At 67.9% G+C, this 446,303-nt stretch carries 414 protein-coding genes, 2 tRNA genes, 2 pseudogenes and 1 riboswitch (2 of these 419 only partly in view); of the genes and pseudogenes, 220 read left to right on the top strand and 198 right to left on the bottom strand.

The genetic code is table 11. From position 1 onward, the window contains the following. A protein-coding gene (locus tag APZ15_RS03065; RefSeq protein WP_027788912.1) for a glutathione S-transferase family protein crosses the window boundary here: on the top strand, positions 1-230 show its 3' end. It extends 418 nt beyond the left edge of the window; only the last 230 of its 648 coding nucleotides appear in the window; its start codon lies beyond the left edge, outside the window; the stop codon is at positions 228-230. Next, positions 227-1,468: a multifunctional CCA addition/repair protein gene (locus APZ15_RS03060; protein ID WP_027788913.1), complete on the top strand. Its 1,242-nt coding sequence runs from the start codon at positions 227-229 to the stop codon at positions 1,466-1,468. The genes APZ15_RS03065 and APZ15_RS03060 overlap by 4 nt, the downstream gene beginning before the upstream one ends. A gap of 40 nt (positions 1,469-1,508) precedes the next feature. Here the strand turns inward: APZ15_RS03060 and APZ15_RS03055 are convergent, their stop codons facing one another. Further along, positions 1,509-2,294, bottom strand: coding sequence for a helix-turn-helix domain-containing protein (locus APZ15_RS03055; RefSeq protein WP_027788914.1), 786 nt, complete (start codon positions 2,292-2,294; stop codon positions 1,509-1,511). Positions 2,295-2,737: 443 nt separating this feature from the next. Between APZ15_RS03055 and APZ15_RS03050 the strand changes: the two genes are divergently transcribed. Continuing rightward, entirely contained in the window at positions 2,738-4,588 is a 1,851-nt protein-coding gene (locus APZ15_RS03050; RefSeq protein ID WP_027788915.1) for a M24 family metallopeptidase, read from the top strand. A 19-nt stretch (positions 4,589-4,607) separates the two neighbouring features. Here APZ15_RS03050 and APZ15_RS03045 read toward each other — a convergent pair whose 3' ends face one another. From APZ15_RS03045 to flgA, 4 genes are all read right to left on the bottom strand, one after another. Beyond that, complete coding sequence (locus APZ15_RS03045) at positions 4,608-5,963, bottom strand: SGNH/GDSL hydrolase family protein (protein ID WP_034195845.1); 1,356 nt, start codon at positions 5,961-5,963, stop codon at positions 4,608-4,610. Between the two features lie 217 nt (positions 5,964-6,180). Continuing rightward, on the bottom strand, positions 6,181-6,621 hold the full coding sequence (locus APZ15_RS03040; protein WP_021163144.1) for a flagella synthesis protein FlgN: 441 nt from the start codon (positions 6,619-6,621) through the stop codon (positions 6,181-6,183). A gap of 79 nt (positions 6,622-6,700) precedes the next feature. Beyond that, positions 6,701-7,030, bottom strand: a complete 330-nt coding sequence (flgM, locus tag APZ15_RS03035) for a flagellar biosynthesis anti-sigma factor FlgM (protein WP_027788917.1) — start codon at positions 7,028-7,030, stop codon at positions 6,701-6,703. Between the two features lie 118 nt (positions 7,031-7,148). After that, complete coding sequence (gene flgA, locus APZ15_RS03030; protein WP_027788918.1) at positions 7,149-8,393, bottom strand: flagellar basal body P-ring formation chaperone FlgA; 1,245 nt, start codon at positions 8,391-8,393, stop codon at positions 7,149-7,151. A 204-nt stretch (positions 8,394-8,597) separates the two neighbouring features. Here flgA and flgB point away from each other — a divergent pair, with 204 nt between their 5' ends. From flgB to APZ15_RS02965, 13 genes are all read left to right on the top strand, one after another. Next, a complete protein-coding gene (gene flgB, locus APZ15_RS03025) occupies positions 8,598-9,086 on the top strand; it encodes a flagellar basal body rod protein FlgB (RefSeq protein ID WP_021164155.1) in 489 nt (162 codons plus the stop codon). 40 nt (positions 9,087-9,126) lie between these two features. Then, entirely contained in the window at positions 9,127-9,552 is a 426-nt protein-coding gene (gene flgC / locus APZ15_RS03020; RefSeq protein ID WP_021164156.1) for a flagellar basal body rod protein FlgC, read from the top strand. Positions 9,553-9,616: 64 nt separating this feature from the next. Beyond that, positions 9,617-10,369 carry a flagellar hook assembly protein FlgD gene (locus APZ15_RS03015; protein WP_027788919.1) on the top strand — a complete coding sequence of 251 codons (753 nt, stop codon included), beginning with the start codon at positions 9,617-9,619 and terminating at the stop codon, positions 10,367-10,369. A gap of 33 nt (positions 10,370-10,402) precedes the next feature. Further along, the gene (gene flgE, locus APZ15_RS03010) at positions 10,403-11,644 is read left to right on the top strand and encodes a flagellar hook protein FlgE (RefSeq protein ID WP_027788920.1); all 1,242 of its coding nucleotides are present in this window, start codon (positions 10,403-10,405) and stop codon (positions 11,642-11,644) included. Between the two features lie 19 nt (positions 11,645-11,663). Continuing rightward, on the top strand, positions 11,664-12,422 hold the full coding sequence (flgF, locus tag APZ15_RS03005; protein ID WP_027788921.1) for a flagellar basal-body rod protein FlgF: 759 nt from the start codon (positions 11,664-11,666) through the stop codon (positions 12,420-12,422). A 34-nt stretch (positions 12,423-12,456) separates the two neighbouring features. Then, positions 12,457-13,245 (top strand): flagellar basal-body rod protein FlgG, encoded by a 789-nt coding sequence (gene flgG / locus APZ15_RS03000; protein ID WP_021164160.1) that lies wholly within the window; start codon positions 12,457-12,459, stop codon positions 13,243-13,245. A gap of 21 nt (positions 13,246-13,266) precedes the next feature. Continuing rightward, a complete protein-coding gene (flgH, locus tag APZ15_RS02995; RefSeq protein WP_027788922.1) occupies positions 13,267-13,959 on the top strand; it encodes a flagellar basal body L-ring protein FlgH in 693 nt (230 codons plus the stop codon). A gap of 5 nt (positions 13,960-13,964) precedes the next feature. After that, complete coding sequence (locus tag APZ15_RS02990; protein ID WP_027788923.1) at positions 13,965-15,149, top strand: flagellar basal body P-ring protein FlgI; 1,185 nt, start codon at positions 13,965-13,967, stop codon at positions 15,147-15,149. After that, positions 15,150-16,133: a flagellar assembly peptidoglycan hydrolase FlgJ gene (flgJ, locus tag APZ15_RS02985; protein WP_027788924.1), complete on the top strand. Its 984-nt coding sequence runs from the start codon at positions 15,150-15,152 to the stop codon at positions 16,131-16,133. 217 nt (positions 16,134-16,350) lie between these two features. Then, positions 16,351-17,106, top strand: a complete 756-nt coding sequence (locus APZ15_RS02980) for a flagellar brake protein (RefSeq protein WP_021164374.1) — start codon at positions 16,351-16,353, stop codon at positions 17,104-17,106. 216 nt (positions 17,107-17,322) lie between these two features. Further along, positions 17,323-19,254, top strand: coding sequence for a flagellar hook-associated protein FlgK (gene flgK / locus APZ15_RS02975; RefSeq protein WP_027788925.1), 1,932 nt, complete (start codon positions 17,323-17,325; stop codon positions 19,252-19,254). 301 nt (positions 19,255-19,555) lie between these two features. After that, entirely contained in the window at positions 19,556-20,791 is a 1,236-nt protein-coding gene (flgL, locus tag APZ15_RS02970) for a flagellar hook-associated protein FlgL (RefSeq protein ID WP_027788926.1), read from the top strand. Between the two features lie 286 nt (positions 20,792-21,077). Continuing rightward, a complete protein-coding gene (locus APZ15_RS02965) occupies positions 21,078-22,385 on the top strand; it encodes a solute carrier family 23 protein (protein ID WP_027788927.1) in 1,308 nt (435 codons plus the stop codon). A gap of 39 nt (positions 22,386-22,424) precedes the next feature. Here APZ15_RS02965 and APZ15_RS02960 read toward each other — a convergent pair whose 3' ends face one another. Then, positions 22,425-23,309, bottom strand: a complete 885-nt coding sequence (locus APZ15_RS02960; protein WP_021163478.1) for a transcriptional regulator GcvA — start codon at positions 23,307-23,309, stop codon at positions 22,425-22,427. Between the two features lie 96 nt (positions 23,310-23,405). Between APZ15_RS02960 and APZ15_RS02955 the strand changes: the two genes are divergently transcribed. From APZ15_RS02955 to APZ15_RS02915, 10 genes are all read left to right on the top strand, one after another. Then, complete coding sequence (locus APZ15_RS02955) at positions 23,406-24,044, top strand: chromate transporter (RefSeq protein WP_027788928.1); 639 nt, start codon at positions 23,406-23,408, stop codon at positions 24,042-24,044. Beyond that, positions 24,041-24,568: a chromate transporter gene (locus APZ15_RS02950; protein WP_027788929.1), complete on the top strand. Its 528-nt coding sequence runs from the start codon at positions 24,041-24,043 to the stop codon at positions 24,566-24,568. Before APZ15_RS02955 ends, APZ15_RS02950 begins: the two co-directional genes overlap by 4 nt. A gap of 57 nt (positions 24,569-24,625) precedes the next feature. Continuing rightward, positions 24,626-25,327: a YoaK family protein gene (locus tag APZ15_RS02945; RefSeq protein ID WP_027788930.1), complete on the top strand. Its 702-nt coding sequence runs from the start codon at positions 24,626-24,628 to the stop codon at positions 25,325-25,327. Between the two features lie 316 nt (positions 25,328-25,643). Beyond that, positions 25,644-26,765: a porin gene (locus APZ15_RS02940; protein ID WP_027788931.1), complete on the top strand. Its 1,122-nt coding sequence runs from the start codon at positions 25,644-25,646 to the stop codon at positions 26,763-26,765. 375 nt (positions 26,766-27,140) lie between these two features. Further along, positions 27,141-27,365, top strand: a complete 225-nt coding sequence (locus APZ15_RS02935) for a hypothetical protein (protein WP_027788932.1) — start codon at positions 27,141-27,143, stop codon at positions 27,363-27,365. Between the two features lie 244 nt (positions 27,366-27,609). Next, a complete protein-coding gene (gene gor / locus APZ15_RS02930) occupies positions 27,610-28,968 on the top strand; it encodes a glutathione-disulfide reductase (RefSeq protein WP_027788933.1) in 1,359 nt (452 codons plus the stop codon). Positions 28,969-29,164: 196 nt separating this feature from the next. Beyond that, the gene (locus APZ15_RS42500) at positions 29,165-29,290 is read left to right on the top strand and encodes a hypothetical protein (RefSeq protein ID WP_255221839.1); all 126 of its coding nucleotides are present in this window, start codon (positions 29,165-29,167) and stop codon (positions 29,288-29,290) included. 326 nt (positions 29,291-29,616) lie between these two features. Beyond that, on the top strand, positions 29,617-30,288 hold the full coding sequence (locus APZ15_RS02925) for a CsgG/HfaB family protein (protein WP_182670311.1): 672 nt from the start codon (positions 29,617-29,619) through the stop codon (positions 30,286-30,288). A 56-nt stretch (positions 30,289-30,344) separates the two neighbouring features. After that, positions 30,345-30,776: a DUF4810 domain-containing protein gene (locus APZ15_RS02920; protein ID WP_027788934.1), complete on the top strand. Its 432-nt coding sequence runs from the start codon at positions 30,345-30,347 to the stop codon at positions 30,774-30,776. A gap of 10 nt (positions 30,777-30,786) precedes the next feature. After that, complete coding sequence (locus APZ15_RS02915; protein WP_027788935.1) at positions 30,787-31,461, top strand: DUF799 domain-containing protein; 675 nt, start codon at positions 30,787-30,789, stop codon at positions 31,459-31,461. Between the two features lie 146 nt (positions 31,462-31,607). Here APZ15_RS02915 and APZ15_RS02910 read toward each other — a convergent pair whose 3' ends face one another. The 11 genes from APZ15_RS02910 to APZ15_RS42075 form a co-directional block, all read right to left on the bottom strand. Next, positions 31,608-32,909, bottom strand: coding sequence for an NAD(P)/FAD-dependent oxidoreductase (locus APZ15_RS02910; RefSeq protein WP_027788936.1), 1,302 nt, complete (start codon positions 32,907-32,909; stop codon positions 31,608-31,610). A gap of 24 nt (positions 32,910-32,933) precedes the next feature. Continuing rightward, positions 32,934-34,238: an NAD(P)/FAD-dependent oxidoreductase gene (locus APZ15_RS02905; RefSeq protein WP_027788937.1), complete on the bottom strand. Its 1,305-nt coding sequence runs from the start codon at positions 34,236-34,238 to the stop codon at positions 32,934-32,936. A 112-nt stretch (positions 34,239-34,350) separates the two neighbouring features. Next, positions 34,351-35,916: a DUF3138 family protein gene (locus APZ15_RS02900; RefSeq protein ID WP_027788938.1), complete on the bottom strand. Its 1,566-nt coding sequence runs from the start codon at positions 35,914-35,916 to the stop codon at positions 34,351-34,353. 116 nt (positions 35,917-36,032) lie between these two features. Then, complete coding sequence (locus APZ15_RS02895; RefSeq protein WP_027788939.1) at positions 36,033-36,872, bottom strand: ABC transporter permease subunit; 840 nt, start codon at positions 36,870-36,872, stop codon at positions 36,033-36,035. Continuing rightward, complete coding sequence (locus APZ15_RS02890; protein WP_027788940.1) at positions 36,869-37,855, bottom strand: ABC transporter permease subunit; 987 nt, start codon at positions 37,853-37,855, stop codon at positions 36,869-36,871. The genes APZ15_RS02895 and APZ15_RS02890 overlap by 4 nt, the downstream gene beginning before the upstream one ends. 10 nt (positions 37,856-37,865) lie before the next feature. Continuing rightward, positions 37,866-39,020 (bottom strand): ABC transporter ATP-binding protein, encoded by a 1,155-nt coding sequence (locus APZ15_RS02885; protein ID WP_027788941.1) that lies wholly within the window; start codon positions 39,018-39,020, stop codon positions 37,866-37,868. Between the two features lie 188 nt (positions 39,021-39,208). Further along, positions 39,209-40,324 carry a polyamine ABC transporter substrate-binding protein gene (locus APZ15_RS02880; protein WP_027788942.1) on the bottom strand — a complete coding sequence of 372 codons (1,116 nt, stop codon included), beginning with the start codon at positions 40,322-40,324 and terminating at the stop codon, positions 39,209-39,211. Positions 40,325-40,385: 61 nt separating this feature from the next. After that, on the bottom strand, positions 40,386-41,819 hold the full coding sequence (locus APZ15_RS02875; RefSeq protein ID WP_057056441.1) for an aspartate aminotransferase family protein: 1,434 nt from the start codon (positions 41,817-41,819) through the stop codon (positions 40,386-40,388). A 37-nt stretch (positions 41,820-41,856) separates the two neighbouring features. Further along, the gene (locus tag APZ15_RS02870) at positions 41,857-43,194 is read right to left on the bottom strand and encodes a glutamine synthetase family protein (RefSeq protein WP_027788944.1); all 1,338 of its coding nucleotides are present in this window, start codon (positions 43,192-43,194) and stop codon (positions 41,857-41,859) included. A 29-nt stretch (positions 43,195-43,223) separates the two neighbouring features. Next, positions 43,224-44,012 carry a gamma-glutamyl-gamma-aminobutyrate hydrolase family protein gene (locus APZ15_RS02865; protein ID WP_027788946.1) on the bottom strand — a complete coding sequence of 263 codons (789 nt, stop codon included), beginning with the start codon at positions 44,010-44,012 and terminating at the stop codon, positions 43,224-43,226. Between the two features lie 283 nt (positions 44,013-44,295). Continuing rightward, positions 44,296-44,520: a hypothetical protein gene (locus tag APZ15_RS42075; RefSeq protein WP_072437498.1), complete on the bottom strand. Its 225-nt coding sequence runs from the start codon at positions 44,518-44,520 to the stop codon at positions 44,296-44,298. A 413-nt stretch (positions 44,521-44,933) separates the two neighbouring features. Here APZ15_RS42075 and APZ15_RS02860 point away from each other — a divergent pair, with 413 nt between their 5' ends. Next, complete coding sequence (locus tag APZ15_RS02860; RefSeq protein ID WP_027788947.1) at positions 44,934-45,485, top strand: cupin domain-containing protein; 552 nt, start codon at positions 44,934-44,936, stop codon at positions 45,483-45,485. A 97-nt stretch (positions 45,486-45,582) separates the two neighbouring features. Further along, positions 45,583-47,073 carry an aldehyde dehydrogenase gene (locus APZ15_RS02855; RefSeq protein ID WP_021162114.1) on the top strand — a complete coding sequence of 497 codons (1,491 nt, stop codon included), beginning with the start codon at positions 45,583-45,585 and terminating at the stop codon, positions 47,071-47,073. Between the two features lie 62 nt (positions 47,074-47,135). Here APZ15_RS02855 and APZ15_RS02850 read toward each other — a convergent pair whose 3' ends face one another. Further along, entirely contained in the window at positions 47,136-47,336 is a 201-nt protein-coding gene (locus tag APZ15_RS02850; protein WP_021162112.1) for a heavy-metal-associated domain-containing protein, read from the bottom strand. 363 nt (positions 47,337-47,699) lie between these two features. Between APZ15_RS02850 and APZ15_RS02845 the strand changes: the two genes are divergently transcribed. Then, positions 47,700-48,032 carry a cupredoxin domain-containing protein gene (locus APZ15_RS02845; protein WP_027788948.1) on the top strand — a complete coding sequence of 111 codons (333 nt, stop codon included), beginning with the start codon at positions 47,700-47,702 and terminating at the stop codon, positions 48,030-48,032. A 12-nt stretch (positions 48,033-48,044) separates the two neighbouring features. Continuing rightward, positions 48,045-48,881, top strand: a complete 837-nt coding sequence (locus APZ15_RS02840; RefSeq protein ID WP_027788949.1) for an FTR1 family iron permease — start codon at positions 48,045-48,047, stop codon at positions 48,879-48,881. A 109-nt stretch (positions 48,882-48,990) separates the two neighbouring features. Here APZ15_RS02840 and APZ15_RS02835 read toward each other — a convergent pair whose 3' ends face one another. The 9 genes and pseudogenes from APZ15_RS02835 to APZ15_RS02800 all read right to left on the bottom strand — a co-directional run bounded on the left by APZ15_RS02835 (position 48,991) and on the right by APZ15_RS02800 (position 56,004). After that, entirely contained in the window at positions 48,991-49,209 is a 219-nt protein-coding gene (locus APZ15_RS02835) for a hypothetical protein (protein WP_021162109.1), read from the bottom strand. Further along, positions 49,209-49,664 carry a hypothetical protein gene (locus tag APZ15_RS02830; RefSeq protein WP_034195846.1) on the bottom strand — a complete coding sequence of 152 codons (456 nt, stop codon included), beginning with the start codon at positions 49,662-49,664 and terminating at the stop codon, positions 49,209-49,211. Before APZ15_RS02830 ends, APZ15_RS02835 begins: the two co-directional genes overlap by 1 nt. Before the next feature lie 82 nt (positions 49,665-49,746). Continuing rightward, positions 49,747-50,067, bottom strand: a complete 321-nt coding sequence (locus tag APZ15_RS02825) for a helix-turn-helix domain-containing protein (RefSeq protein WP_027788951.1) — start codon at positions 50,065-50,067, stop codon at positions 49,747-49,749. Beyond that, positions 50,063-50,275 (bottom strand): annotated as a pseudogene (locus tag APZ15_RS38620) (type II toxin-antitoxin system RelE/ParE family toxin); the annotation flags it as partial. The pseudogene APZ15_RS38620 and the gene APZ15_RS02825, both read right to left, overlap by 5 nt. A gap of 125 nt (positions 50,276-50,400) precedes the next feature. Further along, positions 50,401-52,218, bottom strand: a complete 1,818-nt coding sequence (gene glmS, locus APZ15_RS02820; RefSeq protein WP_027788952.1) for a glutamine--fructose-6-phosphate transaminase (isomerizing) — start codon at positions 52,216-52,218, stop codon at positions 50,401-50,403. Positions 52,219-52,273: 55 nt separating this feature from the next. Continuing rightward, on the bottom strand, positions 52,274-53,635 hold the full coding sequence (gene glmU, locus APZ15_RS02815; protein ID WP_027788953.1) for a bifunctional UDP-N-acetylglucosamine diphosphorylase/glucosamine-1-phosphate N-acetyltransferase GlmU: 1,362 nt from the start codon (positions 53,633-53,635) through the stop codon (positions 52,274-52,276). A gap of 135 nt (positions 53,636-53,770) precedes the next feature. After that, positions 53,771-54,781: a tRNA 2-thiocytidine(32) synthetase TtcA gene (ttcA, locus tag APZ15_RS02810; RefSeq protein ID WP_027788954.1), complete on the bottom strand. Its 1,011-nt coding sequence runs from the start codon at positions 54,779-54,781 to the stop codon at positions 53,771-53,773. Next, complete coding sequence (locus APZ15_RS02805) at positions 54,778-55,182, bottom strand: dihydroneopterin aldolase (RefSeq protein WP_027788955.1); 405 nt, start codon at positions 55,180-55,182, stop codon at positions 54,778-54,780. Before APZ15_RS02805 ends, ttcA begins: the two co-directional genes overlap by 4 nt. Before the next feature lie 78 nt (positions 55,183-55,260). Further along, entirely contained in the window at positions 55,261-56,004 is a 744-nt protein-coding gene (locus APZ15_RS02800; protein ID WP_049097788.1) for an SDR family oxidoreductase, read from the bottom strand. Positions 56,005-56,017: 13 nt separating this feature from the next. Between APZ15_RS02800 and APZ15_RS02795 the strand changes: the two genes are divergently transcribed. Together APZ15_RS02795 and APZ15_RS02790 are read left to right on the top strand one after the other, a co-directional pair. Beyond that, entirely contained in the window at positions 56,018-57,211 is a 1,194-nt protein-coding gene (locus APZ15_RS02795; RefSeq protein WP_027788956.1) for a class I SAM-dependent methyltransferase, read from the top strand. Between the two features lie 12 nt (positions 57,212-57,223). Beyond that, entirely contained in the window at positions 57,224-57,418 is a 195-nt protein-coding gene (locus APZ15_RS02790) for a DUF2905 domain-containing protein (protein ID WP_021163761.1), read from the top strand. Between the two features lie 24 nt (positions 57,419-57,442). Here APZ15_RS02790 and APZ15_RS02785 read toward each other — a convergent pair whose 3' ends face one another. The 7 genes from APZ15_RS02785 to APZ15_RS02755 form a co-directional block, all read right to left on the bottom strand. After that, positions 57,443-57,664 (bottom strand): hypothetical protein, encoded by a 222-nt coding sequence (locus APZ15_RS02785; RefSeq protein ID WP_021163760.1) that lies wholly within the window; start codon positions 57,662-57,664, stop codon positions 57,443-57,445. Between the two features lie 112 nt (positions 57,665-57,776). After that, entirely contained in the window at positions 57,777-58,685 is a 909-nt protein-coding gene (locus APZ15_RS02780) for a carbohydrate kinase family protein (protein ID WP_027788957.1), read from the bottom strand. Further along, entirely contained in the window at positions 58,682-59,962 is a 1,281-nt protein-coding gene (locus tag APZ15_RS02775) for an AGE family epimerase/isomerase (RefSeq protein ID WP_027788958.1), read from the bottom strand. Before APZ15_RS02775 ends, APZ15_RS02780 begins: the two co-directional genes overlap by 4 nt. Further along, positions 59,959-60,978, bottom strand: coding sequence for a LacI family DNA-binding transcriptional regulator (locus APZ15_RS02770; RefSeq protein WP_021163757.1), 1,020 nt, complete (start codon positions 60,976-60,978; stop codon positions 59,959-59,961). Before APZ15_RS02770 ends, APZ15_RS02775 begins: the two co-directional genes overlap by 4 nt. 373 nt (positions 60,979-61,351) lie before the next feature. Further along, on the bottom strand, positions 61,352-62,557 hold the full coding sequence (locus APZ15_RS02765) for an IS110-like element ISBma3 family transposase (protein WP_027788961.1): 1,206 nt from the start codon (positions 62,555-62,557) through the stop codon (positions 61,352-61,354). Between the two features lie 245 nt (positions 62,558-62,802). Continuing rightward, complete coding sequence (locus APZ15_RS02760) at positions 62,803-64,641, bottom strand: EAL domain-containing protein (protein ID WP_027788962.1); 1,839 nt, start codon at positions 64,639-64,641, stop codon at positions 62,803-62,805. Positions 64,642-64,925: 284 nt separating this feature from the next. Next, entirely contained in the window at positions 64,926-65,957 is a 1,032-nt protein-coding gene (locus APZ15_RS02755) for a bile acid:sodium symporter family protein (protein ID WP_027788963.1), read from the bottom strand. A 346-nt stretch (positions 65,958-66,303) separates the two neighbouring features. Between APZ15_RS02755 and APZ15_RS02750 the strand changes: the two genes are divergently transcribed. Continuing rightward, positions 66,304-66,786 carry a hypothetical protein gene (locus APZ15_RS02750; protein WP_027788964.1) on the top strand — a complete coding sequence of 161 codons (483 nt, stop codon included), beginning with the start codon at positions 66,304-66,306 and terminating at the stop codon, positions 66,784-66,786. Between the two features lie 345 nt (positions 66,787-67,131). Then, complete coding sequence (locus APZ15_RS02745; RefSeq protein WP_027788965.1) at positions 67,132-68,208, top strand: porin; 1,077 nt, start codon at positions 67,132-67,134, stop codon at positions 68,206-68,208. A gap of 110 nt (positions 68,209-68,318) precedes the next feature. Here APZ15_RS02745 and APZ15_RS02740 read toward each other — a convergent pair whose 3' ends face one another. Then, positions 68,319-69,443, bottom strand: a complete 1,125-nt coding sequence (locus tag APZ15_RS02740) for an ISAs1 family transposase (protein WP_049098614.1) — start codon at positions 69,441-69,443, stop codon at positions 68,319-68,321. Positions 69,444-69,648: 205 nt separating this feature from the next. Here APZ15_RS02740 and APZ15_RS02735 point away from each other — a divergent pair, with 205 nt between their 5' ends. Next, positions 69,649-70,611 carry a LysR family transcriptional regulator gene (locus APZ15_RS02735; RefSeq protein WP_021157442.1) on the top strand — a complete coding sequence of 321 codons (963 nt, stop codon included), beginning with the start codon at positions 69,649-69,651 and terminating at the stop codon, positions 70,609-70,611. Between the two features lie 121 nt (positions 70,612-70,732). On the opposite strand, the gene APZ15_RS02730 is transcribed toward APZ15_RS02735, so the two are convergent. Beyond that, on the bottom strand, positions 70,733-71,692 hold the full coding sequence (locus APZ15_RS02730) for an NAD(P)H-dependent flavin oxidoreductase (protein ID WP_027788966.1): 960 nt from the start codon (positions 71,690-71,692) through the stop codon (positions 70,733-70,735). A gap of 290 nt (positions 71,693-71,982) precedes the next feature. Between APZ15_RS02730 and APZ15_RS02725 the strand changes: the two genes are divergently transcribed. After that, positions 71,983-72,879 carry an alpha/beta fold hydrolase gene (locus APZ15_RS02725; protein ID WP_021157441.1) on the top strand — a complete coding sequence of 299 codons (897 nt, stop codon included), beginning with the start codon at positions 71,983-71,985 and terminating at the stop codon, positions 72,877-72,879. 28 nt (positions 72,880-72,907) lie between these two features. On the opposite strand, the gene APZ15_RS02720 is transcribed toward APZ15_RS02725, so the two are convergent. Beyond that, positions 72,908-73,399, bottom strand: coding sequence for an Lrp/AsnC family transcriptional regulator (locus tag APZ15_RS02720; protein WP_011353413.1), 492 nt, complete (start codon positions 73,397-73,399; stop codon positions 72,908-72,910). Positions 73,400-73,512: 113 nt separating this feature from the next. On the opposite strand from APZ15_RS02720, the gene APZ15_RS02715 reads away from it, so the two are divergent. Beyond that, complete coding sequence (locus tag APZ15_RS02715) at positions 73,513-74,415, top strand: DMT family transporter (protein ID WP_027788967.1); 903 nt, start codon at positions 73,513-73,515, stop codon at positions 74,413-74,415. A 264-nt stretch (positions 74,416-74,679) separates the two neighbouring features. Here the strand turns inward: APZ15_RS02715 and APZ15_RS02710 are convergent, their stop codons facing one another. From APZ15_RS02710 to APZ15_RS02695, 4 genes are read right to left on the bottom strand one after another with little or no spacing between them, the layout of a single operon-like run. After that, positions 74,680-74,886, bottom strand: a complete 207-nt coding sequence (locus tag APZ15_RS02710; protein WP_027788968.1) for a DUF1289 domain-containing protein — start codon at positions 74,884-74,886, stop codon at positions 74,680-74,682. Continuing rightward, on the bottom strand, positions 74,883-75,389 hold the full coding sequence (locus APZ15_RS02705) for a YbaK/EbsC family protein (RefSeq protein WP_027788969.1): 507 nt from the start codon (positions 75,387-75,389) through the stop codon (positions 74,883-74,885). The genes APZ15_RS02710 and APZ15_RS02705 overlap by 4 nt, the downstream gene beginning before the upstream one ends. A gap of 26 nt (positions 75,390-75,415) precedes the next feature. Continuing rightward, a complete protein-coding gene (locus tag APZ15_RS02700) occupies positions 75,416-76,348 on the bottom strand; it encodes a hydroxymethylglutaryl-CoA lyase (RefSeq protein ID WP_027788970.1) in 933 nt (310 codons plus the stop codon). 26 nt (positions 76,349-76,374) lie between these two features. Continuing rightward, positions 76,375-77,316, bottom strand: coding sequence for a 2-hydroxyacid dehydrogenase (locus tag APZ15_RS02695; protein ID WP_027788971.1), 942 nt, complete (start codon positions 77,314-77,316; stop codon positions 76,375-76,377). 361 nt (positions 77,317-77,677) lie between these two features. Between APZ15_RS02695 and APZ15_RS02690 the strand changes: the two genes are divergently transcribed. Beyond that, positions 77,678-78,301, top strand: coding sequence for an RBBP9/YdeN family alpha/beta hydrolase (locus tag APZ15_RS02690; protein ID WP_027788972.1), 624 nt, complete (start codon positions 77,678-77,680; stop codon positions 78,299-78,301). Positions 78,302-78,367: 66 nt separating this feature from the next. Here the strand turns inward: APZ15_RS02690 and APZ15_RS02685 are convergent, their stop codons facing one another. The 3 genes from APZ15_RS02685 to APZ15_RS02675 form a co-directional block, all read right to left on the bottom strand. Beyond that, positions 78,368-80,485, bottom strand: a complete 2,118-nt coding sequence (locus APZ15_RS02685) for a phosphocholine-specific phospholipase C (protein WP_027788973.1) — start codon at positions 80,483-80,485, stop codon at positions 78,368-78,370. A 45-nt stretch (positions 80,486-80,530) separates the two neighbouring features. Next, positions 80,531-80,815: a hypothetical protein gene (locus APZ15_RS02680; protein WP_027788974.1), complete on the bottom strand. Its 285-nt coding sequence runs from the start codon at positions 80,813-80,815 to the stop codon at positions 80,531-80,533. Between the two features lie 266 nt (positions 80,816-81,081). Beyond that, positions 81,082-82,002 (bottom strand): LysR substrate-binding domain-containing protein, encoded by a 921-nt coding sequence (locus APZ15_RS02675; protein ID WP_027788975.1) that lies wholly within the window; start codon positions 82,000-82,002, stop codon positions 81,082-81,084. A gap of 112 nt (positions 82,003-82,114) precedes the next feature. Between APZ15_RS02675 and APZ15_RS02670 the strand changes: the two genes are divergently transcribed. Beyond that, complete coding sequence (locus tag APZ15_RS02670) at positions 82,115-82,753, top strand: glutathione S-transferase family protein (protein ID WP_027788976.1); 639 nt, start codon at positions 82,115-82,117, stop codon at positions 82,751-82,753. Between the two features lie 52 nt (positions 82,754-82,805). On the opposite strand, the gene APZ15_RS02665 is transcribed toward APZ15_RS02670, so the two are convergent. Next, positions 82,806-84,086 (bottom strand): MFS transporter, encoded by a 1,281-nt coding sequence (locus tag APZ15_RS02665; protein WP_027788977.1) that lies wholly within the window; start codon positions 84,084-84,086, stop codon positions 82,806-82,808. Between the two features lie 106 nt (positions 84,087-84,192). Here APZ15_RS02665 and APZ15_RS02660 point away from each other — a divergent pair, with 106 nt between their 5' ends. The 3 genes and pseudogenes from APZ15_RS02660 to APZ15_RS02650 all read left to right on the top strand — a co-directional run bounded on the left by APZ15_RS02660 (position 84,193) and on the right by APZ15_RS02650 (position 85,944). Then, positions 84,193-85,239, top strand: coding sequence for a LysR substrate-binding domain-containing protein (locus APZ15_RS02660; RefSeq protein ID WP_027788978.1), 1,047 nt, complete (start codon positions 84,193-84,195; stop codon positions 85,237-85,239). Positions 85,240-85,354: 115 nt separating this feature from the next. Further along, a complete protein-coding gene (locus APZ15_RS02655) occupies positions 85,355-85,564 on the top strand; it encodes a hypothetical protein (RefSeq protein WP_027788979.1) in 210 nt (69 codons plus the stop codon). Further along, positions 85,564-85,944, top strand: a pseudogene (locus APZ15_RS02650) (type II toxin-antitoxin system VapC family toxin). The gene APZ15_RS02655 and the pseudogene APZ15_RS02650 overlap by 1 nt, the downstream one beginning before the upstream one ends. Positions 85,945-86,000: 56 nt before the next feature. Here the strand turns inward: APZ15_RS02650 and dapA are convergent. After that, entirely contained in the window at positions 86,001-86,894 is an 894-nt protein-coding gene (gene dapA, locus APZ15_RS02645; protein ID WP_027788980.1) for a 4-hydroxy-tetrahydrodipicolinate synthase, read from the bottom strand. A 139-nt stretch (positions 86,895-87,033) separates the two neighbouring features. Further along, positions 87,034-87,183, bottom strand: coding sequence for a hypothetical protein (locus APZ15_RS41980; RefSeq protein WP_193107521.1), 150 nt, complete (start codon positions 87,181-87,183; stop codon positions 87,034-87,036). Between the two features lie 162 nt (positions 87,184-87,345). On the opposite strand from APZ15_RS41980, the gene APZ15_RS02635 reads away from it, so the two are divergent. Together APZ15_RS02635 and APZ15_RS02630 are read left to right on the top strand one after the other, a co-directional pair. Next, a complete protein-coding gene (locus APZ15_RS02635) occupies positions 87,346-88,365 on the top strand; it encodes a sulfate ABC transporter substrate-binding protein (protein ID WP_027788981.1) in 1,020 nt (339 codons plus the stop codon). Positions 88,366-88,543: 178 nt separating this feature from the next. Then, complete coding sequence (locus tag APZ15_RS02630) at positions 88,544-89,506, top strand: ion channel (protein ID WP_027788982.1); 963 nt, start codon at positions 88,544-88,546, stop codon at positions 89,504-89,506. 43 nt (positions 89,507-89,549) lie between these two features. Here the strand turns inward: APZ15_RS02630 and APZ15_RS02625 are convergent, their stop codons facing one another. Beyond that, entirely contained in the window at positions 89,550-90,164 is a 615-nt protein-coding gene (locus APZ15_RS02625) for a glutathione S-transferase family protein (RefSeq protein ID WP_027788983.1), read from the bottom strand. A 363-nt stretch (positions 90,165-90,527) separates the two neighbouring features. Between APZ15_RS02625 and APZ15_RS02620 the strand changes: the two genes are divergently transcribed. After that, positions 90,528-91,085, top strand: coding sequence for a sugar O-acetyltransferase (locus APZ15_RS02620; RefSeq protein ID WP_027788984.1), 558 nt, complete (start codon positions 90,528-90,530; stop codon positions 91,083-91,085). Between the two features lie 433 nt (positions 91,086-91,518). On the opposite strand, the gene APZ15_RS40665 is transcribed toward APZ15_RS02620, so the two are convergent. Beyond that, positions 91,519-91,743 (bottom strand): hypothetical protein, encoded by a 225-nt coding sequence (locus tag APZ15_RS40665; RefSeq protein WP_124673874.1) that lies wholly within the window; start codon positions 91,741-91,743, stop codon positions 91,519-91,521. 1,251 nt (positions 91,744-92,994) lie between these two features. Between APZ15_RS40665 and APZ15_RS02615 the strand changes: the two genes are divergently transcribed. Continuing rightward, positions 92,995-96,567, top strand: a complete 3,573-nt coding sequence (locus APZ15_RS02615; RefSeq protein WP_027788985.1) for an indolepyruvate ferredoxin oxidoreductase family protein — start codon at positions 92,995-92,997, stop codon at positions 96,565-96,567. A gap of 93 nt (positions 96,568-96,660) precedes the next feature. On the opposite strand, the gene APZ15_RS02610 is transcribed toward APZ15_RS02615, so the two are convergent. After that, the gene (locus APZ15_RS02610) at positions 96,661-98,328 is read right to left on the bottom strand and encodes a Na+/H+ antiporter (RefSeq protein WP_027788986.1); all 1,668 of its coding nucleotides are present in this window, start codon (positions 98,326-98,328) and stop codon (positions 96,661-96,663) included. 296 nt (positions 98,329-98,624) lie between these two features. On the opposite strand from APZ15_RS02610, the gene APZ15_RS02605 reads away from it, so the two are divergent. The 4 genes from APZ15_RS02605 (at position 98,625) to APZ15_RS02590 (ending at position 101,708) form a co-directional block, all read left to right on the top strand. After that, on the top strand, positions 98,625-99,911 hold the full coding sequence (locus APZ15_RS02605) for a sensor domain-containing phosphodiesterase (RefSeq protein WP_027788987.1): 1,287 nt from the start codon (positions 98,625-98,627) through the stop codon (positions 99,909-99,911). 162 nt (positions 99,912-100,073) lie between these two features. After that, positions 100,074-100,460, top strand: a complete 387-nt coding sequence (locus tag APZ15_RS02600; RefSeq protein ID WP_027788988.1) for a hypothetical protein — start codon at positions 100,074-100,076, stop codon at positions 100,458-100,460. Beyond that, positions 100,457-100,861 (top strand): hypothetical protein, encoded by a 405-nt coding sequence (locus APZ15_RS02595; protein WP_027788989.1) that lies wholly within the window; start codon positions 100,457-100,459, stop codon positions 100,859-100,861. The genes APZ15_RS02600 and APZ15_RS02595 overlap by 4 nt, the downstream gene beginning before the upstream one ends. A 121-nt stretch (positions 100,862-100,982) precedes the next feature. Continuing rightward, positions 100,983-101,708, top strand: a complete 726-nt coding sequence (locus APZ15_RS02590; protein ID WP_021157415.1) for a copper homeostasis protein CutC — start codon at positions 100,983-100,985, stop codon at positions 101,706-101,708. An 81-nt stretch (positions 101,709-101,789) separates the two neighbouring features. On the opposite strand, the gene APZ15_RS02585 is transcribed toward APZ15_RS02590, so the two are convergent. From APZ15_RS02585 to APZ15_RS40660, 7 genes are all read right to left on the bottom strand, one after another. Continuing rightward, positions 101,790-103,145, bottom strand: coding sequence for a purine-cytosine permease family protein (locus tag APZ15_RS02585; protein ID WP_027788990.1), 1,356 nt, complete (start codon positions 103,143-103,145; stop codon positions 101,790-101,792). Positions 103,146-103,361: 216 nt separating this feature from the next. Then, a complete protein-coding gene (locus APZ15_RS02580) occupies positions 103,362-104,357 on the bottom strand; it encodes a 5-oxoprolinase subunit C family protein (RefSeq protein WP_021157413.1) in 996 nt (331 codons plus the stop codon). After that, positions 104,347-105,222, bottom strand: coding sequence for a 5-oxoprolinase subunit B family protein (locus APZ15_RS02575; protein ID WP_027788991.1), 876 nt, complete (start codon positions 105,220-105,222; stop codon positions 104,347-104,349). Before APZ15_RS02575 ends, APZ15_RS02580 begins: the two co-directional genes overlap by 11 nt. Then, positions 105,219-106,682, bottom strand: coding sequence for an acetyl-CoA carboxylase biotin carboxylase subunit (locus APZ15_RS02570; RefSeq protein WP_027788992.1), 1,464 nt, complete (start codon positions 106,680-106,682; stop codon positions 105,219-105,221). Before APZ15_RS02570 ends, APZ15_RS02575 begins: the two co-directional genes overlap by 4 nt. A 4-nt stretch (positions 106,683-106,686) precedes the next feature. After that, a complete protein-coding gene (locus tag APZ15_RS02565; protein WP_021157410.1) occupies positions 106,687-106,929 on the bottom strand; it encodes an acetyl-CoA carboxylase in 243 nt (80 codons plus the stop codon). Positions 106,930-106,945: 16 nt separating this feature from the next. Beyond that, a complete protein-coding gene (locus tag APZ15_RS02560) occupies positions 106,946-107,728 on the bottom strand; it encodes a 5-oxoprolinase subunit PxpA (RefSeq protein WP_027788993.1) in 783 nt (260 codons plus the stop codon). Continuing rightward, the gene (locus APZ15_RS40660; RefSeq protein WP_138143291.1) at positions 107,725-107,916 is read right to left on the bottom strand and encodes a hypothetical protein; all 192 of its coding nucleotides are present in this window, start codon (positions 107,914-107,916) and stop codon (positions 107,725-107,727) included. Before APZ15_RS40660 ends, APZ15_RS02560 begins: the two co-directional genes overlap by 4 nt. Positions 107,917-107,987: 71 nt before the next feature. Between APZ15_RS40660 and APZ15_RS02555 the strand changes: the two genes are divergently transcribed. Then, complete coding sequence (locus tag APZ15_RS02555; RefSeq protein WP_027788994.1) at positions 107,988-108,905, top strand: LysR family transcriptional regulator; 918 nt, start codon at positions 107,988-107,990, stop codon at positions 108,903-108,905. A 77-nt stretch (positions 108,906-108,982) separates the two neighbouring features. Here the strand turns inward: APZ15_RS02555 and bioB are convergent, their stop codons facing one another. The 9 genes from bioB to aceK form a co-directional block, all read right to left on the bottom strand. After that, positions 108,983-110,005 (bottom strand): biotin synthase BioB, encoded by a 1,023-nt coding sequence (gene bioB, locus APZ15_RS02550; RefSeq protein WP_021157406.1) that lies wholly within the window; start codon positions 110,003-110,005, stop codon positions 108,983-108,985. A 55-nt stretch (positions 110,006-110,060) separates the two neighbouring features. Further along, the gene (gene bioD / locus APZ15_RS02545) at positions 110,061-110,780 is read right to left on the bottom strand and encodes a dethiobiotin synthase (RefSeq protein ID WP_027788995.1); all 720 of its coding nucleotides are present in this window, start codon (positions 110,778-110,780) and stop codon (positions 110,061-110,063) included. Next, complete coding sequence (bioF, locus tag APZ15_RS02540; protein WP_049098135.1) at positions 110,777-112,081, bottom strand: 8-amino-7-oxononanoate synthase; 1,305 nt, start codon at positions 112,079-112,081, stop codon at positions 110,777-110,779. The genes bioD and bioF overlap by 4 nt, the downstream gene beginning before the upstream one ends. Then, entirely contained in the window at positions 112,078-113,424 is a 1,347-nt protein-coding gene (bioA, locus tag APZ15_RS02535; RefSeq protein WP_027788996.1) for an adenosylmethionine--8-amino-7-oxononanoate transaminase, read from the bottom strand. The genes bioF and bioA overlap by 4 nt, the downstream gene beginning before the upstream one ends. A gap of 485 nt (positions 113,425-113,909) precedes the next feature. Then, on the bottom strand, positions 113,910-115,187 hold the full coding sequence (locus APZ15_RS02530) for a dienelactone hydrolase family protein (protein WP_027788997.1): 1,278 nt from the start codon (positions 115,185-115,187) through the stop codon (positions 113,910-113,912). Positions 115,188-115,294: 107 nt separating this feature from the next. Then, on the bottom strand, positions 115,295-115,732 hold the full coding sequence (locus APZ15_RS02525; RefSeq protein WP_027788998.1) for a YchJ family protein: 438 nt from the start codon (positions 115,730-115,732) through the stop codon (positions 115,295-115,297). Positions 115,733-115,769: 37 nt separating this feature from the next. Next, positions 115,770-116,447, bottom strand: coding sequence for an SDR family oxidoreductase (locus APZ15_RS02520; RefSeq protein ID WP_027788999.1), 678 nt, complete (start codon positions 116,445-116,447; stop codon positions 115,770-115,772). 102 nt (positions 116,448-116,549) lie between these two features. Then, complete coding sequence (can, locus tag APZ15_RS02515) at positions 116,550-117,320, bottom strand: carbonate dehydratase (protein WP_027789000.1); 771 nt, start codon at positions 117,318-117,320, stop codon at positions 116,550-116,552. A gap of 62 nt (positions 117,321-117,382) precedes the next feature. After that, positions 117,383-119,200 carry a bifunctional isocitrate dehydrogenase kinase/phosphatase gene (gene aceK / locus APZ15_RS02510; RefSeq protein WP_027789001.1) on the bottom strand — a complete coding sequence of 606 codons (1,818 nt, stop codon included), beginning with the start codon at positions 119,198-119,200 and terminating at the stop codon, positions 117,383-117,385. A 305-nt stretch (positions 119,201-119,505) separates the two neighbouring features. On the opposite strand from aceK, the gene APZ15_RS02505 reads away from it, so the two are divergent. After that, positions 119,506-120,585: an MBL fold metallo-hydrolase gene (locus tag APZ15_RS02505; RefSeq protein ID WP_027789002.1), complete on the top strand. Its 1,080-nt coding sequence runs from the start codon at positions 119,506-119,508 to the stop codon at positions 120,583-120,585. 16 nt (positions 120,586-120,601) lie between these two features. Here the strand turns inward: APZ15_RS02505 and APZ15_RS02500 are convergent, their stop codons facing one another. The 6 genes from APZ15_RS02500 to argS form a co-directional block, all read right to left on the bottom strand. Beyond that, positions 120,602-122,242, bottom strand: coding sequence for an ABC-F family ATP-binding cassette domain-containing protein (locus APZ15_RS02500; RefSeq protein ID WP_027789003.1), 1,641 nt, complete (start codon positions 122,240-122,242; stop codon positions 120,602-120,604). Between the two features lie 199 nt (positions 122,243-122,441). Beyond that, on the bottom strand, positions 122,442-124,037 hold the full coding sequence (locus tag APZ15_RS02495; RefSeq protein WP_027789004.1) for an ABC transporter substrate-binding protein: 1,596 nt from the start codon (positions 124,035-124,037) through the stop codon (positions 122,442-122,444). Positions 124,038-124,407: 370 nt separating this feature from the next. After that, entirely contained in the window at positions 124,408-125,181 is a 774-nt protein-coding gene (locus APZ15_RS02490; protein WP_027789005.1) for an SDR family oxidoreductase, read from the bottom strand. A 19-nt stretch (positions 125,182-125,200) separates the two neighbouring features. Further along, positions 125,201-125,839, bottom strand: coding sequence for a thiol:disulfide interchange protein DsbA/DsbL (locus APZ15_RS02485; protein ID WP_021162606.1), 639 nt, complete (start codon positions 125,837-125,839; stop codon positions 125,201-125,203). Between the two features lie 69 nt (positions 125,840-125,908). Then, positions 125,909-126,826 carry an SPOR domain-containing protein gene (locus tag APZ15_RS02480; RefSeq protein WP_027789006.1) on the bottom strand — a complete coding sequence of 306 codons (918 nt, stop codon included), beginning with the start codon at positions 126,824-126,826 and terminating at the stop codon, positions 125,909-125,911. 117 nt (positions 126,827-126,943) lie between these two features. Next, the gene (gene argS, locus APZ15_RS02475) at positions 126,944-128,725 is read right to left on the bottom strand and encodes an arginine--tRNA ligase (protein ID WP_027789007.1); all 1,782 of its coding nucleotides are present in this window, start codon (positions 128,723-128,725) and stop codon (positions 126,944-126,946) included. Between the two features lie 200 nt (positions 128,726-128,925). Between argS and APZ15_RS02470 the strand changes: the two genes are divergently transcribed. Then, complete coding sequence (locus tag APZ15_RS02470; RefSeq protein ID WP_011353361.1) at positions 128,926-129,249, top strand: DUF1840 domain-containing protein; 324 nt, start codon at positions 128,926-128,928, stop codon at positions 129,247-129,249. Between the two features lie 114 nt (positions 129,250-129,363). On the opposite strand, the gene metH is transcribed toward APZ15_RS02470, so the two are convergent. From metH to APZ15_RS02445, 5 genes are all read right to left on the bottom strand, one after another. Further along, positions 129,364-132,081, bottom strand: a complete 2,718-nt coding sequence (gene metH / locus APZ15_RS02465) for a methionine synthase (protein ID WP_027789008.1) — start codon at positions 132,079-132,081, stop codon at positions 129,364-129,366. A 42-nt stretch (positions 132,082-132,123) separates the two neighbouring features. Beyond that, positions 132,124-133,191: a homocysteine S-methyltransferase family protein gene (locus tag APZ15_RS02460; protein ID WP_027789009.1), complete on the bottom strand. Its 1,068-nt coding sequence runs from the start codon at positions 133,189-133,191 to the stop codon at positions 132,124-132,126. A 202-nt stretch (positions 133,192-133,393) separates the two neighbouring features. Beyond that, the gene (locus tag APZ15_RS02455) at positions 133,394-133,651 is read right to left on the bottom strand and encodes a BTH_I0359 family protein (protein WP_006477667.1); all 258 of its coding nucleotides are present in this window, start codon (positions 133,649-133,651) and stop codon (positions 133,394-133,396) included. A 254-nt stretch (positions 133,652-133,905) separates the two neighbouring features. Continuing rightward, positions 133,906-135,207 (bottom strand): DUF3108 domain-containing protein, encoded by a 1,302-nt coding sequence (locus APZ15_RS02450; RefSeq protein ID WP_027789010.1) that lies wholly within the window; start codon positions 135,205-135,207, stop codon positions 133,906-133,908. 113 nt (positions 135,208-135,320) lie between these two features. After that, positions 135,321-136,196, bottom strand: coding sequence for an IclR family transcriptional regulator (locus APZ15_RS02445; RefSeq protein WP_027789011.1), 876 nt, complete (start codon positions 136,194-136,196; stop codon positions 135,321-135,323). 157 nt (positions 136,197-136,353) lie between these two features. On the opposite strand from APZ15_RS02445, the gene APZ15_RS02440 reads away from it, so the two are divergent. The 6 genes from APZ15_RS02440 (at position 136,354) to rfaE2 (ending at position 142,398) form a co-directional block, all read left to right on the top strand. Beyond that, positions 136,354-137,346: a fumarylacetoacetate hydrolase family protein gene (locus APZ15_RS02440; RefSeq protein WP_027789012.1), complete on the top strand. Its 993-nt coding sequence runs from the start codon at positions 136,354-136,356 to the stop codon at positions 137,344-137,346. A gap of 117 nt (positions 137,347-137,463) precedes the next feature. After that, positions 137,464-138,291, top strand: a complete 828-nt coding sequence (locus APZ15_RS02435; RefSeq protein ID WP_027789013.1) for an enoyl-CoA hydratase/isomerase family protein — start codon at positions 137,464-137,466, stop codon at positions 138,289-138,291. An 88-nt stretch (positions 138,292-138,379) separates the two neighbouring features. Continuing rightward, on the top strand, positions 138,380-139,165 hold the full coding sequence (locus APZ15_RS02430) for a PhaM family polyhydroxyalkanoate granule multifunctional regulatory protein (protein WP_027789014.1): 786 nt from the start codon (positions 138,380-138,382) through the stop codon (positions 139,163-139,165). A gap of 24 nt (positions 139,166-139,189) precedes the next feature. After that, positions 139,190-140,416 (top strand): patatin-like phospholipase family protein, encoded by a 1,227-nt coding sequence (locus APZ15_RS02425; RefSeq protein ID WP_027789015.1) that lies wholly within the window; start codon positions 139,190-139,192, stop codon positions 140,414-140,416. A gap of 465 nt (positions 140,417-140,881) precedes the next feature. Next, the gene (locus APZ15_RS02420; protein WP_034195849.1) at positions 140,882-141,760 is read left to right on the top strand and encodes a ferritin family protein; all 879 of its coding nucleotides are present in this window, start codon (positions 140,882-140,884) and stop codon (positions 141,758-141,760) included. Positions 141,761-141,912: 152 nt separating this feature from the next. Then, positions 141,913-142,398 carry a D-glycero-beta-D-manno-heptose 1-phosphate adenylyltransferase gene (rfaE2, locus tag APZ15_RS02415; protein ID WP_012329309.1) on the top strand — a complete coding sequence of 162 codons (486 nt, stop codon included), beginning with the start codon at positions 141,913-141,915 and terminating at the stop codon, positions 142,396-142,398. A 16-nt stretch (positions 142,399-142,414) separates the two neighbouring features. Here rfaE2 and APZ15_RS02410 read toward each other — a convergent pair whose 3' ends face one another. The 6 genes from APZ15_RS02410 to APZ15_RS02385 form a co-directional block, all read right to left on the bottom strand. After that, the gene (locus APZ15_RS02410) at positions 142,415-142,657 is read right to left on the bottom strand and encodes a hypothetical protein (RefSeq protein ID WP_027789017.1); all 243 of its coding nucleotides are present in this window, start codon (positions 142,655-142,657) and stop codon (positions 142,415-142,417) included. 197 nt (positions 142,658-142,854) lie between these two features. After that, the gene (locus APZ15_RS02405; RefSeq protein ID WP_027789018.1) at positions 142,855-143,640 is read right to left on the bottom strand and encodes a type III pantothenate kinase; all 786 of its coding nucleotides are present in this window, start codon (positions 143,638-143,640) and stop codon (positions 142,855-142,857) included. Continuing rightward, a complete protein-coding gene (locus APZ15_RS02400) occupies positions 143,637-144,557 on the bottom strand; it encodes a biotin--[acetyl-CoA-carboxylase] ligase (protein ID WP_027789019.1) in 921 nt (306 codons plus the stop codon). Before APZ15_RS02400 ends, APZ15_RS02405 begins: the two co-directional genes overlap by 4 nt. 514 nt (positions 144,558-145,071) lie before the next feature. Then, positions 145,072-145,623, bottom strand: coding sequence for a hypothetical protein (locus tag APZ15_RS02395; RefSeq protein ID WP_027789020.1), 552 nt, complete (start codon positions 145,621-145,623; stop codon positions 145,072-145,074). A gap of 199 nt (positions 145,624-145,822) precedes the next feature. Next, positions 145,823-146,668 (bottom strand): tetratricopeptide repeat protein, encoded by an 846-nt coding sequence (locus tag APZ15_RS02390; RefSeq protein WP_027789021.1) that lies wholly within the window; start codon positions 146,666-146,668, stop codon positions 145,823-145,825. A gap of 8 nt (positions 146,669-146,676) precedes the next feature. Beyond that, positions 146,677-148,746, bottom strand: coding sequence for a bifunctional 2',3'-cyclic-nucleotide 2'-phosphodiesterase/3'-nucleotidase (locus APZ15_RS02385; RefSeq protein WP_027789022.1), 2,070 nt, complete (start codon positions 148,744-148,746; stop codon positions 146,677-146,679). Between the two features lie 302 nt (positions 148,747-149,048). Between APZ15_RS02385 and APZ15_RS02380 the strand changes: the two genes are divergently transcribed. From APZ15_RS02380 to APZ15_RS02335, 10 genes are all read left to right on the top strand, one after another. After that, on the top strand, positions 149,049-150,173 hold the full coding sequence (locus APZ15_RS02380; protein WP_027789023.1) for an MlaE family ABC transporter permease: 1,125 nt from the start codon (positions 149,049-149,051) through the stop codon (positions 150,171-150,173). Beyond that, positions 150,170-151,084: an ABC transporter ATP-binding protein gene (locus APZ15_RS02375; protein ID WP_021164214.1), complete on the top strand. Its 915-nt coding sequence runs from the start codon at positions 150,170-150,172 to the stop codon at positions 151,082-151,084. Before APZ15_RS02380 ends, APZ15_RS02375 begins: the two co-directional genes overlap by 4 nt. Before the next feature lie 18 nt (positions 151,085-151,102). Continuing rightward, positions 151,103-152,032, top strand: coding sequence for an MlaD family protein (locus tag APZ15_RS02370; RefSeq protein WP_027789024.1), 930 nt, complete (start codon positions 151,103-151,105; stop codon positions 152,030-152,032). A gap of 38 nt (positions 152,033-152,070) precedes the next feature. Then, a complete protein-coding gene (locus APZ15_RS02365) occupies positions 152,071-152,694 on the top strand; it encodes an ABC-type transport auxiliary lipoprotein family protein (RefSeq protein ID WP_027789025.1) in 624 nt (207 codons plus the stop codon). A 19-nt stretch (positions 152,695-152,713) separates the two neighbouring features. Beyond that, positions 152,714-153,865, top strand: a complete 1,152-nt coding sequence (locus APZ15_RS02360) for a VanZ family protein (protein ID WP_027789026.1) — start codon at positions 152,714-152,716, stop codon at positions 153,863-153,865. A 317-nt stretch (positions 153,866-154,182) separates the two neighbouring features. Continuing rightward, the gene (locus tag APZ15_RS02355) at positions 154,183-154,500 is read left to right on the top strand and encodes a (2Fe-2S) ferredoxin domain-containing protein (protein WP_011694422.1); all 318 of its coding nucleotides are present in this window, start codon (positions 154,183-154,185) and stop codon (positions 154,498-154,500) included. A gap of 13 nt (positions 154,501-154,513) precedes the next feature. Continuing rightward, on the top strand, positions 154,514-155,158 hold the full coding sequence (locus tag APZ15_RS02350; RefSeq protein WP_027789027.1) for an alpha/beta hydrolase: 645 nt from the start codon (positions 154,514-154,516) through the stop codon (positions 155,156-155,158). A 488-nt stretch (positions 155,159-155,646) separates the two neighbouring features. After that, the gene (locus APZ15_RS02345) at positions 155,647-156,957 is read left to right on the top strand and encodes a D-alanyl-D-alanine carboxypeptidase family protein (RefSeq protein WP_027789028.1); all 1,311 of its coding nucleotides are present in this window, start codon (positions 155,647-155,649) and stop codon (positions 156,955-156,957) included. A 48-nt stretch (positions 156,958-157,005) separates the two neighbouring features. Next, on the top strand, positions 157,006-157,932 hold the full coding sequence (locus APZ15_RS02340) for a D-amino acid aminotransferase (protein ID WP_027789029.1): 927 nt from the start codon (positions 157,006-157,008) through the stop codon (positions 157,930-157,932). Continuing rightward, complete coding sequence (locus APZ15_RS02335; protein WP_011353335.1) at positions 157,932-158,240, top strand: HP0495 family protein; 309 nt, start codon at positions 157,932-157,934, stop codon at positions 158,238-158,240. The genes APZ15_RS02340 and APZ15_RS02335 overlap by 1 nt, the downstream gene beginning before the upstream one ends. Here the strand turns inward: APZ15_RS02335 and APZ15_RS02330 are convergent. Beyond that, positions 158,224-159,210, bottom strand: a complete 987-nt coding sequence (locus APZ15_RS02330) for a transcriptional regulator GcvA (protein WP_027789030.1) — start codon at positions 159,208-159,210, stop codon at positions 158,224-158,226. The genes APZ15_RS02335 and APZ15_RS02330 overlap by 17 nt on opposite strands. A gap of 102 nt (positions 159,211-159,312) precedes the next feature. On the opposite strand from APZ15_RS02330, the gene APZ15_RS02325 reads away from it, so the two are divergent. The 3 genes from APZ15_RS02325 (at position 159,313) to lipA (ending at position 161,467) form a co-directional block, all read left to right on the top strand. Continuing rightward, positions 159,313-159,639 carry a DUF2917 domain-containing protein gene (locus APZ15_RS02325; RefSeq protein ID WP_021157035.1) on the top strand — a complete coding sequence of 109 codons (327 nt, stop codon included), beginning with the start codon at positions 159,313-159,315 and terminating at the stop codon, positions 159,637-159,639. Between the two features lie 84 nt (positions 159,640-159,723). Continuing rightward, a complete protein-coding gene (gene lipB / locus APZ15_RS02320; protein WP_027789031.1) occupies positions 159,724-160,482 on the top strand; it encodes a lipoyl(octanoyl) transferase LipB in 759 nt (252 codons plus the stop codon). Further along, positions 160,475-161,467 carry a lipoyl synthase gene (gene lipA, locus APZ15_RS02315; protein ID WP_011886137.1) on the top strand — a complete coding sequence of 331 codons (993 nt, stop codon included), beginning with the start codon at positions 160,475-160,477 and terminating at the stop codon, positions 161,465-161,467. Before lipB ends, lipA begins: the two co-directional genes overlap by 8 nt. 134 nt (positions 161,468-161,601) lie before the next feature. Here the strand turns inward: lipA and APZ15_RS38595 are convergent, their stop codons facing one another. Further along, positions 161,602-162,015: a hypothetical protein gene (locus tag APZ15_RS38595; RefSeq protein ID WP_080982185.1), complete on the bottom strand. Its 414-nt coding sequence runs from the start codon at positions 162,013-162,015 to the stop codon at positions 161,602-161,604. Between the two features lie 328 nt (positions 162,016-162,343). Here APZ15_RS38595 and tauA point away from each other — a divergent pair, with 328 nt between their 5' ends. From tauA to APZ15_RS02300, 3 genes are read left to right on the top strand one after another with little or no spacing between them, the layout of a single operon-like run. Next, the gene (tauA, locus tag APZ15_RS02310; protein ID WP_027789032.1) at positions 162,344-163,360 is read left to right on the top strand and encodes a taurine ABC transporter substrate-binding protein; all 1,017 of its coding nucleotides are present in this window, start codon (positions 162,344-162,346) and stop codon (positions 163,358-163,360) included. A gap of 38 nt (positions 163,361-163,398) precedes the next feature. Continuing rightward, complete coding sequence (locus APZ15_RS02305) at positions 163,399-164,196, top strand: taurine ABC transporter ATP-binding protein (RefSeq protein ID WP_027789033.1); 798 nt, start codon at positions 163,399-163,401, stop codon at positions 164,194-164,196. Next, positions 164,196-165,161, top strand: a complete 966-nt coding sequence (locus tag APZ15_RS02300; protein ID WP_027789034.1) for an ABC transporter permease subunit — start codon at positions 164,196-164,198, stop codon at positions 165,159-165,161. The genes APZ15_RS02305 and APZ15_RS02300 overlap by 1 nt, the downstream gene beginning before the upstream one ends. 51 nt (positions 165,162-165,212) lie before the next feature. Here the strand turns inward: APZ15_RS02300 and ggt are convergent, their stop codons facing one another. Together ggt and APZ15_RS02290 are read right to left on the bottom strand one after the other, a co-directional pair. Beyond that, a complete protein-coding gene (ggt, locus tag APZ15_RS02295; RefSeq protein ID WP_027789035.1) occupies positions 165,213-167,090 on the bottom strand; it encodes a gamma-glutamyltransferase in 1,878 nt (625 codons plus the stop codon). 71 nt (positions 167,091-167,161) lie between these two features. Then, positions 167,162-168,124 carry a LysR family transcriptional regulator gene (locus APZ15_RS02290; RefSeq protein WP_021157042.1) on the bottom strand — a complete coding sequence of 321 codons (963 nt, stop codon included), beginning with the start codon at positions 168,122-168,124 and terminating at the stop codon, positions 167,162-167,164. A gap of 250 nt (positions 168,125-168,374) precedes the next feature. Between APZ15_RS02290 and APZ15_RS02285 the strand changes: the two genes are divergently transcribed. From APZ15_RS02285 to APZ15_RS02235, 12 genes are all read left to right on the top strand, one after another. After that, entirely contained in the window at positions 168,375-170,507 is a 2,133-nt protein-coding gene (locus APZ15_RS02285) for a 3-hydroxyacyl-CoA dehydrogenase NAD-binding domain-containing protein (RefSeq protein WP_027789036.1), read from the top strand. Between the two features lie 29 nt (positions 170,508-170,536). Further along, on the top strand, positions 170,537-171,745 hold the full coding sequence (locus tag APZ15_RS02280) for an acyl-CoA dehydrogenase family protein (protein ID WP_027789037.1): 1,209 nt from the start codon (positions 170,537-170,539) through the stop codon (positions 171,743-171,745). 14 nt (positions 171,746-171,759) lie between these two features. Then, positions 171,760-172,896: an acyl-CoA dehydrogenase family protein gene (locus APZ15_RS02275; RefSeq protein WP_027789038.1), complete on the top strand. Its 1,137-nt coding sequence runs from the start codon at positions 171,760-171,762 to the stop codon at positions 172,894-172,896. A 30-nt stretch (positions 172,897-172,926) separates the two neighbouring features. After that, entirely contained in the window at positions 172,927-174,132 is a 1,206-nt protein-coding gene (locus APZ15_RS02270) for a CaiB/BaiF CoA transferase family protein (RefSeq protein ID WP_027789039.1), read from the top strand. Between the two features lie 190 nt (positions 174,133-174,322). Then, positions 174,323-174,628 (top strand): DUF485 domain-containing protein, encoded by a 306-nt coding sequence (locus APZ15_RS02265; RefSeq protein WP_021157047.1) that lies wholly within the window; start codon positions 174,323-174,325, stop codon positions 174,626-174,628. Between the two features lie 11 nt (positions 174,629-174,639). Further along, positions 174,640-176,334, top strand: coding sequence for a cation acetate symporter (locus APZ15_RS02260; protein ID WP_027789040.1), 1,695 nt, complete (start codon positions 174,640-174,642; stop codon positions 176,332-176,334). A 269-nt stretch (positions 176,335-176,603) separates the two neighbouring features. After that, the gene (locus tag APZ15_RS02255) at positions 176,604-178,682 is read left to right on the top strand and encodes a type VI secretion system Vgr family protein (protein WP_027789041.1); all 2,079 of its coding nucleotides are present in this window, start codon (positions 176,604-176,606) and stop codon (positions 178,680-178,682) included. 17 nt (positions 178,683-178,699) lie between these two features. Beyond that, positions 178,700-181,264 (top strand): peptidoglycan DD-metalloendopeptidase family protein, encoded by a 2,565-nt coding sequence (locus APZ15_RS42070; RefSeq protein ID WP_027789042.1) that lies wholly within the window; start codon positions 178,700-178,702, stop codon positions 181,262-181,264. A gap of 33 nt (positions 181,265-181,297) precedes the next feature. Further along, positions 181,298-181,996 (top strand): hypothetical protein, encoded by a 699-nt coding sequence (locus APZ15_RS40655; RefSeq protein ID WP_136473099.1) that lies wholly within the window; start codon positions 181,298-181,300, stop codon positions 181,994-181,996. 2,046 nt (positions 181,997-184,042) lie between these two features. Then, complete coding sequence (locus APZ15_RS02245) at positions 184,043-185,332, top strand: dicarboxylate/amino acid:cation symporter (RefSeq protein ID WP_027789043.1); 1,290 nt, start codon at positions 184,043-184,045, stop codon at positions 185,330-185,332. Between the two features lie 4 nt (positions 185,333-185,336). Then, entirely contained in the window at positions 185,337-187,346 is a 2,010-nt protein-coding gene (locus tag APZ15_RS02240) for a sensor histidine kinase (protein WP_027789044.1), read from the top strand. A gap of 93 nt (positions 187,347-187,439) precedes the next feature. Further along, complete coding sequence (locus APZ15_RS02235; RefSeq protein ID WP_027789045.1) at positions 187,440-188,795, top strand: sigma-54-dependent transcriptional regulator; 1,356 nt, start codon at positions 187,440-187,442, stop codon at positions 188,793-188,795. Positions 188,796-188,892: 97 nt separating this feature from the next. On the opposite strand, the gene APZ15_RS02230 is transcribed toward APZ15_RS02235, so the two are convergent. Further along, a complete protein-coding gene (locus APZ15_RS02230) occupies positions 188,893-189,429 on the bottom strand; it encodes a TlpA disulfide reductase family protein (protein WP_027789046.1) in 537 nt (178 codons plus the stop codon). Positions 189,430-189,589: 160 nt separating this feature from the next. Here APZ15_RS02230 and APZ15_RS02225 point away from each other — a divergent pair, with 160 nt between their 5' ends. Further along, the gene (locus APZ15_RS02225; RefSeq protein ID WP_027789047.1) at positions 189,590-190,162 is read left to right on the top strand and encodes a hypothetical protein; all 573 of its coding nucleotides are present in this window, start codon (positions 189,590-189,592) and stop codon (positions 190,160-190,162) included. 332 nt (positions 190,163-190,494) lie between these two features. Here the strand turns inward: APZ15_RS02225 and APZ15_RS02220 are convergent, their stop codons facing one another. Further along, the gene (locus APZ15_RS02220) at positions 190,495-192,099 is read right to left on the bottom strand and encodes a YifB family Mg chelatase-like AAA ATPase (protein WP_027789048.1); all 1,605 of its coding nucleotides are present in this window, start codon (positions 192,097-192,099) and stop codon (positions 190,495-190,497) included. A 406-nt stretch (positions 192,100-192,505) separates the two neighbouring features. Beyond that, positions 192,506-192,757: an accessory factor UbiK family protein gene (locus tag APZ15_RS02215; RefSeq protein WP_006489451.1), complete on the bottom strand. Its 252-nt coding sequence runs from the start codon at positions 192,755-192,757 to the stop codon at positions 192,506-192,508. 355 nt (positions 192,758-193,112) lie between these two features. On the opposite strand from APZ15_RS02215, the gene APZ15_RS02210 reads away from it, so the two are divergent. The 7 genes from APZ15_RS02210 to ptsP (APZ15_RS02180) all read left to right on the top strand — a co-directional run bounded on the left by APZ15_RS02210 (position 193,113) and on the right by ptsP (APZ15_RS02180) (position 200,546). After that, on the top strand, positions 193,113-193,451 hold the full coding sequence (locus APZ15_RS02210) for a P-II family nitrogen regulator (protein ID WP_027789049.1): 339 nt from the start codon (positions 193,113-193,115) through the stop codon (positions 193,449-193,451). A 37-nt stretch (positions 193,452-193,488) separates the two neighbouring features. Beyond that, positions 193,489-195,003 (top strand): ammonium transporter, encoded by a 1,515-nt coding sequence (locus APZ15_RS02205; RefSeq protein ID WP_027789050.1) that lies wholly within the window; start codon positions 193,489-193,491, stop codon positions 195,001-195,003. A 243-nt stretch (positions 195,004-195,246) separates the two neighbouring features. After that, positions 195,247-196,536 (top strand): glutamate--cysteine ligase, encoded by a 1,290-nt coding sequence (gshA, locus tag APZ15_RS02200; protein ID WP_011353295.1) that lies wholly within the window; start codon positions 195,247-195,249, stop codon positions 196,534-196,536. Positions 196,537-196,562: 26 nt separating this feature from the next. Beyond that, entirely contained in the window at positions 196,563-197,519 is a 957-nt protein-coding gene (gene gshB / locus APZ15_RS02195) for a glutathione synthase (protein ID WP_027789051.1), read from the top strand. A 230-nt stretch (positions 197,520-197,749) separates the two neighbouring features. Continuing rightward, positions 197,750-198,220 (top strand): PTS sugar transporter subunit IIA, encoded by a 471-nt coding sequence (locus APZ15_RS02190; RefSeq protein ID WP_027789052.1) that lies wholly within the window; start codon positions 197,750-197,752, stop codon positions 198,218-198,220. A 73-nt stretch (positions 198,221-198,293) separates the two neighbouring features. After that, positions 198,294-198,563: an HPr family phosphocarrier protein gene (locus APZ15_RS02185; protein ID WP_006477716.1), complete on the top strand. Its 270-nt coding sequence runs from the start codon at positions 198,294-198,296 to the stop codon at positions 198,561-198,563. 210 nt (positions 198,564-198,773) lie between these two features. Continuing rightward, a complete protein-coding gene (gene ptsP / locus APZ15_RS02180; RefSeq protein ID WP_027789053.1) occupies positions 198,774-200,546 on the top strand; it encodes a phosphoenolpyruvate--protein phosphotransferase in 1,773 nt (590 codons plus the stop codon). Between the two features lie 72 nt (positions 200,547-200,618). Here the strand turns inward: ptsP (APZ15_RS02180) and APZ15_RS02175 are convergent, their stop codons facing one another. The 3 genes from APZ15_RS02175 to gpmA form a co-directional block, all read right to left on the bottom strand. Continuing rightward, positions 200,619-201,371, bottom strand: a complete 753-nt coding sequence (locus tag APZ15_RS02175; RefSeq protein ID WP_027789054.1) for a HesA/MoeB/ThiF family protein — start codon at positions 201,369-201,371, stop codon at positions 200,619-200,621. A 107-nt stretch (positions 201,372-201,478) separates the two neighbouring features. Then, the gene (locus APZ15_RS02170; protein WP_027789055.1) at positions 201,479-203,026 is read right to left on the bottom strand and encodes a S41 family peptidase; all 1,548 of its coding nucleotides are present in this window, start codon (positions 203,024-203,026) and stop codon (positions 201,479-201,481) included. Between the two features lie 291 nt (positions 203,027-203,317). Next, entirely contained in the window at positions 203,318-204,064 is a 747-nt protein-coding gene (gpmA, locus tag APZ15_RS02165; RefSeq protein WP_027789056.1) for a 2,3-diphosphoglycerate-dependent phosphoglycerate mutase, read from the bottom strand. A 136-nt stretch (positions 204,065-204,200) separates the two neighbouring features. Here gpmA and APZ15_RS02160 point away from each other — a divergent pair, with 136 nt between their 5' ends. The 5 genes from APZ15_RS02160 to APZ15_RS02140 all read left to right on the top strand — a co-directional run bounded on the left by APZ15_RS02160 (position 204,201) and on the right by APZ15_RS02140 (position 207,117). Next, positions 204,201-204,623 carry a rhodanese-like domain-containing protein gene (locus tag APZ15_RS02160; RefSeq protein WP_021164238.1) on the top strand — a complete coding sequence of 141 codons (423 nt, stop codon included), beginning with the start codon at positions 204,201-204,203 and terminating at the stop codon, positions 204,621-204,623. Further along, positions 204,620-204,880: a glutaredoxin 3 gene (gene grxC, locus APZ15_RS02155; RefSeq protein WP_021164237.1), complete on the top strand. Its 261-nt coding sequence runs from the start codon at positions 204,620-204,622 to the stop codon at positions 204,878-204,880. Before APZ15_RS02160 ends, grxC begins: the two co-directional genes overlap by 4 nt. A gap of 107 nt (positions 204,881-204,987) precedes the next feature. Further along, positions 204,988-205,470, top strand: a complete 483-nt coding sequence (gene secB, locus APZ15_RS02150; RefSeq protein WP_011353285.1) for a protein-export chaperone SecB — start codon at positions 204,988-204,990, stop codon at positions 205,468-205,470. 28 nt (positions 205,471-205,498) lie between these two features. Next, a complete protein-coding gene (locus tag APZ15_RS02145; RefSeq protein WP_027789057.1) occupies positions 205,499-206,497 on the top strand; it encodes an NAD(P)H-dependent glycerol-3-phosphate dehydrogenase in 999 nt (332 codons plus the stop codon). Between the two features lie 95 nt (positions 206,498-206,592). Beyond that, positions 206,593-207,117 (top strand): O-acetyl-ADP-ribose deacetylase, encoded by a 525-nt coding sequence (locus tag APZ15_RS02140; RefSeq protein WP_027789058.1) that lies wholly within the window; start codon positions 206,593-206,595, stop codon positions 207,115-207,117. A 34-nt stretch (positions 207,118-207,151) separates the two neighbouring features. On the opposite strand, the gene trmL is transcribed toward APZ15_RS02140, so the two are convergent. Both trmL and APZ15_RS02130 read right to left on the bottom strand, forming a co-directional pair. Continuing rightward, positions 207,152-207,622 carry a tRNA (uridine(34)/cytosine(34)/5-carboxymethylaminomethyluridine(34)-2'-O)-methyltransferase TrmL gene (gene trmL / locus APZ15_RS02135; RefSeq protein ID WP_021164234.1) on the bottom strand — a complete coding sequence of 157 codons (471 nt, stop codon included), beginning with the start codon at positions 207,620-207,622 and terminating at the stop codon, positions 207,152-207,154. Positions 207,623-207,727: 105 nt separating this feature from the next. Further along, positions 207,728-208,525 (bottom strand): ComF family protein, encoded by a 798-nt coding sequence (locus APZ15_RS02130; protein WP_027789059.1) that lies wholly within the window; start codon positions 208,523-208,525, stop codon positions 207,728-207,730. 81 nt (positions 208,526-208,606) lie between these two features. Between APZ15_RS02130 and APZ15_RS02125 the strand changes: the two genes are divergently transcribed. From APZ15_RS02125 to APZ15_RS02095, 8 genes are all read left to right on the top strand, one after another. Beyond that, positions 208,607-209,572: a methyltransferase domain-containing protein gene (locus APZ15_RS02125; RefSeq protein WP_027789060.1), complete on the top strand. Its 966-nt coding sequence runs from the start codon at positions 208,607-208,609 to the stop codon at positions 209,570-209,572. Between the two features lie 195 nt (positions 209,573-209,767). Further along, positions 209,768-210,292 carry a DUF2244 domain-containing protein gene (locus APZ15_RS02120; protein ID WP_021163744.1) on the top strand — a complete coding sequence of 175 codons (525 nt, stop codon included), beginning with the start codon at positions 209,768-209,770 and terminating at the stop codon, positions 210,290-210,292. 57 nt (positions 210,293-210,349) lie between these two features. Beyond that, positions 210,350-211,945: a cytochrome c oxidase subunit II gene (gene coxB, locus APZ15_RS02115; protein WP_027789062.1), complete on the top strand. Its 1,596-nt coding sequence runs from the start codon at positions 210,350-210,352 to the stop codon at positions 211,943-211,945. A gap of 43 nt (positions 211,946-211,988) precedes the next feature. After that, on the top strand, positions 211,989-213,596 hold the full coding sequence (ctaD, locus tag APZ15_RS02110) for a cytochrome c oxidase subunit I (protein ID WP_014895962.1): 1,608 nt from the start codon (positions 211,989-211,991) through the stop codon (positions 213,594-213,596). 80 nt (positions 213,597-213,676) lie between these two features. Next, a complete protein-coding gene (locus tag APZ15_RS40650; RefSeq protein WP_027789063.1) occupies positions 213,677-213,817 on the top strand; it encodes a cytochrome oxidase small assembly protein in 141 nt (46 codons plus the stop codon). Between the two features lie 35 nt (positions 213,818-213,852). Continuing rightward, positions 213,853-214,461 carry a cytochrome c oxidase assembly protein gene (locus APZ15_RS02105; RefSeq protein WP_011353276.1) on the top strand — a complete coding sequence of 203 codons (609 nt, stop codon included), beginning with the start codon at positions 213,853-213,855 and terminating at the stop codon, positions 214,459-214,461. Between the two features lie 16 nt (positions 214,462-214,477). Next, complete coding sequence (locus tag APZ15_RS02100; protein ID WP_021163748.1) at positions 214,478-214,678, top strand: DUF2970 domain-containing protein; 201 nt, start codon at positions 214,478-214,480, stop codon at positions 214,676-214,678. Between the two features lie 138 nt (positions 214,679-214,816). Further along, positions 214,817-215,674 carry a cytochrome c oxidase subunit 3 gene (locus tag APZ15_RS02095; RefSeq protein ID WP_027789064.1) on the top strand — a complete coding sequence of 286 codons (858 nt, stop codon included), beginning with the start codon at positions 214,817-214,819 and terminating at the stop codon, positions 215,672-215,674. A gap of 174 nt (positions 215,675-215,848) precedes the next feature. Here APZ15_RS02095 and APZ15_RS02090 read toward each other — a convergent pair whose 3' ends face one another. Continuing rightward, entirely contained in the window at positions 215,849-216,058 is a 210-nt protein-coding gene (locus APZ15_RS02090) for a twin transmembrane helix small protein (RefSeq protein WP_011353273.1), read from the bottom strand. An 84-nt stretch (positions 216,059-216,142) separates the two neighbouring features. On the opposite strand from APZ15_RS02090, the gene APZ15_RS02085 reads away from it, so the two are divergent. From APZ15_RS02085 to APZ15_RS02065, 5 genes are read left to right on the top strand one after another with little or no spacing between them, the layout of a single operon-like run. After that, complete coding sequence (locus APZ15_RS02085; RefSeq protein WP_027789065.1) at positions 216,143-216,853, top strand: SURF1 family protein; 711 nt, start codon at positions 216,143-216,145, stop codon at positions 216,851-216,853. Between the two features lie 60 nt (positions 216,854-216,913). Next, positions 216,914-217,540 carry an SCO family protein gene (locus tag APZ15_RS02080; protein ID WP_027789066.1) on the top strand — a complete coding sequence of 209 codons (627 nt, stop codon included), beginning with the start codon at positions 216,914-216,916 and terminating at the stop codon, positions 217,538-217,540. Between the two features lie 24 nt (positions 217,541-217,564). Beyond that, the gene (locus APZ15_RS02075) at positions 217,565-218,677 is read left to right on the top strand and encodes a COX15/CtaA family protein (RefSeq protein ID WP_021163752.1); all 1,113 of its coding nucleotides are present in this window, start codon (positions 217,565-217,567) and stop codon (positions 218,675-218,677) included. Positions 218,678-218,685: 8 nt separating this feature from the next. Further along, positions 218,686-219,588, top strand: coding sequence for a heme o synthase (gene cyoE / locus APZ15_RS02070; RefSeq protein WP_006477738.1), 903 nt, complete (start codon positions 218,686-218,688; stop codon positions 219,586-219,588). Positions 219,589-219,606: 18 nt separating this feature from the next. Further along, entirely contained in the window at positions 219,607-220,224 is a 618-nt protein-coding gene (locus tag APZ15_RS02065; RefSeq protein ID WP_027789067.1) for an SCO family protein, read from the top strand. Positions 220,225-220,368: 144 nt separating this feature from the next. Here the strand turns inward: APZ15_RS02065 and APZ15_RS02060 are convergent, their stop codons facing one another. After that, positions 220,369-220,659: a YciI family protein gene (locus APZ15_RS02060; protein ID WP_021163754.1), complete on the bottom strand. Its 291-nt coding sequence runs from the start codon at positions 220,657-220,659 to the stop codon at positions 220,369-220,371. 225 nt (positions 220,660-220,884) lie between these two features. On the opposite strand from APZ15_RS02060, the gene APZ15_RS02055 reads away from it, so the two are divergent. Together APZ15_RS02055 and APZ15_RS02050 are read left to right on the top strand one after the other, a co-directional pair. Then, complete coding sequence (locus APZ15_RS02055; RefSeq protein WP_027789068.1) at positions 220,885-222,522, top strand: methyl-accepting chemotaxis protein; 1,638 nt, start codon at positions 220,885-220,887, stop codon at positions 222,520-222,522. Between the two features lie 204 nt (positions 222,523-222,726). Further along, positions 222,727-223,542: a MetQ/NlpA family ABC transporter substrate-binding protein gene (locus APZ15_RS02050; protein WP_027789069.1), complete on the top strand. Its 816-nt coding sequence runs from the start codon at positions 222,727-222,729 to the stop codon at positions 223,540-223,542. Positions 223,543-223,649: 107 nt separating this feature from the next. Here APZ15_RS02050 and APZ15_RS02045 read toward each other — a convergent pair whose 3' ends face one another. Continuing rightward, entirely contained in the window at positions 223,650-223,958 is a 309-nt protein-coding gene (locus APZ15_RS02045) for a VF_A0006 family four-cysteine protein (RefSeq protein ID WP_021164244.1), read from the bottom strand. 333 nt (positions 223,959-224,291) lie between these two features. On the opposite strand from APZ15_RS02045, the gene APZ15_RS02040 reads away from it, so the two are divergent. From APZ15_RS02040 to APZ15_RS02015, 6 genes are all read left to right on the top strand, one after another. Next, entirely contained in the window at positions 224,292-225,257 is a 966-nt protein-coding gene (locus tag APZ15_RS02040; RefSeq protein WP_027789070.1) for an ABC transporter substrate-binding protein, read from the top strand. A 139-nt stretch (positions 225,258-225,396) separates the two neighbouring features. Then, positions 225,397-226,293 (top strand): ABC transporter permease, encoded by an 897-nt coding sequence (locus APZ15_RS02035; protein WP_027789071.1) that lies wholly within the window; start codon positions 225,397-225,399, stop codon positions 226,291-226,293. Position 226,294: 1 nt separating this feature from the next. Continuing rightward, positions 226,295-227,089: an ABC transporter ATP-binding protein gene (locus APZ15_RS02030; protein ID WP_021163153.1), complete on the top strand. Its 795-nt coding sequence runs from the start codon at positions 226,295-226,297 to the stop codon at positions 227,087-227,089. Positions 227,090-227,416: 327 nt separating this feature from the next. Then, entirely contained in the window at positions 227,417-228,124 is a 708-nt protein-coding gene (gene imuA / locus APZ15_RS02025) for a translesion DNA synthesis-associated protein ImuA (protein ID WP_027789072.1), read from the top strand. Continuing rightward, positions 228,057-229,562, top strand: coding sequence for a Y-family DNA polymerase (locus tag APZ15_RS02020; protein WP_027789073.1), 1,506 nt, complete (start codon positions 228,057-228,059; stop codon positions 229,560-229,562). Before imuA ends, APZ15_RS02020 begins: the two co-directional genes overlap by 68 nt. 6 nt (positions 229,563-229,568) lie before the next feature. Beyond that, the gene (locus APZ15_RS02015) at positions 229,569-232,787 is read left to right on the top strand and encodes an error-prone DNA polymerase (RefSeq protein WP_027789074.1); all 3,219 of its coding nucleotides are present in this window, start codon (positions 229,569-229,571) and stop codon (positions 232,785-232,787) included. 74 nt (positions 232,788-232,861) lie between these two features. Here the strand turns inward: APZ15_RS02015 and APZ15_RS02010 are convergent, their stop codons facing one another. The 3 genes from APZ15_RS02010 to APZ15_RS02000 are packed head-to-tail and all read right to left on the bottom strand — an operon-like array spanning position 232,862 to position 238,745. Next, positions 232,862-234,313, bottom strand: coding sequence for a short-chain fatty acid transporter (locus APZ15_RS02010; RefSeq protein ID WP_027789075.1), 1,452 nt, complete (start codon positions 234,311-234,313; stop codon positions 232,862-232,864). A 25-nt stretch (positions 234,314-234,338) separates the two neighbouring features. Further along, complete coding sequence (gene lhpI, locus APZ15_RS02005; RefSeq protein ID WP_027789076.1) at positions 234,339-235,274, bottom strand: bifunctional Delta(1)-pyrroline-2-carboxylate/Delta(1)-piperideine-2-carboxylate reductase; 936 nt, start codon at positions 235,272-235,274, stop codon at positions 234,339-234,341. Between the two features lie 24 nt (positions 235,275-235,298). Further along, a complete protein-coding gene (locus APZ15_RS02000; RefSeq protein ID WP_027789077.1) occupies positions 235,299-238,745 on the bottom strand; it encodes a molybdopterin-dependent oxidoreductase in 3,447 nt (1,148 codons plus the stop codon). Between the two features lie 183 nt (positions 238,746-238,928). Between APZ15_RS02000 and APZ15_RS01995 the strand changes: the two genes are divergently transcribed. The 6 genes from APZ15_RS01995 to nagE all read left to right on the top strand — a co-directional run bounded on the left by APZ15_RS01995 (position 238,929) and on the right by nagE (position 247,693). Then, positions 238,929-239,840: a LysR family transcriptional regulator gene (locus tag APZ15_RS01995; RefSeq protein ID WP_027789078.1), complete on the top strand. Its 912-nt coding sequence runs from the start codon at positions 238,929-238,931 to the stop codon at positions 239,838-239,840. Positions 239,841-240,296: 456 nt separating this feature from the next. Next, entirely contained in the window at positions 240,297-241,031 is a 735-nt protein-coding gene (locus APZ15_RS01990; protein WP_027789079.1) for a GntR family transcriptional regulator, read from the top strand. A gap of 99 nt (positions 241,032-241,130) precedes the next feature. Further along, positions 241,131-242,234, top strand: a complete 1,104-nt coding sequence (gene nagA / locus APZ15_RS01985; RefSeq protein ID WP_027789080.1) for an N-acetylglucosamine-6-phosphate deacetylase — start codon at positions 241,131-241,133, stop codon at positions 242,232-242,234. Further along, on the top strand, positions 242,227-243,234 hold the full coding sequence (locus APZ15_RS01980) for an SIS domain-containing protein (RefSeq protein WP_027789081.1): 1,008 nt from the start codon (positions 242,227-242,229) through the stop codon (positions 243,232-243,234). The genes nagA and APZ15_RS01980 overlap by 8 nt, the downstream gene beginning before the upstream one ends. Positions 243,235-243,249: 15 nt before the next feature. Then, positions 243,250-245,832 (top strand): phosphoenolpyruvate--protein phosphotransferase, encoded by a 2,583-nt coding sequence (gene ptsP, locus APZ15_RS01975; RefSeq protein ID WP_027789082.1) that lies wholly within the window; start codon positions 243,250-243,252, stop codon positions 245,830-245,832. A gap of 97 nt (positions 245,833-245,929) precedes the next feature. Beyond that, on the top strand, positions 245,930-247,693 hold the full coding sequence (gene nagE / locus APZ15_RS01970; RefSeq protein ID WP_027789083.1) for an N-acetylglucosamine-specific PTS transporter subunit IIBC: 1,764 nt from the start codon (positions 245,930-245,932) through the stop codon (positions 247,691-247,693). Positions 247,694-247,846: 153 nt separating this feature from the next. Here nagE and APZ15_RS01965 read toward each other — a convergent pair whose 3' ends face one another. The 6 genes from APZ15_RS01965 to rpoH form a co-directional block, all read right to left on the bottom strand. After that, positions 247,847-250,330 carry a family 20 glycosylhydrolase gene (locus tag APZ15_RS01965; RefSeq protein ID WP_027789084.1) on the bottom strand — a complete coding sequence of 828 codons (2,484 nt, stop codon included), beginning with the start codon at positions 250,328-250,330 and terminating at the stop codon, positions 247,847-247,849. Positions 250,331-250,923: 593 nt separating this feature from the next. After that, entirely contained in the window at positions 250,924-251,040 is a 117-nt protein-coding gene (gene cydX, locus APZ15_RS38420; protein WP_021163033.1) for a cytochrome bd-I oxidase subunit CydX, read from the bottom strand. A gap of 55 nt (positions 251,041-251,095) precedes the next feature. Beyond that, a complete protein-coding gene (gene cydB / locus APZ15_RS01960; RefSeq protein WP_027789085.1) occupies positions 251,096-252,232 on the bottom strand; it encodes a cytochrome d ubiquinol oxidase subunit II in 1,137 nt (378 codons plus the stop codon). Positions 252,233-252,263: 31 nt separating this feature from the next. Continuing rightward, on the bottom strand, positions 252,264-253,844 hold the full coding sequence (locus APZ15_RS01955) for a cytochrome ubiquinol oxidase subunit I (protein ID WP_027789086.1): 1,581 nt from the start codon (positions 253,842-253,844) through the stop codon (positions 252,264-252,266). Continuing rightward, a complete protein-coding gene (cydP, locus tag APZ15_RS01950) occupies positions 253,834-254,118 on the bottom strand; it encodes a cytochrome oxidase putative small subunit CydP (RefSeq protein ID WP_027789087.1) in 285 nt (94 codons plus the stop codon). Before cydP ends, APZ15_RS01955 begins: the two co-directional genes overlap by 11 nt. 373 nt (positions 254,119-254,491) lie before the next feature. Next, positions 254,492-255,427, bottom strand: a complete 936-nt coding sequence (rpoH, locus tag APZ15_RS01945) for an RNA polymerase sigma factor RpoH (RefSeq protein ID WP_027789088.1) — start codon at positions 255,425-255,427, stop codon at positions 254,492-254,494. 358 nt (positions 255,428-255,785) lie between these two features. On the opposite strand from rpoH, the gene APZ15_RS01940 reads away from it, so the two are divergent. Together APZ15_RS01940 and APZ15_RS01935 are read left to right on the top strand one after the other, a co-directional pair. Then, on the top strand, positions 255,786-256,355 hold the full coding sequence (locus APZ15_RS01940; RefSeq protein WP_021163039.1) for an acyloxyacyl hydrolase: 570 nt from the start codon (positions 255,786-255,788) through the stop codon (positions 256,353-256,355). A 45-nt stretch (positions 256,356-256,400) separates the two neighbouring features. Next, positions 256,401-256,784 carry a nuclear transport factor 2 family protein gene (locus tag APZ15_RS01935; protein ID WP_027789089.1) on the top strand — a complete coding sequence of 128 codons (384 nt, stop codon included), beginning with the start codon at positions 256,401-256,403 and terminating at the stop codon, positions 256,782-256,784. Positions 256,785-256,926: 142 nt separating this feature from the next. On the opposite strand, the gene leuA is transcribed toward APZ15_RS01935, so the two are convergent. Beyond that, complete coding sequence (gene leuA, locus APZ15_RS01930; protein ID WP_027789090.1) at positions 256,927-258,573, bottom strand: 2-isopropylmalate synthase; 1,647 nt, start codon at positions 258,571-258,573, stop codon at positions 256,927-256,929. Between the two features lie 380 nt (positions 258,574-258,953). Continuing rightward, positions 258,954-259,928 (bottom strand): DNA-binding protein YbiB, encoded by a 975-nt coding sequence (ybiB, locus tag APZ15_RS01925; RefSeq protein ID WP_027789091.1) that lies wholly within the window; start codon positions 259,926-259,928, stop codon positions 258,954-258,956. 194 nt (positions 259,929-260,122) lie between these two features. Between ybiB and maiA the strand changes: the two genes are divergently transcribed. Further along, complete coding sequence (gene maiA / locus APZ15_RS01920) at positions 260,123-260,767, top strand: maleylacetoacetate isomerase (RefSeq protein ID WP_027789092.1); 645 nt, start codon at positions 260,123-260,125, stop codon at positions 260,765-260,767. Between the two features lie 83 nt (positions 260,768-260,850). Here maiA and ftsY read toward each other — a convergent pair whose 3' ends face one another. Then, a complete protein-coding gene (ftsY, locus tag APZ15_RS01915; RefSeq protein ID WP_021163045.1) occupies positions 260,851-262,005 on the bottom strand; it encodes a signal recognition particle-docking protein FtsY in 1,155 nt (384 codons plus the stop codon). A gap of 216 nt (positions 262,006-262,221) precedes the next feature. Between ftsY and rsmD the strand changes: the two genes are divergently transcribed. The 3 genes from rsmD to APZ15_RS01900 all read left to right on the top strand — a co-directional run bounded on the left by rsmD (position 262,222) and on the right by APZ15_RS01900 (position 263,771). Then, on the top strand, positions 262,222-262,836 hold the full coding sequence (gene rsmD, locus APZ15_RS01910; RefSeq protein ID WP_027789093.1) for a 16S rRNA (guanine(966)-N(2))-methyltransferase RsmD: 615 nt from the start codon (positions 262,222-262,224) through the stop codon (positions 262,834-262,836). 111 nt (positions 262,837-262,947) lie between these two features. Then, complete coding sequence (gene coaD / locus APZ15_RS01905) at positions 262,948-263,445, top strand: pantetheine-phosphate adenylyltransferase (RefSeq protein ID WP_021163047.1); 498 nt, start codon at positions 262,948-262,950, stop codon at positions 263,443-263,445. A gap of 59 nt (positions 263,446-263,504) precedes the next feature. Beyond that, positions 263,505-263,771, top strand: coding sequence for a YfhL family 4Fe-4S dicluster ferredoxin (locus APZ15_RS01900; protein WP_006477774.1), 267 nt, complete (start codon positions 263,505-263,507; stop codon positions 263,769-263,771). Positions 263,772-263,855: 84 nt separating this feature from the next. Here the strand turns inward: APZ15_RS01900 and hisC are convergent, their stop codons facing one another. The 8 genes from hisC to APZ15_RS01860 all read right to left on the bottom strand — a co-directional run bounded on the left by hisC (position 263,856) and on the right by APZ15_RS01860 (position 271,018). Then, entirely contained in the window at positions 263,856-264,923 is a 1,068-nt protein-coding gene (hisC, locus tag APZ15_RS01895) for a histidinol-phosphate transaminase (RefSeq protein ID WP_027789094.1), read from the bottom strand. A 115-nt stretch (positions 264,924-265,038) separates the two neighbouring features. Further along, positions 265,039-265,638, bottom strand: coding sequence for an aminoacyl-tRNA hydrolase (gene pth / locus APZ15_RS01890; protein WP_021163050.1), 600 nt, complete (start codon positions 265,636-265,638; stop codon positions 265,039-265,041). Positions 265,639-265,760: 122 nt separating this feature from the next. Further along, positions 265,761-266,366, bottom strand: coding sequence for a 50S ribosomal protein L25/general stress protein Ctc (locus APZ15_RS01885; protein ID WP_027789095.1), 606 nt, complete (start codon positions 266,364-266,366; stop codon positions 265,761-265,763). A 161-nt stretch (positions 266,367-266,527) separates the two neighbouring features. After that, on the bottom strand, positions 266,528-267,490 hold the full coding sequence (locus APZ15_RS01880) for a ribose-phosphate pyrophosphokinase (RefSeq protein ID WP_027789096.1): 963 nt from the start codon (positions 267,488-267,490) through the stop codon (positions 266,528-266,530). A 45-nt stretch (positions 267,491-267,535) separates the two neighbouring features. After that, a tRNA-Gln gene (locus APZ15_RS01875) sits at positions 267,536-267,612 on the bottom strand. 55 nt (positions 267,613-267,667) lie between these two features. Next, positions 267,668-268,549: a 4-(cytidine 5'-diphospho)-2-C-methyl-D-erythritol kinase gene (gene ispE, locus APZ15_RS01870; protein WP_027789097.1), complete on the bottom strand. Its 882-nt coding sequence runs from the start codon at positions 268,547-268,549 to the stop codon at positions 267,668-267,670. Between the two features lie 25 nt (positions 268,550-268,574). Continuing rightward, positions 268,575-269,195 carry a lipoprotein insertase outer membrane protein LolB gene (gene lolB, locus APZ15_RS01865; RefSeq protein WP_027789098.1) on the bottom strand — a complete coding sequence of 207 codons (621 nt, stop codon included), beginning with the start codon at positions 269,193-269,195 and terminating at the stop codon, positions 268,575-268,577. After that, on the bottom strand, positions 269,195-271,018 hold the full coding sequence (locus APZ15_RS01860; protein ID WP_027789099.1) for a tetratricopeptide repeat protein: 1,824 nt from the start codon (positions 271,016-271,018) through the stop codon (positions 269,195-269,197). Before APZ15_RS01860 ends, lolB begins: the two co-directional genes overlap by 1 nt. An 86-nt stretch (positions 271,019-271,104) precedes the next feature. On the opposite strand from APZ15_RS01860, the gene mutM reads away from it, so the two are divergent. Both mutM and mutY read left to right on the top strand, forming a co-directional pair. After that, positions 271,105-271,932 carry a bifunctional DNA-formamidopyrimidine glycosylase/DNA-(apurinic or apyrimidinic site) lyase gene (mutM, locus tag APZ15_RS01855; RefSeq protein WP_027789100.1) on the top strand — a complete coding sequence of 276 codons (828 nt, stop codon included), beginning with the start codon at positions 271,105-271,107 and terminating at the stop codon, positions 271,930-271,932. A 38-nt stretch (positions 271,933-271,970) separates the two neighbouring features. Beyond that, entirely contained in the window at positions 271,971-273,077 is a 1,107-nt protein-coding gene (gene mutY / locus APZ15_RS01850; RefSeq protein ID WP_027789101.1) for an A/G-specific adenine glycosylase, read from the top strand. Positions 273,078-273,182: 105 nt separating this feature from the next. On the opposite strand, the gene APZ15_RS01845 is transcribed toward mutY, so the two are convergent. The 11 genes from APZ15_RS01845 to kdsD all read right to left on the bottom strand — a co-directional run bounded on the left by APZ15_RS01845 (position 273,183) and on the right by kdsD (position 282,429). After that, on the bottom strand, positions 273,183-273,818 hold the full coding sequence (locus APZ15_RS01845; protein ID WP_027789102.1) for an LON peptidase substrate-binding domain-containing protein: 636 nt from the start codon (positions 273,816-273,818) through the stop codon (positions 273,183-273,185). A gap of 27 nt (positions 273,819-273,845) precedes the next feature. Then, complete coding sequence (gene rapZ, locus APZ15_RS01840) at positions 273,846-274,754, bottom strand: RNase adapter RapZ (protein ID WP_021162602.1); 909 nt, start codon at positions 274,752-274,754, stop codon at positions 273,846-273,848. A gap of 75 nt (positions 274,755-274,829) precedes the next feature. Continuing rightward, positions 274,830-275,798 (bottom strand): HPr(Ser) kinase/phosphatase, encoded by a 969-nt coding sequence (gene hprK / locus APZ15_RS01835; RefSeq protein ID WP_011353227.1) that lies wholly within the window; start codon positions 275,796-275,798, stop codon positions 274,830-274,832. Between the two features lie 131 nt (positions 275,799-275,929). After that, positions 275,930-276,469, bottom strand: coding sequence for a PTS sugar transporter subunit IIA (locus APZ15_RS01830; protein WP_034195946.1), 540 nt, complete (start codon positions 276,467-276,469; stop codon positions 275,930-275,932). Between the two features lie 168 nt (positions 276,470-276,637). Continuing rightward, positions 276,638-276,997 (bottom strand): ribosome hibernation-promoting factor, HPF/YfiA family, encoded by a 360-nt coding sequence (gene hpf / locus APZ15_RS01825; RefSeq protein WP_006477786.1) that lies wholly within the window; start codon positions 276,995-276,997, stop codon positions 276,638-276,640. Between the two features lie 158 nt (positions 276,998-277,155). Next, positions 277,156-278,661 (bottom strand): RNA polymerase factor sigma-54, encoded by a 1,506-nt coding sequence (locus tag APZ15_RS01820; RefSeq protein WP_027789104.1) that lies wholly within the window; start codon positions 278,659-278,661, stop codon positions 277,156-277,158. A gap of 171 nt (positions 278,662-278,832) precedes the next feature. Continuing rightward, positions 278,833-279,609, bottom strand: coding sequence for an LPS export ABC transporter ATP-binding protein (gene lptB / locus APZ15_RS01815; protein ID WP_021162599.1), 777 nt, complete (start codon positions 279,607-279,609; stop codon positions 278,833-278,835). Continuing rightward, positions 279,606-280,271 (bottom strand): lipopolysaccharide transport periplasmic protein LptA, encoded by a 666-nt coding sequence (gene lptA, locus APZ15_RS01810; protein ID WP_021162598.1) that lies wholly within the window; start codon positions 280,269-280,271, stop codon positions 279,606-279,608. Before lptA ends, lptB begins: the two co-directional genes overlap by 4 nt. Before the next feature lie 20 nt (positions 280,272-280,291). Further along, positions 280,292-280,906 carry an LPS export ABC transporter periplasmic protein LptC gene (gene lptC / locus APZ15_RS01805; protein WP_027789105.1) on the bottom strand — a complete coding sequence of 205 codons (615 nt, stop codon included), beginning with the start codon at positions 280,904-280,906 and terminating at the stop codon, positions 280,292-280,294. Positions 280,907-280,909: 3 nt separating this feature from the next. After that, on the bottom strand, positions 280,910-281,446 hold the full coding sequence (locus APZ15_RS01800) for a KdsC family phosphatase (RefSeq protein WP_021162596.1): 537 nt from the start codon (positions 281,444-281,446) through the stop codon (positions 280,910-280,912). Next, on the bottom strand, positions 281,446-282,429 hold the full coding sequence (gene kdsD / locus APZ15_RS01795) for an arabinose 5-phosphate isomerase KdsD (RefSeq protein WP_027789106.1): 984 nt from the start codon (positions 282,427-282,429) through the stop codon (positions 281,446-281,448). Before kdsD ends, APZ15_RS01800 begins: the two co-directional genes overlap by 1 nt. A gap of 126 nt (positions 282,430-282,555) precedes the next feature. Here kdsD and APZ15_RS01790 point away from each other — a divergent pair, with 126 nt between their 5' ends. The 5 genes from APZ15_RS01790 to purU all read left to right on the top strand — a co-directional run bounded on the left by APZ15_RS01790 (position 282,556) and on the right by purU (position 287,697). Next, positions 282,556-284,562 (top strand): monovalent cation:proton antiporter family protein, encoded by a 2,007-nt coding sequence (locus APZ15_RS01790; RefSeq protein ID WP_027789107.1) that lies wholly within the window; start codon positions 282,556-282,558, stop codon positions 284,560-284,562. An 82-nt stretch (positions 284,563-284,644) separates the two neighbouring features. Next, a complete protein-coding gene (locus APZ15_RS01785; RefSeq protein WP_011353218.1) occupies positions 284,645-285,211 on the top strand; it encodes an adenine phosphoribosyltransferase in 567 nt (188 codons plus the stop codon). Positions 285,212-285,252: 41 nt separating this feature from the next. Then, on the top strand, positions 285,253-285,867 hold the full coding sequence (locus tag APZ15_RS01780; protein WP_021162592.1) for a LysE family translocator: 615 nt from the start codon (positions 285,253-285,255) through the stop codon (positions 285,865-285,867). Positions 285,868-285,872: 5 nt separating this feature from the next. Then, a complete protein-coding gene (locus APZ15_RS01775) occupies positions 285,873-286,739 on the top strand; it encodes an NUDIX hydrolase (protein ID WP_027789108.1) in 867 nt (288 codons plus the stop codon). Between the two features lie 73 nt (positions 286,740-286,812). Then, on the top strand, positions 286,813-287,697 hold the full coding sequence (purU, locus tag APZ15_RS01770) for a formyltetrahydrofolate deformylase (protein ID WP_027789109.1): 885 nt from the start codon (positions 286,813-286,815) through the stop codon (positions 287,695-287,697). A gap of 85 nt (positions 287,698-287,782) precedes the next feature. On the opposite strand, the gene APZ15_RS01765 is transcribed toward purU, so the two are convergent. Together APZ15_RS01765 and uvrA are read right to left on the bottom strand one after the other, a co-directional pair. After that, positions 287,783-288,868 (bottom strand): AI-2E family transporter, encoded by a 1,086-nt coding sequence (locus tag APZ15_RS01765; protein WP_027789110.1) that lies wholly within the window; start codon positions 288,866-288,868, stop codon positions 287,783-287,785. 253 nt (positions 288,869-289,121) lie between these two features. Then, positions 289,122-292,007: an excinuclease ABC subunit UvrA gene (uvrA, locus tag APZ15_RS01760; RefSeq protein WP_027789111.1), complete on the bottom strand. Its 2,886-nt coding sequence runs from the start codon at positions 292,005-292,007 to the stop codon at positions 289,122-289,124. 264 nt (positions 292,008-292,271) lie between these two features. Between uvrA and APZ15_RS01755 the strand changes: the two genes are divergently transcribed. From APZ15_RS01755 to APZ15_RS01735, 5 genes are all read left to right on the top strand, one after another. Then, positions 292,272-293,459: an MFS transporter gene (locus APZ15_RS01755; protein ID WP_027789112.1), complete on the top strand. Its 1,188-nt coding sequence runs from the start codon at positions 292,272-292,274 to the stop codon at positions 293,457-293,459. 101 nt (positions 293,460-293,560) lie between these two features. Further along, positions 293,561-294,118 (top strand): single-stranded DNA-binding protein, encoded by a 558-nt coding sequence (locus APZ15_RS01750; RefSeq protein ID WP_021162583.1) that lies wholly within the window; start codon positions 293,561-293,563, stop codon positions 294,116-294,118. Between the two features lie 120 nt (positions 294,119-294,238). After that, positions 294,239-294,787 (top strand): G/U mismatch-specific DNA glycosylase, encoded by a 549-nt coding sequence (gene mug, locus APZ15_RS01745; protein WP_034195851.1) that lies wholly within the window; start codon positions 294,239-294,241, stop codon positions 294,785-294,787. Next, positions 294,774-295,397, top strand: coding sequence for a DNA-3-methyladenine glycosylase (locus APZ15_RS01740; RefSeq protein ID WP_027789113.1), 624 nt, complete (start codon positions 294,774-294,776; stop codon positions 295,395-295,397). Before mug ends, APZ15_RS01740 begins: the two co-directional genes overlap by 14 nt. A gap of 101 nt (positions 295,398-295,498) precedes the next feature. After that, the gene (locus APZ15_RS01735) at positions 295,499-296,263 is read left to right on the top strand and encodes a ParA family protein (protein ID WP_027789114.1); all 765 of its coding nucleotides are present in this window, start codon (positions 295,499-295,501) and stop codon (positions 296,261-296,263) included. A gap of 34 nt (positions 296,264-296,297) precedes the next feature. Here APZ15_RS01735 and APZ15_RS40645 read toward each other — a convergent pair whose 3' ends face one another. Beyond that, positions 296,298-296,483, bottom strand: coding sequence for a hypothetical protein (locus APZ15_RS40645; protein WP_138143289.1), 186 nt, complete (start codon positions 296,481-296,483; stop codon positions 296,298-296,300). Between the two features lie 285 nt (positions 296,484-296,768). On the opposite strand from APZ15_RS40645, the gene phaP reads away from it, so the two are divergent. The 4 genes from phaP to APZ15_RS01715 all read left to right on the top strand — a co-directional run bounded on the left by phaP (position 296,769) and on the right by APZ15_RS01715 (position 300,101). Then, on the top strand, positions 296,769-297,353 hold the full coding sequence (gene phaP, locus APZ15_RS01730) for a TIGR01841 family phasin (RefSeq protein WP_027789115.1): 585 nt from the start codon (positions 296,769-296,771) through the stop codon (positions 297,351-297,353). A gap of 291 nt (positions 297,354-297,644) precedes the next feature. Continuing rightward, complete coding sequence (locus APZ15_RS01725; RefSeq protein WP_027789116.1) at positions 297,645-298,826, top strand: acetyl-CoA C-acetyltransferase; 1,182 nt, start codon at positions 297,645-297,647, stop codon at positions 298,824-298,826. Positions 298,827-299,042: 216 nt separating this feature from the next. Then, positions 299,043-299,786, top strand: coding sequence for an acetoacetyl-CoA reductase (gene phbB / locus APZ15_RS01720; RefSeq protein ID WP_027789117.1), 744 nt, complete (start codon positions 299,043-299,045; stop codon positions 299,784-299,786). A 108-nt stretch (positions 299,787-299,894) separates the two neighbouring features. Continuing rightward, complete coding sequence (locus APZ15_RS01715; RefSeq protein WP_027789118.1) at positions 299,895-300,101, top strand: hypothetical protein; 207 nt, start codon at positions 299,895-299,897, stop codon at positions 300,099-300,101. A 99-nt stretch (positions 300,102-300,200) separates the two neighbouring features. Here APZ15_RS01715 and APZ15_RS01710 read toward each other — a convergent pair whose 3' ends face one another. From APZ15_RS01710 to APZ15_RS01665, 10 genes are all read right to left on the bottom strand, one after another. Then, a complete protein-coding gene (locus APZ15_RS01710; protein ID WP_049096912.1) occupies positions 300,201-300,548 on the bottom strand; it encodes a hypothetical protein in 348 nt (115 codons plus the stop codon). After that, positions 300,532-301,035, bottom strand: a complete 504-nt coding sequence (locus APZ15_RS01705; protein ID WP_027789120.1) for a hotdog family protein — start codon at positions 301,033-301,035, stop codon at positions 300,532-300,534. The genes APZ15_RS01710 and APZ15_RS01705 overlap by 17 nt, the downstream gene beginning before the upstream one ends. Further along, positions 301,035-301,850: a beta-ketoacyl synthase chain length factor gene (locus APZ15_RS01700; protein ID WP_027789121.1), complete on the bottom strand. Its 816-nt coding sequence runs from the start codon at positions 301,848-301,850 to the stop codon at positions 301,035-301,037. Before APZ15_RS01700 ends, APZ15_RS01705 begins: the two co-directional genes overlap by 1 nt. An 8-nt stretch (positions 301,851-301,858) precedes the next feature. Further along, positions 301,859-303,070 (bottom strand): beta-ketoacyl-[acyl-carrier-protein] synthase family protein, encoded by a 1,212-nt coding sequence (locus tag APZ15_RS01695; RefSeq protein ID WP_027789122.1) that lies wholly within the window; start codon positions 303,068-303,070, stop codon positions 301,859-301,861. A 63-nt stretch (positions 303,071-303,133) separates the two neighbouring features. Beyond that, positions 303,134-304,027 (bottom strand): polysaccharide deacetylase family protein, encoded by an 894-nt coding sequence (locus tag APZ15_RS01690; RefSeq protein ID WP_027789123.1) that lies wholly within the window; start codon positions 304,025-304,027, stop codon positions 303,134-303,136. Next, the gene (locus APZ15_RS01685; RefSeq protein ID WP_027789124.1) at positions 304,024-306,525 is read right to left on the bottom strand and encodes an MMPL family transporter; all 2,502 of its coding nucleotides are present in this window, start codon (positions 306,523-306,525) and stop codon (positions 304,024-304,026) included. Before APZ15_RS01685 ends, APZ15_RS01690 begins: the two co-directional genes overlap by 4 nt. Further along, complete coding sequence (locus APZ15_RS01680; protein ID WP_027789125.1) at positions 306,525-307,184, bottom strand: outer membrane lipoprotein carrier protein LolA; 660 nt, start codon at positions 307,182-307,184, stop codon at positions 306,525-306,527. The genes APZ15_RS01685 and APZ15_RS01680 overlap by 1 nt, the downstream gene beginning before the upstream one ends. Then, a complete protein-coding gene (locus APZ15_RS01675) occupies positions 307,181-308,164 on the bottom strand; it encodes an LpxL/LpxP family acyltransferase (protein ID WP_027789126.1) in 984 nt (327 codons plus the stop codon). Before APZ15_RS01675 ends, APZ15_RS01680 begins: the two co-directional genes overlap by 4 nt. After that, a complete protein-coding gene (locus APZ15_RS01670) occupies positions 308,161-309,888 on the bottom strand; it encodes an acyl-CoA synthetase family protein (protein WP_027789127.1) in 1,728 nt (575 codons plus the stop codon). The genes APZ15_RS01675 and APZ15_RS01670 overlap by 4 nt, the downstream gene beginning before the upstream one ends. 64 nt (positions 309,889-309,952) lie before the next feature. Next, positions 309,953-310,606 (bottom strand): COG4648 family protein, encoded by a 654-nt coding sequence (locus APZ15_RS01665; protein WP_027789128.1) that lies wholly within the window; start codon positions 310,604-310,606, stop codon positions 309,953-309,955. Between the two features lie 570 nt (positions 310,607-311,176). On the opposite strand from APZ15_RS01665, the gene APZ15_RS01660 reads away from it, so the two are divergent. The 5 genes from APZ15_RS01660 (at position 311,177) to loiP (ending at position 315,533) form a co-directional block, all read left to right on the top strand. Beyond that, the gene (locus tag APZ15_RS01660) at positions 311,177-311,437 is read left to right on the top strand and encodes a phosphopantetheine-binding protein (RefSeq protein ID WP_027789129.1); all 261 of its coding nucleotides are present in this window, start codon (positions 311,177-311,179) and stop codon (positions 311,435-311,437) included. Between the two features lie 110 nt (positions 311,438-311,547). Then, on the top strand, positions 311,548-312,264 hold the full coding sequence (gene fabG, locus APZ15_RS01655; RefSeq protein WP_021160651.1) for a 3-oxoacyl-ACP reductase FabG: 717 nt from the start codon (positions 311,548-311,550) through the stop codon (positions 312,262-312,264). Between the two features lie 102 nt (positions 312,265-312,366). Continuing rightward, the gene (locus APZ15_RS01650) at positions 312,367-313,668 is read left to right on the top strand and encodes a chorismate transformation FkbO/Hyg5 family protein (RefSeq protein WP_226153293.1); all 1,302 of its coding nucleotides are present in this window, start codon (positions 312,367-312,369) and stop codon (positions 313,666-313,668) included. A 125-nt stretch (positions 313,669-313,793) separates the two neighbouring features. Further along, positions 313,794-314,576 (top strand): glycosyltransferase family 2 protein, encoded by a 783-nt coding sequence (locus APZ15_RS01645; protein WP_027789131.1) that lies wholly within the window; start codon positions 313,794-313,796, stop codon positions 314,574-314,576. A gap of 195 nt (positions 314,577-314,771) precedes the next feature. Beyond that, a complete protein-coding gene (gene loiP, locus APZ15_RS01640; RefSeq protein ID WP_027789132.1) occupies positions 314,772-315,533 on the top strand; it encodes a metalloprotease LoiP in 762 nt (253 codons plus the stop codon). A 110-nt stretch (positions 315,534-315,643) separates the two neighbouring features. Here loiP and APZ15_RS01635 read toward each other — a convergent pair whose 3' ends face one another. The 4 genes from APZ15_RS01635 to APZ15_RS01620 are packed head-to-tail and all read right to left on the bottom strand — an operon-like array spanning position 315,644 to position 320,380. Continuing rightward, positions 315,644-317,356, bottom strand: coding sequence for a lactate permease LctP family transporter (locus APZ15_RS01635; RefSeq protein WP_027789133.1), 1,713 nt, complete (start codon positions 317,354-317,356; stop codon positions 315,644-315,646). A gap of 53 nt (positions 317,357-317,409) precedes the next feature. Further along, positions 317,410-318,855, bottom strand: coding sequence for a LutB/LldF family L-lactate oxidation iron-sulfur protein (locus APZ15_RS01630; RefSeq protein WP_027789134.1), 1,446 nt, complete (start codon positions 318,853-318,855; stop codon positions 317,410-317,412). Beyond that, entirely contained in the window at positions 318,852-319,583 is a 732-nt protein-coding gene (locus APZ15_RS01625) for a LutC/YkgG family protein (protein WP_027789135.1), read from the bottom strand. The genes APZ15_RS01630 and APZ15_RS01625 overlap by 4 nt, the downstream gene beginning before the upstream one ends. Next, complete coding sequence (locus tag APZ15_RS01620) at positions 319,580-320,380, bottom strand: (Fe-S)-binding protein (protein WP_027789136.1); 801 nt, start codon at positions 320,378-320,380, stop codon at positions 319,580-319,582. The genes APZ15_RS01625 and APZ15_RS01620 overlap by 4 nt, the downstream gene beginning before the upstream one ends. Before the next feature lie 134 nt (positions 320,381-320,514). Between APZ15_RS01620 and APZ15_RS01615 the strand changes: the two genes are divergently transcribed. The 5 genes from APZ15_RS01615 (at position 320,515) to APZ15_RS01595 (ending at position 325,824) form a co-directional block, all read left to right on the top strand. Continuing rightward, positions 320,515-321,231, top strand: a complete 717-nt coding sequence (locus tag APZ15_RS01615; protein ID WP_027789137.1) for a FadR/GntR family transcriptional regulator — start codon at positions 320,515-320,517, stop codon at positions 321,229-321,231. A gap of 223 nt (positions 321,232-321,454) precedes the next feature. Further along, positions 321,455-323,077: a phospholipase D family protein gene (locus APZ15_RS01610; RefSeq protein ID WP_027789138.1), complete on the top strand. Its 1,623-nt coding sequence runs from the start codon at positions 321,455-321,457 to the stop codon at positions 323,075-323,077. A 148-nt stretch (positions 323,078-323,225) separates the two neighbouring features. Further along, complete coding sequence (locus APZ15_RS01605) at positions 323,226-323,999, top strand: class II aldolase/adducin family protein (RefSeq protein WP_006497398.1); 774 nt, start codon at positions 323,226-323,228, stop codon at positions 323,997-323,999. A 338-nt stretch (positions 324,000-324,337) separates the two neighbouring features. Then, the gene (locus APZ15_RS01600) at positions 324,338-324,772 is read left to right on the top strand and encodes a CHRD domain-containing protein (protein ID WP_021161337.1); all 435 of its coding nucleotides are present in this window, start codon (positions 324,338-324,340) and stop codon (positions 324,770-324,772) included. An 89-nt stretch (positions 324,773-324,861) separates the two neighbouring features. Beyond that, positions 324,862-325,824: an alpha/beta hydrolase gene (locus APZ15_RS01595; RefSeq protein WP_027789139.1), complete on the top strand. Its 963-nt coding sequence runs from the start codon at positions 324,862-324,864 to the stop codon at positions 325,822-325,824. On the opposite strand, the gene APZ15_RS01590 is transcribed toward APZ15_RS01595, so the two are convergent. Beyond that, positions 325,794-326,636, bottom strand: a complete 843-nt coding sequence (locus APZ15_RS01590; RefSeq protein WP_027789140.1) for an EcsC family protein — start codon at positions 326,634-326,636, stop codon at positions 325,794-325,796. The genes APZ15_RS01595 and APZ15_RS01590 overlap by 31 nt on opposite strands. A gap of 107 nt (positions 326,637-326,743) precedes the next feature. Between APZ15_RS01590 and APZ15_RS01585 the strand changes: the two genes are divergently transcribed. Continuing rightward, complete coding sequence (locus APZ15_RS01585) at positions 326,744-328,339, top strand: MDR family MFS transporter (protein WP_027789141.1); 1,596 nt, start codon at positions 326,744-326,746, stop codon at positions 328,337-328,339. Positions 328,340-328,365: 26 nt separating this feature from the next. Further along, complete coding sequence (locus APZ15_RS01580) at positions 328,366-328,812, top strand: MarR family winged helix-turn-helix transcriptional regulator (RefSeq protein ID WP_021161333.1); 447 nt, start codon at positions 328,366-328,368, stop codon at positions 328,810-328,812. 81 nt (positions 328,813-328,893) lie between these two features. Here the strand turns inward: APZ15_RS01580 and APZ15_RS01575 are convergent, their stop codons facing one another. Continuing rightward, positions 328,894-329,475, bottom strand: a complete 582-nt coding sequence (locus APZ15_RS01575) for a DJ-1/PfpI family protein (protein ID WP_021161332.1) — start codon at positions 329,473-329,475, stop codon at positions 328,894-328,896. A gap of 157 nt (positions 329,476-329,632) precedes the next feature. Beyond that, on the bottom strand, positions 329,633-330,913 hold the full coding sequence (locus tag APZ15_RS01570; protein ID WP_027789142.1) for an amino acid deaminase: 1,281 nt from the start codon (positions 330,911-330,913) through the stop codon (positions 329,633-329,635). Positions 330,914-331,031: 118 nt separating this feature from the next. On the opposite strand from APZ15_RS01570, the gene APZ15_RS01565 reads away from it, so the two are divergent. The 4 genes from APZ15_RS01565 to APZ15_RS01550 all read left to right on the top strand — a co-directional run bounded on the left by APZ15_RS01565 (position 331,032) and on the right by APZ15_RS01550 (position 334,559). Then, on the top strand, positions 331,032-331,970 hold the full coding sequence (locus APZ15_RS01565; RefSeq protein ID WP_027789143.1) for a MurR/RpiR family transcriptional regulator: 939 nt from the start codon (positions 331,032-331,034) through the stop codon (positions 331,968-331,970). Positions 331,971-331,972: 2 nt separating this feature from the next. Continuing rightward, the gene (locus APZ15_RS01560; protein WP_027789144.1) at positions 331,973-333,454 is read left to right on the top strand and encodes an N-acyl-D-amino-acid deacylase family protein; all 1,482 of its coding nucleotides are present in this window, start codon (positions 331,973-331,975) and stop codon (positions 333,452-333,454) included. Positions 333,455-333,578: 124 nt separating this feature from the next. Next, positions 333,579-333,965 carry a RidA family protein gene (locus tag APZ15_RS01555; protein ID WP_006751946.1) on the top strand — a complete coding sequence of 129 codons (387 nt, stop codon included), beginning with the start codon at positions 333,579-333,581 and terminating at the stop codon, positions 333,963-333,965. Between the two features lie 174 nt (positions 333,966-334,139). Next, entirely contained in the window at positions 334,140-334,559 is a 420-nt protein-coding gene (locus tag APZ15_RS01550; RefSeq protein WP_027789145.1) for a bleomycin resistance protein, read from the top strand. A 135-nt stretch (positions 334,560-334,694) separates the two neighbouring features. Here the strand turns inward: APZ15_RS01550 and queF are convergent, their stop codons facing one another. Both queF and ilvA read right to left on the bottom strand, forming a co-directional pair. Next, on the bottom strand, positions 334,695-335,519 hold the full coding sequence (gene queF, locus APZ15_RS01545; RefSeq protein ID WP_027789146.1) for an NADPH-dependent 7-cyano-7-deazaguanine reductase QueF: 825 nt from the start codon (positions 335,517-335,519) through the stop codon (positions 334,695-334,697). 11 nt (positions 335,520-335,530) lie between these two features. Then, positions 335,531-337,054: a threonine ammonia-lyase, biosynthetic gene (gene ilvA / locus APZ15_RS01540; protein ID WP_027789147.1), complete on the bottom strand. Its 1,524-nt coding sequence runs from the start codon at positions 337,052-337,054 to the stop codon at positions 335,531-335,533. A 576-nt stretch (positions 337,055-337,630) separates the two neighbouring features. Here ilvA and APZ15_RS01535 point away from each other — a divergent pair. The 18 genes from APZ15_RS01535 (at position 337,631) to APZ15_RS01450 (ending at position 359,706) form a co-directional block, all read left to right on the top strand. After that, positions 337,631-341,656 carry a DUF3683 domain-containing protein gene (locus tag APZ15_RS01535; protein ID WP_027789148.1) on the top strand — a complete coding sequence of 1,342 codons (4,026 nt, stop codon included), beginning with the start codon at positions 337,631-337,633 and terminating at the stop codon, positions 341,654-341,656. Positions 341,657-341,741: 85 nt separating this feature from the next. Then, positions 341,742-342,185, top strand: coding sequence for an HIT family protein (locus APZ15_RS01530; protein WP_021161324.1), 444 nt, complete (start codon positions 341,742-341,744; stop codon positions 342,183-342,185). Beyond that, positions 342,182-342,595, top strand: coding sequence for a gamma-butyrobetaine hydroxylase family protein (locus tag APZ15_RS01525; RefSeq protein WP_027789149.1), 414 nt, complete (start codon positions 342,182-342,184; stop codon positions 342,593-342,595). The genes APZ15_RS01530 and APZ15_RS01525 overlap by 4 nt, the downstream gene beginning before the upstream one ends. Positions 342,596-342,648: 53 nt before the next feature. Beyond that, on the top strand, positions 342,649-343,380 hold the full coding sequence (gene ubiE / locus APZ15_RS01520) for a bifunctional demethylmenaquinone methyltransferase/2-methoxy-6-polyprenyl-1,4-benzoquinol methylase UbiE (protein WP_027789150.1): 732 nt from the start codon (positions 342,649-342,651) through the stop codon (positions 343,378-343,380). A 41-nt stretch (positions 343,381-343,421) separates the two neighbouring features. Then, complete coding sequence (locus APZ15_RS01515) at positions 343,422-344,453, top strand: Tim44 domain-containing protein (protein WP_027789151.1); 1,032 nt, start codon at positions 343,422-343,424, stop codon at positions 344,451-344,453. A 163-nt stretch (positions 344,454-344,616) separates the two neighbouring features. Then, a complete protein-coding gene (locus tag APZ15_RS01510) occupies positions 344,617-345,243 on the top strand; it encodes a ubiquinone biosynthesis accessory factor UbiJ (RefSeq protein WP_057056440.1) in 627 nt (208 codons plus the stop codon). 12 nt (positions 345,244-345,255) lie between these two features. Then, on the top strand, positions 345,256-346,833 hold the full coding sequence (ubiB, locus tag APZ15_RS01505) for a ubiquinone biosynthesis regulatory protein kinase UbiB (RefSeq protein ID WP_027789152.1): 1,578 nt from the start codon (positions 345,256-345,258) through the stop codon (positions 346,831-346,833). A 17-nt stretch (positions 346,834-346,850) separates the two neighbouring features. Next, entirely contained in the window at positions 346,851-347,477 is a 627-nt protein-coding gene (locus tag APZ15_RS01500; protein WP_027789153.1) for a methyltransferase domain-containing protein, read from the top strand. 95 nt (positions 347,478-347,572) lie between these two features. After that, the gene (locus APZ15_RS01495; protein WP_027789154.1) at positions 347,573-347,920 is read left to right on the top strand and encodes an FmdB family zinc ribbon protein; all 348 of its coding nucleotides are present in this window, start codon (positions 347,573-347,575) and stop codon (positions 347,918-347,920) included. A gap of 61 nt (positions 347,921-347,981) precedes the next feature. Continuing rightward, positions 347,982-348,632 carry a DUF502 domain-containing protein gene (locus APZ15_RS01490; protein WP_027789155.1) on the top strand — a complete coding sequence of 217 codons (651 nt, stop codon included), beginning with the start codon at positions 347,982-347,984 and terminating at the stop codon, positions 348,630-348,632. Positions 348,633-348,699: 67 nt separating this feature from the next. Next, complete coding sequence (aspS, locus tag APZ15_RS01485) at positions 348,700-350,502, top strand: aspartate--tRNA ligase (RefSeq protein WP_021158416.1); 1,803 nt, start codon at positions 348,700-348,702, stop codon at positions 350,500-350,502. Between the two features lie 159 nt (positions 350,503-350,661). Further along, the gene (gene nudB / locus APZ15_RS01480; protein WP_027789156.1) at positions 350,662-351,156 is read left to right on the top strand and encodes a dihydroneopterin triphosphate diphosphatase; all 495 of its coding nucleotides are present in this window, start codon (positions 350,662-350,664) and stop codon (positions 351,154-351,156) included. After that, a complete protein-coding gene (gene clsB, locus APZ15_RS01475; RefSeq protein WP_027789157.1) occupies positions 351,153-352,427 on the top strand; it encodes a cardiolipin synthase ClsB in 1,275 nt (424 codons plus the stop codon). The genes nudB and clsB overlap by 4 nt, the downstream gene beginning before the upstream one ends. Positions 352,428-352,626: 199 nt before the next feature. Then, positions 352,627-353,226, top strand: a complete 600-nt coding sequence (locus tag APZ15_RS01470) for a TetR/AcrR family transcriptional regulator (RefSeq protein ID WP_006751498.1) — start codon at positions 352,627-352,629, stop codon at positions 353,224-353,226. Positions 353,227-353,284: 58 nt separating this feature from the next. Further along, positions 353,285-355,072, top strand: coding sequence for an acyl-CoA dehydrogenase C-terminal domain-containing protein (locus APZ15_RS01465; protein ID WP_021158420.1), 1,788 nt, complete (start codon positions 353,285-353,287; stop codon positions 355,070-355,072). Between the two features lie 112 nt (positions 355,073-355,184). Continuing rightward, positions 355,185-357,620: a 3-hydroxyacyl-CoA dehydrogenase/enoyl-CoA hydratase family protein gene (locus tag APZ15_RS01460; RefSeq protein ID WP_021158421.1), complete on the top strand. Its 2,436-nt coding sequence runs from the start codon at positions 355,185-355,187 to the stop codon at positions 357,618-357,620. 26 nt (positions 357,621-357,646) lie between these two features. Beyond that, positions 357,647-358,846: an acetyl-CoA C-acyltransferase gene (locus tag APZ15_RS01455; RefSeq protein ID WP_027789158.1), complete on the top strand. Its 1,200-nt coding sequence runs from the start codon at positions 357,647-357,649 to the stop codon at positions 358,844-358,846. Between the two features lie 92 nt (positions 358,847-358,938). Continuing rightward, entirely contained in the window at positions 358,939-359,706 is a 768-nt protein-coding gene (locus tag APZ15_RS01450; RefSeq protein WP_027789159.1) for an enoyl-CoA hydratase, read from the top strand. A gap of 51 nt (positions 359,707-359,757) precedes the next feature. Here the strand turns inward: APZ15_RS01450 and fdhD are convergent, their stop codons facing one another. Continuing rightward, positions 359,758-360,600 carry a formate dehydrogenase accessory sulfurtransferase FdhD gene (fdhD, locus tag APZ15_RS01445; protein WP_370448782.1) on the bottom strand — a complete coding sequence of 281 codons (843 nt, stop codon included), beginning with the start codon at positions 360,598-360,600 and terminating at the stop codon, positions 359,758-359,760. A 115-nt stretch (positions 360,601-360,715) separates the two neighbouring features. Here fdhD and APZ15_RS01440 point away from each other — a divergent pair, with 115 nt between their 5' ends. Then, positions 360,716-361,198 carry a nitrate reductase associated protein gene (locus tag APZ15_RS01440; protein ID WP_027789161.1) on the top strand — a complete coding sequence of 161 codons (483 nt, stop codon included), beginning with the start codon at positions 360,716-360,718 and terminating at the stop codon, positions 361,196-361,198. Between the two features lie 47 nt (positions 361,199-361,245). Here the strand turns inward: APZ15_RS01440 and APZ15_RS01435 are convergent, their stop codons facing one another. Further along, positions 361,246-361,641, bottom strand: a complete 396-nt coding sequence (locus tag APZ15_RS01435; protein ID WP_027789162.1) for an acyl-CoA thioesterase — start codon at positions 361,639-361,641, stop codon at positions 361,246-361,248. A gap of 174 nt (positions 361,642-361,815) precedes the next feature. Between APZ15_RS01435 and APZ15_RS01430 the strand changes: the two genes are divergently transcribed. Beyond that, the gene (locus tag APZ15_RS01430; protein ID WP_027789163.1) at positions 361,816-363,687 is read left to right on the top strand and encodes an ABCB family ABC transporter ATP-binding protein/permease; all 1,872 of its coding nucleotides are present in this window, start codon (positions 361,816-361,818) and stop codon (positions 363,685-363,687) included. Between the two features lie 336 nt (positions 363,688-364,023). On the opposite strand, the gene murU is transcribed toward APZ15_RS01430, so the two are convergent. After that, positions 364,024-364,743, bottom strand: a complete 720-nt coding sequence (murU, locus tag APZ15_RS01425) for an N-acetylmuramate alpha-1-phosphate uridylyltransferase MurU (protein ID WP_027789164.1) — start codon at positions 364,741-364,743, stop codon at positions 364,024-364,026. 31 nt (positions 364,744-364,774) lie between these two features. Next, complete coding sequence (locus tag APZ15_RS01420) at positions 364,775-365,824, bottom strand: aminoglycoside phosphotransferase family protein (RefSeq protein ID WP_027789165.1); 1,050 nt, start codon at positions 365,822-365,824, stop codon at positions 364,775-364,777. Positions 365,825-366,047: 223 nt separating this feature from the next. On the opposite strand from APZ15_RS01420, the gene APZ15_RS01415 reads away from it, so the two are divergent. From APZ15_RS01415 to rsmA, 4 genes are read left to right on the top strand one after another with little or no spacing between them, the layout of a single operon-like run. Next, a complete protein-coding gene (locus tag APZ15_RS01415) occupies positions 366,048-368,408 on the top strand; it encodes an LPS-assembly protein LptD (RefSeq protein WP_027789166.1) in 2,361 nt (786 codons plus the stop codon). Between the two features lie 51 nt (positions 368,409-368,459). Further along, the gene (locus APZ15_RS01410) at positions 368,460-369,818 is read left to right on the top strand and encodes a peptidylprolyl isomerase (RefSeq protein ID WP_027789167.1); all 1,359 of its coding nucleotides are present in this window, start codon (positions 368,460-368,462) and stop codon (positions 369,816-369,818) included. 11 nt (positions 369,819-369,829) lie between these two features. Further along, on the top strand, positions 369,830-370,819 hold the full coding sequence (gene pdxA / locus APZ15_RS01405) for a 4-hydroxythreonine-4-phosphate dehydrogenase PdxA (RefSeq protein ID WP_027789168.1): 990 nt from the start codon (positions 369,830-369,832) through the stop codon (positions 370,817-370,819). A 49-nt stretch (positions 370,820-370,868) separates the two neighbouring features. Continuing rightward, complete coding sequence (rsmA, locus tag APZ15_RS01400) at positions 370,869-371,699, top strand: 16S rRNA (adenine(1518)-N(6)/adenine(1519)-N(6))-dimethyltransferase RsmA (RefSeq protein ID WP_027789169.1); 831 nt, start codon at positions 370,869-370,871, stop codon at positions 371,697-371,699. Positions 371,700-371,824: 125 nt separating this feature from the next. On the opposite strand, the gene APZ15_RS01395 is transcribed toward rsmA, so the two are convergent. Beyond that, the gene (locus tag APZ15_RS01395) at positions 371,825-372,757 is read right to left on the bottom strand and encodes a DMT family transporter (protein ID WP_027789170.1); all 933 of its coding nucleotides are present in this window, start codon (positions 372,755-372,757) and stop codon (positions 371,825-371,827) included. 362 nt (positions 372,758-373,119) lie between these two features. Between APZ15_RS01395 and gloA the strand changes: the two genes are divergently transcribed. Beyond that, positions 373,120-373,509 carry a lactoylglutathione lyase gene (gene gloA, locus APZ15_RS01390; protein WP_027789171.1) on the top strand — a complete coding sequence of 130 codons (390 nt, stop codon included), beginning with the start codon at positions 373,120-373,122 and terminating at the stop codon, positions 373,507-373,509. A gap of 105 nt (positions 373,510-373,614) precedes the next feature. Here gloA and APZ15_RS01385 read toward each other — a convergent pair whose 3' ends face one another. Genes APZ15_RS01385 through glyQ form a run of 5 tightly spaced genes read right to left on the bottom strand, consistent with a single transcriptional unit; the run spans position 373,615 to position 379,056 of the window. Next, entirely contained in the window at positions 373,615-374,502 is an 888-nt protein-coding gene (locus APZ15_RS01385) for a M48 family metallopeptidase (protein ID WP_027789172.1), read from the bottom strand. A 46-nt stretch (positions 374,503-374,548) separates the two neighbouring features. Next, a complete protein-coding gene (locus APZ15_RS01380) occupies positions 374,549-375,313 on the bottom strand; it encodes a lysophospholipid acyltransferase family protein (RefSeq protein ID WP_021161198.1) in 765 nt (254 codons plus the stop codon). Positions 375,314-375,355: 42 nt separating this feature from the next. Next, positions 375,356-375,919: a D-glycero-beta-D-manno-heptose 1,7-bisphosphate 7-phosphatase gene (gene gmhB, locus APZ15_RS01375; RefSeq protein WP_027789173.1), complete on the bottom strand. Its 564-nt coding sequence runs from the start codon at positions 375,917-375,919 to the stop codon at positions 375,356-375,358. Between the two features lie 10 nt (positions 375,920-375,929). Then, a complete protein-coding gene (glyS, locus tag APZ15_RS01370; protein WP_027789174.1) occupies positions 375,930-378,029 on the bottom strand; it encodes a glycine--tRNA ligase subunit beta in 2,100 nt (699 codons plus the stop codon). 22 nt (positions 378,030-378,051) lie between these two features. Beyond that, positions 378,052-379,056 (bottom strand): glycine--tRNA ligase subunit alpha, encoded by a 1,005-nt coding sequence (glyQ, locus tag APZ15_RS01365; RefSeq protein ID WP_011885965.1) that lies wholly within the window; start codon positions 379,054-379,056, stop codon positions 378,052-378,054. A 321-nt stretch (positions 379,057-379,377) separates the two neighbouring features. Between glyQ and APZ15_RS01360 the strand changes: the two genes are divergently transcribed. Next, positions 379,378-381,042: a tetratricopeptide repeat protein gene (locus APZ15_RS01360; RefSeq protein WP_027789175.1), complete on the top strand. Its 1,665-nt coding sequence runs from the start codon at positions 379,378-379,380 to the stop codon at positions 381,040-381,042. A 78-nt stretch (positions 381,043-381,120) separates the two neighbouring features. Here APZ15_RS01360 and lnt read toward each other — a convergent pair whose 3' ends face one another. The 8 genes from lnt to APZ15_RS01325 all read right to left on the bottom strand — a co-directional run bounded on the left by lnt (position 381,121) and on the right by APZ15_RS01325 (position 389,439). Next, the gene (lnt, locus tag APZ15_RS01355; protein ID WP_027789176.1) at positions 381,121-382,809 is read right to left on the bottom strand and encodes an apolipoprotein N-acyltransferase; all 1,689 of its coding nucleotides are present in this window, start codon (positions 382,807-382,809) and stop codon (positions 381,121-381,123) included. A 52-nt stretch (positions 382,810-382,861) separates the two neighbouring features. Continuing rightward, positions 382,862-383,749 carry an HlyC/CorC family transporter gene (locus APZ15_RS01350; RefSeq protein ID WP_021160150.1) on the bottom strand — a complete coding sequence of 296 codons (888 nt, stop codon included), beginning with the start codon at positions 383,747-383,749 and terminating at the stop codon, positions 382,862-382,864. Between the two features lie 304 nt (positions 383,750-384,053). Beyond that, positions 384,054-384,203, bottom strand: a complete 150-nt coding sequence (locus APZ15_RS41655) for a hypothetical protein (RefSeq protein WP_167562603.1) — start codon at positions 384,201-384,203, stop codon at positions 384,054-384,056. A 70-nt stretch (positions 384,204-384,273) separates the two neighbouring features. Further along, positions 384,274-384,906, bottom strand: a complete 633-nt coding sequence (locus APZ15_RS01345; RefSeq protein ID WP_027789177.1) for a gamma-glutamylcyclotransferase — start codon at positions 384,904-384,906, stop codon at positions 384,274-384,276. A gap of 12 nt (positions 384,907-384,918) precedes the next feature. After that, entirely contained in the window at positions 384,919-385,695 is a 777-nt protein-coding gene (ybeY, locus tag APZ15_RS01340) for an rRNA maturation RNase YbeY (RefSeq protein ID WP_027789178.1), read from the bottom strand. Between the two features lie 147 nt (positions 385,696-385,842). Next, positions 385,843-386,889 carry a PhoH family protein gene (locus tag APZ15_RS01335; RefSeq protein ID WP_027789179.1) on the bottom strand — a complete coding sequence of 349 codons (1,047 nt, stop codon included), beginning with the start codon at positions 386,887-386,889 and terminating at the stop codon, positions 385,843-385,845. Between the two features lie 25 nt (positions 386,890-386,914). Then, entirely contained in the window at positions 386,915-388,288 is a 1,374-nt protein-coding gene (gene miaB, locus APZ15_RS01330; protein ID WP_027789180.1) for a tRNA (N6-isopentenyl adenosine(37)-C2)-methylthiotransferase MiaB, read from the bottom strand. A gap of 218 nt (positions 388,289-388,506) precedes the next feature. After that, positions 388,507-389,439 (bottom strand): LysR family transcriptional regulator, encoded by a 933-nt coding sequence (locus APZ15_RS01325; RefSeq protein WP_027789181.1) that lies wholly within the window; start codon positions 389,437-389,439, stop codon positions 388,507-388,509. A gap of 145 nt (positions 389,440-389,584) precedes the next feature. Here APZ15_RS01325 and APZ15_RS01320 point away from each other — a divergent pair, with 145 nt between their 5' ends. The 3 genes from APZ15_RS01320 (at position 389,585) to ribB (ending at position 392,829) form a co-directional block, all read left to right on the top strand. Beyond that, entirely contained in the window at positions 389,585-390,760 is a 1,176-nt protein-coding gene (locus tag APZ15_RS01320; RefSeq protein ID WP_027789182.1) for an MFS transporter, read from the top strand. A gap of 210 nt (positions 390,761-390,970) precedes the next feature. Continuing rightward, positions 390,971-391,663, top strand: coding sequence for a helix-turn-helix domain-containing protein (locus APZ15_RS01315; RefSeq protein WP_021160158.1), 693 nt, complete (start codon positions 390,971-390,973; stop codon positions 391,661-391,663). Between the two features lie 188 nt (positions 391,664-391,851). Continuing rightward, positions 391,852-392,000, top strand: a riboswitch (FMN riboswitch). A 118-nt stretch (positions 392,001-392,118) separates the two neighbouring features. Further along, the gene (gene ribB / locus APZ15_RS01310; RefSeq protein ID WP_027789183.1) at positions 392,119-392,829 is read left to right on the top strand and encodes a 3,4-dihydroxy-2-butanone-4-phosphate synthase; all 711 of its coding nucleotides are present in this window, start codon (positions 392,119-392,121) and stop codon (positions 392,827-392,829) included. 106 nt (positions 392,830-392,935) lie between these two features. On the opposite strand, the gene APZ15_RS01305 is transcribed toward ribB, so the two are convergent. Then, positions 392,936-393,622 (bottom strand): HAD family hydrolase, encoded by a 687-nt coding sequence (locus APZ15_RS01305; RefSeq protein WP_027789184.1) that lies wholly within the window; start codon positions 393,620-393,622, stop codon positions 392,936-392,938. Here APZ15_RS01305 and APZ15_RS01300 point away from each other — a divergent pair. Then, complete coding sequence (locus tag APZ15_RS01300; RefSeq protein ID WP_027789185.1) at positions 393,621-393,911, top strand: hypothetical protein; 291 nt, start codon at positions 393,621-393,623, stop codon at positions 393,909-393,911. The genes APZ15_RS01305 and APZ15_RS01300 overlap by 2 nt on opposite strands. A 42-nt stretch (positions 393,912-393,953) precedes the next feature. On the opposite strand, the gene APZ15_RS01295 is transcribed toward APZ15_RS01300, so the two are convergent. From APZ15_RS01295 to glpD, 3 genes are all read right to left on the bottom strand, one after another. After that, complete coding sequence (locus APZ15_RS01295; RefSeq protein ID WP_021160162.1) at positions 393,954-394,670, bottom strand: MIP/aquaporin family protein; 717 nt, start codon at positions 394,668-394,670, stop codon at positions 393,954-393,956. An 82-nt stretch (positions 394,671-394,752) separates the two neighbouring features. Continuing rightward, complete coding sequence (gene glpK / locus APZ15_RS01290) at positions 394,753-396,255, bottom strand: glycerol kinase GlpK (RefSeq protein ID WP_027789186.1); 1,503 nt, start codon at positions 396,253-396,255, stop codon at positions 394,753-394,755. Between the two features lie 106 nt (positions 396,256-396,361). Continuing rightward, positions 396,362-397,885, bottom strand: coding sequence for a glycerol-3-phosphate dehydrogenase (gene glpD / locus APZ15_RS01285; RefSeq protein ID WP_027789187.1), 1,524 nt, complete (start codon positions 397,883-397,885; stop codon positions 396,362-396,364). A gap of 162 nt (positions 397,886-398,047) precedes the next feature. On the opposite strand from glpD, the gene APZ15_RS01280 reads away from it, so the two are divergent. Further along, a complete protein-coding gene (locus APZ15_RS01280) occupies positions 398,048-398,416 on the top strand; it encodes a hypothetical protein (protein WP_027789188.1) in 369 nt (122 codons plus the stop codon). An 88-nt stretch (positions 398,417-398,504) separates the two neighbouring features. Here the strand turns inward: APZ15_RS01280 and APZ15_RS01275 are convergent, their stop codons facing one another. Together APZ15_RS01275 and APZ15_RS01270 are read right to left on the bottom strand one after the other, a co-directional pair. Then, positions 398,505-398,702 carry a hypothetical protein gene (locus tag APZ15_RS01275; protein ID WP_021160166.1) on the bottom strand — a complete coding sequence of 66 codons (198 nt, stop codon included), beginning with the start codon at positions 398,700-398,702 and terminating at the stop codon, positions 398,505-398,507. A gap of 303 nt (positions 398,703-399,005) precedes the next feature. Continuing rightward, on the bottom strand, positions 399,006-399,785 hold the full coding sequence (locus APZ15_RS01270; RefSeq protein WP_027789189.1) for a DeoR/GlpR family DNA-binding transcription regulator: 780 nt from the start codon (positions 399,783-399,785) through the stop codon (positions 399,006-399,008). Between the two features lie 219 nt (positions 399,786-400,004). Here APZ15_RS01270 and APZ15_RS01265 point away from each other — a divergent pair, with 219 nt between their 5' ends. The 3 genes from APZ15_RS01265 to APZ15_RS01255 all read left to right on the top strand — a co-directional run bounded on the left by APZ15_RS01265 (position 400,005) and on the right by APZ15_RS01255 (position 403,377). Further along, entirely contained in the window at positions 400,005-401,645 is a 1,641-nt protein-coding gene (locus tag APZ15_RS01265) for a gamma-glutamyltransferase family protein (protein ID WP_027789190.1), read from the top strand. Positions 401,646-401,972: 327 nt separating this feature from the next. Then, positions 401,973-402,800, top strand: a complete 828-nt coding sequence (locus APZ15_RS01260) for a ferritin-like domain-containing protein (RefSeq protein WP_027789191.1) — start codon at positions 401,973-401,975, stop codon at positions 402,798-402,800. Between the two features lie 70 nt (positions 402,801-402,870). Further along, positions 402,871-403,377, top strand: a complete 507-nt coding sequence (locus tag APZ15_RS01255; protein WP_027789192.1) for a hypothetical protein — start codon at positions 402,871-402,873, stop codon at positions 403,375-403,377. Here the strand turns inward: APZ15_RS01255 and APZ15_RS01250 are convergent. From APZ15_RS01250 to APZ15_RS01240, 3 genes are all read right to left on the bottom strand, one after another. Then, a complete protein-coding gene (locus APZ15_RS01250; RefSeq protein ID WP_027789193.1) occupies positions 403,371-404,813 on the bottom strand; it encodes a DEAD/DEAH box helicase in 1,443 nt (480 codons plus the stop codon). The two genes, APZ15_RS01255 and APZ15_RS01250, sit on opposite strands and share 7 nt — an antisense overlap. 134 nt (positions 404,814-404,947) lie before the next feature. Beyond that, positions 404,948-406,246, bottom strand: coding sequence for a c-type cytochrome (locus APZ15_RS01245; RefSeq protein ID WP_021160171.1), 1,299 nt, complete (start codon positions 406,244-406,246; stop codon positions 404,948-404,950). 19 nt (positions 406,247-406,265) lie between these two features. Further along, complete coding sequence (locus APZ15_RS01240; RefSeq protein ID WP_027789194.1) at positions 406,266-407,030, bottom strand: c-type cytochrome; 765 nt, start codon at positions 407,028-407,030, stop codon at positions 406,266-406,268. A 373-nt stretch (positions 407,031-407,403) separates the two neighbouring features. Here APZ15_RS01240 and APZ15_RS01235 point away from each other — a divergent pair, with 373 nt between their 5' ends. Next, positions 407,404-408,336, top strand: coding sequence for a CopD family protein (locus tag APZ15_RS01235; RefSeq protein ID WP_027789195.1), 933 nt, complete (start codon positions 407,404-407,406; stop codon positions 408,334-408,336). A 214-nt stretch (positions 408,337-408,550) separates the two neighbouring features. Here the strand turns inward: APZ15_RS01235 and dgoD are convergent, their stop codons facing one another. Further along, positions 408,551-409,699: a galactonate dehydratase gene (gene dgoD, locus APZ15_RS01230; protein ID WP_027789196.1), complete on the bottom strand. Its 1,149-nt coding sequence runs from the start codon at positions 409,697-409,699 to the stop codon at positions 408,551-408,553. A gap of 163 nt (positions 409,700-409,862) precedes the next feature. On the opposite strand from dgoD, the gene APZ15_RS01225 reads away from it, so the two are divergent. Next, a complete protein-coding gene (locus tag APZ15_RS01225; RefSeq protein WP_060357056.1) occupies positions 409,863-410,546 on the top strand; it encodes a FadR/GntR family transcriptional regulator in 684 nt (227 codons plus the stop codon). Between the two features lie 23 nt (positions 410,547-410,569). Here the strand turns inward: APZ15_RS01225 and APZ15_RS01220 are convergent, their stop codons facing one another. After that, positions 410,570-410,815: a DUF1272 domain-containing protein gene (locus tag APZ15_RS01220; protein WP_027789198.1), complete on the bottom strand. Its 246-nt coding sequence runs from the start codon at positions 410,813-410,815 to the stop codon at positions 410,570-410,572. 155 nt (positions 410,816-410,970) lie between these two features. Here APZ15_RS01220 and APZ15_RS01215 point away from each other — a divergent pair, with 155 nt between their 5' ends. Continuing rightward, complete coding sequence (locus tag APZ15_RS01215) at positions 410,971-411,318, top strand: GFA family protein (protein WP_027789199.1); 348 nt, start codon at positions 410,971-410,973, stop codon at positions 411,316-411,318. A 34-nt stretch (positions 411,319-411,352) separates the two neighbouring features. Here APZ15_RS01215 and APZ15_RS01210 read toward each other — a convergent pair whose 3' ends face one another. Next, positions 411,353-414,460 (bottom strand): transglycosylase domain-containing protein, encoded by a 3,108-nt coding sequence (locus APZ15_RS01210; protein WP_027789200.1) that lies wholly within the window; start codon positions 414,458-414,460, stop codon positions 411,353-411,355. A 421-nt stretch (positions 414,461-414,881) separates the two neighbouring features. Here APZ15_RS01210 and APZ15_RS01205 point away from each other — a divergent pair, with 421 nt between their 5' ends. After that, positions 414,882-415,274 (top strand): MAPEG family protein, encoded by a 393-nt coding sequence (locus APZ15_RS01205; RefSeq protein ID WP_034195853.1) that lies wholly within the window; start codon positions 414,882-414,884, stop codon positions 415,272-415,274. A gap of 9 nt (positions 415,275-415,283) precedes the next feature. Here the strand turns inward: APZ15_RS01205 and APZ15_RS01200 are convergent, their stop codons facing one another. Beyond that, on the bottom strand, positions 415,284-415,466 hold the full coding sequence (locus tag APZ15_RS01200) for a hypothetical protein (RefSeq protein ID WP_027789202.1): 183 nt from the start codon (positions 415,464-415,466) through the stop codon (positions 415,284-415,286). Here APZ15_RS01200 and APZ15_RS40640 point away from each other — a divergent pair. After that, positions 415,465-415,671 (top strand): hypothetical protein, encoded by a 207-nt coding sequence (locus tag APZ15_RS40640; RefSeq protein ID WP_027789203.1) that lies wholly within the window; start codon positions 415,465-415,467, stop codon positions 415,669-415,671. The genes APZ15_RS01200 and APZ15_RS40640 overlap by 2 nt on opposite strands. A gap of 138 nt (positions 415,672-415,809) precedes the next feature. After that, on the top strand, positions 415,810-416,094 hold the full coding sequence (locus APZ15_RS01190; protein ID WP_027789204.1) for a PAAR domain-containing protein: 285 nt from the start codon (positions 415,810-415,812) through the stop codon (positions 416,092-416,094). Between the two features lie 58 nt (positions 416,095-416,152). Here APZ15_RS01190 and APZ15_RS01185 read toward each other — a convergent pair whose 3' ends face one another. Then, positions 416,153-416,464, bottom strand: coding sequence for a cupin domain-containing protein (locus APZ15_RS01185; RefSeq protein ID WP_027789205.1), 312 nt, complete (start codon positions 416,462-416,464; stop codon positions 416,153-416,155). Between the two features lie 67 nt (positions 416,465-416,531). Further along, the gene (locus APZ15_RS01180) at positions 416,532-417,215 is read right to left on the bottom strand and encodes a DJ-1/PfpI family protein (RefSeq protein ID WP_027789206.1); all 684 of its coding nucleotides are present in this window, start codon (positions 417,213-417,215) and stop codon (positions 416,532-416,534) included. Positions 417,216-417,332: 117 nt separating this feature from the next. On the opposite strand from APZ15_RS01180, the gene APZ15_RS01175 reads away from it, so the two are divergent. Together APZ15_RS01175 and APZ15_RS01170 are read left to right on the top strand one after the other, a co-directional pair. Continuing rightward, positions 417,333-418,304 carry a GlxA family transcriptional regulator gene (locus tag APZ15_RS01175; protein WP_027789207.1) on the top strand — a complete coding sequence of 324 codons (972 nt, stop codon included), beginning with the start codon at positions 417,333-417,335 and terminating at the stop codon, positions 418,302-418,304. 181 nt (positions 418,305-418,485) lie between these two features. After that, entirely contained in the window at positions 418,486-419,460 is a 975-nt protein-coding gene (locus APZ15_RS01170) for a LysR family transcriptional regulator (protein WP_027789208.1), read from the top strand. An 85-nt stretch (positions 419,461-419,545) separates the two neighbouring features. Here APZ15_RS01170 and APZ15_RS01165 read toward each other — a convergent pair whose 3' ends face one another. The 6 genes from APZ15_RS01165 to APZ15_RS01145 all read right to left on the bottom strand — a co-directional run bounded on the left by APZ15_RS01165 (position 419,546) and on the right by APZ15_RS01145 (position 426,428). Next, positions 419,546-421,738, bottom strand: a complete 2,193-nt coding sequence (locus APZ15_RS01165) for a WD40 repeat domain-containing protein (protein ID WP_027789209.1) — start codon at positions 421,736-421,738, stop codon at positions 419,546-419,548. A 121-nt stretch (positions 421,739-421,859) separates the two neighbouring features. Further along, on the bottom strand, positions 421,860-422,006 hold the full coding sequence (locus tag APZ15_RS40635) for a hypothetical protein (RefSeq protein ID WP_155253133.1): 147 nt from the start codon (positions 422,004-422,006) through the stop codon (positions 421,860-421,862). A gap of 71 nt (positions 422,007-422,077) precedes the next feature. Next, positions 422,078-422,154 (bottom strand) — tRNA-Met (locus APZ15_RS01160). Between the two features lie 96 nt (positions 422,155-422,250). After that, positions 422,251-423,909: an MFS transporter gene (locus APZ15_RS01155; protein WP_027789210.1), complete on the bottom strand. Its 1,659-nt coding sequence runs from the start codon at positions 423,907-423,909 to the stop codon at positions 422,251-422,253. 225 nt (positions 423,910-424,134) lie between these two features. Continuing rightward, positions 424,135-425,682 (bottom strand): sensor histidine kinase, encoded by a 1,548-nt coding sequence (locus APZ15_RS01150; protein ID WP_027789211.1) that lies wholly within the window; start codon positions 425,680-425,682, stop codon positions 424,135-424,137. Positions 425,683-425,699: 17 nt separating this feature from the next. After that, entirely contained in the window at positions 425,700-426,428 is a 729-nt protein-coding gene (locus APZ15_RS01145) for a response regulator transcription factor (protein ID WP_027789212.1), read from the bottom strand. Between the two features lie 189 nt (positions 426,429-426,617). On the opposite strand from APZ15_RS01145, the gene recA reads away from it, so the two are divergent. The 9 genes from recA to APZ15_RS01100 all read left to right on the top strand — a co-directional run bounded on the left by recA (position 426,618) and on the right by APZ15_RS01100 (position 435,794). Beyond that, positions 426,618-427,688: a recombinase RecA gene (gene recA / locus APZ15_RS01140; protein WP_021160193.1), complete on the top strand. Its 1,071-nt coding sequence runs from the start codon at positions 426,618-426,620 to the stop codon at positions 427,686-427,688. Then, positions 427,688-428,557, top strand: coding sequence for a recombination regulator RecX (recX, locus tag APZ15_RS01135; RefSeq protein WP_027789213.1), 870 nt, complete (start codon positions 427,688-427,690; stop codon positions 428,555-428,557). Before recA ends, recX begins: the two co-directional genes overlap by 1 nt. A gap of 146 nt (positions 428,558-428,703) precedes the next feature. Further along, on the top strand, positions 428,704-429,312 hold the full coding sequence (locus APZ15_RS01130; RefSeq protein ID WP_027789214.1) for a DUF2889 domain-containing protein: 609 nt from the start codon (positions 428,704-428,706) through the stop codon (positions 429,310-429,312). 68 nt (positions 429,313-429,380) lie between these two features. After that, positions 429,381-430,547 carry an ADP-forming succinate--CoA ligase subunit beta gene (gene sucC / locus APZ15_RS01125; protein ID WP_006755512.1) on the top strand — a complete coding sequence of 389 codons (1,167 nt, stop codon included), beginning with the start codon at positions 429,381-429,383 and terminating at the stop codon, positions 430,545-430,547. Positions 430,548-430,615: 68 nt separating this feature from the next. Then, on the top strand, positions 430,616-431,497 hold the full coding sequence (sucD, locus tag APZ15_RS01120; RefSeq protein WP_006477916.1) for a succinate--CoA ligase subunit alpha: 882 nt from the start codon (positions 430,616-430,618) through the stop codon (positions 431,495-431,497). A 161-nt stretch (positions 431,498-431,658) separates the two neighbouring features. Then, positions 431,659-432,363, top strand: coding sequence for a TerC family protein (locus tag APZ15_RS01115; protein WP_027789215.1), 705 nt, complete (start codon positions 431,659-431,661; stop codon positions 432,361-432,363). 97 nt (positions 432,364-432,460) lie between these two features. Next, on the top strand, positions 432,461-433,057 hold the full coding sequence (locus APZ15_RS01110) for a pilin (RefSeq protein WP_027789216.1): 597 nt from the start codon (positions 432,461-432,463) through the stop codon (positions 433,055-433,057). A gap of 153 nt (positions 433,058-433,210) precedes the next feature. Continuing rightward, the gene (locus APZ15_RS01105) at positions 433,211-434,989 is read left to right on the top strand and encodes a PglL family O-oligosaccharyltransferase (protein WP_027789217.1); all 1,779 of its coding nucleotides are present in this window, start codon (positions 433,211-433,213) and stop codon (positions 434,987-434,989) included. A 454-nt stretch (positions 434,990-435,443) separates the two neighbouring features. After that, a complete protein-coding gene (locus APZ15_RS01100; RefSeq protein ID WP_027789218.1) occupies positions 435,444-435,794 on the top strand; it encodes a TonB family protein in 351 nt (116 codons plus the stop codon). Between the two features lie 97 nt (positions 435,795-435,891). On the opposite strand, the gene APZ15_RS01095 is transcribed toward APZ15_RS01100, so the two are convergent. Together APZ15_RS01095 and moaC are read right to left on the bottom strand one after the other, a co-directional pair. Beyond that, positions 435,892-437,097 carry a hypothetical protein gene (locus APZ15_RS01095; protein WP_027789219.1) on the bottom strand — a complete coding sequence of 402 codons (1,206 nt, stop codon included), beginning with the start codon at positions 437,095-437,097 and terminating at the stop codon, positions 435,892-435,894. A 90-nt stretch (positions 437,098-437,187) separates the two neighbouring features. Next, positions 437,188-437,676: a cyclic pyranopterin monophosphate synthase MoaC gene (gene moaC / locus APZ15_RS01090; protein WP_027789220.1), complete on the bottom strand. Its 489-nt coding sequence runs from the start codon at positions 437,674-437,676 to the stop codon at positions 437,188-437,190. Between the two features lie 273 nt (positions 437,677-437,949). Between moaC and APZ15_RS01085 the strand changes: the two genes are divergently transcribed. Then, entirely contained in the window at positions 437,950-439,644 is a 1,695-nt protein-coding gene (locus tag APZ15_RS01085) for a M48 family metalloprotease (protein ID WP_027789221.1), read from the top strand. 37 nt (positions 439,645-439,681) lie between these two features. Here the strand turns inward: APZ15_RS01085 and APZ15_RS01080 are convergent, their stop codons facing one another. From APZ15_RS01080 to APZ15_RS01055, 6 genes are all read right to left on the bottom strand, one after another. Beyond that, positions 439,682-440,269 (bottom strand): DUF2946 family protein, encoded by a 588-nt coding sequence (locus APZ15_RS01080; protein WP_027789222.1) that lies wholly within the window; start codon positions 440,267-440,269, stop codon positions 439,682-439,684. Then, positions 440,262-441,299, bottom strand: a complete 1,038-nt coding sequence (locus APZ15_RS01075; protein ID WP_027789223.1) for a hydrolase — start codon at positions 441,297-441,299, stop codon at positions 440,262-440,264. Before APZ15_RS01075 ends, APZ15_RS01080 begins: the two co-directional genes overlap by 8 nt. Before the next feature lie 33 nt (positions 441,300-441,332). Further along, on the bottom strand, positions 441,333-441,779 hold the full coding sequence (locus tag APZ15_RS01070) for a nuclear transport factor 2 family protein (RefSeq protein WP_006749968.1): 447 nt from the start codon (positions 441,777-441,779) through the stop codon (positions 441,333-441,335). Positions 441,780-441,894: 115 nt separating this feature from the next. Continuing rightward, positions 441,895-442,932, bottom strand: coding sequence for a lipopolysaccharide heptosyltransferase II (waaF, locus tag APZ15_RS01065; RefSeq protein WP_027785312.1), 1,038 nt, complete (start codon positions 442,930-442,932; stop codon positions 441,895-441,897). A gap of 146 nt (positions 442,933-443,078) precedes the next feature. Beyond that, positions 443,079-443,273 carry a zinc-finger domain-containing protein gene (locus tag APZ15_RS01060; protein WP_006749970.1) on the bottom strand — a complete coding sequence of 65 codons (195 nt, stop codon included), beginning with the start codon at positions 443,271-443,273 and terminating at the stop codon, positions 443,079-443,081. 50 nt (positions 443,274-443,323) lie between these two features. Then, the gene (locus APZ15_RS01055) at positions 443,324-444,247 is read right to left on the bottom strand and encodes a branched-chain amino acid transaminase (RefSeq protein ID WP_011353071.1); all 924 of its coding nucleotides are present in this window, start codon (positions 444,245-444,247) and stop codon (positions 443,324-443,326) included. A 205-nt stretch (positions 444,248-444,452) separates the two neighbouring features. Between APZ15_RS01055 and APZ15_RS01050 the strand changes: the two genes are divergently transcribed. The 3 genes from APZ15_RS01050 to APZ15_RS01040 form a co-directional block, all read left to right on the top strand. Continuing rightward, entirely contained in the window at positions 444,453-445,208 is a 756-nt protein-coding gene (locus APZ15_RS01050) for an AzlC family ABC transporter permease (RefSeq protein ID WP_027789224.1), read from the top strand. Beyond that, positions 445,205-445,528 (top strand): AzlD domain-containing protein, encoded by a 324-nt coding sequence (locus tag APZ15_RS01045; protein ID WP_027789225.1) that lies wholly within the window; start codon positions 445,205-445,207, stop codon positions 445,526-445,528. Before APZ15_RS01050 ends, APZ15_RS01045 begins: the two co-directional genes overlap by 4 nt. A gap of 280 nt (positions 445,529-445,808) precedes the next feature. Next, a protein-coding gene (locus APZ15_RS01040) for a phosphoglycerate kinase (RefSeq protein WP_027789226.1) crosses the window boundary here: on the top strand, positions 445,809-446,303 show its start. The gene runs 702 nt beyond the window's last position; only the first 495 of its 1,197 coding nucleotides appear in the window; the start codon lies at positions 445,809-445,811; the stop codon falls past the right edge of the window.

Raw genomic sequence — 446,303 nt, 5'->3', positions numbered from 1 at the left:
GGAGCGCGTGCCTCGAGGCGTCGGGCGGGCCGTTCCTGTTCGGCGAATTCGGGATTGCCGATGCGATGTACGCGCCCGTCGTGATGCGCTTCAACACGTACGCGCCGGGCCTGTCGCCGGACGCGGCCGGTTATGCGGCCCGCGTGACGGCGCTGCCGGCCGTCCAGCGCTGGATCGACGCCGCGCGCCGTGAAACGAACGTGATCGCCGAATTCGAACCGCAGCCATGAACATCTACGCTGTAGGCGGTGCGATCCGCGACGAATTGCTCGGCGTGCCCGTGCAGGACCGCGACTACGTGGTGGTAGGCGCGACCCCCGAGCAGATGGCCGCGCAGGGTTTCCGGCCGGTGGGCAAGGATTTCCCGGTCTTCCTGCATCCGCGGACGCAGGAGGAGTACGCGCTCGCGCGCACCGAGCGCAAGACGGCGGCCGGTTATCACGGCTTCCAGTTTCATTACGCGCCGGATGTGACGCTCGACGAGGATCTCGCGCGGCGCGACCTGACGATCAACGCGATGGCGCGCGAGGTGAGCCCGGAGGGCGAGCTGGTCGGGCCCGTGATCGACCCGTTCGACGGGCAGGCCGACCTGCGCGCGCGCGTGTTCCGCCATGTGAGCGATGCGTTCGTCGAGGATCCGGTGCGGATCCTGCGCATCGCGCGCTTTGCCGCGCGGTTCGCGGACTTCACGGTCGCGGACGAAACGCTCGCGCTGATGCGGCGGATGGTCGACGCGGGCGAGGTCGATGCGCTCGTGCCCGAACGCGTCTGGCAGGAAATCGCGCGCGGGCTCATGGAGGTGAAACCGTCGCGGATGTTCGCGGTGCTGCGCGAGTGCGGCGCGCTCGCGCGCATCCTGCCCGAAGTCGATGCGCTGTGGGGCGTGCCGCAGCGCGCCGACTACCACCCGGAGGTCGACACCGGCGTGCACGTGATGATGGTCGTCGACCATGCGGCGAAGCAGGGTTATTCGCTGCCGGTGCGCTTCGCGGCGCTCACGCACGATCTCGGCAAGGCGACGACGCCTGCCGACGTGCTGCCGCGCCATATCGGCCACGAGGGGCGCAGCGTCGACCTGCTCAAGCCGTTGTGCGAACGGCTGCGCGTGCCGAACGAATGCCGCGATCTCGCGCTCGTGGTCGCGCGCGAGCACGGCAACCTGCATCGCGTGATGGAGATGGGCGCGGCCGCGCTGGTGCGGCTGTTCGAGCGCAGCGACGCGCTGCGCAAGCCGGCGCGTTTCGCCGAGATGCTGCAGGCGTGTGAATCGGATGCGCGCGGGCGGCTCGGGCTCGATACGCAGCCGTATCCGCAGGCCGAGCGGCTGCGCGTCGCGCTCGCGGCCGCGCGCAGCGTCGACGCCGGCGCGATCGCGCGCGGCATCGGCAACGACACGGAGAAGATCCGGGAAGCCGTGCATCGCGCGCGGATCGAGGCCGTCGCGCAGGCGCTCGAGATCGGCGAATAACGGCGGCGGGAAGGGCGCGCGTCGCGCGCCTGCAAAGCCGTTACGGCTTCTTCTTGCGTGCCGGCTTGGCTGCCGCCACGCGTTTGCCGGCGGCCGCGCGCGGCTTGGCTGCCGCCTTCTTGTCCTTTTTCACGGTGCCGGCGGCACGATCGCGATCCGCCCGTTCGGGCGCCGGCCCGCGGCGGCCCGTGCGCGGTTCGCCCGCCGCGGCGCGCGCGACGGGGGCCGGTTTCGCGGTGTCCATCGTCGCGGACACGAACCCGGCGCGACGGTCGTCGAACAGCGGCAGCGTGCCGACCGCGATCACCTCGGCCGGCCCGTCGCCCACGTTGGCGACCCGATGCCGCTTGCGCGCATCGAAGTGCAGCGAGTCGCCGGGCGACAGCGGGTAGTTCTTCCTGCCGATCGTGAAGCAGATCCGGCCGGCCAGCACGTACACGAATTCGTCGCCGCCGTGCGCCACCCATTCCGAGCGGTAGCCTTCCATCATCCGCACCTTGAGCGCGTTGATCTGGCTGCCGTCGAACGTGGTGGACAGGCGTTCGTACCATTGCGACGTGGCGTCGAGCGCGTACGCCTTGCGGCTGCCCTCGTGCGAATCGGGCTGCGCCTGGCGCGGCTGGTCGATCAGCGCGCCGAGCGGCACGTCGAGCGCCTTCGCGACGTTGACGAGCGACGACAGCGAGATGCCCGTGAGATGGCGCTCGACCTGGGACAGGAACCCGACCGACAGTTTCGCTTCGGTCGCGACTTCCAGCAGCGTCTTCTTCGCTTCCCGGCGCAGGCGGCGAATGCGCTGGCCGATACGCATGATGTCTGAATCCATGAATCTCTTTCGCGGCAACGAATCGGGAGGCGGGCGGACGGGCGGTGCAGTCGCCGGACAGGGAATTCCGCGCACCGCACGAAGCACGGCCGCCGGGGCGGCGATGCCGGCGCATTGTACCGCGCGGTGCCGCCGGACGAACGCCCGCTGTGCAGGGATCCGCAAGCGTCATGCCGATTTTAGCCCTACGAAAATTTCAGCTTGACCTCGATTTCAGCGTGCTCTAGATTCTGTCGCGCGCATCAAAAAAAGTTAAGTGAGACGAAAATTTTTTTAAGGGCCTGCCGCTGGGACGGTACGGCGGCCCGGCGTCGTGCCGCGCCGGGTCGTGCGTCGACCGTGCAGCGGCGCAGGGCCGCGTCAGGCCTGCTTCAAGCCTGCTTTGGGCCTGTACCCCGCCGCGTCACCGCCGGCCGCCGACAACAATGCATAACGGGCTTCCGATGATCGATCGACTGAAATACAGCTTCTCCGGCCTTCCCCCGTACGACGCGTCCGTCGTCGACACGCAGGCGGGCCTGTCGCGCCTGCTCGACGCCGCGCGGCTCGACGCGGTACTGGTCACGTCGCAGGACGAATACGTGACCGAGTACCTGCCGCGCAGCAACAACCCGCGTTATGCGCTGTCGGGCTTCGACGGTTCGGCCGGCTGCGGGATCTTCCTGAGCGCGGCGACCGCGCAGGCGCTCGGCATGCCGCCATTCGTGCTGTTCGTCGACGGTCGTTATCACCTGCAGGCCGAGCAGCAGTGCGATCCGGCGCGCGTGCGCATCGAGAAGCTCGGGATGAACGTGACGATCTGGCAGGCGATGGCCGACTGGCTGGTCGCGCACGGGAGCCGGCTCGCACGGGTCGGCTACGACGCGCGGCGGATCAGCGTCGCGCAGCGCGATCGCCTGTTCGAGCAGACGCAGGCCGCGTCGCTCGACTGGACGAGTCTCACCGATCGCGAGATCGACCTCGCGATCGCGTTGCCGGGCTGGGTCGTCGAGCGGCCGATCTTCGAGGTGCCGGAAGCGATGACCGGCCTGAGCGTTGCGCAGAACCTCGACGCGCTGAGCCGCAAGCTCGCCGCGCATACCGGCGCGCCGGACGGCAGGACCGCCTTCTTCACCTGCGCATCGGACGACCTCGCGTATCTGCTGAACAGCCGCGGTTATCACATCCCGAATGCGTCGTCGCACCTCGGCTTCCTGTTCGCGGTGGGCGGGCAGGTGGCGTTGTTCCTGCCGGAAGGCTGCGATCGCTGCGAGGTCACGCTCGAGTCGTATCCGGCGCTGCACGTGATCCGGCGCGATGTCGCGGCGCTCGAGCGCTTTCTCGCGCCGTTCGCGGTCGATCACGTGTGCTACGGCTTCGAATCGGTGAACTGCGCGCTCGTCGACGCGGTGAAGCGGGTATGGCCGCAGGCGCGGCATGCCGATTTCAACCCGGTCGAGGCGATGCGGGCCGGCAAGACGCCGGCGGTGCTCGACCGGTTCCGCGACGCGTTTGCGCGCAGTTCCGCGGCGATCGCCGAGACGATGCGCTGGGCGAAGACGGGCGAGCCGGGCGTGCGCCATACCGAATACGACCTGGCGCGCGCGATCAACGATGCATACGCCGCGCGTTCGGCGGTTGCGCTGACGTTTCCGTCGATCGCCGCGAACGGCGCGAACAGCGCGTTCGCGCATTACACGGCGGCGAGCGCCGACGTCGAGCTGACGGAAGGCGAACTCGTGCTGCTCGACAGCGGCGCGTATTACGAAGCCGGCTTCGCGACGGACTGCACGCGCGTGGTGCTGCGCCGGACGCACCCGGATACGGTCGCGCAGCCGTGGCAGCGCGAGATCTACACGGTCGCGCTGAAGGCCTGCATCAAGGGGCTCGTCACGCGCTTCCCGAGCACGGCAAAGGGCGGCGACGTCGATGCGCTCGTGCGGCAGGTGTGCCGCGATCACGGCCACGATTTCGGCCACGGCACCGGGCACGGCGTCGGGATTCACGTGCACGAGGGCGGCGTGCGGTTCGCGCCGGGCGCGCAGTACGGGCTCGTGCCGAATGCGGTGATTTCGGTCGAGCCGGGCATCTACCTGCCGGGCAAGGGCGGCGTGCGGATCGAGAACATCGTGATCATCCGTCAGGACGACGCGCAGCCGGACACCGTGACGTTCGAGAACATCGTGACGGTCGGCTACGACTGGGACCTGATCGATCTCGACCTGCTGGACGACGACGAGCGCGCATACCTGCGCGACTACGAGCGGCTGTGCGTCGAGCGCGGCACGCAGGTCACCGCGTGTCCGCTGCTGTAGGCACCGCCGCCCGCGCCGGTCAGTTCAGCAGGCGCGCCCGCGCGAACGGCGCGATCCGCTCGGCGAGCCACGCGTGTGTGCGTGTCGTCGGGTGCAGCGTGTCCCAGAACACGAAGCGCGCCGGGTCGCGGCAGTCCGCACGCGGCGTCTGCGTGCTCAGGTAGGTGAGCGACGACGGTTTCGGGATGTCGAGGCACGCGCGCTTCGCGTCGTCGAAGCCGTATTGGGCAGGATGGCTCAGCAGGTCGTCGAACAGCGCGTACGCGTCGAACACCTCGAGCCGCAGCGTCGCGCCGTAACGGGCGCGCAGCGCGGCGGCCGCGTCGGCGAGGCGCCGGTTGTAGTCCTTCACCTGCGCGGCGACGCTCGCCGTGTCGGTGCGCGTCGCGAACACCGGTGCGCGCGACACGTCCGGCAGCGTGACGAGCATGATCCGCGTCGCGCCGGCCGCGGCGAGCCGCTCGAGGCTGTCGCGCACCGCATTCGCCGCCTGCTCGGGCGAGCGCCCGTAGTTCACCAGGTCGTTGCCGCCCGCGAACACCGCGAACAGCGTGTTGGCGGGCCGGTAGTCCGGTGCGCGATCCATGTATTCGCGCCACGAGTCGATCTGCTGCACGAGGCCCGGCACGACGAGGTACTGGTCGGTCGCCGCGCCGCCGATCGCCCAGTTGTAGAACGGCAGCCGCAGCGCGTTCGCGAGATATTCGGCCCACACCGGGCCGTTGCTGAAGCGCCCCGCCTGCCAGCTCGTGCCGTTCGGCAGCTTCCACTGGCTCGCGTTGAACATGTTCTGCGTGTCGGACAGGCTGTCGCCGAACACGATCAGCTTGTTGACGCGTGTGTCCTGTTGCGCGGTGTCGACGGTCCACACCGTGTAGTTGAACGACAGCGCGTTGTTCGCCGCGACCGCCTGCACGAGGTCGGACCCGATGCCTTTCGCGGCCAGCGTCTTGCGGCACACGTCGGCGAGCGTGTCCTGCGTCGTCGTGCTGTAGAACATGTTCTTCCACTGCGTGATGCCGTCCGCCCACCAGTAGCCGGACACGCGATACCAGTCGCCGCCGGCGGGGTCGCGCGCCCATTCGTAGGTCGCGGCCGGCTTCAGCGGATCCGCGTCGATCCGGTACCAGCAGCGCAGGTACGTGTAGGTGTCGGACCCGCGGCGCGACGCGCGCGGCGTCGCGCCGGGCGTGCCCGGCGCGGCCGTCGGCACGATGTCGGGGCCGGCCGGCGACAGCGACATGTCGCCAGTCGGCACGGGCAGCGGCGCGGCGCCGGCGGCCTGCGCGGCGGAAAGCGTCAATGCGGCGCCCAGCGCCGCGACGGCGGAAACGGCGGCGGTGCGGTACGAAAACGGAATGCGGAAATATGGCATGCGGCCCTCTTCTGATTGTTGTGACGGGACGGCGGCGCGGTTGCGCAGCCGTGTATCGGAAGGGACCGTGAGTGCCGGGTTCGAGCCCGGTCTGTCGAAATGCGGGAGGCCGCGAATGGCGGCGAGGTGCTTGCTGCGAGGTACTACGAGCTGCTACGAGGTGCGGCAGGGAAGGCAGCGGCGCCACTGCCGGTCAGTCAGTTGGTCGGTCAGTGCTTCAGCGCATGAGCGCCGATACGCGCCCGTCGGGGCCATAGACGCCGGCCGGCGCGGGCGCCGAGCGCAGTACCGCGAGCGCGCGCTCGTTGTAGTCCATCCGGATCCGGATCAGCATCCCGTTGTTCGCATTGGCCTGGCGCGCGCGTTCGGCGGCCTGTTGCAGCAGCTGCCAGCGGCCGGCGAGGCGCGCATCGCGCTCGGCGGCCTGGTCCATCCCCTTCTTGCCGGCCGGAAAGCCGAGCGCGGAAAGCTGGGTGTCGCGCGTGCGTTCGAGCTGCGCGAGCCGGTCGATCAGCTCGCTCTTCTTCTCGACGATCCCGGGCAGCATCTCGAGCGGCTGGGCCATCGTCAGCGCCTTTTCCTCGTAGGCGAGCAGGGACGCGAACGCCTCGACCGTCGCGTGTTCGTCGTTGACCGTGGCCAGCAGCTCTTCTCTCATCGCGTCATGCTCGTCGCGCCGGCGCGGGTTGGGCGCGCCGGCAAACCGGGAGACCGGGGGACCGGCCGCGAGGCCGGCTTCAGTTGCCCGGGCGCTGCTGCTGCAGCAGCTCGCGGGCGGTATTCAATACGCCGTCGGCGATCTTGTTCGCATCGATCGTCAACGTGCCGTTGTTCAGCGCGTCCTTGATCGACTGGACGAGGCCCGTGTCGATATCGGCGTTGCCGGACGCGGATACCGAACGCAACTGGCCGGACAGACCCGACAGGTTCACGGTCGTGTCGCCGCCGGTCGACCCTGCGTCGGCCGCCTGCGCGGACGAAGACGAGGCCGTGCCGGATGGCGCACGGGTCGCGCCGTTGCCGGTCGGCGCCAGGGGGCTCGGGTTCGGAGTGGAATCGATCTTCACGATGGGTTTCCTGTTCGGTTTGACCCAGATAACGGCCGGGTCGGCCCGAACTTTAGCATCGCGAGCCCGAAATGCTCCGAATAAACAATTCTTTACATTCTTGCCGCTGGATCCGTCCCTACAGCGGAATCTCCACGGTGCCGGCGTCCTTGACGATCGCCGTGACGATCTGGCCCGCCGCCATCCGCACCCTGACCGACTGGCCGGGCGCGGCATTCGCCAGTGCGCTGCCCTCGGCCGAAATCGTGAAACCGGGCCCGGCCGCGACGACCCGCACCGTCTGGCCGGCCGACACCGACGCCGCGCTCTTCAGCAGGTCCTGCCGCAGCGGCAGCCCGGCCGAGATGCGCGCGAGCGCGGTCGAGCCGATCGCCTGCGCCGGATCGGTGATCACCGCGAGCGGCAGCACTGTCAGGTCGCCGTCGCGGGCGACCAGGTCGGCCGCGGAGAGCGGCTCGCCGGGCGCGATCTGGCGTGCGGCGACGTAATAGGTGGCCTGCACGGTCACTTTCGCCTGCAGGTAGACGGTCCACGGCCGCTCGCCCGCGCAGCGCACGCCGACCGTCGTGCGGCCCCACAGGCGCGCGCCGGTCGGCATGAACGGCTCGAGCGTCGTGCACGCGGCGAGCCCGCGCGGAAACGCGGTCGTGACCGTCGCGGTGGTCTTGCCGGGCAGGCCCGCGATCTGCTGCTGCAGGAACGCGAGAGCCGCGCGGCGGATCGACTCGGGATCCTGCTGGCCGGGCGGCGTCGCGGGCTGGGCGGCATTGGCTGCATTGGCCGCCGGAGCCGCGTTGGCGGAACCCGGCGTCGCGCGCGGCGCCGGCAATGCCGACGCGGCGCGGGCGGCCGCCATGCGCGAGGCGAAAGCCGGCTGCGGGGCCGGCCGTACGGGATTCGATGCGGGTTCGGCCGTGCCGGCGACGACCGTCGCGATCGCAGTCGGATCGGCAGCGCGCGGCGTGCCGTATCCGGCGTTCGCGCGGGAGGCTGCGTAGGTGGGGCGGGGCGTGGGCGCCGGTACCGCAGCAGCCGCCGGCGGCGGGACGGTCGTCACGACCATCGTGCCGGCCGGTTGCGGCGCGTAGCCGGTGCCGCTCGCCGCGCGACCCGCGTCCGGCGCGAGGCCCGCACCCGGCGCCATCGCCGCATTCCCGCCGAACTGCCCGCCGCTTGCCGCATTGGCGTGCGCGAGCGCGGTTTCGGCCGTCTCGCCGCGCCCGGGAATCACGATCATCCCGTCGTCCGCGTGCGCGGCCGGGGCGGCGATCCACAGCGCCGCGGCGAGCGCAAACGCACGCGCAAACGCACGCCGGACGTGCATGAGCCGCCCGTTCCTTCCGCGAAGTGCGCTGCCAGTCATCGCCCGATCCCCGATCCGTTGCTCCGCTTCGCATTCTAGGGAGCGGGGCCGTCGCGCAAACGATGAATAGAGGGGGCCTTTGCCGCGTTATTCGCCCGATTGCCAGTTGCGTCCGGCGCCTACCATCGCTGTCATGGAAAAAAGCCTCTCGGGTCGCCATCCGGCGCGAGGGGCGTGCAGCGCTTCATACGGAGAGACGCACACATGCTGGACAAACTCGATGCGGAATTCGCGTTCGGCCGACAGGCGCTCGACGTGCGCGCCTACCGGCAGGAACTGCTGTCGTCGAACATCGCGAACTCCGACACGCCCGGCTACCAGGCCCGCGACGTCGATTTCGCGTCGACGCTCGCGCGCTCGCTGAAGCAGGCCAATGGCGGCCTCGCGCCGAGCAACGCCGCGCAACTGCCGATGACGCAGCCGGCCGGCGTGACGAGCGGCATGTCGATGGTGTCGACGGCGGCGGGCCACATGGCCGGCACCGCGAAGCTGATCCCGACGGGCGGCCCGGCGGACGACTACGGCCGCGCGCAGTACCGGATGCCGCTGCAGCCGTCGCTCGACGGCAACACGGTCGATCTCGACGTCGAGCGCGTGCAGTTCGCGAACAACGCGCTGCACTACCAGACCGGGATGACCGTGATGACCCAGCAGATCAAGGCGATGATCGCCGCGATCACGACGAACCAGTGACGGCGCGCACCGCCTCCGAATCCGAGCAAAAGGAGCTTCCATGCCTTCGTTGATGAACATCTTCGGCGTCGCCGGCTCGGCGCTGTCCGCGCAGTCGCAGCGCCTGAACGTCACCGCGTCGAACCTCGCGAACGCCGACAGCGCGACCGGCCCCGACGGCAAGCCGTACAAGGCCAAGCAGGTCGTGTTCGCGACCGACCCGATCGGCGGCGCGCGCACCGCGTCCGGCCAGGGCGTGGGCGGTGTGCGCGTGACGAAGGTGATGGACGACCCGTCGCCGATGAAGTCGACCTACGACCCGTCGAACCCGGCCGCCGACGCGAACGGCTACGTGCAGATGCCGAACGTCGACCCGGTGCAGGAGATGGTGAACATGATCTCGGCGTCGCGCTCGTACCAGGCCAACGTCGAGACGCTGAACACCGCGAAGACGCTGATGCTCAAGACGCTGACGATCGGCTCGTAAGCCGCGCGCCGACCGACCTTACAGACCCGACAGTTCCGAAAGTCCAGACAGAAGGCCACCCAGGATGACTTCCTCCAGCACGACGATCGGCAGCAACGGCACGAACGTGTCGACCCTGCCGACCGACACGATGAACACCAACAACGTGTCGTCGACCAACGGCACGTCGGCGAGCGACCTGCAGGCGACGTTCCTGAAGCTGCTCGTCACGCAGCTGCAGAACCAGGACCCGACCAGCCCGGTCGACAGTTCGCAGATGACGTCGCAGCTCGCGCAGATCAACACGGTGAGCGGCATCGCGCAGCTGAATACGTCGCTCACGTCGCTGTCGTCGCAGCTCACGGCCGGCCAGCAGACGCAGGCCGCGCTGCTGATCGGCACGAACGTGCTCGCGCCGGGCAACGCGGTCGCGGTGAAGGGCGGCGCGGCGTCGCCGTTCGGCGTGTCGCTGTCGAGCTCGGTGTCGAACCTGACGATCACCGTGAAGAACGCGGCGGGCACCGTGGTGAACACGATCAAGGCGGGCGCGCAGTCGGCCGGCACCGTGCCGTTCAACTGGACGCCGACCGACTCGGCGGGCAATGCACTGCCGGACGGCAAGTACACGGTCAGCGCGTCGTACACCGACAGCAACGGCACGCCGCAGCCGGCCACGACGCTTGCGGCCTCGACGGTGCAGAGCGTGATCAAGCAGGCGGACGGCACGGCGGGGCTCGTGCTGTCGAACGGCACGACGGTGGGGCTGACCCAGGTCGCGTCGATCTTCCCGAATACGGCATCGTCGTCGCCCTCGTCCGGCGGCACCACCTCCAACTGATACTGATCGAGCATTCTCGAAACGGAGACCGAAATGGGTTATCAACAGGGTCTGAGCGGCCTCTCGGGTGCATCGAACGCGCTCGACGTGATCGGCAACAACATCGCCAACGCGAACACGGTCGGCTTCAAGTCGAGCACCGCGCAGTTCGCCGACATGTACGCGAACTCGGTCGCGACGTCGACCAACACGCAGATCGGCATCGGAACGCGGCTGAACTCGGTCGAGCAGAACTTCGGCCAGGGCGGGATCACCACGACGAACTCGTCGCTCGACGTCGCGATCAACGGCAACGGCTTCTTCCAGATGTCGAACAACGGCGTGACGACGTACTCGCGCGACGGCACGTTCCAGCGCGACAAGAACGGCTTCATCATCGACTCGCAGGGCCGCAACCTGATGGGCTACGCAGCCAACACGGGCGGCGTGATCAACACCGCGCAGACCGTGCCGCTGCAGGCGCCGACGACCAACCTCGCGCCGACCGCGACGACCAAGATCTCCGCGCAGTTCAACCTGAACTCGCAGGACACGGTGCCGACCAAGAAGCCGTTCAGCGCGACCGACAACACGACGTACAACTACTCGACGTCGATCCAGGTTTACGACTCGCTCGGCGGCTCGCAAGCGGTCAACATGTATTTCGTGAAGTCGGCGGCCGGCACGTGGGAAGCGTACGCGGGCGTGCAGGGCGGCGCGACGAACGACCTCGGCACGGTCACGTTCGACTCGTCGGGCGCGATCCAGAGCACGACGACGGGCACGCCGGCCACGCCGACCACGTCGCTCGGCCAGTTCCAGTTCACGGTGCCGAACACCGACGGCTCGGCGACGCCGCAGAACCTCACGCTCGACCTGACCGGCACGACGCAGTACGGCGGCAAGGACGGCGTGAACAACCTCGCGCAGGACGGCTTCGCGAGCGGCACGCTGACGACCTACACGATCGGCACCGACGGCAAGCTGACCGGCAACTACTCGAACGGCCAGACCGCCGTGCTCGGCCAGATCGCGCTCGCGAACTTCAACAACCCGAACGGGCTGGTGAACCTCGGCGGCAACCAGTACGCGGAAAGCTCCGCGTCGGGCGTGCCGCAGATCTCGGCGCCGGGCAGCACGAACCACGGCACGCTGCAGGGCAGCGCGCTCGAGAGCTCGAACGTCGACCTCACGTCGCAGCTCGTCAACCTGATCACCGCGCAGCGCAACTACCAGGCGAACGCGCAGACGATCAAGACGCAGCAGACCGTCGACCAGACGCTCATCAACCTGTAAGCGCGGATAACGGGCAGCCATGGACCGACTGATCTACACGGCGATGACGGGCGCGTCGCAGTCGCTCGACCAGCAGGCGATCGTCGCGAACAACCTCGCGAACGCGTCGACGACGGGCTTTCGCGCGCAGCTCGCGACGTATCGCGCGGTGCCGATGAATTTCGGCGACGGCAGCAACATCGACCCGACGACGACGCGCACCTACGTGCTCGCGTCGACGCCCGGCGCCGATTACGCGCCGGGTCCGATCACGCGCACCGGCAACCCGCTCGACGTCGCCGTGCAGGGCGCCGGCTGGCTGGCGGTGCAGGCGGCCGACGGCAGCGAGGCGTACACGCGCGCCGGCAACCTGCACGTCGACGAGAACGGCCAGCTCGTCACCGCGAGCAACCTGCCGGTGGTCGGCAACGGCGGCCCGATCTCGGTGCCGCCGAACGCGGAAGTGACGATCGGCAAGGACGGCACGGTGTCCGCGCTGATGCCGGGCGACCCGCCGACGGCGGTCGCGATCGTCGACCAGATGAAGCTCGTCAATCCCGATCCGGCCACGCTCACGCGCGGCAACGACGGGTTGTTCCGCACCGCCGACGGCAATCCGGCCGACGCCGACCCGAACGTGGTCGTCACGCCGAATTCGCTCGAGGGCAGCAACGTCAACCCGGTGACCGCGATGGTCGCGATGATCGACAACGCGCGCGCGTTCCAGCTTCAGTCGAAGCTGATCCAGACGGCCGACCAGAACGAGCAGTCGGCGAACCAGCTGCTCAACTTCAGCTGAGCGCCCGCGCCAGCTTACGCAGGAGAATCGACAAGTGAACCGTTCGCTCTACATCGCCGCCACCGGCATGAATGCGCAGCAGGCGCAGATGGACGTGATTTCGAACAACCTCGCGAACACCAGCACGAACGGCTTCAAGGCGTCGCGCGCGGTGTTCGAGGATCTGCTGTACCAGACCATCCGCCAGCCGGGCGCGAACTCGACGCAGCAGACCGAGCTGCCGTCGGGCCTGCAGCTCGGCACCGGCGTGCAGCAGGTCGCGACCGAGCGCCTGTACACGCAGGGCGGCCTCACGCAGACCGGCAACTCGAAGGACGTCGCGATCAACGGCGCGGGCTTCTTCCAGGTGCTGATGCCGGACGGCACGAACGCGTACACGCGCGACGGCTCGTTCCAGACCAACGCGCAGGGCCAGCTCGTCACGTCGAGCGGCTACCAGATCCTGCCGGCGATCACGATCCCGCAGAACGCGACGTCGCTGACGATCGGCAAGGACGGCGTCGTGTCGGTCACGCAGGCGGGCTCGACCAATTCGGTGCAGATCGGCTCGCTGCAGATCGCGACCTTCATCAACCCGGCCGGCCTCGAGGCGCGCGGCGAGAACCTGTTCTCCGAAACCACGTCGTCGGGCGCGCCGAACGTGTCGCAGCCGGGCCTGAACGGCGCGGGCGTGCTCAACCAGAACTACGTCGAAGCGTCGAACGTGAACGTCGTGCAGGAGCTCGTCAACATGATCCAGACGCAGCGTGCCTACGAGATCAACAGCAAGGCCGTGACGACGTCCGACCAGATGCTGCAGACCGTCACGCAGATGAAGAGCTAACCGGAAAGTCCCGTCGTCGCCATGAAGCAGGTTCGCCTCCTCCCGTCAGCCACCGTCCGCGCCGCATGCGCGGTCGCGGTGGCGGCGCTCGCCGCCGGTTGCGCGCAGATTCCGCGCGATCCGATCATCCAGCAGCCGATGACGGCGCAGCCGCCGATGCCGATGTCGATGCAGGCGCCCGGCTCGATCTACAACCCCGGCTACGCGGGGCGGCCGCTCTTCGAGGATCAGCGGCCGCGCAACGTCGGCGACATCCTGACGATCATGATCGCGGAGAACATCAACGCGACCAAGTCGTCGGGCGCGAACACGAACCGGCAGGGCAACACCGACTTCAATGTGCCGACGGCCGGCTTCCTCGGCGGGCTGTTCGCGAAGGCAAACCTGTCGGCCGCCGGCAACAACAAGTTCGCGGCGACCGGCGGCGCGAGCGCGGCGAACACGTTCAACGGCACGATCACGGTGACCGTCACCAACGTGCTGCCGAACGGCAACCTGGTGGTCAGCGGCGAGAAGCAGATGCTGATCAACCAGGGCAACGAATTCGTGCGCTTCTCGGGCGTCGTGAACCCGAACACGATCTCGGGCGCGAACTCGGTCTACTCGACGCAGGTCGCCGACGCGAAGATCGAATACTCGTCGAAGGGCTACATCAACGAAGCCGAGACGATGGGCTGGCTGCAGCGCTTCTTCCTCAACATCGCGCCGTGGTGATGACGATGCAGAAGACCCTGTTCGACCGGCTGTCGGCCCGCGCGCATGGCGCCGCGCGGCTCGCCCTCGTGTTCGCGGCGGTGGCCGCGGCGTGCGTGCTCGGCGCGGCGCCCGCGCACGCGGAACGCCTGAAGGATCTCGCGCAGATCCAGGGCGTGCGCGACAACCCGCTGATCGGCTATGGCCTCGTCGTCGGTCTCGACGGCACGGGCGACCAGACGATGCAGACGCCGTTCACGACGCAGACGCTCGCGAACATGCTCGCGAACCTCGGCATCTCGATCAACAACGGTTCGGCCAACGGCGGCCCGTCGTCGCTGAGCAACATGCAGCTGAAGAACGTCGCGGCCGTGATGGTGACCGCCACGCTGCCGCCGTTCGCGCGGCCGGGCGAGGCGCTCGACGTCACCGTGTCGTCGCTCGGCAACGCGAAAAGCCTGCGCGGCGGCACGCTGCTGCTCACGCCGCTGAAGGGCGCGGACGGCCAGGTCTATGCGCTCGCGCAGGGCAACATGGCGGTCGGCGGCGCGGGCGCGAGCGCGAACGGCAGCCGCGTGCAGGTGAACCAGCTCGCGGCCGGCCGGATCGTCGGCGGCGCGATCGTCGAGCGTGCGGTGCCGAACGCGATCGCGCAGATGAACGGCGTGCTGCAGCTGCAGCTGAACGACATGGACTACGGCACCGCGCAGCGGATCGTGTCCGCGGTCAATTCGAGCTTCGGCCCGGGCACCGCGACGGCGCTCGACGGCCGCACGATCCAGCTCGCCGCGCCGGCCGATTCGGCGCAGCAGGTCGCGTTCATGGCGCGCCTGCAGAACCTCGACGTGAGCCCGGACAAGGCCGCGGCGAAGGTGATCCTGAACGCGCGCACCGGCTCGATCGTGATGAACCAGATGGTCACGCTGCAGAGCTGCGCGGTCGCGCACGGCAACCTGTCGGTCGTGGTCAACACGCAGCCGGTGGTGTCGCAGCCGGGGCCGTTCTCGAACGGGCAGACGGTGGTGGCGCAGCAGTCGCAGATCCAGCTCAAGCAGGACAACGGCGCGCTGAAGATGGTGACGGCCGGCGCGAATCTCGCCGACGTCGTGAAGGCGCTGAACACGCTCGGCGCGACGCCCGCGGACCTGATGTCGATCCTGCAGGCGATGAAGGCCGCCGGCGCGCTGCGCGCCGACCTGGAGATCATCTAAATGGCAGCCTCTCTTCCGAACGCGAACGACCTCACGCAGCGCTTCGCGCTCGACGTGCAGGGTTTCGACGCGCTGCGCGCGCAGGCCAAACAGTCGCCGCAGGCCGGCGCGAAGGCGGTCGCCGGCCAGTTCGACGCGATGTTCACGCAGATGATGCTCAAGAGCATGCGCGACGCGTCGCCGGACGGCGGGCTGTTCGATTCGCATACGTCCAAGCTGTACACGTCGATGCTCGACCAGCAGCTCGCGCAGCAGATGTCGACGCGCGGGATCGGCGTCGCCGACGCGCTGATGAAGCAGCTGCTGCGCAATGCGGGGCAGGGCGCGGGCAGCGACACGGCGGCCGACGTCGGCGCGGCCGGCCTGGGCGCGGGCGGCCTCGGCACGTCGGGTAACGAAGGCGGCCTCGCCGCGATGAACGCGATGGCGAAGGCCTACGCGAACGCGGCGAACAACGGCGGGCTCGCCGGCACGCGCGGCTACTCGGCCGGCAGCGCGCTGACGCCGCCGCTGAAGGGCGCGAGCGGCGTGCAGGACGCCGACGCGTTCGTCGACCGGCTCGCGGGCCCCGCGCAGGCGGCCAGCGCGTCGACCGGCATCCCGGCGCGCTTCATCGTCGGCCAGGCCGCGCTCGAGTCGGGCTGGGGCAAGCGCGAGATCCGCGCGAGCGACGGCTCGACCAGCTACAACGTGTTCGGCATCAAGGCGACCAAGGGCTGGACCGGCCGCACGGTGTCGGCGCTGACGACGGAATACGTGAACGGCACGCCGCGCCGCGTGGTCGCGAAGTTCCGCGCGTACGACTCGTACGAGCACGCGATGACCGATTACGCGACCCTGCTGAAGAACAATCCGCGCTACTCGGGCGTGCTGAGCGCGAGCCGCAGCGTCGAAGGCTTCGCGCACGGGATGCAGAAGGCCGGCTACGCGACCGACCCGAACTACGCGAAGAAGCTGATCTCGATCATGCAGCAGATCGGCTGACGGCCCGTCGGCCCGCGCCGTTGCCCCTTTCGGACCGCGCCCGGCAGCCCGCCGCGCGCGGTTTCAACGTTTGCGCGAAAAAAATCCCCGTTTCGATCTAAACTTTCGGTCAGCACTGCCGCTAAGTGTGAGAGACCTGCGACCGGGCCCCCGTTCTGGCCCGGTTTTATCGCGCACCGGTTGCCCGGGCGCCCATGACAAGAAAGACCGGCTAGCCATGAATATCGAAACGTCGACGGACCCCAGCCTGGATGCAGGCCACTCCGGGCCCGACTATGCCCGCCGCAATCCGCTGGAAATCGGCGTGCAGCTGCGCAACCTCGTCAATCGCGGCGATTTCCTGACCGTCCAGTATCCGGGCGGCCAGCTCGTCACGCGCCTGCTCGAGGTGGATGTCGGCGCGCGGACGTTCACGTTCGACTGGGGCGCGCTGTCCGAGCAGAACGCCGGCATCCTGGGCGCGTCGCACTGCACGTTCGCGGCCGCGCCGGAGGGCGTGCGCGTCGAATTCTCCACGGGCACGCCGCGCGAGACGCGCTACGAGGGGCTGCCCGCGTTCGTCGCCGATTTCCCCGACGTCCTGATGTGCATCCAGCGCCGCGAGTATTTCCGCGTCGATGCGCCGGTCGTCGATCCGTACGTGTGCCGCGGCAAGCTGCCGGACGGTGAGAGCTTCCTGTTCGAGGTGCACAACCTGTCGCTCGGCGGCGTGGGGCTGCGCACGGCGGACGAACGCGTCGAGGCGCTCGAGGTCGGCACGCTGCTGCCCGACGTCGAGCTCGAGCTGACCGGCCACGGCAAGCTGTCGCTCGACCTGCAGCTCGTGTCGCAGCGTTCGACGCAGATGCCGAACGGGTCGCGGCGCTACCAGCTCGGCTTCCGCTACATGTCACTGCCGGGCAGCGCGGAGAACACGCTGCAGCGGCTGATCACGCAGCTCGAGATGAAGCGCCGCTCGCTCGCGCGGGCCTGACGCGCCCGCGGCGGCCGGCCCCGCCCGGGGCCGCTCGAGGCCGCCCGCGCGCCGTCCACGCACCGCCGCCGGCCCGGGCCGCCGGGCGTTTCGACCCGCCACGCGCGAGCGCGCGTCGAGCGTGCATTTTTTCCTCAATTTTTTCGATCCGCGGCCGTTATACCGGGAGTCACGCAACCCGGCGGCCGCAGCGCGGCCGGCTCATCAGGATCGCGCATGTCCAACACACTCATGAACCTCGGCGTCAGCGGCCTGAATGCCGCGCTCTGGGGCCTCACGACGACCGGCCAGAACATCAGCAACGCGGCGACGCCGGGTTATTCGGTCGAACGCCCCGTCTATGCCGAGGCAAGCGGCCAGTACACGAGCAGCGGCTACATGCCGCAGGGCGTGAACACCGTCACCGTGCAGCGGCAGTACAGCCAGTACCTGAGCGACCAGCTGAACGGCGCGCAGACGCAGAGCGGCGCGCTGTCGACTTGGTATTCGCTCGTCACGCAGCTGAACAACTACATCGGCAGCCCGACGTCCGGCATCTCGACCGCGATCACGAACTACTTCACCGGGATGCAGAACGTCGCGAACAGCGCGTCCGACGCGTCGGTGCGGCAGACCACGATGAGCAATGCGCAGACGCTCGCGAACCAGATCACGGCGGCCGGCCAGCAGTACGACGCGCTGCGCCAGAGCGTGAACACGCAGCTCACGAGCACCGTGACGCAGATCAACGCGTACACCGCGCAGATCGCGCAGCTGAACCAGCAGATCGCGTCCGCGAGCAGCCAGGGCCAGCCGCCGAACCAGCTGATGGACCAGCGCGACCTCGCGGTGTCGAACCTGTCGAACCTCGCGGGCGTGCAGGTCGTGCGCAACAGCGACGGCTACAGCGTGTTTCTCGCGGGCGGCACGCCGCTCGTCGTCGCGAACAAGAGCTACCAGCTCGCGGCCGTCACGTCGCCGTCCGATCCGAGCGAGCTGACCGTCGTGTCGCAGGGCATCGCCGGCGCGAACCCGCAGGGGCCGAACCAGGCGCTGTCCGACGCGTCGCTGTCGGGCGGCACGCTCGGCGGCCTGCTCGCGTTCCGCAGCCAGACGCTCGACCCGGCCGAAGCGCAGCTCGGCGCGATCGCGACCAGCTTCGCCGCGCAGGTCAACGCGCAGAACGCGCTCGGCATCGACCTGTCGGGCAACGTCGGCGGCAACCTGTTCACCACCGGCACGCCGATCACGTACGCGAACCAGGGCAATACCGGCAACGCGGCGCTGTCCGTGTCGTTCGCGAACGCGTCGCAGCCGACCACGAGCGACTACACGCTGTCGTACGACGGCACGAACTACACGCTGACCGACCGCGCGAGCGGCGCGGTGGTCGGCCAGTCGGCCAGCATGCCGGCCTCGATCGGCGGGCTGAACTTCTCGTTCTCGTCCGGCGCGATGAACGCCGGCGACAAGTTCACCGTGCAGCCGACGCGCGGCGCGCTGAACGGCTTCGGCCTCGCGACGTCGAACGGCTCCGCGATCGCGGCGGCGTCGCCGTACGTGCCGTCGGCCGCCAAGACGAACACGGGCACCGGCACGATCGGCGGGCTGACGGTCACCAGCGCGACGGCCGCGGCCAATCCGCACAACTACACGATCACGATGGGCGGCACGACCGCCAGCCCGACCTACACGGTCACCGACAACACGGCCGTGCCGCCGACGACCAGCGCGGCGCAGCCGTACCAGTCCGGCACGCCGATCACGCTGACGGCCGGCGTCACGGTCACGGTGTCGGGCGCGCCCACGGCCGGCGACACGTTCACGGTCGCGCCGAACACGGGCGGCACGAACGACGGCAGCAACGCACTTGCGCTGTCGAAGCTCGTCAGCGCGAAATCGTTCGGCAACGGCTCGACCACGCTGACGGGCGCGTACGCGAGCTACGTGAACGGCATCGGCAACACGACGAGCCAGCTGAAGTCGTCGAGCGCCGCGCAGACTTCGCTGATCGGCCAGATCACGCAGGCGCAGCAGTCGGTGTCGGGCGTGAACCAGAACGAAGAGGCGGCCAACCTGATGCAGTACCAGCAGCTCTACCAGGCGAACGCGAAGGTGATCCAGACCGCGTCGACGCTGTTCCAGACCGTGCTCGGCCTGTTCAACTGATTAGGGTCTGTTCGCGTATGAAACGCACATGCGAATGCCCGAAATCGCTCGCAGGGCAAGAAGTGAGGAGCGCCGTTTGGCCGAGCCAAACAAGCGACGAGCGACGCCGCCATGCGGGCGATTTCGGGCATTCCCGTGGAATGAATCTTTTAATTTGGGGTTGCCACGAGAAGGGCCGCTCGCCGCGTTGCGCTCCTTGCGAATACGTCCAGTATTCGCAGCGTCGCGCGCCTCGCGAGCGGCCCTTCTCGTGGCAACGCATGCGCGTTTCATACGCGAACAGACCCTAGGGATCAAAGCGATGCGGATTTCCACCACGCAGTTCTACCAGATGAACGTCGCGCAGATGAACGATCAGCAGGCGCAGCTCTCGCAGCTGTACCAGCAGATCTCGAGCGGCGTGAGCCTCTCGACGCCTGCCGACAACCCGCTCGGCGCCGCGCAGGCGGTGCAGCTGTCGATGACGTCGGCGACGCTGTCGCAGTATGCGTCGAACCAGAACGCCGCGCTGTCGTCGCTGCAGAAGGAAGACCAGACGCTCATCAGCGTCAACAACCTGCTGAACAACATCCATACGGTCGTGATCCAGGCCGGCGACGGCTCGCTGTCCGACAGCGACCGCGCGGCGCAAGCGACGCAGCTGCAGGGCTATCGCGACCAGTTGCTGACGCTCGCGAACTCGACCGACGGCTCGGGCAACTACCTGTTTTCGGGCTTCCAGTCGACCACGGCGCCGTTCTCGAACGCGCCGGGCGGCGGCGTGACCTACAGCGGCGACACGGGCACGCGGCAGGTGCAGATCGCCGATACGCGCGCGATCTCGCAGGGCGACAACGGCGCGAACGTGTTCCTGTCGGTGCCGATGCTCGGCAGCCAGCCGGTGCCGCTCGCCGGCGCGGGCAACACGGGCACGGGCACGATCGGCGCGGTGTCGATCACGAGCCCGTCGGCCGCGACCAACACGCACCAGTTCACGATCACGTTCGGCGGCACGGCCGCCGCGCCGACCTATACGGTCACCGACAACACCGTGGTGCCGCCGACCACGACCGCCGCGCAGCCGTATTCGGCCGGCGCCGGGATCGCGCTCGGCAACGGCCTGTCGGTGCCGGTGTCGGGAACGCCGGCGTCCGGCGACACGTTCACCGTCACGCCCGCGCCGAAGGCCGGCACCGACGTGTTCGCGGCGCTCGACTCGATGATCGCCGCGCTGAAGGTGCCGATCAGCAGCAACACGTCCGCCGCGGCCTCGCTCGCGAACGCGATGACCACCGGCACGACGAAGCTGAACAACATGATGACGAATGTCCTCACCGTGCAGGCGTCGGTCGGCGGCCGCGAGCAGGAAATCAAGGCGATGCAGACCGTGAACCAGACCAACACGCTGCAGGTCACCAGCAACCTGTCCGACCTGACGAGCACCAACATGGTGTCGACGATCAGCCAGTTCCTGCAGATGCAGAACGCGCTGACGGGCTCGCAGAAGGCTTACGCGCAGCTGCAGAACCTGTCGCTGTTCCAGTACATCAACCCCTGATGCACGCCGCGCCGGCCGCGATGTGAGCGCACGCTTGCGTCGCGGCCGGTGTCGACCGCCGGCGGCCCGCTCGTTCGCCCCCGATGCGCGGCCGCCCGGCAGCCGGGCCGCGCGATCGCGCCCCGTTTCGCCTGCACCCGGCCGCGCCCCGCGCCTGCCGGCGCCGCCCGCCGGCCCGCGTGTCGGTCTGCTTGCCAGCCCCATTTCCGCTCCGTAAACTCGCGCCAGATTCCAGACCGGCGCATCCTCCGCAGCCGGCGACCGACCGACAGGAGCCCTTTTCCCCATGTCCGATTCCTACTTCCCGCGCTGGCGGGTGCAATCGACCGGCGCGGCATCGCGCGTGGTCGGCCCCGACGAGCGCCTGCCGTGGCCGCAGATGGTCGCGATGGGCGTGCAGCACGTCGTCGCGATGTTCGGCTCGACCGTGCTCGCGCCGCTGCTGATGGGCTTCGACCCGAACCTGTGCATCTTCATGTCGGGCATCGGCACGCTGCTGTTCTTCGTGCTGGTCGGCGGCCGCGTGCCGAGCTACCTCGGCTCGAGCTTCGCGTTCATCGGCCTCGTGATTGCGGTGACCGGTTACGGCGGCAGCGGCCCGAACCCGAACATCCCGGTCGCGCTCGGCGGGATCGTCGCGTGCGGTGTCGTGTACGTCGCGCTCGGCGTGCTGGTGCAGGCGATCGGCACGCGCTGGATCGAGACGCTGATGCCGCCGGTCGTGACCGGCGCGGTGGTCGCGGTGATCGGGCTCAACCTCGCGCCGATCGCGGTCAAGGGCGTGTCCGCATCGACCTTCGAATCGGTGATGGCGCTCGTCACGGTGCTGTGCGTCGGCGGCGTCGCGGTGTTCTCGCGCGGCATGGTGCAGCGCCTGCTGATCCTCGTCGGGCTCGTGATCGCCTACGCGATCTATGCGGTCGCGACCAACGGGATGGGGCTCGGCAAGCCGATCGATTTCTCGATCGTCGGGCACGCGGCCTGGTTCGGGGTGCCGAGCTTCCGCGCGCCGGTGTTCGATCCGCACGCGATGCTGATGCTCGCGCCGATCGCGGTGATCCTGGTCGCGGAGAACCTCGGCCACATCAAGGCCGTCAGCGCGATGACGGGCACCAGCCTCGATCGCTACGTGGGCCGCGCGTTCATCGGCGACGGGCTCGCGACGATCGTGTCGGGCAGCGTCGGCGGCACGGGCGTGACGACCTACGCGGAGAACATCGGCGTGATGGCCGTCACGCGGATCTACTCGACGCTCGTGTTCGCGGTCGCCGCGCTGATCGCGATCGTGCTCGGCTTCTCGCCGAAGTTCGGCGCGGTGATCCAGACGATTCCGGGCCCCGTGCTCGGCGGCGTGTCGATCGTCGTGTTCGGGCTGATCGCGGTGACGGGCGCGCGGATCTGGGTCGTCAACAAGGTCGACTTCTCCGACAACCGCAACCTGATCGTCGCGGCCGTCACGCTCGTGCTCGGCGCGGGCGACTTCTCGCTGAAGATCGGCGGCTTCGGGCTCGGCGGGATCGGCACCGCGACGTTCGGCGCGATCATCCTGTACGCGATCCTGCGCAAGGAAAAGGAACCGGGCCCGGTGGTCTGACCGGGAGCGGGCGGCGCGATGCCGCCCGCCGGCGCGGCCTCACGCGCCGGTATTCGACTGCGCCTGCAGCCACGCGCAGAACTGCGCGACGAGCGGATCGTCGGCCGGCGCGCGCGGCGCGATCCACCAGTAGCTGCGCGTCGCGATGCGCGGCCCCGCCAGCGGCATCACGAGCCGGCCGCTCGCGAGCTCGTCGTCGATCAGCGGCAACGGGCCGAGCGCGACGCCGAGCCCGTCGACGGCAGCCTGCAGCGCCAGGTAGAAGTGGTCGAACGACTGCCGCTTGCGCCCCTTCATCGTCACGCCGGCCGCCGCGAACCAGTCGCGCCAGCCTTCCGGCCGCGTATCCGAATGCAGCAGCACGTGGCGCGCGAGATCGTCCGCGCGCGCGATCGGCGCGCGTTTGAGCAGCGCGGGGCTGCAGACCGGAATCACGCTTTCGTCGAGGAAGTGGCCGCTCGTGCAGTTCGACCAGTGGCCGGGGCCGCGGCGGATCGCGACGTCGAAACCGTCGAGCGCGTCGAGCGGCGCGTTCGACGTCGACAGCTTCAGCTCGACGTTCGGCACGTCGCGCTGGAACCGCGACAGGCGCGGCAATAGCCATTTCATCGCGAAGGTCGGCAGCGCGTTGATGCGCAGCACGCGTGCCGCGCCGGTGTTGCGCAGCTGCTCGGTCGCGTGCGCGATGCTGTCGAACGCCGCGCGCACGGTGTCCAGGTAGCGACGGCCTTCGTCGGTGAGCTTCACGCGCTTGCCGTAGCGGTGGAACACCGGCTTGCCGAGCCATGCCTCGAACCCGGCGATCTGGCGACTGATGGCACCGTGAGTCACATGCAGCTCGTCGCCGGCGGCGCTGAAGCTTTCATGTCGTGCCGCGGCTTCAAAGGCCCGAAGCGCGGAAAAGGGCGGGAGATCGCGTGCCATGCTTGTGATTCTAGATCACAAGGGCGCGCCGATAAAATCGTTTTGCAGGCCTGCCGAACGGCGGTAACCTCGGTTCACCGTTTGATGAGGAGCCCCATGCAATCCGCCTTTCCGCCCGCCGCCCCGCCGCCGGCCGCGTCCCCCCGCCGCATCGGCCTCGCCGAGTTGTTCACCGGCTTCCTGTCGCTTGGCCTCATGTCGTTCGGCGGTGCGCTGCCGTTCGCGCGGCGCACCATCGTCGACGAGCGCAAGTGGCTTTCCGCCGACGAATTCACCGACCTGCTCGGGCTGTGCCAGTTCCTGCCGGGCGGCAACGTGATCAACCTGTCGGTGGCCGTCGGCATGCGCTTTCGCGGCGTGGCCGGCGCGTTCGCCGCCATTCTCGGGCTGATCGCGGGCCCGACGCTCGTCGTCGTCGCGCTCGGCGTGCTGTATGCGAAGACGCAGAACGATCCGCGCGTGCAGCACCTGTTCGCGGGGCTCGCCGCCGCGGCGGCCGGGCTGCTCGTCGCGATGGCCGTGAAGGTCGCGAAGCCGCTGCGGCACGCGCGCGCGGCGGCCGGCATCGCGGCGCTCGCGTTCGTCGCGATCGCGGTGCTGCGCATCCCGCTGCTGACCGCGATGCTCGTGCTGACGCCCGTCAGCATCTGGCTCGCGTCGCGGCGCCGCGACGCGGGCACGCCGCAGCCGGCGCCGGCCGCGGCGCGCGACACGCAGCCGGGAGGCCGGCCATGAACGACACGCTGATCGCCATCGCGACGATCTTCAGCCAGTTGTCGCTGCTCGCATTCGGCGGCGGCAACACGATCCTGCCGGAGATGCAGCGGCAGGTCGTCAACGTCCATCACTGGATGAGCGCGCACGAGTTCACCGCGCTGTTCGCGCTGGCCCAGGCGGCGCCCGGGCCGAACATGATGATCGTGTCGCTGGTCGGCTGGCACGTGGCCGGCTGGAGCGGGCTGCTGGTCGCGTCGCTCGCGAAGTTCGGGCCGTCGTCGATCGTCACCGTGCTCGCGCTGCATGCGTGGGAGCGCTTTCGCGACCGGCCGTGGCGCCGCTACGTGCAGCAGGGGATGATGCCCGTCACGGCCGGGCTCGTCGCGGCGAGCGCGGTGCTGATCTCCGAGGCGTCGAACCGCACGGCGATCCAGTGGGGCATCACCGCCGCGTGCGCGGTGCTCGCGTGGCGCACGCGCATCCATCCGCTGTGGCTGCTCGCGGGCGGCGCGCTGATCGGGCTCACGGGCATCGGGCAATGACCGGCGCACGGTAACGTCCCGTGCGCCATACTGGCGCGAATCTTCACGGGAGGCTCGATGGATCTCGACGGCGCCAGCCGCAATCTCACTGTCGCCGCGTTGCTGACGCTGTCAGGCGGCTACCTCGACGCATACACGTACGTGGGCCACGGCCACGTGTTCGCGAACACGATGACGGGCAACGTCGCGCTGCTCGGCATCAACGTGTCGGCCGGCGAATGGGCGGCCGCGCTGCACCACGTGCCGCCGCTCGGCGGCTTCGTGGTCGCGGTGTTCGTCGCGCACCTGCTCGGCCTCGCCGCGCAGCGCGGCTGGATGCGGCATACCGCATTCGCGAGCCTGCTCGTCGAGATCGCGTTTCTCGGCGTCGCCGCGAGCGGGCTCGTCGGCGCGTCGAGCGCATGGCTGATTCCGGGCATTTCGTTCGTCGCGACGCTGCAGACGCTGTCGTTCACCCATCTCGAGGAACTGTCGTACACGTCGGTGATGACGACCGGCAACCTGCGCCGCGCCGCGCAGAAGCTGTTCGTCGGGCTGATCCCGCGCTACGACGCGGGCGCGCTGCACGACTCGGCGCTGCTCGCGACGATCAGCTTCTGCTTCCTGGCCGGTGCGGTGATCGGCGGCCTCGTCACGCGGCTCGTGCCGGAGCTCGCGCTGTGGGGCGCCGTGCTGCTGCTCGCCGGTGCGTTCGCGGAGATCCTCCGGCGCGCCTGGCGCCGGCGCGAGACGCCCGGCGAGCCGTCGTCGGCGGCGTGACGGCGCCGCCCGCCGGCACTTCCGGCCGCCTGCCCGTTCCCCCGCGCCTGCGGGGCGATGCTTACAGACCCGACATCCCGTCAGCCGCGTGGCCGGAGGATGCCGTGCGGCATCCGACGCCCGCCCGGCGCGCCTCGCGCGCGCGGCGTTGTGCGCGGGCGACAGTTCCGCCGTTACCGCGCATTTCAATTTCTTTCAGCGATTGCAGTCGTCATATGATTCAGCCCACATCGCGCGCGCCAAGAACGCGAGCGATCGCCACCCGGCTGCGCACGCGGCCGGCCATGAACGGAGACACCTACAAACAGGAAAGCTCATGAAGCAGACCACACGACTCGCAGCCATCGCAGGGGGCGCCGCGCTCGCATTTGCCAGCCAGTACGCGGCCGCACAAAGCTCGGTCACGCTCTGGGGCGTCGCCGACGCCAGCATTCGCTACCTCACCAACGCCAACGCCAAGAACGACGGCCTGCTGTCGATGACCAACGGCGCGATCACGAACAGCCGCTTCGGCATCTACGGCACGGAAGATCTCGGCGGCGGCCTGAAGGCCGTGTTCAACCTCGAAAGCGGCGTGAACCTGCAGAACGGCGCATTCGCCGACAGCGGCCGCCTGTTCAACCGCGCGGCGTACGTCGGCCTGCAGAGCCCGTACGGCACGGTGACCCTCGGCCGCCAGAAGACGCCGCTGTTCGACCTGCTGTCGGACACCTACGATCCGCTGACGGTCGGTAACTACCTCGAAAACGCGTGGCTGCCGGTCGCACTCGGCGGCGGCCTGTATGCGGACAACCAGATCAAGTACACGGGCAAGTTCGAAGGCCTGACCGCGAAGGCGATGTACTCGACCGGCACCAACTACGAATCGACCGGCGCCGGCGGCTTCTCGGGCCAGATCCCGGGTTCGCTCGGCAAGGGCAATGCGTGGGGCGTGTCGCTGTCGTACGTGATGGGCCCGCTCAGCATCGCGGCCGGTGCGCAGCAGAACAGCGACAACTCGGCGCGCAAGCAGACGATCTACCACGCGAACGTCGTGTATGCGTTCAGCAAGGCGAAGATCTACGCGGGCTACCTGCGCTCGAAGGACGACACGGGCTTCGTCGACAGTCTGCTCGCCCAGCAGTCGATTCCGGTCGCGAAGGGCACCGGCCGGATCGACGACGGTCCGTTCGCGGGCGTGAGCTGGCAGGTCAGCGCACCGCTGACGCTGACGGGCGCGTTCTACTACGACCACATGCGCAATGCGATGACCACGAACGGCACGCTCGCGAGCGGCAACCGCTACGCGATCGTCGGCATCGCCGAGTACGCGCTCAGCAAGCGCACGGAAATCTACGGCACCGTCGACTTCAACAAGACGAACGGCGCGGCGAACGTCGAGCTGCCCGGCCGCAGCAACCAGACCGGCATCGCGATCGGCCTGCGCAATATCTTCTGACGAACGTCGGAACGCATGCGTCGGCAATCGTCCGGCATGCATCGAAGGGGCGCCGCGAGGCGCCTCTTTTTTTTCGTCATGCGACCTTCATACGCGCGCACGACTATTCGGCGAATGCTCCATCACGAGACCCCCGCGCCGTAAGGGAACCGTCGGCAATCCAGAACATACTTTTACAGTGCGCGCGAAGCCTTTCCGCTACGCTGCGTGCATCGCCCGTTGCGTGCCGCCAGGTTCGCGCGTGCGTCGTTCCGGTCACGCTCGGCGAGCGCGGCCGGCCTGGTGCGTAACTTGTGTATCCGGTGATGACAATCGCGGTTCGCCGGTTTTTTTCGTGGGACGATGCGCTCACGATTTTCTTGAAAGGGGATGACGATGGGTATCCTGAACACCGTGGGTGAAATCGCCGGCGCAATCGCCGCCGTCGAAGGCGCGGAAAAGCTGGATCCGGATGCGGGCCTGCTGACCAAGGCGGCAGCCGCCGTCGCCGGCTTCAAGGGCGCGGAAGCGATCGAAGGCATGCTCGAGAAGAAGGAAGAGCAGCCGCAGCAGGCAGACGACACGCAGGCGACGGACGGCAGCGACACGTCGCAGGCATGAGCATGGCGGCTGGTCCGGCCGTGGGCGCGCCCTTCGCGCGCCCGGCCGGGCCGGTGCCGCGCAGCCGGCAGGTCGGGCATGCGGTCGATCGGTGACGCATGGCACACCCGGCAGTCGGTTTGACCGGCGAGAGGCAACGTCTCTCGCCGTTTTTTATTGGGCGTGCGCGTGGCGGCACCATGTGCCGCAAGAAATCCGGAATCTTGCTATCGTGCCTGCATCCGAACTGCGATGAGGCAATGCGATGGATTTCGACTACGACCTGTTCGTCATCGGGGCCGGCTCGGGCGGCGTGCGGCTTGCGCGCATGTCCGCGTCGTACGGTGCCCGCGTCGGCATAGCGGAAGAAGAGCAGATCGGCGGCACCTGCGTGCTGCGCGGCTGCATCCCGAAGAAGCTGCTCGTCTACGCATCGCACTATCCGCACGAAGTCGAGGACGCGAAGGGCTTCGGCTGGACCTTCGGCGCCGGCACGCTCGACTGGCCCGCGCTGATCGCCGCGAAGGATCGCGAGATCAACCGGCTCAGCGACATCTACATCAACCTGCTGCGGCAATCGGGCGTCGAGATGCACGCCGGACGCGCGACGCTCGTCGATGCGCACACGGTCGCGATCGGCGAACGCACGATCCGCGCGCGCCACATCGCGATCGCGACCGGCTCGCGCCCGTCGATGCCGGCGCGGCCCGGCATCGAACATGCGATCACGTCGCGCGAGGCGTTGTCGCTCGCCGCGCGGCCCGCACGCATCGCGGTGGTCGGCGGCGGTTATATCGCGGTCGAGTTCGCGGGCATCTTCAACGGCTTCGGCAGCCACGTCGACCTGTTCTATCGCGGCGAGAAGATCCTGCGCGGCTTCGACGACGACGTGCGCCAGTTCCTCACCGACGAGATGACGAAGCAGGGCGTCACGATCCATGCGCGTGCGGTGGTCGAGTCGATCGAACGCGCGGACGACGGCACGCTGAGCGTGCGCGTCGGCGATGCGCGGCACGGGCCGTACGATCAAGTGCTGTATGCGACCGGCCGCGTGCCGAACGTCGACGGGCTCGGGCTCGAACAGGCGGGCGTGATGCTCGACGCACGTGGCGCGATTGCCGTCGATGCGTATTCGGCGACGTCGGTGCCGTCGATCCATGCGATCGGCGACGTCACGTCGCGGCCGCAGCTCACGCCGGTGGCGACGCGCGACGGCGCGTTGCTTGCCCGCACGCTGTTCGGCGGGTCGCGTGTCGCGACGGATCACGAATGGGTGCCGTCGGCGGTGTTCAGCCAGCCCGAGGTCGCGACGGTCGGGCTCACCGAGGCGACCGCGCGCGATCTTTACGACGGCGACGTCGACATCTATCGCACGTCGTTCAAGGCACTGCGCCACACGCTGTCGGGCCGCGACGAGCGCACGCTGATGAAGCTCGTCGTCGCGCGCGACAGCCAGCGCGTGGTCGGCGCGCACATGGTCGGCCGCGATGCGGGCGAGATCATCCAGGGGATTGCGATCGCGATTCGCGCGGGCGCGACGAAGGCGCAGTTCGATGACACGATCGGCATTCACCCGACCGCGGCCGAGGAGTTCGTGACGATGCGGCAGAAGGTGGCCGACTAGCGGGCGCGGATGCGCGCGCGTTCGTACGCGCGCGCGGCAGGATTGCCGGAATGCATCGTGACCGGCGAACCCGTCGGGTGCGGTAAAGGCAGCCGGATTTCGGTGATTATTCTCGGGATATGGGTAATGCGGATGGGCGGTACGGACAATATATCTTGATATTGCCGGATTCGGGATCGATCGCCGGAGACAACAAATGAAAATCGGCACGCTGCGTCCACATGCCTGCAAAGCCCCTGTCGGCGAGGAATTGCGCCGATTCGACCGCGCGCGTCGGATAAGTAAGAAAATCGTCAACTATTATCAAGATTCCTCATCTTGATAAGCAGGCTTGATATGATCGCGAAAAATCATATACGGGGCCGATCATGCGCGATCAACAGCGCAGTAACCAGAATAACGGTGTAGCCGGCGCGCGCGAGCCTGTCGCGTACCGCGCCGCGCATCCGCATGTCGTCGCAACGCACGGGTTGCGCGCCCCTTTCACTCATCTACTGCCACCGCCGGTGCGGCGATGAACGCGCGTGCGTCCATCGCGCCGATGCACGCATCCCCGTTCGCACCGCAACCGTTTCGACCGCCGGGTCGTTTGCGAGCCGGCGTGCCCGTTCCGGGCCATCTTTCCACACAAGGAGACCAACAGTGAACATTCAGACACGACGCACCGTCCTCGTGGCGGCGGCGCTCGTTGCGGCGCTGTCCGGCTGCGCGACCGAATCGTCGCGCACGCTCGATGTGCCGGCCGTGAGCAGCGCGCAGAAACCGTACGCGGGCAAGCCCGTCGCGATCGCGGTCGGCAAGTTCGACAACCGCTCGAGCTACATGCGCGGCATCTTCTCGGACGGCATCGACCGCCTCGGCGGGCAGGCGAAGACGATCCTCGTCACGCGCCTGCAGCAGAGCCGCCGCTTCAACGTGCTCGATCGCGAGAATCTCGACGAGATCAAGCAGGAAGCCGGCTTCATGAAGAAGGCGCAGGCGGTGAAGGGCGCGAACTACGTGGTGACCGGCGACGTGACCGAATTCGGCCGCAAGGACGTCGGCGATCACCAGCTGTTCGGCATCCTCGGCCGCGGCAAGACGCAGGTCGCATACGCGAAGGTCAACCTGAACATCGTCGACACGACGACGTCGGAAGTCGTCGCATCGAGCCAGGGCGCGGGCGAGTTCAGCCTGTCGAACCGCGAGGTGATCGGCTTCGGCGGCACCGCCGGCTATGACTCGACGCTCAACGGCAAGGTGCTGGATCTCGCGATCCAGGAGGCCGTGAACCATCTCGTCGACCAGGTCGACGCCGGCACGCTGAAGGTGCCGCAATAAGCGCCGTGCGCGACACGCGCTCGACGAATCACTCACTCATCGAAAGAGACAAGACCATGAAACGGGGAATCTGGCTGCCGGCGACGGCGGCCGCCATGCTGCTCGCGGGCTGCGCGGCGCCGACCACGCCGCCGCTCTATCAGTGGAACGGCTATCAGCCGCAGGTGTACGAATACTTCAAGGGGCAAAGCTCGCCGCAACAGCAGATCGACGCGCTCGAGAAGGCGCTGCAGGAGATCCGCGCGAAGGGTAACAAGCCGCCGCCCGGCTTCCATGCGCATCTCGGGATGCTCTACGCGAGCGTCGGCAACGGGCAACAGGCCACGCAGTCGTTCGAGGCCGAGAAGGCGCTCTTTCCGGAATCCGCGCCGTACATGGATTTCCTGATGAAGAAGAAGGCCGTGAATCCGCAGGCCGCGAACCCGAAGGCCGCCGACCAGACGATCGCCGGCCGGAAGCAAGCCGATCCGACTCCCGCCCAACAGTAACGTGCGTGCCATGATCAAGACACTTTCATTCAAGCTGCTGTCCGTGCTGTCGCTCGTCGCGCTGCTGAGCGCATGCGCGCAACCCGTCAAGCGTCCCGACTACACGGCCTTCAAGAAGAGCCAGCCGCGCTCGATCCTCGTGCTGCCGCCGGTCAACGAGACCACCGATGTCGGCGCGACCTACGGGGTGCTGTCGCAGATGACGCAGCCGCTCGCCGAGTCGGGCTACTACGTGGTGCCGGTCGCGGTGATGGACGAGACCTTCAAGCAGAACGGCCTCGCGAACGCGGCCGAGATCCAGAACACGTCGCCGGCGAAGCTGCGCGAGATCTTCGGTGCGGATGCCGCGCTCTATTCGAAGATCACCCAATACGGCTCCGTCTACCAGGTGGTGGACAGCACGACGGTGGTCGCGGCGTCGGCGAAGCTCGTCGACCTGAAGAGCGGCGACGTGCTGTGGCAGGGCGAGGGCCGTGCGACCGGCAAGGAAGTCGGCAACTCCATGAGCGTCAATGCGTTCGGTGTCGTCGGGATGCTGGTGCAGGCGGCCGTCAAGCAGGTCGCGCATTCGCTGACCGACGAAGCGCACGATGTGGCCGGGCTGACCAGCAGCCGGTTGTTGTCGGCGGGGCCGCCGAACGGGTTGCTGTACGGGCCGCACTCGCCGAAGTACGGGACTGACTGACCCGCGCGGATGCAGCGGCTTCGGCCGGTCGGGCAGGCCAGGTCGCCTGCCTGCCGCGCCGGCGCCGCGACATCCGGCACCAGGCGGCCGCGTTCGCGCGGCCGTTTTGCATGGCGGGCGGCGGCGCTCGCCGCCCGCGCCGCCGCTCAATGCACGCCGAACGCGTCGAGCAGCCGGTACCAGCTCATCGCGAGCACGAGCGCCGGCGTGCGCAATGCCTCGCCGCCCGGGAAGTCGCGATGGCGGATCTTGTCGAACAGGTCGAAGCGGCTCGCCTGCCCGTCGATCGCCTCGGCGATCAGCTTGCCCGCGAGCGCGGTCGTGTTCACGCCGTGCCCCGAGAAGCCCTGCGCGAAATACATCGTCGGCGCGATGCGGCCGAAGTGCGGCGCGCGGTTCATCGTGATGTCGACGAAGCCGCCCCACGCGTAGTCGACCTTCACGTCCGCGAGCTGCGGGAACGTCTTCAGCATGTCCGCGCGCATCGCCGCGGCGAGATCGCGCGGCTCCCGCGTCGAATAGCTGACCTTGCCGCCCCACACGAGCCGCGTGTCGGGCGCCGGCCGGAAATAGTCGAGCACGAAGCGGCTGTCGCAGATCGCCGCGCGCGCCGGCATCAGCGCGGCGGCGCGCGCTTCGCCGAGCGGCTCGGTCGCGATCACGTAGGTGCCGACCGGCATGATCTTCTTCGACAGCGCGGGCGCGAGCGTGCCGACGAAGGTGTTGCACGCGAGCACGACGAAGCGTGCGCGCACGTTGCCGCCGCTCGTCTCGACGACATGGCCGCCCGCGACGTCGCGCACGCGCGTCACGCAGCTGTCCTCGTGGATGCGCACGCCCGCACCGGTGGCCGCGCGCGCGAGGCCGAGCGTGTAGTTCAGCGGATGGAGGTGGCCGCTGTCCGGGTCGTACAGGCCGCCGCAATAGCGGTCGGATTGCACGTAGTCGCCGAGTTCGTCGGCTTCGACGAAGTGGAAGCGGTCGTAGCCGAAGCGCTTCGCGGCCTCGTCGCGCCAGCGCTTGAGCGAATCGGCATCGCGTTCGGTGTTCGCGGCGGTCAGGTAGCCGGGCACCAGCGCGCAGTCGATGTCGTGTTGCGCGATGCGCGACTTCACGAGCGACAGCGTTTCGAGCCCCATGTCCCAGATGCGCTTCACGTCGCCTTCCGGCATGAACTGCGCAAACGTATCGATATCGCACGCGAACCCGCCGATCAGCTGGCCGCCGTTGCGGCCGCTCGCCGCCCATCCGACCCGCGACGCTTCGAGCACGGTCACCGAATGGCCGCGCTCGGCGAGGTTGAGCGCGGCGGACAGGCCCGTGAGGCCCGCGCCGATCACGCACACGTCGGCATCGATCGTGCCGGCGAGCGGCGCGTGGCGGGTCGTATCGTTGGCGGTCGCCGCGTAGTAGGACGCGACGTGCGGCTGGTTGGCGAATGTCTGCATGGTCAGGAGGACGGATAAATGGGCTTAGAACAGCTCGCGCACGCGGTGGTACAGCATCCCGAGCTCGAGCGCGGGTTGCCGCCACGCGTCGCCGCCGGGGAAGCGCCGGTGGCGCATGCGTGCGAACAGGTCGAACGCGCGCGTGTCGCCCGCGATCGCACCGGCAACCGCGCGTCCGGCGATGCCGGTGAGCGCGACGCCGTGCCCGCTGAAGCCCTGGACGTAGAAGAAGTTCGGATCGAGCGCGCCGAAATCCGGCGCGCGGTTGCGCGTGACGTCGACGAAGCCGCCCCACGCGTGGTCGACGCGCACATCGCCGAGCTGCGGGAACACGCCGACCATGCGCCGCCGGATCGTTTCGGCGAGCGTGGCGGGTGACGCGCCGGCCGAATTCGCGCGGCCGCCGAACAGCATGCGGTGGTCGGCCGACAGCCGGAAATAGTCGAGGAAGAAGTTGTTGTCGCACACGGCCTCGCGCTGCGCGATCAGTGCATCGGCGCGTGCCTGGCCGAGCGGCTCGGTCGCGATGATGTACGACGCGATCGGCGCGATGCGTGCAGCCGTCGCGGCCGGCAGCACGCCGCCCGGGCCCGCGTTGCAGCACGACACGACGAAGCGGCAGCGCACGTCGCCCGACGGCGTGCGCACGACGGGCCGCGCGCCGCGCACGACGTCGAGCGCGGGCGTGTGCGCGTACAGCGCGACGCCTTCGCGCCGCGCGGCATCGGCGAGGCCGAGGCAGTACTTGAGCGGATGCAGGTGGCCCGACAGCGGATCGTAGACACCCGCGAGATAGCGCGTCGACGCGATGCGCGCGCGGATCGCGCCGGTGTCGAGCCATGACAGCGACGGATGGCCCCAGCGCCCGGTCGCGGCGTCCATCCACGCGCGCAGGTCGTCGATGCGGCGCGGCTTCGTCGCGACCGTCAGGTAGCCGCGCGTGAAGTCGCAGTCGATCCCGTAACGCGCGATCCGCTCGGCGATCAGCGCGACGCCGTCGAGCGACAGCGACCACGCGGCGCGTGCGCCGTCGGCGCCGAGCTGCCGCTCGATTTCCTCGTCCTTCGCGAAGCCGGTGATCGCCTGCCCGCCGTTGCGGCCCGACGCGCCCCAGCCGGGACGGTGCGCATCGATGACCGCGACCGACAGCCCGCGCGCGCGGCAGTCGAGCGCCGTCGACAGGCCGGCGAAGCCGGCGCCGATCACGCAGACGTCGACGTCGATCGTGTCTTCGAGCACTGGGTCGTCGGCGGCCGGCCGCACGGCCGTCGCCTCGTAGTACGAGTCGCGCGCGAGCGCATCGGCGCGGCGGGTGAAAGACTGCGTCATCAGACCGACTCCCTCGTTGCGGCCGGCACGCGATGCGCGATGCATCGTGCGGCGGCCGGTAAAAACGGCGCGGGACGCCGTGCGCGCGGCACGGCGTCCCGCGTGTGCTGCGTCAGAACGAATAGATGAACTGCGTCGCGAGCAGGTCGTTGGACTTGCCGTACGACCCGTCGTTGCGCAGGAACACCTTGTTGTTCGCCCAGTCGTGCCGGTATTCGACCTTCACGGTGATCTGCTGGGTCGGGTAGAACAGCAGGTCGAGCGCGACGTCCTGGCGTACCGCCCCCTTGCACTCGAAGCCCAGGCCGCCGCCGGCCTTCGACTGCGCGAGGCAGTCCGCGTCGACGCCGAAGCCGTTGCTCGGATCCATCCCGTTGCCGTTCAGCGCGATGCCGCCGCCGCCGCCGCCGTTCTTCGAGTTGGCGAGCAGGTCGTAGCGCAGCGTCACGCCCATGCGGCCGACCACCGGCGCGTTGAACTTGCGGTGCGCGAGCAGCGACAGGCCGTACCACTGAGCGAGCCCGCCGTTGAACGCCGCATGCTGCTGACGGCCGTAGTCGACTTCCGCGTTGTACTGAATGTCGGCGAGCGTGTAGGTCGCGTCGAGTTCACCGAAGAAGAACGAACCGTACGCGCTCGGTGCCGCCCCGCCCGGGCCATAGTTGGCGTTGCCGTTCGCATCGAGCGCGCTTGCGAGCGTCTGCCGCCCGATGTTGAACGACCCGCCGATGTCGAGCGCGCTCGACCACGTGTAGTCCGCGCGCGCGGTGAAGGTCGGCACCTTGTTGCTGGTCGTGATCGGGTCGCCGAGTGCGTTGGTGCCCTTCTGCGTGACCGAACCGTACGTGCGGTACTGCTCGTTGCCGAGGAAGAACTTCCACGCCCAGTTGCCCTTCGTGTAGTTCGCGCCGATACCGACGTAGCTGCCCGGATCCGAGAAATCGTACAGCAGGTTGTGCGTGAGCGTGAGCATCTGGTTCGACTGCTGCACCTCGTAGCCGCCGAAGCTCGGGATCAAACCGGCGACGAGTGTCGTCTCGGCGGTGATCGGCACGTTGATGACCGCCGTGTTCAGCAGGTTGTCGGTGATCGAGCCGCGCGAGTTCTGCAGCAGCGTGATGCCGTTGCCGCGGTTCGGCATCAGCGTGATTTCCGCCGACGGTGCCATCGGGCCGACGCCGAAGGTCTTCTTGATGTCGAGGTAGAGATCGCCGAACGTGCTGTTGAAGTAGTTGTACGCGTTCTCGTGGTTCGCGAACAGGAACGACGACGTACCGGCCGCGCGGTTGTAGATGTAGGTCGGGTCGATGTAGCCCGTGACCGACAGGCCGGCCAGCGGGCCCGTGTTGGCCGCGTCCGTCAGCGAATCGACCTTCAGCTGCTGGTTCGCGATCTGCTGCTTCATTTCGCCGACTTCGTCGTTGGTCAGCGTCGCCTGCGCCTTGCCGTAGTCCGGCGAGCCCGGATCGACGGCCACGGCGACCGGCGCGGCCTTCGTGCCGGCCTGGGCGGTCGCGGTGCCGCCCTTCGCCGAAAGCTGCGCCTGCATCGCCTTCATCTGCTTCTGCAGCGCCGCGACCTGCGCCTGCAGTGCCTTGATCTCGGCGGATGTCGAGTCGGCCAGCGCGATGCCCGGCAACGCGCCGGCCACCAGCAGGCAGATCAGTTTCTTCTTCATTGCGGATTCTCCTTGTCGTGCGCCTGTCAAATCGGGATCGAATCGCGCGCCCCCCCTGGGGCAGCGCGCCTTGCTTGTCTGCACTGCTTGTTATCTTCGAAGCCGGAGGTGCGTCGTCACGCCACCGCGAACGCCGCCTTCATGTCGGCCACGCGGCGCCGCTCGCGCGCGATCATCATCCGGTTCACGACGATCACGCCGATCGTCACCGCCGTGATGAACAGCGTCGCCAGCGCGTTCATCTCCGGGTTCAGCCCCAGCCGCACGCGCGAGAACACCACCAGCGGCAACGTCGTCGACCCCGGCCCCGACAGGAACGCCGACAGCACCAGGTCGTCGATCGACAGCGTGAACGACAGCAGCCACCCCGACAGCAGCGCCTGCGAGATCAGCGGCAGCGTCACCACGAAGAACACCTTCAGCGGCGTTGCGCCCAGATCGAGCGCCGCCTCCTCCAGCGACTTGTTCATCTCCTTCACGCGCGACTGCACGATGATCGCCACGTACGACACGCACAGCATCACGTGGCCGATCCAGATCGTCACCATCCCGCGCCCCTTCGGCCAGCCGAACATCTGCTCCAGCGCAACGAACAGCAACAACAGCGAGATGCCCTGGATCACTTCCGGAATCACCAGCGGCGCGTTGATCATCCCCGTGTACAGCGTGAAGCCCTTGAAGCGGCCGAAGCGCGCGAGCACGAAACCCGCCCACGTGCCGATCACGACCGACGCGGTGGCCGTCAAGAGGCCGATCTTCAGCGACAGCCACGCGGCGGTCAGCAGCTCGTCGTCGTCCAGCAGCGCGCTGTACCACTTCAGCGAGAAGCCCGACCACACGGTCACCAGCTTCGACTCGTTGAACGAGTACACCACCAGGCTGATGATCGGGATGTACAGGAACAGGAAGCCGAAGGCGAGGACGCCCGTCGACAGCGGTTTGCTCGGCTTGATCATTTCGCGTCCTCCAGTTCCTTGACCTGGTAGTACTGGAACAGCGCCATCGGCACCAGCAGCAGCATCACCATCGCGACCGTCACCGCGGACGCCATCGGCCAGTCCATGTTGTTGAAGAATTCATCCCACATCACGCGCCCGATCATCAGCGTGTCGGCGCCGCCCAGCAGTTCCGGAATCACGTACTCGCCCACCGCCGGGATGAACACCAGCAGGCTGCCGGCGATGATCCCGTTCTTCGACAGCGGCAGCGTGATGCGCGTGAACGCGACCCACGGCTTCGCACCGAGGTCGTATGCGGCCTCGAGCAGCGTGAGGTCCATCTTCACGAGGTGCGCGTACAGCGGCATCACCATGAACGGCAGGTACGAATAGACCATCCCGATGTAGACGCCCGCGTCGCTGTGATAGAGGCGCAGCGGCGTGTGGATGATGCCCAGCGCGATCAGCGTGTGGTTCAGGAGGCCGTCGTCCTTCAGGATCCCGATCCACGCGTACACGCGGATCAGGAACGACGTCCAGAACGGCAGCATCACGGCCATCATCAGCACGTTGCGGCGGTTCGGTTCCGAGCGCGCGATGTAGTACGCCATCGGATAGCCGATCAGCAGGCACAGCACGGTCGACACGGCGGCCATCTTCAGCGAGCTGAGGTAGGTCGCGATGTACAGGTCGTCCTGCAGCAGGAACGCGTAGTGCGACAGCTGCAGCGCGAAGTGCACGACGCCATCCTTGATCTCGACGAGCGACGTGTACGGCGGGATGCCCATCACCTGGTCGGCGAAGCTGATCTTCAGCACCAGCACGAACGGCAGCGCGAAGAAGATCGCGAGCCACACGAACGGCACGCCGATCGCGACGCTGCGGCCCGACGGCAGGAAGCGCGACAGCATCGAGAAACGGCCCGGGCGCGATCTGCCGGCGCCGGTGCTCGCGGCGCCGGCAGACACCGGCGCGGACGGAGTGGAAGCGGAGGTTCTCATCGTGGCGTCCTCACTGCGTCAGCACGACGCCGCTGGCCGGCGACCACGACACGAACACGTCGTCGTTCCACGCCGGCGCGTTGTCGTTCATCAGGTGCGAGCTCGACAGGTTCGACACCACCGTCTTGCCGCTCGGCAGGCGCACGTGGTACAGCGAGTAGCTGCCCATGTACGCGATGTCGGTCACGACGCCGCGCGCCCAGTTGTGTTTCGAGCCCGGTTTCTCGCGCGACACGTGCACGCGCTCCGGACGCACCGAGATGCCGACCGGCATGCCGAGCGGGCCCGTCACGCCGTGGCTCACGTACATGCGCGCTTCGAGGTCGTCGCTTTCGACGAAGATGTGGTCGGGTTCGTCCTCGACCACGCGTCCTTCGAAGAGGTTGGTCGAGCCGATGAATTCGGCCGAGAAACGGCTGTTCGGGTATTCGTAGACTTCGCCGGGCGAGCCGATCTGCACGATCTTGCCTTCGCTCATCACCGCGAGGCGGCTCGCCATCGTCATCGCTTCTTCCTGGTCGTGCGTGACCATCACGCAGGTCACGTCGACCTTCTCGATGATGTTCACCAGTTCGAGCTGGGTCTTCTGACGGATCTTCTTGTCGAGCGCGGACATCGGCTCGTCGAGCAGCAGCAGCTTCGGGCGCTTGACCAGCGAACGGGCGAGCGCGACGCGCTGCTGCTGGCCGCCGGAGAGCTGATGCGGCTTGCGCTTCGCGTACTTGCTCATCTGCACGAGCGCGAGCGCGTCGGCCACGCGTTCCCGGATCTCGTTCTTCGGTGTGCCTTCCTGCTTCAGGCCGAACGCGACGTTCGATTCGACCGTCATGTGCGGGAACAGCGCGTACGACTGGAACATCATGTTGACCGGGCGGCGGTACGGCGGCAGCGACGCGAGGTCCTCGCCGTCGACGAAGATCTTGCCGGAGGTGGCCGTTTCCAGCCCGGCGAGCATGCGCAGCAGCGTCGACTTGCCGCAGCCCGAGCTGCCGAGCAGCGCGAACAGCTCGTTCTTCGCGATCGTCAGGTTCACGTTGTCGACGGCCGTGCTGTCGCCGAATTTCTTCACGACGTTTTCGATGCGCACGAAGGCGTCGTTTTGCGTACGGGCCGCGGGGGCCGGTTGGGTCTGTCGTGCAGCAGCGGAAGAGGGTATCGATTGCATGGGATTCACCATTCGTTCTTCACGGATTGCAGGCGTGAGCGTCCCCGCGCGAGGCGCACAATGCGACTCACGGACAACGGCTCGTGCCGGATGGAACAGTGCGCGCGGCGCGCGCGGGCGGATGGAGGTCCGCGGATCTCAGGCGGGCAGGCGTGAAGCGATGCCTGCGCCGCCGGAATGCTTCGCGATCAGTGGCCCGTCTTCAGCTGGGCCCACAGACGGTTCTCGAGGCGCAGGATGTCGGCCGGCATCGGCTTCATCAGCACCATCTTCTTCAGCACGTCTTCGGGCGGGTAGACGGTCGGGTCCTGCGCGACGGCCGGCGTGACGAACTGGTGCGCGGCCTTGTTCGCGGTCGGGTAGAACACCGTGTTGGTGATCGCCGCGTTGACCTTCGGATCGGACACGTAGTTGATCCACTTCAGGGCGGCCTCTGGGTGCGGTGCATCCTTCGGGATCACCATCACGTCGAACCACAGCAGGCCGCCTTCCTTCGGGTTCGAGAACTTGATGTCGTACGAGCGCTTCGCTTCGGCCGAGCGGCGATGCGCGATGCCGACGTCGCCCGACCAGCCGAGCACGACGCACACGTCGTTGTTCGCGAGGTCGTTGATGTAGCCGGACGAGTTGAACTGGGTGATGTACGGGCGGACTTTCTTCAGGACTTCGAACGCGGCCTGGTAATCGCCGGGGTTGGTGCTGTTCGGGTTCTTGCCCATGTATTGCAGCGTCGCGGCGAACACGTCGACGGCCTGGTCGAGGAACGACACGCCGCAGCTCTTCAGCTTTTCCATGTTGGCCGGGTCGAACACCAGCGCCCAGCTGTCGACCGGCGCCTTGTCGCCGAGTGCCTTCTTCACCGCCTGCGCGTTGTAGCCGATGCCGTCGGTGCCGTAGGCCCAGGGCACACCGTACTGGTTGCCCGGATCGGCGTCCGAGATCATCTTCATCAGCAGCGGGTCGAGGTTCGCGAGGTTCGGCAGCTTCGACTTGTCGAGCTTCTGGTACACGCCGGCCTGGATCTGCTTGGCCATGTAGTTCGACGTCGGCACGACGATGTCGTAACCCGAACTGCCGGCAAGCAGCTTCGCCTGAAGCGTGTCGTCGCTGTCGTAGTTGTCGTACTTGACGTGGATACCCGTCTGCTTCTGGAAGTTCGGGATCGTGTCCGGTGCGATGTAGTCGGACCAGTTGTAGACGTTCAGGTCCTCGGCATGCGCCGACGGGCTGGCGACCGACGTAAACGCGGCCGCGGCGGCAAGGGCGGCAACGGAACAGGCTTGGCGAAGAAAGCAGGCACGCATGGTGGAATTCCCCTGGTTATGGCGGCGTGCGGCGCCCGCCGCACGCCTGTAGGCAAAACCGTTACGAAATACCCAGTTGCTGGGCGGTTGCATCGACTGCTTTTTTCGCCTTCGATACGAGTTCATCGATTTCCTGACGCGAGATCACGAGCGGCGGCGACAGCAGCATACGGTCGCCGGTCGCGCGCATGATCAGGTTGCCGTTGAAGCAGAAGTCGCGGCAGATCGTGCCGACGTCGCCGCCGTTCGCGAAGCGACGGCGTTCGGCCGGTGCCTCGGCGAGCTGAAGGCTCGCGACGAGGCCGTGGCCGTGCACTTCGCCGACGATCGGGTGACGCGCGAAGGTCTCGCGCATCAGCGCCTGGAAGTACGGGCCCGTGTCGTTCTTCACGCGCTCGACGATCCCTTCGTCGCGCAGCAGCTTCAGGTTCGCGACCGCGACGGCTGCCGCCACCGGGTGGCCCGAGTACGTGAGGCCGTGGTTGAATTCGCCGTTGTCGATGATCGGCCGCGCCACGCGCTCGTGAATGCCGACAGCGCCCATCGGCACGTAGCCCGACGTGAGGCCCTTGGCCATCGTGATCAGGTCCGGCTCGAAGCCGAAGTGCTGGTGCGCGAACCATTCGCCGGTGCGCCCGAAGCCGCCGATCACTTCGTCCGCAACGAGCAGGATGTCGTACTTGCGGCAGATCCGCTGAATTTCCGGCCAGTACGTCGACGGCGGGAAGATCACGCCGCCCGCGCCCTGGAACGGCTCGCCGATGAACGCCGCGACGTTTTCCGCGCCGAGTTCGAGAATCTTCGCCTCGAGCTGCTGCGCGCGGGCCAGGCCGAACGCTTCCGGCGTTTCGCCGGCCGCCGCCTCGCCGAAGAAATACGGCTGGTCGATGTGCACGATGTTCTCGACCTTCGACGGCATCTGCTCGTGCATGTAGCCCATCCCGCCGAGCGTGCCGCCCGCGATCGTCGAGCCGTGGTAGCCGTTCTTGCGCGAGATCACGTACTTCTTCTGCGGCTGGCCCTGCACGCGCCAGTACTGGTGCACGAGACGCAACACGGTGTCGTTGCCTTCCGAGCCGCTGTTGCAATAGAAGAAGTGGTTGAAGCCCTTCGGCGTGACTTCCGCGAGCATCGCGGAGAGTTCGATCACCGGCGGGTGCGTGGTCTTGAAGAAGGTGTTGTAGAACGGCAGTTCCTGGATCTGGCGATACGCGGCGTCGGCGAGTTCCTTGCGGCCGTAGCCGACGTTCACGCACCAGAGGCCGGCCATCCCGTCGATGACCTTGTTGCCGTCCGAGTCCCACAGGTAGACGCCGTCGGCCTTCACGATCACGCGGCTGCCCGCGCGGTTCAGCGCGCCCATGTCCGAGAACGGGTGGATGTGGTGCGCGGCGTCGAGCGCGCGGTATTCGGCGGTCGAGCGCGCCTGCGTCGCGCGCGGTGCGGCGGCCGGCGCGGCGGGCTGGATCCAGGCAGATTCGTTGCGGTACGTCATGTTTCCTCCGTGTTTCCGTATTCGGTTGTGTGCACGCTCAGACGTGCAGCAGCAGATGGCGGCGTTCCCACGAGCTGATCACGCGGAAGAACGCTTCGTATTCGGTTTCCTTCAGCGCGAAATACGCCTTCAGGAACTTGTGGCCGAGGATCTCGCCGAGCGGCTCGCACGCGGCCATCAGCGTCAGCCCTTCCTCGAGGTTGCGCGGCAGCTGGTACGGCAGGTCGTAGCCGTCGCTGACGAGCGGCTCGGTCGGCTCCAGGCGCTGCGTCATGCCGAGGTAGCCGGCCGCGAGCGTCGCGGCGAGCGCGAGGTACGGGTTGCAGTCGACGCCCGGGATCCGGTTCTCGATGCGGCGCGCCGACGGGCCCGAGTGCGGGATGCGGAAGCCGACCGTGCGGTTGTCGTAGCCCCACTGCACGTTGATCGGCGCGGCCATGAAGCGCGACAGGCGGCGATACGAGTTGATGTACGGCGCGAAGATCGGCATCAGTGCGGGCGTGTATTTCTGCAGCCCCGCGAGGTAGTTGTAGAACATCGACGTCGCGCCGCCGGTTTCGGGCGACGTGAACAGGTTCTGGCCCGTTTCCTCGTCGACGATGCTCTGGTGCACGTGCATCGCCGAACCCGGTTCGTCTTCCATCGGCTTGGCCATGAACGTCGCGTACATGTTGTGACGCAGCGCGGCCTCGCGCACCGTGCGCTTGAACAGGAACACCTGGTCGGCCAGCGACAGCGCGTCGCCGTGCATGAAGTTGATCTCCATCTGCGCGGCGCCGACTTCGTGGATCAGCGTGTCGATGTCGAGGTTCTGCGATTCGCAGTACTCGTAGATGTCCTCGAACAGCGGGTCGAACTCGTTGACGGCCTCGATCGAATACGACTGGCGGCCCGTTTCCGGGCGGCCCGTGCGGCCGACCGGCGGACGCAGCGGCAGGTCGGGGTCCTTGTTCATGTCGACCAGGTAGAACTCGAGCTCGGGCGCGACGACGGGCTTCCAGCCCTTCGCCTTGTACAGGTCGAGCACGCGGCGCAGCACGTAGCGCGGCGAGATCTCGACCGGCGAGCCGTCGAAGTGCACGCAGTCGTGAATCACCTGCGCGGTCGGGTCGACGGCCCACGGAATCAGGCGGATCGTCGACGTGTCGGGCACGCACACCATGTCGGGGTCGGTCACGCCGGTCAGCGAACCGTCTTCCGGATATTCGCCGGTGACGGTCTGCACCATCACGGCTTGCGGCAGGCGCATCGATTCGCCGGACGTGAACTTGTTGCGAGGCGTGATCTTGCCGCGCGCGATGCCGGCCATGTCGGGAATGATCGCTTCGATCTCGGTGATCCGGTACTGCTTCAGGAAATCTTCGATGTCTTGCATGTCTGTTCTCGTTGGTTGGGTCGGCGCGCTCAGGCGAGCGCGGCGGCGGCCGTGGCGCACGTGCGGGCGGCGCGGCGCGCGCGGCAGGCATCGCCGAAGGCGCGGAAGATCGCGCTCGACAGCGGGTCCTGCGCATGCCGCCATTCCGGGTGCCACTGCACGGCGAGGGCGAAAGCCGGTGCATCGACGACGCTTACGGCTTCGATCAGGCCGTCCGGCGCGACGGCTTCGACGGCGAGGCCGGAGCCGAGCTGCGCGATGCCCTGCTTGTGCAGCGAGTTCACGCGCACTTCGTCGCGGCCGCCTGCGAGCGCGTGCAGCTTGCCGCCGGGCGTCAGTCGCACGACGTGCGCGGGGCCGTATTGCGTGTCCATCGGCGCGTCGTCGTCCTCGCGGTGATCGGCGAAGCCCGGCACTTCATGCACGCGCTGATGCAGCGTGCCGCCGCAGACGACGTTCAGCTCCTGGAAGCCGCGGCAGACTGCGAGCACCGGCACGCCCGCGGCGATCGCCGCGCGCAGCAGCGGCAGCGTCGTCGCATCGCGGGCCGGGTCGTGCTTCGTGCCGGGTGCGCTCGGTTCGCCGCCGTACAGGTGCGGCTCGACGTTCGAGTAGCTGCCGGTGAACAGCAGGCCGTCGACCGTGTCGAGGATGTCGTCGGTCGACTGGCGCTCGCCGAGCGCGGGCAGCACCATCGCGAGCGCTTGCGCGCCGTCGACGATCGCGGCGACGTATTTGTCGCCGACCGTATGCGACGCGTGTGCGCCGATCTGCGTGAGGTCGGCGGTGATGCCGACGAGTGGTTTCCTTCTTTCCATGACGTCAATCAGTTATCCGGAGGGTTGTCGCGTATGTCTTGCCGGATGTGGCGAAACGCCGGCGTGCAACAGCCCCGCAGCCTGGCGCAAAGCGCAAGGCCGCTGGTGAATGGGCGCAACGGGATGGCGTGGCGATCCGCGCTGCGCGCGACGATCAGGCCGTCGTTCGTTTCATTGCGATACGCGACGCGGCAACGAATGCGCGAACGCGTTCCGTCACCGCATGGACCATGCGGTTGGCGAATCAGCAGACGAAACGAACGACGTAAAGAAAGGAGAGGCGCTACGGCAGCAGCGACGCCACTTCGTCGGTATCGACGGCGACGAATGCGCGTGCGGAAACGGCGTTGTGGCGCCGAACGGAACGACGGGAAAGGATGGTGTAGATCGACAGATGCTGCAGGCGAGGACTATGCCAGCCGCAACTGCCATCGGAAGGGGATGCCGCGCTGCGCGAACTTCGCGCCACGCTTCGATCCCACCTCACCAGAGGGCCACGGACTCTCACGATTACACTCGACTGGGTTGTTGAAAGTATTGAACACCCGACCGTTTCGACGCACTGGGCGTTTAAAATAATCAAGGCGCCGGTTACGCGTCATTTACATCGACGGGCATCAATTTTTGCGTTGCAATAACGCTTTTTGCTGCCGATGAACGCTTGATGACGCGAACCTGAGAGCCAGCATATACGAGCCAAAAACGGCGTCAAATGTTTTTTAACGGTGTTGCATCAGGGCTTTCCCGAGCAGTGCAAACAAAAGATTCGCAAACGGAATAATCGACGGGGTGTTCATTATTTCGAACGCCTTTCAGGGTTTTCCCCGCTGATGTGCGGCATAAAGTGATTAGAATATTCAACGGCTGTCCACTGCGTCGTTTCACTTTGTCATCGCACCTATCGTGTCCGAAACCGAATCGATGTCCACCGAAGTCGCCGAGCGCCTGCGTTTCGTGCGCAACAAGCATGGCCTGTCGCAGCGCGAACTCGCGAAGCGGGCCGGCGTGACCAACGGCACGATCTCGCTGATCGAACAGGGCCGCGTGAGCCCGTCGGTCGGCTCGCTGAAGAAGCTGCTGGAATGTATCCCGATGAGTCTCGCGGAGTTCTTCACGTTCGAGCTCATCGAATCGCGTTCGGTCGTGTCGCGTCGCGACGAGATGCCGAACCTCGGCAACGACACGCTCGCGTTTCATCTGGTCGGCGCGAGCGTGAAGGACCGCAACATGTGCATCCTGCGCGAGATCTACCAGCCGCACGCCGATACGGGGCCCGAGATGCTCGTGCACGCGGGGCACGAGGGCGGTGTCGTCGTGTCGGGCCGGCTCGAGCTGACCGTCGACGGCGCGACGTGGCTGCTCGACCCCGGAGACGGCTATTACTTCGAAAGCCGTTTGCCGCACCGTTTTCGCAATCCCAGCGCGGACCTGATCTGTGAGGTCGTCTCAGCCAATTCGCCGGCGACCTTCTGACCTCCCGACCGCGCATCACCGCATTCGCTGCCGGCCGGCTGCGCGTCACGCGCAGCGGCGCGTCGCATCGCGAATGCCAAAAAACTGAGGCATCCTGATGAACAAGTTGACTTTGGCTGACTGGCAGGACAAGGCGGCGTCGCTCGAGATCGAAGGGCGCGCATTCATCGACGGCGCGTCGCGCGACGCGCACGGCGGCAAGACGTTCGACTGCGTGAGCCCGATCGACGGCCGCGTGCTCGCGAAGGTCGCCGATTGCGGCGAAGCCGACGTGAACGCGGCCGTCGCGGCGGCGCGTCGCGCGTTCGACGCGGGCGTGTGGGCCGGGCTGAACCCGCGTGCGCGCAAGGCCGTGCTGCTGCGCTGGGCTGCGCTGATGCGCGAGCACCTCGACGAGCTGTCGCTGCTCGAAACGCTCGACGCTGGCAAGCCGATCGGCGACACGACGACGGTCGACGTGCCGGGCGCCGCGTATTGCGTCGAATGGTTCGCGGAAGCGATCGACAAGGTGGGCGGCGAGGTCGCGCCGGCCGATCATCATCTCGTCGGTCTCGTCACGCGCGAGCCGGTCGGCGTGGTGGCCGCCGTCGTGCCGTGGAACTTCCCGATCCTGATGGCCGCATGGAAATTCGGCCCCGCGCTCGCGGCCGGCAACAGCGTCGTGCTGAAGCCGTCGGAGAAATCGCCGCTGACCGCGATCCGCGTCGCACAGCTCGCGTACGAGGCCGGCATTCCGGCGGGCGTGTTCAACGTCGTACCGGGGGCCGGCGAGCCCGGCAAGCTGCTCGCGCTGCATCGCGACGTCGACTGCATCGCATTCACCGGCTCGACGGCAGTGGGCAAGCTGATCATGCAGTACGCCGCGCAGTCGAACCTGAAGCGCGCGTGGCTCGAACTCGGCGGCAAGTCGCCGAACATCGTGCTGCCCGATTGTCCCGATCTGGACCGCGCGGCGCAGGCGGCCGCCGGCGCGATCTTCTACAACATGGGCGAGATGTGCACGGCCGGCTCGCGGCTGCTCGTGCATCGCGACATCAAGGATGCGTTCATCGAGAAGCTCGTCGCGGCCGCGCGTGCGTACGTGCCCGGCAATCCGCTCGATCCGTCGGTGTCGATGGGCGCGATCGTCGACGGCATCCAGCTCGAGCGTGTGCTCGGCTATATCGAGGCCGGGCGCAGCGAGGGCCGGCTCGTCACCGGCGGTGCGCGCGTGAAGGCGGAAACGGGCGGCTTCTACGTGGAGCCGACGGTGTTCGAGGTGAAGCCGGATGCGAGGATCGCACGCGAGGAAATCTTCGGGCCCGTGCTGTCGGTGATCGTGTTCGACGACGTCGACGAGGCCGTGCGGATCGCGAACGATACCGAGTACGGGCTGGCCGCGGCCGTGTGGACGTCGAACCTGACGACCGCGCACGACGTGTCGCGCCGGCTGCGCGCGGGCACCGTCTGGGTGAACTGCTACGACGAGGGCGGCGACATGAACTTCCCGTTCGGCGGCTACAAGCAATCGGGCAACGGCCGCGACAAGTCGCTGCACGCGCTCGAGAAGTACACCGAACTGAAGTCGACGCTGATCCGGCTGCGCTGATGCACTGCGGGGCGCGGGCGCAGCGCCGTACGGCGTGTGCCCGCGCTCGCGTTGTGCGTAAGTTATGCGGTGCGCAGCGCGGGGTGGAAGCCGGCGGCTTCGATGATCGACTGCACGCGCTCGGCGCCTTGCGCCGACTCGACCTTGACGATCTTCGCCGCGACGTCGATGTCGAGCTTCGCGGCGGGATCGGCGGCCGTCACCGCGCGCGTGATTGCATTGGCGCAGCCGCCGCAGGTCATGTCCTGGACTTCGAATTCCATCGTGTTCTCCTGAGTTGACGATTGACAAGCATCGACAGCATGAAGCTTGCCACGGTGGGAAGGTCAAGCGTACGCGTGTCGACGAAGATCCGTGTCGCGGCTCCTGTGTGACGACGGTAGTGCGGCGACAGTATGTTGTAAAGGTGATGTCTGATGAATGGAGGGCGGGCCTTTGACGTCATTTGGCACTTGTCCCGATTGACGGCGAAGCGTTCAGGGCGAAGCGGGGCGGATGCCTTGCCGGGCAAGGCATGGCGGCACGCCATGAAGCACGATCACCATGTCGCCAGTAAGGGTACGCGAGTTGGAAATGCGAATCGATCTTAGTATCAGCTCCCTTCGATATTTCAATTCGTTACCCCCATGAACCGTTTTGCTTTCGGCTTTTCGCTGGCGCTGCTGGGCGCATCGGCAACGTCCGCATTCGCGGCCGACGATGTCGTCAACCTGACCCTGAAGGATCACAAGTTTTCGCCGGACGGCGTGACGATCCCGGCCGGCAAGAAGGTGAAGTTCGTCGTGAAGAATCTCGACGCGACGCCCGCCGAATTCGAGAGCGACGATTTCAAGGCGGAGAAGGTCGTGCCTGCCGGCAAGTCGGTGGAGATCCTGGTCGGGCCGCTGAAGGCCGGAACCTACGAGTTCCACGACGAGTATCACGAAGCGCAATCGAAGACGCAGCTGACCGTCAAGTAAGCGGATACGGACATGCTGTCGACTGCCCTGATCGTCTTTCGTGAAGTGCTCGAGGCCGCGCTGGTGGTGTCGATCGTGATGGCCGCGACGAAAGGCGTGCTGCGGCGCGGCTGGTGGGTCGGCGGCGGGCTGGCGGGCGGCGTGATCGGCGCCGGCCTGATCGCGGCGTTCGCCGACGTGATCTCGCAATGGGCGTCCGGCATGGGGCAGGAGGTCTTCAACGCGGGCGTGATGTTCGTCGCGACGCTGATGCTCGCATGGCACAGCATCTGGATGAGCCGGCACGGTCGCGAGATGGCGATGCAGATGACCGCGGTCGGGCGTGCCGTCGCGGCCGGTAGCAAGCCGCTGACGGGGCTCGCGATCGTGGTCGGCGTCGCGGTGCTGCGCGAAGGCTCCGAGGCCGTGCTGTTCCTGTACGGCATCGCGGCGGGCGATCCGGGACAGACACCGCAGATGATCGTCGGCGGGCTGCTCGGCGTGCTCGGCGGCGCCGGGCTCGGCTACGGGATGTATGCGGGCCTGCTGCAGATTCCGCTGAAGCGCCTGTTCTCCGTCACCAACTGGCTGATCGTGCTGCTCGCGGCGGGGATGGCCAGCCAGTGCGTCGGCTTCCTGCTCGCGGCAGGCCTCGTGCCGTCGTGGGGCGATGCGGTCTGGGATACGTCGTGGCTGCTCAAGGAATCGAGCATCGTCGGCAAGGCGCTGCATACGCTGATCGGCTACACCGCGCGCCCGGCGGGCATCCAGATCGTCGCGTATCTCGCGACGCTGGCCGCGATTGTCGGGCTGGCACGGTTCGTCGGCCGGCCGCAGGCGGCGGTGCGGCCGCCACGGGCCGCGGCTTGAGTTGTCCTGGTTCGAATGACAAAGGGGCGTCGATGACGCCCCTTTTTTCATTGCCGGCTCGCGGCCGACTCGTGTCCGGCGTCGATCACGGCGCGCAGGTTGCGCACGCTCAGCGGTGGCTGTCGATCCAGGCGCGGGCCCATTCGAGCCCCGCTTCGCGCGCGTCGTCCTCGGTATCGAACACGCCGAGCACGCCGGACGCCTCCACCAGCTTGTTGTTCTGCGTGATCGTGCCGCTCGCCGCGAAGCGCTCGGGCTGCAGGATCTCGTCCTGCTGCAGGATCGCGTGGCCCCAGATCTGGTAGCCGTGGTAGGTTTGCGCTTCCATTATCGAGTCACCTCCGCGGAGCGGTTGTGCGTGCCGACGCGCAGCACGTTGCCGTCCGGTGTGTATTGCCGCGGGATGTCGGAGTAATTCAGTGCGTGCTGCGCATCGGGCGCAGCCGGCTGCATGACCGTCAGGCGTCCCGGTGCGGGCTGCGCGACGGGGCGCGGAGCGGCCGGCGTCTCGGCCGCGGTGGCGGGAGGACGATGCGAGCCGGCTTTCACCGCCTGCGCGACGCGGCGCTTGTGCGGTTTCACCGCGGCTTTCGGCGTGGCATTCGCGTGCTTCTCCACGCTCTTGCCGGCGCGAGCATCGGCGCCGGTACGCGCGGCCGGCGTGCGGGCGGCCGGCTGCCGCGCCTCGGGCGGGTTCCAGACTTCGACGTAGTGCTCGGCGGCCCAGCCCGTCGACGCGAACGTCAGCGCCAGCAATCCGCATCCAAAGAGTCTTACTACCATTGTGTCTCCGTCATATTCGTTGCGGGGCGCGTCGCGGTATCCGGTGCGGGGGCGGCCGTGCAGGGGGATTCGGGGGGCCGGTTCAGGAGAACACCTCGAGCCCGTGTTTCTCGACGATCTGGAGCATCCGTGCGGCGATGCCGCTCGGCCGCTTGTCGCCCTGTTCCCATTGGCGGATCGTCGACGTCGTCGTGTTCAGGTAGAGCGCGAACACGCTCTGGCTGACATTGACGGATTTGCGGATGCGGGCGATGGCTTCCGGATCGAACCGCGGGGCGGCTTCGATGCAGAGATCGTCGTATTCGCGCATCGTCTTCTTGTCGATCAACGCGGCACGATAGAGGCCCGACGCGGCGCTGTGGGTCGCCTCCGTTGCGTCGCTCTTGAATCGACTCCTGGCCATTGCAAATCTCCACCCGCTCTTTCAGTGTGACCAGCGTCGCGATATCGGCGCCGGCGCGGCGCCCGACATTCGCGGCGAGCTTTCTGAAGGCACGCCGTTCGCGTTCGTCGATGTCGTCCCGGTCGGGCTTGGCGAACAGGAATACGAAAACCCGCGCCTGCCCGACCTTGCTCGGCACGATCCCGCGCTGCCGATTACCGGCACGTCGGGCCGATCAGGTCAGCACAGGATTATATGCCACTACGTGGTACATATTTCGACCTGCCCGAATGGCCTGCTTCGTGCCGATACGGGGTCGGGACGGCTTCGCGGGGCCGTCCCGGTCGTCCCGCCTTACTCCACCGTCACCGATTTCGCGAGGTTCCGCGGCTTGTCGACGTCGGTGCCGCGCGCGCACGCGGTGTGATATGCGAGCAGCTGCAGCGGCACGACGTGCAGGATCGGCGACAGTTGCCCGTAATGCTCCGGCATCCGGATCACGTGCAGGCCGTCGTCGTTGACGATCTGCGTGTCGGCATCGGCGAACACGTACAGCTCGCCGCCGCGCGCACGCACTTCCTGCATGTTCGACTTCAGCTTCTCGAGCAGCGTGTCGTTCGGTGCGACCGTGACGACCGGCATCGCTTCCGTGACGAGCGCGAGCGGCCCGTGCTTCAGTTCGCCGGCCGGATAGGCCTCGGCGTGGATGTACGAGATTTCCTTCAGCTTCAGCGCGCCTTCGAGCGCGATCGGGTAGTGCAGCCCGCGGCCGAGGAACAGCGCGTTTTCCTTGCGCGCGAATTCCTCCGACCACGCGATGATCTGCGGCTCCAGTGCGAGCACGCTGTTCAGCGCGGCCGGCAGGTGGCGCAACTGCTTCAGGAACCCGGCTTCCTGCGCGGCATCGACGTGACCGCGCAGCTTGCCGAGCGTCGCGGCCAGCACGAACAGCGCGACGAGCTGCGTCGTGAACGCCTTCGTCGACGCAACGCCGATCTCGGTGCCCGCGTGCGTCAGGAACTGCATTTCGGTGAGGCGCACCATCGCGCTTGTCGCGACGTTGCACACCGCGAGCGTGTGCGTGTGGCCGAGCGACTGCGCGTGCTTGAGCGCCGCGAGCGTGTCGGCGGTCTCGCCCGACTGCGAGATCACCAGCACGAGCTGGCGCGGATTCGGCACCGATTCGCGGTAGCGGTACTCGCTCGCGATCTCGACCTGGGTCGGGATCTTCGCGATCGATTCGAGCCAGTATTTGGCGGTGAGTCCCGAGTAGTAGCTCGTGCCGCATGCGAGGATCAGCAGGCTGTCGATCTCCGCGAACGCGGCGGGCGCGGCGTCGCCGAACAGCGTCGCGTCGAAGGCTTCGGTTTGCGGCACGGTATCGCTGATCGCCCGCGGCTGCTCGAAGATTTCCTTCTGCATGAAGTGGCGGTACGGGCCCAGCTCGACCGCGCCGCCGTATGCGCTGACCACACGGATCTCGCGCTGCGCGAGCGCGCCGTCCCGGTCGACGATCTTCACGCCGTCGAGCGACAGCTCGCACACGTCGCCTTCCTCGAGGAACGTGAAGCGGTCGGTGCTGCCCGCGAGCGCGAGCGCGTCGGACGCGAGGAAGTTCTCGCCGTCGCCGTGGCCGACCACGAGCGGCGAGCCCTGTCGCGCGCCGACGACGGTGTGCGGCTGGTCCTTGTGGATCACGGCGATCGCATACGCGCCGTGCAGCTGCTGCACGGCTTCGCGCACCGCGTCGAACAGGTTGCCGCGATACAGGCTGTGCACGAGGTGGGCGATCACTTCGGTGTCGGTTTGCGACACGAATTCGTAGCCCTTCGCGCGCAGCGCTTCGCGCAGCGGCTCGAAGTTCTCGATGATGCCGTTGTGGACGAGCGCGAGCGCGTTCGACGAGAAGATCGGGTGCGCGTTGTGCGTGACGGGCGCGCCGTGCGTGGCCCAGCGCGTGTGCGCGACGCCCGTCGTGCCTTCGAGATGCGATTCGCGCACCTGCGCGTCGAGATCGGCGACGCGTTCGACGCTGCGCGCGCGCTTCGGCGCGCCCGGCTCGAGCACGGCGACGCCGCACGAGTCGTAGCCACGGTATTCGAGGCGCCGCAAACCTTCGATCAGCACCGGAACGATATTACGTTGCGCAACTGCGCCGACAATGCCGCACATGAATGAGTCAGTCCTGTAAGTCGACGCGGGCGCCGTCGGGGCGCCCGCAAAAGGTTCAGCTTTTCTTCTTGACCGGGCGGACGTAGCCGCTCTTCGCGGTCTGGGTCTTCTCGTTCAACGCGAGCAGGCCTTCGGCCACGTCCTTCCAGATCGTCGTGCCGGCGGCGATCGTCACGCCGCGGCCGACGCGCACGGGCGCGACCAGCTGCGTGTCGGAGCCGACGAACACGTCGTCCTCGATCACGGTGCGGAACTTGTTCGCGCCATCGTAGTTGCAGGTGATCGTGCCCGCGCCGATGTTCACGCGCGCGCCGATGTCGGCGTCGCCGATGTACGTGAGGTGGTTCGCCTTCGAGCCGTGGCCGATCACCGCGTTCTTCACCTCGACGAAGTTGCCGACGTGCGCTTCGTCCGCGAGCTGCGCGCCGGGGCGCAGCCGTGCGTACGGGCCGATCACGGTGTGCGCGCCGAGCTCGGCGCCGTCGATATGCGTGAACGCGTCGATGCGCGTGCCCGCGCCGACCGACGCGTTGCGGATCACGCAGTTCGCGCCGATCGTCACGTTGTCCGCGAGCGTCACGTTGCCCTCGAACACGCAGTTCACGTCGATCGACACGTCGCGGCCGCAGCGCAGCGTGCCGCGCACGTCGACGCGCGCCGGATCGGCGAGCGTGACGCCGTCGACGAGCAGCGTTTCCGCGATATTGCGCTGATGAATGCGTTCGAGCTCGGCAAGCTGCGCCTTGCTGTTCACGCCGAGCGTTTCCCATTCCTCGTCGGGCTGCGCGGTGACGACCTCGAAACCGGCCTCGATCGCGAGTTCGACGACGTCGGTCAGGTAGTACTCGCCCTGCGCGTTCTCGTTCTTCAGTGCGCCGAGCCACATCGACAGCTGGGCCGTGGGCGTGACGATGATGCCCGTGTTGATCTCGGCGATCTTCAGCTGGTCGGGCGACGCGTCCTTCTGCTCGACGATGCGTGTGACGAAGCCGGCCGCGTCGCGCACGATGCGGCCGTAGCCGGTCGGATCGTCGAGCGTGACGGTCAGAATCCCGTAGCGGCCTTCGCGCGCGGCATCGACGAGGCGCTGCAGCGTGGACGCGCGCGTGAGCGGCACGTCGCCGTACAGCACGAGCGTCGGTTGCGCGGGATCGAGGAGCGGCAGCGCCTGACGCACCGCGTGGCCGGTGCCGAGCTGCTCTGCCTGCACCGCGAACTGGACGTCGGGCGCGGCGACGGCGGCCTGGACCTGCTCGGCGCCGTGACCGACGACGACGACGAGCCGGGACGGCTGCAGCGTGCGCGCGGTGTCGATGACGTGGGAGAGGAGCGGCCTGCCGGCCAGGGGGTGAAGCACTTTCGGCAGCGCGGAACGCATGCGCTTGCCGGTGCCTGCCGCCAAAATCACAATATTCATGGCGCCAGCTTGTCAGAGGAGTTCGAAGCCGACCATTTTAGCATGCGGCCCCTGCCGTTCCGGGCCTGTCGCGGCGGGGCGACGGCGCCGGAAAAGGGCCGCGCGGCCCCGTTCCGGCGGGTGTTCGGGCCCTGCTTACAGGTCGTCGAACTGGACGATCGAGATCGGCCGGGCCGCGATCGGCCGGGCGCCACCCGGCGCCGCCGCGTCGTCGCCCGATGCACACGGTTCCTCGTCGAACGCGATGTCGCCTTGCGGATCGGCCTCGCCGGTCGCGCGCAGCGACTGGAACGGGTACAGCGTCGTGTCCATCAGGTGCGACGGCACGACCTTCGCGAGCGCGTTGAACATGTTGTCGACGCGGCCCGGGAAGCGCTTGTCCCATTCGCGGATCAGCGCCTTCATTTCCGCGCGCTTCAGGTTCGGCTGGCTGCCGCACAGGTTGCACGGGATGATCGGGAATTCGCGAAGCTCCGCGTATTTCTCGAGATCGGTTTCCTTCACGTACGCGAGCGGGCGGATCACGATGTTCTTGCCGTCGTCCGACTGCAGCTTCGGCGGCATCCCCTTCAGCTTGCCGCCGTAGAACATGTTGAGCAGCAGCGTCTGCACGATGTCGTCGCGGTGATGGCCGAGCGCGATCTTGGTCGCGCCGAGCTCGCCGGCCACGCGGTACAGGATCCCGCGGCGCAGGCGCGAGCACAGCGAGCAGGTCGTCTTGCCTTCGGGCACGAGCCGCTTGACGATGCTGTAGGTGTCCTGGTTCTCGATGTGGAACGGCACGCCGACCTGCTTCAGGTACTCGGGCAGCACGTGCTCGGGGAAACCCGGCTGCTTCTGGTCGAGGTTCACCGCGACGATGTCGAAATCGATCGGCGCGCGCTCGCGCAGGCGCAGCAGCACGTCGAGCATCGCGTAGCTGTCCTTGCCGCCCGACAGGCACACCATCACCTTGTCGCCTTGCTCGATCATGTTGAAGTCGCCGATTGCCTGGCCGACCTGGCGCACGATCCGCTTGAACAGCTTGTTGTTCTCGTACGCTTCCTTCTGCTCGCGGCGCGTCAGCGCCTGGCGGCCGGCCGGGGCGGCGGCTGCGTCGTGGGTGGCGGCATCGGCCGCCGCGTCATTCATGTGGGGGGCGTTCATGCGCGCTCCTCGTCCTTGATGCGAAAGACTTCGACGCCGACGGCGTCGCAGTCCGGATAAGCGTCCGGTTTCTCGGTACAGACGCGTACCGCGCGCACGGCGTCGTGCGCCAGCAGGTGCGCGGCGATCGCGTCGCACAGCGTTTCCTGCAGGTGGATGTGGCCGCGCGCCACGCATTGCGCGACGCTCTGCTTCATCAGGTCGTAGTCGACGACTTCATGCAGCCGGTCGTCCACGGGAGTGGACATCGCGAGCGGCACGAACAGGTCGACGTTGATGACGACGCGCTGCTCGCCGCGCTTCTCGTGTTCGAAGGCACCGATGTTGATGTGCACTTCGTAGTCGCGCAGGTAGAGCCTGCGGCAGTCCGCGAGGCGGGGGTGCAGGAGAGCGGAAAACATGGTCGTCCCAGTCAAATTGGCGTGCGCACACGCAAAGCGGCGCGGGCGGCGGCAGTCAGGCCGCGCGATCCGCGCAGTTCATTCATTCGGGCCGGCGGCGGGCGGCACGAGGTGCTCGCCGCCGTCGACGGTCAGCGTCGCGCCCGTGACGCCGGGCGCGCTCGCGAGATAGCAGGCGGCCGCGGCGATGTCGTCCGCGTGCGCCGCGTGGCCGCGCACGAGCGCCGCGACCCGCACCTTCGGCGCCAGCGCCAGCGCCAGCGCCGACGTCGCGCGGTTCAGCGCGGCCTGCATCAGCGCGTGCGACAACTGCGCAGGCGCAGGGTGAAACAGCGCCTGGTCCAGCACGTGGATCGCGCATGCGCGCAGCGCTTCGTGCTCGCGTGCGGCGTCGGGCGTCGCATCGGCGAGCGCGCGGGCCAGCGCGAGCGGCGCCGTCACGTTGCGCGCGAGTGCGCCGGCGAGCGATGTGCCGTCTACCGTGTGCGCGTCGTCGGCGCCCGCGCGGGCGCTCACGAACACCGCGCACGCGGGCCGGCCGAGCGCCGCGCCGCACGCGGCGACGAGTGCGGCGGCATCGGCTTCCAGGGCCAGATCGGCGTCGAGCACGACCGCGCGGCGGCCGAGCGCCGCGACTTCGGCGACGAGCGCGTCGGCGGCCGCATGCGGCGTGCCGGGGCTGCGCTGCAGCGCGACGTCCCAGCCGTGCCGGGCGAATCCCGTCGCGAGCGCACGACCGATCGACGCGGCGTCGGCCGCGCTGCCCAGGGCACCGGTGACGAGCGCCACGCGCAGGGTCGACGTATCGGCTGAAACGGTCATTTACAATGCCGGGATGAACCCGAAAGCTCACGAACCCGCTAGTTTACCTGCTCCCGGCCCTGACGCGCTCGCGCAGTCCGAAACCCTTGCCGCGCAACTGCGCGACGAGATCGCGGCGGCCGGCGGCTGGCTGCCGTTCGACCGCTTCATGGAGCGTGCGCTGTACGCGCCCGGCCTCGGCTATTACAGCGGCGGCGCGCGCAAGTTCGGGCGCCGCGCCGACGACGGCAGCGACTTCGTCACCGCGCCCGAGCTTTCGCCGCTGTTCGCACAGACGCTCGCGCAACCGGTCGCGGAAGCGCTCGCGGCGAGCGGCACGCGTCGCGTGATGGAATTCGGCGCCGGCACGGGCAAGCTCGCGGCCGGTCTGCTCGCGGCGCTCGACGCGCTGGGCGCCGGACTCGACGAATACCTGATCGTCGACCTGTCCGGCGAGCTGCGCGAACGGCAGCGCGACACGATCACGGCCGCCGCGCCGGCGCTCGCCGCGAAGGTGCGCTGGCTCGACGCGCTGCCCGAGCGGTTCGACGGCGTCGTGGTCGGCAACGAGGTGCTCGATGCGATGCCCGTGCGCCTGTTCGCGAAGGCGGGCGGCGCATGGCAGGAGCGCGGTGTCGCGCTCGACGCGCGGCAGGCGTTCGTGTTCGAGGACCGTCCTGCTGCGCCGGCCGGCCTGCCGGCGGTGCTCGCGGGACTCGGCGAGGCGGGCGACGGTTACGTGACCGAGACGCACGAGGCCGCGCTGGCGTTCACGCGCACCGTCTGCACGATGCTCGGGCGCGGCGCGGTGCTGCTGGTCGACTACGGCTTTCCCGCGCACGAGTACTACCACCCGCAGCGCGACCGCGGCACGCTGATGTGTCACTACCGGCACCATGCGCACGACGATCCGTTCCTGTACCCGGGGCTGCAGGACATCACCGCGCACGTCGAATTCACCGGCATCTACGACGCGGCCATCGCGACCGGCGCCGACCTGCTCGGTTACACGTCGCAGGCGCGCTTCCTGCTGAACGCGGGCATCACCGACGCGCTGGCCGCGATCGATCCGTCGGATATTCGTGAATTCCTGCCGGCCGCGAACGCGGTGCAGAAGCTGATTTCCGAGGCCGAGATGGGCGAGCTGTTCAAGGTGATCGCGTTCTCGCGCGGCATCGACGGCACGCTCGACGCGTTCGCGCGCGGCGATCGCTCGCACGCACTCTGACGGGAGCCCGGCATGCTGCGCTGGCTGTTGACGACGTTCGTCGCGGTGATGATCCTGACGCGCTGCTGGCCGTGGCTCGGCAAGCTCGGCATCGGGCGGATGCCGGGCGACGTCACGCTGACGCTCGGCGGGCGGCGCTACCCGTTCCCGTTCATGTCGACGCTGGTGCTGACGATGCTGGTATCGATGGTGGCGCGGCTGCTCTGAGCCGCGCCTGAAGGTCGGTGCGCGTTACAGCTCGATCTCGCCGAGAATCCGGTGCGCGAGCGCTTTCGCCTCGTCGAACGCCTCTTCCTCGCTGGGGCTCGTCGAGTGGACGTCGTAACGCGTGTTCTCGGTGTCGTCGCCGTCGTCGCGCGAGAGGATCACGTAACCCTGGAACTGCCCGTTGCCCGCGTGCTGGGTATGCGCCTTGGCCGTGTAGATGCCTTTCGTGAACGTGTTCGTGTCCATGGTGCTCTCCCGCAAAAGGACACTTCATCGTAGCACTGCGGCGCAGCATGTACAGCGCCGCTTATCGGTGACCGAACAGCGTCCGGTCACCGTTCGTGCCATCGGCGTGCCGTCAGCGTTCGATCAATGCGACGACCTCGTCGAGCGTCGGCGCGTGCGCACCCGTATGCCGGCACGCCGCGGCACCCGCGGCCAGCGCGAACACGAGATGCTCGCGCCACGTGCGCTGCGGCGCGGCCATCAGGCTGAACAGCATGCCGCCGATCGACGCGTCGCCCGCACCGACGGTGTCGGCCACCTCGACGCGCGGCGGGCTGGCTTCATGCACGTCGCCGTCCGCGTAGAGCGTCGCCGCCTGTGCGCCGCGCGTGACGAGCACGGCCGCGCGCGGGTTCAGCGTGCGCACCGCGGCAATCGCGTCGGGGCCGTCGCCGCCGAACAGGTGCCGCAGGTCCTCGTCGGACACCTTGATCAGGTCGGCGAGCGCGGCCATCTTTTCCAGCGTCGGCCGGTACGCGGCCGTCATCAGGTTCCGGACGTTCGGGTCGAAGCTGATCTTCACGCCGCGCGCGTGCAGGTCGGCCGCGAGCGCGGCCAGCGTGCCGGCGAGCGGCTCGCGCACGAGGCTGATGCAGCCGAAATGCGCCCATTTCACGTGGTCGGTCCAGCCGGCCGGCAGCCGCGCCGGATCGAACGCGAGATCGGCGCTTGCTTCGCCGATGAAGAAATACGCGGGCGGGCGTGTCTCGTGAACGATCGCGAGCAGCGGCGGCCGTGCGACGCGCTGCAGGAAGCGCAGGTCGAGCCCGGCCGCGTCGCTCGTGCGCCACAGCACGTCGGAGAAGCAGTCTTCGCCGATCGATCCCGCGAGCGCGCTCGGCACGCCGAGCCGCGCAACCGCGCGCGCGACGTTCCAGCCGGCGCCGCCCGGTACCGACGTCCATTGCGCATCGCCCGCGCGCACCATGTCGGTCAGGATGTCGCCTGCCGACACGAAAGCCGGAAACGTGCCGCCGCTCATTGCGTCGGCTCGCTGCGCTGCGCGCGCGCGAGGGTTGCCAGCACGTCGTAGCACGCGCCCATCGTGTGATAGTCGGTCTTGCCGGCCGGGCTCTTCTCGTCGCTGTACTTGCGGTTGTCGCAGGTGAGGATGCGGTACCACGCGCCGTAGCGGTGATCGACGAAGTGCGCCCAGCTGTAGCGCCAGATCTCGTCGTACCAGTCCCAGAAGCGCTCGCTGCCGGTGCGCGCGCCGAGCATCGCGGCCGCCGCGAAGGTCTCCGCCTGCACCCAGAAATACTTGTTGTGGTCGCAGATCGTGAAGTCGGGGCCGAAGCCGTAGTACAGGCCGCCGTGGTCGGCGTCCCATGCGTGCGTGAGCGCGGCGTCGAACAGCTCGGCCGCGCGCGGCACGAGCCAGTCGAGCGGGCGGTGCCGCTCGAGGATCAGCAGCAGCTTCGCCCATTCGGTCTGGTGCCCGGGCTGGAAGCCCCACGGGCGGAAGATGTTCGAGCTGTCTTCCTTGTTGTAGTCCCAGTCGACCGACCAGTCCGCGTGGTAGTGCTCCCACACGAGCCCGCCCGACAGCGCGGCCTGGCGCTGTGTGATGTGCGACGCGAGCTTTTCCGCGCGATCGAGGTACGTGAGGTGCCCGGTCGCCTCGTGGGCCGCGAGCAGCGCCTCGGTCATGTGCATGTTCGCGTTCTGGCCGCGGTACGACGACACGATCCAGTTCGGCGTCGCGTCGTCCGCGTAGAGGCCCGCGGCTGCGTCCCAGAAGCGGTGCTCGGCGAGCTCGTAGGTGGCCGCGATCAGCGGGCGTGCCTCGTCGATGCCGGCCATCGTCGCGTGCGCGGCCGCGAGCAGCACGAACGCGAGCCCGTAGCAGTGGCGCGTGCCGTCGAGCGTCGCGCGCTTCGCACCGTCGCGCCAGTCGAGTTCCCAGTCGTAGCCCTGCAGTTCGTCGTCCCAGTGCGCGTCGCGCAGGAAGCGCAGCCCGTGGCGCGCGTATTCCAGGTGGCGCGGATCGCCGAAGTGCCGGTACGCCATCGCGTAGTTGAAGACGAACCGGCAACTGCTGACGAGGTGGCGCGACGTGCGGTTGTAGATGCTGCCGTCGTCGCGGAAGTAGTGGTAGAAGCCGCCCGTCGGGTCGAACGCGTTCGTTGCGTAGAAGCGCAGCGTGTCCTCGATGTGCGACAGCAGGAACGACGGATCGCGGAAACTCGCGACGAACGGCGCGGCTTGCGTGTGGGCGGCCGGCGCGGCCGTGCAGGGTTGGACCGGGGGCATGTTCATGATTCGGTGACCGTGGCGGTATCGAGTGCCGGGGAGCCGGCGGGCTGACTGCTGGCCCGCACGATCAGCTCGACGGGCAGGGAAATCTCGGTGCGTTCGGGCGAGTCGGCGAGCAGCAGCTCGACGCCGCGGCGGCCGAGCGCTTCCTTGTCGACCGCGAGCGTCGTGAGCGGCGGGCTCGCGTGCGCGGCGGCCGGGATGTTGTCGAAGCCGACGATCGCGATGTCGTCCGGAATCCGCAGGCCGCGCGCGGTGCACACGCGCTGCGCGGCGAGCGCGGCCGCGTCGTTGTACGCGAACACGGCTTCGGGGCGCGGGCCCGGCGCGTCGAGCAGCTGCTCCATCGCGCGCGCGGCGCCCGTGTCGGGATCGAGCCCCGCGTCGATCGTCACTTCGTAGGCGGGATCGAACAGCCGCCCGGCTTCGAAGAACGCGCGCCGGTAGCCGATCGCGCGCTGCGCGATGCTGTAGTGCGCGGGCGAGCCGCCGATGAATGCAATCCGCGTGCGGCCGGTGGCGAGCAGGTGACGCATCGCGAGCGCCGCACCCGTTGCGTTGTCGATGTTCACCGAGCGCAGGCCGGGTGCCCACAGGTCGATCAGCACGAGCGGCCGGCCGGTCGCGGCAAGCGCCTCGATCGTCTCCGGTTCGATGAAGCCGGCCACCGCGATCGCGTCGGGCGCGTGCGGGCGCATCTGGCGCAGCACGTCGTCGTTCGGCCCGACCGTGAGCAGCGTCGGCACGATGCCGCGCTCGCGGCAGGCGTCCTCGACGCCGTGCAGCACGTGCGAGAAGAACGGGCTGGCCGGAAAGCGGTTGTGCTGGCGATGCAGCAGGAAGGTGAGCCGGCGGATGCGCGGCCGCAGCTGCGCGGGATCGTAGCCGAGCCGCTGCGCGATCTCGACGATGCGCGCACGCGTGGCTTCGGACAGGCCCGGCTGGTTTTTCAGCGCGCGGGAGACGGTGCCGATCGAGACCTCTGCCGCCCGCGCCACATCGCGAATGGTGGTACCCATCGTTCGGGGTCCGGTTTGTTTAGGGTGGAAGCGATTGTATAGTAAAACGTATCGCGGAATTCGGGCCGGATAACCGGGGAATACCCGAAAATTACCGGTTTTTAAGCGCTAATCTGCGAAAACGACGTTACTAAAAATACTAAACAAAACGCGAAAAAGGCAAGGTGGACGTGCGGGTGTCCGGCGAGCGGGAAGTGGCGGTCAGCGTGCCGGGCACGCGTGCCCGGCGGCTTGCTCAGGCCGGCGGGAAGGCCGGGCGCAACGACCGGCCCGGCAGCGCGGCGGGCGTCCGGGCGTGACGGACGACGGCGCATCGCCGCCGCATCGGACACCTCGCGTGCGCGAACGAGGGGGGGTGCCCCTATGTTGTTCGTCAAGCGTTAGGGGCTGACTTGGGTTGGTAAATGGTTCCGTCACGCAGCATGGCGAACAGGACGTCGCAGCGTCGCCGCGCCAGCGCGATGAGCGCTTGGTTGTGGCGCTTGCCCTGCTGGATCTTGCGGGAGTAATAGGCCCGTGAGACTGGGTCTCGTAAGGCCGCGAAGGCGGATAGGAACAAGGCGCGCTTGAGCACCTTGTTGCCCCGTCTAGATGGGTGCTCGCCACGGATCGACGATCCTGAGCGCCGGGTGACCGGCGCGAGGCCTGCGTAGGCCGCCAGATGCGCGGCGGAGGCGAAGGCTTTATGGGCGACTTCGGTCAGGAGTCTGGCAGCGGTCCTGACGCCGACTCCCGGCATGCTGGTCAGGACCGGCCAAAGAGGGTGAGCAAGCACCAGCTGTTCCACTTCGGCAGCGACCTCGTCGCGCTGCTTACGCAAGGCCGCAAGCTGCTGGGCCAAACGAGGCATGACGATGGTGGCAGCTTGCGTGCCGGGCACGGTCACGGCTTGTTCGCTCAGAGCCTGAACGATCTCGGCCGCCAAGCTCTTGCCCATGCGCGGCGCGAGCTTAGTCAGGCGGTTGGCGAGCGTCTTCTCGCTGGTTGAGGCAAGCGCGGCGGGCGACGGGTAGCGCTCAAGCAGATCGAGCACCGCCGGATGGTCGAGGCGCGGTCCGAGAACGCGCTCGAGCGCTGGATGGATCTGGGTAAGCAGGCCGCGAATGCGGTTGCTGGTTTGAGTGACCTGAGCGGCGAGATCATCGTCGAAGCCGCACAGCATGGTGAGCTCGGCGAGTTGCTCGTCAGCCAATCGAAGCGAGCGCAGCGTATGCGGCATCGAGCGGGCGGCTTCGGCAATGATCGCGGCATCGCGGGCATCGGTCTTGGCTTCACCTGCGTGCAGATCGGCGATGCGGCGCATGGCCAGTCCCGGCAGATAGGCGACGAGCACGCCTTCAGCGCGAGCGACGGCCACTGGCAGCGCTCCGATGGTGGAAGGCTGATCGACGACGAACAGGAGTCGACCATGAGTCTTGAGTTCGGCGATGAGGGCGCGCAGCTTGGCCTCATCGTTGGGCAGCGCTTTGTTGTACAGACGCTTGCCATTTCGATCGAGTGCAACAGCGTGATGCTGGCCCTTACCGACGTCAACGCCGACGAAAACATCGACGGCGTCATGCTGTTGAGTGTCTTGCATCGCAGTTTGTGCAAAGTGAACGGATTGGCCTGCAACAACGGTGGCAAGTCTCGGCATCCACGTTACGGACGGCGTCGGAATATTCCGGCCAAACCCCTATCAGCGATCACCAGCCACCCACCAGACCCGGCGACAACACCCCCCGGATCATGACTGCGACTGGGGGCGGGAATCATACCGGGCCTGGCTGGCCAAAGCCCCATTATTGGGACGGGAAGATAGTAACGGGGGCGGCTGCCCACTGGTCAGCGTATTGCCATGGCCGGCGGTTCGCCGCGATCGCGCAGCGCGGCGCGGCCCGCATCGAGGTCGACGACCGCGAGCCCGTCCGGCTGCTGTTTCGCGCGCCGCTTCGCGAGCGCGGCGACCGATGCGATCTCGTCGCTGCCGTAGCGCTTCGCGCCGTGCGCGCCGGCCGGCACGCCGACCGCGCCGATCGCCATCGTCACGAAACCGAAGAACGCCGGGTTGCCGTGGCGGTCCTCGCCGCGCAGCCCGCCCGCCTGCCGGTCGGCCTGCGTGTAGAAGCGCTGCGCGCCGTCGTTGAAGCGCGCGATCGCGTCGGCGGCGCGTTGGCGCCAGTCGTCGCGCTGGAACAGCACGAGGAAATCGTCGCCGCCGACGTGCCCGAGAAAGTCGCGCTGCGGATCGCACACGCCGGCCAGCACCGTCGCGGCGAACTTCAGCACCTCGTCGCCCTGCCAGTAGCCGTACTGGTCGTTGAACGGCTTGAACTGGTTCAGGTCGACGTAGCACGCATGAAAGCCGGCGTCGCGCTGGAGCAGGCGGTCGATGTGCGCGCTGATCGGGATGTTGCCGGGCAGGAACGTCAGCGGGTTCGCATAGCGGGCGGCCTCGATGCGCATCTCGGTCACCGCGCGCACGAGGCTCTCGCCGGTGCCGAGCCCGACGTAGCGGCCGTGTTCGGTGATGACGAAGCCGTCCGCGAGGTAGCGCTGGTCGTGGCTCGCGAGCAGCATCGCGAGCTGCTCGAACGTTGTCGCGTTGTCGATCATCAGCGGCGCGTCGTTCGCGAACGGCAGGCACGGCTTCTTCCCGAACACCTCGCGGTGGTACGGCAGCGCGAAACGGTCGATGAAGCCGCGGCGATCCACGAGCGCGACGGGCCGGCCGCGTTCGACGAGTGCGACCGCATGCAGGTCGGGCATCCGGTTGAACAGGTCGAGCACGTCGTTGCTGGTCGCGTCGCGCGGCAGCGCCGGCGCCGGAACCAGCATCTTTCCGGCGATCGTGCCGGCCGGCCGCACCGGGCGCGTCGCGCCGGGAAACACCGCGATGTGCGGCGCGCGGATCGCGTCGCGCGCGGCCGGTGCGACGACCCGCGACGGCCGCGCGTTCGGCCGGCCGAGCAGGAAGCCCTGCACGCAGCAGATGCCCATGTCGCGCACGACGATCAGGTCGCTTTCGTTCTCGATGCCTTCCGCGATCAGTTGCGCGCCGCTCGCCTGCGCGAAGTGCTGCATCGCCTTCACGGCCTCGAACTTCAGCGGGTCGCGCGCGATGTCGTGGATGAAGAAGCGGTCGATCTTCACGACGTCCGGATGCAGGCGCAGCCACAGGTTCATGCTCGCGTTCGCGGTGCCGTAGTCGTCGAGCGCGAACTGGATGCCGGCGTCGCGCAGCGACGCGACGGCCGGCTCGATGTGGGCGATGTCCGTCGTCGCGTTCTGCTCGGTCAGTTCGATCACGATGCGCTCGGCGCCGACCCGCGCACGGTCGAGCAGTTGGCGGGCGCGCTCGCGTTCGCGCGCGAGCTGCAGGATCGTGCCCGCGCTGAAATTGAGGAACAGCTTGCCGTCGCAGCCGAGCGCTGCGAACGCGTCGAGGCAGGTGAGCGCGGCGGCCTGTTCGAGCGCGATGGTCTCGCCGTCGCGCGCGGCCTGCGCGAACAGCGCGGCGGGCGTTTCGAGGTCGGTGCCGCGCGGGCCGCGTATCAGGCCCTCGTAGCCGACGACCGTCCCCGACCCGAGATCGACGATCGGCTGGAAGACGGCGGCCAGCGCACGATCCGCGATCAGGCGCGTGGTGCGGGTGGCGGCGGAGTCGGGGTGGGGCGCGGGCATGGGCGAGGGCAGCCGAATCGACGGGACGCCCGACTTAACGGCACCGCTCGCGGAGAGTTGAATGAAGATTTCGTGACGCGACGGGCGTTGCTGGTGCATCGCGTCGGGGGCGTGTCGGTGCGTGGGTGGAAGGGCGTTGCGGGGGAAGGCGGAAGGCGGAAGGCGGAAGGCGGAAGGCGGAAGGCGGAAGGCGGAAGGCGGGAGACGGGAGGTGGAAGGCAGGAAGGCAGAAAGGCAGAGCCCCGGGACGGCACCACCCGGCGGCCGTCCCGCCGCCCCGATCGTCAGCGCTTGCCCGCGCTCAGCGCGCCGGGCGCCGATGCCGCGTCGCCCTCGTCGTGCTCGCCGCTCATGTCGCGCGCGCCCCAGCGCTGCGCGAGCGCCGCGCACGCCATCAGCTGGATCTGGTGGAACAGCATCAGCGGCAGCACGATCGCCCCGACCGCGTTCGCCGAGAAGATCACCTTCGCCATCGGCACGCCGGCCGCGAGGCTCTTCTTCGATCCGCAGAAGATGATCGTGATCTGGTCGGCGCGGTTGAAGCCGAGCCGCTTGCTGACGAACGCGGTCAGCAGGAGCGCGATCGCGAGCAGCACGAGGTTGACGACGAGCAGGCCGCCGAGCGCGCGCGGCAGGATCTGGTGCCAGAGGCCTTCGTTGACGGCCTCGCTGAACGCGACGTAGACGACGAGCAGGATCGAGCCCTGGTCGACGAAGCGCAGCACGCCGCGGTTGCGGTCGATCCAGCCGCCGATCACGGGCCGCAGCAACTGGCCGGCGATGAACGGCACGAGCAGCTGCATCACGATGCTGCCGACGGTGCTCCACGGCGACGCGGCGGCGGCCGATTGCGACGTGATCATCAGCCCGACGAGCGCCGGCGTGACGAAGATCCCGAGCAGGCTCGACGCGGATGCCGCGCACACGGCGGCCGGCACGTTGCCCTTCGCGATCGACGTGAACGCGATCGACGACTGGACCGTCGACGGCAGCGTGCACAGGAACAGCACGCCCGCATACAGCGTCGGCGTGACGAGCGGCTGCAGCACCGGCTTCAGCGCGAGGCCGAGCAGCGGGAACAGCGCGAACGTGCTGAGCAGCACGACCGCGTGCAGCCGCCAGTGGGTCGCGCCCGCGACGACGGCTTCGCGCGACAGCTTCGCGCCGTGCAGGAAGAACAGCAGGCCGACGGCGATGTTGGTCGCCCAGTTGAACGCGTGGGCGGCCGGGCCGCGGCAGGGCAGCAGGCTCGCGAGCACGACGGTGCCGACGAGCGCGAGCGTGAAGTTGTCGGGAAGAAAACGGGGACGGGCCATCGGGAACTCGATTCGGAAACGACGGGGGCGCGCGTCGCGCGCGCGGATGGCGCCATTGTCCCGGTTGATGATTCACTACACAAATTCATTGTGGGAATCGATTGATGAATCAGTCTCATGCGACCGCGTTCGCGGCACCGGCCCGGCCATGCGCAAAACGGCAGAAGAATGTTCTGTCCCGGTCGCGTGCCGAAGTGAAAAAACCTAGCAGTAACATGGTGTTACACCGATGCCGGCGACATAACACTTTTTGGCTCGACACGCTTTCGGCGCGCTCATAAATTACTGCTGAAAGCCTTGGGTCGGCCGAAAGGAGCCGGCGGCGGGCATGGACAGGCATTGCACGATGACGGAACGGGTGAAACGGAAGATCGGACGATGGGTCGCAGGCGCACTCGGCGCGTTGCTGATGCCGTTCGCGCTCGCGCAGCCGCCGCACGGCGGTCATGCATTCGGCGGCCACGGTTTCGGTGGCGGCGACATGCGCGCATACGGTCAGCCGGCCGGCGGGGTTCCCGTCTGGCGCCACGTTACGCCCCCCGTCGGTGCACGCGCCGGCGGCGTGAGTGGCTACGGTTCCCGCTGGGGGTTGCGGCCGACGCCGTCGTACGGTCATTACGCCGCGCAAAGCCCGTATCGCCCGATCAGCGCCGACGTGCGCCAGATGCCGCGCCCGCCGGGCGGCGGCAACGTGCCGCTGCGCGCCGGTTCGATCCGCGCCGACGTCGCGCGCTACAACGAGGAGCGCGGCGGCCGTCCGATGCCGCCGCCCCGCTCGCAGGAAGAGCCTGCGCACTCGCCGTATTTCTCCCCGTTCTACCGAAACTGAGCGCCCGCGCGCTCGTCCCTCCGGCGGCTGATGCGAATTCGCCACAGTCGCGCACAGATTTCCGCTGATTTTCCCGTCGCATTGCGCTATCTTTCGCGCCCGGCTCGCATGTGCCACGCGGCCGTCCGGCCGTGCGACCGCGTCCACGCCGGGCCGCCGGCGGGTACCCGGCCATGTATCAATTCCGCGAAGTTAATGCTGCCGCTATACCCGCAATAAGTGTGCGCAATTTTGACCGGACGAATGATCCGTAAAGATGGCTGCGCCCCATACGACGCAAGCACTCGGCTCCAAAAAACAACGCTCGCGCCACTTATCGACAATTCGACAAAATCTGGAGATCCAATGAAAGCATTCGCTCGCCGTGCGTCGCGCACGTCCGTCAAGCTGATCGCCGCGGCTGCCTGCGTGGCGGCTACCGCTCCCGTCCATGCACAGTCGAGCGTGTCGCTCTACGGTCAGGTCGACGAATGGGTCGGCGCCACCAAGTTCCCGGGCGGCGACCGCGCGTGGAACGTGAGCGGCGGCGGGATGTCGACGTCGTACTGGGGCATGCACGGCGCCGAGGATCTCGGCAACGGCTACAAGGCGATCTTCACGCTGGAAAGCTTCTTCCGCGCGCAGAACGGCCAGTTCGGCCGCTTCCAGGGCGACACGTTCTTCGCGCGCAACGCGTACGTCGGCATCGATTCGCCGTACGGCACGGTGACGGCCGGCCGCCTGACGACGCACCTGTTCCTGTCGACGATCCTGTTCAACCCGTTCTACGACTCGTACACCTTCTCGCCGATGGTGTACCACGTGTTCCTCGGCCTCGGCACGTTCCCGACCTACCCGAGCGACCAGGGTGCCGTCGGCGATTCGGGCTGGAACAACGCGCTGTCGTACACGTCGCCTTCGTTCGGTGGCCTGAATTTCGGCGCGATGTACGCGTTCGGCAACCAGGCCGGCGACAACGGCTCGAAGAAGTGGAGCGCGCAGTTCAACTACGCGAACGGCCCGTTCGCGGCGACCGCGGTCTACCAGTACGTGAACTTCAACAACGGCCCGCGCGACCTGAGCGCGCTGGTGGCCGGCATGAAGAGCCAGGGCATCGCGCAAGTCGGCGCGACCTACGACCTGAAGTACGTGAAGCTGTTCGGCCAGTACATGTATACGAAGAACGACCAGGTCGCGGGCAGCTGGCACGTGAATACCGCGCAGGGCGGCGTGTCGGTGCCGCTCGGCGTGGGCAACGCGATGGCGTCGTACGCGTACTCGCGCGACGCGGGCGGCCTCGACCAGACGCGCCAGACCTGGGCCGTCGGCTACGACTATCCGCTGTCCAAGCGCACGGACGTCTACGCTGCTTACATGAACGACCACATCAGCGGCCTGTCGAACGGCAACACGTTCGGCGCCGGCATCCGCGCGAAGTTCTGACGCGCACGCGCGACCGCCGCGCCGGATGCGCGCGAAAAGCGCGTCCGGGCTGCATGTTTTCCCGCCAGAACGGCGCCGCCACCCGCGGCAGGGCAATCGCATGAAGGGGCTTACCAGCCAAGGAGTTGAGCGCGATAGTTGTCGCTGGTGGCGGCCTTGAGCCGGCGGATCTTGAGGCCCGCCTTGGTTTGCGTGTCCTTGCGCAGCAGGTTCATCGTAATGCGGCGCAGAATTGCAAAGTTCTGCGCCGCATGTTCGACCCGCACCCTGCATTGATCTTCGCCGAACGCCACGTCGAGCACCCAGTGCATCGAGTTCTCGATCCGCCAGTGTGAGCGTACGGCGTGTGCAATGCGCGTTGCATCGGCGGGCAGGCTGCTCACGTAATATCGGCGCTCGACCGACACCGTCTCGCCGATCTCACGCGTGGCCTCGACCATAGCGATCGAGCGCATGCCCGGCCAGAGCGCGGCCGCGCGCCATGTGTTCATCACATCACTGACCAGGCAACGACGTGTTTCGATCCGGCCGTGGTCCTTCTCGACCTCCCGATATTCACTCGAACAGTCCCATCGGTCATCGGATGCAAGACGGTCGATGGCTTCGAGCGTGGTGCGAACTTCCACCAGCAGCGTCGGCTGGTTTTCCTTGACCGCCAGCACGTAGTCGGCTCCGCTCGTGACGAGTTGGCGAGCAATCGCCTGCTGGCAGCCCATGGCGTCGATCGTTACGATTGCACCCTTGAGCAGTAGTGCATCGAGCAGTTCCGGAATCGCCGTGATCTCGTTACTCTTGTCGGCCGTGCGCACCTGCCCCAGTACAACGCCCAGGCCGCTTCCAAAGGCCGAAACAAGGTGGATGGCACGCTCCCCATTGCGATGCGAGCCACGCACCGTCTTGCCGTCGATCGCGATGACCTCGCCGGACAAGGTTGGAAACGCACCGCTCATCCAGCGCGTGAAGCACGCCTCGAACTGACGTGGGTTCAGGGCCGCGAACACCCGTCCAAACGTGTCGTGGGACGGGATGCCGTTGCGCAGCGGCACGTAGCCGCGTAGCCACTCCAGTTTCTCTTCACCCCAGATCTGAATGGCTACCCAGCTATCCGCTCCCGAGAGAATCGCGCACAGCGCCACCACCAGCATCTCTGACAGGTCGTGCGCAGGCGTTCGGCTGCGCGGATCGCGTAACTCGCCGAACGCGTCTTCGATGCTCAAGGCTTGCGTTTCCTCCATCCGATGCCTCCGCAAAAGATAGTAGTAAACGCTTGATTCGCCTCGGTTTACAACCCCGCGCGTAACTCCTTGATTGTTAACGCCCCTTCATGCGATTGCCCTGCCACCCGCGGCGCCGTTTTGCCTTTCTTGACCTTTCTGTTTCCCCGCCTTTGTTACCCTATCTCGTAATTGGACCATTCCCCCGTCATTACGAGCGAGTTCGATGGATACCCTCGTCAGCATGAATGTGTTTCGCTACGTCGTCGAAGTGGGCAGCTTCGTCGGCGCGGCCGAGCGCATGCAGATGTCGGCTGCGATGGCGAGCAAGCACGTGATGCATCTCGAGCAGCAGCTCGGTGCGCGGCTGCTGCATCGCACGACACGACGCGTCGCGCCTACCGAGGCCGGACGCGAATACTACGAGCGCCTCGTGCAGGCGCTGTCGGAACTCGACGAAGCCGGGCAGGCCGTCGGCGCCGCGAGCGTGGTGCCGCAAGGCAGGCTGCGCGTCACGTCGCTGTCCGCGTTCGGGCTGCGGCACGTGATGCAGGCCGTCACCGATTATGCGGGCCGGTTCCCGGACGTGACCGTCGACATGACGCTGTCCGATCGCGTGGTCGACCTGATCGAGGAAGGCTACGACGTCGCGGTGCGCGCGGCGCCGAACGGATTGAAATCGTCGTCGCTGGTCGCGCGGCAGATCGCGACCGCGCACATCCTGCTGGTCGCGTCGCCCGAGTATCTCGAGAAGCACGGCACGCCCCAGACGATCGCCGATCTCGCGCACCACAACTACCTGCGGCGCGACTCGAATTCGACGATGCTCGACGCGCTGGTGATCGACGCGGCCGCCGCGTCGCGCGTGAACCTGAACGGCAACCTGATCGTGAACCATCTCGAAGGGCTGCGTGCGGCCGTGCTCGCGGGCGCGGGCATCGCGCTGCTCGGCACCGAGGTGGTCGGCGACGACATCGAGTCCGGCCGGCTCGTGCCGGTGCTGATCGATGCGGTGCCGCCGCACGAGGCGCCGATCTATGCGGTCTACGCGAGCCGCCGTCACGTGTCCGCGAAGGTGCGTTCGTTCGTCGATTTCCTGGCGGCGCGTTTCGAAGGGCAGTCGCTGTGCCCGTCGATCGAATCGCGCCTGCGCGTGCTGCCGATCACGCGGATGAAGCGCGCGGTGTGAACCGCGCATCCCGCCGCGGCGGGGCGATGAAAACAAAAAGCGCGAGCCGTTGCAGCTCGCGCTTTTTTGTTTGGTCCGACGGGATGCGCGCCGGCGGCGGCCGTCATGGCCGCCGCATCCGTCAGCGCGGGATGCCGAGCCGCGCCTTCGCGTCGTCGTACTCGCGCTTCAGGCGCTCGACGAGCGCGCCCACGCTCGGCAGGTCGTCCATCAGGCCGACGCCCTGGCCGGCGCCCCAGATGTCCTTCCACGCCTTCGTCTTGTCGCCGCCGAAATTCATCTTGGTCTTGTCGGATTCCGGCAGCGCGTCCGGATCGAGGCCCGCCTTCTCGATGCTCTCGCGGATGTAGTTGCCGTGCACGCCCGTGAAGAGGTTCGTGTAGATGATGTCCGACGATTTCGCGTTCAGGATCGCGTGCTTGTAGTCGTCGATCGCGTGCGCTTCCTGCGTCGCGATGAAGCGCGTGCCCATGTACGCGAAATCGGCGCCCATTGCCTGCGCGGCGAGGATCGAGCCGCCGTTCGCGATCGAGCCGGACAGCACGATCGGGCCGTCGAAGATCTTGCGGACTTCGCCGACGAGCGCGAACGGCGACGTCGTGCCCGCGTGGCCGCCTGCGCCGGCCGCGACGAGGATCAACCCGTCGACACCGGCTTCGAGCGCCTTCTGCGCGTGACGCAGGTTGATCACGTCGTGCAGCACGATGCCGCCGTAGCTGTGCACCGCGTCGACGATCTCGCGCGCCGGCGCGCGCAGGCTCGTGATGAAGATCGGCACCTTGTGCTCGACGCACACGCGCACGTCGTGCTCGAGCCGCGTGTTCGACTGATGGACGATCTGGTTGACCGCGATCGGGCCGATCACGGCGTCGGGGTGCTTCGCCTTGTGGTCGGCCAGCTCGGACTGGATCTGCGTGAGCCACTCGTCGAGCAGTTCGGCCGGACGGGCGTTGAGCGCGGGGAACGAACCGACGATGCCCGCCTTGCATTGCGCGAGCACGAGTTCGGGGTAGCTGACGATGAACATCGGCGACGCGATGACGGGCAGCGTCAGGTTCTGCAGGACGGTGGGCAATGCCATGTAATGTCTCCAGTCTCCAGGGGCGGCCGCGGTCGCGCCGCCGCCATGCTTTGCGGTCGAACGGTCATTCGAGTGTAGCTGCGGAACGAAGCGGTAAAGCGAAGCTGCAAAACGAGGTCGTCCTTATTAATACGAACGATCGTGCGATTCTACGCGAGCTTAGCAAATCGCGCGGTGTGGCGGCAATCGAGTGAGTGTTCTCTTTCTAGGGATTCTGGTGTTTACCGCGCTGTGAAGACGCGCCGGCGCTCCTAAAATAACCGCCATAACAAACCAACGAGAAACAAACCATGTCGTTTGAGGCGTTTGCACCGTTTCGCGTGACGGTGCAGGACACCGACATTTTCGGTGTCAAAGGAGGCGCGGGTCCGCCGCTCCTGTTGCTGCACGGACATCCGCAAACCCACATGATCTGGCATCGCGTTGCCGCGACGCTCGCGAATCATTTCACGGTGATCGCCACCGACCTGCGCGGTTACGGCGCGTCGGGCAAGCCGCCGAGCGACGCGCAGCACGCGCCGTATTCGAAACGTGCGATGGCGGCCGACCAGGTCGCCGTGATGCGGCATTTCGGCTTCGAGCAATTCCATGTATGCGCGCACGATCGCGGCGCGCGGGTCGCGCACCGGCTCGCGCTCGATCATGCGGACGCCGTCGAGCGGATGATGCTGCTCGACATCGCGCCGACGCTCGCGATGTACGAGAAAACCGATCGCGCGTTCGCGACCGCGTATTTCCACTGGTTCTTCCTGATTCAGCCGGAGCCGCTGCCCGAGACGCTGGTCGGCGCGCATACCGATGCCTACATCGAGCGCGTGATGGGCAACCGGTCGGCCGGGCTCGCGCCGTTCGCGCCCGAGGCGCTCGCCGCGTACCGGGCCGCGCTCGCGCAGCCGGGCGCCGTGCATGCGATGTGCGAGGACTACCGCGCATCCGCGACGATCGATCTCGAGCACGACCGTGCGGATCTCGAGCGCGGCAACAAGGTCGCGTGCCCGCTGCGCGTGCTGTGGGGCGAGCACGGGATCGTCGGCCGCTGCTTCGATCCGCTCGACGAATGGCGCCGCGTCGCGCGCGACGTCAGCGGCCGCGCGCTCGACTGCGGGCACTACATTCCCGAAGAGGCGCCCGTCGCGCTGATCGACGAACTGCTCGCGTTCTTCGAGGCGCGCGACGCGGCCGCCTGACGGCACGCGGGCGGCGCGTGCCGGCTGCTCAGCGGTGCGCGCCGTCGTCCTCGACGAGCGGCGGCAGCCGGCGCGGCACCGGCGTCGATTTCACGATCGCGGTGCTCGTCTCGGCGCGCTCCGTCACTTTCGACAGGATGTCGTCGAGGTGCGCGATCGTGCGCAGGTAGAGCCGGCAGATGAAGCAGTCGTCGCCGGTGACCTTGTCGCACTCCACGAATTCGGGAATCCGGCGCAGCATCTCTTCGACGAGATGCAACTGGCCGGGCAGCGGCTTCACGCGGACGATCGCCTGCAGCGTGTAGCCGAGCGCGCGCGGGTCGAGCTCGACGGTGAACGCGGCGATCACGCCTTGGGCCTCGAGCCGCCGCACACGATCGGCGGTCGCGGGGGCCGACAGCCCGATCTGCCGGGCGAGTTCACTGGTTGCGATACGCGCGTCGTCGGCCAGCGCCGCGAGGATCGCGCGGTCGGTCGCGTCGAGCGACGCGACGGCGGGCGGGGAAAGGCGTTTCGGCATGATCGCTTTGCTTTCGAAGGTCAATCGGCTGATTCGCTTCAGTTTAGCCGTGGTTGCGGCGAAAGCAAGTTTCTAGAATCGAGGTCATCCACTCTCTTTCAATGGAGTTCATGATGGCCTCGAATGAAATTCGCCGCGGTGCCGCCGAGATGGTCGTCGCGATGCTGATGTCCGGCACGATCGGCTGGCTCGTGATGTCGTCGCAGCAGCCGCTGACGAACGTCGTGTTCTTCCGCTGCCTGTTCGGCGCCGCGACGCTCGCGATCGTCTGCGCGGCATTCGGCTTCCTGCGCCGCGCGCTGTTCTCGCCGCGGATGCTCGCGCTCGCGACGCTCGGCAGCATCGCGATCGTCGCGAACTGGCTGCTGCTGTTCGCCGCCTATTCGCGTGCATCGATCTCGATGGCGACCGCCGTCTACAACACGCAGCCGTTCATGCTCGTCGCGCTCGGCGCGATCGTGTTCCGCGAGCGGATCACCGCGTCGACGCTCGCGTGGCTCGCGCTCGCGTTCGTCGGGCTCGTCGCCGTGGTGCGCGTCGAGCCGGCCGTGCTCGCGGTGCCGGGCGAATATCTGGAGGGCGTCGCGCTGTCGCTCGGCGCGGCGTTCCTGTATGCGATCTCGTCGATCGTCACGAAGCACCTGAAGGGGACGCCGCCGCACCTGCTCGCACTGCTGCAGGCCGGTATCGGCATCGTGCTGCTCGCGCCGTTCGCCCACTTCGGCACGCTGCCCGCGACGGCCGGGCAGTGGCTCGACCTGATCGTGCTCGGCGTCGTCAACACGGGCCTGATGTACGTGCTGCTGTACGGCGCGATCCAGAAGCTGCCGACCGCGATGACCGGCGCGCTGTCGTTCGTCTATCCGGTCGTCGCGATCGTCGTCGATCACTTCGCGTTCGGGCAGACGCTCGCGTGGACGCAGGTGCTCGGCGCGCTGCTGATCCTGCTCGCGGCGGCCGGCGTGAATCTCGGCTGGCGCATCGTGCCCGCGCGTCGCGCGGCGGTCGGCAACTGAAACGGTCGTACGATTCGGCGTCGCGGCGGGTGTCACGGCGGCGCGTCGAATGCGAGTTTCGGGAGCGGATATTGCGCGCGGATGGCGTGCGCATGGCGAGCAAAAGCGGGGCCCGCGCACGCGTGGAAGACGCTGTAAGAAGTTGTAGGGAAACACCCGATGCGAGCGGTGCGCGTCGCTCGTATGATGCGGGCTGTGACGTTGATCACGTTCACAGGATTCCGATCTCGATGCCGTTCGCCCGTCAGGCTGAACGGCTTTTTTTTATGCGCCGCTCCTCGCAATCAGGCGCCGCCGCGCATCGAGCCGCGCGAGCAGTGCGCGCCTCGCGTCGTCATCCGACGCGCGCCATCCCTTGATCTCGTCGCGCGTACGGAGGCAACCCGCGCACCAGTCGGTGCGCGGATCGATCCGGCATACGTCGGTGCACGGCGAGGCCACCGTGCCGACCGGTGCCACGGCGTCGCTCATGCGGATTCCCGCAATGCGACGTCCGCGACCGGCGCGCCCGTCAGCGATACCAGTTCGTTCGGCGACAGGTTGAACACCGCGTGCGGATGGCCGGCGGCCGCCCACAGGCTGTCGAGCTCGAGCAGGTCGGCGTCGATCAGCGTGACGGGTTCGACGAGATGGCCGATCGGGCAGACGCCGCCGATCGCGTAGCCGGTGTTGTCGCGCACGAACTTCGCGTCCGCGCGGCCGACCGCGCCGACCTGCGCGGCGACCTTCTTCTCGTCGACGCGATTGACGCCGCTCGCGACCACGAGCACCGGCGCGCCGTCCGACTGGCGGCGAAACAGGATCGACTTCGCGATCTGCGCGACCGAGCAGCCGAGCCCGGCCGCGGCCTCGGCCGACGTCTTGCCGGTTTCGGCGAGCATCACGATGCCTTTCGCATGGCCGCGCTCGCGCAGCAGCAGCGCGACGCGTCGCGCGGAATCGGGGAGGGAATCGAATGAAGCGGGTGTCGTCATGTTGAGGAATCCATCGAATACCGGGGTTATACGCAGTTCGCGGCGTCGGCCGCGCTCTGCGCCTTGGCGAGCAGTGCGCGACCGGCGCGCGACACGTTCGCGCGGCCGATCGCGTTCGAGATGAAGTCGCCGGCAGCGACGACCTGCGCGAGATCGATGCCGGTGTCGATGCCGAGGCCCTGCATCAGGTACAGCACGTCCTCGGTCGCGACGTTGCCGGTCGCGCCCTTCGCGTACGGGCAGCCGCCGAGGCCCGCGACCGACGCGTGGAAGATCTCGATCCCTTCGAACAGCGCCGCGTAGATGTTCGCGAGTGCCTGGCCGTAGGTGTCGTGGAAGTGGCCCGACAGGCGTTCGCGCGGGAACACGCGCGTGACGGCCGAGAGCACTTCGCGCGTGCGCTTCGGCGTGCCGACGCCGATCGTATCGGCGATGTCGATCTCGTCGCAGCCGAGCGCCGCGAAGCGCTCGACGACGTCGACGACCGATGCGACCGGCACTTCGCCCTGGTACGGGCAGCCGAGCGTGCACGACACGCTGCCGCGCAGCCGTACGCCCGCATCCTTCGCCGCCTTCGCGACGGGCTCGAAGCGCGCGATGCTCTCGGCGATGCTGCAGTTGATGTTCCGCTGCGAGAACGCCTCGCTGGCCGCGCCGAAGATCACGACTTCGTCGGCGCGCGCGGCGAGCGCATTCTCGAAGCCCTTCAGGTTCGGGGTGAGCACCGAGTACACGGTGCCCGCGCGGCGCTCGATGCCGGCCATCACGTCGGCGCCGTCGGCCATCTGCGGCACCCATTTCGGCGACACGAACGACGCGGCCTCGACGTTGCGGAAGCCGGCGCGCGACAGCCGGTCGACGAGCGCGATCTTCACGTCGGTCGGCACGAAGGTCTTCTCGTTCTGCAGCCCGTCGCGCGGGCCGACTTCGACGATCTTGACGGCGGTGGGGAACGTCATGGTTGTCTCCAGGTTTGCTTGCAGGTTCAGTAGCCGCGCGTGTAGTCGACGATGCCGCCGATGCGCTCACCGCGCTCGAGCGCGCGGATCTTGCCGGCGATCTGCTCGACGGCCTCCGCGCGCAGCGTCTCGGCCGAGCTGTGCGGCGTGATCGTGATGCGCGGCGCGCGCCAGAACGGGTGATCGTCGGGCAGCGGCTCCTGGTGGAACACGTCGAGCGTCGCGGCGGCGATCCGGCCGCTCGCGAGCGCATCGAGCAGGTCGGCCTCGACGAGATGCGCGCCGCGCGCGACGTTGACGACATACGCACCGGGCGCGAGCCGCGCGAATGTGCGGGACGACAGGATGCCGTCGGTGTCGGGCGTGCTCGGCAGCAGGTTGACGAGCACCTTCGCGCCGTCGATGCACGCATCGAACGCACCGTCGCCGGCGAAGGTCGTGACGCCGTCGAGCTGCTTCGCGCTGCGGCTGTAGCCGCGCACGGGCAGGCCGAGCGCGGCGAGCGCGAGCGCGACCTGCGCGCCGAGCACGCCGAGGCCGAGCACGGCGACGGTGAAGCTGGCGCGCGCATGCGGCTCGAGCGGCTGCCAGCGGCGCTCGCGCTGCTGCGCGTCGTATTCGTCGAAGCGGCGCAGGTAGCGCAGCACCGCGTGCGTCACGTATTCGACCATCTGCTGCGCCATGCCCGAATCTTCCAGGCGCACGAGCGGCACGTGCGGCGGCAGCGTGCCCGGTTGCGCGCGGTCGAGCGCGAGTAGCGCGTCGACGCCGGCGCCGAGGTTGAAGATCGCGCGCAGGCCGTCGCGCGGGGTGAAGAATTCGCGCGGCGCGCGCCAGACGAGCGCGTAATCGGCGGCGGCCGTGTCGCCCGGCTGCCACGCGCGCAGTTCGGCTTCCGGCAGCGCATGCGCGATCTCGTCGCGCCACGCGCCTGCTTCCTGGTGCGGGGAATGGAACAGGATCTTCATTGGACGACTGCGCGCGCGCCGGCGAGGCGCGTCACTGGAACGGCGAGCGGAGCCGGGCGCGGCGCGCCGGCGAGCGTAGCGGACATCGGGCGTCTCCTGACGACCGGGCGCCCGGCGCGCATCGGCGCCCGGCCCCGGTTCCGTGTGAAGCTGACGGGAAGCCCACATTCTACGGTTTCGCGGCGCATCGCGCGCCGGTGCGCGGGGCGGGCGATCGGCGTGGGCGACCGGCGTGGCCGCCCCGCGGAGGGCCGCCCCGCGGAAGGCCGCCCCGCGCAAAAGCAAAGCACAAAATATTGGTTCGGCCGCCGGGCGCGCCGCGCCACAATCGAATCCCGTCTTCAAGCAAGCGAGGGCAATCATGCGCGCATGCAGCAAATCGGCGTGGCCGCCGCGCCTCGTTACCGTTCCGGGCCTGCACGGCAGCGAAGGCGCTCACTGGCAGACCTGGCTCGAACGGCAGTTCCCGCGCTCGCTGCGCGTCGAGCAGGACGACTGGGATGCGCCCGATCTCGCGCGCTGGGCGCAATCGGTGCGCACCTTGCTCGACCGCGAACGCGGTCCGTTCGTGCTGGCCGCGCACAGCTTCGGCTGCCTCGCGACCGCGCATGCGCTCGCGCAGTGGCCGCGTACGGGCGATGTCGCGGGCGTGCTGCTCGTCGCGCCCGCCAGTCCGAAGAAATTCACGTTTGCCGGGCCGTTCGACGCGCGCCGGCTCGCCGTGCCGTCGATCGTGATCGGCAGCGAGACCGATCCGTGGATGCCGCTTGCCGACGCGCGCACGCTCGCGCAGCACCTGGGCAGCGCGTTCGTGAACCTCGGCGACGCCGGGCACATCAACACCGCGGCCGGCTTCGGGCCGTGGCCGCGCGCGAAGTACTTCATCGACACGCTCGTCCACTGCGCGGCACCGCTGCGCTTTCGCGACGCGGACGACGGCTTCGAGGCCGCGCTCGTCGATCGCGCGCTCGCGCACGCGATCTGATTCCGCCGGGCCGGGCGGGCGACCCGTGCGGCGCGGCGGGTGCTGCGCCATGCCGTGCCGTCGCGCCTATGCCGCGGACACGGGCCGCACCGCCGCCGGATCCGAATAGCTCGGCCGGCCGTTCTCGACGTGGCCCGCGAAACGGCGCGAGAACGTGCCGGCCGCGCCGTCGCTCACCGTCACGTCATACCATTGGTGGCTCGCCGCGAGCGACCACTGCTCGACGCGTTCGTCACCGCCATGCAGCGTCACCTGCCGCGACGGCGCGCCGTATGCGTTGTCGGTCAGCGTCAGCGTGACGTGAGCCCCGCCGGGGTTGCGCAGCTTCAGGTACAGGTTCCCGTTCGCGACGTCGTAGCCGGCCTTCACTTCCGGCTGCGCAGGATTGCGATGGGTGGCCGTGGTCGACACGTTGCCCGAGAACATGCGCACGAAGCCGTTCGGCCCGTACACCGAGAACGTGTACGCGCCGTTCGTCGTCGTCAGGTCGAAGTCCGCATGCAGCACGCGGCGTGCGCCGACGGTGTAGCGCCACGGGCCGTCGGTGCGGTTCGTCGTGTACACGTGGAAGTGCGCGCCCTGGTTGCCGCGGTTCGCGAATTCGATGCGCAGCCGCGTCCTGCCGTCAAGGCTCGCGTTCACGTGCAGCTCGTACGGCAGCGCACGCGCCGGCCGCACGCCGGGCTCCTGCGGGTCGACCGGCGACGGCGTCGCGGGCACGGTCGGCGCGGGCTGCGACGTGCACTGCCGGTCGGCGATCGAGCGGTACTGGCTCGTGTCGGGCAGCGGCGGGAACGACGCGTCGGACGAGCGGAAGTCGAATGCGGCAGTGAGGTCGCCGCAGACCGTGCGGCGCCACGGCGTGATGTTCGGTTCGTCGACGCCGAAACGCTCGCCGATGAAGCGGATCACCGACGTGTGGTCGAACACCTGCGAGCACACGAAGCCGCCCTTCGTCCACGGCGATACGACCGTCATCGGCACGCGCGGCCCGAGGCCGTACGGCAGGCCGTCGGCCGTGTAGCTGCCGCCGCGGCCGGGGTTCACGACCGTGTGCAGCTCGCCGTCGGTCGTCACGGTCGACGCGCCTTGCGCGGCCGACGTCGGCGGCTGAGGCGGCACGATGTGGTCGAAGAAGCCGTCGTTCTCGTCGTACATGATGAACAGCACCGTCTTGCGCCATACGTCCGGGTTCGACGTGAGCGCGTCGAGAATCTGCGACGTGTAGTTCGCGCCGTACGCGGGCGTGTATTTCGGATGCTCGGAGAATGCCGCCGGCGGGCACAGCCACGACACCTGCGGCAGCCGGTCGTTGATCACGTCGTTCTTCAGGTCGTCGAGCGTGCGCACCGTCTGCGCGCGCTGGTACAGCGACGAACCGGGCTTCGCGTTGATGAAGTTCGCGAAGTTCTGCAGCACGTTCGTGCCGTAGTTGCCGTTGTACGGATCGTTGCCCGTCGTGCCCTGCTGGTAGATCTGCCACGACACGCCGCGCGCTTCGAGACGTTCGGGAAAGGTCGTCCACGACAGCAGCTGGTAGGCGGGCGGCCCGTCGCCGTCGACATAGTCGCTGTTGTCGAGCAGCGGGCCGCCGAACTTGCCGGTCGGGTCGACGGTACCCGTCATCAGGTACGACCGGTTCGGGTGCGTCGGCCCCGGCAGCGAGCAGAAATAGTTGTCGCACACGGTGAACGCATCGGCGAGCGCGTAATGGAACGGGATGTCCTCGCGCACGTGATAGCCCATCGTCATGTCGGTCTTGTTCGCGGGCCACTGGTCGTAGCGGCCGCCGTCGATCGCCGCGTGCGTCTTGTACCACGAGTGGTCGAGATCGCCGACGCACTGCGCGCTCGTCGTCAGCGTGTTCAGCCGGAACGGCAGCACCGGCTTGCCCGGGTCGGCCTTCGACGGCTGGTACCACACCGGCTTGCCGTTGGGCAGCGGGATCGGGAAGCGGTCGTTGTAGCCGCGCACACCGCGCAGGTGTCCGAAGTAATGATCGAACGAGCGGTTTTCCTGCATGAACACGACGATGTGCTCGACATCGCGGATCGTGCCGGTGCCGCGCGCGGCGGGAATCGCGAGCGCGCGGCGGATCGATTCGGGGAAGGCGTTGAGCGCGACGGCGGCGCCCGCGGATTGTGCGACGGTATGCAGGAAACGGCGGCGGCTCGATGACGTCATGTTATTTCACCTCGGTTCTGCGGTCGGGGGACGGAAGCGGCGGGGTCAGCCCGGCGACGACGCGGCGGCACTCGACGCGGCCGCATTCGCCGCGGGTTTCGCGTCGTCGTCGTCATCGGGCGGGTAGTGCACGACGGGCGGCGCGAGCGGCGCTGCGTCGGACGCGGCGGCGTTCGCGGATGCATCGCGGTTGAATGCGCTGGCGGAGCCGGCCGATGCGCCGGCCTGCTGGGACGCGTCGGTCGTGTGTGCGTCGTGCGGCGCGTCGTCGCTGCAGGCGGCGACGAAAGCGGCGGCACAAAAAACGACGACGGCGGAAACGCGACGCATGACTTCTCTCCTGGCAGGCTGATCGGGAAACGTTTTCGAGTATGCCGGTGCGATGCGACGTTTCGGTGAATCGTTTGCGACTGTCGCGTGATCGCGGATTGCTTTCGATATCCTGACCATCCACCTGCCCGGCGTGGCGGGCGCGCAATATTTCCCGGCGGACGTTGCGAGGCGGGCACTTTTACCCGGGCGCGCGATGCGATGCGTGAGCGCGTCCAAGGCAGCCTGACCGTTGACGATGAACGCGAGCAACCGATCGTGTTGCGTCAGTGCCGCGGCGTGCGCCGCCGCACTTCGCTGCGCAGCCAGTCGAGCCAGGTTCGGATCGCCGATTCGTGCGGATGGCCGGGGCGCCACACGACGTAGTGCGCATACACGTCGGTCACGCGCACCGACGATACGCGCACGAGCGTGCCGTCCGCGAGTTCGGGCTCGATCAGCGAGCGGCGCGCGAGGGCGACGCCGCGCCCTTTCAAGGTTGCGTCGATCAGCGCGTTCGCATCGGTGAAACGCGGCGCACGCGCGGATTCGGTGAGGTCGAGCCGCGCGGCCTGGAGCCACGGTTCCCACGGCTGCGCGGGATGGCGCAGCAGCGTAGCGCGCACGAGATCGGCCGGCGTGCGCGGTGCGACGCCGTCGCGATTGCGGTACGCGGGGCTCGCGACCGGGAAGATCGTCTCGTTCATCAGCTTCTCGGCGACCACGCCCGGCCACGTGCCGGGCCCGTAGCGCAGCGCGACGTCGATGCGGTCGCGCTTGCGCAGCGGCGCGAGCGCCACGTCCGGGTGCAGCGCGATCGCGATGTGCGGATGCGCGGCCGAGAAGCGCGGCAGGCGCGGCGCGAGCCAGCGTTCGGCGACGCTTGGCAGCACGCTGACGTTCAGCGTGACGTCGCAGGTGCGCGGGCGGCTGCGCGTGGCGAGGGCCGGCTCGAACGCGCGCTCGAGCACGCTGAGGCCCTGGCGCACCTGCAGCGCGAGCGCGTGCGCGGCGTGCGTCGGTGTCGCGCCGTTGCGCTCGCGCGTGAAGAGCGGGTAGCCGAGCTGCGCCTCGAGCGCGCGGATGTGCTGGCTGACGGCGCCTTGCGTGAGCGCGAGCGCGTCGGCCGCGCGCGTGAAGCTCTGCAGCCGCACGGCGGTCTCGAACGCGCGCAGCGTCTGCAGCGGAGGAAGGTGGATGCGTTTCATGCGGGTATTAGTAGCACTAATGCCCGAGCACGACAATTCATCGTTTGCGGCGGGCATGCACGCGTTCCTACACTCGGTTCCGTCTTCCACAGTCCCGTCGGGCCACGCCACCATGAACGCATATCGTCTCTATCTTTCGCCGGGCGCCTGCTCGCTCGCCGCTCACATCGCGCTGGAGGAAACCGGCGCGCCGTTCGACGTCGAGATCGTCTCCGTGCAGAAGCAGCAGAACCTCGAAGCGCGTTATCTCGCGATCAACGCGAAGGCACGCGTGCCCGTGCTCGAGATTCCGGGCGAGCCGCGCGTGCTGACCGAAACGCCCGCGATCCTCACGTATCTCGCGCGCCGTTACCCGGACGCGCAACTGCTGCCGCTCGGCGATCCGCTGCGCGAGGCGCGATGCCACGAATGGCTCGCCTGGCTGGTCGGCTGGGTACATGGCGTCGGCTACGGTGCGCTGTGGCGGCCGGGCCGCTTCATCGGCGATCCCGCGCTGCACGGGGCAGTCAGCACGCACGGACGCGGCGTGATCGAAGCCGCGAACGAGACGATCGAAGCCGCGCTCGCCGACGGCCGCACGTGGGCCGAGCCGGGCGCGCATTCGATCGTCGATCCGTTCCTGTTCGTGCTGTATCGCTGGGGTGTCGCGATCGGGCTCGACATGGCGCGGCACCCCGCATGGACCGCGCACGCGCAGCGCGAGGCCGACCGGCCGGCCGCGCGCCGCGCGCTGGCGCGCGAAGCGGCCTGACCGAGGTGCGGGCGCCGTGGCGGGGGCCGCGGTGCCCGCGTGCCGCGGGCCGCTAGCGCGTGGCGAACAGCGGATAGGTCGCGCCGGCGACCAGCGCGGCCGCGAGCCAGACCACGCTCCACGAACTGACGGCGAGCAGCGGCGGGATCGCGAGCGGCGTCGCGAACAGCCCGAGGTAGACGACCGTGTTCGCCATCCCGAGCGCGGTGCCCGCGTGGTTCGCACCCGCGAGCGTCGCGAGCTCCGTGTACGCGACGCCATGCCACGCCGATACGCACACGCCCGCGAACACCAGAATCGCGACGATCGCGGCGAGCGGCACGTGCGGGCTGCCGGCCGTCGCGGCGGCAAGCAGCGTGAACGATCCGGCCGCGACGAGCACCGAGCCGCGCAGGTACGCGCGCCGGTTGCCGTGCCGGTCGGTATGGCGGCCGCTCCAGACGCGCATCACCATCGCGCCGAGCTGCAACACGACCATCGCCGCGCTGATGCCGGCGAGGCCGAGCCGGCCGAAGTCGTGCAGGAACACCGTCGCGAACGTGAGCACCGCGAACTGCGGCGCGCACAGCAGGCCGATGCCGAGCACGATGCGCCACACGCGGGCGCTCGCGAGCGGGCCGTGCGCGAGCCGCGCGGGTTGCGTGGGTTGCGGCCGAGCGGCCGGTCGATGCGCGGCACCGTGTGCGACAGCCGGTTCGGCGGGCGGTTCGTGCAGCCAGCGCCAGGTCAGCACGGCCGACCCGGCGCACAGCAGCATCAGCGCACCGAATACCGCCGCGAAGCCCAGGTGCGATGCGAGCGACGGCAGCAGCGCCGCGCCGACGCCGCCGCCGAGCGGCACGGCCGTCTGGCGGATGCTCATCGCGAGCCCGCGTTCGCGCTCGCCGAACCAGCGCATCACCGCGCGTCCGCTCGATCCGTTCACGCTGCCGCCGAGCAGGCCGACGCAGCACATCGCCACGACGACGCGCGCCAGCGGCGGCACCGCGTGCGCGCTCGGGACGATCGTGCACACCATCAGCGCGAGCATCGCGGCCGTCGCGACGAGCCCGGTCAGCAGCACGCGGCGATCGCCGAAGCGGTCGGCGGCGATCCCCCACGGCAGCTCGGACAGCGCGACGCCGAAGCCGAGCGCGCCGAGCACGAGGCCGAGTGCGCCGTTGTCGAGGTGGTAGGCCGAGCGCATCCACACGGCGGTGGTCGGGATGCCGGCCGCCGCGGCCGAAAAGCTCATGTTCGCGGCCACGCCGGCGGCCAGCACGCGCCAGCGATGGGCCGGGCCGCGTACATCGCGGGCGGGCGAGGAGGGGGAGGCGATGCAGGTGGTATCCATGGCGGCAGGCCCGGTTGGAAATTGACATCCACAGTCTGGCGACCTACATTCATCCTGAAAATCGGAAAGTTCTTGATGAATCGTTCGATAAAACAGGATGGTTGAAATGCCCGGACAAGACATTCCACGCGGCGGCGGCGAGTCGCTCGCGCTGGCCGATGCCGCGCTGGCCCGGCCCAACTTCGACGTGGCGGCGCTGCGCAGCCTCGTCGCGGGCGTGGATCTCGGCAGTTTCGCGAAGGCGGCCGACCGCGTCGCGCGCTCGTCGTCGGCGGTGAGCGCGCAGATCCGCAAGCTCGAGGAGCAGGCCGGCACGCCGTTGTTCGTGAAATCCGGGCGCGGGCTTGCGCTGACCGATGCCGGCGACGCGATGCTGCGCTATGCGCGGCGGATGATCGAGCTGAACGACGAGGCGGCCGCGGCCGTGCGCGGCGTCAATCTCGACGGCTGGGTGCGCGTCGGGTTGCAGGAGGATTTCGGCGAGGCGATTTTGCCCGACGTGCTCGGGCGGTTCGCGCGCGCGCATCCGAAGGTGAGGATCGAGGCGCGCGTGGCGCGCAATGCCGACCTGCTCGACCGGCTCGATGCGAATCAGCTCGATCTCGCGCTGGTGTGGGGCGATCCGGTATCGGCTGCGCTGTTGTCGCGGCCGGGTATCGACAGCGAGGTGATCGCGCAGGTGCCGATGCAGTGGGTCGGGGCGGCGGGCGGGTTCGGCGTGCCGGGTGGGGCCGGCGAGGGCGCGGAAGTCGGGGCGGCTGCCGCGCACGCCTCGGCGGGCGGCCGTGCCGCGGGCGAGGCGCTGCCGCTCGTCGTGTTCGACCGGCCGTGCCGGTTCTTCGGCGCCGCGACCGATGCGCTCGACCGCGCGGGCGTGCCGTGGCGCGTTGCATTCACGACGCCGAGTCTCGCCGGGTTATGGGCCGCGGCGGCGGCCGGCCTCGGGCTGACGGTGCGTTCGCATTACGGACTGCCCGCGTCGGTGCGCGTGCTCGATGCGGCTTCGCTCGGATTGCCTGCGTTGCCGAGCCTGCCGTTGATCCTGCTGCGGCGCACGTCGTCGGCGATGCCGACCGTCGACCGGCTCGCGTGGATCGTGACGCAGGCGGTGCGGGATGCGACGGAGGGGGCGGTGGCGGCGCTGGCGGCGTGACGAAACGTTCGATTGCCGCCGCGGGTTGCGGTTCGGCAATCCCTCTGCCGATTGGCCGAATGGATCGATCGGGTGAACCTGACTACAGTGATGATCACTTGAAACGGAGGTCGTCATGCAAAACGCGAATACGCCCGGCGCCGGTGCGGTCGATCCGGCCCAACGGGCAGATACCACGATCCGCGGCGACGGGGCGTCAGCCGGTCGACTCGTGTCTGCCAATCCGCCCGTTCGGTTCGGTGTCCTGCAAGGGCAGGCCCGGATCGCGGACGATTTCGATGCGCCGCTGCCCGATTACCTGCTGGATGCGTTCGAAGGGCGCTGATGCGGTTGTTGCTCGACACGCACGTCTTGTTGTGGATCGTGACCGATGACCCCAAGCTCAGCGCACGGGCGCGCTGACTGATTTCGGCCGCCGACGAGCGTTTCGTCAGCAGCGCGAGTAGCTGGGAGGCCGCCATCAAGGCCGGCTTGGGGAAGCTCGATACCGACGTCGGCAAGCTGATCCGCGCGATCGGCTCGAGCGGGATTCGCGAGTTACCGGTTCGTGCCGTGCATGGCGCGGCAGTGCGCGATTTGCCGCACCACCATCGCGGTCCGTTCGATCGCTTGCTGGTCGCGCAGGCATGGCTCGAGCCGCTTCAGCTCGTGACGGCCGATACCCATCTTGCACGGTACGGCCTGTCTCTCGTTCTGACAGTTTGAAGCGATTTGTCGGCACGAAAGCCGTCGGTCGCCGGCGCCTCACGGGGCGTCGCGGGTCATGCCGCTGCGGCGTCCGGTGCGGTTTCGTCCAGTTCCGCGCAGAGCGCGGCCAGCCGCTCCCGCAACCCTTCGCTCGCCGGCACGAACGGCAGCCGCAACCCGTCCTCGCACCACCCTTGCGCGGCCAGCACGGCCTTCACCGGTGCCGGATTCGGCTCCGCGAACAGCGCCGCGACGAGCGGCTGCAACGCGACCGACAGGCGCCGCGCATCGGCGAGCCGGCCGTCGCGCAGCAGCGCATGGATGCGCACATGCCATTCGGGCAGCACGTGTGCGCTGCTCGCGATCGCGCCGTGCGCACCGGCGCACATCGCCGCGAAGTTCTGGTTGTCGTCGCCGGACAGGATCGCGAGCGGCGTGTCGTGCACGAGCCGGCTCATCCGGTCGAGCGTGCCGCCGCATTCCTTGAGGCCCGCGACGCGCGGGTCGCGCGCAAGCGCCTGCAGCGTGTCCAGTTCGACGTTCACGCCGGTGCGGTACGGGATGTTGTAGACGAGCACCGGCAGGTCGGCCGCGTCGACGATCGCCTCGACGTGGCGGCGGATGCCATCCTGCGTCGGCCGCACGTACACGGGCGGCGTGACGAGCAGCCCGTCCGGCCGCAACTCCGCGAGTTCGCGCGCACGCGCGGCCGCGAAATGCGTCGCGCTCGCGGTCAGCCCGACGACGATCGGCAGTCCGGGCGCCGCGTCGCGCAGCGTCGCGAACACGGCGTCCTGTTCGCGTGCGTCGAGCAGCACGCCTTCACCCGTCGTCGCGCCCGCGACGAAGCCCGCGATGCCTGCGTCCGCATAGTGGCGCGCGAGTCGCGCGAGCGCGGCATGGTCGACTTCGCCGTGGTGGAACGGCGTGATGATCGGCAGCCAGATACCTTCGAAACGTGTGTTCATGCAAAGCCTCATGGTGGAAACGGAGTGGGAAGGAACCGTTCCGCCGGCGGAGGGCCGGAGCGAGGCATGCGTGCAAGGAGAATGAAACGACCTGCGGGCATCCCGTCCGGCATTCGCCTGACGGGACGCGACGTCCCCGTCAGTCGAGGAGTCGTTTTTTCAGTTTCAGCCCGGCCGCGCGCGCACCTGCCGCGACGGCGGCGAGGATCGGAAGCGAGCGCAGGGCAGCGGACATGGAGGAACCGTGAATGGGCTGAGCGGCGATCTTAACACCGGATTCGATGCGCACGCGAGTGTCCGCCGCCGTTTAGCAGGAATCGAGATTTGCTTTCCACGACTGATTGGAAAGCGCGCCGCGCCCGGCCGCTAGAATGCCCGCTTACGTTTCGATGACAGCGCGTACGCGTGCCGTCACGCACATTCACCACCACTGGAAGCGGGGCATATCACGATGGCAAGCATGAAGGGGATCGGCCGCTGGCTGCACACGGGCGCGGCGGCGGCGCTGGTCGTGGCGGCGTCGGCCGCGCACGCGGACACGTCGATCCTGAACGTGTCGTACGACGTGACGCGCGAGCTGTACAAGGACATCAACACGGGCTTTGCCGCCGCGTACAAGCAGAAGACCGGCGAGACGGTCGCGATCAAGCAGTCGCACGGCGCGTCGAGCGCGCAGGCGCTGTCGGTGCTGCAGGGGCTGCAGGCCGACGTCGTGACGATGAACCAGCCGAACGACATCGACCTGCTCGCCGAGCGCGGCCAGTTGCTGCCGAAGGACTGGCGTGCGCGTTTCCCGGACAACAGCTCGCCGTACTCGACCACGATGGTGTTCCTGGTGCGCAAGGGCAACCCGAAGGCGATCAAGGACTGGAGCGATCTCGCGAAGCCGGGTGTCCAGGTGATCATCGCGAACCCGAAGACGTCGGGCAACGGTCGTTATGCGTATCTCGCCGCATGGGGCTTCCAGAAGCAGAAGGGCGCGACCGACCAGCAGGCGATCGACTTCGAGAAGGCGATCTTCCGCAACGTGCCGGTGCTCGACTCCGGCGGCCGGGGCGCGACGACGACGTTCACGCAGCGCGGCATCGGCGACGTGCTGGTCACGTTCGAGAACGAAGTCGCGCTGATGGACACCGGTGTGTCGGGCGCGCAGTTCGACGCCGTGTATCCGTCGGCGAGCATCCTCGCGGAGCCGCCCGTCGCCGTCGTCGACAAGGTCGTCGACAAGAAGGGCACGCGCAAGGTCGCGCAGGCGTATCTCGACTACCTGTACACACCGGAAGCGCAGGAGATCATCGCGCAGCACCATCTGCGTCCGCGCGACGCGAACGTGCTGAAGAAGCATGCTGCCGAGTTCAAGCCGCTGAAGACGTTCAGCGTCGAGCAGGTCTTCGGCAGCTGGGCGAACGCGCAGAAGACGCATTTCGCGGACGGCGGCACGTTCGACCAGGTGATCGTCGACCGGAAGTGAGCGCCGCGCACACCGCGCGCCTGTCCGCACGCTGACGACGCAGCCGACCGCTTCCGCGGCCGGCTTTTTTGTGCCTGGCGGCCGGCGGCGCGGCGGACGTCCGTTCCGAACCGGCACGCATACCCGGCCGCGGCCGCGCGTGCTACGCTCATCGCCTTCCTGCTTCCGGCGCCGCGCGATGAATGTCGATTCGTCCTCCCCAGCCTCCCGCGGCCGTGGCCGCAAGATCTGGTCGGGCACACGCCCGGTCATTGCGTACGGGATGCCGCCGCTCGGCTGGCGCGACCTCTATCACCGCGCGCTGACGGTGAGCTGGCCCGTTTTCTTCCTGTCGCTCGCCGTGCTGTTCCTGCTGCTCAACGGCGGCTTTGCAATGCTCTACCTGCTCGGCCACGCGTCGATCGCGAACCAGTCGCCGGCCGGGTTCGGCGGCGCGTTTTTCTTCAGCGTCGAGACGCTCGCGACCGTCGGCTACGGCGACATGCATCCGCAAACCGTCTATGCGCACCTGGTCGCGACGTTCGAGATCTTCATCGGGATGTCGGGCATCGCGCTGGCCACGGGGCTCGTGTTCGCGCGGTTTTCGCGGCCGCAGGCGAAGATCCTGTTCGCGCGCTACGCGATCGTCCGGCCGCTGAACGGCAGGATGACGCTGATGGTGCGCGCCGCGAACGCGCGCCAGAACGTGATTGCCGAGGCGCAGGCGAAATTGCGGCTGATGCGGATCGAGGGCACGCACGAGGGCTACACGCTGCGCAAGATCCACGACCTGCCGCTCGTGCGCAGCGAGCACCCGATATTCCTGCTCGGCTGGAACCTGATGCACGTGATCGACGAATCGAGCGCGCTGTTCGGCGAGACGCCCGAATCGCTCGCCGCGCGCGACGCGTCGTTGCTGATCACGATCGAAGGCTCGGACGAGACAACCGCGCAGGTGATGCAGGCGCGTCACACGTGGGTGCATGGCGAAATCCGCTGGCGTCACCGCTATGTCGACCTGATGCACGACGAAGACGGCATCACGCACATCGACTACACGCATTTTCATGAAGTCGTGCCGGTCGACACCGATACCGACGAGCGCGGCTCGCCGGGCGCGGTGGTCGATGCCGATGCAGCGGCGCCGGGCCCGGCCGCGTAGGTACGCCCGCGGGCGATTGGCGGCACCGCCCGCGCGCTACGCGTCACGCATGCAGCAGGCGCGCCGCTTCGCGCTGTTCGATCGCGACCGCGCGGCGGAATGCGTCGCGGTCCTCGGCGCGCGCGACATAGTCGCCGAGCACGCCTTCGTGCGGCAGCAGATGCGCGTCGAACGCGATCTTCAGCGTGCTGGCGAGCAGCAGGTCGGCCGCGGTGAAGCGGTCGCCGACGAGCCATGGATGATGGGCGAGCGCTTGCGCGAGTGCGCGTTGCACGCGCGTGATGTTGCCCCAGCCGAATGCGACCGGATTGCCCGACGCGCCGGTGAATTTTTCGGCCATCGCCGGTTCGAGGCAGGTCGGCGTGAAGAACATCCATTGGAGAAAGCGGCCGCGCAGCGGATCGTCGGGCGCGATGCCGAGCCCGGCACCCGGGCAGCGGTCGGCGAGATAGAGCAGCACGGCGCCCGATTCGGCGAACGGCACGCTGCCGTCGTCGAGCGCGGGCAGCTTGGCCATCGGGTTGACCTGCACGAACGCATCGCTGCCCTGTTCGTGCGAGCGCAGGTCGATCGGCACGAGTTCGTACACCACACCGAGCTCTTCGAGCATCCACAACGCCCGGAATGCCCGGGTCTTCGGCCAGTAGTAGAGCTTCATCGTGCCTCCGTGATTGGGTGCAGCTGTCGGTCCGGTGGATGCTCAAGCGTACCCGAGCGCCGGAGGTTCGGACAGGGGCGCCCGGCGAGGGGCGCCCGGCGAGCGGCGACTATCTGCGAATGATGACCGGACGCGTGGCGTTTCGAGTGGAAAACCGGGCAAAGCTCGATGTGACAAAAGAGGTAAACGAATAACTAGTCATATTCATACTAGTTATGAATGGGATGAAAAATTCCGGCGCAAGCCGGCGTCACTTGCCCGGCATCGTGACGCCCGCAGTGCCCGTGCGCACGGCAAGACTCGCATCCGGCCGCATTCGCCGATACGACACGAAACAGGGAAATCATGGGAGACAGCTCACGCATGGCAAACGACGATCGCACCACGATCATTCCGGGAAGAACGCCGGAGTCGGCGGCGATGGTGGCCGAGATCAAGCGGGCGATGGCGATCGCCGCGCGGATCAACCGCCTGACATTCGACGATGCCGCGGAAGTCCGCGCATTGTTCGGCGAACTGATCGGCACGCCGGTGGATGACGGCTTCGTGCTGATCCCGCCGTTCCATGCGACGGGCGGCACCGGCATGAAGCTCGGTCGCAACGTGTTCGTCAACCAGAACTGCACGTTCTACGATCTCGGCGGGCTCGCGATCGGCGACGACGTGATGATCGGGCCGAACGTCAGTCTCATCACGTCGGGCCATCCCGTCGAATCTTCGCGGCGGCGCGATTTCGTCGTCGCGAAACCGATCGTGATCGAACGCAACGTATGGATCGGCGCCGGCGCGACGATCGTCGGCGGTGTGACGGTGGGCGAGAACTCGGTGGTCGCGGCCGGGGCCGTCGTCACGCGGGATGTTGCGCCGAATGTGCTGGTTGGCGGTAATCCGGCAGCGGTCATCCGGTCGATTGCCGAATGACGCAGCACGAGGGCGCGTGCCCGTTCGAAGCAGTCTGGCCGGACGGATGTGGATAACCGACCCTCGAGGCGACTCGAAACGCTGTGCATTTGAATGGTGAGGGTGCCGTCGAGGCCGTCTGGACGGGGCTTTCCGGTGTCTGCCCGATAGCCGCCGGTGGAGGCTCGGGCCGCGCCTGCCGATGTTTCGACGAAGGTCGTGCAGTGCGATCGGATGTGGATATCCTCACGCCGAAACGACTCGGCGCCCTGTGCATTTCACAGGTGAGGGGCGCCGGATGATGCGAAGTGCATGAAGCGGGTTGTGGACAACTCGCCCGCGGAACGAGGCGAAATGCTGTGGAATTCGACGGTGAGGGTCGGCGCCGATCCCGCGGTGCGCCTTTCCCGGCGGGGTTTCCTGGCTTTTGCCGAGGTTCGGCGCGCCGCGCATTCTAGCCGAACGCGCGCATCGTGGCCGAATCGCGGATGCGCCGCGACGTGGATATCCCGGCATCGGCTGCCACCCGAAGGGCCGTGCATTCTAACGGTGAGCGCGGTGAAATGGTCTGCAATGCGCCGATTTTGCCGCGCATCGCCGCGTTCGCGAGCGACTCGACGTGCCCGCAAAGGCGCGCATCGACACGCGATAGGCGGTCAGCGCACCAGAATGCGATCATTCGGCCGCCCAAGCCCAAGCCCAAGCCCAAGCCCAAGCCCAAGCCCAAGCCAACACCACCTTAAGCGTCGTGCACGTCCGGCTCGCACGCGAGCATGTGAGCGAAGATAGCGCGGGCTCCCGTGTGGATATCCGGCAGCCGAAACGACTCGCGGCACTGTGTATTTCGACGGTGAGCATCAGCGCTCGACCGGCCGATGAGCCGCTTCTGGCACGGAATGCCGCCGGCGCGGTGGCGCTTCCAGGCCCTCCGCCATGGCTCGGCGGATTCTCGTCCATGTGGATATCCTGCGTTCCCGATTACTCGAAGCGCTGCGACGGTGAGCATCAGCGCTCGCCCGACCGATGAGCCCCTTCCGGCACGGAATGCCGGCCGGCGGCGCCTTCCGGGGCGCGCACCCGCTGTCGCCCGGCGGATTCTTGCCCATGTGGATATCCTGCGCGCCGGATCACTCGAAGCGCTGTGGTTTTCAACGGTGAGGGTGCCCGCGTGGCTGGGCGGTTCTGCCGGACCGGAAGTGGATAACCGCGATGGCAGCCACTCGAAGCCCTGTGTATTGCAACGGTGAGCGCGAGCCCGCGATTGTGCAGCATGCGGGTTCCGGCCTGCCTGACCGGGCGAGATACCGGCCGACAAACCCAGTCGCGCCCCTGTGTATTCGATCGGTGAGGGTGAACGCCGGATCGGCGTCATGCGCCATTTCCGGTGTGGATATCCATCGCCGAAACCCACTCGCCGCGCTGTGAATTTCAACGGTGAGCGTCGGCACTCGAGCGTGTCGCATGCCGAGAACGGTGTGGATATCCCGGCCCCTGCGCCACTCGAAACCCTGTGCAATCGAATGGTGAGCGCGAGAGCGGGATTGTGGACATCCCGCGCCGCCGCCCAATCGGAACGCTGTGCATTTCAACGGTGAGGGTGACCACCTCCACCCGCCGAAACCCTTGTCACACGGGGCGTAAGCGTCCGCCGCCACATACCCGGGCCGTCGTCGGGCAATTCCGCGCGTTCCCGGCAAACAGCCCGTCTGCCCCGACACGTCGCCCATCCCGCCCGGCCGCCGCGCGCGAGAACTATCTCAAATTCGGTCAAAAACCTGCGCAGTTTTTCTCGCTACAGCCCCGTCCGAGCAAGATGAGAAAAAACATTCTCGGCTGCGCGCGAAAAAATAGAGCCATTCGCTGCCGCCCCCCACGCGTCGTCCGACGCGCGCCGCGCAGCCCAGAACAGCACAATCAGGAGACTTCCCCCATGACCGCCCGCTTGCCCGTCGATGGCACGCCCGCCTTGTCCGACTACCGCCTGACCGACAACCTGACCGCGACGCGCGGCCGGATCTTCCTGACCGGCACGCAGGCGCTGGTCCGCCTGCTGCTGATGCAGCGCACGGTCGACGCCGAACAGGGGCTCAACACGGCCGGCTTCGTCAGCGGCTATCGCGGTTCGCCGCTCGGCATGGTCGACCAGCAGCTGTGGAAGGCGAAGAAGCTGCTCGACGCCGGCGGCGTGCGCTTCCTGCCCGCGATCAACGAGGAACTCGGCGGCACGGCCGTGCTCGGCACGCAGCGCGTCGAGGCCGATCCCGAGCGCACGGTCGAGGGCGTGTATGCGATGTGGTACGGCAAGGGCCCGGGCGTCGATCGCGCGGGCGACGCGCTGAAGCACGGCAACGCGTACGGTTCGTCGCCGCACGGCGGCGTGCTGGTCGTCGCGGGCGACGACCACGGCTGCGTGTCGTCGTCGATGCCGCACCAGAGCGACTTCGCGATGATCGCGTGGCACATGCCGGTCGTGAACCCGGCGAACATCGCCGACATGCTCGAATTCGGCCTGTACGGCTGGGCGCTCTCGCGCTACTCGGGCGCGTGGGTCGGTTTCAAGGCGATCTCCGAAACGGTCGAGTCGGGCTCGACCGTCGACCTCGACGCGCTGCAGACGCACTGGCCGGCGCCTGAAGGCTTCACGCCGCCGGCGGGCGGCCTGCACAACCGCTGGCCGGACCTGCCGAGCCTGACGATCGAAGCGCGCCTCGCCGCGAAGCTCGACGCGGTGCGCCATTTCGCGCGCACCCACAGCATCGACAAGTGGATCGCGCCGAGCGCGCAGGCGAACGTCGGCATCGTGACCTGCGGCAAGGCGCACCTCGACCTGATGGAAGCACTGCGCCGCCTCGACCTGACGGTGGCCGACCTCGACGCGGCCGGCGTGCGGATCTACAAGGTCGGCCTCTCGTATCCGCTCGAGATGACGCGCATCGAGACCTTCGTCGACGGGCTCGCCGAAGTGCTCGTGATCGAGGAGAAGGGCCCGGTCATCGAGCAGCAGATCAAGGACTATCTGTACAACCGCACGGAGGGCGCGCGCCCGCGCGTGCTCGGCAAGCACGATGCCGAAGGCGCCTGCCTGCTGTCCGAGCTCGGCGAGCTGCGCCCGTCGCGCATCCTGCCCGTGTTCGCCGAATGGCTCGCGCGCCACAAGCCGGCGCTCGACCGCCGCGAGCGCGTCGTCGATCTCGTCGCGCCGCAGATCCTGTCGAACGAGGCGGATGCCGTGAAGCGCACGCCGTACTTCTGCTCGGGCTGCCCGCACAACACGTCGACGAAGGTGCCGGAAGGCTCGATCGCGCAGGCCGGCATCGGCTGCCACTTCATGGCGTCGTGGATGGAGCGCGACACGACGGGGCTGATCCAGATGGGCGGCGAGGGCGTCGACTGGGCCGCGCACGCGATGTTCACCAACACGAAGCACGTGTTCCAGAACCTCGGCGACGGCACCTACTTCCACTCGGGCATCCTCGCGATCCGCCAGGCCGTGGCCGCGAAGGCGAACATCACGTACAAGATCCTCTACAACGACGCGGTCGCGATGACGGGCGGTCAGCCGGTCGACGGCAGCATCTCGGTGCCGCAGATCGCGCGGCAGGTCGAGGCGGAAGGCGTGTCGCGCTTCGTCGTCGTGTCCGACGAACCGGAGAAGTACGACGGTCACCACGGGCTGTTCCCGAAAGGCACGACGTTCCATCACCGCAGCGAACTCGACACGGTGCAGCGCGAGTTGCGCGAGACGCCGGGCGTCACCGTGCTGATCTACGACCAGACCTGCGCGGCCGAGAAGCGCCGCCGCCGCAAGAAGGGCGAATTCCCCGACCCGGACAAGCGCCTGTTCATCAACGACGCGGTGTGCGAAGGCTGCGGCGACTGCGGCGTGCAGTCGAACTGCCTGTCGGTCGAACCGCTCGAAACGCCGCTCGGCCGCAAGCGCCGCATCGACCAGTCGTCGTGCAACAAGGACTATTCGTGCGTGAACGGCTTCTGCCCGAGCTTCGTGACGGTCGAGGGCGCGGCGCTGAAGAAGGCCGCCGGTGCCGCATTCGACGAAGCCGCGCTCGCCGCGCGCGTCGATGCGCTGCCGGTGCCCGCGACGCATCTCGACGCGGCGCCGTTCGACATGCTCGTGACGGGCGTCGGCGGCACGGGCGTCGTGACGGTCGGCGCGCTGATCAGCATGGCCGCGCACCTCGAAGGCAAGAGCGCGTCGGTGCTCGACTTCATGGGCTTCGCGCAGAAGGGCGGCTCGGTGCTGTCGTTCGTGCGGATCGCGTCGAGCGACCGGTGGCTGAACCAGGTGCGCATCGACACGCAGCAGGCCGACGTGCTGCTCGCCTGCGACATGGTCGTCGGCGCGAGCGCCGAGGCGTTGCAGACGGTGCGTCACGAACGTTCGCGGATCGTCGTCAACACGCACCGGATCCCGAATGCATCGTTCGTGCAGAACCCCGACGCGAACCTGCATGCGGACGCGCTGCTCGAGAAGATGCGTCACGCGGCCGGCGACGGTTACCTGTCGAGCTGCGACGCGCAGGCGCTCGCCGCGAAGTTCCTTGGCGACTCGATCGGCGCGAACATCCTGATGCTCGGTTATGCATGGCAGCTCGGCCTCGTGCCGGTGTCGCTCGCGGCGATGATGCGCGCGATCGAACTGAACAACGTCGCGGTGCCGATGAACAAGCTCGCGTTCTCGATCGGCCGGATGGCGGCCGGCGACGCGGCGGGCCTCGAGGCGTTGTGGAACGCGCGCCACACGGTGGCCGCGCATGCCGCGCCGGAGACGCTCGCCGAGCTGATCGCCGATCGCGAGGCGCGTCTCGAAGCGTACGGCGGCGCCCGCTATGTCGAGCGCTACCGTGCGCTCGTGAGCGCGGCGCGTGCGAAGGGCGACGACGCGCTCACGCGCGCGGTCGCGACGACGTTCTACCGGCTGCTCGCGGTGAAGGACGAATACGAGGTCGCGCGGCTGTACACGGACGACGCGTTCCGCACGGCGCTCGAAGCGCAGTTCGAAGGCGTGCCGGGGCAGGCCTATCGCGTGAAGTTCAACCTCGCGCCGCCGACGGTCGCGAAGGCCGGCAGCGACGGCAGCGTGCCGAAGAAGCGCGTGTTCGGCCAGTGGATGTGGCCGGTGTTCGGCGTGCTGGCGCGCGTGCGCAGCCTGCGCGGCACGTGGCTCGATCCGTTCGGCGGCACCGTCGAGCGCAGGATGGAACGCGCGCTTGCCGACGACTACGAGACGACGCTCGCACGGGCGCTCGCCGCGATGACGGCCGGCAATGCGGCGCTGGTCGCGCAACTGGCCGACCTGCATGCCCGCGTGCGCGGCTTCGGTCACGTGAAGGTGCGCAACCTGGCCGGCGTGAAGCGCGCGGAGCGCGAGCTCGCGCTGCAGCTCGGCATCGACGCGGCGACGAGCGCGGCCGTGCAGCACGCGCTCGACGAGATGAAGGGCGCGGGGATGCTGAAGGGGATTCCGGTCGTGGTCGCGAAGTAACGCAAAAGGCCGCCCGATGTGAAAACGGCGACGCTGGAGCGTCGCCGTTTTTTTATGTACGTCGGCGGCTGCGTGCCGGCAGCCGCCGTTCCGTCAGAGAATGCCTTTCTTGCGCGTCGACAGCGCCGTTTCCGACAGGTCGATCTCGCGCAGCAGTTTCGTCAGCGTCTCGTCGGAAATCTTGCTGTCGCTGCGCAGCCGGTACAGCGCGGTGCGTTCCGCGCGCACGGCCGCGATCCGCATCTGCAGTTCCATCGTTTCGGCCTGCTTCGCTTCGGCGCGCGGCGTGGGGCCGTCCTCGGCGAGCGTCGCGAGGCGGCGGCGGTACTGGTCCATCACGCGTGCGGAGATATCCGCGCAGCGCGCGGCGCCCGATTCGTCGAGATCGGCCGAGATCGCGTCGTGCGACGAGTCGATCGCGCGGATCGCGGCCTGCGCGGCGGCCGCGCGCGCGGCGCGTTCCTCGTCGCCGAGCGGGCTGCGCGACGAACGCACGCCGCGCAGCAGCAGCGGCAAGCCGATCACCGCGACGACGAGCGAGCCGAGGATCACCGCCGACGCGATGAAGACCGCGGTGTCGCGGCCCGGCAGCGGCACGCCGTCGGACAGCGCGACCGGAATCGACAGCACGCCGGCGAGCGTGACCGCGCCGCGCACGCCGCCGACCGTCATCACCGCGATCGTGCGGGTGCCGGCCATCGTGCCGGCGAGGCCCTGGCGCGCGGCGCGACGGCTCGCGAACCAGCGCAGCAGCCAGACCCACAGGAAGCGGATCGCGTACAGCGCGAGCATCATCGCGCAGACGTTGAAGATCATCCGGCCGACGAGCGCGTCGCTCGTGTGGTGCGCGTCGACGAGCGTGCGGCCGATGATGTGCGGCAGCTGCAGCCCGAGCATGATGAACACCATGCCGTTGAACACGAACTCGATCATCGCCCACGTGCTTTCGGCGCGCACGCGCGATGCGACGGTGCTTTTGCGCGAGAAGCTCGTGTAATTCATCATCATCCCGGCCGACACGGCCGCCAGCACGCCCGACAGCTCGAGGTGCTCGGCGAACAGGTAGGCCGCGAACGGCACGAGCAGCGTCATCACGATGCCGGGGGCCGGATCGCCTTCCTGCTCGGCGTTCAGGAAGCGCGTCGACAGCGCGCTGAACGCCCACGACACGATCGCGCCCGTCGCAAGGCCGCCGGCCGCGACGATCACGAACGTGACCGACGCGTCGCGCAGCGAGAACATGCCCGTCAGCGCGGCCGCGATCGCGAATTTCAGCGCGACGAGGCCCGACGCGTCGTTCATCAGCGCTTCGCCTTCGAGGATGTGCATCAGCTGCGGCGGAATCCGGCCCTTTCCTGCGATGCCCGACAGCGCGACCGCGTCGGTGGGCGACAGCACGGCCGCGAGCGCGAACGCGATCGGCAGCGGCAACTCGGGTATCAGCCAGTGCGCGAAGTAGCCCACTGCGAGTACCGTCATGAACACGAGCCCGAATGCGAGCATCAGGATCGCGCGGCGCTGCAGGTACAGCTCGCGCTTCGGAATCCGCCAGCCGTCCGCGAACAGCAGCGGCGGAATGAACAGCAGCATGAAGATTTCGGGATCGAACGTGACGTGCAGGTTCAGCTTCGGCCACGCGAGCATCGCGCCGAAGGCGATCTGCATCAGCGGCAACGGCAGCTGGAACGGCAGGATGCGCGTGACGGCGCCGGAAAGCGCGACGGTCAGCAGCAGGATCAGGACGGTGAAGACGATTTCCATCGATACGGCGAATACGGGGAATGAAACGATCGTACGGAGTGTAGCGTGACAGCGTGACGGGTGCGTTCGAGCGGCCGGTGCGTGCGCACGAAACTGGTGCGTCGCGCGTGTGCCACGGTGGTGCGGCGGCCCGGTGAGCCCGCGCGGCGCATGGGTTCTACGCGCCTTGCACGGAGCTTGCTTGATGCTGGTCAACCGTCCGGCTTCGACCGGGCAACCGAGGGTCCAACCATGACATTGCACGCGCCGTTCGCCTTGCCGGGCGCCGCGTTCGAAGGCATTACCAGGAGGAAGGCATGACGATCGTGCAACAGGAGCGTCCGGCCGCTGCATCGCCGTACCGGTTCGAGCGGGAGGTGAGTTCCGGCCTCGAACGTCTGGCGACGCAGCACCGCGACCTGACGCTCACGACCGTGTTCCAGCCGATTTTCAGCCTGTCGCACCAGCGTGCGGTGGGCTACGAGGCGCTGCTGCGCGCGCACGATGCGCTCGACCGCGCGGTGTCGCCGCTCGACGTGTTCGGCGAAGCCGCGCGCCAGGGCGAGCTGCTGCAGCTCGACCGGCTCGCGCAGGCGCTGCATCTCGAGAACTTCGCGCTGCTCGGCGCCGAGCGCGAGTGGCTGTTCCTCAACGTGCATCCGGGGGTGCTCACCGATCCGTTCCAGGCGGCCGCGCTGCTCGCGAACCTGAAGCGGCTCGGCATGCCGCCGCGCCGCATCGTGCTCGAAGTGCTCGAGCAGCGCGCGGAGGACGTCGAGCGGCTGGCCGAGGCCGTGCGCGAATTCCGCACGCACGGTTTCCTGATCGCGCTCGACGATTTCGGCGCGGGCCACTCGAATCTCGAGCGGATCTGGCAACTGAACCCGGACATCGTGAAGCTCGACCGGATCATGCTGTCGCACGCGGCGCACCGCACCGGGCTCACCGCGATCCTGCACGGGCTCGTGACGCTGCTGCACGAGGCCGGCAAGCTGGTGCTCGTCGAGGGGATCGAGACCGAGCACGAGGCGCAGATCGCGCTGTCGTGCGAGGCCGATTTCGTGCAGGGCTACTACTTCGGCCGGCCGGCGCCGGGGCTGCCCGACAGCGCGGCCGCGACGGGCTGCATCGGCGAGCTGACCGAGCGTTTTCGCCAGCAGACCGAGGCGCGCGAGCGGCGCGATGCGCAGCGGCTCGCGCCGTACCTGCGCGCGTTCGAACGCGCGGCCGAGCGCCTCGCGGCCGGCGAGCCGCTCGACGAGGTGTGCTGGAACTTCCTCGCGCTCGACGCGGCCGCGCGCTGCTTCCTGCTCGACGCGCACGGCCGCCAGTCGGGCCGCAACGTCGTGCTGCGCGCCGACCGCGCGCTCGCCGAGGCACGCTTTTCGCCGCTGGCGGACGCACAGGGCGCGAACTGGCTGCGCCGGCCGTATTTCCGCTCGGCGATCGCCGAGCCGGGGCGGGTGCAGGTCACGCGGCCGTACCTGTCGATCAACGAGGCGCAGCCGTGCGTGACGCTGTCGGTGGCCGTGCGCGTCGGCGATACGCAGCGCGTGCTGTGCGGCGATATCGACTGGGCCGACGACGAAGCGGACGCCGGCTAGCGACGCGCGCACCGCAGGCGGCGAGCAGGGCGATCCGGGCCGGCGCGGGCGGCCCGTTGCGCTCGCCCCGCGCTTCCCCGACAATGGCGCGACCGCGGCCATCGTGACCGCGGGCGCGCCGTCCCGGGGGCCACCATGGCGGCGAATAACAAGGAAAACACAATGAAAAGACCGATTTCGCTGACCATTCTCGCGTGGATCATCATCGTGACCAACGCGATCACGTGCATCTATACGCCATTCACGATCGGCATGCCGACCACCCAGGCGCTGCTGTCGCACTACCTGCTGCCCGTCTGGGCGACGCTCGGCATCAGCGTGCTCATCGAAGCCGTGAACGTCGTGATCGGCATCGCGATCCTCAAGGGCCGCGAATGGTCGCGCAAGGCCTATATCGTGACGGCCGTGTTCGGTTTCGCGTTCTCGTTCGTCAACATGCCGGCGTCGATGTTCGCGGTGCTGATCCCCGGCTTCCTGCTGTTCGCCCTGTTCGTCTACCTGCTGTTCCGGCGCCCCGCGACCGCGTATTTCCGTCAGGCGAGCGCATGAGCGTCGTGCGCAACGCGCTCGCGATCGTGATGTTCGCGATCGCGGGCATGTGCGTGATCACCGCGCAGATGATGGCGTTCATGAAGCTCGGCCATACGCGGGCGATGCTCGTGTTCGTCGCCGTGTTGTTCGTGCTGTCGGCCGTGTTCCTGGCCGCGGGCGCCTTCGCCGGCGCGTTCCGGCCGCGCGCGCGCGGCGCGGGCATCGCACTGCTCATCGCGTCCGCGACCACCGCGTTCGGGGTGATCGGCTGGGTGACGCTCCTGCTGGCGCCGGGGATCGTCGACGTGATGCAGCAGCAGGGCGTCGACGTGAACGCGCGGATGTTCCGGTTCGCGCCCGGCGCCGGGGTGACCGGCCTGTCCGCGCTCGTCGGCGTGTGGCTCGCGCGGCGCGGCTGACGGTGGGACTCGCGATGGGACTGACCGGGCGCCGCTGACGGCGGGGCGCCCCGTCACGCTGGCGCCCGTCGCGCGGCTCGGCTAGGATGCGCGAATTGTCCTGACGATTCGCGGGCCGCCCATGAGCCGAAACGCCGCTTCTTCCATCCTCCTCGAAGTGATCGCCACGACCGTCGGCGACGCGAAGGCCGCCGCTCGCGCGGGCGCCGACCGCCTCGAACTCGTGACCGCGATCACCGAAGGCGGGCTGACGCCGAGCGTCGGCCTGATCGAAGCCGTCGTGGCCGCCGTGCCGATTCCCGTCAACGTGATCGTGCGGCCGCACAGCCGGTCGTTCGTCTATGACGCCGACGACCTGCGCGTGATCGAGCGTGACGTGCGCGCGGCCGTCGCGGCCGGTGCGAACGGCGTCGTGTTCGGCGCGCTCGACGCGCGCGGCGACGTCGATCTGGGCGCGCTGGCCCGCATCGCGGCCGCGGCGGACGGCCGCGCGCTGACGTTCCACCGCGCGTTCGACGTGTCGCGCGATCTCAACGCCGCGTTCGACGCGCTGCTGCGCGTGCCGGCCGTCACGTCGGTGCTGACGTCGGGCGGCCATCCGTCGGTGCTCGACGCGGTCGCGACGATCACGCGGCTGGTGCGGCAGACGGCAGGCTCGACCTGCACGGTGCTGGCCGGCTCGGGGCTCACGGTCGATGCGGTCGGCGATTTCGTGCGCGCGACCGGCGTGCGCGCGGTGCATTTCGGCTCGGGCGTGCGGCCGCGCGGCGAGGTGCTGGCACCGGTCGACGAACTGCTCGTCGCGAAGGTGCGCGCGACCATCGACGGGGCCGCGTCGCACGTGTGAGGTGCGCGGCTGCCACGGCGCGACGAATCACGCCAGCGCGCGGCAGACGATCGCGCGGCCCGCGGCGGCACGCGTACCCCGTCACGTATTGCGCACGAACCAGGTACGTTTCGCGGTGCCCAGCAGCGCGCGATAGACGGCCCACGACACGACGAACGTCGCGGGCGCCGACAGCGACGCGGCGAACCCCGTCGCCTGGTTTAGCGCGAGTCCCGTGAACGCGCCGGCGAACCATGCGGTCAGCCCGCCCGGATTGAAGGTCGGCACATGGGCGTCGCGGCATTCGACGTCGTCGCCGACGAGTTGCCCGTACCGGCCGGACAGGATGTGCGCGAGCGCGACGCCGACCCACGCGACGACGAAGATGCCCTGGTACGCGAGCGCCTGCAGGATTCGCGAGAAGATGTCCGCCATCATCAGCGCATAGACGACCGCGCCGACCACGAGTGCCCACACGAACTTCGGCGCGCGCACGCCGGCCACCTTCAGGAAGAACGCCTGCATGTTGACGGTCGCGAGGTAGTAGTTCGCGGTGTTGATGCGGGATTGCGTGACCCACACGAACAGCAATCCCCACACCCCCATCAGCTTCAGCAGCGCGAGCACGACCGATACTTCGGAAAGCGTACCGAGCCCCGGAATCGTGCTGACGAGATAGATGCCGGCCGCGCCGTTGACGAGAAACGTGACGAGGTAAAACGGCATCCCGAAGTTGAAGCGGCCGTGATAACCCGCGTCTTCCTTGCGGCCGAAGCGCGCGTAGTCGAACGTGAACATCATCAGCACCCACACGCCCATGTAGTAAACGAAGCAGTGCCACCAGCCGCCGGCAGGCGCGTTGCCGGCCGGCCCGAAATCGAGCCACGCCGCGTTGTAGCCGTATTCGGCCGTCGCGAGCCCGACCGCCGCGAGGAGCCCGAGCAGGTAGAACGGCAGCAGCACGCCGTTGAACTTGTCGAGCCAGTGCTGCACGCTGCCGAACACGAGCGGCACGCTGTAGCAGACGACGAGCAGCGCGGCCCATTTGTAGTCGAGCGCCGGAAACTGGTGGTGCGCGGCAACCGCAATCACCGAGCCCTCGAACACCGCGTAGTAGATCGCGGTCGCGAAGAAGATCAGTGTCGCGAGCGCCGCGCCGGCGCTGCCGAACAGCACGCGCGAGAACAGCGCGACCGAGAGTCCCGTGCGGATCGCATAGCGGCTGATGATCGTGTTGACGAGGCCGTACGACACGACCGACAGCGCCATCCCGATCAGCGCGTTGCGCGCGCCATAGGTGAGCGCGAGCGTGGCGCCCACGACGATGTAGAACACCGCGCTGCACACGGCCCACCACGCCATCGTCAGCGAGAAGGGCGGCATGCGCGCGTGGTCGGGGACGGCGAGCGTCGACAGGTCGAGATCCTCGTCGGTACGGGCCTGAGCCAGGTTGGCCATGATCGTGCTCCTTGATGCGCAGAAGTTGCGAACGACGTCTCGGCCGCGGCACAGGCGATCCGCAGGGTTGCCCCGACGTCGGGCGGGCAACCGGTTCGGCAGGAACAGCGCGCAGGCGTCCCCGCCGCGCGGCGCTCGGCCGGGCGGGCGGAAGACGGACAGCGAAAAGGGGGCGGCGACGAACGGCGCCCGGCACGCGAACCGGGCGCCCGGTGCTCAGTCCCGCAGCACGGCGCGCAGCAGCGCGAGGCGCCGCTGGTACTCGCGGCGCGCGGCGAGCGCGTCGGCCATCGTCACGCGCACGAAGCGCGCGCGGTGGTTGGGCTGCATCTGGCCGATCAGGTCCATGTCGGCGCTGATGACCGTGCCGATCGTCGCGTAGCCGCCGCCCGACACCGCGTCGCGGTGCAGGATGATCGGCTCGAGCCCGGCCGGCACCTGGATCGAGCCGATCGGGTAGCACGCGTCGACGATGTTCGACGGATCGGCGCCCGCGCCGAATGGCTGCTCGCGCGGCCGGAACTGCAGCGCGCGGCCGTTCTTGTAGCGATAGCCGATGCGATCGGCTTCGGGCGCGACCGTCCATTCGTCGTCGAAGAAGGTGCGCGCCGAATCGTCGGTGAGCCGGTAGTGGTACAGGCCCGTCAGGACCCGCAGCTCGACCTGGTTGTCGAGCGGCCGGCTCACGGCCGCCGGCAGCTCGCGCCCTTCGCGAGGTGTGCCGACGGGGGCGCCCAGCGGCAACCGGTCGCCTTTCTGCAGGCGCCGGCCCGCGTGGCCGCCGATCGCGCCGAGCGCGTAAGTCGAGCGGCTGCCGAGCACGACCGGCACGTCGATGCCGCCCGCGACGGCGAGATACGCGCGTGCGCCCGCCTTCACGTAATTGAACGACAGCACGCTGCCTGCGCCGATCCGCAGCGCGACGTTGCAGCGCTGGCCGATGCCGTCGATCTTCGGCGTCATCTCGGCGCCGGTGACGGCGATCAGCGCATCCGTATGGAACAGCAGCTCGGGGCCGAGCAGCGTGCATTCGAGTACGGCGGCTTCTTCGGGATTGCCGACCAGCAGATTCGCCGCGCGCGATGCGTACTGGTCGAGCGAGCCCGACGGCGGGATGCCGACGTGGTAGTAGCCTTGCCGGCCCATGTCCTGGACCGATGTCGCGAGGCCGGGTTTCACGACCTCGATCAGGTTGTGCGCGTCAGCTTGCATGCAGCACCTCGACGAGAGAGCGGTTGTACGCATCGGGATCGCGCAGGAATGCGTCGAGCGAGAATTTCACCGGGCGCACGCGCAGGGAAAAGGTGCCGGCCTCGACGTCGGCCACCGCGGCGTCGTAGGTCACGCGATCGATCGGCTGGAATTTCACGATGTCGCCGGGCCGGAAGAACACCATGAACTCGCGCAGGTAGTCGAGCCGCTGCGCGGGGTCGAAGATCGGCGCCGGCGTCACGCCGAACATCTGGTAGCCGCCCGCGCCGCGTACCGAGTAGATGCAGCCGAAACAGCCGCCGTGGCCCACGGTGAGCTTCGGCGTGTCGGTGCGCGGCCGCAGGTATTTCGGCACTTCGAGCTGGCGTTCGCGCTCGACCATCTGGTACATGAACGGCAGGCCCGCGACGAAGCCGACCATCGACACGAACCATGGCGACCCCGAGTGCGCGGCGATGAAGGCATCGACGTCGCGCTTGCCGTTGATGCGCGCCGCGTATTCGAGATCGGTCGACGACGGATCCTGGTGGCGTTCGCGAAACCGCATCAGCGTCTCGTGCGTCCATGGGTCGTTGTACAGCACCGGCACCTCGACGATGCGCGTATCGAGTTCGAGTGGCGCGTCGCCGACTTCGGCCTCGATCGTCTTCAACAGCGCGACAAGCGCATCGGGCTCGATCACGTCCGGGTCGTAGCGCACCTGGTAGGACGCATTCGCCGGACAGATCTCGGTGATGCCCGGCACCGCGCGGCGCTGCAGTTCGCGCGTGATCGCCGTGCCCTTGAAGAATGCGTCGAGCGACATCGATTCGCTGATTTCGACGAACACGAATTCGTCGCCGCCGAAGGTATAACGGGTCGTCACATCGCCTCCCCGACGCGCACGGCGTCTGCATGTTCGGCTGCGTGTTGCTGCGTGGCGGCTGTTGCGGCCTCACGCCATTGCGGCATCCACGCTTCGAGGAAATTCGTGTGATAGTGCCCGGCGCGTACGTCGTCGTTGGCGAGCAGCGCGACGTGCAGCGGCGCGGTCGTCTTCAGGCCGCCGACGTGCAGCTCGCCCAGCGCGCGGGCCAGGCGCTGCAGCGCGGCCGCACGGCTCTCGTCGTGCACGATCAGCTTCGCGAGCAGCGAATCGTAGAACGGCGGCACGACGTAGCCCGGATAGAGCAGCGAATCGACGCGCACGCCGGGGCCGGTCGGCCACACCAGTGTGTCGATCCGGCCGGGGCTCGGGCGGAAATCCTGCAACGGATCTTCCGCGTTGATCCGGCATTCGAGCGCCGCGCCGCGCATCGCGATGTCCTGCTGCGCGAAGCGCAGCGGCTCGCCGTCGGCGATGCGCAGCGTCTCGCGCACGAGATCGATGCCGGTGATCGCCTCGGTCACCGGATGCTCGACCTGGATGCGCGTGTTCATCTCGATGAAGTAGAACTCGCCGCGCGCGTCATCGAACAGGTATTCGAGCGTGCCCGCGCTGCGATAGTCGACCGCCTGCGCGAGCCGCGTGGCCGACGCGCACAGTGCGTCGCGCTGCGCGGGCGTGAGCGAAGGCGACGGCGCTTCCTCGAGGATTTTCTGGCGCCGCCGCTGCAGCGAGCATTCGCGCTCGAACAGGTGGACGACGTGACGGCCGTCACCGAGCACCTGCACCTCGATGTGGCGCGCCCGCGCGATGAAGCGTTCGAGGTACACGCCGCCGTCGCCGAACGCCGCCTGCGCCTCGCGCTGCGCGAGCGGCAGCTCGGCGTCGAGCTGCGCGGCGTCATGCGCGACGCGGATGCCGCGCCCGCCGCCGCCGGCGGCCGCCTTGATCATGATCGGGTAGCCGATGCGCGCGGCGACGTCCCGCGCCTCGTCGAGCGACTGCACGACGCCGTCGCTGCCGGGCACGGTCGGCACGTTGGCGCGCCGCGCGGTTTCGCGTGCGCGGGCCTTGTCGCCCATCGTGGCGATCACCTGCGAGTCCGGGCCGACGAAGATCAGGCCGGCCGCCTCGACCTGCGCGGCGAAGGCGGCATTTTCGGACAGGAAGCCGTAGCCGGGATGGATCGCGTCCGCGCCGCACTGCCGCGCGGCGTCGAGGATCGCGGCGGGATTCAGATAGCTCTTCGCCGCGTGTGACGAGCCGATGTGGACGGCTTCGTCGGCCATGCGCGCGGCGAGGCTGTCGCGGTCCGCGTCGCTGACCACGGCGACCGCACGCATGCCTAGCTCGCGCGCGGCACGGATCACGCGCACCGCGATCTCGCCGCGGTTCGCGACCAGCACTGTACGGATGCGCGACGGCCGGTAGAACGCGCTGGAGGAGGTTGCCGGATTCATCGCATCACCCCTCGATCCGCATCAGCACCTGGCCCGCGTCGACTGGCTCGCCGTCCTCGACGAGCAGTTCGACAACGCGCCCTGCCGCATCGGTTTCGATCTCAGTGAACTGCTTCATCACCTCGACGAGGCCGACCACCGCGCCGGCGGCGACCGTCGCATCGACCGCGACGTAGTAGTCCGCATCGGGCGACGGACGCCGGTAGAAGGTGCCCGGCAGCGGGCTGACGATATCGTGCAATGCCATCGTGTGTCTCCTTGAATCAGTGATGGGCGGCGAGCGGTTGCGGCCCGGCGGTCCGGATGCCTTCGCGGATCAGCGCGTGGCGCGTTTCGCGCACGAGGTCGAGCGCGCCCGGCGTGTCGCTGTGGATGCAGACCGAATCGAAATCGATGTCGATGTCGTCGCCATCGATCGTCCGCACCTTGCCGTCGATGCACGCGCGCAGCACCTTGTCGGCGACCTGGCGCGGATCGAGGCGGCCGACGCGGCGCGTGAACACGATCGAGCCGCTGCGGTCGTAGTCGCGATCTGCGTAGAACTCACGGACGACCGGCTGCCCGTACTCGACGGCGACGCGGTACGTGACCGACGCCTCCATGCAGTACAGCCACAGGCCCGGATCGACGCGTTGCAGCGTTTCGATCAGCATCCGCGAGAACGCTTCGTTGCCTGCCGCATGCATGTAGAGCGCGCCGTGCGGCTTCACGTGCTGCAGGCTGACGCCGTTTAGGCGCGCGAACTCGCGCAGTGCGCCGAGCTGGTACAGGATGTCGTTGACGAGCGCCTGCGGCGTTTCGGCGATCGTGCGGCGGCCGAAGCCGACGAGATCGCGAAAGCCCGGGTGCGCGCCGATGCCGACGCCTGCGTCGCGCGCGAGCTGTACCGTGCGCGCCATGATGTTCGGATCGCCGGCGTGAAAACCGGTGGCGATGTTTGCCGAGCTGATCAGCGGCATGATCTGCTCGTCGACGCCGTCGCCGATCGTCCACGGGCCAAAGCCTTCTCCCATGTCGGAGTTCAGGTCGACGCTGTGCTTCCTCATACGATGTGCTCCTTCTGGTTCTCCGGTTCGCGTGCGTCGTGGCGCATGCCGAAACCGTGTTGAACGCAGGTTAGCCGCGTGGGGGGCGTCAAAAAAGTTCTATTTTTATATGCGACCGTATCGATTTTTTCGATACCGTGGAAAACGGCTGCCAGGTGCCGCCGCAGCAGGAACGGCAGGGTTTCCACGAGGTCTGGTTCATGGGCACGGCACGGTTGTTATGATGTTTGTCGCGTGCCCATCTGTTTTCTCATCGACCATGGCCCTGACCCTCAGACAGCTCAAGTATTTCGTCGCGACCGCCGAGCTCGGCCAGATCTCGCAGGCCGCGATCCAGCTCACGATTTCGCAGTCGGCCGTGACGAGCGCGATCAGGGAACTGGAGGACAGCCTCGGCACGCAACTGTTCCTGCGCACGCCGTCGGGTGTGACGCTCACCGACACGGGGCGGCGCTTCCTGAATCACGCGTACACGATCCTGTCGTCGGTTGACGAGGCGATGCGGATTCCGAACCTCGAAAGCACACTGGCCGGCACGCTCGCGATCGCCGCGAGCTACACGGTGCTCGGCTATTTCCTGCCGCACCACGTGCTGCGCCTGAACACGCTGTATCCGCGGCTGACGATCCACCTGCACGAGCTGAACCGCGAGTCGATCGAGGAAGGGCTGATCGCGGGCCGCTACGACATGGCCGTGCTGCTCACGTCGAACGTGTCGAATCCGGCGCTCGTGCTGGAGCCGGTGATTCACTCGGTGCGGCGGCTGTGGGTCGGCGCGCATCATCCGCTGCTCAGGCACGAGAGCGTCACGTTCGCGGAAGTCGCGCGCGAGCCGTTCGTGATGCTGACGGTCGACGAGGCGGGGCAGACGGCGCTGCGTTACTGGAACGAGACGCCGTACCGGCCGAACGTGATCCTGCGCACGTCGTCGGTCGAGGCGGTCCGCAGCATGGTCGCGAACGGCAGCGGCGTCGCGATCCTGTCCGACATGGTGTATCGGCCGTGGTCGCTCGAAGGGCGGCGCATCGAGACGATCGTGCTGCGCGATGCGGTGCCGCCGATGAGCGTCGGTCTTGCCTGGCGCAAGGACATCGAGTTGAGCCCCGCGATGCACGCGGTGCGCGATTATTTCCGGCACACGTTCATGGAGCCGCGCGCGCTCGGCGGCGCGGCCTGAACGACGGGGCCGGATACGGAAAAGCCGGGGCATGCCCCGGCTTTTCCGTTTGCAGATCCGGCCGACGGCCGCTCCGCTTACGCGTTCGCCGACATCGCGTCCGCGTCGCTCGCGCGGATGCCGAGGCGCTCGAACAGCGCGCGATCCTTCTGCGACTGCGGGTTGCTCGTCGTCAGCAGCTGGTCGCCGTAGAACATCGAGTTCGCGCCTGCGAGGAAGCACATCGCCTGCAGCCCGTCGTCGAGCTGTTCGCGGCCGGCCGACAGGCGCACGACGGCCTTCGGCATCGTGATCCGCGCGACCGCGATCGTGCGCACGAATTCGAACGGGTCGAGCGGCGCGGTGCCTTCGAGCGGCGTGCCTTCGATCGCGACGAGGTTGTTGATCGGCACCGAATCCGGATACGGGTTCAGGTTCGCGAGCTGCGAGATCAGGCCCGCGCGTTCGCGGCGCGATTCGCCCATCCCGATGATGCCGCCGCAGCACACGTTGATGCCGGCGTCGCGCACGCGGTCGAGCGTGTCGAGGCGATCCTGGTAGGTACGCGTCGAGATCACCTGGCCGTAGAACTCCGGCGACGTGTCGAGGTTGTGGTTGTAGTAGTCGAGGCCCGCATTCGCGAGTTCCTGCGCTTGTTCATCTTCCAGCATGCCGAGTGTCATGCAGGTCTCGAGGCCGAGTTCCTTCACGCCGCGCACCATCTCGGTCAGCGCCGGCATGTGGCGCTCCTTCGGGTTGCGCCACGCGGCGCCCATGCAGAAGCGGCTCGCGCCGTTCGCCTTCGCCGCGCGGGCGGCATCCAGCACCGCGTCGACGTCCATCAGCTTCTCGGCCTTCAGGCCCGTGTCGTGGTGCGACGACTGCGAGCAGTAGCCGCAATCTTCCTCGCAGCCGCCCGTCTTGATCGACAGCAGCGTCGACAGCTGCACCGCGTTCGCGTCGAAGTGCTCGCGGTGCACCTGCTGCGCGCGGAAGATCAGGTCGTTGAACGGCAGCTCGAACAGCGCGACGACGTCGGCGACGCGCCAGCGTTGCGAGGCCGGAGCGGCCACGGGAATCGCGTCGGGTTGCACGGTGGCGGCGGTCTGGGCTTGGGTCATATCGTTTTCCTGTCCTGGTCGGGGATGAGGGATCGGGGGATCTGTTTCTGTCGGGTCAATGCCGCGCGGCGCGCAGCGTATCGACGAGCGCGGCGATGTCGAGCATCGCCGCGGCGGATTCGGGGGCGGCCGGACTCATGTGCGGAATGCGGCCGAGCAGCGGCGCGCCGTGCTCGCGGGCGAGCCAGTCGCGCATCGTCGCGACGTTCTCGTCGGGGAACGACATCGCCGGGTCGACGTGGTTCGCGACCCAGCCGGCGAGCTTGAGGCCGCGTTGGCGAATCGCGTCGGCGGTGAGCAGCGCATGGCTGATGCAGCCGAGCCGCACGCCGACGACGAGCACGACCGGCACGCCGAGCGCGACCGCGAGATCGGCCATGTCCTGCGTGTCGTTCATCGGCACGCGGAAGCCGCCGGCGCCTTCGACGACGACGATATCCGCGCGCGTCAGCGCTTCGCGATGGCACGCGACGATCGTGTCGATGTCGAGCGTTACGCCTTCCCGCGCGGCGACGATATGCGGCGCGGCCGGTGCCTTCAGCAGGAACGGCGTGCGCAGCTCGGGCGGCAGCACGACGTTCGCGGCCGCGTCGAGCTGGTCGGCGTCCTCGTTGCGCCACACGCCGTCGCGTTCATATGCGCCGGCCGCGACGGGTTTCAGCGCGGCGGCACGCAGGCCGTGCCGCGCGAAGCCGTGCAGCATCGCGGCCGACACGAAGGTCTTGCCGATTTCGGTGTCGGTGCCCGTGACGAAAAGCGAGAGCGGGGCGGTCATGCCGCAGTCTCCCGCCGGGCCGCCCCAAGGGAGGCTGCAGCCCCCTCGGGGGGCAGCTCACGAAGTGAGCGTGGGGGCGGTTCCGTCTCCCGCGGGGCCGCGTCAGCGGAGGCTGCGGCTCCCTCGCTGGCTTCGACCAGCGCGGCTTCGAGCCGCGCGAGATCGTCGAACGAATGCGCGGCCGACAGCGACACGCGCAGCCGCGACGTGCCGACGGGCACCGTCGGCGGCCGGATCGCGGGCACCCACAGGCCGTGCGCGTCGAGCGCGCGCATCGCCGCGAGCGTCGCGTCGTTGCTGCCGATCACGAGCGGCTGCACGGCCGTGTGCGAATCGACCGGCTGCCAGCGCGTATTGCGCAGCAGCGCGCGCGTGCGTTCGATCAGCGCGGCGAGATGCGCGCGCCGCGCATCGCCTTCGTCGCCCGCGATCACCTTCAGGCTCGCCGATACCGCGTGCGCGACGGCCGGCGGCGCGGCCGTCGTGAAGATGTAGCTGCGCGCGCGCTGGATCATCCATTCGATTACCGTCTCGTGCGCGATCACGAATGCGCCCGCGACGCCGGCGGCCTTGCCGAGCGTGCCGACGTACACGAGATGCGGCGAACGCAGCGCGGCGGCCGCGAGCGCGCCGCGGCCCTGCGGGCCGAGCACGCCGAAGCCGTGTGCGTCGTCGACGACGAGCCACGCACCATGGCGCTCGGCCAGCGCGACGAGTTCGGCGAGCGGCGCGATGTCGCCGTCCATGCTGAACACGGTGTCGCTGACGATCAGCTTCGTTTCGGCATCCGATGCGTCGAGCAGCGCGGCGAGCGCGGCCGTGTCCGCGTGCGGATAGACCTGTACGTTCGCGCGCGACAGCCGCATGCCGTCGATCAGCGACGCGTGGTTCAGCGCGTCGGAGAAGACGGTGGCGCGCTTGCCGGTGAGCGCCGTCATCGCGGCGAGGTTCGCCATGTAGCCGGTGCTGAAGTACAGTGCGCGCGGCGCGTCGGAGAAGCCGCCAGAGAAGGTCGCGAGTTCCTCTTCGAGCGTCGCGTGCGCGCGCGAATGGCCGCCGAGCAGGTGCGAGCCGCCGCTGCCGGCGCCGTAGCGCTGCGCGCCTTCGGCGAACGCGGCGACGAGCGCCGGATGGGCGGCGAGGCCGAGATAGTCGTTGCTGGCGAAGCCGACGATCTCGCGGCCGTCGACGGTCATGCGCGCATCGCACGCGGTGTCGGCGGTGCGGCGCACGCGGCGCAGCCCCTGGGCGTCGAGATCGGCGAGGCCGCGTTGCAGCGCGTCGAGCAGCGGGTGCGTCATCGTGCGATCTCCGCGAGCGTGGCGTCGAGCGTGTCGCGCGTGCGTTGCGCGAGCCACGCGATGTCGTCGTCGCTCATCACGTACGGCGGCATCAGGTACACGGTCGTGCCGATCGGGCGCAGCAGCAGCTCGCGTTCCAGCGCGCGTTCGAAGAAGCGTCGCGAGAAGCCGCGTGCCGCATCGCCGTCGAGCGCGACGTCGAACGCGAACAGCGTGCCGCGCTCGCGCAGGTGGCGTACCTGCGGATGTGCGTCGAGCGGCGCGAGCGCGGCACGCAGCGTGGCCGACTTGCGCGCGTTCGCCGCGAGCACGTCGTCGCGTGCGAAGAGGTCGAGCGTCGCGACCGCCGCGCGGCACGCGAGCGGGTTGCCGGTGTACGAGTGCGAGTGCAGGAAGCCGCGCGTCGTGTCGTCGTCGTAGAACGCGGCGAACACGTCGTCGCGCGTGAGCACGAGCGATAGCGGCAGGTAGCCGCCGCTGATGCCTTTCGACAGGCACAGGAAATCGGGCCAGACGCCGGCCTGCTCGCACGCGAAGAAGGTGCCGGTGCGGCCGCAGCCGACCGCGATCTCGTCGGCGATCAGGTGCACGCCGAATTCGTCGCACAGCGCGCGCAGCCCGCGCACGTACGACGGGTCGTGCATCGCCATGCCGGCCGCGCACTGCACGAGCGGCTCGATGATCAGCGCGGCGATCCGGTCGCCGCGCTCGACGAACAGGCGCCGCACGTCCGCGAGCGCGCGGCCCGCGACGTCGGCGGCCGTTTCGCCCGGCAGCGCGCCGCGCGCGTCGGGCGACGCGACGACGTGCGCATGGCGGATCAGCGGATCGTACGCGTCCTTGAACAGCGCGACGTCGGTCACGCCGAGCGCGCCGATCGTTTCGCCGTGGTAGCTGTTCGCCACGCAGACGAATTCCTGCTTGTTCGCGCGGCCGCGGTTGCGCCACGCGTGGAAGCTCATCTTCAGCGCGATCTCGACGGCCGACGCGCCGTCCGAAGCGAAGAACGCATGGCCGAGCGTGCGCGCGGTGAGCGCGTGCAGCCGCTCCGCGAGCTCGATCGCGGGCTCGTGCGTGCAGCCGGCGAGCATCGCGTGCTCGAGCGTGTCGAGCTGGTCCTTCAGCGCCGCGTTGATGTCCGGGTTCGCATGGCCGAACAGGTTCACCCACCACGAGCTGATCGCGTCGAAATAGCGGCGGCCGTCACGGTCGTACAGCCACACGCCCGCGCCACGCGCGACGGGGATGAGCGGCAGGCGCTCGTGGTGCTTCATCTGGGTGCAGGGATGCCAGACCGCGCGCAGGCTGCGCGCGACCCAGTCGTCGGTGGCTGGCGTACTCAAGGCGGCTCCGGGGGATAAAACGGCCGCGCGGCATCGACGGGATGCCGCGCGGCGGGACAGCGAAACGCGCTGAGATTAGCGTGTTCCGCGACGGGTTGCACTACCGGTTACAAAGGCCGCGGAGCCTTGCTGGGCGGGAGTTCGGCGCAGATCGGAGCGGCTCGGGACGGTACGGTTCAGAAGTCCGGAAATGACCGCAGATGACGACGTTCGAGTGAGACCCCCCAACTGAAAAAAATCGGGGGGCGGGCGGTGCGGCAGGAGGAGAAATCGGGGAGCGAAGGGGCGAATCGGGTGGGTGTTGTGGCCCCAACGTGGCAGGAAGGCGAATGACTGAAAGCGGTGACGAGGGGCGCGCTCGGGCCGGCAAACGATGCGAACGGCGTACGCGGCATCCGACGCAAACGCGGCATGCAGCGCGTGCGCGAAGCGATGAAAAACGGGGGAAAGGAAAAGCGAAACGGGGCAGCGAAGGCCGCCGCCCGTCAGCGCGAAGCCAGCGCGCGCGTATCGATATCGCGTGTCGTGCCGGCGTCGCCGTTGTCGGCCGTCTGTGTGTTCGTGTTCCACACGACCCGGTCGTTGACCGCATACAGCCGGCACGCGCCCGCACCCTGCTTCGCGCAGTTGTCGAGCGCGAGCGCCATCGGGTCGTCGCCGCCTTCGGCCCACGACCACGCGCCTTCCGACGATACCGCGAACGCGCGGCTCGGATGCTGGTTCAGGAAGCGGCGATAGCCTTCACGGCCGGCTTCGTCGACATACGGCACCGCGTTGACCGCATCGATCGACGCGTAGCCGGTGGCTTTCGGCTCGTGCGGGTTCGCGACCGCGTAGCGTACCGAGGTCGGCAGGTTCAGCTGCGCGAGGAACGCGTTGACGGCCGGCCACCACACGGGCACGCCGTCGCGATCGACGATCAGCCGGTGCGCGTCGTCCTTGTAGCGGCCGAAATCGATGAACTGGGCCTGCGTGCCGTGCGATACGTACGCGTCGTGCATCTGCGCGACGAGCCCGGGCGTCCACACCGAATCGTTGTCGCCGTACAGCCACAGCGACCGCACGGCCGTGTGCGCGCCGTACTGGTCGAACGCGTCGACGAGGTTGCGCTGCCAGCCGTCGCAGAGGTCCTGGCGCAGCCCGCCGGAGAAGTTGATGATGCCGCGCACGCCCGGTGCGGCTTCGGTGCCGTACGCGACCGATACGAGGCCGCCGTGCGACGTGCCGGCGACGACGATGCGCGACGCATCGACATACGGCTGGCGCGACATGTAGCGCACCGTCGCGTCGACGTCGGCCGCCTGCGCGAGGCCGTTCTTGCCGACGTTGCAGCCTTCCTGCTGGTACGTGCCGTCCGAGCCCGCGAAGCCCTGGCGGTTCGGCGCGATCACTGCATAGCCGCGGCGCACGAATTCGCGCGCGAACGCGAGCGGCCGGCTGCGCGGCTGCAGATGGAGATCGCCGGTGTTCTTGCCGTGGTTGAAGACGACGAGCGGGAACGGGCCGGGGCCGTTCGGCTTGAAGAGCGTCGCCTCGAGCGTGACGGCGCCCGATGCGTCGGCCGGAATGCGGAGGATCTGTTCGTTCAGGTCGGCGGCGACCTGCGGCAGGTTCGAATCGCCGTAGTCGAAGCGTTCGGCATGGGCGAGCGACCCGCTGGCGCCGGCGCCCGTCCCCGTATTGGCGTTCGACAGCGTACCGGCCTGAGCGGCCGACAGCGCGCAGGCCGCCATCCATCCCACCAATACCTTGCTGAACGCCATTCGTAAGCCCTGCCATGCAACATGACTGATCTGAGGGTCATCCTAGCCCGACAAATTCAGGTTGTGCAATGCGGGAATTACCCGGCGTCTGACACAGCAACTATTTGTCAACGTTCACTTACTTCGCCGTCGACGTAACGCCAGAAACCGTGTTCGTCGCGCTCGAAGCGGCTCGTCTCGTGGAGCCGGTAAGCGCGTCCGCCGATCTTGTAGCGGGCCACGAATTCGACCTCCGCGTGCCGTTCGTCGAGCGGCGCGTGGCGTTTGACCGCGAGGCCGAGCCAGCGCGGCGCGTCGGGCGCTTCGGGGTCGGTGTCGAGATCGGGCGGGCAGGTGCGCGCGGCCCACGTCGCGCGCAGGTAGTCGGTCGCGCCGAGCACGTACGCGCTGTACCGCGAACGCATCAACTCGAGTGCGCTCGGCGCGGCTTCGCCGCCGTCGATGAAGCGGCCGCAGCAGGCCGCATAGCGGGGCGCCGGCGCTTTGCCGGCGGGAGCGGGGGACGCGCCGCCGCACGGGCACGCGTCAGGTCGGTTCAAAATCATGCGAAACGGGAATTAACGACGTCTGGTTGTCGGCTGACTACCAGCTCAGCTCGATGCCGTCGTACTGGAAGAAACGGCCGTTTGCCTGCGACACGTCCGCGCCGGATTCGGCGATCACGCGGCGCATGCCGGTCACGCTGGTTTCCGGATCGATCGCGGCCTGCGCGCCGCCCATGTCGGTGCGCACCCAGCCGGGATGGAGCGAGATGCACGCGGCGTGGCGCGTCTGCAGCGACGCGATGCGCAGCACGTCGTTCAGCGCGGCCTTGCTCGCGCGGTACAGCCAGCCGGTCGTGCCGGTCGCCTCGGCGATGCTGCCCATCCGGCTCGACACGACGGCGAGCACGCCGCGTGCGTCCTCGACGAGCGGCAGCAGGATCGGCAGCAGCTGCATCGGCCCGCGCACGTTCGTATGCATCACCGCGTCGAAATCCTCGGCGGTGATCGTCTCGACGCCCTCGGTGCGCGGCCCGTAGACGCCCGACACCAGCACGGCCGCATCGAGCCGCTCGCCGTCGAGCTTCCAGCCGAGCGCCGCGATCTGCTCGGGCTGCGTGATGTCGAGCGCATGTGCTTGCGCGCCGAGCGCGCGCAGCGCGTCGAGCGAGGCATCGTCGCGCGCGGTGGCGATCACGTTCCAGCCGTCGCGCCGGTATTGCCGGACGAATTCGCGGCCGAGGCCGCGCGATGCACCGACGATCAATGCGGTTTTCATGCCCGTCGCTCCTTTGCTTGGCGCCGCCCTGGCGGTACCGGTGTCAGATCCGTTCGATGCGGGGCGCGGCCGCGTGGCAACGGCCGCCCGGTGGCTCGCGCGTTACTTCGCGTCGTCGCACGGCTTCAGCGTGTCGGCGACCGCCTGCGCGACGCCTTCGAGCCGCCGCGCGGCGTCCGCCGCGATCATGTCGTTGTCCGGCGCATGGTTGCCGCCGGCGGTGAGCGCGGCCACGCAGCGCTTGTAGGTCTCGTCGAGCGCGTCGAAGTTCGACACGGCCATCCCGAGGTTGCGCATCCGGCCATCGTGCACGCCGTACACGAGCCCGTGCACGGTGAGCGACTGGCCGCGGGCCCACGCGTCGTTGACGATCGTCGTGCGGCATACGTTGACGACCTGCTCGATCGCGTTCAGCTCGATCAGGCGGCGATAGCGCGCTTCGCCGACCGGCCAGTCCTCGAGCAGCGCCGCGTGACGCTCGCGCACGTCCTGCACGTGATGCAGCCAGTTGTCGGCGAGGCCGACGCGGCGGTTGAGCAGCGCGGCATTCACGCCCGAGCAGCCGTAGTGGCCGACGACCATGATGTGCTTCACGCGCAGGATGTCGACCGCGAACTGGATCACCGACAGGCAGTTCAGGTCGCTGTGCACGACCACGTTCGCGATGTTGCGATGGACGAACACTTCGCCCGGCGGCAGGCCGATGATCTGGTTCGCGGGCACGCGCGAATCCGAGCAGCCGATCCACAGGTATTCCGGCGCCTGCTGGTCGGCGAGACGCGCGAAGAACTCCGGATCGTCTTCGAGCTTGCGTTTGACCCACGCTTCGTTGTTGTCGAACAGGTGAGAAAGCGGATTGTCTTGGGTGTTCATCGGTGTGGCTTCCGTTGACGGAAATCGGGTCGGTATCGGTATCGGGTTCGGTGTAACCGGCGTCAGGCGGCGCGCTGCGCGTCGCCTTCGCCGTCGTTCTGGTCCGTCGCGCCGAAGCGCTCGGGGTAGCGCACGCTGAAGCGCAGCGATGCGTCGTAGGGATAAAAATCGGGCAATTCGCCCTGCAGCAGCTTGTCCTTGCTGGCCTGCCACAGCGCGGGATCGAAAAAGTCCGCGTGATGCTTCATGAAGACGTCGCGCACGCGCGGGTCGCCGAGCAGGAACGGCCCGTAGGTCTCCGGAAAGATGTCGTGCGGGCCGACGGTATACCACGGTTCGCCGGACAGCTCGTCTTCCTCGTTGCGCGGCGGCGGCACGCGGCGCACGTTGCAGTCGGTCAGGTACTCGATCTCGTCGTAGTCGTAGAACACGACGCGGCCGTGGCGCGTGACGCCGAAGTTCTTGTACAGCATGTCGCCGGGGAAGATGTTCGCCTTCATCAGCTCCTTCACCGCGTTGCCGTACTCCTTCACGCCGTGCTCGATGTCGGTATCGCTGCCGTTCTGCAGGTACAGGTTCAGCGGCGTCATCCGGCGCTCGATGTACAGGTGCTTGATCACGAGGTTGTCGTCCTCGTATTCGAGCAGCGACGGCACTTCCTTTTCCAGCTCGCGCACGAGCGCGTGGTCGAGCCGCGCGAGCGGCAGCGCGACGCTCGAATACTCGAGCGTATCGGCCATCCGCCCGAGGCGGTCGTGGCGCTTCACGAGCTGGTATTTCTCCATGATCTGCGCACGCGTCGTTTCCTTCGGCGGCGGGAAGTGATCCTTGATGATCTTGAACACGTACGGGAACGACGGCAGCGTGAACACGAGCATCACGAGGCCCTTGATCCCGGGCGCGATGATGAAGCGGTCGCTCGAATGCGACAGGTGGTGCAGCAGGTCGCGGTAGAACAGGTTCTTGCCCTGCTTCTGCAGGCCGACCGACGTGTAGATCTCCGCCTTCGGCTTGCCGGGCATGATCGTGCACAGGAAGTCGACGTACGCGGACGGCACGCCCATGTCGACCAGGAAATACGAGTGCGAGAAGCCGAAGATGATCATCAGCTGGTCGCGGCGCAGCAGCACGGTGTCGAGCGAGAGCACGCCCGGACGCACGTGGCGGATCGGCACCGCGAACGGCAGCACGCGGTCGGCGTTGATGATGCGGCCGACGATGTACGCGCTCTTGTTTCGGAAGAACAGCGACGACAGCACGTGGATCTGGAAATTCGGCGCTTCGTCGAAGTGGCCGAATTCGTCGTGGATCGCCTGCATCACGCAGCCGATGTCGCGCGGGAGATCGTCGAATGCCGGTTCGAGCTGGAAATTCGTGACGATGCGCTCGAGGGTGGCCGCGAGCCCGTCGGTGCCCGGATAGTACGCGCGGTAGGTCGGCTTCGCGGCCGGCTCGTCGTTCTCGAGATACTCGGTCGAGATCGCCGGGCGCACGAAGATGAAATCGTTGCTGAAGTACGAGCGGTGCAGGATCTTGCAGCACACCGAATTGAAAAACGTCTCCGCGCACTCGGGCTGGCGGTGCGACGTGAGCAGGCCGATGTAGTGCAGCTTGATTTGCTGCCACACTTCGTCGTCGATGTTTTCCGCGTCGTATTCATCTTCCAGCACCTCGACGCATTCCTTCACGCGATCGTCGTACGACGTGATCCGCTCCCGCGCGAGCCGCTGCAGCCCGTGCCAGTCGCCGTGCTCGAACAGCGTCTTCGCTTCGACGGCCGCGTCGCGGAAGATCCGGTAGTGGCGGTCGAAGTTTTCGAGCATCGTCTGCGCGACGTCGAAACCGATCTGCGAAGACAGCAGTTTGGGGAAGTGATTCATTGCGTGCAGGCTCGTTCGGGAGGGGCTGTAAGCACTCGCCATTTTAGCGCCCAAGTCGGCGTTTCAATGACTTTCGGGGTGACGCGCCCACGGCCTTCAATCGGCGCGTTGTTCGCCGTTGCGTGCCGTTCGGTGCATCTTCGCGTAAAGATACGGGTACGGAACCGATTCTGGCACGAACTTTTTTTGACGGGGCGGCGGCCGTCGGGCACGCGTCGAGCGCGACGGCGATAGAATCGACGCGACGCCCGCCGCGGCCTGCCGCCGGCGCGCATTCGCACCGATAACGACGAGACGCCCCACCGATGAACGCACTGGAACACCAACTCGACTACCCCTTCGCCGACACGCTGCCCGCCGCGGGCGACACGTTCGAGGTCGCGCCCGGCGTGCGCTGGCTGCGCATGCCGCTGCCGTTCTCGCTCGATCACATCAACCTCTGGCTGCTGCGCGACGAGATCGACGGGCAGGAAGGCTGGACGATCGTCGATTGCGGGATCTCGTCGGACGCGATCCGCACGCACTGGGAGCAGATCTTCGACACGCATCTCGACGGCCTGCCCGTGCTGCGGGTGCTCGTCACGCACTGCCACCCCGATCACTTCGGCCTCGCGAACTGGCTGTGCGAAGGCGGCGACAAGGGCCGCTGGAACGTGCGGCTGTGGATGACGCTCGGCGAGTACCTGTTCGGCTGCCTGATGGCGGCCGGCAACGGCTCGAACGCGGGCGGCGCGGCGGCCGCCGATCATTTCGCGCGCCACGGGCTGACCGATCCGGCCGCGCTCGACAAGCTGCGCAACCGTCGCAACTACTACTCGGATCTCGTGCCGGCCGTGCCGCCGCGCTACCGGCGCCTGCGTGAAGGCGATGCGGTGACGATCGGCGCGCGCACCTGGCGCGTCGTGATCGGCTTCGGCCATTCGCCTGAACATTGCGCGCTGCATAGCGAAGCGGACGGCGTGCTGATCTCCGGCGACATGGTGCTGCCGCGCATCTCGACGAACGTGTCCGTGTTCGACCTCGAACCGGAGGCGAATCCGCTCGCGCTGTACCTGCAGTCGCTCGGCCGTTACGAGACGATGGCGCCCGATACGCTGGTGCTGCCGTCGCACGGCAAGCCGTTCCGCGGCGTGCGCACGCGCATCGCGCAACTGCGCGAACACCATGACGCGCGCCTGGCCGAAGTGCGCGTCGCATGCGCGGAAAAGCCGATGAGCGCGGCCGACATCGTGCCGATCATGTTCCGCCGCCGTGAACTCGACATCCACCAGATGACGTTCGCGCTCGGCGAGGCGCTCGCGCACCTGAACCTGCTGTGGCTCGCGGGCGAACTCGTGCGCGAGCAGGGCGACGACGGCGTGCTGCGGTTCCGCAGCGCCGGCTGACACCGCTTCGTTCTCCTCATGCGACGGGTTCGTAGCGCCACCCGTCGCGATGCCACTGCATCGTGTGCGTCGGGTCGAGCGCCGCGAGAAACGCGGTGTCGTGCGAGGCGACCACGATCGCACCGGGGAAGCCGGCCAGTGCGGCCTCGATCGCGCGCACCGATTCGAGATCGAGGTGGTTGGTCGGCTCGTCGAGCAGCAGCAGTTGCGCGGGCGTGCCGCGCCACAACGCGCATGCGAGCGCGGCCTTCAGCCGTTCGCCGCCGCTCAGCTGACGCGCCGGTTGCGTCGCGCGCGCCGCATCGAGCTGCAGCAGCGCGAGCCGGCTGCGCAGTTCGCCCTCGGCGAGCGGCGTATCGAGCAGCCCAAGTTGTTCGACGATCGAGCGCTCCGGATCGAGCAGCGCGAGCCGCTGGTCGAGATACGCGGCGCTCACGTGCGTCGTGCAGGTGCCCGAGCGCGGCGCGAGTTCGCCCGCGAGCATCCGCAGCAGCGTCGATTTCCCACAGCCGTTGGGGCCCGTCAGCGCGATGCGCACGGGGCCGCACGCCGACCACGTGATCCCATCGGCGGCGCCGGCGATGCCCCACGGCAGTCGCGCGCGTTCGAGCGTGAACAGCTGGCGGCGTGCGCTGACCTCGGTGCCCGGCAGCGACACCAGCACGGGCGCATCGGCTTCGACGCGCGCGGCCGCCTGCTGCACGCGTTCGTCGAGCGCCGCCTTGAAGTCGTTCTGGTGACGCCGGACCTGCCCCATGATGTTGCGCGCCGCGCCCTTGCGGCTTTGTTTCGCGCCCGACGACAGGTTGGCCGTCTTCGCATCGCGCAGCGACGCGGCCGCGTGGCGCTGGATCGTGTCGTGTTCCTGTTCGAGCCTGCGCCTCGCGCGTCCGCGCTCGGCACGTGCGTTGTCGAGCGCCGCTTGCGCGGCATCCTGATCCGCGTCGCGTTGCGCGCGGTAGAACGCGTAGTTGCCGCCGTACGAGCGCACGCCTTGTGGCGTCAGCTCGACGATGCGCTGCACGTCGGCGAGCAGCGCACGGTCGTGGCTCACGATGACGAGGCCGCCGCGCCAGCCGTCGAGTGCCGCGCGCAGCCACGCGCGGCCCGGCGCGTCGAGGTGGTTGGTCGGTTCGTCGAGCACGAGCAGGCCGGCACCGGACAGCAACGCGCCGATCAGCGCGACGCGCGCGCGCTGCCCGCCGCTGAGCGCCTGCGCGGGCGTGTCGGCGCGCACGTCGTGCAGGCCGGCCGCGTCGAGCGCGGTGCGCAGCCGCTCCGCGAGATCCCAGCGATCGCCGACCCGGTCGAAGTCGTGCGGCTCCGCGCGGCCATCGGCGAGGCGCGCGAGTGCACCGAGCGGCGCATCGAGCACGGCGAGCTGCGCGACGGTTCGCGGGCCGGCGGCGGCATCGTCGTGCTGCTGCGCGACGTAGGCGACCTGCGTCGACCGGTCGATCGTCCCCGTGCTCGGCGCGCAGCGGCCCGCGATCAGTTGCGCGAGCTGGCTCTTGCCGACGCCGTTGCGGCCGACGATGCCGGTCGGCGTGCGGTCGATGGAAAGGTCGAGCGAATCGAACAGCGTGACGCCGTCGTCGAAGCGGAAGGAAACGTGATGAAGCGCGACGAGCGCGCCGGTGGGCGTGGCAACAGCCATAAGCACCTCCGAAAATGCGTGAAGACCTTCGCGCGCGGCGTGCGTGGCACGGCGGCGAAAACATTTTGGGAAGGCTTAGTTGTTCACTTTGGCTGGCGTCCGGTATGAGGAATGAGCGCGCAGTGTAGCAAGCGCGGCGCGCGGGCCGCAAGCGACGGCCCGACGCACCGTCGCTTGCGTGCCACGCGCGAGGGGCGCGTTACTGCACGGCGACCGTCGTGAAGTTCTGCCGCCCGAACGGGCTCACGTGGTAGCCGCTCACGCTCGTACGCGTGAGCGCGGCCGCGGTCGGGTAGCCGAGCGGAATCCACAGCGCCTGGTCGTGGATGATCTTCTGCGCGGCTTCGTACAGCTTGGCGCGCCTGGCCTGGTCGGCGGTCGACTTGCCGTCGGCGATCAGCTTGTCGAGCTGCGCGTCGCAGAAACGCGCGAAGTTGATGCCCGACTTCACCGCGTTGCAGCTGAACAGCGGCGACAGATAGTTGTCCGGATCGCCGTTGTCGCCGGCCCAGCCCATGAACAGCATGTCATGCTGGCCGAGCTTCGCCTGCTTGATCAGTTCGCCCCATTCGATCACCTTGACCTCGGCCTTCACGCCGATCTTCGCGAGGTCGGCCTGCAGCAGCTCCGCGCCGACCTTCGGGTTCGGGTTCAGCACGCTGCCGGTCGGGCGCGTCCAGATCGTCGTCGAGAAGCCGTTCGGGAAGCCGGCCTGCGCGAGCAGCTGCTTCGCCTTCGCGGGATCGTACGCATACGGCGCGACGTCCTTCGCGTAGCTCCACGTATTCGGCGGATACGGGTTGTTCGCGGCCGTCGCGGTGTTGTCGAACACGACCTTCAGGTAGGTCGCGCGGTCGAACGCGAGGTTCAGCGCTTCACGCACCTTGTCGTTGTCGAGCGGCTTCTTCTGCGTGTTCAGCGCGACGAACGCGGTCATGAACGCGGGCGTCTGCACGACCTTCAGCGCGTTGTCGCCCTTCGCGGCGAGCACGTCCTGCGGCTTCGGCGACAGCGCGATCTGGCATTCGCCGGCCTTCACTTTCTGCAGGCGCACCGACGGGTCGGGCGTGATCGCGTAGATCAGCCGGTCGACCTTCGGCTTCGTGCCCCAGTACGTCGGGTTTGCGTCGTAACGGATCAGCGCGTCCTTCGTATAGCTCTTCAGCACGAACGGGCCGGTGCCGACCGGCTTCGCGTTCAGGTCGGCCTGCTTGCCGGCCTTCAGCAGCTGGTCCGCGTATTCGGCCGAGTAGATCGATGCGAAGCCCATCGTCAGGATCGGCACGAACGTCGCGTTCGGTTCGTTCAGCACGAACTTCACGGTGCTGTCGTCGACCTTCGTGACCGATTTCACGAGCTTCACGAGGCCCATCGACTGCGCGTGCGGGAAGCCGCTCGCGCCGGCCACCTTGTGCCACGGGTTCGAATCGTCGAGCATCCGCGAGAACGTGAACACGACGTCGTCCGCGTTCAGCGCGCGGCCCGGTTTGAAATAGTCGGTGGTCTGGAACGCGACGTTCGGGCGCAGGTGGAACGTGTACGTGAGGCCGTCGGCGCTCGCTTCCCATTTGTCGGCGAGCGCGGGCATGACCTTCTTCGCGGCTTCGTCGTACGACACGAGCGTGTTGAAGATCACGTCGGCCGACGCGTTGGTCGTGACGAGCGAGTTGTACTGCACGACGTCGAAGCCGTCCGGGCTCGATTCCGTGCAGACGGTGAGCGGCTTGGCGGCGGCGAGGCCGGGGGCGGCGAGGGCGGCGGCGAGCGCGGCCGAGGCGAACAGCTTGACCTGCATAGGATCTCCCACGTGGCTTGTGTTTTTTGCTGGGTGACGGGATGCGGGCGCGGCCCGGAAGCGGGCAGGGCCGGCGCGGCTGGCGAATAGCATACCGTCAAAGCGCGCGACGCGTGGAAAAAGGCGCCTGAACGCGGTGAATTGACCGAAAAACGGCTGCGTTCGCGACGGAACGGGTGTTGGGGCGGCGAGCGGCGGAGCGCAGGCGCCGGGGAGGGCGGGGAGCGGCACGGCGAGGACGGTGCGGAAGCGTTGTGGGCTGGCCCTCGCGAATCGAAGTGTCGAAGCCGTTAGGCGTCGGTGCGGAGAGGCGGAGAGGCGGAGAGGCGCAGAAGCGGCCCGCGATGCGTCACGCGGGCCGTTTGGCCGATCAGTGCGCGCCGGCCTTCGGCTTGCGCGGCGCCTTCTCGAACAGGCGGTCGTAGAGCCAGCGCGGCAGCACGTGCAGCACCTTCGCGACGACACCCATCTGCCACGGAATCACGCGGAACGCGTGCTGCCGCGCGATCGCCCGGGCCGCACGCGCGGCGAAGCGGTCGGCGTCCATCAGGAACGGCATCCGGTACGGATTGTGCGCGGTCATCGGCGTGCGGATGTAGCCGGGCGCGATCGTCACGACGCCGACGCCGGCCGGCCGCAGCTCGACGCGCAGCGCTTCGAGGTACTTCATCGCGGCCGATTTCGACGCGCTGTACGCGCCGGAGCCCGGCAGCCCGCGCACGCCGGCGACGCTCGCGACACCGACCAGCGTGCCGTGGCGCGCGGCCGTCATCGGGCCGACGAACGGCTCGAACGTCGCGACCATCCCGTAGTAGTTGATGTCCATCACGTCGCGGAACGTCGCGAGATCGCCCTGGCCCGTGACGGCGCCCTGGCTGATGCCTGCATTCGCGATCACGACGTCGGGGCAGCCGTGCGTCGCGATGAACGACGCGGCGGCCGTCGCGAGCGCGTCGGCGTCGCGCACGTCGGCGGAGTAGACGGAGATGGACAGCTTCGGGAAGCGTCGCGCGAACGCGTCGAGGGCATCGGTGCGTCGCGCGACGAGTGCGAGCGTGGCGCCCTGGCGGGCGTATTCCTCGGCCATCGCGAGGCCGAGGCCGCTCGATGCGCCGGTGATGAAGACCTTCAGCGGAGTAGTCATGCCGGCGCGCGGGCGGGGATCAGAGCTTCTTGTCCTGAACCTGCTTCACGAGGAAGTCGAGCACCTGGGCGGTACCCGGGATGCTGTTCGCGTAAGCGGGGCCCGTCTTGTACTTGCCCTGGACGACGACCGTCGGCACGCCGTCGATCGCGTAGTCCTTCAGCAGCTTGGCCGACTGGTTCACTTCGCCCTGCACGCTGAACGAGTTGTACGCGTCCATGAACTGCTTCTTGTCGACGCCCTGCGTGGCCAGGAAGTCGGCCTGCGCCTGCGGCGTCAGCAGGTAGTTCTTCTGCTTGTGGATCGCGTTGAAGATCGCCGGCGTGACCTTCTCGGAGATGCCGAGCGCGGACACCGCGTAGAACAGCTTCGAGTGCGGGACGAAATCGTCACGGAATGCGACCGGGACGCGCTTGAAGTCGATGTTGCTGCCCTGCTTCTTCACCCAGGCCTCGATCGTCGGCTCGAATTCGTAGCAGTGCGGGCAGCCGTACCAGAAGAACTCGATCACCTCGACCTTGCCGGCCGGCGCGGACACCGGCTGCGGCGACTTCATCACCTCGAAGTCCTTGCCGGCGACCGGCGCGGCGGGCGAAGCCTGCGCGAGACCGGCGGCCAGGCCCAGGGAAAGAAGGAGCGTGCTAAGCAGTTTTTTCATGTTGTGAACGTCGAATCAGTTGCTCGGGTTACGGAACGTAACGGGTTCTGAGTGGGCTCGGCCGGTTGCTTACTGCTTCGTGAAACGGATCACCGCCGTGTCGACACCTGCATCGGACAGGCGCTGGCGGGCCGAGTTCATATCCTCGAACTTCGAGAACGGGCCGACGCGCACGCGGAAGTACGTCACACCGCTGACATCGCGCTTCGACACCTTCGACTCGAAGCCCTGGAAGCCGAGGCGCGCGCGCTGCTGCTCGGCGTCGCTTTCCGTCTTGTACGCGCCCACCTGCAGGAAGTAGCCGGTATTCGCGTCGTTCGCGGTCGGCGGCTTCGCTGCCGCGGCGGCCGTGGCCGACGAGGTCGGCTTCGGCGTGTTCGCGGCCAGTTGCTGCTGTTGCTGCTTTTGTGCGGCGGCTTGCTGCGCCTGCTTCTGCGCGGCGAAACGTGCGAGGTCGTCCTCGCCGCCTTGCTGCTGCTGTTGCGCCTGCTGCGTCTTCTTCGGCGGCGGCGTGGTGTCGGCCGGCTTCGGCGCGACGGCGACGCCGTTGCCAGACGACGCATTGTTCGACGACGTGTTGTTCGACGCGGTCGTGCCGTTCGGGCTGCCGGTATTGTTCGAGCCGCTCGACCCGTTGGCCGACGGCGGCACTTCGACGATCTGCGGTTCGGGCAGCAGGCCGCCCTGGGTCTGGTTCGCGGCCTGGCCCGGCGCGGTGTTCGGCGGTGCCGGCTGCGCGGCCTGCGGCACCGGCTGGCCGGGCGTCTTGCCCTGCAGCGCGCGGTTCGGATCGAACTGCTGCGGCTGGCTCGCGCCGTTGTCGGCCGGCGGCGGCGCGACCTTCGACACGAACGGCGACGGGGAACGCGTGATGTAGAGCGCCACCACCACCGCGATCGCGAGGCCGACGATCAGGCCCAGCACGATTCCAAGAAATGTCCCTCCGGCTTGTTTCGATTGTTTCGAAGTGCGGCGTGGTTGTGCCATTGCTTGAGTCACCTGCAAAAAGAATCGTGAAAAGGCTGCGGCGGGCGTCCGACGGCGGGCATCCGACGGCGGGCGCTGCCACGGCCATTCGCTGCCCGGTTCGGGCCGCTTGCGTCGTTACATCTTGGCGGGCGCGGACACGCCGAGCACCGCCAGGCCGTTCTCGAGCACCTGCCGGGTCGCGGCGAGCAGCGCGGCGCGCGCATTGCGCGGCGCTTCGTCGTCCACCAGCACGCGCTCCGCATTGTAGAACGAGTGGAATTCACCAGCGAGGTCGCGCAGGTAGAACGCGACCGCGTGCGGCGCCAGCTCGTTCGCCGCGTGCGTGAGCATGTCCGGGTACTCGGCCAGCTTCTGCATCAGCGACGCCGCCTGCGCGCTCGTCAGCTGCGACAGGTCGGCATCCGGCAGCTGCGCGGCGTCGACGTTGTAGCGCGCCTTCAGTTCGTTGAGCACCGAGCAGATCCGCGCATGCGCGTACTGGACGTAATAGACCGGGTTCTCGTCGTTCTGTTTCAGCGCGAGGTCGATGTCGAACACGAACTCGGTATCGGCCTTGCGCGAGATCAGGAAGAACCGCACCGCGTCGCGGCCGCGCGTGATGGTCGCTTCGTCGATCAGGTCGGGCGCCGCTTCCTGGCCCGCCGCCGCGCCGCCCGACCATTCGATCAGGTCGCGCACCGTCACGTAGCTGCCCGCGCGCTTCGAGATCTTCACTTCCTGGCCGTCGCGCATCACGGTGACCATCTTGTGCAGCACGTAGTCGGGGTAACCCTTCGGGATCCCGATGTGCAGGCCCTGCAGGCCGGCGCGCACGCGCGCGATCGTGCCATGGTGGTCCGAACCCTGGATGTTGATCACCTTCGTGAAGCCGCGCTCCCACTTCGTCACGTGGTACGCGACGTCCGGCACGAAGTACGTGTACGTGCCGTCCGACTTGCGCATCACGCGATCCTTGTCGTCGCCTTCGTCGGTCGTGCGCAGCCACAGCGCGCCGTCCTGTTCGTAGGTCATGCCGGCCTTGATCAGCGCGTCGACCGTCTTCTCGACGCGGCCTTCGCTGTACAGCGACGACTCGAGGTAATACTGGTCGAACTTCACGCCGAACGCCTGCAGGTCCATGTCCTGCTCGCGGCGCAGGTACGTGACCGCGAACTTGCGGATCGCGTCGAGATCCTCGACGTCGCCCGTGCCCTTGACCGGCTCGCCGTCCGACGCGGCGACCGTTTCGCCTGCCAGGAAGTCGCGTGCGATGTCGGCGATGTATTCGCCGTTGTACGCGGCTTCCGGCCAGCCCGCGTCGCCCGGCTTCAGCCCGCGTGCGCGCGCCTGCGTCGAGATCGCGAGGTTGCCGATCTGCACGCCTGCGTCGTTGTAGTAGAACTCGCGGTGCACCGCGTAGCCCTGGCTCGCGATCACGTTCGCGAGCACGTCGCCGAGCGCGGCCTGGCGGCCGTGGCCGACGTGCAGCGGGCCGGTCGGGTTCGCCGACACGAATTCGAGCAGCACCTGCTTGCCTTTCTCGCGATCCGACGTGCCGAACGCGCGGCCCTGGTCGAACACGGCGGCGATCACCGCCTGCTTCGCGGCGGCCGACAGGCGCAGGTTGATGAAGCCGGGGCCGGCGATCTCGGCGGCGTCGACGAGGCCTTGCGCGCCCGGCTGGGCGGTCAGGGCGGCGACGATCTGCTCGGCGAGCTGGCGCGGGTTCGTGCCGAGCGGCTTGGCGAGCTGCATCGCGACGTTGCACGCGACGTCGCCGTGCGCGGCGACCTTCGGGCGCTCCAGCGTGATGGTCGGGGCGACGAATGCAGCGTCGGCGCCTTTCAGCGCGTGTGCGACCTGCTTGACGCTATCCGCGAGCAGGGCTTCGAGGGTCTGTTTGTGTGCTGGCAGCATGCTGGTAGAAGGCTTCGTTGGTGGCGGCCGGAAACGCCGGCCCGCCGGCGCGCTTTTTAAGCGCGCGTTTCAGGGATCGCAGAATTTTAACAGGTGCTAATATGCCGCTCAGGCGGCCCGCGTCCGCGAGGCCGGACGCCGGTCTGCCGGCGTTCCCCAACCTCGCCGCGCAGGCACAACAAGATGAAAAGGGAATTGTCATGATTACGTTCAAGAGCAAGGCGGCACAGGATCTCGACGTGCTGAAGGATTTCGCCGTGTATGTGCTGGGTCTCGTCGGCAAGCAGCTGGGCGAGCGCGGCGTGATTACGCACGACGAACTGGACCACGCGATCGCCAAGCTGGAAGGCGCCGTTGCGCAGGCGAAGCAGGAGCGCGCCGAGCATGCCGGCCATTTCCACGAGGACGAAGCCGACCACGCGCACCACGAAGTGCCGCCGAGCCTGGCCCAGCGCGTCGCGCCGTTCCTCACGATGCTGCGCGAAGCGAAAGCCGGCGAAGCCGACGTGCACTGGGGCTTCTGAGCGTCCTTGCCCGGCGGTCCGAAAGGATCGAAAGGCAGAAAAAAGCCCGCTTCCGAGCGGGCTTTTTCTTTTGTCTGACGATAGCGGGCGGCGCTGCGTCCGCCGAAGGGCCGGTCAGAGCTGCGGCGCAAGCGCGCGGCGCGCGTCGTCGAGCGACAGCGCCATGCGCTGCGCGTAGTCCTCGAGCTGATCCTGTCCGATTTTCCCGACCGAGAAATACGTGCTGTCCGGATGCGCGAGATAGAAGCCCGACACGCTCGCGGCCGGCAGCATCGCCAGCGAGTCGGTCACGCTCATGCCGATCTCGTCCGCGTGCAGCACGTCGAACATGTCGCGCTTCACGAGGTGGTCGGGGCAGGCCGGGTAGCCGGGTGCCGGGCGGATGCCCGCGTACTTTTCCGCGATCAGCGCATCGTTGTCGAGCGTCTCGCCGCTCGCATAACCCCACAGCTCGCGCCGCACGCGCGCGTGCATCGCTTCCGCGAACGCTTCCGCGAAGCGGTCGGCGAGCGCCTTCAGCATGATCGCGCTGTAGTCGTCGTGGTCGGCTTCGAACTGCTTTTCCTTCACGTCGACACCCAGGCCGGCCGTCACCGCGAACATCCCGATGTAGTCGGCGACGCCCGATTCCTTCGGCGCGATGAAGTCGGCGAGCGAGCGGTTCGGCCGCATCACGCCGTCGACCACCGGACGCACGCTCTGCTGGCGCAGGTTGCGCCACGTGAGCAGCACCTCGCTGCGCGACTCGTCGCTGTAGATCTCGATGTCGTCGTCGTTGACGGTATTTGCCGGCAGCAGCGAGATCACGCCGCTCGCGGTCAGCCAGCGTCCCTGGATCAGGCGCGCGAGCATCGATTTCGCGTCGGAGAACACGCGGCGCGCCGATTCGCCGACGATCTCGTCGTTCAGGATCGCCGGGTACGGGCCCGCGAGGTCCCAGGTCTGGAAGAACGGGCCCCAGTCGATATAGTTCGCGAGCTCGTTCAGGTCGTAGTTCTTGAACACGCGGCGGCCGATGAACTTCGGCTTCACCGGCCGGTAGCTCGCCCAGTCGACCCGGGTCTTGTTCGCGCGCGCCTCGGCGAGCGTGACCATCGGCTGCGCCTTGCGGTTCGCGTGCTGGTCGCGGATGCGTTCGTAGTCGGACTTCAGTTCGTCGAGGTACTTCGCCGCGCCTTCGTCGGACAGCAGGCTCGATGCGACCGACACCGAGCGCGACGCGTCGGGCACGTAGACCACCGGGCCTTCGTAGTGCGGCGCGATCTTGACGGCCGTGTGCACGCGCGAGGTCGTCGCGCCGCCGATCAGCAGCGGGATCTTCTTCACGCGGAAGTAGTCGTCGCGCTGCATTTCCGACGCGACGTACGCCATTTCCTCGAGGCTCGGCGTGATGAGGCCCGACAGCCCGATGATGTCCGCACCCTCGACCTTCGCCTTCGCGAGAATCTCGTTGCACGGGACCATCACGCCCATGTTGACGACTTCGAAGTTGTTGCACTGGAGCACGACCGACACGATGTTCTTGCCGATGTCGTGCACGTCGCCCTTCACGGTCGCGATGACGATCTTGCCCTTCGCGCGCACGTCGCCGCCCGCTTCCGCGAGCAGGCGCTTTTCTTCCTCGATGAACGGGATCAGGTGCGCGACCGCCTGCTTCATCACGCGCGCCGATTTCACGACCTGCGGCAGGAACATCTTGCCCTGGCCGAACAAGTCGCCGACGATGTTCATCCCGTCCATCAGCGGGCCTTCGATCACGTTGATCGGGCGGCCGCCGGCCGCGGCGATCTTCGCGCGGACTTCTTCCGTATCCTCGACGATGAAGTTCGTGATGCCGTGCACGAGCGCATGCGAGAGCCGCTTCTCGACCGGCTGGTTGCGCCACTCGAGGTTCTCTTCCTTCTTCGCGCCGCCCGCCTTGAACTTGTCGGCGATTTCGAGCAGGCGGTCGGTCGAGTCGTCGCGGCGGTTCAGGATCACGTCCTCGACGCGCTCGCGCAGCTCCGCGTCGAGCTCGGCGTACACGCCGAGCTGGCCCGCGTTCACGATGCCCATGTCCATCCCCGCCTGGATCGAGTGGTACAGGAACACGGTGTGGATCGCCTCGCGCACCGGGTCGTTGCCGCGGAACGAGAACGACACGTTCGACACGCCGCCGCTCACCTTTGCGTACGGCAGGTTCTGCTTGATCCAGCGGGTCGCCTCGATGAAGTCGACCGCGTAGTTGTTGTGCTCCTCGATGCCGGTGGCGACCGCGAAGATGTTCGGGTCGAAGATGATGTCTTCCGGCGGGAAGCCGCACTGGTTCACGAGCACATCGTACGAGCGCTTGCAGATCTCGGTCTTGCGCGCGAACGTGTCGGCCTGGCCCTGCTCGTCGAACGCCATCACGACGGCCGCGGCGCCGTAGCGGCGGATCAGCTTCGCATGATGGACGAACGCCTCCTCGCCTTCCTTCAGCGAGATCGAGTTCACGATCGCCTTGCCCTGCACGCACTTCAGGCCCGCCTCGATGACTTCCCACTTCGACGAGTCGATCATGATCGGCACGCGCGCGATGTCCGGTTCCGACGCGATCAGGTTCAGGAAGCGCACCATCGCCGCCTTCGAATCGAGCATCGCCTCGTCCATGTTGATGTCGATCACCTGCGCGCCGTTCTCGACCTGCTGGCGCGCGACGGCGAGCGCCTCGTCGAACTGGCCGTTGAGGATCATGCGTGCGAACGCCTTCGAGCCGGTGACGTTGGTGCGCTCACCGACGTTGATGAAGAGCGTTCCGGACGTGACGTTGAACGGCTCGAGGCCGGCGAGGCGCATCATGTGATCGGTCATGGCGGTGCGAATTCTGGTGATGAAGGGCGTGGGGCGGTCGGGTCAGGCGTTGTCGCTGTACTGGTTCGGCCAGCGGCGCGGCTTCACGTCGGCGAGCGCCTTCGCGATCTCGGCGATGTGTTCGGGCGTCGTGCCGCAGCAGCCGCCCGCGAGGTTCACGAGCCCGGCTTGCGCGAATTCCTTCAGGAGCCCCGACGTGACGTCCGGCGTCTCGTCGAAGCCGGTCTCGGCCATCGGGTTCGGCAGGCCCGCGTTCGGGTAGCACGACACGTAGGTGTCGCACAGCTTCGCGAGCTCGGCGATGTACGGGCGCATCAGCGCCGCGCCGAGCGCGCAGTTCAGGCCGAACGTCAGCGGCTTCGCGTGACGCAGCGAGTTCCAGAACGCCTCGACGGTCTGGCCCGACAGGATCCGGCCCGACGCATCGGTGACGGTGCCCGAGATCATGATCGGCAGGCGCTCGCCGGTGTCCTCGAACAGTTCGTCGAGCGCGAACAGTGCGGCCTTCGCGTTCAGCGTGTCGAAGATCGTCTCGACGAGGAACAGGTCGACGCCGCCGTCGAGCAGTGCTTTCGCCTGCTGGTAGTACGACGCGCGCAGCTCGTCGAACGTGACGTTGCGGGCGCCCGGGTCGTTGACGTCCGGCGAGATGCTGGCCGTTTTCGGCGTCGGCCCGATCGCGCCCGCGACGAAGCGCGGCTTGTCCGGCGTCGCATATTTCGCGGCCGCCTCGCGCGCGAGCTTCGCCGATTCGATGTTCATCTCGACGACGAGATCTTCCATCTCGTAGTCGGCCTGCGCGACGGTCGTCGCGCCGAACGTGTTGGTCTCGACGATGTCGGCGCCGGCCGCGAAGTACTGGTCGTGGATCTCGCGGATGATCTGCGGCTGCGTGATCGACAGCAGCTCGTTGTTGCCCTTGATGTCGCGCGGGAAATCCTTGAAGCGCTCGCCGCGATACGCGGCTTCGTCGAGTTTGTAGCGCTGGATCATCGTGCCCATCGCGCCGTCGAGGATCAGGATGCGCGATTTCAGCAGCGCAGGCAGAGCGGCGCCGCGCGTGTAGTGCGCGTCGAGCGGGACGGAAGCGGCGAGAGGAGTCGCAGACATGGGCGAAAGACCGGCGAAGATGGGAAAACCGTCATTGTAGCCGGTGCGCATGGGCACCGCCCGGCCTTGCGCGGCGCCGGCCGGGCCGCCAAATGAAAACCCCCGCCCGGCGAACCGGGCAGGGGCATGATCGGAGTGCTCGCGGCGCCGCGTCGATGCGCGGCGAATGGCCCGGCCGCGCGAGGCGCCGGGCCGCGGGTCGTCAGTGCAGTACGACGGGCATCATCATCAGGCTGTCGAATTGTCCGAGGAATTCGTCGACTTCATCGAGCGACGGTTCATCTTCGATCAGCTGCTTCACGTGTGCGCGGAATCGTTCGGCAAGTTCGCCGTCGATGAAGATCTCGCGCTGTGCGTTCTTGTCGACGATTTCGTATCCGCCGGCATTCATCAGGTGGTGGCCGGCCTGCGGCGCGAATTCGACGACGCAGTAGTTGGGGCTGTTGTAGATCATTTGCATGGCGGCACTCCTCTTCGCAGTGGCATCTGGCCTTGTTGTCCCCTAGGTGGGGCGAGCCTTGCCGGTTTCAAGGGGCTTGCGCTGCACACCCCGTTCCCGTTTGCGTGGGGTGTATCGGTTAGAAGCCGATGTCTATGAAACGTTTCCCATTGTCGACCGGTGGACTGAAATAGTTGTTAAAGAGTGTCATCGGCGATTTCACGGAAATCTGTAATCGGTCGAAATTGCCGAATCACGCGCATTCGCGCGCGAGTTCACTGTGTGACAGGCGATGTGACAGGCGAAGATGCGGGCGGTGCAGCCGGTTGTGCAGCCGGTGGTGCCGGCGGTTGCACGGCGGCGGGCGGCGCGGGTTGTGCCGGTTCGGCGGCCGGTGCGGCCGACGGTTCGGGCGCCGGTGCAGCGGCGGGCGCATGCATGGCGCCGCCTGCCGGTGTCTCGTCGGACGGCGCGCCCGGCGCCGCGAGCGGGCCGTGCCACAACAGTTCGATCTGCGCGCCGTTCGGTTCGGTCTGCACGAGCCGCGCGGGCAGCCAGCCGAGCGACGGTGCGAGCCACATGTCGATGCGGCGCGTGTCGCCGTCGCGCCGCGGCAGGCGCATGAAGTGCCGCGCGCCGATGATGCCGGCCTGCGTCTGCACCTGCTCGTCGCCGATCACGGTGATCGGCCAGGTCTCGCCGCTGTTGTTGTCGATCACGAAGAACTGCTGCGTGACGCCCGGCTTGTACGCAGACGGATTGCCGCGCACGAGCCCCGACAGCTGCATCAGCATGCTGAAGCGGTCCTGTATGCCGTCGGGCAACGGTGCGTTGTTCGGCGTGCGTGTGAACACGACCTGCCGGATCTCGCGATTGAAGATCGCGATGTCTTCCGGACGCTTGCCGCGCTTCTCGACGTAACGGTCGGGCGCGACGCCGAACGCGTCGATGCGGCCTTCGCTGCGATAGGCGAACGGGCCGACGAACGGCACGGGCATCGACACCGACAGGTCGTAGGTGCGCCCGTCGGTACGCCAGTGGATCGTGCCGATCATGTTCTGCATGCCGTTGTAGAACGTGTCGTACTGCAGGTCGCCGGAGGGCGGCGCGATGAACTTCACGCCGCTCGTCGCGGGGCCCGGTGTCGTGGCGCCGGCGGCGCTGGCGGCACCCGCGGCCGACGCGGCGAGCGCGCCCGAGGCGCCCGGTACGCCACTCGCCGCGGACGCGGCGGCCGGCGGCTCGCCGTGTTCGGCCGTTTGCGTCGACGTGAGGACCGGCGCCGGCGCGGGTTTCGGCGCGGCGGCCCTGGGGGCCGCCGGGGCGGGCGCGGCCGGATGCTCGACCGGCTTCGGCGCAGGTGGCGCGGGCTGGCGCTCGATCGGCTGCGGTTTCAGCAGCTCGATCTGCACGGGGACTTCGGCGGGCGCGGGCGGCGTGAACGCGTCGCGGTTGCGCATCAGCCAGAACGCGGCGAGCGCGTGCAGCACCAGCACGACGACGAGCGCAATGCCCACGCGCAGCCAGCGGCGGGGCAAGGCGTGACTCGGGCGGATGTCGGCAGGCTGCATGGGCATCGGAACAGGATCGGGGCGCTCGCGTGATGTCGGGCGCGCGGCGCGCGCCACAGGAATCGGACTGTCGAATGCGCCGCGCGTTCGCGCGCGTGCCGTGACGGGGGCGGAATGCGTCAGGCGTCGCGCGCGTCGGGACTATAGCCGAGTTCGTAAGACAGTTTCTGCGCGCATGCGCGCAACGCCGTGTCGATCTCGCCGCCCCATGCAATGTCGAACGAGCCTTCCTGGCCGAGCGCGACGATGGCGAGCGCGAGTTCGCCGACCGCATCGAACACGGGCATGCAGAACGCGTGGATCGTCGGCAGCAGCATCCCCTCGACGCGCGCGGCCTCGTGCTTGCGCACGTCGGCGAGCACCGCCTCGACCTCGTCGAGCGTGCGCGGGCCGCCGTGGTGCGGCGAGCGGCGCGTATCGGCGAGTTCGCGCTCGAGCATCGCGGCGGTCTTGCTGCGCGGCAGGTACGCGGCGAACAGCAGGCCCGTTGCGGAGCCGAGCAGCGGCATCACGTCGCCGAGCTTCAGCGACGCCTTCGCCGGGTGGCTCGATTCCATCCAGTGCACGATCGTCGGCCCCTGGTTGCCCCACACCGCGATGCCGACCGTCTGGTCGAGGCGGTCGCGGAATTCGGTCAGCGCGATCCGCGCGAGCTTCACGCCGTCGACGCGCGCGAGCCGCGCGAGCCCCATCTGCAGCGCGAAGCCGCCGAGCTCGTAGCGGCCCGAGACGGGATCCTGCGACACCACGCCGAGACGCGAGAAGCTGACCAGGTAGCGGTGCGCCTTCGCAGGACTCATGCCCGCGCGCTGCGCGAGATCGCGCAGCATCATCGCGCGCGGCTCGCTCGTCAGCACGTCGAGCAGGCGGAAGCCGACCTCGATCGACTGGATGCCGGAACGGACTTTCTCGCTGTTTTCGCCGTGCTCGCCGGAAGCGGCGTCGTCGGTGTCGGAGTCGGCGAGATCGTCATCGGGAAGCGGGCTGGCGGGCATGGGCGGCGGGTGCGCGAAAATGCGGCAGGTATGGGGGTGAAAAATCGGGGGCGAAAAATCGGGGCGAAAACGGCGTGCACGATCGTGGCGCGCCGCCGGGATTCACCATCGTAAAATAGATTCCCTCCATCGTCACTACAACGGCAGAGTCCCCCTTATGAAACTTGCTTCGCTGAAGGACGGCACGCGCGACGGCCAGCTGATCGTCGTGTCGCGCGACCTGCACACCGCGGCGATCGCCGACGCGATCGCGCCGACGTTGCAGCGTGTCCTCGACGACTGGGCGTTCTACGCGCCGCAGCTGCGCGACCTGTACGACGCGCTGAACCACGGCCGCGCGCGCAATGCGTTCGCATTCGATCCGGCCAACTGCATGGCGCCGCTGCCGCGCGCGTTCCAGTGGGCCGACGGCTCCGCGTACGTGAACCACGTCGAGCTCGTGCGCCGCGCGCGCGGCGCCGAGATGCCGCCCGAATTCTGGACCGACCCGCTGATGTACCAGGGCGGCAGCGACGATTTCCTCGGCGCGCGCGACGACGTCGTGTGCCCGTCGGAGGAGTGGGGCATCGATTTCGAGGCGGAAGTCGCGGTGATCACCGGCGACGTGCGGATGAGCGCGTCGCCCGACGAAGCGCTGAAGGCCGTCCGGCTCGTCACGCTGGTGAACGACGTGTCGCTGCGCAACCTGATTCCGGCCGAGCTCGCGAAGGGCTTCGGCTTCTTCCAGAGCAAGCCGGCCACCGCATTTGCGCCGGTCGCCGTGACGCCCGACGAGCTCGGTGACGAATGGCGCGAAGGCCGCGTGCACCGGCCGATGATCGTCCACTGGAACGGCAGGAAGGTCGGCCAGCCCGATGCGGGCACCGACATGGTGTTTCACTTCGGCCAGCTGGTCGCGCACGCGGCGAAGACGCGCAACCTGCGTGCCGGGTCGATCGTCGGCTCGGGCACGGTGTCGAACAAGGACGCGAAGCGCGGCTACTGCTGCATCGCCGAGAAGCGCTGCCTCGAGACGATCGAGCACGGCGCGCCGCAGACCGAATTCATGCGCTACGGCGATACCGTGCGCATCGAGATGTTCGACGCGGCCGGCAAGTCGATCTTCGGTGCGATCGAGCAGTCGGTCGCCCCGCCCGACGGCGCGGCGTAAGCGGCGCGGCGCTTGCGCGAAACCCGGCTTCGGCCTGCGCGCCGGGTTTCGCCTGATGTTTGCCCGCGCGGGCTTGGCTACACTCGATTCAAGAGCCTCGACTCGAAGGAGCGGCACATGGCCGATCTCGCCGCATACGGCGGTTACGAAGCACTGAAGGTGACGCGCCGCGACCATGGCGTGCTCGACATCGTGATGAGCGGCGAGGGGGCGAACCGCAGCGGCCTCGCGACCGCGAACGCGCGCATGCATCGCGAGCTCGCCGACATCTGGCGCGACGTCGACCGCGATCCCGACACGCGCGTCGCGGTGATCCGCGGCGAAGGCAAGGGCTTCTCGGCGGGCGGCGATCTCGCGCTCGTCGAGGACATGGCGAACGACTTCGACGTGCGCTCCCGCGTGTGGCGCGAGGCGCGCGACCTCGTCTACAACGTGATCAACTGCAGCAAGCCGATCGTGTCGGCGATGCATGGCCCGGCCGTCGGCGCGGGGCTCGTCGCCGGGCTGCTCGCCGACATCTCGATCGCCGCGAAGGACGCACGCATCATCGACGGCCACACGCGCCTCGGCGTCGCGGCCGGCGACCACGCGGCGATCGTGTGGCCGCTGCTGTGCGGGATGGCGAAGGCGAAGTACTACCTGCTGCTGTGCGAACCGGTGAGCGGCGAGGAGGCCGAGCGGATCGGGCTGGTGTCGCTCGCGGTCGAGCCGGCCGACCTGCTGCCGAAGGCGTACGAAGTGGCCGAGCGGCTCGCGCACGGTTCGCAGTCGGCGATCCGCTGGACCAAGTACGCATTGAACAACTGGCTGCGCTCGGCCGGGCCGACCTTCGATACGTCGCTTGCGCTCGAATTCATGGGGTTTGCCGGGCCCGACGTGCAGGAAGGCCTCCGGTCGTTGCGCGAGCGGCGTCCACCCGAGTTCCCCGGCGACGCCCCGTTCTGACACGCGCCGGCGCTATGATCGATCCAGGCGCGGCTCGCGCGACCCATGGCGGCCGCCTCGTCCTCACCCAGTCAACCAGGATGCCCGTATGACGACCGATGCCCCCGGCTCCAATCCTTTCGCCGGCTTTGCCGGCTTCAAGCCCGCCGACATGATGGACCGGATGTGGGACATGATGCGGATGTCGCCGTTCGGCGCGATGACGCCGTTTCCGGGCGGCGCGCATGGGCTGCCGCCGTCGCTGTCGAGCATGTCCGACATGATGGCGCCGCTCACGAGCGTCGAGGAACTCGACAAGCGCATCACCGACCTGCGTGCGGTCGAGCAGTGGCTGAAGCTCAATCTCGGGATGCTGCAGTCGGCGATCCAGGCGCTCGAGGTGCAGCGCGCGACGCTCGCGACGCTGCGTGCGTTCGGCGCGTTCGCGCAGAGCTCGATGTCGGCGGCCGAGGAAGCGGCCGTCGCGGCGGCGCATGCGGCGAAATCCGCGTCGGCCGCGCCGGGCGATGCGCCGCCGGCGGAGGATGCCGATGCTTCCGCCGCGGATGCAGCCGCGGGCGACGCCGCGCAGGCCTTCGATCCCGCCGGCTGGTGGAACCTGCTGCAGTCGCAGTTCAACCAGCTCGCGAGCCTCGCGATGGCGCAGCCGGGCATGCAGCCCGCCGCGCCGGGCGATGCGCCGCCGGACGCGGCCGCTGCGCCGGAGCAGGCCGCGAAGCCGGCACCGGCCGCCGCCGCCGCGCCGCGCAAGCCTGCCGCGAAGCGTGCCAAATCGACCGGCGCGACCGGCGCGGCCGACGCGACCGGTTCGGCCGCGGCGCGCGCGGCGGCCGCATCGTCGCCCGAAACCCGTCCGCCGAAGCGTTCGACGTGACGCGGCGCAGGTAGCAGGTCGATCATGCGGCTCGCGCTCGTTCTGATGGGAGGCGGTGCACGTGCCGCCTATCAGGTCGGCGTGCTCAAGGCGCTGGCCGAGATCGCGCGCGAGGCCGATCCGCAGCGGCATACGCTGCCGTTCGCGGTCGTGTGCGGCTCGTCGGCCGGCGCGATCAACGCGACGTCGATCGCGAGCCACGCGGACGACTTTTCCCATGGCGTGCGGCGCCTGCTCGAATTCTGGGAGCCGTTGCGTGCCGACTACGTGTATCGCACCGACTGGCTCGGCATCGCTGCCGCCGGTGCGCGCTGGCTCGCGACGATGACGTTCGGCTGGGCGGCCCGCCGCTCGCCGCGCGGGCTGCTCGACAACGCGCCGCTCGCGCACCTGCTGCAGCGCGAGCTGAGCTTCCACCGGATCGAGCAGATGCTCGAGGCGCGCCTGCTGCACGCGCTGTCGATCACGGCGCTCAGCTATTCGAGCGGCCGGCACCTCACGTTCTACCAGGCGGCCGAGCCGATCCAGGCGTGGCGGCGCGCGCAGCGCACCGCGCGGCTCGTCGACCTGTCGGCGTCGCACCTGCTCGCGTCGTCGGCGATTCCGTTCGTGTTCCCGGCCGTGCCGCTCGTGCTCGACGGGCAGATCGAGTACTTCGGCGACGGGTCGATCCGGCAGATCGCGCCGCTGTCGCCGGCGATCCACTTCGGCGCGCACCGGATCGTCGTGGTCGGTGCGGCCGACCCGCGGCCCGAGATTCCGGCCGCGAACGGCACGGGGCTGGTACGCGGCTACCCGACGCTCGCGCAGATCGGCCAGCAGGTGCTCGCGAGCGTGTTCCTCGACTCGATCGGCTCGGACATCGAGCGCATCGAGCACATCAACCGGATGATCGAGCACCTGCCGCATCAGGTCGAGGTGGACAGCGGCTGGCGGCACGTCGACGTGCTCGCGATCGCGCCGTCCGAGCGTATCGAGCTGATCGCCGCGAAACACCTGAAGCAGATGCCGGCGACGATGCGCGGGCTGCTCGGCGCGATCGGCGGCAGCCAGCCGGCCGGCGCGTCGTTTGCAAGCTACCTGCTGTTCGAGGAGGCGTTCACGCGCGAACTGATCGAGCTCGGCTACCGCGACGGGCGCGCGCAGCGCGACACGCTGGCCGGCTGGATCGCGCTGGCGGACGGCGGCAGCGCGCCGGCTGCCGGCATGCCGCGGGACGACGGTCTCGCGACCGGCGAAATACGGGTCTGATGCGCCGGGAGGGTGGCAGGGTTGCATTTTCGCGACGGCCGGCCGCGACCGATCGCCGCACCGCGATTGGCGGCGCGCGACCGGGCAGGCGTCTCGGAACCGTCATGCACGCGTGCTATCATGGCCGCCGCCGTATACACCATATCGAACAGCCCGCCGATCCGGCATCCGCACGGGGCCCTACGGGGAACCCGCCTGGGGCAGGGGACGGGCTCGTCAGCGAGCCGGCCAGCGCCGGCCCCCACTCAGGCAAGCGCGTAGCCGGTTCCGTTCGCACGGAGCGTGGCTGCGGCATGCCGCAACGGCGGCGCGGCCGCCCGGCTGCCGGACGAGCAATCGGCGTCCGGCCGGTCGGTTTCACGCGTAAAATTACAGTCTTGGCCGCAAAAAGCGCGCTTGGCGCGCCTTTGCGGCAACAGTCACGTTTAGAGAAGTCGCATTGCGCAGAACAGGGGTGGGACCATCATGAACACCATGCTTTATCCGGAACTTTACAGGTCGCTCGAAGCTGTCCGCTGGGACATGGAGAAGGACATTCCGTGGGACAAGTTCGACGCTTCGCTGCTCACCGACGAGCAGGCGAAGACGATCAAGATGAACGCGATCACCGAATGGTCGGCGCTGCCCGCGACGGAGATGTTCCTGCGCGACAACCAGCACGACAGCGACTTTTCCGCGTTCATGAGCGTGTGGTTCTTCGAGGAGCAGAAGCATTCGCTCGTGCTGATGGAATACCTGCGCCGCTTCCGGCCGGAGATGGTGCCGACCGAAGAGGAACTGCACGCGGTGCGCTTCGAATTCGACCCGGCGCCGCCGCTCGAGACGCTGATGCTGCACTTCTGCGGCGAGATCCGCCTGAACCACTGGTACCGCTGCGCGGCCGACTGGCACACCGAGCCGGTCATCAAGCAGATCTACGAAACGATTTCGCGCGATGAAGCGCGCCATGGCGGCGCCTACCTGCGCTACATGAAGAAGGCGCTGAACAACTGCGGCGACGTCGCGCGCGCGGCGTTCGCGAAGATCGGCGTGCTGATGGCGTCGGCGCGCCGCACCGAGAAGCCGCTGCACCCAACCAACCTGCACGTGAACCAGGCGCTGTTCCCGCGCGATACCGTGCAGTCGCGCCTGCCCGATCCGGAATGGCTCGAGCGCTGGCTCGACGAGCAGATCCGGTTCGACGGCGAGTGGGAAAAGAAGGTCGTCGAGCGGATCCTGCACAACCTGTCGATCCTGTTCGAGCGCACGTTCGCGACCGCGCAGGAGCTGAACCGCTACCGCAAGGAAGTCACCGGCCGCCTGCAGGCCGAAAGCGGCCCGTCGTCGGCCGCGCAGCCGGCCTGAGGCCGGCAGGCGCCGCCGCCGGCGTGAATCGCGCCGGCCGGTAGCGCTGTCGTGCCGTATCCGTTGCATGAAGCCCGCCTGGCCAGCCCGGCGGGCTTTTTATCTGGCGCCGCCGTCGCGCGTGCCGTTGCTCATTTCGTCCGATCTCCACCATGTCCGCCACCTTCGAACGCAAGCTGATCACCCGTGATGCCCTCGTCGCGCTGCGTGCGTCGCTGCCGTCGCCCGTCGTGTTCACCAACGGCGTATTCGACATCCTGCACCGCGGCCACGTCACGTATCTCGCCGACGCGAAAGCGCTCGGCGCGTGCCTGATCGTCGGCGTGAACAGCGATGCGTCGGTGCGCATGCTCGGCAAGGGCGACGACCGGCCGATCAATCGCGAGGAAGACCGCGCGGCACTGCTCGCGGCGCTGGAAAGCGTCGACTGGGTCGTGACGTTCGGGGAAAAGACGCCGGTGTCGCTGATCGAGGCCGTCCGTCCGGACATCCTCGTGAAGGGTGGCGACTACGACATGGACGCGCTGCCGGAATCGGCGCTCGTGCGCGGCTGGGGCGGCCGTGCGCTGGCGATTCCGTTCGAGCACGACCGCTCGACCACCGCGCTGCTGAAGAAGGTGCGCGCGCAGCAGTCCTGAGTACGGCCCGGCGCCGTCAGGGCGCGGACGCCGCGAGCGGGGCCGTCGTGACGGCCGGCGGCGCGATCGGGCCACCGACGACGGGTTGGTCGGTCGCCTGCGCGAGCGGCGTCACGCGCAGCGCATCGGGCCGAACCTGCCGCGACAGCACGCCGGGTTCGCGCGGGCCGGCCGACGGCAGCGGCCCGAACACGCCGCGCGCCACCACGAACGCGAGCATGTTGGCGAGAAAGAGAACAGCGATCAGCCAGCGCAGCATCGTCGAACCTCCTTGTCGTCATCGACGTCGTTCACGTCATTCAGTCGAGCCGGCCGCATGGCCGGCTTTTTCATGGCTTCCGCCGGTCGAATGCACGGGCCGTTGCAGCCGCCCCGCGCGTACTGCTTCGTCAGCGTGCCGCAGGTCCGTGCGGACCCGCGTCGCCGCACGCCGGCGCGATGCCGGCGCCGGTTCCGTCAATCCTGCGCGGCTTCGGCCGCAATCAGCGCGAGCCCGGACAGGATCAGTGCGTCGTGCCGCGTATGCGGCACCGTCAGCGCGCGCGCGACGTCGTCCGCCGCGCCGCCGGCCAGCACGAGCCGCACGGGTGCGTGCCACGCGTCGGCAAGGTCGCGCCACGCGCGCTCGATCAGCCCGGCCTGCGCGTACAGGCAGCCGGCCGACAGCGAGCGCGGCGTATCGACCTGGAACGGATCTGTCTGCGCACCCGCGAGCAGGCCGCTCGCGATATCGGTGGTCAGCGTCGGCAGCTGCGCGGTGTGCGTGCCGAGCGCGCGCATCATCAGCGCCCAGCCCGGTGCGATCAGCCCGCCGGTGAAGCGGCCGTCCGCGCGCAGCGCCTCGAGTGTCGTCGCGGTGCCGAACGTCGCGATCAGCAGGTGCTCGCCCGGAAACGCCGCGTGCGCGCCGATCAGGCCGGCCCAGCGGTCGCTGCCGAGCTGTTCGGGTGTCGTATAGCCGTTCGTCACGCCGCATTGCGTGTGACGCGAGCGTATCGTCGTGCGCGGCAGGCCCGGCCAGCGCGCGTCGAGCAGCGCGTCGAGCCGGGCGGCCACGTCGGCGCCCGCGACGTTCGAGATCCACGCGCCGCGCGGATGCGGCAGGTTCGACCAGTCGGGATCGGCGCCGCCGTCGCGCGTGTGGCCGAATGCGCCCGTCTCGACGAGCGTGCGCTGCGCATCGGCGAGCGCCCACTTGATCCGGCTGTTGCCGGCGTCGATCAGCAGGTGCGGCTCGTTCATTGCGCTTCGCGCAGCGACACGTCGCCGGCCGCGATCGCCTGGATGCCGTCCGGCGTGTCGAGGAGCAACTGGCCGGTCGCGTCGATGCCCGTCGCGATGCCGCGCGCGCGTTCGATGCCCTGTTCGAGCAGGACGACTTCGCGCCCCGCATACGCGTGCAACGCATGCCAGCGCGGCACGAACGGCGCGAGCCCTTCGGCGCCGAACTGCGCGAGCGCGGGCGTGAGCGCGTTCAGCGACGCGGCGAGCGTATCGGTGAGGTTGGCCGACGCGCACGCGATCGACAGCGCAGCGGGCGGCAGCCCGCTCGCGAGCGTCGCTTCGCGCGCGCGCAGCGCGTCGACCTGCGCGGCGACGGCTTCCGCGCCGCGGACGTTGATGCCGAAGCCGATCACGACGGCGGTCGCGTCGGCGCTGGCCCAGGCGGTTTCGATCAGGATCCCGGCGAGCTTGCCGACGATGCGGGGTGTGCCGTCGTCGGTGGCGGTCAGCAGCAGGTCGTTCGGCCATTTGAGCGCGACGCGCGAGCGGGCGTCGAGCGGCAGTGTGGCCAGCCCTTCCGCAAGCGCGACGCCGATCGCGATGCTGAGGCCGCCGAGCGCGTCGACGGGGCGCGGCACGATGCAGCCGACCGAGCACAGCAGCGCGTTGCCGGGCTGTGCGAACCACGGGCGGCCTTGCCGGCCGCGGCCGGCCGTCTGCTCGAACGCCACGCGCACGAGCGGCGCGGGCAGCGCGTTCGCGTGGCGCGGCAGCGCCTTGAGCCGGGTGGTGACGTCGGCGTTGGTCGAGCCGGTGGCGGCGACGATGTCGAGCGGCCACGCACGCGGCGCGGCGTCCAGGTGCGCCTCGAGCCGGTTGCGCGCGATGTGCGCGTCGCCGGAATCGGGCGTGTCGGAGGAGGTGGGGGCGTTCATGGCGCCTATTGTAGCGACAGGGGGCGGTGGCGCGCGTCGAGCGGCGCGCGCCACCGGCAGTGATCGACCGGCAGTGATCGACCGGCAGTGATCGACCGGCAGTGATCGATTGGCAGTGATCGATCGGCAGTGATCGACCGGCAGTGATCGACCGGCAGCGATCGACCGGCAGTGATCGACCGGCAGCGACCGATCGGCAGCGGTCGACCGGCAGCGACCGATCGGCAGCGGTCGACCGGCAGTGATCGACCGGCAGCGACCGATCGGCAGTGATCGACCGGCAGCGATCGATCGGCAGTGATCAACCGGCAGTAATCGACCGGCAGTGATCGACCGGCGGCGACTGACCGGCGGCGACCGATCGGCAATGACCAACCGGCAATGACCAATCGGCAGCGACCGACCGGCAGCGACGAACCGGCAGTGACCAATCGGCGGTGACCGACCAGCATCCACCACCAAGGCGGCGCACGGCCGCCCGCATACGCGCGGCGCCGGCGTGCCGCCGCACGACTCAATGCTTTTCCATCTGCTCCAGCGCCTTGATGTCTTCTTCGGACGTCATTTCGCACGCGAGCAGCGTCTTGCCCTTCAGCGCCGGGCCCTGGCGGGCCGACACGAGGATCAGCGCGCCGCCCGGGCCGCGCACCGTCAGGCGGCGCGAATAGCCTGCCGACGACGCGCCCAGCAGGTGCCCCTTTTCAGGCGCGAGCGTGTAGCGTTGCGCGAGCTGGCCGGCGACTTCGCCGTCCACGAGCACGCCGATCCCGGTGCTGGTGAACACGACGTGCTGCGTCGTGAAGCCGTCCCGGTGGATCGGCTCCGGCAGTCGGAAGACCGCGGCGCCCAGCATCGATTCGTCCGGCTTCGGATCGGTGGCCTTGACGGTGTTGTAGATCGAGTCCATCAGGTCCGACGTGAACGGCGGATTGCAGATCGCGGCGTTGAAGATGTCGGGTTGGGCGGGCGGCGCGGCGAATGCAGCGAGCGGCGCGGCGGAGAGGGCAATGGCAATGGCGGCGGCGCCGACGGCAGCGGCGCGACGCCCGGACAGGCGAAGGGACATGAATGCAGTTCTCTCAGGTTTTATTGTGAGGCTGCATGTTAATGCATCGCCGCACGCCGGCCGATCGACGGGGAGCGGCCGGGTGGCGGCAATGCAACAGGCCCGCGCCCGCGCGCCGCGATCGATTCCGTTGCCGGATGATCGATGCGCGGAGCGTCGGGGCTTGCCCGTCAGGCAGCCGGTGCGATGCGGGTTCGCGTTACGGCGCGACGACCGGATGCTTCAGCGCATGCGCGGTCTCGATCCACTGCGCGTGGAATTCGTCCGCGTCGGGCTTGAGCCCGAGCTCGCCGTTGCGATAGGCCATCGCGAGCGTCTGCACGGCTTCCGGCAACTCGTGCTCGGCGGCCCGGCGATACAGCGCGAGCGCGCGTGCGTCGTCGCGCGGCACGCCGCTGCCGTCGCGGTACGCGTTCGCGAGCATGAAGTCCGCGGCCGGGATGTCCGCGCGCGACGCGACCTCGAACCAGTGCGCGGCCTGCACGGGATCGGCGGCGATCCCGTAGCCGCTGCGATAGATCAGCCCGAGGTAATACGCGGCGGCCGGGTCGCCTTGCGCGGCCGCTTCGCCGAGCAGCGTGCGGGCGCGTGCATAGTCCTTCGGCATGTCGTTGCTGCCGAGCAGCAACGCCTTGCCGAGCGCGAGCTGCGCCCGCCGGGCGGCCGGCGCGTCGGCCTTGCCGTTCGCCGTCGCGGCCGTTTCCAGCCAGCCGCGCCCCTCGTCGCGCAGCCCCGGTTCGCGCGCGTCGACGAGCGCGATGCCGAGCGCCGCCTGCGCGTCGGCAGAGCCGCGGCGCGCGAGCGTGCGCAACTGCGCGAGCGCGTGCGGCTCGGTGGCCTGCGTGACCATTGCCTGCCACTCGTCGAGCTGCGCGGCGCTCGGCGTGGAGCCGGCGCCGCGCAGGCCGGTCGCGGCGACGACGGCCGCGACGGTCACGGCCGCCGCCGCGAGCAGCGCGGCCGGCGGAAGTTTCGCGCGCAGCACGCGCCGCGCGGCAGCGGCGAGGCCGGATTCGGCCGGCCGCATCGTCCGGATCGGTTGCATCGCGTGTCTCATTGCGTGAGGTCGATCTCGTAGGTGGCGAGGTTCTTGCCCGAGCCGTCGTCGGCCGCGACCTGCGTGATGCCGGTCAGGCCGGCCGCCGCCGCGTCGCCGAGGCGGTTCGGCGCGGACGCGAACTGCACGTGCGCGACCGAGCTCGCGAGCTTCGTGAAGCGCCAGCTGCGCTGCGCGCCGTCCGCCGTGCGCGTGATCGCGCCGCGCTTCTTGATGAACGCGATCAGCACGTCGCGGTTCGCATCGGGCGACGCGAAGATCGTCTTGCTGCCGTCGAGGCCCGGGAAGTTGCCGCCGCCGCTTGCGCGGTAGTTGTTGGTCGCGACGATGAACTGCGCGTTCGGGTCGATCGGCGCGCCCTTGTACGTCAGGTTCCTGATCCGGCTGCCGACCGGCTGCGTGACGTCGATTTCATAGGCGAGATCGGCCGACGTGAACATGTCGAAGTTGTAGCCGGGGAAGGTGCCGACGAGCGGCTGCACGGTCGCCTTGGTCGGGTCGATCCGGTTGAAGCGCTTCGCGGCGGTTTCGAGCCAGTTCTTCACGTCGGCGCCGCTGACCTTCACCGCATAGACGGTGTTCGGATACAGGTACAGGTCGGCCGCGTTGTTGATCGCGAGCGCGCCCGGTGCGACGTCGGTGTAGTCGGTGCCGCCGCCGAAGCCGCTCTTGAACGGCGCGCTGACCGACAGCACCGGCAGCGACGCGTATTGCGGCAGGTTCGCCTGCACGTAGGTCTTCACGTAGTCGGCCTGCGCCTCGTTGACGATCTGGATCGCGCCCGGATCGCCGACATCGGCGAAGTACGAGTTCATCCGGTAGTCGGTCGAGCCGATCGGCGTCTTCACGTAGTCGATCGTCGCCTGGTGCTCGGCGGCGATCGCGGCGGAAACCGACGGATCGGCCGCCACGTAGCTCTTGTCGGCGTTCTGGATCGGCCGTGCCTCGACGGTCGTCTGCGACTTGTCGACGCTCCACGTCTTGCCGTCGAACTTCAGGCCTAGCTTGATCACGCCGAGGTGCTTGCCCCAGTAGTTGGCCATCACGGTCGGCACGCCGTTGACGGTGCCCTTGACCTTGTCGACGCCCGGCAGGTTGAACTGCGACACGGTGCTGTTCGCGTCCGGGAACACCTGGTGCGAGTGGCCGATCAGCATCGCGTCGATGCCGGTCACCTTCGACAGCCACCAGCTGCCGTTCTCCATCGTCGGCGAATACGCGGAATTGTCGAGGCCGCCGTGCGAGATCGCGACGACGAGATCGGCGCCCTTCGCGCGCATCTCCGGAATGTACTTCTCGGCCGCTTCCTTCAGGCCGGTCGTGTAGACCTTGCCGTCGAGCCAGCGCTTGTCCCAGTTCATGATCGCGGGCGGCGTGAAGCCGATGATGCCGATCTTCACGGGCGCGCTGACCGTCTTGCCGTCCGGCGTGGTCGCGGTCACGGTGCGGGTCAGGATCGTGTACGGCGTGAACAGCGGCGCGTTGGTCTTCGCGCTGATCACGTTCGCGAGCACCTGCGGGAAGTTCGGGCCCGCGCATTTCTTCTGCTGGGCCGGCGCCGGCAGGCCGTCGACCTCGAACGTGTTGCCGGTCACCTGCGACAGGTACGGCAGCCCGTAGTTGAATTCGTGGTTGCCGATCCCGCCGCCGTCGAATTTCGCGGCGTTCATCACCTTGTAGATCGCGAGCGTTTGGTCGCAGCCGACCGGTTTCACGAGCGCCTGGTAGTCAGACAGCGCGGTGCCCTGGATCGTGTCGCCGTTGTCGAGCAGCAGCGTGTTCGGGTACTGCTTGCGCGCCTGCGCGATCAGCGTCGACACGCGTTCGAAGCCGAGCGAATTGTCGGCGGCGAGCTTGAAATAGTCGTACGACAGCACGTTGGTGTGCAGGTCGGTCGTCTCGAGCAGGGCGAGCGTGGCCGTCGTGCCGACGGGCGTCTGGGCTGCCGGCGGCGTCGCCGGCGGCGAGGTGACGTCGTCGCCGCCGCAGGCGGCGAGGATGAAGGCGAGGCTGGCGAGCGCGGCGATGGCCGGCACGCGACGGCGGGAAAGCAGGGGGAGACGCATCGGTTGTCCTGTTCGGTGTTCTGTTTTATGAAACGCGAGGTGCGCAACGATTGGCGGCGCGGGGCGCCGACGGCCTGATGTGCGGCGCGAGAGAGTATCGAAAGGAAACGTGACGGAAGAATGAAAGGTGGTGACGTCGGCATCGGGCGGCGAGCGGCGGCTTCCCCGCGCACGCGGGGGCGGGCGCCCGGCCGCCCCCGGCTGCGCGCCCCGAGCTCGCCGCCCGCACGGAAATCCTCACGTCGCGGCGCCGGGCGGTTCGCTACAATGGCCGCTGTCACCTTTTTGCAAACAACCCGCCCTTGGACTTCGAGACTCCTCCCGGCCTGTCGGTCGACGCCGGCGGCCAGGGCCAGACGGTGCGCCTGACCGGCCAGTGGACCGCGCTCTCGCTTGCACGCAATCGCGGCGCGGTGGCGCGCCGGGTCGCGAGCATCGCGTCCGGGCGCGTGAGCGAATGGGATCTGTCCGGCATCGAGCGGCTCGACCACGTCGGCGGCCAGGCGCTGTGGCGCGTGTGGGGCCGCAAGCTGCCGGACGGCGTCGCATTGAGCGCCACGCAGCGCACGATCTTCGAGCGCATCGAGCGGCTAGACAGCGAGCGCGAGGCGCCCGAGCGCGTCGTGCGCGTCGATCCCGTCACGCGGCTCGGCCAGGCGATCTTCCGGTTCGGCGAGCATCTGCAGGGCGGCATCGCGCTGTTCGGCCTCGTGATCCTCGATGCGCTGTCGGTGTTGCGCCGTCCGCAGACGATGCCGTGGAAGGAGACCTCCGCGAACATCTACAGCGCGGGCGCCCAGGCGCTGCCGATCACCGCGCTCGTCGCGTTCCTGATCGGCATCGTGCTCAGCTACCTGTCCGCGCAGCAGCTGCAGATGTTCGGCGCGAACCGCTACATCGTGAACATCCTCGGGCTGTCGGTGATCCGCGAGCTCGGCCCGGTGCTGTCGGCGATTCTCGTCGCGGGCCGCTCCGGCTCGGCGATCACCGCGCAGATCGGCGTGATGCGCGTGACCGAGGAGCTCGACGCGATGCGCGTGATGGGCATCCCGCACGGGCTGCGGCTGATCCTGCCGCGCGTGCTCGCGCTCGGCGTCGCGATGCCGCTGCTCGTGATGTGGACCAACATCATCGCGCTGACGGGCGGCGCGCTCGCCGCGAAGCTCGTGCTCGGGATCGACGTCAACTATTTCGTGCGCTCGCTGCCGGGCGTCGTGCCGATCGCGAACCTGTACATCGGGGTCGGCAAGGGCGTCGTGTTCGGCATGCTGATCGCGCTGGTCGCCTGCCATTTCGGCTTCCGGATCAAGGCGAACTCGCAGAGTCTCGGCGAAGGCACGACCACGTCGGTCGTGACGTCGATCACGGTCGTGATCCTCGCCGACGCGGTGTTCGCGATCCTGTTCCAGAACGTGGGGCTCGGATGAACGCATCGAACGAAACGACCGCGCACGCCGCGGCCATCGGTGCCGGGTCGGTCGGCGAGCGGCCGGCCGCGGCGGCCGCTCCCGGCGATCTCGTGATCGAGGTGCGCAACCTGACCAAGCGCTACGGGCGCAACATCATTCACCAGAAGCTCGACTTCGACGTGCGGCGCGGCGAGATCGTGTCGATCGTCGGCGGCTCGGGCTCCGGCAAGACCACGCTCGTGCGGCAGATCCTCGGCCTCGAGCGGCCGACGTCGGGCACGATCAAGGTGTTCGGCGAGGATACGGCGACGATCGACGACGCGAGCGCGCGGATGATGCGCACGCGCTCCGGGATGCTGTTCCAGCAGGGTGCGCTGTTCTCGTCGATGACGGTGTTCGACAACGTCGCGCAGCCGCTGCGCGAGCTCGGCCGCGTGCCGCCGGACCTGCTGCACGACATCGTGATGCTCAAGCTCGAGATGGTCGGGCTGCCGTGCAAGCACGCGTCGAAGATGCCGGCCGCGCTGTCGGGCGGGATGGTCAAGCGGGTCGGCATCGCGCGTGCGATCGCGCTCGAGCCCGAGCTGCTGTTCCTCGACGAGCCGACGGCCGGCCTCGATCCGCAGGCGTCGGACGAATTCGTCGAGCTGATCGCGACGCTCCACCGCACGCTCGGGCTGACCGTCGTGATGGTGACGCACGATCTCGACACGATGGTCGCGCTGTCGACGCGCGTCGCGGTGCTGGCCGACCGCAAGGTGCTGGTCGCCGCGCCGGTGGAGGAGGCCGCGAACGTCGACCATCCGTTCATCCACGAATATTTCCTGGGGCTGCGCGGGCGCCGCGCATTGCAGGCGCTGCCGCCCGAGCGGCGCGCGAAGCTGCCGAAGGCGGCCCTCGAACCGGCGCTGTCGAGCGTCGAGCTGTAGGAACGAAGGAATCCGCGAATGGAAAACAAATCACATGCGTTCTGGGCCGGCCTGTTCACGATCGCGCTGACGCTCGCGATCGCGGGCACCGTGTTCTGGTTCAACGTCGACCGCACCGTGCGCGTGCCGTACGACCTGCTCGCGCGCACCAACGTGACGGGGCTGTTCCCGGACGCGGCCGTGCGCTTTCGCGGCCTCGACGTCGGCAAGGTGCAGTCGATCGGCTTCGACCGCGCGCACCCGGGGCAGATCCGGATCCGGATCCTCGTCGACCACGACGCGCCGATCACGCAGTCGACCTACGGCAGCCTCGGCTTCCAGGGCGTGACGGGGATCGCGTTCGTGCAGCTCGAGGACACGGGCCGCGACCTGGCGCCGCTGCCGTCGTCGCCGAAGGCGATCGCGCAGATCCCGATGCGGCCGAGCCTGTTCGACCAGATCCAGGAGCGCGGCGACGTGCTGCTGCGGCAGCTCGAGCTGGCCGCGAAGAGCGCGAATGCGCTGATGTCGCCCGAGATGCGCGAGCAGTTGCGCGCGACCGCCGAAAGCCTGCAGCACGCGGCCGACGGTGCCGCCACGCTGACGAAGCAGCTCGGCCCGGCGGTCACCGCGCTGCCGGAAACGATGCACGAGGTGAATCGCGCGATGGCGTCGGCAAACACGCTGCTGCAGCCGAACGGGCCGCTCGTGTCGAACCTGAACAAGGCCGGCACGGCCGCCGAGCAGGTCGGCGTCGCGCTGAACGATCTCAACGCGCGCGTGCAGTACGACACGCTGCCGCGCTTCAACGCGCTGGCCGGCAGCGTCGGCGATGCGTCGCGGCAATTGAAGGACGTGGCCGGTGAACTTGGCCGCAATCCGCGCAGTCTGTTGTTCGGTTCGCCCGGCGCGGCGCCGGGGCCCGGCGAGCCGGGCTTCGTCTGGCCGGGCGCGACGGCCGCGCAGTGACACCCTTCGAAACCGGAAACATCATGCAGGAACACGCCATGCCACGAATCCTTGACCGCGCGCTGCGTCCGGCCGCGGCCGCGCTTGCCGTGCTGACGCTGTCGCTCGCGGCCGGCTGCGCCGGCAACAGCGCGGCGCTGTCGAATGTCCGCTACGACCTCGGGCCGGCCACGCAGGTCGTGACCGCGGGCTCGGCCCCCGCGCTGAAGGTGCTCGACGTCGTCGTGCCCGACGCGCTCGACTCCGACAAATTCGCGTACCGCCTCGCGTACGTGGACGCGCAGCACGTGGCCGTCTATCGCGACAGCCGCTGGACGGCACCGCCCGCACAACTGCTCACGCAGCGGCTGCGCGGCGCGCTGTCGTCGCGCGGCACGGTGCTCGAAGGGGCCGACGGCGTGCGCGCGCCGACCCTCAAGGTCGACCTGAACGAATTCGAGCAGGTGTTCGACGGCCAGTCGCAGAGCTACGGCGCCGTCACCGCGCGCGCGACGCTGACGCTGGACGGCAAGGTGCTCGGCCAGCGCACGTTCGTCGCGCGCGCGCCGTCGAGCACGCCCGACGCGGCGGGCGGCGCCCGCGCGCTCGCGGCGGCGAGCAACGAGCTCGTGTCGCAGATCGCCGCATGGGTCGGCGTCCAGGCGTACGCGGGCACGCCGTGACGCGTGCCGCGCAGCCGCGATGAGCGCGACCGGCACGCCTCGCGCATCGCCGCTCGCGCGGCAGGCCTTTGCCGCTTACGCGGCGCTCATCGTCTACGCGTCGCTGTATCCGTTCGCAGGCTGGGTGTCGCTCGGCATCGGGCCGTTCGACTACCTGTTCGCGCCGATGCAGCGCTACGTGACCGCATTCGACGTCGTCACGAACGTGCTCGGCTACCTGCCGTTCGGCGCGCTCGGCGTGCTCGCGCTGCACCCGCGCTGGCGCGGCGTGGCCGCGACGCTGATCGTGGCCGGGCTCGGCGTGCTGCTGTCGGGCGCGATGGAAGCGCTGCAAACCTACCTGCCGGCGCGCGTCGCGTCGAATCTCGATCTCGCGGCCAACGCGCTCGGCGCGCTGCTGGGGGCGGCGCTCGTCGCGCCGGCCGCCGGTGCGCTGCTCGATCGCGGCGCGCTGCGCCGGCTGCGCTTCGCGTGGTTCGAGGACGACGGTGCGACGCCGCTGCTGCTCGCCGGGCTGTGGCCGTTCGCGATCCTGTTCCCGTCGCCGTTCCTGTTCGGCATCGGCGACTGGCCGGCCGCGCTGTGGGAGCGTGCCGACGCGTCGATGCAGGACACGCTGCTCGCGTGGCTGCCGGCGGCGTGGCGCGTGGGCGAATGGCCCGAGCGCGTCGACGGCTGGCTGTCCGACTCCGGGTGGGAGGCCGCGCTCGGCGGGCTGATGCTGTTCGCCGCGCTGGCGATCGCGTCGCTCGCGATGCGGCCGCGCGCACCGCGCATCCGGCTGCTGATCGCGCTCGTCGCCGCGACGCTCGTGCTGAAGGCGGCCGCGACCTTCATGCAGTCGGCCACCGGCCTCGTCGTCGTGTGGGCGACGCCCGGCGCGCGGCTCGGAATCGAGCTCGGCTTCGCGGCCGCGCTCGTCGCGCTGCACGTGCCGGCGACGTGGCGCGCGACGCTGGCGGCGCTCGCGCTGCTGGCCGGCGTGGCGCTCGTGAACCTGCTGCCCGTCAACCCGTTCTTCGACTTCACGCTGTCGGGCTGGCGGCAGGGCCGCTACGTGCACTTCAACAGCCTCGCACGCTGGCTCGCGTGGATCTGGCCCTACGCGGCGCTGATCTGGCTCGGCCAGCGCGTCGAGCACGCGTGGCTGCCGGCCGTGCTGCGCCGCTGACGCGAAGGCTGCGGCGGTTACGCCGCGATGGCCGCGGCGGTACCGCGGGCAGCGGCGTGCGCCCCTCGTTATAATCGTCCGCACGAGTGCAGTGTTCGGCACCAATCGGCACTTGTGTGCGGCGCCTTCGCCCCCGTGGCCGCGTTGCAAATCCTCGCGATGCCGCCAGGTATCGCTGCGGTTTGCGCGTTGCCGCGAGCACGAATCCGCCGGCACGCAAGCGCCGCCTGGCACCGAACACTACACGCCCGTTGCCCCGCGCAGCGGCAACCGCTCCTCTTTCCGCACGGCCTCGCGCCGGGCAGCTCGCCACCACCATGGATTCCTACTACCAGCACCACGTCTTCTTCTGCCTGAACCAGCGCGAACCGGGCGCCGAACGCCCGAGCTGCGCGCAATGCGACGCGCAGACCATGCAGGAATACGCGAAAAAGCGCGTGAAGGAGCTCGGCCTCGCGGGGCCCGGCAAGGTTCGCATCAACAAGGCCGGCTGCCTCGACCGCTGCGAGGAAGGGCCGGTGATGGTCGTGTATCCGGAAGGCACGTGGTACACGTACGTCGACCAGGCCGACATCGACGAGATCGTCGAATCGCACCTGCGCGACGGCAAGGTCGTCGACCGCCTGAAGATCTGAGCGGGCCGGCCGAATGAACGTTCATACGCAGAAATCGCTGATCGCGGGCCCGGTCGGGCAGATCGAAATCGCGGTCGACCTCCCCGATGCCGTGCGCGAAGGCGGCGCCGCGCCGCGCGGCATCGCGCTCGTCGCGCATCCGCATCCGCTGTTCGGCGGCACGATGGACAACAAGGTCGCACAAACGCTCGCGCGCACGCTCGTGCAGTTGAACTACGTGGTGTTCCGGTCGAACTTCCGCGGCGTCGGCGCGACCGAGGGCGTGCACGACAACGGCACCGGCGAGGCCGACGACCTGCTCGCGGTGCTCGCGCACATGCGCGCGCAGCCCGCGTACGCGGACCTGCCGCTCGTGCTCGCGGGCTTCTCGTTCGGTACCTTCGTGCTGTCGCACGTCGCGAAGCGGCTGCGCGACGCGGGCGGGACGATCGAACGGATGGTGTTCGTCGGCACGGCAGCGAGCCGCTGGCAGGTGGCCGACGTGCCCGAGAACACGCTCGTGATCCACGGCGAAACCGACGACACGGTGCCGATCGCGTCGGTGTACGACTGGGCGCGGCCGCAGGAACTGCCGGTCGTCGTGATCCCCGGCGCCGAGCATTTCCTGCATCGCAAGCTGCACGTGCTGAAACGCATCATCGTCGACGCCTGGCGCTAGCCGGCGCGCGGGCGGCCGGCGTGACGCCGGCGGCCCGCACGGTGTTGCATGCACGCGCTCCGGCCGGCGCCGGATGCGCATTTTCCCTTTCGCGACATCGCGCCGCGGCGTGCGGCGCGACCCGACTTCTCCTTCGCTTGCGCACACCTTTCGCACACCTTCGCGTGCGATGACGCGCAGCTTGCCGGCACCCCGCGCCCGATGAAGATGGACGGCGATCCTGCGCCAGGTTCGCGAAAACGCGCTGCGCGGCCACGTATAATGGCCGGATTCCGCGTCGCCCGCGGCCCGGCTGGGCCCATGCGGCGCTCGTTTCGCCGCCTGTCCGCCCGCTCGCGACGGCCGCGAACCGAACGCGTCCGCACGAGTCCAACCGGCGCGTTTCGCGTCGCCCGACGATTTCGGGCGAGTGCCCGAAACGCCCGCCGCCTTGCCGTTCAACCCTGCGCGTTTCGCACCGCACTTTCTGCCATCAGCCTGAATCGATCATGCGTCTGTCTTCCCAAGGCCTCAAGTCCCTCGCTTCCTCCATCGCCTTCGGCACCGCCGCGCGCAACGTCGCGCTCGGCGTGATGCTGCCTGTCGCGCTCGCGTCGACGATCGTCGTTGCCGAGGCCAAGCCGGCCGCCAAGGCCAAGGCCGCGCATGCGGCGCCGGCCGCCGAGCAGTTCACCGGCGCGCCCGCGACCTACATGCCGGGCGCAGTGCCGCCGCCGGGCGTGAATGCGCGCTCGTGGGTGCTCGTCGATGCGACCAGCAACACGGTGCTCGCATCGGGCAATGCCGATGAACGCGTCGAGCCCGCATCGCTGACGAAGCTGATGACGGCGTACCTCGTGTTCGAGGCGCTCGACAAGAAGAAGATCTCGATGGAGCAGATCGTCACGCCGAGCGAAGCCGTGCGCCGCGTCGGCCGCGACGAGTCGCGCATGTTCATCGAGGCGAACAAGCCGGTGTCGGTGCACGATCTCGTGTACGGGATGATCATCCAGTCGGGCAACGACGCCGCGATCGCGCTGGCCGAACTGGTCGGCGGCAGCGAAGGGCAGTTCGTCACGATGATGAACGACGAGGCGGCGCGCCTCGGCATGAAGGGCACGCACTTCGCCGACGTGAACGGCATGCCCGACCCGAACCACTACACGACGGCCGGCGACCTCGCGAAGCTGTCCGCCCACCTGATCCGCGATTTTCCGCAGTACTACAGCATCTTCTCGGAGAAGGAATTCAAGTACAACAACATCCGCCAGGGCAACCGCAACCGCCTGCTGTGGCTGGATCCGACGGTCGACGGCCTGAAGACGGGCCATACGCAGGCGGCCGGCTACTGCCTGATCGCGTCGGCGAAGCGCGCGATCCCGGGTGTGGACGGCCAGCGCCGCCTGGTGTCGGTGATGATGGGCGAGCAGAAGGAAAGCGAGCGCACGCAGGACAGCATGAAGATGCTGAACTACGGCTACAGCGCGTTCGATTCGGTGCGCCTGTTCAAGGGCGGCCAGGCGATGTCGACGCCGCGCGTCTACAAGGGCAAGGAAAACACCGTGCAGGTGGGCGTGAAGGGCGACCAGTGGGCGACCGTGCCGCGCGGCCTCGGCGACAAGGTCAAGACGGAAGTCGACGTCAACGCGCCGCTGATCGCGCCGCTCGCGGCAGGCCAGCAGGTCGGCACCGTGAAGATCGTCGCCGACGGCAAGACGCTGTCCGAATTCCCGGTCGTCGCACTGCAGGCCGTGCCGGAAGCGGGTATCTTCGGGCGTATCTGGGACTCGATCCTGCTGATGTTCAGCAAGAAGAAGTAAGCACGACGGGCCTTTGTTTTCACGACTTCATCCCCATCTGTCATAGCCATGAGCCAAGCCGAATTCGAACCGATCGTCTACCTCAGCGTGTCATCGCAGGAGGAAATGGTGCCGCTGTCGGAAGCCCGTGTACCGGTGCTCGACCGCGGGTTCATCTTCGGCGATGGCGTGTATGAGGTTGTCCCCGTTTATGCGCACGACGGCGCGCACGTGCCGTTCCGGATCGAGCAGCATCTGGCGCGGCTCGAGCGCAGCCTGAAGAAGATCGGCATCGCCAGCCCGCACGACGACGCGGGCTGGCGCGCGCTGATCGAGCGCGTCGTCGCGGCGAATGCCGAAGGGCTCGGCGACGGCAACGCGCTCGTTTACCTGCAGGTGACGCGCGGCGTCGCGAAGCGCGGCCACGCGTTCCCGGCGAACGCGGTGCCGACGGTGTTCGTGATGACGAGCCCGCTGCGCCTGCCGTCCGCCGACGAACGCGCGCAGGGCGTGCGCTGCGTGACGGCCGAGGATCGCCGCTGGCTGCATTGCGACATCAAGTCGATCTCGCTGCTCGGCAACGTGCTGATGGCGCAGCATGCGGCCGAACGCGATGCGTTCGAGACGCTGCAGCTGCGCGACGGCAACCTGACGGAAGGTTCGTCGTCGAACGTGTGGATCGTGAAGAACGGCGAGCTGCTCGCGCCGCCGCGCAGCAACAAGATCCTCGAAGGGATCCGCTACGCGCTGATCGAGGAGCTGGCCGACGAATGCAAGATCCCGTTCGTCGCGCGCGAAATCAGCGAAGTGGAATTGCGCGCGGCCGACGAGATCATGATCACGTCGGCCACGAAGGAAGTGCTGCCCGTCACGTCGCTCGACGATCTGCCCGTCCATGGCGGCAAGCCGGGCCCCGTATTCGCGGCGTTGTATGACGCGTACCAGCGTGCGAAGGCACGCGAGTTTGAACAGTTTGACCTAACCCGGAGAAAATGATGAGCGAACCGACCAAAACCATCGAGGTGACCGGCGCGATCGATACCCGGAAGGAGTCGCTGCTGGAGTTTCCGTGCGATTTCCCGATCAAGATCATGGGCAAGGCGCACCCCGAGTTCAAGGACACGATCTTCAAGGTCGTGGCCGTTCACGACAACGAGATCGACGTCGAGAAGATCGAGGAGCGTGCGTCGAGCGGCGGCAATTACACGGGCCTCACGATCACCGTGCGGGCGACCAGCCAGGAACAGCTCGACAACATCTACCGCGCACTGACCGGCCATCCGATGGTCAAGGTCGTACTTTAAGCGCCTTCCATCCTCCTTCCTGCGCGCACTCGGCGGGGGTCTTCCCCGCCGCGCGCCGCGCGTCCAGCTCGTCGCACAGCCGCTTGTATTCGGCGACTTCCTCGAGCAGCCAGGTCCTGAACGCCTGCACGCGCGGCGCGTTCAGCAGCGGCGGCGGACACACGAAAAAGTAGTGCCACGGGCTCGGCCCGTCGATGTCGAACAGGCGCACGATGCGCCCGTCGAGCAGGTCGTGCACCGCGAGCGAGCGGCGCACGAGCGCGATGCCCTGGCCGTCGATCGCGGCCAGCAGCAAGTTCGACGAATCCTGGTACAGAATCCCCCGTTTCGGCTCGGTCAGCGTCTTGAGTCCGGCCGCGTCGAACCACGGCCGCCACAGCTCGTCGTCCGAGCGCAGCAGGTTGTAGTGCGCGAGATCGGCGGGCGTTTGCGGCAGCTTGCCGCCGTTCAGCGTCGGCGCGCATGCCGGAAAGAACACTTCGTCGAACAGCGGCTCGACATGCAGCCCCGGATAACTGCCGTGGCCGAAGCGGATCGCGAGATCGACGTCGTCGCGCGCGAAATCGGTGAGCGAGTTGGTCGATTGCAGCTCGACGTCGATTTCCGGATGCCGTTCGATGAACGAGCCGATGCGTGGCGTGATGAAGCGCGCGGCGAACGACGACAGCATCGACACCACGAGCCGCCGGTCGCGGTCGCTCGCGCGCACGTCGCGCGTCGCGTCGGCGATGACCATCAGCGCGGTGCGGATCTGCTGCGCGTAGCGCATGCCGGCGTCGGTCAGGCACAGCCGCTTGCCGTTGCGCGTGAACAGCTGCACGCCGAGCTCTTCCTCGAGCGCGCGCACCTGGTGGCTGACCGCGCCGTGCGTGACGTACAGCTCGTCGGCGGCGCGCGAGAAATTCTCGTGACGGGCGGCGGCTTCGAACGCGCGAATCGCGTTCAGCGCAGGCAGCTGGCGGAGGTCCATTTGCTAATTTTCCTCACATCGACGTGAAAATTGGTCGTTTTGTCGGACGCCTTGAAGTGACTACGATTGTAGCCATCGAAGCACTTATTGGCGGAGTCGATCATGCAAGAAATTTCTTCAAGCATCACGTTCGAAATCCCGGTGGGCGAAACCGTGCCGTTGAAGGTACAACGCAGCACGCGGCTGGTGGTGCAGTGCGGGCCGGTGTGGGCGACACGCAGCAACGACGTCGACGATTACTTCCTGGTCGACGGCGAGACGCTGAAGCTGCGCCGCGGCGAGCGGCTGTGGCTCAGCGCGGAAGGCCGGGAGGGCGCGCGCGTGGCGTTCTCGGTGTCGCGGCCGCCCCGGGAAGTCGCGCTCGGCGGGCTGGCACGGCTGCGCGAACGCGTGAGCGCGCTGCTCCACGACGGATGGCGCACCGTCTGACCATCATTTCCTCCGACGGATACCGGCGATCCGTCCCTCCTCCGAGGCCGGCGAGACCGACGGGTTTTCGGTAAACTACCGCCCATGTCCGTTTCGCCGGTTTCCATCGTGTCCACGCCTGTTGCCGTTTCCGCATCGCCCGCCGGGTCCCCGGATCAGCCGGCCCCGCCGGTCACCGTGCGGTGGCGGGGCGTCGAGACTTACGAGACGAGCTTCGACGCGATGCGCGCGTTCACCGACACGCGCACGGCCGATACCGGCGACGAGATCTGGCTGGTCGAGCATCCGCCCGTCTACACGCTCGGCCAGGCCGGCGACCCGGCCCACCTGCTGGTGGCCGACAGCGGCGTGCCGCTCGTGAAGGTCGACCGCGGCGGGCAGATCACCTACCACGGCCCCGGCCAGATCGTCGCCTACCTGCTGCTGGACCTGCGCCGGCGCAAGCTGATGGTGCGCACGCTCGTGACGAAGATCGAGGAGGCCGTGATCGAAACCCTCGCGGCGTATAATCTCGCTTCGGTCCGCAAGGCGGGCGCGCCCGGGATCTACGTGGCGTCCGGCGCGCACGAGGGCGCGAAAATCGCGGCCCTCGGCCTGAAGATCCGCAACGGCTGCAGCTATCACGGGCTGAGCCTGAACGTGAAGATGGATCTGCGCCCGTTTCTTGCGATCAACCCGTGCGGCTATGCCGGACTGGAAACTGTCGACATGGCGAGCCTCGAGGTTGCCGCCGACTGGAACGACGTCGCCCATACGCTGGTGCGCCGTCTGATCGCCAACCTCGACGGCGCATCCGCGGCCGCCGACAAGCCGCAGGCACTGGAACAACATTCGAATGACTGACGTTACCGCTTCCCCCGCACCGGCCGATCCGGCCGCGACCCCTGCCTACGATCCGACCGCCAAGCAGAAGGCGCAGGCGAAGACGGCGCGCATCCCGATCAAGGTCATTCCGATCGAAAAGCTGAAGAAGCCCGAGTGGATCCGCGTGAAGGCGGCTACCGGCAGCTCGCGCTTCAACGAGATCAAGACGATCCTGCGCGAGCACAACCTGCATACGGTGTGCGAGGAAGCGAGCTGCCCGAACATCGGCGAATGCTTCGGCAAGGGCACCGCGACGTTCATGATCATGGGCGACAAGTGCACGCGCCGCTGCCCGTTCTGCGACGTCGGCCACGGCCGTCCCGATCCGCTCGACGCGGATGAACCGAAGAACCTCGCGCGCACGATCGCCGCGCTGAAGCTCAAGTACGTGGTGATCACGAGCGTCGACCGCGACGACCTGCGCGACGGCGGCGCCGCCCACTTCGTCGAGTGCATCCGCGAAACGCGCGCGCAGTCGCCGGACACGCGCATCGAGATCCTGACGCCGGACTTCCGCGGCCGTCTCGACCGCGCGATCTCGATCCTGAACGCCGCGCCGCCGGACGTGATGAACCACAACCTCGAAACGGTGCCGCGCCTGTACAAGGAAGCGCGCCCGGGTTCGGACTACGCGCACTCGCTGAAGCTCCTGAAGGACTTCAAGGCGCTGCATCCGGACGTCGCGACGAAGTCGGGCCTGATGGTCGGCCTCGGCGAGACCGAAGAGGAAATCCTGCAGGTGATGCGCGACCTGCGCGCGCACGACGTCGACATGCTGACGATCGGCCAGTACCTGCAGCCGTCGGAGCACCACCTGCCGGTGCGCGCGTATGTGCATCCCGATACGTTCAAGATGTACGAGGAAGAGGCGTACAAGATGGGCTTCACGCACGCGGCCGTCGGCGCGATGGTGCGGTCGAGCTATCACGCCGACCTGCAGGCGCATGGGGCAGGGGTGGTCTGAGCGTCGCGTTCGCGCGGCAGTCTCATGCAGTCGAAAAAAGCCCGCAGCGATGCGGGCTTTTTTGCTTTTTGTCCGGAGATATGGCGAAGCCGTGGTTTTCGAATCAAGCGATCGAAACATGCGTCCACCTATGTTTATCCGGGCTCTAATTGATCCGTCGTCACCCAGCCTTGGCATTTCTTCTCTTCATAACAAAGCGCGGCAATCTGCCACCGATCGTCGCTGATTATCCATAGCTCCAGGAAATCAAACCGGCTAAGTATCCTTCCGCCACGTTGCATCGAGCCAGTTCCTGAAATCGATGCCCAAAGCCGGCCTTCTTCGAATTCCGTGATCTCATCACGAACATGCAACGCAAAACCGCGCCAAGTTTTTTCGGACAGGTGCCGTTGTATAGACGATATTTGTTGGAGCCTGGTTAGTATCCGGTTTCCTCGCTTGACGAAGAAATGAGGGCTCTCTACAAAATTTAGTTGATCAATGTCGCCGTTCACGTAGGCATCGATCCAGACATCCCTCATTTCCAGTAAGCCGTACTTGGTATTCATGGAGCTCTATTGGATGGTAATTGAGGAGGCGATCCTCCCGATTCGATATGGAAAACTAACGTTCTCTTTGGCGAATTGATATGGGACTTGTATGAAATGTTGCACGCTTGAAGGAGCGTGCAGGATTCCAGCCGGTGGTCAAGGGAGAACGGTGAGGGCATGTTTTCATGCGCCAATTGCTGCTCAATCGTCGCCTCCATTCACTCGAGCATGGAAAGCAAAGCTGAAACAGCATCGATAGCTTCGCAGGATAAGTTCGCTCCCGCCGCGCGCAAAGCTCCTATAGTCGGCTCTCCCGCAGCAATGCCCGCATTCGAAGGAGAGCCGCATGTCCCGTTTCAGCTTCATCCGCCGCGCCGTCGTCGCGCTGACCGCCTTTGCCGCGCTGGGCGCGGCGCACGCCGAATCGCGCGAAGTCGTGATCGCGTACCAGGACATGGTCGTGCCGTGGCGCTATGCGCAGGCGAGCGGTGAAGTCGAAAAGGCGACCGGCTACAAGGTCACATTCCGCAAGCTCGACAGCGGCGCCGACGTGATCCGTGCGCTCGCATCGGGCTCCGTGCAGCTCGGCGAAGCCGGCTCGAGCCCGATCGCGGCCGGGCTGTCGCAGGGGCTCGACATCTCGCTGTTCTGGGTGCTCGACAACATCAACGACGCCGAGGCGCTCGTCGCGCGCAACGGCTCGGGCGTCACCAACATCGCCGCGCTGAAGGGCAAGAAGATCGGCGTGCCGTTCGTGTCGACGTCGCATTTCCATACGCTCGTCGCGCTGCAGGCCGCGGGCGTCAATCCGAACGACGTGAAGATCGTCAACCTGCGTCCGCCCGAAGTCGCGGCTGCGTGGGCGCGCGGCGACATCGACGCGACCTACATCTGGGATCCGGTGCTCGCGAAGGTCAAGCAGTCGGGCACCGTGCTCACGACGTCGGGCCAGGTTGCGAAGGAAAGCGGCAAGGCGACCTTCGACGGCTTCGTCGTGAGCCGCAAGTTCGCGCGCGAGAACCCCGAGTTCGTCACGCGCTTCGTGAAGGTGCTCGCGGCCGCCGATGCCGACTATCGCGCGCACGCTGCCGCATGGAAGGTCGGCTCGCCGCAGGTCGCGGCGGTCGCAAAGGTGTCGGGCGCGAACGCGCAGGACGTACCGGCCAGCCTCGCGCTCTACGCGTTCCCGACGCCGGCCGAGCAGGCGTCGCCGACGTGGCTCGGCGGCGGCGCGCAATCGGGCGCCGCGAAATCGCTCGCGGCCACGGCCACGTTCCTCAAATCGCAGGGCACGATCCAGACGGTGCTCGCCGACTACTCGGCCGGCGTCGATCCGCAGTTCGTGCAGAAGGCGGCGCGCTGAGCGCGGCCACTCAGCCCACCCGTCGCGGAGTCCTGAACATGAGCACGCTGGAAGTCCGTCAGGTATCGGTCGACTATCCGGGCGAACGCGGCCGGCCGACGACGCAGGCGCTCGCGCGCGTCGACCTGCGCATCGAGGCCGGTGAATTCGTCGTCGCGCTCGGCGCGTCCGGTTGCGGCAAGACGACGCTGCTGAACTGCATGGCCGGCTTCGTCGCGCCGACGACGGGCGACGTGCGCGTCGACGGCGTCCCGGTCACGGGCCCCGGCGCCGATCGCGGTGTCGTGTTCCAGAAATACGCGCTGCTGCCGTGGCTCGACGTGCTCGACAACGTCGCGCTCGGGCTGCGCTTCGCACGCGTGTCGAAGGCCGAACGCGAAGCGCGGGCGCGGGAGATGCTCGCGCTCGTCGGGCTCGACAAGCACGCGCATGCGCGCGTGTACGAGCTGTCGGGCGGGATGCAGCAGCGCGTCGGCATCGCGCGCGCGCTCGCGAGCGACCCGCGCGTGCTGCTGATGGACGAGCCGATGGGCGCGCTCGACGCGATGACGCGCGGCACGATGCAGGCGCTCGTGCTCGACGTATGGGCACGCACCGGCAAGACGGTGTTCTTCATTACGCACGATGTCGAGGAGGCGCTGTTTCTCGCGACGCGCCTCGTCGTGATGACGCCCGGCCCAGGCCGGATCGCGGAAACCTTCGAACTGCCGTTCGCGCGCCGCTACGTCGAATCGCGCGATGCGCGCGCGGTGAAGTCGTCACCGGATTTCATCGCATGGCGCGAACGGCTGATCGCGTACCTGCATCGCGACGAGGCCGCCGAGGCGGCGGCGTGATGCACGAACTCGCGCGACAGGGCGCGTCGGTCGGACGCGGTCGGATCAGCACCTTGCACAGGCAGGACAGCATGAGCACGCAGGATTCTTGGGCGGCCGATCGCACGGCCGCGGAGCCCGGGCAGGATCAACGCGCGACGCAACGGCGTCACGCGGCGCGTCCGGCTCGCGCATCGCATCGCTACCGGCTGCCGGGGCAGGGGAAGACGGCCGGGCTGAGCGCGGCGACGGTCGCGGCACTGGCACTGCTGTGGTGGGTCGCGACCCATCGCCAGTGGCTGCCGCCGCTGTTCCTGCCCGCGCCGGAAGCCGTGTGGACGGCATTCGTCGACGCATGGCACGGCCGCATCCAGGGCGGCCTGCCGTTGTCCGAGCATTTGTTGTGGAGCGCCGCGCGCGTGTTCGGCGCGTTCCTGCTCGCGACCGCGATCGGCGTGCCGGCCGGCATCCTGATGGGCGTGAGCCGCATCGCGCGCGGCGTGCTCGATCCGCTGCTGGAGTTTTACCGGCCGCTGCCGCCGCTCGCGTACCTGCCGCTCGTCGTGATCTGGTTCGGCATCGACGAAACGGCGAAGCTCGTCGTGATCTTCCTCGCGTGCTTCGCGCCGATCGCGATGGCCGCGCGCGCCGGCGTGCGCGCGGCGACGGTCGAGCAGATCAACGCCGCGTATTCGCTCGGCGGCAGCTTCGCGCAGATCGTGCGCCACGTGGTGCTGCCGGCCGCGCTGCCGGAGATCCTCACCGGGCTGCGGATCGCGATCGGCTTCGGCTGGACGACGCTCGTCGCGGCCGAGATGGTCGCCGCGACAGCCGGGCTCGGGCAGATGGTGCTCAACGCATCGAGCTTCCTGCGCACCGATATCGTCGTGATGGGCATCCTGATCATCGGCGCGATCGCTTGGCTGTTCGACCTCGCGATGCGGTGGGTCGAGCGGCGGATCGTGCCGTGGAAGGGAAGGGGCTGACGCCACGCAGGCGCGCGGGCGACGTCCGCGTGCCGCCACGGCCCGCCACCCTCACTCTCCCATCGCGATCCCTTCCCGCCGCGGATCCGCCCCGCCGAACCACACCGTCTGCCCCTGCACGTTCAGCCGCTGGATTCCCTGCAGCCCCGAGTTCATCTCGACCACCCGCACGTCGTGCCCGCGGCCCTTCAGCCCGTCGGCGAGCGCATCGGACACGCGGCCGCGTTCGAGTTGCGTCGGCCCGTTCATCGACCCGAAGTTCGGCAGCGCGATCGCCTGCTGCATCGTCATCCCCCAGTCGAGCACGCCGACCAGCGTCTTCGCGACGTGATTGATGATCGCGGGGCCGCCGGCCGAGCCGACGATCATCGTCACCTGCTTCGTCTTCTTGTCGAACACGAGCTCCGGCGACATCGCCGAGCGCGGCCGCTTGCCGGGCTGCACGCGGTTCGCGACCGGCCGGCCGTTGTCGTTCGACACGAACGAGAAATCGGTGAGCTGGTTGTTCAGCATGAAGCCGCGCACCATCAGCCGCGATCCGAACGCATCCTCGATGCTCGTCGTCATCGACAGCGCCTGGCCGTAGCGGTCGACGATCGCGATGTCGGACGTCGACGGCAACTCGGGGCTGCGGTCGTCGGCCATCGCGAGCGTCGCGCCCTGCGGCGTGCCGGCCTGCGCGACGCCCATGCTGCTGTCGCCGATCAGGTGCGCGCGCTGCGCGAGATAGGTCTTGTCGGTGAGGCTCGCCCAGCTGCCGCCCGGCAGCGGCACGAAATCGGGATCGGCGACATAGCGCGCGCGGTCCGCATACGCGAGCCGCCCGGCTTCGCTGAACAGGTGCGCGGCGAACGGCGTCGGCTCGTAGCCGACGTCGTTGCGCACCGGCTTCTGCGCGCCGATCTGCTGCCAGTCGGGCATCGCTTCGAGGATGCCGAGCATCTGCGCGATCGCGAGGCCGCCCGACGACGGCGGCGGCATCCCGCACACCACCGAGCGCCGGTAATCCGCGCACAGCGGCGCGCGCACCTTCGCCTTGTAGCGCGCGAGATCCTGGAGCGACAGCAGGCCCGGGTTGGTCGGATGCCTGCGCACCTTCGTGACGATGTCGCGCGCGATCGCGCCGCTGTAGAACGCGTTCGCGCCGCGGTCGGCGACTTGCCGCAGCACGGTCGCGAGCGCGGGGTTCTTCAGCACCGTGCCGGCCGCCTTCGGCGTGCCGTCCGGGTTGTAGAAGTACGCGCGCGCGGCCGGGTCGTTCTTCAGGTACTTGTCATTGCCGATCAGCGTCGCGAGCCGCGGGCTGATCGTGAAGCCGCGCTCGGCGAGCCGGATCGCCGGCTGGAACAGCCGGCGCCACGGCAGCTTGCCGTGTGCGCGGTGCGCGGCGTCGAGCATGCGCAGCACGCCCGGCGTGCCGACCGAGCGCCCGCCGACGACACCTTCGTAGAAGCTCATCGGCTGGCCGGTCGGCCCGTAGAACAGGCGGTCGGTCGCGGCGGCCGGCGCGGTCTCGCGGCCGTCGTAGGCCTGCGTCGCCTTGCCGTCGAAGTACAGCAGGAACGCACCGCCGCCGATCCCCGACGATTGCGGCTCGACGAGCGCGAGCACCATCTGCGTGGCGATCGCCGCGTCGATCGCGGTGCCGCCCGCCTTCAGCATGTCGTAGCCGGCCTGCGTCGCGAGCGGATTCGCGGCCGCGATCATGAAGTGCTGCGAGGTCCAGCCCGGCTTGTCGGTCCAGCCGGACGACAGCTCGGGCGCATGGACGCCGGGCAGCGGCACGGCGGCACCCGATGCGGCGGCGACGGGCACCACCGCGCCCGACGGCGGCGTGGACGGGGACGTGCAGCCGGCGTTGAACGCGACGAGCGCGACGGCGGCGAGCAGCGTCCAGGAGCGCGAATGCGGACGAATCCGGTCGAACATTGAACCCTCGGCAGCAGTGAATTCGAAGGAGGCGACGATGCCGGCGCAACGCGGCTGCCCGCCCCGGCGCGCTATTGTCGCCGCGCGGCCGGCGGGTTGTCACCCGACAGGAAACCCTGACGCATCGCGCCGGGCCCGCCCCGGCCGGTCTTTCCGGCCTGTTCGAGGATGAACTCTATGAACGTCGACGTCGCACGCGTGTGGTGCCGGTTCGGCATGTAGAGCATGTACATGTGCGTGCCGAAGATGCTGAGCCGGTACGCGTCGAGCGACGTGACGACCGTGCCGCGCCGGATGTCGTCCTGCACCACGTAGTCGGGCACGATGCCGACGCCGATCCCGCCGAGGATCGCCTGCCGCAGGAACAGGAAGTTCTCCGAAATCAGCGTGGGCTCGAGCAGCACCTCGTGGCGCTCGTCGCCGAGATACGCGGCGATCCTGAGCTGCCGGCCCATCACCGTCGCGGTGACGACGGGGGAGGCCGACAACGCGCCGAGGCTCGCCGGCATCCCGTGCTCGGCCGCGAACGCGGCCGATGCGCACGCGACGTAGCGCACCGCGCCCATGTCGCGCGCGACGAGGTTCTGCGGCGGCTCCGGCATCACGCGCACCGCGATGTCGATCTCGTCGCGCATCAGGTCTTCCACGCGGTTCTCGAACACGACGTCGAGCACGATGCCCGGATGCAGCCGTTTGAACGCGAGCAGCCAGTCGGACATCACCATCTGCCCGTAGCCGCTCGGCACCGACAGCCGCACGCGGCCCTGGAGGTCCTGGCCGAGCGTCGTCACCGATTCCTGCGCGGCGAGCAGTTCGTTGCGGATGCGCCGCCCGTGCTCGTACAGCTTCAGCCCGATTTCGGTCGGCTCGATGCGCCGCGTCGTGCGCCGCACGAGCTGCTGGCCGATCGAGCGCTCGAGCTGGTTCAGCCGGTAGCTGACGTTCGCGCGGCTCATCTTGAGCCGCTGCGCGGCCTTGCTGAGATTGCCGGCGTCGAGGATTTCGACGAGCAGCGTCAGCGCGTTCAGGTCCATGCGTCGCGTCTCCTGATCCGTCCCGTTTAACGGTCGGAAAGCATTCAGTGTCAAGTCAGACTTGACAGCTTGTAAAAGCGGGAGGGAATTGTCAATGAATCTCGATCAATCGAGAATCGGGTCATGCCCGGCGTACGGCCGGATCTTGTCCCGCTTCGTGCGGGACCGGGGCAGGCGCCCCGGTCCCGCTCGCGTGGCCGCGAGCCACGAACCGGCGTCGACGCGCCTGCCGCCGCGTCAAGGAGACACGATGAACTCACCCGCTTCCCCCACCGGCCCGGCCGGCACCGTCACGCGCGAGCGGCGCGACAAGGTGCTCGTCGTCACGATCGACCATGCGCCCGTCAACGCGCTGTCCGCCGACGTGCGGCGCGGCCTCGCCGACGCGCTCGACGCCGCGCAGGCCGACGACGCGATCCGCGCGGTGCTGATCGTCGGCGCCGGCCGCAACTTCATCGCGGGCGCCGATATCCGCGAATTCGGCAAGCCGCCCGTGCCGCCGTCGCTGCCCGACGTGTGCGAGCGGATCGAGTCCAGCGCGAAGCCGGTCGTGGTCGCGCTGCACGGCGCGACGCTCGGCGGCGGCCTCGAAGTCGCGCTCGCCGCGCATTACCGGCTCGCGGTGCCCGGCGCGAAGCTCGGGCTGCCCGAAGTCACGCTCGGCCTGCTGCCCGGCGCGGGCGGCACGCAGCGCGCACCGCGCCTGATCGGCGCGAAGGCCGCGCTCGACCTGATGCTGACGGGCCGCCACGCGAGCGCGGACGAAGCGCTCGCGCTCGGCCTCGTCGACCGCGTCGCACACAGCGACGACACGCTCGCCGAAGGCCTCGCCTACGCGCAGGAACTCGTGTCGCTCGGCGCACCGGTGCGCCGCACGCGCGACGCGCAGGGGCTGGCCGACCGCGCGGCCGCGCAGGCCGCGATCGACGCGGCGCGCGCCGAGTTGCCGAAGAAGTCACGCGGCCTTTTCTCGCCCGCGAAGATCGTCGACGCGGTCGAGGCCGCGCTCACGCAGTCGTTCGACGCAGGGATGAAGCTCGAACGCAGCCTGTTCCTGCAGTGCATCGACAGCCCGCAGCGCGCGGGCCTCGTGCACGCCTTCTTCGCGGAGCGTGAAGCGGCGAAGGTGCCCGAGGCACGTCGCGCGAGCGCGCGGCCGGTCGAGCGGATCGGCGTGGTCGGCGGCGGCACGATGGGTGCGGGCATCGCGGTCGCGGCGCTCGATGCCGGGCTGCCGGTGACGATGATCGAACGCGACGAAGCGTCGCTCGCGCGCGGCCGCGCGCACGTCGAGAAGGTGTACGACGGCCTCGTCGCGAAAGGGCGGATGACACCGGCCGCGCACGCTGCGCGGCTCGCGCGTTTCAAGGGCAGCACGTCGTACGACGCGCTTGCGCAGGCCGACGTCGTGATCGAGGCCGTGTTCGAGGACATGGCCGTGAAAAAGGCCGTGTTCGCCGAACTCGCGCGCGCGTGCAAGCCGGGTGCGGTGCTCGCGACCAACACGTCGTATCTCGACATCGACGAGATCGCCGCGAGCATCGACCGGCCGGCCGACGTGATCGGCCTGCATTTCTTCTCGCCGGCCAACGTGATGAAGCTGCTCGAGATCGTCGTGCCGGCGCGCGTGAGCGCCGAAGTGGTCGCGACCGCGTTCGCGCTCGCGAAGCAGTTGAAGAAGACGCCGGTGCGCGCCGGCGTGTGCGACGGCTTCATCGGCAACCGGATCCTCGCCGTCTATCGCACGGCGGCCGACTACCTGATGGAAGACGGCGCGTCACCGTACCAGATCGACCGCGCGGTGCGCGAATTCGGCTTCCCGATGGGGCCGTTCCAGGTCGTCGACCTCGCCGGCGGCGACATCGGCTGGGCGGCCCGCAAGCGCCGCGCGGCGACGCGCGACCCGCGCGCGCGCTACGTGGAGATTTCCGACCGGCTGTGCGAGCGCGGCTGGTTCGGGCAGAAGACGGCGCGCGGCTACTACCTGTATCCGGACGGCGCGCGCGTCGGCACGCCGGACCCGGAAGTCGAGGCGATCGTCGCGCAAGAGCGCGCGAAGAAGGGCATCGCGCCGCGCACGTTTACCCACGACGAGATCATGCGCCGCTACCTCGCGGCGATGATCAACGAAGGCGCGAACGTCGTGCACGAGAAGATCGCGCTGCGCCCGCTCGACGTCGACGCGGTGTTCCTGTACGGCTACGGCTTCCCGCGTTATCGCGGCGGCCCGATGCATTACGCGGACACGGTCGGCCTCGCGAACGTGCTTGCCGATATCCGCGCGTTCGCGAAGGAAGATCCGCTGTTCTGGAAGCCGTCGCCGCTGCTCGTCGATCTCGTCGCGCGCGGCGCGGATTTCGCGAGCCTGAACCGCCTCGACTGAACGCCAACCGCATTCGACACGGACTGACGATGGACCTCAATTTCACTCCCGAAGAGGAAGCCTTCCGCACGGAAGTGCAGCGCTTCCTGCAAGCCGAACTGCCCGAGCGCATCGCGCGCAAGGTGAAGGGCGGCCTGCATCTCACGCGCGACGACATGCGCGAATGGCACGCGATACTCAACGCGCGCGGCTGGCTCGCGAGCCACTGGCCGCGCGAGTACGGCGGCCCCGGCTGGAGCGTCGCGCAGAAGTTCCTGTTCGACAACGAATGCGCGCTCGCGGGTGCGCCGCGCATCGTGCCGTTCGGCGTGAACATGCTCGGCCCCGTGCTGATCAAGTACGGCGACGAAGCGCAGAAGCGCCGCTGGCTGCCGCGCATTCTCGACGGCACCGACTGGTGGTGCCAGGGTTATTCGGAGCCGGGCGCCGGCTCCGATCTCGCGTCGGTGAAGACGAGCGCGGTGCGCGGGCTCGACGCGCAGGGCGAGCACTACATCGTGAACGGCCAGAAGACGTGGACCACGCTCGGCCACTACGCGAACATGATCTTCTGCCTCGTGCGCACCGCGACCGACGTGCGCAAGCAGGAAGGCATCAGCTTCCTGCTGATCGACATGAACACGCCGGGCGTCGAGGTCCGCCCGATCATCACGCTCGACGGCGAGCACGAAGTGAACGAGGTGTTCTTCACCGACGTGCGCGTGCCGGCGGAGAACCTCGTCGGCGAAGAGAACCGCGGCTGGACCTACGCGAAATACCTGCTCACGTACGAGCGCACCAACATCGCGGGAATCGGCTTCTCGACGGCCGCGCTCGACCGGCTGCGCGCGGTTGCCGCGAAGGTCACGAAGAACGGCCGGCCGCTCGCCGACGACCCGTTCTTCGCGGCGCGCATCGCGCGCGTCGAGATCGAACTCGAGAACATGCGCACGACCAACCTGCGCGTGCTGGCCGCGGTCGCGGGCGGCGGGGTGCCGGGCGCGGAAAGCTCGATGCTGAAGATTCGCGGCACGCAGATCCGCCAGGAGATCACCGCGCTGATGCGGCGTGCGATGGGGCCGTACGCGCAGCCGTTCGTCGAGGAGGCGCTCGATGCCGACTACGACGGCGAGCCGGTCGGCCCGGACGAAGCGGCGAGCGCCGCGCAGCAGTATTTCAACAACCGGAAGCTGTCGATCTTCGGCGGCTCGAACGAGATCCAGAAGAACATCATCGCGAAGATGATGCTCGGGCTGTAACGAGGAGCGCGACGATGGATTTCCAGCACACAGAAGACCGCCGGATGCTGGCGGACACGTTGAACCGCTTCATCGCCGAACAGTATGCGTTCCCGGTGCGCGATCGCATCGCGCAGTCGCCCGAGGGCTTCGATCGCGCGATGTGGCAGCGCTTTGCCGAACTCGGCACGGTCGGCGCACTGTTCGCGGAAGCCGACGGCGGTTTCGGCGGCGCGGGCTTCGACATCGCCGTGGTGTTCGAATGCCTCGGGCGCGGGCTCGTCGTCGAGCCGTTCCTCGGCGCGCTGCTCGCGGGCCGCGCGCTGTCGCTCGCCGGCGGCGACGCGCATCGCGAGCGGCTCGCCGCGCTGATCGACGGCAGCGCGAGCGCCGCGTTCGCGCATGACGAGCCGGGCTCGCACTACGAACTGACGACCGTGCGCACGCGCGCCGAACGCTCGGGCGACGGCTGGGTGCTCACGGGCGCGAAGGGCGTCGTCGACCAGGCCGCGCAGGCGGCGTTCTTCGTCGTCAGCGCGCGCGTGTCCGGGCAGGACGACGACGCGGCCGGCATCGGCCTGTTCGTCGTGCCGGCCGACGCGCCGGGCGTGTCGCTGCGCGACTACCGGAAGATCGACGGCGGCCGCGCGGCCGAAGTGCGCTTCGAGCGTGTCGTGCTGCCGGCCGATGCGGCGCTCGGCGCGCACGACGGCGAAGCGGGCGCCGAGTTGCTCGAACGCGTGCTCGGCTACGGGCTGCTCGCGCTGTCGGCGGAAGCGCTCGGCGCGATGGACGTCGCGAAGGAGCACACGCTCGAGTACCTGCGCACGCGCAAGCAGTTCGGGCTGCCGATCGGCAGTTTCCAGGCGCTGCAGCACCGAATGGCCGACCTGCTGCTCGAAGTCGAGCAGGCGCGCTCGGCCGTGATCAACGCGGCCGCGCAGCTCGATGCGCCGCGCGTGGTGCGCGAACGCGCGCTGGCCGCGGCGAAATTCAGCATCGGGCGGATCGGCACGCTTGTCGCCGAGGAGAGCATCCAGTTGCACGGCGGGATCGGGATGACGTGGGAGCTGCCGCTGTCGCACTACGCGAAGCGCCTCGTGATGATCGATCACCAGCTCGGCGACGAGGATCACCATCTCGCGCGCTACATCGCGCTGTCGAAACAGTAAAGACGAACGACGCGAATGGAGGAGACAAGGATGACGAACGAATCGCGCGTTTTGCCGCTGGCCGGCGTGAAAGTGCTCGACTTCTCGCGCGTGCTCGCGGGGCCGTGGTGTGCGATGGTGCTCGCCGATTTCGGCGCGGAAGTGATCAAGGTCGAGCATCCGGCGCGCGGCGACGACACGCGCGACTGGGGCTTGAGGATCGGCGACACCGAAACGACCTACTTCAACAGCGTGAACCGCAGCAAGCGCTCGATCTGTCTCGACCTGCAGACCGACGAAGGGCGGCGGCTCGCGCGCGAGCTGGCCGCGCAGGCCGACGTGGTGCTTCACAACTTCAAGTTCGGCGGCGCGGAGAAGCTCGGGCTCGGCTACGACGCGCTGGCCGAACTGAACCCGCGCCTCGTGCACTGCGCGATCTCCGGCTACGACCGCTCGGGCGCGGAGGCCGCGCGGCCCGGCTACGACCTCGTCGTGCAGGGCGAGGCCGGGCTGATGGCGCTGAACGGCGAAGCCGGCCAGCCGCCGCTGAAGTTCGGCGTCGCGGCGGTCGACCTGTTCACCGGCATGTATTCGGCGCAGGCGATCCTCGCGGCGCTGTACGAACGTCATGCGACGGGGCGCGGGCGGCGCATCGAGATGGCGCTGTTCGACTGCGGGCTGATGATCACCGCGTACTACGGGCTCGACGCGCTGCTGATGGGCGAGGACCCGCCGCGCTACGGCAACGCGCATCCGTCGATCGTGCCGTACGGCGTGTTCGACGCGGCCGACGGCCCGCTCGTGATCACGGTCGGCAACAACACGCAGTTCGCGCGCTTTTGCGATGCGATCGAGCGGCCCGACCTCGCCGCGGACGAACGCTACAAGACCAACCTCGGCCGCTCGGAGAACCGCGCCGACCTGCTGCCCGAGATTCGTCGCGAACTCGCGCGCCGTTCGCGCGCGACTCTGCTCGCGGCGCTGGCCGACGCGGGCATTCCGTGCGGCGAAGTGCTCGGGCTGCACGAAGCGCTGACGTCGGAACGTGCGACGAGCGCGGGGCTCGTGACGCGGCAGCCGCATCCGGTCGCGGGCGGCGTCGACGTGCTGGCGCCGCCGTACCGGTTCGACGGCGCGCGGCTGCCGGTGCGCGGCGCGCCGCCGGTGCTCGGCGCCGATACGGACGCGGTGCTCGGCGGCTGGCTCGGGATGTCGGCCGACGAGGTCGCGCGGCTGCGTGCGGATCGCGTCGTGTAATTCGATTTGCCGCCACGGCGCGGGCGGGGGAGTCGACGCGCGCCGACCATTCCACACAACACCCTCGCAATGACGAGTTGGTTTGCCCTGCGGGGGCCTGAGTAGGCGCTAAAGCGCCAACTCAGGTCGACCGCGAAGCATGGGACCCGAGTAAGCGCTAAAGCGCTAACTCTGGTCGACAGGAGACACCATGGAGCTTTCCTTCATCGAATCGGTCACGGCGCGCCGCGACTACCAGCAGCTCGTGCGGGCGCGGCGCCGTTTCAGCTTCACGCTGACGGCACTGATGATCGCCACGTACTACGGCTTCATCCTGCTCGTCGCGCTCGCGCCGCACGTGCTCGCGGCGCCGCTGTATCGCGGCGCGACGACGACGGTCGGGATCGCCGCGGGCGTCGCGATCATCCTGGTCGCGATCGGGCTGACCGCGTGTTACGTGCTGCGCGCGAACCGTGCGTTCGACCGCCGCGTCGACGCGCTCCTGCAGCGTTCGTGAAGGAGGCCGACATGCGACGCATTTCGATCGCGCTCCGCGCGCTTGCCGTTCCCGCGACCCTCGTTTCGTCTGCCGCGCATGCGGTATCGGTCGCGGGCCCGATGCCCGACAAGGTCGAACTGAACCCGGTCGCGATCGGGATGTTCTTCGCGTTCGTGTTCGCGACGCTCGCGCTCACGCGCTGGGCCGCGCGCCGCACGCGCTCGACGCGCGACTTCTACACGGCCGGCGGCGGCATCACCGGGCTGCAGAACGGGCTCGCGATCGCGGGCGACTATATGTCGGCCGCGTCGTTCCTCGGGCTGTCGGGGATGGTGTTCATGTTCGGCTTCGACGGGCTCATCTACTCGATCGGCTTTCTCGTCGGCTGGCCGTTCGTGATGTTCCTGATCGCCGAACCGCTGCGCAATCTCGGCAAGTTCACGTTCGTCGACGTCGTTGCGTACCGCTTCGCACAGCGGCCGATCCGGCTGCTGACGTCCGCGAATTCGCTGACCATCGTCGTGCTGTACCTCGTCGTGCAGATGGTCGGCGCGGGCAAGCTGATCCAGCTGCTGTTCGGGCTGTCGTATGGCACGGCCGAGCTGATCGTCGGCGTGCTGATGGTCGTCTACGTGTTCTTCGGCGGGATGACCGCGACCACCTGGGTGCAGGTGATCAAGGCCGTGCTGCTGCTGTGCGGCGCGACGCTGCTCGTCCTGCTCGCGCTCGCCGAATTCGGCTTCAGCGTCGACGAGATGTTCCGCCGCGCGGTGGCCGTGCATCCGGGCGCGCTGTCGATCATGGGCCCCGGCAAGCTGATCCGCGATCCCGCCAACGCGCTGTCGCTCGGCATCGCGCTGATGTTCGGCACGGCCGGCTTCCCGCACATCCTGATGCGCTTCTTCACGGTGCCGAACGCGAAGGAGGCGCGCAAGTCGGTGCTCTATGCGACCGGCTTCATCGGCTACTTCTACCTGCTGACCTTCGTGATCGGCTTCTCGGCGATCGTGCTGCTCGCGCAGCATCCGGAATTCTTCAAGCTGGGTGCCGACGGTTCCTTCAACCTGACGCACGACCTGCTCGGCGGCTCGAACATGGTCGCGGTGAAGCTCGCGCAGGCGGTCGGCGGGAACTGGTTCTACGGCTTCATCGCGGCGGTCACGTTCGCGACGATCCTCGCGGTGGTCGCGGGCCTCACGCTCGCCGGCGCGACGACGATCTCGCATGACCTGTACGCGCAAATGTGGGCGCGCGGCAAGCCCGACGAGCGCCTCGAGATGCGCATCTCGCGCGCGGCGACGATCGCGTTGTCGGCGGTCGCGATCGGGCTGTCGATCCTGTTCGAGCACGTGAACGTCGCGTTCATGGTCGGCCTCGTCGCGGCGGTGGCCGCGAGCGCGAATTTCCCGGTGCTCGCGATGTCGATCTTCTGGCGCGGGATGACGACGCGCGGCGCGGTGCTCGGCGGCGGCCTCGGCCTCGTGTCGGCGGTCACGCTCACGGTGCTGTCGAAGTCGGTGTGGGTCGACGTGCTGCATCACGCGCACGCGGCGGTGTTCCTCGACAACCCCGCGCTCGTGTCGGTGCCGCTCGCGTTCGTCGGGATCGTCGTCGGCTCGCTCGCGGATCGCGGCGAGCGTGCGCGGCGCGAGCGCGCTGCGTTCGCGCAGCAGGAGTTCTACGCGCAGACGGGGGTGCTGGCGGGCGAGGCCGTGCGGCACTGATTCGTGGTTGAGGGCAGTGAAACTCCGAGGATCGAGATCTTTCGGAGTTTCGCTTTTTTGGGGCGAGGCGCAGAGGTAATCGCCAGTAGAGGCGGAATTTGCGACAAGGTGGCCGGGGCAGTCTGGCTCGGTCGCGGATAGGACCAAGGTAACCCACGGATATGGTGGGGGCCAGGTCGGGGGAAAGCGCTATTTTCAGATTCGTCCAATAGACGGGGATCTCGCAATAGTTAATCGTTGCCGCTGGGCGTTCAGCGAGCAGCTTAACTATGGCTATCCAATCTGACCTGCGCTTTACCTTCACCGCGGGCAACGAATCATTCGAGGTCGTCGAGTTCACCCTGCACGAGGGCCTGTCCGAGACCTTTCTCTTGCAGGTTGAATTGGCCAGCGCGAATCCCGCCATCGACTTTGGCGAGGTGCTCGATCGTAACGGCCTGCTCACGATTTGGCAGGGCGGGCAGCCGGTGCGTTACGTGCATGGCGCCATCTCGTCGTTTGTTCAGCGTGATACGGGATTTCGACGCACTCGCTATTCCGCGGTGGTCGAGCCGCGCCTGGCGTGCTTGAAGCTGTCCTCCGACTGGCGCATTTTCCAGACCCTGAGCGTGCCGGAGATCGCCACGGCCGTGCTCAAGGCACACCATCAAACGCTGGACTACGAGCAGCGTGTCACCAACGAGCATCTGGCGCGCGAGTATTGCGTGCAGGCAGGCGACACCGACTACGATTTCATCGAACGTATCTTGCGCGAGGAAGGCTTCTTCTACGCCTTCCAGCACAAGGCCGACGGTTATCGGTTGATCCACTGCGATCGGCTGTTTATCTTCGGTCGTCAGCAGGGCGAGCCGGTGATCTACAACCCCACGCCCGGCGGCGACCAGCCGCAGCCTTGCCTGCGCACCTTCGCCTATACGGAGAACGTGCGTACGGCGCGCCAAGTGCAGCGCGACTACACGTTCAAGAGTCCACGCTATCCGCACGAGTACCCGCGCGAGGGGACGGACCTCGATCATCAGGGCCGTGGCTACGCGCGCTACGACTACCCGGGCCGCTACAAGCATGAAGCCAGCGGCAAGGCCTTCACGCAGGACCGCCTGCGTGGTCACCGTCGCGATGCGCGAGTCGCGCGGGTTACCGGCGATGATGCGCGCCTGCAACCCGGCATCGCGTTCGACCTCACCGGCCACCCGCGCGAGGACATGAACCGCGGCTGGCGCCCGGTGAGCATCGTGCATCACGGCGTGCAGACCACCAGCCAGGCGGAGGAGGGCGCTGACGCGCAGCAGGGCACGCACTACCGCTACGACGCGGTGCTGGTGCCCGACGATGCCGAGTGGCGCGCCGAGCCGCTGCCGCGCCCGCGCATCGACGGCCCGCAGCCGGCGACCGTGGTCGGCCCCGAAGGCGAAGAGATTTACACGGACGAGTACGGCCGGGTAAAGGTGCAGTTCCCGTGGGATCGCGAAGGCAAGCACGACGAGCACAGCTCGTGCTGGATCCAGGTCGCGCAGAACTGGGCCGGCGCGACCTGGGGCCACATGGCGATCCCACGTATCGGGCAGGAAGTGATCGTGGTCAACCTGGATGGCGATCCGGACCAGCCTCTCATCATCGGGCGGGCGTACAACCGGCTGCAGTTGCCGCCGTACGAGCTGCCGCGGCACAAGACGCGGATGACGATCAAGAGCCAGACGCACAAGGGCGAGGGCTACAACGAACTGCGCTTCGAGGACGAGAAGGATCAAGAGGAAATCTACGTCCACGCGCAGAAGGACCAGAACATCCACGTCAATCACGACGAAACCACGTTCGTCGGCAACGACCGCAGCGAGCAGGTGGAACACGACGAAACCATCGCCATCGGTAACGACCGCAAGGAGACGGTCGGCCATGACGAGCAGGTCACCATCGGGCAGGACCGTCGCCACGACATCGGGCAGGACGACTTCCTGAGCATTGGTCGCAACCACACGATCCACACGGGCAAGGACCGTACCGAGGAAGTCGGCAACCATCGTCGCGACAAGACGGCGGCTAACCACACGATGGATATCGGCGGACATCTGACGCAGCGCGTGCAGGGGCGTGCCGAGTTGGAGGCGGGGCAGGCCATTCGGCATCGCACCAAGGTCGTTGAGTTGCAAGCCGGCGAGGTAATCCGCCTGCGCGGCCCCGGCGGCACGATCACGCTGGACGACTGCGGCATCACCCTCGACGCCGTGGCGATACGGTTCAAGGGCCCGCTGACAGGCGACAGCATTGGTCGTGGCAATCGCTTCGGCATCGACGGCAACCTGCTGCCGGGCGAGCCCACCGATCCGACTGACCTGCCGCTCTCCGAGTAACCTCCAGGAACCCACCTATGCTCATCAGCTTTCCTTTCTTGCGCGTGCCCAAACCGCGGACCGCCGACGACCAGAACGACGGGACATTCGGCCTGGGGGAAAAGAGCGGCAAAGGCGCCTTCCCCGTCAGTCACCAGTTCGGCTGGCACGGTGGCGTGCATCTAGAGGCGCCGGGCGGCGACGCGAATCCGGAGCCGGTGCGTGCTATCGCCGATGGCGAAATCGTGTACGCGCGCCCCAGCGCCCCTAAACCGAAGACCACGCCCACCGGCGAAGAACGCGACGCCAACCCTCTTTACTACTACGCCGGCTGGACCAGCAACGGCGTCGTCATCCTCAAGCACCGAACCGAAATCGGCGAGGGTGTCGAGGTGGTGTTCTATTCGATCTACCAGCACCTGAGCGCTGTGGCGAAGGCGGACTGGAAGAGCGGAGACAAGGTGTATCGCAAGGACCCCATCGGCAAGGCCGGCGACATCTATGGCAAGTCCAACCGTATCCACTTCGAAATCGTCGCAGACAAAGCGAACGTGGAGCGGTTAATGGGGCGTAGCGAAGGCGACCTGGAGGTCGCCGAGGGGCGGCGCAGCTGTGTCTGGGGCGACATGCACATCGTGGTTCCCGCCGGCGCGCCCCTGTACTCGGTCAATCCTCGTACCGAAATCCGGAAATATGTGGTGCGGGCCTTCAACTCCACCGTGGGTGCGGCTAACGACACGCTCGAAAGCGTCGCGCAACGCTTCCGCACAACGCCGGCGCGCATTCTCGCGCTCAATGGCAAGACAGAGGCGCAGGCCGGCACGTGGTGGCCGAAAGTCACCGGCGCATACCAAGTTGCGATGGCGTCAGCCACGAAGCCGCTCCCACTACCCACGGACGCGCAACGCACTATCCGGATACCTGCGGTCTACGGGGGCGCGGCCGCGACGCCACCCGATGACCTGACCGCCGAGGTGTGGGCGCAGTGGACCGTGCGACCGATCGGCCGAACAAAGGAAGCACTGATCGTTACCCTAAGCGAGGCGCGCGGCGATATTACCGTGACCACGCGTGATATCGGCGGCGCGCGCAGGGGGACCGAATCTGAGGCCAAAGGGGGCTACAACCTTTACAAGACTGCGGTGGACACCTACCCGGGATGCCCCAGCGCCGGCTACGAGATGCTGCGCTTCGGACGCATCCTTGGGCCCGACGCGCCTGCTGCCTCGGACCTGCACGAGGGCCGCCTGCCGCACTTCCGCAAGATCGCCCTCGACGGGAACGCGACCGCCTTCGTCGACCTCAACTGCGCGGGTGTCAAGGTGTACAGCGACGCCGACTTTCCCCACTGGCAGGGCTGGACCTTTATCGATGACGATACCGACGGCAATAGCCGCTGCGACTCGACGCAATTGCTCGAACTGATCGAGCCCCGCTCCCCAACGCAGCACCCCGTCCCGGACTCGCCTGGCTCCGGCGAAGTGGCGCAAGGCGCTGCCCCCGCCATCGACGCCGCTACCGAATATCGTGGTCGACTGATTCGCGCCTACGCTAAAGCGCAGACCGGCGAAATGCGCGAGCGCTTGAGCTACTGCGTGGTCAAGATGCCCTCCGAGTGGGCGCGCGATGACTTCGACAAGCGCTGGGACTGGCTGAAAGGTGTCGAAGGGCAGAACCCGATCGCCAATATCCTGTTCCCGGTGTGTCTGGGCGACCCGGCGTATGAAAGGCTCAAGCGCCATCACCATGCCTTGGCGTTTTGGGAGGACGCGGTGGCGAAAGGGCTGACACTCGAGAAGGAGCACTATCACGTTCATCCGATGAAGTTTATCGACGTTTTCAAGAAATGCGGGTGGCTTTGTAAAACTGAGCTGGCAAGAGCATTGCCGAATGCAAGAAGCGCTGACGTTGACCGCTTTCTGATCCCGATAAATTTCTGCATGCGGAAGTATCTAGGGGAAAGTCCCATCCGTAGAAGTCATTTCATAGGGCAAATGGCGCACGAAACTGGCAGCCTGTCAGGCACGATGGCTGAGAAAGGAAATTCCTCTGCAAGTCGCCAATACGAAACGGATGCTGATTATTTCCGTGGGCCAGATGGTTATTTGAAATTTTTGGCCAGTCAAGGCTATGAAAAAATAAATAATGACTTGGGTAATGAGTACTCCCCAAGCGGGACTGGCGATGGAATTAAATTTCGAGGGCGAGGCAGCCTGCAAATTACCGGGCGGGCGAACTATGCCAGCTACTGGGTTTACCGTGGTTGGTTGCACGCCACATCGTTTGACGCGAGTTGGTGGAGTGTCAATGGTTGGTGGAGCACTCCGAGGCTATCAACAATACGCCCGGCCGTGATAAATAATCCGCAGAGGATTTCGGCCCGCCAATCGGGAAATGAATACAACCCCATCGATGTTGGTGGGATGTTCTGGATGGGTAAAAAGATTAGCCCTGCATGTGATCCTGAAAGCCCCGATACAATCTCTGCGGTGACTTCAGATGCCGTGTCCATGAAGATCAATCGCTACGATATCCCTACGTTCCCGGCAAGGCGAGCACGGGTTGAGACGGCAAAGAAGGTTATTTGCGATGCACTTCAGTGATGCGGAGAATTTGTTGCGAATTGGGATGTGTCTATGAAGGCTAAATTGACTGCTCTGCAAGTATCTTTCATTGTTATTTTTTTGTCATTTATATTTTCTACCCCATCGTCTGCATCTGAGAGGTGTGTTTATAGCGATCTGAAGGAGGTTCGCATAGAAACATCGGTGGGTGCTGTATCTACGGTGAAGGTTGAGTATTGTGGTAGCGATGATGGAGGTCGCGTCTCTATTAGCATGCTTACCGGGAAAAATAGGCAGAACTATAAATTTATTGTCGAAAATCGGGCTTACTCTATAAGTATTGATTCTGATATTGAATTAAAAGATGATGGTGGGCGCGGCCTTGGAGTGGCAAATGGTGGTGGACGGTCGGGTGACGGTATGTGGTATTGGGTTTTTGATCGGAAGAAAAGATTGTACCGATACATTGGTGAGGCGCCAAGGCTTTATCGTTCTAAAACAAAATGCGGTGGAATATTTTCAATAGAAAGCGGTAGTGGGGACGTGCAATCGATGCGTTATAGTTATCAGGTAAAAAACGATAGATTGATCTTGCTTGGTGCTATGGGGTTCATTCCAATCGATGATGTATATGAAATATCTTTAATGACCTGTACTCCTGACTCCCGTTGTAACGAGGTTGACAGGCTAAAAGATGTCTCCCCGGAGAAAGCGCAGAGGTACATGAATGGGACAGAGGATTGCGACCAAGAACGAGGCCCGGGAAACTAACTTGACCTCGTTCCTGACTTCAAGTTGATCGAACCCAAGCAAACCATGGCCGCCTATGGGAGGCTCTTTGGCGGTAAATCGTTCATAAGGGGTTTTGGTAAATAATTTGTTGATCATTTGAGAATATTAATTAAAGATTCGCGATACGGTTCTACTGCTGATGACGTTTATCAGGTCATGGGTTGCGCATGGGATGATTCCCCATCGATAAGGTGGCGAAAGCAATTTTATGTGAGCGATTTCTCATCGGTATCGCAGGGAAGATACCCATCCTGAAGGGTAGGCTGACGCAGTAAATGGTTTGCACGCCAAATTTTCATCGAGTTTGTACGCGATCTCTTGGAAGGCGAAATTTCATGGGAAGCTCAGGTCGTTGTATTGGCTAATGAGGACGAATTCGACGAGGTGATGGGTTTTATTAATAAATATGTGCGCTCAATTAGAGTGCGCATGTCGAGGTTGGAGGGGGCATCGCGACGAATAAAATATCCTTTTGTTTGGTAGGTGTCAGTGCCATGTCATGCCACTAAATGGGTGGTTGAGGGGGCTCTGAGTAAACTTCGAAAGGCGGCGTTTTCTTGCATTTCCAATGGTTTTATCAATTTGAAAAACTCTCGAAATCTATAGCTTGCGGCCAGCGGTCCCAAGAACGGCGCTTTTCCACAGATCTATGTTCTGGCTGTGCTAGAGGGGGGGCGAGCCGCCAAGGAAAATCCAGTCGAATTGCCCAAGGTCTTCGCCTTAGACAGGGTGGGCAATGCGTGATGGCAAGTCAAACTGACTAGCGGCGGTACCACAGACCTGGGGCAATTTGTTGATCGCACCGGGCGATCGTATGGTCTTCTTACCAACGAGCAGAGATTCGATGCAAGGGCGAACGCAGATGCACTCGTTAGGCGCACGTTGGATAACATGAAAATGGTTAAATCTCGCTATTCGGGACGAGAGCTGTATTTGATGATGTACGCTGTTCACCACGACGGACCGGGGTTAAGCTTGGGTGGGCGTCAAATCTCAGAAAGAGATGTGATGCCGTATTCTGACTTGTTCTTAGGTAATATATGTAAAGACATCGTGGAGTAAGTCGTGACTGTCCTTTTGAGATGGAGTGTGCTTGTCGCTGTTATATTTTATGCTTCCGCAGTGACCGCGGGGGAGGTTTATCACACTGTGGAAGATGATGGGATGACAAATCAAAATCATGATCTGATGAGGGAGGTTGCTGCTCATAGATCATTTTCTGTATACAAATCTTTAGGTTGCCGTTTAGTAGGTGAGCCCATCAATTTGGATGACAAGGGAAAAGCATTTCTATTCACCACGAAGGATGCATGCGGATGGGGAGCTGCTCTTGGACCCATGTGGATCGTGCACTCGAGAAACGGTCATGCTGGCAAAGTGGTTTTGGACGCAGGGGGCTACTCTGTCGAGGGCAAGTCTAGTGTCTCGCATGGAATGCGAGACGTAGAAATCCGATGGGGTAACGCGGGGTTTATAGCGGCCCAAAGTTACCGCTTTGACGGTGTGCGATACAGATCTGTCGGCCCCGCGAGAAAGCTCACCCCGTCGGGGGGCCTCCGATAAGGGAAACAAGGATGGAGGTGGAATCGAGTCGCGAGTGCGCTGCGTTCGTGCGACAGGAGTTTTATGCGCAGACGGGCCTGCTGGCGGGCGAGGCCGTGCAGCACTGATTAATCAGAAGAATGCGCCAATCCGTCCGAATCCCCGGACGGATATTTTCCGGAAATCCGGAAAGCCGGATTTCCTTGCCTGCCGCATTATGAGAAATACAATGAAAACAACGGTTTGAGGGGTTACGGAAACCTGGCATCGACCTTGCGATATAAAGCGCACGGCCAACCCCCCGGCCGAACTACTACAGCAAGCAAGGAGACAATCGATGACCACTGCCTTCCTCCCCCTCCGGACGTCCTGAGGCATCGCTTGTTGCGGCACGGCAGCCGCGCGGGCGATTTGTTTCCCCTGACATTCGTCCGCGCGTGTGACGCCGTTTCCATCGGCTCATCTACTTCAGCAGGAACCATCGTGAAGAAGAAACCCTTCTACAAAGTGCTCTATGTGCAGGTGATCTTCGCCATCATCGTCGGCGTGATCCTCGGCCATTTCTACCCGTCGATCGCCACCGACATGAAGCCGCTCGGCGACGGCTTCATCAAGCTGATCAAGATGGTCATCGGCCCGATCATCTTCTGTACGGTCGTCACCGGCATCGCCGGCATGGAGGACATGAAGAAGGTGGGCCGCGTCGGCGGCAAGGCACTCCTGTACTTCGAGATCGTGTCGACCTTCGCGCTGGTGCTCGGCCTCGCGGCCACGCACATCCTGCGTCCGGGCGTCGGCTTCAACATCGATCCGGCGACGCTCGACGGCAAGGCCGTCGCGTCGTACGCGGCGAAGGCGCACGGGCAGTCGACGGTCGACTTCCTGATGCACATCATCCCGAACACGATGGTCGATGCGTTCGCGCAGGGCGAGATCCTGCAGATCCTGCTGATCGCACTGCTGTTCGGCAGCGTGCTCGCGCACCTCGGCGAGCGCGGCAAGGTCGTCACCGACTTCATCGACGGGCTCACGCGCGTGCTGTTCGGCATCGTGCACATCGTCACGAAGCTGGCACCGATCGGCGCGTTCGGCGCGATGGCGTTCACGATCGGCAAGTACGGCGTCGGCTCGCTGGTGCCGCTGCTCAAGCTGATCGGCACGTTCTACCTGACGTCGGTCGTGTTCGTGCTCGTCGTGCTCGGCACGATCGCTCGTGTCACGGGCTTCTCGATCATCCGCTTCGTGTCCTACATCAAGGAAGAGCTGCTGATCGTGCTCGGCACGAGCTCGTCGGAAGCCGCGCTGCCGCAGCTGATGAAAAAGCTCGAGAAGGCCGGCTGCTCGCGTTCGGTCGTCGGCCTCGTCGTGCCGACCGGCTATTCGTTCAACCTCGACGGCACCAACATCTACATGACGATGGCCGTGCTGTTCATCGCGCAGGCGACCAACATCGAACTGACGTGGATGCAGCAGCTCACGCTGCTCGCGGTCGCGATGCTGACGTCGAAGGGCGCGAGCGGCGTCACCGGCGCGGGCTTCATCACGCTCGCCGCGACGCTCGCCGTCGTGCCGACGATCCCGCTGTCGGGCATGGTGCTGATCCTCGGCATCGACCGCTTCATGAGCGAATGCCGTGCGCTGACCAACATCGTCGGCAACGGCGTCGCGACGGTCGTCGTGTCGGCATGGGAGAAGGAACTCGACCGCAACAAGCTGCGCCAGGCGCTGAAGGGCGGCGGCGAAGTCACGCCGACCGAGACGGCCGGCGTCTGACGTCATGAAGGAGCAGGCGGCGGCATCGCCCGTGGGCGGTGCGGCCCGCGGCGGCCAGGGCGGGCAGGTGGAGGCCTATGACACAATAGGCGATCCGCATCGCCAGGAAGCCTCGACCGTGACGCGCCGCCTGCTCATTCTCGTCGTGCTTGCCGCCGCGCTCGCCGCGGCGTGCACGCTGACGTGGACGATCACCTGGCGGCGCGGCGTCGCAGAGTTGCAGCGCAACGCCGCGGTGCGCGTCGACCGCACCACCAACGCGCTCAAGAGCACGCTCGACCGCTACGAATCGCTGCCTTATCTGCTCGGCAGCCATCCGTACGTGCAGGACCTGCTCGCCGAGCCGAAGCGCACCGACTACACCGCACGCGTCAACCGCTATCTCGAAGACCTCAACGAACACGCGCACGCGACCGTCACCTACGTGATCGGCGCGGACGGCCTGTGTGTCGCCGCCAGCAACTGGCGCGCACCCGACAGCTTCGTCGGGATCGAATACCGCTTCCGCCCGTATTTCCTCGATGCGATGAACGGCCAGGTCGGCCGCTTCTTCGGGATCGGCACGATCTCGCGCGATCCCGGCTACTACATCTCGCAGCCCGTGTGGCGCGACGGCAGGATCGCGGGCGTCGTCGTCGTGAAGCTCAACCTCGAGTGGTTCCAGGGCGCCGATGCGTCCGAACCGCTCGTCGTCGCGGACGACCACGGCGTCGTGTTCCTGTCGTCGGTGCCCGCCTGGAAGTACCACACGCTGCGGCCGCTCACGGGGCCCGTCGCCGCATCGATCTACGAGACGCGCCAGTACGCGCAGCAGCCCGTCACGCCGTTGCCGCTGCGCATCGAGCAGGTGCTGGGCCCCGATGCGGAGATCGTGCGTCTCGGCGCGGGCCTGCGCGCGCCGCGCTACCTCGCGAGCAAGCGCCGGATCGGCGAGCCCGACTGGCTGCTCGTCACGCTGGCGCCGATCGCGCCCGTCGACGCCGACGCGCGCAACGCGACGATCGTCACGGGCTTCGGCTTCGTGTCGGTCGCGCTGCTCGCGTTCTACTGGCGGATGCGCCGCGCGCGCGTGCGCGAAATGATTCGCGGCCGCGCGCTGCTGCAGCAGGCTTACGCGGAGTTGAACCGGCGCGTCGAAGAGCGCACGGCCGACCTGTCGGAAGCGAACGAGCAACTGCAGAAGGAGGTCGGCGACCGGATCCGCGCGGAACAGGAACTGCGCGCCGCGCACGACGAACTGATCCAGGCGAGCAAGCTCGCCGCGCTTGGCCAGATGGCGGCCGGCATCACGCACGAACTGAACCAGCCGCTCGCGGCGCTGCGCAGTTTCTCGGACAACACGCGTGTGCTGCTCGATCGCGGCGAGCAGGCAGCTGCGCGCGAGAACCTCGAGGCGATCGCCGCGCTCACGGAGCGGATGGGCAAGATCACGAACCAGCTGAAGCTGTTCGTCGGCCGCGCGAAGCCGCGCAACGAGCAGGCGCTCGTCGTGCGCGCGCTGCGCAGCGTGCTGTCGTTGCTCGACGAGCGCCTGCGCGGCGTTGCGCTCACGCTGACGTTGCAGGATGCGACCGTGTCGCCCGCGCACGATGCGCCGCTCGACCTGGCGCGCGACTATCCCGAGCTCGTCGCGCGCTGCGAGGACCTGCGCCTCGAACAGGTGCTGATCAACCTGCTCGGCAACGCGCTCGACGCGGTCGCCGGCGTGGCGGCGCCGGCGATCGAGGTGACGATCGGGGTGTCGGCGGCGACGCTCGCGATCGAGGTGCGCGACAACGGCTGCGGCATTGCGCCCGACCTGCTGCCGCGCCTGTTCGAGCCGTTCTTCACGACCAAGGAAATGGGGCGCGGGCTGGGGCTCGGGCTCGCGATCTCGTCGTCGATCGCGAGCGACGCGGGCGGGGCGCTGACCGCGCGCAACGCGCCGTCGGGCGGCGCGCTGTTCGTCTTGACGCTGCGGCGCGCCCGCACGCATCATCCGGACTCCGTGTCCGAGCCGGCGGGCTCGCGCTAGGCGCGCCATGCCGCCCGCCCGATCGGTGCACGATCGGTATCAACGCCGCCGCGCGCGCTGCCGCCGCGCGGCCGTCAGGAGCAAGTGAGTACGATGGCCAACCGCCTGCAAGTGATCTATATCGAAGACGATGCGCTCGTTCGCCGGGCAAGCGTGCAGAGCCTTCAGCTGGCGGGGTTCGACGTCGCCGGCTTCGAGTCGGCCGAGGCAGCCGAGAAGGCGATCGTCGCGGATACCGCCGGCGCGATCGTCAGCGACATCCGGCTGCCCGGCGCGAGCGGGCTCGACGTGCTCGCGCAGTGCCGCGAGCGCGTGCCCGACGTGCCCGTGATTCTCGTCACGGGGCACGGCGACATCTCGATGGCCGTGCAGGCGATGCGCGACGGCGCGTACGACTTCATCGAAAAACCGTTCGCGGCCGAGCGCCTGATCGAGACGGTGCGCCGTGCGCTCGAGCGGCGCGAGCTCGTGCTCGAGAACCACGCGCTGCGGCGCGAGCTGGCCGGGCAGAACGTGGTCGCGCCGCGCATCATCGGCCGCAGCCCCGCGATCGAGCAGGTGCGCAAGCTGATCGCGAACGTCGCGCCGACCGACGCGTCGGTGCTGATCAACGGCGACACGGGTGCCGGCAAGGAGCTGATCGCGCGCAGCCTGCACGAACTGTCGCCGCGTCGCGACAAGCCGTTCATCGCGGTGAACTGCGGCGCGCTGCCCGAGCCGATGTTCGAATCGGAGATGTTCGGCTACGAGCCCGGCGCGTTCACCGGCGCCGCGAAGCGCCGGGTCGGCAAGCTCGAGTACGCATCCGGCGGCACCTTGTTCCTCGATGAAATCGAAAGCATGCCGCTCGCGCTGCAGGTGAAGCTGCTGCGCGTGCTGCAGGACGGCGTGCTGGAGCGCCTCGGCTCGAACCAGCCGATCCGCGTGAACTGCCGCGTCGTCGCGGCCGCGAAGGGCGACATGAGCGAGCTCGTCGCGGCCGGCACGTTCCGGCGCGACCTGCTGTACCGGCTCAACGTCGTGACGATCGCGCTGCCGCCGCTTGCCGAGCGCCGCGAGGACATCGTGCCGCTGTTCGAGCACTTCATGCTCGATGCGGCCGTGCGTTACGCGCGGCCGGCGCCGGTGCTGACCGACCGGCAGCGCGCGAGCCTGATGCAGCGCGACTGGCCCGGCAACGTGCGCGAGCTGCGCAACGCGGCCGACCGCTTCGTGCTCGGCGTGGCCGACATGCCGCAGGAGACGGGCGCGAACGGCGGCGACGCCGACAACGAGCAGACGCTGAAGGAGCGCATCGAGCAATTCGAGCGTGCGGTGATCGCCGAGGCGCTGAACCAGACGGGCGGCGCGGTTGCCGCGACGGCCGACCGGCTGCATGTCGGCAAGGCGACGCTGTACGAGAAGATGAAACGCTACGGGCTGTCGGCGAAAGGCGAAACCGAGCGCTGAAAAGCGAACGGACCGCAGAACCGGGTTGCCCGGTCGTGCGGTCCGTCGTGCGGAGAAGGGCGCGGCGCGCGGCCCTTCGAGCCGGATCGGGCGGCGCTCAGGCCGCGTTGCTGTCGAGTGCCTTCTTGAGCAGTGCGTCGAGCTCCGCGAACTGCGGTGCGCCGACGTAGCGCTTCAGAATCTTGCCGTCCTTGTCGACGACGAAGGTCGTCGGCGTGAGCTGCACGTTGCCGAACTGCTTCGCGACGCTGCCGTCGTCGAGCGCGACCTTGAACGGCAGCTGGCGCGTTTGCGCGTAGTTCGCGACGTACATCGGCGGATCGTAGTTCATCGCGACCGCGACGAATTCCAGCCCCTGACCCTTGAAGCGATTATAGGTATCGACCATCTGCGGCATTTCCTGCATGCAGGTCGCGCAGCTCGTCGCCCAGAAGTTCACGAGATAGACCTTCCCTTTCAGGTCGCCTGCGGTCGAGACCTTCTGGCCCGACAGCAGCGTGAACGTGGCGTCCGGCACGGTGGACTTGCCGTTGAACGCGAAGAAGCCGGCCACGGCGATCGCCGCGACGACGGCGGCGGCGACGATGTAGCGGACGGGTCCGGCGCTGCGCCGGGCGGGAGGCGTGGTGTTCATCTGGTGCTCTCGGAGTCGGTCGATGACGCGGATCGAAGCAAAGGACATCGAAATTCGGCGCTCATTTTAGCGCGAATGCGGGATGTGCACCGACGGCGGCCACGCATCCCGGAATTCACGTTCGGCGGATAATGCCCGTTTTGCCTGCCCGCTCCACGCCATGCCGAAGGAAGTCACCGATTCGTTGCGCCCCCTTTTTCATCCGCTGCGACACTTCGCCGCGCTCGCGTGCATGAGCGTCGCGCTGGCCGCGTGCTCGCCGTCGTATGACTGGCGCACGCTGCACAACGACGCCGGCTACACCGTCGACCTGCCGGCGAAGCCGACTGTCGAGCAGCAGCCGGTGGCGATCGGCGGCGCGTCGATGCCGATGCGGATGCAGGCCGCGCACGTGGACGGCGCGGTGTTCGCGGTCGGCACGCTGACGCTGCCGGACGACAGCGACGACACGCGCCGCGCGGCGCTCGAGTTCCTGCGCACCGGGCTGTCGCGCAACCTCGACGGCGCGCCGCAGACGGCCGCGGTGCCGGTGCCGCTTGCGGCCGGCGGCGCGGTGAACGGGCTCGAGCTGCGCATAGCGGGCGCGGCCGCCGGCGGCGATCGCGCCCGCAAGACGATCGTCGCGCGGCTTGCCGCGCGCGGCCGGCATGCGTACCAGGCCGTCGTGATTGCCGACGGGCCGCTTGCCCAGGAGCAGCTCGACCAGTTTTTCGGGTCGTTCAAGCTCGACTGACGGCCTCGGCGAGGGCGCCGGGACGCCTCCTGACAACTGAAAGTTCGTTCGCAACTTTCGGCGCTAGTCGCCGGATTTTGCGAGGTTTTTTCGGCTATCCACAGCGCATGTGGATAACTTTGTTGAAAAGTTGCCCGAATTTCCTGCCAAGCCGCGCGGGACGGCCTTCCGGCCCGTTTGGTCGCTCGCTCGTGTTTTGGGAAAAGTCAATCAAAACAACGAGATACGGATTCCGTGCTGCAAAGGTCCCGCCGAGCCCCGATCCGGGGCCGGATTCGTGGAATTGTGCATAAGTCAAGTCTTGACAGCCGGATTTTGTCCTCCGAGGACGCTCACAGCGCCGTGAGCGCGCGCCGGTAGCGGATCGCCTCGGCGATCTGCGCGGCCGTCGGCAGCGGGTCGCCGGCCAGGTCGGCGATCGTCCGTGCGACCTTCAGCACGCGGAAATACGCGCGCGCCGACCAGCCGAAACGCTCGCCGGCCTCGCGCAGCAACCGCTCGCCTTCGTCGGTCGGCCGGCACAGGTCGTCGGTTTCTCGGCCGCTCAGCATGTGATTCGTCTTGCCCTGCCGGTCGAGCTGCAGCGCACGCGCGTGCGCGACCCGTGCGGCCACCGCGGCACTCGGCTCGCCGGGCGCCGTCGCGCGCGACGCGAGTTCGGCCGGCGACAGCGCGGGCAGGTCGATCTGGATGTCGATGCGATCGACGAGCGGCCCCGACAGCTTGCGCAGGTAGCGGGCGGCGACGTCCGGCGTGCAGCGGCAGCGTCCGGACGGATCGCCGTGCCAGCCGCACGGGCAGGGATTCATCGCGGCGATCAGCTGGCATGCGGCCGGGAAGTCGGCCTGCTGCGCCGCGCGCGAGATCGTGATGCGGCCGGCTTCCAGCGGCTCGCGCAGCATTTCGAGCACGTGCCGGTCGAATTCCGGGAGCTCGTCGAGAAACAGCACGCCGAGATGGGCGAGCGTGATTTCGCCCGGCTGCGGCGGGTTGCGGCCGCCGACCAGTGCGGCGGCGCTCGACGAATGATGCGGCGCACGGAACGGCCGCCGGCGCCACTGTGCCGGTGAAAAGCCGAGGCGGCTCGCGGAGAGGAGCGCCGCCGACGTCAGCGCCTCGTCGTCGGTCAGCGGCGGCAGGAGGCCCGGCAGCCGTGCGGCCAGCATCGACTTGCCGGCGCCCGGCGGCCCGATCATCAGCATGTGATGGCCGCCCGCGGCCGCGACTTCCAGCGCGCGGCGGGCACCGCGCTGGCCGACCACGTCGGCGAGATCGGGGGCGGCCGGCACCGGCAGGCCGTCGAGGCATGGCGCCGCGACCGGTGCGAGCCGGGCGTCGGGCGCCCCGGCGAGGTGGGCGCACAGCGCGGGCAGGTCCGGCGCACCGAACACGGTGACGCCCGGCACGAGCGCCGCCTCGGCGGCGCTGGCGAGCGGCAGGTACAGCTCGGGAGCGTTTGACGCGACGGCGGCCGGATCGGGGGCGGCCCGTTGATCACCGTTGCCCGAACCGGAAGCCGCACCGCTTTCCGCGACCTGCCAGTCCCGCGCGACCCCGCACGCCATCGCGAACGCGCCGCGCATCGGCCGCAGCGCGCCGGTCAGCGACAGTTCGCCCGCGAATTCGCGGCCGGCCAGCGCGTCGGCCGGGATCTGGCCGTTCGCGGCGAGGATGCCGAGCGCGATCGGCAGGTCGAACCGACCCGACTCCTTCGGCAGGTCGGCCGGCGCGAGGTTGACGGTGATGCGGCGTACGGGGAATTCGAAGCCGCAGTTCTGCAGCGCGGCACGCACGCGCTCGCGGCTTTCGCGGACCTCGAGATCGGGCAGGCCGACGATCGAGAACGACGGCAGCCCGTTGGCGAGATGGACTTCGACGGTGACGTCCGGCGCACGGCCGGAGGCCGGCGCGCGACTGCGCACCACGGCGAGCGACATGGCGAGGCTCCTGTAAACAAGACGGACGGGCGACGGCCGTTCGTGGCCGCATGCCGCGGGAATCGGAGGAATCGGTGCGCGCTTGCCGGCGTGGCGCGGGAAAAGAACGAGGGACTGCGAAGAACGGGGTGCTGCGAAGAACGGGGTGCAGCGAAGAGCGAGGGGCAGCGAAGAGCGAGGGGCAGCGAAGAGCGAGGGGCAGCGAAGAGCGAGGGACAGCGAAGAGCGAGGGACAGCGAAGAGCGAGGGACAGCGAAGAGCGAGGGACAGCGAAGAGCGGGGGTGCTGCGGAGAACGACTTACGACGAAGCGCGGTAGCGCGACTTCAGGGTTTCAGGTTTTCGGGGCTGGCGGGCACGGGCCGCACGAGGCGGCCCGTGCCCGGACCTTGAGGCCGGGTGGGGCGTCAGGCTTGCGGCGCGGCGAGCTTCTGCTCGAGTTCGGCGACGCGCTTTTCGAGTTCCTCGAGGCGCACACGGGTGCGGGCGAGCACTTGCGCCTGCGTGTCGAATTCCTCGCGCGTGACGAGGTCGAGTTTCGAAAAGCCTTGCGACAGCATGGCCTTCACGTTGCGCTCGACGTCCTTGGCCGGCGAGTTTTTCAGCAGATCGCTGACGCGCGACTGCAGATCGTTGAAAACGTCGCTGGGTTGCTTCATGTGATTCCCCTTCCTTGCACAAAAAATGTGCATCTTCAGTTGCGTACGTGCCCATGATGCACGCATGACCGGAAATGGTGCGCCGGGGGCGCGAATTCCGGGCATGGCGCCGGCATGGGTGAATGGCCCGGTGACCCGGGACGTGCGTGCACTCTAGCAACGTTCCTTTCGCCGCGCCAGCAAAGCGGCCCGCGTTGGCCATTCGGCCGGGCTTGCGCACCTTACATCGCGGGATGCGACCCCTTGATGAAGCCCTTCGAAACGGTGCTCGAACCGACATGGCATGCGAGTTGCTGAGGAGAGTCCGTTACAACATTCCAACCAATTCGACGGGACAACTCAGCGAGAGGACTTCATGAAACTCATTACCGCAATCATCAAGCCGTTCAAGCTCGATGAGACGCGCGAGGCGCTGTCGGCGCTTGGCGTCTCGGGAATCACGGTGACCGAGGTAAAAGGGTTCGGCCGCCAGAAGGGGCACACCGAGCTGTATCGCGGCGCCGAATACGTGGTCGATTTCCTGCCGAAGATGAAGATCGAGGCAGCGGTGTCCGACGATCTCGTCGACCAGGCGGTCGAGGCGATCGAGCGGGCCGCGCGCACCGGCAAGATCGGCGACGGCAAGATCTTCGTCACGGCGATCGAACAGGTGATCCGGATTCGCACCGGGGAGACGGGCGCAGACGCGCTGTAACAGAACAGACAAGACAAGCGACAAGAGGAAACCCAAGATGCGCAAACTTCTGATGTCCCTGCTGATGGCCGGCTCGCTGATCGCGGCAGGCGTCGGCTCCGCGCTCGCCGACGACGCGGCGTCCGCCGCCGCTGCGTCCGCGCCCGCCGCAACGGCTTCCGACGCCTCGGCTGCCGCCGCGCCGGCCGCTTCGGCACCGGCTGCAACCGATGCATCTGCACCGGCCGCTGCCGCCGCACCGGCTTCGGGCGCCGCCGACGCATCGGCCGCTGCCGCCGCGTCCGCGCCGGCCGCACCGGCTGCGCCGACCGCACCGTTCTCGGTCGATTCGTCGAAGATCAGCGCGGGCGACACCGCGTGGATGCTGACGTCGACCGCGCTCGTGCTGTTCATGACGATCCCGGGCCTCGCGCTGTTCTACGCGGGCATGGTCCGCAAGAAGAACGTGCTCGCGACCGTGATGCAGAGCTTCGCGATCACCGCGGTGATCACGGTGCTGTGGACGGTGGTCGGCTACAGCCTCGCGTTCACGCCGGGCAACGGCTTCATCGGCGGCCTGTCGCGCGCATTCCTGCACGGCATGAACTACATCAAGGGCGACAAGGCGACGACGCTGACCGTCAGCCATCTCGCGACGACGATTCCGGAATCGGTCTACTTCGTCTACCAGATGACGTTCGCGATCATCACGCCGGCGCTGATCTGCGGCGCGTTCGCCGATCGCATGAAGTTCTCGGCGATGCTCGTGTTCATGACGCTCTGGTCGCTGATCGTCTACGTGCCGGTCGCGCACATGGTGTGGGAGCCGACCGGCTGGCTGTCGGCCGACGGCGTGCTCGACTTCGCGGGCGGCACGGTGGTGCACATCAACGCCGGTATCGCGGGCCTCGTGTCGTGCCTCGTGCTCGGCAAGCGCGTCGGCTACGGCCGCGAATCGATGGCGCCGCACAACCTCGTGCTGACGATGATCGGCGGCTCGATGCTGTGGGTCGGCTGGTTCGGCTTCAACGCGGGCTCCGCGGTCGCCGCTGACGGCCGTGCCGGCTTCGCGATGCTGACCACGCAAGTGGCGACCGCCTGCGCGGCGCTCGGCTGGATGTTTGCCGAGTGGATCGCGAAGGGCAAGCCGTCGGTGCTCGGCATCGTGTCGGGCGCGGTCGCGGGTCTCGTGGCGATCACGCCGGCCGCCGGTTTCGTCGGCGTGGCGGGTGCACTGGTGATCGGCATCGCCGCCGGCGTCGTCTGCTTCTGGTCGGCGACCTGGCTCAAGTCGAAGCTCGGCTACGACGATTCGCTCGACGCGTTCGGCGTGCACGGCATCGGCGGGATTCTCGGCGCGCTGCTGACGGGTGTGTTCGCGGTCAAGGACATCGGCGGCGCCGACGGCAGCCTGCTGCTGCAGGCGAAGGGCGTGCTGATCACGCTGGTCTACAGCGGCGTGCTGAGCTTCGTGCTGCTGAAGCTGATCGACCTGACGATGGGCCTGCGCGTGACCGAAGAGGAAGAGCGCGAAGGTCTCGACGTGATCCTGCACGGCGAGCACGTGGAATAAGTCACACGAATCAACGGCGGGCCGCCGCGACGACGGCGCCCGCCCCGAATGAGCGCAGCGACTTCGGCCCGCCTACCCGGCGGGCTTTTTTTCTCCTGTCACGCACTGACGTAGCGGATAACCCTTCACTCTATCGGGTCAATAGCCGAAAACTTCCTGCATATCCTTGTGAAGCCGGGAACAATCCCCAAATGGGCAAGGCAATTGCTCTACAATCTTCATTCTCCCGCTCGCGAGTGATTCATGGTTCCCCACCTCGTTACGGCGTTGAACGGTCCGCTGCTCGAACTCGAGCAGAAGATCCTCGACGCGACGCCTGCGATCGAACGCTGGTTCAGGCTCGAATGGCAGGAACACACCCCGCCGTTCTATTGTTCGGTGGACCTGCGCAATGCCGGCTTCAAGCTGGCGCCCGTCGACGCGAACCTGTTTCCCGGCGCGTTCAACAACCTGCCGTCCGAAGTGCTGCCGCTCGCCGTGCAGGCCGCGATGGCCGCGATCGAGAAGATCTGCCCGGACGCGAAGAACCTGCTCGTGATTCCCGAGCTGCCGACCCGCAACGCGTTCTACCTCGAAAACGTCGCGCGCCTCGCGACGATCATGCGCCAGGCCGGGCTGAACGTGCGCTTCGGCTCGCTCGACCCGAGCATCACCGACATGACGCCGATCACGCTGGCCGACGGCCAGAAGATCGTGCTCGAACCGCTCGAGCGTTCGCAGCGCCGCCTCGGCCTGAAGAATTTCGACCCGTGCTCGATCCTGCTGAACAACGACCTGTCGGCCGGCATCCCGGCCGTGCTGGAAAACCTGCACGAGCAGTACCTGCTGCCGCCGCTGCACGCGGGCTGGGCCGTGCGCCGCAAGTCGACGCACTTCTCTTGCTACGACGACGTCGCGAAGAAGTTCGCGAAGATGGTCGGCGTCGATCCGTGGATGGTGAATCCGTATTTCGCGCACGTGGAAGGCGTCGACTGGCAGGCGCATGAAGGCGAGCAGGCGCTCGCCGACGCGATCGACGGCGTGCTGAAGAAGATCGCGCGCAAGTACCGCGAATACGGGATCAGCGAGAAGCCGTACGTCGTCGTGAAGGCCGACGCGGGCACGGCGGGGCGCGGCGTGATGACCGTGCACGACGCGGCCGAGATCGGCCGGATGTCGAAGGCCGAGCGCGCGCAGATGGCCGAGTCGAAGGCCGGCCTCGCGGTGCGCGACGTGATCGTGCAGGAAGGCGTGTATACGTTCGAGCGCGTCGGCGACGAAGTAGCCGAGCCCGTTGTATACATGATCGACCGCTACGTGGTCGGCGGCTTCTACCGCACGCACGCCGGCCGCGAGCGCGACCAGAACCTGAACGCGCCCGGCATGCACTACGTGCCGCTCGGCTTCGAGCACACCGCGCTGCCGGATGCCGGCGCGAAGCCGGGTGCCGCGCCGCCGAACCGTTTCTACATGTACGGCGTCGTCGCGCGGCTGTCGCTGATCGCGTCGTCGATCGAACTGGAAAAGACCGACCCCGAAGCCATCCAGGTATAACGGACCTTCGCCAAGTACAGGACCTCATGGACATTCTCTTTATCGCCGACCCGCTCGAGCGCTTCAAGATCTACAAGGATTCGACCTACGCGATGATGGCCGAGGCGGCGCGGCGCGGGCATGCGGTGTACGCGTGCCAGCCGCACCAGCTCGCATGGACGGGGAGCGGTGTCGAGGCGGACGTGCAGCGCGTGACGATCGTCGGCGACACGGCCGACCTGCACCGCGAACCGTGGTACGAGGCGGCCGCTCACGAGTCGCGTGCGCTGACGTCGTTCGGCGCGGTGCTGATGCGCAAGGATCCGCCGTTCGACATGGAATACGTAACGGCCACGTGGATGCTCGAGCTTGCCGAACGGGCGGGCGCGCGCGTATTCAACAAGCCGCAGTCGATTCGCGATCACTCGGAAAAGCTCGCGATCGGCGAGTTTCCGCAATTCGTCGCGCCGACGCTCGTCACGCGCGATGCGGCGCGCCTGCGCGCCTTTCACGCCGAGCACGGCGACGTGATCGTGAAGCCGCTCGACGGGATGGGCGGGATGGGCGTGTTCCGCGTGAAGGCCGACGGCATGAACCTCGGTGCGATCATCGAGATGCTCGGCCATGACGGCACGCGCTCGCTGATGATCCAGAAGTTCATTCCCGAGATCAAGGCCGGCGACAAACGCATCCTGCTGATCGCGGGCGAGCCGGTGCCGTATTCGCTCGCGCGGATTCCGCAGGGCAGCGAGGTGCGCGGCAATCTCGCGGCGGGCGGGCTCGGGGTCGCGCAGCCGCTGACCGCGCGCGATCGCGAGATCGCCGACACGCTCGGGCCCGTGCTCGCGGCGCGCGGGCTGTTGCTGGTCGGCCTCGATGCGATCGGCGACTGGCTGACCGAGGTGAACGTCACGAGCCCGACGTGCTTCCGCGAGATCATGGAGCAGACGGGCTTCGACGTCGCCGCGATGTTCATCGACGCGCTGGAGCGTGCGGCCGCGTAGGCCGTCTCCCGCGCAACCCCGGCGGCGGCCGCGCAGGTCCCCCGTCGCCGGAGCAGCTCGACCGGCCTGCTACAATGCCCGCTTGCCCGGTGCCGCGATCGCGCACCAAAGGCCCGGCGGTCGGGCCGAAACTGTTGCAAGGCTGACCATGAAACGTTTCCCACACTCGCTACGCTCATTGCCCCGCCGCGGGGTATCGGCCCGCCAGGGGCGGCCGGGAGCGATCTGACATGGCCGGGATCCTGATCATCGCGCACGCCCCGCTCGCCACCGCGCTGCGGGACTGCATCGCGCACATCTATGGCGGCGTGCCCGCCCGCATCGGCTGTATCGACGTGATGGCGGACAGCGATCCGGCCCAGGTGATGGCGTTCGCGCACGCGGAGCTCGCGCGGCTCCGCGAAGAGAACGGCGTGGTCGTGCTGACCGACATGTACGGCGCGACGCCGGCGAACATCGCCGGCCAGCTCGCGAAGCTCGACAACGTGCGCGTGCTGGCGGGCGTGAACCTGCCGATGCTCGTGCGGGCCGTCTGCTACCGCACCGTGCCGCTCGACAAGCTCGTCGACAAGGCGCTGTCCGGCGGGGCGAAGGGCGTCCACGAGGTGTCGGCCGGCACGCCGCCGCCGCCGACGGAAACCGGCTGCGGCCAATGCGCGCCGATTCCGCCGGAACCGCAACCGCGCACCGAGTCGCACTGATTTCCCGTTTTCCGTTTTAGACAGCACCGCCGGCGCGAGCCGCCGGCGGTCCCGACCGACCCGACCGAGAATCATGCTTCAACAAGAAACCACCATCGTCAATAAATTGGGGCTCCATGCGCGCGCATCGGCCAAGCTTACGCAACTGGCCGGTAACTTCCAGTCGGAAGTCTGGATGACGCGCAACGGGCGCAAGATCAACGCGAAGAGCATCATGGGCGTGATGATGCTGGCGGCGGGCATCGGCAGCACCGTGACGATCGAGACCGAAGGGCCCGACGAGCGGGAAGCGATGGACGCACTGCTGAAACTGATCGCGGACAAGTTCGGCGAAGGGCAGTGATCCGCGCGCGCCGCGCACGGGATCGTTGCCGTTTCCAGTCAGAATGCCGCGGATTCCGCGGCATTTTTTTCGTCGGAAGCATTGATGCGGAATGCGCAATGCTGCGGTGCATGCAGTCAGCGGGGAGTCGCGGAATTTATAATCGCTAACCGGGGTCATAAGCGCATCGCAGCAGTGTGCCGCGGCTTTACTTGTACAGAGGAGGTGCGCGTGTCCTTCACGCTGCATGGCATTCCCGTCTCACGAGGTATCGCGATCGGGCGAGCGTACCTGATCGCGCCGGCGGCGCTCGACGTCGCCCATTACCTGATCGACGCAAACCAGATCGATGCCGAGGTCGAGCGCTTCCGCACGGCGCTCGATGTCGTGCATCACGAACTCGAGGCGCTGCGCGCCGACCTGACCGACGACACCCCGAGCGAGGTCGGTGCATTCATCGACGTCCACGCGATGATCCTGAGCGACGCGATGCTCGTGCAGGAAACCATCGACCTGATCCGCACGCGCCGCTACAACGTCGAGTGGGCGCTGACCGAGCAGCTCGAGCTGCTCACGCGTCACTTCGACGACATCGAGGACGAATACCTGCGCGAGCGCAAGGCCGACATCGAGCAGGTGGTCGAGCGCGTGCTGAAAGCGCTCGCCGGCGCACCGTCCGCGTCGCAGGCGCTCGACCGCGCGGCCGCGAACGGCACGAACGAGATGATCGTCGTCGCGCACGACATCGCGCCGGCCGACATGATGCAGTTCAAGTCGCAGTCGTTCCAGGCGTTCGTCACCGACCTCGGCGGCCGCACGTCGCACACGGCGATCGTCGCGCGCAGCCTCGGCATTCCGGCCGCGGTCGGCGTGCAGCACGCGAGCGCGCTGATCCGCCAGGACGACCTGATCATCGTCGACGGCGACCAGGGCATCGTGATCGTCGATCCGGCGCCGATCGTCCTCGAGGAGTATTCGTACCGGCAGTCCGAGAAGCTGCTGGAGCAACGCAAGCTGCAGCGTCTGAAGTTCTCGCCGACGCAAACGTTATGCGGCACCAAGATCGATCTGTACGCGAACATCGAGCTGCCCGACGACGCGAAGGCTGCCGTCGAGGCCGGCGCGGTCGGCGTCGGGCTGTTCCGTTCCGAGTTCCTGTTCATGCATCAGAAGGAGATGCCGGAAGAGGAGGAGCAGTTCGCCGCCTACAAGCGGGCCGTCGAGTGGATGAAGGGCATGCCGGTGACGATCCGCACGATCGACGTCGGCGCGGACAAGCCGCTCGAGGCGCTCGACGAAGGCTACGAGACGGCGCCGAACCCCGCGCTCGGCCTGCGCGCGATCCGCTGGAGCCTGTCCGAGCCGCAGATGTTCCTCACGCAGTTGCGTGCGATCCTGCGTGCGTCCGCGTTCGGCCAGGTGAAGATCCTGATTCCGATGCTCGCGCACGCGCAGGAGATCGACCAGACGCTCGACCTGATTCGCGAGGCAAAGCGCCAGCTCGACGACGCGGGGCTCGCGTACGATCCGAACGTGCGCATCGGCGCGATGATCGAGATTCCGGCCGCGGCGATCGCGCTGCCGCTGTTCCTGAAGCGGTTCGATTTCCTGTCGATCGGCACGAACGACCTGATCCAGTACACGCTCGCGATCGACCGTGCCGACAACGCGGTCGCGCACCTGTACGACCCGCTGCACCCGGCCGTGCTGCACCTGATCGCCTATACGTTGCGTGAAGCGAAGCGCGCGGGGGTATCCGTGTCGGTGTGCGGGGAGATGGCGGGCGACCCGGCGCTTACGCGCCTGCTGCTCGGGATGGGGCTCACCGAGTTCTCGATGCACCCGAGCCAGCTGCTCGTCGTGAAGCAGGAGATCCTGCGCGCACACCTGAAGGCGCTCGAAAAGCCGACGGCCGACGTGCTCGCCGCGTTCGAGCCGGAGGAAGTGCAGGCGGCGCTGCAGCGCCTGTCGGTCGCCGAGCCGCGCGCGGATGCGGCCGCATAGGCGCCACGTCGCCGCTCAAAAAGTAGCGAAGTGTCACCAAGCATGCGCCGCCTGGCGCATGCCCGTCGCGCGTCAGTGCCGGCCCCCGCACACGGGGCAGTCGGCCTGGCGCGCGATTTTCATCGTCGTCCATTCCATCCGCAGCGAATCGAGCATCATCAGCCGCCCGTTGAGCGTCTTGCCGATGTCGCCGATCACGCGCAGCGCCTCGGCGGCCTGCATCGCGCCGATGATCCCGACCGTCGGCGCGAACACGCCCATCGTCGCGCACGCGACTTCCTCGAACGGCTGGTCTTCCGGAAACACGCACGCATAGCAGGGCGCGGCCGGGTCGCGGAAATCGAACGTGCTGATCTGGCCGTCGAAGCGCAGCGCGGCGCCCGACACGAGCGGCACGCCGTGCGCGACGCACGCGCGGTTGATCGCGTGCCGCGTCGCGAAGTTGTCGGTGCAGTCGAGCACGACGGTCGCGCTTGGCACGTGCGCGTCGAGCCATGCGTCGTCGACGCGCGCGGCGACCGCGTCCACCTTCACCTCGGGGTTCAGTTGCGCGAGCGTGTCGCGCCCCGATTCGACCTTGCTGCGGCCGACCGAGGCCGTCACGTGCAGGATCTGCCGCTGCAGGTTCGTGAGATCGACCGTATCGGCGTCGACGAGCGTGATCGTGCCGACGCCCGATGCCGCGAGGTACATTGCGGCGGGCGAGCCGAGGCCGCCCGCGCCGACGACGATCGCATGCGCATCGAGAAAGCGCTGCTGCGCCTCGATGCCGATTTCGTCGACGAGGATGTGGCGGGAGTAGCGAAGGAGTTGATCGTCGTTCATGGGGGGGAGTCGTGGGCGAAGCGGCGGACGTGTCGTTATTTTAGGCGCGCATGAAAAACGGGCCATCGCGGTCTTCCCGCGATGGCCCGTCGGATGCCGGCCGGCGCTTACTTCGGCGCCGACGCGGGCTTCGGTGCGGAAGCCGGCTTCGCGCTTGCGCCCGATGCCTTCGGGGCCGTGGCGGCCTTGCCGGCCGTGCCTTTCGTGCTTTCGGCGAGCAGCGACTTCGATTCCTGCACCGGCTTGCCTTCGAGCTTGTTGAGCGCCTGCTGCATCATGAAGTCGTCGGCGCTGCCGAACTCGATCGGCTTGCGATCGCGATCCTTCTGGCGCTGTTCCGGCGTCTTCTTGTCGTTCTGCTCTTCGAGGACGCGCAGTTGATCCATCCGGCGCTGCTCGCGCTCTTCCTGTTCCTTCTTCTCGTTCGGATCCTGCGTGTTCGCGAGGTGGTTCGTGTAGTCGACCTCGCGCGTCACGAGCACGTCGTCCGGATCGCCGTCCGCGTACTGATCGACCGGCACGTCCGGCGTGATGCCCTTGTTCTGGATCGAACGGCCGCTCGGCGTGTAGTAGTACGCGGTGGTCAGGCGCAGTGCGGTGTCGGCCGTCATCGGGCGGACCGTCTGCACCGAACCCTTGCCGAACGTCGTCTTGCCCATGATCTGCGCGCGCTTCGAATCCTGCAGCGCACCGGCGACGATTTCCGACGCGGACGCCGAATAGGCGTTCGTCAGCACGATCATCGGCACCGTCTTGAAGACCGGCGGCAGGTTCTTCAGCGGATCGCCGTCGAAGGACGGCAGGCGATAGTTGTCGTACGTATCGCGGTAGACCTGCTTCGAATCGGGGATCTGGCCGTTGGTCGACACGACGACGGAGTCGGGCGGCAGGAACGCGCCGGCCACGCCGACCGCGCTCTGCAGCAGGCCGCCGCCGTTGTTGCGCAGGTCGAGGACGAGGCCCTTCAGGTTCGGCTGCTGGCGTGCGATGTCCTGCAGCTTCTGCGCGAGATCGGGCGTCGTGCGTTCCTGGAAGCTCGTGATGCGGACATACGCATAGCCCGGATCGAGGATCTTCATCTTCACGCTCTGGACCTTGATGATCGCGCGCGTGACGGTGACTGGGAACGTGCGGTCGTCGCTCTTGCGGAAGATCGTCAGCGTGACCTTGGTGCCCGGCTCGCCGCGCATCTGCTTCACGGCCTTGTCGAGCGTCATGCCGCGCACCGGCTTGTCGTTGATGCGCGTGATCAGGTCGCCCGGACGGATGCCGGCGCGGAACGCGGGCGTATCTTCGATCGGCGAGATCACCTTGACGAGGCCGTCTTCCTGCGAGATCTCGATGCCGAGACCCGCGAAGCGGCCCTTCGTCTGCTCCTGCAGCTCGTCATAGTCGGTCTTGTCGAGGAACGACGAGTGCGGGTCGAGGCTCGACACCATGCCCTTGATCGCGGCCGTCAGCAGCTTCTTGTCGTCGACCGGTTCGACGTACTCGCGCTTGATCTGTCCGAAGACTTCCGCGAACAGGCGGAGCTGGTCGAGGGGAAGCGGCGCCGTGGCGGTCTGCTCGGCCGATGCGGAAACCTGCAGCGTGGCGAACACGCCCGTGGCGAGGCCCGCGGCAATCAGGCCGATGTTCTTCAATTTCATTCGCATAGAGATCTGGTGCGGTCGGGAAGCGCGTGGCGGTAGCGGGGATGTAGCGGACAAGTATAACTGTTCGTCCGAAGACTCAGTGGAACGGCGCGAATTGCGCCGCAGCGGGCGTCGCGGCGGGCCCGGAAGGCGGCCCGGCCGGGCACCGCCGGGCGCGCCGCGGGTTCGAAAGCGGATTCGACAGCGCCGGGGGCGCGAAGGTTCGCGCGGTGCGCGGGCAAGGGCCGGGACCGGGCATGCCGCGCCGGACGCGGCCCGCCCGGCCTGGCCGGCTCACCCGGCCGACGGGCGTCAGCCCGCCTTGCCCTGCTTCGCGACGGCGGCCTGCGCCTGCGCGATTGCGTCCTGGTCGCCGAGGTAATAGTGCTTGATCGGCTTCAGGTTCTCGTCGAGTTCATACACGAGCGGCACGCCGTTCGGGATGTTCAGGCCGACGATGTCGCTGTCCGAGATGCCGTCGAGGTACTTGATCAGCGCGCGCAGCGAGTTGCCGTGCGCGGCGATCAGCACCTGCTTGCCGGCGCGGACCGCCGGGGCGATCGACTCGTTCCACAGCGGCAGCACGCGCGCGACCGTGTCCTTCAGGCACTCGGTGAGCGGCAGCTGCTCGCGCGGCACCTTCGCGTAGCGCGGGTCGTTGAACGGCGCGCGTTCGTCGGTCGGCTCGAGCGCGGGCGGCGGCGTGTCGTAGCTGCGGCGCCACACGAGCACCTGGTCGTCGCCGAACTTCGCGGCCGTTTCCGCCTTGTTCAGGCCCGACAGCGCGCCGTAGTGGCGCTCGTTCAGGCGCCACGAGTGGACGACCGGCAGGTACATCAGGTCCATCTTGTCCTGCACGTGCCACAGCGTGCGGATCGCGCGCTTGAGTACCGACGTGTACGCGATGTCGAACGTGTAGCCGGCCTCCTTGAGCAATTCGCCGGCCTGGTAGGCCTCGTTGCGACCCTGTTCGGTCAGGTCGACGTCGACCCAGCCGGTGAAGCGGTTTTCCTTGTTCCACGTCGATTCGCCGTGGCGGATGAGAACGAGTTTGTACATGGATCTTGCGGTCGGTAGTGATAGGGAAGCGGGGCGCGTCGTACGGGACCCGACCGGGGCCCGCCATCGCGCAAGACGGTTATTTTATAATGGCGGGATTGTCCTCATCCGATTTCTCTTTTTCCGGCGGAATTCCGTGACGTTCTTTACCGATTACACCAACCTGGCCCTTATCGCGATCCTGGTGGTATCCGGCGGCCTGCTGGCCTGGCCCGCGCTGCGCCGCGGTCGCGGCGGCCTGTCGGCCGCGGAGGCGACGCAACTCATCAACCGCCGCAACGCGGTCGTGATCGACGTGCGCGCCGCGTCCGATTTCGCGGCCGGCCACCTGCCGTCGGCCCGTCAGGTCGCGGCGGGCGAGATCGGCGCGAAGATCGCGCAGGTCGCGAAGAACAAGAGCACGCCGGTGCTGCTCGTCTGCCAGAACGGCCAGCAGTCGCAGAAGGCGGCGCGCGAGGTCGAGGCGGCGGGATACGCCGAGGTGCACGTGCTCGAGGGCGGCGTGGCTGCCTGGCAGCAGGCCGGGATGCCGGTCGTCAAACAAGGAGTGGCGAAGTGAACAAGGTTTTGATGTACAGCACGCAGGTGTGTCCGTATTGCATCCAGGCCGAGCGCCTGCTGAAGCTGCGCGGTGTCGAGCAGATCGAGAAGGTGCTGATCGACCGCGATCCGGCCCGCCGTGACGAAATGATGTCGCGCACGGGGCGCCGCACGGTGCCGCAGATCTATATCGGCGACACGCACGTCGGCGGCTACGACGATCTGTCGAAGCTCGACCGCGAAGGCGGGCTCGTTCCGCTTCTGCAAGCGGCCTGATTAGGGCAGAATGGCCGCCGGCCGCGCCGCGGCTTGGGCGCGCAGGATTCATCCGTGGCGGCCGGCGCGAAGCCGGGCCGCCCCGTCACCACTTTTAGGGAAACACCATGTCCGACGTCGAAAACCAACCGTTCTTCAACATCCAGCGCGTCTACCTGAAGGATATGTCGCTCGAGCAGCCGAATTCGCCGGCGATCTTCCTCGAGCAGGACATGCCGTCGGTTGAAGTCGAAGTCGACGTGAAGGCCGACCGCCTCGCGGAAAGCGTGTTCGAAGTCGTCGTGTCGGGCACCGTCACCGCGAAGGTGAAGGACAAGGTCGCGTTCCTGATCGAAGCGAAGCAGGCCGGCATTTTCGACATCCGCAACATTCCGGACGAACAGCTCGACCCGCTCGTCGGCATCGCGTGCCCGACGATCCTGTTCCCGTACCTGCGTTCGAACATCGCCGACGCGATCACGCGCGCGGGCTTCCCGCCGATCCACCTGGCGGAAATCAACTTCCAGGCGCTGTACGAACAGCGTCTCGCGCAGCTTCAGCAGCAGGCCGGCGCCGCAGCAGGCGCGCCGAACGGCACGACGCTGAACTGACGTTTTACTCGGAGGACCGGTGCTGGGTATGAAAGTAGCCGTTCTCGGCGCCGGTGCCTGGGGCACCGCGCTCGCGGGCCATCTGGCCGCGCGGCACGATACGCTTCTGTGGGCGCGCGATGCCGCGCTCATCGCCGGGCTGCAGGCCCGGCACGAAAATTCCCGCTATCTGGACGGCATCGCGCTGCCTGACGCGTTGCGCTACGACGCCGATCTCGGCGCCGCGCTCGCGCACGGCGCCGCGGACGACGCTTTGTGCGTGATCGCCGCGCCGGTGGCCGGGCTGCGCACGCTGTGTCACGCGATGCGCGCCGCGGGCTGCGTGCCCGCGCACATCGTCTGGGTCTGCAAGGGCTTCGAGGCCGACACGCATCTGCTGCCGCACCAGGTGATCGCGGCCGAACTGCCCGAACAGCACAGCAACGGCGTGCTGTCGGGGCCGAGCTTCGCACGCGAGGTCGGGCAGTCGCTGCCCGTCGCGCTGACGGTGGCGAGTACGTCCGCCGAATGCCGCGAGCGCACGCTCGCCGCGTTTCATCACGGCGCGATGCGGATCTATACGGGTGACGACGTGGTCGGCGTCGAGGTCGGCGGCGCGGTGAAGAACGTGCTCGCGATCGCGACCGGTATCGCCGACGGCCTCGGCCTCGGGCTGAACGCGCGTGCCGCGCTGATCACGCGCGGCCTCGCCGAAATGTCGCGGCTGGGCGTCGCGCTCGGCGGCCGTGCGGAAACCTTCACGGGCCTGACCGGCCTCGGCGACCTGATCCTCACCGCAACGGGCGACCTGTCGCGCAACCGCACGGTCGGCCTGCAACTGGCGGCCGGTCGCACGCTGAACGATATCCTCGGCGCGCTCGGCCACGTGGCCGAAGGCGTGCGCTGTGCGCAGGCCGTGCTGGCCATCGCGCGGGCGCAGTCGATCGAAATGCCGATCACCGAAGCCGTGTGCGGCGTGCTGTTCGACGGCATCGCGCCGCGCGACGCCGTCAGTGGCCTGCTGCGGCGCGACGCGCGCGCCGAGTAGCGCGGCCGGGCGCCGCCCGGTGCCGTGTTCGCCGCGGGCGCGCGGCGTCAAAGCGCGCTACGCTTGAACAGTCTCCGGCGCTCCGGGAGGTTGTCATGCTGCAGATCCATTCCACCACGCTCGACGCGCAGGTCGTCGACATCACGACGCTCGATGTCGACGCGATCGTCAACGCCGCGAACGGCTCGCTGCTCGGCGGGGGCGGCGTCGACGGCGCGATCCACCGCGCGGCCGGCCCCGGCCTGCTCGCCGAGTGCCGCACGCTCGGCGGCTGCGACACGGGCGACGCCAGGCTCACGCGCGGCCACGGGCTGCCGGCGCGCTACGTGATCCATGCAGTCGGGCCCGTGTGGCATGGCGGCGGGCGCGGCGAGGCCGACCTGCTCGCGTCGTGCTACCGCCGCGCGATCGAGCTGGCCGAGGAGGTCGCGGCGACGTCGATCGCGTTCCCGGCGATCAGCTGCGGAATCTATCGCTATCCGGCCGAAGAAGCCGTCGACATCGCCGTGGGCACCGTCGCCGAAATGCTGCCGCAGGCGCCGAACCTCGCACGCGTGGTGTTTGCGTGCTTTTCCCCCGACATCTACGACCTGTACCGTGCGCGGCTCGCGCGGACGTGACGCCTTCCGCGGGGCGGGACGCGCCGTCCCGGTGTCATGCGCCGCCTTCGAAACCGGCCTGGCGCCACGCCTCGAACACGACCACCGCGACCGTGTTCGACAGGTTCAGGCTGCGGTTGTCCGGCCGCATCGGCAGGCGCACGCGCTGTTCGTTCGGGAAGCGCTCGAGCAGTTCGGCGGGCAGGCCGCGCGTCTCCGAGCCGAACACGAACCAGTCGCCGGGCAGGAATGCGTGATCGTGGAAGCGGCCCGAGCCGCGTGTCGTGAACGCGAACATTCGCGCCGGATCGGGCGTTTCCGCCGCGATGAACGCGTCCCAGTCGCGGTGTACGCGCATCTGCGCATACTCGTGATAGTCGAGGCCCGCGCGGCGCATCCGCGCGTCGTCGAGCGGGAAGCCGAGCGGCTCGATCAGGTGCAGGCGCGCGCCCGTGTTGGCGCACAGGCGGATCACGTTGCCGGTGTTCGGCGGGATTTCGGGGGCGACGAGGACGACGTTGAACATGTTTCGGTTTGGCTGGGCCGGCCGGGGCGGCGCTACGCGCGCGTTCCCGGCCGGCCGGTTCGTGACGGCCGCCGCCGTGTCCGGTCGGTCGGCCTCTCTATTTAATTAATCCCTGGCGGTGCGCAGCGCAACCAGATTCGTCACGCGTGCGGCGCCCGCCGCCTTCAGTGCGTGCGCGGCGGCCGCGAGCGTCGCGCCGGACGTCATCACGTCGTCGACGAGCGCAACGTGGCGGCCGGCGACGCCGCCCGCCACCGCGAATGCCGCGATCACGTTGTCGCGCCGTGCGTGCCGGTCGAGCCGCGACTGCGGCGCGGTGTCGGCGACGCGTGCGAGCAGTGCCGCATCCGCGCGCACCCCGAGCCGCCGCGCGAGCGGGCGCGCGATCGCCCACGCCTGGTTGTAGCCGCGCGCGACGAGCCGCCGGTGCGACGGCGGCACCGGCGCCACCAGGTCGAAGCCGCGGGCGCCGGGCGTATCGTCGATCAGCCGCGCGAGCCGTGCCGCGAATTCGGCGCCGAGCGCGAGTTGCCGGTGAAACTTCAGGCCGCGCGCGAGCCCGTCGAGCGGCGCGCGGTAATCCGCCAGCGCGAGCGTCGAATCGAACGGCGGCGGTGCCGCACGGCACGCGTCGCAACGGTACGCGTCCGCACTGCCGGCGCGAGCGCCGCGGGACCGGTGCGAACGCGGTTGCCCGATGCCCAGCGGTATCGCGCAGACGCCGCAGCGTAGCCGCGCTTCGTTCCAGTACGCGGCGTCGCAGGCGACGCAAATCATCGTGTGTGACAAATTGCCGCACAGTGCGCAGCAATTCGGCAGCGCGACCGCGGCGACGCGCGCGGCCAGCGCGCGAACCTGCGACAAAGCGACGCGCATCGTGCGCCGGGCGGAACTGCGGATCATCGCAACACTCCTGACACCCCGCCTCAATGAAGCCCGCGGGGCGAGCGAGTATACTTCGGGCTCTTCGCCAGTGTGCCCGACATGTCCCCAGCTTCGACTTCAACCGGCCGTCCGGCCAATGACGCAAGGCGCCTGCGGCGGATCTTCGACCGCCGCGCCGCCACGTTCGACGCGGTCGCGTTCCTGCCGCGCGAGATCGCGCAGCGGATGAACGAGCGCCTCGAATACATCAAGGTAAGCCCCGCGGCCGTGCTGGACGCGGGCTGCGGCCCGGGGGACGACCTGCCGGCGCTGCGCGCGCGCTTTCCGGAGGCACCCGTATTCGGCGTCGACCTGTCCGGCGCGATGCTCGCGCGAGCCGGTCAGCGTGAGGTCGAACAGACGAGCTGGCGCCGCTGGCTGCCGGCCTCGCTCGGCCGTGCGCTGGGCCAGCGCGGCCCCCGCGTCGCCCAGGCCGATTTCGCCGCGCTGCCGTTCCCGGGCGGTGCGTTCGACCTGATCTGGTCGAATCTCGCGCTCCACTGGCATTCGCGTCCGGACACGGTGCTGCCCGAATGGCAGCGCGTGCTGCGCGTGAACGGGCTGCTGATGTTCAGCACGCTCGGCCCCGACACGCTGCGCGAACTGCGCGCGGCCTGCGCGGATGCGGAAGCGGCGCTCGGCATTGCGCCGCCCGCCGCGCGCGTGATCGATTTCGTCGACATGCACGACCTCGGCGACATGCTCGTCGAGAGCGGCTTCGAGATTCCCGTGATGGATCAGGAAGTGCTGACCGTCACCTACAAGACCCCCGACTCCCTGCTGGCCGACGTGCGCCGCTGGGGCGCCTATCCGTTCGAGCGCGAGGCGCCGCAGCGCGCGACCCGGCGCTTTCGCGCGGCGCTCGGCGACGCGCTGGAGGCGCGCCGGCGCGCGGATGGCACGATCGCCCTGACGTTCGAAGTGATCTACGGCCACGCGTGGAAGGCCGTGCCGCGCACGACCGCCGAGGGGCACGGGATCGTGCGCATCGAGGACATCGGAAAGGGGCGTCCGAAGAATCGGTAGAGCGGTAAAGAGGGGTTTTGTTATGTCTGAAATTAGCGGCGCAAAGCGGGGTCGAATTGGCGCCTGAAATGGCCGGAAAGCTTGTCGCGCTTGGCTTGCGGGGCGATAGCCGCTTGCTTGTGGATGCCATTGAACCCGCCTATAATGCGTCAGCTTGTCGTCCCGGGGTCCCCGCAATACGGGGCGACGAGTCCGATGCAGGCATGCATCGCATGCCATTCGCGTGAGGCGGCGATGGAAGCAGCGAGGGTTTTGGCGGAGACGACGAACGGCGAGCCGGTCCTCGAAGACTGGCTGATGAAACGCAACTGTTCGGCGTCGCCGCGCCAGTTCGTGCTGTTTTACGCGTCGCTCGCGGGCTTCTCGCTGGTGATCGCGACATTGCTGATGTGGCGGGGGGCCTGGCTCGTCATGCCCTTCACCGGAATCGAGTTGCTGGCGGTGGGTGTCGCATTTGCGATCTATGCTCGCCATGCGGTCGATTACGAACGCATCAGGCTGTATCCGCACCGGCTCGTGATCGAGCGGATGGATGCGGAGCGGCTCACGCAGATCGAATTCAACCCGCGCTGGGTGCGGGTCGAGCCGGGTGCGACGCCACGCGATCCGATTCGGCTGGTATCGCGCGGGCAGACCGTCGTAATCGGGCAGCATCTCGCGCAGTACAAGCGTGCGCAGTTCGCGGACGAACTGCGCGCATCGCTCAGGCGCTGCGGCTGACGAGGCGCGGGCACTGGCCGGAAACGGGCCGGAGGCTTGCGACGGGGGAGGGTTTGAATGGAAATTTTGGGTAAGGATGCTATGAAAACAATCAAGCGAGCCCTCACGGGCGTGCTGGCATGCAGCGGATTGCTCTTTGCCGGTGCCGCCCTGGCGGTCGGTGATAGCCCGGGCGGCCCCCGCGTCAACGAGATCAACTTTCAGCCGCCGGTCACGAAAATCGCCGAGGAGCTCTACGATCTCCACACGATGATGCTGATCCTGTGTACGGTGATCTTCGTCGGCGTGTTCGGCGTGATGTTCTATTCGATCTTCGCGCACCGCAAATCCAAGGGCCACAAGGCCGCCAATTTCCATGAAAGCACGACCGTCGAGATCATCTGGACGATCGTGCCGTTCGTCATCGTCGTGCTGATGGCGCTGCCGGCGACGAAGGCCGTCGTCGCGATGAAGGACACGACCAACGCCGATCTCACGATCAAGGTCACCGGCTACCAGTGGAAGTGGGGCTACGACTACGTGAAGGGCCCGGGCGAGGGCATCGGCTTCCTGTCGACGCTCAGCACCCCGCGTGACGAAGTGATGGGCAAGAAGCCGATCACCGACACCTACCTGCAGGAAGTCGACAACCCGCTCGTCGTGCCGGTCAACAAGAAAATCCGCATCATCACGACCGCGAACGACGTCGTCCACTCGTGGTACGTGCCCGCGTTCGGCGTGAAGCAGGATGCGATCCCCGGCTTCGTGCGCGACACGTGGTTCAAGGCCGACAAGGTCGGTACGTTCCGCGGTTTCTGTACCGAGCTGTGCGGCAAGGAACACGCGTACATGCCGGTCGTCGTCGAAGTCCTGTCGGACGAAGACTACGCGAAGTGGGTCACCGCGCAGAAGGCCAAGCTGGCCGGCGCCGCAGTCGATCCGAACAAGGTCTACACGATGGCCGAACTCGTCGCGCACGGCGAGGAAGTCTACAAGGCGAACTGCGCGGCCTGCCACCAGGCGAGCGGCAAGGGCCTCGGCGCATTCCCGGCCATGGACGGCAGCCCGATCGTGAACGGCCCGATCGCCGGCCACGTCGAGCGCGTGCTGCACGGCAAGGGCGCGATGCCGTCGTGGGCGTCGCTGTCGGATCTCGACATCGCTTCGGTCATCACGTACGAACGCAACTCGTGGGGCAACCACAAGAACGACCTGCTGCAGCCGAAGCAAGTGGCCGACGCGCGTAACGGCAAGATGCCGGAAGACACCGCAGGCGCCGCAGCACCGGCCGAAGCGGCTTCGGCGCCGGCGCAAGCCGCGTCGGGCGCAGCCGAACAGCCGGCGGCAGCGTCGGCATCGGCCGCACTGTCGACGATCTACTTCGAGACGGGCAAGAGCGTGCTGCCGGCCGACGCGAAAGCGGCGATCGCCGCTGCGGCCGACTATGCGAAGGCACATCCGGACGCGAAGCTCGCGCTGTCGGGCTTCACCGACAAGACGGGCTCGGCCGACGCGAACGCCGAACTGGCGAAGCATCGCGCGCAAGCCGTGCGCGACGCGCTGAAGGCAGCAGGCGTGGCGGAAGACCACATTATTCTCAAAAAGCCGGAAACGATCACGGGCGGGGCGGACGCGAAGGAAGCCCGGCGTGTCGAGATCGGGCCGGCGGCTTGACGTGTCGCTGAGTTAGTCGACGTATTCGCATTAGGAGATTCTCATGTCTAGCATCGGGCACGACGTAGCCGCGGACCACGCGCACGACGACCACGCGCACGAAATGCCGCACGGCTGGCGGCGCTGGCTGTTCGCCACCAACCACAAGGACATCGGTACGCTGTACCTGCTGTTCTCGTTCATCATGTTCCTGTCGGGCGGCGTGATGGCCCTCGGCATCCGGGCCGAGCTGTTCGAGCCGGGCCTGCAGATCATGCGTCCGGAGTTCTTCAACGAACTCACGACGATGCACGGCCTGATCATGGTGTTCGGCGCGATCATGCCGGCGTTCGTCGGCTTCGCGAACTGGATGATTCCGCTGCAGATCGGCGCATCCGACATGGCGTTCGCGCGGATGAACAACTTCAGCTTCTGGCTGCTGCCCGTCGCTGCCGTGCTGCTGGTCGGTTCGTTCTTCGCGCCGGGCGGCGCGACGGCCGCCGGCTGGACGCTCTACGCGCCGCTGTCGACGCAGATGGGCCCGGGCATGGACTTCGCGATCTTCGCGGTGCACATCATGGGTGCGTCGTCGATCATGGGCGGGATCAACATCGTCGTGACGATCCTGAACATGCGCGCACCGGGCATGACGCTGATGAAGATGCCGATGTTCGCATGGACGTGGCTGATCACGGCGTACCTGCTGATCGCGGTGATGCCGGTTCTGGCGGGCGCGATCACGATGGTGCTGTTCGACCGTCACTTCGGCACGTCGTTCTTCAACGCGGCAGGCGGCGGCGACCCGGTGATGTACCAGCACATCTTCTGGTTCTTCGGCCACCCCGAGGTGTACATCATGATTCTGCCGGCGTTCGGGATCGTGTCGCAGGTGATCCCGGCGTTCGCACGCAAGACGCTGTTCGGCTATAGCTCGATGGTGTACGCGACGGCTTCGATCGCGATCCTGTCGTTCATGGTCTGGGCGCACCACATGTTCGCAACGGGCATGCCGGTCACCGGCCAGCTGTTCTTCATGTACGCGACGATGCTGATCGCGGTGCCGACGGGCGTGAAGGTGTTCAACTGGCTCGCGACGATGTGGCGCGGCTCGATGACCTTCGAAACCCCGATGCTGTTCGCGATCGGCTTCCTGTTTGTGTTCACGTTCGGCGGTCTCACGGGCCTGATGCTCGCGATGGCGCCGCTCGACATCCAGTATCACGGCACCTACTTCGTGGTGGCGCACTTCCACTACGTGCTGGTGGCCGGCTCGCTGTTCGCGCTGTTCTCGGGCTGGTACTACTGGGCGCCGAAGTGGACGGGCTGGATGTATAACGAGACGCGCGGCAAGATCCACTTCTGGTCGTCGATGATCTTCTTCAACCTGACGTTCTTCCCGATGCACTTCGTCGGTCTCGCCGGCATGCCGCGTCGTTATGCGGACTACCCGGCGCAGTTCACGGACTTCAACCAGGTCGCGACGATCGGCGCATTCGGCTTCGGCCTCGCGCAGGTGTACTTCCTGTTCGCGGTCGCGCTGCCGGCCTACCGTGGCGGCGGCGAGCTGGAAAAGGCGTCGGACAAGCCGTGGGACGGCGCGACGGGCCTCGAGTGGACGGTGCCGAGCCCGGCTCCCTTCCATACGTTCGAGCAACCGCCGCACGTCGAATAAGTTTCACCCTGCGCTCCGCCGTTGCCTGCCGCGCAGGCAGGCGCGGCGGGCGCGGAATTGAAATGTCAGCGAAGTTTCAGATGAACCGGAATCCACAACAAAGACGAACGCCCGAGCAGATCCGCGCGGGCAACAAGCGGCTCGGCCTCATCCTGCTCGTCATCGCCGCCGTTTTTTTTGTGGGTGTCGTGATCAAGCAGTGGTGGCTGTCCACTCACTGATGCAGCAACAGACGCAGTAGCGAGGAAGTTGTCGTATGTCGAAGCCGGAAGAGGGCGCCGTCGATCGCGCGTTCAATCGTTCGATGCTGGTGAAGCTCTTCGTCGTGGCCGGGCTGATGTTCGGTTTCGGCTTCGCGCTGATCCCGATGTACCGGGCGATCTGCCAGATCACCGGCATCAACAACCTGGTGCAGCGCGATGTGAGCGAGCGCGAGGTGAAGAATTCGCAGGTCGACACCAGCCGCACGGTGTCGGTCGAGTTCGACGCGAATGCGCGCGGCCCGCTCGGTTTCAAGCCGGAGCACAACAGCCTCGACGTGCATCCGGGTGAGCTGACGACGATCGTGTACGACGTGACGAACGGGCAGGGCAGGCCGGTCGTTGCACAGGCGATTCCGAGCTACGCGCCGAAGCAGGCGACGGAGTTCTTCAAGAAGATCGAGTGCTTTTGCTTTACGCAGCAGACGCTGGCCGCGAACGAATCGCGCAAGATGCCGGTGGTGTTCGTGATCGATCCGAAACTGCCGAAGGACGTGAAGACGATCACGCTGTCGTACACGTTCTTCGAGCTGAATACGCCGGCCACGCCGGCGCCGGCGCCGGGCAAGACCGCGGCGCAGGGCGCGGCGAAGCCGGACGCATGACGACGGAGGCGGGGCGATGACGGAGGTCAAGCGGGGCGGGTCGTTCGGTCAGGCGCTGAAGGCCGTGCTGTGGTCGTTCTTCGGGGTGCGCAAGCGGCGCGACCTGGAGGCCGACGCGACGCAGCTGAATCCGCTGCACGTGCTGATTGTCGCGTTGCTGGCGGCCGGTGTGTTCATCGGCGTGCTGATCCTGATCGTGCGTGCCGTCGTGGGCTGAGGCGCGCGGCCACGAAAAAATGCAGTGCGCGGCGCCACGGCGCCGCGTGCAGGAAAGAGCGGTGGCGGTCACGCCGCGCAAGAAATAAAGCCGGAGCGGTTTCCGGTACACAAATTGGACAGAAGTGGAGAATCAAGCATGAGCGGTCAAAACCAGACCCCGTACTATTTCGTGCCGCATCCGTCGCACCATCCGATCAGTGCGGCCATCGGCCTGCTGGTCATGCTCGGATCGGCGGCGCTGTGGATCAACGGTCACGACTGGGCGCCGTTTACGGCACTGCTCGGCCTGCTGTGGTTGCTCTTCACGCTGTATCACTGGTTCGGCGACGCGATCGCCGAGTCGGAAGGCGGTCATTACGGCAAGAACGTCGACAAGTCGTACCGCTGGAGCATGAGCTGGTTCATCTTCTCGGAAGTCATGTTCTTCGGCGCGTTCTTCGGCGCGCTGTTCTATGCACGTGAAATCGCGCTGCACCAGCTCGGCAGCCTCGACTACAAGCTGATCTGGCCGGATTTCTCCGCCGTGTGGCCGAACGAAGGCCCGGCAGCACTCGCCGGTCACTTCAAGACGATGGGCCCGTGGCCGATCCCGACGCTGAACACCGCGTTCCTGCTGTCGTCGGGCGTGACGCTGACGATCTCGCACCACGCGCTGCGTGACGACCATCGCAAGAAGGCGATCGCATGGCTGGCCGCGACGCTCGTGTTCGGTATCTGCTTCCTGTTCCTGCAGGGCTTCGAGTACTACCACGCGTACAACGAACTGAACCTGACGCTGAACTCGGGCGTGTACGGTTCGACGTTCTTCCTGCTGACGGGCTTCCACGGCTTCCACGTGTTCCTCGGCGGCACGATGCTCGCGGTGGTGCTGGTTCGGATGATCCGCGGCCACTTCAAGCCCGATCACCACTTCGCATTCGAAGGCGCCGCGTGGTACTGGCACTTCGTCGACGTCGTCTGGCTCGGCCTGTACGTCGTCGTCTACTGGCTGTAAATGGAAAAACGGCCCGCGCAGCAATGCGCGGGCCGTTTTCATTGGTGTCGTGGGCGCGGCAGCGAGGCTGCGAGCGACACCACCCTGGCGCCGCCGCGACTCAGTCAGGCGGCGCTTTTGCTTGGTGGCGCGGCCATGCGGCGAAATGTCACAGCGGCGACCACGGCAACGGCATCAACGCCCGATCGGCAGGCCGGTCGAATGGATCCAGCCCATCCAGTTCGCGATCAGGATGAGCAGGAACAGCGAGACCGACAGCCCGACGCGGGTGGCGAGCGACCAGACCATGCGTTTCGTGTGGCCGCGGTCGTGCATCATGAAGTAGAGCGCCGAGCCCATGCTGGCAATGATGAGGACGAAGGCGATGGGAACGAGTATGTGCATGACACGAACCGGACGGCGGCAATTCGGAAGGAAGAGGATAATTATCGCACTTCGCGTTCCGGCACACGCCGGGCGGGCTGCATGATGAAGATTCGCTGGCTGCCTGCGCTGCTGATTCTCGTCGTCGTCGCGGTCACGATCCGTCTCGGTTTCTGGCAGCGCGACCGCGCGCACCAGAAGGAAGCGCTGCAGGCGAGCATCGAGCGCTACGAGCAGGCGGCGCCCGTCGACGTCGGCCCGCAGCCGATGCCGCTCGCGTCGATCGAGTTTCACCGTGTGCGGGCGAAGGGCCGTTTCCTGCCTGAACAGGCGGTGTTCCTCGACAATCGGCCGTATAACGACCAGCCGGGTTTTTACGTCGTGATGCCGTTTAAACTCACGGGCGGCGGCGTCGTGCTCGTGAACCGCGGCTGGCTGCCGCGCAATATCGCCGATCGCACGGCGATCGAGCCGTTCGCGACGCCCGCGGGCGACGTCGAGATCGTGGGCATCGCGCGTGCCGACGCGTCGCGTGCGTTCGAGCTCGGCGAAGGCGGGTCGGCGGCGCACCAGAAGATCCGGCAGAACCTGGACGTCGCCGCGTATGCGAAGGAAACGGGGCTGCCGCTGCAGCCGTTCGTGATCCAGCAGACGAGCGACGACGGCGACAAGCTCGTGCGCGACTGGCCGGCGGCGACGACCGGCGTCGAGCGCAATTACGGTTACATGTTTCAGTGGTGGGCGATGGCGGCGGCCGCGCTCGGCTTCGGCCTGTACGCCGCGCGGCGTGCGGCGAAGAAGTCGGCCGGCGCGTGAGCGCCATGCCAGGACGCGGCGCCGGCGCCGCGGGTTCGTTTCGAGAGGTCTGATTTGTCCATGCAATCTTCCCGTCAGGGTTCGGCCGCTGCGCCGATGTCGCCGGCGGCCCGCAAGCGCGGCCGCTGGATGCTCGTGCTGCTGGGTCTCGTGTGCGCGGCGCCGATGATCGCGTCGTACTTCACCTATTACGTGATCAAGCCGAAGGGCGGCTCGACGAACTACGGCACGCTGATCGAGCCGCAGCGTCCGATCCCTGCGGATCTGCAGGTGACCGACGAAACCGGCAAGACCGTGCCGCTGTCGTCGCTGCGCGGCGTGTGGCTGTTCGTGATGACCGACCGCAGCGCGTGTGACGACGCATGCGCGCAGAAACTCTATTTCATGCGCCAGATCCGCGTGACGCAGGCGGGCGAGCGGCACCGGATCACGATGGTGTGGCTGCGCAGCGATGCGGGTGCGATGCCGCAGAAGGTGCTGGATGCCTATCCCGACACGCGCCGGCTCGTCGCCGATCCGGCCGCGGTGGCCGCATGGCTGCCGGCCGATGCCGGCACGAAGGACAGCGACCACCTCTACATGGTCGACCCGAACGGCAACCTGATGATGCGTTTCCCGAAGGATCCGAACCCCAGCAAGATCAAGTCGGACGTGACGAAGCTGCTGAAGTGGTCGAGCATCGGCTAAGGCAAGACGAGAGGCAAGGAACCGATGTCGTATCTACTGCAACTCGGCCTGATCGGCCTGTGCATCGCGCTGCTGCCGCTGTCGTACGTGTGGGTGAAGGCCGACGACAACAAGTTTCGCAAGCTGGTGTGGATCACCACCTTCCTGACGCTCGACCTCGTGATGTTCGGCGGCTTCACGCGGCTGACCGACTCGGGGCTCGGCTGCCCTGACTGGCCCGGCTGCTACGGCACGTCGTCGCCGTTCATCGCGCACGCCGCGATCACGGCCGCGCACCAGGCGATGCCGACGGGCCCCGTCAGCATGACCAAGGCGTGGATCGAGATGATCCACCGCTATTTCGCGATGGCGATCGGCGTGCTGATCATCGCGCAGGTCGTGATCGCGTGGTCTGCAAGGCTGCGCCGCCGCCCGCTGCACGTGTCGCCGTGGTGGCCGACGAGCCTGCTGCTGCTGATCCTCGTGCAGGGCGCGTTCGGCGCATGGACGGTCACGATGAAGCTGCAGCCGGTGATCGTCACGATCCACCTGCTGCTCGGCCTCACGCTGCTCGGCACGCTCGGGTGGCTTGCGGCGCGGCAGACGCCGCTGCCGTCGTACGATCCGGAAGCCGGCCGCTATCGCGCGGCCGCGCTCGCGGCGCTCGTGCTGCTGGTCGTGCAGATCGCGCTCGGCGGCTGGGTGAGCACCAACTACGCGGTGCTCGCATGCACCGACTTCCCGACCTGCAACGGCCAGTGGATTCCGCCGATGGACTTCCAGCACGGCTTCCACCTGTGGCGCGCGCTCGGAATGACGAAGGACGGCGACGCGATCACGCAGGACGCGCTGGTCGCGATCCACTGGACGCACCGCACGTTCGCGTTCGTCGTGGTCGCGTATCTGGTCGCGTTCGCGCTGAAGATGCGCCGCTTCGAATCGCTGCGGCGCCCCGCGAACGGCGTGCTGCTGGTCGTCCTGCTGCAGTTCGTGACGGGCCTGACCAACATCGTGCTGCAGTGGCCGCTGCCGGTCGCCGTCGCGCACAACGGCGGGGCTGCGATCCTGCTGCTGCTCGTCGTCATGTTAAACTTTCGCATCCTTTCAAGCCGCCCCGGCCGTGTCGCGCAGCCTGCGCGCGACGCCGCCCCGGCGTGACCGCCCCCATGCAAAGCACCCTCTCCCAATCGCCCGGTAGCCGCTTTTCCCAGTACATGGCGCTGACGAAGCCGCGTGTCACGCAGCTCGCGGTGTTCTGCGCGGTGATCGGCATGTTCCTCGCGACGCCGGGCATGGTGCCATGGCACGTGCTGATCGGCGGTACGGTCGGCATCTGGCTGCTGGCCGGCGCGGCGTTCGCGATCAACTGCCTCGTCGAACAGAAGATCGACGCGATGATGCGCCGTACCGCGTGGCGCCCGTCCGCGCGCGGCGAGATCACGACGCCGCAGATCCTGCTGTTCTCGGCCGTGCTCGGCAGCGTCGGCGCATGGACGCTCTATACGTTCACGAACCCGCTGACGATGTGGCTGACGATCGCCACCTTCGTCGGTTATGCGGTGATCTACACGCTGCTGCTCAAGCCGATGACGCCGCAGAACATCGTGATCGGCGGCGCGTCGGGCGCGATGCCGCCGGCGCTCGGGTGGGCCGCGGTCACCGGCGCGGTGCCGGGCGACGCGTGGATCCTCGTGCTGATCATCTTCGTGTGGACGCCGCCGCATTTCTGGGTGCTCGCGCTGTATCGCCGCAAGGATTACGAGAACGCGGGGCTGCCGATGCTGCCCGTCACGCACGGCGAGAAGTTCACGCGGCTGCACATCCTGCTGTACACGGTGATCCTGTTCGCGGTCACGCTGATGCCGTTCATCTCCGGGATGAGCGGGGCCGTCTACCTGACGAGCGCGGTGCTGCTCGGCGCGGTGTTCCTCGCGTATGCGTGGAAGATCCATCGCGACTATTCGGACGAACTCGCCCGCAAGGCCTTCCGCTACTCGATCGTCTACCTGTCGCTGCTGTTTGCCGCGCTGCTCGTCGATCACTATGCACGCCCGCTGCTCGGCGTGTAACCGCACGGTTTGAACGCAATGCTCCAATCACGGTTCGGGCGCCGCGCGCGCCAAGGCTGGATGCTCGCATGCGCATTCACGGCAGCGCTGCTGCTCGCCGGATGCGACAACGCGCCGAAATTCCAGAATCTCGACATCACCGGCAACACGCAGTTCGGCAGCGACTTCTCGCTGCCCGATACGGCCGGCAAGGTGCGCACGCTCGGCGATTTCAAGGGCAAGGCCGTCGTGATGTTCTTCGGCTATACGCACTGCCCGGACGTGTGCCCGACGACGATGGCCGAGCTGTCCGAAGCGTTGAGACAGCTCGGGCCCGATGCCGCGAAACGCGTGCAGGTGCTGTTCGTCACCGTCGACCCGGAGCGTGACACGCCGGCGCTGCTCGGCCAGTACGTGCCCGCGTTCGATCCGTCGTTCATCGGCCTGCGGCCGGCCGACGAAGCCGCGCTGAAGAAGGTCACGAAGGATTTCCGCGTGTACTACGCGAAGGTGCCCGGCAAGACGCCCGGCAGCTACACGATGGATCACACCGCCGCGAGCTACGTGTTCGACCGCGACGGCAAGCTGCGCCTGTTCGTGCGTGACGGCCAGGGCCCCGGCCCGTGGGTCCACGACCTGAAGCTGCTGGTCGACTGACCGGCAGCCGCCGGGCGCCCGGCCCGGCGTTTCGCGTGACGGCCGCCACGCGCCGTCACCCTGGTTCTCTCCTCGTTGTTGGCATGCGCCGCCCGTCGGGCGGCGTGTCGGCGCGCGCGCATCGCGCACGCGTCGCATGTCGCGTTACGGCAGCGCGGGGACGTTGAAGCCGGATGCGGCGCGCGTGATCCGGAATTCCGTCACGCGATACGTGGCGAGCCCCTCGGTGACGAACGGATCGGTCTTCAGGATCGCGTCCAGCTCGTCGCGATCGATGCGGGCCGCGAGGATCACGCCGCCTTCGCGCGGCACCTTCGGCCCGGCCGCGATGAAGATGCCCTTGTCGAACTGCGGCTGCAGGAATGCGCGATGGCGTTCGAGCGCATCGTCGATGTGTTCGAGCGATGCGGTGTAGTGGATGTCGATGACGTACATGGATGGCCCCCGGAATGGTGCCGGCTCCTCGTGTGCCGGCCAGCCGGTCTTTTTAGCACAGCGGATGCGGGCTGTCGCGCCGCGGGCGGCCGACCGACCGGCGGTTTGCCGCACCCGCGCGTATTCAAGTTGTAAGCCTCGGTGCCGTAAATAAAAAGGCAAGCGTTTGCGCGGGGCGGGCCGTTCGCGCGCAGCGTGCGCATCGACATCGACAAAGGCACGCAGATGAGCAGAATGAGTTTGAACCGCAAGCTGTGGCTCGCGCTTGCGCTGGTATGGATCGGTCTCCTGGGCGTCGGCGCATGGAGCGCGTACGAGACGCGCGCGACGATGCTCGCCGAACGCAAGGCAGGCATCGTGAATCTCGTCGACTCGGCGGCCGGCATCGTGAAGGCGTATCACGCACTCGCGCAGGGCGGCACGCTGCCCGAGGCCGACGCGAAGCGCGACGCGCTCGCGAGCCTGGCCGCGATGCGCTATGGCGATTCGGGCTACGTGTTCGTGATGGACTCGAAGCCGGTCGTGCTGATGCATCCGACGCTGCCGAAGCTGGTCGGCACGCAGGTCGGCGACTATCTCGACCCGGACGGCAAGCCGCTGTTCGTCACGATCCTGAACGCCGCGAAGGAAACCGGCAGCGGCTTCGCCGAGTACCGCGGGCGCCTGCCGCACAGCGAAACCGCCGCGCCGAAGATCAGCTACGTCACGCGTTTCACGCCGTGGGACTGGAACATCTCGAGCGGCGTCTTCCTGAAGGACATCGACACCATCTATTACCGGACGCTGCTCGGCCACCTCGCGGTCGTGCTCGTGATCGGCTTCGTGATCAGCGCGGCGATGCTGGTGATCATCCGCAACGTGCGCGGCAGCCTCGGCGGCGAGCCCGACGAAGCGGCCGCGCTCGCGGCGCGCATCGCGCAGGGCGACCTGACGCAGCCGGTGCCCGTGCGCGCGGGCGACCGTACGAGCATGATGGCCGCGATGCACGACATGCAGGCCCGCCTGCAGGCGACGATCGGCGGGATTCGCCAGTCGGCCGGATCGATCGCGTCGGCGAGCCGCCAGATCTCGGCCGGCAACGACGACCTGTCGCAGCGCACCGAGGAGCAGGCCGCGTCGCTGGAGGAAACCGCCGCGAGCATGGAGCAACTGACCGCGACGGTGAAGCAGAACGCCGACAACGCGCGACAGGCGAGCGGGCTTGCGAACAACGCATCGGAGATCGCGCGCACGGGGAGCGACGTCGTGAACCGCGTGATCGGCACGATGGGCGAGATCGACGACAGCTCGCGCAAGATCGCCGACATCATCGGCGTGATCGAGGGCATCGCGTTCCAGACCAACATCCTCGCGCTGAACGCGGCGGTCGAAGCCGCGCGCGCGGGCGAGCAGGGCCGCGGCTTCGCGGTGGTCGCGGGCGAAGTGCGCTCGCTCGCGCAGCGCAGCGCGACGGCCGCGAAGGAGATCCGCGAGCTGATCGTCGACTCGGTCGAGCGCGTGCGCAACGGCTCGACGCTGGTCGGCCAGGCCGGCACGACGATGGGCGAGATCCTGCAGGCCGTCGCGCGCGTGACCGACATCATGGGCGAGATCGCGGCCGCGTCCGAGGAGCAGGCGAGCGGCATCACGCAGGTCGGGCGCGCGGTCACGCAGATGGATCAGGTAACGCAGCAGAACGCGGCGCTCGTCGAGGAAGCGGCGGCGGCCGCCGCGTCGCTGCAGGAACAGGCCGCGCGGCTGCGCGATGCGGTCGGCGCGTTCCGGGTCGTCGATGCTGACGGCCTGTCGCCGCGCCGGGCCGGCGGGCAGACGCGCGAACCTGCATTCGGCACGAAGGCGGCCGACCATGCGACGGCGGCGTGACGCACACGGGCTGACGCGCATGTCGCTCAAACGCAACTAACGGCCGAGTCGCGCAGCCTTCGCCGGCACCGCTGCGGTGCATACCCATATGAGCGGGATGTATTTCACTTCCCGCCGATCCTGTGACACCATTTGCCCCTTCCTGCGAGTCGGGGCATACCCGTATCGCGCCCCATTTCCAGTAAGCAAGAAAGCGAGAAACAGATGAAGCGTCGCAGTCTCCTGAAGGTATTTTCCGTGCTGGCCACCGGCGCAGCGCTGACGCTGTCGGCAGGCGCGCATGCCGAAGACAAGGTGATCAAGGTCGGCACGGTGGCCGGCCCGGATGCGGAAGTGTGGCAGCTCGTGCAGAAGGTCGCGAAGGAGAAGGAAGGCCTGAACGTGAAGGTCATCGAGTTCAACGACTACGTGCAGCCGAACGCGGCGCTCGATTCGGGCGACCTCGACGCGAACAGCTTCCAGCACCAGCCCTACCTCGACAGCCAGGTGAAGCAGCGCGGCTACAAGATCGTCAGCGCGGGCCTGACCTACATCTCGCCGATCGGCGTGTACTCGAAGAAGTTCAAGACGCTGAAGGACCTGCCGCAAGGCGCGAAGCTCGCGGTGCCGAACGATCCGTCGAACGAGAACCGCGCGCTGCTGCTGCTGCAGACGCAAGGCGTGATCAAGCTGAAGGCGGGCGCCGGCACGGGCGGCAACAACGCGACGGTGCTCGACATCGCCGAGAACCCGAAGAAGCTGAAGATCTCCGAACTCGACGCCGCGCAACTGCCGCGCGTGCTGTCGGATGTCGACGCGGCCGTGATCAACACGAACTACGCGCTCGCCGCGAACCTGCAGCCGACCAAGGACGCGATCGCGCTCGAATCGCTGACGAGCCCGTACGCGAACCTGATCGCCGTGCGCGCGAAGGACAAGGACCAGCCGTGGGTGAAGAAGCTGGTCAAGGCGTACCAGTCGCAGGAAGTGCGGGAATTCATCAAGAAGCAGTTCAAGGGCTCGATGGTCGCGTCGTTCTGAACGCCGCACACCGGCCGGACCGCTGAACGAAAGGGCCTGCATCGCGCAGGCCCTTTTTCATTGGCGCGGCCGGTCGGGGGCCGCGGGATGCCGCGTTCGGCGCCGTCTCACATCTCGCCGCGCCGCGAGCAGATCGACATGATCTGCTGGATCGCATAGTTGTCGCGCACGCCCGGCAGCGACTGCACGACGCACTCGTGAAAGCGCCGCTCGCGCGGCAGCAGCATCGCGTTGTTGCGGTACAGCGCGTCGCACGAGCGCTGGATCAACTGGGCCGCCGCACCGTTGCGGCTCTCGCGCAGCGCATTGAGCATGCAGTCGTCGTATTGCGCGCTGCCGTCGGTCAGCGCGAACGCCGCCCCCGGCAACGCCAGCGCGACAGCCGCGAATGCGATGGCTCGGATCCCCCGTTTCATGTCGCCTCCGATGGCGTGGACTGGGTCGGCCGACAGCATAACGTAAAGCCGCGAGCACGGCTGACGCGTTGCGCCGGGGCCGGCCGAAACCGCCGCCGGCCGGGCTTCGCGCGCGGTGGCGGCGCCCCGGCGGGCGCCGCGGCCCGGCCTCTTCAAGAAAGCTCGGAGTCAGGCGGTGGTCTGCGGAAATGGTATCCTCGTGCGTTCGCCGCTGCGCGCCTTCCCGGGGCGCGCACGGGCCGGCCGCCACCGCGTCGCACGCGTGGCGGCGCCCGCATGACGGCGGCGGGAATCCATCATCCAGAACCGACACAATACGGGGGAGACACACCCATGAAGCGTTTCAAGACTTTCGCGATCCGTTCGATCACGGCCGGCGTGGCCGCGCTCGCGCTGGCCGGTGCCGCGCACGCACAGACCGTCAAGGTGCTGTCGATCGTCGACCACCCGGCGCTCGATGCGATCCGCGACGGCGTGCGCGCCGAGCTGAAGGCGGAAGGTTACGGCGACGACAAGCTCAAGTGGGAATACCAGAGCGCGCAGGGCAACACGGGCACGGCCGCGCAGATCGCGCGCAAGTTCGTCGGCGACCAGCCCGACGTGATCGTCGCGATCGCGACGCCGGCCGCGCAGGCGGTGGTCGCGTCGACGAAGAGCGTGCCGGTCGTCTATTCGGGTGTGACCGATCCGGTCGCCGCGCAGCTCGTGAAGGGCTGGGGCCCGTCGGGCACCAACGTGACCGGCGTGTCCGACAAGCTGCCGCTCGATCGCCAGGTCGCGCTGATCAAGCGCGTCGTGCCCAACGCTAAGACGGTCGGCATGGTCTACAACCCGGGCGAGGCGAATTCGGTCGTCGTCGTGAAGGAGCTGAAGGAAATCCTCGCGAAGCAGGGGATGACGCTGAAGGAAGCGGCCGCGCCGCGCACCGTCGACATCGGCCCGGCCGCGAAAAGCCTGATCGGCAAGGTCGACGTGATCTACACGAACACCGACAACAACGTCGTGTCCGCGTACGAAGCGCTCGTGAAGGTCGCGAACGAAGCGAAGATCCCGCTCGTCGCCGGCGACACCGACAGCGTGAAGCGCGGCGGCATCGCGGCGCTCGGCATCAACTACGGCGACCTCGGCCGCCAGACGGGCAAGGTCGTCGCGCGCATCCTGAAGGGCGAGAAGCCGGGCGCGATCGCATCGGAAACGAGCAGCAACCTCGAGCTGTTCGCGAACACGGGTGCGGCCGCGAAGCAGGGCGTGACGCTCGCGCCGGATCTGCTCAAGGACGCGAAGACGGTCATCAAGTAAGTCGCGGCCCGACCGCCGCGCCTGCAGGCCCGATCCGGGCCTGAACGACACCGCCGGACGGGCGGCTCCCACCCGGGGCCGCCCGTTCGCTTCGCCCGGCCGTACACGTCCGGCCGGGAAGCAACAGGATTTCCCCATCATGTCTCTGTTCTCGTTTCTGGGCGCCCTGGAGATCGGCCTGATCTTCAGCCTCGTCGCCCTCGGGGTGCTGATCTCGTTTCGCATCCTCAACTTCCCCGACCTCACCGTCGACGGCAGCTTTCCGCTCGGCGGCGCCGTCGCCGCGACGCTGATCTCCGCCGGCTACGACCCGTTCAGCTCGACCTGCATCGCGATCGTCGCGGGCGCGGCGGCCGGCTTCATCACCGGCTGGCTCAACGTGCGTCTGAAGATCATGGACCTGCTCGCCAGCATCCTGATGATGATCGCGCTCTATTCGGTGAACCTGCGGATCATGGGCCGGCCGAACGTGCCGCTCATCACCGAGCCGACCGTCTTCACCGTGCTGCAGCCCGACTGGATGCCCGATTACGTGCTGCGCCCCGCGCTGCTCGCGATCGTCGTCGTGGTCGCGAAGCTCGGCCTCGACTGGTTCTTCTCGTCGCAGCTCGGCCTCGCGATGCGCGCGACCGGCGCGAACCCGCGGATGGCGCGCGCGCAGGGCATCGCGACCGGCCGCGCGACGCTCGCCGGGATGGCGCTGTCGAACGCGCTCGTCGCGCTCGCCGGTGCGTTGTTCGCGCAGACGCAGGGCGGCGCGGACATCTCGATGGGGATCGGGACGATCGTGATCGGGCTGGCCGCGGTGATCATCGGCGAAACGCTGCTGCCGGCGCGCCGGCTCGTGCTGACGACGCTCGCCGTCGTGCTCGGCGCGATCGTCTACCGCTTCTTCATCGCGCTTGCGCTGAACAGCGAATTCATCGGGCTGAAGGCGCAGGACCTGAACCTCGTGACGGCCGCGCTCGTCACGATCGCGCTGGTGCTGCCGGCAACGCGCAAGAAGCTGTTCGCGCGCAAGAACGGAGGGGCCTGACATGCTGTCCGCACAAGACCTGAAACTGACGTTCAATCCCGGCACGCCGATCGAGACGCGCGCGCTGCGCGGGCTGTCGCTCGAGATTCCCGACGGCCAGTTCGTCGCGGTGATCGGCTCGAACGGTGCCGGCAAATCGACCTTCCTCAATGCGATCAGCGGCGACCAGGCCGTCGATGCGGGACGCATCTCGATCGACGGCACGGACGTCACGCGCAAGGCCGCGTGGGATCGCGCGCACCTCGTCGCGCGCGTGTTCCAGGATCCGATGGCCGGCACCTGCGAGGCGCTGACGATCGAGGAGAACATGGCGCTCGCGATGGCGCGCGGCGCGCGGCGCGGCTTTCGCGCGGCGCTCGACCGGCCGTCGCGCGAGCTGTTCCGCGACAAGCTGCGGCTGCTGAACCTCGGGCTGGAAAATCGGTTGACCGACCGGATCGGGCTGCTGTCGGGCGGCCAGCGGCAGGCGGTGAGCCTGTTGATGGCGTCGCTGCGGCCGTCGCGAATCCTGCTGCTCGACGAGCACACGGCCGCGCTCGACCCGAAGACGGCCGCGTTCGTGCTGGAGCTGACCGCGCGCATCGTCGCCGAGAGCAAGCTGACGACGATGATGGTCACGCACAGCATGCGGCAGGCGCTCGACTACGGCGACCGCACGGTGATGCTGCACCAGGGGCAGGTCGTGCTCGACGTGTCGGGCGACGCGCGCAAGGGGCTCGACGTGCCGGACCTGCTGCAGATGTTCGAGAAGGTGCGTCACGAGCAGCTCGACGACGACGCGCTGCTGCTCGGCTGACGGGCGGCTGGCGGGCCGGCGCGGCGCGGGGTGTTGCATCGTGCCGGTTCGCGTGAGGGGTGGCGTGCCGGCCCGGCGAGTCGGGTCGGGTCGACAAATCGGCCCGACGAATTGGGGTGGCGCGGCGGGTCGGCAATTCGGCCCGGATGACGGTGGCGCGCATTCGGGTGGTACGATCCGGCCACACCCGCTCCGGTGCGGCGTAACATGACGGCCGCGCCGGCTTTCCCGTCGTTTTTCCTCTGACGAAAACCGGTTTCGCGCCGGTGCTGTGCGACGCGAGCGCATTGCCATATACTGTATATCCATACAGTTGTGGGTGGCGTCATGCTCGCATCCTCCATTTCTCCCGAATCCCTTCATCCGTCGCTGTGGCGCGGTTCCCAGCTCGCGCGCGGCGGCCCGCGCACGATCGATACCGGCTTCGCCCCGCTGTCGGCCGAGCTGCCGGGCGGCGGCTGGCCGGTCGGCGGGCTCGTCGAACTGCTGGCCGCGCAGCCGGGCTGCGGCGAGATGCGGCTGCTCGCGCCCGCGCTCGCACGCACCGTCAGCGCGCGCCGTCCGCTTGCGCTCGTCGCGCCGCCTCAAGCGCCGCATGCAACCGCGCTCGCCAGCCTCGGCGTACCGTCCGACGCGCTGCTGTGGCTGCGCGCCGGCAGCCGCACCGATGCGCTGTGGGCCGCCGAGCAGGCGCTCAAGACGGGGTGCTGCGGCGCGCTGCTGCTCTGGCAGGATGCGCGGCCCGATGCGCTGCGGCGCCTGCATCTCGCGGCCGCGCGCACGGGCGACACGCTGTTCGTGATGCTGCGTCCGCTGTCGGCCGCGCGGCAACCGTCGCCGGCCGTGCTGCGTGTCGCGCTGTATCCGGTGCCGGGCGGCGTGTCGCTCGACATCGTCAAGCGTCGCGGCCCCGCACGCGGCGAGCCGCTCGTGCTCGACCTGCCGTCGCCCATCGTGGAGAGCCGCTATGCGCGTCTTGCTCGGCATCCATCTGCCGCGCCTGCCGCTCGACGTGTGCGCCCCGCCGCCGTCTGACGGCGCGGCGCAACGCGTAGACGAAGCGGACGAAGCAGGCTGCGCGGTGCTCGAGCAGGGTGTCGTGCTGATCGCCGATGCGCCCGCGCGCCGGCAGGGCGTGCGCGCGGGCATGAAGCGCGGCGGCGTGCTCACGCTCGCGCCGCACACGCGGCTCGTCGAACGCGACCCCGCGCGCGAGGCCGATGCGCTGCGCGCGGTCGCGCTCGCGTTGCTGCGCTTTTCGCCGTGCGTCGCGCTCGACGACGAAGCCACGCTGATCGTCGACGTCGGCCCGAGCCTGCGCCTGTTCGGCGGCCTGCCGTCGCTGTGCCGACAGGTGCGCGCGACGCTCGCGGCGCTCGGCTATGCGGCGCGCCTGTCCGCCGCGCCGACCGGGCGGGGCGCGTGGCTGCTCGCGCGCGTGTCGGCCCGTGCACGCATCCGGCGCCGCGTCGCCGGCCAGGTGTCGCTCGTGCGTTCGCTCGACAGGCTGCCGTGCGTGCTGCTGCCCGATGCGCGTCCGTATGCGGGCTGGTTCGACGGCCTCGGCTGCCGCACGCTCGCCGACCTGCGCAACCTGCCGCGCGCGGGGCTGCAGCGCCGCTGCGGTCCCGCGTTGCTGGCCGCGCTCGATCGCGCGTACGGCGATGCGGTCGAGCCGCTCGCATGGATGGCGGTGCCGCCCGTGTTCGACGTGCGGCTCGAATTGCCGGAGCGCGTCGAATACGCGGAAGCCGTGCTGTTCGCCGCGCGGCGGCTCGTCGTGCAGCTGTGCGGCTGGCTGGCCGCACGGCAGCTGTCGCTGGCCGCGATGACGTTCGATCTCGAACACGAGCGCGGCCGCCAGGCCGTGCCGCCGACGCCGCTCGAACTCGCGTTCGCCGCACCCGTGCGCGACGAGACGCACTTCATGCGGCTGCTCGGCGAGCGGCTCGCGCGCGTCGAGTTGCCGGCCGCGGTGATCGCGGTGCGTCTGAAGGCCACGCGCGTCGAATCGGTCGCGCCGCCGGCCGACGATCTTTTCCCCGAGCCGGGCGGCACGAAAGAGACGCGCGCGCGGCTGTTCGAGCTGCTGGTCGCACGGCTCGGCGCGGAGAACGTGCTGCGCGCGGCACCCGTTGCCGATCACCGGCCCGAGGCCGCGAACCGCTGGCTGCCGCTCGATGCGCAGGCCGGCAAGCCGGCCGGCGGGCCGCCGGCCGTGCCGCCGAGGCCCGCATGGTTGCTGGACGAGCCGCTGCCGCTGTTGATGCGGGGGGAGCGGCCGGTGTTTCATACGCCGCTCAGGATGATGTCGTCGGTGGAACGGATCGAGGCCGGGTGGTTCGATGGCCAGCTCGCCGCACGCGATTACCACGTCGCGCAGGACGAAACCGGTGCGTGCTACTGGGTGTTCAAGGAGCGGGCAGCGCGCGAGGCCGAGCCGCGCTGGTTCCTGCACGGCCTGTTCGGGTGAACGGTCATGGTTGCGGAATTCAGCTGGCTGCCCGATTACGCGGAGTTGTTCTGCCGTTCGAACTTTTCGTTCCTGCATGGCGCGTCGCATGCGGAAGAACTGGTCGAGCGTGCGGCGGAACTCGGCTATCGCGGGATCGCGATCACCGACGAATGCTCGCTCGCCGGTGCACCGCGCATGCACGTCGCGGCGAAGGCGAAAGGGTTGCCGCTCGTCATCGGTTCGTACTTCGAAGTCACACCGGATGAAGTCGCACCGGGCCACGATCCGGGCCCCGGCGCGTTCGGGCTCGTGCTGCTCGCGCAGAGTCGGGAAGGCTACGGCAACCTGTCCGAGCTGATTTCGTGGCGGCGGATGGAAGCGCCGAAGGGGACTTACACGCTGACGTCGCACATGCTGTCGAGGCCGCCCGAGGCATTCGCACACCTGCGCGGCATGCCGGACTGCTTCGCGATTCTCGTGCCCACGTATCCGGTGCGGGCGGACGTGCTCGATGCACAGGTCGCGTGGTTTCGCGCGACGTTCGGCGAGCGTGCGCGGCTCGGGCTCGTGCAGTTGCAGCGCGCGCTGGACGGTGCGCAGCGCGAGGAGATTCGTGCGGCGGGCGAGCGGCGCGGCGTGCGCATCGTCGCACTCGGCGACGTGACGATGCACCGGCGCTCGTGCAAGGAACTGCAGGACGTGATGACGGCGATTCGTGTCGGGATGCCTGTCGCGGAATGCGGTTATGCGCTCGCGCCGAATGCGGAGCAGCATCTGCGTGCGCGCGGGCGGATCGGGAAGCTGTTTTCGCCGGAGGAGATCGCGGAAACGTGCGCGATGCTCGATGCTTGTCATTTCGAACTCGATTCGCTGCGCTACGAGTATCCCGACGAGATCGTGCCGAAGGGGCTCACGCCTACGAGCTATCTGAAACAGGAAACCGAGGCAGGGGCGGCCGAGCGTTATCCGCAGGGGATGCCGGAGAAAGTGGCGAAGCAGATCCGGTATGAACTCGACCTGATCGCAAAGCTGAGCTATGAACCGTTCTTCCTGACGGTCTACGACATCGTCAAATTCGCGCGCAGCCGGAACATCCTGTGTCAGGGCCGGGGCTCGGCGGCAAACTCGGTCGTCTGCTATTGCCTCGGTATCACCGAGGTCGACCCCGATCAGAGCACGATGCTGTTCGAGCGTTTCATCAGCGCGGAGCGTGGCGAGCCGCCCGATATCGACGTCGACTTCGAGCATCAGCGTCGGGAAGAAGTGATTCAGCACATCTACGAAAAATACGGACACGACCGCGCCGCACTCGCCGCCGCCGTATCGACGTATCGTCCGCGCGGCGTGTTGCGCGAAACCGGCAAGGCGCTCGGTGTCGATCCGATGCTGATCGATCGCGTCGCGAAGGGGCATCGCTGGTTCGATGGCAGCCGTGATCTGCTGCAGCAATTCGCGACGACCGGGCTCGACCCGGCGACGCCGATGATTCGCGCATGGGCCGAATTGTCGGGGCGATTGCTCAACTTTCCGCGCCACCTGTCGCAGCACTCGGGCGGCTTCGTGATCAGTCGAGGCAAGCTCACACGACTCGTGCCCGTCGAGAACGCTGCAATGGACGGGCGGCGCGTGATCCAGTGGGATAAAGACGATCTCGAATCGCTCAAGCTGATGAAGGTCGACGTGCTCGCGCTCGGCATGCTGTCGGCGCTGCATCGCGCGTTCGACATGCGCACCGCATGGCGCGGGCCGCTGGAACCGAACGGCGAGCCATTCACGTTGAAACACATTCCGCAGGGTGACGAAGCAACCTACGACATGATCTGCCGCGCCGATACGGTCGGCGTGTTCCAGATCGAATCGCGCGCGCAGATGTCGATGTTGCCGCGCCTGCGGCCGCGCAACTACTACGATCTCGTGATCCAGGTATCGATCGTTCGGCCGGGGCCGATCCAGGGCGGTGCGGTGCATCCGTACCTGAAGCGGCGCAGGATCATCGCTGGCGAGGAAGAGGGCGAGGTGACGTATCCGAGCGAGGCACTCGAGGAGGTGCTCGTTCGTACGCTTGGCGTGCCGATCTTTCAGGAACAGGTCATGCAGATCGCGATCGTCGCCGCGGGTTTCACACCCGGCGAAGCGGATGAATTGCGTCGCGCGATGGCTGCATGGAAGCGCAAGGGCAATCTCGAGAAGTATCACGACAAGATCGTCCACGGCATGCTCGAACGCGGCTACGCGCGTGAATTTGCCGAACAGATCTTCGAGCAGATCAAGGGCTTCGGCGAATACGGTTTCCCCGAGAGCCACGCGGCGAGCTTCGCGAAGCTGGCCTACGCCAGCAGCTGGCTCAAATGCCACGAACCGGCGATCTTCCTCGCCGCATTGCTGAACAGCCAGCCGATGGGTTTCTATCCGCCGTCGCAACTCGTGCAGGATGCGAAGCGTCACGGCGTGCAGGTCCTGCCGATCGACGTCACGCAAAGCGGCTGGGAGGCATCGCTCGAAGCGCTGCCCGGCCAGCCGCCTCCGCACGGACAGCCGGCCGTCCGGCTCGGGCTGTCGCTCGTGAGCGGTCTGGGAGAAGCCGCTGTCCGCAGGATCGAAGCCGCACGCGCGGCGGGCCCCTTCGACAACGTCGACACCCTCGCGCGCCGCGCGCGGCTCGAGCGCCGCGATCTCGAGGCGCTCGCCGCCGCGAACGCGCTCGCGACCCTCGCCGGCCACCGCCGCGATGCGCTGTGGCAAGCGGTTGCCGCAGCACCCGAGCGCGACCTGCTCGCGACCGCCCCGATCGACGAAGCGGAGAAGCCGGCACTCGGCGCGCCGTCGGAAGCCGACGACATCCTCGCCGACTATCACACCACCGGCCTCACGCTGAACCGCCACCCCGTCGCGCTGCTGCGGTCCGAGCTGCGTGCGCGGCGGCTGTCGTCCGCGGCCGAACTGCACGACCGGCCCGACGGCCGGCTCGCGCGCGCGTGCGGGCTCGTGACCGCGCGGCAGATGCCGGGCACCGCGAAAGGCGTGATGTTCATGACGCTCGAGGACGAAACCGGCTGCGTGAACCTGATCGTCCGGCCCGAGCTGCTCGCGCGGCAGCGCCGCGAAACCCTCGATTCGCGGCTGCTCGCCGTGTCCGGCGTGTGGCAGGTCGCGAGCGACGTGAGGCACCTCGTCGCGCAGCATTTCGAGGATCTGACGCCGCTGCTCGGCGGCCTGCGCACGTCGAGCCGCGAGTTCCATTGATGCCAGGTGCACCGCGCGCGGCACGACGGGCGTGAAGCCGATCGATCGTCGCGATGCCGTGAACGCGCCGCGCGTTACGGCATGACGGGCGGATGGTAGGCGAGCGTGCCCGCGAGCGCCCAGAGCATGAAGATCACGAGCGGCAGGTGAACCGCGAGTTGCGTGAACGTGAAACCGACAATGTCGCGGGCACGCAACCCGAGCACCCCGAGTAGCGGCAGCATCCAGAACGGGTTGATCAGGTTCGGCAACGCCTCGGCAGCGTTGTAGACCGTCACGGCCCAGCCCAGATGAACCTGCAGCAGTTTCGCCGCCTCGATGACATACGGCGCCTCGATGATCCACTTTCCGCCGCCGGACGGCACGAAGAACCCGAGCACGGCCGAATACACGCCCATCACTGCGGGAAACGACGCATGCGACGACATCGCAACGAAGAAATGGGCGAGGTGATCGGAGAGCGGCAGTCCGGCGGGTGCCGCCGCCTTTGTCAGGATGTAGGCGATCCCGCCGTACAGCGGAAACTGGATCAGCACACCCGCAACAGACGGCACCGAACGCGCGACGGCATTGAGGAATCGTCTCGGCCGCCAGTTCAGCAGCATGCCCAGCAGCAGGAACAGAAAGTTGTACGTGTTCAGATTCGAGATCGCGATCAGCGGATTCTTCGTCGTGAACTCGTGCCAGGCCCAGATCGCGCCGATCGCCACGATGGCAATGGTGACGAGCGGACTGTACTCGAGCCAGTCCCCTGGGCGGGTCGGACGTGCGAGCGTCGCATGGCTTTCGTCGAGATGGATGCCCAGCTCCGCCGCGGTTTTCGCCCGTGTGTCGTTGGGCGCGGACAGATACGCGATCAGCAGCGACGCGCCGGTCAACACGGCGGCCATCAGCATCGACTGCGGGAGAAAGATCGTCTCGGTGAAGGGAATGACGCCGGAGATGGCCAGCAGCGCCTTGGGCAGGCTGTCCGGATTTGCCTGCAATTGCGAGGCGGATGAACTCAATCCCAGCGCCCACGTCGCACCCATCCCGAGATAGGCCGCCGCGCCCGCTGCCCGGTAATCCATGCGCAGATCGGTGCGGCGGGCCAGCGCCCGGACCAGAAGGCCGCTGAAGATCAGGCTGATCGCCCAGTTGAACAGCGATGCGACGATACTGACGAGCGCAACGAACGTTACCGATGCGCGCCCGGACGACGGCAGGCGCGCGAGCGCATCGATCAGCCTCGATGCGGGCGGCGACACCGCGACGACATAGCCCGAGATGGCGACGATCGCCATCTGCATCGTGAACGGGATAAGACTCCAGAAGCCATCGCCGAACGCAATGCCGACCCGCGTGACCGGCGCACCGGCTGCCAGTGCGCCCACCGCCACGATCACCACGGCGAGCGCGGCGAAGATATAGGCGTCCGGGAACCACTTTTCCGACCAGCGTGCCATGCCCGCGGCCATCCGCTCCAGCATGCGTTCACGGTCGACCGCCGGCGTGTCGCAGTCCTGCACGTCCATCAGCTCTTTCATTTCGATCTCCTTGCCCGTCACGGCTTCAGTTTGTCTTTTCAACTATTTGAACGGCCGCGGCCAGATCCTCGAGTGCGGTGCCGACCGCCTTGAACACGGTGCGCTGGCTGTCGTTCGTCCGCCCCTGTGCTTCGCCCCGGCACAGCGCCGTCAGTGTCCGGTTCAGGCGGTCGGGCGCAATGACGTTGCGTGCGAGCGGACCCAGAAGGTCGCCGGATTTTTGCGGTGCCTCGTCCGTATCGACATAAATCTCCGCCTGCCGGAAGCAATCGTCGTCGGCTTCGCGCATGCGCGGCGTAAAGCTGCCGATCAGGTCCAGGTGCGACCCCGGTGCGAGCCACGCGCCGCGGACAATCGGTTCCGTCGCAAGCGTCGCGCAGGTGACGACGTCCGCGCGACGGATGCTTGCCTCGAGGTTCGTGACGGGTGAGGCATCGAAACCGAGCCGGGTCAGCCCGTCGACCAGTCGTGCAACCGCGTCGCGATCCCTGTCCCAGACCTCGACGACCGAGATCGGCAACTGGCTGCGATAGGCGGGCGGAACCAGGCTGCCGACCCGGCCGGCCCCCATCAGCACGAGGCGCGACGCATCCGGGCGGGCCAGATAGGTCGCGGCCAGCGCAGACGCAGCCGCGGTGCGGCGCGACGTGATTTCGTTTCCGTCCAGCTGCGCAAGCGGCTGGCCTGTCCGCCCGTCATAGAGCACGTAGGTCGAGTGCAGTCCGGGCATGCCGTGTCTCGCATTGCCCGGGAAGATGTTGACCGTCTTGATGCCCAGGTAGCCGTTGTCTTCCCACGCGGGCATGATGAGCACCGTGCCTTCGTCTTCGCCGTCGGCATGGAGTGTGTGCGCATGGCGAAGCGGTACGTGGCAGCCGTCGATGAACGCCTGTCGCAGGCGTGCGACCAGCGATTCGAAATCCAGTGCGTCGCGTGTCGCGACGGCGTCGAAAAATTTCATGGTGAACCTTTCCTCGAACGGGGGTTATGCGTCGATGCTGACGTCGGTGGCCGGAATGGCCTGGCAGGCGAGGCACATGTCCGGTTCGTCCGGTCCATGCCCGCTCAAATGCGTGACTTCGCCCGACATGACCTTGACCGCGCAGCTCTCGCATTGCCCGACCCGGCAACCGCTCGGCAATGCGATGCCGAGACGTTCCGCGAACGACAGCAGGCTTCCGTCGCGAGCTGTCCAGGTGGCCGTGCGACGCGATCGCGCGAACTGCACCGCGTATTGCTTCGACGGGTCGGGCGTCGGCCTGGACGGCGATCTGAACGCCTCCTTGAATATGTCGAACGGCGGTACGCCGCGCGCGATCAGTCCCGACGCAATCGCCTGCATCATCGGTTCGGGGCCGCACAGAAAAAAACGCGCGCGCCGCCGGATCAGGTCGTCGTCGACCACGTCGGCCGACAGGTAGCCGAGCATCTGATAGTCGTGTCCCGGCGTTTCGTCGTGCGGCTGGTTGTAGCAGTTGACGACCTCGAGCGTCGGCAGCCGCCGCTTCAATGTCTCGATGCGTTCGCGGAACGCGTGGGTCGTGCTGTTCAGGTTTGCATAGAAGAGTCTCGACTCCGGCGCGCGGTCCGCCTGGTCCCGGATCGATTCCAGGTACGAGATGAAGGGCGTGATGCCGATGCCGCCGGCGAACATCACGACCGGCTGCCGCGATGCAGGCGGCACGACGAACGTCCCGCCGGGCGCACCGAGCAACACGGGGTCGCCGACCTTGAGCGTGCCGTGGATGTACGACGACATCGCGCCTTCGAACGCCGTGCCGTCGCGGGTCCGGCCTTTCTGGTGGCGTACCGAGATGGAGTACGTGCGGCGATCGTCTTCGCGGGCGGCGCCCGTCAGCGAATAGGCGCGCGTCGTCCCGCCGTCGCCGAGCGACGGGACATGCAAGCTCACGTGCTGGCCGGGCAGATAGTCCGGCAGTGCGCCGCCGTCCGCGGCGCGAAACGTGACGGTTCGCACGCCGCTCGCTTCTTCGTGCATGGCGGATACGACAAAATCCCGCAGGCCTTTCCACGACCGGCGCGACGGATCGACCGACGGGTCGAGCCTGATGCGGCAACGCACGGAACGCAGCGGCGAGGATCCGCTGACCGGATCGAGTTTCGTCGCCGAGACGAGGCGGTTGAAATTGCTGTTGTCGTGCCCGTCCACCGGGAGCGCATCCTGGCCGACCTCGTCGCAGGCTTGCCACCAGCCGTATTCGGCCACGATCACGTCGCGGGCGAGTTCCGGGACGACGCGTGCCTTGAAGCGTGCCGAGCCGTTCGTCGTTTCGATCAGGCACCAGTCGCCGTCGACGATGCCGTGTTCCGCCGCCCGTTCGTCATTGAGTTCCGCCACCGGGTACGGCGCGCGGCGACGCAGGCTTGGCAGGCCGCGATGCTGGCTGTGGCAGTAGTACCCGTTCTTCATCGAGGTCAACGTACAGGGGAAGCGACGGCGATTGTCCGCCCGCGCATCTTCGCCGTGCTGCGGCGGTACGTACCGCGGAACGGGCGGGTAGCCGTGACGATGCAGGTTCTCGGAGTACAGTTCGACACGCCGCGTCTCCGTGTTGAAACCGCGCACGCCGTCGGGTGTCGCCGCCGCGTACTGCCGCTCGCCTTGAGGCAACGGCCTGACGATGCCTTCCGGATGGGCGCGCAGCGACGCAACGTCCAGCCCGAGCGGTTCGAGCACGTGATTCCATCCCGCCTCGATGCTGCCGCCGAAGAATGTGTCCTGCATGCCGAGTCGCACGGCGAGGTCGAAGACGATGTCGTAGTCCGCGCGGCTCTCTCCTCTCGGCGGCACCATGCGCTGCCTGAGCTGCACGAGTTCGACCGCGCGCTCGTCGATCTCGAAGCCGAGACGCAGGCCTTCCCGTTCCCACGGTGTGTTCACGGGCAGCAGGATGTCCGCATAGCGTGACGACGGTGTTTCGAAGAGATCGCAGTGAACATGAAAGTCGAGCGCGCAGAGCGCGTCGTGCGCGACGCCGCCATCCGCCTGGGACAGCACCATGTTCGTACCGAACGCGACCAGCGCACGGACGCGGTAGGGCTCGCCGTCGAGGATGGCGCGATAGACGTCGCGCGCCGTGACCCAGCCTTGCGACGGCGGGCCGAGCGGCCGATCCGCGAGGCCGAGCGCTTTTGCGCGTTGCTGCGGGTTCAGCATCGCGTAGCTGCTGACCGGGTTGGCCGGCTGCTTCGTCCATTCCCGATTCGAGCCGCACGTGTCGAACGCACCCGTCAACGCATACAGCGTCGCAATCGCGCGCTCGGTCTGGGTGGCGTTGGTGTGCATGCCGACGCCCGACCACGCGTGATAGGCGATTGCCTGATGCGGCCGCAGCATTCGGGCGGCTTCGACGATGTCGGCTGCGTCGACCCCGGTGATCGCCGCCGCATGTTCCGGCGTAAAGGGGGCGAGCGCCGCCGAATAGAGGTCGAAGGCCGGTGTGCATGCCACGTGCATGTTGTGCCCGGCCGAATCCCGGACCGCCACATGGCGGACGCCGGCCATCGACAGATCGGAAGGTCGGGTCGCGGTTTCCTCTCCGGCCAGCTCCAGCCGGTCGAGCGTCGCGTTCCAGAGCACGTACCGGTTGCCCGGCGCATCGCCGTCGATGTCGCGCTCGCGCAGAAACCGTCCGGTGTCGGCACGCACGAGCAACGGGCCGTTCGTCCATTCCCGGACGAACGCATCGTCGACGTTGCCGGTCGCGATCATCTGCCGTGCGATCGCCATCGCGAGCGCGCCGTCCGTCCCGGGGTTCACGCGCAGCCACAGATCGGCCTCGCGTGCGAGTGCGGTCGGCCGCGGATCGACGACGATCAGCCTGGCCCCGTTGCGGCGGCCCTTCGCGATGGCATCGGCCTGCGCCAGCCAGGTGTTGGCGGGATTGTTTCCCCACAGCACGATGAGCTCGGCATTCCGGTAATCCGCGGCTGGAATGCCGCAGCCGAACGTAAAGGCATGCGCGCTGTCCTTGTGCCAGTTGCATATCTCGGTCGCATAGCAGATGTTCGGGCTCCCGAATGACCAGACGAATCGCTCGACCCAGTCGATGCTGTCGCTCATCGGTGTTCCGCTTGGCGTGGTGACGCCAAACGCGACCGACTCGGCACCGTTTTCCCGTTTGAAATGAGCAAGACGTTCCGCGATCTCGGAGAGCGCTTCATCCCAGCCGATGCGCCGCCAGCCGGGGTCGGCGGCATCCTTCGGGCGCGTGCGCCGCATGGGATGCAACACCCGATTCGGGTGATGTACGAGTTCGGGCGCGGCCTTTCCCTTCATGCACATCGCGCGGCCGGTCGGATGCGTGTCGTCGGGGCGGACCTTGATCATCGTGTCGCCGCGCACGACGTTGACCGTGCCGCAGCGCGACCGGCACAACGTGCAATAGCCTTTCTTTTCCTGCGTCTCCATCGGTTCGCATCGTCCACGTCATGTTTGCGACTATGCTAGGAAGCGGAGGCAGCCATGACAAATTCATCCTTTCGATGGTCCGATATATATTGAATCAATACCTCGGCCGTCGATCCGATGTACCGTCCGCCCCCTCGGGGCAACGCTGATCCTGCGCTGCCCGGACTTCCCGGATCCTTTCCCGTGAACACGCACATCACCCTGCGCCAGATCGAATACTTCGTCTCCGTTGCCGATACGGGGCAAATTTCGAAGTCGGCCAATCTCTGTTCGGTGTCTCAATCGTCGATGACGATCGCATTGAGGAAACTCGAGGATTCGGTCGGCGTCACGCTGCTTCTGCGTCATGCGAAAGGCGTCCGCCTGACGCCGGCCGGCGAGCGATTCCTGCGTCATGTGCAGCACGCGACGATGTCCATCGACCGCGCCGTTTCAGCCGCGCAGGAGGACCCCGAGCAGATCTCGGGGCATGTCCGTATCGGGATGACCGAAACCATCTCGGCGTATCTGATGCCGTCGCTGATGTCCGCCATTTCGCGGCGGTTCGGCAACCTGGGCGTGAGCATCGTCGAAAACGAACGCGAAGCAATCGAGGAGATGCTGGCCGACGATCGCCTCGATATTGCGCTGCTGCTGGTGTCGAACACCGCGGAAGTCGACGACCTGAAATACGAGACGATTCTTCGTTCGCCGCGCCGGTTGTGGACCCATCCGGATCATCCGCTGCAAGACGCCCGTCGCGTCACCCTCGAAGACGTCGCGCGCGAGAACTATCTGCTGCTGGACATGGACGAGCACCTGCGAACCGTCGGCAAGTACTGGGGAAGCTACGGGATCACGCCGAACGTCTGGATGCAGAGCAAGTCGATCGAGGCCGTGAGAAGCCTCGTCGCGCTCGGGCACGGGGTGACCATCCTCTCGGACCTCGTGTACCGGCCCTGGTCCCTGGAAGGCAACCGGATCAGCCGCCGCAATCTCAGCGTGACCGTGCCGACGATGGACGTCGGCGCGGTGTGGCGACGGGGCGGGGCGACGTCGACGCCATGCCGTGCGCTGCTGGATCTGTTCCGCTCGTGGAAAAGGACGGCCGAGTAGGGCAGGGCCTTCGGGCATCACGGTCGTGCCGGATGCGGATCTCGAGCCGGCGGACGACAGCGCGAGAGTCGGCTGCGGTAAACGTTCGTCCCGTCCGCGATTGCATGGTGTGCCCGCGGCCTTTCCGGTGCCGGCCGGTCCACGTGTCCCCGCCGTACCGGCACTCCGACGCCGATGCATACCAGTCGGCCAAACTGGTTCTATTCCGGTATCGTTTCCATCCCTCCAAACCCGGCAAGCCCGGCGCTTGAACTGTCCCCTTGCATACCAATCCGGGTAAATCCCTATCCCGCATCGCGTTGTAAACAAAGGCTTTCTCGCTACTAAAACGCTTGCCGGGCAAGGCTTTCGGCGATTTCCGTGTCGCTAATACCAGTTCGTTGACTGGTATTATGGTGGTTATATAATGCCCTCACTTTCGACGGCCCGAGGTCGTCGTCCGACACCCGGAGGCACATGGAAACCGGCTGGTCCGAACTGGCGCCCGATCCCCTCAGCGATACGCCGCTCTATCTGCAGCTCGCCCGCAACCTGGCGAGCGCGATCCACGCCGGCGCGTGGCGGGCCGGCGAGGCGCTGCCGTCGGAGCGGCTGCTGTCGGTGTCGGTCGGTGTATCGCGGATCACGGCCCGTCGCGCACTCGCGCTGCTGGTCGAGCAGGGGCTGATCAAGCGGGCGCGCGGGGCGGGCAGCTTCATCACGCCGCGCGTCGCCGATCCGCTGTCGCGTCTCGTCGGCTTCACCGCGAAGATGAAGCAGCGCGGCTTCGTGCCCGATTCGGTGTGGCTGTCGCGCACGCTGCGCGCCGCGAGCCGCGACGAGATCACGCATCTCGGCCTCGCCCCCGGCGCGACGGTGGCGCGGCTCGAACGGCTGCGCCGCGCGGACGGCATCGTGATGGCGGTCGAGCACTCGACGCTGCCGGCCGCGGTGGTGCCCGATCCGCAGGCGCTCGGTGCGTCGCTGTACGAATACCTCGACGCGCGCGGGATGACCGTCGTGCGCGCGCTGCAGCACTTTCGCGCGGCGAACGCGACCCACGCGATCGCGAAATGGATGGCGGTGAAGCCGGGCTCGGCGCTGCTGGTGATCACGCGGATCGGCTACGGTGCCGACCAGCGCGCGATCGAAGTGAGCGAAACGTATTGCCGCGACGATTACTACGACTTCGTCGCCGAACTGAAACGCTGACGCGCGAGACTCGCCCGCGCGCGACAGCCGTGAAGCAACGACACGGAATTGCAAATCACGACGCGGATACCCGCGTCACCAGATCATCAAGAGAACGTCATGCTGACTGGAAACATCCTTACCCCCGACGGCTGGATTCACGGTTCGCTCGATAGCGAGAACGGCCGCATCACGACACTCGACGGCACGCCCGTCGATCCCGCGAAGAACGACGCGCCTTACATCCTGCCCGGCTTCATCGACCTGCACGTGCACGGCGGCGGCGGCGCCGACGTGATGGAAGGCGGCGACGCGATCGAGACGATCGCCCGCACGCACGCGCAATTCGGCACGACGAGCCTGCTCGCGACGACGATGACCGCGCCGCGCGACGAACTGATGAAAGTCGTCGGCAACCTCGGCAGCGTCGCGCGTGCCCGCACGCCGGGCGGCGCGCGCGTGCTCGGCGTGCACCTCGAAGGCCCGTACATCAACCCCGGCAAGCTCGGCGCGCAGCCCGACGCGGCCGTCTCGGCCGTGCTCGACGAAGTGCTGAAGTACCTGTCGATCGCGCCGATCCGCGTCGTCACGCTCGCGCCGGAAATCGCCGGCCATATCGAGATCATCGGCGAGATGGCCGCGCGCGGCGTGCGCGTGCAGCTCGGCCATTCGCTCGCGACCTACGACGACGCGGTGGCCGCGCTCAAGCACGGCGCGTGCGGCTTCACGCACCTGTTCAACGCGATGTCGCCGCTGCATCACCGCAACCCCGGCCTGGTGGGCGCGGCGCTTGCTCATGCCGAATACGCGGAAATCATTCCCGATCTGCTGCACGTGCACCCGGGCGCGATTCGTGCGGCGCTGCGCGCGATCCCGCGCCTGTACGTCGTGACCGACAGCACGTCCGCGACGGGCATGCCCGACGGCGAATACCGGCTCGGCAGCCAGCACGTGACGAAGTGCCTCGGCGGCGTGCGTCTCGCCGACGGCACGCTCGCCGGTAGCACGCTGACGATGGACCAGGCGCTGCGCAACCTCGTGTCGCTCGGCCTGCCGATCGCCGATGTGTCGAACCGGATGTCGCGCTATGCGGCCGACTACCTCGGCATCGCCGATCGCGGCCGCCTCGAGCGCGGCGCATGGGCCGACCTCGCGGTGTTCGATCGCGACCTGAACCTCACCGCGACCTACGTCGAAGGAGAATCGATTGTCGAATATGCTTAAGGAAGCGCGCGAGTCCGCCCAGGTCGTCGCCGCGCAGATCGCCGACACCACGCGCGTCGAAGCGCTCGCCGGCCAATTGCTCGATCACCCGCCGGCCGTCGCGCTGACGGTCGCGCGCGGCAGCTCGGATCACGCCGCGAGCTATTTCGCGAGCCTGACGATGAGCCGCCTCGGCGTGCCGGTCGCGTCGCTGCCGATGTCGGTCGCCACGCTGCAGCAGGCGCCGCTGAAGGTGCAGGACCAGCTCGCGATCGCCTTCTCCCAGTCGGGCAAGAGCCCCGATCTCGTCAACACGATGGCCGCGCTGCGCGAAGCCGGCGCGCGCACCGTCGCGGCCGTGAACGTGCTGCCGTCGCCGCTCGCCGACGCGTGCGAGCACCAGCTGCCGCTGCTCGCCGGCCCCGAATTGTCGGTCGCCGCGACGAAGAGCTATATCGCGATGCTGTCGCTGTCCGCGCAGATCGTCGCGTACTGGCAGCGCGATGCCGCGCTGATGACCGCATTGCGCGGCCTGCCCGACGTGCTCGCGCAGGCCGGCCGGCTCGACTGGTCGCAGGCCGTCGCCGCGCTGGCGGGGGTCGAGCGGATGATCGTGATCGGCCGCGGCCTGGGCCTCGCGATCGCGCAGGAAGCCGCGCTGAAGCTGAAGGAAACCTCCGGTATCCAGGCCGAGGCGTTCTCGAGCGCCGAAGTCCGTCACGGCCCGATGGAGCTGATCGACCGCGACTATCCGCTGCTCGTGTTCGCCCCGCCTGGGCCCGAGCAGGCCGGCCTGCTGCAGCTCGCGCAAGACATGCGCGCACGCGGCGCCGCGGTGCTGCTCGCGGCGCCCGCCGGCACGCCCGGCGCGACCTTGCCGCTCGCGCAGTCCGCCCATTCGGCGCTCGACCCGATCGCCGCCATTCTTTCGTTCTACGTGATGGCGGCGGATCTCGCCGTCGCGCGCGGCCGCAACCCCGACACGCCGCGCCACCTGAACAAAGTCACCGAAACGCACTGATAGCCGAGACAGCCGATGAGACGCGCCGAGGAGTCCCAGTTGAAGAGTTCCACCTATGATCAGATCGTCCTGCTCAGTCCCTTGACCGGGCCGATCGTCGCGCTGGCCGACGTGCCCGATCCGGTGTTCTCCGGCGGGATGTTCGGCGACGGCATCGGCATCGACCCGCTCGCGGGCCAGCTCGTCGCGCCGTGCGCGGGCGTCGTGTCGCATCTCGCGCGCACCGGCCACGCGGTGACGATCACGACGCCGCAAGGCGCGGAAGTGCTGCTGCACATCGGCATCGACACCGTCGAGCTGAACGGGCAGGGCTTCACCGCGCACGTCGAGGCCGGCGAGCGTGTCGAGGCGGGCGCGCTGCTGATCGAGTTCGACCAGGACGCGGTGGCGCGCAGCGCGCATTCGCTCGTGTCGGTGATCGCGATCGCGAACTCGGATGCGTTCGAGGTCGTCGATCGTGCCAGCGGCTTCGCGACGGCCGGCAAGACGCCGCTGCTCGCGCTGCGCGGCAAGGGCGAAGCGGCTGCGCAGGCTGCACAAACCGGCGCAGCGGCGCATCACGAAGTGCGCCGTGAAATCGTGCTGGCCCAGCCGGGTGGCCTGCACGCACGGCCGGCCGCGCGTGCGCGCGAAGCCGTGCGCGGGTTCGACGCGACCGTCGACGTGCTGTTCGACGGCCGCAAGGCGTCGATCGCGAGCGTCGTCGGCCTGCTCGGCCTCGGTGCGGGCGAAGGCGCGACGGTCGAACTGGTCGGCCGTGGCGCGCACGCGCAGCAGGCCGTCGATGCGGTCGAGCACGAGCTGCTGCGCGAAGCACACGGCGAAGTCGAGGAAAAGCCGGCACGGCTGAGGTCGCCCGCGCCGCAGACGGTTGCGCGCAACGTCGGCGCGCCAATCGACCCGAACACACTCGCGGGCGTGTGCGCGGCACCCGGCATCGCGGTCGGCACGCTGGTGCGCCTCGACGATGCGGAGATCGTGCCGCCCGAGCAGGCCGCTGGCACACCCGCGTCGGAGAGCCGCCAGCTCGACCAGGCGCTGAAGGCCGTCGACGCCGAACTCGACGAAACGGTGCGCAACGCATCGGCGCGCGGCGCGGTCGGTGAAGCGGGCATCTTCGCGGTGCACCGCGTGCTGCTGGAAGACCCGACGCTGATCGACGCGGCACGCGACCTGATCAGTCTCGGCAAGAGCGCGGGTTTCGCATGGCGCGCGACGATCCGCACGCAGATCGACACGCTGTCGAAGCTCGACGACGCGCTGCTCGCCGAACGCGCGGCCGACCTGCGCGACATCGAGAAGCGCGTGCTGCGCGCGCTCGGTCATGCGAACGGTGCCGCGCGTGCGCTGCCCGACGAAGCGGTGCTCGCGGCCGAGGAATTCACGCCGTCCGACCTGTCGTCGCTCGATCGCCAGCGCGTGACCGCGCTCGTGATGGCGCGCGGCGGCGCGACGTCGCACGCGGCGATCATCGCGCGCCAGCTCGGCATTCCGGCGCTGGTGGCGGTCGGCGATGCGCTGTACGCGATCCCGGACGGCACGCAGGTCGTCGTCGATGCGAGCGCGGGCCGGCTCGAACATGCCCCGACCGCGCTCGACGTCGAGCGCGCGCGGCACGAGCGCCAGCGTCTGGACGGCGTGCGCGAGGCGAACCGGAAACTGGCGGGGGCTGCGGCCGCCACCGTCGACGGCCGCGCGATCGAGGTCGCCGCGAACATCGCGACGCTCGACGACGCGAACACCGCGGTCGACAACGGCGCCGACGCGGTCGGCCTGCTGCGTACCGAGCTGATGTTCATCCATCGCCAGGCCGCGCCGACGGTCGTCGAGCACCAGCAGAGCTACCAGTCGATCGTCGACGCGCTGCAGGGCCGCACGGCGATCATCCGCACGCTCGACGTCGGCGCCGACAAGGAAGTCGATTACCTCACGCTGCCGCCCGAACCGAACCCGGCGCTCGGCCTGCGCGGCATCCGTCTCGCGCAGGTGCGCCCCGACCTGCTCGACGATCAGTTGCAGGGCCTGCTCGCGGTGAAGCCGTTCGGCGCGGTGCGCATCCTGCTGCCGATGGTGACCGACGCGGGCGAGCTCGTGCGCCTGAAAAAGCGCATCGACGAATTCGCGCGCGCCCAGGGCCGCACCGAGCCGGTCGAGGTCGGCGTGATGATCGAGGTGCCGTCGGCCGCGCTGCTGGCCGACCAGCTCGCGCAGCACGCGGATTTCCTGTCGATCGGCACCAACGACCTGACGCAGTACACGCTCGCGATGGACCGCTGCCAGGCCGATCTGGCCGCGCAGTCCGACGGCCTGCATCCGGCCGTGCTGCGCCTGATCGACATCGCGGTGCGCGGTGCCGCGAAGCACGGCAAGTGGGTCGGCGTGTGCGGCGCGCTCGGCGGCGATCCGCTCGCGGTGCCGATCCTGGTGGGCCTCGGCGTGACCGAGCTGTCGGTCGACCCCGTATCGGTGCCGGGCATCAAGGCGCGTGTGCGCCGTCTCGATTACCAGTTGTGCCGTCAGCGCGCGCAGGATCTGCTCGCGCTCGACTCGGCACAGGCGGTAAGGGCAGCAAGTCGCGAGGTCTGGCCGCTCGACTGAGCGTCGACGGCAGGTTCGCGACCCGTATTACGACGAAGGCAATCAGCTCAACGACGATTAACGACGCTTAACGACGAGACAAGGATTGGAGGACTGAATGAACGGGAATCCGTTTCTGAAAATACAGGGCCTGGGCCGGGCGCTGATGCTGCCGATCGCGGTATTGCCGGTCGCCGGCATCCTGCTGCGACTCGGCCAGCCGGACGTGTTCAACATCAAGATGATCGCCGACGCCGGCGGCGCGATCTTCGACAACCTGCCACTGCTGTTCGCGATCGGCGTGGCGGTCGGTTTCGCGAAAGACAACAACGGCGTGGCGGCACTCGCGGGCGCGATCGGCTACCTGATCGAAACCGCGATCATGAAGGACATCGATCCCAAGCTGAACATGGGCGTGCTGTCCGGGATCATCGCGGGTGTCGTCGCGGGCCTGCTGTACAACCGCTACAAGGACATCAAGCTGCCGGACTACCTCGCGTTCTTCGGCGGCAAGCGGTTCGTGCCGATCATCACGGGGCTGGTGTGCGTGGTACTCGGCATCGCGTTCGGGTACGTGTGGCAGCCGGTCCAGCATGCGATCGACGCGGCCGGCCAGTGGCTGACGACGGCGGGCGCGATCGGTGCGTTCGTGTTCGGCTTCCTGAACCGCCTGCTGCTCGTCACGGGCCTGCACCACATCATCAACTCGCTGGCGTGGTTCGTGTTCGGCAACTTCACGCCGCCCGCCGGCGGCGAGATCGTGCACGGCGACCTGCACCGCTTCTTCGCGGGCGACCCGACCGCGGGCACCTTCATGGCCGGCTTCTTCCCGATCATGATGTTCGGCCTGCCGGCCGCGTGTCTCGCGATGCTGCACGAGGCACCGAAGGAGCGCCGCGCGATGGTCGGCGGCCTGCTGTTCTCGATGGCGCTCACGTCGTTCCTGACCGGCGTGACCGAGCCGATCGAATTCAGCTTCATGTTCCTCGCACCGGTGCTGTACGTGATCCACGCGGTGCTGACGGGGCTGTCGCTCGCGATCTGCCAGATCCTCGGCGTGAAGCTCGGTTTCACGTTCTCGGCCGGCGCGATCGACTACGTGCTGAACTACGGCCTGTCGACGAAGGGCTGGATCGCGATCCCGCTCGGCATCGCGTACGGCGCCGCGTATTACGGGCTGTTCCGCTTCTTCATCCGCAAGTTCAACATGGCCACGCCGGGCCGTGAGCCGGCATCGGCCGACGCGGCCGCGGAATCGTACGCATCGGGCGGCTTCGTCGCGCCGGCGGCGGGCGCCGCTGCGGCTGCGCCGCGTGCGCAGCGCTACATTGCCGCGCTCGGCGGGGCCGGCAACCTGTCGGTCGTCGACGCATGCACGACGCGCCTGCGCCTGACCGTCGTCGATCCGGAGAAGGTCTCGGAGCCGGAACTGAAGTCGATCGGCGCGCGCGGCGTGCTCAAGCGCGGCGGCAACAGCGTGCAGGTGATCATCGGGCCCGAGGCGGACATCATTGCCGACGAAATGCGTGCCGCGATCGGCAGCGGCGCGACCGGTGCCGCGTCGACGGCGACGGCCGCCGCGGCGCAGCCCGTCACGGGGGCGGCTGCCGGTCCGCTCGATCCGGAGCCGGCGCGCTGGCTCGCGGTGTTCGGCGGCGCGACCAACGTCGTGTCGCTCGACGCGGTCGCGACCACGCGCCTGCGTGTGGTCGTGCGCGATCCGTCGGCGGTCGATCGCGATCGTCTCGGTGCGCTCGACGTCGCGTGGGTGTCGCTCGACACGTTCCACATCGTCTGCGGCAATGCGGCGGCACGTTATGCCGAACAGCTCGGCGCGCGCCTGCCGCCGTCGGGCAGCGGAGCGGCCGCGCAGCCGGCCTGATGTGATCGGGCCGGCCCGATCCGCGACGCGGATTCGGCCCGGCCGGCAAAACGAAAACGGCTTGCGATCCTTGCGTCGCAAGCCGTTTTTTTTGGTGCGGGCGATGGCGCGATGCACGTGTTTGCATCGCGCGTCGCCCGGGCGTTCAGCCGATCACGGATTCGTCAGCGTGAAGGTCGGCTTCCGGTAGCCGACACCGGCCCGGTCGAGCTTCGGCAATTCGCGTTGCGTGAGCAGCGTCGCGAAACCGGCCCAGTCGCGCTGCAGCGCGGCCGTGTCGACGTGATGCGTGTCGCCGCGCTTGAAGCGCACGCCGGCCGCATACGGCAGCTCCCAGTCGGCGCGGTGCCAGGCGCGCTCGGCGAGCGCGAGCAGCCGCGGATAGGCCATGTATTCGAGGAAGGTGTCGTTGCGCATCACCTCGCCCCATGCCTGCCCCTGCATGCCTTCGATGCGCGGCGCGGGGCCCGTTCCCGTGACCTCGAACGGGTTGCCGTCACGGTCGCCCATCACTTCGGCGTTCTGCGGCAGGTTCTCCGGTGCGAGCGAGAACACCTTGTACTCGTCCGTCGCGTGCGAGCCCCAGTAGTAGCCGCGCTCGCGCGGGTTGAGCGTGTACGGGAAGTCGAAGTACAGGTAGTCGGGCAGCGCGAGCACCGTCAGATAGCCCTTGCCGCTCAGGTCGCGCGCGCTGTCCGACGCCCCCCAGAAGATCGTGTCCCACAGCGACACCATCACGTGGCGCGTGCTGAAGTCCTGCGGCCCGTTCGCATGCTTGATGCCGTCCTGCCACGCGGCCATCGTGTCGATCCCGTTCGCGCTGACCGCCGCGCTCACCTGCTGAGCGAAACGCGTCGGCAGCTCGTCGATCGACTTGATCTCGCCGCGCTGGAGCAACGCCGTGCATGCGGGCGAACGCGCCCACGGCTTGTCCTGCGCGGCGAGATCGATGCGCCCCTTGTTCGGATCGGTGCCGTTCAGCGGCTGGAAGCCCGCGCCGAGGAAGATGTTCTTCGCCTCGTCGCCGCCGTAATGCCAGATGTGCAGCGGCGCCTGCGCATCCGCATGCATCGCCGCGATCTCGCGGATTACCTTCGATGCGAAATTGAGCGCGCCCGGCACGCACGGGTTCAGGTCGCTGCGGCGGTCGTAGAACTGCACCGTCGTCAGGTTCGACGTGTCCTGCGGATCGAGCAGCCGGTATGCGTTCGCTTCCTGCTCGCGCCCGGCCGCATGCAGCCGCCGGTAACGTGCCTCCATCGTCACGACGGCCGCGCGCGCATGCGCGGGCATGTCGATCTCGGGGACGATCTCGACGAAATGCGCGGCCGCGTAGCGCACGAGCGCCACGTAGTCGTCGCGGGTCAGGTAGCCGCCGCCCGAGCGGTTGTCCGGGCCGGAGCCGAGCTGCGGCAGCAGGCAGCGCGTCTCGCTCGGGTCGTGGCAGCGGCGCGAGCCGATCCCGGTCAGTTCGGGCAGGCCGGGAATCTCGATGCGCCAGCCTTCGTCGTCCGACAGGTGCAGGTGCAGGCGATTGAGCTTGTACGCGCTCATCTGGTCGATCAGGCGGCGCAGCGTCGCCGGGTGCTTGAAGTTGCGTGCGAGATCGACGTGCATCCCGCGATGCGTGAAGCGCGGCGCATCCTCGACGAGCATCGCCGGGATCGGGCCGCCGCCGGCCGGTGCGAGCGAGTAGAGCGTCTGCACGCCGTAGTAGAGGCCGGCGCGATCGTAGCCCTCGATCAGCACGCCGCGCGGCCCGATCGCGAGCCGGTAGCCGCCCGGCGTCGCGATGTCGGCCGGCAGCCGACGCGGCGCGACGGCGCCCCGCACCGGCACGCGCGCGCCGTCGAGCCCGAGCGTCGTCGCGCGTTCGCGCAGCGCCGCGACCTGCGCGTCCGGCAGATCGGGCAGGGCGAGCTCGACACCGCGCAGCTCGAGCGTGCCGGGCAGCGGCTGCTCGCGCTTCACGCTCGGCAGCGCGCGGCTCGGGTCGGGCCGTGCGGCCACGGGCGGCGCGTTGCCCGTCGAGTTGTTCTGCGCGTCGGCCGGCAGCGATTCGACGTAGCGCAGCTCGTCGTCGGTGTCGTCGTAGCGGAGCACGGCGGGCGGCGCGCCATCGACGACCACGTACGGGCGCGGGATCACGTCGCTGTAGCGCAGCAGCCAGTATTCGGCGACGAACGGCAGTTCGATGCGTTCGCCCGGTGCCAGCCGCACCGAGCCGGGTTGCGGTGTCAGTTCGTACAGGTCGCCGGTGAGCCGCCGCAGCGCGAAGCCGGGGCGATCGATTCGCAGCAGGCGGCGGATGCTGTGCAGGTAGAGCTTCCAGCCGCCGTCGGCGATCGCCTGGTGGCCGCGGTTCTGCAGGATCAGGCGGCCCGTCGCGCAGGCCGCGCCGTCGGCGCCGAGGTCGGCGCACGGCACGCCGGCCGAGGCCGCGTGATTGTTGTCGACGGCAACGCGCAGCGCGAGGCCGTTCGACAGCCGCGCCGCGAGATCGGCCGGCGGCACGGGGGGACGGACGGCACCGGCCGCCGCGACCGCCGCGCTCGACGCGGGCAGCGCGCCAAGCGCGACCGGTGGCAGTGCCGCGATCAGCACGCCGGCAAACAGGGTGGACAAGGTTCGGCTCATGCGGACTCCTGAGAAAAAAGGGGGGCGTAGCGGCGTCACGGGACGACGTCGCTGCGGGCGGGTCTTTCAACGGAGCTGCGGGGACAACAATGTGCGCGGGCGATGCGGCTGCCCTGCGCGCAGTCGGCACGCGGATGCGTGCGTTACGGAACGGGTGGCGGGCAGGCGTGCCGGTCGGATCGGCGCGGGCGGGTGCGTGTCCTCATCGGCCGGGCACGATGGCGGCCGCGGATGACGCTGACCCTGACGCGGTGGCGACGCGCCCGGTGACAAAGGCGCGCGCGCGAGCGGCGCGCACGACGGCGGCGCAGGTCGCGGACGAAGCGCAACCGGCCGCCGCGCGGCGACGGCGAGACGGCGTGCACGCGCGCGCCGCATACGGGATTCGCATGTCTCCCCCACCCAGATGGATTCGGCCTGTCAGCGGCCGTGTCCAAAGATCTTATGAAACCTTTTATTGGTATTCAAGTGGTATCAATCTGGCGCTAAATTGGCATCGGCGTGTCCGACTTGTCCGGCGTGCCGGAGCGAAAAAAAACCTCGCGCGAGGCGAGGTTCCTTCCGGGCGGCGGCTGGCCGATCGGCCGAACGCGTCAGTTGCGGGTTACGCGTGCTTCCTGCGTCTTCTGCCGTGCTTCGAGCCACATCGCATTGACGATGCCGAACGACAGCGCGACGCCGATACCGAGAATCCAGCTGAAATACCACATGATCCGACTCCTTGCGAAACGGGGGCGGCGGGGCGCCAGCGCGCCCCGGCCGGGTTCAATACATCGAATGCTTGTTCTCTTCGAGCACCTCGCGCGTGACCTTGCCGCGCATCACGCGATACACCCAGCTTGTGTAGAGCAGGATGAGCGGCAGGAACACGATCACCGCGAACAGCATCACCTGCAGCGTCATGTGGCTCGACGTCGAATCCCACACGGTCAGGCTGCTCTTCGGGTCGAGCGACGACGGCATGATGAACGGGAACATCGAGAAGCCGGCGGTCAGGATCACGCCGACGATCATCAGCCCCGTGCAGAAGAAGGCTGTCTTCTCCTGCTTCGAGCCGGCGAGCAGCATCGCCAGCAGGCCGCCCGCGATCCCGACGACGGGCGCCGCGATCATCCACGGGAATTCGCCGTAGTTCGCGAGCCACAGGCCCGAGCCCGCGGCGACGTCCTTGAGCAGCGGGTTCGCGACCGTATCGGTCGGCGCGGCGTGCGTGATGTGGAAGCCGCCGATGGTCGACGCGATCAGCACGCCGGCCAGCACGAACAGCACGACTGCGAGGAACGACGCCACGCGCAGCGCGACCGACGCGCGGCGTGCGATCACGCCTTCCGTCTTCATCTTGATGAAGGCCGCGCCGTGCGCGACGAGCATCGTGAGGCTGACGAGCCCGCACAGCAGCGCGAACGGGTTCAGCAACGCCCAGAAGCCGCCGTAGTAGGTCACGCGCAGGTCGCTGTCGAACTTGAACGGCACGCCTTGCAGCAGGTTGCCGAACGCGACGCCGAACACGAGCGCCGGCACGAAACCGCCGACGAACAGGCCCCAGTCCCAGCCCGCGCGCCAGCGCGGGTCAGGGCGCTTGCTGCGGTAGTCGAAGCCCACCGGCCGGAAGAACAACGCGAACAGCACGAGCAGCATCGCGAAGTAGAAGCCGGAGAACGACGCCGCGTAGACGAGCGGCCAGGCCGCGAACATCGCGCCGCCGGCCGTGATCAGCCACACCTGGTTGCCTTCCCACGTCGCACCAACGGTGTTGACGATGATGCGGCGTTCCTCGTCGGTCTTGCCGAGGAACGGCAGCAGCGCGGTCGCGCCCATGTCGAAGCCGTCGGTGACGGCGAAGCCGATCAGCAGCACGCCGACGAGCAGCCACCAGATCAGCTTGAGAGTTGCATAGTCCATAGCGATTCCTTGTTCCGTTTCGGGTGCGTGCTCAGGCCGTGGCGCGCTCGCTGGCGGCCGCGAGTTCGTGGTGATAGCGGCCGGTGTGCAGCGACGACGGGCCGAGGCGCGCGTACTTGAACATCAGCTTGATCTCGATGACGAACAGCGCGGTGTAGAACGCGATGAAACCGGCGAGGCTCAGGTACAGGTCCGTCGACGTCAGGCTGGACGCGGACAGATGCGTCGGCAGGATGCCCGCGATCGTCCACGGCTGGCGGCCGAGCTCGGCGACGACCCAGCCGAATTCCGCGGCGAGCCACGGCAGCGGGATCGCCCACACCGCATAACGCAGGAACCAGCGGCGGTTGTCCTGCAGCAGCTGCCGGCGCGCGCAGAGCCAGAACGCGGCGACGAAGGTCGCGAGGAACAGGAAGCCGAGGAACACCATGATCCGGAACGAGAAGAACACGGGCGCGACCGGCGGGATCGTCTTCTTCGCGGCGGCCTTGATCTGCTCCGGCGTCGCATCGACCACGTTCGGCGTGAACTGCTTGAGCATCAACCCGTAGCCGAGATACTGCTTGTGCTGGTCGAACAGTGCGCGGGTCGCATCGCTCGTGTCGCCTTCCTTGATCTTCTGCAATGCGCCGTACGCCACCATCCCGCTCTGGATGTGCTCCTCGCTGCGCTTCGCGAGTTCGCGCAGGCCGATCACCGGCTCGTCGATCGAGCGCGTCGCGATCAGGCCGAGCGCGTACGGGATCTTGATCGCGTAGTCGGTGCGCTCTTCCTTCTGGTTCGGGATGCCGATCAGCGTGAACGAGGCCGGCGCCGGCTGGGTTTCCCATTCCGATTCGATCGCGGCGAGCTTCATCTTCTGCACTTCGCCGGTCGTATAGCCCGACTCGTCGCCGAGCACGATCACGCAAAGCGTCGACGCGAGACCGAAGCCGGCCGCGACCGCGAACGAGCGCAGCGCGAAGTCGGTGTCGCGCTTCTTCAGCAGGTACCACGACGAGATGCCGAGCACGAACATCGCGGCCGTCACGTAGCCGGCCGACACGGTGTGCACGAACTTCACCTGCGCGACCGGGTTGAACAGCACGTCGAACAGGTTCGTCAGCTCCATGCGCATCGTCTGGTAGTTGAACTCGGCGCCGACCGGGTTGTTCATCCAGCCGTTCGCGACGAGGATCCACAGCGCGGACAGGTTCGAGCCCAGCGCGACGAGGAACGTGACCATCAGGTGCTTGACCTTCGACAGGCGGTTCCAGCCGAAGAAGAACAGGCCGACGAACGTCGATTCGAGGAAGAACGCCATCAGGCCTTCGACCGCGAGCGGCACGCCGAAGATGTCGCCGACATAGTGCGAGTAGTACGACCAGTTCGTGCCGAACTGGAATTCGAGCGTGATGCCGGTCGTCACGCCCATCGCGAAGTTGATCCCGAACAGCTTGCCCCAGAACTGGGTCATGTCCTTGTAGACCTGTTTGCCGGTCATCACGTAGACGGCTTCCATGATGACGAGCAGCCAGGACAGGCCGAGCGTCAGCGGCACGAACAGGAAGTGGTAGAGCGCCGTGATGCCGAACTGCAGACGCGACAGATCGACGACTTCGCTACTTATCATGGTGGTCTCCCTCGGTGGGTGCAGGCGCCGGCACCGAGAGCAGCTTCTCGGCGACGGCGGCAGGCGGAAGCGACATGTGCTCGGCCTGCGGATGATTGAAGAATGCGTATTTGAGCGACATCAGGAGGATCAGCTTGACGATCAGCACCAGGCTGATGTCGCGGGCGAGGGTCGGGCCGCGTGCCCATGCGGCGATGCGCGCACGCCAGCCGATCGTGCCGGCCGGCCGCGGGGGAGGCGGCGCAGGCTCTTTATTGATCGAGATCAAGGCGATTATCCTGAATCGATTTACGTCGGATTGGGGGCGACTTTACGTCGGATTTATGACGGCCGTGAAGCTGTTTTAATCCTTTTGCGCCTGACATGCCAATTTTAAAAGGACTGCTTTCCGATGCCGAGTGCTGCGCTGCGGCAGACCGTCGCGAAACACGGGCCGAAACTTGAGGCAGATCAAGGTTATGCGGAAGGGGCCCGCGAACCGTCCAATACCTGATTAAACAGGTCAATTGATCGACGGAGAAATGAGCGAAGAAGCGGGCGGAGAGGCGAGGGATAAACCGGCTAAAAACCGGTGAAAAAGTCGGGCGAAAAAAAACCGCTGCCGGTCAGGCAGCGGTTTTCGATGAAGCTTTCCGAATCGCCGGTATTTATGCGTATTCGGCGAGGGCGGTGCGCATCTTCTTCATCGCGCTCGCCTCGATCTGGCGGATGCGTTCCGCCGACACGCCGAACTCGGCGGCGAGATCGTGCAGCGTCGAGCCGCCCGAGCCGTCGTCGTCGACATGCAGCCAGCGTGCCTCGATGATGCGGCGGCTGCGCGCGTCGAGCGCGTCGAGTGCCTGCGCGATGCCGTCCGTCTGCAGCGAGTCGCGCTGACGCGCGGCGAGCACGGCGGTCGGTTCGTTGTGCGAGTCGGCCAGGTAGGCGATCGGTGCGTACGACTCCTCGCCGTCTTCGACTTGCCCTTCGAGCGCGATATCGCCGCCCGACAGGCGCGTTTCCATTTCGGTCACGTCTTCGCGCTTGACGTTGAGCTCTTGTGCGAGGCCGTCGATTTCCTCGGGCGTCATCGCCTGCATGCTCTTCTTGTGGCTGCGCAGGTTGAAGAACAGCTTGCGCTGCGCCTTCGTCGTCGCGACCTTCACCATGCGCCAGTTGCGCAGGATGTACTCGTGGATCTCGGCCTTGATCCAGTGGATCGCGTACGACACGAGACGAACGTTCTGGGCCGGATCGAAGCGCTTCACGGCCTTCATCAGGCCGATGTTGCCTTCCTGGATCAGGTCGCCGTGCGGCAGGCCGTACCCGAGATAGTTGCGCGCGATCGACACGACGAGCCGCAGGTGCGACAGCACGAGGCGGCGTGCCGAGTCGAGATTGTTGTTTTCGCGGAATTCGGTCGCGTACTGGCGTTCCTCTTCTGCCGTCAGCAGCGGAATGCGATTGACGGCCTGGATATACGCGTCGATGTTGCCAAGCTGGCCCGGCAACATCGATTGAGCTGCGAGCGCCAGCGAGCCTGCCGATTCGGCCTTGGCCGGCGCCGGGCTCAGGGTGTTCGGGAGGGTCAGGGCGTTGCTCACTAAAAACTCCTTTGGAATCAGGGACAAACCCCCGGTCTCGAATGAGATTCCGTGGGGCATCTTAGCACTCCCGCAAGCTGAGTGCTAATTCCTTAGAGCAAGCGTGGGCATCGGAGTTCCCGTTTTTCTATCGAGTTAGTCGAGTCGATAGTCTATTCTGCGACAGGGGAGGCGACGCGAAGTTCCGTAAGCCGTTGTTTCAGATGGTAATCAGTAGACGATTTCAATTTTTGTTGTTTTGGAAGGAAGCCATTTCGCTTCGTGATGCCGATCCGAAAAGTCCTTTACCATACCATTCACTTCGCTCGAGCCGGCCGAAGCGGCAGGTTCCATTCAACCCACAAAGTTGGAGTGTCAGATGAACAATAAGAAGAATCGCCGGCCCCGCAGCCGGCTTGTCCTGCACGCGATGCTGGCGGCGTCCCTTCTGGGAGGATCGGGTGCGGCATTCGCGGATCGATGGGGGATTCAGGCGGGCGGCGGTTTTTCGGATCGCCACGGGGTCGACAAGGGCGATCTCGGCGTGGTGTGGGATCCGGGCTGGAACTGGTGGGAAATGGGCGGTTGGCACTTCGCGTTCGTCGTGGAAGGGCACGCGGGCTACTGGCACACGGGCGGCAACGTTCACGGCAGCATCGGCGAATTCGGCGTGACGCCGTTGTTCCGCTTCATCAAGAGCGCCGGGGAGATTCGCCCGTTCATCGAGGCTGGCGGCGGCGTCCGGCTGCTGACGCACCCGACGATCTCGGATCATTTCTCGCTGGGGACCGCGTTCCAGTTCTCGCCGACCGCGGGGGTGGGGGTGCAGTTCGGCCAACGGCAACAGTATCAGGTCGGCTACCGTTTTGAACATGTGTCTAACGCGGGTATCAAAGAGCCGAATCCTGGTATAAATTTCCACCAGTTCTACGTGCAGTACAACTTCTGATCCGCACGCCCGCGCACGGCGTGCGCGTTGCCGAGGAGTCAGGCGATGGCGAAGGTGATCGATGCGATCCGCGCGCTCGAGCGCGATCGGTTCCGGGCGATGGTGGACGGCGACGGCGAGGCGCTCGGCGCGCTTTTGTCGGACAAGGTGTTCTTCGTGCACACCAACGGCAAACGCGAAACCAAGCAGCAGTTCATCGACGCCATCGTCGCCGGCCGCCGCCGCTATCGCCAGATCGAAATCCAGTCGCAGGACGTGCTGCCCGTCGGCGATGAAACCTGCGTCGTCACCGGGCGTGCGTTGATCGAGATGGAAACGAACAACGGCGGCCTGGTCTTCCCGATTGCGTATACCTCCGTCCACACCCACGAACAGGGCCGCTGGAGCCTGTTCGCGTGGCAGGCGACGCGGTGCGCGACCGAGACATGAGCGCGCGTGGCGCCCGTTTTCATGTCCCGATCGAAGCGGCCTCCTGGGCCGCTTTTTGCTGCCTCGTGCGGCGCGGATCGCGCGGCGCACGAGCGGTCACGCACCGCTCGCTGACGTTTGAACCCTGAAACGGAACCGTCCGTCAGGCCGCCGCGCGGCGATCCGCGCAGTGCCAGGCCGAGCGGTTGATCGCGCTGACGAGCGCATCGAGCGCGGCGCCCGCCGCATCGGCGTGCAGGCCGACGCCGTGCCGCAGCGGCGCATCGCCGACCCGGCAGCCCACCGATACCGCGATCCGCCCGTCCGTCGTGCGCGCGTGTTCGCACGAAGCGATGTCGATCGCGACGCCGGCGGCGGCTGCGAATGCCGCGGCCAAACGTCGCACGGCATCGTCGGGTGCGATATCCGCCGCGGGCGCCGTCGCGATCTCGCGGTTCTGCCAGCGCGCGCCGTTGCCGTGGCGCGCGGCCGGGCCGTCGGTGTCGAAGAATTCGCGCGCGAACAGCGCGCAGATCGCGTCGCCCGTCACTTCTTCTCCCGACGCGTCGGCAAGCGTCTGCACCGCGTGGCTGAATTCGATCTGCACGCGCCGCGTCGGCGTGAAGCCCATCCCGCGTTCGAGCAGGAACGTCGCGCCGCCCTTGCCGGACTGGCTGTTGACACGGATCACCGCGTCGTAGCTGCGGCCGAGGTCGGCCGGGTCGATCGGCAGGTACGGCACTTCCCACGGCGCGTCGGGGCGCTGCTGCGCGAAGCCCTTGCGGATCGCGTCCTGATGCGAACCGGAGAACGCGGTGAACACGAGGTCGCCCGCGTACGGGTGGCGCGGATGCACCGGAATCTGGTTGCAGCGTTCGACGACGCGGCGCACCGCGTCGATGTCGGAGAAATCGAGGCCCGGATCGATGCCCTGCGTGTAGAGATTCAGCGCGAGCGTGACGAGATCGACGTTGCCGGTACGCTCGCCGTTGCCGAACAGGCAACCCTCGATGCGGTCGGCGCCCGCGAGCAGCGCGAGCTCGGCCGCCGCGACCGCCGTGCCGCGGTCGTTGTGCGGATGCACGGACAGCACGATGCTGTCGCGATACGCGAGGTTGCGGTCCATCCATTCGATCTGGTCGGCGAACACGTTCGGGCTCGCGGCTTCGACGGTGGCCGGCAGGTTGACGATCATCTTATGGTCGCGGGTCGGGCGCCAGGTTTGCGCGACCGCGTCGCAGATCTCGCGTGCGAACGTCAGCTCGGTCATGCTGAAGGTTTCCGGCGAGTACTGGAAGGTCCACTGCGTGTCGGGGCGCGCGACGGCGTGCTCCTTGATGATGCGCGTGCCGTCGACCGCGAGCGCCTTCACGTCGGCCTTCGACATCCCGAACACGATGCGGCGGAACGACGGGCAGACCGCGTTGTACAGGTGCACGATCGCGCGCGGCACGCCTTCGAGCGCGTCGAACGTGCGAGCGATCAGGTCTTCGCGCGCCTGCACGAGCACTTCGATCGTCACGTCATCGGGAATCCGCTTGTCGTCGATCAGCTTGCGGACGAAATCGAAGTCGGTTTGCGACGCCGACGGAAAACCGACCTCGATCTCCTTGAACCCGATCGCGACCAGCATCTCGAAGAATTCGAGCTTCTGCTCGATGCTCATCGGCTCGATCAGCGACTGGTTGCCGTCGCGCAGGTCGGTGCTCATCCAGACGGGCGCGCGCTCGATGGTGCGCGACGGCCATTTGCGGCCATTGAGGCGGACGGGCTCGAACGGACGGTACTTGTCTTGCGGATTGCGCTGCATCTTCTGGACCTCGGGTCTCAAGTCGCGAGCGAAGACGGGCGGCATGGGCGACGGTTGGCGCTGCCTCGCTCCGCGGCACGCGAGCGCGCTGCGGATGCGGATGATCTTCGCGAATCGGCCGACGGATAGACGGACGAATGCTGACGACTTCGGGTTGTAAAAACTGCGAGAGGGGTACTGCGAGGAACTGCTGGGAGGGACCGTGCGGACAGCACACGGCGCTACGACAGCCTTAGGCTAGTCGTAGCGATAGCGGCCGCGCTAGGCGGCCGGAGGTAATTCGGAGGGTGTTCGGAAAGGAACGCATGACGGCAACTCTATGCCAGGATGCGCCCGCGTGTCAAATGCCCGGCGCGCGGGGCCGGTTCGCAGGCGTGCCGTCAGCGCGCGATGCGGGTGATCTGCACGATCGTCGCGACCTGGCGGGCGACGGTGTCGGGCACCGGCACCTCGCCGCGCAATACGGCGTCCGTCCACGCGGCCGTCGTGGCCGCATCGCGCGATTCGGGCAGGGCGACGGGGGGCGCTTCGGTCGACGAGCGCTCGGCCTCGATCAGCGTGTCGCACACGCCGTCGTGCAACCAGTCGACCTGCACCTGGCGCCGCGTGTCGGCAACGGCTTCGCCCTCGGTGCCGCGCGCGAGCAGCGCGCCGCCGAGCGCGGCGTCGGGATGGTCGCGGAACAGCTGCGCGAGGCTGTCGCGGTACGGCGGGTGCGTGTAGTTGACGAGCCGCAGGCCGGCCGGTGCGAACGGCTGCAGGATCTTCACGAGCGTGTGCGTCGAATTGCGCACACCGAGCACGCGGCGCATCGACAGCAGGCGCGCGATGCGCGGCGCCAGCACCTCGATCGACGCGAACGCGACGCGGCGCTCGGCAAGCGTGTCCTCGATCGCATCGTGCGACGCCGACGGAGCAAGCGACAGCGCCGAGAAGATCTCGGCGCTCGTCACGCGGCCCGGATCCTGCTCGACACCATGCACGAGCACCGGCACGCCTTCGCGCGCGAGCAGCAGTGCGAGCAGCGGCACGAGGTTCGGCTGCTTGCGCGCGCCGTTGTAGCTCGGGATCGCGACGGGACGGAACGCCGCGTCCTGTACGTGCACGGGCTCGAACGACGCCTGCGCGGCGGCGAGCATCGCGGCCAGCTCGTCGGCGGATTCGCCCTTCAGCCGATAGGCGATCAGGATCGCGCCGAGTTCGACATCCGACACGCGCGCGTCGAGCATCGCGCGATAGAGCTCGAACGTGTCCTCGGCGGACAGTGCGCGTGCGCCGTTCGGGCCGCGGCCGATTTCCTTGATGAAGCGGGCGCACGGGAACGGAACGGCGGCGGGATCGTGGGAAGCGGTCATCGGGGCGTGGGGCGGGCGGCCGGCATCGGGCCGCGCTGTGAGCGGTGAGGAATGCCCGAGTATCGCACGGGCGCGGACGACGCAAGCAAGGGGGGCGCATCGCGGCGCGCTACACTCTGCTTCCCGGCGGTGCGCGCGCCGGCTGCGCCGCGCCCGTGCCGTTGCCGGCCGAATACGACTACGAGAGACATCCCATGAAGCTTTACAGCTATTTCCGCAGTTCCGCGTCGTACCGCGTGCGGATCGCCCTGAACCTGAAGCAGCTGTCGTTCGACTATGTTCCCGTGCACATGCTGCGTGACGGCGGCGAGCAACTGAAGGACGCGTACCGCGCGCTGAATCCGGACGCGGTCGTGCCGACGCTGACCGACGGCGACGCGACGCTGCAGCAGTCGCTCGCGATCATCGAATATCTCGAGGAAACCCATCCGGAACCGGCGCTGCTGCCGAAGCAGCCGGTCGATCGCGCCTATGTGCGTGCGGTCGCGCTGCAGATCGCGTGCGAAATCCATCCGCTCAACAACCTGCGCGTGCTGAAGTACCTGAAGCACACGCTGAAGGTGCCCGAAGAGGCGAAGAACGCGTGGTACCGGCACTGGATCGAGGCGGGCTTCGAATCGCTCGAGACCCGTCTCGCGAGCGATCCGCGCACCGGCAAGCTGTGTTTCGGCGACACGCCGACACTCGCCGACGTGTGCCTCGTGCCGCAGGTGTTCAACGCGAACCGCTTCTCGATCGACACGACGCGCTATCCGACGATCCAGCGGATCGTCGACCACGCGTCGACGCTCGATGCGTTCAAGGCCGCCGAGCCCGGCGCGCAGCCCGACGCCGAATGAGCGCGGTGCGCCCGGCATGCATGACCGGGCGCGCATGAAAAAGGGCGCCCGAAGGCGCCCCGTGCGATGCGTGCCGGTGGTGTTCAGCCGAGCAGCGCGTCCGCGAATTCGACCGCGCTGAACGGCTGCAGATCCTCGACCTTCTCGCCGACGCCGATGAAGTAGACCGGCACCGGGCGCTGCCGCGCGATCGCGGCGAGAATCCCGCCCTTCGCGGTGCCGTCGAGCTTCGTGACGATGAGGCCGGTGAGGCCGAGCGCGTCGTCGAATGCCTTGACCTGCGTGAGCGCGTTCTGGCCGGTGTTCGCGTCGATCACCAGCAGCACTTCGTGCGGCGCGCCGTCGTGCGCCTTCGAGATCACGCGCTTCACCTTCTTCAGCTCTTCCATCAGGTGGAGTTGCGTCGGCAGGCGGCCGGCCGTGTCGGCCATCATCACGTCGATCTTGCGCGCGCGCGCGGCGCTGACCGCGTCGAAGATCACCGCGGCCGGATCGCCGCTTTCCTGCTGCACGACCGTCACGTTGTTGCGCTCGCCCCAGACTGCAAGCTGTTCGCGCGCGGCCGCGCGGAACGTGTCGCCCGCGGCCAGCAGCACCGACTGGTCGAAGCTCTGCAGATGCTTTGCGAGCTTGCCGATGCTGGTCGTCTTGCCCGCACCGTTCACGCCGGTGATCATCATCACGAGCGGCTGCGCGCGGCCGAGCATCAGCGACTTCTCGAGCGGCGTCAGCAACTCGACGAGCAGGTCGTGCAGCGCGGCCTTCACCTGCTGCGGGTCGGTCAGGCGGCCCGCGCGCACCTTTTCGCGTAGCGCGCCGAGCAGGTACTCGGTCGCGTCGACGCCCGCGTCGGACATCAGCAGCGCGGTTTCGAGCTCCTCGTACAGATCCTCGTCGATCTTCGTGTTGACGAAGACGCCGGTGATGCTCGAGCCCGTCTTGGCGAGCCCCGTTTTCAGGCGGGCGAGCCACGATTTCTTCGCGGTGGCGTCCTGCAGCGGCGGCGGAACGATTTCGACCGTCTCGACGACTTCGTCGCGCCCGTCGTTGGTCGGCGTGACCGTCATCACGACGGCCGGCGCGGCCGGTTGCGCGGGCGCTTGCGGCACCTCGGCCGCAGGCGGGGCCTCGACCGCGGGCGCATCGGACGGTTCGTCCGTTTGCTGCGCGTCGGCCGATTGCGATTCCGCCGGATCGGGCTCCTGCGTTTTCTTGAATCGTTTGAAGAAGCTGAACATGGTCTGACGTCGGGAAGAGGGCGGGCCGCCGCCAGAAGCGGGGCACCGGACGGGCCGTCCTGCGTTCGCGCGGGCGCGGCGCACGGCGGCCGAAACCGTGCATTTTATCAGTGCGGCGTGGCGCTCGCGTCAGTGCGCGCCGCCGCTGTGGTAACGTGCGCCTGTTTGGCGGTGCGCCCCTGCGCGCGCCCGGTCCCTCCGTCGTCGATATTCCGTATGTCCCGTTCCTCTTCCGGCCGCCCGGCGGCCCCTTCCAGCCGCGGCAAGCCGCACACGATCCGCATCATCGGCGGTGACTGGAAACGCACGCCGCTCGCGGTGCTCGATCTCGACGGCCTGCGGCCGACGCCCGATCGCGTGCGCGAGACGCTGTTCAACTGGCTCGGCCAGGATCTCGAAGGCCGCCGCTGCCTCGACCTGTTCGCGGGCACGGGCGCACTCGGTTTCGAGGCCGCGTCGCGCGGCGCGGCGAGCGTCGTGATGGTCGAGCGCCATCCACGCGCCGCGCAGCAGCTGCGTGCGATCAAGGACAAGCTCGGCGCGCGTGCGGTCGAGGTCGCGGAGGCGGACGCGTTGCGGCTCGCGGCCGGGCTCACGCCGGGCGCGTTCGACGTCGTGTTTCTCGATCCGCCGTTCGGCGAACCGGCTGTGCTCGATCGCGCGGTCGCGCTGGCGGCGCCGCTCGTCGCGGCGGGCGGCGCGCTGTACGTCGAAACGGGCGCGGAACTCGACCCGGCCGCGCATGATGCGCTCGCGGGCTGGGAGGTGGTGAAGCACGGCAAGGCCGGTGCGGTTCACTATCATTTGCTGCGGCGCGAAAATGATGAATAATGCGCGTTCCATACGAGGCGGCGCGCTGCAAAGGCGACGCATGCCCATCTCGGCAGTCGCGTGCGCATGGCACCGCTGCCATCCCGTTTGCGTGATGACAGGAGGAGCGACATGGTAGTCGCCGTGTATCCCGGTACGTTCGATCCGCTGACGCGCGGGCACGAAGACCTCGTGCGGCGTGCGTCGAGCATTTTTGATACGCTGGTGGTCGGTGTGGCCGACAGCCGCGCGAAAAAGCCGTTCTTCTCGCTGGAAGAACGTCTGACGATTGCGAACGAGGTGCTCGGCCATTACCCGAACGTGAAGGTGATGAGTTTCACCGGCCTCCTGAAGGACTTCGTCCGCACCAACAACGCACGCGTGATCGTGCGCGGCCTGCGAGCCGTGTCCGATTTCGAATATGAGTTCCAGATGGCGGGGATGAACCGCTATCTGTTGCCCGACGTCGAGACGATGTTCATGACGCCGTCCGACCAGTACCAGTTCATCTCGGGCACGATCGTGCGTGAAATCGCGCAGTTGGGCGGTGATGTCAGCAAGTTCGTGTTCCCGTCCGTCGAGAAGTGGCTGACCGAGAAAGTGACGGCGATGGGAGGCCCTGCCGCGTGACGCGGCGCCGGCCGGTTTCGTCGCGAAGCCGGCCACCGGCCTGAAGAAGTGAGATCAGTATGGCTTTGATGATTACCGACGAGTGCATCAATTGCGACGTGTGCGAGCCCGAGTGCCCGAACGGCGCGATTTCGATGGGCCCGGACATCTACGTGATCGACCCGAACAAGTGCACCGAGTGCGTCGGCCATTTCGACGAACCGCAGTGCCAGCAGGTGTGTCCGGTCGAATGCATTCCGCGCGATCCGCAGCATGACGAATCGCACGCGCAATTGATGGAGAAGTACCACGCGTTGATCGCCGTGAAAGGCGACGACGCGTCGTGACCCCGCGGTGACGCGCGCGCCCGGGTTCTTCGGCACGCACGTCACGCATCCGGATCGGCGCCGCCTGGCGCCGGTTCCTTCATGTCAGGCCAGCAGCTCGCGCAACGCCGCGACGAGCGCATCACATTCGGCATCGGTGCCGACGGTGATGCGCAGGTGCTGGTCGATTCGCGGCAGCCCGAAGTGCCGCACGAAAATTTCCCGTTCCTTCAGTTTGGCCGCGATGGCGCCCGCGTCGTGCGCGGGATGGCGCGCGAACACGAAATTCGCGGCCGACGGCACGACGTCGAAGCCGAGCGTGTCGAGCGCGTGCGTGAGCCGCGTCCGGCTGTCGATCACGCGCCGGCAGGCTGCGCTGAAATAATCGGTGTCTTCGTACGCCGCCTGCGCGGCGACTTGCGCGAGCCGGTCGAGCGGGTACGAGTTGAAGCTGTCCTTCACGCGGTTCAGCGCGTCGATCAGCGCGGCATCGCCGAATGCGAAACCGACGCGCATGCCCGCGAGCGAGCGCGCCTTCGACGTCGTGTGCACGACGAGCAGGTTCGGGTAGCGGTCGATCAGCGCAATCGCGGACTGCGCGCCGAAGTCGACATAGGCTTCGTCGATCACGACGACCGACGACGGATTCGCGGCCGCGATCCGCTCGACATCCGCGAGCGGCAGCGCGCGCCCGGTCGGCGCGTTCGGGTTCGGAAACAGCACGCCGCCGGCGTCGTCGAGATAGTCGTCGACGCGGATCGAGAAGTCATCCGCGAGCGGCACGACCGTCGTCTCGACGCCGTACAGGCGTGCATAGGTCGGATAGAAGCTGTACGTGATGTCGGGGAAGCGCAGCGGCCGGTCGTGCTTGAGCAGCGCCTGGAATGTGTGCGCGAGCACCTCGTCCGAGCCGTTGCCGACGAACACCTGCTCGGGCTGGATGCGGTGATGGGCCGCGACCGTCTCGCGCAGCGCGCGTGCAACCGGGTCCGGATAGCGGCGCAGCGTGTCGCCGGTCGCGCCGAGTTCGCGCGCGATCGCCGCGACGACGCGCGGCGACGGCGGATAGGGATTCTCGTTGGTGTTCAGCTTGACCGGGTGTGCGAGCGCGGGCTGCTCGCCCGGCACGTAAGGCACGAGTTGCTGAACGACGTCGCTCCAGTAACGGCTCACCGCTTGGCTCCTGTCGGGCAAAGCGACCAGATTACCGCAAGTATGCGCAGGATGGGGCGGGCGGGGCCGCCCGGCGACGCCGGGCGGCGCGATGGATCGTCGCCGGGCGCTGCGGTCAGTTGCGATGCAGTTGCATCGTCGCGCGGTCAAGTTCGCCCTTGACGACCATCGGCATCACGGCGAGCGCGCGCTCGATCGACGCGTCGATTACGTCCTGTTCCTCGCGGCGCGGCGGCTTCAGCACGAAGTTCGCGACATCGGGTTTCGCGCCGGCGCGGGCGCTTTCCGGAATCAGGTCGCGCGGATGACCGATGCCGATCCGCAGCCGCCAGTACTGTTGCGACGACAGGTGTGCGGTGATGTCCTTCAGGCCGTTGTGGCCGCCGCTGCCGCCGCCGAGCTTCAGCTTCACGGTGCCGGGCGGCAGGTCGAGCTCGTCGTGTGCGACGAGGATCTGGTCGGGCAGGATCTTGAAGAACTGCGCGAGCGCGACGACCGACTGGCCGGAGCGGTTCATGTAGGTTTGCGGCTCGAGCAGGTGGACTTCCTCACCGTGCAGGCGCGCTTTCGCGTAGAAGCCATGGAAGCGGCGTTCGTCGCGCAGCGTCGCGCCTGCTTCGCGGGCGAGCTGGTCGATCAGCCAGAAGCCGGCGTTGTGGCGCGTCGCGGTGTATTCCGCCCCGGGATTGCCGAGGCCGACGATCAATTTGATCATGACGTTTCGAAGGCGGCAGCCGCCGCCTGGGCGCAGAAAAAGAAAAACCCGCCGGGCAAGCCGCGGCGGGTTGCGTCGACCGTTTCGTGAAACGGATCGATGAGAGGCGCGTAGGCGGCCGCTTAGGCAGCCGGCGTTTCGCCTTCGGCTGCGTCCGACACGGCACCAGCCGGGACCGTCGCCGATGCGACAACCGGGTTTTCCGCGTCGACGTGCGCGACCAGCGCGACGCCCTTCGGCAGTGCGATGTCCTTCGCGTGCAGCGATTGACCGGCTTCGATCTTCGACAGGTCGACTTCGAGGAACTCCGGCAGGTCAGCCGGCAGGCACTCGATTTCGATTTCCGTCGCGACGTGCGAAACGACCGCGCTCGACAGCTTCACGGCCGGGCTGATTTCAGCGTTCAGGAAGTGCAGCGGAGCCTTCGTGTGCAGCTTCTTCTTCGCGTCAACGCGCTGGAAGTCCACGTGCAGCACCAGTTGCTTGAACGGGTGGTATTGCACGTCGCGCAGCAGAACCTGTTGCGACTGGCCAGCCACTTCGAGGTCGAGGATCGACGAGTGGAAAGCTTCCTTCTTCAGGGCGTGCCACAGGGCGTTGTGATCGAGTTCGATCTTTTGCGGGGCTGCTTCGCCACCGTAAACGATACCCGTGGTCTTACCGGCGTTGCGCAGGCGGCGGCTCGCACCCGTACCTTGCTGTTGGCGCTCGAAAGCGACGACTTTCATATGATTCTCCAATGGCTGCCCGCGACCAGGCAGTAAAACGGGGCCGTCAAATGTCGGCCCCCGATGAAGCGGACGGGGTTTCGTCTATCCCGTCCGATTGTGCAAAAAGCGAAGCGTTGCCGCTTCGCTTTCTGCGCATACTTTGTTCAGTCGATTCGCGATCAGGATTCCGCGAACAGCGACATCACCGAATCGCCGCGGCGGATCCGCGAGAACGTTTCGGCCAGCAGGCTCGCGCTCGTCAGTGCACGGATCTTCGAGCAGCCGAGCGATTCGGCGGACAGCGGGATCGTGTCGGTGACCACCAGCTCGTCGAGTGCCGACGCGGCGATGCGATCACCCGCGCCACCCGACAGCACCGGGTGCGTCGCGTAGGCGAAAACCTGTTTCGCGCCGCGCTCCTTCAGCACTTGCGCGGCCTTGCAGAGCGTGCCTGCCGTATCGACCATGTCGTCCATGATCACGCAGGTGCGGCCTTCGACTTCACCGATGATGTTCATCACTTCGGAGACGTTCGCCTTCGGGCGGCGCTTGTCGATGATCGCGAGATCGCAGTTGAGCTGCTTCGCGAGTGCCCGGGCACGCACCACGCCGCCGACGTCCGGCGACACGACGAGCAGATCCGGGTAGTTCTGCTTTCGCAGGTCACCCAGCAGGATCGGCGTTGCGTAGATGTTGTCGACCGGGATGTCGAAGAAGCCTTGAATCTGGTCGGCGTGCAGATCCATCGTGATGATCCGCTCGACGCCGGCGATTTCCAGCATGTTCGCGACGACCTTCGCCGAGATCGCAACACGCGCCGAACGCGGGCGGCGATCCTGACGGGCGTAGCCGAAGTAGGGGATGGCTGCAGTGATCCGGCCGGCGGATGCGCGCTTGAGCGCATCGACCATGATCATCAGTTCCATCAGGTTGTCGTTTGTCGGTGCGCACGTGGATTGCAGGACAAAGACGTCCTTGCCGCGCACGTTTTCCTGGATCTCGACCTGGATCTCGCCGTCGGAGAAACGGCTGACCATTGCTTTGCCGAGGGGGATACCAAGGATATTGACGACTTCCTGGGCGAGCGCGGGATTCGCGTTGCCAGTAAAGACCATCAGGCCATCATGGCTGTGGCTGCTCATCGTGCACCTGCTTCAGGCTTGGGCGGGAAATGCGGGAAAATTTTTTGGCAGGGGAGGAAGGACTCGAACCCTCGCATGCCGGAATCAAAATCCGGTGCCTTGACCAACTTGGCGACTCCCCTACACTTAACTGACTGCTTTACCGAACTCGTGTAGGCCGTTCGGCAAAGTAAAACTTCATGACGCGAAAGCGAAGAGCGGATGCTCGTCCAGACTCTCGGCAACTGCACCATTCCAACTGGCGGGCAGCTTGGCTTTCGCCGCTTCTGCCTCGTGCTTGCTGTGAAACGCCGCAAACACGCTTGCTCCGGAGCCGGTCATCCTCGCGGGGGTCAAATCATACAACCATTTAACCGCCTGCGCAACTTCCGCGTACTTCCTTGTTACAACTTCCTGCATGTCGTTCCGGCCGAAGCTGTCTGGCCATCCCGCATCGCTGGTTTGCTGTGCAAGAAAGTCAGCAATTGTGACGGGCTTCGTATCTCTTGTCAACAACTCATCTGAAAATATTTCAGCGGTCGGGACATGAACGCTTGGCGTCACAACCAAGAACCAGCGAGTCGGCAATTGTACCTCAGCTAATTCTTCTCCGATACCCTCTGCGAACGCATTTTTTCCAAAAATAAAAAACGGGACGTCTGCGCCGAGTTTGACCGCGAGCGACTGAAGCTCGGCGCGAGGCAGGTCGAGTCGCCACAGGCGGTTCAGTGCGAGCAGTGTCGTTGCGGCGTCGGAGCTGCCGCCGCCAAGGCCGGCCCCCATCGGCAGGCACTTGTCGATCTCGATGTCGACGCCGTGCGCGGTGCCCGTATGTGCTTTCAGCAGGTTGGCTGCGCGCACGACGAGGTCACTTTCCTCTGGCACGCCGGGCACGTCGGTGGCGCGCGCGACGCGACCGTCGTCGCGCAGCGTGAAATGCAGCGTGTCGCCCCAGTTCAGCAACTGGAACACGCTCTGCAGATCGTGATAGCCGTTCGGGCGGCGGCCGGTGATGTGCAGGAACAGGTTGAGTTTCGCGGGCGCAAGGCAATTGCGCAGCGAGCGGGTCGAATCGGTCATGCGTATGTCTGGGCTGGGCCGGTGCTCACTGGTCGAGCACGAGCTTGATGTCGAGCGGCGGGGTCGCGCGCACGAGGTTGACGCGTTTGACGCCCGTGGCCGGGGCATCCGCGTAGGCAAGGTAGTCGATCGTCCAGCCATCCTGGCGGATCTGCTTGACGCGCGTGCCGTCGGCCGGGTCGCGCACCGTCTCCGCAGGGGTCGCGGGCGCGGCCGTGGGCAGCAGCCAGTAGCGCAGGCCCGCGAGCGGCAGTTCGAAGCCAAGCGTTTTCTGCATCAGGTCGCCGACGTCCGGCGCATATTGCGTCGGACGGTTCGGCAATTCGAGCGATGCAGCCTGCGGCGTCGATTTCACGACCGCGAGCGTCTGGCCGAGCGGGCTGCGCAGCTCGAGCGACACGTCGTCGCCGTGCTCCTGCCAGTCGAAGTTGCCGTACACGTTCTGCTGCTTGCCGAGACGGTCGTCGTACTGCACCGCGAAGCGGCCATGGTAAGCGTGCGCTGCGGCGGTCTGCAGCGGCGCGCCCGTCGGCACGCCGGCCGACGGCGGCGTGCTCGCGCAGCCGGCGAGCGCGAGCGCCGCGCCGGCTGCGGCCAGCGTGCGCTGCGCGCGGGAGGACAGGGAAAACGTCGGGAACATCTGCATCAGAGGCCGTTGATCTGGAGGCGTTTCAGTGTCTGCACGAGCGTGTCGTTGTCCGGCTCGAGCTTCTGCGCGTCACGCCACGCGGAACGCGCGTCGTCCTGCGCGCCGCTCTTCCACAGCACTTCGCCGAGATGCGCGCCGATTTCGGCGTTCGGCTGCAGTTCGTACGCGCGCCGCAGCACCTTCGCCGCACCGGCCGTATCGCCCATCCGGTACTTCACCCAGCCGAGACTGTCCATGATGTAGGCGTCGTTCGGCGCGAGCGTCATCGCCTTGTCGATCAGCTTGCTGGCTTCGGGCAGTCGCTGGTTGCGGTCGGCGAGCGAATAGCCGAGCGCGTTGTACGCCTGCGGATTGTCGGGCTGCGTGCGGATCAGCTCGCGCAGCTGCTTTTCCATCGTCGTGTAATGGCCGGTTTTTTCGGCCGCCATCGCGTAGTCGTAGCGCAGGTCGGGATCGTCCGGGAAGTCCTGGACCGCCTGCCCGAGCCGGGCCTCGGCTTCCGGATAGCGCTTCGCGGTGAACAGGATCGACGCGTCGGTGCGGGCGACCACGGCGGCATCGCGCGGATCCGTGATCGGCAGGTCGTCGAGCACCTTGCGCGCCTCGTCGGTCTTGCCCTGTTTCTGCAGCAGTTGCGCGCGCGTGATCTGCGCGGGGAGATAGTGCTGGCTCGTCTGGTCGACCTTGTCCAGCCATTGCGACGCCAGCGCGTCGTTGTTCTGGTCGATCGCGATCTGCGCGAGGTAGATGTAGCCCTGGCCGACGTCGAGGTTCGGCTGCTTGTCGCCGAGCTGTACGTACTGCTTCAGGTAGGCGGTGGCTTCGTCGAGCTTCTTCTGCTGGATCTTGATCAGCGCGAGCGCCATCAGCGGCGTCGGATCCTTCGAGTCGAGCTTGCGCATCGTCTCGAACTGCTTCTGCGCGTCGTCGAGGCGATCGTCGGCGAGATAGAGCTGCGACAGCGCGAGCCGCGCATCGCGCGACTTCGGATTCTGCTGAACATACTTCTCGAACGACGCGATGCCCGCCGCGCGTTCCGCAGGCCCCATCTGCGACAGCATCAGGGCCGCCGGCAGGTAGTCGGGGCGGATCTGCAGCGCCTGCTTCAGCGACTGCGCGGCGCCGTCCTTGTCGTCGACCGCAAGCTGCTGGCGCGCGATCGCGAGCTGAGCCTCGGGCCGGTTCAGGTCGTTCTTCAGCATGTCCTTCAGCACCGCGAGGCCGCCGACGCGGTCGGGGCCGCGCACGAGCAGCGCCTGCAGCGCGAGGATCGCCGGGCCGCGCGTCTCGCCGGTCGCCCGGGCCAGCTCGCGCGCGAGCATCGGCTGCGCGTCGGCCGGCTTGCCGGCGAGCACCAGCAGCGCGGCGTCGACTTGCGACGCCCGGTTCGATTCCGGTGCGTACTGGCGCCACAGGTTCGCGGCGGACAGCGCGTCGGCCGGGCTCTGCGCACCGAGCGCGATCTCGGTCGCGCGCTGGGCCATGCGCGGATCGCGCGTGTCGCGGGCAAGCGCGAGGTAGGTCTGGTAGGCCGGTGCGGGCTGGTTGCGCTGGAGCGCGACCTCGGCGGCGAGCACCTGGTAGACGATCTGGCTCGTCAGCGGAACGCCGGGGAGATTCTTCTGCTCGTCCGGCATCACGTGCTCGAACGCGCCCTGCGGTTCCGCGTCGTCCGATGCCGGATCCTGCGCGTGAGCCGGGAAGGCGGTGAGGGTCCAGGCGGCGAACAGCGCGGCGCCGAGCGCACGGCGGACCGGGAAGGCACGCGCGCCGCGCACGGCGGCGGGGCGCTTCAGAAGCAGCTTCGAGGGCAGGGTCATGGAAATCCGTTCGATGTTTCAACCGATTGTAACGCGCTCGCTACAATACACGCACGATCGTGAATCCAGCCTCAGACCCGTAAAACATGCCAGAGTTGCCAGAAGTCGAAGTCACGCGCCGGGGCATCGAGCCCTTTGTCGCAGGCCGCCGCGTCGAGCGAGTCGACGTCCGTACCGAGATGTTGCGCTGGCCCGTGCCGGCAGGGCTCGCCGAGCAGTTGCGCGCGCGCGAGGTGCTCGCCGTCGAGCGTCGCGGCAAGTACCTGCTGTTCGAGGTCGACGCAGGCTGGTTCATCGTCCATCTCGGCATGACGGGCACGCTGCGCGTGCTGCCCGCCGACGGCGTGCCGGTCGCCGCCAAGCATGACCACATCGACTGGATCTTCGACGAATTCGTGCTGCGGTTCCGCGATCCGCGCCGTTTCGGCGCGGTGCTGTGGCACCCGCGCGAAGCAGGCGACGTGCATGCACATCCGCTGCTCGCGAGCCTCGGCGTCGAGCCGTTCTCGCCGGCGTTTACCGGCGCGCTGCTGCACGCGCGCACGCGCGGCCGCACCGTGTCGGTCAAGCAGGCGCTGCTCGCGGGCGACATGGTCGTCGGCGTCGGCAACATCTATGCGTCGGAGAGCCTGTTTCGTGCGGGCATCCGGCCGACGACGGCCGCCGGCAAGGTCTCGCTGCCGCGCTACGAGCGGTTGGCCGACGCGGTGCGCGCGACGCTCGCCGACGCGATCGAGCGTGGCGGCAGCACGTTGCGCGATTTTGTCGGCAGCGACGGCGAAAGCGGCTATTTCCAGCTCGACTGCTTCGTCTACGACCGTGCCGGCCAACCCTGCCGCGTATGCGGCACACCGATTCGCCAGATCGTGCAGGGCCAACGGTCGACTTATTTTTGCCCGACCTGCCAGCGTTGAAACCTCAGCGTTGAAACCTTATTCCCCGATCAGACAACTTGAAGCCGCCCCGCATCGCCCCCGCTCCGTTCCCCGTCACACCGCTGCATCGCACGTTCGCCACGCGCCTGGTCGCATGGCAGCGCGAGCATGGCCGCCACGACCTGCCGTGGCAGAACACGCGCGATCCGTACCGGATCTGGCTGTCGGAAATCATGCTGCAGCAGACGCAGGTATCGACCGTCATCCCGTATTACACGCGCTTTCTCGAACGCTACCCGGACGTCGCCGCGCTCGCGGCCGCGCCGACCGACGACGTGATGGCGCTGTGGGCGGGGCTCGGTTACTACTCGCGCGCGCGCAATCTGCACCGCTGCGCGCAGGCCGTCGTCGCCGAGCACGGCGGCGCGTTTCCGGCGACGCCCGACGCGTTGGCCGAACTGCCGGGCATCGGCCGTTCGACGGCCGCGGCGATCGCGTCGTTCGCGTACGGCGCGCGCGCGACGATCCTCGATGGCAACGTGAAGCGCGTGCTTGCGCGGGTTTTCGGCGTCGAGGGCTTTCCGGGCGAGAAGCGTGTCGAGAACGACATGTGGGCGCTCGCCGAATCGCTGTTGCCCGACGCCGCGAATGCGGCCGACGTGAGCGCGTACACGCAGGGGCTGATGGATCTCGGTGCGACGCTGTGCGTGCGGGGCAAGCCCGATTGCGCGCGTTGCCCGTTCGCGGGCGATTGCGTTGCGCAATCGACGGGCCGCCAGCGCGAGCTGCCGGCCGCGCGGCCGAAGAAGGCGGTGCCGACACGCAAGACCTGGATGCTCGTGCTGCGCGACGGTGACGCCGTGCTGCTCGAGCGCCGGCCGCCGACCGGCATCTGGGGCGGGCTGTGGAGCCTGCCGCAAGCGGACGGCGACGCCGCGCTCGCGGAACTCGCGCGCGGCTTCGGCGGCGGCGGCACGGTGCCGCTCGCGCCGCTCACGCACACGTTTACGCATTTCCGGCTCGAGATCGAGCCTCGGCTGAGCGACATGGCCGACGGTGGCGGCCTGCCTTCGGGGGCGCGGGATGCAGATACCGCGTGGGTCCCGCTGAGCCGGCTCGACGCGTACGGCGTGCCGGCGCCCGTGCGCAAGCTGCTCGATGCGCTGAGCGGGCCGTTGTTGTAACGAACGGGAAGGGCGCGGCGCGGGCCGCGTTCGGGAACGCCGGGATACCGCTTGCGGGAAAGGTCTTCCGGCGGGTGCGACGCGCGACGGAATCGGCCGCGGTAGTTACAGCCAGCCGTGCCGGTCGAGTACGTGGTGCACGGCATCGATGCGCGCGCCGACGTCCGGAAACTCCATCAGCTTCTGCCGCGCGCGCAGGTCGAGCGGCAGCAGTTCCGCGAGGCGGTTCGACACCCAGCTCGGATCGTCGAGGCGGAACGGTTCGCCGAACGGCATTTTCTCCGGATCGGACTTCTTCAGCGCGTTGATGATGCGCTCGAGCACCTCGGCGCACGAGCCGAATTGAGCGAGCGCCTGCTCGCCTTCGAGCGGGATGTCGTCGGGCAGCGGCTCCGCGATGCCGACCAGCAGCCCGTTGCCTTCCACGCGATACGACAGCAGCTCGAAACGCTGCGTGCCGACGGCCTGCAGATAAAGCATGCCGAATTCGCCGGTATCGCACTCGGTGATGCGCGCCATGCAGCCGATGGTCTCGGGCACCGACACGGCGCCGTCCTGCGCGACTTCGGGCCCGCTCTTCAGCAGGCACACGCCGAACGGCGCGTTGTCGCGCAGGCACGCGCGGGACATGTCGAGATAGCGCGCCTCGAACACCTTGAGTGGGAGCAGCCCCCCCGGAAACAGCACCGTGTGCAGCGGAAACAGCGGCAGGTCGATCAGGGTGGTCGATAGGGAGGACATGGCGCGCGGGCGTTGGGGCGTGCGTCGCTAGGGTCGGTCGACCTCGGAGACGAGCCGCGACGACGCGTCGACATCCACTGGCGCGTCACGATGCCGCACGATCACGTTCGCCTCGCGCGCAAGGCGCGCGGCAAGCGTTTCCGCGATGAACACCGAACGATGCTGCCCGCCCGTGCAGCCGATGGCGACGGTCAGGTAGCTGCGGTTGTCATCGCGGAAGTGCGGCAGCCATTTCATCAGGAACGCATGGATGTCGTCGATCATCTGGTGGACGATCGGCAGTGCGTCGAGAAAGGCGATGACCGGTTGGTCGAGCCCGGTGAGCGGGCGCAACTCGTGGTCGTAGTACGGGTTCGGCAGCGCGCGCACGTCGAACATCAGGTCGGCGTCGAGCGGCACGCCGCGCTTGAAACCGAACGATTCGAACATCACCATCAGGTCGTTGTTCTTCTGCTCGATGAAGCGCTTGACCCACGTACGCAGCGCGTTCGCGCGCAGCGTGCTCGTGTCGATCTGGTGGCCGAATTCGGCGAGCGGCGCGACGAGGTGGCGTTCGCGTTCGATCGCTTCCTCGAGCGATGACAGCAGGCCGACGTCCGCATCATGCGACAGCGAGCCGGACAGCGGATGACGGCGGCGCGTTTCGGAGAAGCGCTGGATCAGCGACTGGGTGCTCGCGTTGAGGAACAGCACGCGGACGTCGTGCTCGCGCGACAGCTCGCGAATCAGGCCGGGCATTTCGTCGAGCGATGCGCTCGAGCGCGCGTCGATCGCGACCGCGAGCCGGTGCTGGCCATCCTCCGCGAGGTAGCGGGCAAGTTCGGGGAGCACGTGCGGCGGCAGGTTGTCGACGCAGTAATAGCCTGCGTCTTCGAGCGCGTTCAGCGCGACGGACTTGCCTGAGCCGGAGATGCCGGTGATGAGGACGATGCGCATGGGAAGCAGAGAATCCTGACGTTTCATCATAGCACCGGCTCGACGCGTCGGCGTTGCGTGGCCGGCGCGTGCGGGTTACACCAGTTTGCCGGGGAATTGACTGTCGGGATCTTGCATCGCGAGTCGTTGCCGATCCATGAAATCGCGCAACGTGTCGATTCCGCGCAACTGCAGGATCGTGTTCCGGACGGCCGCCTCGACGAGCACCGCGAGGTTGCGGCCGGCTGCAACCTGGATCGTGACCTTGCTGATCGGCAAGCCGAGCACGTCGACGGTCTGGCTTTCGAGCGGCAGGCGCTGGAATTCGCCGTCGGGGCGCCGCACGAGCTGGACGATCAGCTTCAACTTCATTTTCCGCCGCACGGCGGTTTCACCGAAGATCGTCTTGATGTCGAGCAGGCCGAGGCCGCGCACTTCGAGCAGGTTCTGCAGCAGCGGCGGGCAGCGCCCTTCGACGAAATCGGGGCCAAGTCGGACGAAATCGACCGCGTCGTCGGCGACGAGGCCGTGGCCGCGGCTGATCAGCTCGAGGCCGAGTTCGCTCTTGCCGAGGCCCGAATCGCCGGTCAGCAGCACGCCCATCCCGAGGATGTCGATGAACACGCCGTGCAGCGTCGCGCGCGGCGCGAGGATCCGCGACATGTAGAGCCGCAGGCTGTCGATCACCGCGGCAGCCGACATCGGCGTCGTGAACAGCGGGGTCGACGAGCGTGTACAACGCAGCACGAGTTCGGGCGGGGCGGCGGCGCCGCCCGCGACGACGAGGAACGGCGGTTCGAGGGCGATCAGCTCGGCCATGTGGCGCGAACGGTCTTCGTCGGTCTGCCGCTGGTAGTAGTCGATTTCGGCTTCGCCGAGCACCTGGATCCGGTTCGGGTGGATCAGGTTCAGGTGGCCGACGAGGTCGGCGCTCGAGGTTGCATTGCCGACGGTGTCGGCCGAAAAGCCGCGTTCCCAGCCTTCATGCCCCGTCAGCCAGCTCAGTTTCAGCGTGGCCGCGTTGTCGTCGAAGATGCTCTGGGCGTTGATGCTGGACGTATCCATGACTGCTCCGTCACTCCAATGGGCCGGTGCATGCGCGCGGCGACGGACGTCGCCATGCCGGGCCGGCGCCGGGCGGCCCTGGACGGCGGCGTGCGCCGCCTCGTACGGGAAAATAATCCGCCCGGATCAACTCAAGGTTGCCACTGAGTGAGCAGGCGATGCAACTCGGCGATGTCCGTTTCGTTGTGCAGACGCTCGCGCGCGTCGCGATCGGACAGCAGTTGCGCGATTTCCGACAGGATCTCGAGGTGTTGCTGGGTGGCTTGCTCGGGCACGAGCAGGAAGATCAGGAGGCCGACCGGCTGGCCGTCGGGGGCTTCGAACGGGATCGCATCGGCGAGCCGGACGAACGCGGCGAGCGGGTGCTTGAGACCCTTGATGCGCCCGTGCGGAATCGCGACGCCTTCGCCGAGCCCGGTCGAGCCGAGGCGCTCGCGCGCGAACAGGTTGTCCGTGACGGTGCTGCGGGCGATGCCGTTCTGATTCTCGAACATCAGCCCGGCTTGTTCGAACACGCGTTTCTTGCTGGTGACTGAGAGGTCGATGACGACGTTCTCTATGGGCAGGATTTTGGCTAGGCGATTCATGTTGGCAGGCGATTGGGCGGCCTGGGGTCTCCTTGCGGCGGCAGACTGATCATCCATGTTCGGCGATATCAAGGCGTTCTGCATCGGCAATCTGCAAGGCAGCTACCGCATCCAGCGCCCCCCGGCGATAACCGGAACATTATAGAGCACAGCTGCGTGCGTGGCGCAGCGTGGACGGACCGGTTGCACCACCGCGAGGAGTCGCAAAAAAAACGCCCGGCGAGCCGGGCGACGTGTGTGTTGCGGTGAAGGTTACTGCGGCGGCAGTTCGATCTGGTCGATCGACGGTTGAAGCTTGATCGGGTCGTGCGCGTGCGTTTGCAGGCGCTCCATGTGCTTGACGACCTGACGGTCCAGCTTGTCGATCAGCAGGTCGATCGCCGCATACAGGTTACCGTTCGCGCTTTCGACGAAGATGTCCTTGCCCTTCAGGTGCAGATTGATTTCCGCGCGCTGCTGCTTGTCCTTTTCCTTGTGATTGTCGACCGAGAGGATCACAGTGCCATCGATCACCTGATCGCTATGCCGTAGCACCCGGTCCAGCTTGGTGATCACGTATTCGCGAATTGCAGGCGTGACTTCGAGATGATGTCCACTGATCTTCAGGTTCATAGTGCTTCTCCAAGCGAGTGACCACCCGGCCGCATCGAGGCGGCGCTCCGGTCGACTTGCCCGTGCCGCACGAGGCGGCGTATCGCGGACAGGTCGCCCGGCCTGTTCCCCGTGTGCGCGGTGGCCGGAACACGCCTGCCGCCGGGCAGGCAGCAGGCTTAAAGAGACTTGCGCAGATTCACTGCCGGGATCTTGAGGGCTTCGCGATACTTCGCAACCGTGCGGCGCGCGACCACGAACCCCTGTTCTGCCAGCAGCTCGGCAATGCGGCTGTCCGAAAGTGGCGATTTTGGGTCTTCAGCTCCTATCAGTTGCTTGATGAGGGCTCGGATGGCGGTCGACGAGGCGGCGCCACCGGTGTCGGTCGAGACGTGAGATCCGAAGAAGTACTTAAATTCAAGCGTCCCGAACGGGGTCAGCATGTACTTCCCGGTTGTCACACGGCTGACAGTCGACTCGTGTAGGCCCAGCGTATCAGCTATTTCCCGCAAAACCAAGGGGCGCATGGCAATTTCACCGTGCGCAAAGAAGTTCTTTTGACGCTCGACAATCGCCTGCGCGACACGCAGGATCGTGTCGAATCGCTGCTGGATGTTCTTGATCAGCCAGCGTGCTTCCTGGAGCTGCTGCTTGAGCGAGCCGGCCGACGGATCGCCGCGGCTGTTGCGCAGGATGTTCGCGTAGAGGTTGTTGATCCGCAGGCGCGGCACGACCTCCGGATTGAGCTCCGCGAGCCATCCCTGGCCGGCCTTCTTCACGATGATGTCGGGCACGACGTAGTCGGCCTCGGCCTTGCCGTATGCGGCGCCGGGGAACGGCTCCAGCGAGCGGATCAGCGTGTGCGCGTCGCGCAGCGCGTCGTCGCTCGCCTTCAGGTGCTTGCGCAGCCGCGTGAAGTCGCGGGCGGCGAGCAGTTCGAGATGCTGCGACACGATCTCGAGTGCGAGCGTGCGTGTCGGGGACGGATCGAGGCGCAGCAACTGCAGCTTCAGGCATTCGGATGCCGAGCGGGCGCCGACCCCGGCCGGGTCGAAGCTGTGCAGCAGCGCGAGCGCCGCGTTCAGTTCGTCGCAGTCGATTTCCAGCTCGGGCGGCAGGTCGGCGAGCACTTCGTCGAGCGTGGCGGTCAGGTAGCCGTCGTCGTCGAGCGATTCGATCAGGAACATCACGAGCGCGCGATCGCGCGGGCCGGCCTGCGTGACGCGTAACTGCGCGGACAGGTGGTCGCGCAGCGACGTCGCCGCTTCCTGCACCTGCAGTGGCGGGAGGTCGTCGTCGTCGGACGCGCCGCTCGCGCGGCCGAATTCGTCGAGATTCCACTGCGGGCCGTCGTTGCCGTCGCCGGACGCGTAACCGTCGTATTCGTCCGCGCCGGCCGGTTCGTCGCGCTCGGCGCGCTCGCTCGACGAACTGCTGCTGTTTGTCGCAGCGGGCTCGGTGTTCTGGGCGGGAGGCGTCTGCGCGATCAACGATCCGTCCGCTGCGACACGCAGCGGGCTCGCTATCCATTCGTCGTCGTTCTCGAGCAGCGGGTTCTGCGCGACGGCCATCGCGACTTCCTGCTGCAATTCGAGCGTCGACAACTGCAGGAGCCGGATCGACTGCTGTAGCTGGGGCGTCAGCGCCAGATGTTGCGACAGGCGGAGTTGAAGGCTGGCTTTCATGGCAAGGAGGGAGTCATACCGGCAGTTTGCCACGACCCAGGCGCGTTGAGCCATCCGCGATTACGCGCGGCGCGCCGCCCGGCCGCGGGCACGGCCGCGGGCGTGGTTGCAAAGCAGGACGCGGCCCCGCGCGGCGATGCCGGGCGGGGTGCAGCCAGCCACGAAGGGGAGTTACATCCGGAAGTGTTCGCCGAGGTACACGCGGCGCACGCTTTCGTTTTCGATGATTTCGCTCGGCGCACCGGCGGCGAGCACCGAACCGTCGCTGATGATGTATGCGTGGTCGCAGATGCCGAGCGTTTCGCGGACGTTGTGATCGGTAATCAGCACGCCGATGTTGCGCTGCTTCAGGAACTTGACGATCTTCTGGATCTCGAGCACCGCGATCGGGTCGACGCCGGCGAACGGTTCGTCGAGCAGGATGAAGTTCGGGTTGGTCGCGAGCGCGCGCGCGATTTCGACCCGGCGCCGCTCGCCGCCCGACAGCGACAGCGCGGGGTTCTCGCGCAGGTGGCCGATCTGCAGCTCGTCGAGCAGCGCTTCGGTGCGCGACGCGATCGCGTCCTTCGACAGCCGCTTGCCGTCTTCGCCGTGCTGCAACTCGAGCACCGCGCGGATGTTTTCCTCGACGGTCAGCTTGCGGAACACCGACGCTTCCTGCGGCAGGTACGACAGGCCGAGCGATGCGCGCTTGTGGATCGGCAGCAGGCTGATCGAGCTGCCGTTCAGCGAGATCTCGCCCGCGTCGAGCGGCACGAGGCCGACGATCATGTAGAACGACGTGGTCTTGCCGGCACCGTTCGGGCCGAGCAGGCCGACGACTTCGCCGCTCTTCACGTCGAGCGACACGTCCTTGACGACCGTGCGCGAGCCGTAGCGCTTCTTCAGGTTGCGGACCACGAGCGAGCTCGTGGTGCCGGCCGGCTGGCGGTTCGGTAGTGCGTTCATTGGCCCGGCGCCCCCTGGATCGTGGTCGACGGCGACAGCTTCGCCGGCGCGCCGTTCAGCGGCGCGGGGCCGCCGTTCTTCGGCGACAGCATCGCGCGCACGCGGCCGTTCGGGTTGCCCGGTGCGGCGACGTCCTTGCCGCCCTTCGCGGTGTAGAAGTCGCGCTGGCCGTCGTACGTGATCACGCTGCCGTGCACGGTATCGGCGACGGTCGACGTGCCCTGCAGGCGGCGCACGGTCGCGGCGGTGGTCAGCGTGGTCAGATCCTGCTTGCCGTCGTAGTCGATGCGCTCGGCGTCGCCGTCGATGTACTCGTCGAGGCCTTCGCGCTTCTGGCGGAACGTCGCGTGCTTCTTGCCGCTGCCGAACGAGGTGGCGTACTGATAGCCTTCCGGGTCCTGGCGCACTTCGACGCGATCGCCCTTGATGATGATCGTGCCCTTCGTGATCACGACGTTGCCGGTCGCGACCGTGACCTGCTTCAGGTCGTCATAGGTCAGGTTGTCGGCCTCGACGTTGATCGGCTTGTTCTGGTCGGCCTTCTCGGCATGGGCGAGCGGCGCCAGCCCGGCCAGCGGGAGCGCCACGAGCGCCGCGGCAAGCGCGGCGCGGACGGCGCGCGCAGCGCCGCCGGAATTCTGTCGAGGGAACGGTTCGTTCATGCAGTCACGTGAGGGATGCGTCACTTGGGTTGACCTTTCGAGCCGCCGGACGTGTCCGCCGCGGCGATCGTGCCGCGCACGTTGCCGTAAAGCTCGATGACCCGGGTGACGTTGTTGTACTTCATGCCGTCGGTTGCGTTGACGAGCGACAGGCCGCGCTGAAGTTTAACCGGCTTTTCGGTCTGGATCACATCGTCATTGACGAAGATCCGGAAATGCTGGGAATCGGCCTGCATCTGCGGATCGCCGCCGCCGGCCGCGCGCAGGATGCGCGCGTCGTCGTACAAGTCGACGATCGACACGTCGCCGTTGACGATGCCGCGCTTCGCGGTGGTCGTCACGACCGGCTTGCCGGGCTGGAACGCGCGCATGGCCGGATCGGTCAGGTCGCTGTTTTCGGTGTCTTCGTAGTGGATCAGCTTCGCGGCCGTCAGCCGGTACTGGGTCGTGCCGGACTGGTCGAGCTCGGTGACCGAGAAGTTGTCCGCGAAATAGTCGGGCGTATGGCGCTTCGGCTGCGCGGTGCCCTCGCCGGGCGGCGGCAGCGTGGCCTGCAGCAGCCACCAGGTGATGCCCGCGAGCGCGGCGACCGCGACGAGCGGCAGCAGCTGGGTCCAGCGGAAATGCGTGTTCATCCGTCAGGCTCCGCAGGCGGCCGCGAGCAGCGCGTCGTAGCGGCGCTGCGCGCGCAGGATCGCGTCGCAGACTTCGCGTACGGCGCCGTGGCCGCCGCGGGCCTCGGCCACCCAGTGCGCGCGGGCGATCACCTCGGGGTGCGCATTCGCGGGGGCAGTCGCGAAGCCGCAGCGCAGCATCACGGGCAGGTCGGGCCAGTCGTCGCCCATGTAGCCGCATTGGTCGGCGGCGAGGCCGAGCGATGCGATGAGATCGGCGAACACGGCAAGCTTGTTCTCGACGCCCTGGAACAGGTGCGCGATCTTCATTTCCTTCGCGCGTGCCGCGACGATTTCCGAGCGGCGGCCCGTGATGATCGCGGTTGCGATGCCGGCTTCGCCGAGCAGCTTCACGCCGTGGCCGTCGAGGGAATTGAACGACTTCATCGTGTCGCCGGCCGCCGTAAACAGCAGGCCGCCGTCGGTCAGCACGCCGTCGACGTCGAAAATCATCAGCTTCACGCGGCTCGCGCGTTCGGCCGCAGTCAGCGCTGCGCTCATCAGATCACCTTCTTCGAAAACAGGTCGTGCATGTTCAGCGCGCCGATCAGCACGCCGTCGGCATCGACCACCAGCATCTGGTTGATCCGGTGGCGCTCCATCAGTTCCACGGCCTCGACCGCCAGGTGATCCGGTGCGATCGTGCGCGGGTCGCGCGTCATCACGTCGGTGATCGACAACGTGCGGAAGTCGCCGTCGCGCGCGAGCACGCGGCGCAGGTCGCCGTCGGTGAAGATGCCGGCGACCTTGCCGTCGGCGTCGACCACGGCGGTCATGCCGAGGCGCTTCGCGGTGATCTGGAACAGCGCGTCCGACAGCGTCGCGTCGAGCCCGACGGACGGGACGTCGTCACCCGAGCGCATCACGTCGCGCACGTAGGTGAGCAGGCGCCGGCCGAGCGCGCCGCCCGGGTGCGAGCGCGCGAAATCTTCCGAACCGAAGCCGCGCGCGTCGAGCACCGCAACGGCGAGCGCGTCGCCGAGCGCGAGCGCGGCGGTCGTGCTCGCGGTGGGCGCGAGGTTCAGCGGGCAGGCCTCTTTCGAGACCGCGGCGTTCAGGTTCACGTCGGCGAGCGTGCCGAGGCTCGATCCCGCGCGGCCCGTGATCGCGATCAGTTTCGCGCCGATCCGCTTCACGAGCGGCAGGATCGCGACGAGTTCTTCCGATTCGCCGGAATAGGAGATGCCGATGAAGACGTCGTCGGAGGTGACCATCCCGAGGTCGCCGTGGCTGGCCTCGGCGGGGTGGACGAAGAAGGCCGGCGTGCCGGTGCTGGCCAGCGTGGCCGCGATCTTGCGGGCGATATGCCCCGATTTGCCGATACCGGACACCACCACGCGGCCGCGGCAGCCGAGCAGCAGCGCGACGGCCTGGACGAAGCCGCCGTCGAGCTGGTCGCGCAGCGCGCGCACGGCGTCCGCCTCGATGTCGAGCACGTCGCGGGCGAGCGCGAGCGCCCGATCATCATTGATTTTCGCTATCATGCGCGGAGTATAGCAAAGGCGTTTGTTCGCCGCGCCGGGCCTTCGGACTCGTCCGATGTCGCCTGTCCACCGCCACCCTGCCGCGCCCGCTTTCCCGTGGCCCCGACGAACGAGGACGCTTTGCCCGTGATTTCCCCGCTCGAAATGACGCTCCTGCTGCTGCTGGCATCGGTGGTGGGCGTCGTCGTATTCCGCTCGCTGAACCTGCCGCCGATGCTCGGCTACCTGACCGTCGGCATCCTGGTCGGCCCGCACGCCTTCGGCATCGCGGCCGACCTCGAGCGCGCGGAGCATCTCGCGGAATTCGGCGTGGTGTTCCTGATGTTTTCGATCGGCCTCGAGTTCTCGCTGGCGAAGCTGAGGGCGATGCAGCGGCTCGTGTTCGGGCTCGGGCTGCTGCAGGTCGTCGCGACACTTGTGCTCGCGCTCGTGCTCGGCATGCTGTTCGAGCACTGGGTACACATCACGTGGCAGGGCAGCATCGCGCTCGGCGGCGCGCTCGCGATGTCGTCGACGGCGATCGTGTCGAAAATGCTCGCCGAGCGGCTCGAGATCGAGACCGAACACGGCCGCAACATCTTCGGCGTGCTGCTGTTCCAGGATCTCGCGGTGGTGCCGCTGCTGATCGTGATCGCCGCGTTCGGCGCCGAATCGTCGAAGGACCTCGCGCTCACGCTCGGCTTCGCGGCCGTCAAGATCGTGATCGCGCTCACGCTGCTGCTGGTCATCGGCCAGCGCTTCATGACGCGCTGGCTCAACGTCGTCGCGCGGCGCCGCTCGCAGGAGCTGTTCGTGCTGAACCTGCTGCTCGTCACGCTTGGCGCCGCGTTCATCACCGACCGCTTCGGCCTGTCGCTCGCGCTCGGCGCGTTCATCGCGGGGATGCTCATTTCCGAGACGCCGTTCCGCCATCAGGTGGAAGAGGACATCAAGCCGTTCCGCGACGTGCTGCTCGGCCTGTTCTTCGTGACGACGGGGATGCTGCTCGATCCGCGCGTGATCTGGGAGCACCCGTTCCTCGTGCTCGGTTTCTTCGTCGGGCAGATCCTGTTCAAGGGGACGATGATCGCCGGGCTCGCACGGCTGTTCGGGGCGACGCCGGGTGTCGCGATGCGCACCGGCATCGGGCTCGCGCAGGCCGGGGAATTCGGCTTCGTGCTGCTGAACCTGATCCTCGACCGGCATCTCGTCGATTCGACGCTGCTGCAGGCGATCCTCGCGTCGATGCTGCTGTCGATGCTCGCCGCGCCGTTCCTGATCCAGAACGCCGACCGGATCGTGATGCGGCTTTCGTCTACGGAATGGATGCAGCAGTCGCTGCAGATGACGCGGATCGCGACGCAAAGCCTCAAGCAGCGCGGCCACGTGATCATTTGCGGCTATGGCCGCGCGGGCCAGAACCTGGCGCGGATGCTCGAACAGGAAGGCATTTCGTACGTCGCGCTCGACCTCGACCCCGATCGCGTGAGCGCGGCCGCGACGGCCGGCGAATCGGTCGTGTTCGGCGACGCGGCGCGCCGCGAGTCGCTGCTCGCGGCCGGTATCCATCGCGCGGCAGCGGTGGCGATCACCTATGCGAACACGCCGTCCGCGCTGCGCGTGCTTCACCACGTACACGAACTCGAGCCGACGCTGCCCGCGATCGTGCGCACCGTCGACGATGCCGATCTCGAGAAGCTGCTCGCGGCCGGTGCGACCGAGGTGATTCCGGAGATCGTCGAGGGCAGCCTGATGCTCGCGTCGCACACGCTGGTGCTGGTGGGCGTGCCGATGCGCAAGGTCGTGCGGCGCGTCGAGGAAATGCGCGACGAGCGCTACAGCCTGCTGCGCGGCTATTTCCGCGGCGCGGACGATGCGGACGACGACGACCACGAGCAGGTGCGGCTACAATCGGTGCCGGTCGATGCGCGCGCGGACGCGGTCGGGCGTTCGCTGGAAGAACTCGGGCTGTATGTACTCGGGCTCGAAGTCACGGCGATCCGCCGGCACGGCATCCGCGGCGTCGAACCCGATCCGCAGACCAAGCTGCGCGCGAGCGACATCGTCGTGCTGCGCGGGCTGCCCGAGGCACTCGCGCTCGCGGAGGAGCGGCTGTCGCGCCATCGGCGCGATCCGCCGGCCGCGGCAGCCTGAGCCGCGCATGGATTGATAACCTGACCCGTATTTATTCGAAACGGTGCCCGATCTTCGCGCACCGTTTTTTTCGGAGAGTTTCATGCCGCATTCGTCGTCGGGCGCACCGCTCGATCCGGTCGCCTTCATCCACAGCCAGATCCGCACGGTGCCCGACTGGCCGCAGCCGGGCGTGATGTTCCGCGACATTACGACGCTGCTGCAGAGCCCGAAGGCGTTGCGCATCCTCGTCGACCTGTTCGTCGAGCGTTATGTCGATGCGAAGCTCGACTACGTCGCGGGTCTCGACGCGCGCGGCTTCATCATCGCGCCGATCGTCGCGTACGAGCTGAGCGTCGGCTTCGTGCCGATCCGCAAGGTCGGCAAGCTGCCGTACAAGACGCGCTCGGAATCGTACGACCTCGAATACGGCAGCGCGACGGTCGAGATCCATGAAGACGCGTGCCGCCCCGGCGACCGCGTGATCATCATGGACGACCTGATCGCGACCGGCGGCACGATGATGGCGGGGCGCAACCTGCTGCAGCGGCTCGGCGCGGAGGTCGTCGAAGGCGCGGCGATCATCGACCTGCCCGATCTCGGCGGCTCGGCGCTGCTGCGCAACGCGGGATTGCCGGTTTATACCGTCACCGAATTCGCCGGCCACTGAGCGCCGGCACGCCTGATTCCACGTCACACAGCGAGGTCTCGATGCCCAACTTCATGCTGTTTCTCGCCACGTCGATCGCGATTACGTTCGCGCCGGGTCCCGACAACCTGCAGGTGCTCGCACGCGGCATCTCGCAGGGCCGCGCGGCCGGTTTCGTCGCCGCGCTCGGCTTCACCGCCGGGATCCTGTTCCACACGACGCTCGCGGCGCTCGGCGTCGCGGCCGTGCTGCGTTCGTCGCCGGTCGCGTTCGAGATCCTGAAGCTCGCGGGCGCCGCGTATCTCGTGTGGATCGGCATCAAGGCGCTGCGCAGCCAGGGCCTCGCGAACGCGCACGAGCGCCCGCCGCAGCCGCTCGGCACGATCTTCCGGCAGAGCGTGATCGGCAACCTGATGAACCCGAAGGTCACGCTGTTCTTCGTCGTGTTCCTGCCGCAGTTCGTCGATCCGCACGGCGGGCAGGGCGTGACGCTGCAGATGTTCGAACTCGGCGCGCTGTTCATGCTGCAGACGGCGGTGGTTTTCTCGCTGTTCGGCGTCGGCGCGGGCATGATCGGCGCGTGGCTGAAGCGCCGCCCGAAGGCCGGCGTGTGGCTCGACCGGATCGCCGGCGCGACGTTCATCGCGATCGGCATCCGCGTGGCGCTGAAGGACTGACGACGATGACGTTTCCGTGCATTGCGGCCGCGCGCCGTTTCGATCCGGCCGCGCACCTGCGTTTCGAGATGGCCGGCCAGGCGGTCGGCTGGGTGCGCCGCCAGGATGTCGCGATGCTCGCCCGCTGGCCCGACGTGTTCGAACTGACCGACGAGCGCGTCGTGCTGGCGGCGCGCTACGACTCGGTCGACGCACGCAGCATGGCGCTGGCGAGCGCCATCGGCGCGCTCGCGGCCGACGGCGCGATTCCCGGCTGGCGCGACGAGATCTACGCGATCCGCAACCGCTTCGACGATCCGCCGCTCGCGTACATCGAGCGCGCCGCGTCGCGCTTTTTCGGCACGCAGACTTACGCGGTGCATCTGAACGGCATCGTAGAATATGCGGTTGCGCCGGGCGAGCCGCCCGCCGCGGCCGTCCCGCAGATGTGGCTTGGCCGCCGCAGCGAGACCAAGGCAACCGACCCCGGCATGCTCGACAACGTCGTCGCGGGCGGGATCGGCTGGGGCCTGGGCGTTCACGAGACGCTCGCGAAGGAATGCTGGGAAGAAGCCGGCATTCCCGCCGAACTGGCCGCGCGCGCGATCGCGGGCCGCGCGGTGCAGGTGCTGTGCTCGCTGCCGGAAGGCACGCAGTCCGAACTGATCTTCGTGTACGACCTGCCGCTGCCGCGCGACTTCGCGCCGCGCAACCAGGACGGCGAAGTGGCCGAGCACCTGCTGGCCGGCGTGCCCGAGGTGATCGGCTGGCTGCGCGCCGGCCGCGCGACGATGGATGCGAGCCTCGCGACGCTCGACACGCTGCTGCGCCACCGCTGGATCCCGGCGGCCGACGCGGCGGGCATCGACGCCCTGTTCGCACCGGCCGCGTGACGCGTGCCGCGCACGCAGTCCGGCGGCGCGAACGGGCAATTTGACGAATACGGAAACGAAGGGAGTAGCGGTCATGCCGACCGATCACAGCTTTATCTTGAAACTGTCGTGCCCCGACCGGCACGGCATCGTCCATGCGGTCTCGGGCTTCCTGTTCGAGCGCAGCAACAACATCCTCGATTCGGCGCAGTTCGGCGACAGCCGCACCAGCGAATTCTTCATGCGCGTGCACTTCGAGCAGGACGGCGGCGGCGCGGATGTCGCGACGGCGCTCGACACGCTTCGCAAGGAATTCGCGCCGCTCGCCGAGCAGTTCTCGATGCGCTGGGAACTGCATGACGCGGCCGTGAAGCCGCGCGTCGTGATCATGGTGTCGAAGATCGGCCACTGCCTGAACGACCTGCTGTTCCGCTATCGCACCGGCCAGCTGCCGATCGAGATCCCGGCGATCGTGTCGAACCACAAGGAGTTCTACCAGCTCGCCGCGAGCTACAACATCCCGTTCCATCACTTTCCGCTGATCGGCGGCTCGTCCGATGCCGCGAAGGCCGCGCAGGAAGCGCGCGTGCTGGAAGTGATCGACGAGCACCAGGCCGATCTCGTCGTGCTCGCGCGCTACATGCAGATCCTGTCGCCGAACATGTGCGAACAGCTCGCCGGGCGCGCGATCAACATCCACCATTCGTTCCTGCCGAGCTTCAAGGGGGCGAAGCCTTATTACCAGGCGTTCGATCGCGGCGTGAAGCTGATCGGCGCGACCGCGCACTACGTGACGACCGATCTCGACGAAGGCCCGATCATCGAGCAGGAAGTCGAGCGGGTCGACCACAGCATGACGCCCGACCAGCTGACCGCGATCGGCCGCGACGTCGAGTGCGTGACGCTTGCGCGCGCGGTGAAGTGGCACGTCGAGCACCGGATCGTGCTGAACGGGACGAAGACGGTCGTGTTCCGCTGATTCGCCGGCGCAGGCCCGGACAAGCAAAAACGCCGCACCCTTTACGGGGTGCGGCGTTTTTTGTTGCCCGAGCGCGCAGGCTGCTTCAGATCAGCCGCAGCAGGTACAACTCGCGCTTCAGGTACGCGTAGAAGATCGGCGCGGCGATCACGCCGGGCAGCCCGAACGCGGCTTCCATGATCAGCATCGCGAGCAGCAGCTCCCACGCGCGCGACTCGATCTGGCCGCCGATGATCTTCGCGTTCAGGAAGTATTCGAGCTTGTGGATGACCACGAGGAACGCAAGCGACGCGATCGCGGTGCCCATGCTGACCGACAGCGACACGGCGACGATCAGCGTGTTCGAGATCAGGTTGCCGATCACGGGCAGCAGGCCGACGATGAACGTGACGAGCACGAGCGTTTTCGACAGCGGCAGCCGCTGGTGGAAGATCGGCAGCGCGACGAGCAGGTAGATGCCGGTGAACACCGCGTTGATCGCCGAGATCTTGATCTGCGCGAACACGATGCGGCGGAATGCGTCGGCGAAGCGCGACACGCGCGTGACGAGCGCGGTGGACAGCGGCCGGCGCACCTTGCCGTGCTCGACGCCGATCGCGATCATCGCGCCGATGATCATCCCGAACAGCACGTGGCCGAACCCGCGCGCGACGCTCTTGCCGCTTTGCTGAAGCTGGTCCATGTGCGAGTGCATCAGCACGGCGGCCTTCGTCTTCATCTGCTCGACGTCGACGGGCAGCAGGTTCGCGATCCAGGCCGGCGTGCGCGCGCGGGTCTGCTCGACGATCTGCATCAGCTGGTCGAGCAGGCTCTGCAGGTTCGGCACCGTGCGTTCGAAGTGTTCGATGATGCCGATCGTCAGGCCCGTCAGCGCGCCGACGATCGCGATGGCCAGCAGCACGACGGCGACCCAGCGCGCGCGCATGCTCGTGGTGTGACGTTCGATCACGGGGGCGATCGTGTGGATCAGCTGGTAGACGAGCAGGCCGGCCAGCAGCCCGCCGAGCAACTTGAGCTCGATCACGAGCCACATCGCGAGGATCGCAACCGCATAGCTGCCGATCTCGAGTGCCGACAGCTTCGGCAGGCTGAAGTCGCTCGTCAGCCGCACGCTGCGCAGGTGCGGTTCGCGATTCTGCGTATCGCGAGACGAGTCTGGTTGCTTCTCCATCGTGGATTCCTGTCGTTCGTGTGTCATGCCGCGGAATGCGCGGCAGAGCCGTGTTCGCCCGGCGCCGCACCGGATTGGTGCGTACGGTGAACCTTACGACCGTAAAGTATAGCCGCCATTATGGGCCGCAACGGGGCCGTTTGGCGCATGGTGTAAACGCAGAAGGGAAAACGAGAGGAGGCCGGTTGCGCGGTGCGCGCAGGCGCGCGCGGCCGGGCGGCCGCGCGCGGGAGGGACAGGGCGGCGCGAAGTGTCAGCCCGCCGCGACCTTGCGGGTCGGGCGCTTGAGCAGCGGCGCGAGGTACTTGCCGGTAAAGCTCGCTTTCGTCTTCGCGACTTGCTCGGGCGTGCCCTGCGCGATGATCTGGCCGCCGCCGGCGCCGCCTTCGGGGCCGAGGTCGATCACCCAGTCGGCCGTCTTGATCACGTCGAGGTTGTGCTCGATGATCACGACCGTGTTGCCCTGGTCGCGCAGCCGGTGGATCACTTCCAGCAGCAGCGCGATGTCGTGGAAGTGCAGGCCGGTGGTCGGCTCGTCGAGGATGTACAGCGTGCGGCCGGTGTCGCGCTTGGAGAGTTCGAGCGACAGCTTCACGCGCTGCGCCTCGCCGCCCGACAGCGTCGTGGCCGACTGGCCGAGGCGGATGTAGCCGAGGCCGACGTCGAGCAGCGTCTTCAGCTTGCGCGCAATGACCGGCACCGCATTGAAGAACGCATACGCGTGCTCGACGGTCATGTCGAGCACTTCGCTGATGTTCTTGCCCTTGTACTGCACTTCGAGCGTTTCGCGGTTGTAGCGCTTGCCGTGGCACACGTCGCACGGCACGTAGACGTCCGGCAGGAAGTGCATCTCGACCTTCAGCACGCCGTCGCCCTGGCACGACTCGCAGCGGCCGCCCTTCACGTTGAACGAGAAGCGGCCCGGATCGTAGCCGCGTTCCTTCGAGGTCGGCACACCCGAGAACAGCTCGCGGATCGGCGTGAACAGGCCCGTATAGGTGGCCGGGTTCGAGCGCGGCGTGCGGCCGATCGGCGACTGGTCGACGTTGATCACCTTGTCGAAGTGCTCGAGGCCCTCGATCGCCTCGTGCGGCGCCGGTTCGGCCGACGAGCCGTACAGGTGGCGCGCGACCGCGTGATACAGCGTGTCGTTGATCAGCGTCGACTTGCCGGAGCCCGACACGCCGGTGATGCAGGTCAGCAGGCCGACCGGCAGCTCGAGATCGACGTGCTTCAGGTTGTTGCCGTGCGCGTCGACGATGCGCAGCATCCGCTCGGGATCGGGCGCGAGCCGCTCGTCCGGGTACTCGATCGTGCGCTTGCCGACCAGGTACTGGCCGGTGAGCGACTGCGGGTTCGACTGCACCTGCTTCGGCGTGCCTTCGGCCACGATCACGCCGCCGTGCTCGCCGGCGCCCGGGCCCATGTCGACGACGTAGTCGGCCGTGCGGATCATGTCCTCGTCGTGCTCGACGACGATCACCGAGTTGCCGAGGTCGCGCAGGTGCTTGAGCGTCGCGATCAGGCGGTCGTTGTCGCGCTGGTGCAGGCCGATCGACGGCTCGTCGAGCACGTACATCACGCCCGTCAGGCCCGAGCCGATCTGCGACGCGAGCCGGATGCGCTGCGCCTCGCCGCCCGACAGGGTCTCGGCGCTGCGCTCGAGCGACAGGTAGTCGAGGCCGACGTTGTTCAGGAACGTCAGGCGCGCGACGATTTCCTTGATCACCTTGTCGGCGATCTCGCGTTTCGCGCCTTCGAGCGTCAGCCCGTCGAAATAGCCGAGCGCGTCGCGCAGCGGCCAGCCGCTGATTTCATAGATGCCGCGCGCGTGGTCGCCGGTGCCGATGCGCACGTGGCGCGCCTCGCGGCGCAGGCGCGTGCCTTCGCACGACGGGCACGGCTGGTTGTTCTGGTACTTCGACAGCTCTTCGCGCACCGCGACCGAATCGGTCTCGCGGTAGCGGCGCTCGAGGTTCGGGATGATCCCTTCGAACACGTGCTCGCGGATCGTCGTGCGGCCGCGCTCGTTGATGTACGAGAACGGGATCGTCTGCTTGCCCGAGCCGAACAGCAGCACCTTCCGGATCTTTTCCGGCAGGTCCTCGAACGCGGCGTCGATGTCGAATTCGTAGAAGGCCGCGAGACTCTGCAGCATCTGGAAGTAGAACTGGTTGCGGCGGTCCCAGCCCTTCACGGCACCGGCCGCGAGCGACAGCGACGGGTGCGCGACGACCCGCTTCGGGTCGAAGAACGTGATCTGGCCGAGGCCGTCGCATTCCGGGCACGCGCCCATCGGGTTGTTGAACGAGAACAGGCGCGGCTCGAGCTCCTGCAGCGAGTACGAGCAGATCGGGCACGCGAACTTCGAGCTGAACAGGTGCTCGTGGTCGGTATCCATTTCCAGCGCGATCGCGCGGCCGTCGGCGAGGCGCAGCGCCGTCTCGAACGATTCGGCGAGGCGCTGCTTCATGTCCGGCCGCACCTTGAGACGATCGACGACGACGTCGATCGTGTGCTTGTCGTTCTTCTTCAGCTTCGGCAGCGACTCGACCTCGTAGATCTTCGCGACGCCTTCGTTCGCGGCGCCGCCGCCCGAGCGCACGCGAAAGCGCACGAAACCCTGCGCCTGCATGTCCTCGAACAGCTCCGCGTGCTCGCCCTTGCGGTTCGCGATGACGGGCGCGAGGATCATCAGCTTGGTGTCCTCGGGCAGCGCGAGCGCCGCGTCGACCATCTGCGACACGCTCTGCGCTTCCAGCGGGATGTCGTGATCGGGGCAGTACGGCGTACCGACACGTGCGTACAAAAGTCGCAGGTAGTCGTGGATTTCCGTGACCGTGCCGACGGTCGAACGCGGGTTGTGGGACGTCGCCTTCTGCTCGATCGAGATCGCGGGCGACAGACCCTCGATCAGGTCGACGTCGGGTTTCTCCATCAGCTGCAGGAACTGGCGGGCATACGCGGACAGGCTTTCGACGTAGCGGCGCTGGCCCTCGGCATAAAGGGTGTCGAACGCGAGCGACGACTTGCCCGACCCGGACAACCCGGTAATCACGATCAGCTTGTGGCGCGGCAGGTCGAGATTGACGTTTTTCAGGTTGTGGGTACGTGCCCCACGGATACGGATCTGTTCCATGAACCTGGCGAAAATGGAGGGAACCAAACCTGCTACTATAACGGCTTTTCGAGGCCGTCGTTTGGGGCCCCCGGCCTTGGCCGCAGGTGGCAGCAAGGCGGCGCCTGCGCCGGGAAAGCGGCCGCGCCGCGCGGTTCCGGGTGGCCCGCGGGCTGCCTGAGTCCTGCCCCGACGTGTCGCCCGCCAAGCCTCCCGGGCCGCTGGTCCTGATCTTCCGCCGCCCGGTGTCGGGCGGTCATCCCGATCATTCGAAATACATTCCCGATGTCCAATCCGTCTGCCACGTCTTCCCGCATGACTGCGCCCGAATTGCGCGCGACCACGTCGCTCGCGGCGATCTTCGCGCTGCGCATGCTCGGCCTGTTCATGATCATGCCGGTGTTCTCGGTCTACGCGAAAACCATCCCGGGCGGCGACAACGTGCTGCTCGTCGGCATCGCGCTCGGGGCCTACGGCGTCACGCAGTCGCTGTTCTACATCTTCTACGGCTGGGCGTCGGACAAGTTCGGCCGCAAGCCGGTGATCGCCACGGGCCTCGTGATCTTCGCGATCGGCAGCTTCGTCGCCGCGTTCGCGCACGACATCACGTGGATCATCGTCGGCCGCGTGATCCAGGGGATGGGCGCGGTCTCGTCCGCGGTGCTCGCGTTCATCGCCGACCTGACCTCCGAGCAGAACCGCACGAAGGCGATGGCGATGGTCGGCGGCTCGATCGGCGTGTCGTTCGCGGTCGCGATCGTCGGTGCGCCGATCGTGTTCCACTGGGTCGGGATGAGCGGGCTGTTCACGATCGTCGGCGTACTGTCGATCCTCGCGATCGGCGTCGTGCTGTGGATCGTGCCCGACGCGGCGAAGCCCGTGCACGTGCCCGCGCCGTTCGCCGAGGTGCTGCACAACGTCGAACTGCTGCGCCTCAACTTCGGCGTGCTGGTGCTGCACGCGACGCAGACGGCGCTGTTCCTCGTCGTGCCGCGCCTGCTCGTCGACGGCGGCCTGCCGGTCGCCGCGCACTGGAAGGTTTACCTGCCGGTGATGGGGCTCGCGTTCGTGATGATGGTTCCGGCGATCATCGTCGCGGAAAAACGGGGCAAGATGAAGCCGGTGCTGCTCGGCGGCATTCTGGCTATCCTGATCGGTCAATTGCTGCTGGGCAGCGCGCCGCATACCATCCTGATTGTGGCGGCGATTCTGTTCATCTACTTTCTCGGTTTCAACATCCTGGAAGCGTCGCAGCCGTCGCTCGTGTCGAAGCTCGCGCCCGGTTCGCGCAAGGGTGCGGCCACGGGTGTCTACAACACCACGCAGTCGATCGGGCTCGCGCTCGGCGGCATCGTGGGCGGCTGGCTGCTGAAGCACGGGGGCGCCAACACGGTGTTCTACACGTGCTCGGGGCTCGTTGCCGCGTGGCTTATAATCGCGGCCAGCATGAAAGCGCCGCCGCGCAAGGCCTGAACTTACTTCGGGCAGGCACCGGCGGCGTTCGCCGGCTTGCCCGGCGGGCCGCACCGGCAGCGTGAGCGGGCGGCCCGGCATCGAATTTACTGGAGAAACACATGGCATCCGTCAACAAGGTCATCCTCGTCGGCAATCTCGGCGCCGATCCTGAAGTCCGTTACCTGCCGAGCGGCGACGCGGTTGCGAACATCCGTCTCGCGACGACCGACCGCTACAAGGACAAGGCAAGCGGCGATTTCAAGGAAATGACCGAGTGGCATCGCGTCGCGTTCTTCGGCCGTCTGGCGGAAATCGTCAGCGAATACCTGAAGAAGGGTTCGTCGGTCTATATCGAAGGCCGCATCCGCACGCGCAAGTGGCAGGGCCAGGACGGCCAGGATCGTTACTCGACCGAAATCGTCGCCGACCAGATGCAGATGCTCGGCGGCCGCGGCGGTGCGGGCGGCGGCGGTGGCGGTGGTGACGAAGGCGGTTACGGCGGCGGCTACGGTGGTGGTGGCGGCGGTGGTCGCGGCGAACAGATGGAACGCGGCGGTGGCGGCGGCGGTCGTGCCGGCGGCGCGGCGCGTGGCGGTGCTGGCGGCGGCGCGCAAAGCCGTCCGAGCGCACCGGCAGGCGGCGGCTTCGACGAAATGGACGACGATATCCCGTTCTGATCGACACGCCGGTATCCCGCATCACGATGGGCCCGAATCTCCGAGTCAAGCCGATTGCTTGGCTCGGGTCTTCGGGCCTTCTTTCGTTTACGTCGATGTTCCTTGCGCGCCAGGCAAATCGTGGCTGACGAACCTCCCGACCTCATCGCGGAGCATCTCGACGTGCTGTTCTGCGGGATCAACCCCGGCCTGACCGTGGCCGAGACCGGGCATCACTTCGCCGGGAGGAGCAACCGCTTCTGGCGCGTGATCCATCTCGCGGGCTTCACGCCGGCGGAAATTTCGCCGCAGGACGATCGCGCGATACTCGGCCATGGCTGCGGCCTGACGGCGGTGGTGAAGCGGCCGACAGCAAGTGCCGATCAGCTTTCGCGCGCGGAATTCATGGCCGCGGCCGCGGGGTTCGAGCAAAAGGTGGCGCGTTATCGGCCGCGCTTCGTTGCCTTTCTCGGCAAGGCGGCGTACTCGGCGCTTTCCGGCCAGCGTGAGGTCGGGTGGGGATTGCAGCCGGCCCGCATGCAGGGGGCAAGTGTCTGGGTGCTGCCCAATCCCAGCGGGAGAAATCTCGCGTTCGGCCTCGACGATCTGGTCGATGCCTACCGTCAACTGCGTCTGCACGCGAAGGCCGGTTCCGGTCTTCAACCGGAGAGGCGGGATGCGGCGCGGTGAACCCGCGCCTGCGTGGCCGGGCGCCGTGCTGCCCCGCGCGTTCTTCGACCGCGTGGCCACCGACGTCGCGCCGCAACTGCTCAACAAGATCCTCGCGGCCGCGGACGGCCGGGCAGGGCGGATCGTCGAAGTGGAAGCCTATGCCGGTGCGATCGACCCGGCCGCGCATACCTATCGCGGCAAGACGCCGCGCAACGCGACGATGTTCGGGCCGCCGGGGCACCTGTACGTCTATTTCACCTACGGCATGCACTGGTGCTGCAACTGCGTGTGCGGCCCGGACGGCACGGGAACGGGCGTGCTGATCCGTGCGCTCGAGCCGGTGCACGGGATCGAACGGATGCGCGCGGCCCGGCCGCCGCAGACGCGCGATCGTGATCTGTGCCGCGGGCCGGCGCGGCTGACGCAGGCGATGGGCATCGGCGGTGCGCAGGATGGCGTCGATCTCGTCGCTGCGCGCGAAGGGTTCGCGATCGTCGACGACGGCACGCCGCCGCCCGCGAACCTGGCGGGCGGGCCGCGCATCGGCATTCGCGTCGGCATGGACTTCCCGTGGCGGTGGTGCGTGCCCGGCAGCCGGTACGTGTCGGGGGCGCTGCCGCGCACCTGATGCGTGCCGTATACAAATCGCACGCAATTCGACCTGCGTCACGCGGTCGCCATTATTGACCGGCTAAGCTGCTCTTTTCGACGTTCGATCGAGGGGGCACCATGCGGCGGGTCGTATTCAACCAGAAGGGCGGCGTGGGCAAGTCGACGATCGTCTGCAACCTGGCGGCGATCAGCGCGAGCGAGGGGCTGCGCACGCTCGTCATCGACCTCGACGCACAGGCGAACTCCACGCGCTACCTGCTCGGCGACGCCGCGGCCGACGCGCAGCCGGGTGTCGCCGATTTCTTCGAAACCGCGCTGACCTTCAACTTCCGTCCGGTCGACGTCGCGTCGTTCGTCCATCCGACCCCGTTCGAAGGGCTCGACGTGATGCCCGCGCATCCGGATCTCGACACGCTGCACGGCAAGCTCGAATCGCGTTACAAGATCTACAAGCTGCGCGACGCGCTGAACGAGCTCGATGCCTACGACGCCGTGTACATCGACACGCCGCCCGCGCTGAATTTCTATACGCGCTCGGCGCTGATCGCGGTCGAGCGCTGCCTGATCCCGTTCGACTGCGACGATTTTTCACGTCGTGCGCTGTACACGCTGCTCGAGAACGTGAAGGAGATCCAGCAGGACCACAACGCGGCGCTCGAGGTGGAAGGGATCGTGATCAACCAGTTCCAGCCGCGAGCGAGCCTGCCGCAGCGGCTCGTCGACGAACTCGTCGAAGAAGGGCTGCCGGTGCTCGCGTCGAGGCTGTCGGCCTCGGTGAAGATCCGCGAGTCGCATCAACAGTCCAGGCCGGTGATCCATCTGGAGCCCGGGCACAAGCTCGCGCAGGAGTTCCTCGCGCTGCATCGCGAACTGGCCGGCTGATCTTCCCTGCCTGCCTGACCAGCACGCGGCCGCATCATGCGGCCGTTTTTTTATTGCGACCCGCAATTCGTCCGATCATTGATTTTGTCATTAATAATCCCGAAAACGATTTCATAATAAATCCGCAAAAAACGATTACATAAGCGACTGCTCCATTTTCAATGTGCGTCGGTTTTCTAATAAACGGAATAATGAATTGGTAAATGTTGCGCGACGTCATGATCGGCTATCCTGTAAAAAGGTAGAAATGCATTGCGGGACAGAGTGAAGCGCCGTCTCGTCTGCGATGTCGGCGCATCACGGGTTCCAGCGGTCGCCCGGAATTAAGATAAGGGTTTACACCTAGTATTAATGCCATTTAATTGACAATTAATCGATCTAGAATGGGCTCCTTCAACTTCCCGTACTCAAACAAGTGACGGGTTGTCAATAAGGAAGTCTGCTGTCGAACCGGCTTCCGATTTTCTTTACGTCGTCTCTCGCATTGCCAACAGGAGCGTGCCCGATGTCCGTATTTGCCCCCGAAAAACTCAACGCCGATTATCAGTCCGGTATCGCCGCGTGGTTTGCGATCGCCCGTCCGGCTATCCAAGGTTTCGAGGCTGTCGTCGAACTCAACCTGCAAGCGGCCCGGACGGCGCTCGAGGAATACGAAGACAAGCTGAAGAACGCGTTCAACAGCAGCAATCCGGCCGTGGGCTTCGCGCAGCAGATCGCGGTGCCGCAGGAAGCGGCCGGCAAGGCCGTGTCCTACGGCCGCCACCTGTTCGACATCGCGGTGTCGACGCAGTCCGAATGGGCAAAGGTCGCGCAAGCCCAATACGAACAGAACGACAAGCGCCTGAAGGACGTGCTGGGCGAGCTGTCGAAGCACGCGCCGGCCGGCTCGGCGCCGGTGGTGGCCGCGCTGAACTCGGCGCTGTCCGCGGCGACCGCCGCGGCCGACTCCGTACGCGCAGCGACGGGGCAGGCGATCGAAGCCGCCCAGAGCGGCTTCGACGCCGTCACCGAAACGGCAACGCGTGGTGCGAAGCAAACGGCCGCCGCCGCGCGCAAGGACGCCGCGGCCGCCCGCGAATCGGCTGCGTGATCGCTTAGCCGCGCAAGCATGTGTCGCGCACGGGCGCGACACGATTGATCGGCGCCGGATGGTGCCGGACGCCGCGTGTGCCGCGCGGTGCCCGGCTCACGTCCGGTTTGCCGCAACGCGCCGGTGCCCGGCGAGCCGTGCGGGTGTGCCGCCCGTGCGAACGGGGGCGGTTCGCCGTACGGAGGCATGCGACCGCTACCGCGCCGGATGGCACGGGGAGCGCGTTCGCCGGCCGAGACCGGCTCGCACCGGCGTCGGAACGACGAACTGATTTCAATGCAGGAACTGGACATGACGGACGTAGTGATCGTATCGGCCGCGCGGACCGCGGTCGGCAAATTCGGCGGTTCGCTTGCGAAGATTGCAGCACCCGAACTGGGCGCGGCGGTGATCCGCGCAGTGCTGGAGCGCGCGGGCGTGAAGCCCGAGCAGGTGAGCGAAGTGATCATGGGCCAGGTGCTGACGGCCGGCTCGGGCCAGAACCCGGCGCGGCAGTCGCTGATCAAGGCCGGGCTGCCGACGGCCGTGCCGGGGATGACGATCAACAAGGTGTGCGGCTCGGGCCTGAAGGCCGTGATGCTGGCAGCAAACGCGATCGTCGCGGGCGACGCGGACATCGTGATCGCGGGCGGCCAGGAGAACATGAGCGCGTCGCCGCACGTGCTGCCGGGCTCGCGTGACGGCTTCCGGATGGGCGATGCGAAGCTGGTCGACACGATGATCGTCGACGGCCTGTGGGATGTGTACAACCAGTACCACATGGGCATCACGGCGGAGAACGTCGCGAAGGAATACGGGATCACGCGCGAAGAGCAGGACGCATTCGCGGCGCTGTCGCAGAACAAGGCGGAAGCCGCGCAGAAGGCCGGCCGCTTCGACGACGAGATCGTGCCGGTGTCGATCCCGCAACGCAAGGGCGAGCCGCTGCAGTTCGCGACCGACGAGTTCGTGCGTCACGGCGTGACGGCGGAGTCGCTGGCCGGGCTGAAGCCGGCGTTCTCGAAGGACGGCTCGGTGACGGCGGCGAACGCGTCGGGGCTGAACGACGGCGCGGCGGCGGTGCTGGTGATGTCGGCGCAGAAGGCGGCGGCGCTGGGTCTGACGCCGCTGGCGAAGATCAAGGCCTACGCGAACGCGGGCGTCGATCCGAGCGTGATGGGGATGGGCCCGGTGCCGGCATCGCGCCGGTGCCTGGAGCGCGCGGGCTGGACGCCGGGCGACCTGGACCTGATGGAGATCAACGAGGCGTTCGCGGCGCAGGCGCTGGCGGTGCACCAGCAGATGGGCTGGGACACGTCGAAGGTGAACGTGAACGGCGGGGCGATTGCGATCGGTCACCCGATCGGCGCGTCGGGCTGCCGGATCCTGGTGACGCTGCTGCACGAGATGGCCAAGCGCGACGCGAAGCGCGGGCTGGCGTCGCTGTGCATCGGCGGCGGGATGGGCGTCGCGCTCGCGGTCGAGCGCGCCTGAGCGGGGCCTGACGATTCGTCCCGCTGCGGCGCCGGTGAGCGCCGCACGCGGGTGAAGCGGTTTTCGCGCACGACAAGTGGCCAATAACAAGCGCGAGGTGCCGGTGCGTGCCGTGCCCGCGACGCGGGCGGCTGCGCATCGAAGCGGTGGGGCGGCAGCATGTGCGATGCCGTCGCCCCGCTTTCATCGATTACTTTTTTGTCGGTAATTTACAGGATGACTAAGCGAATTGCAGTTGTGACTGGTGGAATGGGCGGCCTCGGCGAAGCGGTCAGCATCAGGTTGAACGACGCGGGCCACCGGGTAGTCGTCACGTATTCGCCGAGCAACACCGGCGCGGACCGCTGGCTGACCGAGATGCATGCGGCCGGCCGCGAGTTCCTCGCGTATCCGGTGGACGTGGCCGACCACGATTCGTGCCAGCAATGCATCGAGAAGATCGCCCGGGACGTCGGCCCGGTCGACATTCTCGTGAACAACGCGGGCATCACGCGCGACATGACGCTGCGCAAGCTCGACAAGGTCAACTGGGACGCGGTGATCCGCACGAACCTCGATTCCGTGTTCAACATGACGAAGCCGGTCTGCGAAAGCATGGTCGAGCGCGGCTGGGGCCGTATCGTCAACATCTCGTCGGTGAACGGCTCGAAGGGTTCGGTCGGCCAGACCAACTACGCGGCCGCGAAGGCCGGCATGCACGGCTTCACGAAATCGCTCGCGCTCGAGATCGCGCGCAAGGGCGTGACGGTGAACACCGTGTCGCCGGGCTACCTCGCGACGAAGATGGTCACGGCGATCCCGCAGGACATCCTCGACTCGAAGATCCTCCCGCAGATTCCGGCGGGCCGGCTCGGCAAGCCCGAGGAAGTCGCGGCGCTGGTCGCTTACCTGTGCTCGGAGGAGGCCGGCTTCGTGACGGGCTCCAACATCGCGATCAACGGCGGCCAGCACATGCACTGACGCACGGCGGCCCGGACGGCGTGCATGCACGTGCCGGGCCGTGTTCCGCTGGTTCCAGTGCCGCAGCGGCGCAGGTGTGCCGGTGCGGCCCCGCATTCCGGAGAAGGCATGAGCGACACCTGGATGGGACTCGCGATCGGCGGCGCGGCACTGGCCGTCGCGCTGGCGATGGCGATCTCGCTCTTCTGGCTCGAGCGGCGCCGCGCGCGGCTGCTGCGGAACTTCGATCATCGCGATTGCTGGCTCGTCGCTTACGGCAAGTGTTTCGCGCGCGTGCGGGCCAGGCCGGCACGCCGCATGCGCGGCGCGCGTTGACGGCAGCGGCATGGCGGCAGTCACGCGTCACCGTCGACGCGCGGCCACGCATCGCGCGCATGCCGCGAGGCGGTGCGCGCGATGTCCGTCGTCAATCGCTCAATCGCTCTTTTCGCTCTTTCCACCCGACTCGCCGGAGCCGTTCTTGTGGAAGATCCGCTTCGTCGTGCGCTTGGTGGCATCCCAGCCTTCGCGCGACGCATGCGCGACGCCGTGCCCGACCGCCTTCGCCGCACTCGCGGTCGCGTGGCCGAAGCTGCGGGCCGCCTCGCCGGTCTTGTGCGCGGCTTCCTTCGAATCGCGCTTGATGTCCTGCTTCACTTCCGACATGTCCGCGTGCGCGATCGGGCTGATCAGCGCCAGAACGAGCGCGGTACCAATGAACTGACGAACTTTCACGACCTGGTTTCCTTCCGTTGAACAAGCCTCTTCAGCGAGGATTCGCATCGCCGGCGGGCGCCGGGCGAAACACGCCGGCCGCCGATGCGTCGAGCATCACCGCGGCGCGGCCGGACAGCAGCACGCGCTCGCCGCAGCGCAGCGCGAAGCCGTACAGCACCGAGCGGGCGTCGCCGCTCACGCGTTCCGCTTCGACGACGAGCGGCTGCGCGAACGTGTCGAGCCGCTCGACGAACGCGTCGACGTTGCGCACGCTCGCCAGATAACCGACGCGCGGGCGCGCTTCGTGCGCACCGAGCAACGCGCCGTGCACGGCCATCGCCTGCGCCGCGTATTCGATCCCGCAGACGGACGCGAGCCGGCCGTGCGCGCGCAGCGGGTTGTGCGGATCGCGGTGGCTCGTCGCGGTGCAGCGGATGCGGGCGGCATCCCACGCATCGACCGTATCGAGCACGCACATCGCGCCGTCGTGCGGAATGTGCGCGGCGATCCACGCGTGGTCGAGCGGCGGCGCGAGCGGGATCGTCGCGGTCATCACGCACGCTCCGCGAACGTATCCGGCATCGCGACGTCGACCTGCACGCGTGTATCGGCCAGGTAGTCGAGCACGACGCGTGTCGAACGCCGCGCGGCGAGCGCCTCGAGCAGCGGCAGCACGCGCGCGGCCGGATTGCCGGCGCGCAGCGCGTCGAGCCCGGCGTGCGCGAGCGTCGCGGCGGGGGTGTCGGTGAGTTGCACGTCGATGCGGGCGAGCGCGTGTTCGCTTGCTTCCGGCGCGAGCACGAGCGCGACGCCGAACGCATCGTCGATCGGCCGCACCGCGCGCAGCGGTTCCGGATAGTCGGTGTCGTACGCGATCAGCAGCGTCGGCACGCGATCGACGACGACCTGGCACAGGCTCTCGAGCAGCCCGGCGGCAAAGCTGCCGTCGTGCGCGCACAGCACGTTCGACGTCGCCATCGCGCGGGTCGCGATGCTCCAGTAGCCGGCCGGCGCGTTGTGCACGGAGTTGTGGAAGCGGGTCGGCGACAACTGGCGATCGTCGCCGGCGAGGGTTTCGCAGATCGCGTGGCAGTTCTGGCCGTCGCCGCCCGATGCGCTGAACACGGTCGCGAGCGTCGCGGCGTCGCGTGCGCTCGCGGCCACCGCTTCGTGGCCGACCGCGAGCGCCGTGCGCACGACGGGGCCCGTGCGGCGCCGCTCGGCCGACGGCAGGCCGGCCGGCGGCGGCAGCTCGGTGCGGGCGGGCGCATACGGCGCGCGGCCCGCGAGCACGTCGGCCGCGTGCGGCCAGCCGCTCAATCCCGGGCCGACGAGGCCGATGCTTTCGATGAAGGCGGTCAGTGTCATGGCGGGCCTCAACGGCGTACGTGGTCGGCGCGGCCGAGGATCAGGCTGCAATTCGTGCCGCCGAAGCCGAACGAATTGGAGAGGACGGCGCGCACGCGCGCATCGCGGCTCGCGAGCACGTAGTCGGCGACGAGTGTCGGGTCGGGCTGCGTCGTGTTGACGCCGGCCGGCACGAACTGTTCGCGCAGCGCGAGCGCGGCGACGACCGCCTCGAGCGCGCCCGCCGCGCCGAGCGTATGGCCGGTCGCGCCCTTCGTCGAGCTGCACGGCGTGCCGGCGAACAGCGCGCCGATCGCGCGGCTTTCGGCCGCGTCGTTGCTCGGCGTCGCGGTGCCGTGCAGGTTCACGTAGTCGATGTCGTTCGCGCCGAGGCCGGCGGATGCAAGCGCCTGCTCGATGGCGACGCGCGCGCCGAGCCCGTCCGGATGCGGCGACGACATGTGATGCGCGTCGCTCGATTCGCCGATGCCGAGCAGCAGGATCGCATCGGCGTCGAGCGGGGCGGGCGGGTCGGGCACGCGTTCGACGAGCGCGAACGCGGCGGCCTCGCCGATCGAGATGCCGTCGCGCGCGACGTCGAACGGACGGCACGGCCGGCGCGACAGCAGTTCGAGCGAATTGAAGCCGTACAGCGTCGTCAGGCACAGCGAATCGACGCCGCCGACGACGGCCGCATCGATCAATCCCGCCTCGATCATGCGGCGCGCGGAGCCGAACACTTTCGCGCCGGACGAGCATGCGGACGAGATCGCCATCGCCGGCCCGCGCAGCGCGAAAAACGCGCGCACGAACGCGGCCGGCGAATACGGGTTGTGCGTGTGGGCGTAGCGGAAGTCGGCGGGCAGTGCGCCGCTCGCCGGGTCGCGGCGCTGGTATGCGTGCTCGGTCTCGAGGATGCCGGCCGTGCTCGTGCCGACGAACACGCCGACGCGCGCCGCGCCATGGCGCGCGACGGCCGCCGCGACGCGTACGTCGAAGTCGTCCTGCATGAGGCCGAGCTGCGCGAGGCGGTTGTTGCGGCACTCGAAGTCGGCGAGGTCGGCGCGCACGGGCTGCGCGTCGACGCCGTCCACCGCGCCGATCCACGTGTCGAGATCCGCACGCTCGAAGTCGCAGGGCGTGAGCCCGCCGCGCGCGTGGCGCAGTGCATCGAGGGTCGCGTCGAGGCCGCGGCCGATGCAGCTGGTGGCGGTGAAGTGCGAGAGCAGGAGAGGTTTCACGAGGGTCGCATCCGGTGGCCGGAACGGGCGCCGCAGCAGGGCTGGCAGGCGCGCCGCTCGAGGTCAGATTTTATCAAACGGGGGGGCCGAACCGGTCGGCTCGCGCGGCCCGGCCGGCGGTTCGGGCGCGAGCGCCGCGCGCAGCGTGACCCAGTGCAGCTGCGCGTCGGCGGCCGCGCGCAGCACCGCTTGCAGCACGTCGAGCACGACCGGTTCGCCGCGCGCGTCGCGCGCCGCGTGGCCGTCGTGCACGAGCAGGATGTCGCGCGGCGCGAGACCGTGCAGCAGGCGGCGCGTGACGGTCGCGGCATCGTGCTCGCGCGTGTCGAAACCGCGCCGCGTCCAGCTCGCCAGCTGCAGGCCGAGCTCGCACAGCACCGGTTCGAGGAACGGATTGCGCAGGCCGGCCGGCGCGCGGAAGAACAGCGGGCGCGTACCGGCGATCTCGGTCAGCGTCCGTTGCGCGGCGGCGATCTCGCGCCGCAGCGCGGCGGGCCCCGACAGCGAGAACGTATGCCGGTGCCGCTGGCTGTGGTTTTCGATCGCGTGACCGCGCGCGACGATCGCCTCGATCCAGCGCGGATGACGGCGCGCGAGATCGCCGATGCAGAAGAACGTCGCGCGCGCGTCGTAACGGTCGAGCAGGTCGAGCACGCGCGGCGTGACGTCGGGGTCCGGGCCGTCGTCGATCGTCAATGCGATGCGGCGGCCGGCGCCGGGCGGCAGGCGCGTCCAGTTCGGCCCGAGCAGTGCGCTGCGCGGCCACAGGCCGGCGGCGGTCAGCGCGAGATGCGACGCGACCACGCCGCCGACCGCCCACGGCCACACGGCCGGCTGCGCGACGACGGCGGCTGCCGCGCCCGCGTGCAGCGCGGCGGTGCCCGCGATCAGCGGCGTGGGCTGCCAGCGGCGCGCATCGCCGGGCTGTCGGTGCGGAATGGACGACGGTGCATTCATGCGCGGCTTCCTTGATGACGGTTGCCGGCCGCGGCCGCGGCCGCGCGCGGCGCGAGGATCGCCGCGAACGCGAGCGCGAGCATCGCGCCGGGGCCGACGGTCAGCCCGAAGGTCTCGAGCAGCGGCACGCGCGACAGCGCCAGCAGCCCGAAGCCGGCGACCGTCGCGAGGTTCGCGATCAGCAGCGATACGAGCGTGCGGGGCGTGACGGGTTGCGCGTCGTCGCGCTTGCAGAAGAACAGCGCGTAGTTCGAGCCGACCGCGACGATCAGCAGCATCCCGACGAGGTGCAGGATCGTCAGCGGCACGCCGGCGAGCGCGAAGCCGGCCGTCACGACCAGCACGGCCGCGACGAGCGGGGCGAGTGCGCGCACGGCACGGCGCGGCGAGCGCAGGGCGATCAGCAGCAGCACGGCGATCGCGGCGAAACCCGCGAGCGACAGCCGGATGTCCTCGTGCACGTAGCTCACGTACAGGCGATCGGCTTCGGCTTTCATGTCGACGAACAGCGCATCGGGCACGCCCGCGCGCGCGACGGCCGCGCGGATCGGTGTCGCATCGAGACTCGATGCCGGTTGCGCGGTGCGGGCGGCGTCCGGCGCGCGCAGCGGCAGCATCGCGCTCCAGCGGCCGTCGCGTTCGGTCAGCAGCGCATCGACGGCGAGCGCCATCGACGTGCCGCGCAGGTCCGCGCGCGTCAGCAGCCGCGCGTGGCGCGCGGCTTCGACGTCGGCGATGAACGGTGCGAACAGGTCGGGCCTGACCGCGATCGGCTGGTTCGCGACGGCATCGCGCATCCGCGCGGCGAGCACATCGGCATCCGGCAGGCTCGCGAGGCGCGCGCGCTGCGCGGCGTCGCTCGGCAGGAAGCGCGCGGGGGTTTCGAAACCCGCGAGCGCGCCCCGGTCGACGAGCGGCTGCAACTGCGCGGCGACCCGTTCCGCGCGTTCGAGCGCGGCCTGTTCGGTCGGCGCGGCAATCACGACGAGGTAGCGCACGTCGGGCGCGCCGACATCGGCCCGCAGCCGTGCGTCGAGCGCCTGCGCTTGCGCGGGCACGGGGCTCAGCGCGGCGAGTTCGCGGCTCCACAGGCCGTCGCGATGCAGCACGAGCGTCGCGCCCGCGGCGATCACCAGCACGGCGAGCGGCCAGCGCAGCCGCGGCGCGGCGTCGGCCGCGCGCGCGAGCACGGCGCCGATGCGCGACACGTCGCGGATCGCGACATGCTCGCCGCGCAGGTGCGGCAGCACGAAGCGCGTGACGAGCGCGGCGGCCGTCAGCCCGACGATCGAATACAGCCCGAGCTGCACGAGGCCGGGGAACCCGGAGAACAGCATCGACGCGAAACCGCACACGGACGTCAGCACGCCGAGCCGGATCGTCGGCCAGTACGCGGCGACCCAGGCGCGCGTCGCATCGGCCGGTCGCGCCGCGCCGCGCGTGCCGGCCTGCGCCGATTGCACGAACAGGTAGATCGAATAGTCGACGGCTTCGCCGATCAGCGTCGTACCGAAACCGAGCGTCAGCCCGTGGACCGTGCCGAACGCGACGCTGACCGCCGCGATTCCCGCCGCGACGCCCGTCAGCACCGGCAGCAAGCCGAGCGCGAGCGTGCGCGGTGAACGGTACAGCGTCAGCAGCAACGCGACGATCAGCATGACGCTCGCCGTCGACAGCCTTTCGACGTCGTGCCGGATCGTGTCGCGCGTGTCGACCGAGAACACGCCGGGGCCCGTCATCGCGAGCGTGGCGGCGGCGGCGTTCGGCATGGCCTGCTTCGAGGCCTGCTTTGCGGTCTGCTTCGCGGCGGCGAACGCGCGGCGCACCGCGTCGATCGCGCGGGCCTGGGCATCGGTATCGGAACCGGCGGCGGCCGTCTGCACGACGAGTACCGCGCGGGTGCCGTCGCGCGACGCCCACACGCCGTCGCGGCTCGCCGGTTGCGCCGCGCCGTCGAGCTGGTCGACGAGCGTGGCAACTTCGCCGGTCGGGTCGCGCGGCAGCAGCGCCTTGGCCACGAGGCCGGCCGACGAGCTCAGCAGGTCGAGGCTGTCGCCGAGCGCCTGGTGCAGGCCGTCGGCGCTGAAGCGCTGCGGCGTGACGGCCGGGCTCAGCAGATAGCGGTGATCGAAGATGAACTGCCGGTCGCGCGCGTCGTTCGCCGCTTCGCCGTTGTGGACCGCCGCGAACTGCGGATCGGCGCGCAGCGTGCCGGCCACGCGCCGCGACAGCGCGGCGCGCGTGGCTGCATCGCCGCCGTCGATCGCGACGAGGATCAGCCGCGACACGATGCCGGCGCGCAACTGGTCGACGAGCACGCGCTGCCCGGCGCTCGGCGAACTCGGCAGGAACGCGGACAGGTCGGCCGTGAAGTGCGCGCGCCCGATCGCGATGCCGCACGCGACGAGCGCGAGCAGCCACACGAGCACCGCGCGCTGCCGCAGCGCGTGCAGGCGGCGGGCGACCGGCGAAGATGGGGGCCGGGTGCGTTCGTCCATCAGTTCGGGTTCGCCGGAACGGGTTGCAGGCGCATCACCGAACGGTCGCCGTCGGCCTGCCGGATCGCGACGCTGCGCAACAGGTCGCGCGTGCCGTCGAGCGTGATCGTGCTGACGACCTTCAGCATCCGCGAGTCGAGCGGCGTGAGCGTCAGCGTCCAGTCGTCGCCGCGCCCGGCGAGTGCGACCTTGTAGACCTGTTCGAGCGCGAAGCGGTTGCCGGCGAGCGTCGCGCGGATGCTGTCGATGAACGCGCCGAGTTCCGGATAGCGCGCGAGCGCGAGCGTGTACTTGCGGCTGTTGCGCTCGACGGTGAGCATGTCGCCGTCGACGACGAGGTGTTCGGGCTTCGGGCTCAGCGTGTGCTTCTCGAGATGGTCCGGCGCGACGAACACGAGTTCGCCGGACGATTCGACCGGCTGCGTCGCGATCGACAGGTACTTCGTCTCGGTGAACGTCGCGCGCCCCGACTTGTGCTGCGCGAGCGTCGACATCAGCCGGTCGAGGGTCCACGCCGGCGCCGCGTCGGCCGCCCGCGCGGGCGCGGCGGCCAGCGCGATCGCGGCGGTGCTTGCGGCGACGGCGATGGCGGCGGCCAGCGTGCGGACGGCGCGACGCAGGGCGGGCGTGAGCGTGGGCAGGCGGCGAACGGCGGTCATGCGTCGGAATCCCTCGTGGCGGACAGGCCGGCACCGGCGCACGCGGCGTCGCCGCGCGCGGCCGCGGTCGCGGCATCGCCGCCGTGCCAGAAGTCGAAATAGTTGAACCAGTTGTACGGTGCCGAGCGACAGTACCTGTCGAGCAGTGCGACGTAGCGCGCGAGTGCCGCGTCGACGGCCGCCGCGCGCGCGTCGCGCCGCACGTCGGAGAAATCGGCGAGCGTCTCGAAGTGCACGTCGTAACGGTTGCCGTCGCGATAGAGGCCCGTCATGAAGATCACCGGGCGCCGCAGCATCGCGGCCATGTAGAGCGGCCCGAGCGGGAACGCGGCCGGCGCGCCGAGCAGCGGCAGCCGCCGCAGCGACGCGGCCGCGTCGTCGAGCAGCGTGCGGTCGGCGAGCATGCCGACCATGCAGTTCGCGTCGAGGCGCTCGCGCACCTTCAGCATCGAGTCGACTTGCCCGAGCGGAATCACTTCCGGCTGCGCGGCGGGATTCACCGCGGCGAGCGTCGCGTTGATCTTGCGCGCGTTCTTCTCGTACATCGTCACGACGACGCGCAGGTCCGGGTGCGTGCGGCCGATCGCGCGCACGACCTCGAAGCTGCCGAGATGCGCACCCATCAGGAACGCGCCGCGTCCGCCCGCGAGCGCTTCGTCTACCAGCGTCTCGCCGTGCAGCCGGATGTCGAACAGGTCGAAGCGCCCGTTCATCAGGTAGATGCGGTCGTGGATCGTCGCCGCGAACGTGAACACGTGCCGGTACACGTCGCGCCAGCGCGCGGGGCGGCCGAGCACGCGGCGCAGGTAGTCGCGCGACGCCGCGCACGCGACCGGCGAAAACAGCACGAAATACGTCGCGATCAGGTGCAGCACGACGCGCGCGCGCTGCCGGCCGAAGCGCAGCGAGATCCACGTCATCGCGCGCAGCAAGCCCGCGTTGCTGCGCTCCTGGCGTTCGGCCCACGCGGTGCGCTTCATGGCTGCGCGCCGTCCTGCGCGGCCGGCGGCGCGGACAGCACGCCGCTCGCGACGTCGCGCGCCCCGGCGCGCAGCGTGAAGCGGATCGCACCGCCGGCCGCGGCGTCGTACGCGAGATCGAGCGGCTCGCCGGGCGCGACCGGGCTCAGGAATTTCGCGGCCCCGAGCCGCCACGCGTGCAGCGGGCGGTTCAGCGCGGTGCCGAGCGCATGGATCGCGTGATCGAGCAGCACGACGCCCGGCACGACCGGATGGCCGGGGAAGTGGCCGGGCAGTGCCGGGTGATCGGCGGGGATCGTGAACCCGAGTGCGGGCGTGCCGGCCGGATCGGGCACGGGCACGGGGCGCGCATGTTGCGCAACGAGTGCGGCGAGTACGTCGCGCGGCAGCTTGCCGGTTTCGTTGCGCGGCAGTGCGTCGACGAACACGAGCGGGCGCGGCATGAACGCGGGATCGATCCGCTCGCGCAGCGCGCGCTGCAGACCGGCTGCCGTGAGCGTCGGCGCGACGACGAGCGCGACGAGGCGCGTGACCGGCTCGAGGCGGGTGTCGTCGTGTGCCGCCGCGGCTTCGTCGGGCATGAAGAATACGCCGTCGAGCACCTGCGGAATCGCGTTGAGCTGATGGTTCAGGTACGCGAGCGACGTGCGCTTGCCGGCGATGTTGACGAGGTCGGCCTTGCGGCCGTGCAGCAGGAACCGGCCGTCGCCGAGCAGTTCGAGTGCATCGCCCATCGGCACGGGTGCCTCCACATGTCCGCCCGACACCCACACGGTCGGGCCGCTGTCGTCGTCCGGTTCGGCGCGCGCGTCGAGGCGGATGTCCGGGAACAGTTCCCATGCCGCGCCCTGCGACGTGCGGCGGGTGGCGATCTGGCCGGTTTCGGTGCTGCCGTAGATCTCGACGAGCGGCGCGTCGAGCGCGGCCTCGGCTTCGCACGCGAGCTTTTCCGACAGCGGCGCGGTGGCCGACAGCACGAGCGCCGCGCGCGGCAGCGCATGGCCGGCGGCGAGCAACGCACGCAGGTGGATCGGCGACGTGACGAGCACGCGCGGTTGCGGGATCGTATCGAGTTCGTCCCGAATGTCGACCGGGTAGAACGGCTGGCGGTTGCTGAACGCGAGGCCGCCGATCAGCGCGAGCAGCACCGTCGACTCGAAGCCGTACATGTGCTGCGCGGGTACCGTGCCGATCAGCGTGGCCGCGTGGCCGTCGAGCAGCCCGAGGCGGTCGGCCGCCGCGCGCACGCAGCCGACCAGGAAGCCCCAGGTCTTGCGGTGCGGCACCGGCGCGCCGGTCGAGCCGGACGTGAACACGTAGGCCATGATCCGCGCCGCATCGATCTGCGGCACGGCGAACGGCGCATCGTCCGCGAGCGCGCCGGGGGCGGCATCGGGGTACGCGAAGCGCGGCAGGTCGATCGTGCAGTCGGGCGCGTCGTGCAGGCAGAACGCGTCGGGTGCGAACGACGCGAGCTGGCGGACCATTTCCGGCGTATGCGTCGACGGCAGCAGGCTGACCTTGCCGGCAACGAGCGCGGCGCACAGGCTGACCGCGAAGCGGTAGCGGTCGCGGCATACGTTGAACACGTGCGCGCCGGCGGGCAGCGCGGCGGCCACGCGCGCGACGTCGGCGACGAACGTGCGCACGGTGACGGGCGCGCCGTCGCGCCAGGCGATCGTCTGGTCGGGCGACGAATGGAAAACCAGCGGGTGAGTCGGCATAGATCGGTCGAAACAGGAGCGAAGGCCGGCGCGGCCGCGTTGCGGCGCCGCGCCGGCCGTGAATTCATCGTGATGCCTGCGACGCGTGTGTCGTCGCGCGATACGCGCGCACCGCGTCGACCATGCGCGGCCGCGGTTCGTGCGGCAGGGCGAAGCGTCGGCACGCATGCTCGGCCGCGAACATCACGGCGACGAGCGGCAGCGACAGGTAGTTCGCGAACGTCGACCACGTGACGATCGGCGCGGTCGCGAACAGCAGCGTCGACACGGCGGCGATCGCGACGAAGAACAGCGTCCACGCGAGCGTGATCTGCCGCGTGTAGTGCGCGACGGCCGGCGTGATCGCGCCGTGGATCATCGTCGCGAAATGCGTGCACAGCGGCACCTTGCCGGCCGCGAGCGTACGGCCGAACAGCAGCGCCATCGCGAGGTTGAAACTCGCGTGTTCCAGGTACAGGCCCCATTCGAAGTGCCGCGCGAGCGGCACGCGCGCGGCCCACAGCGCGGCGGCGGCAAGCAGCCATGCGGACACGAACCCGATGCGGTGCGGCGAGCGCAGCGCCGCGCCCAGCGCGAGCAGCAGCGGCGGCACGAGCGCCATCGCGAGGCCGAGGCCGTGCGCGCCGGGCGTCGCGGCCGCGTAGTGCGCGCCGGCCTGGTATGCCGCGACGGCGCCGACCGCGGCGATGCCGCGTGCGACAGGCAGCAGCCGGCTCATCGGCGGCCTCCGTGCGCACGGCGCGGGTACTCGTCACCGGCGGCCGGGCGGCGGCGGAAGGACGGGCGAACCGGAACGGAGCGGAAGGACGGGCGCGGCATGACTGGCGACATCGGGCGGATCGTGGCCGGACGCGAGGGTCGGGCCGTCAAACATCAGATGAAAGGCGGCCGGGACGGGTCCGGGCCGGTGGTCGGGCACGCTCATTTTAGGGCCGCGGCACCGCGTGTTCGGAGCGGGCGCGAACGGGTTTTGTAACCGATTGTATGGCGCCGGACGAACGGTTTCGCGGGGTCGGTCCATTTCCATCCAAAGCGGCTCAAGCATCTGGTGCATTCGGGTCCCGCAACGGGGCGCCGCGCCGGCCCGCCAGTCTGTAACCATTGGCGGTATACGGCCCGATACCCGTTCGTCTAGAATCCGCGTAACTTTTACAAACGATCCCCAAAAAACGCAGGCGGGGAAGCCGGCAGACGCCGGAGGGACGGAGATTCGCACGCGCCGGGCGTGCATGGCGATTGCCGTTTCCGGGCGCCTTCCGCTGCCACGGGCCGCCTGCCCGCACGCATGATGAACGCACTGGAACAAGAGCTCGCCACGCTGATCATCGGCGAACTGAATCTCGAAGACGTCCCGCTCGAAACAGTGACGGCCGACACCCCGCTGTACGGCGAGGGTTTCGGGCTCGACTCCATCGACATCCTGGAAATCGCGCTGCTGATCTCGAAGAAATTCGGCTTCGAGCTGCGTTCGGACAATCCGGACAACCAGAAGATCTTCGCGACGCTCGGTGCACTGGCTGCGTACGTCGCCGCGCACCGCACGAAGTGACGGCGTCGCGCACGGGCGCGGCGCGCAGATGAGGACGGCACGCGGCCGCGATCGGCAGACGATACGCGGCCGCGTCGATCGAGGTGAAACGCGATGAACGGAGCTATTCGATGCGGGCGCTCGTGACGGGCGGCAGCGGCGCACTCGGGCAGGCGATCTGCACGGCGCTCGCGCAGGCCGGCCATGAAGTGTGGGTGCATGCGAACCGCCATCTCGCGCAGGCGGAAGCGGTCGCGCAGCAGATCGTCGCGGCCGGCGGCACCGCGCGCGCGATCGCGTTCGACGTGACCGACGCCGATGCGACGCTCGCCGCGCTGGCGCCGCTGGCCGACGATGCGCCGGTGCAGATCCTCGTCAACAACGCGGGCATTCACGACGATGCGCCGATGGCCGGCATGTCGCGCCGGCAGTGGCACAGCGTGATCGATGTGACGCTCAACGGCTTCTTCAACGTCACGCAGCCGCTGTTGCTGCCGATGATCCGCACGCGGCGCGGACGGATCGTCAACATCGCGTCGGTGGCCGGCGTGACCGGCAATCGCGGGCAGGTCAACTACGCGGCCGCGAAGGCGGGGCTGATCGGCGCGACGAAGTCGCTGTCGCTGGAGCTCGCGTCGCGCGGCATCACCGTGAATGCGGTCGCGCCCGGCATCATCGAATCGCCGATGGCCGAACAGGCGTTTCCCGCCGAACGCATCAAGCAGCTCGTGCCCGCGCAGCGCGCGGGCCGGCCCGACGAAGTCGCGGCGATGGTCGCGTACCTGGTGTCCGACGCCGCGGCCTATGTGACGGGGCAGGTGCTGTCCGTCAACGGCGGGCTCGCATGACGAGGCGCGCGGCGTCGGCGTGACGTAATGCAACGCGGCATGACGCAACGCAGCGTATGCCGCGAGGTTGCGCGGCCAGCGCCGCATAGTGAGGAAATCGAAGTGTCCGTGCATCCAGTCGACGCCGAACGGCGCCCGTGTTCCCTGTCGTCCTCTGCTGCGCCGTTCGCGCGCGGGCAGGCGGCCGGGCCGGCCGCATCGCGACCGGGCGTGCCGCTCGCGCACGACGAGGGCCGCGCGCTGCGGCTCGTCCGGATGAGCCATGCCCGGCTCGCCGCGTTGCTGCACGATGCACGCGGCCGTGGCGACGGATTCGACCGCGTGTTGCCCGGCGCACTGGGCGCGGTGTGCATCGGCGCGGGCGAGCTGCAGCGCGCATCCCGAACCGGCTCGCACGCGGACGCGGCGGCGCGGATGCTGGCCGAAGTCGTGCCCGACCTGCCGGTCGCGCCGGTGCCGATGGCGCTGCTCGGCGCCGGCATCGCGCCGGACGACGCCGTCTGCGAAATCTGGCAATGCCATGCGCGCGACCTGCGCAGCGAACGACACGGCGCGCTGCACTATCGCTACAGCGAAACGGCGGGTCTCGTGTTCGGCAGCATCGTCGTGCACGAGCACGACACGCCCGACGCGCATCGCGACGGCGGCACGCCGCTCGAACGCGCGACGCACGATGCGTACCGCGCGCTGTTCGACGTGCTCGATTCGCTCGGCATGCCGCATCCGCTGCGCATCTGGAATACGGTGCCGGCGATCAATGCGGTGCAGTTCGGGATCGAGCGCTATCGTCAGTTCAATATCGGCCGCCAGCATGCGTTCGACGCGTGCCGCCGCGCGCTGACGGGCGGCGTGCCGGCCGCGTGCGCGCTCGGTTCGATCGTGCCGGTCGCGGGCGATGCATCGCCCGCCGCGCCGCTCGCGATCCATTTCCTCGCGAGCCGCACGCCGGCCGATCCGGTCGAGAACCCGCGCCAGGTGAGCGCGTATCACTATCCGGCTCAGTACGGCCCGCGGGCACCGACGTTCGCGCGCGCAGCCGCATGGCCGGCGGACGATGGCGCGCCGGTGCTGTTCGTGTCGGGCACCGCGAGCATCGTCGGGCATCGCACCGTGCATCTCGGCGACGTCGTCGCGCAAACGCGCGAGACGGTCGCGAACCTCGCGGCCGTGCTCGAGCAGGCCGCGCGCCAGGGGCACGGCCCGTTCACGCTCGCCGACCTGAGCTATCGCGTCTACGTGCGCGACGCCGGCGATGCCGCGGCGCTGGCCGCGATCGGGCAGGTGCTGCGCGACGCGGCCGGCCCCGGCGTGCGGCCGCTCGTCGTCCATGCAGACGTGTGTCGCGACGACCTGCTGGTCGAGATCGAGGCCAGCGCGGGTCATGAGGAGGCGTGGCTGTCATGAAGCGCGAGAGCCTCACGATCCGGCAACCGGCTCCGCATTCGGACGGCGTCGACGAAGCCTGCCGGCGTTCGCCGGCAAGTCATACACTTTTGTCAGGATCCCCGTCTTCGCAATCGGCCGTTTCCATGTCCAAGCAGCACGCCTCGTCCACCCATCTCGTCCTGATTCCGAGCTACAACCCGGGCACCAAGGTCGACACGACCGTGCGCAATGCGCGAGCGCAGTGGAATCCGGTATGGGTCGTCGTCGACGGCAGCACCGACGGCAGCGCCGAACGGCTGCAGGCCATGGCCGAACGCGACCCGGGGTTGCGCGTGATCGTGCTGCCCGAGAACCGCGGCAAGGGCGCGGCGGTGCTCGCCGGGCTCGACGCGGCAGCCGCGAGCGGCTTCACGCATGTGTTGACGATGGATTCCGACGGCCAGCATCCGGCCGACCTGATTCCGGAGTTCATGGCCGCGTCGCAGGCCGCACCCGACGCAATGGTGCTGGGCGTGCCGAAGTTCGATGCGAGCGCGCCGCAGTTGCGCGTGCAGGGCCGCCGGCTGTCGAACGCATGGGCCGACCTCGAGACGCTGTGGGCGGGAATCGGCGATTCGCTGTACGGGTTTCGCGTGTATCCGGTCGCGCCGCTGGCCGCGATCATGCGCCGCCAGCCGTGGATGCGCGGCTTCGACTTCGATCCCGAGGCGGCCGTGCGGCTGTGCTGGGCCGGCGTGCGTCCGATCCGCATCGACGCGCCGGTGCGCTATTTCGGCCGTCACGAGGGCGGCGTCTCGCACTTCCACTACGGCCGCGACAACGCGCTGCTCGCGTGGATGCACCTGCGCCTTTTCACCGGCTTCGTGGTGCGGCTGCCGATGCTGGTCGCGCGGCGGCTGGCGCGACGCCACGATCAGACGGCCTGAGCACACCCGATTTCGATGCCGATCGTCGCCCGGTCGCGGCGATTGCCCCGTTTTTTGTCGTCAATCCCGCGCCGGCGCACCGCTTCATTCCAGTTCGCTGAGTAATGAACGTGTCATCCGATGTAAACATCTGGTAATTTTCTGCCGGATTATGCAAAATCGCCGCTCCCAAATAAAACTATCGAGGGATCCGGGATGCAACTCAAGAAAGCGGTGGCAGCGTGTGGCGTGGCGTTTCTGTTGAGCGCGTGCGGCGGGGTACAGAGCCTTGACGCGAACAGCCTGACGTCGGCGGGGACGAGCCTGTACAAGGCAGCGACGTTGTCGGATGCCGACATCGCCGCGCTGTCGAACGATTCGTGCAAGTCGAGCGATGCGGAATCGAAGGTCGCGCCGGCGAACAGCGCGTACTCGAAGCGTCTGACGAAAGTGATGAAGGGCTTCGGCGACATGACGCTGAACGGCCAGAAGATCAACTACAAGGTCTACATGACCAAGGACGTCAACGCGTGGGCGATGGGCAACGGCTGCGTGCGCGTGTACAGCGGCCTGATGGACATGATGAACGACGACGAGCTGCGCGGCGTGATCGGCCATGAAATGGGCCACGTTGCGCTGGGTCACTCGAAGAAGGCGATGCAGACGGCCTACGCGGTCAGCGCGGCGCGCACCGCGGCCGGCGCGGCATCGCCGGGCGTGGCGGCGCTGACGAGCTCGCAGCTCGGCGACATCACCGAGAAGTTCATCAACGCGCAGTTCTCGCAGACGCAGGAAAGCGCGGCCGACGATTACTCGTTCGACCTGATGAAGCAGAAGAACATGAGCCAGAAGGGCCTCGTCACCGCATTCCAGAAGCTCGCGCAGCTCGATGGCGGCAAGAGCTCGATGATGAGCTCGCACCCGTCGTCGTCGAGCCGGGCGCAGCACATCCAGGATCGCATCGCGAAGGGCAGCTGATCGCCGCCCGATGCGCCGGCTCCGTCCGGCGCCCTGGATGAACGAAACCCCACGCTTCGCGGCGTGGGGTTTTTGTTTTTCGGGGGACCGGAAAACGGCCGGCCGCTTGCTTACGGCACCATCCCCGGCAACACGTACGCCTGCACGAGCGTGATCACCCCGACGATCACCGCGAACAGCAGGCTGTGGCGCACGGTGAAGCGGAACAGCTCCGACTCCTTGCCGACGAGGCCCGTTGCCGCGCAGGCCACCGCGATCGACTGCGGCGAGATCATCTTCGCGGTCACGCCGCCCGTCGTGTTCGCGGCCACCGCGAGCGTCTCGGGTACGCCGAGCTGATGGGCCGTGGCCTGCTGCAGCGAGCAGAACAGCGCATTCGACGACGTGTCCGAGCCCGTCAGGAACACCCCGAGCCAGCCGAGGAACGGCGAGAAGAACGGGAACGCGGCGCCGGTCGCGGCCAGCATCAGCGCGAGCGTCGACGACATCCCCGAATAGTTCGCGACGAACGCGAATGCGAGCACGAGGCCGATCGACAGGATCGGGCGGGTCAGTTCCTTCAGCGTCTCGCCGAACGTGACGAGCGCGTCGCGCGGCTTCATCCGCAGCAGCACCATCGAGATCAGCGCGGTCACGAGGATCGCGCTGCCTACCGCCGACACGAGATCGATCTTCAGCACGGCGTCGAGCGCCTTCGGCGTCGCGGCGATCGGTGCGGTCTTCACGACGAGCTGGTCGAGCCCCGCCACGTGGAATTTCAGCACGGTCGACGCGAGCGCGCCGTGGGCGGCGAACAGCGCCTTGAACGGCGCGATGCTCCACACGGTGACGACGGCCGTCAGGATCAGGAACGGCGACCATGCGCGCACGGTCTGCGCGAGCGTGTACGGCGATGCCTGCCGGCTGGTGCCCGCGCTGAAGCCGTTGCGCGAACCTGCGCCGCCGAAGCCCGCGAGCGCGGCGCCGCCGCCCGACGCAACGACGCTGCCGGCCGCCTGCTTCGCGGTGCGCGGCTGCCAGACCTTCAGGAACGCGGCGAGCGCGACGAGGCTGACGAGCGACGACGTGATGTCCGGCAGCTCGGGCCCGATGTGGTTCGACGTGAAGTATTGCGTCACCGCGAAGCTGCCGCCCGCGACGAGCGCGGCCGGCCAGGTCTGCCGCACGCCGCGCAGCCCGTCCATCATGAACACGAGCCAGAACGGCACCGCGAGCGACAGCAGCGGCAACTGGCGGCCGGCCATCGCGCCGATATGGAACGGGTCGATGCCCGTCACCTGTCCGGCGACGATGATCGGGATCCCCATCGCACCGAACGCGACCGGCGCGGTGTTTGCAATCAGACACAGTCCAGCCGCGTGCAGCGGCTTGAAGCCGAGCCCGACAAGCAGCGCGGCCGTGATCGCGACGGGTGCGCCGAAGCCGGCCGCGCCTTCGAGGAACGCGCCGAACGAGAAGCCGATCAGCAGCATCTGCAGGCGCTGGTCGTCGGTGATCGACAGCACGGACGCGCGGATGATGTCGAACTGGCCGGTCTTCACGACGATCTTGTACAGGAACACGGCCGCGACGATGATCCACGCGATCGGCCACAGGCCGTATGCGAAGCCGAAACCGGCCGCCGCGAGCGCCTGCGGCACGGGCATCCCGTATGCGAGGATCGCGACGCCGAGCGACAGCAGCAGCGTGATCGCCGCGGCGACGTGCCCCTTGAGCCGCAGCGCGGCCAGCGCGGCGAAAAAGAAAATGATCGGGATTGCGGCGACGAACGCCGACAGCCCGAGGCTGCCGAGCGGCGTATAGATCTGGTGCCAAACCTGCATGGGTGTCTCCTCCATCTGTGTCTATCTATGGGTATGGGTGGGTAAAGCGGGGGCTACTCGGGCTGGCCGCGTGCGCGCAGCAGGTCGGACAGGCTGCGCGGTGCCGGTTCGAGGGGCGTGCGGTGCTGCGTCCAGCCCATCTGTTTCGCGGGTGTCAGCGCACGCAGGCGCGTCGCGGTCCAGCGGAACGCGCGGTACGCGCGCGGATGCGCGAACGCGCCCGACCAGAAGCGCCACACGAGGTCTTCCGCGCGGGTGTAGTTCGCGCCCTGGCCGCGCAGCGGATGCGCGACGGGTTCGTCGGGCTTGCGGTTCGCCTCGGTACGCAGCCGCACGAGCAGTTGCGGGATCGGGATCCGCACCGGGCACACCTCGCCGCATGCGCCGCACAGCGTCGACGCGGTCGGCAGGTCGGCCGTCGCGTCGAGGCCGAGCAGGTGCGGCGAGATGATCTTGCCGATCGGGCCCGGATAGGTCGTGCCGTACGCGTGGCCGCCGATGCGCGTGTAGACGGGGCAGTGGTTCATGCACGCGCCGCAGCGGATGCACTGCAGCGTCGCGCGCAGCTGTTCGTCCGCATAGGCTTGTGTGCGGCCGTTGTCGAGCAGCACGAGATGCAGCTCGCGCGGGCCGTCGCGTTCGCCGTCGCGGCGCGGGCCCGAGATCAGGTTGAAGTAGGTCGTGATCGCCTGGCCGGTGGCCGAGCGCGTGAGCAGGCTCGACAGCGGCACGATGTGCTCGAGTTTCTCGACGACCTTCTCGATCCCCATGATCGCGACGTGCGTGTCGGGCACCGTCGTCGACAGGCGGCCGTTGCCTTCGTTCTCGACGAGCCACAGCGTGCCGGTGTCGGCCGCCGCGAAGTTCACGCCGGACAGGCCGATGTCCGCATCGGCGAACGCGCGCCGCAGGGCGCGCCGGCCGGTCTGGATCAGTTCGTCGACGTCTTCCGTGTAACGCGTGCCGGGGATGTGCGCCTCGAACAGTTCGGCGATGTCGCCGCGCGTCTTGTGGATCGCCGGCATCACGATATGCGACGGCTTCTCGCCCGCGAGCTGCACGATGAACTCGCCCATGTCGGATTCGATGCAGTCGACGCCGTGCTCCGCGAGGTAATGGTTCAGCTCGATTTCCTCGCTCGCCATCGACTTGCCCTTGATCACGCGGCGCGCCTTCTTCGCCTGCGCGATGCCGAGCACGATCGCGTTCGCGTCGGCGGCCGTCTCGGCCCAGTGCACGTGCACGCCGGCTTCGGTGAGCTTCGTCTCCAGCCGTTCGAGCAGCGCGGGCAGTTGCGCGAGCGCGTGTTGCCGCACCGCTTCGCCGAGATCGCGCAGCTGCTGCAGCTCGGCGTCGTCGGGGAACTGCGTCGCGCGCTTGCCCTGCAGGAAGTCCATCGCGCCGCGAAAGCTCCGGCGCAATGCGGGATCGTCGAGCGCGGCGCGCGCGCGGGCCTTGAAGTCGCCGGGGGCGACGAATTGCAGCGTGTGGTCGCTCATTGCGGGAGGTCCTCGCGGGCGGTTGCAGCCGGCCGGGCGGCGGAATCGGTGACGATCACGACCCACAGGCGGCGCGGGCCGTGTGCGCCATAGGCGAGCGTCTGCTGGATGTCGGACGTCTTCGACGGGCCCGACACCAGCACGAGGTTGGTCGGCATGCCGGCGTGCCAGTGCTCTGCATGCACGGCCGCGTGCAGGTCGGAATGCAGCGTGCTCGCATGGACGAGCGCGACATGCAGCGGCGGCACCAGCGACACCGTTCGCGGCGTGCCGGCATCGGGGGCGAGCACGACGGTGCCGGTGGCCGCGATGCCCGAACGCGCGACGGTGAAGCCCGCGTCGATCGTGTCGAACAGGTCGGCCTTCCACGCGTCGATCGGCCGGTCGAACGGCACGGGCGCGATCGTGTCGGGCAGCGCGCGGACGAGCGCCGCGGATTCGGCGCGGGCCGGGTCGAGCAGCAGCCGGCGCACGCCGGCTTCGGCGAGCCGCGCGGCGAGCTGCGCGGGCCATGCGTCGCCGGTCGCGCACCAGACGTCCGCGTGCGACGCGGCGAGCGCGGCCTGCATCGTGCGGGCGAGCGTGTGCGGATCGTGCGCGGTCCCGGCCTGCGAGCGGCGCGTGTCGTAATGCGTGTCGATGCGTGCGTCGAGTGTGCGGCCCGACGTTGCGGCGACGCCCGGCGCGGCGGCGCGCAGCCGCGCGAGGATCGAGTCGCGCGCGCTCATCGCTGGTCTCCGCGCAGCGACGGGGCGTTCGCGGTGCGCCGCCACAGGAAGCTGGCGAGGTGTTCGACCGGCAGCGGCGCGCCGGCCTTGGCCGCCGCGTGGCCGATGTTCAGCAGGCAGCCGCAGTCGGCGGACACGAGCCGGTCGCAGCCCGTCGCGCAGGCCGACGCGACCTTGTCGCGCACCATCGCGCCGGAGATGTCGGGATGCTTCAGCGAGAACGTGCCGCCGAAGCCGCAGCATTCGGATTCGCGTTCGTGTTCGATCCGTGTCACGCCCGGCAGTGCGTCGACGAGCGCGACGCCGTGCCCGCGCGTGCCCATCTCGCGCCGCGCCGCGCACGACGTATGCAGCACGACGCGTTCGTCGGGCCCGGCGCCGGCCGTTGCCGCGTCGAGCCGCACGTCGAGCACGTGGACGAGGAATTCGGCGAGTTCATAGGTCCGCTCCGCGATCGCGCGGGCTTGCGGGCCGTACACGGGATCGTCGGCGAACAGCGCCGGCCAATGGTGGCGGATCATCCCCGCGCACGAGCCGGAGGGCACGATCACGGGCCACGCTTGCGCGAACAGGTCGAGCTGCGCGGCCGCGACGCGGCGCGCTTCGTCGGGATTGCCGCTGCTGTAGGCCGGCTGCCCGCAGCAGCTCTGGCCGCGCGGATAGTGGACGGTCAGGCCTTCGCGTTCCAGCAGGCGGACCGCGTCGAGCCCGGCTTCGGGGACGAACAGGTCGACCAGGCAGGTCGCGAACAGATAGACGTGCGCGGGGGCGGCGGCGGGGTATTGCCTTTCGTTCATGTCTCGCTCCAGTGGCGACGGCCCGGCATGCGGATGCGGGACGACGATTTCGCTGCATAATTCCCGCGACGGCGCTGCGGCTCAAATTGGTTGGGCCAATCGGCGCGGCACGCATTGAGCGGGGAGACGCGACGATGGCAGCGATGACGGCACGGGGCCGGACCGAAGGGGTGATGCGCAAGATCGAGACGGCACTGCTCGACGGCACGTGGCCGGCCGGTGCACGCCTGCCGGCCGAGCGCGTGCTCGCGCAGCAGTACGGGGTTGCGCGCAATACGGTGCGCGAGGCGACCCAGCGGCTCGTCGCGCGCGGGCTGCTGCAGAGCCGGCGCGGCGCGGGCGTCTACGTGACGGACCAGTTGCGCGCCGGCATCGCGTCGCCGTGGGGGCAACTGGTCGCCGATCACCCCGCGCTGCGCGACGACATCCTCGAATTCCGCCGCGTGCTCGAAGGCGCGACCGCGTATTTCGCCGCGCTGCGCGCCGATGCGCACGACCGGCGCCGGATCCGTGCGCTGCTGCGCGAGCTCGAAACCGCGCACGCGAACGGCGCGGCGGCCGTCGAAGCCGCGACCGACGCGAAGCTGCACGAGGCGATCGCGCTCGCGTCGCACAACACGATGTTCCTGCACCTGCATACGAGCGTGATCGGGATGCTGCGCGAGCACATCTCGATCAACGTGGCGGGCATGACGACGCACGACGAGCACGCATCCGAACTCCTGCTGCTGCAGCATCGCGTCGTGTGCGACGCGATCTGCGCGCAGCGGCCCGAAGAGGCGCGCACCGCGATGCAGACCCATATCGACTACGTGCGCAGCCATTTCGAGCGCAGCGGCGACGAGGCCTGAGATTGGTCGGACTACTTCGGTGCGAGGCCCGCCCGGCGGGCACTTCCGGTGCGGCGGGCGTCGATGCCCGGCACGCGCGCGCACGCCTGCGGTTCGAGGCAGTCGGTGCCGCCCGCGCGATTGACCGGTTCATCGGGCGCCTACTAGAATCGGCCGGAACCGCGCGCCAGCCGCGCGCCGCGGCGCATGCGGGCCCTTTGTTCCGCCAGTCGAGGAAGTCTCCGTGTTCACGTCCCTGATCCGGCGCGCACCGGCCGCGCTGTCGTGGCGCGCCGCATGCCGCCCGGCCCGCGCGCTGGCCGCCGGCGTACTCCTGTCGCTCGTCGCCGCGTGCGCGACGCATCCGCCCGCCACCACGCTCGATCGCCCGGTCTCCCATGCGTTGCCGCCCGATACCGCGACGCCGTTGCGCGATGCGCTGGCCGCGCCCGAGGCCGCGCATCCGGGCCAGTCGGGTTTCCGGCTGCTGGCCGACGGCGCGCAGGCGTTGCAGATGCGCATCGCGCTCGCGCGCGCCGCGACGAAGACGCTCGACATGCAGTACTACATCGCGACCGAGGACACGACCGGCAAGCTGCTGCTCGCCGCGGCGCTCTACGCGGCCGATCGCGGCGTGCGCGTGCGGATGCTGGTCGACGACCTGAATTTCCGCGACATCGATCGCGTGATGGCCGCGCTGAACACGCACCCGAACGTCGAGATCCGCGTGTTCAACCCGTTCGGCGCATCGCAGGGGATGGTCGAGCGCACGGCCAACTTCTTCACGCGCATCGACAGCTTCACGCGCCGGATGCACAACAAGGCGATGATCGCGGACAACCAGATCGCGATCGTCGGCGGCCGCAACCTCGGCGACGAATACTTCAGCGCGAGCCCGACGCTGCAGTTCCGCGATCTCGACGTGCTCGCCGCGGGCCCCGTGACGAACGACATCTCGGCGAGCTTCGACACCTACTGGTCGAGCGCGAGCAGCTATCCGCTGCGCGTGCTGAATCATCAGTCGTTCGATACGAAGGATCTCGACGCGATGCGCGACGAGCTGCGCGACCACTGGCGCAAGAATGCCGATCCGTACAACGCGAAGCCGCTGAACGCGACGCCGCTCTCGCGGCAGATCGCGCGCGACGAGCTCGGGCTCGTGTGGGCGCCGGCCGAGTTCACGGCCGACGCGCCCGACAAGGTCGCGCAGCCGACCGACGCGTACGTGAGCCCGCCGATGCAGCGCCTCGTCGAACTCACGCGCGGTGCGCAGCGGGAATTCCTCGCGTTCTCGCCGTATTTCGTGCCGCACGACGCGGGCGTGAAGATCCTCGGCGACACGACCGCGCGCGGCGTGCGTGTCGCGATCCTGACCAATTCGCTCGCGGCGACCGACGCGGTCGCCGTGCAGGCCGGCTACGGGCCGTACCGCGTGCCGCTGCTGCAGCACGGCGTCGAGTTGTACGAGTTCAAGGCGCAGCCGGGTCGCCAGCGTCCGCGCCTGTTCGGGTCGCGTTCGCGCGCGAGCCTGCACGCGAAGGCGTACGTGATCGACCGGAAGATCCTCGTGATCGGCTCGATGAACCTCGATCCGCGTTCCGCGCACCTGAACACCGAACTGGCGCTGGTGATCCATAGCCCGGCGCTCGCCGAGCAGGTCGCGCAGATCTTCGCGCGCGCGACGCAGCCGGACGAAAGCTACCGCGTGAGCCTCGTGACGCCGGCAGGCGGCGGCCCGCCCGCACTCGAATGGACGGGCACGGACGACGGCAAGCCGGCCGTCTATCACGTCGATCCGCACGCGGGGCTGCTGCGCAACCTGATGACCGGCGTCTTCATGCTGCTGCCGGTCGACGACCAGCTTTAGGGGCCGGAAGCGCTCCGGCTAAACCCGCGTTTCCGGTGCGCGGGCAAAGGTGATATGGTTGTGCGCGCAACGAGTGTGGCGCGCAGTACGGCGCCGCCGGGCGGCCCGCGCCACGCGGGCCGCGCACATCCGCAACCGGAGTTCCTCCATGCAACGTGTCCCGAACCAGCCGTTCACGCGTCCCGCCCGTTTCTCCGAAGCCGAATGGCAGGCGCGCGTGCAGCTCGCGGCGGCTTACCGCATCTTCGACCATCTCGGCTGGACCGAGCTGATCTACAACCATATCTCGCTGCGCGTGCCGGGCGAGGACGGGCATTTCCTGATCAACCCGTTCGGGCTCCATTACCGCGAGGTGTGCGCGTCGAACCTCGTGAAGATCGACATCGACGGCAACGTGATCGGTCATTCCGACTGGCCGATCAATCCCGCCGGCTTCACGTTCCACAGTGCGATCCATGCGGCGCTGCCCGATGCGCACTGCGTGATGCACGTGCACACGACGCCGACGATGGCCGTGTGCTGTTCGCGCGACGGGCTGTCGTTCTCGAATTTCTATTCGGCGCAGCTGTACGGGAAGATCGCGTATCACGACTTCGAGGGCATCACCGTGCATCTCGAAGAGGGACGGCGCATCGTCGAGAGCGCGGGCGGGCGGCCCGTGCTGCTGCTGCGCAACCATGGGCCCGTGACGATCGGCGCGACGCTCGCGCAGACGTTCTCGCTGATGTGGCTGCTCAATCGCGCGTGCGAGGTGCAGGTCGCCACGCATGCGATCGGCGACGCACTGCCGATCGCGCCGCCCGTGCTCGAAGGGTGCGTGCGCGATTCGCTGAATTTCGATCCGAAGCATGGCGCGGGGCAGGATGCGTTCGACGCGCTGCAGCGTATCGTCGATCGCATCGATCCCGGCTATCGGGCGTGACGCAGGGCGGCGTGATCGCTTCGTCATGCTCGATGCGGCAGGACCCGAATCTGGCGGCGGGCAAAAAAAACGCGGCCGGGTGGCCGCGTGAATACTCGCAGACTCCTTCGGACGAAGGAAACAAGCAACTGTGAGATGAAGTGTAGCGAAAGGCCGCACGCGGATTCAGCCGTCAGGCTGCAAAGGTCCATTCCAGCCTGAGGCAGACTGGCCTGCCGAGCGCGCTGCGGCGTTTTGCGGCATGGCCGTTCGACGGGCTCCCGGATCGGCGGCGATCGACTACCATCATGTGTGGCGCCGCCGTTCGGTCGGCGTACAACGTCGTACAAGGAGAGTCCATGCTCAAGCTGCGTTTGCTCCAGGTCGCGTTACTCGCGGGTGTGCTGGCCGCCGGCACCGCCGCCGCCGAAACGGTGCGCCTGTCCGCCAATCTCCAGCCGTCGAGCGAGGTGCCGCCGACGGCGACCAAGGGCTCGGGCGACGTCGAGGCCACCTACGACACGGCAACGCACATGCTGCAGTGGACGGTCCGTTACGAACACCTCACCGGCCCGGCCACCGCCGCGCATTTCCACGGGCCCGCGCCGGTCGGCCAGAACGCGGGCGTGCAGGTGCCGATTCCAAAGGACGAGCTGGCGAGCCCGATCAAGGGCTCGAAGGCACTCACCGACGCGCAGGTCACCGACCTGATGGGCGGCAAGTGGTATTTCAACGTCCATACGAAGGAGCACCCGGCCGGCGAGATCCGCGGCCAGGTGATGCCGGCGAACTGAGCGCCGGCGTTTGATATGGCGGCACCCGTCGAGCGGCGCGGGAACGATCGCACGTACCGTCGTCACACTGCGAATACGGAGTGCGTCCGATGAGTTGGCAAAGCAAGTTCGCCTGCTGGCTGCTGCGCTGGCAGTTCCGTCCCGAGACCACGCGCGAGGTGCTCGATCCCGCCCGCGCACGGCGCTTTACCGACCTGCGGATGATGGTGCCGCGCCGCGTGCCGTCGGGTTACCGGTTGCGCCGGTGCTACGGCGCGGGCGACGCGCCGCTGCGCGGCGAATGGCTCGAGCGCACCGACGCGGGCGCGGGGCGCGGGCCGGGCCGCACGCTGCTGTACTTCCATGGCGGCGGCTATTACTTCTGTTCGACGAAGACCCACCGGCCGCTGGTGTTCGGCCTGACGAAGCGCGCGGGCGTGCGCTCGTTCTCGCTCGACTACCGGCTTGCGCCCGAAAACCGTTTCCCGGCTGCGCTCGACGACGCGCTGGCCGCGTACCGGCAGCTGCTGGCGCTCGGCACGCCGCCCGAGTCGATCGTGCTCGGCGGCGATTCGGCGGGCGGCGGCCTCGCGCTCGCGACGCTTGTCGCGCTGCGCGATCGCGGCGAGCCGCTGCCGGCCGGCGCGATCCTGTTCTCGCCATGGACCGACCTGGCCGCCACCGGCGCCACGCTGCGCACGAACGACGGCGCCGATCCGATGTTCGCGGGCGCGGCGCTGCCGAAGGCCGCGAAGCTGTACCTCGGCGACGAGCCGGGGACGAATCCGTACGCGTCGCCGCTCTATGCGGATTTCGCGGGCCTGCCGCCGCTGTATATCCAGGTCGGCAGCACCGAGGTGCTGCTCGACGATTCGCGCCGCGTCGCCGAGAAGGCGAAGGCCGCCGGGGTGGCGGTGGAGATCGAGGTATGGCCGGACATGCCGCACGTGTGGCAGCTGTACGCGCCGATGGTGCCGGAAGCACGCGACGCGCTCGACCGCGCGGCCGCGTTCCTGCGCCGCGTCGCGGTCGAGCGCGCGGTTCAGCGCGCCGGCGAGACGTCGATTGCCTGATAGGCGGCCTTGACGGCCGCCGAGCCGTACTTGCGCTCGAGCCGGCGGACGGTGAAGTGGCCGTGCGCCATCTGCTGGAAGTGGTCGATGAACAGCGTATTGACGGTCGCGCCGAGCACGGCGCCGATCGCCGGAATCGACTTCGCGGCCATCTGCTCGGTCACCTGCACCGAGAAACGCGACGCCACCGTCTGTACGAGCTTGAACACGGCCGCCGAGCTGTGCGCGGCGATGCCCTTCGTCGTGATGTCGGACGATGCCTTCGAGATTGCCTGCGCGAGCGCGCCGCGCAGCACGAAATAACCGAGATCGGCGTCCTCTTCCTGCTTGTCCGGGTTGCCGCCCATGCCGAGCACGGCCAGGCATTGCAGCTGCGTATCGACCGAGCCCAGGTCTTCACCCTCGCTGCGCGCGATGTCGCATACGGAGCGGAAGATCAGCGTCGTCGTCACCGGCAGCTCGACCGGCAGCGCGAGAAAGCCGAACGCACCGCCCGCCGCGCCGGTCGTCGCGACCGCGAGCTTGTGCAGCAGGTTGCTCGGCTTGTCGGGTTCGGCGTCCGGCGCGGGCGGCTTGCCGAGCGTGCGCAGCGCGATGTTCAGGCACTTGCGCAGCGCGAGCTGCGTCGCGTCGTTGATCTTGCCGGTCGCGAAATCCGGCAGCCGGGCGATCATTTTCTCGACCGGTGCGCCCAGCATGCCCGTCAGCTTCATCGTCAGCGACGGGCTTTCCAGCACCTGCTTCGCGCGCCACAGCGCGTCCCGATCGTCCTGCGACAGCATGGTGGCGGGGGGAATTGAAATCGGTTCCATCTTTCTCCTTGGCGGTCTGGGCCGGTTTGACCGTCGCCAGCCTAGATTACTCCCGCATGCTAGAATTTTGAGATTGTTTGACTCGTCAAAAGTTGCGCCAACAAAAAATGGCCGTCCATACAGCCGCCCACCATTCGAGCGGGCAAGTCCTGCCGTTCCGCGAATCGCTGCTGGCGATGATCGGGATCTCGTTCGTCACCATGCTTGTCGCGCTCGACCAGACCGTCGTCGGCACCGCGTTGCCGACCATCGTCGCCGAGCTTCGGGGGTTCGACCTGTACGCGTGGGTCGCGACCTCGTACCTGCTCAGTTCCGTGATCACGGTGCCGATCTTCGGCCGGCTCGGCGACTATTACGGGCGCAAGCCGTTCTTCATCGTGTCGATCGTCGTGTTCACCGGCGCGTCCGTGCTGTGCGGGATGGCGAACGACATGCTGATGCTCGTGCTCGCGCGCGGGCTGCAGGGGATCGGCGGCGGAATGCTGGTCGGCACCGCGTTCGCGTGCATTCCCGACCTGTTCCCCGATTCCGTCGTGCGGTTGCGCTGGCAGGTGCTGATGAGCTCCGCGTTCGGCATCGCGAACGCGGTCGGCCCGTCGCTCGGCGGCGTGCTGACCCAGTCGTTCGGCTGGCGCTCGGTGTTCTACGTGAACCTGCCGATCGGCCTGCTGTCGCTGCTGTTCGTGTGGCGTTACCTGCCGCACCTGCGCCACGTCGAGCACGATCGCAAGATGCGGCTCGACTGGCCGGGCGCGCTGCTGATCGCGCTGTCGCTCGGCGCGCTGCAGCTGTTCGTCGAATGGCTGCCGAAGTACGGCGTCGCGAGCTGGGCGTCGCTGCTGCTCGTCGTCGCGGTCGCGGCCGGTTTCGGCCTGTGGCACTGGGAGAAGCGCTGCGCGCAGCCGATCTTGCCGTTCGACATGTTCGGCAACCGCGCGCTGTCGGCGCTTTTCGTGCTGGCGATCCTCGCCGGCTTCTCGATGTTCTCGCTGCTGTTCTACGCGCCGCTGCTGTTCCAGGGCGGCTTCGGGATGTCGCCGAAGGAGGCGGGGCTCGTGATCACGCCGCTCGTCGTGTTCATCACGATCGGCAGCATCATGAACGGCCGTGTCGTCACGCGCATCCGCAATCCGAATGCGATGCTGCATGTCGGTTTCGTGCTGTTCGCGATCACCTGCGCGGGCGTCGTCGTGTCGACCCACACGACGCCGAAATGGCTGCTGATGGCGCTGATGGTCGCGGGCGGCATCGGGCTCGGCTTCGTGCTGCCGAACCTCACCGTATTCGCGCAGCAGACGGCCGGCCGCGAACACCTCGGCATCGCCACGGCGCTGCTGCAGTCGCTGCGGATGGTCGGCGGGATGATCGGCACCGCGCTGACCGGCACGCTCGTCAACCAGATGTACTCGGCCGGCGTGCGCGATGCGCTGTCGGCCGATCACGCGATGCAGTGGCACGCGCAGCTCGCCGATCCGCAGATCCTGATCGATCGCGCCGCGCAGGGCGGCCTTGTCGCGGAGCTGACCCGTGCCGGGCATAATGGCGCGCTGCTGCTGGAAGCGGCCCGCGAATCGCTCGTCGGCGCGATTCACGTGGGTGTCGCGATGGCGGCCGTCGTCGCCGTGGTGTCGGTGTGGCAGTGCCGCCGCGTGCCGCCGATCGCGCTGCGGCGCAAGATCGAACCGCATGTCGCGGCCGATTGAACGATTGAACGAGTAGAACTGAGCGCATGGAAGAACAGGACCGCGTCGCGATCTTGCAGCAATTCGGACGGACGTATCGCGCGTTCATGACCGCATTCGAGACGCACGTCGGGCAACCGATGCCGCGCTGGCGCATCATGGTCGCGTTGCACACGATGGGCGGGCATTCGTCGCAGAAGAAGCTCGTCGAAGTGCTGCGCATCGATCCGGGCGCGCTCACGCGCCAGTTGAAATCGCTCGACGCGCTCGGCTGGATCGAGCGCGAGTCCGACGCACGCGACAATCGCGTGACCAACGTGACGCTGACGGACGCCGGCCGCGCCGCGTTCGACGCATGCCTGCCGCGCCGCAAGGCGTTTCTCGAACAGACGATGGCGCAATTGCCGGACGACGTGCTGAATGCGCTGTCGGGCGCGCTGGCGATGCTGGAGTCGCGGATCGCGGACGTCGGCTCGACGCCGGCCGCGCGTTGAAGCACGGGGCAGGGCGGCGTCGGTCGGCGTGAATACGCCGCGCCGCCCCGGCACTTCATCTCATCTCGATTCCCTGCGGGTTCAAAGCTCGATGCGCGTGCCCAGCAGCGCGAGGAACTGCGCGAGCCAGGCCGGATGCGCGGGCCACGCGGGCGCGGTGACGAACGGCGCGTCGGTCACGGCCGCGTCGACCGGGATGTCCGCGTATTCGCCGCCCGCGAGCTTCACCTCGGGCGCGCAGGCCGGGTAGGCCGAGATGCGCTTGCCGCGGATCACGTCGGCGGCCGCGAGCAGTTGCGCCGCGTGGCAGATCGCGGCGATCGGCTTGCCGGCTTCGGCGAACTCGCGCACGAGCGAGATCACCTTCGGATCGAGTCGCAGGTATTCGGGGGCACGGCCGCCCGCGATCGCGAGCGCGTCGTAGCGCGAGGCGTCGACGTCGTCGAATGCCGCGTTCAGCGTGAACTGGTGGCCGGGCTTCTCGGTGTAGGTCTGGTCGCCTTCGAAATCGTGGATCGCGGTCTTGATCTTGTCGCCCGCGCGTTTGCCCGGGCACACTGCATCGACGTGGTGGCCGACGGCCTGCAGCGCCTGGAACGGCACCATCGTTTCGTAGTCTTCGGCGAAATCGCCGGTCAGGAACAGGATCTTCTTCGCGGCCATGGCTTTCTCCAGTGGAGCTGCGTTGAGGGCCCGCCGCGGATGACGAATGCCATGCCCGCCCGGGGCCCCGAGGACGAAAGCGCAGTGTACTCCGGCCGCTTGAAGCGCGCGTGACGGCCGCCCCGCGCGAGCGGCGGGGCGGTGCGCGCGACCTGCGTCAGAAGAAGGTTTCGACGACTTCCGTCACGCGGAACTGCGGATCGAGCACGAGCACCTGGCGCCACTTGTCGAACGTCAGGCACGGGTGCGAGATGTCGAACGCGACCATGTCGCCGACCTTCACGTCCGCGCCCGGCGGGATCTGCAGGTACGCGTGCTGATCCATCATCCCGGTGACGGCCCAGCCTTCGGCGGCGACGACGTCGCGCGGGGCGGTGTCGCGGCCCGGGCGGAAGTGGCGTGCCGGCTCCGGCAGCCCCGCGTCGAACGCCGCGTCGCGCTTGCCGAGCGCGACGATCGCACGGTCGGCCTCGGGCACCGACTGTACGTAGGCCCACAACTGCAGCGCGGGCAGCAGCCCTTCGCCCATCGTGCGTGCGATCGGGTTGCGCGCGAACACGTCGGTCTGCGCCTTCTTGTAGATGCCGACATCGTGCGTCAGGTAGCAGCCCGGACGCAGCACGACTTCGGCGAAGCCCGCGTCGGACGCCTTCGCGAATTCTTCCGCGACCACGTCGTACCACGCCGAACCGGCGCCGGACAGGATCGCCGGCGTACGCGCGAAGCGGCCTGCCTCGGCCAGTTCGCGCGTGAGCGCGACCGCTTCCTGCAGGAACGTGCGGATCTCGCCTTCCTCCTTCAGCACGCCTTCGTAGAGTTCGATGCCGGCCAGCTTCAGCGTGTCCGGATAGCGTGCGATCGCGGCGAGCACGGCCTCGCGCTGCGCGGCATCGCGCACGCCCGCGCGGCCGCCCGGCACGCCGAGCTCGAGCAGCACGTTCAGCGGCTTCTTCAGTGCGCCGAAGAAGCGGCCGAGCTGGTCGACGCTCTCCGCGGAATCGACGAGGCAGAAGAATTCGAAGTCGGGATCGGACAGCAGCCCCGCGATGATCGTCATGTTCTGGCGGCCGACCAGCTGGTTCGCGAGCAGCACGCGCCGCACGCCGCCGTGATACGCGGCCTGCGTCTGGTGCGCGGTCGCGAGCGTGATGCCCCACGCGCCGGCGTCGAGCTGGCGGCGGAACAGTTGCGGCGCCATCGTCGTCTTGCCGTGCGGCGCAAACTTGACACCGTACTTCTGGACGAATGCCTGCATCCAGTTCAGGTTGTGTTCGATGCGATCCTCGTAAAGCACGGCGGCCGGCAGGCTGACGTCTTCCGCGAGCAGGTTCCACTCGAGGCGGCCCGCGTCGCCGAGCGGCACGCTCGCGCTCGGCAGATTGCCTAGGCCCTTGCCGAACGGATCGATCGTCGCTTCCTGATAGTTTGTAACTTTCATGTCATCCCGCTCCATCATCACTATGCATTGCACTGAAGTTGACACGCAGATGGTACAGAAAGTAGCATCTGCGCGGTGATGTTATTTAGTAACATCGAGCTCGCACCCTTTTCCGCAGATGAATACGCCCGCCAATCCGTCCGCTCCGCACGCGGCCGAGCCCTATCCGGCATCAGCCGCCCCGCCGGTCCTCGACATCGTCGCGCGGATCGCCGAATGCGCACCCGAGTTGCGCGAAGCCGAGCGCAAGGTCGCCGCGTTCATCCTCGCCGATCTGGCACGCGCCGCACATGCGAGCATCGGCGCGCTCGCGCGCGATGCGGAGGTCAGCGTCGCGACGGTCACGCGTTTCGCGAAGGCCGTCGGCTGCCGCGACGTGCGCGAACTGAAGGTGCTGGTCGCGCAGGCGGCGGCCGTCGGCCAGCGCTTTCTCGTGCCGTCCGACGACGCGCCGGCCGACGATACGAGCCCCGCGTCGATGGTCTACGACGAGATCCGCGTGGCGCTCGCGCACAACCACCAGTTGCTGCGCAATACGTCGTTCGAGGAAGCCGCCGACCTGCTCGCCGGCGCGAAGATGACCTATGTGTACGGGCAGGGCGGCGGCTCGACCGCGCTCGCCGACGAGCTGCGTTTCCGGCTCGTGCGCTTCGGCCGGCCGGTCGCGAGCTACCAGGACAGCCTGCTGCAGCGGATGGTGGCCGCGACGCTGTCGCGCGACACCGTCGTCGTCGCGCTGTCGGTGAGCGGGCGCGTGCCCGAGCTGCTCGAGAGCTGCCGGCTCGCGAAGCGCTACGGCGCGAAGCTGATCGCGATCACCGCGCCGGCCTCGCCGCTCGCGAAGCTGGCCGACCACCTGATCCCGGTCGTCGCGTTCGAAACCGATTTCATTTACAAGCCGTCGACATCGCGCTACGCGATGATGATGGCGATCGACGTGCTCGTCACCGGAGTCGCGTTGCGGCTCGGCGATGCGGGCCGGGAATCGCTGCGTCGCATCAAGCACGCGCTCGATGCGCACCGCGGCGGCGGAGACCGTCAACCGGTAGGAGACTGACCATGCATTCGCATCCCGAAGCCGCCGATACGCTGATCGTCGGCGCGCAGCTTTACGACGGTACCGGCGCGCCGCCCGTCACGCGCGACGTCGCGATCCGCAACGGCGTGATCGCGGCGATCGGCAACCTGTCGAACTGGCTCGCCGAAACCGTCGTCGATGCGAACGGCCGCGCGCTCGCGCCGGGCTTCGTCGACGTGCACACGCACGACGACACGCACGTGATCCGCGCGCCGCAGATGGTGCCGAAGATCTCGCAGGGCGTGACGACCGTGATCGTCGGCAACTGCGGGATCAGCGCGTCGCCGGTGACGCTCGCGGGCGATCCGCCCGATCCGATGAACCTGCTCGGCGAGCGCGGCGCGTTCCAGTACCCGACCTTCGCCGACTACGTCGCGGCCGTGAACGACGCGCGTCCGGCCGTGAACGTCGCGGCGCTCGTCGGCCACACGGCGCTGCGCAACAACCAGATGGACCGCCTCGACCGCGCGGCGACCGACGGCGAGATCGCCGGGATGCGCGCGCAGCTCGAGGAGGCGCTCGCGAACGGCGCGCTCGGCCTGTCGTCGGGCCTCGCGTACGGCTCCGCGTTCGCGGCGCCGACCGAAGAGGTGATGGCGCTCGCCGAGCCGCTCGCGAACGCCGGCGCGTTGTACACGACGCACATGCGCACCGAATTCGACGCGATCCTCGATGCGATGGAAGAGGCGTACCAGGTCGGCCGCCATGCGCGCGTGCCGGTCGTGATCTCGCACCTGAAGTGCGCGGGCCCGTCGAACTGGGGGCGCAGCACCGAAGTGCTCGCGTCGCTCGAAGGCGCGCGCCGCTACCAGCCGGTCGGCTGCGACTGCTATCCGTACAGCCGCAGCTCGTCGACGCTCGACCTGAAGCAGGTGACGGGCGACATCGACATCACGATCACCTGGTCGGAGCCGCACCCGGAAGTGGCGGGCAAGCTGCTGAAGGCGATCGCGGCCGACTGGGGCGTGACCGAGCAGGAAGCCGCGCAGCGCATCCGCCCGGCGGGCGCCGTGTACCACAACATGTCCGAGGACGACGTGCGCCGGATCCTGTCGCACCCGGCGACGATGGTGGGCTCCGACGGCCTGCCGAACGATCCGCTGCCGCACCCGCGGCTGTGGGGCGCGTTCCCGCGCGTGCTCGGCCATTACGTGCGCGACACGAACCTGCTGCCGCTCGAGGAGGCGATCCGCAAGATGACGTCGCTGTCCGCGCGCCGCTACGGCATCGCGCGGCGCGGCGAGGTGCATGTGGGCTACCACGCCGATCTCGTGCTGTTCGACCCGGCGCGCGTGATCGACGCCGCGACGTTCGAGAAGCCGCAGCAGCCCGCGCACGGAATCGACGCCGTGTGGGTGAACGGCGTGCTGACCTACGAAAACGGCCAGCCGACCGGCGAGCGCGCCGGCGGCTTCGTCGCACGCGGCGAGCGTGTGCCGGCGAGTGCCGACGCCGCGTTCTGAACGCGGTTGTCGTTCCGATCTGCCGCGCGCGCCATCGTCGGCGCGCGCATCCGCAACCGTGCGTTGCATGGGACCGGCGCCGGCGCTGAAGCGTCGAAGCGGTCGACAAACAAGGAGTGAAACGATGAAGCGATATGGCGTAGGCGAAGCGAAGGGGACGGGCGGTCAGGTGATGCCGTTCGCACGCGCGGTCGAGGCCGACGGCTGGCTGTACGTGTCGGGCCAGACGCCGATGGTGAACGGCGAGGTCGTCGAAGGCGGGATCGTCACGCAGTCGAAGCAGACGATCGAGAACGTGATCGCGATCCTGAAGGAAGCGGGCTACGGCCTCGAGCACGTCGTGCGCTGCGGCGTGTGGCTCGACGACGCACGCGATTTCGCGTCGTTCAACAAGGTGTTCGTGTCGTACTTCGGCGAGCATCCGCCGGCACGCGCGTGCGTGCAGTCGAGCATGGTCATCGACTGCAAGGTCGAGGTCGACTGCATCGCGTACAAGGCGCCGGCGAAGTAACGCCGCAACGGCGAGCCGCTCCAGAACGGGCCCGGCGCATTCACGTGCGCCGGGCCCGTTTTGTCGTATGTCGCGCACGGTTCGATTGTTGCCCGGTGCGCCACGGCGGCAACCGCCGCAACGCCACCCGCCCGTTCATGTAATGTGCCGCGTGATCGTACGGAGGGGAAATTCATGGAATGGGCTGCGCTGGTGCCGGAGCTGATCTGCTCGGACCTCGCCGGAAGCGTGCGCTTCTATCGTGACGTGCTGGGATTCCGGATTCGCTTCGAACGTCCGGAAGACGGCTTCGCCTATCTGGAAATCGGCCGGGCTCAGCTGATGCTCGAGCAGTACAGCGCGGAGGGCTGGCTGACCGGCCCGCTGGAGCCGCCGTTCGGGCGCGGGATCAATTTTCAGATCGAGGTCGATGCGCTCGACCCCATTCTCGACAGGATCCGCGCCGCGCGCGTGCCGCTGTTCGTCGAGCCGCGCACGTCCTGGTATCGGGAGGGCGAGATCGAGCATGGCCAGATCGAGATGCTGGTGCAGGATCCCGACGGATACCTGCTGCGCCTGGTGGAGATCCTGCCGGAGCGGCCGGTGAGCGGGTGATCGTCGTTCGTTCGCGCTTTTCCCGCGCAATGAAAAACAGCCCGGCCGGTTGATTCCGGTCGGGCTGTTGTATTTGGGGTGGCGGCCGCGCGTCGCCGGCGGCAAAAGGCAAGCTGCGGCGGCCACCCGCCGCCGTCACTGCCGCGCGTTGCGCGCGTTGTCCGGCATCGGCTGGTTGTAGTTTGTGCGGAACGGGTTGATGTCGAGCCCGCCGCGGCGCGTATAGCGCGCATACACCGCGAGCTTCACCGGTTTGCACGCGTGCAGGATGTCGAGGAAGATCCGCTCGACGCACTGCTCGTGAAAGCCCGTGTGGTTGCGGAACGAGATGATGTAGCGCAGCAGGCCCGCGTGGTCGATCTGCGGCCCGACGTAGTGAATCTGCACGCTGCCCCAGTCGGGCTGGCCGGTGACCGGGCAGTTCGAGCGCAGCAGGTCGGACACGAGCGTCTCCTCGACCGGCGCTTCGTCGACGGCCGCCGACAGCAGCGACGGATCGGGTTCGTACACGTCGGTGTCGAGGTCGAGCCGGTCGAGCGACAGCCCGTCGAGTTCGTCCATTTCGAGCTTGCCGAAATCGTGCGGCGACACGAGCTGCACGGCGACGCTCGCCCCGCACGCGGCCGACACGTCGCGCTTCAGCGTGTCGCGCACCGCGTCGATCGAGTCGAATTTCGTCTGCGCGAACGAGCCGAGATACAGCTTGAACGACTTCGACTCGACGATGTTCGGCGATTCGGCCGGCACGTAGAAGGTCGCAACCGCGATCTGCGGCTTGCCGCGCGCGTTGAGCCAGGACAGCTCGTATGCGTTCCAGATGTCGGTGCCGAAGAACGGCAGCGCCGACGCGATGCCGAGCTGCTCGCGCGCGCCGGCGCGCGGGATCGGGAACAGCAGCGACGCGTCGTACTGGGCCGCGTAGACGGTGGCCTTGCCGAGCGGGGAATGTTCGGGATTCATGCGTGACGCCTTTACGACAGGAAGAGGCGGTAGGCCGGGTTGGCGCTCTCCTCGACATACGGATAGCCGAGTGCCGCGAGGAAGCGTTCGAATTCGGCGCGATCGGCCTGCGGCACCTGCAGCCCGACGAGGATCGAGCTGTAGTCCGCGCCCTGGTTGCGGTAATGGAACAGGCTGATGTTCCAGTCCGGCGCCATCGACGACAGGAACTTCATCAGCGCGCCCGGCCGTTCCGGGAACTCGAAGCGGAACAGGCGCTCGTCGAGCGCGAGCGGCGAACGGCCGCCGACCATGTAGCGGATGTGTTCCTTCGACAGCTCGTCGTGCGTCAGGTCGACGGACTTGAAGCCGTGCGATTCGAAGTTCGCGGCGATCTCGGCCGATTCGCCGCGGCGCTTGATCTGCACCCCGACGAAGATGTGCGCGGCCTGTGCATCGGCGATCCGGTAGTTGAACTCGGTGACGTTGCGGTCGCCGACGAGCGAGCAGAACCGCTTGAAGCTGCCGCGTTCCTCGGGGATCGTGACCGCGAACACGGCTTCGCGCGCCTCGCCCACTTCCGCGCGCTCGGCGACGAAGCGCATCCGGTCGAAGTTCATGTTCGCGCCGGACGTGACCGCGACGAGCGTCTGGTTCTCGATGCCTTCGCGTTCCGCGTAGAGCTTCGCGCCCGCGACCGCGAGCGCGCCGGACGGCTCGAGCACGCTGCGCGTGTCCTGGAAGACGTCCTTGATCGCCGCGCACAGCGCGTCGGTGTTCACCGTCAGGACGCCGTCGAGGTATTCGCTGCAGAGCCGGAAGGTTTCCTCGCCGACCAGCTTCACGGCGGTACCGTCCGCGAACAGGCCGACCTCGCTCAGCTCGACGCGCTTGCCCGCGTCGAGCGACTGCGCCATCGCGCACGAATCCTCGGCCTGCACGCCGATCACCTTGATCTCCGGTCGCACCGCCTTCACGTAGGCCGCGACGCCGGACGCGAGCCCGCCGCCGCCGATCGGCACGAAGATCGCGTGGATCGGGCCCTGGTGCTGGCGCAGGATCTCCATCGCGATCGTGCCCTGGCCGGCGATCACGTACGGATCGTCGAACGGATGGACGAACGTGAGGCCGCGCTCCTCCTGCACCTTGACCGCGTATGCATACGCATCGCTGTACGACTCCCCGGCCTGGATCACCTCGACGCTCGGGCCGCCGTGCGCGCGCACCGCATCGACCTTCACCTGCGGCGTCGTGACGGGCACGACGATCACCGCCTTGACGCCCATCCGGGCCGCCGAGAACGCGACACCCTGCGCATGGTTGCCGGCCGATGCCGTAATCACGCCGCGGGCGAGCGCGTCCGCCGGAATGTGCGCCATCTTGTTGTACGCGCCGCGCAGCTTGAACGAGAACACCGGCTGGTTGTCCTCGCGCTTGAGGTAGACGGCGTTGCGCAGCCGGGCGGACAGGTTGCGGGCGGATTCGAGTTCCGTCTCGATCGCGACGTCGTAGACGCGCGCGGTGAGGATTTTCTTCAGGTAATCGTGGGATGCCATGGGCGCTCGCGTGCAGTGCGGTAGCAGACGGTAAAGGATCAATGATAGCGCCAAGGGTCCGCCTGTACGCAAGCGGCATGCCGGGCGCACGCCCGCGGGGCCGTGCGGACGATGCGTCGGCGACGTTGCGCGGCCTTTTTTACCGGCTTAACCGCGTGGTTACCGACCGGACGGACGGCGAATGACCGCGTGAAATCGCGCCGAGCCAGGCCTGGCGCGGCTCGCGGCGATAGCCCCACGACCTGTCCGACGTGTCACGCGTGGCCCGATCATGGGTTAGAATTCCGTTTTGAATCAAGGATTCGGAAGATGCAGAGGCACCCTCGGATCGCACCGTTGAAGCCGACGCCGCGCGCAGCCAGCCCCGCGGCGGAACGGCATGCGCGCCGCGCGCGATCGTGCTGATGATCGAGTGCCGCCAGGCCCTGTCGCCGGCTAGGAGGGGCGAATCTCCGCCCGCTCCGGCCCCATGAAGGACAGCCGCGCGCCTGGTAACAGAACAGATTTCCCCAAGATTGCGCCCACGCGCTTGCCGACGCCCGTGCACGGTGTATCGGCCCTCCGAGTCGTCCGAACATGAACGCACCACAAGTTTTCGATCCGCATGGCGCGGCAGCCGCCGTCGCCGCCGACCCCGCGCCCCGGTTGCGCGAGATTCCCTACAACTACACGTCCTTCTCGGATCGCGAGATCGTGATCCGCCTGCTCGGCGAAGAGGCGTGGTCGGTGCTCGACGAGCTGCGCGCCGAGCGCCGTACGGGCCGCTCGGCACGGATGCTGTATGAAGTGCTCGGCGACATCTGGGTCGTGCGCCGCAACCCGTACCTGCAGGACGACCTGCTCGACAACCCGAAGCGCCGCGCGCTGCTGATCGAGGCGCTGAACCACCGGCTGACCGAAATCGGCAAGCGCCGCAGCGCGGATCTCACCGAGCACCGCGACGACGCGGGCCGCGAACGCGCATCGCGCGTCGAGATGCTCGAAACCGCCGCGCAGCGCGCGGTCAACGAGTTCGCCGACGAATTCGAGAAGATGGCCGACCTGCGCCGCCGCGCGACCAAGGCGCTCGGCCGCTGCACGCAGAAGGACAACATCCGTTTCGACGGGCTGTCGCGCGTGTCGCACGTGACCGACGCGACCGACTGGCGGGTCGAATACCCGTTCGTCGTGCTCACCCCCGATACCGAAGCCGAGATCGCCGGCCTGATCAAGGCCTGCTTCGAGCTCGGCCTGACCGTGATCCCGCGCGGCGGCGGCACCGGCTACACGGGCGGCGCGGTGCCGCTCACGCCGTTCTCCGCGGTGATCAACACCGAGAAGCTCGAGCAGCTCGGCGCGGTCGAGCTGACCGAGCTGCCGGGCGTCGCGCACAAGGTGCCGACGATCTTCTCCGGCGCGGGCGTCGTCACGCGCCGCGTGACGGAAGCCGCGGAAGCGGCCGGCTACGTGTTCGCGGTCGATCCGACCTCGCTCGACGCATCGTGCATCGGCGGCAACGTCGCGATGAACGCGGGCGGCAAGAAGGCCGTGCTGTGGGGCACCGCGCTCGACAACCTGGCCTGGTGGCGGATGGTCGACCCGGACGGCAACTGGCTCGAAGTCACGCGCCACGAGCACAACCAGGGCAAGATCCACGACATCGCGGTCGCGCGTTTCGAGCTGAAGTGGTTCGACGGCGCATATGCGCCGGGCGAGAAGCTGCTGAAGAGCGAGATGCTCGAGATCGAGGGCCGCCGGTTCCGCAAGGAAGGCCTCGGCAAGGACGTGACCGACAAGTTCCTCGCCGGCCTGCCGGGCGTGCAGAAGGAAGGCTGCGACGGGCTCATCACGTCCGCGCGCTGGGTGCTGCACAAGATGCCGGCGCACACGCGCACCGTCTGCCTGGAATTCTTCGGCCAGGCGCGCGAGGCGATCCCGAGCATCGTCGAGATCAAGGACTACCTGTTCGAGACGTCGAAGCAGGGCGGCGCGATCCTCGCGGGCCTCGAGCACCTCGACGAGCGCTACCTGCGCGCGGTCGGCTACGCGACCAAGAGCAAGCGCAACGCATTTCCCAAGATGGTGCTGATCGGCGACATCGTCGGCGATGACGCCGACGCGGTCGCGCACGCGACGTCCGAAGTGATCCGGATGGCGAACGGCAAGAGCGGCGAAGGCTTCGTCGCGATCAGCGCGGAGGCGCGCAAGCGCTTCTGGCTCGACCGCAGCCGCACGGCCGCGATCGCGAAGCACACGAACGCGTTCAAGATCAACGAAGACGTCGTCATCCCGCTGAACCGGATGGGCGAGTACACCGACGGCATCGAGCGGATCAACATCGAGCTGTCGCTGAAGAACAAGCTGCAGCTGGTCGACGCGCTGGAAGCGTTTTTCCGCGGCGGCAACCTGCCGCTCGGCAAGACCGACGACGCGAACGAGATCCCGAGCGCCGAACTGCTCGAGGATCGCGTCCAGCAGGCACTGGAGCTGCTCAAGCGCGTGCGCGCGCGCTGGGAATTCGTGCGCGACCGCCTCGACCAGCCGCTGCGCGAGGCGCAGCACTACCTCGTGCAACTCGGTTACGAGGCGCTCGCCGAGAAGTTCGCCGATCGCGCGGACGAGCAGCCGGGCGCGACCGTGTTCCACGTCACGCAGGACCGCACGGTGCGCATCTCGTGGAAGCAGGAGATCCGCGCGGAGCTGCGCGCGATCTTCAACGGCGGCGCGTTCAAGCAGATCCTCGACGAAGCGCAGGCGATCCACAAGCAGGTGCTGCGCGGCCGCGTGTTCGTCGCGCTGCACATGCACGCGGGCGACGGCAACGTCCACACCAACCTGCCGGTCAACTCCGACAACTACGAGATGCTGCAGGACGCCCACGCGGCGGTCGCGCGCATCATGACGCTCGCGCGTTCGCTCGACGGCGTGATTTCCGGCGAGCACGGCATCGGCATCACGAAGCTCGAGTTCCTGACCGACGACGAGATCGCCGAATTCCGCGCGTACAAGCAGCGCGTCGACCCGAACGGCCGTTTCAACAAGGGCAAGCTGCTCGAAGGCGCCGATCTGCGCAACGCCTATACGCCGAGCTTCGGGCTGATGGGATACGAGTCGCTGATCATGAAGCAGTCCGACATCGGCGCGATCGCCGATTCGGTGAAGGACTGCCTGCGCTGCGGCAAGTGCAAGCCGGTGTGCGCGACGCACGTGCCGCGCGCAAACCTGCTGTACAGCCCGCGTAACAAGATCCTCGCGACGTCGCTGCTGGTCGAGGCGTTCCTGTATGAGGAACAGACGCGCCGCGGCGTGTCGATCAAGCACTGGGACGAGTTCAACGACGTGGCCGACCACTGCACGGTGTGCCACAAGTGCGCGACGCCGTGCCCGGTGAAGATCGATTTCGGTGACGTCACGATGAACATGCGCAACCTGTTGCGCAAGATGGGCAAGAAGAAATTCAACGCCGGTAATGCGGCGGGCATGTTCTTCCTGAACGCGACCAACCCGCAGACGATCAACGCCGCGCGCAGCGTGATGATGGGCGTCGGCTACAAGGTGCAGCGCTTCGCGAACGACATGCTGAAGAACGTCGTGAAGAAGCAGACGCAGCACCCGCCGGCGACGGTGGGCAAGCCGCCCGTCGTCGAGCAGGTGATCCACTTCGTCAACAAGAAGATGCCGGGCAACCTCCCGAAGAAGACGGCGCGCGCGCTGCTCGACATCGAGGACAACAAGATCGTGCCGATCATCCGCAACCCGAAGTCGACGACCGTCGATTCGGAAGCGGTGTTCTACTTCCCGGGCTGCGGCTCCGAGCGTTTGTTCTCGCAGGTCGGCCTCGCGACGCAGGCGATGCTGTGGGAGGCCGGCGTGCAGACCGTGCTGCCGCCGGGCTACCTGTGCTGCGGCTATCCGCAGCGCGGCTCGGGCCAGTACGACAAGGCCGAGAAGATCGTCACCGACAACCGCGTGCTGTTTCACCGGGTCGCGAACACGCTGAACTACCTCGATATCAAGACGGTGGTCGTGTCGTGCGGCACCTGCTACGACCAGCTCGCCGGCTATGAATTCGACAAGATCTTCCCGGGCTGCCGGATCATCGACATCCACGAGTTCCTGCTCGAGAAGGGGATGAAGCTCGACGGCGTGACGGGCACGCGCTACATGTATCACGACCCGTGCCATACGCCGATCAAGACGATGGACCCGGTGAAGCTCGTGAACGAGCTGATGGGCGCGGAGAAGGACGGCTACAAGATCGAGAAGAACGATCGTTGCTGCGGTGAGTCGGGCACGCTGGCGGTCACGCGGCCGGATATCTCCACGCAGGTGCGTTTCCGCAAGGAAGAGGAGATCCGCAAGGGCGCCGCGAAGCTGCGCAGCATCCCGGTCGTGGCCGGCGCTGCGCCGGCGCCAGCCGCCGCGGCCGCGAACGGCCCGGACGTGAAGATCCTGACGAGCTGCCCGTCATGCCTGCAGGGCCTGTCGCGCTACGGCGAGGATGCGAACCTCGAAGCCGACTACATCGTGGTCGAAATCGCGCGCCAGGTGCTCGGCGAGAACTGGATGGCCGATTATGTCGCACGCGCGAACAATGGCGGGATCGAGCGCGTGCTGGTCTAATGCGGGCATGACGACCGCCCGACCGGGCTGGGGATGAGCGGGCGCCGGCGCGGCAATGCCGGCGCCCGTCCACATGGGAGCGACGATGGAATGCGTGTTTTGCCGTGAAGACGGCGGCGAGGTGCTCTGGCAGGACGATGCGCTGCGCGTCGTCCTCGCGACGGGCGAGCACGAGTATCCGGGCTTCTGCCGGGTGATCTGGGGCACGCACGTAGCGGAATTCTCCGATCTCGGCGAGCCCGAGCGGGCCCACCTGATGCGCGTGGTCTACGCGGTCGAGCGGGCCGTGCGCCGCGTGATGCAGCCGAACAAGGTGAATCTCGCGAGCCTCGGCAACATGGTGCCGCACGTGCACTGGCACGTGATCCCGCGCTTTTCCAACGACGCCCACTTCCCGCAGCCCGTCTGGGCGCCGCGCCAGCGCAGCGTGTCCGAGGCGCTGCTGCGCACGCGCGCGGCGCAGGCCTCGCTGCTGCACAATGCGGTGCGCGAGGAAATTCAACGCATGACCGATTCGAGGCAGCCATGAGCGGTTTGACTTCCACGACGCCGATTCCGTCCGGCGTCGTCGTGCACGCGGTATCGCGCGTGCTCGAATTGCAGTACCCGAACGGTGAAAGCTACCGGATTCCGTTCGAGCTGATGCGCGTGTATTCGCCGTCGGCCGAGGTGCGCGGCCACGGGCCCGGCCAGGAGACGCTGCAGACCGGCAAGCGCGAGGTGACGATCACCGCGCTCGAGGGCGTTGGCAACTACGCGCTGCAGCCGACGTTTTCCGACGGCCATTCGACCGGCATCTACTCTTGGGACCTGCTGTACGAGCTGGCCACGCAGCAGGACGCGCTGTGGCGCGACTATTTCGACAAACTGAAGGCGGCGGGCGTCGAGCGCGACGCCCCGATGCAGCCGGCCTCCGCGTCGCACGGCCACTGCCACTGAAATTCGACGGCGCCCGCTCGGCGCCGTCTTGCCATTTACTGAGGATCAACGCGATGAGCAAAACCCACTTCGGCTTCGAAAGCGTCGAGGAAAACGAAAAAGCGAAGAAAGTGGCGGGTGTGTTCCATTCGGTCGCGAGCAACTACGATCTGATGAACGACCTGATGTCGGCGGGCATGCACCGCGCGTGGAAGGCGTTCACGATCGCGCAGGCGAACGTGCGTCCCGGCTTCAAGGTGCTCGACATCGCGGCCGGCACCGGCGACCTGACCAAGGCGTTCGCGAAGGCAGCCGGGCCGACGGGCGAGGTCTGGCACACGGACATCAACGAATCGATGTTGCGCGTCGGTCGCGACCGGCTGCTCGACAAGGGCATCGTGACGCCGTCGCTGCTGTGCGACGCGGAGAAAATCCCCTTTCCGGACAACTACTTCGATCTGGTCACGGTCGCGTTCGGGCTGCGCAACATGACGCACAAGGATGCCGCGCTGGCGGAGATGCGCCGCGTGACGAAGCCGGGCGGCCGCGTGATGGTGCTGGAATTCTCGAAAGTCTGGGATCCGCTGAAAAAGGCGTACGATCTGTATTCTTTCAAAGTATTACCGTGGCTTGGCGACAAGTTCGCGAAAGATGCTGAAAGTTACCGGTATCTTGCTGAATCTATTCGGATGCACCCCGATCAGGACACGCTGAAGACGATGATGGAACAAGCGGGCCTCGATGCCGTCAAATATTACAATTTGTCAGGTGGCGTGGTAGCTTTACACATGGGAGCCAAGTACTAAGGGGCTCTTTCCATACATTTGTCTTACATCTGGAGAAGCTGATGTCCGAAACGCGTTCGTTGTTCAACCGTAGCAAGCCGTCGAAGCCGTGGGCTCGACGAGTCGGCACACTGCTGATGGTCGGCCTGCTCACGGCCGGCACGTTCGCATCGCTCGACGCTGAAGCCAAGCGCATGGGCGGCGGGCGCAGCATCGGCCGCCAGAATTCCACCGTCACGCAGCGCCAGGCCACGCCGCCTGCGCAGCAGCCGATGCAGCAGGCTGCGCCGTCGCAGGCGCAGCGTGCGAACCCGGCCGCGCCCGCGCCGGCCGCGCAGCCCAACCGCTCGCGCTGGCTCGGGCCGATCGCCGGCCTCGCGGCCGGTCTCGGCATCGCGGCGCTGCTGTCGCACTTCGGCCTGGGCGGCGCATTCGCGAGCATGATGGCGAACGTCATCGTGATCGCGCTGCTCGCGATGGTCGGCATCTGGCTGATCCGCAAGTTCATGAACCGCCGTCGTCCGCAGGAGCCGGCATACTCGGTCGGCGGCTCGGCGTCGTCGTCGGGCGGCTACTCGCAGAGCCCGTCGTTCCAGCAGGGCGGCACCGGCAGCAACTATGCGGGTAGCGGCAGCAGCTACGCGAACGAAGCGCAAGGCGTGTTCGGCGGCGGTGCCGCGGGCGCAGGCGCGGCAGCGGCGGCGGCAGCACCGCTCCAGGTGCCGGCCGGCTTCGACACCGAAGCGTTCCTGCGCAGCTCGAAGGTTTATTTCGTGCGCCTGCAGGCCGCGTGGGACCAGGGCAACCTGGCCGACATCCGCGAGTTCACGACGCCCGAAATGTTCGCCGAGATCAAGATCGACCTCGATTCGCGCGGCAACGAGTCGAACCAGACCGACGTCGTGCAGCTCGACGCGGAACTGGTCGCGATCGAGGATCGCGGCATCGAGCAGTCGGCGAGCGTGCGTTTCCACGGGCTGATCCGCGAATCGGCGAATGCGTCGGCCGCGCCGTTCGACGAGGTGTGGAACCTGTCGAAGTCGGGCAGTCAGGGCTGGCTGCTCGCGGGCATCCAGCAGATCAACACGCACTGAGCGTGTCCGGCGGCCACGCCGCCGGACACCCGGGCAACGGCTGCCGCACTGCGACCGCTTGCCGCCCGGGTGTGCGGTCAGGCACGGCCTGCCGACGATCCGACGTTACAATAGAAACCCGCGTGGGCGCCCGGCCTGCGCGGGTTTTTTCTTTCCCAGCCCGATGACCTTTGCCGCCAAGCCTTTTGCTGCTGCTGTCAATCACCTGCTCGCCCGCGAATCGTGGGCGCGCGACCGCCTGATTCCGTATGCGGGCAAGACTGCCCGGATCGACGTGCCTCCCGTCACGCTCACGCTGCTGGTGCAGCCCGACGGCTATCTGTCGGCCGTCGACGCGCACGATGCGCAACAGGTCGACGTGTCGATCGCGCTCGCGGGCGACACGGTCGCCGCGTTCCTGCAGGGCGGCCAGGCGGCCGTGATGAAGCACGTGAAGATCGAGGGCGATGCGGAGTTCGCGACGCAGATCGCGAAGCTGGCCGAGCACTTGCGCTGGGAACCTGAAGAAGATCTCGCGAAGCTGGTCGGCGACGCGGCGGCATACCGGATCGCGACGGTCGTGCGCGACGCCGGTGCGCGCGCGCGACGTACCGGCCGCAACGTGCTCGATTCCGTTGCCGAATACTGGCTCGACGAGAACCCGCAAGTCGTCCGGCGCGCGTCGCTCGGCGGCTTCGACGCCGAACTGGCGCGCGCACGCGATGCGCTCGCGCGGGTCGAAAAGCGGGGCGAGCGACTCGAACAAAAAATCGGCGCGCGCACGGGTTCCGGCCCGCGCGGCGCGCACTGAGGGCCGCAGGGCATGCGCATTTTCCGTTTCATCAAGATTGTCTACACCGTCATCCGCTTTGGTCTCGACGAAGTGATGCTGTCCCGGATCGACGACCGGCGCGTGAAGCTGCTGCTGCGGATCACGACGATCGGTCGCCGTTATTCCGATCCGCCGGCGGTGCGGCTGCGCCATGCGCTCGAAAGCCTCGGCCCGATCTTCGTCAAGTTCGGCCAGGTGCTGTCGACGCGCCGCGACCTGCTGTCGGTCGATTTCGCGAACGAACTCGCGAAGCTGCAGGATCAGGTGCCGCCGTTCGATTCGGCGGTCGCGATCGGGATCATCGAGAAGTCGCTCGGTGCGCCGGTCGACGAGCTGTTCGACGAATTCGAGCGCGAACCGGTCGCGAGCGCGTCGATCGCGCAGGTGCATTTCGCGAAGCTCAAGCAGGGCCAGCACGCGGGCAAGGCCGTCGCCGTCAAGGTGCTGCGCCCGAACATGCTGTCCGTGATCGATTCCGACCTCGCGCTGATGCGCGACATCGCGATCTGGACCGAGCGCATGTGGGCCGACGGCCGGCGCCTGAAGCCGCGCGAGGTCGTTGCCGAGTTCGACAAGTACCTGCACGACGAACTCGACCTGATGCGCGAGGCCGCCAACGGCAGCCAGCTGCGCCGCAACTTCGCGGGTCTCGACCTGCTGCTCGTGCCCGAGATGTTCTGGGATTTCTCGACGTCGCAGGTGCTCGTGATGGAGCGCATGACCGGCGTGCCGATCAGCCAGGTCGAGACGCTGCGTTCGGCCGGTGTCGACATCAAGAAGCTTGCGCGCGAAGGCGTCGAGATCTTCTTCACGCAGGTGTTCCGCGACGGCTTCTTCCATGCGGACATGCACCCGGGCAACATCCAGGTGAGCCTCGATCCGAACACCTTCGGCCGCTACGTCGCGCTCGATTTCGGGATCGTCGGCGCGCTGTCCGATTTCGACAAGAACTACCTCGCGCAGAACTTCCTCGCGTTCTTCAAGCGCGACTACCACCGCGTCGCGACGCTCCACCTCGAATCGGGCTGGGTGCCGCCCGAGACGCGCGTCGAGGAGCTCGAAAGCGCGATCCGTGCGGTGTGCGAGCCGTATTTCGATCGCGCGCTGAAGGACATCTCGCTCGGCCAGGTGCTGATGCGCCTGTTCTCGACGTCGCGTCGCTTCAACGTCGAGATCCAGCCGCAGCTCGTGCTGCTGCAGAAGACGATGCTGAACGTCGAGGGGCTCGGCCGCTCGCTCGACCCCGAGCTCGACCTGTGGAAGACCGCGAAGCCGTACCTCGAGCGCTGGATGACCGAGCAGATCGGCCTGCGCGGCTGGTACGAGCGCTTCAAGGTCGAAGCGCCGCAGTGGAGCAAGACGCTGCCGCAACTGCCGCGCCTGATCCATCATGCGATGGCGGCGCGCCACGACGCGCCGCGCGCGGCGAGCGAGGACCTGATGCGCCAGATTCTCGTCGAGCAGAAGCGGACGAACCGGCTGCTGCAGGCGTTGCTGATCTTCGGTCTCGCCGTCGGCGTCGGGGCGCTCGTCGCGCGCGTGCTGCTCGCGCTCGCGTACGGCACATGACCGAAAGGAGCAGGGCGATGTCCGATCCGAAGCAACCGGCTACACCGGCAGCCGCCGATTTCACGACGCGCGATCCCGGCAACGCATCGTTCTGGGACGAACGTTTCGCGCGTGGCGTGATGCCGTGGGAATTCGGTGGCGTGCCCGACGGGTTTCGCGTGTTCGCGCACCGGCTTGAGCCGTGCGCGGTGCTGATTCCCGGCTGCGGCAGTGCGCAGGAGGCCAGGTGGCTCGCGCAGGCCGGCTGGCCCGTGCGTGCGATCGATTTCTCCGCGCAGGCAGTGGCAGTTGCGAAAGCGCAGCTCGGCGCGCACGCGGAAGTCGTCGAGCAGGCCGATTTCTTTTCGTACCGGCCGCCGTTCGACGTGCAGTGGGTGTACGAGCGCGCGTTCCTGTGCGCGCTGCCGCCGGCCATGCGCGCCGGCTACGCGGCACGCATGGCCGAGCTGCTGCCCGTGGACGGATTGCTGGCAGGTTATTTCTTCCTGATGGCGAAACCGAAGGGGCCGCCGTTCGGAATCGAGCGTGCCGAACTCGATGCGCTGCTCACGCCGCACTTCGAACTGATCGAGGATTTGCCCGTGACCGATTCGCTGCCCGTGTTCGAAGGTCACGAGCGCTGGCTGACGTGGCGCCGCCGCTGATGCGCGGGTGTCGCGGCCATTGCCGGAGCGCGGCGGGGTTTCAGCTATAATTCAAGGTTTTGCAAGCCGTTTCCAGTTTCCGCGGGAAAAATATCATGCCGATCTACGCCTATCGATGCGAAGCGTGTGGCTTCGCGAAGGACGTGCTCCAGAAGATGAGCGATGCGCCGCTGTCGCAGTGTCCGGAATGCGGGAAGGACGCATTTCGCAAGCAGGTCACTGCGGCGGGCTTCCAGCTGAAGGGTTCGGGTTGGTATGTCACCGATTTCCGCGGCGGTTCGGGCGGCACCAGCGCGCCGGCGACGGCGTCGGGCGACGCAGCGCCGGCCGCACCGGCGGAAGCCGCGCCCGCCGCGGCCGCGCCGGCGGCATCGAGCAGTTCCGAAAGCACGACGACGAGCGCTGCGCCTGCCCCGGCAGCCGCGCCCGCCGCCAGCAGTTGACCGTCGCGGCCCGGCCGGGCTGCGACCAACCCGCGCCGCCGGCGCGGTTCATTGACGGCAGATGATGAAAAAGACGACCCTGAAATCGGTGTTTCTGACCGGCCTGCTGGTTCTCGTCCCGCTCGCGATCACGCTGTGGGTGCTCGGTCTCATCATCGGCACGATGGACCAGACACTGCTGCTGCTGCCCGAATCGTGGCAGCCCGAGCGGATGCTCGGCTTCCACTTGCCGGGGATCGGCGCGGTGCTGACGCTCGCGTTCATCTTCGTCGTCGGGCTGGCCACGCGGAACTTCATCGGCCAGAAGCTCGTCACGTGGTGGAACGCCGTGGTGCGTCACATCCCGGTCGTCGGGCCGATCTACACGAGCGTCAAGCAGGTGTCGGACACGCTGCTGTCGAGCAGCGGCAATGCGTTCCGCAAGGCGCTGCTGATCGAATATCCGCGCCGCGGCTCGTATACGATCGCGTTTCTGACCGGCACGCCGGGCGGCGACGTGCTCAATCATCTGACGGAAGAATACGTGAGCGTCTATATTCCGACGACGCCGAACCCGACGTCGGGCTTCTTCCTGATGCTGCCGAAGAGCGAAGTCATCGAACTCGACATGTCGGTCGATGCCGCGCTCAAGTACATCGTCTCGATGGGCGTGGTGGCGCCCCCGGCGCCGGTTCCGGCGCCTGCGCGCCGCCCCGTCGAGCCGCCGCTGTAAGTAAAGAATCATCGCCCGGGCCGCGCGTTGCGGCACCCGTTGATCAAACCGAACGAAAGCAAACATCATGTCGATGCGTACTGAATACTGCGGTCTCGTGACCGAACACCTGCTGGGCCAAACCGTGTCGCTGTGCGGCTGGGTGCAGCGCCGCCGCGATCACGGCGGTGTGATCTTCATCGACCTGCGCGATCGTGAAGGCCTCGTGCAGGTGGTGTGCGACCCGGATCGCGCGGAAATGTTCGCGACCGCCGAAGGCGTGCGCAACGAGTTCTGCGTGCAGATCAAGGGCCTCGTGCGCAACCGTCCGGACGGTACGGTCAACGCCGGCCTGAAGAGCGGCAAGATCGAAGTGCTGTGTCACGAACTGAACGTGCTGAACGCGTCGGTCACGCCGCCGTTCCAGCTCGACGACGACAACCTGTCGGAAACGACGCGCCTCACGCACCGCGTGCTCGACCTGCGCCGCCCGCAGATGCAGCACAACCTGCGCCTGCGCTACCGCGTCGCGATCGAAGCGCGCAAGTACCTCGACGAGCAGGGCTTCATCGACATCGAAACGCCGATGCTGACGAAGAGCACGCCGGAAGGCGCACGCGACTACCTCGTGCCGTCGCGCGTGAACGCGGGCCAGTTCTTCGCGCTGCCGCAGTCGCCGCAGCTGTTCAAGCAGCTGCTGATGGTCGCGAACTTCGACCGTTACTACCAGATCACCAAGTGCTTCCGCGACGAAGACCTCCGTGCCGACCGTCAGCCGGAATTCACGCAGATCGACTGCGAAACGTCGTTCCTCGGCGAGCAGGAAATCCGTGACCTGTTCGAAGACATGATCCGTCACATCTTCAAGACGACGATCGACGTCGAACTCGACGCGAAATTCCCGGTGATGCCGTACTCGGAAGCGATGGCGCGTTTCGGTTCGGACAAGCCGGACCTGCGCGTGCAGCTCGAATTCACCGAGCTGACCGACGCGATGAAGGACGTCGACTTCAAGGTGTTCAGCACGCCGGCTAACGCGAAGGACGGCCGTGTCGCGGCGCTGCGCGTGCCGAAGGGCGGCGAGCTGTCGCGTGGCGACATCGACGGCTACACCGAATTCGTGCGCATCTACGGCGCGAAGGGCCTCGCATGGATCAAGGTCAACGAGAAGGCGAAGGGCCGTGACGGCCTGCAGAGCCCGATCGTCAAGAACCTGCACGACGCATCGATCGCGGCGATCCTCGAGCGCACCGGCGCTGAAGACGGCGACATCATCTTCTTCGCGGCCGACCGCGCGAAGGTCGTCAACGACAGCCTCGGCGCGCTGCGCCTGAAGATCGGCCATTCGGAATTCGGCAAGGCGAACGGTCTGGTCCAGGCCGGCTGGAAGCCGCTGTGGGTCGTCGACTTCCCGATGTTCGAATACGACGACGAAGATGCGCGCTACGTCGCTGCGCACCACCCGTTCACGAGCCCGAAGGACGAGCACCTCGAGTACCTCGAGACCGACCCGGGCCGCTGCCTCGCGAAGGCCTACGACATGGTGCTGAACGGCTGGGAAATCGGCGGCGGCTCGGTGCGTATCTATCAGGAGGAAGTGCAGAGCAAGGTGTTCCGTGCACTGAAGATCGGTGCGGAAGAGGCTCAGCTCAAGTTCGGCTTCCTGCTGGATGCACTGCAGTACGGCGCGCCGCCGCACGGCGGTATCGCGTTCGGTCTCGACCGCATCGTCACGATGATGGCCGGCGCCGATTCGATCCGCGACGTGATCGCGTTCCCGAAGACGCAGCGTGCGCAGGATCTGCTCACGCAGGCACCGAGCCCGGTCGACGAGCGTCAGCTGCGCGAACTGCACATCCGCCTGCGTCAGCCGGAACAGCCGAAGGCGTAACGCGCTTCGCATCCGGTCGTGTGTGCGTTCGCACGCACACGACGCTCATGAAAAAGGCGCAGCGATGCGCCTTTTTCGTTTTTTGCGGTACAGTCGCAGCACTTGCCGCCCGTTCGGAGCCTGTGCCCGGCGCGCGGCCCCGTGCTGCATGAAACAAAGATGACGAAGCCGCCGAAAATCCCCGAATCCGTTCTTGTCGTGATCTACACGCCCGACCTCGATGTGCTCGTGATCAAGCGTGCCGACCAGCCCGATTTCTGGCAATCGGTGACCGGCTCGAAGGACGCGCTCGACGAGCCGCTCGCGGTCACCGCCGCGCGCGAAGTGGCCGAGGAAACCGGCATTGCGGTCGGCACCGCGGATGTGCCGGCCAGCGCGCTCGTCGACTGGCGCCACCGGATCGAGTACACGATCTATCCGCAATACCTGCACCGCTATGCGCCGGGCGTCACGCGCAACACCGAACACTGGTTCGGCCTGTGCGTGCCGCATCGCGTCGACGTGACGCTGTCGCCGCGCGAGCACGTCGACCATGCGTGGCTGCCGTTCCGCGAGGCGGCCGCGCGCTGCTTCTCGCCGTCGAATGCCGAGGCGATCCTGCAATTGCCCGCGCGCGTGGCACTCTCGCGCGCGCCGCACGGCTCGTCCGCATGACGGCGGAAGCCCGCAAGCGCTTCGCGCAATTGCGGCAGATGTTCCTGCAGGAACGCGGTTCCGCGTCGCGGCTCGCCTTTACGTCGGGCAACACCGTGCGGCTGTGCGAGGGCGGCGGCGCATTCTTCCGGGCACTGATCGAGCGGATCGATGCCGCCCGCGAGCAGGTGATGCTCGAAACCTACATCTTCTGCGACGACGCGGCCGGCCGGCCGGTGTCGGACGCGCTGATCCGCGCGGCGCAGCGCGGCGTGCGCGTGCGCGTGATCACCGACGGCATCGGCACCGCGCGCCTGCCGCTGTTCGACACGTGGGTGGCGGCCGGCGTCGAGCACTGCATCTACAACCGTTTCCTGTTCGGCCGCTTCGGCTTCTCGCGCACGCATCGCAAGCTCGCGGTGATCGATCACGCGGTTGCATTCTGCGGCGGCATCAATATCGTCGACGACTACGCGCAGGGCGGCGCGACGCTGCCGTTTCCGCGCTGGGATTTCGCGGTCGAGATGGCGGGGCCCGCGGTGTCGGACGTGCGCGCCGCGTTCGAATTGCAGTGGCACCGGATCATGTTCGGTCACAAGCCGTATGCGCAATACGCAGCCGGGCTGCATGGCGGGGAAGCGTTCCCCGACATGTTTCGGCGCTGGATGCGCAGCCATCGCTGGATCAAGGCCGGCGCGCTGCGGGTCGTGACGGAGCCGAGCGTCGCGTTCGTCGCGCGCGACAACGTCGTGAACCGTCGCGCGATCGAGAAGGCGTATCTCGCGGCGATCGGCCAGGCACGCCAGCGGATCCTGCTGGCCAATCCGTACTTCATGCCGGGGCGCAAGCTGCGCCGTGCGCTGGCGGGCGCCGCGCGGCGCGGCGTCGACGTGCGGATCCTGATCGGCCGCAAGGAATTCGCGGCACTCGATACGGCCGTGCCGTTCCTGTATCACGCGCTGCTGCGCGCGGGCGTGCGCGTGGCCGAGTACGACAAGACGATGCTGCACGGTAAGGTGGCCGTGATCGACGACAACTGGGCGACAGTCGGTTCGTCGAATCTGGACGCGCTGAGCCTGATGTTGAACAATGAGGCGAATGTCGTGCTGGTGCGCTACGATGCTGTCACGAACGAACTGCGCGACGCGATCGCGGCCGCGTTTGCCGACGGCCGGGAAATCGACCCCGCCCGATTCGCCGCGCGCCCGCGCATCGAGCGCATGCTGAACTGGCTCGCCTATACGGCGTATCGTGTCGTGATGAAGGCGCTGACGGTCGGTGGTTACGACTGACGCAGACTAAGCGTTCGCTTCAAAAATCTGTCCGCACGTTCGTGCGGAAAAGCCGCTCCGGTCCCGCCGGAATCGCGCAAAATAGCGGCTCGGTTAGACACCGGTTTCTAATAATTTCCTTGTTTCGCGAGCGGCCGCACTCAATAATAGTACGGCCGTTCGATTTTATTCGAACCCCCGAACGGTTACAGAAATAGCTATGCGAAAAGGCGAACAGACGCGTGCCGCGATACTTGAAGCTGCTTTGGACCTCGCCAGCCGTGACGGGCTGGAGGGGCTGACGATCGGCTTGCTGGCCGAGCGCATGCAGATGAGCAAGAGCGGCGTGTTCGCGCACTTCGGATCGCGCGAGGACCTGCAGGTCGAGGTCGTCCGCGAGTATCACCATCGTTTCGAAAACGAGGTGTTCTTTCCGAGCCTGCGCGAGCCGCGAGGCTTGCCGCGCCTTCGGGCGATGCTGGCCCGCTGGACGGAGAAGCGCATCCAGGAGGTGACGACCGGATGCATCTACATCAGCGGGGCCGTCGAGTACGACGACCGGCCTGACAGCCCCGTGCGCGAGCAGTTGATCGCGAGCGTGACGGCCTGGCGTGCCGCGATGCTGCGGGCCATTTCGCAGGCGAAGGAAGAAGGCCATCTGCGTGCGGATACCGATCCGGACCTGATGCTCTTCGAGTTGTACAGCTTCACGCTCGGCCTGCATCACGACGCACGTTTCCTGCATTCGCCGGATGCCGTGCGCCTCACGTGGGCCGCGCTGGAAAAGACGATTGTTTCGTATCAGAGCGAGAGCCGTTAGCGGCGCGTGATCCGCCCGCCAGGAGCTCGAGCCGTTTTGCCCACCTTTGGAGAGAGTCATGGGACAGTACGCCGCGCCGCTGCGCGACATGCAATTCGTGTTGCACGAGCTTCTGAACGTCGAAGCCGAAGTCAAGCAAATGCCCAAGCATGCGGACCTCGACGCCGACACGATCAACCAGGTCCTCGAGGAAGCGGGCAAGTTCTGCTCCGAGGTACTGTTCCCGCTGAACCAGGTCGGCGACCGCGAAGGCTGCACGTATGAAGGCGACGGCGTCGTGAAGACCCCGACCGGCTTCAAGGAGGCCTACCAGCAATACGTCGAGGCCGGCTGGCCGGCGCTCGGCTGCGATCCGGACTACGGCGGCCAGGGCCTGCCCGCGTTCGTGAACAACGCGCTCTACGAAATGCTGAATTCGGCGAACCAGGCATGGACGATGTATCCGGGCCTGTCGCACGGCGCGTATGAATGCCTGCACGCGCACGGCGCGCCGGAACTCCAGAAGCAATACCTGCCGAAGCTCGTGTCGGGCGAATGGACGGGCACGATGTGCCTGACCGAGCCGCACTGCGGCACCGACCTCGGCATCCTGCGCACCAAGGCCGAACCGAACGGCGACGGCTCGTACTCGATCAGCGGCACGAAGATCTTCATCTCGAGCGGCGAGCACGACATGTCGAAGAACATCATCCACCTCGTGCTCGCGCGCCTGCCGGACGCGCCGCAGGGCACGAAGGGGATCTCGCTGTTCATCGTGCCGAAGTTCATTCCGGACGCGTCGGGCGAGCCGGGCGAGCGCAACGGCATCAAGTGCGGCTCGATCGAGCACAAGATGGGCATCCACGGCAACTCGACGTGCGTGATGAACCTGGACGGCGCGAAGGGCTGGATGGTCGGCGAGCCGAACAAGGGCTTGAACGCGATGTTCGTGATGATGAATGCCGCGCGTCTCGGCGTCGGCATGCAGGGCCTCGGCCTCACGGAAGTCGCGTACCAGAACTCGCTCACGTACGCGAAGGAGCGCCTGCAGATGCGTTCGCTGACGGGCCCGAAGGCACCGGACAAGCCGGCCGACCCGATCATCGTGCACCCGGACGTGCGTCGCATGCTGCTCACGCAGAAGGCCTATGCTGAAGGCGCGCGCGCGTTCACGTACTGGTCCGCGCTGCAGATCGACAAGGAACTGTCGCACGCCGACGAAGCGGTGCGCAAGGAAGCGGCCGATCTCGTCGCGCTGCTCACGCCGATCATCAAGGCGTTCCTGACCGACAACGCATTCGAGTCGACCAACCACGCGATGCAGATCTACGGCGGCCACGGCTTCATCTCCGAGTGGGGCATGGAGCAGTACGTGCGCGACGCGCGGATCAACATGATCTACGAAGGCACGAACTCGATCCAGTCGCTCGACCTGCTGGGCCGCAAGGTGCTCGGCGACATGGGCGCGAAGCTGAAGAAGTTCGGCAAGCTCGTGACGGAATTCGCGGAAGCCGAAGGCGTGAAGCCGGAAATGGCCGAGTTCATCAACCCGCTCGCCGACATCGGCGACAAGGTGCAGAAGCTGACGATGGAAATCGGCATGAAGGCGATGCAGAACCCCGACGAAGTCGGTGCCGCCGCCGTGCCGTACCTGCGCACCGTCGGCCACCTGGTGTTCTCGTACTTCTGGGCGCGCATGGCACGTCTCGCCCTCGACAAGGAAGCGTCGGGCGATCCGTTCTACAAGTCGAAGCTCGCGACGGCCCGCTTCTACTTCGCGCGCCTGCTGCCCGAGACGGCGTCGACGATCCGCGCCGCACGCGCCGGTTCGAAGACGATGATGGAAGTCGACGAATCGCTGTTCTGACGCGAGTCCGGGCGGGGCGCGAGGCGCGCCGCCCGGATGCATCGGTTCCTGGTACTCACTTCTCCGTGCAGCCCCAACCTCCGCGCTGCACGACACTATCCGGAGACATCCCGTGAGCAATTTCCTGATTCGCAAGGTCGCCGTGCTGGGCGCCGGCGTGATGGGCGCGCAGATCGCCGCGCACCTCATCAACGCGCGCGTGCCGGTGCTGCTGTTCGACCTGCCGGCCAAGGAAGGCCCGAAAAACGCGATCGCGCTGAAGGCGATCGAGAACCTGAAGAAGCTGTCGCCTGCGCCGTTCGGCGTGAAGGACGACGCGAAATACCTCGAAGCCGCGAACTACGAAGACGACATCGCGAAGCTCGCCGAGTGCGACGTCGTGATCGAGGCGATCGCCGAGCGGATGGACTGGAAGCACGACCTGTACAAGAAGGTCGCGCCGCACATCGCGCCGAACGCGATCTTCGCGACCAACACGTCGGGCCTGTCGATCACGAAGCTGTCCGAAGGTTTCTCGGACGAGCTGAAGTCGCGCTTCTGCGGCGTGCACTTCTTCAACCCGCCGCGCTACATGCACCTCGTCGAGCTGATCCCGACCGCGCATACGCGTCCGGAGATCCTCGACCAGCTCGAAACCTTCCTGACGAGCATCGTCGGCAAGGGCGTCGTGCGCGCGAAGGACACGCCGAACTTCATCGCGAACCGCGTCGGCATCTTCTCGATCCTCGCGGTGATCACCGAGGCCGCGAAGTTCGGCCTGCGCTTCGACGAAGTCGACGACCTGACGGGCAGCCGCCTCGGCCGCGCGAAGTCGGCGACGTTCCGCACCGCGGACGTGGTCGGCCTCGACACGATGGCGCACGTGATCAAGACGATGCAGGACAACCTCGCCGACGATCCGTTCTTCCCGGTCTACCAGACGCCCGCCGTGCTCGCCGAACTGGTTAAGCAGGGCGCGCTCGGCCAGAAGACGGGCGGCGGTTTCTACAAGAAGGAAGGCAAGGCGATCAAGGTGCTCGACGCGAAGACGGGCACCTATGTCGACTCGGGCGCGAAGGCTGACGAAACGGTCGGCCGCATCCTGAAGCGCCCGCCAGCGGAACGCCTGAAGCTGCTGCGCGAGACGGACCATCCGCACGCGCAGTTCCTGTGGTCGATTTTCCGCGACGTGTTCCACTACATCGGCGTGCATCTCGAATCGATCGCCGACAACGCGCGCGACGTCGACCTCGCGATCCGCTGGGGCTTCGGCTGGAACGAAGGCCCGTTCGAAGGCTGGCAGGCCGCCGGCTGGAAGCAGGTCGCCGAGTGGGTGCAGGAAGACATCGCGGCCGGCAAGGCGCTCGCGAACGTGCCGCTGCCGTCGTGGGTGCTCGAAGGCGCGGTTGCCGAGAAGGGCGGCGTGCACACGGCCGAAGGCTCGTGGGCACCGGCTGCGAAGCGCTTCGTGCCGCGTTCCGACCTCGCGGTCTACGACAAGCAGGTATTCCGCGCGCCGCTGCTCGGCGAAGCGGGCGCCGATCCGAAGACGTACGGCAAGACGCTGTTCGAGACCGACGCGGTGCGCGCATGGGTCGACGATCGTGCGGGTGAAGACGACGTCGTGATCGTGTCGTTCAAGTCGAAGATGAACACGATCGGACCGAGCGTGATCGACGGCCTCGTGCAGGCGATCGAACTCGCGGAGAAGGACTACAAGGGCGTGGTGATCTGGCAGCCGACGTCGCTGAAGCTCGGCACGCCGGGCGGCCCGTTCTCGGCCGGCGCGAACCTCGAAGAGGCGATGCCCGCGTTCATGATGGGCGGCGCGAAGGGTATCGAGCCGTTCGTGAAGAAGTTCCAGGAAGGCATGCTGCGCGTGAAGTACGCGAACGTGCCGGTCGTCGCGGCCGTGTCGGGCATCGCGCTCGGCGGCGGGTGCGAGCTGATGCTGCACAGCGCGAAGCGCGTCGTTCACGTCGAGAGCTACATCGGCCTCGTCGAAGTGGGTGTCGGCCTCGTGCCGGCGGGCGGCGGCCTGAAGGAAGCGGCGCTGCGCGCAGCGGACGCCGCGACGGCCGCGAACGCGACCACCGACATCCTGAAGTTCGTCACGAAGTCGTTCGAGAACGCGGCGATGGCGAAGGTCTCGGCCTCCGCGCACGATGCACGTGCGATGGGCTACGTGAAGCCGTCCGACACGATCGTCTTCAACGTGTTCGAACTGCTCGACACCGCGAAGAAGGAAGCGCGTGCGCTGGCCGCCACCGGCTACCGCGCACCGCTGCGTGCGAAGGACGTGCCGGTCGCGGGCCGCTCGGCGATCGCGACGATCAAGGCATCGCTCGTCAACATGCGTGACGGCCGCTTCATCAGCGACCACGACTACCTGATCGCGAGCCGCATCGCCGAAGCCGTGTGCGGCGGCGACGTCGAAGCCGGCAGCCTCGTCGACGAGCAGTGGCTGCTCGCGCTCGAGCGCCGTGCGTTCGTCGAGCTGCTCGGCACGCAGAAGACGCAGGAACGGATCATGGGCATGTTGCAGACCGGCAAGCCGGTGCGTAACTGAGCGAGCGATAAGGCAAGGAGTCTCAAATGAGCAAACAATTGCAAGACGCATACATCGTCGCCGCCAGCCGCACGCCGATCGGCAAGGCTCCGCGCGGTGTCTTCAAGAACACGCGCCCGGACGAGCTGCTGGTCCACGCGATCAAGTCGGCGGTTGCGCAGGTGCCGGGCTTCGACACGAAGCTGATCGAGGACGCGATCATCGGCTGCGCGATTCCGGAAGCCGAACAGGGCCTGAACGTCGCGCGGATGGGCGCGCTGCTCGCGGGCCTGCCGCAGACGGTCGGCGGCGTGACGGTCAACCGCTTCTGCGCGTCGGGCATCACGGCGCTCGCGATGGCGGCCGACCGCATCCGCGTCGGTGAATCGGACGCGATCTTCGCGGGCGGCTGCGAATCGATGAGCATGGTGCCGATGATGGGCAACAAGCCGTCGATGTCGCCGCACATCTTCGATCGCAATGAAGACTTCGGCATCGCATACGGGATGGGCCTGACGGCCGAGCGCGTCGCCGAGCAGTGGAAGGTGAGCCGCGAAGACCAGGACGCGTTCTCGGTCGAGTCGCACCGCAAGGCGCTTGCCGCGCAGCAGGCCGGCGAGTTCAACGACGAGATCGCCGCGTACACGATCACCGAGCGTTTCCCGAACCTCGCGACCGGCGAAGTCGACGTGAAGACGCGCGAGATCAAGCTCGACGAAGGTCCGCGCGCGGACACGTCGCTCGAAGGCCTCGCGAAGCTGCGCACGGTATTCGCGAACAAGGGCTCGGTCACGGCCGGCAACAGCTCGCAGACGTCGGACGGCGCGGGTGCGCTGCTCGTCGTGTCGGAGAAGGTGCTGAAGGAATTCAACCTGACGCCGCTCGCGCGCTTCGTGAGCTTCGCGGTACGCGGCGTGCCGCCGGAAATCATGGGCATCGGCCCGAAGGAAGCGATTCCGGCCGCGCTGAAGGCCGCCGGCCTGAAGCAGGACGATCTCGACTGGATCGAGCTGAACGAAGCGTTCGCCGCGCAATCGCTGGCGGTGATGCGCGATCTCGGCCTCGACCCGTCGAAGGTCAACCCGATGGGCGGCGCGATCGCACTCGGCCACCCGCTCGGCGCGACCGGCGCGATCCGCGCGGCGACCGTCGTGCACGGCCTGCGCCGTCGTAACCTGAAGTACGGGATGGTCACGATGTGCGTCGGCACCGGCATGGGTGCCGCGGGCATCATCGAACGCCTGTAAGCAGGACACGACGCAAAGCGACGACGGTGCGCGGGCCACAAGCTCGCGCACCGTTTTCTCGTTCCGGTAGAGGAAAGTCAAAGGAGACGGTTGTGGCTGAAATTCAAGTGGAACGCGCCGAAGGCGTGATGACGATCACGATCTCGCGCCCGGCGAAGAAGAACGCGCTGACGGCGGCGATGTACCAGACGATGGCCGATGCGCTCGCCGACGCGCAGGAAGACAAGGCGATCCGCGTGATCCTGCTGCGCGGCAGCGACGGCAATTTCACCGCGGGGAACGATCTCGAGGATTTCATGAAGGCGCCGCCGAAGGACGACACCGCTCCGGTGTTCCAGTTCCTTGCGCGGATCAGCACCGCGAGCAAGCCGATCGTGGCCGCCGTGCCGGGCCTCGCGATCGGCGTCGGCGTGACGATGCTGCTGCACTGCGATCTGGTGTACGCAGCCGACACCGCGACGTTCTCGCTGCCGTTCGCGCAGCTCGGCCTGTGCCCGGAAGCTGCGTCGAGCGTGCTGCTGCCGCGCCTGGCCGGCCATCAGGTCGCCGCCGAGAAGCTGCTGCTCGGCGAGGCGTTCGATGCGCTGGAAGCGCACCGCATCGGCATCGTCAACCGCGTGCTGCCGGCGGCCGAGCTCGACGCGTTCGCGGCGAAGCAGGCGGCGAAGCTCGCGGCGCTGCCGGCGGCATCGCTGCGCGTGACGAAGGCGCTGCTGAAGGATACGGGCGGTGTGGCGACGTCCGCGCGGATGGCCGAGGAGGCGGGCCACTTCGCCGCGATGCTGCGCGCGCCCGAAGCGCGCGAGGCGATGACGGCGTTCTTCGAGAAGCGCAAGCCGGATTTCCGTCAGTTCGACTGACGGAGCAGGCCGTGCCGGCGATGGCTCGCCGGCGCGCCGCCGCGAACGCGATCAGGCCGTGCCGTAGTCGACGTGGCCGGTTTCGCGGCAGAAGCTGACGAGCCGCAAGCCGGCCGCTTTTGCGATTTCGATCGCGAGCGACGACGGCGCGGAGATCGTCGCCACCAGCGGGATGCCGACCCGTGCGGCCTTGCGCACGAGCTCGTAGCTCGCGCGGCTCGACAGGAACACGAAGCCGTCGGTCGCGTCGGCGCGCGACAGCACGAGCGAGCCGATCAGCTTGTCGAGCGCGTTGTGGCGGCCGACGTCCTCGAACGCCATCCGGATCGCGCCTGTTGCGTCGCACCACGCGGCCGCGTGCAGGCCGCCCGTGAGCCGTGTGAGCGCCTGATGCGCCGGCAGCGCCTGCGCCGCGCGCGTCAGCGCGTCGGGGGCGAGGCGCGCGAGAAAGCCCGTATCGGGCACGCGCTCGGGCGCGAGGTCGAGCAGGTCGATGCTTTCGATCCCGCATACGCCGCAGCCGGTGCGCCCCGCGAGCGCGCGGCGCCGGTCCTTCAGCGCGGCGAACGCCTGCTGGACGACCTCCAGGTGGACTTCCGCATGCGGCAGCGGGGCGTCGGCGTGCAGGATCACCTCGATGTCCTTGATGTCGCTGCCGCGCGCGACGATCCCTTCCGAGATCGCGAAGCCGACCGCGAACGCTTCGAGGTCGCACGGCGTACACATCATCACCGCGTGCGAGATGCCGTTGAAGACGAGTGCGACGGGCCACTCCTGGCCCACGTAGTCGTGCGCGGTTTCGACGGCGCCGCCGCGCGTGCGGCGTACGGACAGTTCGATCGCGCCGCGCGGTTCGTCGCGCATTTCACCGGATTCGGTCGGATTCACGAGCACTCCCGTTGATTCGGCGCGCGGGCGGCGGCATTCGTATCCGCCGCCCGCACGCAGAGGTTCTAAAATACCCCAGGCAAGCCGGCCGCGCCGGCATCCGCCACATCAGGTAACGATCATGGGACTCAGCGACGCTCCACTGCTATTCGCCTTCGAACACGAATCGTCGGAAAACTTCACGTACATCCCGATGATCGTGCGTTTCAATCTCGACCGTTTCGGTCTGCGGATTTCGCTGGAGCAGTGGCAACTGCTGCCGCTCGAGGACCGCAAGCTGCTCGCACGCTTTCCGGCCGACGACGACACCGCGATCGAGCCCAACTTCGATCACGCGCTGTTCGAAATGCTGCGTACGCACGCGGATCTGGAGCCCTCGTGGTTCCAGCCGGACGAGCAGCCGGCCTGGCGCGCCACCGACATCGTGCCGGAGTCGCTCGTGCAGCAGAGCGCGCTGGCCGGGCTGACGGCGCCCGGGCTCGCGCAGTGGCAGCGGCTTGCGCCGTTCCAGCGCTACGTGCTGGTGAAGCTGTCGCGCAAGCCGAAGCTGAACCACGATTTCCTGCCCGCGATGCGGGAGTTCGGGCTGACGGCCACGCACTGAGGTGGCCGCAGCCGGGTGGAGGGGGAGCGCCGTTCGGCGCTCGTCCGTCAGAGCGGCGGCAGTTGCCGCGGCTTGCGGTCGGGGCCGGTCGCGACGTAGGTGAGCGTCGCTTCGGTGACCTTCACGATTTCACCCATCAGGCGCATGCGCTGCGCGTACACCTCGACGTCGACCGTGATCGACGTGTTGCCGGTGCGCATGATCGTCGCGTAGAAGCTCAGCAGATCGCCGACGAACACCGGCTGCTTGAACACGAACGAGTTGACCGCGACCGTCGCGACGCGACCGTTCGCGCGCTGGCTCGCGGGGATCGAGCCGGCGATGTCGACCTGCGACATGATCCAGCCGCCGAACACGTCGCCGTGGACGTTCGCGTCGTGCGGTTGCGGGACGACGCGCAGCGCGGGCTGTTTTTGCGGGAGTTCGAGGGTCGAATCGGTCATGGCGGGGGCTTTCATCCTGTAAGAAACATGCCGCCGTGCGCAGGCCGGCCGGCGAGGGCGCCGGCAGCGGCGCGAAGCGGCTTCTGCGACAATACAACGTTCGCAAATTGTACGAGAAAGTGAGCGAGCCGGCCGCCGATCACGCGCCCGGCACCGCCGCCGATCCTTCCCCTCATGCGCCGATTTCCTGCTTCCGGCGAGCCCGCGCCGGCTTCGACCGGGCCCCGCAACGACTGGCAGACCATCCGGTCGCTGCTGCCGTACCTGACCACCTACAAATGGCGCGTCGCGCTCGCGCTCGGCTGCCTGATCGGCGCGAAGGTCGCGAACCTCGGCGTGCCGGTCGTGATGAAGCGCATCGTCGACCACCTGTCCTACGTCCAGCAGATCACCGCGCTCGGCCGCGCCGAACAGTCGGCCGGCATCGTGCTCGCGGGCGGCGTCGGGTTGCTGGTCGTCGCCTATGCGCTCGTGCGGCTATCGACGTCGCTGTTCACCGAGCTGCGCGAGATCCTGTTCTCGAAGGTCACCGAGAGCGCGGTGCGCCAGCTCGCGCTGCAGGTGTTCCGGCACCTGCACGGGCTGTCGCTGCGGTTCCATCTCGAACGCCAGACGGGCGGCATGTCGCGCGACATCGAGCGCGGCACGCGCGGCATCCAGCAACTGATCTCGTATTCGCTGTACAGCATCCTGCCGACGCTCGTCGAGGTCGGGCTCGTGCTCGGCTTCTTCGTGGTCAAGTACGAGGCGTATTACGCGTACGTGACGTTCGCGGCGCTGGTCACGTACATCGTGTTCACGGTGAAGGTCACCAACTGGCGTACGCATTTCCGCCGCACGATGAACGAACTCGATTCGCGCGCGAACTCACGGGCGATCGATTCGTTGATCAACTACGAGACGGTCAAGTATTTCGGCAACGAGGAGTGGGAGGCGCAGCGTTACGACGAGAATCTCAAGCGCTACCGGAAAGCCGCGATCCGCTCGCAGAATTCGCTGTCGGTGCTGAACTTCGGCCAGCAGGCGATCATCGGCACGGGGCTCGTGTTCATCCTGTGGCGCGCGACGCAGGGCGTGCTCGCGGGCAAGCTGACGCTCGGCGATCTCGTGCTGATCAACACGTTCATGCTGCAGCTGTACATTCCGCTGAACTTTCTCGGCGTCGTCTATCGCGAGCTGAAGCAGAGCCTCACCGACATGGACCGGATGTTCGGGCTGCTGTCGGCCGCGAAGGAAGTGGCCGACCTGCCCGATGCGCGGCCGCTCGCGGTCGCCGGCGCGCAGGTGCGCTTCGAGCACGTGAATTTCGCGTACGAGGCGTCGCGGCCGATCCTGCACGACGTGTCCTTCACGATCGACGCGGGCACGACGACCGCGGTGGTCGGCCACAGCGGCTCCGGGAAGTCGACGCTGTCGCGGCTGCTGTTTCGTTTCTACGATCTCGACCGGCAGGCGGGCGGCGCGATCCGGATCGACGGCCAGGATATCCGCGACGTCACGCAGGATTCGCTGCGTGCGTCGATCGGGATCGTGCCGCAGGACACCGTGCTGTTCAACGACTCGATCTACTACAACATCGCGTACGGCCGGCCGAGCGCGACCCGCGACGAGGTGATCGCGGCCGCGCGCGCCGCGCACATCCACGATTTCATCGAAAGCTTGCCGAAGGGTTATGACACGCCGGTCGGCGAGCGCGGGCTGAAGCTGTCTGGCGGCGAGAAGCAGCGCGTCGCGATCGCGCGCACGCTGTTGAAGGATCCGCCGGTGCTGTTGTTCGACGAGGCGACTTCGGCGCTCGATTCGCGCTCGGAGCGGGCGATCCAGCACGAGCTCGACCAGATCGCGCGGCATCGTACGACGCTCGTGATCGCGCACCGGCTGTCGACGGTCGTGCACGCGCAGCAGATCCTCGTGATGGATCACGGGCGGATCGTCGAGCGCGGCACGCACGACGAACTCGTGCGCGCCGACGGGTTGTATGCGCAGATGTGGGCGCTGCAGCAGCAGCGCGCGGCGGCGGGCGGGGAAGAGGCAGAGGCCGCGTAGGCGCGGGTATTGAGCGGTGCGCGGCAGGAACGGGCGGTGTGGTGCCGTCAGGGTCGGGTGACTCGGCGGAGCGTCGGCGACATCGGATCCTGGAGCTTGGTCCGGCGCCGGTCGGTCGCGCGGTCGTTGACGAGTCGGGGTATCGACCGCCGAACCGCCGAACCGCCGAACCGCCGAACCGCCGAACCGCCGAACCGCCGAACCGCCGAACCGCCGAACCGCCGAACCGCCGAACCGCCGAACCGCCGAACCGCCGAACCGCCGAACCGCCGCTCAGCCGCTCAGCCGCTCAGCCGCTCAGCCGCTCAGCCACCCAGCCACCCAGCCGCGAAACGATCAGCCCGCGGCGCGCAGCCGCGCGTCGAGCTCGCCGAGCTGCGCGGGCGTGCCGACGTTTTCCCAAATACCTTCGTACAGTTCGCCGCTCGCGCGGCCGGCTTCGATCGCCGCGCGATAGTACGGCGTCAGCGCGCGTCGCGTGCCGGGCGCGAGATCGCGGAACATCCGCGTGTCGTACAGGCCGATGTTGCCGAACGTGAAGCGCGCGGCGCCGTCGAGCGCCAGGCGGCCGTCGTCGCCGAGCGCGAAGTCGCCGGCCAGGTGGAACGGCGGGTTCGGCACCATCACGAGGTGCATCGCCGGCGCGTCGAGCGCGGCCATCCGGGCGGCGCGCGGCGCGAGCGTCCGGTAGTCGAAGGCGCAGTACACGTCGCCGCTGACCGCCGCGAACACGGCCGGTTGTCCGTCGCGCTCGAGCAGCGGCAACGCCTGCGCGATGCCGCCCGCGGTTTCCAGTGCCTCGCCTTCGGCCGAGTACGCGAGCCGAACGCCCCAGCGCGACCCGTCGCCGAGCGCGGCCTCGATCTGTTCGCCGAGCCACGCGTGGTTGATCACGATCGTCTCGATACCCGCGCGTGCGAGCGCTTCGATCTGCCACGCGATCAGCGGCTTGCCGCCCGCTTCGAGGAGCGGCTTCGGGCGGGTGTCGGTGAGCGGGCGCATCCGTTCGCCGCGCCCGGCGGCGAAGATCATCGCCGTCGTCAGGGTGTTGCTCATGTTCGGCCGGGTGTCAGGAAAGTCGGAACGATCAGAACGTATAGCCCACGTCGGCCGGCGCGTTGCCCTCGAGCTCGTCGAGCAGCTTCGCGAACGGCACGAGCGGGCGGTAGCGCAGCGCGACCTTGCGCGCATACGCGATGAAGCGCGGCAGGTCGTTCAGGTAATGGGGCTTGCCGTCGCGGTAATTGATGCGCGCGAACAGGCCGAGCACCTTGATGTGGCGCTGCAGCCCCATCCATTCGAGCTGGCGGTAGAACTCGCCGAAATCGGGATCGACCGGCAGCCCGGCCTTTTTCGCCTTTTCCCAGTAGTACGCGAAGCAGTCGAGCTCGAACTCCTCGTCCCAGCTGATGAAGGCGTCGCGCAGCAGCGACACGACGTCGTACGTCAGCGGCCCGTAGACGGCGTCCTGGAAGTCGAGGATGCCCGGGTTCGGCTCGCACACCATCAGGTTGCGCGGCATGAAGTCGCGCAGCATGAAACCCTGCGGCTGCGCGTGGGCGCTCGCGACCAGCAGCGCGAAGGTGCGGTCGAGCGTGCCACGCATCGCGTCGGTGACGGGCTTGCCGAGGTGGCGGCCGACGAACCATTCGGGCATCAGCTCCATCTCGCGGCGCAGGAACGCCTCGTCGAACGGCGGCAGCACGTCGGGTTTCGACGTGAGCTGGAAGCGGATCAGCGCGTCGAGTGCTTCGCGCATCAGCGGTTTCGCGGCGGCCGGGTCGGCCGGATCGAGCACCGAGATGTACGGCGTGCGGCCGAGATCGGTCACGAGCATGAAACCCGCGTCGAAATCGTGGGCCAGCACGTCCGGCACATGGTCGCCGGCCGCGGCGAGCAGCTGCGCGACCTGGACGAACTCGCGGCACTTCTCGGGCGGCGGCGCGTCGACGGCGATCAGCGTGCCGCCGGCGCTCGTGGCCGACGCAATCCGGAAATAGCGGCGGAAACTGGCGTCCGACGATGCGGGCGCGAGGGTCGACAGGTCGAGCGCGTAGCGCTCGGCGAGCGGGTGCAGCCACGCGGTGAGCGCTTCGAGGCGGGCGTCGGGCTGGGATGCGGCGGATGGGGGCGTCATGAAACTCGGAGGAGGGGGGAACGTCTTGCCATATAATACCCCACGACTTTTTTGACGCACCCCGCGTCAGCTTTCCGCCGTGCAGGCCCGCCGCCTGTCGCGCCGCCACCCGATCGCCTCCCCGGTTTGCGCTCAGCCGCAGTCGCGGTGCGACGGCGCGGCCCGCCGTGCGCGAATGTGCCGCGACGGCGCGGCTGACAAGGGGCGATTCGCCAAACGATAGATGCCGCCCAAACCGCTATTCCCGAATGTTTTCCCCGGTGACGGGGTGCCGCGCAAACGGCGGCTCGCGCTCGCGCTCCTGGCCGTGCCCGGCCTCGTGCCGGCCGTGTCGTACGCGCAGCTGTCGGGCGCGGCCGCGCAGCCGCAGCCGCTCGACTCGCCGTGGGATCTGCGTCTCGCGCCCCAGCTCGAGGATCGTCCGCTGAAGGAGGGCGCGAAGCCGGCCGCCTTCGTGATCGCCGACCACACGAGCGGCACCGCCGAGCAGGATCTCGCCGCGAAGGGTTCGGCCGAGCTGCGGCGCGGTGACGCCGTCGTGAAGGCCGACGCGATCCACTACGATCAGGATACCGACATGGCCGATGCGTACGGCCAGGTCAGGGTGATCAATTCCGGCACGTCGTTCGCGGGCCCCGAGGCGCACCTGAAGATCGAGGCGAACCAGGGCTTCATGACGGCGCCGAAGTATCACTTCAACGTGACGGGCGGCTCGGGCAGCGCGGAGCGTGTCGACATGGTCGACAACGAGCGCTCGGTGTTCGTCAACGGTACCTATACCGCGTGCCAGTGCTCGACGAACCCCGCGTGGTACATCAAGGGCAGCCGCTTCGACTTCGATACGGGCGCCGATGAAGGCACCGCGCGCAACGGCGTGCTGTTCTTCCAGGGCGTGCCGATCTTCGCGAGCCCGTGGATGACGTTCCCGCTGTCGGGCGAGCGGCGCAGCGGCCTGCTGCCGCCGACGTTCTCGGTGAACTCGAGCAACGGCTTCGAGCTGACGCTGCCGTACTACTTCAACATCGCGCCGAACCGCGACCTGACGCTCACGCCGCGCATCATCTCGCGGCGCGGCGTGATGACCGAGGCGACGTTCCGCTACCTGTCGCCGTCGTATTCGGGCACGTTCACGGCCAATTACCTGCCGGATGACCGGCTCGAGCACCGCAACCGCTACGCGATCTACTGGCAGCACCAGCAGAACTTCGGCGGCGGTTTCGGCGGCTACGTCTACTACAACAAGGTCTCGGACAATCTGTATCCCGAGCAACTGGGTTCGTCGAACCAGTTCATCAACGGGACGCAGACGCTGTACCAGCAGGAAGCGGGCCTCACGTACAACAACGGCCCGTGGTCGGTGCTCGCGCGCTACCAGCACTGGCAGACGCTGCCGCCGTCGATCGCGCCGTACAGCCGCGAGCCGCAGTTGAACGTGAAGTACACGAAGTACAACGTCGGCGGCTTCGACTTCGGCGCGGAAGCCGACTATTCGCGGTTCCGCATCACGACGGCCGACGCGACCGAAGGCGACCGGATCGTCTTCAACCCGTACATCGCGTACGGCGTGTACGGCCCCGGCTACTTCGTCGTGCCGAAGGTCCAGTACCACTTCGCGTCGTACGACCTGAACTACCTGTCGTCGAAAACGCCGAACAGCCCGAAGCGCTTCACCGAGTCGATCCCGACCGTGAGCTTCGATTCGGGCCTGATCTTCGACCGCTCGGTGCGCCTGTTCGGCCAGGATTTCATCCAGACCCTCGAGCCGCGCCTGTACTACGTGTACACGCCGTATCGCGACCAGTCGAACGCGCCGCTGTTCGACACCGCGGAATCGGACTTCGGCCTCGCGGAGATCTACCAGCCGAACACGTTCGTCGGCAACGACCGGATCGCCGATGCGAACCGCATCACGGCCGGCCTGACCTCGCGCTTCATCGATCCGCGCACCGGCGACGAGCGTGCGCGTTTCGTGATCGCGCAGCAGTACTACTTCGCCGATCAGCGCGTCACGCTGAATGCCGGGCAGAGTGCGGTGCTGGCGCGCCACTCGGACCTGATCGTCGGGGCCGCGCTGAAGCTCGGCTCGGGTTTCATGTCCGAGACGGCGTTCCAGTACAACCAGAACAACAACCAGCTCGTGAAGTCGAGCGTCGGTTTCGGCTACAGCCCGGGCGAGCGCCGCGTGATCAACGTCGGCTACCGCTATACGCGTGCGAACACCACGCTCGACAACCAGCCGATCAACCAGTTCCTGGTGTCCGCGCAATGGCCGCTCACGCGCCGCCTGTATGCGATCGGCCGCTTCAACTACGATCTCGCCGGCGATCGCGTGGTCGACGGTCTGGTCGGCTTACAATACGACGCGGATTGCTGGGCGCTCGGGGTCGGGGTGCAGCGGGCGGCGAACGGCATCAATTCGTCCGGACAGCAGAATTCGTCGACGCGCTTCATGATGCAGCTCACGCTCAAGGGCCTGTCGACCGTCGACAACGGCCTCGTGTCCGCGTTCCGCGCCGGGGTGCCGGGCTACACGCCGCTGCCGCCGCCGCCGCCGCCGATGTCCCGCTTCAGCAACTACGAGTAACGCCGGCTTGTCTGCACCGGTCAGCACGATTTCAATGGAGTTCCAGTGGCAATGAAGAAAACCCTTCGTTTCGCGGCAGTCGTGTCCAGCCTCGCTGCGGCGGCCGCGCTGCTCGCCTCTGCGCCGGCCGCGGCGCAGGCGCTCGGTTCGCAAGGTGCGCAGCTCGCCGACGAAGTCGTCGCGGTCGTCAACAACGACGTGATCACCGGCCGCGAACTCGACCAGCGTGCCGGCCTGATCGCGCGCCGGCTGCAGCAGCAGAACGCCCCCGTGCCGCCGACCGACCAGTTGCGCGCGCAGGTGCTGAACCAGATGGTGCTCGAGCGTATCCAGGTGCAGAAGGCCAAGGACGACGGGATCCGCATCGACGACGCGACGGTACAGTCCACGCTGCAGCGCCTCGCGCAGGCGAACGGCATGACGCTCGACCAGTACCGTGCGCGTCTCGAGGCGCAAGGCGTGCCCTGGAGCATCTTCACGAGCGATGCGCGCACCGAACTGATGCTGTCGAAGCTGCGCGAGCGCGAGGTCGACGGCAAGATCACCGTGTCGGACGCCGAGGTCGCGAACTACATCGCGAGCCAGCGCGGGCCGAACGCGTCGCAGCAGCAGGACCTGCGCTTCCAGCACATCTTCATCAAGGCGCCGACCAACGCGCCGCAGGCCGACATCGAAGCCGCGCAGAAGAAGGCTGACGCGTTGCTGCAGCAGGCGAAGTCGGGTGCCGATTTCGAGAAGCTCGCGAAGAACAATTCGGAAGCGAACGACGCGAAGAAGGGCGGTGACCTCGGCTTCAAGTCGCCGAGCGCGCTGCCGGCCGACGTCGTCGACGCCGCATCGAAGCTGCGCCCGGGCCAGGTCAACCCGACGCTGATCCGCGTGCCGGACGGCTTCGAGATCGTGCGTCTCGTCGATCGTCGCCAGAGCCAGGGCGCGTCGGCCGCCGCACCGAAGATCGTCCAGACGCACGTGCGCCACATCCTGTTGCGCGTGGGCGAAGGCAAGTCCGAAGGCCAGGCGCGCCAGCAACTGGCCGACATCCGCAACCAGGTCGAGGCCGGCGGCGATTTCGCGAAGTTCGCGCGCACGTATTCGCAGGACGGTTCGGCGTCGCAGGGCGGCGATCTCGGCTGGATCAGCCCGGGCGAGACCGTGCCGGAATTCGAGCGCGCGATGAACAACCTGCAGGACGGCCAGATCAGCCAGCCGATCCGTACCGAGTACGGCTATCACCTGATCCAGGTGCTGGGCCGCCGCGAAGCGGAAGGTTCGGTGCAGCAGCAGATGGATATCGCGCGTCAGGCGATCGGCCAGCGCAAGGCCGAGCAGGCGTATGCCGACTGGCTGCGCGAGCTGCGCGATTCGTCGTACGTGCAGTACAAGATCGGCGGCGTCGGCCCGGCGAACTGAGCGAGCTTCCGATGACCACGCCCGCGCTGCAGATCGCGATCACGACCGGCGAACCCGCGGGGGTCGGCCCGGAACTGACCGTTCAGGCGCTGCGTGATGCCGCGCAGCGCTGGCCCGACGCGCATTTCACCGTGCTCGGCGATGCAGCGCTGCTCGACGCGCGTGCGGCGGCCGTCGGCGCCGACCGGGCCACGCTGGCCGGCAGGGGGCCGGTGTCGGTCGCGCATCACGCGCTCGCCGTGCCCGCGCAGGCGGGCAGGCTGGACGCGGCGAACGGCCCTTACGTGCTCGGGCTGCTCGACGCGGCAATCGACGGCGCGCTGGCGGGCCGGTACGACGCGATCGTCACCGCGCCGTTGCAGAAGAGCACGATCAACGATGCGGGCGTGCCGTTCACCGGCCATACCGAATACCTGGCGGAGCGCACGCATACGCCGCGTGTCGTGATGATGCTGGCCGGTACCGGCCACCGGCCGCTGCGCGTGGCGCTCGCGACCACGCACCTGCCGCTGAAGGACGTGTCGGCCGCACTGACGGTCGACGGGCTCGTCGAGACGCTCGCGATCATCGATCGCGACCTGCGGCGCGACTTCGGTCTGGCCGCGCCGCGCATTCTCGTGACGGGCCTGAACCCGCACGCGGGCGAGAACGGTTATCTCGGCCGCGAGGAGATCGACGTGATCTCGCCGGCACTGGCCCGCGCGAACGCGCAGGGCATCGACGCGCGCGGCCCGTATCCGGCCGACACGCTGTTCCAGCCGCGTCACCTCGCCGATGCCGATTGCGTGCTCGCGATGTTCCATGACCAGGGCCTGCCCGTGCTGAAGTACGCGACGTTCGGCGAGGGCATCAACGTGACGCTCGGGCTGCCGATCATCCGTACGTCGGTCGATCACGGCACGGCACTCGATCTGGCCGGCACGGGCCGCGCGGATCCGGGCAGCATGATCGCCGCGCTCGACACGGCCGTCACGATGGCGCGCCATCGCCGCACCGCCTGACGCGGCCCGGCTTTACCTCATTCGTCGTATTTTTCGTTTTACTCAGTCGATGTCGAACAGCAGACAGCACCAAGGCCATTTCGCGCGCAAGCGCTTCGGGCAGAACTTCCTCGTCGATCACGGCGTGATCGACTCGATCGTCGCGACGATCGGTCCCGCGCGCGGCCAGCGCATGGTCGAGATCGGCCCCGGGCTCGGCGCGCTGACCGAGCCGCTGATCGCGCGCCTCGCGACGCCCGAGTCGCCGCTGCATGCGGTCGAGCTCGACCGCGACCTGATCGGGCGCCTGCAGCAACGCTTCGGCGCGCTGCTCGAACTGCATGCAGGCGACGCGCTCGCGTTCGACTTCCGCTCGCTCGCGGCACCCGGCGACAAGCCGTCGTTGCGGATCGTCGGCAACCTGCCTTACAACATTTCCAGCCCGCTGCTGTTTCACCTGATGACGTTCGCCGACGCGGTCATCGACCAGCACTTCATGCTGCAGAACGAAGTCGTCGAACGGATGGTCGCGGAGCCGGGCACGAAGGCGTTTTCGCGTCTGTCGGTGATGCTGCAGTACCGCTACGTGATGGAAAAGATGCTCGACGTGCCGCCGGAATCGTTCCAGCCGCCGCCGAAGGTCGATTCGGCGATCGTCCGGATGATTCCGTACGAGCCGCACGAACTGCCGGATGTCGATCCCGGGCTGCTCGGCGAAATCGTCACCGCGGCGTTCTCGCAGCGCCGCAAGATGCTGCGCAATACGCTCGGCGACTATCGCGAGACGATCGATTTCGATGCGCTCGGCTTCGATCTCGCGCGCCGTGCGGAGGATGTGAGCGTGGCCGAGTACGTCGGCGTGGCGCAGGCGCTGGCGAAGGTGCGCAAGGCCGCGGAGTAACGGCAGCGCGTGCGTCATGCGCGCGTCGCACGCCGGCTCGAGGTTCACGAGGCTGCCCTGGCGGGCAGCCTTTTTCATTTTTCCCCGCGCCGTATTCGTCGATGCCGGGCCGCGACCGGGTGTCGTTACGCGCGCTTGCGCGGCGGCGCGTTGACGAGCGCGATGCCCGTCAGCACGAGCGCGGCCGCCGACATGAAGCGCCAGCCGACCGATTCGCCGAGCAGCAGCACGCCGAACGCAACGCCGAACAGCGGCGACAGGAACGTGAAGACGGACAGTCGTGACGCGCTGTAGCGCGTCAGCAGCCAGAACCACGACAGGTAGCTGACGAACGCGACGATCACCGACTGGTACGCGAGGCTCGCGACCGCGACCGGCGTGACGTGCGCGAACGACATCTGGCCGAACAGTGCGGCCAGCGCGACCAGCACGACCGCCGATACCGCGAGCTGGTAGAACAGCGTCTTGCTCGCGCTCGCCCGTGCGAGCGCCGTCGAGCGCACGACGACGGTCGTCGCGGCCCACATCGCGCCGCCGAGGATCCCGAGCGCGTCGCCGGCGAGCCCGGCCAGCACGGATGCGCCGGGCGCGCGCGGCTTCAGGAAGCCGTCCGCGAACGCGAGCGCGATACCGGCGAATGCCAGGCCGACGCCGGCCCACTGCGTGCGCTGCAGCCGTTCGCCGGGTGCGAACAGGTGCAGGCCGAGCGCGGTGAAGCACGGCGCCGTGTACAGGAAGATCGCCATGTGCGATGCGCTCGTCAGCGTCAGCCCGAAGAACACGCAGATGAATTCGCCGGCGAACAGCGCGCCGGCCGCGAGGCCCGCGCCGAACGTGCCGTCCGCCTGAAACAGCGGCGTACCGCGCGAGCGGGCCCAGCCCCACAGCAGCGCCGCCGCGATCACCGAGCGCAGCCCGGCCTGGAACATCGGCGCGATCGCGGCGTTCGTGCTCTTGATCGCGACCTGCTGGAAGCCCCAGATCGCGCACAGCAGCAGCATCAGGCCGACGGCGCGCATGTCGAGCGCGCGGCGCACGGGGGCAGCGAGTGCACTCATGGGCGAACCTCGCCGGTTCGGTGCGGCGGCTGCGAGATCGGGAGGGGGGCGCATCCGGCGCGCTCGAATCGGCGGTGTCGCACGGCAGTGTGGCGGTAGGGGGAGTGGGTGGTCGCGTTCGGGCGGTGGGTCGCATGCCCGCTTTTGGTGCGAGGTGGAAGGATGTTACCCGATCCGCTCGGTAGTCGGGCGAGCAGGGGCGTGCTGTTTTCCGCGTTGCCCTTGCGCCGGCAGGCGTTACCCGCCGGGCGTCCCCGGCCAGGCGCCCCGAGCTGGGCGCCCCCGGCTAGGCGCCCCCGGCGAAGTTCACCCGACTCTGGTAGAGTTCCCGGTTCTGGAAAGTCCCCACAGGAGTACAACACATGCGATTTCTGCATACGATGCTGCGAGTCGGCGATCTCGACCGCTCGATCAAGTTCTACACCGAATTGCTCGGCATGAAGGTGCTGCGCCGCGACGACTATCCGGAAGGCAAGTTCACGCTCGCATTCGTCGGCTACGGCGATGAAAGCAACAACACGGTGATCGAACTGACCCATAACTGGGATACCCCGTCCTACGACCTCGGCACGGGTTTCGGCCATCTGGCGCTGGAAGTCGACGACGCGTACGCGGCCTGCGACAGGATCAAGGCGCAAGGCGGCAAGGTCACGCGCGAAGCGGGCCCGATGAAGCACGGCACGACCGTGATCGCGTTCGTCGAGGATCCGGACGGCTACAAGATCGAGTTCATTCAGAAAAAGGCGCACTGAGCGCCGGATGAACCGGGCCGTGGCGTGCGATGTGCGCGGCGGCAAAAAAGGGCGATGCGGAGTGACCCGCATCGCCCTTTTTCGTGGGCGGCGAAGCCGTGCGCGTCAAAGCGACGGCAGCAGCTCGGGCGGGTGATGCTTGAGCGTGTGGCGCGCTTCGCGGAACTCGGGGAAGATCGACTCGACGGTCTGCCAGAAGGCCGGGCTGTGGTTCATTTCGCGCAGGTGCGACAGCTCGTGCGCGACGACGTAGTCGATGATCGACATCGGGAAATGGATCAGCCGCCAGTTCAGGCGGATCTTGCCGTCGCTCGAGCAACTGCCCCAGCGCGTCGCGGCCGACGACAGCGCATACATCGAATACGTGACGCCGAGCTTCTCCGCGTACACCGCGAGGCGTTCACCGAAGATTCGCCGGGCTTCGCCCTGCAGCCAGCCCTGCACGCGATCCTTGATCTGCTGCATGTCGGCCTGCACGGGCAGCGGCAGCGAGAGCCGCAATGCATCGGCGTCGAATGCGACGGCGCCCGCGCCGAGCGCGATCGTCACCGTCTTGCCGAGATAGGGCAGCTGCGCGCCGTCGCGCCAGTCGATCTGCGGCAGCGCGCGCTGCTCGGTGCGCGTCTTCCACTCGGCGAGCTTCGCGAAGATCCAGCGTTGTTTCTCGGCGATCGCGGCTTCGATGTCGGCGAGCGTGACCCAGCGCGGCGCGGTGATCGACAGCCCGCTGCCGTCGATCGTGAAGCCGATCGTCCGGCGCGCCGAGCGCTTCAGGCGGTATTCGAGCACGCGGCTGTCGAGTGCGAACGTCCGCACGCGCGAGCGGTCGGGCGCGGGGCCCGGATCGAGGGGCGCAGCGGGGGCCGCTTCGGTCGGCGCGGGCGGGGCAGCGGGCGCCGACGGCGCGGCGGCCGGCCCGTCGAAGAGCGGCAGATCCATCTGGCGATGATCGAGGGCCACGACGGCAGGCCGTGGCCGCGGACGCTGTTTCATCAGTTCGCTTCTTTTTGTCGTACGCAACGGCTGCCACCCGGGGGCGTCAGACACGCGCGGCATCGCGCGTGCCGGCGTTGCCCGCCTGGCGATACGAATCCGGATCGATCCGGCGCATTTCCGCTTCGATCCATGCTTCGACCTGCGAGTTCAATGCATCGGGCGTTAGCCCCTCGCTGGGAATCGGCTTGCCGATCGACACGGTGACGACGCCCGGGAATTTCGTGAACGAGTTGCGCGGCCACACCCGGCCTGCATTGTGCGCGATCGGTACGACGGGTGCGCCGGTTTCGATCGCGAAGCGCGCGCCACCCGTCTTGTACTTGCCCTGCTTGCCGACCGGCGTGCGCGTGCCTTCCGGGAACATGATCATCCATGCGCCTTCCGACAGGCGCTTCTTGCCCTGGCGGATCACCGACGTGAACGCGTTCTTGCCTTCCTTGCGGTTGATGTTGACCATGTGCAGCAGCCCGAGCGCCCAGCCGAAGAACGGCACGTACAGCAGCTCGCGCTTGAACACGTAGCAGAGCGGTTTCGGCATCAGCGCGGGAAACGCGAGCGTTTCCCATGCGGACTGGTGCTTCGACAGCAGCACGGCCGGGCCGTCGGGCAGGTTCTCGTAGCCTTCGATCCGGTAGCGGATGCCGTTCAGCCAGCGCACGACCCACAGCGTGGACTTGCACCAGCCGGCCGCCATCCAGTAGCGCGCGTCGGCGCGCATGAACGGAAAGGCGATGAAGCACGCGGTGGCGTACGGCACCGTGTACACGACGAAGTAGATCAGCAGCAGCAGGGAGCGGACGAAGCGCATCGGCGTAAGTCTGGCGTTAGGGAGGATGCGGCGGCGGCCGCATCACTCGTGTTCGTGTGAAAGGAAATCGAGCGCGAACGCGCGCAGGTCGTCGTGGACCTTCGTGCCGGGCGGCAGGTTGCCGGCGGCGAGCGTCTTCTTGCCCTTGCCGGTGAGCACGAGGTACGGCTGGAAGCCGACCGCGACGCCGGCCTGCAGGTCGCGCAGCGAATCGCCGACCACCGGCGTGTGATCGGGATCGATCTCGAAGCGCTCGGCGATCATCTGCATCATCCCGGGTTTCGGCTTGCGGCAGTCGCAGTGATCCTCGGCCGTGTGCGGGCAGAAGAACACCGCGTCGATCCGCGCGCCGACCGCGGCCGCCGCGCGATGCATCTTCAGGTGCATCTCGTTGAGCGCGGCCATGTCGAACAGCCCGCGACCGATGCCGGACTGGTTGGTCGCGACGACCACGCGATACCCCGCGTGGTTGAGCCGGGCAATCGCCTCGAGGGCGCCGGGCAGCGCGATCCATTCGTCGGGCGTCTTGATGAACGCATCCGAATCGACGTTGATCACGCCGTCCCGGTCGAGGACGACGAGCTTTCGGTTGGGGCTGGTCGGCATCGTGCGGCCCTTATGCGGCGAGCTTCGAGATGTCGGCGACGCAGTTCATCTGCTGGTGCAGCGCGGACAGCAGCGCGAGACGGTTCGCGCGCAGTGCCGGATCTTCCGCGTTGACCATCACGTCGTTGAAGAACGTGTCGACCGGTGCGCGCAGCGCGGCGAGCGCCGACAGCGCGCCCGTGTACGCACGCGCCTCGAGCTGCGACTGCACGTGCGGCGTCACGGCCGCGAGCTGTTCGTGCAGCGCCTTTTCGGCGGCCTCGACGAGCAGCGTCGGCTGCACCGCACCGTTCGCGCCGCCGTCCGACTTCTTCAGGATGTTCGAGATCCGCTTGTTCGCGGCCGCGAGCGCTTCGGCTTCCGCGAGGTGCGTGAATTCGCGCACCGCGTCGAGGCGCGCGACGAGATCGTCGACGCGCGTCGGGTTCAGGCTCAGCACCGCATCGATTTCGCCGGCCGAATAGCCGCGCTCGCGCAGCAGGCCGCGCAGGCGATCCATGAAGAACGCGAGGATCGCGTCGGTCGATTCGGCGACGCCCGGCACGCCTTCGAAGCGCGCATGGGCCGTGCGCAGCAGCGACACGAGATCGAGCGGCAGCTGCTTCTCGAGCAGCAGGCGCAGCACGCCGAGTGCGTGGCGGCGCAGCGCGAACGGATCCTTCTCGCCGGTCGGCGCGAGGCCGATCCCCCAGATGCCGACGATCGTCTCGAGCTTGTCGGCGAGCGCGACGGCGGTCGACACGGGCGTGGTCGGCAGTGCGTCGCCGGAGAAACGCGGCTGGTAGTGCTCGGCGCACGCGAGCGCGACGTCGTCGGCTTCGCCGTCGTGGCGCGCGTAGTACGTGCCCATCGTGCCCTGCAGTTCCGGGAACTCGCCGACCATGTCGGTCAGCAGGTCGGCCTTCGCGAGGCGCGCGGCGCGCTTCGCGTGCGCGGCGTCGGCGCCGATCGCGGGGGCGATCTCGCCGGCCAGCGCCTCGAGGCGCTCGACGCGCGCGAGCGCCGAACCGAGCTTGTTGTGATACACGACGTTCGCGAGCTGCGGCACGCGGTCGGCGAGCGGCTTCTTCTTGTCCTGCTCGAAGAAGAACTTCGCATCGGCGAGGCGCGGGCGCACGACGCGCTCGTTGCCTTCGATGATTTCGCCCGGCGTCTTCGTCTCGATGTTCGACACGATCAGGAAGCGCGAGCGCAGCTTGCCGCCGACGTCGGTCAGCGCGAAATACTTCTGGTTCGTCTGCATCGTGAGGATCAGGCATTCCTGCGGAACCTGCAGGAATTCGTCCTCGAAGCGGCACGGGTAAACGACCGGCCATTCGACCAGCGACGTCACTTCGTCGAGCAGCGACTCGGGCATCACGACGGTATCGCCGTTCGCGTGTTCGTTCAGCTGCGTGCGGATCGTTTCGCGGCGATCGGCGAAGTGCGCGATCACGCGGCCCTTGTCGCGCAGCGTGTCGGCGTACGCGCGCGCATGCTGGATCGCGACGAGGCCGTCGGACAGGAAGCGGTGGCCGAGCGTCGTGTCGCCGGCGTCGACGCCGAATGCGGTGACGGGCACGATGCGGTCGTCGTGCAGCACCGTCAGGCGATGCACCGGGCGCACGAACTTCACGTCGGAGCCGTCCGGGCGCTGGTAGGTCATCACCTTCGGGATCGGCAGCTTCTCGAGCGTTTCGTCGAGCGCGGCCTGCAGGCCGTCGGCGAGCGTCGCGCCGGCTGCCGAATAGTTGATGAAGAACGCTTCGGCCTTGCCGTCCTGCGCGCGCTCGAGATCGGCGATCGACAGGTTCGGGTGGCCGAGCGCCGCGAGCTTCTTCGCGAGCGGGGCGGTCGGCTTGCCCTCGGCGTCGAGCGCGACCGACACGGGCAGGACCTTTTCGCGGACCTGCTTTTCAGGTGCGACGGCGCGCACGTTCTGCACGACGACGGCGAGGCGGCGCGGCGTGGCGTAGCGTTCGAACACGAGTTCGCCGTCGACGAGGTCGCGTGCCGCGAGGCGTTGCGCGAGGCCTTCGGCGAATGCGTCGCCGAGGCGCGCGAGGGCCTTCGGCGGCAGCTCTTCGGTCAGCAGTTCGACGAGCAGGGGGGCGGGATGATTGTGCGTCATGTCTGGATTGAATCTCGTCTCGTCAGTCCTGATCGATCTTGCGTTCGACCTTGAGCGGCGGCGCCCATGCCGGCTGGGCGGCATCCTGGGCGTCGGTGGTGAGGCCCGGCACGCCCGGCGGGTTGCCGAGCATCGGGAAGCCGAGCTTCTCGCGCGAGTCGTAGTAGGCCTGTGCGACGAGACGCGACAGCGCGCGGATGCGGCCGATGTACGCCGCGCGTTCGGTGACCGAGATCGCGCCGCGCGCGTCCAGCAGGTTGAACGTGTGGCCGGCCTTGAGCACGAGCTCGTACGCGGGCAGCGCGAGCTGCGCGTCGATCATCTTCTTCGCTTCCGCTTCGTAGCTGTTGAAGAACGTGAACAGCAGGTCGACGTTCGCGTGCTCGAAGTTGTAGGTCGACTGCTCGACCTCATTCTGGTGGTAGACGTCGCCGTACGACAGGCGGCGCAGCTCGGGGCCGTTCGGGCCTTGCTCTTCCCACTCGGTCCACACGAGGTCGTACACGTTCTCGACCTTCTGCAGGTACATCGCGAGGCGCTCGAGGCCGTACGTGATCTCGCCGAGCACCGGCTTGCAGTCGAGGCCGCCGACCTGCTGGAAATATGTGAACTGCGTGACTTCCATCCCGTTCAGCCACACTTCCCAGCCGAGGCCCCACGCGCCGAGCGTCGGGTTTTCCCAGTCGTCCTCGACGAAGCGCACGTCGTTCTGCTGCAGGTCGAAGCCGAGCGCCTCGAGCGAGCCGAGGTACAGGTCGAGGATGTTTTCCGGTGCCGGCTTGAGCACGACCTGGTACTGGTAGTAGTGCTGCAGGCGGTTCGGGTTCTCGCCGTAGCGGCCGTCCTTCGGGCGGCGCGACGGCTGTACGTACGCGGCGCGCCACGGCTCGGGGCCGACCGCGCGCAGGAACGTGTGCACGTGCGACGTGCCTGCACCGACTTCCATGTCGATGGGCTGGAGCAGGGCGCAACCCTGCTTGTCCCAGTAGGACTGCAGCGTCAGGATGATTTGCTGAAACGTAAGCATGAAGAGCCTTCGTGGCGCTGGCGCTCCGTTGCGGGCGGCACTCCGGGCGGGGCCCGGAGAGTCGGCTCGCGCGGCGGCGCGGCTTGTTAGTGTGCTGAAACGCGTAATTTTACCGGATCGGCGAGCGGATGCGGCCGGAACGCGGGCGGGCGTGCCGTCGGCCCCGTCCGGGCGGCCTGCGCGGGCGCGGCCGGCGCGCACCGGGCGGCCGCGCGCGGCAGGTCGCGACGCGCGTGCCGCACGGCTTCGCACGGGCGTTAAGATGCGCGTATTGCGGTGCGCGCGGCGCGTGCCGCGCCACCGCTTGCCGATCCCGACTGCATGGACGATCCGACCGACATCCTCATTCCGCTGCTTCCGCCCTTCCTCGCGCTGCTCGGGCAGGCCGCCGACGCGCAGGCGCGCGGCGAGGCCGCCGCGCACGATCTGTGGCTGGCCGCCGCCGCGCACCTGCATGCGGTCGACGCCGATGCGCTCGCGCAGCTCACCGGCGCGCTCCTCACGCGGCAGCGCACGGCCGATGCGGTCGCGCTCGCCGAATGCGCGGCGCGCGTGCAGCCGGGCGCGACCGCGTACTTCAATCTCGGCTACGCGCTGCAGATGGCGGGTCGTCACGCGGACGCCGTGGCGCCGTATCGCGCGGCGCTGGCGCTCGACGCCGAGCGGCCGTCGCTGCGCAACAACCTCGCGATCGCGCTGCGGCTGTCGGGCAGCGACCGCGCGGAGGAGATCGCGCTGCTCGACGCGGCCGTGCGCGCCGATCCGCGCGACGTGCAGGCATGGATCAACCTCGTCGTCGCGCGGATCGCGACGCACGACCTGGACGGCGCGCTCGCGTGCGCCGCGCGGCTCGTGGAGCTCGCGCCCGACAACGCGCTCGCGATGAACAACGTCGCGATGGCGATGAAGGAGGCGCAGCGCTGGGACGATGCCGAGCGCTGCGCGGCGCGCGCGTGCGAGCTGGCGCCCGACGACGCGTCCTACCGTTTCAACCTGGCGATCATCCAGCTCGTGCGCGGCAACCATGCGGCCGGCTGGCGCGGCCACGAGGCGCGCTGGGACGGCGCGGGCGAGTTGCGCGGCCGCCGGCCGGTGCTGCCGGGCCCGCGCTGGCAGGGCGAGCCGCTCGCCGGCAAGACGCTGCTCGTGTGGGGCGAGCAGGGGCTCGGCGACGTGCTGCAGTTCTGCCGCTTCGTCGCGCCGCTCGCCGAGCGCGTGCATCGCGAGGGCGGCCGGCTCATATGGAACACGTTCCCGCAGGTGGGCACGCTGATGCAGCGCAGCCTCGGCGCGCATGCGGATGCGTTCAGCGCGGGCGGCGGCGTCGACGTGCTGCCCGCCTTCGATTACGAAATACCGCTGATCGGCCTGCCGCTGATGCTCGGCATGGAAGCGTCGACGCTCGCGTCGTCGGTGCCGTACCTGCATACCGATCCGCTCGCGCGCGACGCGTGGCGCGCGCGGCTCGCGGGCGACAGCCGGCTGAAGGTCGGGCTCGTGTGGACCGGCAGCGCGGGGCACCAGCGCAATCCGTTCCGGCGCGTCGGGCTCGAGCGTTATGCCGACGCGTTCCGCGGGATCGACGGCGTCGCGTTTCATTCGCTGCAGCCGGGTGCGCAGGCGGATGTCGCGGCGGCGCGCGCGGCCGGCTTCGCGATCGAGGACTTCACGGCGGAACTGACGAGCTTCGACGATACGGCCGCGTTCATCGGCGCGCTGGATCTGGTGATCACCGTGTGCACGTCGGTCGCGCACCTGGCGGGCGCGCTCGGCGCGCGCACGTGGGTGCTGCTCGACGTGAATCCGCACTGGCCTTGGCTGCTCGAACGCACGGACAGTCCGTGGTACCCGACCGCGACACTGTACCGGCAGCCGGCGTTCGGCGCGTGGGAGCCGGTGATGGAGAAGGTGAGCCGCGACCTGCGGCGCCTTTCTGCGCAACCGGTTCAGGCGGCAGTGTCGGCGGAGTCGGCCCGGCAGGGCTGAGCGGCCGGCCGGTTCGCGCTCGAGGGCCGCTGCATGCGGCGGCCGCCACTACGCGCTGCGCAGCGGCGGCGTACCGCATCATTGCGGCGGGGCGTCGCCGTTGTTCCGGCCGTTGCGCCGGCGCAGCCCGGGGCCGAACGTGAAGCCGAACGCGAGCAGTACGAACGACACCGCGAGCACGATGTTGTTGCCGCTCGTCACGTAAGGCGTGAAGCCGCTCGTGCCTTCGATCCGCACGTCGAGCGAGCCGATCGTGAATGGTTTCAGCTGGCCGAGCACGCGGCCGCGCGCATCGATCGCGGCCGTCATCCCCGTGTTGGTCGAGCGCAGCATCGGCCGGCCCGTCTCGAGCGAGCGCATCCGCGCGATCTGCAGGTGCTGGTCGAGCGCGATCGTGTCGCCGAACCACGCGAGGTTCGTCACGTTGACGAGCACGCCCGGCGGCTGCGGGTTGTCGCGGATCGTCGCGGCGATTTCCTCGCCGAACAAGTCCTCATAGCAGATGTCGGCCATCACCGGCTGGTTGTGCACGAGGAACGGCTTCTGCACCGGCGCGCCGCGCGCGAAGTCGCCGAGCGGCATCTTCATCAGGTCGACGAACCACCGGAAGCCCCACGGGATGAATTCGCCGAAGGGCACGAGGTGGTGCTTGTCGTAGTGATAGATGTCGCGCGAATTCGGCGTCACGCCGTACAGGCTGTTCGTATAGTCGACGTAGTGGCCGTCCTCGGTCACCGATGCGCCGACCGCGCCGAACAGCACGGCCGAGCCCGTCGTGTCGCTGAACTTGCGGATCGCGACGGCGAACGGCTCGGGCAACTCCTGGATCATCACCGCGATCGCGGTTTCGGGCGTGACGATCAGGTCGGCCGGCTTCTCGACGATCATCTGCGTGTACATCTTGATCGCCGCGTCGATGCCCGCTTCCTCGAACTTGATGTCCTGCTTCACGTTGCCCTGCAGCAGCCGCACGGTGAGCGGCGCGTTCGCGGGCACGGTCCACGTGACCTGCGACAGCCCGAGACCGGCCGCGATCAGCGCGACCGCGATGCCGGCCGGCGCGGCGATGCGCACGCGCACATTGCCGGCACGGGGTTCGGCGAGCGGCGACGGCCGGGCGGCGGCGAGCGCCTGCACGACGAGCGCGGCGAACAACGCGAGTACCCACGCGATCCCGTACACCCCGGCGACCGGCGCGAAGCCCGCGAACGGGCCGTCGACCTGCGGATAGCCGCTTGCGAGCCACGGGAAGCCGGTGAAGACAGTGCCGCGCAGCCATTCGCCGAGTGCCCATGCGCTCGCGAATGCGAATGCGCCGTGCCAGGTCGGCGAAAACGGCCTCGGGTCGGGCGTGCGGCGATGCCACGCATGGCCTGCGCAGAACGACCACAGCCCGGCGGAGAACGCCGGGTACAGCGACAGGTACAGCGAGAACAGCACGAGCGCGCCGCCCGCGAGTGGTGCGGCCATCTCGCCGTAGACGTGCATGCTGATGTAGAGCCACCAGATGCCGCTGATGAAGTTGCCGAAGCCGAACGCGCCGCCGGTGAGCGCGGCGCTGCGCCAGCTCGCGGTGCGCGTGAGCTGCGCGAAAAACCAGACGAATACGACGAGTTGCAGCCAGCCGCCATGCGGCGTCGGCGCGAAGCTGAGCGTATTGGCGGCGCCGGCGAGCAGCGCGGCCGGGTAGTGCCAGCGCGGCAGCGCGCGCCCGGGAGGCGGCGCGAGAAGGCCGCCAGCCGGGCGGGACAGGATCGGATCGTCCATGTGAAGCGAAAGTGGGCGAGCGGTTGTGGAACGCGCGGCTGGCGCGCGACGGTCAGTCCTCGTGCGAGGTTTCGGCGCGACGGCTGGCGAGCGGGTTGCGGCGCACCAGCAGCACGTGGACCTGGCGCGCATCGCCGCGCTGGATCTCGAACACGAGGTTGCCGAGCTGCAGCTTCTCGCCGCGATGCGGGACGCGGCCGAAATGATGCGTGATCAGCCCGCCGATCGTATCGACTTCGTCATCCGGGAAATCGGTGCCGAACGTCTCGTTGAACTGTTCGATCTCGGTGAGCGCACGCACGCGGTAGCGGCCGTCGGGCCCCGAGATGATGTTGCCGGCTTCCTCGTCGAAATCGTATTCGTCCTCGATGTCGCCGACGATCTGCTCGAGCACGTCCTCGATCGTGATCAGGCCCGCGACGCCGCCGTATTCGTCGACGACGATCGCGAGGTGGTTGCGGTTCACGCGGAAGTCGTGCAGCAGCACGTTCAGGCGCTTCGATTCGGGAATGAACACGGCCGGGCGCAGCATCCCGCGCACGTCGAATTCCTCTTCGGCATAGAAACGCAGCAGGTCCTTCGCGAGCAGCACGCCAATGACGTTGTCGCGGTTCTCCTCGTACACGGGGTAGCGCGAGTGCGCCTTTTCGAGGACGAACGGGATGAAATCCTCGGGCTTGTCGGCGATGTTGATCGCGTCCATCTGTGCGCGCGGCACCATGATGTCGCGCGCGCACAGGTCGGACACCTGGAACACGCCTTCGATCATCGACAGCGAATCGGCGTCGATCAGGTTGCGTTCGTGGGCGTCCTGGAGGATTTCCAGCAGCTCGCCGCGGGATTCGGGCTCGGGCGAGATGAAGTCGGTCAGGCGCTCGAGCAGCGAGCGCTTTTCTTGCGGTTTGTCGGTTGGCTTACGACTGGGATACGAATCGTTCATGGTGGTGCGCCCGGGTCATGCCGGAGCGCGCTGTCACGGAGTAGGCAAGGATACACCAAGGGCACGACGCGACCGTGTCACACCGGCCGCACGGCCAGGGTGGGCAGCGCGTACGGGCCCCCTCTCGGACGGCCGCGCCGGGCGCGGCATCGTCCTCGCGTCCATCCTATCCCAGAAAAGGGCGGCAGGGCAGCGGCGAAAAAAACGGGTGCGGAGGGGAAGCGGAGCCGTGACGCGGAAAAGCGTTCGGCCGAGGCGGTGAGCGGCGGCATTCTGCCGCACGCGGGCTTCGCCCGGCCGCGGTTCAGAACCGCATGCCGGCCGAGCAGCCGCCGGCGGCCGCGCCGTTGGTCGCGGCGCCGCCGCAGCCGAGTATTCCGCAGCCGGACAGCGCGACGCTCGCGGCGACGATCAGCGCGGCAACCCTGCAACGCGACCAGCGAGACGATTTCATCGGTCTTGCCCTCGCAAGAATGTGCCCACGGCGCGGCAGCGCGTGGCGGCGAGCCGGGCGCCGTGCCGCGTCACCGGCATCGCGCGAGCAGCCCTTCCAGCGCGCGATCGGGGATGCCGCTCGCGCGCAGCGCGTCGACCGTGCGGCTGACGTAGTCGAGCGTCGTGCCGTAGCGGCCGGCCGCGCAACTGAACACTTCCTTGACGACGGGGTCGGACAGCTTGCCCGTATAGGTCGGCGCTTCGCGGCGCATCACGAACGCGAGTGCGTTCACGCGCTCGCCGTTCTCGAGCGAGCACGGCAGCCACGCGGGCCGGTACGAACCCATCGGCATCTCGCGTTTCCACAACGTTTCGAGGTGCGGTTGCGCGGTCGGGCCGGCGAGCCGGAACGCGATGCCCGAGCACGAGCCGCCGCGATCGAGCGCGAGCACGAGGCCGGGGCGTTCGGGTGTGCCGCGGTTCACGCGCGACCACAGGTAGAGCCCGCGATGATAGCCGTGCACCTTGCCGCGTATGGCTGCGACGGTCGGCAGCCCCGGGTTCCAGATCAGCGAGCCATAGCCGAACAGCCACAGATCCTGGCGGCCGTCCCAGTCGCGCATCGTGTGCGCGAGCGACGCCGCGAGTTCGTCTTCCGTCAGCAGGCGCCCGTCGCCGATCGACGGCGGGTAGGCGGGCGAGAGCGTCGCGGCGTTGCGCATCGTGCGGACGGCTTACTGGTACGGGTTCGGGAAGCCCAGCTTCGCGAGGATGTCGACTTCGAGCGCTTCCATTTCGGCTGCGTCCTCGTCGCTCGTCTCGTGGTCGTAGCCCTGCGCGTGCAGCGCGCCGTGCACCAGCAGGTGCGCGTAATGGGCGGTGAGCGGCTTGTCCTGGTCGTGCGCTTCCTTCTCGACGACCGGGCAGCACAGCACGAGGTCGCCGATCACGGTGCCGTCGGGCGCCGCGTCGTACGCGAAGGTCAACACGTTGGTCGGATAGTCCTTGTGGCGGTAGCCGGCGTTCAGCGTGCGGCCTTCTTCTTCGCCGACGAAGCGCACCGTGAACTGCGCGCTGGCGAACAGCGCCGGTTCGAGCCATTCGGCGATCAGCTTGCGCTTGGGCAGCGTCTTGCGCACGTCGCTCGTGATCTCGTCGCCGTACTGCACGGACAGGTCGAGCTCCGGCTCGCGCAGTGCGTCTTCGGTGTCGTCCTCGCGCGGTGCGGGCTCGGCGCCCACGTGCAGCGTCACGCTGTCGTAGTGCTCGGGCTGCAGCGCGATCTTCGCGCGCATGGCCGGATCGTTGTGCTGCGCGACGATCGCGACGGCGGCTTCCCCGGAGCTGCCCGACAGGTCGAACATCAGGCTGCGGCCGTCGGGGAAGTCGATGCGCAGCCCTTGCGCGTTGACGGTCCGGGCCTTGCCTTTCGCATCGAACAGCGAAAGGCGGGGGGAGGCGGGCGCGGCGGACTGGGCGCGCCCGGACTTGCGGGAACGGGAGGATTTCATGACGCGTGCGGCGATTAGGACGCGTTGAGGATACACCAAACGGCCGATCGCACCCGAATTCACGCAGGCGAAAAAAAGCCCGGCGCGCCGTCTGGCGGGCCGGGCCGGGCTGTCAGGCCGGGGCGGCGTGCAGGTGCCGCCGGCCGGTCAGCCGTCCTGGTGCTGCGCGTGGAATTCGTCGTACGCCTCGACGATGCGCGCGACGAGCGGATGGCGCACGACGTCCGCGCTCGTGAAGCGCGTGAGCGCGATGCCGCGCACGCCGCCGAGCACCTGCTGCGCCTCGACGAGGCCGCTCTTGTGGCCGCGCGGCAGGTCGACCTGGCTCGTGTCGCCGGTCACGACCGCCTTCGAGCCGAAGCCGATCCGCGTGAGGAACATCTTCATCTGCTCGGGCGTCGTGTTCTGCGCCTCGTCGAGGATGATGAACGCGTGGTTCAGCGTGCGGCCGCGCATGTACGCGAGCGGCGCGATCTCGATCATCTGGCGTTCGAACATCTTCGCCGTCTTGTCGAAACCGAGCAGGTCGTACAGCGCGTCGTACAGCGGACGCAGGTACGGGTCGACCTTCTGCGCGAGATCGCCCGGCAGGAAGCCGAGCCGCTCGCCGGCCTCGACGGCCGGGCGCGTCAGCACGATCCGCTTGACCTGGTCGCGCTCGAGCGCGTCGACCGCGCAGGCGACCGCGAGGTAGGTCTTGCCGGTGCCGGCCGGCCCGATGCCGAACGTCACGTCGTGCGACAGGATCTGCTTCAGGTATTCGCGCTGCGCCGGCGTGCGGCCGCGCAGGTCGGCACGCCGCGTGTAGAGCTTCGGCGCGGGCTCCTCGTCCGGCTCGCTGGCGTCGAGCTGGACGACGGGGTCGTCGAACGGATGGTCGGGGTCGCCGCGGAAGCGCACGTCGATCGTGTCCTGGCGGCCGTTGCCGCCCGTGTGGCGCACTTCGACCAGCGCGAGCTGGATGTCGTCGACCGACAGCGCATCGCGCGCGCGGTTGTAGAAGTTCTCGAGCGCGGCGAGCGCGAGCTTGGCGCCGCGCCCGCGGATCGCGATCCGGTGGCCGCGCCGCGCGAGCGTGACGTCGAGCGCCTGTTCGATCTGCCGCAGGTTCTCGTCGAGCGGGCCGCAGAGGTTGGCGAGGCGCGCGTTGTCGTCGCGCGGCGCGACGAATTCCAGTGCTTGGGTCGGCTTCAAAGTGGCGTCGGGCTCCAGTGGAACGTCAGTGCGTGGCCGCGCTCGCGTCGTCGCTCACGAGCACGAGCTCGCCGCGCAGCGAATGCGGGTACGCGTGGTTGATCTTCACGTCGATCATCTGGCCGATCAGGCGCGGGTGCGACGCGAGCGGCGCCGGGAAATTCACGACCCGGTTGTTCTCGGTGCGGCCCGCGAGCTCGTTCGGGTCCTTGCGCGACGGGCCCTCGACGAGGATCCGCTCGACCTTCCCGACCATCGACTGGCTGATGCGCGCGACGTTTTCCTCGATGGTCGCCTGCAGATGTTGCAGGCGTTTGAGCTTCACCTCACGCGGCGTGTCGTCGTGCAGGTTCGCGGCCGGCGTGCCGGGGCGCGGGCTGTAGATGAACGAGAAGCTGGTGTCGTAGCTCATCTCGTGCACGAGCGCCATCATCTTGTCGAAATCCTCCTCGGTCTCGCCGGGGAAGCCGACGATCATGTCGGTCGACAGCGACAGGTCCGGGCGGATCGCGCGCAGCTTGCGGATCACCGACTTGTATTCGAGCACCGTGTAGCCGCGCTTCATCGCCATCAGGATGCGGTCGGAGCCGTGCTGCACGGGCAGGTGCAGGTGGCTCACGAGCTTCGGCACCTTCGCGTAGGTGTCGATCAGCCGCTGCGTGAATTCCTTCGGGTGCGACGTCGTGTAGCGGATCCGCTCGATGCCGGGGATGTCGGCGACGTATTCGATCAGCGTCGCGAAATCGGCGATCTCGGACGAGCCGGCCGCCAGCGCGCCCCGATAGGCATTCACGTTCTGGCCGAGCAGCGTGACTTCGCGCACGCCCTGGTCGGCGAGGCCGGCCACTTCGGTCAGCACGTCGTCGAGCGGACGCGACACTTCATCGCCGCGCGTGTACGGCACCACGCAGTAGCTGCAGTACTTCGAGCAGCCTTCCATGATCGACACGAACGCGCTCGGCCCCTCGACGCGCGCCGGCGGCAGGTGGTCGAACTTCTCGATCTCGGGGAAGGTGATGTCGACCTGCGCGCGGCCGCTCTCGCGGCGCGCGTCGATCATCTGCGGCAGGCGGTGCAGGGTTTGCGGGCCGAACACGAGGTCGACGTACGGCGCACGCGACACGATCGACGCGCCTTCCTGGCTCGCGACGCAGCCGCCGACGCCGATCAGCAGGCCGGGCTTCGCTTCCTTCAGCTCGCGCACGCGGCCGAGATCGGAGAACACCTTCTCCTGCGCCTTCTCGCGCACCGAGCACGTGTTGAACAGGATGATGTCCGCGTCTTCAGGCGTGTCGGTCTTTTCGAGGCCTTCGGCCGCATTCAGCACGTCCACCATCTTGTCCGAGTCGTACTCGTTCATCTGGCAGCCGAAGGTCTTTACGTAAACTTTCTTGGTCATGGGGATTCGCCGTTCGCAGTGGTTGACCTGGGGGCGTCGTCAAGAGTGAATCGGGACGGCCGCGCGCGCTGCACGCGGATGGCGCGCAGCCAGCATGTGAAAAGCCGTCGGGAAAGCTTTCCATTATAGCTTTTCATGCTGCCCGGGACGGGCGGCGGGTTGCGGCCGCGCGACGCCGGCCGGCGCGTTCCGACCCTCGAGCCGCGATGCGCCGGCCGTCAGCGGCACGCGTTCAGCAGGTCGTCGTGCGCGGCTTCCTCGCGCGCGAAGCGTTCGGCGAGAAAGTCGAGCAGCACGCGCACGCGCGGCGCCATGTAGCGCTTGCCGGGATAGATCGCGTGCAGCGGCGCGCTCTGGTGCCGCCAGTCGGGCAGCAGGACCTTGAGCCGCCCGGCGCGGATGTCGTCGGCGACATCCCAGATCGAGTTCAGCACGATGCCGCGGCCGCGCAGCGCCCATTCGCGGGCGAGGCCGCCGTCGTTGGTCTCGAACGCGGTGGCGAGCGGCACCGTGCAGGTCTGCGTGTCGTCGCCGCGCGTGAAGCGCCACGTGTTCATCGGCCCGGACGCGACCGTGATCACGTTGCATGGAAATCGGGCCAGATCGTGCGGATCGCGCGGCACGCCGTGGCGTTCGACGAACGACGGCGCCGCGCACGGCACGCGCCGGTCCGCGGCGAGCCGGCGGGCGATCAGCGCGCCGTCGGGCGGCGCGGCGAAGCGGATCGCGAGGTCGATCTCGTCCTGCCACAGGTTCACCGTCGAGTCGGACGCCGTCAGCGAGAACGTCACGTCCGGGTGAAGCGCGTTGAATTCGTCGAGCCAGTCGAGCAGCCGGCGGCGGCCGAAATCGGACGTCGCCGACAGCCGCACCCGGCCGGCGACCACGTTGCGGCCGGCCTGGAGCAGCGCGTTTGCGTCGTCGAGCGCCTGCAACGCCTGCCGGCAGCCGTTCAGGTACAGGCGGCCCTCGTCGGTGAGCCGCAACTGCCGGGTCGATCGGTCGAACAGCCGGGTGGCGACCGCCGCCTCGAGCTTCGCGAGGCGCGCGCTCGCGGCGGCCGGCGTGAGGTTCAGCTTGCGCCCGGCGGCGGACAGGCTGCCCAGTTCGGCCGCCTCGACGAACAGCCGGATATCGCCCAGTCGGTCCATGCGATTTTCCAGAAATATTTGAAAATGGTTCAAACGCCACGCCAATTATCAAATATCGATGTCTTCGGGACAATGCGCACATCCTGCCTTTTGTGCGGTGCGGCACCGACCGGACGCCGCGTCCGCCGTCTTTTCGGAGAACGTCATGCCCATTCCGTTACTGGCGCTTGCGATCAGCGCCTTCGCCATCGGTACCACCGAGTTCATCATCATGGGCCTGCTGCCCGAAGTGGCGCACGACCTGGCCGTGTCGCTGCCGTCGGCCGGCCTGCTGGTCACCGGCTACGCGCTCGGTGTCGCGGCCGGCGCGCCGCTGCTCGCGGTGCTGACGAGCCGCATGCCGCGCAAGGCCGCGCTGCAGCTGCTGATGGCGATCTTCATCGTCGGCAACGTGCTGTGCGCGACCGCGTCCGGCTACGCGATGCTGATGGTCGCGCGCGTCGTCACGTCGTTCGCGCACGGGTCGTTCTTCGGGATCGGCGCGGTGGTCGCCGCGTCGCTCGTGCCGGCCGACAAGCGCGCGAGCGCGATCGCGCTGATGTTCACGGGGCTCACGCTGTCGAATGTGCTCGGCGTGCCGTTCGGCACGTTCGTCGGGCAACTGCTCGGCTGGCGCGCGTCGTTCTGGATCGTCGCCGTGCTCGGCGTGCTGGCGCTCGGCGGCGTCGCCGCGCTCGTGCCGAACCGTCACGACAGCGGGCCGGCCGGCCTCGGCCACGAAGTGCGCGTGCTGAAGGAGCCGCAGGTGTGGCTCGCGCTGTTGATGACCGTGCTCGGCTTCGGCGGCGTGTTCGTCGTGTTCACGTACATCGCGCCGATTCTCGAGACCGTGTCGGGTTTTTCGCCGCGCTCGGTCGCGCTGATCCTCGTGCTGTTCGGCGCGGGGCTGACGATCGGCAACACGCTCGGCGGCAAGTTCGCCGACCGCGCGCTGATGCCGTCGCTGATCGCGATCCTCGTCGCGCTGATGGCCGTGATGGCCGTCTTCGCGAAGACGAGCCACCTGCCGGTCGTGGCCGCCGTCACCGTGTTCGTGTGGGGGATCGCCGCGTTCGCGACGGTGCCGCCGCTGCAGGCGCGCATGGTCGAGAAGGCCGCGAGCGCGCCGCATCTCGCGTCGACGCTCAACATCGGCGCGTTCAACGTCGGCAATGCGGGCGGCGCGTGGCTCGGCGGCCTTGCGCTGGAACACGGCCTCGCGCTCGATGCGCTGCCGTGGGTCGCCGTCGCGGTGACGTTCGCGGCGCTCGTCGTCACATGGTTCGCGATGCGGCTCGACACGCGCGGGTCGGCACGCGGTGCGGCACCGGCGGCGCAATGAGCGAGCCCCGCGGCGCGACGCGATAGCGGCAGGAAACGGGGCGCGAGAAACGCATTCCTCCGCGATGCTGATAACGGTGTGAAGATAACTTCGTTTGCCGGTGCAAGGCCGGGTGATAGCGTTTCGATACGCGCCGTTGCTGGCGCAACCCGATTCCCCATCCCGGCTTACCCCATACGCAGGGCCGCACAGCGGCCCGGAGGCAATGCTATGTCTTCATCCCTGGCGCTCGTGCGCGACGTGTCTTCCTTCGAGTCCGGCGACGCCGCCGATGCGCGGGCGTCCGCGTCGCTCGATGTTCTCGAGCAGGTCGTCGGCGTGAACCTCGCGCGGTTGCGTGCCGAGCGGCAGTTGTCGCTCGATGCGCTCGCGCGGCTGTCCGGCGTGTCGCGCGCGATGCTCGCGCAGATCGAGTCGGCGCGCAGCGTGCCGTCGATCAAGGTCCTCTGCAAGATCGCCGCGGCGCTGAAGGTTTCGGTCGCCGCGTTCCTGCGCCGCCATGCGGTGAACGGCTTCGAGCACCTGGCGGCCGAGCGCGCGTCGCGCGTCGTCAGCTCGAACGGCCGCTTCTCGGCGCGCGCGCTTTATCCGGAAGGCGAGCCGGCCGCGGCCGAATTCCACGAGCTGCGGATCGCGCCGCTGCACACGGAGCCCGGCGCACGCCGCGCGCCCGGCACGACGGTCAACCTCGTCGTCAGCGAGGGCACGCTGGAAGTCAGCGTGCACGACCGCCGCCAGTTGCTCGCGACCGGCGATGCGATCGTGTTCGACGCCGACCAGCCGTACAGCCTGCGCAACCCGGGCGACAGCGAGGCGCGCGCGTTTCGCGTGACGGTGAGCCCCGAGGTGCCGCCGCGCTGGCTCGTGCCCGATGCGGCACATGCCGCGCACGCGGCCGGCTGATCGCGCAGGCCGCCCGGAGCGGGCCGCGTTCCCGTCGTTCGCGCGGGATCGCGGGTCGTTCGTCGGCCGTTCGGACGATGCCGTTAGACAGGGTCGTCGGTAAGGTTTTAGCTTGAGTTCACTGCGCCGCGCGCGCAGCTGTTGTATGCTTGGCCCGCCGCTGACGGGGTTGTCCCGTCCGGCAATCAGTGCGTCTTCAGGGCGGGGCGAAATTCCCCACCGGCGGTAGGCTGGCGTAAGCCGGCGAGCCCGCGAGCGCCCGCGCATCCGCGCGGGGTCAGCAGATCTGGTCGAATGCCAGAGCCGACGGTCACAGTCCGGATGAGAGAAGATGTGCAGATAGTCATGTCCGCCAGGGCCGCTTCGCCACATGCGCGAAGCGGGTTGTCGTTCTGTCTGTTTGCAATGCCCTGAAACGTTTTTCGCCCAAACCGTATTTGCGAGGAGCGTTTCACATGTCCTTGATGTCCGTTTCGTCGGCACCTGCCGACGCCTTTGCCGATCTCCCGTTGCTGGATTCCGAACCGGTGCCGCCGCGCATCGCCGCCGCGCTCGATGCGATGCGCGCAGGCCGTGCGGTCGTGCTGCAGGACGACCACGACCGCGAGAACGAAGCCGACCTGATCGTTGCCGCCGAGCGCATCACGCCCGAGACGATGGCGCTGCTGATCCGCGAGTGCAGCGGCATCGTGTGCCTGTGCCTGACCGACGACACGGTGCGCGCGCTCGAGCTGCCGCCGATGGTGCAGACCAACGAGAGCCGCAACGGCACCGCGTTCACCGTCTCGATCGAGGCACGCGAAGGCGTGCATACGGGCGTATCGGCGGCCGATCGCGTGACGACGATCCGCGCGGCGATCGCCGAAGGGGCGAAGCCGCACGACATCGTGCGCCCCGGCCACGTGTTTCCGTTGCGTGCGCAGCCGGGCGGCGTGCTGGCACGCCGCGGTCACACCGAAGGCACGGTCGACCTGTCGATCCTCGCGGGCCTGAAGCCGGCCGGCGTGCTGTGCGAGCTGATGAATCCCGACGGCACGATGACGCGCGGCGACGATGTCGAGCGTTTCGCGCAACGGCACGGGCTGCCGATGCTGACGATCGCGGAACTCGTCGAGTTCCGCGAGGCGCTGGCCGCCGCGCGCGAGCGCTGCTGCGAACCGGCCTGAGTGAAGGGAAGGGGAAAGCGGGCGCGTTCATGCGCCCGTGGCACGGCGTGCGTGAAGCGGCGCACGCCGGACAGGCCCGGTCAGCCTGACCGGGCCTGAACGACCGTCAGGACTGTACGTCCCCGAATTCGCCGCGCATGCCGGCTTCGACGAACGCCGGCAGCTCGTCCATCCTGCGCATGATCCGCGTGATGCCCATCGCGCGCAGCGCGTCCGCGTAGTTGTCGGGGATGTGGCTCGCGCCGACGAACGCGATCGTCTTCATGCCCGCCGCACGCGCGGCATTCAGCCCGGACACGCTGTCTTCGACGACGATGCAGCGCGCCGGCGCGACGCCGAGCGTTTGCGCCGCATGCAGGTAGACGTCGGGGTAGGGCTTCGGCCGCGCCACCTGCTCTGAGCTGAACACGCGATCGCCGAAGATCTCGGTGAGCGATGCGCGCTTCAGCGAACTGCGCACGCGCGCGAGCCGGCTGTTCGACACGACGGCCGCCGGCAGGCTCACCTGCAGCAGCGCGTCGCGTACGCCGGTGATCGGCGCGAGCGATTGCGCCAGCGCGCTCTCGATGTTGTGCTCGATCGTTTCGATGAAGTTGGCGGGCATCTCGATCCCGAAGCGGGATTCGATCCCGGCCAGGAAGCGCGACGTCTGCTGGCCGAACGCCGACTTCGCGGCGGCTTCGAAATCGATGTTCGGGAACGTGGAGGACAGCGTTTCGAGCAGCACGCGGTCGGCGATGACTTCGCTGTCGACGAGCACGCCGTCGCAGTCGCAGATGAGGTGATCGAGCATGGTGGTGAAGAAGCGGAATGTCGGCGACGCAGATCAATTCGCCATCATACGTGCTTTCACGCGCGTGCCGCGCGACGCTTCGGCAAGTTTTCCCGATGCCGTGCGCGGATTCGGCCGCGCGGTGGTGTTCGTCGAGGAAATGCGCGTGGCGGGCATGCTGGTCGAACGCGGGATCGACGTGAACCCGGGGGGCGCGGCGGATGCGGGCGTGAGGCGGAAGTCGCCGGTGTCGGCCGGGGGCGACCGCCAGCGCGAACGTGGCGGAGGCGGCGCGAAGAAAGGAGCATGAAGCGCGCGGCGGTGGCGGCCGCGCGCTTCGGTCAGGCCGAGATCAGGCCATCGCGTGCAGGTGCAGGTACAGGCCGGCCGCCGCGGCGCCGCCCAGCAGCGGGCCGACGACGGGCACCCACGCATAGCGCCAGTCGCTGTCGCGCTTGCCGGGGATCGGCAGCAGCGCGTGCATGATGCGCGGCGACAGGTCGCGCGCCGGGCTCATCGCATAGCCGGTCGGGCCGCCGAGCGAAATGCCGATGCCGAGCACGAGCAGGCCGACGGGCAGCGCGTCGAGCGCGCCGAGGCCGACCTGCGGCGACGCGAGGTACAGCACGCCGAGGATCAGCACGAACGTGCAGATCGCTTCGGTCAGCACGTTGTGCGTGACGCTGCGGATCGCGGGCGCCGTGCAGAACACCGCGAGCTTCAGGTCCGCATCGGCTTCCTTCGCGAAGTGCTGGCGATACGCGAGCCACACGAGCAGGGCGCCCGCCATCCCGCCGAGCATCTGCGCGAGGATGTAGCCGCCGACTTTCGACCACGCGAACTTGCCCGCGAGCGCGAGACTGATGGTGACGATCGGGTTCAGGTGCGCGCCGCTGAACGACGCGGTCACGTAGACGGCGACGAATACAGCCATCGCCCAGCCCATCACGATCACGATCAGGTCCGCGCCTTTGCCCTTGGTCTTTGCAAGCAGCACGTTTGCGACCGCGCCGTTGCCGAGCAGCACGAGGATCGCTGTGCCGATGAACTCTGCAATATAAGGTGACATGGTTGTCTCTCGTATGTCATCGCGGACTCGCGCGCGAGCGCGGTCCGCCGGTGTTGTTGTATTTCGTCCGGATGGCTGACGATTACTGGGTATCGTCGGCCCACGCCTTCGCGGCGCGTACCGCGCGCTGCCAGCCGGCCATGCAGCTTTCGACCTGCTCCTTCGGCATCGACGGCGAGAAGCGGCGATCGAGCTGCCACTGGCTGCGCACTTCGTCGAGGTTCTTCCAGTAGCCGATCGCGAGGCCCGCGAGGTAGGCCGCGCCGAGCGCGGTCGTCTCGGTGATCTGCGGACGCACCGCGTCGACGCCGAGCAGGTCGGCCTGGAACTGCATCAGCAGGTCGTTCGCGCTCGCGCCGCCGTCGACGCGCAGCTCGCCGATGCTGATGCCCGAATCGGCTTCCATCGCGGCCAGCACGTCGAGCGACTGGTACGCGATCGAATCGAGCGCCGCCCGTGCGAGGTGCGCGGAGGTCGTGCCGCGCGTGACGCCGAACACCGAGCCGCGCGCCCGTGCGTTCCAGTGCGGCGCGCCGAGGCCGGCGAACGCGGGCACCAGGTAGACGCCGTCGGTGTGCGGCACGCTCGCGGCGAGCGCCTCGATTTCGGCGGCCGACTTGATGATGCCGACGCCGTCGCGCAGCCACTGCACCACCGCGCCCGCGATGAAGATGCTGCCTTCCAGCGCGTACTGCACGTTGTCGCCGATCTGCCAGGCGATCGTCGTGACGAGGTTGTTCTTCGATTCGATCGGCTTGTCGCCGGTGTTCATCATCAGGAAGCAGCCGGTGCCGTAGGTGTTCTTCACCATGCCGGACTGCGTGCACATCTGGCCGAACAGCGCCGCCTGCTGGTCGCCCGCGATGCCCGCGAGCGGGATCTTCGACGCGAACACGGTGGTCTTCGTGTGACCGTAGATTTCCGACGATGCCTTCACGTCCGGCAGCATGCTGCGCGGGATGTCGAGCAGCTCGAGCAGTTCGCTGTCCCACTCGCGCGTGTGGATGTTGAACAGCATCGTGCGCGACGCGTTCGTCACGTCGGTCACGTGCAGTTCATGCTTCGTGAAGTTCCACACGAGCCAGCTGTCGACGGTACCGAACGCGAGCTTGCCCTGCCTGGCCTTCTCGCGTGCGCCCGGCACGTTGTCGAGGATCCAGCGGATCTTGGTCCCGGAGAAGTACGAGTCGATCGGCAGGCCGGTCTTCGCGCGCACCTTCGCCTCGAGGCCCTGTGCTTTCAGCGAATCGCAGAAGTCGGCCGTGCGGCGATCCTGCCAGACGATCGCGTTGTAGACGGGCTGGCCGGTCTCGCGATCCCAGACGATCGTGGTTTCGCGCTGGTTGGTGATGCCGATCGCGGCGATCGACGTGCCGTTCAGGCCCGTGCGCGTGACGGCTTCGGCGGCGACGCCGGCTTGCGTCGACCAGATTTCCTGCGGGTCGTGCTCGACCCAGCCGGGTTGCGGGTAGATCTGCTCGAATTCCTTCTGGGCGATCGATACGATATTGCCCTGGCGATCGAACAGCATCGCGCGGGAACTCGTGGTGCCCTGGTCAAGCGCGAGGATGTACTGATCCTGCATGTCTCTCATCTCCATCCGTGGATTTGGCTTAGTTGTGATGCGCGCCGCATGTGGGGCGGCGCGTCGGTGAGTCAACGTCGGTACGGCAACTGCTACTGCATTCGGGTCAGGCCTGCGGCGCGTGCGCGGCGGCGAACCACGCGTCGACCGCGGCCGTCACCGCGTCGAGCGTGCCCGGCGCGACGTGCAGGCCGAGCTTCGAGCGGCGCCACAGCACGTCCTGCGCGCAGGTCGCCCATTCGGTGTCGCGCAGGTAGCGCAGCTCGGCGTCGTGGATGCCCGGGGCGATTTCGGTGCCGAGATCGGCGAGCGACTTCGCGCCGTCGATCACGCGCTCCGCGCGCGTGCCGTATGCACGCGCATAGCGGCGGGCGAGCGCGGCGGGCAGCCACGGGTGGCGTTTCGCGAACGCGGCGGCGAACACGTCGAACTTCGCGTTCGCGATGTCGCCGCCCGGCAGCGCGACGCCGGCCGTCCAGGTCTTCGCGTCGCGGCCGAGCGCGCGGCTCAGCATGTCGCCGGCTTCTTCCGCGAGCTTGCGGAACGTCGTGATCTTGCCGCCGAACACCGACAGCAGCGGCGCACCCGCGCCTTCGTCCATTTCGAGGCGGTAGTCGCGCGTGACGGCCGATGCGTTCGCGGCGTTCTCGTCTTCCAGCAGCGGGCGCACGCCCGAGTAGGTCCAGTGCACGTCGGCCGGCGAGATCTTGCGCTTGAAGTAGCGGTTGATCGAATCGCACAGGTACTGCGTCTCGTCGCGATCGATCGCGACCTTCGCGGGATCGCTCGTGTATTCGACGTCGGTCGTGCCGATCAGCGTGAAATCGTGTTCGTACGGAATCGCGAAGATGATCCGCTTGTCCGGGTTCTGGAAGATGTACGCGTGATCGTGATCGAACAGGCGGCGCGTGACGATGTGGCTGCCCTTCACGAGCCGCACGCTGTGATGCGCGCCGCGGCCGAGCGCGCCGTGCAGCAGTTCGCCGACCCACGGGCCGGCCGCGTTCGCGATCGCGCGCGCATGCACGACGCGGATCGAACCGTCGGCGTTCTGCAGCCGCGCTTCCCATTCGTCGCCGCGACGTTCGGCGGATACCAGCTTCGTGCGCGTCAGGATCTCGGCGCCGCGCTCCTTCGCGTCCAGCGCGTTCAGGACGACGAGGCGCGCGTCGTCGACCCAGCCGTCCGAATAGACGAAACCGCGCTTGATCGAATCGATCAGCGGCGCGCCGGCCGCATGGCGGCGCATGTCGATGCCGCGCGAGCCGGGCAGCAGTTCGCGTTTCGCGAGGTGATCGTAGAGGAACAGGCCGAGACGGATCAGCCAGGCCGGACGCAGGTTCGGCATGTGCGGCATCACGAAACGCAGCGGCCCCATGATGTGCGGCGCCGCGCGCAGCAGCGTCTCGCGCTCCTGCAGCGCCTTGCGCACGAGCCCGAACTCGTTGTACTCGAGGTAGCGCAGGCCGCCGTGAATCAGCTTCGTGCTGCACGACGACGTGTGCGACGCGAGATCGTCCTGCTCGCAGAGCAGGACCGACAGGCCGCGGCCGGCCGCATCGCGCGCGATGCCCGCGCCGTTGATGCCGCCGCCGACGACGAGCAGATCGTAGCGATTCGGTTGGGTCACCTGCTGTCCTTATCGTCTGAGGGAAATGGTTGAACAGAAAATGTTCGAATTCGAAATTTAACGAACGAAATCGAAAAAGTAAAGTTCGATAAAGCGGGGCCAGTAGCGCGCCGTGCGATCCCGGACGATACTGGCGGAATCGACCGTTTCGCGAGGTGAATCATGCGTATTGGGATGTGGGCCGGCGTGTGCGCCGTCCTTCTGGCGGGGTGCAGTGCCGGTATGCCGCCGCTCGTCGGCAACTGGCGCACGCCGTCGTTCGTCGACCTGCAGACGTCGTGCGGCGGCGCGGCGCGCGACTGGGGCGCGGACGCGCAGCCGGTCTATTCGACGCTGTACGACGCGTATGTGGCGAAACGGTATCGCGGGCTGACCGAAGCGAACTATTGTGCGTTCGTAAACGAACTTTCGACGCACTACGCGGCGCCCGACGCGGCGGCGCGTGCCGGCTGGATCGCGTATTTCAACGGCGCGCGCGCGCAGGCCATCAGCTGGCGGGCGGCGGTCGATCCGACGCTGCGCGGCGGCTGACGCAGCTGAGGGCGACGAGGCGGGGAAGCAGGAACGGCCGCGCGGCCCGGATTCCGGGCCGCGCGGTCAGGTCGGCAACGGTGTGGTTTTACGAATAGCGGTATTTGATGGATCGCAGCGCGGCGTCGCCGGTTTCGGTCACGCAGTATTTGCGCCCCGATCCGAGCCCTTCCAGGCGGACGAGCTGCTGTTCGAGCAGTGCGTCGATTTCGTCCCGATCCATCGAGGTTTGATCGGGAGCGTCCTTCACAAGCAATAGCGTGGCGAATTCATGCGGACTCAGCATCGTTCTCTCCATGGCGACCAGTCAGCCCGCGCGGCCGGCGCACCTGCCGACGCGCGATACCCAGCGGGGTATGGTTTGGGGGGAAAAGCTGCATTCGCCGGCCATGCCATTCGTCCGCGCCCTGGCACAGGCGGAACGGTCGGACGGGCCGGGGAACTGGAGTCTAGTCGAGCATGCGGGCAACCACAAATCGTGCCCCGTTAATTTTCCGTTTGACAGCCGGGCCCCGCGCAAGCGGTTTGCTCGCAGCGCCAACTTCTTGATTTCACTTGAAGTTTCGGGTGCGGTGCAGCATCGCGGCCGTCACTCCGCGACGTACACCTGCGTGCCGGCGGTCGCCACCGCGTCGGCCATCTCCGGCGGCAGCGGCTTGTCGGTGAAGAGTGCGTGCACCTGGCTCAGGTGGCCCTGGCGCACCAGCGCCGGGCGGCCGACCTTCGAATGGTCGGCGACGAGGTAGACCGTGCGCGCATGCTGCATGATCGCCTCGGCCACACGCACCTCGCGCGTGTCGAAGTCGCGCAGCGTGCCGTCGGCCTCGATCGCCGACGTGCCGATGATCGCGTAGTCGACCTTGAACTGGCGGATGAAGTCGATCGCGAGCTCGCCGACAATCCCCTTGTCCCACGGCCGCACGATCCCGCCCGTGATCAGCACCTCGCAGTCGGGGTAGCCGCTCATCATCGACGCGACGTTCAGGTTGTTCGTGATCACGTGCAGCCCGTGGTGGCGGTTCAGCGCGCGTGCGACTTCCTCGGTGGTCGTGCCGAGGTTGATGAACAGCGACGCCTGGTCGGGAATGTGCGACGCCGCGAGCGCCGCGATGCGCCGCTTCTCGTCATGGAACATCCGCTGGCGCGCCGTATACGACACGTTCTCCGAGCTGGTCGGCAGGCTCGCGCCGCCGTGATAGCGGCGCAGCAGGTTCAGGTCGGCGAGCCAGTTCACGTCGCGGCGGATCGTCTGCGGCGTCACCGCGAAGTGCGCGGCGAGATCGTCGACGGTCACGAAGCCGTCGCGCTGCACCCATTCGAGCAGTTCCTGCTGGCGCGCGTTGAGGGTGAGGCGGGGATCTCGGGTCATGGCTCGGTGGTCGTGTCGTGAGACGGAGCGGGTATTGTAAGGGCGGCAACGCCGTTAGGCCGGTATGGCCGGCAGGGGCGCCTGCAATTCATGCGGAAATTGCATTGATTCATGTGACAAATGAATTTGTGCGATTGCGCTGATCGCGCTGCAATGGCGGACTGCCCGCGCGCGGGTGCGCGCCCGGCGCTTCATTCAGCTTTCGACGAGGTGGAACCGATGACTGGCTTCAACTGGCACAACCCGTATCCGACGACCCGCATTCCGGTGTTCGCGCGCAACGTCGTGTCGACGTCGCACCCGCTCGCCGCGCAGGCCGGGCTCCGGATGCTGTGGAAGGGCGGCAACGCGGTCGACGCGGCGCTGGCCGCCGCGGCTGCGATCACGGTCGTCGAGCCCGTGTCGTGCGGGCTCGGCGGCGACGCGTTCGCGCTCGTGTGGGACGGCGAGCGGCTGTCCGGGCTGAACGCGTCGGGCGTCGCGCCGGCTGCGTGGAACGTCGACTATTTCCGCCAGCGCCACGGCGAGGCGGCGAACGGCATCGCGAACAAGCCGACGCGCGGCTGGGACACCGTCACCGTACCGGGCGTGATCGCGGGCTGGGAAGCGCTGCATGCGAAGTTCGGTTCGCTGCCGTTCGCGGACCTGCTCGAACCGGCGATCGAGATCGCGGAGCGCGGTTATGCGGTGCCGCCGATCGTCGCGCACAAGTGGGCGGCCGCCGTGCCCGAGCTGCAGGGGCTGCCGGGCTTCGCGGAGACCTTCATGCCGCGCGGCCGCGCGCCGCTCGTCGGCGAGCGCGTGTGCCTGCCCGGTCACGCGCAGACGCTGCGCACGCTCGCGAAGGAGGGGGCCCGCGCGTTCTACGAGGGCGCGCTCGCCGAGCGCATCGCCGCGTTCTCGCGCGAAGGCGGCGGCGCGCTGACCGCGGCCGACCTGCAAGCGTACCGGCCGGAATGGGTCGAGCCGATCGGCAAGCGCTTCGGCCGTCACACGATCCACGAGATTCCGCCGAACGGGCAGGGCATCGCCGCGCTGATCGCGCTCGGGATCGCCGAGCACGCGGGCGTGACGGAATGGCCGGTCGATTCGGTCGACTCGCAGCATCTGCAGATCGAGGCGATGAAGCTCGCGTTCGCGGATGTCTATCGCTACGTCGCCGATCCGCGCGCGATGGAGGTCACGCCCGAACAGATGCTCGACGACGCGTATCTCGCCGAACGCGCGAAGCTGATCGATCCCGCGCGCGCGACGCACTTCGGCGCCGGCCGGCCGCATTCGGGCGGCACGATCTACCTGTCGGCGGCCGACGAACGCGGGATGATGGTGAGCTTCATCCAGTCGAACTACATGGGCTTCGGTTCGGGGCTCGTCGTGCCCGGCACCGGCATCGCGCTGCAGAATCGCGGGCACGGCTTCTCGATGGACCCGGCGTCGCCGAACGTCGTCGCGGGCGGCAAGCGGCCGTTCCACACGATCATCCCGGCGTTCGTCACCGAGGAGGCCGACGGCCGCACGCAAGCCGTGATGAGCTTCGGCGTGATGGGCGGCGACATGCAGCCGCAGGGGCACCTGCAGACCGTCGTGCGGATGCTCGGCTACGGGCAGCAACCGCAGGCCGCCTGCGATGCGCCGCGCTGGAAGGTCAACCGCGACTTCACGCTCGACGTCGAGGCCACGATGAATCGCGCGACCGTCGATGCGCTGGCCGCGCGCGGCCATACGATCAAGTCGATCGACGATCCTTACATGGATTTCGGTTCCGGGCAGTTCATCTGGCGTCTCGACCGCGACGATCGCGAGCGCGGCTACGTGGCCGCGAGCGACAGCCGGCGCGACGGCCTGGCGGCAGGTTTCTGACGGATTGCGGCCGGCTTTCACCGGCATTTCCAGCGCTTCACGGGCGGCCGGACGGCCGCCCGTTTCGTTTGTCGCGGCCCGTATCGTCGAGCGGGCGCAAGCGGTTTGAAGGACTCGTCTAACGAACGGCAACAGATGTCGTGGAACTGCGCTTGTCAGGTATGGTCAGTGCTCTGGAGCACGAACGTCAAAGTCCGGCTAAGATGCCAGCATGGTTCGGCCGGACCAATCCACTATAAACGCAAGTAAAACGCCGCCTGCGGGTCGGTCGGCGCCTGTGCCGAAGGCATGGGCCGGCGCCCGTGCGACGACTGGGAGCGCACCACCATGGACACCAAAACGACGCATGTGATGCCGTGGCGCATCGAGGACATCGACCTGAACCGGATCGATCGTCAGCGTGCCGCCGCGAACGAGGATCTGTTGCTGCTGCTGTGCGCGTCGTCGTTCATCGAAAGCGGTTCGGATCTCTACACGAGCAATCTGAGCCAGTTCTTCAACGACGATCCGGAAGTCTCCGCATGGCTCAACAATGCATGGGAGCACGAAGAATTGCAGCACGGGCGCGCGCTGAAGGCGTACATCGCGCACGTGTGGCCGGAGTTCGACTGGGATACCGCGTTCGCGAATTTCTTCGCCGAGTATTCGCTGACCTGCAAGGTCGAGGCATTCGAGAAGACCCGCGCGCTCGAGATGGTCGCGCGCTGCGTCGTCGAGACGGGCACGGCCACGCTCTATCGCGCGATCAACGAATGCTCGGACGAGCCCGTGCTGAAGGAAATCACCGACAACATCCGCACGGACGAAGTGCGTCACTACAAGCACTTCTTCAAGTTCTTCAAGAAGTACAACCAGCTCGAAGGCAACGGCCGGCTCGCGGTGCTCGGCGCGCTCGCGCGCCGCGTGATGGAAATCAAGAACGAGGATTCCGAGATCGCGCTGCGCCACGTGTTCGCGGTCCGCTATCCGGATCGCGTCGGCGACAGCCAGTACAACCGCGAGCGCGCCGCGCGCATCAGCAAGCTGGTGCGGCGCAACCTGTCGGCCGACATGTGCGTGAAGATGCTGCTCAAGCCGCTCGACCTGCCCGCGAAGATCCAGCCGGGCGTCCACTATCCGCTCACGAAGATCACGCGGCACGTGTTCCTGCGCTGATCGCCGCGGCGCGGCCCGTCGCGCGTATGCTGCGGCTTGTTCATCCGCTTTTCACCGGGGCCACGCCATCATGACCGATACCCATCGCCACGCGCTCGAACAATGGACGTTCGATGCGTGGCCGCCGGCCGTCGTCTCGCTGTTCGACGGCACGGCGCTCGAGCGTCATGCCGACCTCGCCGCATCGCTGATCGTCGCGACCGACGACGGCCAGTTGCGCACGACGCTGCTCGGCGTCGGCGAGATCTATGCACACGATGCGCGCACGCTGCTGCTTGCGCTCTGGCCGCAATCGCGTGCGGCGCGCGCGATCGCGCAACGGCGCGCGGCCGCGCTGACGCTCGTCGCGGACGGCGCGTTCTTTCAGGCGCAATTGACGATGGAGCCGCTCGAAGGGGACTTCGGCGGGCTGGCCGGATTCGCTGCGACGATCGCGCACGGCGATGCGCAGCGGGTCGGCTATGCGCGTCTCGCGACAGGCGTCACGTTCACGCTGGAAGGGGAGCGCGCCGCGGTGCTCGAGCGCTGGCAACGCCAGGTCGAGCACCTGCGGCGCGCGGCCGCGCGGCTTCAGTGACCGCGCTGGCCGCTGCGCGACGAACGGTTGCGGTTCGGGTGCGCAGCGTTGCCGTTCGCGGGGCGTGCGCCATTGCCGCCGCCCGCCGGGCGTCCGCCGCTGCCGCCGGCGCCGCCTTGCGTGCGCGGCTTCGCGGCCTTCTGCTGCGATGCTTTCGGCTGTGCGTTGCCGTCGCGTTTCGCGGCCGGCTGGCCTGAGCCGCCCGCACGCGGCTGGCGATTGCCGCCACCGCCGCCACCGCCGCGCGGCTGCTGTTGCCCGCGGCGCTGCTGGATCGGCTCCGGCTTCGCGTTCGGATCGGGTTCGAAGCCCGCGATCACTTCCTGCGGAATCTCGCGCTTGATCAGCCGCTCGATGTCGCGCAGCAGCTGCTTTTCGTCGACGCACACGAGCGACACGGCTTCGCCGGTCGCGCCCGCGCGGCCCGTGCGGCCGATCCGGTGCACGTAGTCTTCCGGCACGTTCGGCAGGTCGAAGTTGACGACGTGCGGCAACTGGTCGATGTCGATCCCGCGCGCGGCGATATCGGTCGCGACGAGCACCTGCAGCGTGCTGTTCTTGAACTCCGCCAGCGCGCGCGTGCGGGCCGACTGGCTCTTGTTGCCGTGGATCGCCATCGCGCTGATGCCGTCCTTCGTCAGCTGCTCGGCAAGCCGGTTCGCGCCGTGCTTCGTGCGCGTGAACACGAGCACCTGGAACCAGTTGTGTTCGCGGATCAGGTGCGTGAGCAGTTCGCGCTTGCGGTCGCGGTCGACCGGGTGGATCTTCTGCGCGACGCTCTCGGCGGTCGTGTTGCGGCGTGCGACCTCGATCAGCGCGGGCGAATCGAGCAGGCTGTCGGCGAGCGCCTTGATCTCGTCGGAGAACGTGGCCGAGAACAGCAGGTTCTGGCGCTGCGGCGGCAGCTTCGCGAGCACGCGCTTGATGTCGTGGATGAAGCCCATGTCGAGCATCCGGTCGGCTTCGTCGAGCACGAGGATGTCGAGGTCCGACAGGTCGATCGTCTTCTGCTGCATGTGATCGAGCAGGCGGCCCGGCGTCGCGACGACGATGTCGACACCGCGCTTGAGCGCGTCGATCTGCGGATTGATGCTGACGCCGCCGAACATCACGGTCGAGCGCAGCTTCAGGTACTTGCTGTAGGCACGGACGCTTTCCTCGACCTGGGCGGCGAGTTCGCGCGTCGGCGTGAGGATCAGCGCGCGCACCGCGCGCTTCGCGCCGCGATGCTCGGCGTAGAACGTGTGCAGGCGCTGCAGGATCGGCAGCGTGAAGCCTGCCGTCTTGCCGGTGCCCGTCTGCGCACCGGCGAGCAGGTCGCCGCCGCCGAGGACGGCAGGGATCGCCTGCTGCTGGATGGGAGTCGGCGACGTATAGCCGAGCTCGTTGACCGCCTTGACGAGCGGTTCGGCCAGGCCGAGAGATTCGAAAGACATAGATACCACTCTTCAGTTTTATGATCGGCGACGTCTCGCGCGGCCCGCGCGGGAGGTGACATCGCAAATTGCAAAATGCAAAAGGGCGCGGCCGCGGTTTCCCGCAGCCGCGCCCCGTGTTTGTCAGCCGCTTCTTAGTCGAGCGGCGCGGAACGCAGGTCGCTCACCTGTTGCGGTGAGATCGGCGTACCGTTGTTGCCCCACGACATCCGGATATACGTGACGACCGCCGCAACCTCCTGGTTCGACAGCGACTGTGCGAACGGCGGCATCCCGTACGGACGCGGATTCTTGAACGTGCTCGGCGGATAGCCACCGTTGAGCACCATGCGGATCGGGTTGACCGCCGATTCCATCACGATCGAGTGGTTGCCCGCGAGCGGCGGATAGGCCGGCGGCTTGCCCGCGCCGGTTTCGGCGTGGCAGGTCGCGCAGTTGTCCGCGTAGATCTTCTTGCCCTGGTCGAACAGCGCGTTGCCGAACTGCTTCGACGGTTCGTACTGCATGTTCTTCGGCGCTTCAGCCTTCTGCGGGATCGACTTCAGGTACGTCGACATCGCGCGCGTATCTTCGTCGCTCATGTACTGCAGGCTGTTGTGCACGACGTCGGCCATCGGGCCGAACACCGCGCCCTTGTTCGACACGCCGGCTTGCAGCAGGTCGGACAGCTCCTGCACGTGCCAGTCGCCGAGGCCGAGTTCCTTGTCGTTCGTCAGCGACGGCGCATACCAGTTCTGCAGCGGGATCAGGCCGCCCGCGAAGGCTGCCGAGCTCACCGGGCCGCCCATCATGTTGATCGACGTGTGGCACATCGAGCAGTGGCCGAGGCCCTCGACGAGGTACGCACCGCGGTTCCATTCGACCGACTTGGTCGGATCCGGCTTGTACTCGCCTTCCTTGAAGAACAGCGTGCGCCAGCCGATCAGCAGGTTGCGGTTGTTGAACGGGAACTTCAGTTCGTGCGGACGGCTCGGCACCGACACCGGCGCGACCGAACGCAGGTACGCGTAGATCGCGTCGGAATCCGCGCGCGTGACCTTCGTGTAGCTCGCGAACGGGAAGCCCGGGTAGAGCAGGCTGCCGTCCTTCGAACGGCCGGTGTGCATCGCGCGGTAGAAGTCGTCCGACGTCCACTTGCCGATACCGTCCTTGTCGTCCGGCGTGATGTTCGGCGTGTACATCGTGCCGAACGGCGTCGCCATCGGCAGGCCGCCCGCGAACGACTTGCCGCCGCGCACGGTGTGGCACGCGATACAGTCGCCGACGCGCGCGAGGTACTCGCCCTTCTTGATCAGCGCAGCCTGGTCGGCCGGCGTGGCCGCGACGGCGGCAGCGCCGTGCAGCGTGTCGTTGCCCGGCCACAGGACCGGCACGAGGGCGGCGGCCGCGACGATCGCGACAGCCGAGAGTGCAAACAGGGACTTGCGTTTCATTGTGTCTGTCTCCCTTGCCTTATTGCGGTTCGCTGCCGCAGGCGAGCGGAGTCTTCATCGAACGCGCCGGAGCCGGCACGGGGTTGGCGGGCGCCGGTTGCGCGGCGAGCCATGCGGTCACGGCCGTCACGTCTTCGTCGGAAAGCTTCGAAGCGACTTCATGCATGCAATCGGGCGCCTTCGCGTGGCGGTTGCCCGAGCGCCATGCACCGATCTGCGCGCTCAGGTAGTCGGCGTGCAGGCCGACCAGGCCCGGGATCGCCGGCTGCATGCCGGTGAGCGTCGCGCCGTGGCAGGCCACGCAGGCCGGCAGCTTGCGGGACGGGTCGCCTTGCGTGACGAGCTGCTTGCCGCGCGCGAGCGTCGCGGCCGGCAGCGTCGGCTTCGCCGGCGTCGGGTACGGCGGGCGTTCGGCCGAGAAGTGCTCGGCCATCTCGCGCAGGTAGTCGTCGTTCAGGTACGTCAGCAGGTAGTTCATCGGCGGGTACTTGCGCCGGCCGTCACGGAAGTTGACGAGCTGGTTGTACAGGTACTCGGCCGGCTTGCCGGCAAGACGCGGGAAGTAGTCGTTGTCCGTACCCTGGCCATGGACGCCATGGCAGGCCGTACAGCCGCGCACGCGCTCGGCCATGGTATCGGGTGCCTTGAGCGGCGCCTGCTGGGCGTGCGCTTGCTCCGTGGGCTTGGTCTGCGCTTGGGCAGCGCTCATAAGGCCCGCGCCGCCGAACATCAGAACGGCGAGCAGCGGACGGAAGAGGCGTCTTGAAGACACACGAGACTCCATGTTTATTCGACGGGGACCTGTCCGGGCTACGATCGGCTCGGCGCATGACGGCAAGGCAGCCGGGCTGCTGCGACGCGGCATTCTATCATCGATGGGTAATGACGGCTATTTGGCAAAAGGACATCGGTTCCTGTCCGTTTGCGACTTGCGACAATTTGACGCGCATTGCGCCGCACCTGTGTGAACCGGCGTGCGTTTTCACCATCGAAGACCGTACACTCGCGGGTCGCGCGGCGCCGCCTCCGCCGCAGGTCCAGTCATTTCTCCCGTTTCCGGATTCATCGATGACGTTTTCTACCGTGCCGTTGCCTTCCTCACGCTGTCCGTCCCGTTGCCGCTTCGTCGGCCTGCCGCTTTCGGGAGGGTGTGCGCGATGAAGTTCGACAGCTTGTGGATCGGTCAGGTCGCGCTCGCGGCGCTGATGGACGGCGCGTTCGCGATGGCGGTCGGCTCGGCGCTGCTCAAGGCATGGCTCGGCAAGGACGGTGCACGCCCGGTCGTCGCGCCGTCCCATCCCGCGTGGCTGCGCGCGCAACATTCGCTGGTTGCGGCGGCGCTGGCGCTGGTGCTCGCGGATCTCGGCTGGCTCGTCTACGAGGCCGCGACGATGAGCGGCGCGGGGCTCGGCGGCGCGTTCGCCGCGATTCCCGTGATGCTGACGCAGACCCATACGGGCTTCGCATGGAGCGTCGCGTTCGCCGGCGCCGTGGTGCTCGCGATCGTCGCGCTGGCGAAGCCGGAAGGTCCGGCCGCGCACGCGGTGCTGTGGCTCGCGGTGATCGTGGTCGCGGCCGGCAAGGCCTCGCTCGGCCATGCGGCCGATACGGGCGCGCTGTCCGCGGCGGTCGGCGTGCAGACGCTGCACCTGCTCGCGACCGCCGTGTGGGGCGGCCTCGTGCTCGCGGGCGGGCTCGCGGTGCTGCCGGCGCTCGGGTCGTCGGTTGCGCGCGGCGCGCTGATCCGCATCGGCCAGCACCTGTCGCGTACGTCGATCGTCGCGGTCGTGTTCGTGCTCGGCACCGGCGCGCTCAATGCGATCCGCGGGCTCGGCGGCTCGCTTGCGCCGCTCGACGGCAGCACGTGGGGGCGCGTGTTGCTGCTGAAGCTGCTGCTCGTCGCGCTCGCGCTCGTGCTCGGCGGCCTGAACCGTTTCTCGGCGCTGCCGCGCCTGCGCCGCACCGCGTCGACCGAGGATGCGCACACGTTCCGCAACATCCTGCATCTCGAGGCGCTGACGATGATCGGCGTGTTCGTCGCGGCCGCGGTGCTGTCGTTCAGCGTGCCGGGGTTCGCGGCGCTCGGCTGACGGCCGGTTGCGCGCGGCGCGACGCAAGGCCGCCGACGCGCATCCGCCACGTGCATTCGCCATGTGCGCGGCGCCGCGCCGGGCATGCAAAAACGGCTGCCTGTCGGGCAGCCGTTCTCGTATCGATACTTGCCGCGACTCAGCGCGACTCAGCGCGACTCAGCGCGACTCAGCGCGACTCAGCGCGACTCAGCGCGCACGCCGCGCATCGCGCTCACCACTCGGCGACGCTGCCGTCCGCGTGTCGCCATACCGGGTTGCGCCAGCGGTGGCCCGTCTTCGCCATCTCGCGCACCTTCTCCTCGTTCACGTCGATGCCGAGCCCCGGGCCCTGCGGGATCGCGACGAAGCCGTCCTCGTAGTGGAACACCTCGGGATTGCGCAGGTAGTCGAGCAGGTCGTTGCCCTGGTTGTAGTGGATGCCGAGGCTCTGCTCCTGGATGAACGCGTTGTAGCTGACCGCGTCGAGCTGCAGGCACGCGGCGAGCGCGATCGGGCCGAGCGGGCAGTGCAGCGCGAGCGCGACGTCGTAGCTCTCCGCGAGCGTCGCGATCTTGCGGCACTCGGTGATGCCGCCCGCGTGCGACGCGTCGGGCTGGATGATGTCGACGTAGCCGCCTGCGAGGATGTGCTTGAAGTCCCAGCGCGAGTAGAGCCGCTCGCCGAGCGCGATCGGCGTGTTGGTCTGGTTGACGATGTCGCGCAGTGCCTCGGCGTTCTCCGACAGCACCGGCTCCTCGATGAACATCAGCTTGTACGGGTCGAGCTCCTTCGCGAGCACCTTGGCCATCGGCTTGTGCACGCGGCCATGGAAGTCGACGCCGATTCCGACGTGCGGGCCGACCGCGTCGCGCACGGCCGCGACGTTCGCGATCACCTGCTCGACCTTGTCGTAGGTGTCGACGATCTGCAGCTCCTCGGAGCCGTTCATCTTCACGGCCTTGAAGCCGCGCTCGACCACCGCGCGCGCATTGTTCGCGACGTCGCTCGGCCGGTCGCCGCCGATCCACGAATACACCTTGATGCGATCGCGCACCTGGCCGCCGAGCAGCGCATGCACCGGCACGCCGTGATGCTTGCCCTTGATGTCCCACAGCGCCTGGTCGACGCCCGCGATCGCGCTCATCATGATCGGGCCGCCGCGGTAGAAGCCCGCGCGGTACATCACCTGCCAGTGATCCTCGATCAGCAGCGGGTCGCGGCCGACGAGGTAGTCGGCCAGCTCCTGCACGGCGGCCTCGACCGTGTGCGCGCGGCCTTCGACGACAGGCTCGCCCCAGCCGACGATGCCCTCGTCGGTTTCGATCTTGAGGAACAGCCAGCGCGGCGGGACGACGAAGGTTTCGAGGCGGGTGATTTTCACGATGCGTGGCTCCAGGATTGACCGGCGCGGGCAGTCGGGCGCCGCGCGCGGTCGCGTGCTTTCGCGGTTATCCTAGCGCAGGCCGATAAAAAATAGTATTAATATCACTATTGTGCAGATAGTGGGCAGCCGGACCACCCGGGTACCGGCATAACGGAGAACGATCATTCGACGCGACCTGCATGGACAGACGGCCTTCCGGCTCGCCACGGCGATCCTGCGCGGCGACTACCCGCCCGAGTCGCTGCTGCCGAGGGAACCCGACCTGATGGAGATGTACGGCGTGAGCCGCACGGTGATGCGCGAGGCGCTGCGCACGCTCACGTCGAAGGGGCTCGTCGAGTCGCGGCCGAAGATCGGCACGCGCGTGCGGCCGCGCGGCGTATGGAACCTGCTCGACGCCGACCTGCTCGACTGGTATGCGCGCGTCGCGCCGCCGCTCGCATTTGCGCTGAAGCTGCAGGAGATGCGCGAGATGGTCGAGCCATACGCGGCCGCGCTCGCCGCGCGCATGCATACACCGGAAACGTTCGATGCGATCGACGGCGCGGCGTGCGCGATGGCCGCCGCGCGCAATGTCGACGAATGGGTGCGCGCCGACCTGCGCTTTCACCTGAGCGTGCTCGAGGCCGGCGGCAACGAGCTGCTGGTGCCGCTCGGCACGCTGATCGATCGCACGCTCGAGGCGCAGCTGCACCTGAATGCGCGCCGCGCGGACGTGTACAACGCATCGCTCGCCGAGCACACGGCGGTCAGCGACGCAATCCGCGTGCGCGACGAGGACGGTGCGCGCCGCGCGATGGCGGCGCTGCTCGCGGTGACGCGCGCGCGGATCGAGATGTCGTGACGCGAAATGGCGGCGCGGCGCGGTCAGGCGTTCGCGCAGCCGCCCGGCTTGTGGATGCGCTCGGTCGACGCCGGGTATTTCGCGAGCAGGCTCGCCGGTCGCCGCGGGCGCACGACGAAGTCGCCGCCGCAGTTCGGGCAGCGGCCCTTCAGCACGTCGTCGGCGCAGGTCGCGCAAAACGTGCATTCGAACGTACAGATGCGGGCATCCGCCGAATCGGGCGGCAGGTCCTTGTCGCAGCATTCGCAGCCGGGGCGCATTTCGAGCATGACGGTTTTCCTTGGTTCGGACAGGGGGCGGAAAGGGCGCCGCCGGACATTGCGTGCGGCGCATCTGCGCGCTACTGTACCCGCCTGGATCGGCATGGCCAACGGTGTCCCGCCGGGGCGCCGCCGACGCGCACGGGCCGCACCGGGAGACGACCATGCTTTATCGCGGAAGCTGTCATTGCGGAGACGTGAAGTTCGAGGCGGAAGGCGACCTGCAGGGCGTGATGGCGTGCAACTGCTCGATCTGCCAGCGCAAGGGTGCGCTGATGTGGTTCGTGCCGCGCGATCACATGACGCTGCTCACGCCCGACGCGCATCTCGCCACCTATATGTTCAACAAGCACGTGATCAAGCACCGCTTCTGCAAGCGCTGCGGGATTCACACGTTCGGCGAGGGCGTCCACCCGAACGGCACCGCGATGGTCGCGATCAACGTGCGCTGTCTCGAAGGCGTCGATCTCGACGCGCTGCCGGTCACGCACTACGACGGCCGCTCGCACTGAGCGGCGCATCGGCGCATGACAGGACGCACTGCCGTCAGGACGGTTGCGCGGCCGCGGCACCCGTCGCGGGCGCTGCCGCGTGCGGTGCGGCGCCCGCGGTGCGCGTGCCGGTGCCGGCCGGGCGTTCGATCAGCGGCGCGAGCGCCGGCGCCATCGACTTCAGCAACTGCACGGCCATCGCGCTCGTGAAGTCGTAGCGTGCCGCGTACGGTTCGTGCGCGGTCGCCGTCAGGACCCCGAAGAACCGGTCGCCGAGCACGAACACGAACGTGCCGCTGCGGTTCACCTTGCGCGACTCGATCAGCCGCGCGCCGCGCGCGTAGACGTTGAAGCGCTGGTCGCCTGTCCCGGTCTTGCCGTACACGTCGAGCGTCTTGCCGTCGGGCAGCGTGAAGCCGCCCGCGAGGCGGCGCGCGGTGCCGTTGAGCACGACGTCGCGCAGCAGCGTGTGCGCGACGTTGACGATCTCGGGCGACAGCACCGGTTGCGGCTGCGCGGCCGCGCGCACGAAGCGCGTTTCGTACGGCGTGCCCTTCGCGAAGTCGAGCCGCGTGATCGTCTCGGTCGGCGCTTTCTGGCCGCCGTTCGCGATCAGGCCGATCAGTTTCGCGAGCGCGTCGGGCTGGTCGCCCGATGCGCCGATCGCGGCCGCGTACGACGGCGTGACTTCCGCGAACGGGTAGCCGAGTGCCCGCCACGACTTCGTGATCTCCGCGTACGCGCGCAGTTCGACCATGCGACGGATGCGGCGGTCCTGGGTCGCGTGGTAGCGCGTCTTGTACAGCCACGAGTACGTGTAGAAACGCGCGTCGCGGCTGTCGCGCTGGACATCGGCAAGCGGCGCCGCCGGGTGGGCGCGCAGGTAGTTGAGCGTCCACAGCGCGAGCGGATGCACGCTCGCGATATAACCGCGATCGTTGAGGTTGAAGCGGTCGATCGCGTACTTCGCGTAGAGCCTGGCGAGATCGTCGTCGGACAGCGTCGCGGCTGGCGTGCCCTTCAGTTGCGCGCGCATCTGCGCGTCGAACCACGCGAGCGATTCGTTCGGCGCGACGCTGCGCAGCACCGTCGCGATCTTCGGCGGCGACTTGCGCACGTCCTTCAGCATCAGCGCGAGCGCGTCGTCGGGCGCCTTGCCCGCATAGCGCGTGTAGTAGCGCTTCACGTAGACCTGGCTTTCGCCGTCGACGAACTGCTGCAGGTAATGCCGGCGCTGTTCGGGGTCGCCGAGCCACGACGACGACGGGCCGGCCGCCTGCAGCGTCTCGTAGTGGACGATGTCGCGCATCAGCCGCACGAACACGAGGTTGACCGAGTGCTCGAAGGCCGCGTGCAGCGTCAGGATGCGGCCGTTGTCCGACTTTTCGAAGTTCGAGAACACCTGTGCGCCGCCGCCCGTGTAGAACACGTCGGGGCTCGCCGAATACTTGCGTTCGACGGCCGCGTCGAGCATCGCCTGCAGCGAGCGGTCGCGCGTATGCGACAGGTAGTCGAGCGCCCAGTGCGACAGCCCGTCGATCGGGTCGGGCTTCACGCGGGCCAGCTCCGCGTTCGACAGGTTCGCGTAGCGCGCATGCAGGTCGGACACGATCTGCAGGTAGGTGATCAGCGTGCGCAGCTTCGCGGTCGAGCCGAGGTTGATGCGGCCGCCGCGATTGACGTCGAACGGCTCGTTCACGCTGTCGGTCTGCACGCGCAGCAGGTTCGCGCCGTTGCGGTGTTCGTACAGCGTGAAGCTGTACGTGAGGTGCGACGGGTCGTCCTTCGGTGCGAGCATCTCGAAACCGTACAGGCCGGCTGCCTGCGCGCCGTCGCGCGTCGACGCCCGTGCGAGCCGCTCGGCGACGGCCTGCTGCACGCCGTTGTCGAGCGTGCTGGTCGCCTGCAGGTCGAACTGGTCGAGCTGGTACAGGTCGCTGATGCCGAGCGCCGACAGCAGCGACGCGCGCGCGGACGTCACGGCCTTGCGCGACACGAACGACTGCACGTGCACGGCGGCCGGCGGCGCGCTGCGTTCGATCTGCGCGGCAAGCGCGGCGTCGCGCAGCGCCGGCGAGATCACGCCGCCGTTCGACAGCAGCCTCAGGTAGCTGTCGGTCAGCCGTTCCAGTGCCGGATAGCCGCGATTGAGGAAGTACGACGGCGCGCGCTGCGCGATGATCAGCGACAGCACCTCGCGGAACGCCTTGCCTTGTTCGTCGACGTTGTCGCCCGTCGTCGGCGCGGACAGGATGCGGTTCACGTCGTTGAAGTCGCGGCCGTACCACGCGGCGAGGCCGTCGCCGATGCCGGTGATCTCGCCGATGTGCGGCCGCGCGGCGAGCGGGACGGAATTCAGGTAGCGCACGACGATGGTGCGGCGCGCGAGCATCGTCTGCGGGCCGTTCAGGTAGGCACGCACCGACGCCGACGCGATCTGCCGCAGCTTCTCGGGCGGCGTCGCGGTGCGGCCCTCGGGCGAATGGCGGAACTTCTCGATCTGCGTCGCGAGCGTGCTGCCGCCCGGGCGCGCCTGGTGGCGGTTGACGACGTGCAGTGCCTGATCCGCGAGCGCGCGGCTGAAGCGCCCCCAGTCGATCGCCGGGTTGCGGTTCGGCTCGTTCGCGTCGAGCAGGTAGCGATCCTCGATGAACAGCAGCGAATCGACGATCACGCGCGGCACCCTGTCGAAGTCGGCATAGACGCGCTGCGGGAACACGGTCGCGAACAGCGGTGCGCCGGTCGAGTCGAACAGCGTCAGGCCCGCCTGGTCCTTCTCCTCGAACGGGAGGAACAGCCCACGATCGCCGATCGACAGCATCCGCTGCGAATCGCGCGCCTGCTTGCCGACGACGAAGCCGCGCGCGAGCAGCCGTTCCTGGAACGCCGGAATCATCGCGTAGCCGAGGCGCTGGTCGTACGGGCCGTTCGCGGGGAAGCGGATGCGATCGCTCGGGCCCGCCTCGAGCGTGTAGCCGACGTCGCGGGTGAGATCGGACAGGTAGTGCGCCTGCAGCCGGGACGTTTCGATCTCGCTCTGCACGAGCCGCGCGACGATCGCCACCGCGATCAGCAGCGCGGCGAGCAGGGACCACTTGACCCACGTCCAGACCGATGCGGGACCGGTCACGCGCGGCAGGATACGATTCAGCGGCCGATTCATGGCGGCGTCTCCCTGAAGGCGCGGGCTCCGGCCGCACCCCATTAAGGATTAGTGTAGTCCTCCGCAGCGGGCTGCCAAGGGCGTCGACTACCGAGATGCGTCGACGCAACGTGCATGCCTGTGATGCGCGGCAACGGGCGCCGCGCCGAGATGGTGCGCGCCGCTGCGGCTTGAACGTTTGCGCGTTGCGCGCGGCGACGTCCGCGTGGCAGGGGCGGCGGCGGGCAGGCCCGCGCGGCCGGGCCGACGGACGATGCACGGATTTCGTGCGCTGCGGCATCGTTCCAATTCGGGCCGGAACCCGTTCGTGAAAGGGGGGGCGTCGCACGGCGACGCTACGGGTTTCCGCGATAGCCGCGCGCGCCGGCGGCGGGTACGATCGCCGGATGTGCGGCGCATGTCCGCTTCCGCCCGGAGTCCCATGGCGATCCATCCCGTCGCACTCGTGTGCACGGCCATCCTCGGGCTGCTGCTGTTCGGGCTCGGGTTCGTCGTGTCCGTCACGCGCTTTCGATGCACCATCGGGTCCGGGTGTGCGTCCGACCCGACGAACGGGTTGCACAAGATCGTGCGCGCGCACGGCAACACGGCCGAATACGCGCCGTTCCTCGCGGTGCTGTTTCTCTATTTCGGCGCCCACGATCCGTCTCGCGCGATCCTCGCGCTGATCGTCGCGGCAACCGCGTTCCGCTGCCTGCTGGTCATCGGATTGCTCGCGTGGCCGACGATGGCCAACCCGAATCCCGTGCGTTTCATCGGCGCGCTCGGCACGTATCTGTGCGGGGCCGCGCTGTGCGTCGCGCTGTTCGTCTGAACGGCGGCGCTACCGCCACAGCAGCGTCGCGCGGTCGTGCCGGCGCACGGCTTCGACGAAGCAGTGGATCAGGTAGTCGCAGGCAATCGTGTTCAGCGCATCGCGGCGCGTGAGCACGCCGACCGACACGGCCGGAATCGTCTCCTCCACGTCGATCGCGACCATCCGCTCGCGAATCCAGTCGATTTCCATGAAGCGCTTCGGCGCGCAAGACACGGTGTCGGCGTGCACCGACAGCGAAAACGCCGCGCTGAACGACGTGCATTCGACGATCGGCTGCGGCGCGTCGGGCACCGATTCGACGGGGCACGCGGCGGTTGCCGCGATCAACGGCCCCGGCGCGTCCGCGAACGACCGCCAGTTCGAGGCGCGGATCGGCGTCCGGCACAAGTTCTGACGAATGCGGCGATCGGCTAGCGGCGGCCGCGAGCGGTGATATGCTCGCGGCACGCCCGCGATCGATGGGCGGATTCCGATTGCCCGCGTGCGGCCGTGATGCCGCGCTGCACGGCATTTCCGAGGGAAGAACCGACACATGAGCCGCAAATTCATTCTGAAGGGCGACACGACCGACCACGGCGGTGTCGTGCTCGACGGGATCGCCAATTCGTCGTTCGACGGACGCGAACTCGCCTATCTCGGCGCGTCGGTGTTCTGCGCCGCCTGCAAGTCGCCCGGCGTGATCGTGTCCGACGGCGGCGAGCGGACGATGACCGTGATGGGCAAGGTCGTCGCGCTCGAACACGACCTGTGCCAGTGCCAGTGCACGCCGCAGCCGAAGCTGATCGCGTCGCAGGCCACCGGGACGATCACCGGATGAAACCCGCCGCGCGGATGCGCTCGGCATCCGCGCGGCCTCGGCGCACGGCCAACGGCCGTCAGACGCTGCCTTCGGTTTCGATCACGAGGATGCGTGCTTCGCCGAGCGGATGCGCGACGTGCTCGGTGCCGGCCGTCGCGTGGAACACGTCACCCGTTTCGAGCAGCGTCGCGTGCTCGACGCCTGCTTCCCGATAACGCATCTCGACGCGACCGTCGAGCACCGCGAACACTTCCTCGCCGTCGTTCACGTGCCATCGATACGGCTGGTCGGTCCAGTGCAGGCGAACCGTGATGCCGCCCAGGTTCGCGATGTCGAGCGCGCCCCACGCACGGTCCGCGGTGAACGCGGCGCTTCGGACGATGTTCATCGATATGTTCTCCGGCGCGAGTGCGCGTCGTCTTTCAGTCGTCGAGGCAATTTCTACGTATCCGCATTCAGCGCGACATCGCGCGCAGCGCCTGTTCGATCGTCGCCTTGCGCTTCGCGAAACCGGCCGCCGAACGTTCGGTGACGCGCTTCACGACGGCTGCCGGCGCGGTGTCCGGCGAACCGGCGTCGAACGGCGGCGCGGGCGCGTATTCGAGTTGCAGCTGGATCGCCTGCGCTTCCTCGTCGCCGGCCAGTTCCGCGGCGATCGTCAACGCGAAGTCGATGCCGGCCGTGACGCCGCCGCCCGTGATCAGGTTGCCGTCGCGCACCACGCGCTCGCGCACCGGCACCGCGCCGAGCGGTTCGAGCAGCGTGTGGAACGCCCAGTGCGTCGTCGCGCGCCGCCCGCGCAGCAGGCCGGCCACGCCGAGCAGCAGCGCGCCCGTGCAGACCGACGTCACGTAGCGCGCGGTGGCCGCGCGCTGCTGCACGAAGGCGATCGTTTCGGCATCGAGCAGCAGTTCGTTGATCCCGATGCCGCCCGGAATGCAGATCACGTCGAGCGGCGGGCAATCGTCGAACGTGCAGGTCGGCGCGAGCGCGAGCCCGCTGCTCGACGCGACGGTGTCGCGCGACTTCCAGATCAGGTGGACGGCCGCGTCGGGCAGCGACGCGAGCACGTCGTGCGGGCCGGTGAGATCGAGTTGCTGGACGCCCGGGAACACGAGAAAGCCGATATGCAGGGTCATGCGAAGACTCCGGTTGGAAGGGGGGCGCACCGTTGCCGGCGCGGGATGGACAGATCGATTCTAGGCGCGTAGTGTTTGGCGAAATTGCCATATCACCCACGTTTTCAGCCAATCGCCATGCCTGCCGCCCCGCGTTCGATCCTGGTTCTCGCGTTCCCTCGTGCCCAGCTGCTCGACGTGTCGGGGCCGCTGCAGGTGTTTGCGTCCGTCAACGAGCTCGCGCAGGAGCGCGGCCAGCCGGCGCCCTACGTGCCGCGTGTCGTCGCGGCCGAGGCCGGGCCCGTCGAGACGTCGTCGGGTCTCGTCGTGATGGCCGAGTCGCTGCGTTCGGCCGCACGCCATCCCGATACGCTGATCGTCGCCGGCGGCAAGGGCGTGCATGCGGCATCCCGGGATGCGCGGCTGGTGCGCTGGGTGCGGCAGCAGGCGGCGCGTACGCGGCGCGTGGCGTCCGTTTGCACCGGCGCATTCCTGCTCGCCGAGGCCGGCCTGCTCGACGGGCGCCGTGCGGTCACGCACTGGGCGCGCTGCGACGAGTTCGCAGCGCGCTATCCGAACGTGCGCGTCGAATCCGATCCGATCTTCATCCGCGAAGGCGCGCTGTGGACCTCGGCCGGCGTGACGGCCGGCATCGATCTCGCGCTCGCGCTGGTCGAGGAGGACCTGGGGCGGGCGACCGCGCTCGACGTCGCGCGCGAACTCGTCGTGTTCCTGAAGCGCCCGGGCGGACAGGCGCAGTTCAGCACGATGCTGTCGATGCAGCGCACCGACGACCGGTTCGGCGAACTGCATGCGTGGATGGCCGAGCACCTGACGGCCGACCTGTCGGTGCCCGCGCTGGCCGAGCGCGCAAGCATGAGCGAGCGCAGCTTCGTGCGCCACTACCGCGCGGGCACCGGCCGCACCCCCGCTCGCGCGGTTGAGCAGCTCCGCGTCGAGGCCGCGCAGCGCCTGCTCGGCGAAACGGCTTGGCCCGTCAAGCGGATCGCCGCGCGTTGCGGCTTCGGCTCCGAGGAGACGCTGCGACGCTGTTTCGTGCGGGTGCTGGGCGTGTCGCCGCAAGGCTATCGCGAGCGCTTCGTGCGATAACGCACGGCGTGCGGCTGCGCTCGGGGCCGGAACGATCGCCGAGTGAAACTGAACGAAAATCGATCGCTTTCCAGTCCGAAACGCAGAAACTATTCAGGATCAGAGAACAATGGACGGGGGCTTGTGCCGTGCCCGTCGCGCGCTCTATTCTGTTCCGTTGGCGATTCGAAGGGGGAGCAGCATGGACCGAATCCAGGCAATGGAAGTTTTTACCCGTGTGGTCGACGCGAACAGTTTCACACGCGCGGCCGACACGCTCGCGATGCCGCGCGCGTCGGTGACGACCATCATTCAGAACCTCGAGGCGCTGCTGGGCGTGCGCCTGATGCACCGGACGACACGCAGGCTGTCGCTCACGCCGGAAGGCGCGGCGTACTACGAGCATTGCACGAAGATCATCTCGGAGATCGCGGAGGCCGACGCGAGTTTCCAGACGGGCAACCGCAAGCCGAGCGGCGTGCTGCGTGTCCACATGCCGAGTTCGCTCGGGCGGCGCATCGTGCTGCCGTCGCTGTCGATTTTCCGGCAGCGCTACCCCGACATCACGCTCGAACTGGGGCTCTCCGACCGCTACGTGGATCCGGTCGAGGAGGGCATCGACTGCATGATCCGGGTCGGGCCGCTCGAGGATTCGTCGATGGTCGCACGGCGGATCGGGATGCTGAAGCGCGTGACCTGCGCGTCGCCCGACTACCTCGCGCGTCACGGCGAGCCGCACGAGATTGCCGATCTCGCCGACCATCACGCGGTGAATTTCCGTGCGAGCCACGGCGCGCGTGCGATTCCGTGGGTGTTCATGATCGACGGCAAGCCGTTCGAGGTGCGGATGAACGGCAGCGTCACGGTCAACGATTCGGATGCCTACGTGACGTGCGGGCTCGAAGGGTTCGGGATGATCCAGCCGACGCTGTTCATGGTGCTGCCGAACCTGCTCGACGGCTCGCTGGTCGAGGTGCTGCCTGACTGCAATCCGAAGCCGAAGCCGATTTCGATCGTCTATCCGCACAACCGGCACCTGTCGCAGAAGGTGCGTGTGTTCGCCGACTGGGTCGCGGAGGTGTTCGAGGCGACGCCGTCGCTGGAAGGCGGGGAGAACTGGCGCGGGCGGGTGGGGGCGCAGGCGGCGAAGCTGCAGCGAGGGGCGGTGGCGGCGTGAGGCGCCGGGGTGCGGCCGGGGTGGCCGTGCCGCCGGTCACCGCGGTGTTGGCGTCCCGGAAAAGCCGCGTGTCGATGCCGCGGTTTCAGTTGCGGGATTGATCCGGAACAGCGCCTTGCGTCGCGCGATCGCGCAGCGCGGCGGGCAATTTCCACAGCATCAGTTCGCGCGTGCCGATTGCCCACAGCGCAGAACCGTCCCACGAAAAGGCCAGCGCCTGGATCTCGCTGTTTTTGGGTATCGACGATGCGTCGAGCTGCACGGGCGTGTGGCCCTGTGCGACATCCCAGAGTGCCACGCGATGTTTCCAGCCGCCCGCTTTGCAGGTCGTACCCATCGCAAGGAAGCGACCGTTTGCCGAACGGGCGGCGGCCTTGAAGGTGTCGGCAGCGCCCAGCAGGGCCGACAGCACGTGCCCGTTCTTGAGATCCACCACATGCATGCCGACGAAGCGCGCCCGTTTCGGACCCGGGGCCTTCACGGGAGGTGGCATGCTGCCGTCGTCGTCGAGCAACAGCTCGAAGCCTGTCGCGATCCATTGACCCTGCGGCGAGCCGAGCGGCTTGGGCGCCCAATGAGCGATGCCGGCGGCGCTGACGGAATCCGGCGCGCCGAAGCGCTGGGGCAACGCGATCGTACGCAGCGTGCGGCCGGTGCGGGCGTCCAGCTCGGCGAGCCCTTGCGAATCCTCCGTCCAGTAGCTCCCGGAAGGCCGCCAGCGTACCGGCCAGATCAGCGCATTGCTGCCGTTGCTGATCTCGTCCATCAGCGACTGGCGTACCGACGACAGCGCCGTGACGAACGGCCATGGATCGTCGTTGCCCGGCGGCGGTGACGCCGGGCGCTGCACGGTCAGGAACTCGGAGCCGACCGGATTCGCGTCCTTCTCGCCATGCCGAAGGTCATGCCAGAAATTGGCCGGCAGATCGTCATCGAGAATCCAGGACATATCGCTCATCCGATGGTCTCGCCAATCGGTCTCGCTCGGCCAGACGACTTCATGACGATCGACCTTGCTGCTCGCGATGTCGTATCGATACAGGCATGGCTTGCTCTTGGCGTCGGGCTGGCCGTCGAACCAGACGGCGCTGCCGTCGCCGTTGATCATCATCTGTCGCGGCCCCTCCTTGCCGTGCCAGATTTCGTCCGCCTGCAACGCGCCGTTGGCCGCGCGCAGCCGCCACACGTACTCGTTCCAGCCGCGGTTGTCGGCCACCTGGGCGCTGAACAGCAGGCTGCCATCCGGCAGGCCGAGGATGTCGTGCGGGTACAGCAACGTGCGTTGCGACGGATCGGTCACGAACTTGTCCCAGCGGATGATCGACGGCTTGATTACCGGGGCGCTCGGGTCCGGCGCCACCGGCTTGATGGCGGGGGGCGGCATCGACGGTGCCGAGGGCAACTGCCATGCAGCGGGCGACGTGGCGATTTCCAGCCTGACTGGCAGTGCGGACAACGCGTCGGTCAATGCCGTGAACACGTCGGCCGGGACGACGGAGATGCCGGTCCTGCTGGATTGCGTCCGGTTGCCGCTGAACATGTCCAGGTCCTGGAGTGTCAATGCTTTCCACAGGCTGTAGTCGGGGTTGGGCCGGGAGTCGATGCGACCGAACTGAACGACCGTCGCCGGATGCCCGAATATGGCGCTTGTGTCCTGCACCCTGACGAACAGCGCGCTCCGGTACTGGCCGGTGATGCCGTCGCTATGATCCTGGCGGGCTTCCCAGAACGCGTAGGTGGGCTGCAGCGCGGGCAGGCCGGAGCCGCGGGACAGCCGGTCGACGCGGGCCCGAGCCTGATCCATGCGCCAGTCCAGTTCCTGCCGGGTGATTGCGCCTTGTTGCAGCGCCTGCTGCAGTTTCGGCAGGGTCGCATGGTCGGCGATGGCTGCGCGCAGGTCCGGCCGGCGCGACAACAGGACATGGCTCCAGGGGTCCGGCAAATTCTGCAACTGCCAGCTATCGGCACTGGCCTTGACCGGGCTCGTCCGTTGCAGCACGCGCTCCACGAGCGGCTGCACCTGGTCAAAGGGAGCGGAGACCAGCAGGAACACGGCTTCCGCATAAGCTTGCCGGTTCTTGCCGTTGTCCCAGATCAGCACCTGTTCGCCTCGACGGGCGGCTACTTCGTAATCGTCGTCGTGCCCGGTGTCGTGCAGTTGCTCGAATCTCCAATGCAGGCCGTCGACAGTGGTGTCTGGCAGCGGGTCAGCCTGGCAGGCGAGCGGGGTTGCGATGCCGATCAGAATCGACAGGAAGCATGCGAGGCGTCTTCTCATTGACGTTATGCCTGGATGCAGCGGGAATTTGGACGTACCGATTCTAAGTGCGGTTGTCGTGTGCGTACTGCGGTGTGCCGGGCGGCATTGCGCGGGGTATCGATTTTTGCGCCGTTCGGTATCACCGCGTACAGACGTTGATGATGCGTTCGTTGAGATTGATGTTGTTCAGGTCGCCGGGTGCTGAGCGCAGCTTGAAGGGACTGAGGGCGACCCGGAGATACCAGGTGCCGTGGCGATCGCGTCGCGGGCGGGGAATTTCGATCATCCGTGCCACTTGCCGTGACATCGGAAAAATGAAAAAGCCGCTGCTTCTTTCGAAACAGCGGCTCTCGCATTTGGTGGCGAATCAGGGACTCGAACCCCGGACCTGCGGATTATGATTCCGTCGCTCTAACCGACTGAGCTAATTCGCCGAAGAGTTGAATTATGTAGATCGACGCTCGGGCTGTCAACACCTTTTTTCATCTTCCGCGAAAAAAGTTGCCGGCGGCCCGTGCCGCCCTCCACCCTCAATCCTGCGCGTAGATGTTCGAGTCCTTCGTCTCCTTGACGAACAGCAGGCCGATCACGAACGTGGCCAGCGCGATCACGATCGGATACCAGAGGCCCGAGTAGATGTCGCCCTTCGCCGCGACGATCGCGAACGCGGTGGCCGGCAGGAAGCCGCCGAACCAGCCGTTGCCGATGTGATAGGGCAGCGACATCGACGTGTAGCGGATCCGCGTCGGGAACATCTCGACCAGCATCGCGGCGATCGGGCCGTAGACCATCGTCACGTAGATCACGAGGATCGTCAGGATCACGATCGTCATCGGCCAGTTGAGCTGCGCCGGGTCCGCCTTGGCCGGGTAGCCGGCCGTCTTCAGCGTCGACCCGAGCGTCTTGTCGAACGCCGCGCCCTGCGCCTTCGCGTCGGCCGCCTTGCCTTCGTAGGCCGGGATCACCGTGTCGCCCACCTTGATCTGCGCCGTCGCGCCGGCCGGTGCCGCGACGTTCTCGTAGTTCAGGCCGGCTTTCGCGAGCGCGCTCTTCGCGATGTCGCACGAGTTCGTGAACTTCGACGTACCCACCGGGTTGAACTGGAACGAACAGGCGGCCGGATCGGCGATGACCGTGATCGGTGACTTCTGCGTGGCGATCTCGAGCTGCGGGTTCGCGTAGTGCGTGAGCGCCTTGAACAGCGGGAAGTAGGTCAGTGCCGCGATCAGGCAGCCCGCGAGGATGATCGGCTTGCGGCCGATCTTGTCCGACAGCGAACCGAAGAACAGGAAGAACGGCGTGCCGATCAGCAGCGCGATCGCGATCAGGATGTTCGCGCTCGCCCCGTCCACCTTCAGCGTCTGCGTGAGGAAGAACAGCGCGTAGAACTGGCCCGTGTACCACACGACGGCCTGGCCGGCGGTCAGGCCGACGAGCGCGAGGATCACGATCTTCAGGTTCTTCCACTGGCCGAACGCTTCGGTCAGCGGCGCCTTCGACGTCTTGCCTTCCGCCTTGATGCGCAGGAACACCGGCGATTCGTTCAACTGCATCCGGATCCACACCGACACCGCGAGCAGCAGGATCGACGCGACGAACGGCACGCGCCAGCCCCAGCTGCCGAACGCTTCCTCGCCGATGAAGGTGCGCACGCCGAGGATCACGAGCAGCGACAGGAACAGGCCGAGCGTGGCGGTCGTCTGGATCCACGCGGTGTAGAAGCCGCGACGGTTGGCCGGCGCGTGCTCGGCGACGTAGGTCGCCGCGCCGCCGTACTCGCCGCCGAGCGCGAGACCCTGCAACAGCCGCATCGCGATGAAGATCACGGGTGCGGCGATGCCGATCGACGCGTAGCCGGGCAGGAAGCCGACCACGAAGGTCGAGATGCCCATGATCACGATCGTCACGAGGAACGTGTGCTTGCGGCCGACGAGGTCGCCGAGGCGGCCGAACACGATCGCGCCGAACGGCCGCACCGCGAAGCCGGCCGCGAAGCCGAGCAGCGTGAAGATGAAGGCGGCGGTCGGGTTGACGCCGGAGAAGAAGCTCTTGCTGATGTAGGCCGCGAGCGAGCCGGCCAGGTAAAAGTCGTACCACTCGAACACGGTGCCGAGCGACGACGCGAAGATCACCTTCTTCTCTTCACCCGTCATCGGCGAGTGCGAAATTTGCCCGCCTAACGTTGCCATGAGTCGTCTCCAAGTCCCTTTGTAGGTGTGCGGCCGCCTTGGGTGAGGCGGGCCTGTTGACGATTATTGGTAGGGAAACTTACGGCGGACTGACTCGCGTCTGCAAAGCAGATGTGCGTTAACTTTCGTCTAAGTTTCGGCTTTTAGTGTCTATCGCGCTTTTAACGTCTCCGAAATCGTCGATTTCGGCGTAATCCGGGCAGCCTGCGGCGGCGCGCGTCAGGGTTAATCCGGGGCGGCTTCGGTCAGCGGCAGGCTGACGCGCACGAGCGTGCCGGCGAGGCGCGGGGCGTGCTGGTAGACGTGATCGTCGAGCGTCAGCGTGCCGCCGTGCTGCGTGGCGATCTCGCGCACGATCGCGAGCCCGAGGCCGCTGCCGTCGCCTTCGCGGCCGAGGATCCGGTAGAAGCGCTCGACGACGCGCTCGCGTTCGGCGGCCGGGATGCCCGGCCCGGTGTCCTCGACTTCGAGATGCACGAACCGCGCGGCGGGCTCGGCGCGCACGCGCACCGTGATGCGGCCGCCTTCCGGCGTGTAGCGGATCGCGTTGTCGATCAGGTTGCCGAGCATCTCGCGCAGCATCACCGGGTTGCCGTCGACGTCGAGCGGCGTGTCGTCCGGCGGGCCTTCGTAGCCGAGATCCATGCGTTTCGCGAGCGCGGCCTGCACCCAGTCGCGCACCGCGCGCCGCGCGAGCGAGGCGATTTCGACCGGCTCGAACGTCAACCCGCTCGCACGGTTCTCGGCGCGCGCGAGCGCGAGCAGTTGCGTGACGAGCCGCGCGGCCTGCTCGGAGCTCGTCGCGATCTGTTCGAGCGAGCGCTGCACGTCGGGCGGCACGGGGTGGCGCAGTGCGAACTCGGCCTGCGTGCGCAGGCCCGCGAGCGGCGTCTTCATCTGGTGGGCGGCGTCGGCGATGAAGCGCTTTTGCAGCGCCATGTTCTGTTCGAGACGGGCGAGCAGGTCGTTGAACGACGTGACGAGCGGCTCGATCTCGGGCGGCGCGCGCTGCGCCTCGACCGGCGACAGGTCGTCAGGCCGCCGCGCGCGGATGTGCGCCTGCAGCGCGTTGAGCGGCGCGAGCCCGCGCGACAGCCCGAACCAGACCAGCAGGATCGCGAGCGGCAGGATCACGAACTGCGGCAGGATCACGCCCTTGATGATGTCGTTCGCGAGCGCGTTGCGCTTGTCCAGCGTTTCGCCGACCTGCACGAGCACGGGCTGTGCGCTGTCCGATTGCGGCAGCGCGACCGTCGTATACGCGACGCGCACGTCGTTGCCGCGCAGCAGGTCGTCGCGGAACATGACGACGCCCGGCGGCGGGCGGTCCTCGTCGCGCGGCAGCGGCATGTCGGCTTCGCCCGCGACCAGTTCGCCGCGGGTGCCGAGCACCTGGAAATAGACGCTGTCGACGTTGTCCGCGCGCAGGAAGTCGCGCGTCTGCTGCGGCAGTGTCAGCTCGGCGACGCCGTTTACCGGATGGATCTGCCGCGCGAGCACGTACGCGTTGGTCTCGAGCGCGCGATCGAACGGACCGTTCGCGATCGTCTTCGCGACGAGGTAGGTGACGGCGATGCTCATCGGCCACAGCAGCAGCAGCGGCGCGAGCATCCAGTCGAGGATCTCGCCGAACAGGGAGCGCGGGCGCGGCGCCTCGGGCGCATCGGTTTCGTCGGGCGGCGCGAACGGGTTCTCGTAGCGCGCGTCGCGCGCCTCGTCGGCGGCCGACGACGGCGCGCCGGTCGGGTGGCGGGTATGGGCCGGCGTGGCCATCGCGGCGACGCCCGTGGTCAGCGCAGCGGCGTGCCGGCCACCGCGGGCTGGGGCGCGGCCGAGTCGGCGGGCGTGGTCGGCGCCGCCTTCTCGAGGCAGTAGCCGAGGCCGCGCACGGTCGAGATCCGTACGCCGCTGGGTTCGATCTTCTTGCGCAGCCGGTGCACGTAGACTTCGATCGCGTTGTTGCTGACTTCCTCGCCCCATTCGCACAGATGGTCGACGAGCTGCTCCTTCGACACGAGCCGGCCGATCCGCTGCAGCAGCACCTCGAGCAGGCCGAGCTCGCGCGCGGAGAGGTCGAGCACGCGATCGTTCGCGTACGCGATGCGGCCGACCTGGTCGAACGCGAGCGAGCCGTGGCGCACGACGGTCGGGCCGCCGCCCGCACCGCGCCGGGTCAGCGCGCGCACGCGCGCCTCGAGCTCGTTGAGCGCGAACGGCTTGGCCATGTAGTCGTCGGCGCCGAGGTCGAGCCCCTTCACGCGCTCGTCGACGCTGTCGGCGGCCGTCAGGATCAGCACGGGGAGGTTGGAATTGCGGGCGCGCAGGCGCTTGAGCACGTCGAGCCCGGACATTTTCGGGAGCCCGAGGTCGAGGATCAGCAGGTCGAACGTCTGCATCGACAGTGCCGTATCGGCATCGACGCCGCTCTTCACGTGGTCGACCGCATAGCCCGATTGGCGGAGTGACCGGGTGAGGCCGTCCGCGAGTATGCTGTCGTCTTCCGCGATGAGAATTCGCATGGTGCTGACCGATGGCCGGCGGGGCGTTCGCGCCGGCCGGCTGTCTCCGAAGTTATTCGTGTACAACGCAGCCTGCATTGCGGGCTTGCACAAAACACTGTTTTTTTATACAGTGTCTGCATTCGTGGGCGGCGCTTGAAAGCGGGCGCGCCTCTGACAGACGCTGCTCATCATAGCAAAGGACGATTCATGGAAGATAGCAAGAAGGGCTCCGGGATGACCGCCGAGAAGAGCAAGGCGCTGGCCGCCGCGCTTGCCCAGATCGAGAAGCAGTTCGGCAAGGGCTCGATCATGCGCATGGGCGACGGCGAGGCGGCGGAAGATATCCAGGTCGTCTCCACGGGTTCGCTGGGCCTCGATATCGCGCTTGGCGTCGGCGGCCTGCCGCGCGGCCGGGTGGTCGAGATCTACGGCCCGGAATCGTCCGGTAAAACCACGCTCACGCTGCAGGTCATCGCCGAACTGCAGAAGCTGGGCGGCACCGCAGCGTTCATCGACGCCGAGCACGCGCTCGACGTCCAGTACGCGTCGAAGCTCGGCGTGAATGTGCCGGAACTGCTGATCTCGCAGCCGGACACCGGCGAGCAGGCGCTGGAAATCACCGATGCGCTGGTGCGCTCGGGCTCGATCGACATGATCGTCATCGACTCGGTCGCGGCGCTCGTGCCGAAGGCCGAAATCGAAGGCGAGATGGGCGATTCGCTGCCGGGCCTGCAGGCCCGCCTGATGTCGCAGGCGCTGCGCAAGCTGACCGGTACGATCAAGCGCACGAACTGCCTGGTGATCTTCATCAACCAGATTCGTATGAAGATCGGCGTGATGTTCGGCAACCCGGAAACCACGACGGGCGGTAACGCGCTGAAGTTCTATGCGTCGGTGCGTCTCGACATCCGCCGGATCGGCTCGATCAAGAAGAACGACGAGGTGATCGGCAACGAAACCCGCGTGAAGGTCGTCAAGAACAAGGTGTCGCCGCCGTTCCGCGAAGCGATCTTCGACATCCTGTACGGCGAAGGCATTTCGCGTCAGGGCGAGATCATCGATCTCGGCGTGCAGGCGAAGATCGTCGACAAGGCCGGCGCCTGGTACAGCTACAACGGCGAGAAGATCGGCCAGGGCAAGGACAACGCGCGTGAATTCCTGCGCGAGAATCCGGAAATCGCGCGCGAGATCGAGAACCGCATCCGCGAATCGCTCGGCGTCGTCGCAATGCCCGATGGTGCAGGCAACGAAGCCGAGGCGGTGGACGAAGAAGAGTGATGGTCGGGCGCCGAGGTCAGGCTGGCGAGCCGGAGGAGAGCGACGCGCCCGAAGCGGCGGGTCGTCCCGGCCGGCGAGCCGGATCCTCGAGCGCCGATCGGCGGATCGCGGGCAGCCATGCCGCGAACCGCACCGCGACGAGGGCATCCGACGATGCCCTCGTTTCGTTTGAGATTGCCGCACCGGACGATCCGTTCGACGACGATGAATCGTTCGACGCGCACGACCGCTCCCGTCGTCGCGTGTCCGGTGTCAGTTTCCCTGGCGATCGCACAGTCGATGCGTCGGCGCCGGCCAGGGAAGATGTCTACACGCGCAGCAGCCAGCATCCGCGCCGCACGCGTCGAGCGTCGGGCGCTTCTGCCGGCACGTCTTCCGGTGATGCGCCCACCACCGGCGAACGCAAGTCGTCGAAGCCGCCGCGGTCCTTGAAGGGGCGTGCGCTCGGCTATCTGTCCAGGCGTGAATACAGCCGCGCGGAACTCGCGCGCAAGCTTGCGCCCTACGTCGGCGAAGACGAATCCGTCGAACCCGTGCTCGATGCGCTGGAACAGGAAGGCTGGCTGTCCGATGCGCGTTTTGCGGAGAGTCTCGTGCATCGCCGCGCGTCGCGTGTCGGCGTCGCACGCATCGTCAGCGAGCTGAAGCGCCATGCGGTCGGCGACACGCTCGTCGAGGAGGTGAACGCGCAGCTTCGCGAGACCGAATGGGCACGTGCGCAGGCGGTCTGGCGCAAGAAATTCGGTGCACTGCCGCAAACGCCGGCCGAGCGGGCGAAGCAGGCGCGCTTTCTCGCTGCGCGGGGCTTCTCGAGCGCGACCATCGTGAAGTTGCTGAAGGTCGGCGACGATTTCCCGATCGACGACTGACCGTGCCGATCGCGCGCGTGGCGCGCGATTTTGCTGCAACGCAACTGCTTCCGGACAGGCGGGAATACCCGCCGTCGCGTCAAAGTGTCTCAAATACCCAATATGCTAAAATCCGTGGGTTTTCCTCTTCGGCCTCAACCTCCAGCATGCCGCTATCCGAGCCCGTGCCCCGTCAGTTGCGACATCGACGCGCAATCCGAGCGGAAGCTTACGAGCGCGGCGACGGCTTGTGGGACATCGAAGCCTGCCTGACCGACCACAAGCCGCGCGATGTCGCGCTTGCGTCGGGCATCCGGCCCCAGGGCCTGCCGATCCACGAACTCTGGCTGCGCGTGACTATCGATCGTGACCTCAATGTCGTCGACGCCGAAGCGTCTTCGGAATGGGTTCCCTATCCCGGTCACTGTCAATCCGCTTCCCCCGCCTATCGGGCCCTCATCGGGCTCAACCTCTTCCGCAATTTCCGCCGCAACGCGAACCGGCTGCTCGCCGGCGTCGCAGGCTGTTCCCATCTCACCGAACTGTGCGCCGTGCTGCCGACGGCAGCGATCCAGGCGTTCGCCGGTGACGTGTGGAACGTGCGCGAGGAGGGCGGCGAAGGGCCGGATCAGGGCGACGTGCACGCCGAACCGCCTTTCCAGCTCGGCCGCTGCCGGGCGTTGCGGTTCGACGGCGAGGTCGTGCGGCAGTATTACCCGCGGTGGTATGGCCCGCTTCGGCCGGATTTGTCCGGTGATGGCAGCACGAAGGAATGAACGGAAATCATTCGAAGAAGCGTCTAAAGCGACTTTTCATCCAACTCTCAGACTGAAGGGAATCACGCATGAAGATTCACGAGTACCAGGGTAAGGAAATCCTGCGGAAATTCGGAGTCGCGGTACCGCGCGGCAAGCCGGCGTTCTCGGTTGACGAGGCCGTCAAGGTGGCAGAAGAGCTCGGCGGCCCGGTATGGGTCGTGAAGGCTCAGATTCACGCGGGTGGCCGTGGCAAGGGCGGCGGCGTGAAGGTGGCGAAGTCGATCGAGCAGGTCCGCGAATACGCGAACCAGATCCTCGGCATGCAGCTCGTCACGCACCAGACCGGTCCGGAAGGCCAGAAGGTCAACCGTCTGATGATCGAAGAAGGCGCGGACATCAAGCAGGAACTGTATGTCAGCCTCGTCGTCGACCGCATCTCGCAGAAGATCGTGCTGATGGGTTCGAGCGAAGGCGGCATGGACATCGAAGAAGTCGCCGAAAAGCACCCGGAACTGATCCACAAGGTCATCGTCGAGCCGTCGACGGGCCTGCTCGACGCGCAAGCCGACGACCTCGCCGCGAAGATCGGCGTGCCGGCCGCATCGATCCCGCAAGCGCGCGCGATCCTGCAAGGCCTGTACAAGGCATTCTGGGAAACCGATGCATCGCTGGCTGAAATCAACCCGCTGAACGTCTCCGGTGACGGCAAGGTCATCGCACTCGACGCGAAGTTCAACTTCGACTCGAACGCGCTGTTCCGTCACCCGGAAATCGTCGCGTACCGCGACCTGGACGAAGAAGATCCGGCTGAAATCGAAGCGTCGAAGTTCGACCTCGCGTACATCTCGCTCGACGGCAACATCGGCTGCCTCGTGAACGGCGCAGGCCTCGCGATGGCAACGATGGACACCATCAAGCTGTTCGGCGGCGAACCGGCGAACTTCCTGGACGTCGGCGGTGGCGCGACGACCGAGAAGGTCACGGAAGCGTTCAAGCTGATGCTGAAGAACCCGGACCTGAAGGCGATCCTCGTGAACATCTTCGGCGGCATCATGCGCTGCGACGTGATCGCGGAAGGCGTGATCGCCGGTTCGAAGGCCGTGAACCTGAACGTGCCGCTCGTCGTGCGCATGAAGGGCACGAACGAAGACCTCGGCAAGAAGATGCTGGCCGATTCGGGCCTGCCGATCATCTCGGCGGACAGCATGGAAGAGGCTGCGCAGAAGGTTGTCGCGGCTGCCGCAGGCAAGTAAGCGCGCTCAATGAATAGGTATGGCGGCGCGGCTTGCACGCGACGCCAATCGAACAGAGGTCAAAATACATGTCGATTCTGATCAACAAGGACACGAAGGTCATCACGCAGGGCATTACCGGCAAGACCGGTCAGTTCCATACGCGCGCCTGCCGTGAATACGCAAACGGCCGCGAAGCATTCGTCGCGGGCGTGAACCCGAAGAAGGCCGGCGAAGATTTCGAAGGCATTCCGATCTACGCGAGCGTCAAGGAAGCGAAGGCAGAAACCGGCGCGACCGTGTCGGTCATCTACGTTCCGCCGGCAGGCGCAGCTGCTGCGATCTGGGAAGCGGTCGAAGCCGACCTCGATCTCGCGATCTGCATCACGGAAGGCATCCCCGTGCGCGACATGATCGAAGTGAAGGACCGCATGCGTCGCGAAGGCCGCAAGACGCTGCTGCTCGGGCCGAACTGCCCGGGCACGATCACGCCGGACGAACTGAAGATCGGCATCATGCCGGGTCACATCCACCGCAAGGGCCGCATCGGCGTCGTGTCGCGTTCGGGCACGCTGACGTATGAAGCCGTCGCGCAGCTGACGGCACTGGGCCTCGGCCAGTCGTCGGCAGTCGGTATCGGCGGCGACCCGATCAACGGTCTGAAGCACATCGACGTGATGAAGATGTTCAACGACGATCCGGATACGGACGCAGTCGTGATGATCGGCGAAATCGGCGGTCCGGACGAAGCCAATGCCGCCGAGTGGATCAAGGACAACATGAAGAAGCCGGTCGTCGGCTTCATCGCTGGCGTCACGGCGCCTCCGGGCAAGCGCATGGGCCACGCCGGCGCGCTGATCTCGGGCGGTGCGGATACGGCCGAAGCGAAGCTGGAAATCATGGAAGCGTGCGGCATCACCGTCACGCGCAACCCGTCGGAAATGGGCCGTCTGCTGAAGAAGGCGCTGTAATATTTCCCCCTGGGTTCGTCCTGCAAAAAACGCCGGCCTTGCCGGCGTTTTTTGTTATGCTCGCGCAATGAATTCGTAAGCACCCACCGGACATGCGTCGTGCATGTGCCGGCGATGAACCCGGCCGCCTGCCAGGCCGCCACTGTCCTGCACATCACCCCATGCTCGAATTCCTGACGTCGCTGCACTGGGGCGCCGTGCTCCAGATCGTCATCATCGATATCCTGCTCGGCGGCGACAACGCCGTCGTCATCGCGCTCGCATGCCGCAACCTGCCCGCGAACCAGCGGCTGCGCGGTGTTGTCTGGGGCACCGCGGGTGCGATCCTGCTGCGCGTCGCGCTGATCACGTTCGCGGTTGCGCTGCTCGACGTGCCGTTCCTGAAGTTCGGCGGCGGGTTGCTGCTGCTGTGGATCGGCATCAAGCTGATGGCGCCGGCCGCCGATGCGCACGACGACATCAAGCCGGCCAGCCGGCTGTGGGACGCCGTGAAGACGATCGTGATCGCCGACGCGGTGATGAGCCTCGACAACGTGATCGCGATCGCCGGCGCGGCCGAGCAGGCCGACCCGTCGCACCGGATCCCGCTCGTGATCTTCGGGCTCGTCGTCAGCGTGCCGATCATCGTGTGGGGCAGCACGCTGGTGCTGAAGCTGCTCGACCGTTTCCCGATCGTCGTGGCGCTCGGCGCCGGGCTGCTCGGCTGGATCGCGGGCGGCTTGATCGTGAACGACCCGGTCGGCGACCGCTGGCCGGTGCTCGACACGCAGCCGGTGCTCTACGGGGCGAGCATCGCGGGCGCGCTGTTCGTCGTGGCGATCGGTTACGCGCTCAGGCGGCGCAGCGGCGCACCGCGCGCACACTGACACTGGCCATCCGGCCGACTGCCGGATTCACGGCCTGCTGGCTACGATCGAGACGCCTGCCTTTAACGGCAGGCGTTTTTCGTTTCCGGAGCCTGCCATGTTCGAAGCCTTTTCCGTTTCCCTGTTCCGTCGTGTTGCCGCCGACCTGCGGCGCGCAAACCGGTCGTCGCCGCGCTGGCGGCCGGCCGGCTTCACGCTGATCGAACTGATGATCGTGCTCGCGATCGTCGGCGTGATCGCCGCCTATGCGATTCCCGCGTACCAGGATTACCTTGCGCGCTCGCGTGTCGGCGAGGGGCTCGCGCTCGCGTCGTCCGCGCGGCTCGCCGTCGCCGATAACGCCGCGAGCGGCGCGGGCCTCGACGGCGGCTACAGCCCGCCGGCCGCGACCCGTAACGTCGAATCCGTCGCGATCGACGGCGAGACCGGCCAGATCACGGTCGCCTTCACCACGCGCGTCGCGGCGGCGGGCGCCAATACGCTGGTGCTCGTGCCGTCCGCGCCCGACAAGGCCGACGCGCCCACCGCACGCGTGCCGCTCAAAAAGGGCGCGATGCAGGCCGGCGCGATCGCGTGGGAGTGCTTCGCCGCCGGCAAGGACGCGTCGTCGCTGCCGGCGCCGGGAGCCGGGCCGTTGCCGGGCGATGCCGCGACGCTGCCTGCGAAATATGCGCCGGCGGAGTGCCGCGCGTAGTGCCGGCAGCGGAGCAGGGCGGCACGGGCAGCATGCTGGCCGCCGCTTCGGTCGGCCGGGGCGGCCGCCCTGCGCCGCGGCGCGGCGCGAAGGCCCCGCACAGAGGGGGGAAAGTTTTGTATAGTGCGCCGGTTGCTGACATCCGGTTCGCTCATGCCTTCTACTTTTTCCCGTTCGTTGCCGCTCGTTGCGCTGGCTGTCGCCCTGATCGTGCCGTACGCGATCACGAATCACACGTATCCGATCCCGACCTTCTATTCCGAGTTTTCCGCGCTGGTGCTGTATCTGCTGGTGGGAGTGTCCGTCGTGCTGCTCGCGCGCACCGGTCGCCCGGCCGAACCGTTCGCCGCGCCGGCCGCATTCGTTGCGCCGCTCGGGTTCGCGGTGGTGCTCATCGCGCAGGTCGCGCTGATTCCGCTCAAGGTGCCGTCGATGAACTGGCTCGCGGTCGGCTATCTCGCCGCCGCGCTGGTCGCGATGCAGGCAGGTTTTACGCTCGCGCGCGACGGGCTGGCCGAGGCCGTGTCGCGGATGATGGCCGGCGCGCTGCTCGTCGGCGGCGTGTTCGCGGTCGGCACCCAGATCGTGCAGTTGTTCCACCTCGAGTCGGCGCTGTCGCCGTTCGTCGTGATGTACAACGTCGCGGTCGATCGCCGCCCGTACGGCAACATGGCGCAGGCGAACCATCTGGCCAGCTACATCGCGTTCGCGCTTGCGGGCGCGCTGTATCTCGTACAGACGCGCCGGCTCGCGGTATGGGCGTGGCTCGCGCTGTCGCTCGTACTGTCGGTCGGCCTTGCGCTGACGGTGTCGCGCGGGCCGTGGCTGCAGGTCGCGGTGATGGTCGTCGCGGGCTTCTGGATGGCGTGGCTTGAAACGCGCCGAGCACCGGGCAATGCGCGCGCGTGGCTGATCCCGGTCGTGCTCGCGGTGGCGTTCATCGCGGTGAACGTCGCGGTGCGCTGGGCCAACGTGCACTATCACCTGAACCTCGCGGAATCCGCGGCCGACCGGATGCGTGACGCGGGGCAGATCGCGCCGCGCCTCGCACTGTGGAAGTACGGGCTCGCGATGTTCCGCGAGCACCCGCTGCTCGGCGTCGGCTGGGGCGAGTTCCCGTCACACCAGTTCGCGCTCGTGCGCTCGCTGGGCGGCGTCGAGATCGCGAACAACTCGCACGACATCTTCATCGACCTGCTCGCGAAGTCCGGCCTCGTCGGCCTGGGCGTGCTCGTCGTCGCGCTCGTGACGTGGTTCGTGCGTGCGGTGCGCGCGCCGCAGTCGAGCATGCGCGTGTTCGGCTTCGCGCTGATCGGCATCCTGCTGATGCATGCGCTGGTCGAGTATCCGCAGCAGTACATGTTCTTCCTGTTGCCGGCGATGTTCGTGATCGGGCTGCTCGACGTGAAGCCGCTGCGTTTCCTGCCGGGGCGTGCAGCCTTCGGGCTGTTCACGGTGCTGTCGGTCGGCGGCGTGCTGGCGGCGGTGCCCGTGCTGCGCGATTACCAGCGCGCGGAGGTGCTGTATTACGGCAGCGATCCGGCCGCGCAATACCGCGACGCGCCGTCGTTGCTGTTCGGCGCCTGGGGCGAATACGGCGCGGCCACGCTGCTCCCGATTTCGGCGGACGACCTGCCGGCCAAGCTCGCCGCGCACGAGCGCGCGATCGCGCTGCTGCCTGGCGAGACGGTGCTGCGCCGCTATGCGGTGCTGCAGGCACTGGCCGGCCGCGAAGCCGATGCGCTCGACACCGTCGCGCGCCTGCACGTGTTCGCGAAGGAGCTGAAGGACTGGCCGCAACAGCTGGCGGCGCTGTACAAGCTGTGCGACCAGCAGCCGGCGCTGAAGACGTTCAAGGCGGCGGTCGTCGCGAAATACGGCGAAGTTCCGGCCGACGCGGCCGACGACGAGGACGACGACGATTCGGATTGATACGTGCGGCCCCTGCCGGAACGGGGAATGCCGGCAGGGGCCGCGCCGTGCGAGAGCCAGCGGCGCGTGCCGAACGCAACCGCCCGGCGTGAACCGGGCGAATCCGGCCGCGTATCGATTACCTCGTGGATTGCGCGGATTCCGGCTGAAGGCACGGCGATTCGCGTCAACCATTGTCAAATCGCCGCCGCTCGCCGGGCGGCGCGTGCACAATGCGCGAAAGCGCTCGCGTGCCGGCCCGTGTGGGGCAGGGGCGACGCGAACACCGGCAACACCGGGCCACCCGGGAAGTCCGCCACGCAGGATCGCGGCCGAGCATCGATCGGCCGTGCGGCCGTAACGGGGCGCCGGTCCGATGGCCGCGGCGCGGTGTGACGCATGCGATGCGACCGGGCGATGTTCCCCGGCGCGCGGCGCGTTCGTCCGCAACAGTGCTGAAGAACGATATTCGACCATGGCTATTCGCTCGACCTACCTGATCCTGCCCGCCGTCGCGCTGCTGTTTTCCGGCTGCGCGATGCTGTCGTCTTCGCAGGAAAGCAAGCTGACCTGCCACATTCCGCGCGCCGTCTATCCGGATACCGCGAAGCCGCTCACGCGTCCGGCGACCGTGCTCGTGCGCGCGCTGATGACGACGTCCGGCGAAGCGCAGAACGTCACCGTGACGACGAGCAGCCGTAATGCGGCGGCCGATCGCGCGGCCGTCGACGCGATGACGCACGCAACCTGCGTACAGACGGGCGCGACCGCGAATCCGTTCCTGCTGACCCAACCGTTCGTGTTCGAGCCGCAGCGCGGCAAGTGATGCGCGGGCGGCGCGGCGTGCGTGCCGGTCGCCGTCCGGTATGGTTTCCTGCCAGCCCCTTCGCTGCGCGCGGCCTTGGGCCGCGCGTGCCCGACGTTCAGTGCCGCGGCATCAGGTTCGTGCCGCGGCAAGCCGGCTCGGCCGCCGTGCTCAGCCCGAGCAGCGTGAACCCGTTGCGTTCCTGGCGAATCTGCGCGTAGTGCCGCGCAACCGTCTCCCCGGTGTTGCCCGTCAGATCGAGTTCGACCTGAAAGCGGTCCTTGCTGTCCGAGCAGCCACGCACCGGCCCGTACTCGAACCCGGTACCGGGCGCCTTGCGGGCCTTGTCGAACGCCTGCCGGCCCTTCAGCGCGGCAGCCGCGGCGGCGGGTTCGCTCCATTCGCGCGCCTGCGCATCGTTCACATTCAGCCATTCGTCGACGAAATCGCGGCCGTTGAGCGCAACGGGTTGTACGCGCTGCACGGTGCCGCCGTCGACGCGATAGCGGAAGACACCTGGCCGCGTCAACACTTCGCTGTCCATCGAGCCGACCGTCGCGCGCACCTCGAAGCCGTCGGGGCGCACCTTGAACCGGATCGGGTTTTCGTCGAGCACGTAGCTGTTCTCGGCATGGAACAGCACGCGTTGCGCGGTCGGGCCGTCGGCCGGTGCGACCACGTCCGCGGCGAACCGGCTCCAGCGCGACGCGCACCACGGCGTCCCGTGGACGACCGCAACCTGCCCGCCGGGCAGCGCCGAGAACCAGAAGCCGCCGCCGTACGCGCCGCCGATGTCCTTGTAGTCGTCGGCCTGCCAGCGCAGCACGCGGCGCCAGCCGCCGTTTTCCCATGCGTAGGCGGTCAGCAGGTTGTCGTCGCCGCATGCGATGTCGAAGCCGGCGCGCACGAAGAGCAACGGGCGGGACGTGCCGCCGCGTTCGACGTCGACGTCCGGATTGCGGCCGAACGCCGATTCGCCGTCTTTCGGCTGGACGGGCCGGGCCGGCACGCCGAGCGCGGCTGCGAGCGTGCGTTTCAGCGCGGCCGGGTCGACCTGTTCGTCACTGCAGGCGAGCCGCGTATCGATCGCGCCGGCGAGCGCCTGCTTGTACGCACGCAGCGCGTCGCGCAGCGGCGGCGAAATCTCGACGCCGGGCCCGTCGCTCGGCGGATTGCGGATCTGCTGTACGCGGTGCTGCGCGTCGATGGCCGCGCGCGCGGCGGTGTCGGCGGCGGGGCAGGCGCCGGCGGCCGATGCGACGGCCGGCAGCAGGAAGAGCGCGCACAGCAGCGGTGCGGCGCATTTCAGCGTGGGATTCTTCATGAGTAAGGTGTTCTTCTGGTTTTTATCGTTCGAACGGAGCATCGCTACGGCCGGCGCTGCCCCGTGAATGGCGGCTGTTACCGCTGGCGGTCAACCCGCGACGTCTTCCGCCTTCCAGTCCCCCGACTTCCCGCCGCGTTTCTCGCGCACGCTCACGTCGGTGATCACCATCCCGCGATCGACGGCCTTGCACATGTCGTAGACGGTCAGCAACCCGACCTGCACGGCGGTCAGCGCTTCCATCTCGACGCCGGTCCGGCCGAACGTCTCGACCTGCGCGACGCAGTGGACGCCCGGCAGCGCGTCGTCGAGCTCGAAATCGACGGCCACGCGCGTCAGCGCGAGCGGGTGGCACAGCGGGATGAGGTCGGCCGTGCGCTTGGCGCCCTGGATGGCCGCGATGCGCGCGACACCGAGCACGTCGCCCTTCTTGGCCTTGCCGTCGCGGATCAGTGCGAACGTGGCCGGCAGCATCCGGATCGTGCCGCGCGCGATCGCGATGCGTTGGGTTTCCTGCTTGCCGCCGACGTCGACCATGTGCGCATGGCCGGCGGCGTCGAAATGGGTGAGTCCTGACATGTCGTGCTCCAGTGGAACGGCGTGCTCGCACGAGCACGTCCGTCGATCCTGCTTCGCGATCGGGCAGCGCGCGGCATCCGAAACCGGCTCCGCGACCCGATGCAACGCTTCAACGGGCGCTTATCATAGCAGCGGCGTTCGCGTCGCCGGAGCGCAGATGGCACCGCCGCGGCACGGGACAGTCATCGCGGCGCCGGTACAATGACCCGAATATTCAGACCAAACGCCGCGATGCGCGCCCGGCGCGCGGGACGGCGTCGTTTTCATCCTGCCATGCGTGTCAAACAGTTGCTTGCCGTGTCGCTGTCGGTGGCGCTCGCGTTGCCGCCGAGCGGCCATGCGCAGCGTGCGTCCGCACCGCCGCTCGAAGCGGCGGCCGACGGCGCCCGGTCGATTTCCACCGTGCCGTCCGGCATCGCGGCCGGCGTATTCGGTACGTACGGCGGCGCGGAGAGCCGGTTCTCCGACGTGGGCGGCGCATCGGCACCGGCCGCGAGCCTGCGCGCGCCGCTTCGCGCGCTCGAGCTGCCCGATCTGGGCGACGGCTCCGGCGGTTCGCTGACGCCGCAGGCCGAGCGCCGGCTCGGCGAGCGGGTGATGCGCGAAGTGCGGCGCGATCCCGACTATCTCGACGACTGGCTCGTGCGCGACTACCTGAATGCGATGGCGGCGCGGCTCGCGGCCGCGGCGGCCGCGCGCTTCATCGGCGGCTACACGCCGGACTTCGACCTGTTCCCGGTGCGCGATCCGCAGATCAACGCGTTCTCGATGCCGGGCGGCTTCATCGGGATCAACAGCGGGCTCGTCGTCACGACGCAGACGGAGTCGGAACTCGCGTCGGTGGTCGGCCACGAGATGGGGCACGTGCTGCAGCGGCACATCGCGCGGATGATCGGCGCGAACGAGAAGACCGGCTACACGGCGCTCGCGACGATGCTGCTCGGCGTGCTGGCGGGCGTGCTCGCGAGAAGCGGCGACCTCGGCAGCGCGATCGCGATGGGCGGGCAGGCATACGCGGTGGACAACCAGCTGCGCTTCTCGCGTTCGGCCGAGCGGGAGGCCGATCGCGTCGGCTTCCAGTTGCTCGCGGGCGCGGGCTACGACCCGTACGGGATGCCGGGTTTCTTCGAGCGGCTCGATCGCGCGTCGATGGGCGATGCGGGCGTGCCCGCGTATGCGCGCACGCACCCGCTGACCGGCGAGCGGATCGCCGACATGGAGGATCGCGCGCGCCGCGCCCCGTACCGGCAGCCGCGCCAGTCGCCCGAATACGGGTTCGTGCGCGCGCGGCTGCGGATCCTGCAGAACCGCGCGCCGACCGACATCGCGGCCGAAGCGCGTCGGATGCAGTCCGAGATCGACGATCGCACGGCGCCGAACGTCGCGGCGAACTGGTACGGCATCGCGCTCGCGAACGCGCAGCTCGGCGAGTACGACGCGGCCGGCAAGGCGCTTGCGTCGGCACGCACGGCGTTCGACGCGCGCGAGCGGCGCGAGGACGATCCGGCGACGAGTTCGCCGAGCCTCGACGTGCTGGCCGCCGACATCGCGCGCCGTGCGGGGCGCGCCGACGAAGCGGTGCGGCTCGCGGCGCTCGCGCAGCGGCGCTGGCCGGCGTCGCACGCGGCGATCGTCGAGCATCTTCAGGCACTGATCGCGGCGCGCCGTTTCGCCGACGCGCAGGCGCAGGCGCGCGCGCAGGCGAAGGCCGACCCCGAGCAGCCGGACTGGTGGGACTATCTCGCGAAGGCGAGCGACGGCAAGGGCGACGTGCTGGCGCGGCGCCGCGCGCTCGCGGAGAAGCTTGCGCTCGACGGCGCGTGGCCGTCGGCGATTCGTCAGTTGAAGGAAGCGCGCGACGCGAAGGATGTCTCGTTCTACGAGCAGTCGATGATCGGTGCACGGCTGCTGGAATTCGAGGCGCGCTACAAGGAAGAGCGCGACGACGAGAAGAACGGCCGCGGGTAGCGTCCGGCGCGCGCCGGGCGCGCGAAGCCGCTGCGGGTCAGGCGTCGCCGCCGGCCGCGTCGCGGGCCTGTCGTGCCGGGCTGGCGACGTAGCCGAACCGCGCAGGCACGTCCGCGCAGACGATGCTGCCGAGCGGCAGCGTGCGGCCGTCGCGCCAGCGCAGTACCGGCGGTGCGGCGTCGAAATCCGCGTGATCGGCGAACAGCCCGAGATCGTGATCGTGCAGCGCCGCGATGCGCGGCGCCGTGCCGGCCGAGCGAAACAGCACGCCGCCCGCGTCGTCGAGCCATGCTTCGTCCGGTTCGAACGGCGTACCGGTCTGGTCGGTGAGCGCGAGTTGCCCGTCGCGTTCGGCCAGGCGGACGACCCACGGCGTATAGGCAAGCTCGACGTACACGCGCTGAGGTCCGTTCTGGAAGAACCACTGGCCCTGCGCGTCGCATTCGTAGTTGCGGCCGATGAACGCGTTCAGCGCCGCATGCCGGATCGGCGAGCCGAGCTCGCCGGCCGCCTGGGCCGCGTCGTCGCGCAGCCGCCATTCGCCGCGCCGGTCGAGCAGCAGCCAGCCGGTACAGTGCGGCACGTTCGGCCATTTGGCGAGGGCCTGCCTGACGATGTCATCCATGGTCGACGAATTTGGAGCAATAGCCGAACACCCGCGCCGACAGCCAGTCGAGACGGCCGGGGAACGGCCCGGTCATGAATCCCGCGTGTCCGCCGTCCGCGGGCTGGTCGAGCTCGACGGCCGGCGATACGTCGGCCGGGCCCGGCAGCGCGGACTCGGGCAGGAACGGGTCGTTGCGGGCGTTGAGGATCAGCGTCGGCACGTCGATCGCCGGCAGCAGCGGCCGGGTCGTCGCCTTCGTCCAGTAGTCGTCCGCGTCCGCGAAACCGTGCAGCGGGGCGGTCACGACCTCGTCGAAGTCGCGCATCGTCACGGCCTGCAGCATCGCTTCACGGTCGAACAACCCCGGATACTGGTCGAGCTTCGCGAGCGCCTTGCGCTTGAGCGTCTTCAGGAAGCTGCGCGTGTAGACCATCGCGAAGCCTTGCGACAGCGCGCGCCCGCCCGCGTGCACGTCGATCGGCGTCGAGATCGCGGCGGCCGCCCGCAGGATCGACGTGTCGCTGCGATGCTCGCCGAGCCAGCGCAGCAGCACGTTGCCGCCGAGCGACACGCCGGCCGCAACCAGCGGCCCGCGATGCTGCGTGGCGAGCCGGCGCAGGATCCAGTCGACTTCGGCGCTGTCGGCGAGATGGTAGAAGCGCGGCTGGCGGTTGATCTCGCCGCTGCAACTGCGAAAGTGCGGGACGACCGCGTGCCAGCGCTTCGCGCGCGCGGCGGCCATCATCGCGAGCGCGTAGTGCGAGCCCGAGCTGCCTTCGAGGCCGTGGAACAGCACGAACAGCGGCGCATCGGGCGGCGGCGCCGCGCTGTCGAGATGCGCGACCCAGTCGAGATCGATGAAATCGTGGTCGGGGGTTTCCCATCGCTCTCGTCGGTAAGCGACGGCCGGGCGCCGTGCGAACAGCGCGGGCACGATGGTCTGGGCATGGCTGTTCGGCAGCCAGCGCGGTGCGCGATAGCGCAATGAATCGTCGTTGGGGGCCGGGGCCCCGGTCAGCGGCGAGGTGGGCGGAGAAGCCGTACTCATGATCGCCCCGCTAATGCGTTGCTTCGTTCTTCGTCAGTGCAGCGGACCCTGCCCGTGACGGATCTTCGCGGCGAATTGTCCGGCCGCCTGTTCGGGAATCGGGCTCGCGTGAATATGCGCGATGCGCCACTCGCCGCGCTCGTGAATCATCACGTACGTGGCGAAAACCATGTCGGGTTCGGCCGTCAGGTCGGCCTGCTGATGCGCTTCGGCGATCGTATAGACGACCGTGCCGAGGCTGTCGTACACACGGATGTCGAGCGGCTCGATCGTCACGGGGCGCGTGGCGAGCCGGTTGGCGAGCCCGCTGCGGATCTGGTCGAGGCCATGCAGATGCTCGCCGTCCGCCCATACGCAGCTGGCGAAATCCTCGTCGATCCACAAACCCAGCAGCGCGTCGAGATTGGCATCGGCGACGGCCTGGTAGTAAGCGTTCAGCGTATCGGCGGCGGCTTCGAAGAGGCGGGCAAAACGTGGCATCGGGGTTATCTCTCGCGCGCGTCGCGCGCCGTATTCAGCACGGCGGCCCGGATGGAGCCGCCGTACACCGGTGAATCGGATTGCCCGGCGCGTCGTGCGACGCTGCCGGCCAGGGTCAGCGTTGCCCGACGAGCATGCCGCGCAAATCGCCGAATACCTGCTCGGGACCGAGTTCGCGCAGGCACTTCAGGTGGCCGAGCGGGCACTCGCGTTCGAAGCAGGGACTGCATTCGAGATGGAGCCATTGTACCTTCGCCAGGTCCGACAGCGGAGGGGTGTGGCGCGGATCCGTCGAGCCGTACAGCGCGACGAGCGGCCGGCGCAGCGCGGCGGCGACGTGCATCAGCCCCGAATCGTTGGTGACCACCGCGTTCGCGCGCGCGATCAGCGCGCATGCCTCCGACAGCGACGTCTGCCCGCACAGGTTGCGCACGTTCGGCGCGTGGTCGGCGATCGCCTGCGCGGCCGCGGCGTCCTTCTGCGAGCCGAGCGCGACGATCTGCGTGTACGGGAACGACTGGTGGACGATGGTGGCGAGCGACGCGAAGTGCTCGGGCGGCCAGCGCTTGGCCGGGCCGTATTCCGCGCCGGGGCAGAACACGACGAGCGGCTTGCGGGTGTCGAGGTTGAAGCGCGCGGACACGCGCGCCGTCTCGTTCAGATCCGCGTCGAGGCGCGGCGCGGGCAGCGTCTTCATCGACTCGGGCAGCTTCGCGCCCGGCGCGTACGCGAGCGCCGCGTAGTGGGTCGTCATCGGCGGCCGCTCGCCCGACTTGGTCGGGTTCGCGTGCCGCACGTTCAGCAGCCCGTAGCGGTGCTCGCCCGTGTAGCCGATCCGCAGCGGGATGTTCGCGAGCCACGGGATCACCGCGGATTTCAGCGAATTCGGCAGTACGTACGCCGCGTCGTAGCCGACGTCGCGCAGGTCGCTCGCGAGCTGCCAGCGGCGCAGCAGCTGCAGCTTGCCGTGCGCGAGATCGGTCGCGTAGACATCGTGGATCTCGGGCATCCGCTCGAGCACGGGCGCGACCCACGAGGGTGCGACGGCATCGATCGCGATGCGGGGATGGAGCTTTTTCAGCAGCGCAAAAAGCGGCTGCGCCATCAATGCGTCACCGATCCAGTTCGGTGCGATAACCAGCGCTCGACGCATCAGGTCGACTTCCGATGTCTTGATGAAGCGCGGCGCCCAGGCGCCGCGTTCGGGTTGCCAGAATGGAGAACGGCGGCGCGCCGGAAGCCCGGCTGCGCCGCCTTGGGTCGGCGGGCCTGCAAGCCTGCAGGCCCGGCCGCCGGGGCTCAGTGGCCCTTGACGACCTCGCCGTCGCGCAGCTTGTAGCGCGTGCCGCAGTACGGGCAGCGTGCTTCGCCGTGCGAGACGTCGATGAAGACGCGCGGGTGCGCGCTCCAGCGCGCCATGGCCGGGTTCGGGCAGTACGCGGGAAGATCCTTGGCCGTCAGCTCGACCAGCGGCATTTCCTTGATTTCACTCATGAGACTTTCTCTTATCACTCTTTTGTGGGGCGGTCGGTGGCGCGGCGCGCTCAGACCTTCGTCAGCCAGTGCGCGTACTTCGCGTTCTTGCCCGACACGATATCGAAAAACGCCGACTGGAGCTTTTCCGTGACCGGGCCGCGCGCGCCGCTGCCGATCGTGCGGTTGTCGAGCTCGCGGATCGGCGTGACTTCGGCGGCCGTGCCGGTGAAGAACGCCTCGTCGGCCGTGTAGACCTCGTCGCGCGTGATGCGCTTCTCGATCACCTCGATGCCGGCGTCCTTCGCGAGCGTGATGACCGTGTCGCGCGTGATGCCGTCGAGGCACGACGACAGGTCGGGCGTGTACAGCTTGCCGTTGTTCACCAGGAAGAAGTTTTCGCCGGAGCCTTCCGACACGTAGCCGTCGACGTCGAGCAGCAGCGCCTCGTCGTAGCCGTCGGCCGTTGCTTCCTGGTTCGCCAGGATCGAGTTCACGTACCAGCCCGAGGCCTTCGCGCGGACCATCGACACGTTCACGTGGTGGCGCGTGAACGACGACGTCTTCACGCGGATGCCCTTCGCGAGGCCTTCCTCGCCGAGGTACGCGCCCCACGGCCATGCGGCGATCGCGACGTGGATCGTGTTGCCCTTCGCGGCCACGCCGAGCTTTTCCGAGCCGACCCAGATGATCGGGCGCAGGTAGCACGACTCGAGCTTGTTCTCGCGCACGACTTCCAGCTGCGCGGCTTCGAGCGTTTCCCGGTCGAACGGCACGTCCATCTGGAAGATCTTCGCCGAATTCAGCAGACGTTTCGTGTGCTCGTACAGGCGGAAGATCGCGGTGCTGCCGTCAGCCGACTTGTACGCGCGCACGCCCTCGAAGACACCCATGCCGTAGTGCAGCGTATGGGTCAGGACGTGGATCTTGGCGTCGCGCCAGTCGATCAGCTTGCCGTCCATCCAGATCTTGCCGTCGCGGTCGGCCATTGACATAGGATTCTCCTGGGAAGCAGTTGTACAGCGGGTTGTATGCAGCGTTGAGCCGGAAAGACGCTTATTTTAGCGTCATTTGCCGGCGATCCGGTCGGTCGGCACGGGGCCGGCGCTATAATCGCCCGGTACCGATTCCAATAACGACGGGTCGTACCGGCAGGAGGCGCCGGCGGCCCGACGAACCGCCCGCCGCGGCCCGCTTCCCATGCTCGCTCGATTGTCCGCCACCGACCGCTTCGCGCTGATCCAGGGCGCGCGCGACTATTCCCCGACGCTGATGGCGATTCTCTCGTGGGGGCTCGTCACCGGCATCGCGATGAGCAAGTCGGTCATGACACTCGCGCAGGCGAGCGCGATGTCGCTGCTGGTCTACGCGGGCTCGTCGCAGCTCGCGGTGCTGCCGCTCCTCGCGGCGAAGCTGCCGATCTGGACCATCCTGCTCACGGCCGCGATGGTCAACACGCGCTTCGTGATCTTCAGCGCCGGGCTTGCGCCCCATTTCTCCTACCTGCCGCTGTGGCGGCGCCTGGCGATCGGCTATTTCAACGGCGACGTGATCTACCTGCTGTTCCAGAAACAGGGCTTCGCCTACGGTCGCGTGCCCGGCAAGGAAGCGTATTTCTGGGGGATGGCGCTCGCGAGCTGGCTGTCGTGGCAGGTGTCGTCGCTCGCCGGCATCCTGCTCGCGAGCTTCTTCCCCGCGAGCTGGGGGCTGGAGCTGGCCGGCACGCTCGCGCTGATCCCGATCATGGTGTCGGCGGTCGCAAACCGGTCGACGCTCGCGGCCGTCGCGGTCGCGGGCATCGTGTCGCTGGTCGCGTTCGACCTGCCGTACCGGCTCGCGCTGCCGCTCGCGGTGCTCGCCGCGCTCGCGGCCGGCTGCACGGCCGACTTCTTCGTCGAACGGGCCGACTGGCGGCGCATCCGCACCGAAACCGTGCATGAGAAGGAGATCGAATGAGCGCGACGGAGATCTGGATCGTCATCATCGGGATGACGATCGTCACGGCGGTCACGCGTGCGCTGTTCCTGATCGGCGGCGAGCGCACCGTGCTGCCCGAACGCGCGCAGCGGGCGCTGCGCTACGCGCCGGCCGCCGCGCTCGTCGCCGTCGTGCTGCCCGACGTGCTCGAAACGCCGGCCGGGCTGTCGTTCGCGCTGTCCAACCATCCGTTTTATGCGTCGCTCGCCGGCCTCGGCTGGTTTTTGTGGCGCCGCAGCATGCTCGGCACGATCGTCGTCGGGATGCTCGTGTTCACCGCGCTGCGCCTGATCTTCTGATGAGCCGCCGTTCAGGCCCGCCGGGCACCGGCCGCTCGCGCAGGTGCATTGCTGCGTTGCGGCAATGTGTCCGTTCCCGCGCGCGATCCCAAATAGGCGGAATTCGCCGCCGCACGGGTCAGTCTGCCAGGTGGATCGGCTAGAATGCCCGTTCGAGATTTTTTACCCGTGCGCGTCATGCGAACCGCCAGCCACGGCCGCATCCGGCGCCCTTTCGCGGCAGCCCGCGCACGTCCAGCGTGAACCCCCTTTCCCCATCCACTACTTCAATCTGTTCAACATGAGCCAAGTCAAGCGTCTTACCGACCTGATCGCCGCCGGCCAGCTCGCCGGCAAGCGGGTATTCATCCGCGCCGACCTGAACGTCCCGCAGGACGACCAGGGCAACATCACCGAGGACACGCGCGTGCGCGCGTCCGTGCCGGCCATCCAGGCCGCGCTCGACGCCGGCGCGGCCGTGATGGTCACGTCGCACCTGGGCCGCCCGACCGAAGGCGAATTCAAGCCGGAAGATTCGCTCGCGCCGGTCGCGAAGCGCCTCGCCGAGCTGCTCGGCCGTGACGTGCCGCTCGTCTCGAACTGGGTCGAGAACGGCGTGAACGTCGCGCCGGGGCAGGTCGTGCTGCTCGAGAACTGCCGCGTGAACAAGGGCGAGAAGAAGAATTCGGACGAGCTCGCGCAGAAGATGGCGAAGCTCTGCGACGTGTACGTGAACGACGCGTTCGGCACTGCGCACCGCGCGGAAGCGACCACCCACGGGATCGCGAAGTACGCG

It is taken from the genome of Burkholderia cepacia ATCC 25416 (assembly GCF_001411495.1).
Taxonomy (GTDB): domain Bacteria; phylum Pseudomonadota; class Gammaproteobacteria; order Burkholderiales; family Burkholderiaceae; genus Burkholderia; species Burkholderia cepacia.
The sequence above is the reverse complement of the archived record's forward strand: the minus strand, read 5'-3'. Positions and strand labels throughout refer to the sequence as shown.

What these genes read in the sequence shown, in the direction of transcription:
- APZ15_RS02440 (WP_027789012.1), top strand. Translation starts at nt 136,354, where the DNA reads ATGAAACTTGCTTCGCTGAAGGACGGCACGCGCGACGGCCAGCTGATC.
- coxB (WP_027789062.1), top strand. Translation starts at nt 210,350, where the DNA reads ATGGAAATTTTGGGTAAGGATGCTATGAAAACAATCAAGCGAGCCCTC.
- APZ15_RS02395 (WP_027789020.1), bottom strand. Translation starts at nt 145,623, where the DNA reads ATGTCCCTTCGCCTGTCCGGGCGTCGCGCCGCTGCCGTCGGCGCCGCC.
- fabG (WP_021160651.1), top strand. Translation starts at nt 311,548, where the DNA reads ATGCGGGCGCTCGTGACGGGCGGCAGCGGCGCACTCGGGCAGGCGATC.
- APZ15_RS01245 (WP_021160171.1), bottom strand. Translation starts at nt 406,246, where the DNA reads ATGAAACGCAAGTCCCTGTTTGCACTCTCGGCTGTCGCGATCGTCGCG.
- APZ15_RS01845 (WP_027789102.1), bottom strand. Translation starts at nt 273,818, where the DNA reads ATGTCCTCCCTATCGACCACCCTGATCGACCTGCCGCTGTTTCCGCTG.
- APZ15_RS01060 (WP_006749970.1), bottom strand. Translation starts at nt 443,273, where the DNA reads ATGAGTGAAATCAAGGAAATGCCGCTGGTCGAGCTGACGGCCAAGGAT.
- APZ15_RS01100 (WP_027789218.1), top strand. Translation starts at nt 435,444, where the DNA reads ATGGCTATTCGCTCGACCTACCTGATCCTGCCCGCCGTCGCGCTGCTG.
- APZ15_RS02965 (WP_027788927.1), top strand. Translation starts at nt 21,078, where the DNA reads ATGTCCGATTCCTACTTCCCGCGCTGGCGGGTGCAATCGACCGGCGCG.
- APZ15_RS02405 (WP_027789018.1), bottom strand. Translation starts at nt 143,640, where the DNA reads ATGAACGAGCCGCACCTGCTGATCGACGCCGGCAACAGCCGGATCAAG.
- APZ15_RS01265 (WP_027789190.1), top strand. Translation starts at nt 400,005, where the DNA reads ATGACTGGCTTCAACTGGCACAACCCGTATCCGACGACCCGCATTCCG.
- mutM (WP_027789100.1), top strand. Translation starts at nt 271,105, where the DNA reads ATGCCAGAGTTGCCAGAAGTCGAAGTCACGCGCCGGGGCATCGAGCCC.
- APZ15_RS02865 (WP_027788946.1), bottom strand. Translation starts at nt 44,012, where the DNA reads ATGGAAAGAAGGAAACCACTCGTCGGCATCACCGCCGACCTCACGCAG.
- APZ15_RS02120 (WP_021163744.1), top strand. Translation starts at nt 209,768, where the DNA reads ATGCAGGCATGCATCGCATGCCATTCGCGTGAGGCGGCGATGGAAGCA.
- phbB (WP_027789117.1), top strand. Translation starts at nt 299,043, where the DNA reads ATGACTAAGCGAATTGCAGTTGTGACTGGTGGAATGGGCGGCCTCGGC.
- APZ15_RS02335 (WP_011353335.1), top strand. Translation starts at nt 157,932, where the DNA reads ATGAGCGAACCGACCAAAACCATCGAGGTGACCGGCGCGATCGATACC.
- murU (WP_027789164.1), bottom strand. Translation starts at nt 364,743, where the DNA reads ATGAGCAACACCCTGACGACGGCGATGATCTTCGCCGCCGGGCGCGGC.
- maiA (WP_027789092.1), top strand. Translation starts at nt 260,123, where the DNA reads ATGAAGCTTTACAGCTATTTCCGCAGTTCCGCGTCGTACCGCGTGCGG.
- flgB (WP_021164155.1), top strand. Translation starts at nt 8,598, where the DNA reads ATGCTGGACAAACTCGATGCGGAATTCGCGTTCGGCCGACAGGCGCTC.
- APZ15_RS02795 (WP_027788956.1), top strand. Translation starts at nt 56,018, where the DNA reads ATGAACCCGAAAGCTCACGAACCCGCTAGTTTACCTGCTCCCGGCCCT.
- APZ15_RS02625 (WP_027788983.1), bottom strand. Translation starts at nt 90,164, where the DNA reads ATGAAGCTCTACTACTGGCCGAAGACCCGGGCATTCCGGGCGTTGTGG.
- APZ15_RS02990 (WP_027788923.1), top strand. Translation starts at nt 13,965, where the DNA reads ATGCAGAAGACCCTGTTCGACCGGCTGTCGGCCCGCGCGCATGGCGCC.
- APZ15_RS02605 (WP_027788987.1), top strand. Translation starts at nt 98,625, where the DNA reads ATGACGATCGTGCAACAGGAGCGTCCGGCCGCTGCATCGCCGTACCGG.
- APZ15_RS01095 (WP_027789219.1), bottom strand. Translation starts at nt 437,097, where the DNA reads ATGAAGAATCCCACGCTGAAATGCGCCGCACCGCTGCTGTGCGCGCTC.
- APZ15_RS01315 (WP_021160158.1), top strand. Translation starts at nt 390,971, where the DNA reads ATGTCTTCATCCCTGGCGCTCGTGCGCGACGTGTCTTCCTTCGAGTCC.
- APZ15_RS02830 (WP_034195846.1), bottom strand. Translation starts at nt 49,664, where the DNA reads ATGGTAGTAAGACTCTTTGGATGCGGATTGCTGGCGCTGACGTTCGCG.
- flgL (WP_027788926.1), top strand. Translation starts at nt 19,556, where the DNA reads ATGCGGATTTCCACCACGCAGTTCTACCAGATGAACGTCGCGCAGATG.
- tauA (WP_027789032.1), top strand. Translation starts at nt 162,344, where the DNA reads ATGTCCCGTTTCAGCTTCATCCGCCGCGCCGTCGTCGCGCTGACCGCC.
- APZ15_RS02610 (WP_027788986.1), bottom strand. Translation starts at nt 98,328, where the DNA reads ATGGAAATCGTCTTCACCGTCCTGATCCTGCTGCTGACCGTCGCGCTT.
- APZ15_RS02235 (WP_027789045.1), top strand. Translation starts at nt 187,440, where the DNA reads ATGGCCAACCGCCTGCAAGTGATCTATATCGAAGACGATGCGCTCGTT.
- APZ15_RS02060 (WP_021163754.1), bottom strand. Translation starts at nt 220,659, where the DNA reads ATGTACGTCATCGACATCCACTACACCGCATCGCTCGAACACATCGAC.
- APZ15_RS01665 (WP_027789128.1), bottom strand. Translation starts at nt 310,606, where the DNA reads ATGAGCCGGCTGCTGCCTGTCGCACGCGGCATCGCCGCGGTCGGCGCC.
- APZ15_RS02710 (WP_027788968.1), bottom strand. Translation starts at nt 74,886, where the DNA reads ATGAGCGACGCCGTGGCACCGGTCGGCACGGTGGCCTCGCCGTGCACC.
- APZ15_RS01215 (WP_027789199.1), top strand. Translation starts at nt 410,971, where the DNA reads ATGCTTTATCGCGGAAGCTGTCATTGCGGAGACGTGAAGTTCGAGGCG.
- APZ15_RS01675 (WP_027789126.1), bottom strand. Translation starts at nt 308,164, where the DNA reads ATGAAGCGCACCGCGTGGGCCGAACGCCAGGAGCGCAGCAACGCGGGC.
- APZ15_RS01560 (WP_027789144.1), top strand. Translation starts at nt 331,973, where the DNA reads ATGCATTCGCATCCCGAAGCCGCCGATACGCTGATCGTCGGCGCGCAG.
- APZ15_RS02400 (WP_027789019.1), bottom strand. Translation starts at nt 144,557, where the DNA reads ATGAACGCCCCCACCTCCTCCGACACGCCCGATTCCGGCGACGCGCAC.
- APZ15_RS02455 (WP_006477667.1), bottom strand. Translation starts at nt 133,651, where the DNA reads ATGCAAATGATCTACAACAGCCCCAACTACTGCGTCGTCGAATTCGCG.
- ftsY (WP_021163045.1), bottom strand. Translation starts at nt 262,005, where the DNA reads ATGTTCAGCTTCTTCAAACGATTCAAGAAAACGCAGGAGCCCGATCCG.
- APZ15_RS01380 (WP_021161198.1), bottom strand. Translation starts at nt 375,313, where the DNA reads ATGCGCTTCGTCCGCTCCCTGCTGCTGCTGATCTACTTCGTCGTGTAC.
- APZ15_RS01110 (WP_027789216.1), top strand. Translation starts at nt 432,461, where the DNA reads ATGTTCGAAGCCTTTTCCGTTTCCCTGTTCCGTCGTGTTGCCGCCGAC.
- secB (WP_011353285.1), top strand. Translation starts at nt 204,988, where the DNA reads ATGTCCGACGTCGAAAACCAACCGTTCTTCAACATCCAGCGCGTCTAC.
- APZ15_RS02225 (WP_027789047.1), top strand. Translation starts at nt 189,590, where the DNA reads ATGCCGAAGGAAGTCACCGATTCGTTGCGCCCCCTTTTTCATCCGCTG.
- APZ15_RS01150 (WP_027789211.1), bottom strand. Translation starts at nt 425,682, where the DNA reads ATGGCCACGCCGGCCCATACCCGCCACCCGACCGGCGCGCCGTCGTCG.
- APZ15_RS02050 (WP_027789069.1), top strand. Translation starts at nt 222,727, where the DNA reads ATGAAGCGTCGCAGTCTCCTGAAGGTATTTTCCGTGCTGGCCACCGGC.
- APZ15_RS02305 (WP_027789033.1), top strand. Translation starts at nt 163,399, where the DNA reads ATGAGCACGCTGGAAGTCCGTCAGGTATCGGTCGACTATCCGGGCGAA.
- APZ15_RS02130 (WP_027789059.1), bottom strand. Translation starts at nt 208,525, where the DNA reads ATGATCCGCAGTTCCGCCCGGCGCACGATGCGCGTCGCTTTGTCGCAG.
- APZ15_RS02065 (WP_027789067.1), top strand. Translation starts at nt 219,607, where the DNA reads ATGCTCCAATCACGGTTCGGGCGCCGCGCGCGCCAAGGCTGGATGCTC.
- APZ15_RS01510 (WP_057056440.1), top strand. Translation starts at nt 344,617, where the DNA reads ATGACCTTTGCCGCCAAGCCTTTTGCTGCTGCTGTCAATCACCTGCTC.
- APZ15_RS02860 (WP_027788947.1), top strand. Translation starts at nt 44,934, where the DNA reads ATGTCCACCGAAGTCGCCGAGCGCCTGCGTTTCGTGCGCAACAAGCAT.
- APZ15_RS01670 (WP_027789127.1), bottom strand. Translation starts at nt 309,888, where the DNA reads ATGCCGACTCACCCGCTGGTTTTCCATTCGTCGCCCGACCAGACGATC.
- APZ15_RS02980 (WP_021164374.1), top strand. Translation starts at nt 16,351, where the DNA reads ATGAATATCGAAACGTCGACGGACCCCAGCCTGGATGCAGGCCACTCC.
- APZ15_RS01500 (WP_027789153.1), top strand. Translation starts at nt 346,851, where the DNA reads ATGTCCGATCCGAAGCAACCGGCTACACCGGCAGCCGCCGATTTCACG.
- APZ15_RS01525 (WP_027789149.1), top strand. Translation starts at nt 342,182, where the DNA reads ATGAGCGGTTTGACTTCCACGACGCCGATTCCGTCCGGCGTCGTCGTG.
- sucC (WP_006755512.1), top strand. Translation starts at nt 429,381, where the DNA reads ATGAAGATTCACGAGTACCAGGGTAAGGAAATCCTGCGGAAATTCGGA.
- gmhB (WP_027789173.1), bottom strand. Translation starts at nt 375,919, where the DNA reads ATGCCGACCAGCCCCAACCGAAAGCTCGTCGTCCTCGACCGGGACGGC.
- APZ15_RS02530 (WP_027788997.1), bottom strand. Translation starts at nt 115,187, where the DNA reads ATGGCGTTCAGCAAGGTATTGGTGGGATGGATGGCGGCCTGCGCGCTG.
- rapZ (WP_021162602.1), bottom strand. Translation starts at nt 274,754, where the DNA reads ATGCGCATCGTCCTCATCACCGGCATCTCCGGCTCAGGCAAGTCCGTC.
- APZ15_RS02450 (WP_027789010.1), bottom strand. Translation starts at nt 135,207, where the DNA reads ATGCCCATGCAGCCTGCCGACATCCGCCCGAGTCACGCCTTGCCCCGC.
- pdxA (WP_027789168.1), top strand. Translation starts at nt 369,830, where the DNA reads ATGACCACGCCCGCGCTGCAGATCGCGATCACGACCGGCGAACCCGCG.
- APZ15_RS01155 (WP_027789210.1), bottom strand. Translation starts at nt 423,909, where the DNA reads ATGGCAACGTTAGGCGGGCAAATTTCGCACTCGCCGATGACGGGTGAA.
- ttcA (WP_027788954.1), bottom strand. Translation starts at nt 54,781, where the DNA reads ATGAACGCCCCCCACATGAATGACGCGGCGGCCGATGCCGCCACCCAC.
- flgH (WP_027788922.1), top strand. Translation starts at nt 13,267, where the DNA reads ATGAAGCAGGTTCGCCTCCTCCCGTCAGCCACCGTCCGCGCCGCATGC.
- APZ15_RS40635 (WP_155253133.1), bottom strand. Translation starts at nt 422,006, where the DNA reads ATGATCGAAATTCCCCGCCCGCGACGCGATCGCCACGGCACCTGGTAT.
- APZ15_RS02460 (WP_027789009.1), bottom strand. Translation starts at nt 133,191, where the DNA reads ATGTCTGCGACTCCTCTCGCCGCTTCCGTCCCGCTCGACGCGCACTAC.
- APZ15_RS02190 (WP_027789052.1), top strand. Translation starts at nt 197,750, where the DNA reads ATGGCCGGGATCCTGATCATCGCGCACGCCCCGCTCGCCACCGCGCTG.
- flgC (WP_021164156.1), top strand. Translation starts at nt 9,127, where the DNA reads ATGCCTTCGTTGATGAACATCTTCGGCGTCGCCGGCTCGGCGCTGTCC.
- APZ15_RS01495 (WP_027789154.1), top strand. Translation starts at nt 347,573, where the DNA reads ATGCCGATCTACGCCTATCGATGCGAAGCGTGTGGCTTCGCGAAGGAC.
- APZ15_RS01645 (WP_027789131.1), top strand. Translation starts at nt 313,794, where the DNA reads ATGTCCAAGCAGCACGCCTCGTCCACCCATCTCGTCCTGATTCCGAGC.
- APZ15_RS01940 (WP_021163039.1), top strand. Translation starts at nt 255,786, where the DNA reads ATGAACAATAAGAAGAATCGCCGGCCCCGCAGCCGGCTTGTCCTGCAC.
- nudB (WP_027789156.1), top strand. Translation starts at nt 350,662, where the DNA reads ATGACGAAGCCGCCGAAAATCCCCGAATCCGTTCTTGTCGTGATCTAC.
- APZ15_RS01775 (WP_027789108.1), top strand. Translation starts at nt 285,873, where the DNA reads ATGACGTTTCCGTGCATTGCGGCCGCGCGCCGTTTCGATCCGGCCGCG.
- APZ15_RS01455 (WP_027789158.1), top strand. Translation starts at nt 357,647, where the DNA reads ATGAGCAAACAATTGCAAGACGCATACATCGTCGCCGCCAGCCGCACG.
- APZ15_RS02765 (WP_027788961.1), bottom strand. Translation starts at nt 62,557, where the DNA reads ATGCAAGACACTCAACAGCATGACGCCGTCGATGTTTTCGTCGGCGTT.
- APZ15_RS02720 (WP_011353413.1), bottom strand. Translation starts at nt 73,399, where the DNA reads ATGCCGAAACGCCTTTCCCCGCCCGCCGTCGCGTCGCTCGACGCGACC.
- APZ15_RS03050 (WP_027788915.1), top strand. Translation starts at nt 2,738, where the DNA reads ATGATCGATCGACTGAAATACAGCTTCTCCGGCCTTCCCCCGTACGAC.
- APZ15_RS01965 (WP_027789084.1), bottom strand. Translation starts at nt 250,330, where the DNA reads ATGAGCCGAACCTTGTCCACCCTGTTTGCCGGCGTGCTGATCGCGGCA.
- APZ15_RS42500 (WP_255221839.1), top strand. Translation starts at nt 29,165, where the DNA reads ATGAAAATCGGCACGCTGCGTCCACATGCCTGCAAAGCCCCTGTCGGC.
- APZ15_RS40640 (WP_027789203.1), top strand. Translation starts at nt 415,465, where the DNA reads ATGAAGCGCTTCGGCGCGCAAGACACGGTGTCGGCGTGCACCGACAGC.
- APZ15_RS02230 (WP_027789046.1), bottom strand. Translation starts at nt 189,429, where the DNA reads ATGAACACCACGCCTCCCGCCCGGCGCAGCGCCGGACCCGTCCGCTAC.
- APZ15_RS01280 (WP_027789188.1), top strand. Translation starts at nt 398,048, where the DNA reads ATGCGTATTGGGATGTGGGCCGGCGTGTGCGCCGTCCTTCTGGCGGGG.
- gshB (WP_027789051.1), top strand. Translation starts at nt 196,563, where the DNA reads ATGGACATTCTCTTTATCGCCGACCCGCTCGAGCGCTTCAAGATCTAC.
- APZ15_RS02600 (WP_027788988.1), top strand. Translation starts at nt 100,074, where the DNA reads ATGAAAAGACCGATTTCGCTGACCATTCTCGCGTGGATCATCATCGTG.
- APZ15_RS01055 (WP_011353071.1), bottom strand. Translation starts at nt 444,247, where the DNA reads ATGTCAATGGCCGACCGCGACGGCAAGATCTGGATGGACGGCAAGCTG.
- APZ15_RS02615 (WP_027788985.1), top strand. Translation starts at nt 92,995, where the DNA reads ATGACCGCCCGCTTGCCCGTCGATGGCACGCCCGCCTTGTCCGACTAC.
- APZ15_RS02435 (WP_027789013.1), top strand. Translation starts at nt 137,464, where the DNA reads ATGGCCGATCTCGCCGCATACGGCGGTTACGAAGCACTGAAGGTGACG.
- APZ15_RS01070 (WP_006749968.1), bottom strand. Translation starts at nt 441,779, where the DNA reads ATGCCACGTTTTGCCCGCCTCTTCGAAGCCGCCGCCGATACGCTGAAC.
- APZ15_RS02345 (WP_027789028.1), top strand. Translation starts at nt 155,647, where the DNA reads ATGCGTCTGTCTTCCCAAGGCCTCAAGTCCCTCGCTTCCTCCATCGCC.
- waaF (WP_027785312.1), bottom strand. Translation starts at nt 442,932, where the DNA reads ATGCGTCGAGCGCTGGTTATCGCACCGAACTGGATCGGTGACGCATTG.
- APZ15_RS02505 (WP_027789002.1), top strand. Translation starts at nt 119,506, where the DNA reads ATGAACGCACTGGAACACCAACTCGACTACCCCTTCGCCGACACGCTG.
- APZ15_RS01470 (WP_006751498.1), top strand. Translation starts at nt 352,627, where the DNA reads ATGCGAAAAGGCGAACAGACGCGTGCCGCGATACTTGAAGCTGCTTTG.
- APZ15_RS01420 (WP_027789165.1), bottom strand. Translation starts at nt 365,824, where the DNA reads ATGACGCCCCCATCCGCCGCATCCCAGCCCGACGCCCGCCTCGAAGCG.
- loiP (WP_027789132.1), top strand. Translation starts at nt 314,772, where the DNA reads ATGCAACTCAAGAAAGCGGTGGCAGCGTGTGGCGTGGCGTTTCTGTTG.
- APZ15_RS01220 (WP_027789198.1), bottom strand. Translation starts at nt 410,815, where the DNA reads ATGCTCGAAATGCGCCCCGGCTGCGAATGCTGCGACAAGGACCTGCCG.
- APZ15_RS02565 (WP_021157410.1), bottom strand. Translation starts at nt 106,929, where the DNA reads ATGGCATTGCACGATATCGTCAGCCCGCTGCCGGGCACCTTCTACCGG.
- APZ15_RS02685 (WP_027788973.1), bottom strand. Translation starts at nt 80,485, where the DNA reads ATGACGTCATCGAGCCGCCGCCGTTTCCTGCATACCGTCGCACAATCC.
- APZ15_RS01490 (WP_027789155.1), top strand. Translation starts at nt 347,982, where the DNA reads ATGATGAAAAAGACGACCCTGAAATCGGTGTTTCTGACCGGCCTGCTG.
- APZ15_RS02365 (WP_027789025.1), top strand. Translation starts at nt 152,071, where the DNA reads ATGCCACGAATCCTTGACCGCGCGCTGCGTCCGGCCGCGGCCGCGCTT.
- glmU (WP_027788953.1), bottom strand. Translation starts at nt 53,635, where the DNA reads ATGAATATTGTGATTTTGGCGGCAGGCACCGGCAAGCGCATGCGTTCC.
- APZ15_RS02630 (WP_027788982.1), top strand. Translation starts at nt 88,544, where the DNA reads ATGAATGTCGATTCGTCCTCCCCAGCCTCCCGCGGCCGTGGCCGCAAG.
- APZ15_RS02205 (WP_027789050.1), top strand. Translation starts at nt 193,489, where the DNA reads ATGCGCAAACTTCTGATGTCCCTGCTGATGGCCGGCTCGCTGATCGCG.
- nagA (WP_027789080.1), top strand. Translation starts at nt 241,131, where the DNA reads ATGCTGACTGGAAACATCCTTACCCCCGACGGCTGGATTCACGGTTCG.
- APZ15_RS02665 (WP_027788977.1), bottom strand. Translation starts at nt 84,086, where the DNA reads ATGGATACCACCTGCATCGCCTCCCCCTCCTCGCCCGCCCGCGATGTA.
- APZ15_RS40645 (WP_138143289.1), bottom strand. Translation starts at nt 296,483, where the DNA reads ATGACGTCGCGCAACATTTACCAATTCATTATTCCGTTTATTAGAAAA.
- APZ15_RS01185 (WP_027789205.1), bottom strand. Translation starts at nt 416,464, where the DNA reads ATGAACATCGTCCGAAGCGCCGCGTTCACCGCGGACCGTGCGTGGGGC.
- lipA (WP_011886137.1), top strand. Translation starts at nt 160,475, where the DNA reads ATGACTGACGTTACCGCTTCCCCCGCACCGGCCGATCCGGCCGCGACC.
- APZ15_RS02185 (WP_006477716.1), top strand. Translation starts at nt 198,294, where the DNA reads ATGCTTCAACAAGAAACCACCATCGTCAATAAATTGGGGCTCCATGCG.
- APZ15_RS01350 (WP_021160150.1), bottom strand. Translation starts at nt 383,749, where the DNA reads ATGAACGATTCGTATCCCAGTCGTAAGCCAACCGACAAACCGCAAGAA.
- APZ15_RS01725 (WP_027789116.1), top strand. Translation starts at nt 297,645, where the DNA reads ATGACGGACGTAGTGATCGTATCGGCCGCGCGGACCGCGGTCGGCAAA.
- uvrA (WP_027789111.1), bottom strand. Translation starts at nt 292,007, where the DNA reads ATGGAACAGATCCGTATCCGTGGGGCACGTACCCACAACCTGAAAAAC.
- APZ15_RS02340 (WP_027789029.1), top strand. Translation starts at nt 157,006, where the DNA reads ATGAGCCAAGCCGAATTCGAACCGATCGTCTACCTCAGCGTGTCATCG.
- APZ15_RS02840 (WP_027788949.1), top strand. Translation starts at nt 48,045, where the DNA reads ATGCTGTCGACTGCCCTGATCGTCTTTCGTGAAGTGCTCGAGGCCGCG.
- rfaE2 (WP_012329309.1), top strand. Translation starts at nt 141,913, where the DNA reads ATGTCCGCCACCTTCGAACGCAAGCTGATCACCCGTGATGCCCTCGTC.
- APZ15_RS02470 (WP_011353361.1), top strand. Translation starts at nt 128,926, where the DNA reads ATGATTACGTTCAAGAGCAAGGCGGCACAGGATCTCGACGTGCTGAAG.
- APZ15_RS01255 (WP_027789192.1), top strand. Translation starts at nt 402,871, where the DNA reads ATGACCGATACCCATCGCCACGCGCTCGAACAATGGACGTTCGATGCG.
- APZ15_RS40655 (WP_136473099.1), top strand. Translation starts at nt 181,298, where the DNA reads ATGAAGGCTAAATTGACTGCTCTGCAAGTATCTTTCATTGTTATTTTT.
- APZ15_RS02270 (WP_027789039.1), top strand. Translation starts at nt 172,927, where the DNA reads ATGACGAACGAATCGCGCGTTTTGCCGCTGGCCGGCGTGAAAGTGCTC.
- APZ15_RS03045 (WP_034195845.1), bottom strand. Translation starts at nt 5,963, where the DNA reads ATGCCATATTTCCGCATTCCGTTTTCGTACCGCACCGCCGCCGTTTCC.
- APZ15_RS02040 (WP_027789070.1), top strand. Translation starts at nt 224,292, where the DNA reads ATGAAGCGTTTCAAGACTTTCGCGATCCGTTCGATCACGGCCGGCGTG.
- APZ15_RS02330 (WP_027789030.1), bottom strand. Translation starts at nt 159,210, where the DNA reads ATGGACCTCCGCCAGCTGCCTGCGCTGAACGCGATTCGCGCGTTCGAA.
- APZ15_RS02030 (WP_021163153.1), top strand. Translation starts at nt 226,295, where the DNA reads ATGCTGTCCGCACAAGACCTGAAACTGACGTTCAATCCCGGCACGCCG.
- flgA (WP_027788918.1), bottom strand. Translation starts at nt 8,393, where the DNA reads ATGACTGGCAGCGCACTTCGCGGAAGGAACGGGCGGCTCATGCACGTC.
- ggt (WP_027789035.1), bottom strand. Translation starts at nt 167,090, where the DNA reads ATGTTCGACCGGATTCGTCCGCATTCGCGCTCCTGGACGCTGCTCGCC.
- APZ15_RS02175 (WP_027789054.1), bottom strand. Translation starts at nt 201,371, where the DNA reads ATGAACGACGATCAACTCCTTCGCTACTCCCGCCACATCCTCGTCGAC.
- APZ15_RS02555 (WP_027788994.1), top strand. Translation starts at nt 107,988, where the DNA reads ATGGCCCTGACCCTCAGACAGCTCAAGTATTTCGTCGCGACCGCCGAG.
- APZ15_RS02885 (WP_027788941.1), bottom strand. Translation starts at nt 39,020, where the DNA reads ATGCAATCGATACCCTCTTCCGCTGCTGCACGACAGACCCAACCGGCC.
- APZ15_RS01105 (WP_027789217.1), top strand. Translation starts at nt 433,211, where the DNA reads ATGCCTTCTACTTTTTCCCGTTCGTTGCCGCTCGTTGCGCTGGCTGTC.
- APZ15_RS02090 (WP_011353273.1), bottom strand. Translation starts at nt 216,058, where the DNA reads ATGCACATACTCGTTCCCATCGCCTTCGTCCTCATCATTGCCAGCATG.
- APZ15_RS02370 (WP_027789024.1), top strand. Translation starts at nt 151,103, where the DNA reads ATGGAAAACAAATCACATGCGTTCTGGGCCGGCCTGTTCACGATCGCG.
- trmL (WP_021164234.1), bottom strand. Translation starts at nt 207,622, where the DNA reads ATGTTCAACGTCGTCCTCGTCGCCCCCGAAATCCCGCCGAACACCGGC.
- glyQ (WP_011885965.1), bottom strand. Translation starts at nt 379,056, where the DNA reads ATGCTTACGTTTCAGCAAATCATCCTGACGCTGCAGTCCTACTGGGAC.
- APZ15_RS01360 (WP_027789175.1), top strand. Translation starts at nt 379,378, where the DNA reads ATGGACGATCCGACCGACATCCTCATTCCGCTGCTTCCGCCCTTCCTC.
- APZ15_RS01580 (WP_021161333.1), top strand. Translation starts at nt 328,366, where the DNA reads ATGGAAGAACAGGACCGCGTCGCGATCTTGCAGCAATTCGGACGGACG.
- purU (WP_027789109.1), top strand. Translation starts at nt 286,813, where the DNA reads ATGCCGACCGATCACAGCTTTATCTTGAAACTGTCGTGCCCCGACCGG.
- APZ15_RS02780 (WP_027788957.1), bottom strand. Translation starts at nt 58,685, where the DNA reads ATGAGCGGCGGCACGTTTCCGGCTTTCGTGTCGGCAGGCGACATCCTG.
- coaD (WP_021163047.1), top strand. Translation starts at nt 262,948, where the DNA reads ATGGTAGTCGCCGTGTATCCCGGTACGTTCGATCCGCTGACGCGCGGG.
- APZ15_RS02300 (WP_027789034.1), top strand. Translation starts at nt 164,196, where the DNA reads ATGCACGAACTCGCGCGACAGGGCGCGTCGGTCGGACGCGGTCGGATC.
- APZ15_RS01395 (WP_027789170.1), bottom strand. Translation starts at nt 372,757, where the DNA reads ATGAGTGCACTCGCTGCCCCCGTGCGCCGCGCGCTCGACATGCGCGCC.
- APZ15_RS01605 (WP_006497398.1), top strand. Translation starts at nt 323,226, where the DNA reads ATGCAACGTGTCCCGAACCAGCCGTTCACGCGTCCCGCCCGTTTCTCC.
- APZ15_RS01165 (WP_027789209.1), bottom strand. Translation starts at nt 421,738, where the DNA reads ATGAGAAGACGCCTCGCATGCTTCCTGTCGATTCTGATCGGCATCGCA.
- APZ15_RS02355 (WP_011694422.1), top strand. Translation starts at nt 154,183, where the DNA reads ATGGATTCCTACTACCAGCACCACGTCTTCTTCTGCCTGAACCAGCGC.
- APZ15_RS02035 (WP_027789071.1), top strand. Translation starts at nt 225,397, where the DNA reads ATGTCTCTGTTCTCGTTTCTGGGCGCCCTGGAGATCGGCCTGATCTTC.
- glpK (WP_027789186.1), bottom strand. Translation starts at nt 396,255, where the DNA reads ATGCAGGATCAGTACATCCTCGCGCTTGACCAGGGCACCACGAGTTCC.
- APZ15_RS01955 (WP_027789086.1), bottom strand. Translation starts at nt 253,844, where the DNA reads ATGATAAGTAGCGAAGTCGTCGATCTGTCGCGTCTGCAGTTCGGCATC.
- rsmA (WP_027789169.1), top strand. Translation starts at nt 370,869, where the DNA reads ATGTCGAACAGCAGACAGCACCAAGGCCATTTCGCGCGCAAGCGCTTC.
- APZ15_RS02595 (WP_027788989.1), top strand. Translation starts at nt 100,457, where the DNA reads ATGAGCGTCGTGCGCAACGCGCTCGCGATCGTGATGTTCGCGATCGCG.
- recA (WP_021160193.1), top strand. Translation starts at nt 426,618, where the DNA reads ATGGAAGATAGCAAGAAGGGCTCCGGGATGACCGCCGAGAAGAGCAAG.
- APZ15_RS02500 (WP_027789003.1), bottom strand. Translation starts at nt 122,242, where the DNA reads ATGGCTGTTGCCACGCCCACCGGCGCGCTCGTCGCGCTTCATCACGTT.
- APZ15_RS02215 (WP_006489451.1), bottom strand. Translation starts at nt 192,757, where the DNA reads ATGAAGCAACCCAGCGACGTTTTCAACGATCTGCAGTCGCGCGTCAGC.
- APZ15_RS01200 (WP_027789202.1), bottom strand. Translation starts at nt 415,466, where the DNA reads ATGGAAATCGACTGGATTCGCGAGCGGATGGTCGCGATCGACGTGGAG.
- APZ15_RS02735 (WP_021157442.1), top strand. Translation starts at nt 69,649, where the DNA reads ATGGATACCCTCGTCAGCATGAATGTGTTTCGCTACGTCGTCGAAGTG.
- miaB (WP_027789180.1), bottom strand. Translation starts at nt 388,288, where the DNA reads ATGACCAAGAAAGTTTACGTAAAGACCTTCGGCTGCCAGATGAACGAG.
- APZ15_RS01785 (WP_011353218.1), top strand. Translation starts at nt 284,645, where the DNA reads ATGCCGCATTCGTCGTCGGGCGCACCGCTCGATCCGGTCGCCTTCATC.
- APZ15_RS01625 (WP_027789135.1), bottom strand. Translation starts at nt 319,583, where the DNA reads ATGAGCGCGCGCGACTCGATCCTCGCGCGGCTGCGCGCCGCCGCGCCG.
- APZ15_RS01705 (WP_027789120.1), bottom strand. Translation starts at nt 301,035, where the DNA reads ATGACCGCGACGATCCCGCTCGCGCCGCCGCTCGACCACGCGTGGATC.
- flgF (WP_027788921.1), top strand. Translation starts at nt 11,664, where the DNA reads ATGGACCGACTGATCTACACGGCGATGACGGGCGCGTCGCAGTCGCTC.
- APZ15_RS01145 (WP_027789212.1), bottom strand. Translation starts at nt 426,428, where the DNA reads ATGCGAATTCTCATCGCGGAAGACGACAGCATACTCGCGGACGGCCTC.
- APZ15_RS02375 (WP_021164214.1), top strand. Translation starts at nt 150,170, where the DNA reads ATGAACGCATCGAACGAAACGACCGCGCACGCCGCGGCCATCGGTGCC.
- lipB (WP_027789031.1), top strand. Translation starts at nt 159,724, where the DNA reads ATGTCCGTTTCGCCGGTTTCCATCGTGTCCACGCCTGTTGCCGTTTCC.
- gloA (WP_027789171.1), top strand. Translation starts at nt 373,120, where the DNA reads ATGCGATTTCTGCATACGATGCTGCGAGTCGGCGATCTCGACCGCTCG.
- APZ15_RS01260 (WP_027789191.1), top strand. Translation starts at nt 401,973, where the DNA reads ATGGACACCAAAACGACGCATGTGATGCCGTGGCGCATCGAGGACATC.
- APZ15_RS01045 (WP_027789225.1), top strand. Translation starts at nt 445,205, where the DNA reads ATGAGCGCGACGGAGATCTGGATCGTCATCATCGGGATGACGATCGTC.
- flgJ (WP_027788924.1), top strand. Translation starts at nt 15,150, where the DNA reads ATGGCAGCCTCTCTTCCGAACGCGAACGACCTCACGCAGCGCTTCGCG.
- APZ15_RS01690 (WP_027789123.1), bottom strand. Translation starts at nt 304,027, where the DNA reads ATGAATGCACCGTCGTCCATTCCGCACCGACAGCCCGGCGATGCGCGC.
- APZ15_RS01595 (WP_027789139.1), top strand. Translation starts at nt 324,862, where the DNA reads ATGAGTTGGCAAAGCAAGTTCGCCTGCTGGCTGCTGCGCTGGCAGTTC.
- APZ15_RS01830 (WP_034195946.1), bottom strand. Translation starts at nt 276,469, where the DNA reads ATGCAGAACGCCTTGATATCGCCGAACATGGATGATCAGTCTGCCGCC.
- APZ15_RS01210 (WP_027789200.1), bottom strand. Translation starts at nt 414,460, where the DNA reads ATGAATCGGCCGCTGAATCGTATCCTGCCGCGCGTGACCGGTCCCGCA.
- APZ15_RS02280 (WP_027789037.1), top strand. Translation starts at nt 170,537, where the DNA reads ATGGACCTCAATTTCACTCCCGAAGAGGAAGCCTTCCGCACGGAAGTG.
- APZ15_RS02325 (WP_021157035.1), top strand. Translation starts at nt 159,313, where the DNA reads ATGCAAGAAATTTCTTCAAGCATCACGTTCGAAATCCCGGTGGGCGAA.
- APZ15_RS02210 (WP_027789049.1), top strand. Translation starts at nt 193,113, where the DNA reads ATGAAACTCATTACCGCAATCATCAAGCCGTTCAAGCTCGATGAGACG.
- APZ15_RS02960 (WP_021163478.1), bottom strand. Translation starts at nt 23,309, where the DNA reads ATGGCACGCGATCTCCCGCCCTTTTCCGCGCTTCGGGCCTTTGAAGCC.
- APZ15_RS01990 (WP_027789079.1), top strand. Translation starts at nt 240,297, where the DNA reads ATGGAAACCGGCTGGTCCGAACTGGCGCCCGATCCCCTCAGCGATACG.
- lnt (WP_027789176.1), bottom strand. Translation starts at nt 382,809, where the DNA reads ATGGACGATCCGATCCTGTCCCGCCCGGCTGGCGGCCTTCTCGCGCCG.
- APZ15_RS01115 (WP_027789215.1), top strand. Translation starts at nt 431,659, where the DNA reads ATGCTCGAATTCCTGACGTCGCTGCACTGGGGCGCCGTGCTCCAGATC.
- APZ15_RS02170 (WP_027789055.1), bottom strand. Translation starts at nt 203,026, where the DNA reads ATGCGAATGAAATTGAAGAACATCGGCCTGATTGCCGCGGGCCTCGCC.
- APZ15_RS02725 (WP_021157441.1), top strand. Translation starts at nt 71,983, where the DNA reads ATGTCGTTTGAGGCGTTTGCACCGTTTCGCGTGACGGTGCAGGACACC.
- APZ15_RS02145 (WP_027789057.1), top strand. Translation starts at nt 205,499, where the DNA reads ATGAAAGTAGCCGTTCTCGGCGCCGGTGCCTGGGGCACCGCGCTCGCG.
- APZ15_RS02100 (WP_021163748.1), top strand. Translation starts at nt 214,478, where the DNA reads ATGACGGAGGTCAAGCGGGGCGGGTCGTTCGGTCAGGCGCTGAAGGCC.
- APZ15_RS01270 (WP_027789189.1), bottom strand. Translation starts at nt 399,785, where the DNA reads ATGACCCGAGATCCCCGCCTCACCCTCAACGCGCGCCAGCAGGAACTG.
- APZ15_RS02755 (WP_027788963.1), bottom strand. Translation starts at nt 65,957, where the DNA reads ATGGCCCGTCCCCGTTTTCTTCCCGACAACTTCACGCTCGCGCTCGTC.
- APZ15_RS02655 (WP_027788979.1), top strand. Translation starts at nt 85,355, where the DNA reads ATGCAAAACGCGAATACGCCCGGCGCCGGTGCGGTCGATCCGGCCCAA.
- flgK (WP_027788925.1), top strand. Translation starts at nt 17,323, where the DNA reads ATGTCCAACACACTCATGAACCTCGGCGTCAGCGGCCTGAATGCCGCG.
- APZ15_RS02010 (WP_027789075.1), bottom strand. Translation starts at nt 234,313, where the DNA reads ATGAAAGAGCTGATGGACGTGCAGGACTGCGACACGCCGGCGGTCGAC.
- APZ15_RS01590 (WP_027789140.1), bottom strand. Translation starts at nt 326,636, where the DNA reads ATGGAACCGATTTCAATTCCCCCCGCCACCATGCTGTCGCAGGACGAT.
- APZ15_RS02445 (WP_027789011.1), bottom strand. Translation starts at nt 136,196, where the DNA reads ATGCCCGCCAGCCCGCTTCCCGATGACGATCTCGCCGACTCCGACACC.
- APZ15_RS01935 (WP_027789089.1), top strand. Translation starts at nt 256,401, where the DNA reads ATGGCGAAGGTGATCGATGCGATCCGCGCGCTCGAGCGCGATCGGTTC.
- lptB (WP_021162599.1), bottom strand. Translation starts at nt 279,609, where the DNA reads ATGAACGCACTACCGAACCGCCAGCCGGCCGGCACCACGAGCTCGCTC.
- APZ15_RS02785 (WP_021163760.1), bottom strand. Translation starts at nt 57,664, where the DNA reads ATGGACACGAACACGTTCACGAAAGGCATCTACACGGCCAAGGCGCAT.
- APZ15_RS01700 (WP_027789121.1), bottom strand. Translation starts at nt 301,850, where the DNA reads ATGACACTGACCGCCTTCATCGAAAGCATCGGCCTCGTCGGCCCGGGA.
- APZ15_RS02080 (WP_027789066.1), top strand. Translation starts at nt 216,914, where the DNA reads ATGCAATCTTCCCGTCAGGGTTCGGCCGCTGCGCCGATGTCGCCGGCG.
- lolB (WP_027789098.1), bottom strand. Translation starts at nt 269,195, where the DNA reads ATGCAGATGTTCCCGACGTTTTCCCTGTCCTCCCGCGCGCAGCGCACG.
- cyoE (WP_006477738.1), top strand. Translation starts at nt 218,686, where the DNA reads ATGCAAAGCACCCTCTCCCAATCGCCCGGTAGCCGCTTTTCCCAGTAC.
- APZ15_RS02085 (WP_027789065.1), top strand. Translation starts at nt 216,143, where the DNA reads ATGAAGATTCGCTGGCTGCCTGCGCTGCTGATTCTCGTCGTCGTCGCG.
- glmS (WP_027788952.1), bottom strand. Translation starts at nt 52,218, where the DNA reads ATGTGCGGCATTGTCGGCGCAGTTGCGCAACGTAATATCGTTCCGGTG.
- phaP (WP_027789115.1), top strand. Translation starts at nt 296,769, where the DNA reads ATGTCCGTATTTGCCCCCGAAAAACTCAACGCCGATTATCAGTCCGGT.
- recX (WP_027789213.1), top strand. Translation starts at nt 427,688, where the DNA reads ATGGTCGGGCGCCGAGGTCAGGCTGGCGAGCCGGAGGAGAGCGACGCG.
- APZ15_RS01075 (WP_027789223.1), bottom strand. Translation starts at nt 441,299, where the DNA reads ATGAGTACGGCTTCTCCGCCCACCTCGCCGCTGACCGGGGCCCCGGCC.
- APZ15_RS01250 (WP_027789193.1), bottom strand. Translation starts at nt 404,813, where the DNA reads ATGTCTTTCGAATCTCTCGGCCTGGCCGAACCGCTCGTCAAGGCGGTC.
- APZ15_RS01660 (WP_027789129.1), top strand. Translation starts at nt 311,177, where the DNA reads ATGAACGCACTGGAACAAGAGCTCGCCACGCTGATCATCGGCGAACTG.
- leuA (WP_027789090.1), bottom strand. Translation starts at nt 258,573, where the DNA reads ATGCAGCGCAATCCGCAAGACAAGTACCGTCCGTTCGAGCCCGTCCGC.
- APZ15_RS01170 (WP_027789208.1), top strand. Translation starts at nt 418,486, where the DNA reads ATGGACCGAATCCAGGCAATGGAAGTTTTTACCCGTGTGGTCGACGCG.
- clsB (WP_027789157.1), top strand. Translation starts at nt 351,153, where the DNA reads ATGACGGCGGAAGCCCGCAAGCGCTTCGCGCAATTGCGGCAGATGTTC.
- APZ15_RS02670 (WP_027788976.1), top strand. Translation starts at nt 82,115, where the DNA reads ATGAACGCATATCGTCTCTATCTTTCGCCGGGCGCCTGCTCGCTCGCC.
- APZ15_RS02105 (WP_011353276.1), top strand. Translation starts at nt 213,853, where the DNA reads ATGTCGAAGCCGGAAGAGGGCGCCGTCGATCGCGCGTTCAATCGTTCG.
- APZ15_RS01275 (WP_021160166.1), bottom strand. Translation starts at nt 398,702, where the DNA reads ATGCTGAGTCCGCATGAATTCGCCACGCTATTGCTTGTGAAGGACGCT.
- APZ15_RS02690 (WP_027788972.1), top strand. Translation starts at nt 77,678, where the DNA reads ATGCGCGCATGCAGCAAATCGGCGTGGCCGCCGCGCCTCGTTACCGTT.
- kdsD (WP_027789106.1), bottom strand. Translation starts at nt 282,429, where the DNA reads ATGATAGCGAAAATCAATGATGATCGGGCGCTCGCGCTCGCCCGCGAC.
- APZ15_RS02770 (WP_021163757.1), bottom strand. Translation starts at nt 60,978, where the DNA reads ATGGGTACCACCATTCGCGATGTGGCGCGGGCGGCAGAGGTCTCGATC.
- APZ15_RS03040 (WP_021163144.1), bottom strand. Translation starts at nt 6,621, where the DNA reads ATGAGAGAAGAGCTGCTGGCCACGGTCAACGACGAACACGCGACGGTC.
- APZ15_RS01515 (WP_027789151.1), top strand. Translation starts at nt 343,422, where the DNA reads ATGTCCGAAACGCGTTCGTTGTTCAACCGTAGCAAGCCGTCGAAGCCG.
- APZ15_RS02560 (WP_027788993.1), bottom strand. Translation starts at nt 107,728, where the DNA reads ATGAGGAAGCACAGCGTCGACCTGAACTCCGACATGGGAGAAGGCTTT.
- APZ15_RS01085 (WP_027789221.1), top strand. Translation starts at nt 437,950, where the DNA reads ATGCGTGTCAAACAGTTGCTTGCCGTGTCGCTGTCGGTGGCGCTCGCG.
- APZ15_RS02895 (WP_027788939.1), bottom strand. Translation starts at nt 36,872, where the DNA reads ATGATCAAGCCGAGCAAACCGCTGTCGACGGGCGTCCTCGCCTTCGGC.
- APZ15_RS01585 (WP_027789141.1), top strand. Translation starts at nt 326,744, where the DNA reads ATGGCCGTCCATACAGCCGCCCACCATTCGAGCGGGCAAGTCCTGCCG.
- hprK (WP_011353227.1), bottom strand. Translation starts at nt 275,798, where the DNA reads ATGGATACGTCCAGCATCAACGCCCAGAGCATCTTCGACGACAACGCG.
- APZ15_RS02015 (WP_027789074.1), top strand. Translation starts at nt 229,569, where the DNA reads ATGGTTGCGGAATTCAGCTGGCTGCCCGATTACGCGGAGTTGTTCTGC.
- gshA (WP_011353295.1), top strand. Translation starts at nt 195,247, where the DNA reads ATGGTTCCCCACCTCGTTACGGCGTTGAACGGTCCGCTGCTCGAACTC.
- flgE (WP_027788920.1), top strand. Translation starts at nt 10,403, where the DNA reads ATGGGTTATCAACAGGGTCTGAGCGGCCTCTCGGGTGCATCGAACGCG.
- nagE (WP_027789083.1), top strand. Translation starts at nt 245,930, where the DNA reads ATGAACGGGAATCCGTTTCTGAAAATACAGGGCCTGGGCCGGGCGCTG.
- APZ15_RS02675 (WP_027788975.1), bottom strand. Translation starts at nt 82,002, where the DNA reads ATGAAACGCATCCACCTTCCTCCGCTGCAGACGCTGCGCGCGTTCGAG.
- lptC (WP_027789105.1), bottom strand. Translation starts at nt 280,906, where the DNA reads ATGAACACGCATTTCCGCTGGACCCAGCTGCTGCCGCTCGTCGCGGTC.
- APZ15_RS02590 (WP_021157415.1), top strand. Translation starts at nt 100,983, where the DNA reads ATGAGCCGAAACGCCGCTTCTTCCATCCTCCTCGAAGTGATCGCCACG.
- APZ15_RS02775 (WP_027788958.1), bottom strand. Translation starts at nt 59,962, where the DNA reads ATGAACATGCCCCCGGTCCAACCCTGCACGGCCGCGCCGGCCGCCCAC.
- APZ15_RS02935 (WP_027788932.1), top strand. Translation starts at nt 27,141, where the DNA reads ATGGGTATCCTGAACACCGTGGGTGAAATCGCCGGCGCAATCGCCGCC.
- APZ15_RS02745 (WP_027788965.1), top strand. Translation starts at nt 67,132, where the DNA reads ATGAAAGCATTCGCTCGCCGTGCGTCGCGCACGTCCGTCAAGCTGATC.
- APZ15_RS02695 (WP_027788971.1), bottom strand. Translation starts at nt 77,316, where the DNA reads ATGAAGATCCTGTTCCATTCCCCGCACCAGGAAGCAGGCGCGTGGCGC.
- APZ15_RS01715 (WP_027789118.1), top strand. Translation starts at nt 299,895, where the DNA reads ATGAGCGACACCTGGATGGGACTCGCGATCGGCGGCGCGGCACTGGCC.
- imuA (WP_027789072.1), top strand. Translation starts at nt 227,417, where the DNA reads ATGCTCGCATCCTCCATTTCTCCCGAATCCCTTCATCCGTCGCTGTGG.
- APZ15_RS01880 (WP_027789096.1), bottom strand. Translation starts at nt 267,490, where the DNA reads ATGAGCAGCCACAGCCATGATGGCCTGATGGTCTTTACTGGCAACGCG.
- APZ15_RS02715 (WP_027788967.1), top strand. Translation starts at nt 73,513, where the DNA reads ATGGCCTCGAATGAAATTCGCCGCGGTGCCGCCGAGATGGTCGTCGCG.
- APZ15_RS01295 (WP_021160162.1), bottom strand. Translation starts at nt 394,670, where the DNA reads ATGTCACCTTATATTGCAGAGTTCATCGGCACAGCGATCCTCGTGCTG.
- aspS (WP_021158416.1), top strand. Translation starts at nt 348,700, where the DNA reads ATGTCGATGCGTACTGAATACTGCGGTCTCGTGACCGAACACCTGCTG.
- APZ15_RS02835 (WP_021162109.1), bottom strand. Translation starts at nt 49,209, where the DNA reads ATGGAAGCGCAAACCTACCACGGCTACCAGATCTGGGGCCACGCGATC.
- ptsP (WP_027789082.1), top strand. Translation starts at nt 243,250, where the DNA reads ATGAGACGCGCCGAGGAGTCCCAGTTGAAGAGTTCCACCTATGATCAG.
- APZ15_RS02255 (WP_027789041.1), top strand. Translation starts at nt 176,604, where the DNA reads ATGGCTATCCAATCTGACCTGCGCTTTACCTTCACCGCGGGCAACGAA.
- APZ15_RS02740 (WP_049098614.1), bottom strand. Translation starts at nt 69,443, where the DNA reads ATGGAGGAAACGCAAGCCTTGAGCATCGAAGACGCGTTCGGCGAGTTA.
- APZ15_RS01630 (WP_027789134.1), bottom strand. Translation starts at nt 318,855, where the DNA reads ATGAGCGACCACACGCTGCAATTCGTCGCCCCCGGCGACTTCAAGGCC.
- APZ15_RS02940 (WP_027788931.1), top strand. Translation starts at nt 25,644, where the DNA reads ATGAAGCAGACCACACGACTCGCAGCCATCGCAGGGGGCGCCGCGCTC.
- APZ15_RS02805 (WP_027788955.1), bottom strand. Translation starts at nt 55,182, where the DNA reads ATGTTTTCCGCTCTCCTGCACCCCCGCCTCGCGGACTGCCGCAGGCTC.
- APZ15_RS02585 (WP_027788990.1), bottom strand. Translation starts at nt 103,145, where the DNA reads ATGGCCAACCTGGCTCAGGCCCGTACCGACGAGGATCTCGACCTGTCG.
- APZ15_RS02390 (WP_027789021.1), bottom strand. Translation starts at nt 146,668, where the DNA reads ATGCAACCGATCCGGACGATGCGGCCGGCCGAATCCGGCCTCGCCGCT.
- APZ15_RS01750 (WP_021162583.1), top strand. Translation starts at nt 293,561, where the DNA reads ATGGCATCCGTCAACAAGGTCATCCTCGTCGGCAATCTCGGCGCCGAT.
- APZ15_RS01575 (WP_021161332.1), bottom strand. Translation starts at nt 329,475, where the DNA reads ATGGCCGCGAAGAAGATCCTGTTCCTGACCGGCGATTTCGCCGAAGAC.
- rsmD (WP_027789093.1), top strand. Translation starts at nt 262,222, where the DNA reads ATGTCCCGTTCCTCTTCCGGCCGCCCGGCGGCCCCTTCCAGCCGCGGC.
- APZ15_RS02125 (WP_027789060.1), top strand. Translation starts at nt 208,607, where the DNA reads ATGTCCCCAGCTTCGACTTCAACCGGCCGTCCGGCCAATGACGCAAGG.
- APZ15_RS02680 (WP_027788974.1), bottom strand. Translation starts at nt 80,815, where the DNA reads ATGCGTCGCGTTTCCGCCGTCGTCGTTTTTTGTGCCGCCGCTTTCGTC.
- APZ15_RS01740 (WP_027789113.1), top strand. Translation starts at nt 294,774, where the DNA reads ATGCGGCGCGGTGAACCCGCGCCTGCGTGGCCGGGCGCCGTGCTGCCC.
- APZ15_RS01300 (WP_027789185.1), top strand. Translation starts at nt 393,621, where the DNA reads ATGGTGGTGAAGAAGCGGAATGTCGGCGACGCAGATCAATTCGCCATC.
- APZ15_RS03015 (WP_027788919.1), top strand. Translation starts at nt 9,617, where the DNA reads ATGACTTCCTCCAGCACGACGATCGGCAGCAACGGCACGAACGTGTCG.
- APZ15_RS02570 (WP_027788992.1), bottom strand. Translation starts at nt 106,682, where the DNA reads ATGAATCCGGCAACCTCCTCCAGCGCGTTCTACCGGCCGTCGCGCATC.
- APZ15_RS01900 (WP_006477774.1), top strand. Translation starts at nt 263,505, where the DNA reads ATGGCTTTGATGATTACCGACGAGTGCATCAATTGCGACGTGTGCGAG.
- APZ15_RS02385 (WP_027789022.1), bottom strand. Translation starts at nt 148,746, where the DNA reads ATGCGTCTCCCCCTGCTTTCCCGCCGTCGCGTGCCGGCCATCGCCGCG.
- APZ15_RS01615 (WP_027789137.1), top strand. Translation starts at nt 320,515, where the DNA reads ATGGCAGCGATGACGGCACGGGGCCGGACCGAAGGGGTGATGCGCAAG.
- APZ15_RS02790 (WP_021163761.1), top strand. Translation starts at nt 57,224, where the DNA reads ATGCTGCGCTGGCTGTTGACGACGTTCGTCGCGGTGATGATCCTGACG.
- APZ15_RS02750 (WP_027788964.1), top strand. Translation starts at nt 66,304, where the DNA reads ATGACGGAACGGGTGAAACGGAAGATCGGACGATGGGTCGCAGGCGCA.
- APZ15_RS01535 (WP_027789148.1), top strand. Translation starts at nt 337,631, where the DNA reads ATGAACGCACCACAAGTTTTCGATCCGCATGGCGCGGCAGCCGCCGTC.
- APZ15_RS02700 (WP_027788970.1), bottom strand. Translation starts at nt 76,348, where the DNA reads ATGACGTTCCCCACCGCCGTCAAGATCGTCGAAGTCGGCCCGCGCGAC.
- APZ15_RS02075 (WP_021163752.1), top strand. Translation starts at nt 217,565, where the DNA reads ATGTCGTATCTACTGCAACTCGGCCTGATCGGCCTGTGCATCGCGCTG.
- moaC (WP_027789220.1), bottom strand. Translation starts at nt 437,676, where the DNA reads ATGTCAGGACTCACCCATTTCGACGCCGCCGGCCATGCGCACATGGTC.
- APZ15_RS01305 (WP_027789184.1), bottom strand. Translation starts at nt 393,622, where the DNA reads ATGCTCGATCACCTCATCTGCGACTGCGACGGCGTGCTCGTCGACAGC.
- APZ15_RS02045 (WP_021164244.1), bottom strand. Translation starts at nt 223,958, where the DNA reads ATGAAACGGGGGATCCGAGCCATCGCATTCGCGGCTGTCGCGCTGGCG.
- APZ15_RS02275 (WP_027789038.1), top strand. Translation starts at nt 171,760, where the DNA reads ATGGATTTCCAGCACACAGAAGACCGCCGGATGCTGGCGGACACGTTG.
- APZ15_RS01820 (WP_027789104.1), bottom strand. Translation starts at nt 278,661, where the DNA reads ATGAAAGCCAGCCTTCAACTCCGCCTGTCGCAACATCTGGCGCTGACG.
- cydB (WP_027789085.1), bottom strand. Translation starts at nt 252,232, where the DNA reads ATGGACTATGCAACTCTCAAGCTGATCTGGTGGCTGCTCGTCGGCGTG.
- APZ15_RS01780 (WP_021162592.1), top strand. Translation starts at nt 285,253, where the DNA reads ATGCCCAACTTCATGCTGTTTCTCGCCACGTCGATCGCGATTACGTTC.
- APZ15_RS01080 (WP_027789222.1), bottom strand. Translation starts at nt 440,269, where the DNA reads ATGGATGACATCGTCAGGCAGGCCCTCGCCAAATGGCCGAACGTGCCG.
- APZ15_RS01635 (WP_027789133.1), bottom strand. Translation starts at nt 317,356, where the DNA reads ATGCAGGTTTGGCACCAGATCTATACGCCGCTCGGCAGCCTCGGGCTG.
- APZ15_RS02240 (WP_027789044.1), top strand. Translation starts at nt 185,337, where the DNA reads ATGAAGGAGCAGGCGGCGGCATCGCCCGTGGGCGGTGCGGCCCGCGGC.
- APZ15_RS02580 (WP_021157413.1), bottom strand. Translation starts at nt 104,357, where the DNA reads ATGCAAGCTGACGCGCACAACCTGATCGAGGTCGTGAAACCCGGCCTC.
- metH (WP_027789008.1), bottom strand. Translation starts at nt 132,081, where the DNA reads ATGACCGATCACATGATGCGCCTCGCCGGCCTCGAGCCGTTCAACGTC.
- APZ15_RS02900 (WP_027788938.1), bottom strand. Translation starts at nt 35,916, where the DNA reads ATGAAGAAGAAACTGATCTGCCTGCTGGTGGCCGGCGCGTTGCCGGGC.
- APZ15_RS01980 (WP_027789081.1), top strand. Translation starts at nt 242,227, where the DNA reads ATGCTTAAGGAAGCGCGCGAGTCCGCCCAGGTCGTCGCCGCGCAGATC.
- APZ15_RS01530 (WP_021161324.1), top strand. Translation starts at nt 341,742, where the DNA reads ATGGAATGCGTGTTTTGCCGTGAAGACGGCGGCGAGGTGCTCTGGCAG.
- APZ15_RS02430 (WP_027789014.1), top strand. Translation starts at nt 138,380, where the DNA reads ATGACGACCGATGCCCCCGGCTCCAATCCTTTCGCCGGCTTTGCCGGC.
- ybiB (WP_027789091.1), bottom strand. Translation starts at nt 259,928, where the DNA reads ATGACCGCTTCCCACGATCCCGCCGCCGTTCCGTTCCCGTGCGCCCGC.
- APZ15_RS02870 (WP_027788944.1), bottom strand. Translation starts at nt 43,194, where the DNA reads ATGCAAGACATCGAAGATTTCCTGAAGCAGTACCGGATCACCGAGATC.
- APZ15_RS01680 (WP_027789125.1), bottom strand. Translation starts at nt 307,184, where the DNA reads ATGACCGCCGTTCGCCGCCTGCCCACGCTCACGCCCGCCCTGCGTCGC.
- ybeY (WP_027789178.1), bottom strand. Translation starts at nt 385,695, where the DNA reads ATGAAATCCTCCCGTTCCCGCAAGTCCGGGCGCGCCCAGTCCGCCGCG.
- APZ15_RS02950 (WP_027788929.1), top strand. Translation starts at nt 24,041, where the DNA reads ATGAACGACACGCTGATCGCCATCGCGACGATCTTCAGCCAGTTGTCG.
- APZ15_RS03060 (WP_027788913.1), top strand. Translation starts at nt 227, where the DNA reads ATGAACATCTACGCTGTAGGCGGTGCGATCCGCGACGAATTGCTCGGC.
- APZ15_RS01320 (WP_027789182.1), top strand. Translation starts at nt 389,585, where the DNA reads ATGCCCATTCCGTTACTGGCGCTTGCGATCAGCGCCTTCGCCATCGGT.
- APZ15_RS40650 (WP_027789063.1), top strand. Translation starts at nt 213,677, where the DNA reads ATGAACCGGAATCCACAACAAAGACGAACGCCCGAGCAGATCCGCGCG.
- APZ15_RS01430 (WP_027789163.1), top strand. Translation starts at nt 361,816, where the DNA reads ATGCGCCGATTTCCTGCTTCCGGCGAGCCCGCGCCGGCTTCGACCGGG.
- APZ15_RS02350 (WP_027789027.1), top strand. Translation starts at nt 154,514, where the DNA reads ATGAACGTTCATACGCAGAAATCGCTGATCGCGGGCCCGGTCGGGCAG.
- APZ15_RS02520 (WP_027788999.1), bottom strand. Translation starts at nt 116,447, where the DNA reads ATGAAAACCGCATTGATCGTCGGTGCATCGCGCGGCCTCGGCCGCGAA.
- APZ15_RS02360 (WP_027789026.1), top strand. Translation starts at nt 152,714, where the DNA reads ATGAGCGCGACCGGCACGCCTCGCGCATCGCCGCTCGCGCGGCAGGCC.
- gor (WP_027788933.1), top strand. Translation starts at nt 27,610, where the DNA reads ATGGATTTCGACTACGACCTGTTCGTCATCGGGGCCGGCTCGGGCGGC.
- APZ15_RS02905 (WP_027788937.1), bottom strand. Translation starts at nt 34,238, where the DNA reads ATGACGCAGTCTTTCACCCGCCGCGCCGATGCGCTCGCGCGCGACTCG.
- APZ15_RS03055 (WP_027788914.1), bottom strand. Translation starts at nt 2,294, where the DNA reads ATGGATTCAGACATCATGCGTATCGGCCAGCGCATTCGCCGCCTGCGC.
- APZ15_RS02855 (WP_021162114.1), top strand. Translation starts at nt 45,583, where the DNA reads ATGAACAAGTTGACTTTGGCTGACTGGCAGGACAAGGCGGCGTCGCTC.
- APZ15_RS01190 (WP_027789204.1), top strand. Translation starts at nt 415,810, where the DNA reads ATGAGCCGCAAATTCATTCTGAAGGGCGACACGACCGACCACGGCGGT.
- APZ15_RS02825 (WP_027788951.1), bottom strand. Translation starts at nt 50,067, where the DNA reads ATGGCCAGGAGTCGATTCAAGAGCGACGCAACGGAGGCGACCCACAGC.
- gpmA (WP_027789056.1), bottom strand. Translation starts at nt 204,064, where the DNA reads ATGTACAAACTCGTTCTCATCCGCCACGGCGAATCGACGTGGAACAAG.
- dapA (WP_027788980.1), bottom strand. Translation starts at nt 86,894, where the DNA reads ATGAACACACGTTTCGAAGGTATCTGGCTGCCGATCATCACGCCGTTC.
- APZ15_RS02485 (WP_021162606.1), bottom strand. Translation starts at nt 125,839, where the DNA reads ATGAAAAAACTGCTTAGCACGCTCCTTCTTTCCCTGGGCCTGGCCGCC.
- APZ15_RS02220 (WP_027789048.1), bottom strand. Translation starts at nt 192,099, where the DNA reads ATGTCGCTCGCCGTGGTGCGCAGTCGCGCGCCGGCCTCCGGCCGTGCG.
- APZ15_RS42070 (WP_027789042.1), top strand. Translation starts at nt 178,700, where the DNA reads ATGCTCATCAGCTTTCCTTTCTTGCGCGTGCCCAAACCGCGGACCGCC.
- APZ15_RS01465 (WP_021158420.1), top strand. Translation starts at nt 353,285, where the DNA reads ATGGGACAGTACGCCGCGCCGCTGCGCGACATGCAATTCGTGTTGCAC.
- APZ15_RS01735 (WP_027789114.1), top strand. Translation starts at nt 295,499, where the DNA reads ATGCGGCGGGTCGTATTCAACCAGAAGGGCGGCGTGGGCAAGTCGACG.
- APZ15_RS01710 (WP_049096912.1), bottom strand. Translation starts at nt 300,548, where the DNA reads ATGCGAATCCTCGCTGAAGAGGCTTGTTCAACGGAAGGAAACCAGGTC.
- ispE (WP_027789097.1), bottom strand. Translation starts at nt 268,549, where the DNA reads ATGACCGATTCGACCCGCTCGCTGCGCAATTGCCTTGCGCCCGCGAAA.
- APZ15_RS02845 (WP_027788948.1), top strand. Translation starts at nt 47,700, where the DNA reads ATGAACCGTTTTGCTTTCGGCTTTTCGCTGGCGCTGCTGGGCGCATCG.
- APZ15_RS02920 (WP_027788934.1), top strand. Translation starts at nt 30,345, where the DNA reads ATGAAACGGGGAATCTGGCTGCCGGCGACGGCGGCCGCCATGCTGCTC.
- APZ15_RS01345 (WP_027789177.1), bottom strand. Translation starts at nt 384,906, where the DNA reads ATGCGCAACGCCGCGACGCTCTCGCCCGCCTACCCGCCGTCGATCGGC.
- APZ15_RS01435 (WP_027789162.1), bottom strand. Translation starts at nt 361,641, where the DNA reads ATGACCGATTCGACCCTCGAACTCCCGCAAAAACAGCCCGCGCTGCGC.
- APZ15_RS01180 (WP_027789206.1), bottom strand. Translation starts at nt 417,215, where the DNA reads ATGACCCTGCATATCGGCTTTCTCGTGTTCCCGGGCGTCCAGCAACTC.
- APZ15_RS02285 (WP_027789036.1), top strand. Translation starts at nt 168,375, where the DNA reads ATGAACTCACCCGCTTCCCCCACCGGCCCGGCCGGCACCGTCACGCGC.
- APZ15_RS01620 (WP_027789136.1), bottom strand. Translation starts at nt 320,380, where the DNA reads ATGAACGAAAGGCAATACCCCGCCGCCGCCCCCGCGCACGTCTATCTG.
- APZ15_RS02890 (WP_027788940.1), bottom strand. Translation starts at nt 37,855, where the DNA reads ATGAGAACCTCCGCTTCCACTCCGTCCGCGCCGGTGTCTGCCGGCGCC.
- bioD (WP_027788995.1), bottom strand. Translation starts at nt 110,780, where the DNA reads ATGACCGCCCCGCTCTCGCTTTTCGTCACGGGCACCGACACCGAAATC.
- APZ15_RS02420 (WP_034195849.1), top strand. Translation starts at nt 140,882, where the DNA reads ATGAACACCATGCTTTATCCGGAACTTTACAGGTCGCTCGAAGCTGTC.
- APZ15_RS02055 (WP_027789068.1), top strand. Translation starts at nt 220,885, where the DNA reads ATGAGCAGAATGAGTTTGAACCGCAAGCTGTGGCTCGCGCTTGCGCTG.
- glyS (WP_027789174.1), bottom strand. Translation starts at nt 378,029, where the DNA reads ATGACGCACAATCATCCCGCCCCCCTGCTCGTCGAACTGCTGACCGAA.
- ribB (WP_027789183.1), top strand. Translation starts at nt 392,119, where the DNA reads ATGTCCTTGATGTCCGTTTCGTCGGCACCTGCCGACGCCTTTGCCGAT.
- APZ15_RS01600 (WP_021161337.1), top strand. Translation starts at nt 324,338, where the DNA reads ATGCTCAAGCTGCGTTTGCTCCAGGTCGCGTTACTCGCGGGTGTGCTG.
- APZ15_RS01130 (WP_027789214.1), top strand. Translation starts at nt 428,704, where the DNA reads ATGCCGCTATCCGAGCCCGTGCCCCGTCAGTTGCGACATCGACGCGCA.
- APZ15_RS01765 (WP_027789110.1), bottom strand. Translation starts at nt 288,868, where the DNA reads ATGGAGAAGCAACCAGACTCGTCTCGCGATACGCAGAATCGCGAACCG.
- APZ15_RS01555 (WP_006751946.1), top strand. Translation starts at nt 333,579, where the DNA reads ATGAAGCGATATGGCGTAGGCGAAGCGAAGGGGACGGGCGGTCAGGTG.
- APZ15_RS02490 (WP_027789005.1), bottom strand. Translation starts at nt 125,181, where the DNA reads ATGACTACTCCGCTGAAGGTCTTCATCACCGGCGCATCGAGCGGCCTC.
- argS (WP_027789007.1), bottom strand. Translation starts at nt 128,725, where the DNA reads ATGCTGCCAGCACACAAACAGACCCTCGAAGCCCTGCTCGCGGATAGC.
- APZ15_RS02945 (WP_027788930.1), top strand. Translation starts at nt 24,626, where the DNA reads ATGGATCTCGACGGCGCCAGCCGCAATCTCACTGTCGCCGCGTTGCTG.
- APZ15_RS02020 (WP_027789073.1), top strand. Translation starts at nt 228,057, where the DNA reads ATGCGCGTCTTGCTCGGCATCCATCTGCCGCGCCTGCCGCTCGACGTG.
- lhpI (WP_027789076.1), bottom strand. Translation starts at nt 235,274, where the DNA reads ATGAAATTTTTCGACGCCGTCGCGACACGCGACGCACTGGATTTCGAA.
- lptA (WP_021162598.1), bottom strand. Translation starts at nt 280,271, where the DNA reads ATGAACGAACCGTTCCCTCGACAGAATTCCGGCGGCGCTGCGCGCGCC.
- bioB (WP_021157406.1), bottom strand. Translation starts at nt 110,005, where the DNA reads ATGACCCAAGCCCAGACCGCCGCCACCGTGCAACCCGACGCGATTCCC.
- APZ15_RS01385 (WP_027789172.1), bottom strand. Translation starts at nt 374,502, where the DNA reads ATGAAACAGCGTCCGCGGCCACGGCCTGCCGTCGTGGCCCTCGATCAT.
- APZ15_RS01205 (WP_034195853.1), top strand. Translation starts at nt 414,882, where the DNA reads ATGGCGATCCATCCCGTCGCACTCGTGTGCACGGCCATCCTCGGGCTG.
- APZ15_RS02705 (WP_027788969.1), bottom strand. Translation starts at nt 75,389, where the DNA reads ATGACGACACCCGCTTCATTCGATTCCCTCCCCGATTCCGCGCGACGC.
- can (WP_027789000.1), bottom strand. Translation starts at nt 117,320, where the DNA reads ATGAACACCCAAGACAATCCGCTTTCTCACCTGTTCGACAACAACGAA.
- APZ15_RS02290 (WP_021157042.1), bottom strand. Translation starts at nt 168,124, where the DNA reads ATGGACCTGAACGCGCTGACGCTGCTCGTCGAAATCCTCGACGCCGGC.
- ubiB (WP_027789152.1), top strand. Translation starts at nt 345,256, where the DNA reads ATGCGCATTTTCCGTTTCATCAAGATTGTCTACACCGTCATCCGCTTT.
- APZ15_RS02095 (WP_027789064.1), top strand. Translation starts at nt 214,817, where the DNA reads ATGAGCGGTCAAAACCAGACCCCGTACTATTTCGTGCCGCATCCGTCG.
- APZ15_RS01860 (WP_027789099.1), bottom strand. Translation starts at nt 271,018, where the DNA reads ATGACCCTGCCCTCGAAGCTGCTTCTGAAGCGCCCCGCCGCCGTGCGC.
- APZ15_RS01235 (WP_027789195.1), top strand. Translation starts at nt 407,404, where the DNA reads ATGAAGTTCGACAGCTTGTGGATCGGTCAGGTCGCGCTCGCGGCGCTG.
- APZ15_RS02660 (WP_027788978.1), top strand. Translation starts at nt 84,193, where the DNA reads ATGCCCGGACAAGACATTCCACGCGGCGGCGGCGAGTCGCTCGCGCTG.
- ubiE (WP_027789150.1), top strand. Translation starts at nt 342,649, where the DNA reads ATGAGCAAAACCCACTTCGGCTTCGAAAGCGTCGAGGAAAACGAAAAA.
- APZ15_RS02410 (WP_027789017.1), bottom strand. Translation starts at nt 142,657, where the DNA reads ATGCTGCGCTGGCTGATCGCTGTTCTCTTTCTCGCCAACATGCTCGCG.
- APZ15_RS02910 (WP_027788936.1), bottom strand. Translation starts at nt 32,909, where the DNA reads ATGCAGACATTCGCCAACCAGCCGCACGTCGCGTCCTACTACGCGGCG.
- ilvA (WP_027789147.1), bottom strand. Translation starts at nt 337,054, where the DNA reads ATGGCATCCCACGATTACCTGAAGAAAATCCTCACCGCGCGCGTCTAC.
- sucD (WP_006477916.1), top strand. Translation starts at nt 430,616, where the DNA reads ATGTCGATTCTGATCAACAAGGACACGAAGGTCATCACGCAGGGCATT.
- APZ15_RS02260 (WP_027789040.1), top strand. Translation starts at nt 174,640, where the DNA reads ATGCGACGCATTTCGATCGCGCTCCGCGCGCTTGCCGTTCCCGCGACC.
- APZ15_RS38595 (WP_080982185.1), bottom strand. Translation starts at nt 162,015, where the DNA reads ATGAATACCAAGTACGGCTTACTGGAAATGAGGGATGTCTGGATCGAT.
- APZ15_RS02800 (WP_049097788.1), bottom strand. Translation starts at nt 56,004, where the DNA reads ATGACCGTTTCAGCCGATACGTCGACCCTGCGCGTGGCGCTCGTCACC.
- APZ15_RS01410 (WP_027789167.1), top strand. Translation starts at nt 368,460, where the DNA reads ATGAAGAAAACCCTTCGTTTCGCGGCAGTCGTGTCCAGCCTCGCTGCG.
- APZ15_RS01050 (WP_027789224.1), top strand. Translation starts at nt 444,453, where the DNA reads ATGCTCGCTCGATTGTCCGCCACCGACCGCTTCGCGCTGATCCAGGGC.
- APZ15_RS01565 (WP_027789143.1), top strand. Translation starts at nt 331,032, where the DNA reads ATGAATACGCCCGCCAATCCGTCCGCTCCGCACGCGGCCGAGCCCTAT.
- APZ15_RS01685 (WP_027789124.1), bottom strand. Translation starts at nt 306,525, where the DNA reads ATGGACGAACGCACCCGGCCCCCATCTTCGCCGGTCGCCCGCCGCCTG.
- APZ15_RS01240 (WP_027789194.1), bottom strand. Translation starts at nt 407,030, where the DNA reads ATGGAGTCTCGTGTGTCTTCAAGACGCCTCTTCCGTCCGCTGCTCGCC.
- ctaD (WP_014895962.1), top strand. Translation starts at nt 211,989, where the DNA reads ATGTCTAGCATCGGGCACGACGTAGCCGCGGACCACGCGCACGACGAC.
- APZ15_RS02760 (WP_027788962.1), bottom strand. Translation starts at nt 64,641, where the DNA reads ATGCCCGCGCCCCACCCCGACTCCGCCGCCACCCGCACCACGCGCCTG.
- APZ15_RS01325 (WP_027789181.1), bottom strand. Translation starts at nt 389,439, where the DNA reads ATGGACCGACTGGGCGATATCCGGCTGTTCGTCGAGGCGGCCGAACTG.
- APZ15_RS02730 (WP_027788966.1), bottom strand. Translation starts at nt 71,692, where the DNA reads ATGGCATTGCCCACCGTCCTGCAGAACCTGACGCTGCCCGTCATCGCG.
- aceK (WP_027789001.1), bottom strand. Translation starts at nt 119,200, where the DNA reads ATGAATCACTTCCCCAAACTGCTGTCTTCGCAGATCGGTTTCGACGTC.
- pth (WP_021163050.1), bottom strand. Translation starts at nt 265,638, where the DNA reads ATGATCAAATTGATCGTCGGCCTCGGCAATCCCGGGGCGGAATACACC.
- cydX (WP_021163033.1), bottom strand. Translation starts at nt 251,040, where the DNA reads ATGTGGTATTTCAGCTGGATTCTCGGTATCGGCGTCGCGCTGTCGTTC.
- APZ15_RS40665 (WP_124673874.1), bottom strand. Translation starts at nt 91,743, where the DNA reads ATGATCGCATTCTGGTGCGCTGACCGCCTATCGCGTGTCGATGCGCGC.
- APZ15_RS01800 (WP_021162596.1), bottom strand. Translation starts at nt 281,446, where the DNA reads ATGAGCGCAGCGCTGACTGCGGCCGAACGCGCGAGCCGCGTGAAGCTG.
- APZ15_RS01550 (WP_027789145.1), top strand. Translation starts at nt 334,140, where the DNA reads ATGGAATGGGCTGCGCTGGTGCCGGAGCTGATCTGCTCGGACCTCGCC.
- APZ15_RS01570 (WP_027789142.1), bottom strand. Translation starts at nt 330,913, where the DNA reads ATGAAAGTTACAAACTATCAGGAAGCGACGATCGATCCGTTCGGCAAG.
- hpf (WP_006477786.1), bottom strand. Translation starts at nt 276,997, where the DNA reads ATGAACCTGAAGATCAGTGGACATCATCTCGAAGTCACGCCTGCAATT.
- APZ15_RS02955 (WP_027788928.1), top strand. Translation starts at nt 23,406, where the DNA reads ATGCAATCCGCCTTTCCGCCCGCCGCCCCGCCGCCGGCCGCGTCCCCC.
- APZ15_RS02140 (WP_027789058.1), top strand. Translation starts at nt 206,593, where the DNA reads ATGCTGCAGATCCATTCCACCACGCTCGACGCGCAGGTCGTCGACATC.
- APZ15_RS02495 (WP_027789004.1), bottom strand. Translation starts at nt 124,037, where the DNA reads ATGCAGGTCAAGCTGTTCGCCTCGGCCGCGCTCGCCGCCGCCCTCGCC.
- APZ15_RS02000 (WP_027789077.1), bottom strand. Translation starts at nt 238,745, where the DNA reads ATGGAGACGCAGGAAAAGAAAGGCTATTGCACGTTGTGCCGGTCGCGC.
- APZ15_RS02480 (WP_027789006.1), bottom strand. Translation starts at nt 126,826, where the DNA reads ATGGCACAACCACGCCGCACTTCGAAACAATCGAAACAAGCCGGAGGG.
- APZ15_RS01440 (WP_027789161.1), top strand. Translation starts at nt 360,716, where the DNA reads ATGGGACTCAGCGACGCTCCACTGCTATTCGCCTTCGAACACGAATCG.
- APZ15_RS02880 (WP_027788942.1), bottom strand. Translation starts at nt 40,324, where the DNA reads ATGCGTGCCTGCTTTCTTCGCCAAGCCTGTTCCGTTGCCGCCCTTGCC.
- APZ15_RS01175 (WP_027789207.1), top strand. Translation starts at nt 417,333, where the DNA reads ATGCCTGCCGCCCCGCGTTCGATCCTGGTTCTCGCGTTCCCTCGTGCC.
- APZ15_RS02850 (WP_021162112.1), bottom strand. Translation starts at nt 47,336, where the DNA reads ATGGAATTCGAAGTCCAGGACATGACCTGCGGCGGCTGCGCCAATGCA.
- APZ15_RS02525 (WP_027788998.1), bottom strand. Translation starts at nt 115,732, where the DNA reads ATGATTTTGAACCGACCTGACGCGTGCCCGTGCGGCGGCGCGTCCCCC.
- APZ15_RS01885 (WP_027789095.1), bottom strand. Translation starts at nt 266,366, where the DNA reads ATGAAAGTCGTCGCTTTCGAGCGCCAACAGCAAGGTACGGGTGCGAGC.
- APZ15_RS01755 (WP_027789112.1), top strand. Translation starts at nt 292,272, where the DNA reads ATGTCCAATCCGTCTGCCACGTCTTCCCGCATGACTGCGCCCGAATTG.
- queF (WP_027789146.1), bottom strand. Translation starts at nt 335,519, where the DNA reads ATGAATCCCGAACATTCCCCGCTCGGCAAGGCCACCGTCTACGCGGCC.
- APZ15_RS02635 (WP_027788981.1), top strand. Translation starts at nt 87,346, where the DNA reads ATGGCAAGCATGAAGGGGATCGGCCGCTGGCTGCACACGGGCGCGGCG.
- bioF (WP_049098135.1), bottom strand. Translation starts at nt 112,081, where the DNA reads ATGACGCACCCGCTGCTCGACGCGCTGCAACGCGGCCTCGCCGATCTC.
- APZ15_RS02875 (WP_057056441.1), bottom strand. Translation starts at nt 41,819, where the DNA reads ATGACGTACCGCAACGAATCTGCCTGGATCCAGCCCGCCGCGCCGGCC.
- APZ15_RS02425 (WP_027789015.1), top strand. Translation starts at nt 139,190, where the DNA reads ATGCGGCTCGCGCTCGTTCTGATGGGAGGCGGTGCACGTGCCGCCTAT.
- APZ15_RS41655 (WP_167562603.1), bottom strand. Translation starts at nt 384,203, where the DNA reads ATGAAATCGTCTCGCTGGTCGCGTTGCAGGGTTGCCGCGCTGATCGTC.
- APZ15_RS01415 (WP_027789166.1), top strand. Translation starts at nt 366,048, where the DNA reads ATGCCGCCCAAACCGCTATTCCCGAATGTTTTCCCCGGTGACGGGGTG.
- APZ15_RS02265 (WP_021157047.1), top strand. Translation starts at nt 174,323, where the DNA reads ATGGAGCTTTCCTTCATCGAATCGGTCACGGCGCGCCGCGACTACCAG.
- APZ15_RS02620 (WP_027788984.1), top strand. Translation starts at nt 90,528, where the DNA reads ATGGCAAACGACGATCGCACCACGATCATTCCGGGAAGAACGCCGGAG.
- APZ15_RS02915 (WP_027788935.1), top strand. Translation starts at nt 30,787, where the DNA reads ATGATCAAGACACTTTCATTCAAGCTGCTGTCCGTGCTGTCGCTCGTC.